The organism is Curtobacterium sp. MCJR17_055 (assembly GCF_003224335.1).
Classification (GTDB): Bacteria; Actinomycetota; Actinomycetes; order Actinomycetales; family Microbacteriaceae; genus Curtobacterium.
Map to the genome: position 1 here is coordinate 1 of NZ_QKLF01000004.1, position 446,839 is coordinate 446,839.

Here is a 446,839-nt window from a genome sequence, read left to right on the forward strand (position 1 = left end):
AAGGGGTGGAGAACCAGCGATGTGCGGCTGGTGAGCGCTTGCGGGCCGTTCCCGGCTTGTGACAGTGATTCGGCACCGGTCCCGACATGGTTTGGGTGGGTTTCCCGTCGTTACCGTCCTGTTACATCCAGCCGGTGCGCCACGTTGGACAGGCCGATGCAGGCGGGGCGCCCAACGGGGAGATTCGGCGGGACGAATCTCCCTGATCAGGTATTTCTCGTCCTCGGGGCGGTGATCGACGTGGCAGGATCGTCGGGTTCCGAGACGACGGTGTCTCCTCCGTCCGTCTCGAGAGGCACGACCCCATGTCGTTCTGGGCCCTGTTCCTGATCGCGATCGGCGTCTCCGCCGACGCCTTCGCCGTCGCGCTCGGCAAGGGCCTGCACATGAAGCGGTTCTCCGCGCGCCAGGCCGTCGTCATCGCACTCGTGTTCGGTGCTTTCCAGGCGCTCATGCCGCTGCTCGGGTGGCTGCTCGGCACCACCTTCGCCAGCGCCATCGCCGACGTCGACCACTGGGTCGCCTTCGGCCTGCTCGCGCTCGTCGGCGGGAAGATGCTGTGGGAGGCCTTCCACGGGCACGAGGACACCGACGAGGACACGGACCGGCTGAGCGTCCGGGAACTGCTCGTCCTCGCCGTCGCCACGAGCATCGACGCGCTCGCGGTCGGCATCACGCTGGCGTTCCTGCCCGTGTCGATCGGGTGGGCGGTGCTGCTCATCGGGGTCACGACCGCGGTGCTGAGCTACGTCGGCGTGGTGGTCGGCCGCCGGGTCGGTGCACGCTTCGGCAAGCCGGCGGAGATCGCCGGGGGCGTGGTGCTCATCCTCATCGGCGTGCAGATCGTGCTGGAGCACACCGGCGTCCTCGGCTGAGCCGTGTCCCCACGGGCGGACGGTGCCGAGAGCGGAGGAGGACGCTCAGACACCCAGCGGCGTCGGTGCGCCGAACCACAGTGCCACCGGTGCGACCACGACGAGCAGTGCGCTGGCGAGCAGCACGGCGGTCGCTGCGGTCGGCGCCCGTCTCCCGCCGAGTGCGACGGCAGCGAGGACCAGCGCTGCCACCGAGCCGCACCACGGTCCGACGGCCAGGACCACGACGAGCGGCCACAGGAAGAGCGCCGTGTCCGCGCCGCGCAGCAGCACCGGCAGCCAGAGAGCTGCCCAGAGCACCAGGAACGCTCCGGCGGACACCGACGTCAGGACGGTCGCGACGACCAGCGCGGTTCCCCGAGCGCCGATCGGGCCGGTTGTCATGGACACAGCTGGAGCCTAGCGAGCCATCTCTCGGCGGCCGACGCCCTCACTGGTCGACGGAGCGACATCGCCGATGCTCCGCGCCGTCGGGGTACCGGCGGGGAGTGACCCGGCGCAGCTGGTCACCGGGTCTGGGCCGTCCGCCGGTGGAGCGCCCCGCTCCCGCCGACGAGCGGACCGCCCGGAGCGCCCCGGCGCACGGCCACCACCTCGGCCATGATCGCCAGTGCCATCTCCGCCGGTGTCTCCGCTCCGATGTCGAGCCCGATCGGGGAACGCAGCCGCGCGGTGTCGGGCGTCCCGAGGTCGTGCAGCACCGCCAGGCGCCGCTCGTGCGTCGCGCGGGACCCCATCGCCCCGACGTACCCGGCACCGCGGCGGAGGGCGAGGTCGAGCACCTCGGCGTCGAACCGGTCGTCGTGGGACAGCAGCACCACGACGGTGTCCGGCCCGATCGCGGTGTCGGCCAGCACCCGGGGCGGCCACCCCACGATCCGCTGCTGCGCCGCCGGGAACCGCTGGTCGGTGAGGAACACCGGCCGCGGGTCGACGACGGTGACCGCGTAGCCGAGCATGGCCGCGGTGTTCGTCACGGCGACGGCGAACTCGACGGCGCCGACGACGATGCAGCGGGCGCGGCCCCCGGCGTACTCGGTGAAGACCCGCGTCCGGCACCCGTCCGCCGGACGCACGACCGCGCCGAGCGACGCGGGCTCCAGGGACACCGTGAGCGACGTCGGCGTCCCGGCGGCGGCGGCACGGAGCGCGTCGAGCACGACGGCGTCGCTCGGCAGGACGCGGTGGACGAGGACCTCGACCCGCCCGCCGCACCGCAGCCCCGGCGCCCAGTCGGCAGCGGGGTCGGACGGGTCCTCGAACCCGAAGCGCTCGAGCACGGCGACACCGGTCGTCAGGACCTCCTCCGCCGTCAGGTACAGGGACCCCTCGACGCACCCGCCGGAGATCGTCCCGACGACCTCGCCACCGGGCAGCACCGCCATCGAGGTGCCGGTCCCGCTCGGTGAGCTGCCCTGCACGTCGACGGCGGTCGCGACGACGACGGGGTCGCCGGCGTCGAGGACGGCCAGGAGGCGCGGCGCCAGTTCGAACATCACGCACCTCCGGCGTCGGCCGGGTCGGCGAGCAGCGCCCACACCCGGTCCCGGGTCATCGGGAGACGGTACGGCCGCACGCCGATCGCGTCCCGCACGGCGTTCGCGACGGCCGGGGCGACGGGGTTGTAGGGGGCTTCGCTCATGGACTTCGCCCCGAGGGGACCGAGCGGGTCGTGTGTGTCGGCGAACAGCACCTCGGTGCGTGGCACGTCGGACATCTTCGGCACCCGGTAGGACCGGAAGGCGTCGGTGGTGACCCGTCCGGTGTCGTCGAGCACGACCTCCTCGTACAGGGTCGAGCCAACCGCCTGCGCGGCACCGCCCTCGACCTGCCCCCGGAGCTGTTCCGGGTTGAGCACCGTGCCGGCGTCCACCGCCTGGACGCTCTGCAGGACCCGGACCTCACCGGTGGGGCGGTGCACGGCGACCCGGGCCCCGTGCACGGTGAACGCGAGTGACCGCGGTGTGCCGTCGTGGGTGCCGTGCGCGACGAGCGGACCGTCGACGAGGAGTTCCGCGTGCCCGACGAGTTCGTCGCCGACCCGCACACCCCCGGGCTCCACGACGACCGCGGGCCCGAGCACCCCCGATGCGGTCCGTGGGGTCCGGGCTGCCACGACCACGAGTGCCCGGGCGGTCATGTCGTCGCGCAGTGCCTGCGCGGCCGCGTACAGGGCACGTCCGGCGACGACGACGCCTGCGGAGCCGAACGCACCGGTGTCGTACCGTGCGGCGTCGGTGTCGGACTGGTGCACCTCGACGCGGTCCGGGGTGGTGCCGAGCGCGGCGGCGACGAGCTGCGTGTGCACGGTCGTCGTGCCGTTGCCGAACTCGGCCGTGCCGACGCCGATCCGGTAGCGGCCGCCCGGCAGCAGCTCGACCGAGGTGTGCGCGTGGTGTCCCCGCGGCGGCATGGTCGCGATGGCCGCGAGCGCGACGCCGGTGCCGAACGCCCAGTCCGGGGAGCCGTCGGGCCCGGGACCCGTCAGGACCGGCCCGTCCGTCCGCGGCACCTCGGGCAGGGGCCCGGCCAGGGCCTGTTCCACGAGGTCGAGGCACTGGTCGAGCCCGTAGCTGCCCTCCCACCGCAGGTCGGTCTCCTCGTGCGGATCGGTCACGACGAGCGGGTCACCGGGCACGACGACGTTCCGCCGGCGGAGCTCGAGCGGGTCGATGCCGAGCTCCCGCGCCAGCTCGTCCATCGCGGACTCGATCGCGAACACCACCTGCCCGAGGCCGTACCCGCGGAACGCCCCCGATGGCAGGTTGTTCGTGTACACCGACTCCGCGTCCACCCGCTTGGCCGGGCACCGGTACACCGCGACGGACTCGCTGACCGAGTGGAACATGACGCCGATGCCGTGGTTGCCGTACGCCCCCGTGTCCATCGTCTGGTCGACGTGCATCGCGGTCAACCTGCCGTCGGTGTCGGCGCCGAGGCGGACCCGGACGCGCATGGGGTGCCGCGTCGGCGCGATCGTGAACTCGTCGCGTCGGCTGAACTCGTACTGCACGGTCCGGCCCGTGCGCAGCACGGCGAGCGTGACGAGGTCCTCGGTGAGCATCTCCTGTTTGCCGCCGAACCCCCCGCCGACCCGCTTCGCGACGACGCGCACCCGGGCCGGGTCGAGCGCGAAGACGCGGGCGATCTCGTCCCGCACCAGGAACGGGACCTGCGTGGCGGTCCGGAGCACGAGCCTCCCGTCCGGGTCCACCCACCCGCGGGTGGCGTGCGTCTCGAGGGCGGCGTGCGAGACCCGGCCGGTGCTCCAGGTGCCGTCGACGGTCGCGGCGGCGACCGCGAGGGCCGCTCCGACGTCGGCCGTCTCGCCGTGGAGGCTCGCCACGACGTTGCGCGTCGGCTCGGCGATCCGGTGCTCGGCCGACGTCTTGTCGCCGTGCAGGAGGGGTGCGCCCGGTCGGCGTGCGGCGTCCGGGTCGTGCACGCTCGGCAGGACCTGGTAGTCGACGCGGAGGAGCGCACACGCCAGCTCGGCGGTCCGGACGCTGTCGGCCACGACCGCGGCGACCCGTTGTCCGCGGAACCGCAGCACGCGGTCGAGGACCCGGGTGTCGTCCGGGTCGTCGAGTCGCGACTCGTGCCGTCCGGTGGAGAACAGGACGCCGGGGTCGTCCCGGTACGTCAACACCGCGTGCACCCCGGGGAGCGCCTCGGCCGCGGTGGTGTCGATCGCGGTGATACGGGCGTGCGGGTGCGGGCTGCCGAGGACGGCGAGGTGCAGCAGGGCCTCGGTGGCCCGGACCGCGGGGGTGTCGGGGACGTCGAGCGTGTACTCCTCCTGCCCGGTGACGACGCGCATCGCCGCCGGCGCGACGACGGACGTGCCGACCGCTGCGCCGGGGGTCGCGCACGCGGTGTTCACGACACCGTCGAGCGCGTCCTCGATCGCCCGGTACCCGGTGCAGCGGCAGAGGTTGCCCTTGAGCTTCCGGTGCCGGTCGGCGTGGTCGTCGTCGGTGAGCGTGGACGCGGTGACGACGAACCCGGCTGTGCAGAACCCGCACTGGAACCCCGGAGCCTCCGCGAACGCGCGCTGCACCGGGTGCGGGTGCTCCGGGGTGCCGAGGCCCGCTGCCGTCGTCACCGTCCGGCCCTCCATCCGGTGTGCGGGCGTGATGCAGGAGTGCACGGGCACCCCGTCGACGAGCACCGAGCAGGCACCGCAGTCGCCGGCGTCGCACCCCTTCTTCACCGATGTCACGCCGTGCTGCCGGAGGAGCGTCCGGAGGACCTGACCGGGCTGCGGTGCGACCTCCATCGGGGTGCCGTCGACCTCGATCCTCATCGGGTCCCTCCCGCTGCGGCTTCGTCGCGGAGCTCGTGTGCGGAGCGGGTGCTGACCGCGCGGCGCCAGGCGGGGGACCCGTGCGGGTCGTCGTACCAGTGGTCGTCGGACCCGAGCGCGGCCGTGAGTGCGTCGTCGAGCCCGTCGGCCGTCGGGACCCCGGCGAACCGGAACACGATCGGGCGCGGGGTGGCCGCCGTGACCACGAGCACGAACTCCTGCGCGGACCACCGTGCGGTGACGAGGGACCCCGACCGGCCGTACGGGCTGAGCGACACGCGCCGGTACCCGGTCGTCGCTCGGAGAGCCGCCTCCGGGACCTCGAAGGACCGGATGACCTCGTCGTGGCGCAGGTCGAGCGTGCGCACGCCGAGGACGAGCCGCTCGACGGGCACCCGCCGCTCCCCGCCGTCGGGCGTCCAGATGACCGCGGTGGCGTCGAGCGTGACGAGCAGCGCCGTCATCGCACCCGCGGGCAGTCCCACGGCCACGTTCCCGCCGACGGTCGCGGCGTTCCAGACCTTGAACGACGCGAGCAGGGCGTTCGCGCACTGCTCGACGAGCGGCCATGCGCGCCACGACACATCGGGCCGCACGCGCAGCAGTGACGCGATCGTGCAGGTCGCGGCGACGGTCAGGCTGCCGGGCACCCGTTCGACGTCGGGCCAGCCGAGCGTCGTCAGGTCGACGAGGCCGGTCAGGCCGGGCTGTTCCTCCGAGAACAGCCACGTGCCGCCACCGAGCGGGCGGTCACCGGGGGAGAACGCGAGGTCGTCGCGGTGCGACGGTGTCCGCACGGTGCGGACGGAGACGAGGTCCATGGACAGGTCCGATCAGGGCAGGGCGACGGGGGACGGTCAGCGCACCGACTCGTCGGCCGTGCGCGATCATGCCCCGGTTCCATGCCATGTCGGCAACCGTAGGGAACCGGTGTTTCAGCACCGTTTCGGGGAAGCAACAGCCGGTGGCGGTCGCCGCGCGGGAGCCGTGACCTGCTCGACCCCTGCCCGAAACACGGGGGTGCCATCCTCCGGGACATGACCGTTCCGCTGTCCACCCCCGTCGTCGTCCACGTGTTCGACCGACTCGACGACGCCGAGGCCCGTGCACTCGTGACGTCCTGGGCCGCCGTGCCCCGGTGGGTCGAGGCCGTGCTCGCCGGTCGTCCGTTCGGGACCGTCGGCGCCCTCACCGCGGCCGCCGACCGGCTCGCACGCACGTGGACCGACGCCGAGGTCGAGGCCGCGCTCGCCGAGCACCCGCGCATCGGTGACCGTCCCGTCGGTGACGGGGCGGCGGCAACGGCCTCCCGGCTCGAGCAGGCTGCGTCCGCCGGTGCCGACGCGGCCACCGCCGCGGCGCTCCGGCAGGGGAACGCGGACTACGAAGCGCGGTTCGACCGGGTGTTCCTGGTCCGGGCCGCCGGGCGGACCGCGGACCAGGTCCTCGCCGAACTCCGCCGACGACTCGGCAACGACGACGACACCGAACGCACCGAGGTCGCCGACCAGCTGCGGGAGATCGCCCTCCTCCGACTCGCCAGGAGCGTCGCATGAGCCACCTCACCACCCACGTGCTCGACACCACGCACGGTCGACCGGCCGCGGGCATCGCCGTCACGCTCGTCGACGCCGACGGGGTGCTCGTCGCGTCCGGCACCACCGACCCGGACGGCCGCATCGCCGCGCTCGGCCCGGACCGCCTGCCACCGGGGGAGTGGACGCTGACGTTCGCCACCGGCGCGTACTGGGCCGGACTCGGCCTGCCGGCGTTCCACCCCCGCGTGGTCGTCGTGCTCACGGTGCCGGACGACGCCGGGCACCTGCACGTCCCCCTGCTGCTCAGTCCGTTCGCCCACTCCACCTACCAAGGGAGCTGACCCCGACCATGACCGACACCACCACGACCGGCACCACCACGACCGGCACCACCACCAGCACGTCCGTCCCGACGACCGTGCACCTCGGCGCGAACCAGTACGGGAAGGCCGAGGTCCGCCTGGTCCGGGTCACCCGCGACACCGACCGGCACGAGATCGAGGACCTCACCGTCACCACGCAGCTGCGCGGCGCGGCGCTCGCCGACTCCTACACGGACGGCGACAACGCGAAGGTCGTCGCGACCGACACGCAGAAGAACACCGTGTACGCCTTCGCCCGCGAGCACGGCGTGCACAGTCCCGAGGAGTTCCTGCTCCGGCTCGCCCGACACTTCACCACGGCCTTCGACTGGTACGACGGTGCGACGCTCTCCGCCGAGCAGCACACGTGGGAACGCATCACCGTCGCAGGGCGCGAGCACGACCACGCCTTCGTCCGCGCCGGAGCCGGCACCCGGACCGCGGTCGTCCAGGTCGACGGCGACGACGTGCACGTCATCGCCGGCGTGACGGACCTGACGGTGCTCAAGTCCACCGGCAGCGAGTTCCACGGTTTCCCGCGGGACGGCTACACCACCCTGGCCGAGACCGACGACCGGATCCTCGCGACCTCGGTGACCGCCCGCTGGCGGTACCTGCCGGACGCGGTCGCCGCGGGCATCAACCACGACGCCGTGTACGCCGGCGTGCTCGAGACCATGCTCGCGACCTTCGCGGAACTGCACTCCCTCGCGCTGCAGCAGACGCTCTTCGCGATGGGCCGGGCGGCGATCGAGGCGTTCCCCGAGATCGCCGAGGTGCGCTTCTCGATGCCGAACAAGCACCACTTCCTCGTCGACCTCGCGCCGTTCGGGCTCGACAACCCGGGCGAGGTCTTCTTCGCCGCCGACCGCCCGTACGGCCTCATCTCCGGCTCGGTCGTCCGGGACGGCGTGGCCGAGGCGCCCGCTGCGTGGACAGCGCTGCCCGGGTTCGTGTGACCGGGGCAGTTCCCCGGTGAGCGACCGCGCCGGGGGCACCACGGGCCTCCTGCTGGCGGCCGGGGCGGGCACCCGCATGGGCATGCCGAAGGCGCTGGTCCGCGACGCCGGCGGGCGACCGTGGGTCACCACGGCGGTCGACACGCTGCTCGCCGGCGGGTGCGACGCGGTCGTCGTCGTGCTCGGGGCATCCGCCCGGGAGGCCCGTCCGCTGGTCCCGGACCGGCCGTCGGTCCGCACGGTGGTCGCCTCCGCGTGGGCGGAGGGGATGGGGGCGTCGCTCGCGGCCGGGCTCGCCGTCGTCAGGGAGGGCGACGGGGCCGCCGCGGTGGTCGTGTCCCTCGTCGACCTGCCGGACCTGCCGGTCGCGGCGGTCCGGCGTGTGCTCGACGCGCCGGGTGATCGTCGTAGGGCCCTACGCCGAGCCGTGCACGACGGACGCCCGGGGCACCCCGTCCTCGTGGGGCGGGTGCACTGGGGGCCGCTGGCGGCGGTGCTCCACGGGGACCTCGGAGCTGGCCGCTACCTGCGGTCCGCCGGCGCCGAGCGGGTCGAGTGCGGCGACCTGTGGGACGGCCACGACCACGACCGGCCGGGACCCGGCCGCCGGTCAGCCGGGCGTGGCACGGACGACGGGAGGCCCGGTACCACCGGTACCGGGCCTCCCGTCTGCGCAGGTGACGACTACGCGACCGACGCGCGCACCTCGGCGAGGGTCGGGTAGTCGGTGTAGCCCTCGGCGCCCTGACCGTAGAAGAGCTCCGGCCGCGGCTCGTTGAGCTCGGCGTCCTGTTCCCAGCGCTCGGCGAGGTCCGGGTTCGCGATGGCCGGGCGGCCGACGGCGATGGCGTCGGCGATGTCCTCGTCGACGACCATGACCGCCTCGTCGCGGGTGGTCATCGCGCTGAAGCCGGAGTTGACGACGAACGGCGCACCGGCGGTCCGACGGATGTGCTGCACCAGGTCACCGGCGGGGTCGGCGTGCAGGACGTCGATGAAGGCGAGGCCGAGCGGTGCGAGCCCCTCGGCGATCGCGCTGTAGACGGCGCGCACGTCGTCGGCGTCGTCCTCGACGACACCCTGGATGCCGTGCGCCGGCGACAGGCGGATGCCGGTGCGGTCGGCGCCGATGGCCTCGGCGACTGCCGTGGTGACCTCCACTGCGAAGCGCGCGCGGTTCTCCGGCGAGCCGCCGTACTGGTCGGTCCGGGTGTTCGAGTGGGTCGACATGAACTCGTGCACCAGGTAGCCGTTCGCTCCGTGCACCTCGACGCCGTCGATGCCGGCGGCGACGGCGTTGCGGGCGGCCTGCACGAAGCCCTGGACGGCCTCGGCGACCTCGTCGGTGGTGAGCTCGTGGGGGACCGGCATGTCGGCCTTCGAGCCGTCGGCCAGGTGCGTCTGACCGGGGGCTGCGACGGCGCTCGGGCCGACGATGCGCGGGGTCTGCGAGATCGCGGGGTGCGAGACGCGGCCGCCGTGCATGAGCTGCATGACGATGGTGCCGCCGCGCTCGTGCACGGCGTCGGCCACGCGGCGCCAGCCGGCGATCTGCTCCTCGGTCTCGATGCCGGGCTGCCCGGGGTACGAGCGGCCCTCCTGGACGGGCCAGGTGCCCTCGGTGACGATCATGCCGAGGCTCGCGCGCTGCGCGTAGTGCTCGACGAGCAGGTCGTTCGGGACGCCGTGCTCACCGGCGCGGGTGCGCGTGAGCGGTGCCATGACGATGCGGTTGCTGAGTCGGAGGGCGCCGAGGGCGGCGGGTTCGAAGAGCTTCACGATGATGCTGCAACGAGCGACGACGCCCCGCCATTCCCGGGCGGGTGGCGTCGGGTAGAGTCCTCGCGATGACCAGTCCCGCGGCACGTGTTCCCGTGCCGTCGAGGACGGTGTGGACCTCCGCCGTCGTGCTGTTCGTCATCGGGGTCGTGCTCCACGCGGTCGCCGTCGACCAACGGACGCTCTGGTACGACGAGTCAGCGACCGTCATCGGAGCCGGGCGTTCCTTCGCACAGCTCGGCGAGCTCGTCCGGCACGTCGACCTCGTCCACGCCGCGTACTACGCACTGATGCACCTGTGGTTCGACGTGGTCGGCTCGTCGGCGTTCACCATCCGGTTGCCGTCCGCGGTGGCGGCTGCCGCAGCGGCCGCGCTGATGGTGCCGCTCGGGGCGCGCCTGGTGAGCGTCCGCGTCGGCGTGCTGAGCGGTGCGGTCCTGCTCGTGCTCCCCGCCACCGCCTTCGGGGCCACCAACGGCCGGTCCGGCATGTGTCAGGTCCTGGCCGCGGTCGCGGCCTCCACCGTCCTCGTGGTCGTCCTCGACCGGGTGCGGGACACTACTGCCGGCCTCGGCCGGATCTGGCTGCCGTCCGCTGCCTACGTCGTCGTCGCGGCGCTCGCCATCGCCCTCCAGCTGTGGTTCGTCTTCGTCGTGGTCGCGCACGCGGTCGTCGCGGTGCTGGTCCTCGGTGCGCGGGGTCGTCCACCGGTCGCCCGCCTCGCCCCTGTCGCGACGGCGTTCGTCGTGCTCGCCGTCGCCACCCTGCCGTTCGCCCTCGCCGCTTCGCACCAGAGCGCACAGGTCTCCTGGCTGCGGGCGCCGGACGTGACGGGTGTGCTGACCACGCTGTGGCGGGACGAGTCGTTCTCGGTCGGCCTCGTCGAACGGTCCGCGGTCGGCGCATCCGTGACGGCGAGCGTCGGGTGGGTGCTCGCCGCGGTCGGAGGCGCTCGACTGTTCCGTCGACATCGCGAGGGGTTCTGGTCGGTCGCGCTCTGGTGGGCCGTGCCGCCGGTCGGCTTGCTGCTCGTGAGCGCCGCTGGTTCCCCCGCTTTCTCCGCCCGGTACCTCGTCTTCTGCGTGCCGGCCTTCGCGCTCCTGATGGCCGTGGGGATCGACACGGTGCTCGGCGATCCGCTCGACCGTGTGCCCCGGGCGGGTGCGCAGGCTGTACCGAGGCCGTCATGGCTCGGCCGTGTGGCGGTCTGCGCGCTGGCTCTGGTGCTGGTGGCCGGAGGTGCGCAGGCCTGGGTCCTCGTCCGGTGGGGCACGCCGACGACCCAGGACTGGAAGACCGTCGCCGAGACGATCTCTGCCGGGCGGCGTCCCGCGGACCGGAGCGCGCTGGTCTACGGCGAGCTGGGCCGCACGGGTTTCCAACTCGGGGTCGACTACCCGGAGGCGCTGCGGGGCGTCGACGACCTGACGTTCGGTGGGTCGGAACAGCCCTCCGACGCACTCTGGCCTGTAGCCCGCGACCCAGAAGAGGCCGTGGCCGCCGTCGGCGACCACGACGTCGTCTGGTACGTGGGTTCGAGCGGTGCGTCGCTCCGCGGCGTCACGGAGGAGCTCCACGAGCGGCACTTCCGGGGCGATGACCGCACTCGGTTCCGCGGCGGCATCGTGATCGAGTTCCGACGGATCAGCTCCGACTGAGCCGCATCACACGGACGTTCGGTCACCGTCCCGGCAGACCGACGGGTCGGGACCCGTCAGGGGCGCGGGCACACCAGGGTGGACGAGCGGACCTGACCCTCGGGGCGGATCACGGTGTGCAGGGACAGCGGCTGGTGGCAGATCGGGCATCCGCGGTCGATGGTGCGGTCGTCGATGCCCTCCGGGTGCCCGGCACCGATCTGCGACGGCCCCATCTTGTCGATGAGGGTCGTGTTCCACCGCTGGTACCACTGTGCGAAACGTCCCACGACGCCCTTTCCGTTCGTGCCCTGATCATCAGTGTACTCGCGGTCCGCTCGTCGGACGCGGTCAGGCGTGGTCGACGACGTCGAGGAGCGCCGTCAACTCGTCCTTGAGTGCTTCGAGCCGCGCGACGGGCCACCCGAGCCGCGCCGCCACGGCGACGGGGACTGCTTCGGCGCGGTCACGGAGTGCGCGCCCCGCGGTCGTCAGCGACACCGCGAGCTGTCGTTCGTCCTCGGTGCTCCGGCCACGACGGACGTAGCCCGACGCTTCCAGCCGCTTCAGGAGCGGGCTCAAGGTCGCGGACTCCAGACGGAGGTCGTTCGCGATCTCCCGCACCGAGCGCGGGTCACGCTCCCACAGGGCGAGCATCACGAGGTACTGCGGGTGGGTGAGGCCCATCGGTTCGAGCAGCTCGCGGTAGAGCCCGACGACGCTCCGGCTCGTGGCCGCGAGGGCGAAGCAGAGCTGCCGGTCGAGGGAGAGCGGGTCCGTCGCGGTGTGCGCCATGCAGCCACCGTACCCTTCGTACACGAAGAGTTGCATGAGCGGTGGCTGCGACCGGACGCACAGGAGGCCCGGTGCCGGTCTCGTGGACCGGCACCGGGCCTCCAGGCGGTGGCGCTGCTGCCTACGCGCGGTGCGCCGGCGGGTGTCCCGAACCGTGCGTCGGCGCGTCCGGCTCCGCCGGAGCGGCGTGCGACCCGTGGTGGCCGCCGCCGGACTGCGCGTCGCCGACGGGGTCCGTCGCTGCCTGTCCGGCGTCGGCCTGTCCCGTGGCGGCCGGGGTGCTGCCGTCCGCGACGGAGCGGTGCCCGGTGGCCGGCTGCATGCGCTCGAGCTTCGCGCCCTCCACGTCCACGTCCGGCAGGATCCGGTCGAGCCACTTCGGGATCCACCAGGCGCTCCGACCGAGCAGGTGCATAACGGCCGGGATGAGCAGCATGCGGACGACGAATGCGTCGAGCAGGACACCGAACGCCAGACCGAACCCGATCGGCTTGATGGTCGAGGACTCCGAGAAGATGAAGCCCGCGAACACCGAGATCATGATGATCGCGGCCGCCGTGACCACCGCGCGGCCGGCGTGCAGCCCGCGCTGCACCGCGACCTTCGCGCTGGCCCCGTGGGCGTACGCCTCACGCATGCCGGAGACCAGGAAGAGCTGGTAGTCCATCGCGAGCCCGAACAGGATGCCGATCTCGATGATGGGCAGGAAGCTCAGGATCGGTGCCGGGTCGTGCACGCCGAACACGCTGCCGAGCCAGCCGAACTGGTAGATCGCGGTCAGGCCACCGAACGAGGCGAGCACGGACAAGATGAACCCCGCCGTCGCCGTGATCGGCACCAGGAACGACCGGAACACGATGATGAGGATGATCAGCGACAGGCCGACCACGACCGCCAGGTAGAGCGGCAGCACGTTCGCGAGCTTCTCGGACACGTCGATGTTCGCACTGGCGTTGCCCGCGACACCGAGCTCCACCCGTCCGTCGTCGGTCGAGACGCTCTGGGCGCGGAGGTCCTTGACGAGCTCCTCGGTCGAGACGCTGTCCGGGCCGCCGTTCGGCTTCACCTGGAAGGCGATGATCGTGCGGTCCTTCGACGCGCCGATCGGGAGCACGGCGTCGACGTCGTCGTTCTCCGCGAGCGCCTGGCCGATCGTGACCTCGGTCGCGGTGACGTCGTCCTCGCTGACCGCCTGCGGCAGTGTCGCGACGACGAGCAGCGGTCCGTTCTGACCGGCGCCGAACTCCTGCTCGAGCGTCTTGTACGCCTTGTACTGGCTGGACTCGACCGCCTCGGACGACCCGGAGGGCAGCCCGAGTCGCATCTGCGTGGCGGGGAGGGCGATCGTGCCGAGGACGGCGACGCCCGCGACGAGGGTGATGACCGCGCGCCAGGTCGACATCGGCTTGTTCGGCACCCGGACGGACCCGGTGTTGCCGATCTGCTGGCGCTCCTTCTTCCGCAGGATCCGGAGGCCGAGCAGCGACAGCAGTGCCGGCGTGAACGAGGTCGCGATGAGGATGGCGAACAGGACCGCCACCGCCCCGACGGTGCCCATCAGGCCGAGGAACGGGATGCCCGTGATGTTCAACGCCAGGAGCGCGACGATGACCGTCGTGCCGGCGAAGACCACGGCGTTGCCCGAGGTGCCGTTCGCGAGCCCGATGGACTCGTGCACGCCCATGCCCTGCTTCAGCTGCGTCCGGTGCCGGTTGAGGATGAACAGCGAGTAGTCGATGCCGACGGCCAGGCCGAGCATCACCCCCAGGACCGGCGTGACCGAGATGAACTCGACGAGGTCCGAGAACGAGAGCGACGCGAGGGTGGCGACGCCGACGCCGAGCACCGCGCTGAGGAGCGGGATCGCGGCACCGATGACGGTGCGGAGCATGAGGAACAGCACGAGCGCCGCGATGACGACGCCGATGATCTCGCCCGGTCCGAGGATCGAGGGCACGCCCTGCGCGATGTCGTTGGACACGTACACGTCGACGCCGCTGATCGTCGCCGCCTCGGCGCGGTCGGAGATCTCCTGCTTCGTGGTCTGCGGGACCTCGTACGTCGACTTCGCGAACTGCACCGTGCCGATGGCCGCGGAGTCGTCCGACGAGACGAAGCGGATGTCCTTCGACAGGTCGAGCAGGTCGGAACCCTGTTCGAGGTCACGCTCGCTGTCCTCGAGCTTCTGCGTGTTCTGGTCGATGGTCTTCTGCGCGTCGGCGAGCTGCTGCTCGCCCGCGGTGAGCTGCTGCTGCTGGGCGTCGATCTGCGCCTGCGCCTGCTCGAGCTGCTGCTGGCCGGCCAGTGCCTGCGCCTGGGCGGCGGGGCTCGCAGCCGCGGCGGCACCGGCGGCGCTGGCCTGGGCCTCCGCCTGGGCCTTCTGCGCGTCGAGCTGGGCCTGGGCGTCCGCGATCTGCTGCTTGCCGGACTCCAGCTGCTCCTTCTGGGCGTCGAGCTGCGCCTGACCGTCTTCGAGCTCCTTCCGCCCGTCGCTGATCTCCTTGCGCCCGTCGACGATCTTCTGCCGCTGGTCGTCGAGTCGCTGCTGCGTCGCGAAACCGTCGGTCGTGCCCTTGACGCCCGGCAGGTCCTCGAGGTCCGTCAGGAACGCCTGCACGTCGTCCCGCTGGGCGCTCGTGAAGGCCCCGCCGTCCTTCGTCTGGAAGACGATCGTCCCGTTGCCGCCGTTCGCACTCGGGAACTTGTCGGCGAGTTCGTCCTGCACCTGGCTGGTCTTCGTGCCGGGGATCGAGATCGCGGAGGAGATCGTGCCCGAGAACAGGCTGAAGGTGACACCGGCGATCGCCATGAGCACGATCCAGGCGATGATCACCGTCCAGTGTCGGCGGGCCGCGAAGCGACCGAGGCGGTAGAGGAGACCGGCCATGCTGGGCGCCGTTCCTTTCGTGGTGGAGGGTTGTTGGTCGGAGTGGGGTGCGCCGGTGGACCCCGGGGGAGTGGTCGGTGGAGAAGGTCAGGATTCGGGGAGGTAGCCGCTGCGGACGCTGTGCACGAGCCGCCCGAGCAGTGCGTCCCAGGCGGCCCGGGCGTCGTCGTCGAGCCGCGGTCCGGTGGTCGTGAGCCAGTGGTCGGCGATCACGACGATGCCGCTCATCAACGAGTCCACCAGCAGGGCGGTGTCCAGGGCATCAGCTGCGGGATGGCGACGGGCGACCTCGCTGCGGAGGCGTCCCGTGACGCGCGCGAAGGCGGTCTGCGTCAGGGCGGTGGCCTTCGGGTCGTCGCCCTCCGGCTCGCCGAGGATCCGGTGCAGGCGGACGATGGCGCTCGGCAGGTCGGTGCCGCGGGCGGCCGACTCGAGCTCGTCGAACATCGCCGACCGTGAGCCGTCCCCGACCGGCGTGCTGGCGATCTCGGCCAGGAACCGGTCGATGATGACGGACAGTGCCTCCTCGCACACGGCCAGGCGTACCTCGTCGAGCGAGGGGAAGTGGTTGAAGACGGTGCGCCGGGCGACGTCGGCGCGTGCCGCGAGTTCGTCGACGCTGAACTCGCCGCCGCGGTCTTCGATGAGCTCGCGGGCAGCGCCGAGGATCGCCTCGCGGTGCCGTTCCTTGAGGGCAGCACGGCGATCGGGCGAGCGGGTCACGACGTCGACACTAGGTGCATCGATGCACTCGGTGCATCTTCGCCGGGCCGATCCTCAGGAACGTCCCCCGGTCGACTCAGCGCGATGCGCGCCGGTGCCGTCCGTGTCGCTGCAGCAGTGCCACCCAGCGGGGGAGGCGGCGGTCGCCGGCGACGACCGCCTCCACGGTGCTGGACGGTGCGAACGCGAACCAGGGGCAGTTGGGGCAGACGTGCAGCCACTCGTGGACGGCGAGCCCGACGCCGTAGTACTGGTTCCGGGCGACGCGGAGCGGACGTGCGCACCGGGGACAGGACAGCTTGCCGCCGTCCCGGTCGATCGCGATCGATGGGGTGGTGTCTGCAGTGGTGCGTGCATCGTCGACAGCAGTCATGGCCCGAACCTCTCCGGTGTCCCGTCACGCTCCGTTGCGTGGCTGTGCGGAGAGGATACGACGCGTCCGGCCGCATCGCACACCGGATCACCGCCGTGTCCCGTGGACGCGGAGCCGGGTGTGCGGCGCTGCCGGTGCGGGTGGTGTCAGCGGAGCTGACGGAACGTCGCGCGGATGTCGGCGACGAGCAGTTCCGGCTGCTCGAGCAGGGCGAAGTGCCCCGAGATGATCTCTCTCGAAGACAGTCTCGGTGTTGTATCGTCTGCAGCATGGACGATCGAGTGACGGCAGGTGACCTCCCTGAGATCGACTGGGACGCGCAGGGCATCGAGACCGAGCTCGGTTGGGCCGTCCCCCTCGTCCTCCAGGAGTACGTCCGGCTCGGGAGCGTGGCGGTCGCGGACGTCCCCGGCGGTCCCCGCGGCTACCAGGTGCTCGTGGCGACCACGACGGAAGAGGCCTCCTCACAGCTCCTGCTCGCGAACCGACTCGGCATCGACAAGACCCAGATGACCTACGTCATCGACGCGCTCGAGGCCGCCGGGTTCGTCGAACGCCGACCGGACCCGACCGACCGCCGTGTCCGTCAGGTGCACCCGACCGACGCCGGGCGCGCCCTGCTCAGCCGCACCCGCCGGACCCTCAGAGCTGCCGAGGAGGTCCTCATGCGCCATCTCGAGCCGGACGAACAGACCACGATGCGTCGGCTCCTGGCCCGCGTCGCGCTCTCCGCCGGGGCAGGGACAGCAGGAGTGCGCGGGGACGACCCCGCGTTCGAGCACCCCCTCGCCGTCCCGGAGCGATCCCGGCGGCGCACGCAGACCACCACCTCGTCGACCTCGTCGACCACCCCACAGTGAGGCCACTCCCCATGACCAGTACCGTCCTCGTCGCCGGCGCCACCGGCGACCTCGGCCAGCGCATCGTCCGCGAACTCGTGGAGCGCGACGTCCGCGTCCGGGTCCTCACCCGCCCCGGGAGCGGGACCGCCACCGACCTCTTCGGCGCCGACCCGCGCGTCGACGTGGTCGCCGCGGCGTACACGGACCACGCGGCCCTCACCGAGGCCGTGGCAGGGGTCGACGTCGTCGTCTCGGCCGTCAGCGGGACCCGTCCCGTGATCGTGGACGCGCAGCGCGCCCTGCTCGCGGCGACCGTCGCGGCCGGCGTGCCGCGCTTCATCCCGTCGGACTACTCGGCCGACTACCGACGCATCACGCCCGGCACGAACCGCAACTTCGAACTCCGACGCGAGTTCGCCGCCGAGGTCGACGCCGCGCCCGTCCGCGCGACGTCGATCCTCACCGGCATGTTCACGGACCTGCTCACCGGCCAGGCGCCGATGATCCTGTTCGGGCGGCGCCGCGTCCTGTTCTGGTCCTCCGCCGACCAGGTCCTCGACTTCACCACGAAGGACGACGTCGCCCGCGTGGTGGCCCTCACCGCGTTGGACGACGACGCCCCGCGCGTCGTCGAGACGGCGGGCGACCACATCTCGGCACGGGACGTCGCGCACATCATGAGCGAGTTGACCGGCACCGCCTTCCGCCTGCAGTGGGCCGGCACGACCGGGACGCTCTCCGCGATGAGCGCGGTCGGGAAGCGGCTGTCGGGGAACCCGGACGAGACGTTCCCGGCCTGGCAGGGGATGCAGTACTTCGTGAGCATGTTCAGCGGGGAGGCGCAGCTGCGGCACGTCGACGACGACCGCTACGGTCCGCACACCTGGACGACCGTCCGCGACGTGCTCCGAGCACACCTCGAGCCGGACGCGACCCGGTGACGGAGGGGCCGTGACGCCCCGGACGGAGGACCGTTAGCGTGGCGGCCATGACGCAGATCGACCTGACCGGGCGGACCGCCCTGGTGACCGGCTCCACGCAGGGCATCGGACTCGCGATCGCCGTGGACCTGGCCCGCGCCGGGGCGTCGGTGGTCGTGAACGGACGCGGTTCGGACGGGGTGCAGCGGGCGATCGGTGCCGTCCGCGATGCCGTCCACGGGGCGCAGGTCGACGGTGTCGCCGCCGACCTGTCCACGGCGGACGGCGCGGCCGCGGTGCTCGACGCGCACCCGCACGTCGACGTGCTCGTCAACAACCTCGGGATCTTCGGCAGCCGCGACCCGTTCGCGATCACCGACGACGAATGGCGCCACTACTTCGAGGTGAACGTCCTCTCCGCGATCCGCCTGATCCGCTCCTACCTGCCCGCGATGACCGAGCACGGGTACGGGCGCGTGGTGTCCATCGCGAGCGACTCCGCCGTCGTCACCCCGGCCGAGATGATCCACTACGGCATGACGAAGACGGCGCTCCTGGCGGTGACGCGGGGGTTCGCCAAGGCGGTCAAGGGCACGGGCGTCACCGTCAACACCGTGATCGCCGGACCGACCCACACCGCCGGCGTCGAGGACTTCGTCGCCGAGCTGGTCGGCACCGACCTGCCCTGGGACCAGGCACAGCGCACGTTCATGCGGGAGCACCGGCCGCAGTCCCTCGTCGAGCGCCTGCTCGAACCGGAGGAGGTCGCCCACATGGTGACCTACCTCGCGTCGCCGCTGGCGTCCGCCACGACGGGCGGGGCGCTCCGCGCGGACGGCGGGTACGTCGACGCGATCCTGCCGTGACCGGGCGACGGGGCGGGCACACCCCGGTGGCAGCGCTCGCCGCGGTGGTGGCCCTGTCGCTCGGCCTCGCCGGGTGCCAGGACGCAGCTGCGTCCGATGCGACGCACAGCCCGTCCGGGATGGCCGCCGCGACCTCCGGACAGTCGACGCCGACGCCGACGTCGACTCCGGCAAGGATTCCGGCACCGACGACGGACGCGGCCGCCGAGCGGGCCTTCGCGGCACTCGAGACCGAGCACGACGCCCGGCTCGGCGTCGTCGCGATCGACACCGGCAGCGGGGTCGGTGTCGCGCACCGGGCGGACGAGCGGTTCGCGTTCGCCTCGGCGGCGAAGGTGTTCATCGCCGCGACCGTGCTCGACGCCGCCGCACCGGACGACCTCGACGCCGTCGTGCCGATCGGCCAGGGCGACGTGCTCTCGTACGCGCCGGTCACCGGTCAGCACGTCGGCTCGGGCATGACGGTGCGCGCACTGCTCGCGGCGATGGTGCGCTCGAGTGACAACACGGCGGCGAACCTGCTCGTGGCCAGGGTCGGCGGGCCGGCTGCCGTGCAGCGGTGGCTCCGCGGCATCGGGGACGACGTGACCCGGGTCGACCGCGTGGAACCGGACCTGAACGAGGCCGTGCCCGGTGACGAGCGGGACACGACCACCCCGGCCCAGTTCGCCGCCGATCTCCGCACGGTCCTGCTGGGCGGCGCCCTCGACCCCGACGACCGCGCGTTGCTCGTCGACCTGATGCGCGGGACGACGACGGGTGCGGGGACGATCCGCGCGGGCGTGCCCGAGGGCTGGACGGTCGCGGACAAGACCGGCACCGGGTCGTACGGCGTGCGGAACGACGTCGGGATCGTGACACCGCCCGGGCGTGACCCGATCGTGCTCGTCGTGATGACGGGCCACGACACCGCGGACGCCGAACCGGATGACGCGCTCGTCGCCGCTGCCACCCGCACCGCCCTGCGGGGCTGATCCCCGTCGGTCAGCGGGGGAGCACCGCCGACCACCGCTCGACGGCGTCGTAGGCGCGCTCGCGCACCGGCGCCGCCGAGAGCACGACGTCGTGCAGCGCGCCGTGCAGTCGGCGGACCGTCACCTCGTCGCCGAGTGACAGTGCGCGTCTCGCGACGGCGTCGACGTTGAGGGCCACGTCGGCGTGGGACATGCCCTCGTTCCACCGCGGCTGCAGCATGCTCTTGTCGCTGAGCATGACGAGCACCGGGACCGTGAGGCCGAGCCCGTGCGCGACCCGCTCCTGCCCGGCGAACACCGCGGCGAGCCAGCCCGGGTGCAGCGGGAAGCCGCGTTCGGGTCGCCACCGTTGGTCGTACGTCCACGACCCCTCCGCGGAGCTCGACACCGTGCGTGTGTAGAAGCCGGGGTCGACCGCCGGCATCGGCGCGAGGGGGTTCCGCTTCGCACCCAGCTTGATGACGGGCGCGACGACCGCCCGCCCGATCGCGTCGGCCTGGAACTCGAGCCACGGGCTGTTCAGCACGAGTCCCTCGACGAGCGCCGGGTGCCGCGCTGCCCAGAGCGCCAGCGTGAGCCCGCCCGTGGAGTGGCCCATCGGCACGAGCCGCCGGCGCTGCCCGGGGTGCTCTGCCCGGATCGCGTCGAGCGCGGCGGCGATGTCCTCGTCGTAGGTGGCCAGGTCGCCCACGTGCCCGGGCGTCTGGTGCGGCCGCAGACTCCGCCCGTACTTCCGCAGGTCCAGGGCGTGGAAGCGGGCGCCGAGCCGCTCGACGCGCTCGGCGAGCTCGGTCTGGAAGAAGTAGTCCGACCACCCGTGCACGTACAGGACGTCGACGTCGTGCAGCGGACCGGCACGGGGTCGGAGCCGGTCGGTCATCGTCCGCCGTCGACGGACCAGGGTGGCGACGACCGGGCCTTCGGCGTCCTCGCCGAGCGGGAGCTCGAGTCGCTCGTACGGCGGGCCGAGGACGTCCTCGTGCCACCCCGCGTCGGTCATGCCTCGTTCCTACCGCACGACGCTGCGCGACGACGGACGGGAGGCCCTCACCTTCTGGTGGGGACCTCCCGTCCGTGTTCGTGGGGTCGCTCAGGCGACCGGCTCGCTGTCGTCGAGCCAGCCGGCGAGCTTCGTCATGTAGTCGGCCTGTGAGGCGTAGTCGAGCGCCGGGAAGGTGAAGCTGTGCACCTGACCGGCCTGCAGGGCCGGGTTGTCGGCGAACGTGGGCTGCTTCTCGAGGTCGGCCACCTGGTAGCCCTGCTGCGACAGCAGGATGACGTCGGCCGAGATCTGGCCCGCGTTCTCCCAGCTGTAGATGCCCCAGTAGAAGCCCTTCGGCTTCGGGGTCACCAGGTCGACGCCGAAGTCGCTCCACATCTGCAGCGTGGGCTCGTCGGACGGGCGGGTGACGTAGGCGCCGTCACCGTCGGCGTACATCGAGACGACGGACAGGCCGCTCTCTTCGGACGCGGTCCGGAGGGTCTCCTTCGCCGTGTCGAACTGCTGCTCCGCGGACTCCACGGCGGACTCGTCGGCGCCGAGGTCCTCGGCGAGGTCGGCGATGTCCTCGATGACGTCGAGGCCCTTGCCGCCCCACTTGACCGTCGCGACGGGGGCGATCGCCTCGACCTGCTCCTGCTGCTCCTTGTCCTTGAAGCCGTAGGCCGGCTGCGAGGCGTCGAGCGTGCCCTCCGCGTCGGTCGGGTAGACCGAGGTCACGACGAGGTCGGGCTTCAGTGCAGCGAGCTGCTCGAGGTCGATGTCGCCGTAGGCGGTGCCGAGCTGCGTGATGCCGTCCTGGTCGAGGTCGTCGAAGCGGGCGTCCTTCGCCATCGGGAGCTGGCCGAAGGTGCCGACCGGGCGGAGGCCGTACTCGATGAACGAGATCGCGATGTCGTTCAGGACCACGACGCGCTCCGGCGTGTGGTCGACCTTCACCGTCGTGCCCATGGCGTCCTCGTACGACCAGGCCCCGGATGACGCCTTCGCGTCGTTGCCGGTGTCGTCGGAGGCACCGGTGCCGGAGCACCCGGTGAGGATGAGGGCCGTCGCGGTGACGGCGGTCAGGAGGGCGGCACGAACGGAGCCGCGGCGGGGAGTGTTCACGTTAGGTGAGCCTAACCTAACCAGGAGTTCCGCACCAGTCCGGGTCGCCCTCGGCCTCAGTTCGCGTGCCCGTCCGCCTCCGGCACGACCATCGGCGACCCGGTCACCGGGTCCGGGACGACCCGCGCGTGCAGCCCGAACGCCCGCTCGAGCAGTGCCGGCGTGAGGACGTCCACCGGGGACCCGTCCGCGACAACCCCGCCGTCGTGGAGCACCACGAGGCGGTCGGAGTAGCGGGCGGCCAGGGTGAGGTCGTGCAGCACCATCACGACCGTGGCGCCCTGCTCCCGGTTGATCCGACGCACCAGACGCAACACGTCGAGCTGGTGCGCGAGGTCGAGGTAGGTGGTGGGTTCGTCGAGCAGGAGCGTGTCCGCCCGCTGCGCCAGGACGAGCGCGATCCAGGCGCGCTGCCGCTGCCCGCCGGACAGGCTCGCGACGTCGCGGTGGGCGACCTCGGTCAGACCGGTCGCGGCGATGGCGTCCTCCGCCACGGCGGCGTCCTCGGCGGTCCAGGGTCGGGCCCACGACTGGTGCGGGTTCCGGCCGCGCATCACCAGGTCGAGCACGCTCGTCCCGGCGGGCGCGAGGGGCGACTGCGGGAGGATCGCGAGCTTCCGCGCGACCGCCCGGTTCGCCTCCTTCCGGATCGGCGCACCGTCGAGCAGCACCTCGCCGGACTGGGGCTTGAGCACGCGGCCGAGCGCCTTGAGGAGCGTCGACTTGCCGCAGCCGTTCGCGCCGAGGAACGTCGTCACCGTGCCCCGCTCCACCGCCAGGTCGAGGTCGCGGAGCACCGGGTGCTTGTCGTACCCGACGGACAGGCCACGGGCCTCCAGGACGGGTCCGGCGTGCACGCGGTCCGGCGTGGTCACGGCCGCGGGGGCCGGCGGGGTCGTCGTGGTCATCGGGACATCTCCTTGCGGTGACGGATGAGGAGCCAGATCAGGTACGGGGCGCCGATCACGGTGGTGACGATGCCGACCGGCACCTGCCAGGGGAACGCCGACCGGGCGAGCAGGTCCGCGCCGAGCACGAGCACCGCCCCGAGGGCCGCCGACAGCAGCAGCGGCGGCCGGTTCGTCCCGGCCAGTCGCACGGCGATCTGCGGCACGACGAACGCGACGAACCCGACCGGGCCCGCGGCAGCGACCGCCGCGGCCGTGAGGACGACCGCCAGGCCGATGACGAGCAGCCGGTGCCGCTGCACGCCGAGGCCGACGCCGGTGGCGACCTCGTCCCCGAGCTGCCCGATCCCGAGCGCCGCCGACGTGGCGAGCGCGATCGGGACGCCGACCGCGGCGATGACGAGGAGCGGCCACACGGTCGTCCACGACGTGCTCGAGAGACTGCCGACGAGCCACTGCGACGCCGCTGTCGCCTGGGTGATCTTCGCGCGGACGAGCAGGTAGCTCGTGACCGCGTCGAGCGTCGCGCTCACCCCGATGCCGACGAGGATCAGGCGGTGGCTCTGCACCCCGCCACGCCAGCCCAGGCCGTAGACGATCGTGGCGGCGACGAGCGCCCCGATCGTGGCGGCGACGGGGATGCCGCCGCCGAGGACCAGGGCGCTCACCGAGTAGCTGCCCCCGCCGAAGACGACCGCGGCCACGGCGCCGACGCTCGCGCCCGAGGTCACGCCGATGATGTCCGGCGTCCCGAGCGGGTTGCGCGTGAAGGTCTGCGTCAGGGCTCCGGCGACCGCCAGGGTCACGCCGACCAGGGCCCCGGTCAGGACGCGGGGGAGGCGCAGGGTCGTCACGATGAACGACTCCGGCCCGGACTCGAGTCCGAGCAGCGCCCGCACGACCGTGCCCGGTGCGATGAAGGTCGAGCCGATCGCGACGCCGAGCACGACGAGCAGCAGGGCGGCGACCACGGCGACGACCGAGGTGGTGAGGACCCGCGGACGCCAGGCGAGCCCGATCGGCCCGATGCGGAGGCCCTTCCGCGCCCCGGCCGGTGTCGCGGCGGGCGCGGTCGTGGTCGCCGCGCTCACAGGGACACCAGCGACCGACGGCGTGCGACGGCGACGAACACCGGTCCGCCGATGACGGCGAGCACGATCCCGACCTCGACCTCGGCGAACCCGCCCACGAGTCGGCCCACGACGTCGGCGAGCAGGACGAGCGCGGCGCCGAGCAGCGCCGAGGCGGGCAGGGTCCAGCGGTGGCCGGTGCCGACGACGGCCCGGGCGACGTGCGGGACGGTCAGCCCCACGAACGCGACCGGACCGGCGGCTGCGGTCGCACCTGCCGCGAGGAGCGTGATGCCGCCGAGGCCGACGAGCCGGGCGGTGAGCAGGTCCTCCCCGAGTCCCTTCGCGAGCTCCGAGCCGAGGCCGAGCGCGTCGAGGGCGCGGGTGTTCCAGATCGCGAGCACGAGTCCGACGGCCATGAACGGCCACGCGGCCTGCAGGACGTCGAGCTGTCGGCCGGACAGTGACCCGACCACCCAGAGCCGGTACGCGTCGAGGGACTCCTGGTCGGTGAGGACGATGAACGAGGTCAGGGCGCCGAGCAGCGCGGACACCGCGGCGCCGGCCAGGGCGAGGGGGACGGGGCTCGCGGTCCCGCTGCCGGCGACCGTGACGGAGAAGACGACGACGCTGGCGACCAGTGCGCCGACCAGGGCGAACCAGACCGAGGCGCCGGTGCTCGTGACACCGAAGACGTACACGCCGAGCACGACGGCGAGGCCGGCGCCGGCGGAGACGCCGAACAGCCCGGGGTCGGCGAGCGGGTTCCGCGTGTGCCCCTGCATGAGGAGCCCGGCGATCCCGAGCGCGGCGCCGACGCTCGCGCCGATGAGCGTGCGGGGGATGCGGGAGCCCCAGACGACGGCCTCGTCGGTGCCCGAGCCGCTGCGGGTGAGGCCGGCGAGCACCCGGTCCACGCCGATGTGGTTGCTGCCGAGGAGCATGCTCGCGACCGCTGCGCCCAGCACCAGCACCGCCAGCCCGAGCAGGACGCCGACCCGACGACGAGCCGTCCGCCGGTGGACGCCGGTGGCACCGATGACCGCTCCGGGAGGGGCAGCGGGCGCGGTTCGGACGGCGAGGGGAGGGGGTGGCACGGGAGCCATATTAGGTTAGCCTTCCCTCATGGCGAAGATCCCGAGGCTGATGCCCGAGAACCCGCGGCTGTTCCGGGCGCGGGTCGTCCGTACCGAACGGCACACCCCGTCGGTCCACCGCGTCACCATCGCGAGCGACGAGATCCGCGACTTCCCGTTCCTCGGCTTCGACCACTGGTTCCGCCTGTTCCTGCAGCGCCCCGAGCAGGACGCCTTCCGGATGCCCGAGCTCGACGGCGCCACGTGGTGGCCGCAGTACCTCCGCATCCCCGAGGAGTCGCGACCGCACTGCGCCAACTACACCGTCGCCGGACACCGGCCGGAGCTCGGCGAGATGGACATCGACTTCGTCGTGCACACCGACCAGGACGGCGGACTCGAGGGCCGCGCGGCGATCTGGGCCTGCAGCGCCCGACCCGGTGACGAACTCGCCCTGCTCGACCAGGGCTGCATCTTCGACTGCCCCGACGACGCCAGCGAGGTCGTCATCGCCGCCGAGGAGACCGGCCTGCCCGCCGTCGTCGGCATCGCCCGCTCGCTCCCGCGCGACGCCGTCGGCCGCATCATCCAGGAGGTCCCGGCCGCGGACGACGTCCGCGACCTCGACGCCCCCGCCGGGGTCACCGTGACGTGGCTCGTGCGCGGCGACGCCACCGCGGTGCCCGGTCGTGCGGCGCTCGCCGAACTGCAGCGGCACGTGCCCTGCGACGACCGCGGGTACGCCTTCGTCGTGGGGGAGTCCCGACTCGCCACCGAGGGCCGCCGCCACCTGCACCGCGCCGGGCTGCCCAAGTCGCGGATCACGTTCTCCGGCTTCTGGAAGCACGACGCACGGATGCCCGTCCCGGCCTGAGCGGCGCGCGTATCCTCGCGCCATGAGCTGCCGCCTGAGCGAACTGGTCCTCAACTGCGACGACCCCGAGGCGCTGTCGTGCTTCTGGTGCGCCGTCCTCGGCTACGTCGAACTCGGCGCGGACGAGGACGGCATCGAGATCGGCCCGGCGTCCGGCTTCGGCGGTGCTGCGCCCACGATCATCCTCTCCCGCGTGCCGCACGCGAAGACCCAGCCGCTGCGCCTGCACCTCGACGTCAACCCGGTCGACCGCGACCAGGACGCGGAACTCGAGCGGCTCCTCGCACTCGGTGCCCGTCCGGCGGACGTCGGGCAGACCGGCGACGAGTCGTGGCACGTGCTGCAGGACCCCGAGGGCAACGAGTTCTGCCTGTTGCGCACGCGGCTCGCTCCGCTCGCCTCCGCCTGAGACCACCCCACGACGGACGGGAGGCTCCCCACCGACTGGTGGGGAGCCTCCCGTCCGTCGTGCGGTCCGGACCACGGTCCGGGCCGGCTCAGCCCTTCAGGCCGGAGCCCGTGACGCCCTCCACGATCTGCCGCTGGAAGACCAGGTAGAGGATGATGAGCGGCAGCGCCGCGAGGAGCGCGCCCGCCTGGATGTCGGCGTACCGCTGGCCGAAGCTGCCCTGGACCGTGGCGAGCCCGACCGGGATCGTCATGAGGTCCGGGTTCGACAGCACGAACAGGGGCAGCAGCAGGTTGTTCCACACCCCGACGAAGGTCAGGATCGTCACCGCGGCTATCACCGGACGCGACAGCGGCAGGATGACCGACCAGTAGACCTTCCAGATGCCGGCACCGTCGATGCGTGCCGCCTCCTCGAGCTCCTTCGGGATGCCGTCGAAGAACTGCTTGAAGATGAACACCGCGATCACCGCCGGGACCTGCGGGAAGATCACCGACCAGTAGGTGTTCAGCAGGCCGACCGCGTTGAGCTCCTGGAAGATCGGGATGATCAGGACCTGCGTCGGGATCATGATGCCCAGGATGATGAGCAGGAACGCCACGTTGCGGCCGCGGAACACGAGCCGGGACAGCGCGAAGGCCGCCATCGAGGCGAACAGCACCGTGAGCACCGCGGTGATGACGCTCGTGATGCCGCTTGCGAGGTACCAGTTCCAGATGTCGCCCGACTGGAACAGGGACGAGTACGAGTGCACCGTCGGGTTCCAGTCCGACAGGATCTTGCCGGCGCCGAGCGCGGCCACCCCGTTGTCGGAGAGGGACGTCTTCAGCGCGAACAGGCTCGGGATGAGCCAGATGATCGCGAAGACCGTCAGGACGACGCCGGAGGCGATGGTGAAGCCCCTGCCGGAGACACCGATCTTGGCGGCGCTCGTCGGGGCGGCCGAGGAGACACCGGTACGGAGCTTGGCACGGCCGGTGGTGATGCTCTCGGTGGTGGTCATCTCAGGCCCCGATCTCACGCTTGGCGGCAGCGCGCTCGACGAGCTGCCGGATGACCGCGATCGCGACGATCACGATGAACAGGAGGACGGACGCCGCGGACGCCGCGCCGAGTCGGTTGTCGGTGAAGCCGACGCCGGTGATGAGCTGCAGCGAGACCTGGGTCGAGATGCCCGGGCCGCCGTTCGTCATCAGGTAGACCTGGTCGAAGATCTTCAGGGACGCGATGATCTGCAGCAGGATGACGAGCGTCGTGGTGCGGCCGAGCAGCGGCAGCGTGATCGACTTGATCTGCTGCCAGTTCGAGGCACCGTCGACCGCGGCCGCTTCGTACAGCTCACGCGGGATCTCCTGCAGGCCGGCCAGGTACAGCACGAAGTTGAAGCCCAGCGTCCACCAGACGGTCGCGATCGCGACGCCGATCATCGCCGTGTTCGGGCTGGAGAGCATGCCCGAGCCCGGGGTCATGCCGAGCGCGGTCTGCAGGCTCGCCCACAGGCCGGTGCTCGGCGTGAAGATGAACACCCAGATGAGGGAGATCGTCGCCGAGGGCAGGATGAACGGCAGGAAGAACGCCAGGCGGAAGAACCACTGCCCCTTGTTCATCCGGTTCGTCAGCACGGCGAAGACGAACGCCAGGATCACCAGCGGCGGCGTCGTGTACAGGGTGAACTGCAGCGTGTGCCAGAGCGACGACCAGAAGTCGCTCCGCCCGAGCATCTCGGCGTAGTTCGCGAACCCCGCGAAGCTGCCGAGCCCGGTGCGCACGGTCGAGGTGTTGAAGAAGCTCGTGACGATCATCCAGATCGTCGGGCCGAGCAGGAAGGCCACGTAGAACAGGCCGAAGGGGGCGAGGAACAGCCACCCGCTGCGGCCCTGGCCGCTGGTGATGCTGGTCCGGTAGGAGCGGAGCCGCCGTGGTGCAGTGGCCGCATCCGTGGGGCGGTCGAGGACTGGTGCTGTGGTCACGTCATCGTGCCTTTCGCGGGGTGTTCACGGTGTTCGCGCGCCTGGTCACAGGGGGCTCGGGGTGTTGAGGTAGGTCGCCAGCTGGCTCTTGATGGCGCGGAGTGCCTGGGCCGGGCTCGAGCTGCCCTGCTGCACGAGCGCGAGCTGGGCGCCGACGGTGCCCTCGAAGGTCGACCCGGACCCGCCGTACCAGGCGGCGTCGTCGAAGACCGCCGTCTCGGCCGCGGCGGCGTAGTTCGACTGCGGGGTGAGCTCCTTGTACGCGGTGCTGTCGAAGGTCGGCATGTACGCGGGGACGTGGCCGCCCTCGGCCCAGGTCAGGCTCTGCTCGAGCATCTGCTTGATGAAGAGCATGTGCTGCTTGCGCTGCTCGGGCGTGCGGTCCTTCTTCGGCAGGATGAAGGTGTGCGCGTCGGCCTGCGTGGCGGGCTTGTCGTACAGCTGCGGGATCGGCGCCATGCCGAACTCGAGCCCCTTGATCGACTGGGCGGTGCTGATCTCCCACTCGCCCTGCATGAAGAAGCCGGCCTTGCCGTCGAACATGAGCGACTGCGCGGTGGCGTAGTCGAGGGCCTTGTTGAGCCACCCTTCCTTCACCCACTTCTGGGTGCGGCTCGTGACCTCGTTGTAGGCGTCCTCGTTGACGGTGAGCTTCGCGCCGCCGTCGCTGATGAACGGCGTCGCGCCCTCGATCTGGTTGTACATCGTCCAGAAGAAGCGCCACGGGGTCGCGGTCTCGGGCACGACGTTCGCGACGTTCAGCGCGTTGCCGCCGGTGACCTTCGACACCGCGGCGAGGGCACGCTCGAAGTTCTCCATCCCGTCCAGGTTCGTGAGCTGGTCGTCGCTGTCGAGCAGACCGGCCTTGCGGCAGACGTCGACGTTGTAGAACAGCACGAACGGGTGCGTGTCGAGCGGGATCGCGATGTTGTTGCCGTCGGTCTTCTGCGCCGTCCAGGCCTTCTGGTTGAAGTCGCTCGCCTTGAGGCCCACGCTCGCCAGGTCGTCGGCCGTGATCGGGTCGAGCAGGTCGCCGTCCCAGAGCGGCTTCGCGCGGGTCAGGTGCGCGATCGCGACGTCCGGCGGCTTGTTCCCGACGGTCGCCAGTGTCACCTTCGAGTAGTACGGGTTGCCCCACGCGAACGTCGTCGCCTGCAGGGCGGAGGAGCCGCCGTGCTGCTTCGCGTACCCGTCCTCCATGGTCTTCATGCGGACGCCGTCACCGCCACCGAACAGGTTCCAGAAGACGAGCGTCTCGGGGGCGAGCGGGGTTCCGGCGAGCCCGGCGGAGAGGGGGCTCGCGCAGGCGGCCAGCGGCAGCACGGTGGCCGCCGCGGCTCCGGCGGCGAGCAGGCTCCTGCGGGTGAACGCGGACCCGCGGGGTGGCGGGACGGGACGGTTCGGCATGGCATCACTCCATCGGGACGGGCCGAAGCGGGACGTCATCCAGGGGAGGAGTGCTGTCCCGTTCTCGGGGCGTCGGTGCCCCGTGAGCGCTCACGTTAGCGCCGCGCCGTCGGGCGCGCCAGCCCTTCCGTCCCGTGTCGACACCCGATAGCGTTTCCCTCAGGTGAGCGCTCACTTCCGTGACGCCGCGGAACACAACTGCTCGACGCACAGCCTGATCGAAGGAGATCATCCATGCCCCGCACACACCTCGTCCTCGACTCCGCGTTCACGGTGGGCCCGGTGCGGCGCCGACTGTTCGGCGGGTTCGTCGAGCACCTCGGGCGGCACGTCTACGACGGCATCCACGAGCCCGCGCACGAGTCGGCCGACGAGCACGGCTTCCGGAAGGACGTCATCGAGCTGGTCAAGGAGCTCGGCGTCACGACCATCCGCTACCCCGGCGGCAACTTCGTCTCTGGCTACAAGTGGGAGGACGGCGTCGGCCCCGTCGACCAGCGTCCCCGCCGGCTCGACCTGGCCTGGCACTCGACCGAGACGAACGAGGTCGGCCTGCACGAGTTCCAGCAGTGGCTCGACTCGGTCGGCTCCGAGCTGATGCTCGCCGTGAACCTCGGCACCCGCGGCACCGCCGAGGCGATCGAACTCCTCGAGTACGCGAACATCCCCGGCGGGACGGCCCTGTCCGAGCAGCGCCGGGCGAACGGCAAGGACGAGCCGTTCGGCATCACGATGTGGTGCCTCGGCAACGAGATGGACGGACCGTGGCAGCTCGGCCACAAGAACGCCGAGGACTACGGCAAGCTCGCGGCGATGACCGCCAAGGCCATGCGGCAGATCCAGCCCGGTCTGGAACTGGTGGCGTGCGGGTCGTCGGGCGCGTCGATGCCCACGTTCGGCGAGTGGGAGCGCACCGTCCTCGAGCACGCGTACGAGGACGTCGACTACATCTCGGCGCACGCGTACTACGAGGAGGACGACGACCTCACCTCGTTCCTGGCGTCCGGCGCCAACATGGACCACTTCATCAAGACGGTCACGACCGCGGCGGACCACGTGCAGGCGCACAAGAAGTCCGACAAGCGCATCGACATCTCGTTCGACGAGTGGAACGTCTGGTCGATCACGAAGTGGGAGGAGAAGGCGAAGACCTTCACGCTCGAGGACTGGCCGGTCGCCCCGCGCCTGCTCGAGGACGTCTACACGGTCGCCGACGCCGTCGTGCTCGGCGGGCTGCTCATCTCGCTCCTCCGCCACGCCGACCGCGTCGCCTCCGCGTCGATCGCCCAGCTCGTGAACGTCATCGGCCCGATCATGACCGAGCCCGGGGGCGAGGCCTGGCGTCAGACGACGTTCTTCCCGTTCTCGGTGACGTCGCGCCTGGCCCACGGCACGTCGCTGAACGTGGTCGCGTCGGGCGACACGGTCGACGGCGGCAAGCACGGCACCGTGCCCGTCGTCGACTCGGCCGCCACCGTCGAGGACGGCCGCGCCGCGGTGTTCCTCGTCAACCGCCACCAGACCGAGAGCACCACGGTGACGATCGACCTCGCCGGCCTGTCGGTCGAGGGCGACGTGCACGCCGAGGGCATCTGGGACGACGACCTGCACGCCGTGAACGACCTGACGGACACCGCCCGCGTCGGCCTGAAGACGAACGAGTCCGTCCGCCGCGAGGGCGACACGATCACGATCGAGCTCCCGCCCGTGTCCTGGACGGCGATCTCGATCGGTTGAGCGCCTCGGTGCACGCTGCGTGCGGCGGGCACCGAGTGAGCAGAGGACGCCGGGTCCCCGCGGGGCCCGGCGTTCCTCGTGTCCGGCGGCCGCGGCGCGGGTGCGGGTACGGATGCGCCTGCCGGACCCGGCCGCCGAGCCGACAGATGTCCCCAGGTCTTCAGTGCCGGACTGTCGGTTCCGCGCACCGATCGGGCCGGGAGGCACGTGGCGGCCCGGTGCCGCGCCTCCTGACCGACCCGGCCAGGGCCGGCCTCCGGCCTGTCGGCCGATCCGGTCGCCGAACCGACAGATGTCCGCGGACCTTCCGCGGCGGACTGTCGGTTCCGCGCACCGGTCGGGTCGGGAGGCACGTGGCAGCCCCGGCGCCGCACGTGCGGCCCGGCGCTCAGCGCGCGGGCGGCGCCGCGGTGCTCGCGCGCTCGACGAGCCGCACCGGCACGAGGTCCGTCGCCGCGGTGGCGGCGCCACCCTCGATCTGCCTGAGCAGGGTGGCGACCGCGCGGCGCCCGACCTCGTCGAAGGACTGGTGCACGGTGGTGAGCGGCGGCCAGAACGAGTCGGACTCGGGGGAGTCGTCGAACCCCACCACGCTCAGCGTCGACGGCACTGGACGACCGAGTTCGTGGCAGGCGCGGAGCACCCCGAGCGCGGTCTGGTCGTTCGCCGCGAAGACCGCCGTGATCTCGGGACGTACTGCGATCGACACGCCCGCGCGGTAGCCGGAGGAGGTGTTCCAGTCGCCCTCGAACACCGGGGGGACCGTCCGCCCGGCGGCCGTCAACGTCGCCGCCCACGCTGCCTGGCGCCGTGCGGCCGAGTACGACGACGCCGGCCCGGAGACGTGCCAGACGGTGTCGTGCCCGAGGTCGAGCAGGTGCTGCGTGGCGAGCCGGGCGCCGTCGGCCTGGTCGGTGTCGATGGCCGGGTGCTCGGTGGTGCCGGTCGAGTCGACGACCACCATGGGCACGCCGTCGGGCAGGGCGACCTCGGCGGTGTCGATGACGTGCGACTCGATGATGATGACGACGCCGTCGACCGCCTGTTCGTGCAGGCGGGAGAACGCGCTGCGGACGCCCTCCTCGGTCCGGGAGGCCATCGGCAACAGCGTGATCGTGAAGTCCGCGGCGCCCGCGGCGTCGGCGATGGCCTCGAGCGTGCGCATGTTGCCGAACGACGCCAGCGTGAACATGATCACGCCGATGGTCCGGAAGCGCCCGGAGCGCAGGGCCCGGGCGGCGCGGTTCGGGCGGTACCCGAGCTCGGCCATCGCCTGCTGGACGCGTGTCCGGGTCTCGGGGCTGACGTTGTCGAAGCCGCGGGCCACGCGGGACACGGTCTGCATGGAGACCCCGGCGGCCTCGGCCACGGCGGAGAGCGACGGCGCCCGACGGGGGGAGGCCGCCGGGTCGGTGGTGGTCGAGATGGTCACGCGCCCCCTTCGTGCGGACGGCCGAGGTCGGCGTCCGTGCGCGACCGGTGCTGCGAACGCTAGTGCATGTTGACGTTGCCATGCTATCGTCGCCCCGTTCGATGTTGACGTCAACATCGGTCGGTCCGGCCAGCACGGAGTCGTGCTCTCCACCGGACGACCGACCGGCACATCAACGGCTCGCAGGACACGACGAAGGAGTCACATGAGCACGCTCACCGCGCGGAGCCCCGAGGCCGCGCCGCGACGGGGCGAGGGCACTGCTCCCGCCCCGCGACGCCGTGGGAAGGCCCGGGGCCGCATGACCGGCTGGCTCTTCGTCGGCCCGTTCGTCGCCGTCCTCGTCCTCATGCTCATCGTCCCGATCGGGTACGCGCTCTGGCTCAGCCTGTTCCGCGACCAGCTCATCGGCGGCAACCAGTTCGTGTGGTTCGCCAACTACGTCCAGCTCTTCCAGGACGCCAAGTTCTGGTCCGGCTTCGGCCGGGTCGCGGCCTTCCTCGTCGTGCAGGTGCCGATCATGCTCGGCCTCGCCCTCGTCGCCGCCCTCGCGCTCGACAGTGCGCGGCTCTGGGGCACCGGGTTCTTCCGCATCGCGGTGTTCCTGCCCTACGCGGTCCCGGGCGTCGTCGCGGCGCTCATCTGGGGCTTCATCTACGGCAACCAGTTCGGCCTCACCGGTGCGGCGAACGACGCGATCGGCATCGACCTGCTCCAGCCGTTCAGCCCGACCTGGGTCCTCACGTCGATCGGCAACGTCGTCACGTGGGAGTTCCTCGGCTACAACATGCTGATCTTCTACGCGGCCCTCCGCACCGTCCCCGGCGAGCTGTACGAGGCCGCCGAACTCGACGGCGCGGGCCCGATGCGCACGGTCTTCTCGATCAAGCTCCCGGCCCTGCGCGGCCCGATGGTCATCGCCACGATCTTCTCGATCATCGGCAGCTTCCAGCTCTTCAACGAGCCGAACCTGCTCAAGACGCTCGCCCCGAACGTCATCGGCAGCGCCTTCACCCCGAACATGTACGCCTACTCGCTGTCCTTCAGCGGGCAGCAGTTCAACTACTCCGCCACCGTCGCGATCGTCATGGGCGTCATCACCGCCGTCATCGCCTACGTCGTGCAGGTCCGCGGCACCCGACAGGAGAACCGATGAGCACCCTGCAGGGTCCCGCACCCCTCACCGTCACCGAGGCGACCACGACGCAGCGCGACCCGCGTGAGCGACGCACCCGAGCCTCCCGGAAGGCGGCGCAGCCCGTCGACGGACGCAAGGTGAAGCGCTCCGGCCTGCTCACCGCGGTCATGGTCGTCTTCGTCGTGTACTCGTTCGCGCCGCTGTTCTACCTGCTCGTCAACAGCACGAAGACGCAGGCGTCGCTGCTGTCGACGTTCGGCCTGTGGTTCGGCGGGGAGTTCCACCTCTGGCAGAACATCGTCGACACCCTCACCTACAACGACGGCATCTTCGTGCAGTGGCTCGGCAACACGCTGCTCTACGTGGTCGTCGGGGCCGGTGGAGCGACGCTGCTCGCGACCGTCGCCGGGTACGGCATGGCGAAGTTCCAGTTCCCGGGTCGTCGCGCCGTTTTCGCGATCGTCCTCGGCGCGATCGCCGTCCCGGGCACCGCACTCGCCGTCCCGACGTTCCTGCTCTTCTCGCAGGTCGGCCTGACGAACACCCCCTGGGCGATCATCCTGCCGTCGCTCATCAGCCCGTTCGGCATGTACCTGATCTGGACCTACGCGGTCGAGGCGATCCCCACCGAACTCATCGAGGCCGCCCGCATGGACGGAGCGGGGGAGTTCCGGATCTTCTTCACGATCGCGCTGAAGCTCCTCGCTCCCGGTGTCGTGACGGTCCTGCTCTTCGCGGTCGTCGCGACGTGGAACAACTACTTCCTGCCGCTCATCATGCTGAGCGACCCGAAGTGGTACCCGCTGACCGTCGGCCTGAACCAGTGGAACGCGCAGGCCACCGGGTCCGGCGCGGAGCCGATCTACAACCTCGTCGTCACCGGTTCGCTCCTCACGATCATCCCGATCGTGGTCGCGTTCCTCTTCCTCCAGCGCTTCTGGCAGTCCGGTCTCGCGGCCGGGTCCGTCAAGGCCTGACCCGCCACCCGTCCCCGGTCCGCACACCGGGCCGGCCGGGAGGCCCGGCACGAGTCCGCCACGGACCGCGCCGCACCCCGCACCACCCCCGCATTCCGCAGCAGTTCTCCACAACGAAGTGAAAGGCACCACCATGCAGAAGCGTCTCCGGCGCGGGCTCAGCGCCCTCGCCATCGGCGTCACCGCCGCCATGGCCCTCGCGGCCTGCTCGTCCGGCGGCTCCGGCTCCGGCGGCTCGTCCGACGACATCGCGACGGCACTCGACGAGGGCGGCACGCTGACCTACTGGTCGTGGACGCCGTCCGCGAAGGACCAGGTCGCCGCGTTCGAGAAGGCCTACCCGAAGGTGAAGGTCAAGCTCGTCAACGCCGGTACCGGTGCCGACCAGTACACGAAGCTGCAGAACACCGTGAAGGCCGGCTCGGGCGCCCCCGACGTCGCCCAGGTCGAGTACTACGCATTGCCGCAGTTCGCCCTGTCCGAGTCGCTCCTCGACCTGAGCTCGTACGGGTTCGGCGACCTGGAGGACAAGTTCGCCGCGAGCACCTGGAACTCGGTGTCGATGGACGGCAAGGTCTACGGCCTGCCCCAGGACTCCGGCCCCATGGCCATGTTCTACAACAAGAAGGTGTTCGACGAGTACGGCATCGAGGTGCCGAAGACGTGGGACGAGTACGTCGCGGCGGCGAAGAAGCTGCACGAGGCCGACCCCGAGAAGTACCTGGCCGCGGACTCCGGCGACGCGGGCTTCACCACGAGCATGATCGCCCAGGCCGGCGGCACACCGTTCACCACCGACGGTGAGAAGGTGACGATCAACCTGCAGGACGAGGGCACGAAGAAGTGGACCGAGACCTGGGACCAGCTCGTCGAGCAGGGTCTCGTCGCGAAGACCGTCGGCTGGACCGACGACTGGTACAAGCAGCTCGGCAACGGCCAGATCGCCACGATGATCACCGGCGCCTGGATGCCCGGCAACCTCGAGGCCAGCGTCGCCGACGCGAAGGGTGACTGGCGCGTGGCACCGATGCCGACCTACGACGGTGGCCCCGCGCAGACCGCGAACAACGGCGGCAGCGCTCAGGTCGTCATGGAGCAGTCCGAGAACCCGGCTCTCGCTGCCGGCTTCCTCAAGTGGCTGAACTCCTCGAAGGAGTCCACGGGGATCTTCATGGAGTCCGGCGGGTTCCCGTCGACCACCACAGACCTCGAGTCGTCGGCGTTCCTGGAGGAGAAGCCGGAGTACTTCGGTGGCCAGCAGATCAACAAGGTGCTCGTCGACGCGTCGAAGTCCTCGGACAACGACTTCGCCTACCTGCCGTACCAGGTGTACGCGAACAGCGTCTACGCCGACACCGTCGGGCAGTCGTACGAGAAGGGCACGTCGCTCGAGTCGGGTCTCGAGGCCTGGCAGGACGCGCTCGTGAAGTACGGCAAGGACCAGGGCTTCACGGTCTCCACCAAGTAGCAGCACCCCACCGACGCGGCCGTGCGGGCATCCCGCACGGCCGCGTCCCCCTGCCGCCCCCACCCAGAAAGGCGCGAGATGCGCTTCGCCATCGGCGACACCGACTTCCTGCTCGACGGGCAGCCGCACCGCGTGCTCTCCGGCGCGATCCACTACTTCCGCGTCCACCCCGACCTGTGGGCGGACCGGATCCGCAAGGCCAAGCTCATGGGCCTCAACACCGTCGAGACCTACGTCGCGTGGAACGCGCACGAGGCGACGCGGGGCACCTTCGACTTCACCGGCGGTCTCGACCTCGGCCGCTTCCTCGACCTCGTCGCGGCCGAGGGCATGCACGCCGTCGTCCGCCCCGGACCGTACATCTGCGCCGAGTGGACGAACGGTGGGCTGCCGTTCTGGCTGTTCACCGACGGCACCGTCGGGATCCGCCGCGACGAGCCGCAGTTCCTGGCCGCCGTCGGGCGGTACCTCGACGCCCTCGCGCCGATCCTCGTGCCACGACAGATCGACGCCGGCGGACCGATCGTGCTCGTGCAGGTCGAGAACGAGTACGGCGCGTACGGATCCGATCCCGTGTACCTGCAGAAGCTCGAGCGCATGCACCGGGACATCGGGCTCACCGTGCCGTTCACGAGCGTCGACCAGCCGATGGACGCCATGCTCGAGGACGGGTCGCTCCCGTCCCTCCACAAGACCGGGTCGTTCGGCTCCCGGTCCGCCGAGCGGCTCGCCCGCCTCCGTCAGGCGCAGCCCACCGGTCCGCTGATGTGTTCCGAGTTCTGGGACGGGTGGTTCGACAGCTGGGGTGAGCACCACCACACCACGCCGGCGGCAGCCAGCGCCGAGGACCTCGACGTCCTGCTCGCCGCGGGTGGCTCCGTGAACATCTACATGTTCCACGGCGGGACCAACTTCGGCTTCACCAACGGCGCGAACGACAAGGGCGTGTACCGGCCCATCGCCACGTCCTACGACTACGACGCCCCGCTCGACGAGGCCGGCCGTCCGACCGACAAGTTCCACGCCTTCCGTCAGGTCATCGCGCGCTACGCGCCCGTGCCGGAGCTGCCGCCGACGATGCAGCCCGGCGGGTCCGGTCGGCTCGCGACGCACGACGACGGACGGGAGGCCCGACCCGCCCCCGCCGGAGACGTTGCCGTCCGCCTCGACCGCGTCGTACCGCTCGCAGGCCTCCTGCCGACGATCACGTCCTGGACCACGCACGAGACGCCGCCGACCTTCGACGAGCTCGGCGCCGCCTCCGGGTTCGTCCTGTACCGGAACGAGGTCGACCTGCCCGAGGGCGGCGTCCTCACGGTCGCGGAGGAGGTCCGCGACCGTGTGCTCGTCAGCCTCGCCGGACGTCCGGTCGGCGTCCTCGAGCGTGAGCACCACGACCGTGCCATCGCCCTGCCGCCGGCCACGGGCCTCCTGGAACTGCTCGTGGAGGACCAGGGGAGGGTCGACTACGGTCCCCGCATCGGCGAGCCGAAGGGCCTCGTCGGCGCTGTGCGCGTCGACGACGACGTCCTCACGCACTGGACGGTGTCGCCGCTCGCCCTCGACCCGCTGCCGGACGCAGCCGTCGCGGTGCTCCGCGGAGCACCGGCGTCCGCGGGGGAGACCGTCGCCGGGCCGGCGTTCGCCTCCGGCACGTTCGACCTCCCCGAGCGCGGGGCCACGCTCGACCGTTACCTGGCCCTGGACGGCTTCCGGAAGGGGGTGGCGTGGGTGAACGGGTTCTGCCTCGGCCGCTACTGGTCGCGCGGACCCCAGGGCACCCTCGCCGTCCCCGGTCCGGTGCTCCGGGCCGGGCGGAACGAGGTCGTCGTCCTCGAGGTGCACGCCGCGGCATCGCGCACGGTCTGCATGTGCGTCGAGCCGGAGCTCGGGCACACCGAAACCTGACGGAGCGGATCCGTGACGACGAACGGCCCCGGGGGATGCCCGGGGCCGTTCGTCGTGGTCGTGCGGTCAGCAGGTCGGTTCGGGCACGAGCACCGCGATCCGGCCGACGCGCACGAGCGGCACCCCACCGCGCTCACCCAGCCGTTCGCCGGCGAACCGCACGAGCACGCCGGACTCGGTCCGCTCGGCCTCGACGAGCGCGGCCGCCTGGGCCGGTGTGACCAGCAACTCCCACGGGCGGCGGACGCTCGCGCTGTCCTCGGAGCACAACTCCAGCAGGACGCCGACCCGCGTCCCCGTCGGCCCCTCGGTGGTGGTCGTCCCGGTGCGCAGCCCCACCAGCACGCCCGTGTGCGTGACGATCTCGTTCATGGTTCCCCCTCGTTCTCGGCGTCCTCGCCGCGATGAGCATACGGCTGCGAGGATCTCTCGCACCTCATCCGGAAGGTGGGGAAACGGGACGTGTCGTCCGCCGTTCGGCTGACGGCAGCATCGGAGGCGGAGGCGGAGCCGGGTCCGCCGCCCGGGTCGCGCAACGTGCCGTCGGTCGTCCGCCGGAGTCGCACGAGCTGCCGGGTCGGCTGGCTCGGAGCGGCGGTTCGTGCGACCTCGGCGAGCTCCTCGAGGTCACGTGCATTCAGAAGGCGCGCGCGCCTGCCCATCCGCGGACGCGCAGGAGCCCTTCGCGGCGCCAGATCCAGTACGGGGCGAACTTCGTGCCGTCGTCCTCCCATGCCTTCGTCAGGAGCCAGATCTGCCGTCGGTGCTGCCGCCCGTCGTCGTCCACCCACTCGACGAAGCCGTCGTCGAGGACGATCGTGATCTGCGCTCGAGGCACGGACCAGCTCATGACGTACCCGTCGTACCGGAGCACCTGGTCCTCGAGGCGGACCGCGACGCGGTGGGCGCGGACGGTCATCCACAGACCGAGTCCGACGAACAGCGTCCCGAGGACCACGACGAACGCCCGCGCCGATGCCTCCGGGACGAAGGCCACCCCGATGAGGACCATGCCGACCACGATCTGCAGCGGGCCGACCGCTGCGGCGTTCGCGGTTCGTTCCCATCGCGGCGCCCGGATGACCTGGTCGGCCATCACCCGACCTCGTCGAGACCGTCGAGGTCCGCGAGGGCCTGCTCGGCCTGGGCCAGGCGCTCGGACTCCGGTCGGGTCCACCACTCCGGGCCGCGTTCCCCGAGGCCGTGCTTCGCGAGCCCGTTGCGGTGACGGGCAGCTGCCACCGCGTCCTCGTCGCCGGCCCGTCTCGCCTGCTTCACGGCGTTGCGACCACCGCCGAGGTGGGACCGGAGGCGTGCGGCGACGTCCTCGGGGAGGGCCGGGTCGGTCCGTCGCCAGCGCCGTCCGTCCACGACGAAGTAGTGGTCGTCCTCCACGCCGGCGGTCATGCCGTCGAGTCTGCACGAGCCACCTCCAGAGGTGTCGGTGGTGACCGGTAGAACAGTGGGTGATGACCGAGTCCCGCATGCGCCCTCTGCTCGACGTCAAGCGCATCTACGCCGAGGACGCCGCCCTCGAACTGCCACGCGGGCAGGAGATCGTCGGGCAGTGGCCGGACGCCGAGATCGTGCCCGTCGCGTCGCACTGGCAGATCCCCGAGGTGCACGGCGACGAGCGGAACGTTTCCCGCTGGGTGCGGATCAAGACCGAGGCGCTCGTCCTCGGCGTGAAGAAGTCCCTCGTGACGAGGCCGAACGGCCGCTCGGCGGACTTCATCGCCCCGTCGACCGCGAACGGGTGCGCGATGGCGTGCGCGTACTGCTACGTGCCGCGTCGCAAGGGCTACAGCAACCCGGTCACCGTCTTCGCCAACATCGAGCAGATCACCAAGCACCTCGCTCGCAACATCCAGAAGCAGGGGCAGAAGACCGAGCCGAACCAGTGCGACCCCGACGCGTGGGTGTACGACATCGGCGAGAACAGCGACTGCTCGGTGGACGCCATGCTCAGTGACAACGTCCGCGACCTCTGCGACCTGTTCCGGATGACGCCGACGGCGAAGGCCTCGTTCGCGACGAAGTACGTCAACCGCGACCTGCTCGACTGGGACCCGATGGGGCGCACCCGCATCCGCTTCTCGCTCATGCCACACGAGACGGCGAAGGTGACCGACATCCGGACGTCACCGATCGCCGAACGACTGGCCGCCGTGAACGACTTCGTCGAAGCCGGGTACGAGGTCCACCTGAACTTCTCGCCCGTCATCCTGACGCCGACGTGGGAGGCCGACTGGGCCGCACTGCTGCGGGAGGTCGATGACGTGCTCTCCCCGGCTGCGAAGGCGCAGCTCGCGGCCGAGGTGATCTTCCTCACCCACAACGAGCAGCTGCACGAGGTGAACCTCGGCTGGCACCCGAAGGCGGAGGACCTGCTCTGGCGTCCGGACCTGCAGGAGCAGAAGCTGTCCCAGAACGGTGCCGTCAACATCCGGTACCGCGCGGCGATGAAGGCGCGGCACATCGAGCGCTTCCGCCAGCTCGTCGACGAGAACCTGCCCTCCTGCCGAATCCGCTACGCCTTCTGATCCGGTCCCGGGCAGGCTGGCGTCATGACACTCTCTGCGCGTGAACTGGCCGGGCGGATCTGCATCGGCGTCGCTGCGGTCGCCGCCCCCGTGGGCGCCTTCGTCTTCGACTACAACGAGACCCACGTGAAGAACCCGGCTTGGCCGCCGCACGCCAAGTTCCACAACGCGCAGACGATGTCACTCGCGGTGGCGTTGGCCGGCCTCACCGTGTGGCGCCTGCGTCCCGCGGTGCGCGACGTCGGTCTCGCGAGCAGCATCGCCTCCACCTACTGGGTGACACAGGTGACGAGCCTCGCCTTCCCCGGCACGGCGCTGGCCGATCCCGGAGTGCAGTACCGCGACGTCAAGGGCGACCAGCGCGTCCCGATCATCGCCTGCCTCGCGCTCGTCGCGGTGGGGACACTGCTCGCCCGTCGGCGTCGTTGACCCGAGCGGCCGGTTGATCGAGTGGGTGTACACAGAACGTGCACACGTGTACCACATCTGTGTACACTCGCCTGATGCAGCTCACCGCTCCTCTCGCCACGCTCGTCGGGCCGACCCAGGCCGATGCCCTCCGTGTCCTCGCACAGACCGACGTCGGCATGACCGGGCGCCAGGTCGCGCGAGTCGCTGGTGCCGCGCAACACACCGGCATCAAACGAGCGCTCGACAAACTGGAACATGCCGGACTGGTGTGCGTCGAACGCGGCCTCCAGCACTCGGCCTACCGGGTGAACCGTGACCACCTGCTGTGGCCCGCCGTCGAGCTCGTGCTCGGCGCCGGGGCGGAACTCGAGCGACGGATCCACGACTTCCTCGCCGGGGTCGATCTGTCCGTCCTCTCCGTGTCGATCTTCGGGTCCGTTGCGCGGGGAACGGCCACCGACGAGTCGGACGTGGATCTGCTCGTGGTCTTCGACACGGAGACCAATCTCGACGTCGTGGTGCAGCTCGGCGATCTGGTCCACCGCTGGACCGGCAACGAGTGCCAGGTGTTCGACGTCACCCGTGCTGACCTGGAGCGGTTCGCCGCCGAGGGCGACCCGCTCGTCGGCTCGTGGCGTGCGGATGCGCGCACCGTCTTCGGTCCGGACATCAGGACGTTGGTCTGATGTCGGTCCGGACGCGCGCCATGGACCGAGCAGCGGTCCGCAGGCGGCGCGACGAAGCGGAGGCGTATTACGAGGTGGCCGTCCTCTGCGCCGCGTCCTCGTCACATGCCGACTGGAAAGCCGCTGGCGCGAACGCCGTGCTCGGTGGCATCGCAGCAGCGGACGCGATCTGCGGTGCAGTCCTCGGGTACCACCACGTCGGCGAGGACCATGCTCAGGCGAGACGCCTCCTCGACACAGCGTGCTCGCCGGACAGGCAGCCGGGCAACCACCTGAAACGGCTGACCGACGAGAAGTCGAACTTCCAGTACTCATCGTCACGCGTGTCCCGCTCGCAGACGAACCGCCTCGTGGTCGCGCTCGAACGCCTGGTCGTCACGATGCGGCAGAAGACCGACCCGACCAGCTGAGCCGGGTCGATGCGGGCGTCGCCGATGCCCTGGCCATCGTGACCCTGGGCGGTGCGTTCGGCGGCCTCGGGGTGCTTCCCGACGGCGCGCCCGGCAGGGTCTGAGCCTCGCGTACCCGGGCCGGCACCACCGCCTCAGCGCGGACGGCGGATCCGGATCGGGCCCTTCGCGGTCGACGGGTCGACCACGTTCCCGCCCTGGGTGATCTCGACCTCGCCACGTGCGACCATCCGCCGGGCGGCGCGACGCGCGGGTTCCATGAGGTCGCGCCAGTCCTCACCGCCGACGGCACGGGCGGCATCCGACGGGCAGATGCTCGAGGTCAGCGCGCGGGCGTCGAGCAGCGCGTCGATCGTGTGCTCGAGGGTCCGGTCGGTGTCGTCGAGCCCGTGGCGTCGGCACGCGTCGGAGCACCACTTGGTGTCCGGGCCGGCGCTGTCGGGCATGCGCCGACCGCAGGACGCACACGTCCGTTCCGCGTGCGCGGCCTCGAGTCGGCGTGCGTCGTCCTCGGTCCGGATGGCTCGTTCCATGCGCCCATGATCGTCCCGGCCACCGACGCGCTTCCAGGCTGGCGGTACCCCGGTCCACGGTCCTGGCCAGGGCCGCCTGGCAGCATGCATGGATGGACACAGCAGCCGAGCCGAACCCCGCCGCCGCGACGAGGCCGAGCGAGCCCGCCTGGGTCGAGCACGTCATGTGGTGGCACGTCTACCCGCTCGGCTTCGTCGGCGCGGAGGTCCGGCCCGACACCACGGTCGACGCACGTCCCGTGGAGCACCGGCTCGGGCACCTGGAGGGCTGGCTCGACCACGTGGTGGACCTCGGCCTGAACGGACTGCTGCTCGGCCCGGTCTTCGCGAGTTCGTCGCACGGCTACGACACGGTCGACCACTTCCGGATCGACCCCCGACTCGGCGACGACGCGGACTTCGACCGCCTGGTGGCCGCTGCGCGCGAGCGGGGGATCCGCGTGCTGCTCGACGGCGTCTTCAACCACGTCGGCCGTGAGCACCCGGCGTTCCGCCAGCTCGAGACCGCGGGACCGGACGCCGACACCGCGGGCCTGTTCGCCGTCGACTGGTCGGGCTGGCAGCCGGGGCAGCCGGTACCGGTCGGGTCGTTCGAGGGGCACGACATCCTCGTCGCACTCGACCACGCGTCGCAGCAGACCGAGGACCTCGTCGTCGCGGTCATGACGCACTGGCTGGAGCGTGGCATCGACGGCTGGCGGCTCGACGCGGCCTACGCGGTGCCGCCGGCGTTCTGGGCCCGGGTGCTGCCGCGCGTGCGCGAGCGGTTCCCGGACGCCTGGTTCTCGGGCGAGGTCATCCACGGCGACACCGCGGCGATCGTCCGGGAGTCGACGATGGACTCGACCACCCAGTACGAGCTGTGGCAGGGCATCTGGCACGGCATCGCGGACCGGAACTGCTTCGAACTGGCGCACGCGATCGAGCGGCACGACGAGTTGCTCGCGACCTCCGCCCCGAGCACGTTCGTCGGCAACCACGACGTCACCCGGATCGCGAGCGCGGTGGGGGAGGGGTTCGTCGGTCACGCCGTCGCGGTGCTCCTCACCGTCGCCGGCACGCCGTCGGTGTACGCGGGCGACGAGTTCGGCTGGACCGGCGTCAAGGAGCAGCGCGAGGGCGGCGACGACGCCGTCCGCCCCGCCTTCCCGGCGACTCCGCCGGAACCGAGCGGGACCGCTGCCGAGCTGGTGCACGCGCACCAGGCGCTCGTCGCCCTCCGGCGTCGGCACCCGTGGCTGCACCGCGCGCACACGGACGTGGTGCACCTGACGAACGAGACGCTGGTCCTCCGGACCGCGACCGACCGGGAGGCCGTGGTCACCGCCCTGAACCTCTCGCCTGAGCCGGTGGTGCTGCCCGCGGCCGACGCGACGCGCGTCGAGGCGGGCCGGGCCGACCTGTCGGAGGGCGGGCTGCGCCTCCCGGCCGGCGCCTGGGCGGTCCTGACCGCCTGACCTGCCGCCGGGACGGCAACGCGAAAGCGACAGATCTCCGTGGAACTTCCACGGAGATCTGTCGCTTTCGGGGAGGAACCGCGGGTGCTACTTCCGAGCGGAGGCCGCGCGGCGCTTGTTGAAGACGTCGAACGCGACGGCGGCGAGGAGCACCAGGCCCTTGATGAGCTGCTGGAACTCGGAACCGACACCGAGGATCGACATGCCGTTGTTGAGCAGACCGATGATGAGACCACCGACGATCGCGCCCGGGACCGTACCGATGCCACCGGTGACGGCAGCGCCACCGATGAACACGGCCGCGATGGCGTCGAGCTCGAAGCCGTTGCCCGCGCTCGGCGAGGCGAGGTTGAGCTGGCCGGTGAAGACGACGCCGGCGAGGGCCGAGATGACACCCATGTTCACGAACAGCAGGAACGTGACGCGCTTCGTCTTGACACCCGACAGCTGTGCGGCCAGCGGGTTGCCGCCGATCGCGTAGATGTGACGACCGAAGACCGCGCTGCGCATGACCATCGAGTACGCGATGACCAGGACGCCGAGGATCACGAGGACGATCGGGGTGCCGTTGTAGCTGGCGAGCAGCAGCGCGATGAAGATGACCAGCGCGACGGTGAACGCCATCTTGGTGATGAACCATGCGAACGGCTCGTCCTCGAGCTGGTACTTGCGACGGGTCGCACGACCACGGAAGCCGGTGATGACGAGGATCGCGGCGGCGGCGAGGCCGAGGATCATCGTGAGCGGCTCGTAGCCCGAGGTGCCGAAGGACGGCAGGAAGCCGGAGCCGAGCGAGCGGAAGCCGTCCGGGAAGGGCGAGATCTGCTGGTTCTGCAGGGCGATCTGGGCGGCACCGCGGAAGGCGAGCATGCCCGCCAGGGTCACGATGAACGCCGGGATCCCGAAGTAGGCGATCCAGAAGCCCTGCCACGCACCGACCAGGGCGCCGAGGACCAGGCAGAGGACGACGGCGACCGGCCAGGGGATGCCCCACTGCGTGATCATGACGCCGGCCATGGCACCGGTGAACGCGACGACCGAACCGACGGAGAGGTCGATGTGGCCGGCGATGATCACCATCACCATGCCGATCGCGAGGATCAGGATGTAGCTGTTCTGGACGATCAGGTTCGAGACGTTGATCGGGGCCAGCGTGATGCCGTTCGTCGTCACCTGGAAGAAGATGACGATGACGATCAGCGCGATGAACAGGCCGATCTGTCGGAGCTGCCCGGTGAGGTAGCTGGCGGCGGACTTAAGCGCGTTCATTGACTGGGGTCTCCCGTTCCTGGGTCATGTACTGCATGAGGACTTCCGGCGACGCCTCGGAGCGCGGGACGTCGGCCGTGATGGTGCCCTCGGAGAGCGTGTAGATGCGGTCGCAGATGCCGAGCAGTTCGGGGAGTTCGGAGGAGATGACGATGATCCCCTTCCCCTGGTCCGCGAGCGCGTTGATGATCGTGTAGATCTCGTACTTCGCGCCGACGTCGATGCCGCGTGTCGGCTCGTCGAGGATGAGCACGTCCGGGTCGGAGTACATCCACTTCGACAGGACGACCTTCTGCTGGTTCCCGCCGGAGAGCTTGCCGGTCACCGCGTTCACGGTCGGCGCCTTGATGTTCATGTTCTTGAGGAACTGGCGCGCGACGGTCGTCTCCTCGGAGCCGTTCACGAAGCCCCACTTGGCGAGCTTGCCGAGTGCCGAGCCGGAGACGTTCCGCTTGATGTCGTCGATCAGGTTGAGGCCGTAGCGCTTCCGGTCCTCGGTCGCGTAGGCCAGGCCGTTGTCGATCGCGGCGGTGACCGTGTTCGTCTTGATCGGGGTGCCGCGCTTGTAGACGGTGCCGCTGATCCCGGTGCCGTACGAGTGCCCGAAGACGCTCATCGCCAGCTCGGTGCGGCCGGCGCCCATCAGCCCGGCGATCCCGACGATCTCGCCGGCGCGGACGGTGAGGTTCGCCTGGTGGATGATCTCGCGTGAGGCGTCGAGGGGGTGGTGGACGGTCCAGTCCTCGATGCGCAGGAGCTCTTCGCCGATCTTCGACTCGTGCTCCGGGTAGCGGGTGGAGAGGTCGCGTCCGACCATGCCGCGGATGATGCGATCCTCGGAGACCTCGCCGGCGTGCATGTCGAGGGTCTCGATGGTCTGGCCGTCACGGATGATCGTGACCTTGTCCGCGATCGCCTTGATCTCGTTGAGCTTGTGGCTGATGATGATCGCCGTCATGCCCTCGGCCTGCAGCGAGCGGATGAGCTCGAGCAGGTGCGCGGAGTCGTCGTCGTTCAGCGCGGCGGTCGGCTCGTCGAGGATGAGGAGCTTGACCTCCTTCGACAGTGCCTTCGCGATCTCGACGAGCTGCTGCTTGCCGACGCCGATGTCCGTGATCTTGGTGATCGGGTTGTCCTTGAGGCCGACGCGCTTCAGGAGCGCCGCGGCCTCGAGGTTCGTCTTGTTCCAGTCGATGAAGCCGCCCTTGGCGCGCTCGTTGCCGAGGAAGATGTTCTCGGCGATCGACAGGTAGGGGCTCAATGCGAGCTCCTGGTGGATGATGACGACGCCGGCGTCCTCGGAGTCGTTGATGGTCGAGAACGAGACGGGCTTCCCGTCGAGCAGGATCTCGCCATCGAAGCTGCCGGCCGGGTAGACACCGGACAGGACCTTCATGAGCGTGGACTTGCCCGCGCCGTTCTCACCGCAGATCGCGTGGACCTGGCCCCGTTCGACCTGGAGCGAGACGTTCTGCAGGGCCTTGACGCCGGGGAACGTCTTGGTGATGTCGCGCATCTCGAGGATGGTGTCCGCCACGGGACCGCCTTCCGTTGGGCGCCGGCACGGCGCGCGAGTGGGTGGGGACGGGCGGGAGGCCCGGTGCCAGCCCGGCACCGGGCCTCCCGTCCGAGGAGGAGTCGAGACCTACTTGAGGTCGGCGTCCGTGTAGTACCCGGAGTCGACGAGGACCTTCTCGTAGTTGTCCTTGGTGACGACCGTCGGCTGGAACAGGAACGTCGGGACGACCTTGACCTTGTTGTCGTAGGTCTTGGTGTCGTTGACCTCGGGCTTCTTGCCCGACAGCAGGTCCTGGGCCATCGACGCGGACTTGTCGGCGAGCTGGCGCGTGTCCTTGTAGATGGTCGAGTACTGCTGGTCGTTCATGATCGACTTGACCGAGGCGGCCTCGGCGTCCTGGCCGGTGATCACCGGAAGCGGGCGGTCGCCCGAACCGTAGCCGGCACCTTGGAGCGCCGAGATGATGCCGATCGAGATGCCGTCGTACGGGGAGAGCACGCCGTCGAGCTTGGTGCCGCCCGAGTACGACTTCGCGACGAGGTTCTGCATGCGGGACTTGGCGAGCGCCGGGTCCCACTGCTGCGTGGCGGCCTGCGTGAAGCCGTCCTGGCCGGAGCCGATCTTCAGCGTGCCGTCCTCGAGGTACGGCTTGAGGGTGTCCATGGCGCCGTTGAAGAAGAACGTGGCGTTGTTGTCGTCGGGCGAGCCGGCGAAGACCTCGATGTTGAAGGGGCCCTTCTCGTCGGTCTTCTTGCCGTCGGCGTCGAGGAGTCCGAGGCCGGTCAGGAGCGAGGTCGCCTGGTCAACGCCGACCTTGTAGTTGTCGAACGAGACGTAGTAGTCGACGTTCTTGTTGCCGGTGAGCAGGCGGTCGTAGGAGATGACCTTGATGCCGGCGTCGGCCGCTGCGTCGAGCTGGTCGGACAGCGAGCCACCGTCGATGGACGCGACGATGAGGACCTTCGCGCCCTTGGTGATCATGTTGCTGACCTGCTGGACCTGCTGCGGGATCTTGTTGTCCGCGTACTCGAGGTCGACCTTGTAGCCGGCCTTCTCGAGGCTGCTCTTGACGGCGTCGCCGTCCTTGATCCAACGCTCCGAGACCTTGGTCGGCATCGCGACGCCGACGAGGGCGCCCTTGTTGCCGTTGCCCTCGTCGCCGCCGTCAGAGCTGGTGGCACCGCGGCCGCCGGCAGAGCAGGCGGCCAGGGAGAGGGCGAGACCGAGAGCGGTGACGCTCGCGACGATCCTGCGCTTCTTCATCGAAGTACCTCTGTTCCTCTCGCGTCGACGTCGACGCGCTCGGGTGCGGGGCTGCTGTGTCCCGCTGGGGATGTGATGCTCCAAGTGAGCGCTCACATCATGTTGGTTCTGGTACACGGTGTCAACTCGTCGTGACCGGATCGGTATGTCGCCGCCCCGGACGGGCGCCGCGGTACGGTGACCGGGTGACCACGATGACGACGCCGAACGGCAGGCCCCGCAAGGCCCCGACGATCTTCGACGTCGCCGAGCGCGCGGGCGTCTCGCACCAGACCGTGAGCCGCGTGATCAACGGTGACCCGACGGTCCGTGACGGCTTCCGGTCGCGGGTGACCACCGCGATCGGGGAGCTCGGCTACCGTCCGCGCGCCGCTGCCCGGGCCCTGGCCGGCGGACGGAGCCGTGCACTCGGCCTGGTGAGCGCGGGGGACGCGCTGTACGGACCGTCGAGCACCGCGATCGGGTTCGAGCGGGCCGCGCGCACCGCCGGGTACCACGTGCTCCTCTCGACGCTGCCCGACGACCCCCGGCCGGTCGACCTGTCCGAGGCGCTCACGACGCTGCTCGCCCAGGACGTCGCCGCCGTGGTGCTCGTCGCCGCCGACAACCGCGTGCTCGACGCCCTCGGCTCGCTGACCATGGCCGTGACGGTGCCCGTCGTCGTCGCGAACGCCGTGCAGCGGGACGCCGTGCCGACCGACCTGGTCGTGCCCGGCAGCGGCGGCGCCACCGTCTCGGCCGTCGCCATCGACCAGGCCGCCGGCACGACCATGGCGCTGCAGCATCTGTTCGACCGGGGGCACCGACGGATCGTGCACATCGCCGGACCCGGCGTCTCGCAGGAGGGCGAGGTGCGCCGTGCCACCTACGAGCGGACCATGCGCTCCCGCGGTCTGACCCCGGTCGTGCTCGACGGCGACTGGACCCCGGCGAGCGGGTTCGCGGCCGGGCGGTCCCTGGACGTGACGGCGGTCGACGCGGTCTTCGCGGGGAACGACCAGATGGCGCTCGGCGTCCTGCACGCCTTCGCCGAGGAGGGGCTGCGTGTCCCCGACGACATCGCCGTCGTGGGCTTCGACGACATCCCGGAGGCGGCGCACTTCACCCCGCCGCTGACCACCGTGCGCCAGGACTTCCAGGCGATGGGCGAGCGCGTGCTCGCCTCGGCCCGGGCGCTGCTCGAGGGCGGCCAGCACGACGAGGCGCTGCTGCAGCCGGAGCTGGTGGTGCGGCGCTCGTCCTGAGTTCGGTCGCCGTCGCCGTTCCGCCGACACGGCCGACGAGTTGTCCGCGTGAGCGCTCACGCGCTACGGTGTGAGCGCTCACTCGACGGCGAGAGCAGGAGGCCCCCATGAGCGACGACCGGACCCGCGAGATCGCGGACGGCCGCACGACCCTCGGCATCGAACTCGGTTCGACCCGCATCAAGGCGTGTCTGGTGGGGAAGGACCTGACGGTCATCGCCTCCGGTTCGCACGAGTGGGAGAACGAGTTCGTCGACGGACGCTGGACCTACCCGCTGGCAGCCGTCGAGACCGGTGTCCGTGCCGCGTACGCCGCGCTGGTGGCGGACGTGCAGGAGCAGCACGGCTCCGTCCCGACGGCCTTCCGCGCGGTCGGCGTCTCGGCCATGATGCACGGCTACCTTCCGTTCGACGCAGCGGGCGACCTCCTCGTCCCCTTCCGCACCTGGCGCAACACCTCGACGGGCCCCGCCGCCGCCGCGCTCAGCGACGCGCTCGGGTTCAACATCCCGCTCCGCTGGTCGGTCGCGCACCTGTACCAGGCCGTCCTCGACGACGAGCAGCACGTCGCGCACATCGACGGCATCACGACCCTCGCCGGGTACGTGCACCGCCGCCTGACGGGCCGGGACGTGCTCGGGGTCGGCGACGCCTCCGGGGTGTTCCCGATCGACCCGGCCACGCAGGACTACGACGCCGCGATGCTCAGTGCCGCACAGGACCTCATCGGTGTCCCCGACCTCCGGGTGCTGCTGCCCGAGGTGCTCGTCGCCGGCCAGGACGCCGGCACGCTCACCCCCGAGGGCGCGGCGTGGCTCGACGCGACCGGGACGCTGCAGCCCGGTGCTCCGCTCTGCCCGCCGGAGGGCGACGCCGGCACCGGCATGGTCGCCACGAACGCCGTCGCCCAGCGCACCGGCAACGTCAGCGTCGGCACGAGCATCTTCGCGATGGTCGTCCTCGAACGGCCGCTGTCGACCCCGCACGAGGAGCTCGACGTCGTCACCACGCCCGCCGGTGACGCCGTCGCGATGGTGCACTGCAACAACGGCGCGAGCGAGATCGGCAGCTGGGCCCGGGTCTTCGGGCGCTTCGCCGAGGCCGCCGGCGCCCCGGTCGACGGCGACACGGTGTTCCGCACGCTCCTCGACGAGGCAGCGGACGCCGACACCGACGCCGGCGGACTGCTCGCGGTGAACTACCTGGCCGGCGAGCCCGTCACGGGTGTCGAGGACGGTCGCCCGCTGCTCCTCCGCGCGCCCGACGCCCGCTTCACGCTCGGCAACCTCGTCCGCGCGGAGCTCATGGGCGCGTTCGCGACGCTCGCGATCGGCATGGAGGTCCTGCACGGCGAGGGCGTCGCCGTCGACCGCATGACCGCGCACGGCGGGCTCTTCCGGACGCCCGGGCTGCCGCAGCGCCAGCTCGCCGCGGCCCTCCGCGTGCCGGTCGCCCTCGAGGCAACCGCGAGCGAGGGCGGAGCGTGGGGCATCGCCGTCCTGGCCGCCTACCTCGAGCACGCCGCCGACAGCTCCCTCGCCGAGTACCTCGACACCACGGTCTTCGGGTCCGCCGCGACGAACGTCGTCGAGCCCGACGACCGCGACGTCGCCGGCTTCACCGCGTACCTCGACCGCTTCCGCGCCGCGCTGCCGATCCAGGCGATCGCGGCCACGGTGCCGGGCGCGACCACCCGCGGCGGCGTACCGACGGAGGCGGGCGAGCCGGGCCTCCAGACCGACACCGACGCCGACCCCCAGCAGGAACAGGACGTGATCTGATGACCGACGACACCACCCGCGCGGCCGTGGCGGCCGCGCGCGAGCGCGTGGCCCGCCTGCACGGCGAACTCGTGCGCTACGGCCTGGTGATCTGGACCGGCGGCAACGTCTCCGAGCGCGTGCCCGGCACCGACCTCTTCGTGATCAAGCCGAGCGGCGTCGTCAGCGAGGACCTCGCGCCCGAGAACCAGGTCGTCTGCACCCTCGACGGTGTGCCGGCCGACGGGTGGGGCAACGAGCACGGCCCGTCGAGCGACACCGCCGCGCACGCCTACGTGTACCGCAACATGCCCGAGGTGAACGGCGTCGTGCACACCCACTCGACGTACGCCACCGCCTGGGCCGCCCGGGCCGAGGCGATCCCGTGCGTCATCACCGCGATGGCGGACGAGTTCGGCGGACCGATCCCGGTCGGCCCGTTCGCGATCATCGGCGACGACACCATCGGCCGCGGCATCGTCGAGACCCTGTCCGGACACCGCTCCCGAGCGGTGCTCATGCAGAACCACGGCGTCTTCACGATCGGCAAGGACGCGAGGGACGCCGTCAAGGCCGCGGTGATGTGCGAGGACGTCGCCCGCACCGTGCACATCGCGAAGCAGGGCGGCGAGCTCGTCCCGATCGCGCAGGACAACATCGACCGGTTGTTCGACCGGTACCAGAACGTCTACGGACAGAACCCCGAAGGAGCCATGCGATGACGCAGGACACCCCCGTCGACCCCCAGGCCACGCTCGACGGCTACGAGGTGTGGTTCCTCACCGGGTCCCAGGGCCTGTACGGCGAGGAGACCCTCCGCCAGGTCGAGGAGCAGAGCCGCGCCGTGCACGAGACGCTCGCCGGTGCCCTGCCGGTGAAGCTCGTGTGGAAGCCCGTGCTCAAGGACGCCGACGGCATCCGCCGGGCCCTCATCGAGGCGAGCGCGGACGACAAGGTCATCGGCGTCACGACGTGGATGCACACGTTCAGCCCCGCGAAGATGTGGATCAGCGGCCTCAACGCGCTGACGAAGCCGCTGCTGCACCTGCACACGCAGGCGAACGTCGCGCTGCCGTGGGCGGACATCGACTTCGACTTCATGAACCTCAACCAGGCCGCGCACGGCGACCGCGAGTTCGGGTACGCGCTGGCCCGCATGGGCGTCCGGCACGCCACCGCCGTCGGTCACGTGTCCGACCCGCGGGTGCAGCAGCGGGTGTCCGACTGGACCCGTGCCGCCGCCGGTGCCGCCGCGATCCGTCAGCTCAAGCTGACGCGCTTCGGCGACAACATGCGCTACGTCGCCGTGACCGAGGGCGACAAGACCGAGGCCGAGATCGAGCTCGGCGTCCAGGTCAACACCTGGGGTGTCAACGACCTCGTCGCGGCCGTCGAGACCGCGACGGCCGACACCGCCGCCGTCGACGCGCTCGTCGCGGAGTACGACGCGGCCTACGACCTCGTGCCGGAACTGCGGGACGGCGGCGAGCGTCGCCAGTCCCTGCGCGACGGCGCCGCGATCGAGCTCGGCCTCCGCGCCATGCTCGCCGAGAACGGCTCCGCCGCGTTCACCACGAACTTCGAGGACCTCGGCACGCTCAAGCAGCTGCCCGGCCTCGCGGTGCAGCGGCTCATGGCCGACGGGTACGGGTTCGGTGCCGAGGGCGACTGGAAGACCGCCGTGCTCGTCCGCGCGATGAACGTGGCCGGCGCCGGTCTCCCCGGTGGCGCCTCGCTCATGGAGGACTACACGTACGACCTCACCCCGGGCGCGGAGAAGATCCTCGGCGCACACATGCTCGAGGTCTCGCCCACGCTGACGTCGTCCACCCCGACGCTCGAGATCCACCCGCTCGGCATCGGCGGCAAGGACGACCCGGTGCGCCTGGTCTTCACCGCCGACGCCGGACCCGCCGTGGTCGCCGCGCTGTCCGACACGCGCGACGGCTTCCGCCTCACCGCGAACGTCGTCGAGGTCGTCGAGCCCACCGAGGCGCTGCCGAACCTGCCCGTCGGCCGTGCCGTCTGGGAGCCGCAGCCGTCGTTCCCGGTGTCCGCCGAGGCCTGGCTCACCGCCGGTGCCGCGCACCACACCGTGATGACGACCGCCGTCGGCATCCAGGTGGTCGAGGACCTCGCGACGATGATCGGCACCGAGTTCCTGGTCATCGACGAGCACACCACGCTGCGCGGCTTCCGCGACGAGGTCCGCACGCAGCAGACCTGGCACCGGCTCGACCGGGGCTTCTGAGCCGGTCGGGAGGCCTACGATGAGCGACGTGATCGACGACGACACCACCACCGCAGCCCACACCCGCACCAACTGGGCGGGGAACGTCACCTACTCGGCGAGCCACCTGGCGGAACCGACGAGCCTCGACGAACTCCAGCGGCTGGTCGCCACCACCCCGCGCCTGACGGCGCTCGGGTCGCGGCACTCGTTCAACACCATCGCCGACACCGACGCGGTGCAGGTGACGCTCACGGGCCTCCCGCCCGAACTCGACGTGGACGGCGAGCGGCGCGTGGCGCGCGTCGCCGCCGGCCTCACGCACGCCCAGGTGGCCGTCGCCCTGGAGGCCCGTGGCTGGGCACTCGCGAACCTCGCCTCCCTGCCGCACATCTCCGTCGCCGGTGCCGTCGCGACCGGCACCCACGGCTCGGGTGTCGGCAACGCCTCGCTGGCGCAGTCGGTCGTCGGGGTCGAGATCGTGCGGGCCTCCGGGGAGGTCGAGCTCGTCGGCGCGGACGACCCCCGGCTCGACGCGCACCGGGTCGCGCTCGGCGCACTCGGCGTCGTCGTCGCGGTGCACCTCGCCGTCGAACCGAGCTACCGCGTCGCCCAGACGGTGCACACCGGCCTCGGGTGGGACGTCGTCGACGCGCAGTTCGAGCAGATCATGTCGGCCGGGTACAGCGTCAGCATGTTCACCGGGTACACCGCCGACGGCGTCCGCCAGATCTGGACGAAGCGGCGCGAGGACCGGGACGACGCGGTCATCGACCTCGCCGCGCTCGGGGCCGTCGCCGGCGCCGAACCGATCCACCCCGTACCGGGCAGCGAGACCGCGGGCGTCACCGAACAGGGCGGCGTGCCCGGACCCTGGCACGAGCGGCTCCCGCACTTCCGGTCGTCGTTCACGCCGTCCGCCGGCGAGGAGATCCAGGCGGAGTACATGGTCGCCGCCACGGACGCCGTCCCCGCGATCCAGGCCCTGCGCGAGATCGGCGAGGCCATCGCACCGGTGCTCTTCGTCTCCGAGATCCGACGCATCGCGGCGGACGACGCCTGGCTCGCGCCGAGCTCGGGACAGGACTCGGTCGCGTTCCACTTCACCTTCCGTCGGCAGACCGAGGACGTGGCCGTCGCGCTGCCCCTCATCGAGAACGCCCTCGCGCCCTTCGCTCCCCGTCCGCACTGGGGGAAGGTCACCGCGGCGACGCCGGAGCGGCTGCACCAGGTCTACCCGCAGCTCGGGGCGTTCGCGGCACTCGCGCGGGACCTCGACCCGCAGGGCCGGTTCCGCAACCCGTTCCTGGACCGCGTGCTCGGCTGACGCGCGCGGCGCAGTGGACCGGAGCGCCCCGCACCGCTGGATGCGGCGCGGGGCGCCCGTGTCACTGGCCCGTGCGGCGCAGGTCGAGCAGGAACCGGGCGAGAGTCACGAGCAAACTCGCGATCCCCAACCACGGGACCTGACGCCTGGGCCGGCGTTCGGTGTCTTGCGACATCGAGTACCTCCTGGTGTCATCGCCGGCGGACACGAGGAGCGTGAGCCAGGGGTGTGCCGCCGAGCGGGCTCGGCTACACTCTTCCCGAGTGCTGAACTCGGGGAACGGTGTCTTCCCCTGGCCCTCCACTCGGAGAGCGAACCGAAGCCCGGGACTGTTTGCCCAGTCCCGGGCTTCACTCGTCCGCCCTGAACGCGCTCCGGCGGTCGCGCGCTCGCCGTTCAGCCTAACGGCCTGATACACGTATTCCAGTTGCGCGTTGCCGCTGCGTCGCCGCCGCTCACAGGGGATGCCGGGGGAGTGCACCGGCAGCGCACCGGTGCACTGCCGCGTGCGCACATGTGAGGACGCAAAGGTCAGGTATGGCGAACCTGAACCGCATCCTCGGCATGGCCTCGAAGGTCATCGACAAGCAACTCCAGAAGCGCTCCGGCCAGCCCGGTGCCGGGAACCAGGGCGGTGCGCAGCAGCCGGGCGGCATGCAGCAGTACCGGCAGCCCGGTCGATTGGGTGGCACCGACTGGCGCGGCCTGGTCCGGACGGCCGCGGACAGGTTGACCGGTGACGACCGGAGCGGCCACGACTCCGCGCGGCAGCCGCAGCAGCCGACCGGACAGCAGCCGTACGGGCAGCCGACCGGTGGGCGACCCGCACGCACGCCCGCGACCGATGCCGACCGTGTGGCGATCGCGAAGTACGACTACCTGCTGAAGACCGCGGACCCCGAGCGTCTGGAGCAGGCGCACCACGACGCGTTCGCTCGCCTGACCCCGGAGCAGCGACAGCAGGTGCTCCAGCGACTCAACGCCGAGGTCCCGCAGCACGACCGGTCGACCGATGCGTCCCCGGCCGGCTTGGCGAGGGCCGCGACCCGGGGCGAGACGAGCCGTCCGGGGACGATGCGGAAGGTCCTCGCCGGCACCGCGATCGGTGGCGGAGCACTCGCGGTCGGCGGACTCGCGGTGGCGGTCGCGGGCGGCGCGGTCCTCAGCGCGGCAGCGGGACCGGTGCTCGCGCAGGCGGCTGACCTCGGCGTCGACTTCGAGGGCGTCGCGTCCGGCCTGGGCGACACCGTGAGCGGTGGGCTCAGTGACCTCGGCGGTGGCGTCGAGGGTGTCGCCGCACAGGGTGAGCAGGCACTCGGCGGGCTCGGCGACCAGGTCGGGAACCTCGGCGAGGGCTTCCAGTGGCCCGGGATCGGCGACTTCTTCGACCGCTGAGCCGGTCTGGAGGTCGCCCCCCTGGTCCGTCGTCGGCGTGCGCCCCGACGGACCAGGCCGGCCTCAGAAGTACGTGATCCCGTGCGGCGTGCGCGGCGGGGTCAGCATCGACCGCAGCAGGGTCGGGGCGGCCTCGTCGGCGGCGAGCAGCAGCCCGGCGGCCGCCAGGGTCTGCGGCGACACCGACCCGATGAGCACCGCTCCGAGGTCGGCGACGTCGAGCGCGATGTCGGAGCCGGCCGCGTCGGCGTCGTCGGCCAGTCGGGTGACGGTGCCACAGGCCTCCCGGACGTCGAGCCGGTACGTGCCGGACGCGTGGCCGAGCGCATCCGTGACGGCGAGCGTGAGCGATCCGTCGACCGCGTACGGGCGGGACTCGAGCACGGCGGCGACGTCCAGGACGCGGAGCCAGACGTGGTCCTCCTCGTGGTCGACGTCGAACGCGCGGTTGTCGGCGACGGCGGCGACGATCGGGTCGTCCAGACGCGAGCGGTCGTAGACGACCACGTCGTTCAGGTCGATCGAGAGCAGGAACTCCCACAGCGACAGGTAGGCCTCGTCGGTCACGTAGACGAGGTCGACGACCTCGACGCGGGTGTCCTCACCGGTCTTGCCCTCGACGACGCGCCAGGTGACGTAGCCGTCGACCTCGTCCGAGCCGTCGGGGCGGTGCACGGCGGCGCGGACGTCCTTCGCCTTCTGGCCGTCGCGGCCGATCTCCCCGAACACGATCGGCCACGTGCCGGTGTTGCGGACCATCGAGCCCGGTGTGCGGGCGTGGAACCGGGCGAAGACCTCCTGGCCGACGCCGTCCGCGAGCCACTGCGGCGGGACCACCGCGACCGTGCCGGTGGTCGGGGCGAGGAAGGGGAGCGCGCGGGCGCGGCGGACACGGACCGCACGCTCGCGGATGGCGCAGCCGAACCCGAAGCGGCGGTAGATCGTGCCCTCGGACGCCGTGAGGGACGCCATCGCGTACCCCTCGGCGACACCGCGCTCGAGCGCGTGCGTCATCATCCGCCGGAGGATCCCGCGCCGACGCTCGGTCGGGCGGACGGTCACCGCGGACACCGCCTGCGTGTCGATCGCGGTCCCGTCACCCCAGCTGAGCGCCTTCCGGAACCACGTGAACGTGCCAGCGGGCCAGGTCTCGTCGACCGACCCCGACGCTGGCTGTCGGACGTACACCCCGAGGAAGGTCTCCTGGTCGGCGATCATGTGCGCCGCCATGCGGGCTGCCGCTTCGTCGGTCTCGGTCGGCTCGTGGAAGCCGAGGCCGACGGCGTCCATCCACGGCTTCGTCCTGCTGTCCGGAGCTCCCTGGTCGTCGGTCCCCGGGTGGAACTCCCGGAGCTCGTAGCGGTCGGCGGACGCGTCGTTGATCGATCCCACGTGGCCGACCCTACCGGCGTCCGGTGGCGGTCGTCAGGGCATCCGGCGGGCGGCCTCCTGGGCGACGACCCGGTCGCGGTCCGGCATCGCGCGCATCTGCTGCAGCGGCCGCTGCATGCGCGGGTTCCGGCGGAGCTCCGGCTCGGCGCGGTCCAGGAAGGCCCAGTACCCGGCGGTGAACGGGCACGCGTCGGGGCCCAGACGCCGGGTCGGGTCGAACCGGCAGCCCCCGCAGTGGTCGGTCATCCGGTCGATGTAGCGGCCGCCGGCGGCGTAGGGCTTCGTCGCCACGACCCCGCCGTCGGCGTGCTGGGACATCCCGATGACGTTCGCCGGCATCACCCAGTCGGTACCGTCGACGAACACGTCGGTGAACCACCCGGTCAGCGCGACCGGGTCGTAGCCGCGCTGCAGCGCCCAGTTGCCGAGGACCATGAGCCGTTGGATGTGGTGCACCCAGCCGTGGTCGCGGAGGTCGTCGAGGGCGACGGTGAGACAGACCGCGTCCACCTCGGTCGCGTCCAGCTCCCGCCACCAGGCCGGGAGGCCCCTTCCGGCTCCGACGGCCGGCCCGCGCCCGGCGCGCTCCGGCTCCGGGGCGGACGGTCGCGCTCCGAGGGCTCCGGCGTCGCTGCCGTAGTCGTCCCCGAGCCACCAGTACAGGTGCCAGACGTAGTCGCGCCAGCCGGCGATCTGGCGGACGAACCCCTCGACGCTCGCCAGCGGGGCCGCACCCTGCTCGTGCGCCCGGAGTGCCGCACCGATGGCATCGCGCGGGTCGAGCACGCCGAGGTTGAGCGGCACGCTGAGCAGGGAGTGCGCCATCGTCCGGTCGTTCGTCAGCACGGCGTCCTCGTACGGGCCGAAGTCCCCGAGCCGGACCGCGACGAAGTCGTCGAGCGCGGCCTGCGCCTCGTCGGCCGTGACCGCGAACCGCCGTCGGTCGTCACGCCCGACGAAGCGCACGAGTCCGTCGCGCTCCCAGCGGTCCAGGTCGGCCCGGACCTCCTCGTCGACCTCGTCCTCGGTCGGCGACCACGGCTCGGGCAGGCCGAGGGTCGTGGCCCCACGTGGCGGTGGCTGCCGGTTCTGCGCGTCGAGGCTGAACGCGCCGCCGAGGGGCGCGTCGTGCCGCATCAACCAGCCCTCGCGGCGCCGGACCCGCTCGTAGTGGGTCTCCATGACGAAACGTCCGCCCTGGTCGGCTGCCCATGCGGCGAAGTCGTCCTCGTCGGTGACGAACCCGCGGCTCGGGAGCACGACGGTGTCGTGGCCGTGCTGCCGGACCTCCCCGCGCAGGACGCGCGACGGCGGGTCGACCACCTCGAGCGCGTGCTGACCGACCAGGGCGTCGCGGAGTCGCTCCACCTGGACGTGCTCGGCCCGGTCGCCGAGGTCCCGGACGCGGTGCCGCAGGGCGCTGAGCCACAGGTGCGCCTTCGTCCGGCGGACGGGGCGGGCGGTCAGGAACTCGCGCGCCTCGACGACCACCGTGCGCCCGCCGTCGTCGAAGAGGGGACCGTACTGTCCGGGCAGGACCAGGCGGCGGCGCGGGGTGTCGGTCACGCCGGGGACGCTACGCGGGACACCCGACACCGACACCGCCGCTCAGTCGGTCGCGCCGCGGGGTGGGTCGACGAGCAGGGCGACGCGGTCGTCGAGGTAGGCGGCGAGCGGCACGTCGGTGCCCGCCGTCGCCGACCAGCGGACCCGGGGGGTGCCGTCGCGGACGAACAGCGTGCCGTTGCCGTCGACCAGGGAGTCGTCGAGGGGGATCGGCGTCGCGCCGTGGTTCACGGTGTCGCCCGGGGCGAAGTGCCCCTTCGCCGCGGCTGCCCGGTAGGCACGGCGGACCTCGGCGGACACGGACACGAACTGCGCGCGGCCGGCCTCGGTGACCCGGGTGATGGACCCGGTCGACCACACCCGCCCGGCCGTCTCGGGCGAGGAGCCGAGCAGCAGCGCCCCGACGCGCCAGACCCGGCCGAGCGAGCGGATCGTCGGGTCACGTCGGATCCCGAGCACCGGCTTCGGCTCGACGTACTCCCCGAGCGCCTCGTCCCGGGTACCGGCCGCACCGAGTCGGTCCGCCGCCCCGGCGAGCAGCACCCGCGCCCGTTCCACCCCGTCCCTCACCCGCCAGAGCCTAGACGCGGCAGGATGGTCGAGCGGTCGGGGTACGAGCAGCTGTGGTCGCGCTCGGTTCGCTGGGGTTCACTGGTGGTCCGGTCCGATCCCGGCCTGTCGCCGCAGCTGCGTCACCGACGACGCGACCGGGCGGTCGGCACCCTGGCCACCGCCACCACGACGTCCGTCGCACCGATGCTCGTCGACCCCGACGACCATCGCTCCTGCCGAGGAGGACACCGTGCCGCACGCCTTCGACCCCCAGCGCTCCCGGCCGGTCGCGCTCGCCGACGTCGCCGCGGCGGCCGGCGCGGGACCGCTGACCGGGGCAGCCGCACGGACCGTCGTCACGGGCGCCGCGGTCGCCACCGCGGACCTCCTGCCCGGCTGGCTCTTCGTCGCGGTGCCGGGTCGTCGTGGCCACGGCTCCCGGCACGTCGACGCGGCCCGTGCCGCCGGAGCGGTCGCGGTCCTCACGGACGACGCCGGGGCGCGTGACGCTGCGCTCGCGGGGCTGCCGACCGTCGTCGTCCCGGACCCGCGCGCGGTCCTCGGTGCGGTCGCCCGGGTGGTGTCGGGCACCGCCGACCTCGGGTTCCCGCTGTTCGGTGTCACCGGGACCAACGGCAAGACGTCGACCGTGTCGATCCTCGACGCGGTCATGCAGCGCCTCGGGTGGACCACCGCCATGACCTCCACCGCAGAGCGCCGCATCGCCGACGAGGTCGTCGCCAGCCGGTTGACGACGCCGGAGGCCACGGAACTCCACGCGTTCCTCGCGCGTGCCCGTGAACGCCGCGTCGACGGAGCCGCGGTCGAGGTCAGCGCACAGGGGCTCACGCGCCACCGCGTCGACGGCGTGTGGTTCGACGTCGCCGGGTTCACGAACCTCAGCCACGACCACCTCGACGACTACGTGGACATGGACGACTACCTCCGCGCGAAGGTGCAGCTGTTCCAGCCCGACCGGGCCGGACGCGGCGTCGTGTCGCTCGACTCGGCCGCCGGTCGCGCCGTCGTCCGGGCGAGCGGGATCCCGGTCGAGACGGTCACGAGCGACCCGGGCACGTCCGCGGACTGGCGGGTCACGGTCCTGGAACAACGCCCCGACGGCACCCGCTTCCGGATCGACGGCCCGGGCGTGCACGTGAGCACCGAGGTGCCGTTGCTCGGTCGTCACATGGCCGCGAACGTCGGGTTGGCGGTCGCGATGCTCCGCGCCGGCGGTGTCCCCGCGGACGACCTGGTCGCGGCGGTCGACGGCGGGCTCGACGTCGTCGTGCCGGGGCGGATGGCCGATGCGTCGAGTGCGACGGGTCCGCGCGTGTTCGTCGACTTCGCGCACACCCCGGACGCGTTCGCGAAGAGCCTCGCGGCGATCCGTGCGTTCGCCAGCGGCCCCGTGGCGATCGTCCTCGGCGCGGACGGCGACCGCGACCCGAGCAAGCGCGGTCCGATGGGTGCGGTGGCGGCGACGATGGCGGACCTCGTGGTCGTCGCGGACCACCACCCGCGGTTCGAGGACCCGGACGGCATCCGGGCCGCGGTCCTCGACGGTGCCCGGCGGTCCGGGGGGACTGCCACGGTCGTGGAACTGGCGGACCCGGCGCAGGCGATCCGCCACGCCCTCGCCGCGGTGGGGGAGGACGGTGTCGTGTACTGGGCCGGTCCGGGGCTGACCGACTACCGGGACGTCCGCGGCGTGCACGTGCCGTACTCGTCCTTCCGGGACGCGCAGGCTGCACTCGCAGAGGCCGGTCACCCGGCGCGGGAGGCCGTCTCCGCCGTCTGACCGTCGCGGGCGACGTGGTCACGGCCCGCCCGACGACGTTCCGCCCGGCGCCGACGGCGGCGCACGGCGGAGACCGTGCCGATGGTGATCATCACGACGCCGTAGGTGAGCAGCAGGCCGGCGAGCGTCGGCAGCAGCCACGTCCGGGACCCGTTCACCACCTGGTTGACCGCGCCGAGCCCGGGCACGCTGTACCAGACTGAGCCGCGGACCTGCGCCGGGATCACGGGGTCGGCGTCGGCCTCGGCGTTCGCGTCGCCGCGGAACACGAACGTCCGGGAGCCGTCCGAGGACGCACCGATCGCGACGACCCGGTGCGTGACCACCTCGGGCCGCCCGGAGACGAGCTGGTAGGTGACGACGTCCCCGACCCGGATGTCCTCGGGTGCGACCGGACGGACGACGACGAGCGTCCCCGGCGGCAGGGTCGGCTCCATCGACTGTGTCAGGACGGAGAGCGGCACCGAGCCGGTGGCCTTCGGGAGCACGACGAGCACGACGGCCAGCGCCGCCACGAGCAGGACCAGCCCGGTGCTCAGACCGAGTCCGACCGCGCGGAGGAGTGCCGGGAAGCCGGTCGGGACACGACGGACGGCGGGGCGGGCGGCGTGGCGGGGCCGGGTCGCGCCTCCGGCCCGGGTGCCGCTGCTGATCGCGGTCATGCGCCGCACCGGATGGCGGGGCCGTCCTGCTGCGTGAACAGGGTCACCGGCCCGGAACCGGCGATGTCGTCGGTCGGCTGCCCGGCGTCGTCGAGGACGCGGACGTCCACGGTCACGGGCCCGGCGGGGGTGCCCGGCGGGAGGTCCACCGGAGCGATCTGGAGGGTTCCGTGGTAGCCCTGGTCGGACGCGCCGACCCGCTTCTCGCCCACGTAGGCGGCGTAGTAGGTGGCGTCCGGCCGGGTACCGCGGGCCCAGGCCACGTCGACGTAGTTGCCGTCGTGGTCCGTGCAGGTGAACGCGGGGAGGCCGTTGCCCGTGTTGAGGTACAGCCCGCCCGACACGGTGGCGGAAACCCAACTCCCGTTCGCCGTCGTCAGTTCGAGGTGCACGTCCGTGGTCGCCTGCGGGGGTGCGTCGGCCCGGACAGTCGACCGGATGCACCACACGGCATCGGCCCGCGGCCCGAGGTGGGACACCAGGCTCGGGAGCGCGGCCCAGGTCCCTCGGACGGCACCGCTGCCGACGTCCCCGGTCGCGGTGCACCCGTCGGCCGACGGGACGGGCCACGCCACGACGTCGACGGCCTGGGCGAGGGCGACCGACCCGGCGGCGACCAGGACGCGCGTCGCGGTCGTGCCCGCGATGTTCCCGGTGTTCCGCAGGGTGACCGGGCGGGTGGCGGTCGGGTCGGCGGAGGTGAAGGTGGTCGTGATGGCCTCGGTGCCCGTGATGCCCGCGACCACCTTGCCGTTCGTGACGCTCGACGCGGTGGTCCCGGTCGCGGTCCACAGCGCCCAGGCGACGGAGGAGCCACCGCCGACGAACGCGGCGACGAGCACCACGGCGAGCAGGACCCGGAGGCGGCCGTTCACCCTGCCACCTGCGTCCCCGTGACCGTCAGGGTGAAGTCGGTGACGGCACCTGAGACGGTCTGCGGCGCGTCCGCGTCGAGGACCACCTCGACGCAGGCCGTGCCCGTGACCCCGACCGGCAGCGTGTAGTAGCCGCTCCCGGTGTCGAACGCGGTCGGGCGGGCACTGTAGCCGCCGAGCCCGGCCCGGCAGTCGGACGCCCGCGCGACCGCGGCGAGACGCACGGTGAGCTCGTCGAGCACGGCGGCGTCGGGGACGGAGGGGACGTAGGCCACCTTCGTCCCGGTCAGCGCGAGCCGGATGGAGAGCGGGACGGTGCCGGTGTTCCGGACGGTGAACGTCCCCGTCGTGCTCGTCCCCGGCGCGAGCGGTGCCGCGTCCGTGACGCGCATCGCCGTGACGGCGAGGGTCGCCGTGCCCGACCGGATCGTGACCGCGTCGGTCTCGGCGGAGCTGTTCCACAGGGCGTAGGTGCTGCCACTGCCCATGACAGCAGCGCTCACGGCGGCGGCGAGAGCGATCCCGAGGGTCCAGACCCAGCGCCGACGACGGGGCGCGCGGTGGCGTCCCGTCGTCGGTGTGGTCCTCGTCATGGTCGTCCCCCTGGACGTCGCGGTCCTCGTGGTGCGACGGACGACGGGCGGGTGAGGGGCCCGCCGTCCGCCGTGTCCGGGTCGCCGTCCGTTCCCGGGCGGCGTCGGTGCGTCAGGAACCGATGGCGGTCTGGGTGAGCGTGAACGCGAGCGCGCCGACGTCCACGGTGCCGCCCTGGCCGGTGGTCGCGGACTCGGGCAGGCTGATCGTGAAGACGACCTGCACGGTCGACCGGGCCTGGGACGGCGTGACCTCGAAGGCCGTGTCGGAGGTCCTGCGGAGCGCGGTGCTCGTCGAGGTGACCTCGAGGTGCTGGGTGCTCGCGTCGATGAGCTCCTGGTCGCCGGTGATGCTCTGCGGCGCGTAGGTGAGGAGGGCGCGGAGGTCCGTGCCGGTCGCGCCGACCACGAGGGTCTGCGTGAAGCGGTAGGTGTTGCCCGGGACCATGAGCACCTGCGTCGGGTCGATGGACGCGGACCTCCCGTTCGTGATGTCGGTCCAGGAGCCGTCGTCGTCCGCCGTCAGGGTGAAGGTGCCGGAGCTCACCCCGGTCGCGGCACTGCTGGCCTGCGCGTTCCACAGGGCGAAGGAACCCGCTCCGCCGAGGAGGAGGGCGACGCCGGCGGCGCTCGCGATGGTGCCGGTCACGATCTTGTGCATGGTTCTTCCGTTCCTGCGCGGGCAGCGCTGTTGGCGTCATGGACTTCGGGAGAGCCCGACGGGACGGCTGTCATCGACCCCTGCGTGCAGGGGGCGCGGCTGACCGGTGCCGGAGGACGGCCGGTGCCCAGGAGTGAGGGAAACTCGGGCTCGGTCGTCCTGTGGTCGAACCTACCCGGTCCCCCATACTGCGGACAGGGCACTATGCGTTTGCATCGGCCCCAGTTCGGGGGCGGAGCTCCTGCCGCGCGCGTCGGCCCCGGAATGCACACCGGATCCTTGCAGTTGCATCGACCGGATCGAGGAGGGTCACATGGGCTTCGTGCGGTGGTTGTTCGACGCACAACTCGTCATCGGCGACCAGACGGTGCTGTGGCGCGAGGTCATCGGCAACGCGTTCGGGTTGCTCAGCGCCCTCGGCGGCATGCGACGCCGGGTCTGGGCCTGGCCCGTCGGGATCGCCGGCAACGCCCTCCTCTTCACGGTCTTCATGGGGGCGCTCTTCGACACGCCCAACCCCGTCAACCTGCTCGGCCAGGCCGGTCGGCAGGTGATGTTCATCCTGGTCAGCGTGTACGGCTGGTACCGCTGGACCCACCGGGCCGACGACACCGCGACCGTGCTCGAGCCGCACTGGGCCTCCTGGCGGTCCCGCGCACTCCTCGTCGTCGGCCTGGTCGGCGGCACGGCCCTGCTGACCCCGGTCTTCCGCGCCCTGGGGTCCTACGAGCCGGTGTGGAGCGACGCCTGGATCTTCGTCGGGTCCCTCCTCGCCACCTACGGCATGGCGAAGGGGTGGGTGGAGTTCTGGCTCATCTGGGTGGCCGTCGACCTGGTCGGCGTGCCCCTGCTGTTCTCGGCCGGGTACTACGCCTCGGGCCTCATGTACGTCGTCTACGGCGCGTTCACGCTGGCCGGCTTCTTCGTCTGGATGCAGCAGCGCCGCAGGCCGTCGGCGGCACCGGTCACCGTCGGCTGACCCACCGACGGCCGACTGGCTGCCCGCCCGCCTGGGGCCTCCCGTCAGCGGGAGCGCGGCAGCGTGCGCGTCCGGCGCCACCCGGCGATCTGCTGCAGCGTCACCTTCGACCCGTACTGCGCGACCGAGTGCCGGAACAGGTACTCGGCGAACCAGAGCAGCAGACCCGCGACGACGAACACCTCGACGATGCACACCACCGTCTCGAGGACGGAGAGCGAGCCGACCGCGTTCCGCACCATCGCCGTCACCGGGGTGAACGTCGGGAAGTACGTGAAGAACGCGGCGATCGGCGACGCGGGGGTCGTCGTGACGAAGAACGCGGCGTACAGCGGGATGATCACCGCGAAGAGCGCCGCGGACTGCAGCGTGGAGGCGTCCTTGATCGTGGGGACCGACGCGCCGACGGCGACGAACAGTGCGGACGCCAGCAGCACCCCGCCGACCAGGAGGAGCGCCCCGGCCACCATCCGCCACGGGTCGACCGCGAGGGCGCCGACCCGTCCCGCGACGAGCGGTAGGACCACGGCCAGCGAGAGCAGGCCCGGAACCAGGAACACCCCGACCTGCACGAGTCCGACCAGGAGCATCGCGAGGACCTTGCCGCGGATGAGCGTGCCGGCCGTGACGGTCGTCAGGATCATCTCGGAGATCCGGTTCTCCTTCTCCTCCACCACGACGGTCACCATCCGGGCGGCGAGCAGGACCACGAGCCCGAAGAACGCGGCGACGTAGAGCAGCGGCGGCACGACCGACAGCCAGCCCGGCGCGACACGACCGTCGGCGTAGGTCGTGACGTCGGTGGTCGGTGGCGACCGGAGGATGCGGACGGCCTCAGCGTCGTCGACCCCGGCGGCGACGCTCTGTTCGAGCACCCGTTGCGCGAGCGCCGAGTAGCCGTTGTTCGCGAACAGCCCGCGGTCGGCCCCGAGGACGGTGACCGGGGACGTGGACGGCTTCGCGGGGAACTCGATGAAGGCGTCGAGGTGTCCGGTCCGCACCGCCGCGCGGTCGGCCGCCGGGTCCTCGGACGGCGACCCGCCCCACCTCGCGGCGATCGGTTCCGAGACCAGTCCGGAGTGGTCGACGTAGTGGAAGGGCGTCCTCGCCGCGGAGCCGCTCGAGACCGCCGAGTCGGTGCCGGCCGCCTGCCCGATGCCGACGAGCAGCGAGACGACGATGACGACGAGGGGGAGCGCGAGCGTGCCGATCCAGAACGCGGGCTTCTTCACCGCCCGCACGAACTCGAACCGGACGACGGTGCCGAGGCGGCTCACCGTGCTGCTCCGACCGGGGCGGCGTCGGTCGCCGCGTCGTGGCCGTACAGCTGCACGAAGATCTCCTCGAGGGGGATGCGGCGCATCGCGAACGCGGTGACGTGCACGCCGGCCCCGACGAGCTCGGCGAGGATGTCGGACCCGTCGCGGGCCGAGGCCGCGGTGGGCACCAGGTGGGCGACGTGCCCCTCGTGCCGGGCGAGTCGGTACAGGTCCGACGCGGGCACGGAGCCGGTCAGCCCGACCTGCGCGATCGCGCCGCCGAACGCGTCCTGCACCTCGGGGATGGTGCCGTACGCGGCGGCGACGCCGTCCTTGAGGAGGAGGATCCGGTCGCAGAGCCGTTCGACCTCGTCCATCTGGTGCGTGACGAGGACGACGGTCGCGCCGTCGGCCTTCCGCTCGGCCACGAGGTCGAGCAGCAGCCGTCGGTTCACCGGGTCGAGACCCTTCGTCGGCTCGTCGAGGATGAGCAGTCGCGGGCGGTCCATGATCGTGATGCCGAGCTGCACCTTCTGCTGCTGGCCGCCGGAGAGCTTGTCGATCCGGACCTTCGCCTTGTCCGCGAGCCCGACGCGCTCCAGGTACTCGGTCGACCACCGCGTCGCCGGACCCCTGGGCATGCCGCGGAGCGCTGCGAAGTACGTCATCACGTCGATGACGGTCTCCTTGCGGTAGAGCCCACGCTCCTCGGGCAGGTACCCGATGCCGCCGGTGGCCGGTCGGTACGCCCCGCCGTCGATGGTCAGTGTGCCGGAGGTGGGAGCCGTGATGCCGAGGAGGGCGCGGATCGTCGTGGTCTTGCCCGAGCCGTTGCTGCCGAGCAGCCCGAACGTCTCGCCGGGAGCGATGTCGAAGGTGAGACCGTCGACCACGGTCCTGTCCCCGAACCGCATGACGAAGTCACGCACGGTGACGGCTGCTCCGGCCACGCGGCCTCCTCTCGACGTGCCGACCCTACCGAGCCCGTCTGACGGGTCCGGGCGTCGGGGCGACCCAGGACGGACGGGAGGCCCGGCACGCGACGCGCACCGGGCCTCCCGTCCGTCTCCCGGTCCGGTCGTGCCGTCCCGTCAGGGACGCAGCCAGGCGGTCCCGACGCCCGCCAGCACACCGTCCGTCAACGGCGCGCTGGCGAGCAGCAGCTCGCCCTCGGGCAGCCGGAACGGCTCCTCGCCGAAGACCGTGACGCTCGTCCACCCGTTCGGGCGGCGGAACGCCAGGACGTCGTCGCGTCCGGTCTCGACCCACTCGAGGTGCTCCGCGGCCTGCAGCTCGCGGCGCAGCCGGAGCGCCGCGCGGTACAGGTTCAGGGTGGAGTCGGGGTCGGCGTCCTCGGCCTCGACGCTCGACTCCGCGAACCAGGCCGGCTGCGGCAGGTGGGCGCCGCCGGGCCCGAACCCGAAGCTCTCGCCCGTCCGCGTCCACGGGATCGGCACCCGGCAGCCGTCGCGGCCCACGTCGACGCCGGGGTTGCGGAAGTACGCGGGGTCCTGGCGGTCGGCGTCCGGGACGTCGCCGACCTCGTGCAGGCCGAGTTCCTCGCCCTGGTACAGGTACGCGGAGCCGGGGAGCGCGAGCTCGAGGAGCGTCGCGGCGCGGGCACGACGCAGGCCGAGGCCCCGGTCCAGGTCGTCCTGTGACCCGCCGGCGAGCAGCCAGCCGCTGCCCTGCTTGTCGGTGGAGGGGGCGTGCGCGGCGTCGCCGCTGCGCGGGGGCAGCGCGTACCGGGTCGCGTGTCGGACGACGTCGTGGTTCGAGAACACCCACGTCGTCGAGGACCCGGACTGCTCCGCCAGGCCGAGGTTGAACTCGATGACCGACCGGAACTGCCCGGCGTCGAAGTCCGCCTCGAGCAGGTCGAAGTTGAAGGCCTGACCGAGCCCCTCGGCGCTGGCGTAGCGGGCACGCCGGTCCGCCGGCACCCAGGCCTCGGCGACCGCGGTCCGGGCGGGGGTGTACTCCTCGAACACCCGGCGCCACTCGGCGTAGATCTCGTGCACCTCGTCGCGGTCCCAGAGCGGGTGCGTGCCGTCCTTCGGCATCGCGGTGACCTCGGCCCAGGTCGGCAGGTCACCCGCGGGCAGGTCCTTCGCCAGTCCGTGGGCGACGTCGATGCGGAACCCGTCGACCCCGCGGTCCGACCAGAAGCGCAGGGTCCGGAGGAAGTCGTCGCGGACCTCCCGGTTCGTCCAGTCCAGGTCCGGCTGCTCCTTCGCGAAGCTGTGCAGGTACCACTGGCCGTCCCCGACAGGGGTCCACGCCGGGCCGCCGAAGATCGACACCCAGTCGGCGGGGGCGTCCGCGCCGGACGGGCCGGAGCCGTCGCGGAACACGTACCGTGCCCGGGCGGGGGAGCCCTTCGGGGACGCGAGCGCCTCGCGGAACCACTCGTGCCGGTCGCTCGTGTGGTTCGGGACGACGTCGACGATCACCCGGATGCCGGCACCGTGCAGCGCCGCGACCATGTCGTCGAAGTCGTCGAGCGTCCCGAGCCGCGGGTCGACGTCCCGGTAGTCGTCCACGTCGTAGCCGCCGTCGGCGAGGGCGGACGGGTAGAAGGGGCTGAGCCAGACGGCCTCGACGCCGAGGGACGCCAGGTACGGCACCCGGTCGGTGACCCCGCGGAGGTCGCCGATGCCGTCACCGTCCGCGTCCGCGAAGGACCGGGGGTAGATCTGGTAGACGCTCGCCTGCCGCCACCAGGTCTCGTCGGTCGCGGGGGTCGTCGGCTGGACGGCCGGGTCGAGCACGTCGGTCATGGGGTTGCTTCCTTCGGTCGGGGTCGGGCGGGTGTCGGTCACTTGATGGCGCCCTGGGTCACGCCGGCCATGACCCACCGCTGCGTGATGAGGTAGACGATGATCGCCGGGGCCATGGCCATCAGGTACGAGGCGAACGACACGTTGTAGTTGTTGCTGAACTGGGTCTGGAACATCTGCTGTAGGACCGGCAGGGTCTGCAGCGCGGGGTCGGAGGTGATCAGCGACGGCATCACGAAGTCGTTCCAGGACGCGAGGAACGCGAAGATGCCGACGGTGGCGCTCATCGGTGCCAGCAGCGGGAACACGAGTCGCCAGAACACCTGCCCCGTGCTCGCACCGTCGATGCGGGCACTCTCCTCCAGCTCGGCCGGGATCGAGCGCAGGAAGGCGGTGAAGAGCAGCACGCTGAAGGACAGCTGGAACATGACGTGCAGGATCGCGACGCCGACGGGGTTGTCGAGCCCGACCAGACCGGTGAGCTTCACCTGCGACAGGGCGAGCACCGGGAACGGCAGGAACATCGCGGCGAGCAGGTAGAAGAACGACCAGCGGAACAACCGACGGTCCCACTTCCGGGCGATGGCGTACGCGGTGAACGAGGCGAGCAGGATCGTGCCGGCGACGGTGATCGCCGCGACGAGCACGGAGATGCCGAAGGCCCGCGGGAAGTCCGTGAGCTCCCACGCCTGCACGAACCCGTCGACGCTGAACGGTGCCGGGAGCGAGAAGGCGTTGCCGTCGACCGCCTGTCCGGTGGTCTTGAACGCCATCGTCAGCGTGACGTAGAGCGGGACGAGCACGGACAGCGCGCAGAGGACGAGGACGATCGTGACCGGCCAGTTGGCACGCTCGCGCCGGCCGGCGCCGCGGCTGCCGGTGGTCCGGTCGGCGTCCACCGACCGGATGCTGCCGGTCGCCGTCGTCCCCGGTCGCAGGGGTGCTTGCAGGGACATCAGAGCGCTGCCTTCCCGCGGGTGGCCCGCAGCTGGATCACGGCGATCACGACGGCGATCACGAAGAAGATCGTCGCGTTGGCCATCTGGTAGGCGTAGTCGCCACCGTTGAAGCCCTTGAAGATCGACATCGCGACGCTGGTCGTCGAGGTGCCGGGGCCACCGTCGGTGAGCCCGACGATGATGTCGTACGAGTTCAGGAAGTTCTTGAACCCGATGACGAGGTTGATGAGGATGTACCCGGCCGTCAGCGGCACGGTGATCGAGAGCAGCTGGCGCCACCCACCGGCACCGTCGAGCGACGCCGCCTCGTACACCTCGCCCGGGATCGACAGCACACCGGCGATGTAGATGAGCAGGGTCGACGGGATCGCCTGCCACGCGGTGACCACGACGATCGCGATCCACGCCAGGTCCGGGTCCGCCAGGATGCTCTGCTCGAGCGGCGTGATCCCGAGCGTGGTTGCGAGCGCCGGCAGGCTGTTCGCGAACAGGAACGAGAACACGTAGGCGATGACGATGCCGGAGATCACCATCGGCAGCACGAACACCGCCCGCAGCGCGATCTTGCCGCGCACCTTCGCGGTCAGGGCGATCGCGAGCAGGAACGCGACGGCGTTCACGACGAGCACGGTCACGAGCGAGAAGCCGATCGTGAACAGGTACGCCTGCAGGATCGCCGGGTCGGAGAACACCGCCACGTAGTTCGTCAAGCCGATGAACCGGAACTCGCCGAACCCGACGGAGTTCGTGAAGCTCAGCACGATGCCCATCACGGCGGGGAGCGTGATGGCGAGCGTGAACAGGACGAGGGTGGGCAGCAGGAACGCGAGGAACAGCGGGTCGATCCGCGGTCGCCTCCGGCGTCCGGCCGGGAGGCTCGTGGTCCGGCCGTGCGTGCGGCCGCCGTCCGCCTTGGTGGTGAGGGTCATGGTCGTCTCCTTCACGCGGCCGAGCGGAGCGCCAGGCGCGCCCAGTCGGAGTCGAGGGTGCGGAGTTGTCGCTGCGGGTCGCCGCCGAACGCGATCGACTGCGCGTAGTTCGCGACGGGGATCTCGGCGGGGATGAGCTGCGAGGCGCCGAGGTAGAAGGCGGCGTCGTCGTAGTACGACTGCATGCCGCGCAGGGCGGGGTTCGACGCGGGCGGGGCGTCTCGCCGGACCCCGAACCCGTTGTTGTCCGCGTTGTACCGGTCGTTCACGGCCGGGGTCATGAGGAACGACAGGAACTCCCGCGCCGCCTCCTGCTTGCGCGAGGCCTCAGGGATCCAGAGCGCCAGGTCGACGTTGACCCGCACCTTCCGGTCGGCGGGGTCCTCGGTCACGGGCAGCGGGAACGTCCCGAGGTCCATGTCGGGCGTGGTCTTGGCGATCTCGCCGAGCGCCCACGGCCCCTGCAGGTACATCGCGGCCTTCCCCTGCGCGAAGGCCAGGTTGCCGTCCCCGTACCCGCGGCTGACCGCACCGGGCTGGTGCCACTCGCGCAGCTGCGCCATGCGTTCCATCGGGGCCGCGAAGTCCTCCGCGAACGACGGCGCGGATCCCGTGCCGACACGGGTGCCGGCCGCGCGGAGGGCCGCGAACGTCGCCGGGGTGTCGATCATCCCGCCGATGCTGTAGTCGAACATGCCCTGCGCGATCGTCCAGTTGTCCTTGAACGTGCCGTACACCGGTGCGATGCCCGCCTCCTGCAGCCGGCGGCACACGGCGGCGAACTCGGACCACGTCGTCGGGACGTCGAGCCCCCGCTCGGCGAACAGGGCGCGGTCGTAGATCACCGACGCGGCGGTCACGGAGTACGGCAGCGCGCTCCTGCGGCCCGGGTAGTCGGCGGTCTGCTCCATGAGGGGCCACAGGTCGGGGTTGATCGTCGCGGCCTCGGGCAGGTCCGAGAGGTCGGTGAGTGCGCCGTGCTCCACGAAGGGCACGACGGAGAAGTTGTAGTTCCAGCAGCCGAGGTCCGGCGGGCTGTTCCGCACGAAGTTCGCCGACATGCTCGACGTCGAGTCCCGGACCACCCGGATCCGTGACTGCGCCTGGTGGAACTGCGCGATGAGGTCGTCGAAGTACCCGATGACCTCGGGCTTGGACACGTAGAAGCTGATCGTCTCCGGCCGTGAGCCGGTCGACCCGACCGGTGCACAGCCCGCGAGTGCGAGGCCGCTGGCGATGCCGCCCGCCCCGAGCAGGAACGACCGCCGGCTCAGCGCGGATGCGCTGCCGGCTCGTGTGGCGCGTGGTTGCACGTCGTCTCCGTTCGCCGGGACCGGCACCGTCGCCGTCCCGGTGTGCGCGCTGCTCCGATGCAGCCCGCCCGACTAAATATACGAACAAAATCTACTCGCACAAGCTGATCGTGCCGCGGTAGTCTCGCCACATGCCGCAGCGTCGAGCGTCGCCCCGTGCCTCCAGTGCGGAGACCGTCCTCGACCACGCACTCGACGTCGGCGCCTTCACTGCGACCGAGGCGATGGAGTCGACCGGACTGACCCGCTCCACCGTGCTCGCGGCGTGCGAGGACCTCGTCGCACGCGGCTGGCTGACGGAGCTGGACGACGCGCGCACCGCCGGCGAGTACCGCATCGGTCGACCCGCACGGCGCTACGAACTCGACCCGACCGCGGGGTGCGTCGTCGGCGTCGACGCCGGACAGCACCGGGTCGCTGCGTTCGTCGCCGACCTGCGCGGTGCCGTGCTCGCGCGTGCGGAGACCGACCTCGGCACGCGGGGGCTCGACGTCGGGTTCCGCCTCGACGCGGTCGCGACCACCGTCGCCGCCGCGCTCGCCGCAGCCGGGACGGACGCTGACCGGGTCCTCGTGACCACCGTCGGGGTCCCCGCACCCGTCGACGCCCGCGGTGTCTCACCGGACGACGGCGGCTTCTGGGTCAGCATGAACCCCGGCTTCGACGCGGTCGCCCCCGGAGCCCGCGTCGTCGTCGAGAACGACGCGAACCTGGCGGCCATCGCCGAACGGCCGTCCGCGCCGGAGGCGTCCTTCGCCGCACTGCTCGCGGGGGAGCGGTTCGGCGCCGGCCTCGTCGTCGACGGCGTGCTGCTCCGCGGTGCACGGGGCGGCGCGGGCGAGCTGCGCGCACTCGGACTCGTCGTCGGTGTCGGGTCGTCGGACGGACTCGGCGCGGCGGCGCGCACCGCGGTGACCGCGGCGGTCGACGCCGGCCGGGTCGACCCGGACAGCCCGCTCGGCCGTGCCGTCGCCCGCGAGGGCCTCGACGCGGCCGCCGTCTTCCGCGCCGCGGACGACGGCGACCCCGTCGCGCTCGAGGTCGTGGATCAGCTCGGGGACCTGCTCGCCCGGGTGTGCGTCCTGCTCGCGAGCCTGCTCGACATCGACCGGGTGGTCGTCGCGGGGGCGATCGCGGGGCACGCCGGTGCCGTCATCGACCACGCTTCGGCCGTGCTCGGCAGCGGGCGGTTCGACCCGGTGCCGGAGATCGTGGCCTCGACGCTGGGGGCGGACGTCGTCGTGACGGGTGCCGTCGCGCTCGCGCTCGACACGGTCCGCGCGGATCCGCTGTCGTTCGACCTGCGGACGGCACCCGCGGCGGCGGCGGCCGTCGGCTGACGGGTGCTGGGCCGGCTCCGACGTCAGCGGGGGAGTGCGGCGAGCACCTCGGCGGCCCGCGCGGCGTCCTCCGCGGACACGTCCAGGTGGGTGACGAGGCGCACCGTCGTCCGCCCGAGCCGCATCACCCGGACGCCAGCGGCCTCGGCGGCGGCGACGAACGTGTCGGGGTCGGACACCTGCGCGAAGACGATGTTCGTGTCCACCGACTCCGGGTCGACGTCGAGCGCCGCTGCGAGCACCCGGGCGTTCGCGTGGTCCTCGGCCAGGCGGTCGACGTGCTCGTGCAGGGCGTACCGTGCGCCGGCGGCGAGGATGCCCGTCTGCCGCATGCCCCCGCCGTAGCGCTTCCGCCAGATCCGCGCGGCCGCGATCCGGTCGGCCGATCCGACGAGCACGGACCCGACGGGCGCACCGAGGCCCTTCGACATGCACACGGACACCGTGTCGAACCCGCTCGCCAGGTCGGGGAACGGGGTGCCCGACGCCACGTGGGCGTTCCACAACCGGGCACCGTCCAGGTGCAGGCCGATGCCGTGCTCGCGGGCGAACTCCTGCACGGCGCGGACCTCGGCCACGGGCTGCACGGTGCCGCCGCCGAAGTTGTGCGTGTTCTCGACCGCGATCGCCGTCGTCGACACCGAGTAGGCGCCGGCGTTCGGCTCCGCGATCGCGCGCACCGCGTCGGCCACCAGGCGGCCGCGGTCGGACGCCCACGTCCGTGTGGTGATGCCGGAGAACACGGCCGCCGCGCCGAGCTCGGCGCGGACGACGTGGGCCTGCACGTCGGCGAGCAGTTCCTCGCCGGGGCCGACGAGCAGGCGGAGCCCGAGCTGGTTCGCCATCGAGCCGGACGGGGTGAAGAGCCCGGCTTCGTGACCGAGGAGCGCGGCGACCTCCTGCTCGAGCGCGGTGGTCTCGGGGTCCTCGCCGAACACGTCGTCACCGACCTCGGCGTCCACCATGGCGCGGCGCATCGCCGGGGTCGGACGGGTCACGGTGTCGGAGCGCAGGTCGATCACCGGACAACGGTACCCCCGGCGACGCACCCCGGTCGTCCGGCCCGGCTACGGTGTGCGACATGCAGCCTCCCGCTCCCGGAACACTCCGCATCCTGCACCTGTCGGACACGCACGTGACCGGGGACGGCGCGCTGCACCAGGGCACCGTCGACACCACGGCGGCGCTGGGCGCCCTGCTCGACCACCTGGACGGCCTCGACGGCGTGGGGCTGGTCGTCGTCTCCGGCGACGTGTCCGAGGACGGGTCGCCGGAGTCGTACGCGACGGTCCGCGACCTGGTCGGCGGCTGGGCCGAGCGGCACGGCGCGGCGTTCGTGACGGTCCCCGGCAACCACGACCAGCGCGACGGCTTCCGACGGGTGCTGTTCGACGGGCACGTCCTCGGCGAGGGCGGGAGACCGCTCATGCACACGATGGAGCACCACGACCCCGCGGTCCCGGTCCGAGGGCGGTCCGTCGTCGCGGGCCGGCGGATCGTCACCGTCGACACGAGCGTCCCGGGCGCCGGGTACGGCGAGCTGTCCGCGACCGCGACCGAGCACCTGCGGGCCGCCCTCGCCGAGCCGGCAGCGCACGGGTCGGTCGTCGTCCTGCACCACCCGCCACTGACCGCACCGACGTCGCTGCACGACGCGCTGAAGCTCCGCAACCCCGGTGACCTCGCCGCGGTGCTGCGGGGGACCGACGTCCGGGTCGTGCTCGCCGGCCACTACCACCACCACTTCGCCGGCTCGACCGGCGGCGTCCCCGTCCTCGTCGCGCCCGGGGTCGCGAACGACGCCGACGTCACCGGTCGGTACGACGAGGAGACCGCCCTCGTCGGCACCGGCGCCCTCGTCGTCGACCTCGCCGAGGACGGTTCGCTCTGGTCGACGCCGGTCCGCGTGCCGCGTCCGGACGCCGACCAGCGGGCGCTGCACCTCGACGCCGACACCGCTGCCCGCATCGCGGCGGCCTTCGGTCCGTCCTGACCGGCGTCCTCCCCCGGTCGCCGGACCGGACGGGAGGCGCGCTCCGGGCCGCCCCGGGCCTCCCGTCCGACCCGTCCCTGCGAGTACCCCTCATCCCCGCGCACCGACCGGGGTGCGGCGAGTAGGACGGACGCACGACGTCCCGAGGAGGATGACATGCGAACCGGTAGCGCAGTCCAGTACGAGCGGTACGGCGAATTCGACGTGGTCGAGGTCGTGCCGCAGGAACGCCCCACGCCCGGCCCCGGCGAGGTCCTCGTCGAGGTGATCGCGGCGGGCCTCAACCACATCGAGCGGTTCCTCCGCGAGGGCAAGCTCCAGGACCACGTCCACGTCGACTTCCCGGCACGGCAGGGAGTCGACCTCGCCGGCATCGTGCGCGCGCGCGGCGACGGGGTGAAGGACCTCCGCGTGGGCGACGAGGTCATGGGGCACGCGCCCGAGGGCGGCTCGCACGCCACCTGGGTGGTCGTGCCCCGCGACGCCGTCGTCATCAAGCCGACCCACGTCGGGTGGGAGGTCGCCGGCGGGCTGTACCTGGCGGGCTGCACCGCCGTCGACGTCGTCCGGAAGCTCCGACTCGGACCCGACGACACCGTCGTCATCAGCGCGGCCGCCGGCGGCGTCGGTCACATCCAGTGCCAGCTCGCCCGCGACGCCGGTGCGACGGTCATCGGACTCGGCAGCCCGCGCAACCACGACTACCTCCGCCAGATCGGCATCCTGCCCGTCGCCTACGGGGACGGTGAGGAGGCCCGGATCACCGAGATCGCGAAGGGCCGGCCCGTCACCGCCTTCATCGACAACCACGGCGACGAGTCCGCGCGCGAGCTCGCCGTCCGGCTCGGCGTGGACGAGAAGCGCTTCGTGTCGTCGGACGACCGGCGGGACGCCGAACTCCGGTTCCTCCGGGCCCCGGCGTCCGACCCGGAGGCGCGCGAGCTCATCACGTACCTCGTGAAGGCCGTCGAGGACCGCCGTGTGCAGGTCCTCATCTCCGGGTTCTACCCGTTCGAGTACATCGTCGAGGCGTACGAGGACCTGGCGGAGATGCACTCCCGCGGCAAGGTCGTCGTGGGCATGCAGCCCGTCGAGACCGGGGCCCGGCAGGACTGGTACCGGTCCGAGAAGGCGCGTGACCTCCGCGACGTGTACGCGCACGAGAAGGCCGAGGGCACGCTCGAGAGCGGTTCCCCGGCGTCCCGCGGCGCCGACTGACGGCGGCGGCGCAGCGCTGGCGCCCGGCCGGACCTAGCTGAGGACGTCCTTGCTGGCGAACCGGCCGTACGCCAGCGCGCCGAAGACGACCAGGTACCCGAGCTGCAGGACCGCGTTGCTGCCGAACGAGTCGAACGAGATCGGGTCCCGCAGCAGGTCGCCGAACCCGAGCCAGAGGTGCGAGAACAGGAACGGGTGCAGCCAGTCGAGCTGCGGGAGCTGGTCGAGCACCTGCGATGCCCCGGCCAGCACGACCGTCGCGGCCATCGCCCCGACCGGGACGTTGGTCAGCGTCGACGCGAACAGACCGATCGCCACCAGGCCGAGCATCGACAGCGTCACGTAGAGCGCGAGCAGGACCGCACGGCCCGCGTACGACCAGCCGTCGACCTGCGTACCGGAGAGCAGCGTCACCGGACCGACCGGGAACAGCGCCGCACCGATCGCCGCCCCGACGAGGACGACGAGCAGGGTGGCGGCGAGACAGAACGCGACCGCGCCGATCGTCTTCACGACGATGAACCGCACCCGCCCGGTCGGGGCGACGAGCAGGTAGCGCAGCGTGCCGTGGCTGGCCTCGCCGGCGACGGTGTCGCCGGCGACCACCCCGACCGTGAGGGGCAGGAAGAGCGGGATCGACACCGTCAGCGCCGTGAAGGACACGAACAGGCCGTTGTTCGTGATGTCGCCGAGGAACGCCGGGCCACCGTCGTCGCCGTCGGTGGTGAGCCGGACCGCGACGGCGATGAGGATCGGCACGAGGGCGAGTGCCCCGAGCATCGCCCAGGTCCGACGCCGACGGAAGACGAGCGCGAGTTCGGACCCGAGCAGGGCGAACGTGCGGGTCCGCCGCGCAGCGCCCGGAGCGGACCGGGCACCAGCGGGTCGTGTCGTCGTGTCCACGGTGTCACCCTGCGACATCGAATCCCTCTCCGGTGAGTGCGACGAACAGGTCCTCGAGGGTGCCGCCGCCGACCGCGATGCCGCGCACCCGGACCTCGGCGCGGACGAGTTCGGCGGTGATCGTCTCCGGCTCGACGTCGGTGGTGAGGTCGGCGACCAGGACGTCGGACCCGCCCTCCCGCCGGGGCGCGAGTCCGAGGCGGGAGAGGACGACACCGGCCTGCCCGATGTCGGGGGTCCGGACCGTGACGGTCCGGGCGCCGCGGGCTCGCAGCTCGTCGAGCGGGCCCTGCGCGACGATCGAGCCGGTGCGCATCACGGCCGCGTGCGTGCAGACCTGCTCGATCTCGGCCAGCAGGTGACTCGACACGAACACCGTCGTGCCGTCGTCCGCCAAGGACCGGATGAGGTGGCGGACCTCCCGGGTCCCCTGCGGGTCCAGGCCGTTCGTCGGCTCGTCGAGCACGAGGAGGTCGCGCGGGGACAGCAGCGCGTTCGCCAAGCCCAGGCGCTGCTTCATCCCGAGCGAGTACGCGTGCGCCTTCTTGTCGGCGGCGTGGCTCAACCCGACCCGGTCGAGTGCGCTCGCGACCCGCTCCCGCCGCGTCCGCGGGTCGGAGGTCGGATCGGCGGCGTCGAAGCGGGACAGGTTCGCCCGGCCGGACAGGTAGGGGTAGAAGGCCGGACCCTCGACCAGGGCGCCGACCCGGGGGAGCACCGAGTGCAGCCCGCGCGGCATCGGTTCGCCGAGCACCTCGATCCTCCCGCTCGTGGCGGTCGACAGCCCCAGGAGCATCCGGATCGTGGTGGTCTTGCCGCTGCCGTTCGGCCCGAGGAACCCGAACACCGAGCCGCGGGGCACCGCGAGGTCGATGCCGTCCACGGCCCGCTGCTTCCGGAAGACCTTGCGGAGGCCGACCGTCCGGATGGCGAGCCCGGCTGCGGTGTCCGTGGTGTCCCGGGGTGCGGCCGCGGTGTCCGTCCCCGTCGTCACTTCGCGGCGGCGACCAGCGTCGCGACCGGCACCGCGCCCGCGAGGACACGGCCGTCGTCGGCCAGGTACACCGAGACGAGCGAGGTCTGCAGGGCGCGACCGCCGTCGACCGCCGTCGTGAGCTGGTCGAGGAGCCCGGACGCCTCCGACCCGAGACCGGTGCTGTCGGCGGTGCCGGCGGGCAGGGCCACCACCGTGTCCCACCCGCTGCCGGTGACCGTGGCGCCGTGGTCGGCCACACCGTGCCCGGAGCCGTTCCCGTGCGTACCCGGATCGGCGTCGGAGAGGTCCTTCGTGGTCACGTCCGCACCGCTCGGCGGCGTGAACGCGAACAGCCGTGCCGCCGGCGCGCCGTACGACAGGCTCGTGAAGCCGACCTGGAACGCGGGGTCGTCCTTCCCCGCGGCGGTGACCGACGCGCGCAGCGGCAGCCCCGTCTGCTGGTCGACGGCGAGCTGCACCGTGCCGACGAGGGTGTCGGAGGACTTCGGGGTGAGCGTGAGGAGCCAGGCGTCGTGACCGGCGACCGAGGTCGCCACCGGCTTCGAGACCTCCGTGGTCGGGGTGATGGCGTCGATCGCGCGCTCGGCCACGTCACCCGGTGTGGTGGTGCCGTACCCGGGCGTCTCCGCGGAGCGGCTCGGGAGCGTGACCTTCGTCGCGGCGCGCTCCTCGGAGTCCCACGTCCACACGGTGCTGCCGTTGCGGATGACGTCCCGCTCGGCGAGCTGTTCGGTGACCTGCACCCGCTGCTTCGTCGCTCCGTCGACGTAGACGCGGGCGGTGTGCGGAGCGGTGAGCAGACCGAGTGCGTCCGAGGCGTCCCCCTCGAGCGAGGAGCCGCCGGAGCCGGTGGGCAGTTCCGGGAGCCCGAGGTCGCTCGTCTGCGCCAGCTTGCCCGAGTACTGCGCGTCCGAGGAGCCGGCGATGCTCGCGATGACCGCGGCGGCGGTCGGGTGCTCCCCGGCGACGGGAGGAGCGGCGGCGTTCGCCAGCGCGGGAGCGGCGACGGCCCCGGCGACGACGACGGGCGCGATCAGTGCCGGCAGCCAGACGGACTTCTTCATGGGGGTTCCCCTCGGTCGAGCATCGGACCCGCGGTGGTGCATCGGAGTCGGGTGCACGGTACGTCCGACAACCGACAGAACGCTGTGCTCCGGCCAGGTCCGGCGGCCGGAGCACAGCGTTCACCGGGTCATCCGGCGGACTGCTCGTACGACCGGATCGCGTCGACCTTCCCGGCGCTCGCCGATGCCGGGTCGAAGGTGTACCCGAGCCACTCGCGCACCAGGCGGCGGGCGAGCTCGGTGCCGATCACCCGCTGCCCGAGGCAGAGGACCTGCGCGTCGTTCGACAGCACCGACCGCTCGACGCTGAACGGGTCGTGCGCGGTCACCGCCCGGATGCCGGGGACCTTGTTCGCGCTGATCGCCACCCCGAGTCCGGTGCCGCAGACGAGCAGCGCCCGGTCGGCGGACCCGGCGGCGACGAGCCGCGCGGCCTCGACGGCGACGTGGGGGTAGGCCGTGTGGCCGTCGGCGTCGACACCCACGTCGACGACGTCCACGACACGGGGATCGGCCATGAGGTCGGCGCGCAGCACCTCCTTGAGCGTGAAACCGGCGTCGTCCGACCCGATCGCGATGCGGAACGTCATGCGTGCACTCCTCCGGTGGTGGTGGTGGTGATGGTGGTGTTCGTGGTGTCACGTCGGGCGGTGAGGACCTCGCCGACCCGGGTGAGGACCATGCCCATCGAGACGGCTCCGGCGTCCGGGGTGCCGACGCTCTTCGCGGCGAGCGGCCGGGCTCGTCCCACACGTGGCGACAGCGCCGCGGTGGCGGTCGCCTCGAGCTGGGCGACCTCGGCGGCAGCGGTCCAGGCCTCCGGCAGCGGCACGCCGGAGCGCACCGCCGCGTCGAGGGCGTCGACGAACGGCAGCAGGGCGTCGAGCAGGGTTTTGTCGCCACGCCGCGCCCGTCCGAGCTGGACGACCGCGTCGGCGAAGGCCCGGGCCGCGTCGACCACGAGCGACGCGGTGACCTCGTCGACGTCGTCGCCGATCGCGGCGCCGAACGCCTCGAGGGCTGCGCCCCAGAGCACGCCCGAGGTCCCGCCGGCCTCTGCCGCCCAGGCCTCGCCGGCGCGTCCGAGCAGGAACGCGACGCCGGCGGTCGCGTCCGTGCCGTCGACCGCCCGCCGGGCCGCACCGATGCCCTTCACCATCCCGCGTCCGTGGTCGCCGTCCCCGGCGACGGCGTCGATGCGGCCGAGTTCGTGCTCCTGCTCGCGGAGCAGCCGTTCCGTCGCCGCGACGACCACGCGCACGGTGTCGGCGGCCTGCCGGGAGGCCCGGCTCGCGTCCGGCACGACCGTCGCGTCCGCAGCGCACTCGGTCCCGACGGCCGCGGGGACGAGTGTGGCGACGGGCGCTGCCACCTTGCGGTAGGCGGGCGCGTAGGCGTCGGCACACCAGAGTCGCTCGAGGTCGTCGTCGAGCCACTGCAGGGTGAGCGAGCACCCGCCCATGTCCAGGCTCGTCACGAGTTCGCCGACCTCGGGCTCGACGACCGCGAGACCGGCCTGCTCGAGGAGCGGCGCGATCCGTCCCCAGAGCACGAACAGCTCCTCGTACTTGGTGTCGCCGAGGCCGTTGAGGACCGGGGCGACCCGGCCACCGGCGGGGGCGTCGGCCGGACGCTCGGCGAGCAACCGGTCCACGAGCAGGTGCGCGAGCTGGCGGGCCGGCACGAGCGGGACGTCGCGGATGCCCGGCTCCCCGTGGATCCCGAGGCCGAGGCCCAGGTGACCGTCCGGCACCGTGAACAGCGGCTCGTCGGCTCCGGGCAGCGTGCAGCCCGAGAAGGCGACGCCGATCGTCCGCGTTCGGTCGTTCGCGTGCCGGCCGACCCGTTCGACCTCGTCCAGCGAGGCCCCGGCGGCCGCCGCGGCGCCCATGGCCTTGACGACCGCGAAGTCGCCCGCGATGCCCCGTCGTCGGTCGACCTCGTCCGCCGAGGCGACGTCGTCGGTGACCACCACGATCCGCGTGTCGACACCGGCAGCGCGGAGTCGTTCGGCGGCGATCCCGAAGTTCATCGTGTCGCCGGCGTAGTTCCCGAAGCACAGGACGACGCCGCGGCCCTGGTCGGCGGCCCTGGCCACGGAGTACACCTGGGCGGCGGACGGTGACGTGAATACGTTCCCGACGACCGCGCCGGTCGCGAGCCCGGGGCCGACCAGACCGCTGAAGGCGGGGTAGTGGCCGGAGCCGCCTCCGACGACGACGGCGACCTGCGGGTCGGTGTCGGCGGTCGGCAGCGTCACGACGCCGCCGGTCACACCGCGGACGCGGTCGGCGTACAGGGCGAGCCAACCGGCGAGTTGGTCCTCGGCGAACTCGTCGGGGTCGTCGCAGATTGTGGTCATGTGCGGTCCTCCTCGGGGGACGGGTGGGTGGGAAGGGACGGGGACATCGGTCAGTGGGCCTCGTCGTGCTGCGGGACGTGGAGTCGGCCGACCATGAGGAAGGCGCAGGCGTAGAGCCCCACGAACGTCCAGGTGACGGCGGCACCGCCCCCGCCGAGCGCGAGGACGACGGCCACCACACCGGTGCCGAGGAACGCGGCACCGCCGGCCGCGGTCGTGTACATCGCCATGGCCGCACCCCGGTGCTGCGGTTCGAGCGCCGGCATGATCGCGCCCATCGGGACGAACCCCGCGAGCGAGCACCCGAAGACGCACCCGGCGACGACGGCGGCGACGTACCCCCAGTCGGAGCCGGCGGGGACGAGTTGCGGGACGTACCACCAGGCCAGCAGCCCGACCGCGGACCCGACGACGCCGAACCAGCGGACCGTGCGGACCCATCCGATGCGGTCGCCGACCCAGCCGAACAGGGCGTTCACGAGGATGCTCGTCGCGTACACGCACACGGTCATGAGGAGCCAGCGCTGTTGCCCCCAGCCGCGCTCGTCGGCGATGACGGCCGGCAGGACGACGAACATGCCGAACTCCGGTGCGGTGTTGACGAGTCGGACGAGGAACCCCATGAGCACGCGCGGCCGTGTCGCGGTCAGGCGGATCCCGCTCGTGACGACCCGCAAGGGGCTCTCGCCGGCGGGGGCGATCCGCTGCGTGCCGCTCGGCAGCCGGACACCGAAGCGCGCGAGCGCCCACCCGGCGACGACGAGGGCGATCGAGGCGGTCATCGCTCCGGTCTCGCCGACGACCCCGCCGCCGAGGGCCGGGATGGTCCCGAGGGCGAACAACGAGCCGAGCGTGGGCAGGCCGCCGGTGAAGGCGACGTAGAACCACCCGACCGCCGCACCACGGCGTTCGACGGGTGCGGTGACGTTCACCCAGACCAGGAACGCGAACGCGGCGAGCGGGTGCCCGAGTCCGCGGAGTGTGTAGGCCACCGCGGTGAGCGGGACGCTGCCGAGGTGGAGGGCACCGAGGAACAGGACCTCGAACACGACCCAGACGACGACGCCGACGGTCATCACGGGGCGTGGGCCGACCAGGTCGGCGAGCGCGCCGGACAGGTAGCTGCCGATGAGGGTCGCGAGGCTCGCACCGGTGACGATCGTCGCGACCGTGGCCGGAGGGCTGCCGAGCACGGCGACCATGTGCGGGGTGACGAAGTTCGACTCGACGCCGACCCCGGTCATCATCACCAGGACGCCGAGGAAGCCGAGGGCGATGGGGCGGGGGATCCCGAGTCGGTCGAGGCGGCCGGGGGCGGGAGCGGTGCGCAGGAGTGGGGGCGTCGTCGTCGACATGGGCTCTCTCGATCGCAGTGGTATCTGACATCGAGTATGTTACCCGTCATGTCCGCGTTCCAGAACCACCACCCGTCCACCGGTCCCGCGTCGGCCCCGGCAGCGCTGCCGGACGACGACGACCTCGCCGCGCTGCTGCGGCCCGGTCCGGCCCACCTCGACCACACGAACCCGTTCACCGGCCGCGTCGCGGTCGTCACCGGTGGCGCGTCCGGCATCGGCAACGCGGTCGCACGCGCCCTCGCCGGCCGCGGTGCACGGGTCGCCGTCATCGACGTCCGCGCCGACGCGTCGGCCTCGGCTGCGTCCGAGCTGCCCGGGGACGGGCACCTCGGTATCGGGTGCGACGTCACGGACCAGGCCTCGGTGGACACGGCCGTCGCCGAGGTCCTCGCCGGCGCCGGGCACGTCGAGGTCCTGGTGAACTGCGCGGGCATCGTCGCCCTGGCCCCCGCCGAGGACCTCGGGCCCGACGCCTGGGCGCGGACGCTCGACGTGAACCTCACCGGCACGCACCGCGTGACGCAGGCGGTCGGACGGCACATGCTCGCCGCGGGGTACGGACGGGTCGTGACCATCGCGTCCCAGGCTGCACACGTCGGGATCGACGGGCACGCCGCCTACTGCGCGTCGAAGGCCGGTCTGCTCGGGCTGACCCGCGTGCTCGCCCTCGAGTGGGGGCGCCGCGGCGTCACCGTCAACACGGTGTCGCCGACGGTCGTGCTCACCGCCCTGGGTCGGTCCGCGTGGGCGAACGAGGCGGGCCTGCGCCACCAGGACGAGATCCCGACCGGACGGTTCGCGACGCCCGACGAGGTCGCGGCGGCGGTGCTCTTCCTCGCCGGCGGGTCGGCCGCGATGGTGAACGGCGCCGACCTCCGCGTCGACGGTGGCTTCACCATCCGGTAGGACGGGCGGCGCTACGATCGCGGTGTCGTCCCGGCACCCGGCCGACGGCACCACCCCGGGAGGCCCGCGCTCGATGTCCGGAACGAGTCCGTCCGACCCCGCACCCGCCAGCGGTCCGCCGACGGAGGGCGGTGTCCCCGCCGGCGACGGTCCCCGCTCCCGGTTCCCGCTCGACACGGTGTACCAGGCGGCCCGGATGTACTACCTCGAGGACGCGACGCAGAACGAGATCGCCGCCCGCCTGGGCGTCTCCCGCCCGACCGTCAGCCGCCTGGTGTCCGAGGCCCGCCGCGCCGGGCTCGTCCGGATCGAGGTCGTCGACCCGTTCCAGGACGAGACCGCCGTCCTGGCCGAGCGGTTGCGGGTCGTGCTCGGTCTGCAGGCCGTGTACCTCGCGGCCGTGACGCACACGGCGACCCTCGGCGTCGACCTCGCCGAGCCCGTCGCCGCAGCGGTCGAGGCCATGCACCTCGCCCCGGGGGACGCGGTCCTGGTGTCCTCCGGCAGCACGGTGCACGCCATCGCGCACGGCGTCGTGCCCCCGATGCCGGGCGTGCAGCTCGTCCCGACCGTCGGTGGTCAGGCCGACCCGAACCAGTGGTTCCAGACGAACGAGATCACCCGGGCGGCCGCCGAGCGGTCGGGGGCGATCCCGACCTTCCTGTTCGCGCAGGCGCTCCCGTCGGAGGCGCTGCGGGCCTCCCTGGACGAGGACCCGGCCTTCCAACACGTCGTCGGTCTCTGGGAGCGTGCGACGGGCGCGATCCTCGGCATCGGTGCGCCGGTCGCGACCCGCGACGCGATGGCCAGGGGCCTGCCCGTGGACCACGCGGTCTTCGACCGGGCGACCGGGGACGTGTGCCTGAACTTCACCGGCCCCGACGGCGAGGCGATCGAGTTCCCCGGCAGCGAGCGGATGGTCCGGACCTCGCGGGAGGTCCTGGCCGCGGTGCCGCACGCGGTCGGCGTGGCCGTCGGTGCCGTGAAGGTGCCGAGCATCATCAGCGCCGTGCGTGGCCGGCTCGTCAACGAGCTGGTCACCGACGCGGCGACGGCGCGGGCACTGCTCGACGCGCTCGCCTGACGCCCGGCCGCGAGGCCCGGACAGGTCAGCGCGACCGGCGGACGTCCCACAGGTGGTGCACCGGGTCGTGCGCGTAGTAGACGGCGAGCGTCGCGACCGTGAAGACGCTGCCGTCCGAGCGGCGCCCGGTCCGGGCGAGCTGGTGGTCGGGCACCCCGCCGAAGGCCGACACGGCGCGGTCGGCGGCGGCGACGAGCTCCCGGGCGACGGTCGCCGGGTCCTGTTCGGCGTAGCGGTCCGCGACGGCGGTGGCGTCCTGGTCCCAGTTCGGGAACAGCGGGTCGTCCTCGGCGAGCATCAGCTCGAGGCGCTCCGTCATCTTCCGGTGCACGTCACGGACGTGGGCGCCGTACTCGAGCGGTGACCACGTCGACTCGTCCGGGCGCTCCCGCACATCCGGGCGGCGGAGCTGCTCTGGCCAGCCGTCCGTGTTCGCGTCGATGACCGCGGGCACGTCCCGGAACGTCACCGCGCTGCCGTCGAAGCCGCAGTCCGGGCACGCCGCCTCGATGACCCAGGTCCAGTTCTTCGTGTCCGGTTCGATCGCCACGGCCAGACGGTAGCAGTCCCGGTCGGCTCGGTGGCGGGTCGGTCGCGGGGACGATGTCGTCAGTCGCGGTCGAGGACGGGCCACACCGGGAAGGGGTCGGCCCAGGCGCGCCACAGGTCCGGCCCGGCGAGCAGCTCGTCCGGGGTGATGAGCGCTCCGTCGAGCGCCCGCGTGAGCCGGACCGCGTCCAGGTCCTCGCCGACGAACCAGAGCGACTGGCCGATCGGGGCGTCCTCGTCCCAGGACGGGTTCGCGGTCGGGTCGAGCGCGAGCATCGCCCCGACGCTCGACCAGGAGCCGACGTGGTCGGGCCGGGACGCCAGCCGGAAGAACCCGCGGGAGCGCAAGACCCGTCCGTCCGGGCCGGCCGCGAGGTCGTGCTCCACGACGTCGGCGAGTCGGGACGGGTGGAAGGGCAGCGGGTCCCGGTAGCACACGGCGGTGAGCCCGTCTGCGGACCGCCGGTGGGCGTCGTCGGCCCCGGTCGACAGGGCCCGCATCCACCCGGCGCTCCCGGCGAGCATGCGGGCCGCGCCGCCGTTCGACGTCGGGAGGTCGTCGGCGCTGCGGACCCGCTCGTCGGCGAGGACCACGGCGGACGGCGCGCAGCGGTGCACGAGGGCGACGAGGGCGCGACGCCGTGCCGTGGGCAGGCGGTCGGTGCGGTCGAGCACGATGACGGTCGCGTACTCGACCAGGGCCGCGAGGCGCTCGCCGGCGACGAACGCGTCGTCGACGCCGGACCAGAACAGGTGCTCGACCTCGTCGGCGCGGAGGACGGACACCACGTGCCGGAGCACCCGGTCGTCGCCCGTCTCGGCCCGGGCCGCGTTCGCGAGCATCATGCCCACGGCCCGAGCGTCACCGCCGACGGGCAGGGTGACGACGAGCGCGTGCCGGGCCCCGGGCCCGCAGACGTCGGCGAGGCGCCCGGCCCGGTCCGCGACGGCCCGCGCCGCGGCCATCGCGCTGCCGGCGGCGTGCAGCCGGTGCCCGTCGGACAGTCGTGCGGCGATGCGTGCGGCGTCGACGTCGTGGAGGGCGGAGACGAGGGTGATCGGGACTGCGGCCATGTGCAGTACGGTACATGAAAACCGTTCTCATCAAGGAGGTCCACGTGAAGGTCCGCACCTCGCTCAAGGCGCTCAAGAAGATCCCCGGCTCGCAGGTCGTGCGGCGGCGCGGGCGCGTGTACGTCATCAACAAGAAGGACCCGCGCTGGAACACCCGTCAGGGCTAGTGGGGGAGCCGCTCCGTAGGGTGAGGGGATGCGACTCCTGCTCGTCCGACACGGACAGACCCCCGCGAACGTGACCGGCCTGCTCGACGCGGAGGTGCCCGGACCCGGCCTGACCGAGCTCGGACAGGAGCAGGCCGACGCGCTCCCCGCCGCGCTGGGGGACCGGGGCATCGAGCGCCTGTTCACCTCGACGATGGTCCGGACGCAGATCACCGCGGCCCCGCTCGCGCGTGCGCTCGACCTCGCACCCGTGGTGCTGCCGGGCCTCCGGGAGATCGAGGCCGGCGACCTGCAGGGCAGACGGGACACGGTCGCCGTCCAGAGCTACCTCGCGGCCGTGTACGCCTGGGCCGCCGGCGACCGCGACGAGCACCTGCCCGGCGCGGAGGACGGCCACGCGTTCTTCGCGCGGTACGACGACGCCGTGCGGCAGATCGAGGAGACCGGGGCGGACGTCGTCGCGGCGTTCAGCCACGGTGCCGCGATCCGGATCTGGGCCGCGGTCACGGCGCAGAACGTGCCGGACGACCTCGGGCGGAACCGGCACCTCGAGAACACCGGCGTCGTGGAGCTCGAGGGCTCGACCGCCGACGGGTGGCGCCTCGTGGACTGGGCGGGCGAGCCCGTCGGCGGCGACGACCTCGCCGACCTGGCCGCGCAGGACCCGACCGGCGAGCGGTTCTGACGGCACCGACGGCGCGACGCCGCCGGGCCGGCAGAACGCCGCTCCGACGGCGGAACGCCGCGGCATCCGGCGGCGTCTCGGCGCATCGGGGCGTCTCGCACCGGGCAGGTGGCGGGGGAGACGAACGGGAGGCACGGTGCCAGCTGGCACCGTGCCTCCCGTCCGTCGTGCGTCGCGTGGACTACGCGAGCTGCGACGCGGACGTCAGCGGCACGATGACGCGGTGCGACTCACGCAGCACGTCGAGCGTGCGCTGGACCTCGTCGGCGCGCTCCTCGGCCGTCCAGTCGAGGGTCTCGGCCATGACGTCGGCGAGCTCGTCGAGCAGGTCGATCGTGACGCCACCGACGAACGCGAGGTTCGTGCGGCGGAGGACGACGTCGACCAGGTGCACGGCCTGCTCGTGCTCGGCGAAGTACCGGACCTCGGCGCGGGTCAGCGTACCGTCCGACTCGAGCGGCTCGACCGGACCGGTGACCAGCGCGTCGACGACCTCGGCGGCACGGGTGCCGTAGCGGTCGAGCAGGCGGTCGACGGTCTCGGACGCGAGGCCGTCACGGTGCGACTTGATCCACAGGGCACGCTGGCCGTCGGTGGTCGGGAAGTCCTTGCCACCACCGATCGGCATGCCGGTCGTGTCGACCGTGCGGGCGACGCCGAGCTTCTTCGTGACGTCGGTCGACAGGTGCGCGGCCAGGGCCCGGAAGGTCGTCCACTTGCCGCCCACGAGCGACAGCACGGTCGTGTCCGGCAGGCCGGCGATCGGGGTGTCGACGATCCGGTAGTCGCGGGACACGAACCCGGGGGCGGTGTCCTCGTGGCGGGGGAGCGGTCGGATGCCCGAGTAGCTGTAGACGATGTGGTCGCGCGTGACCTCGATCTGCGGGAACACGTGCTTCACGAGCCCGAAGAAGTAGTCGATCTCCTCGTCGGTCGTGACGACCGGCTGCGACGGGTCGGCGTCGATGTCGGTCGTGCCGATGAGGACCCGGCCCTTGAGCGGGTAGATGAGGACGATGCGGCCGTCGTTGTTCTCGAAGAACAGTTCGCGGCCCTTCGTCGCCTCGAGCAGCTCGGGGTTGTCGACGACGATGTGGGAGCCCTTCGTGCCGCCCATGTACTTCGTGCCACCACCGAACGCCTCGTTCGTCAGGTCCGTCCAGGGACCGGACGCGTTCACGACGACGTCCGCGGTGAACACGAACTCCTCGCCGGTCTCGCGGTCACGGAGCAGGACGCCGCCGTCACGGCTGCCGACGGCCTCGACGTAGTTCGTCGCACGGGCGGTCGCGTCCGAGCCGGTGCCGGTGCTCGCGGCGAGCCCGTCCTTCAGGACGTCGAGCGCCAGGCGCTCCGGCTCGTGCACCGAGGCGTCGTAGTACGTGCCCGTGTACTTGAGGTCGCGGTTGAGGGCCGGCATGTCCTCGAGCGCCGCCTTCTTCGTGCGGAAGACGTGCTTCGGGACCGAACCGCCGTCGCGCGAGAAGGAGTCGTAGATCGTCATGCCGATCTTGATGAGCATCGCGCCACGCTCCTTCGTGGAGCGCTGCTTGTGCGTGAGCATGCGCAGCGGGGCGTTCATGATGCCGGAGAACGTCGAGAAGACCGGCATGGTCGTCTGCAGCGGCTTGACGTAGTGCGGGGCGATGCGGATGAGGCCGTTGCGCTCCTGCACGCTCTCGCGCACCAGACGGAACTCGCCGTTCTCGAGGTAGCGGATGCCGCCGTGGATCATGTGGCTCGACGCGGCGGATGCGCCCGAGCCGTAGTCGCTGCGTTCGACGAGGGCGACGTCGACGCCCTGCAGTGCGAGGTCGCGGAAGGTGGCGATGCCGTTGATCCCGCCACCGACGATGAGGACCTGTGCATTCGGGCGTCCGGTGAGGGCGGTGACCGTGTTCCTGGGCTGCGTCTTCTTCGACATGGTCGTTCGCATCGCTTTCTGGGGTCGATTCCGTTGGTACTCCATCGATCGTGCGCTCGTCGGAACGTGTGGGCAACCTCGGTGCACGGACGTGCAGAACGCTTGTCGCGCCTCCCGTCCGGGTCGGCGGACGGCGGACGGGAGGGCCGGACGGGGTTGCAGAGCGCGTGCACGTCCGTGCATGCTCGGACCCATGAGCGACGCCGCCCAGCCCGTGCGCACCCAGCAGGCCCTGCGGGCCGCGCACCTCTACTACCTGCAGGACCTCACGATGGACGCCATCGCCGACGAGCTCGGCACGTCCCGGTCGTCGGTGTCCCGCCTGCTCAAGTACGCCCGTGACACCGGGCTCGTCGACATCCAGATCCGCTCACCGCTCGACCAGGCGGCCGCGCTGAGCCGGAGCATCCGGGCGCGCTTCGGCGTGCACGCACACGTCGTGCCGGTCCCGGACCACACGAGCGACGTGGACCGGTTGGAGCGGGTGGCCCTGTCCGCCGCCCGGATCCTGACGCAGTACATCGAGTCGAACATGGTCATCGGCATCTCGTGGGGCTCGACGGTCAGCGCCGTGAGTCGCTACCTCGTGCCGAAGACCACGCACGGGTCGACCGTCGTGCAGGTGAACGGCGCCGCGAACACCCGCACGACGGGCATCGTCTACGCGTCGGAGATCCTCCGGCGGTTCGGCGAGGCCTACGGCGCACTCGTGCAGCAGTTCCCCGTGCCGGCGTTCTTCGACGACCCCGCCACGAAGGCCGCGCTGTTCCGCGAGCGCTCGATCCGACGCGTGCTCGACCTGCACGAGCGGATGGACCTGGTCGTGTTCGGGGTCGGCGCTCCGCAGGCCCCGGTGCCGTCGCACGTGTACTCCGGCGGGTACCTCGACCCGGCGGACCAGGACGAGTTGCGACAGGCCGGGGTCGTCGGCGACGTGTCCACCGTGTTCTACCGCGCGGACGGGTCGTGGAAGGACATCGGGGTGAACGCCCGCGCCGGCGCGCCCGACCTCGACACGGTCAAGCGGGCACCGCGTCGGATCTGCGTCGTCGCCGGGCGGGGGAAGGCCGCGTCGCTGCGTGGCGCCCTGGCCGCGGGGCTCGTGACGGACCTCATCCTCGACGAGAGCGTCGGGCAGGCGATCCTGCAGAACTGACCGGACGGGACGCGCGTGGCCCCGGCTCTGGGGGAGGCCCGTCGGGTCGGATGTCGGAGGTGTCGCGTACGGTCGGAGCATGGTGCTCACTCCCGATGCCGGTCCCGCTCCGTCCGCTCCGCCCGTCGGCGTCGAGCGTGCCGACACCCGGTCGTACCGGCGGTTGGCAGGCACGGACATCGACCAGGCGATGGCGTTCTTCACCTCCGACTACGACCTCAAGGCCCCCGCGATCCGGCGGACGCACGCCGACACAGCGTGGGACTTCGCCGGTGTCACCGATGAACGGATGTCCCTGCGGACCTCCCGCTTCGGCGTCGACCTGCGCAGTCAGAGCCAGTCCGACGACTTCATCGTCGCGTGGCTCCGCAGCGGGAGCAGCACCATCACGTTCAACGGCCGCTCCGTGGACCTCGAGCCCGGTGTCCCGGTCATCCTGCCGTCGGAGCCGTACGACCTGCACCACCGCGACATCGGCCTCAACTTCGTGCACCTCGACCGCCCGTTCGTCACGAGCCTGGTCGGCGACGACACGTTCTCGTTCGAACCCCTCGAACGGCCGACCGCCGACGGCATGGCGGTCTGGCGCGACACGGTCCGCCGGCTCTCGTCGACGTGGCTGCAGGTGGACACCCCGTTGACCGCCACCGTCCGCCGTGACGTCGCCGAGACCTTCGCGGACGCGGCGCTCCGGGCGTTCCCACGCCGCAGCACCTGGCGTGCCGCCGTGACCGGGTCCGGGCCGGAGCACCAGCGGCTGCGACGCGCGCTCGACTACGTGCAGGCGCACGCCCGGGAGCCGATCGGCACGCCGGAGATCGCCGCGGCGGCGGGGCTCAGCCCGCGCGGGTTGCAGCAGTCGCTCCGCCGTCACCTGGACCAGACGCCCGGTGAGCTGCTGCGCTCGGTCCGGCTCGACGGCGCCCTCCACGAGTTGCGACGGGCGGAGCGGGACGAGACCTCGGTCGCGGACATCGCCCGCGGGTGGGGCTTCGGCCACCTCGGTCGGTTCTCGGCCGCGTACCGGTCCCGGTTCGGCGAGCTGCCGAGCGACACGTTGCGGACCAGGTCGCGCCGCTGAGGGCAGACCCGGTCGCCGACGGCTGGCTCGTCGCCGTCAGCCGAGGTGCTGCGTCGGTCCGGGGGAGCGACCAGATCGTTCGGTGGGAGCGCTCCCATCCTGCGTGATGCCGAACTGAGCGGAACGGAACACCCGGTGAGCGGGTGATCCTTCGGTGCGCGAGCACTCGCGGCGAACGTGCGGCTGGATGGGCGGTGTCCGAGCACCTGCCCACGAAGGAGTCCGTCATGCGCATCGGCGTCCCCACCGAGATCAAGAACAACGAGTTCCGCGTCGCCGCGACCCCGGCTGGCGTCGCCGAGCTGACGATGCACGGGCACGAGGTGCTCGTGCAGTCCGGCGCCGGGACCGGGTCGGCGTTCTCCGACGACGAGTACACCGCAGCTGGTGCCGTGATCGTGTCGGATGCTGGGTCGGCCTGGGACGCCGAGATGGTGCTCAAGGTGAAGGAGCCCGTGGCTGCCGAGTACCCGCTCCTGCGCGCGGGACAGGTCCTCTTCACGTACCTGCACCTCGCCGCCGACCGCCCGCTGACCGCGGCGCTGGTCGAGTCGGGCGCCACCGCGATCGCGTACGAGACCGTGCAGCTCCCCGACCGTTCGCTGCCGCTCCTGTCGCCGATGTCGGAGATCGCCGGGCGGCTGTCCGCCCAGGTCGGCGCCCACCACCTCATGCGTGCGAACGGCGGCCGCGGGCTCCTGCTCGGGGGTGTCCCCGGCACGCCGAAGGGGCGGGTCGTGGTGATCGGCGGTGGTGTCGCGGGCGAGCACGCCGCGACGATCGCGGTCGGGATGGGTGCCGAGGTGACGGTCTTCGACATCAGCCTGCCGCGCCTCCGAGCCCTCGACGCGCGGTTCGACGGCCGGGTGACGACCCTCCGGTCGAGCCCGCTCGCGATCGCGCACGCCGTCGCCGAGGCGGACCTGGTGATCGGGTCCGTCCTCATCCCCGGGGCGTCGGCTCCGAAGCTCGTCACGGACGCGATGGTCGCCGACATGCGCGCCGGGTCCGTCCTCGTCGACATCGCGATCGACCAGGGCGGGTGCTTCGAGGGGTCGCGGCCGACCACCCACGACGACCCGACGTTCGCCGTGCACGACGCCGTCTACTACTGCGTGGCGAACATGCCGGGCGCGGTCCCGCGGACGAGCACCATCGCGCTGACGAACGCGACGCTCCCGTACGCCGTGGCGATCGCGGACCAGGGGTGGGAGCGGGCGCTGGAGTCCGACCCGGCACTCGCCTCCGGGCTCAACGTGCACGACGGCCGCGTGACGAACGAGGCCGTCGCCGCCGCGCACGGCATGGCGGTCGCGCGGCGCTGAACCCGACCCGCCCCGGCCCGACCCGCCCCGGCCCGACCCGGCCGGTCATGGACGCGGAACCGACAGATCGATGCGGAAGGTCCGCGTCGATCTGTCGGTTCCGCGCAGCAGTCCGGCGCTGCGCCAGCGCGCTCAGGCGGTGCGGGGCGCGGCCGACCCTGCGGTCCAGCCTGCACGGGCCCGCGCGACGACCGTCACCACGAGCACCGCGGCGACGGCGACCAGCGCGGTGAGGGCGGTGGGCACCGAGACGAGCGGCCCGTCGAGCCGCGCGACCGCGACCCACGCGAGCCCCCAGCCGAGCGACAGGGCCGGGGCGATGCGACCACGGCCGGTCACCCCGACGAGGACGCCGACGAGGCCGGCGACCGCTGCGACCGCCACACCCCACACGTCCTGGCCGAGGCCGAAGCCCCGGAACCCCGCAGCCGTCAGGACCGCGGCCGTGTTGGCCGCCGTCGCCACGCAGACCCATCCGAGGTACAGCCCGAACGTGCCGTCCGTGACGACCGCCTCGACACGGCCGGACGGCCTGGTGCGCCGGAGCACCACGAACGCCCACGCCAGGACGCCGAGCAGGGCGACGATGATCGGCTCGCTCAGCCAGAGGAAGCCGAACTGCACGGACAGGATCCACGCCGCGTTGAGGAGCAGGGACAGGGTCGCGGGCACGGCGAGGCGGTCGTGCCGGGCCTGGTCGTCCCGACGCGGGAGGAACTGCCACACGGCGAAGGCGACGAGCCCGACGTAGATGACGCTCCAGATGCCGAACGCGGGCCCACCGGGGGCGATCGCCGCGGACGATGCCGAGAGCGCGCCGTCGGCCGCCTCGGCGATCGGGGTGCCGCCCGCGGCCCCGGACCCGATGAACGAACCCACCACGGCGACCACCGTGCTCACGGCGATCATGACCTTCCGCATCCAGCGCATCGTGCTCCCCTTCGTCAGCATGCTGATGACCAGGACGCTACGCCGCCCCGTCCGCGATCACGCAGCCGCTGCCCAGGGTGCGTACGGTGGTGCCGTGACCGTCGAGCTGAACACCGTGTACGTGGACCGGATCGCCCCGACGACGAGTCCCTCGCTCGACGAGAGCTTCACGATGATCGCGGAGCACGGTGCCTCGGCCTGCATCGTGCTCGACCGGCCGGACGCCGAGGAGCTCGGTGACGTCGCGGTCGCCCTCGGCCTGCACGAGCTCGCGGTGGAGGACTCCGCCGAAGGGCACCAGCGACCGAAGCTCGAACGGTACGGCTCGACGCTCTTCGCGGTGCTCAAGCCCGCGGTGTACCGGGACGCGGCCGAGGAGGTCGAGTTCGGCGAGGTCCACGCCTTCGTCGGCGAGGACTTCTTCCTCGCGGTGGTGCAGGCAGACCCGCGGGGCGGACGAGCGGTCCCGCGCGCCCTGCAGCGGATGAGCGGCAAGCCCGGGCTCGTCACCGCAGGGCCCCAGGCGCAGCTCTGGGCCCTGATGGACTCGATCGTCGACGACTACCGGCCGGTCATCGACGGGCTCGAGGAGGACATCAACCAGATCGAGGGGCAGCTCTTCTCGGGCGAGGCCGGCGTCTCCCGCCGCGTCTACGAGCTCTTCGGCGAGGTCGTCGACTTCCAGCGTGCCGCCCGCCCGCTCATCCGGATGATCGAGGACCTGCACCGCGGCGCCGAGAAGTACCACCTGCCCGTCGAGCTCCAGCGCCGGTTCCGGGACGTCCTGGACCACGTCATCCGGGTCGTGGAGCGGCTGGACACCTTCCGGCAGCTCCTGCAGAACGCGCTGACGGTCGACTCGACCCTGGCGGCGCAGAAGCAGAACGACGACACGAAGCGGATCTCCGGCTGGGCGGCGATCCTGTTCGCCCCGACGCTCATCGCCGCGGTCTACGGGATGAACTTCGAGCACATGCCGGAGCTGTCCTGGACGTGGGGGTACCCGCTGTCGATCGTGCTGATGGTCCTGTTCGCCGCGGTCCTCTACGCGGTGTTCAAGGTCAAGCGCTGGTTCTGAGGCCACCCGCCCGAACACACGCCTGGCCGCGCGCCCGCCCGGCCACGCGCCCGCCCGCTTGCCCGCCTGCCTGCCCGCCCGCTCCGAGGAGAACCGATGTCGTCGCTCCCCACCGTCCCCGTCCACCTGAGCGCCGGGGGTGTGTCCCTCGTGCTCGACTGCTCGGACGGCCAGCTCCCCGCCGTCGTGCACTGGGGCGCCGCCCTCGGGGACCTGTCCGACGCCGAGCTGTCCGCGCTCGCGGCCGCGGACGTCCTCCCGCTGCAACCGAGCACACCCGACGTCCCCGTGCGCCTCAGCGTCCTGCCGGAAGCGCACACGGGGTGGACGGGGCGCCCGGGGCTCGTCGGGCACCGGGACGGCCGCGACTGGTCGCCGGCGTTCACGCTCACCGCCGTCGACGTCAGCGACCTGCCGACGGACGGCACCGCCGCGAGCGACCCCGGCCGGACCAGCGCCCCCGGCACCGACATCACCCCCGGCCGACGCCTCGTCGCCGACGCCGAGGACCGCGTCGCCGGCCTGTCCATCCGCATCGAGATCGAGCTCCTGTCCTCCGGCCTGGTCCGACTCCGCGCCGCGGTCACGAACACGGCCCCCGGTACGTACACCGTCGACGACGTCACCGTCGCGCTCCCGGTCCCGGGTCGTGCTCGCGAGGTCCTCGACTTCGCCGGACGCTGGGGCAAGGAGCGCACCCCGCAGCGGCACGAACTCGTCGTCGGCACGCACCAGCGCGAGGGCCGTCGTGGTCGGACGGGCCCCGACGCCGCCACGGTCCTGAGCGTCGGAACCCCCGGCTTCGGCTTCGCGAGCGGCGAGGTCTGGGGCGTGCACGTCGGTTGGAGCGGGAACCACCGGCACCACGCCGAGCGCGGCAACGACGGCCGACAGGTGGTCGGCGGTGGGGAGCTCCTGCTGCCCGGCGAGGTCCGGCTCGACCAGGGAGCGACCTACGCCGGCCCGTGGGTGTACGGCGCCTACGGGGACGGCCTCGACGACCAGGCCCACCGGTTCCACGACTGGCTCCGACGGCGCCCGCAGCACCCCACCCGGCCGCGGCCGACGACGATCAACGTCTGGGAGGCCGTCTACTTCGACCACGACCTCACCCGCCTGACGGACCTGGCGGACCGGGCCGCCCGGATCGGCGTCGAGCGGTTCGTCCTCGACGACGGGTGGTTCCGCGGCCGTCGCGACGACCGTGCCGGGCTGGGCGACTGGTACGTCGACGAGGACGTCTGGCCCGACGGGCTCGCCCCGCTGGTCGACCACGTCCGCGCCCTCGGCATGGAGTTCGGGCTGTGGTTCGAGCCGGAGATGGTGAACGAGGACAGCGACCTGGCCCGGGAGCACCCGGAGTGGATCATGCAGGCGGACGGCCGACTCCCGGTCCGCGCCCGGAACCAGCAGGTGCTCGACTTGGCGATCCCGGAGGCGTACGAGCACGTCCTCGGACGGCTGACCGCCGTGATCGGCGAGGTCGGTGTCGACTACGTCAAGTGGGACCACAACCGCGACCTGATCGAGGCAGGCACCCGGGGCGCCGGTGCTGCCGTGCACGAGCAGACCCTGGCCGCGTACCGCTTGATGGCGGCGCTCAAGGACCGGTTCCCGGGGCTCGAGATCGAGTCGTGCTCGTCGGGCGGTAGCCGGGTCGACCTCGGCGTCATCGAGCACACCGACCGCGTCTGGACCTCGGACTGCATCGACCCGCTCGAGCGGCAGCAGATGAACCGCTGGACCATGCAGCTCCTGCCGCCCGAGATGCTCGGGTCGCACATCGCGAGCGGCACGAACCACACGACCGGGCGCCGCCACACCCTGGCCTTCCGGGCCGGTACCGCGCTCTACGGGCACCTCGGCATCGAGTGGGACCTGGCGACCGCGACCGAGGCCGAGGAGCGCGAGCTCACCGAGTGGGTCGCGACCTACCGGCAGTGCCGGGAGCTCCTGCACCACGGGGACCTGGTGCGTGTCGACCAGGCCGACGAGACGCAGCTGGTCTACGGCGCGGTGGCTCCGGACCGGCGGGAGGCGCTGTTCTTCCTCGCCGTGGTCGGCCGCTCCGAGGTCAGCCCGCGCGGCCGGATCACGCTGCGCGGCCTCGACCCGGAGACCCGGTACCGCGTGGACCCGGTCGTCATCGGGGACGTGCCGGGCCTCGAGCCCGCGCCGTGGGAGTCCGGCGACCGGGTGTTCTCCGGCCGGGTGCTCGAGGTCGTCGGCGTCCAGGCGCCGATGACGTACCCGGAGACCGTCGTGCCCTACCGCGTCGCCGCGGTCTGACGTCGGAGCCCGGTCGGGAGGCCCGGATCACCGCCTCCGGACCGGTGCCGGAGCCGGGACGGCGGGACGGGCCTCCCGGCCAACCCACTGACGAGCGCGAAGAACCGTCGAACGAGCGCGTCGACGCGCGCGACGCACGCCGACGCGCGACCGCTACGCTTGCCGACATGCCACACAACGGTCTCGCCGCTCCGGCCTGGGCGCTCAAGCTGGCCGTGGTCACGGGGCTCGTCGGCGTCGCCGGCGGGGCCGCCGGGATCGCCGTGTGGCTCGCGCTCCAACTCATCCAGTTCGTCGCCTTCGGCTACGCCTTCGGCGGGCACCGTGAGGCGGCGGACGCACCGTCGGCGCTGAACCGGTTCCTCGCGGTCCTGGCCGCCGGCGTCCTGACGGCCGTCGCGTGGTGGGCGATCCGGCGGTGGGGGCGTCCGGTCGTCGGTGTCCAGGCCGCCGTCGCGGGCAGGCGGATGCCCTCCCTGGTGACCGTCGGCAACGCGGGCGTGCAGATCCTCGCGGTGGGTCTCGGCGCCTCGATCGGCAAGGAGGTCGCACCGCGCGAACTCGGTGCGTGGGCCGCGCAGCTGCTCACCGTCCGGGCCGGGTTGACGCCGCGCGAGACGAAGGTCCTGGTGGCCTGTGGTGCTGCCGCCGGGCTCGCAGCGGTCTACGACGTACCGCTCGGGGGTGCGCTGTTCGCGGTCGAGGTGCTGCTCGGCGAGCTCACCCTGGCGACGGCCCTGCCCGCGTTCGTCACGAGTGCCGTCGCCGCGTTCGTCGCCCGGCTCGTGATCCCGGACGAGGTGCTGTACCACGTGCCCGCGATGCACCTCTCGCCCTCGCTGCTCGTCTGGGCGGTCGTCGTCGGGCCGCTGCTCGGGCTCGCCGGGGTCGGGTTCGTGCGGGCCACCAACCGGCTGCAGGCGATCGCCCCGACCGGGTGGAAGCTGCTCGTCGTGCTGCCGGTCGTGTTCGCACTCGTCGGCCTCGTCGCGATCCCCTTCCCGGAGGTGATGGGGAACGGCCGGGCGCTCGGACTCGCCGCGATGAACGCCGACCTCGACGGGCCGACGCTGCTCGGCATGGCGCCCCTGCTCGCGCTCCTCGTCCTCGGACTGCTGAAGACCGTGACGACCGCGGCGACGATCGGTGCCGGCGCCGTGGGCGGCACGCTGACCCCCTCGATCGCGGTCGGGTCGGCGCTCGGCGGCTTCCTCGGGGCCGCCTGGATGCTGCTCTGGCCGACCGACGGCGGCAGCCTGGCGGCCTTCGCGTTCGTCGGCGCGGCCGCGTTCCTGGCCACGACCATGCGCGCGCCGTTCACGGCCCTCGTGCTCGTCGTCGAGTTCACGCAGGAGGGCACCGACATCCTCATCCCCTCGCTGCTGGCGGTGAGCGGAGCCGTCGCCGTCGGCTACGTCCTGGCCCGTCGGCGCAGTGCGCAGATGGCCTGAGCCGAGCCGAGCCGAGCCGAGCCGAGCCGCGCCGCGCCGCGCCGCGGCGAGCCGCGCCGAGCCGCGCCGAGCCGCGCCGCGCCGCGCCGCCCCGCGGCACCGTCGACCGGTCCGGTGCTGGGCATCCGGTGGACGGCCCGGACCAGGTGGCCGCACGCTGGTTAGCATCGGCGCCAGGACGCGGGGCACGAGGTTCCGCCCGATCGACGAGGAGCAGGTCATGGCAGGGTTCGACGACATCACGAAGAAGGCCCAGGCGCTGCTGCAGAACGGCAAGGTGCAGGACGCGCTGAAGAGCGAGAAGGCCGAGGGCGTCAGCGACAAGGTGTTCGAAGGGGTCGCCGACGCCGTGAAGAAGGCCACCGGCGGCAAGTACGACGACAAGATCGACGCCGCCCGCGAGCAGGCCGACAAGCGCGTCGGGAACGAGTAGCGCCCGCGCGGTGCCGGCCCGACTGGACGCTGCCGGGAAGAACGACCACCATTGACGGGTTGTCTCCCGGAGACGTACAGGAGGGCCAGCACCGTGACGATCGTTGCACCAACGCCGACGGACGACTTCGTCGCACCGCTCACCGAGGACGAGGTCCTCCGCATCCGGGCGGACTTCCCGATCCTCCAGCAGGAGGTGAACGGGCAGCCGCTGGCCTACCTCGACTCCGGCGCGACGGCCGAGCGGCCCGTGCAGGTCCTCGACGCCGAACGGTGCTTCCTCGAGCAGGACAACGCGGCCGTGCACCGCGGTGCCCACACCCTCGCCGCGCTGAGCACCGACGCCTACGAGGACGCCCGTGCGACCGTCGCGCGCTTCATCGGAGCCGCGAGCCCGTCCGAGGTCGTCTGGACGGCCAACGCCACCGACGCGCTCAACCTCGTCGCCTACGGCATCCGCAACGCCAGCGCCGGCCGCGGCGGTGCCGAGGCCGACCGCTTCCGCATCGGCCCCGGGGACGAGGTCCTGGTCACCGAGGCCGAGCACCACGCGAACCTCGTGCCCTGGCAGGAGCTCGCCGCCGCCACCGGTGCGACGCTGCGCTGGGTGCCGGTCGACGACACCGGGTGCTGGAGCGCCGAGGACGCCGTCGCGCTCGTCACCGAACACACCCGGGTCGTCGCGTTCGCCCACGTGTCGAACGTCACCGGGATGATCGCCCCCGTCGCCGAGCTCGTGGCGGCGGCCCACGCCGTCGGGGCGCTCGTCGTGCTCGACGCCTGCCAGTCCGCGCCGCACCGGCCGCTCGACGTCCGCGCCCTCGACATCGACTTCGCCGCGTTCTCCGGGCACAAGATGCTCGGCCCGAACGGGATCGGCGTGCTCTGGGGTCGGCAGGACCTGCTCAACGCACTGCCGCCGTTCCGCACCGGCGGCTCGATGATCACCACGGTGACGATGGAGCACACCGACTTCATGCCGGCCCCCGAGCGGTTCGAGGCCGGCACGCAGCCGGTCTCACAGGCCGTCGCGCTCGCCGAGGCCGTCCGCTACCTCGAGCGCATCGGGATGGACCGGGTGCAGGAGCACGAGGAGCACCTGGCGCAGCGGATGCTCACCGGCCTCGCCACCGTCCCCGGCGTCTCCGTCGTCGGACCCGCGGCCGGTGTCCCGCGCAGTGGACTCGCGTCCTTCGTCGTCGACGGCGTGCACGCGCACGACGTGTCCCAGTACCTCGACGCGCAGGGCATCGCGGTGCGCTCCGGCCACCACTGCGCGCAGCCGCTCCACCGTCGTCTGGGGCTCACGGCCACGAGCCGCGCGAGCACGTACGTGTACACGACCGAGGAGGACGTCGACCGCTTCGTGACCGCGGTCGGCGGGATCCGCGGCTACTTCGGTGCGGAGGAGCCCGCGTGACCGGCCTGGACGGGCTCTACCAGCAGGTGATCCTCGACCACGCGAGAGCCCGTCGGGGCGACGGTCCGATGCCGGATGCGGACGCCGAGCACTTCGAGCGGAACCCGACGTGCGGTGACGAGATCACCGTGCGGCTCCGACTCGAGCCCGGGACCGACCGGATCGCCGCCGTCGCCTGGCAGGGGGACGGCTGCTCGATCTCGATGGCGTCGGCCTCGGTCCTCACCGACATGGCCGTCGGCCGGACCGTCCCGGAACTCCTGACCCTGACCGAGGCGTTCCGCACGATGATGCGCTCCCGGGGCGTCGGCGAGCCGGACGAGGACGTGCTCGAGGACCTCGTCGCCTTCCAGGGTGTCTCGAAGTTCGTCATGCGGGTCAAGTGCGGCATGCTCGCGTGGGTCGCCGCCGAGGCGGCGGCGCAGCAGGCGGTCGCGGCGGGCTGACGACGGGCGCAGGGCGGGCGCGGCCCTCGGCGGCGGTCCACCGGACGGGAGGCGCGGTGCCAGCGGGTGCCGCGCCTCCCGTCCGGCGTCCTGCTTCCCGTAGCCTGCACCGCATGGTGGAAGAGGGGCACGAGCGGACCGCGCGCGAGCTCGTGTTCCTGCACGCGTCGAACCGGAGTCCGAGTCGGGCCTGGTCCTCGGTGGGGACACTGCCCGGCGCCCGCTTCGCGGCGATGCCGGGGTACGACGCCGGTCCACCGGTGCGGTTCGAGCAGGACCGGTGGGAGCGGCGGCTCCTCCGTGCGTGCGGCACCGGCAGTGCGGTCGTCGCCCACTCCTTCGGCGGACCGGTCGCCATGCGCGCCGCTGCGCGTCGTCCGGACCTCGTCACCGTGCTCGTGCTGTTCGAGCCTGCCGCCTACGCGCTGGCGCGGGGGCACGCATCGGTCGAGGAGCACGTCCGACGTGTGCAGCCGGTCCTCGACCAGGCGAGCCTGCTCCCGCCTGCGCAGTTCGCCGTCGCGTTCACCGCGGCACTCACCGGTCGGAGCCCCGCACCACCGAGGGACGCCGATGCACTCCTCGCGGCGGAGCGGCAACGTCGGCTGCCGGGACCGTGGACGCTGGACACCCCGGAGCGTCCCGGCGTGCCGACACTGGTCATCACAGGAGGATGGAACGACGAGTACGAGACGATCGCCTCCCGGATCGCCGACGCCCGTCACGTCACCCTCGTCGGACACGGCCACCGACCGCAGGACCATCCCGACGCCGCGCGGGTCGTTCGCGACTTCCTGTCGCATCACGGGTGACGTCGCGCCGGATTGCGCCGCGACGAGTCACGGTCAGCCAGCGCTGGCGCTGTCGGCCGCGTCGCTGCGCAGTGCGCGCACCATGCGCCGCAGCAGCGACCTCGCCGCGGCGCGGTCGTCCTCGTCGAGGTCGGCGAGCATCCGGTCCTCCACGGAGCGGACGGCGGCCGTCGCGGCGGCGAGGTCCCGGCGTCCGCGGTCGGTGAGCTGCGCCGGCATGACCCGACCCGAGCGGGCCCCGGGCGGGCGCTCGACGACGCCGTCGCGCTCGAGGGTCTGCAGCAGGACGTTCATCGACTGCCGGGTCACGAAGGTGCCGCGGGCGAGCTCGGAGTTCGACGACCCCGGACGCTGCGCCAGGAGTTCCAGGCAGGAGTAGTGCGTCACGGTCATGCCGAGCGGGCGGAGCACGGCCTCCATCGCGGTCCGGAGCGCCGTCGCGGTCTCCTTGAGCAGGTACCCGATCGAGGTCGGGAGGTCGACGCCGTCCTGTTGACTCATGTCAGAAGTCTGACATACGCTGCTTGGTGTCAGACAACTGACATGACCAGAAGGAGCACCCATGCCCGCCACCGGCCCCGACTTCCTCTCCCTGCAGGTCCGCGACCTCGATGCCTCGCAGGCGTTCTACGAGCGGTACCTCGGGCTCGAGCGTTCGCCCGCCGGGCCACCGCACGCCGTCGTGTTCACCACGACGCCGATCGCGTTCGCGCTGCGCGACGTCCTCCCCGGGACCGACCTCGCGTCGGTCGACCAGCCGGGACTCGGCGTCGCCCTCTGGTTGCACGCGACCGACGTCCAGGCGGTCCACGACGCCCTCGAGGCCGACGGGCACCGGATCGTCGCGGCACCGATCGACGGCCCGTTCGGCCGGAGGTTCACCTTCGCCGACCCCGACGGTTACCACGTCACCCTCCACGACCGCGCCTGAGCGTCGCGCGGACCGCCGGTCGTCCCCGACCGGTGGTCGTGACCACATCGTGTCCCCACCACCGCTCCTCAGGGCCGACGATGGGGGCGTGCGGGGGCGACGGGTGTGGGCAGCGACCGGGGCTGCGCTGTCGGTGCTGACGACAGCGGCGTGTGGCATCGTGCCCACGGCCTGTCCGGCGATCGGGTGGACGAACACCGTGGTGGTCACGGTCAGCGGACCGGTCGACGCGGTCCGTGACGTCGCCGTCTGCACCGGGACCGGATGCACGCCGCCCGCGCCGAGCGACCCGCCCGTCCTGCCTCTCGAGGTCGCGCCGGCCCCGTCGCCGACGTCGACCGCCGCCGGAGCCGTCTGGCGGCTCCCCGTGCTGATGGGCACGCCGGACCGGGCGGTCGTCGAGCTGCGGGACGCCGCCGACCGGCCGCTCCTGACGGAGACGGTTCGCACGCGGTGGATCCGGTACGGCGGCTCCGAGCAGTGCGGCGGCCCGTCGACGGCGGAGGTCACGGTCCGGGCGCCCCGCTGACCACCGGCACGTCCCGCACCCGGATGCCCGTGTCATGCGGCGTCATCCTCCGTGACGCGGCGGGGACGGCCGACGTACGGTCGCGTCGTGACCACGAACCGCGAGCCCCGGCAGATCCGCTTCAACGCGTTCGACATGAACTGCGTCGCGCACCAGTCCTCCGGGCTGTGGCGCCACCCGCGCGACCGATCCCGGCACTACAACGACCTGTCGTACTGGACGGACCTGGCGAAGATCCTCGAAGGCGGGGCGTTCGACGGCATCTTCATCGCCGACGTCCTCGGGACCTACGACGTCTACGGCGGGACGAACGAGGCCGCGCTCCGCACCGGGTCGCAGGTACCGGTGAACGACCCGATCCTCCTCGTGTCCGCGATGGCCGCCGTCACCGAGCACCTGGGCTTCGGCATCACCGCGGGCACCGCCTACGAGCACCCGTACCCGTTCGCCCGACGCATGTCCACGCTCGACCACCTGACGAAGGGCCGTGTCGGCTGGAACGTCGTCACCGGGTACCTGCCGAGCGCCGCCCGCAACATGGGCCAGACGGACCAGCTCAGCCACGACGACCGCTACGACGTCGCCGACGAGTACCTCGAGGTCCTCTACAAGCTGTGGGAGGGCTCGTGGGAGGACGACGCCGTGGTCGAGGACCGCGAGACCGGTGTCTTCACCGACCCCGCGAAGGTGCACCCGATCGAGCACCACGGTGCGCACTTCGACGTGCCGGGCATCCACCTGTCCGAACCGTCCGTGCAGCGCTCGCCCGTCATCTACCAGGCGGGCGCCTCGCCGCGCGGGATCCGCTTCGCCGCCGAGAACGCCGAGGCCGTGTTCGTCGGGGCGCCGACCCTGCCGCAGCTCGCCGCGACGGTGGGGAAGATCCGCGACGCCCTGGAGGCCGCTGGTCGCGACCGGTACGGCGCCAGGGTGTACACGCTGCTCACCGTCATCACGGACGAGACCGACGAGGCCGCGCAGGCGAAGTACCGCGACTACCTGTCGTACGCGTCCGAGGCGGGTGCGCTCGTGCTGAACTCCGGCTGGATGGGGGTGGACCTGTCGCAGTACGACCTGGACGAGCCGCTCGGCAACATCGAGTCGAACGCGATCCAGTCGGCCGCTGCGAACCTGTCCGCCGCGACCGGTGAGGACGGGACGACGTGGACGGTCCGGGACATCGCCCGGCAGACTGCGATCGGCGGACTCGGTCCGGTCGAGGTCGGCAGCGGGGCGACGATCGCGCAGCGCCTCATCGACATCCAGGAGCAGACCGACGTCGACGGCTTCAACCTGGCGTACGCGGTGACGCCGGGCACGTGGCAGGACGTCATCGAGTTCGTCGTCCCCGAACTCCGGGCGCGCAACGCCTACCCGGACGGGTACGAGGAGGGCTCCCTGCGGCACAAGCTGCTCGGACGGGGCGACCGGTTGCCGGACGAACACCGCGGAGCGTCGTTCCGGGTACGGGTGCCGGCGACCGCGTGACGGGTGGTCCTCGTGACGCCGTGCCCTGGCGTCCCGCGCACGCAGGAGCCCGGTCGTAGGGTGGTCCGGTGATCGAGTCCTCTGCAGCCGTGCGGGTCGCGACGGCGGAGGCCGGGACGGACACCGCGTGCATCGACCTGTGGGTCGCCGCCGTCGCCGCGCGCGACGATCGTCCCCGGGACCCGGCGGTCCGGGCGCGAGCGGCCGCGAAGTTCGCCGCCGAGCGCGTCGCCCTCGTGGTCGCGCCCGGGGACTCCGACGACGGCGTCCGCGGCTTCGCACTCGTCACCGCGCCGGGCACCGGAGGGGGAGTGGGACCCGCGGACGCCGCCTACCTCAGCCTGCTCGCGGTCGACCCGGCCGCGCAGGGGAGCGGGCTCGGTCGAGCGCTCCTCGTCGCGGCCGTCGACGCTGCCCGGGACGCCGGGTACGAGCACTGCATGCTGCACGCGCTCGAGGACAACGCGCCGGCCGTGCGCCTCTACCGCAGCGCCGGGTTCCGCCCGGTCGGCGAGTCGTTCCCGCACGCTCTCAGCGGCCGCCCGACCCGGACGTTCGTGGTCTGACCGCGGCTGCGGGGCCGCACCCCGCCCGGATCAGCGTCGTCGGCCGCTCGGCGGCACGGGGGTCCAGTCGCCATGGGACGCGACCCGCCCGTCACCGGAGGACCGGCCGGTCACGCGCCGCCGGACCCACGGCACGACGTGGTCCCGGTAGTACCGGAGTTCCTCGGTGACCGACGTGCGCGTCGCGTCCGGGACGACCGGCGCCGTCACGGTCGGTCCACCCGCGATCTCGTGGAGGGCCAGGTCGGCGACCCGCTGGTGTCCGAGCGGGTTCATGTGCAGCCGGTCCTCGGACCAGAACTCGGCGCGCCGCAGGTGTGGGTCGCGGGACACGTCGACGTAGGGCAGGCCCCGCTCCCGCGCGAAGCCGGTCAGGGCCTCCGCCCAGGCGTCCCCGCGGGCGTTGATGAGCTTGCCGAGCGGCAGTCGGGCGCTCGGGTCGGCCGGGCTGAGGAGTGCCAACCGGATCCCGCGGGCGGCGACCGCGTCCGCCGCGGTCGCGAGCCGGCCGAGCAGCACGTCCACGTCGTAGCCCGGACGGAGCATGTCGTTCCCGCCGCCGCAGAACGTGACGAGCGTCGGCGCCGGGTCGAGGGCGAGCGCGGCGTCGAGCTGCTCGTCCAGGACCCCGGCGAGCAGGCGACCGCGGATCGCGAGGTTCGCGTACGAGACCGGGCCCGACAGGTGGTCGGCGAGCCCGGAGGCCAGTCGTCCGGCCCACCCAGGGAAGGGGACGTCCCCGTCGTCGCCGACGCCCTCGGAGAAGCTGTCGCCGATGGCGACGTAGCGGACGGGGTCGGTGCGGGCGGGGACGGTGGACATGGTCCTCCTCTGAACAGCCGGTGGCGGCGGAGCGTGCGGTCGCGTCCATCGTGCTCCTCCCGCTGCGCGGCCGGTGCGGACCGGTCGTCCTCGGTGGGGAACGCCCCGGTCAGGGGAGCCTTCCCTTGCTGGTGCGATCCCCGCGCAGGTGCTTGGCTCTCCCCATGTCGACCGCAGCTGACCTCGCGCTCCCCGGCACCGAGCACGACGACGCCACGAGCGCCGCCCGCCTCAACTGGTTGCGCGCCGGTCTCCTCGGCGCGAACGACGGCATCGTGTCCGTCGCCGCCGTCCTGGTCGGGGTCGCCGGTGCCGGTGCCACGACCGGCCCCGTCCTCGCCGCGGGCACGGCAGCACTCGTCGGCGGCGCCGTGTCGATGGCGCTCGGCGAGTACGTGTCGGTGAGCGGAGCCCGCGACGCCCAGCGCACCGGCCAGGCCGCCCACCAGGCCCAGCTCGAGGCCGAGTCCGAGGACGCGGTCACCATCGCCGACCACTACCGCGCGCTCGGGGTCACGGACGACGTCGCGACCTCCGTCGCCGCCGAACTCGTCCGACCCGAGGTCCGGGACCGCCGCGCCGCCGCCGCACTCCGCGACGCCGAGGAGGAGGTCGTCAGCCCGTGGCGCGCGGCCTGGGTCTCGGCCGCGACCTTCACCGCGGGCGCGGCGCTGCCCTTCCTCGCGATGCTCCTCGCCCCGACGTCGATCCAGATCGCGGTCACGGTGGTCGCCGTGCTCGTCGCACTCGCCGTGACCGGGACGACCGGCGCCGCACTCGGTGGTGCTCGCCGCGGCCGCGCCACCGTCCGCGTGGTGTTCGGCGGGGCGCTCGCGCTCGCCGCGACCTACGCCGCCGGGACGCTCCTCGGAGCACATGCGTTCTGACGCGCCCGGGCCCCGTCCCCGCGGTTCCGCAATTCACGCATCTAGCGCCGCGAGATGCGTGAATTGCGGAACCGGGACGAGCCAACGGCGGCGTGTTGCGGAACCCCGAGCGCAAGCGAGCAAGCAGGACGCACGCACCGCACGGACGCACGGACGGGAGGCCCGGACCGCGTGACCGACGTCGGTCACGCGGTCCGGGCCTCCCGTCCGGCAAGCGGCGGCCGGTGGCTACGGCGTCGGCGCCTCGGCCGGCTCCAGCACCGCCTTCGGCACCCGGTGCAGCGTCACCGCACCGACCGCGTCGAACGGGTGCAGCCGGTCCGGCGCACCGGAGCCCGTCGGCCCACCGAGCTTCGAGTCGCCCACGGCGCTGAGCACCGCGTAGGCGTCGTCCCCGGACCAGCCGTGCTCGTCGACCAGGAACGCGTACGCGTCCTCGTACCCGCGGCGGATGCTCTCCTGCACGGGCTCACCGAGGCCGACGAACAGCCACTCGTCGGCGGTCTCGATGCGCGGGGCACGCAGTTCGGGTCCGCCCTTGACGAGGTCGACGGACACGACGGCGGTGCCCTGCGCCTCGATGGCGACGAAGGAGGACTCGCCCTCGGCCATGATCGCGTGGATGTCGCCGATCGACAGCAGGGCGCCGGGCACCCGGACCGGCAGGTACACCGTCGAGCCGGGGCGGGCCTCGGTGACGTCCATGTTCCCGCCCTCGGCGTACGCGGGCATGATCGTCGAGTTCTCGCCCGCGGCCGGGGCGGTGCCGATGCAGCCGATCATCGGGCGGACCGGGAACGCGTGCCGGTCGGTGACGTGCACGACCCCGTCCTCGATCGGGCAGCGTCGGGTGAAGACGCGGTCGCCCATGACGTGCTGCAGGGCGCCCGAGCCCGGCAGCGACACCGACCAGCCGTGGGTGGTGAGCTCGATGTCGTGGATCGTCACGGCGAGGGTGTCGCCCGGCTCCGCACCCTCGACGTACACCGGGCCGGTGACCGGGTTGATCGGGGCCTGCAGCTGCGCCATGTCGTGGTGGTCGTCGAGCTCAGCGTACACGGCGTCGGTCGTCTCGAACCCGATCGTCTCGCCGGTGCCGGGCGCGATGGTCAGCACGGGGTCGCGGTCGGCCGCGTAGCCGGGGCGGCCGAGCGTGTTCGGGAGGTGGTGGTCCGCGGTCATCGGTGGTCCTCGTCCTTCGTCAGGGTGGTGGCGGCGGTGCGGTCGCCCTCACCCAGCGTGCCCGGCTCCTCCGAACCGACCTCGGTGGAGCGCCCGGTCGCCCGGTAGTACAGGAACACGCCGGCGCCGACGACGAGCCAGATGACGCCGCCGACCTTCGCTTCGACGGCCGCGTTGAGCAGCACGTACCCGATGATGAGGAACCCGATGAGCGGCACGACGAGGTGCAGCAGCCAGTTGCGCGACTTCCCCTTCACGACGTGGTGCACGAACACCGACACGTGCAGGAGCATGAAGCCGAACAGCGCGCCGAAGTTCACCAGTGACGAGATCGTGTCGATCTGTCCGACGAAGAACAGCACGAGGATCGCGGAGAGCACCGAGACGACCAGGATCGCGTTCTGCGGGACCCGACGGCCGTTGAGCTTGTGCAGGAACGCGGGCAGCTGCCGGTCGCGGCTCATCGAGAAGAGCAGGCGGCTCGTCGCGGCCTGCGCGGCCATGGCGTTCGCGATGCCCACGGCCAGGACGTTGACGGCGAAGAAGGCCGTCGCCCACCCGCTCGACGAGGCCTGCTCGACGACGGTGAAGAACGCGTTCCCGGCCTCGCTGTCCGAGAACGAGTCCCGACCGGCGGCCAGGGCGCTCGCGAGCCAGGTCTGCACGACGAACAGGAACGCGACGATGACGAGCGCCAGGATCATCGCCAGCCCGGCACCACCACGGCGGCCGGTCGACTCCTCCGACAGGGTGGAGATGCCGTCGAAGCCGAGGAAGCTCAGGACCGCGATCGACAGTGCCGACGCGATCAGCGGTGCCGACACCTTCGCCGGGTCGAACACCTGGTCGGTGCTGAAGGACGCTCCCGGCACGGTGCCGCCGGTCAGGGCGACGATCGCGATCACGACGAAGACCACCACGAAGACGAGCTCGATGAGCAGGAAGATCCGGTTCGCCAGCTTGAGCGACGACACCCCGGCCAGGTTGATGACGGTGTTGATCGCCACGAAGACGAGCGCCCACAGCCACCGCGGGGTGCCGGGGAAGATGCCGACCATGCTCTCCGCGGCGAAGACGTAGAGCAGCGTCGGGACGAGCAGGTAGTCGAGCAGGATCGCCCAGCCGGCGAAGAAGCCGGCGGTGGGGTGGATGCCGCGGCCGACGTACGAGAACACGCTGCCGGCGAGGGGGATCGACTTCGCCATCTGCGCGTAGGCCAGGGCCGTGAAGATCATCGCGACGAGGCCGACGATGTAGACGAGCGGCACCATGCCGCTCGACGCGTTGTAGACGGTGCCGAAGATCGCCCACGGGGCGATCGGCACCATGAAGACGAGCCCGTACACGAGCAGGTCGGTGGTGGAGACGGAGCGGTCGAGCTCCTGCTTGTAGCCGTAGGCCTCGAGCTGTTGCTGTGCGGAGAGCTCGCTGTGCTGCTGCGACATGTCGGTTCCGTTTCGGGGAGGAGGGACGGTGCAGGGGGTGGGGGTCCGGACGGGAGGCGCGGCACGGGTCGGTGACGGGCCTCCTGTCCGGCGAACGGCCGGCCGGGGTGGTGCCGGCGGTGTCAGTCAGTCGGTGGGGTGGGCGTCGTGCTCGGCGAGGAACGCACCGATGACGCGGCGGAACTCCTCCGGCTGCTCCAGGTGGGTGCAGTGGCTGGCGCCGGGGAAGACGTGCTGGCGGGCCCCGGGGATGCGCTCCACGAAGGGCTGCCAGGTGGCGGGGGTGGCCTCGTCGTGCTCACCGGCGACGACGAGGGTCGGGACGTCGACCTGGTCCAGGCGGTCGACGACGGACCAGTCGCGCAGGGACCCGATGACGTGGAACTCGTTCGGCCCGTTCATGGTGTGGTAGACCGTCGGCTCGGCTTCCATCTGTTCCTCGGACGCGATGAAGTCGGCGGGCATCGGGACGACGCGGCAGACGTGGCGCTCGTAGAACACCTGCGTCGCGGCGAGGTACTCCGGGTCCTCGGTGGTGCCGGCGGCCTCGTGCCGGGTGAGCGCGTCCTGCACGTCCTCGGGCAGACGGCTGCGGAGCTCCGCGGCACCGTCGACCCACAGCTGCATCGACGCGGGGGAGTTGCAGATCGACAGGCTCGCGATGCCACCCGGACGGCGGACACCGATCTCGGCGCCGAGCATGCCGCCCCACGACTGCCCGAGCACGTGGTGGTCGCCGAGGCCGAGGTGGGCGACGAGCGCGCGGTACTCGTCGACGAACAGCTGCGGTTGCCAGAAGTCGGCGGGGGCGTCCGGACGGTGGCTGCTCCGACCGCAGCCGAACTGGTCGGAGTGGACGACGGTGCGGCCGGTCTCGTCGGCGAACGCCTCGAGGTTCCGCAGGTAGTCGTGCGCCATGCCGGGGCCGCCGTGCAGGACGACGAGGGGCAGCGCCCCCGGGACGGGGCGGTCGGGCTCGGTGATCCGGTACCAGGTCTCGCCGTCCAGGAACGGCATCGTGCTCTCGGTGATGCGGGACATGGGGTGAGCATGGCCCTTCGAAAGGTCCCAGGCAAGACCTTTTCTGCTCGTTTAACGTGGCCGTAACAGCGCCGGCCCACGGAGGGCCGTCGAGAGGGGTGCCGTGACGGATCGCGCGACGGAGACACGGGTGGACGAGGTCGAGGACCGGCTCGTGACCGCGCTCGCCGTGGGGGAGTACCTGCCCGCGGCGCGACTCCCGCCCGAACGCGAACTCGCGGCGTTGCTCGGCGTCGCGCGTGTCACCGTGCGGAGCGCCCTCGCTCGCCTGGTCGACCGCGGGTTGCTCGAGACCCGACGCGGACGTGGTGGCGGCACGTTCGTCCGGACGCAGTGGCCGGCGAGCTCGTCCGAGTCGGTCGGCCGGACCCTGCTCGCCCGGTGGGCCGGCATCCAGGACACCGCCGACGCGATCGCCCTGCTGCACGGGGCCATGGCCGCCGCGGCAGCCGAGCGGATCACCCCGGCGGAGGCGGCTGCGCTCCGGGACCGGCTCGACGCCTTCCGGCAGGCCTCGAGCGGCGCGGCGAAGCAGCAGGCGGACGCCGTCCTGCACCGGAGCATCATCGACGCGGCGCGCAACGACGTCCTCCGCGCGACCCTCGCGACCCTCGAGGCGCAGATCTCGATCGCGGCACCGGCACACCTCTGGGGGACCGAGGAGGGCATGGCGGACATGGAGGCACGTGCCACGCGGGACCACGAGGTCCTCGTCGAGGCGGTGTGTGCGGGGCGGGCGGCGGAGGCCGGCGAGGTCGCACGCCGGCATGTCGGCATCGACGTGGAGCTGCTCGAACAGGCGATGCTGCGCGCGGGGCAGGTCCCGACGGCGGATCCCGCACCACGGTGAGGGCGAAGACCGCGTCCGCGGGCGCCGGCACGACACGGGCATGATGAGCACATGACCCACCTGCCGCCGCCGCGCCTCCAGCGATCGCCCCGACCGCGGAGGGGCCCGGGGTCGTCGCATCGCCTGATGGTCATCGGGGTGGTGCTGACGGTCATCGGGCTCGTCGGGCACCAGCTCGCGCTGTGGTGGAACAGCATCCCGTTGTCCGAGGGCACGGGAGCGAACATCGGCGCCGGCGTGGCAGCCCTGGCCGCCCTGCTGGTCGCCGTCGGCGGGCTCGTGACCCTCGTCGTCGGCGGGCTGCTGCGCGCCCGCGGTGGCTCGGACCCCCGGGTCGGGGGATGACCGCTCCGGTCGTCGCCTGACGGACGGGAGGCCCGCGGCGGACCCGCCACGGGCCTCCCGTCGGCAGCGACCGGTCATCGGTGGGCCGGTGGGCCGGTGTGCCGGTGTGCTCAGACGTCGCGGCGTCGCGCGACCACCATCGCGAGGGCGTTGACCACGACCACCTCGGCGAGGAGGACGCCCGCACCGCTCCACCCGTTCAGGTCGGAACCGCCCTCGGCCGTCGCCGTCGCCGGGGCTCCGGTCGCGCCCGCGGGTGCGTCGGACGCGTAGGCGTACAGCTGCCCGCCGGCTGCGTCGGGCAGGTACCCGGCGGCCGTGCCGAGCCAGTCGATGCCCGCGAGCACGGACACCAGGCTGAGCACGATCGGCAGCACCAGCAGGATGCCGAGCGTGATGGCGATGCCGCCGGCACTCGAGCGGACGAGCAGGCCGATGCCGAACGCGAGCAGTGCCACGAGCGTCACGTACACGGACGCACCGAGGAGCGGCATGAAGACCGCGGGGTCGGCGAGGTCCGGGTGGACCCCCTTGCCCGCCTGCAGCGCGGTCGAGATCGCGACGCCGATCCAGGTGGCGACGACGCTGACGAGGAACGTCGAGACGGCGAGCACGGTGGCCTTGGCGAGCAGGGCGCCGAGGCGTCCGGGGTCCGCGGTGAAGGTCGACCGGATCTGCCCGGTGGTGTACTCGCCGGAGATGATGAGGACGCCGAGCACCCCGACCACGAGAGCGGACAGGTACACGCTGATCGTGTTCATCCCGACGATGGTCTCGTTCGCCGCGTCGGTGGTGGTGGTCGCGCCGGCCTCGGCCAGGGCGCCGAGGAGGGTCGCCAGGCCGATCGTCAGCACGGCGATGACGGCGAAGCACCAGAACGTCGACCGGATGCTCCAGAACTTGATCCACTCACTGCGCACCAGTCGGGCGAACCCGAGGCGCTTGCCCTCCAGGGAGGCCTTGCCGCGGTGGCGGTGCTGCTCGGTCCCGCGGTGGTCGGTCTGCTGCGGCGCGCTCATCGCGTGCCCTCCGATCGGTACTCGACGTCGTCGCGGGTGAGCGCCATGTAGGCCTCCTCCAGGCTGGCGCCGGTCGGGGTGAGTTCGTGCAGGACGACACCGGCGCGGGCGGCGATGTCACCGACCGTCGGTGCGTCCGGCCCGACCACGAGGAACGACCCGTCCTCACGCTGGGTGACGGTGGCCGCCGGGCCGATCGCGGCGAAGAGCTGGTCCGGCATCGGGGTCCGGACGACGACCCGGGCGAGTGCCGTGCCGCCGGCGGGACCACCGGCGCCGGCGACGAACTCCGCGATCGGGGCGTCGGCGAGCACCTTGCCGCGACCGAGGACGACCACGCGGTCGGCGGTCTGCGCCATCTCGCTCATGAGGTGGCTGGAGAGGAAGACCGTGCGCCCCTCCGCCGCCAGACGGCGCGCGAGCTGACGGACCCAGAGCACCCCGTCCGGGTCGAGGCCGTTCACCGGCTCGTCGAGGATCAGCGTGTGCGGGTCACCGAGCAGTGCCGCCGCGATGCCGAGCCGCTGGCCCATGCCGAGCGAGAACCCACCGACCCGCTTGCGGGCGACCGACTCGAGGCCGGTCATCTCGATGACCTCGTGCACGCGCTGCTTCGGGATGCCGTGCGTCGCCGCGAGCGCGAGCAGGTGGTTGTGCGCGCTGCGCCCGGAGTGCACCGCCTTCGCCTCGAGCAGGGCCCCGACCTGCCGGAGCGGGTCGCGGAAGTCCTGGTACGGCCGCCCGTTCACCGTCGCGCTGCCGGAGGTCGGGCGGTCGAGCCCCATGATCATCCGCATGGTGGTCGACTTGCCGGCGCCGTTCGGGCCGAGGAAGCCGGTCACCATCCCGGGGTGCACGACGAACGAGACGTCGTCGACCGCGGTCTTCGGGCCGTAGCGCTTGGAGAGGTGCTGTACTTCGATCATCGGTGGCCACGCTAGGGGAGCCCGTCCGGCCGGTGCCTCCCCCTCGAGGAGGAGATCGGCGCCTCCTGGAACGATCGTTCCGATGCAGGTGTCATGTCACACGGTCGTCACACAGGGGAAACGGGCGGTGCGACCGGGGTCCGTAGCTTCCTTCCCAGGCAGACGCCGACCTCACCCTCTCCCACTCCGGAGGACGTCATGGCAACCGAAGTCGCGGCACCCGTCGCACCGCCCCACGCCCCCGTCACGTCGACCGCCCCCGCGGGCGCCGGCCTGATCAAGCCCGGGTACGACCCGGCCCTCACGAACGAGGACCTCGCGCCGCTGCGGAAGCAGACCTGGTCGAGTTACAACGTCTTCGCGTTCTGGATGTCCGACGTGCACTCGGTCGGCGGCTACGTCACGGCGGGGTCGCTCTTCGCGCTCGGCATCGCGAGCTGGCAGGTGCTCGTCGCCCTGGTCGTCGGCATCCTCGTCGTGCAGGTCTTCGCGAACCTCGTCGCGAAGCCGTCGCAGCGGACCGGGGTCCCGTACCCGGTGATCAACCGCGCGGTGTTCGGCGTGCTCGGTGCGAACGTCCCGGCGATCATCCGCGGTCTCATCGCGATGGCCTGGTACGGCGTGCAGACGTTCCTCGCGGCGCAGTCGCTGAACATCGTGTTCCTCAAGTTCATCCCGGGTGCCGCGGCCCTCCTCGAGCCGTCCTTCCTGGGCCTCGACGCGCTCGGCTGGATCTCCTACGCCGTCCTGTGGGTCGCTCAGGGAGCCCTGTTCTGGATGGGCATGGACGCGATCCGGAAGTTCATCGACTGGGCCGGGCCGGCGGTCTACGTCGTCATGATCGCCCTCGCGGTGTACCTCGTCGCACGGGCCGGCATCGGCAACATCTCGCTGACGCTCTCGGTCGGCGAGCCGATGTCCTTCGCCGAGAGCATCCCGGTGATGCTGTCCGCGATCGCCCTGGTCGTCAGCTACTTCTCCGGCCCGATGCTCAACTTCGGCGACTTCTCGCGGTACGGGCGGTCGTTCGCGGCCGTGAAGCGCGGCAACCTGCTCGGGCTGCCGGTCAACTTCCTGTTCTTCTCGATCCTGACCGTGCTGTGCGCGAGTGCCACCGTGCCGGTCTTCGGCGAGCTCATCACCGACCCGATCGCGACCGTCCAGGCGATCGACGCCCCCTTCGCGATCCTGCTCGGCGGGCTGACGTTCGTCATCGCCACCGTCGGCATCAACATCGTCGCGAACTTCATCAGCCCCGCCTTCGACTTCTCGAACGTGTCCCCGCGCCGGATCAGCTGGCGGGCGGGCGGCATGATCGCGGCGGTCGGGTCGGTGCTCCTCACCCCGTGGAACTGGTACGGCAACGACCAGGCCATCCTGTACACCCTGGGCGTGCTCGGTGCGCTGATCGGTCCGCTGTTCGGGATCCTCATCGCGGGGTACTACATCGTCGGGAAGCAGCGCGTCGCGGTCGACGACATGTACTCGATGGACCCGTCCGCGCGGTACTGGTACCGGAAGGGCTTCAACCCGAACGCGATCTGGACGCTCGTCACCACCGGGGCGGTCTCGGTCGGCAGCGCGGTGCTCCCGCCGGCCCTCGGCGTCCTGCCCTGGCTGAGCACCTACAGCTGGTTCATCGGCTGCGGACTCGGGCTCGTCGTCTTCTGGGCGCTGGAACGTCGGTCGCCGCGGATGCCCGCGCTCGCCGCGGACGACCCGACGGTCGACGACGGCGCCGCCTCCGGCCGCGCCTGAACGGCTGCCCACTCGTCCACAGGGGCGCCGGCGCAGCCCTCTGAGCCGGTGCCCCTGTGGACAGCCGGGAGGCCCGCCCCCGGTCCGTCGAGGATCGTCACCACCCAGCACCACCAGCTCCATCGGAAGGACCCGCGATGCGCATCCGTGTCGTCAACCCGAACACCACCGCGTCCATGACGGCGGCGATCGGCAGGGCCGCGGCCGCCGTCGTCGGTCCGGGCACGGTCGTCGAGGCCGTGCAGCCCACGATGGGGCCGGCCTCGATCGAGAGCCACTACGAGGAAGCGCTCGCCGTCCCGGGGCTCCTCGAGCAGATCGCCGCGGGCGAGCGGGACGGGGTGGACGCCACCGTCGTCGCGTGCTTCGGCGATCCCGGCATCGACGCGGCCCGGGAGCTCGCCAGCGGCCCGGTGATCGGCATCGCCGAGGGCGCCTACCGGACGGCGGTGCTGCTCGGGCGGCGGTTCGGGGTCGTCACGACGCTCGCGCGGACGACCGGGCGCGCACGGGAACTCGCCGAGCGCTACGGGTGTGCGGCGCTCCTGACGGAGGTGCGGGCGTGCGAGGTGCCCGTGCTCCGGCTCGAGGACCCGACGTCCGGCGCGCGGGACCTGGTCGTCGCCGAGTGTCGCGAGGTCATCGCGAACGGCGCCGACGCGGTCGTGCTCGGCTGCGCGGGCATGGCCGACTTCTGCGCCTCCGTGTCCGAGGAGATCGGGGCCCCGGTCGTCGACGGGGTCAGCGCGACGACGCTGCTCGCCGAGTCGCTCGTCCGCCTCGGGCTGACGACCGGGAAGCACGGCGAGTACGCCCCGCCGCCACCGAAGCCGTTCTCCGGGGCGCTCGCGTCCTTCGCGCTCGCGGACGCCCGCGTGACGGTGGGGGCGGGCGCATGACGAGCCTCGGGTCCGTGACGGTGGACGAGGGCCTGGCGCCCGCCGACCTCGTGCTCCGCGCGCAGCGCGCCTGGGTCGACGGTGCCTTCCGCCCCGCGTCGGTCGTCGTCCGTGACGGCCGGATCGTGTCCGTCGGACCGGTCGACGCCGTGGCGAACGGGCAGCGTGACGAGACGGTGCCGGACGGGCACGTCCTGCTGCCGGGCCTCGTCGACACCCACGTCCACGTCAACGAGCCCGGCCGCACCGAGTGGGAGGGCTTCGCCTCCGCCACGCGCGCGGCCGCACTCGGTGGTGTCACGACGATCATCGACATGCCGCTGAACTCGATCCCGGCGACGGTCGACGTGCCCGCCCTCGCCGTCAAGCGGGCGAGTGCGGCCGGCCGGGTGGCGGTCGACGTCGGCTTCTGGGGCGGCGCGGTCCCGGGCAACGCCGGTTCCCTCGGCGACCTGCACGACGCCGGGGTCTTCGGCTTCAAGTGCTTCACGGCACCGTCCGGCGTGGACGAGTTCCCGCACCTCGACCCGGGTGCGCTGCGGCAGGCGATCGGCGAGGTCGCTGCCCTGGACGCGTTGCTCATCGTGCACGCCGAGGACCCGGAGCACCTCGTCGACCACGACGCGCTCGGCGGCCGGTACCGCGACTTCCTCGCCACCCGACCCGCGCAGGCCGAACGCTCGGCCATCGCCCGGGTGATCGACGGCGCACGGGAGACCGGCGCCCGGGTGCACGTCCTGCACCTCTCCGACGCAGGCGCCCTCCCGATGATCCGTGCGGCGAAGGACGACGGCGTGCGCATCACGGTCGAGACCTGCCCCCACTACCTGGCGTTCGAGGCCGGGTCGATCCCGGACGGAGCCACCGCGTACAAGTGCTGCCCGCCGATCCGTGACGACGCGAACCGCGACGCGCTCTGGGCGGGGCTCCTCGACGGCACGATCGACATGGTGGTGTCCGACCACTCCCCGTCGACCGTCGACCTCAAGGTCGACGACTGGGGTCTGGCGTGGGGCGGCATCGCCGGGCTCCAGGTCGGCTTCCGTGCCGTGTGGACCGAGGCCGCTCGCCGTGGCCTGCCGCTCGACGCGGTCGTGCCCGCGGTCACGACCGGACCGGCGGCGCTCGCCCGTTTCACCGACCGCGGTCGGATCGCGCCGGGCGCCCTCGCGCACTTCGCGGTGTTCGACCCCGACGCCGAGTCCACGGTCCGGGCCGACGCGCTCGCACACCGCAACCCCGTCTCCGCCTTCGACGGGCTGTCGGTACGCGGTCGGGTCACGGGGACCTGGCTGCGGGGGAGGCGGATCACCTCCACCGCGGACGACGTCACGACCGTGGACGTGGTCGCCGGAGAGCTGGTGGACCGTGCCTGAGACGCTCGCCGCAGCCGACGTGCACCTCGGCTCCACGCCCGACGACGTCCTCTGGGGACGGCTGCCGAGTCGGGACGACGAGCCGGTCCGCACCGTCGCCCCCGGGACCGTCGTGACGATCGACACCGTCAGCCACGAAGGCCTGCTGCCCGACCAGGGGTCCGACCCGGTGGCGTTCTTCGGGCGGCACGGCGTGGCCGCGGCGGACGTGCTGGCGGACGCGGTCGACATCGTCCGGCACGTGGAGCGCGACGCGGCCGACGGTCCGCACGTGGTGTCCCGCCCGGTCGCCGTGCAGGGGGCCGAGCCCGGCGACGTCGTCTCCGTCACGGTGCTCGAGGCCGTCCCGCGGGTGCCGTACGGCGTGATCTCCAACCGGCACGGTCGCGGAGCGCTGCCGGGGGAACTCCCGCGCGGGGACGAGCCCGTCTCGGTCTTCGCGGACGTCGTGACCCGTGACGGCGTCGACTTCGGGCGGTTGCCGGTCGTGACGGGCGGGCCCCGGGTGGTCACCTTCCCACTCCGGCCGTTCCCCGGCATCGTCGGCGTGACCGTCGACAGCGAGGTCCGGCCGCACTCCGTCCCACCGGGGCCGCACGGCGGGAACGTCGACATCGCCCTGCTCACCGCCGGCGCCACACTGCACCTGCCCGTGCAGGTGCCCGGGGCCGGCGTCTCCGTCGGCGATCCGCACTTCGCGCAGGGGGACGGCGAGGTCGCGCTCACCGCGATGGAGGCCTCGCTCCGGCTGACCCTGCGCCTCGACGTGGTCCCGCGGGCCGTGGCGCTCGCGCGCTTCGGCGCGCTGGTCGGACCCCTGGCGGAGACCACGGAGTACCTCGTCCCGACGGGCATGGACGCCGACCTGGACGACGCCGTGCGCCGGTGCGTCCGTGCCGCGATCACGCTGCTCCGGGCGCGGTGGGGCGTGGAGGAGCACCTGGCGTACGCCTACCTCAGCGCCGCGACCGACTTCCGGATCTCGCAGGTCGTCGACCTCGTGTGCGGTGTGCACGCGACGGTGCGGAAGAGCGACTTCCAGGCGGTACCGACGTGCGGATGACCGGGACGTGGCCGGACGGACTGGAGACGGCGTTCCGGGCCTACGAGGACGCCCTCATGCGGGACGACACCGCGGTGCTGGACGCGCTGTTCGAGCCCGGCCCGGACACGTTGCGCGGCGACGGAGCCGGGTTGCTCCGCGGGCACGACCGGATCAGCGCGTTCCGGTCCGCCCGTGGTGGTGTCGCCCGGCGCACGCTCGTCGGCGTCGACGTGCAGGAACTGACCGCGGACGAGGTCCTCGTCGTGGGGGAGTCGCGGTTCACGGACGGTGGGCGCGGCCTGCAGACGCAGCTCTGGCGTCGCACGGCGGGCGCGTGGCGGATCCGGACGGCGCACGTGACGGGCCGTGCGGTCGCCTTCGACCGGACGGTGTGGCGGGCCGTCGGGGACCCGCTCGTCCGCGGCGCCGGTGCCGGTGCCGCGTCCGGTGCGGAGGCGGTCGCCGGTGCGTCCGACGCCCGTCCGCTCGCCGGGGTCCGGGTGGCCGTCAAGGACCTCTTCGCCGTCGCCGGCCACGTGATCGGCGCCGGCAACCCGACGTGGGAGTCCGCAGCCCGCGTCGAGACGGAGCACGCCCCGGCCGTCTCGGTGCTCCTGCAGGCCGGGGCCGACGTGACCGGGATCGCCCGCACGGACGAGTTCGCCTACGCGCTCGCCGGGCGGAACGCCCACACCGGCGCCCCGCCGAACGGGGCCGATCCGGCGCGCATCAGCGGTGGCTCGACCTCCGGCCCCGCGACGGCCGTGGCGCTCGGGCAGGCGGACGTCGGGCTCGGCACCGACACCGCAGGCAGCATCCGCGTCCCCGCCTCGTACCAGGGGCTGTGGGGTCTGCGGACGACCCACGGACTCGTGTCGCGCGACGGCGTCCTGCCACTCGCGCAGAGCTTCGACACGGTCGGGTGGCTGACGCGACGGCCCGACACGCTCCGAGCGGTCGCGACGGTGGCGGTCGGTACCGCGGTGCGGAGCCTCGCGACGCCGCTGCTGGTCTGCGAGGCCCTGCTCGCTGCGGCGGACCCCGCCACGAGACGCGCGTTCGAGGACTGGCTGGCACGGACCGGGACGGGCGTCGGGGTCGTCGACCTGCCGGACCTTGACGACCTCGCCGAGACGGTGCGGATCGTGCAGGGTGCCGAAGCACGCCGGAACCACGGGGCGTGGGTCGCAGCGCATCCCGGTGCCCTGGGCCCGGACGTCGCCGATCGGTTCGCGGCGGCCGCCCGGATCACCGCCGAGCAGGAGGCCGCTGCGCGGGACGGGCTCGGGCGACTGCGTTCCGCGGTCCGGGCCGTGGTCGCCGACGGCGCGCTGGTCCTCCCGACGGTGCCCGGCCCCGCGCCGCTCCGGACGGCCGACGGCCCGGCGGTCCTCGCCACACGGCGGTCGACCCTGCGGATGACCGCGGTCGCCGGCGTCGGCGGCCTGCCGGCGGTGAGCGCTCCGCTCCTGGTCGTCGACGGAGCCCCGGTGGGCGTCTCCCTCGTCGGTCCGGTCGGGTCGGACCTGGCGCTCGTCGACCGTGCTGCCGGACTGGCCGTCGCAACACTGCTGTAACGAGCGTTCCAATAGGATCGTGCAAGGAACGGAAGGTACGAACATGCATCCCGTCAACCCGCCGACACGGCTCCTCATGGGGCCCGGGCCGATCACCGCCGACCCCCGCGTGCTCCGCGCCCTGTCCACACCGCTCGTCGGCCAGTACGACCCGTGGATGACCGAGACCATGAACCGGACGCAGGAGCTGTACCGGCAGGTCCTCGGCACGCGGAACGACGCCACCGTCCTGGTCGACGGCACCTCGCGCGCCGGCATCGAAGCCGCCCTCGTCTCCCTCCTCGCCCCGGGCGACGCGGTGCTCGTGCCGGTGTTCGGACGGTTCGGGCACCTGCTCGCCGAGATCGCCGGACGAGCCGGCGCCACCGTGCACACGATCGAGACCGAGTGGGGGCAGGTGTTCCCGACCTCGGTCATCGAGGACGCGATCGCCCGTGTCCGTCCGAAGGTGTTGGCGATCGTGCAGGGCGACACCTCGACGACGATGAACCAGCCGCTCGACGAACTCGGCGCGATCTGTGCCCGGTACGGCGTGCTCTTCTACACCGACGTCACGGCCTCGGTCGGCGGCAACCCGCTCGAGGTGGACGCGTGGGGCATCGACGCCGTCAGTGCGGGCCTGCAGAAGTGCCTCGGCGGTCCCTCCGGCAGCGCGCCGCTGTCCCTCTCCCCGGCCGCGGTCGCCGTGCTGGACGCCCGTCGGAGCATCGAGGCCGGCATCCGCGAGCCCGGCGACGACGTCTCCGACGACCCGATCCGGTCGAACTACCTCGACCTCGCGATGATCCTCGACTACTGGGGTCCCCGGCGCCTCAACCACCACACCGAGGCGGCGTCGATGCTCTACGCCGCGAACGAGTGCGCCCGCATCCTGCTCGAGGAGGGCCGCGACGCCGTCGTCGAGCGGCACGCGCTCGCCGGGCGGGCGATGCTCGAGGGCGTCCGCGGACTCGGCCTGACGGTCTTCGGCGACGTCGGCCACAAGATGCACAACGTCGTCGCGGTGGAGATCCCGGACACGGTCAGCGGGGACGCCGTCCGCGCCGCGATGCTCGAGGACCACGGCATCGAGATCGGCACCTCGTTCGGACCCCTGCACGGGCGCGTCTGGCGGATCGGGACGATGGGCTACAACGCCCGGAAGGACACCGTCGTGACGACGCTCGCCGCCCTCGAACAGTGCCTGCGGCGCGGCGGGGTGGCCGTTCCGCAGGGCGGCGGCGTCGACGCCGCGCTCGACGTGTACGCGGCAGCGGCCGACAGCGCACCCGCGGCCGTGCCCCCGATCCCGGACGCAGCGACGTTCGTCCCCGCCGGAGCGCCCGCGTGAGCGCCGTCGTGCAGGTGCCGCTGGCGAGCGATCGAGCGCGGGCCGCGGCGGACACCATCATCGCCCGCTGTGACGAGCTCGCGGACGTCACCGAGACGCCCGGGCGGATCACCCGCGTGTACCTGTCACCCGAGCACGCCCGGGCGAACGAGACCGTCGGGGCCTGGATGCGGGACGTCGGGCTGCGCACCTGGCAGGACGCCGCCGGCAACCTGCACGGACGCGCCGCGGGGGCGACACCGGACGCGCCGGTGCTCCTGCTCGGCTCCCACCTGGACACCGTCGTGGACGCCGGTCGCTACGACGGCGTCGTCGGGGTCCTCATGGCCGTCGAGGTCGTCGCCCGCCTGGTCCAGGACCACGGGGCGCTGCCGTTCGCCCTCGAGGTGATCGCGTTCTCCGACGAGGAGGGAACCCGGTTCGGCAAGGCGCTGCTCGGGTCCTCCGCGGTCGCCGGCGTCTGGGACGAGGCGTGGTGGGACCTGCAGGACGCGCACGGCACCACCCTCCGGTCCGCCTTCGAGTCGTTCGGCCTCGACCCCGGCCGGATCGCCGAGGCCGCGGTCGCACCGGCGTCCCTCGTCGGGTACCTCGAGGCGCACATCGAGCAGGGACCGTACCTGGAGCAGGCCGACCAGGCGCTCGGTGTCGTGACGAGCATCGCGAGCGCCCGGCGCTTCACGGTGGAGGCGGTCGGGGAGGCCCGGCACGCCGGCGGGACGCCCTACGAACGACGCCACGACGCACTGCTCGCCGCCGCCGAGGCAGCACTCGCCGTCGAACGGATCTGCCGTACCGAGCAGCACATCGGCACGGTCGGCACCATGACGGTGGAACCCGGGGCCGTCAACGTCGTCCCGGGCCTTGCGACCTTCGCGGTCGACCTGCGCGGCGAGTTCGACGACGGACGGGACCGCGTGTGGGACGCCGTCGCCGACGCCTTCCGCGAGATCGGGGAGCGCCGCGGGGTCGACGTGACACCGACCGAGGTGCACCGTGCCCCCGCGGTGTTCTGCGCGCCGCGGCTGATGGACGCCGTCCGGGCCGGCATCGTCGCGACCGGCGAATCCGCACCGCTCGAATTGTTCTCCCGTGCCGGACACGACGCGATGTCCCTCGGCCTCGTCACCGACGTCGCGATGCTGTTCCTCCGCAACCCGGACGGCATCAGCCACCACCCGGACGAGTTCGTCTCCGCGGCGGACGTCGCCCTCGGCCTCGACGCGCTCGCCACGGCGGTAGAACGGCTCGCTGACGAGCACCTCCTCGCCGACGGAGCCGACGCGTGACCGTCCCGGACGTCCGCGGGCGGATCGACCGGGTGTGGGAGCGCCTCTCGCCCGCCGAACGCCGGGTCGCCGCGATGATCCGACACGACCCGGAACTGCTGCTCGTCGGTACCTCGGCGCAACTCGCCGCGGAGTCCGGGACCTCGAAGGCGACGGTCTCGCGGCTCGTCCGGTCCCTGGGCTTCCAGGACGCCGCCGAGGTCCGGCAGAACCTGATGTCCGCCCGCGGCACCGGGTTGCCCTGGGCCGCCGAGGACGCCGCCCACGTGGACCAGCGCGCGGTGGAGGCGCGGAACCTCGACGCCGCCTTCGCCTCGCTCGCCCGGGCCGACCGTCCCCGACTCGCCCGCCGCGTGATGCGCGCCCGCCGGGTCCTGGTGGTCGGCGAGCGCGGTGCGTACCCGATCGCCCTGCAACTGCGCGCGCAGCTCGCGCAGGTCCGTCCGGACGTCCGCATCGGCCCCTCGCCGGGGCAACGTCTCGGCGAGGAGGTCGCCGACCTCGACCGCCGGGACCTCGTGTTCATCGTCACCGTGCGACGGCACGCGGCCGGGGTCGACCGCGTGGTGCGGCACTGCGTCGGGACGGGCGCCGACGTGGTCGTGCTCGGCGACCCCACCGCGGCGGTCATCGCGGCACCCGCTGCGACCGCGGTCCTGTGCCCGGTCGACTCACCGTCGGCGTTCGACTCGATGGCGGCCCTGTTCGCCGTGGTCGCGGCGATCGCGAACGACGTCTACGAGGCCTCCGGGCCGTCCGGCCGGACCCGGGTCGAGGCGGTCGCGGACGCCTACGACACGCTGGGCGAGCTCGCCGGGTCCTGAGAAGCGTCGTCCTGCACCACCCGGGGCTCCCGCTCCGCACGGAGCTCCGACAGGAGCGAGCCGTTGCGCTCGACGATGAGCGCCCGGAGGTACCGGCGCAGCACGAGCCCCTCGGCGATCGTCCCGAGCGGCCCGAAAGGGGCACGGAACGCGATCTCGTCCACCATCCGCGTCCCGTCCGCCGTGCGCTCGAACCGGTGCTCGTGCCGGAACCGGGCGAACGGCCCACGCACCTGTTCGTCGACGAACCGGTGCGGCGCCTCCAGGACGGTGACCTCGTTCGTCATCCGCCAGACGACGCCGAGGTGACGCGCGCGCCACGTGACCGACTCACCGAGCCCGATCACGCCGCTCGTCCGTCCGGCGACCGCCTGCTCCCCGCTCGCGGCCATCGACCGCAGGTGCGCGCCGATGTCGAGCGAGAGCGCGAAGGCGCGCTCCGGCGGCACCGGCAGGTCGGTCACGATCCGGAAGACAGCGCTCACGCGACGATCCTGCCGTACGGGCGGCAGGATGGTCACGTGACCGAAGCCGCCGTGCGCCCGCTGGACCGTGCCGGGAGGCTCCTGCCCGGACTCGCACTCGCCACCGGTATCGCCCTGGTCGCCACCGTGATCGGGCGCTTCCTGCCCGTCGTCGGCGCTCCGGTCAGCGGCGTCCTCATCGGGGCCGTCATCGGGACGATCCGTCGTCCGGGCGCGGTGTTCCGGCCGGGCATCTCGACCGCGAGCAAGACCGTCCTGCAGTGCTCGGTGGTGCTCCTCGGCGCCCAGCTGTCCCTGCTGCAGGTCGCGCGCGTCGGGGTGGCGTCGTTGCCGGTGATGCTCGGCACCCTCGTCGTCTGCCTGCTCGCAGCGTGGGGCATCGGTCGCGCGCTGGGCGTCGTCGGCAACCTGCGGATGCTGATCGGGGTCGGGACGGGGATCTGCGGCGCCTCCGCGATCGCCGCGGTGGCCCCGGTGATCGGCGCGGTGTCGATCGAGGTGGCGTACGCCGTGTCGACGATCTTCCTGTTCAACGTGGCCGCGGTCGTCGTCTTCCCCGTGGTGGGGCACGCGCTCGGGATGAGCCAGCACGCGTTCGGTCTGTTCGCGGGAACCGCGGTGAACGACACCTCGTCGGTCGTCGCCGCGGCGAGCACCTACGGGGCGGGCGCTGCGGACTCCGCGGTCGTCGTGAAGCTCGTCCGCACCCTGATGATCATCCCGGTCGTGCTCGGGTTGGCCTGGTTCGTCGGGCGTCGCTCGGACCCCACGACGGTCGCGACCGACGGCGTCGCCCTCGACGGCACGGCGCAGTCGAGCGGAGGAGTCCCCGCCGGGGCTCGACCGGGTGCCACGTCACCGTCCGGCAGACCGCGCTGGTCGGCGCGTCGGGTGACCCGCCTCGTGCCCTGGTTCCTCATCGGCTTCGTGCTGGCCGCCGCGGTGAACTCCACCGGTCTCGTCCCCGGTCCGGCGCACCCGGTGATCGCCGCGGTCGCCGCGTTCCTCATCACCGTCGCGCTCAGCGCCATCGGGCTCTCCACCGACCTGGCCGGGTTCCGCCGGGCCGGGTTCCGACCGCTGCTGCTCGGCGGCGCCCTGTGGGTCGTGGTGTCCCTGTCCAGCCTCGGCCTGCAGGCCCTCACCGGCAGCCTCTGACCCGCCGCCGAGCTGCCGCTGACCTGGCGCTACGGTCGGGGGATGGACCTCGACGCCCTCGCCTTCCCCGTCATCGACGGACACAACGACCTGCCGTCGGAACGCCGCGACACGCACGCATCCGGTCTGGACGGCATCGACTCCGAGACCGACTCCCTCCACACCGACCTGCCGAAGCTCCGGGCCGGTGGGGTCGTCGGACAGTTCTGGTCGGTCTACGTACCCGTCGAGGAGCCGGACCCGGTCCGGACGACCCTCCAGCAGATCGACCTCGTGCACCGCATGGTGGACCGGTACCAGGACGACCTGGCGCTCGCCCGCACGGCGGACGAGGTCCGCGCCGCCGTTGCCTCCGGCCGCATCGCCTCGCTCCTCGGCGCGGAGGGCGGCCACTCCATCGGGGACGACCTCGCGGTCCTCCGCGACTTCGCCCGGCTCGGCGTCCGCTACATGACCCTGACGCACACCGAGGACACTCCGTGGGCCGACTCGGCCACGGGAGCGCGGGCGCACGACGGACTGACCGATCGTGGACGAGAGGTCGTCGCCGAGATGGAACGCATCGGCATGCTCGTCGACCTGTCGCACACCGCCCCCGCCACGATGCGGGACGCCCTCGACGTCGCCACACGACCGGTCGTGTTCAGCCACTCGTCGACCGTCGCGGTCGCCGACCACCCGCGGAACGTCCCCGACGACGTGCTCGCCCGCCTCGCGGACAACGGCGGCGTGGTCATGGTGACGTTCGTGCCGGCGTTCGTCTCGCGGGCGTGGGCGGACTGGGAGGAGAGCGGGTCGGTCGGGGAGCCGCCGCACGTGACCGTGGCTGACGTCGCCGACCACGTCGAGCACGCTCGGGACGTGGCAGGAGCCGCGCACATCGGGCTCGGTGGCGACTACGACGGCACCCCGGTGCTGCCGCCGGACCTGCGGGACGTGTCCCGGTACCCGGTGCTGGCCGAGGAGCTGCGCCGCCGCGGTTGGGGCGACGCGGACCTCCGGGCACTCGCCGGCGGCAACGTCCTGCGGGTACTCGAGGCCACGGACGAGCGCTTCGCGCGGACGGCGCACCTCGCGGTCGCTCCGCGCTGACGGACGGGAGGCGCGGGTCGCCGGCACGCTCGGCACCGCTCCGCGGACCGTTCCGTCACGGAACAGGACCGCCCTGGGTGCGGTCGCTAGGATCGCGAGCGCACCGCGCCTCCACGGGAGGGGCTGCGGCAACCGACGTGAGGACGGAACCGATGAGCGGCACCATCTACGACGACATCTCCCAGGCCTTCGGCAACACCCCGCTCGTGCGGCTGAACCGTCTGCCGCAGGAGGGCGGGGCCGAGGTCCTCGCCAAGCTCGAGTTCTACAACCCCGGTGCGAGCGTCAAGGACCGTCTGGGTGTCGCGATCATCGACGCCGCCGAGGAGTCCGGCGAGCTGAAGCCCGGCGGCACGATCGTCGAGGGTTCGTCGGGCAACACCGGCATCGCCCTCGCCCTCGTCGGTGCGGCCCGCGGGTACAAGGTCGTCATCACGATGCCCGAGACCATGAGCGTCGAGCGCCGGGCCGTGATGCGCGCGTACGGAGCGGAGATCGTCCTGACCCCGGGCTCCGAGGGCATGAAGGGCGCCGTCGAACGCGCCGGTCAGATCGTCGACGAGACCCCGGGCGCGATCCTCGCCCACCAGTTCGAGACGACCGCGAACGCGGCGATCCACCGCCGGACCACGGCGCAGGAGATCCTCCGCGACACCGAGGAGCACGTCGACGTGTTCGTCGCGGGTGTCGGGACCGGCGGCACCATCACCGGTGTCGGGCAGGTCCTCAAGGAGCGCGTCCCCGGCGTGCAGGTCATCGCCGTCGAACCGGCCGACTCGCCCCTCCTGACCAAGGGCACGGCCGGACCGCACAAGATCGCCGGCATCGGGGCGAACTTCGTCCCGGAGGTGCTCGACCGTTCGGTGATCGACGAGGTCATCGACGTCGAGCTCGACGACGCCCTGCGGGTCGCCCGCGCGCTGGCCACGGAGGAGGGCATCCTGTCCGGCATCTCCTCGGGTGCCATCATCCACGCAGCCCTGCAGGTCGCGGCGCGGCCGGAGAACGCCGGCAAGCGCGTCGTCGCGATCGTCTGCGACACGGGGGAGCGCTACCTGTCGACGGTGCTCTTCGAGGGGCTCTCTGCGTGACGACGGCTCCACGCCGCGGCGTGCTGCGGACGGTCCGGGAGGACCTCGCCGCAGCACGCCGCGGTGACCCCGCCGCGCGCGGGGACCTCGAGAACGCGATCGTCTACTCGGGCCTGCACGCCGTCTGGTCGCACCGCGTCGCGCACCGGCTGTGGCACGCGCGCGGCCTGCCCGGCTCCCGCACGGTGGCGCGCATCCTGGCGCAGGCCACCCGGACCCTGACGGGGATCGAGATCCACCCGGGCGCACGGATCGGACGGCGGTTCTTCATCGACCACGGCATCGGCGTGGTGATCGGGGAGACGGCCGTGATCGGCGACGACGTCCTCGTCTTCCACGGCGTGACGCTCGGGGGTCGGGGCGGAGGCCCGGGGCTGGGTTCCAAGCGCCACCCGACGGTGGGCGACCGGGTCGTCCTGGGGGCGGGCTCCGCCGTCATCGGCGGGATCACGGTCGGCGACGACTCGGTCGTCGGAGCCGGCACGGTCGTCACGAAGGACGTGCCGCCCGGCTCCGTCGTCACCGGCGTCGCCGGGACGGCCCGGCCACGTTCCGGTCACGAGGGCGTGCCGGAACTCTGAACCGTCCCGCCCGGCCGGCCCCGGTGCGCGTCGGAGCGGTCAGCTCTTCTCGCAGGCGATCCCGTCGGCGTCGCGGTCCATCTTCTTGTTCGCGTTGTAGAGCGCGTCGTCCTTCTTCACCGTGCCCTTGAGTGCGCGGTACGACGTCTTCCCGGCGGAGGTCACTTTGTTCTTCGTGACCGACTTCTTCGCGATGCCGCCCGAGTACACCTTGTGGACGGCGGTGCAGTTCGCGTAGGTCTTCGGGGCCGCGGAGGCGCTGGTCGCGGTGCCGACGACGCCGCCGACGGTGAGCGCGAGCGCGAGGGCGGTGACGCCGAGGGTGCGGGTGGTCTTCATGGCGGTTCCTCCGGAGCGATGACCGGCGTCGGGTACGCAGGCAGGACGAGGGTACTGCGAATCAATGAGGCATCTTCACCCCCGATCGAGGCATGCACCGACCCGGCCTCGACACCGCGACCCGTTCCGTCCCGTCGGTGTCCCTGGTCCCCGTCATCATGGGTGCATGGACGGCAGCACCCTGCAGTCGGTCGCCGCACGGACGGCGATGGCCCTCCCGGCAGTGACCGAGACGCAGCCCTTCGGCGAGGGCACGGACGTCTACAAGGTCGTCGAGAAGATGTTCGTGATGACGACCGAACTCCGCGGCGTCGCGATCGTCACCCTCAAGTGCGCGCCGCCGCACGGTGCCGCGCTGGTGCGGGACCTCGCCGAGGTCACGCCGGGCTGGCACATGGACAAGCGCCACTGGATCACGCTCTCCCCGGGACCCGGACTCGACGAGGCGTTCGTCGAGGACCTCGTCGCGAACGCGTGGGACCTCGTCGTCGCGGGCCTGCCCCGTGCCCGTCGTCCACTCGACCCGACCCGCGGTGCACAGCAGCCTTGACCCGGCCGTCCCCGGTCAGACGGCGGAGCGCCGGAGCGCGAGCTGGGCCTCCCGGACGACCTTCGGAGCGAGCCCGTCACCCGAGGCGAGCACCGCAGCTGCCTGGTCCGCGCTGAGTCCGGCGAACATCTGCCCGATCGTGACGCCGTGCTCGGGGCGCGCCAGCACCGTCACGGTGTCGCCCGCGGCCACGGGGCCGGAGCGCTTCACGCGGAAGTACGCACCGGGGCGGCCCTCCTCCGCGAAGCGCTTCACCCACTTGTCGATCCCCATCCGCCGGGCGAAGGTGCCGCAGGGGGTCCGCGGGATCGTCGCCTCGAGTTCCAGGACCTCGCCGATCCGCCACCGCTCGCCGATCACGAGGCCGGTGACGTCGATGCCGGAGGTGCGCAGGTTCTCGCCGAAGAGCCCGGGCGGGATCGGCCTGTCGAGCTGTCCGGCGAAGTACGCGGCGTCCTCGTCGGCGTACACGTAGACGGCCTGGTCCTCACCGCCGTGGTGCTTCCGGTCCGCCTGCACGTCGGCGTGCAGGCCGAGGGGACGGACGCGGACCGGACCCGGCACCGGTCGCTTGTCGATCGCGGTGACACCGATCGTGCCCGAGTCCCGGAGCAGCTGGTCGACGCGGCAGACGGCGGTGACGACGGACATGGGGACAGCCTGCCGTACATCGGCCCGGGCGCGCACCCGTGGGCATCGGGCACGGCCGGATCCGGTGTGACGATCCGGCGCCGGCGTGCGTCTCATCGGTGCCCGAGCGCTCCGGTCCGCCGACACGCGGGCCGTTCGCAACCGCTCCCAGTAGAAGGAAACCGTGCAGCCGCAGCAACACCGGACGGATCTCGTCGACCTCGACGACGAGGTGCTCGCCGACCGTGCCACCGACGGTGACGTCCGGGCGTTCGAGGTCCTCATCCGACGACACACGCCGCTGCTCCGGGCCTACGCGCGACGCACGCTCGGGTCGACGGACGAACTCGACGACGTGGTCCAGGAGACCTTCATCACCGCCTGGAACCGACTTGATGGGCTCGAGGACCGCCGGCGGGTCAAGGCCTGGCTGATGCGCATCCTCAGCCGGAAGTGCCTGGACCGCATCCGGTCGCGCCGGGACCACGACGACGTCACCGAACTCGAGGTCGCTGCACCGTCCGACGCGGCCCCCGAGCGGGTCGCCGAGGCGCACTCCCGCGAGGACGCCGTCGACCGCGCTCTCAGCGCACTGCCCGTCGACCAACGCCGGTGCTGGGTGATGAAGGAGGTCCTCGAGTACCGCTACGAGGACATCGCCGAGGAGCTCGGCCTGCCGACGTCGACCGTCCGCGGGATCCTGTCCCGCGCCCGGAAGAACATGATCCGACTCATGGAGGGATGGCGATGACCGCCGCACCCGAACCGACCGCCGCGTCCGGACCGGACGGCGCGCCCGTGCCGGACGAGCCCGGCCTCGCGACCCTCGAGCCCGAGGACCTGGACGGGCACACGATCGACGAGCTCTCCGACTACCTCGACGCCGGGATGCAGCCGGCGGACCCCACCATCGACGACAGCCCCGCGTGCCAGAACGCCCTCGCCGCCATCCTGCGGGTGCGACACGCCTCGCTCGCGTCGCTCGACCAGGCGGCCGAGGCCGAGCCGCCCGCCGACGAGTCCTGGATCGGCGGCGTCCTGGCGAACATCTCGCTCGAGGTCCGCGCCGGACGGGACATCCCGCTGCGCGCCGCGGCCCCGACCGAGCGCCCGGTCCTGACCGAGGGCGCCGTCCGGTCACTCGTGCGTCGTGCCGGCGACGAGGTCCCCGGCGTGGTCGTCTCCCGCTGTCTGCTCGACGGTGACGTGACGGCGCTCGCGGCACCCGTGCGGGTCTCGGTGGAGATCGCCGTGGTCGCCGGCCACCGGCTCGTCCCGACCGCGGACGCCGTGCGGCTGGCCGTCGAGGAGGCACTCGCCACGCAGACCGACCTGACCGTGGTCGCGGTGGACGTCGTCGTCCGTGACCTCATCACACCCCGGACGACGGACGAGCGGACCACGGACGAGGAGACCTCGCGATGACCGACCAGACCACCACCGGCGGCGACGTCACCGACGAGACCGCCACACCCTGGACCGCGGAGACGCTCCTGGCGGTCGAGGCCGCCGTGCTCGCCGTCCCCGGCGTCACCGACCTCTACCGGCCGCGGCCGACCATCGGCAGCGCCGTCGCGGCCGTCCGGCGCCTCGCCCCCGGCGCTGCCGGTGCGGGCCCGGCCGGTGCGCGCGTCGGCGTCGACGGTCCAGTGCTCCACCTGGTGATCGGGACGGACGGGAGCGCGCCGGCACCCGTCGTCGCACATGCCGTCCACGACGCCGCGCTCGCGGTCGCTTCCGCCGCGGGCCGGACACCGACCCGCATCGACGTGCGGGTCGCGCGCATCGGCTGACGGTCGTCCTCGGCCCGGGCTGCGCCGGACGGGAGGCCCGACACCGGCCCGTCGCGTCGCTCGCTCGCCACCCGGTCGGCCCGGGTCGTCGGGCGGTCGCGTCAGCGGGCTGCCCGGCTCAGTACCAGTTGACCGCCTGCGAGTGCGACCACGCGCTGCACGGGGTGCCGTAGGAGGCGTCGATGTAGCGCAGGCCCCAGGTGATCTGGGTGCTGGCGTTCGTCTGCCAGTCGGCGGCGACCGAGGCCATCTTCGAGCCGGGGAGCGCCTGCGGGATGCCGGTTGCGCCGCCGTCCGGGTTGACGGCCCGGTAGTCCCAGCCGGACTCCTTCGTCCACAGGCTGTCGAGGCACTGGAACTGGTCCGCGCCCCAGCTGTACTCGGACGCCGCCATCGACGCCGCCACGGTCTTCGCCCCGGCGGGGGTGTTCGCGCGGGCCTGCGCTTCGGCGGCAGCCCGTTCCGCCGCGGCACGAGCGGCGGCTGCCTCCGCCGCGGCCGCCCGGTCGGCAGCCCGCTGCGCTGCCGCCTGCCGGTCGGCGGCGTCCTGCGCGTCCTGGTCGGCGCTCGCCTGAGCGACCTCCTGCGTGGTGTCGACGGTCGCGGCGATGCGTTCGGTCAGCGCCGAGCCGGACAGCGAACGGATGTCCGCCAGCGATGCGATGTGCTGCTCGAGCTCGGCGGTGTCGGTCTCGTCGTTGGCGTCCTGCACGACGGTGCGGGCGGTCGCGACCGTCGCTGCGGCCTGGGCCCGGCCGAGGTCGGTGCCGCTCAGGCCGGGGGTCGCGGAGGCGCTGGGCACGCCGAGCGCGTCGCCGAGCGCGGGCTGCGTCACGGTGAGGGCGCCGCCGGCGATCGCGACGACCGCGGCCCCGCCGGCGAGGAGGACGCCGTGCTTGCGCAGGGTCCGACGCATGCGACGGGAGGGGGTGTCGAGGGCGGCGCGGCGGGTGCCGGGTGCCGGGGCACCGGTGCGGGGAGTGGTTCGCGTCATGGTTTCCGGGGGTCGGCCGGCTCGTGGTGCGGGTCCTCGGTGGACGGCTGTCCGGACGGGTGCGCGGGTGGGGCGCACGCCGGACACCGGTGCGGCCGAGCGTCGGGGACGGTCGGGCGCACCGGGGAGACGACAGGGGCGGGAGACCCTGCCGTCCGCGTCGTCGCGTGGACCCGCGAGCCGGGGGAGGAGCGGACGGTGGTGTGGGGCCCGTCCGTTCCGCCGCGGCGCGGTGACGCTCAGGTCACCCGCGGGGCGAAGCCGCCACGATGACCCGTGATCCTGGACGTGTCGTCAGCACCTGCGCACCGGAGACCGGCCGGAGGCCCGGTAACGGTTCGGTAACGAGGCGCGAGCGGTCAGGAAGACCCGGCCGCCCGGGCGGTCGGACTCTGGGCGACGCGCTCCAGTGCGTCGAGGGCGCGGGCGATCGCGTCGACGTCGTCGGGGGACAGTTCCGCGATGAGGCCGGCGACGATGCCGGTGCGCTCCGAACGGGCCGCGTCGACGGCGTCCACGCCAGCGGGTGTCGCGCTCACCATGAAGGCCCGGCCGTCACGCGGATCGGCGTCGCGCTCGATGAAGCCGCGCTGCTCGAGCTCGGTCAGGATGCGGGTCATCGTCGGCTTGGTGACGACCTCGATCCGCGACAAGTCGCCGGGGCGGAGGGGGCCGTGCTGCACGATGGAGGCGAGTGCCGACACGATGCCGTAGCCGAGTGACGCGGAGTCGGTGCGCGCCCGCCGGTTGATCCGACCGACCGCCGCGGCGAGTCGTGCGGCGACCTCGGTGCGGTCCGGGTCGAGGTCGGTCATGGCTGCTCCGCGGGGATCGGTCGGGTGGTGAGCACGATCGTAGCGGTCGCCGGGGCGGTGCAGATCGGGGGACACGAGCGTGACCGCCGGGATCGGCGGGACCATGTCCGGTGACGAGGTCAGGCCCTGCTCCCGGTCGGCCCACTCCGACCCTGTGCGGACGTTCAGGGAATGGACGGCTACGGGGTCAGCGCTTCTCGCCCGGGAGGAGGTGGATGGCCTCGGTGGCGAGCTCCGCGGCGACGTTGTCCCCGTCGGCCGTGGCCGTCCGGAGCCGCCGGAAGTCCTCGGTCATCCGGTCCCAGTCGACGAGCCGGTCGAGGTCCGGCAACCGCAGCCGGAAGGCCAGGCCGTCCATCGTGTCGCGGCAGACACGCTGCAGGTCCGCGTTGCCGCACTCGTCGACGTACAGCGCGAACACCCCGAGGGCGCCACGGTTCACCGCCGGGACGTCGTGTGCCTCGAGCTCGGTGACGGTCGTGTCGAGCGCCGACAGGATCCGCTTCCGCGCGGCCACCGACAGACGCGGCACGGCCAGCCGGACGACGCCGCCGAACAGCACGCCGAGCGTCTGCATGGCCTCGACGACCTGCGCCGGGTCCGGCGTCGTCACGCGCGTGTACCGGTTCGGTGCCATCTCGATGAGCCCTGCCCGGGCGAGCTGGCTGAGGGCCTCGCGGATGGGGGTCCGGGAGACGCCGAGCCAGGCGATGAGCTCCTCGTCGTTCAGGCGCTCCCCGGGCTCGAGGGTCCCGTCCATGATCGCCTCGTGGATCTTCTGCCGGACGGTGTCGCGGAGCAGCTTGTGCTCGGTCGGGGCGGTGCTGGGGACCGGCATGCGAGGACCTTCCGGATCGGGGGCGGGGGCCTCCTCACCGTACCTGATGTGCTACCGGCAGGATGTGGTCAGCCCAGGTCGAGCAGGCGCAGCGTCGCGGGGTCCTCGTGGCCGTCGAACCACCGCTCCAGGACGGCCCGGAACGGTGCCGGGTCGTCGGCGGCACGGGCGAACAGGGTCATCGACGACCGGGCCTTCACGGAGTCGATGCCGCCGAACAGGTCCTCGGCCGAGTCCGCCGGCGCGTCGACGGCCGCGGCCGCGGCGTCGAGCAGTCGCGGTCCGAGCACCGGGTGTGCGAGGACCGCCCGGGCTTCCGGCAGGCCGGTCACCGCGTAGTGGCGGGCGGTCGAGCTCCGACCGAGGCCGGCGACCTGCGGGAACACGAACCACATCCAGTGCGACCGTTTCCGCCCGGACCGGAGCTCGGCGAGCGCGGTCTCGTGCACGCCGTGTTGGGCCGTCACGAAGCGGTCGAGGTCGAACGGGTCGTCGCCGTCCGACCCGTCGTGCACGGTGCTCATCGGACGACGTCCCCCCAGGCGTAGCGGACGGTGGTGCCGTCGACGACGAGCACGGAGTCGGGAGCCCGGTCGAACAGGCCCGGCAGGCCGACCGCGTCGGGCAGGTCGCCCTCGAGCCGTTCGAGTCGGGCGGACCGCACGGTGAGCGGCGGGTGCTGGCGCTGCCAGAACAGGGTCTGCGCGAGCAGCCGTGCGTGGATGCCGGCACGGGTGGTCAGCTCGGCGGCCAACGGTGAGCGGTCGACCTCGCCGGCGACGGCGCGCACCGAGGCGGCGTGCCGGACGGTGGACGGGCCTGGCGTCCGGCGGGCCGCGCGGGCCAGGCGGACCGCACGGATCGGGTGCCGCACGCGCCCGGGGTGCCTGACGGACCGGTGGCCGACGGTCTCGCCGCGGCGACGGGAGCGTGCCCAGGCGAACGTGTACGGCACGCCGAGCAGCGCGTGGGCGGCGACGATGGCGGGGACGTTCGGCGTGTCCACGGTCAGGTACGCGATCCCGCGGCGGCCGGCGTCGTCGACCGTGAGGATCTCGATCGTGACCTCGGTCATCCTGCCGAGGCGGGTGGACGGCGGGAGCGGTGGGACCTGCGTCTCACGGAACACGTAGGCGACGAGCCCGACCCAGGCGCTGCCGTCGACGACGTCCGGACGGGTGCCGCGCGGGACCAGCCGTGCGAGCGTCTCGGGTTCGCAGCGCCAGTGCGCGAACACGATGTCGTCCCAGGCGTGGACCGTGACCGGTCGGTGGAGCAACGCGACAGAGGCCCGGGACCGCGGTGCACCCCGTCCCGGCGCCGGCGTGGGCGCGGCCTCGCTCATCGGCGTGGGGCGTGTCGGGCCACCCGCACGGCCCACGCGACGAGCGGGGCCTGCAGGGGCAGGCGGAGGACGGCGACCAGGCGTGCGGTCCGGCTGGACCGGGGGCTGTTGAGCAGGTCCCCGGCCATCTTGAGGTTCGCGGGGAAGACGGCGAGGAAGAGCGCGGCAGCGGCCCAGCCGGCACCGCGTCGGGTCGCCGGGACGAGGAGCCCGGCGGCGATGCCGAGCTCGGCGACGCCGGACGCGAGGGTGGTCGTCCGTGGCGGGAGGGCGTCCGGCACGATGCGGTCGTACCCGCGGGGCCGGAGGAAGTGCGTCACGCCCGCACCGCCGAGGATGAGGGCGAGGACACCGGCGGTCCTCGTCGCACGCCGTGCACGTCTGGTCCGCCGTCGCATCGCTCCATCGTGCCCGTCGTGCCCCGGCGCACGCCCAGGTCGGTCCGGGGTCGGCATCGCGGGTCGGGAGGGCGCGTGTGCCCGGACGGCGTCGGCGTCAGGCCAGCGCGGTCGCGACCAGGTCGAGGACGGCCGTGGCGACGTCGGCCTTCGAACCGGAGGTCTCGCGGACGACCTCGCCGCCGGGCACCAGGACCTCGATCGCGTTCTCCTCGCGCTCGAAGCCGTGCGACCAGCCCACGTGGTTGACGACGAGCAGGTCGGCCGGCTTCCGGGCGATCTTCGCGCGCCCGAGCTCGATGCGCGCCTCGCGGTCGGGTTCGGTCTCGGCGGCGAACCCCACGATGACCTGCCCGACCCGCCGTGCGGCGACGAGTTCGGCCAGGACGTCCGGGTTCTTCACGAGTTCGAGCGTCATCCGGTCGCCCTGCTGCTCCTTCTTGAGCTTCGACTCGAGCACCTCGGCCGGCCGGTAGTCGGCGACCGCCGCGGTCATCACGACGACGTCGGCTGCGGGCGCGGCGGCGTGCACGGCAGCGGCGAGCTCCTGCGCCGACCCGACGCGCACGACCTCGACGGGCAGGTCCGCGGTGAGCCCGGGGTCGGTGTTCGCGACGACGAGGGTCACGTCCGCACCCCGGCGCGCGGCCTCCGCGGCGAGCGCGATGCCCTGCCGGCCGCTCGACCGGTTGCCGACGAACCGCACCGGGTCGAGCGGTTCGCGGGTCCCGCCCGCGCTGACCACCACGCGGACGCCGGCCAGGTCGCCCTGCTCGCCGCGGGCGCCGGTGTGGCGACCCGGGACCGCGTCCGTTCCGTCGGCACCCCCGTGGGTGTCCCCGCTGTCCCCGTCGAGCACGGCGAGTGCGGCCCGCACGATGTCCTCCGGTTCGGACATCCGGCCGATACCGGCGTCGTCGCCGGTCAGGGCGCCGACGACGGGACCGACGACGTGCACGCCACGGGCGCGGAGTGTCGCGAGGTTCGCCCTGGTGGCCGGGTGCTCCCACATCTGCGGGTGCATCGCGGGGGCGACGACGACGGGTGCCTCGGTCGCGAGCAGGGTCGTGCCGAGCAGGTCGCCGGCCAGGCCCGCGGCCATCTTCGCGAGGCTGTCCGCGGTGGCGGGGGCGATCACGACGAGGTCGGCGCGACGGCCGAGTGCGACGTGCCGCACCTCGGCGACGTCGTCCCAGACGCTCGTGGAGACGGGGTTGCGGCTGAGTGCCTCCAGGGTCGGCAGCCCGACGAACCGCAGCGCGCCCTCGGTCGGGACGACGTGCACGTCGTGGCCGCGCTTGACGAGGTCGCGGACGACGCCGACGGCCTTGTAGGCGGCGATCCCGCCGGTGATCCCGACGACGACGGTGCGGGGGCGGACGGTCTGCAGGGCTGCCTCGTTCACGGCGCTCACGCTACCCGCCGAGCGGACGCGTGCGGCCGTCGCACGGGCGACCGGCGGGGGAACGTGCGAGCAGCGACCACGGAGAGCGCCGGCGGTGGCGGGGAACGCCGACGCCGGGTGGCAGGATCACCGTCATGTGCACCGTCGTCGTCCGTGTCGATCCCGCCGCGGCCTGGCCCGTGACCATGCTCGCGCTGCGGGACGAGTCGCCGGACCGGCCGTGGGACCCGCCGGCGGCGTGGTGGCCGGACCGCGATCCCGGGGTCCGGGGCGTCCGCGACCAGCAGGCCGGGGGTGCGTGGCTGGCCGCGTCGGACCGTGCCGGGCTCGCGGTCGTGCTCAACCGGTGGGAGGACACCCCGGGAGTCGACGGGTCCTGGACGACCCGTGGCACGCTGCCGCTCGACGCCGTGGTCGACGGCGTCCTGCCGGGCGCGGCCGGCACCGCGCCGACGAGCCGGGCCTTCAACCTCGTGCGCGCGACGGCCGACGGGGCCGAGGTCGTCACCTGGGACGGGTCGGCCGTCCGCACGACCGTGCTCGGGCCCGGCGTGCACATGGTCACGCACGGCGAGCCGGACGACCCGGCGGCGCCCCGGATCGGCCGGTGGCTCGACGCGTTCCGCGCCGCGCCGGCGCCGACGGGCCCGCCCGCTCGGGACCCCTCCGACGAGGTGGGCCGCACGGGGCCGGCTGCCGACGAGGACGGCTGGGGTCCGTGGTTCGACGTGCTCGACGGCTCGACCGTCCTGCCCGCCGACGACCCGGACGCGATCCTGCGGGACACGGTCGAACCCGAGGGGCACTTCGCGACCCTGTCGATCGTCGCCGCGGCGGTCGGACCGGAGCGGACGGTGCTGCGTCACACCCGGCTCGCACAGCCGGGGGTCCTGCACGGGCCGCTGACGCACGACCACGCGTAGGCGACCGTCCTCCGAGGGCTCAGGACGGGCCTCCCGGCGGGGGCGACTGGTGCGGTGTCCGCCGGGAGGCCCGTCCCGGGTCCCGCGGACCGGCGTCAGTCCGGCAGGCGGGTCCCGGTGAGGTCCTCGGCGACCGCCCAGAGCGAGCGGGCGAGGTCGACGCCCCGTGCCGAGCGCGGGATCGGCGCGAGCGTCGTCGGCCCGGTGAGGCCGAGCGGCCCGGCCGGTCCATAGTAGGCGCCGGACACCGCACCCGGTCCCACGGCGGCGTAGAGGAGCGGCTCAGACCCCTGCTCGACGCCCTGCGTCCAGGGGAACGCCCGGTCGCTCGCGTGGACGGGGCGGTCGCGGCCCAGGGAGCGGCCCGCCGCCTGCAGGTTCGTCCGCGTGAAGCCGGGGTGCGCGAGCGTCGAGCTGAGGCCCCACTCCCGCGTGATCGCGACCTGGTGCAGGTGCAGCCCGAGGAGCAGGTCGGCGAGCTTCGACTGCGCGTAGGCGAGCCACGGCTGGTAGCTGCGCTGCCACTGCAGGTCGTCGAAGTGGATCTTCCCCGGCACCGCGGCGATGCTCGACATGGTCGTCACGCGGGGCGCCTCGGCGCGGAGGAGCGTCGGCAGGAGCAGGTTCGTCAGGGCGAAGGGGCCGAGGAAGTTGGTTTCGAACTGCAGCTCGAACCCGTCGACGGTCTCGAAGCGCTCCCGCGGGGCCATCACGCCGGCGTTGTTGACGAGGACGTCGAGCGGTCGGTCGTCGGCGATGACGCCGTCGGCGAAGCGGTGCACGCTCGACAGGTCGGCGAGGTCGAGCTCCCGGACCTCGAGGTCGGCGTCCGGGTGCTCACGACGGATCTCCGCGGCGGCGTCCTCGCCCTTCGACGGGGTGCGGACCGCGAGCACGATGCTCGCGCCGGCCCCGGCGAGCCGGCGGGCGGCCTCCTTGCCGGTGCCGCTGTTGGACCCGGTGACGACGATGCGTCGGCCGGTCTGGTCGGGGAGGGTCGAGGACTGCACCATGGGGTGGACCGTACACAGCGGCGCTGTGCCCGGCTCGCCCGCGGCAGGGGGTGCGGTCGGCGGGCGATCGTGCTAGTTTTCATGCGTTCGCATTGATCGACTGCGAGATCCGGGAGGGTCCCATGAGCAACGCCTTCGGCACGAACCGACCCTCGGACGTCCCGCCGCCCGCACCCGACCGGGTCGGCCCGGTGCAGCTCGGCCTCGACACGTTCGGCGACGTCACCGACGGTCCTGCCGGTAGCCCCCTCACCCACGCGCAGACGCTGCGGAACCTACTCGAGGAGGCCGTCCTCGCCGACCAGGTGGGCATCGACTTCATCGGCGTCGGCGAGCACCACCGCGCCGACTACTCCGTGAGCGCCCCCGAGGTCGTCCTCGCAGCGATCGCCGCTCGGACCGAGCGCATCCACCTCGGTTCCGCCGTGACCGTGCTGTCCTCCGACGACCCGGTCCGCGTGTACGAGCGCTTCGCCACCGTCGACGCGATCTCCAACGGGCGCGCCGAAGTCGTCCTGGGCCGCGGGTCCTTCACCGAGTCCTTCCCGCTGTTCGGCTTCGACCTGCAGGACTACGAGGTGCTCTTCGAGGAGAAGCTGCAGCTCTGGAGCGCCCTCCGTGGCGGCGACACCGTCACGTGGCAGGGCACGAAGCGCGCCTCGCTCGTCGAGCAGGACGTCTTCCCGAAGCTCGAACACGGCCCCATCCCGACCTGGATCGGCGTCGGCGGGTCCCCGCAGTCGGTCATCCGAGCCGCGTCCTACGGCATGCCGCTGTTCCTCGCGATCATCGGGGGGCAGCCGGCGCAGTTCGCCCCGTACGCCCGGCTCTACCGCCAGGCGCTCGACCAGCTCGAGCTCCCGCAGCAGCCGATCGCGATGCACTCGCCCGGGTTCGTCGCCGAGACCGACGAGGAGGCCGCCGAGCGGTACTGGCCGTTCCACAAGGCCGTCACCGACCAGCTCGGTCGTGAGCGTGGCTGGCCGCCCCTCGACCAGGCGGGTTACCGCGCCGGGCTCTCCGCGGGCGGGTCGCTGTACGTCGGGTCGCCGGAGACCGTCGCGCGCAAGATCGCGCGGAACATGCGCATCCTCGGCGTCACCCGGTTCGACATGCGGTACGCGACCGGTCGCCTGCCGCACGAGGACATGATGCGGTCGATCGAGCTGTACGGCACGCGGGTCGCGCCGCGCGTCCGCGAGCTGCTCGCGGAGCCGGTCCCCGTCCCCTGATCCACCACCGGACGGGCTGACCCGTCGCCGGACGGGCTGAGCGGTCCGCCCGGCGGTTCCCGGGCTGCTCCGCGTACCGTCTGCCGCATGTCGCCGAGCAACGAGACCACCGAACGACGGTTCCGCGGACGGATCCTCGGCGCCGGGAGCACTTCCGGCGTCCGGTTCGTCGTCGGCATGTGGGAGTCGTCCCCGTTCGGCGCGTTCACCGACGTGTTCGTCGAGCTGCCCGACGGGTCGAGCGTGCTCCTCGCTCCCGACGAGATCGTCGCCGCCTACGTCTCCGGCACCTACCGGTTCGACGCGGTGTCGGTCGTGGACATCAGCGCCCGACGCACCGCGCGCGGACTCGAACTCGACGCCGGGCCCCTCGTCGCCTCGGTCGACGTCGGCACGATCTCCCCGCTCGGTCGGGTGCTCCGCATCGTCCCGAAGCGCATCGCCCGCGACCCGCGGTGGCTCACCGTGATCGACCCCGTCGCGAAGCTCGTCGCTCCCGGAGCGGGCACCGCCGGCACCGCGGGGGGCGGCCGCCGCGAGTACTACGGCGTCACCGGGGCGCACGACGTGGTGGGTGTCCGTGGCACCTGGGCGGGGGAGCCCCTCGGGGAGCTCGCGCCCCTGGACCCGCCGGTGCGGTTCGGCTTCGCGTCGCTGCCGCGGATCCCGCAGGTGGTCGACGTCGAGACGACCATCCGCGAGCGCGCCTGACCGCTGCCGTCCGCGCCGACGCGGCCGGAGCGGCGTCGCGGGGGTGGGACGGGCCTCCCGGCAGATGTCCCTCGCGCATCCCGAGCCGATCGGGGCAGACTGGAGGGAACGGTTCGCGTCACGGAGCCGGCCTCGTGCCGGCAGTCGGGGCGCACGACGCAAAGGAGCATCATGACCGACACCCAGACCGACCACCGCGCCGCCATCTCCGACATCGTCCACGGAGCACGGACGGCACTCCTCACGACCGTCAGCGCGGACGGCCAGCTGCACGCCCGACCCCTCGCCGTGCAGGACAAGTCCTTCCACGGGACGCTGCGGTTCCTCGTGCAGGACGGCAGCGAGAAGGTCGAGGACATCGCCCGGAACCCGCACGTCAACGTCGCCATCGAGTCGCAGGGCGGGTACCTCTCCATCGCCGGTACGGCCACCGTCACCGAGGACCGCGCGGTGGTCGACGAACTCTGGTCACCGTTCGCCGAGGCGTGGTTCCCGGACGGGCGCGACGACCCGTCGATCCGGCTGCTCACGGTGCAGGGTGTCTCGGTCGAGTACTGGACGCAGGACGCCGGTCCGGTCGGAGGCCTCGTGCAGACCCTCAAGGCCGCGATCGGGCACCAGTCCCAGCCGGACGTCGGCAGTCACGGCACGATCGAGGTCTGACGGACGTCGCCGCCCGGGTCGTGTCCGACACGAGCCCGGGCGCCGGCGACGGTCCCGTCAGGGCGGGCCGAGCAGCCAGAGGAGCGCGACGAACACCGGCTGCAGCACCAGGGCGCCGGCCACCAGCGTCCACCGCAGTCCCGGCTTCGCAACCAGCTCCGGCGACCCCATCAGCGGCGCGAGGGGCATGAGCAGCCGGGGCGTGGACGCCATCGGCAGCGACACCGCGAAGACGTACAGCGCGTACCCCGCGGCGAACACCACCGTGGTGGTCCCGAGCTGCCGGGTGGAGCGGCGCGACAACCACAGCGGGTAGAGGACGAGCAGGAGCACGACGAGGAGCACGCCGCCGACGCCGAGCCACTTCGCGGTGGTGAGGAACCACGGCGACAGCGGCACGAAGTGCACCCGGCCGATGAAGTTCACCCACCAGGACATCTCGGTCGCGAGGTACGCGTCCGGACGACCGGTCGCCCAGGCCGCGATGACCGGCCACGCCGATCCCGCCGCCGCCATGACGAGCCCGGCGACGACGACCTTGACCCGCTCCGCGACCGGGAACCCGTCGAGCGACCGGGCGCCCGTCCGCCGCGCCGCGAAGTACCGGAGGAGCGCGAGCACACCGAGCGTCAGCGGGATGGCGAGCGCACCGGGACGGGTGAACGCGGCGACGACCCCGAGGACGGTGAGCAGCCCGTACCGCCGTCGTTCCATCGCCAGCAGCGCCCCGAAGGTCAGCGCCAGGAAGGCGGTCTCGGCGTACCCGACCTGCAGCAGGAACGACAGCGGACCGCACGTGAAGAAGAAGACCGCCCACAGTGCCGCGGTCGCACCGGCGTGCTCCTGGACGAGGCGGTGCAGCAGGAACGTCGCGACGAGGCCGGCGACGATCGCGACGGTCGGGGCGCCGATGGTGAACGGCAGACCGGTCGACACGGTGAGGAGCCGGATGGTGAACGGGAACGCGGGCAGGAACGCCCAGGCGTTCTGGGCGACGTGTCCGGTGGCGTCGATCGGCAGGACCGAGGGGTACCCGTGCAGCGAGATCGCCTCGTAGTACTGCCCGTCCCACGACGTCAGGAACGCCGTGAACCCGTGGTCGTTGCCCCAGATGGCATTGTCCGGCTGCACGCGCGAGACGAGTGGGTACACGACCATCAGCCACATCGTCGACACCAGGCGCCCGACGGTCCAGAGCAGCAGGACCGCCGACCACGCCGGCAGGCTGACGACCGTGTCGACCACGCGGCGACGACCCGCGGCGACCGAGCCGGTGAGGACCCCGTCCAGGCGGCTCATGCGCGCGGTCCGCAGAGGTCGGGGTGGGCAGACGGCACAACTCCACGGTAGTCGTCGCTCGCTGGGGAAGGGGGACACCTCGCGTCACGGATCACGCAGCGGTCCGACTAGCATCCGGAGCGATGACGACGACGACACGACGGACGAGCAGCACGGCGGTCGCCGTGCTCGTGGCGGGCACCTTCTTCATGGAGCTCCTGGACGGGACGATCCTGGCCACGGCGGCACCGGCGATGGGGCGCGACCTCGGCGTCGACTCCGCCGCCGTCGGTGTCGCGATCACCGCCTACCTCGTCACCCTGGCCGTGTTCATCCCGGTCAGCGGGTGGATCACCGACCGCGTCGGGTCCCGGACCGTCTTCGTGGGCGCGATCGCGCTGTTCACGCTCGCCTCGGCGCTCTGCGCCGCCTCGACCGGACTCGTCGAGCTGACGCTGTGGCGGATCCTGCAGGGCCTCGGCGGTGCGCTGATGGTGCCGGTCGGGAGGCTCGTGGTGCTCCGCAGCGCCGGTCGCGACCAGCTCGTCACGGCGATCGCGATCCTGACGTGGCCCGCGCTCGCGGCGCCGATCATCGCGCCGTTCCTCGGCGGGGTGCTCGTCGACACGCTGTCCTGGCACTGGATCTTCCTCGTCAACATCCCGCTCGGGGTGGTGGCCGTCGTCGCGGCGCTCGTCCTCGTCCCGCAGGAGCGTGCGCCGGAGCGGGTGCCGTTCGACTGGCGCGGGTCGGTGCTCGCCTGCCTCGGGCTCGGCGCGCTCGTCGTCATGGCGTCGTTGCTCGCCCTCGAGACCGTGCCCGTCGTGCCGGCCGTCGTCGCCGGCGTCGTCGGTGCGGGATGCACCTGGCTCGCGATCCGGCACTTCCGCCGGGCACCGCACCCGATCATGGGGCTCGACGCGTTCCGGCTCGAGACCTTCCGTGTCTCACACGCAGGCGGCAGCCTGTTCCGCCTGGCGGTGTCCGCGGTGCCGTTCGTGCTGCCGCTGCTCTTCCAGGACGCCTGGGGGTGGACCGCACTCGAGGCCGGGTCCGCCGTCCTCTGGGTCTTCGTCGGCAACCTCGGCATCAAGCCCGCGACCACGCCGTTCCTGCGCTGGTGGGGGTACCGTCCGGTCATCGTCGTGTCCTCCGCCCTCGCGGCGCTGTCCGTCCTGGCGATGGTGTTCCTCACACCGGAGACGCCGTTCTGGCTGCTCGCGGTCCTCCTCGTCGTCAGCGGTGCCGCACGGTCGGTGGGCTTCACCGCGTACAACACGATCGCGTTCGCGGACGTGGAGCAGCCGGACATGACCGCCGCGAACACGCTGTCCTCGACGCTGCAGCAGACCGCGGCCGGGTTCGGGGTCGCCGTCGTCGCCGTCGTGCTCCGGGCCGCGTCGGGCGTCGGCGGGGAGGGGCTCGCCGGTACGGCGCCGTACGAGGTCGCCTTCGGCGTGATCACGGTCCTGCTGCTCGTCGCCTGCGTCGAGGGGCTGCTCATGAGCCGGACCGCGGGGGAGACCGTCCGTCCGACCCGCCGCGTACGGGAGCCGGCGGGGCGCTGACGGGGCGGTGCGGGGCGCCAGCGGCGGGGTCGACCGGCACGCGGTCGGGTCGTCACCGATCGTCCACCGCCACGTCACGTGTCCGCGATCCGCACCGCGCTACAGTCTCAGCAACCTGCTGCGGTGTCCGAGTACCGTGACCGCCGCAGGAGAGAGGGCCGATCGGGCCCGGAACGGAAGGCAGCATGGCGGCGCCACAGGAACAGGCAACGACAGACTCGACCACCGAGGTCCGGCAGACCGCCCTGCGCGTCGTGAGCTACAACCTCCGTGAGCACACCGCGAACAGCGAGCTCGCGGCTCTCGCCGAGTCCTCCCAGGCCGACGTGCTCTGCGTGCAGGAGTGCGACAGCACCGACCTCGCCACGTCCGTCGGCGGCCTGACCCTCGCCGCGTCCACCCAGGCGAACCGGCTCGGCCTCGCCATCTACAAGCGCGACGACCGGTTCGACGTCCGCGACCTCGGCATCCACTCGCTGCAGAAGTCCCTGCACGACCGGGTGCTGTCACCCGCGCACGAGCGCCTCATCGCCATGCACCTGTACGACCGGGAAGCCGACACCGAGGTCATCGTCGCGTCCTTCCACGCCTCGCCCCTGACGGCGACGAACTCGTTGCGCCGCAAGCAGATCGAGGCCGCGCACGACTTCGTCCGCGACCTGTCGAGCGAGGCCCCGGCGATCATGGTCGGCGACTTCAACTACCCGTGGTTCCAGACGAACCTGCGTCGGAAGATCGAGGAGTCCGGCTTCGCGCTGTCCCTGTCCGACCAGCCGACGTACCTGCGCTACCGCAAGTTCACCGGCCACTTCGACTTCGCCACGAGTGTCGGCCTGCACATCGCCGGGGTCGAGACCCTGCCCGCGGGCATCTCCGACCACCGGCCGATCCTGGTCCGCGCGGACTACGAGGAGCCCGCCGCGGTGGAGGCCCCGGCCGCGGAGGACGCGCCCGCCGCGTAGCCGCCCGCCGCGTAGCCGAACGACGCGCCGCGCACCTTGCGCGGGGTCGCACGACCTGCCGCTGCCCCTGCCGGTCGGCGGCACATCGTGCGACCCCACCCGGTCCATCTGGCGGGCCGACGGCGGTCCCGTGGCGGAGGCAGGGCCTCCAGGCCGCGTCAGCGTCCGCCGGGGTCGCACGACATGCCGCGCGCGTGCCGCCGAGGTTCCGGGATCCCGGCATCTCGGCGCGCGAGATGCCGGAATCGCGGAACCTGGCGGGCCGGCGGGTCGGCTCAGCGGCGGAGCGTCGCCCGCGCCAACCGGTTGCCGACGAACTGGCCGAGCTGGACGATCACGACGATCGCCGCCACGGACACGTAGACGACCCACCAGTCGTACCGCTGCGACCCGTACGTGATCGCGTACTCACCGAGGCCACCGCCACCGACGAGCGCACCCTGCGCGGTCATGTCGACGATGCCGATGTAGATGAACGTGTAGCCGAGGATGAGCGGCCCGAGGCCCTCGGGGATGAGCACCGTCAGCAGGATCGACACCGGGTGCGCCCCGGAGGCCCGTGCCGCCTCGACGACGCCGGGGTCGACCGCCAGCAGGTTCTGCTCGACGATGCGCGACACCGCGAACGCCGCCGCGAGCGAGATCGCGAACGTCACCGCGGGGACACCGATCGTCGTCTGCACGACCACGCGGGAGAGCGGGGCGATCGCGGCCAGGAAGATCACGAACGGGATCGGTCGCACCAGGTTCACGACCAGGTTGATGACCGTGTACGCGCCGCGGTTGCCGAGCAGGTTGCCCGGTCTGGTGGCGTAGAGCAGCAGGCCGAGCGCGAGTCCGATGACCCCGGCGATGACGAGTGACACGAGGGACATGACGATCGTGTCGCGGATCGCGGCGAGGAACACGTCGAAGGTGTCGATGACGCTCTGGAACGAGTTGTTCATGCGCGTGCCTCCTCGTCGACGGTGATGCCGCCGGCTCGCAGTGCTGCCACGGCCCGGTCGGTGGCGGTGTCGGACCCGCCCAGTTCGTAGGTGAGCGACCCGATCCGGCGCTCCCGGATCTCGGTGACCCCGCCGAACACGAGCTCCGCGGTGACCCCGGCATCGCGGAACGCCTGGTCGATGCGCGCCTGCAGACCGGTCTCGTCGGTGATCCGCACGGACACGAGGCGTCCCGGGTGGCGCTCGCGCAACCGGGTGACGGTCTCGGCGGACGGGCGGTCGTGGAGTGCGGTGCGCACGAAGCGCTGGGCGGCGCCGGTGGTCGGGGCGGAGAACACGTCGTACACGTCCCCGACCTCGACGACCCGGCCCTGCTCCATCACGGCGACCCGGTCGGCGATCCGGCGGACGGCGTCCATCTCGTGCGTGATGACGATGATCGTCACACCGAGCTCGCGGTTCACGCGGCGGAGGAGCGCGAGCACCTCGGACGTGGTCTCCGGGTCGAGGGCGCTCGTGGCTTCGTCGGCGAGGAGCAGCTCGGGGTTCGAGGCGAGGGCACGGGCGATGCCCACGCGCTGCTTCTGACCGCCGGACAGCTGTTCCGGGTAGGCGTGTGCACGGTCGAGCAGACCGACGAAGTCGAGCAGCTCGGCGACGCGGCGGTCGCGTTCGGCCTTGGCGACGCCGGCGACCTTGAGCGGGTACGCGACGTTCCCGGCGATCGTGCGGGAGCGGAACAGGTTGAACTGCTGGAAGACCATCCCGATCCGGCGACGTGCGGTGCGCCGGTCGCGCTCGGGGATCGCGGTGAGTTCCTGACCGGCGACCGTGACCGTGCCCGAGGTGGGCAGCTCGAGTGCGTTGACGAGTCGGACCAGGGTGGACTTGCCAGCACCGGAGTAGCCGATGACGCCGAGGACCTCTCCCTGGTGGACGTCGAGGTCGACACCCTCGACCGCGGTGACGGTCTCTCCGGTGTCGGCGCGGCGGTAGCTCTTGGTGACGCCGCGGAGTTCGACGAGGGCGGCCACTACTCCGCTGCCGCCTTCGCGTCCTGCTCGACGGTGGCGAGCTCGTCCTGCAGCTCGGCGGCGTCCTGGTCGCGGGAGACCGCGTCCGGGTAGTCCTGCTTGAACGCCTTCTGCACGGCGTCGTCCTGGAACAGCTCGGCCAGTTCGAGGTACGTCTTGTTCGTCTTGTCCTCGTTGCGGACCGCGAAGACGTTCACGTACGGGGCGGCGGAGGAGCTCGTCGGGTCGTCGGTGAAGACCTTGTCCGACGCGGGGAGCCCGGCGGCGGTCGCGAAGTTGTTGTTGACCACGGCGGCCTGCACGGAACCCTGCTGCAGGGCGTTGGCGGTCTGCGAGGCGTCGAGCGGCTGCACGTCGACCTTGGCCGACTCGATGTCGTCCGTGGTCGAGAAGGCGCTGCCGCCGTCCTGCAACTCGAGCAGCTTCGCGGCCTGCAGCACGAGCAGGGCGCGGGCCTCGTTGATGGCGTCGTTCGGGATGGCGACCTTCGCGCCCTCGGGCAGTTCGGACGGCTCGTCGACCTTCGTCGCGTACAGCGGGAGCGGGTAGACGGCGGTGGAGCCGATCGGCTGCAGGTCGTCCTTCGAGGTCACGTTGTAGTTCGCCAGGTACTGGATGTGCTGGAACTGGTTGATGTCGACCTGCCCGTCCTTGAGCGCGGGGTTCGGCAGCGAGTAGTCGGCGAAGTTCGTCAGCTCGACGGTGACGTTCAACCGTTCCTTCGCGAGCTCCGTGTAGGTCTTCCAGTAGGGCAGCGCCTTGTCCGCGACGCCGATGGTGACGGTCTGGGCCTTCCGGTCGGACCCGGACCCGGCGGCTCCGGCCTGCTCGGAGCCGCCACCGCGGACGGCGACGACCACGAGGGCGACGACGATCGCGACGACGACGACTGCGGCCGCGACGATCCACCCGATGGGGCGCTTGCGCTTCGGACGGTCGGGCAGGACGGGTGCGGCGGTCATGGGTGCTCCTCGTGAGGGGGTCGCCCTGGTGGCAGGGACGGGTGCTGTCGGGTCCTCGGTCCGGTGTCGTCCGGCGGGGACTCCACGAGTGTGCACGGCGACGCGGACACGGTCGATTCGCGTTCCGTCGTGTTACGGGCGGCGTCCCCGGCGGGCAGGCTCGGAGTGTGCGCAGCATCGAACTCGTCCTCGACCCGGCCGCCGAGCGGGCCGTGCGCGACCTCTGGGATGCGCTGGTCGACGCCGACCTGCCGAGCATGGGCCGCCACACCTCGGCGACGAACGCGCCGCACGTCACGCTCGCGGCCGGGGACACCCTGCCCGTGCCGCCCGGCTTCGACGTGGCGCTGCCGTCGACCGTGCGCCCCGCCGGGCTCCTGCTCTTCCCGGCCGGCCCCGGTCGGCACGTGCTCGGGGTCGGCGTCGTGGTCGACCGCGCGCTCGCCGCCTTCCACGAGGCGGTGCACCGCGTGGCCCCCGGTGGCGTCGACACCTCGCTGCCCGGCCGGTGGGCACCGCACCTGACGCTCGCCCGGCACCCACGGGACGTCGACCTGCCCCGGATGCTCGAGGTGCTCGCGGCCGTGCCGCTCCCCGAGGAACTCGGCGTCGCCGGGGTGCGTCACTGGGACGGGGAGACGAAGACGGTCACCACCGTCGGCTGACGTCGGCGACCGGTCGCAGGCGCTCCGTCAGGTCGCCGCAGCCGACGCACCGGCCGCGCCACGGGCCTCCCGGGAGGCACGGCTCAGGTCCCGAGCACCCGCTCGCCGAACGCGGACGCGAACTTCCGGTCCGGGTCGCGGGTCGCGACCAGGGCGCGGAAGTCCGGCAGTCGTGGGTACAGCGCCGCGACCGCCGTGGCGTCGAGGGAGCTCATCTTCCCCCAGTGCGGGCGACCGCCGAACGGGGCGAGCCGCACCTCCAGGTCGGGCAGCAGGGCGGCGACCTCCGCGGGGTGCTTCTTCCAGGTGAACGCGATGCAGAGCACGTCCTCGCCCTGTGTCGGGCTGAGCCAGAGGTCGTCCGCGGCCATGGTGCGGAGCTCCGACACGTGCAGGTGCGGCTGGATCCGGTGGGCCAGCCCCCGCAGGGCGTCGAGCGCGGCGGCGGCGTGCCGGAGCGGGACGAAGTGTTCGCTCTGCACCTCGGACCCGACGGAGGGCACGGCGTCGATCGGGAAGTGCGGCAGGCGGTCCCACCACGGCCCGACCGAGCCGTCCCGCGCCGTGTGGTGGCCGTCGCCCGGGGCACCCGGCAGACGTGGGGCACCGAGGAGGTCGGCGGGGACCGCGACGTCGTCGGCACCGTCCGGCACGCGGGACTTCACGAGCACCTCGGAGACGGTGTCGCCGAACACCGTGTACGCGCAGACCGAGTACCCGGCGGCGAAGACCTCGGCGGCACCGGCCGTGAAGGTGTCCCAGGCGATCGGGCCGTACGTGTCCTGCCGCATCCGGTACGAGGGCTGCACGTCGACGGTGACCCGCGTGACGATGCCGAGCAGGCCGAGGTGGATCGCGGCGCCCTGCATCGCCGGGTCACCGCGGCGGATCGTGCTCGTGGTGCCGTCCGGTCCGACGACCTCGAGCGCGGCGACCGCGGTGCTGAGCGACCCGAGCGCGGTGCCGGAGCCGTGCGTCCCGGTCGCGACCGCACCGCCGAGCGAGATGTGCGGCAGCGAGCCCTCGTTGTGCAGGGCGACGCCGGCGGCGTCGAGGTCGGGTGCGACGACGCCGTACCGGGTGCCGGCGCCCATGGTGGCCGTGCGGCGGTCCTCGGCGACGACGAGGTCGGTGGGCACGGCGGTGAGGTCGAGCAGGACGCCGGGGGTGTCCGCGACGTCGTTGAACGAGTGCCGTGTGCCGAGTCCGTGGACGCGCGGACTCCGGGCGACGAGGTCGGCGACGTCGTCCAGCGAGGTCGGCCGGACGACGCGCTCGGCCGTGTAGGTGACCGTGCCGGACCAGTTCAGCTCGCTCGTCGTCGACCGCATGCGCCCACGATGCCACGGCGTGACCCGGCATCGCGCCCCCGGACGCACATCGCGCCCCGTCGGGACGGGGCGCGATGTGCGTGCCGGGGCGCGTGGTGCGCCTCGTGTGCGGTGGAGAGTGTCAGTGCATGACGGGTGCCGGGGCGCCCTCGGGGGTGACGGGCTTCCGGACCATCGACGAGGCGACGATCCCGAACAGGGAGATCACGGCGCCGACCAGGAAGGCCAGGTGCACTCCGGACGCGGTGGCCGTCGCCGTGTCCGCGGCGTCACCGCTCGTGGCCGCGCTGGTGGCCCCGATCGTGAGGAGCGTGACGAACAGTGCCGTGCCCGCGGCGCCCGCGAGCTGCTGGGCGGTGCCGAGCACTGCGCTGCCGTGCGAGTACAGCCGCGGCGGGAGTCCGCCGAGCGCCGAGGTGAACAGCGGCGTGAAGGTGAGCGCGAGGCCGAGGCTCAGCACGACGTGGGCACCGAGCACGAACCAGACGCTGGTGTCCGCCGTGACGGTCGAGAGCGCCCAGAGCACGGCGCTGATGATGACGGAGCCCGGGACGAGCAGGACGCGCGGTCCGTGGCGGTCGTAGATGCGACCGACGATCGGGGACAGCAGGCCCATGAGCAGCCCACCCGGGAGCAGCAGCAGGCCGACGCTGAGGACCTCGAGACCGAGCACGCGCTCCAGGTAGATCGGCAGCAGGATGAGCGTGCCGAACATCGCCATGAAGCTGATCGCCATCGCGACGATCGGGATCGTGAAGCCCTTCGTGCTGAAGGTGCGGAGGTCGAGGAGGGCGGCGTCGCGACGCTGCAGTCGGGTCTGGCGGACGATGAACACCGCGAGGGCTGCGAACCCGACGACGAGCGAGGTGATCGGCAGCGCCGGACCGGTGGTGCCGCTCTCGCCGATGCTCGACAGGCCGTAGACGATCCCGCCGAACGCGAAGGCGGACAGGATGACCGAGGCCACGTCGATGGCCGACTTGCGGGGTGTCGAGACGTTGCGCACCTTGACCATGCCGAGCACGAGCGCGGCGAGCGCGATCGGGAGCACGAAGCCGAACAGCCAGCGCCACGAGAAGGCGTTGAGGATGAGGCCGGAGATCGTCGGCCCGATCGCCGGGGCGACCGAGATGACGATGGAGATGTTGCCCATCACGCGGCCGCGGTGCGCGGGCTCGATGAGGGTGAGGACGGTGGTCATGAGCAGCGGCATCATGATCGCGGTTCCGCTGGCCTGCACGATGCGCCCGACGAGCAGCATCGTGAAGCCCTGCGCGAGCACCGCGACGAGGGTGCCGGCCGAGAACAGGCTCATCGCCCAGACGAACACCGGGCGGGTGTCGAACCGCTGCAGCAGGTAGCCGGTGACCGGGATGACCACGGCCATCGTCAGGAGGAAGCCGGTGGTGAGCCACTGGCCGGTCGCGGCGCTGATGTCGAGGTCGTCCATGAGCCGCGGCAGCGCCACACCCATGATCGTCTCGTTGAGGATGACGACGAACGCGGAGACGAGCAGCAGCCCGATCACGAGTCGGGTGCCGGCGGGGGAGGGGGCTTCGAGGCTCCCGGTACGGGGCGCGGAGTCGACGGCCTGGGTCAAGGGGGCTCCTGGAGGATCGTGGTGTGGCGCGCACCCGGACGGACGGGTGCCGAGGCTGGAAGCACTGACGGGTCCCGATCATTCCCGAGCCGGGGAACGTCGGGTGGAACGGCGTGTGGACGGTCAGTGCAGGATGCGGAAGCCGTCCTCGTCGCCGTGCGGCGCGACCTCCCGCACGGCCACGTCGGTGACGCTCGCCGAGGGCGGGCCGGAGCGGAGCATGACGACCAGCGCGTCGACCGCGGGTGCGGGGCCCTCGGCCTCGACCTCGACGGTGCCGTCGAACAGGTTCCGGGCGTACCCGGCGAGTTCGAGTCCGTCGGCCTTCCGCGCGGTCCACCACCGGAACCCGACGCCCTGAACCGTGCCACTGACGACGGCGTGCTTCCTCGTGGTCGTGCTGCCCATGCGGCCGATGCTAGGCGGGGTGTGTTTCGCCAACGTTCCGGCTACGTTCCGGTGCGGTGACCCTCGTGATACGGTCATCAGTACCCGAACAGATCGGGTCAGTAGGACCTGAACAAGAGGGGGCATCGCGATGTCCGAGCCCGGGATCCGCGTCGCCGTCTCGACCGTCATCGTGGCGCTCCGCCCACATCCCGACACCGGCGTCCCCGCACTCTGGATGCCGCTCGTCCGCCGCGTGACCGAACCGCACGAGGGCTCGTGGGCGCTGCCGGGCGGATGGGTGGGCGCGGACGAGGGCCTCGACGACTCCGCGGCCGCGCGCCTCCGCGAGACGACGAAGGTGCAGCCGCGGTACCTCGAGCAGCTCTACGCGTTCGGGGACGTCGGCCGCTCCCCGAGCCGGGTGGTGTCGGTCGTCTACTGGGCGCTCGTGCACCCGGACGAGGCGAACGTCGTTCCCGACGACTGGAACGTGCGGTGGTTCCTCGCCGACGAGCACCCGCCGCTCGCGTTCGACCACGACCGCATCGTGGAGTACGCCCTCTGGCGGCTCCGGAACAAGGTGTCGTACTCGCGGATCGCGCAGGCGTTCCTCGGCGACCGGTTCACCCTCGCCGAGCTCCGCGGTGTCTACGAGGCCGTGCTCGGCCGGACGCTCGACCCGGCGAACTTCCGGCGGCAGGTCGCGCAGAGCAACGCGGTCCTGCCCACCGACGAGACCACGAGCGGCGACCGGCACCGACCGGCCCGCCTGTACCGCTCGAACCCCGACCTGTCGTACGCGGACAACGGCCCGCTGACGACCCGACCCACCACCGCGCACTGAACGGGGACGGAACCGTGTCCATCGCGACCACCATCGAACTGATCTCGAACGGCCGGGCGGCCGGCACCACCTGCACGCCCGACCTCGCCGCTCCCACCTGGGACTTCGACGCCGTGCCCGGGTACGGCCCCGGGTCGTCGATGTCCGACGTCATCCCGACGACGGCGCCCCGCCAGGGTGTGCTGCCGGACGAGTACAAGCACGCGCCCGACGAGGAGCTGCACGAGCGGATCGAGCGGGCGAAGGCGACCCTCGGCGACCGGGTGGTCGTCCTCGGGCACTTCTACCAGCGGGACGAGGTCGTGCGCCACGCGGACTTCCTCGGCGACTCGTTCCAGCTCGCGAACGCCGCCCTGACCAAGCCCGACGCCGAGGCCATCGTGTTCTGCGGTGTGCACTTCATGGCCGAGACGGCGGACATCCTGGCGCGGGACGACCAGCGCGTCATCCTGCCGAACCTGGCCGCCGGGTGCTCGATGGCGGACATGGCCGACATCGACAGCGTCGAGGCCGCCTGGGCGGAGCTGACCGCGCTGTACGGCTCCGACCCCGACGCCGACGGCCGTGTCCCGGTCATCCCGGTCACGTACATGAACTCCGCCGCGGACCTCAAGGCGTTCTGCGGTCGGAACGGCGGGATCGTGTGCACGTCGTCGAACGCCGCGACGGTGCTCGAGTGGGCGTTCGAGCGGGGGCAGCGCGTGCTGTTCTTCCCCGACCAGCACCTGGGCCGGAACACCGCGAAGGCGATGGGGATCAGCACCGACCGGATGCCGATGTGGAACCCGCGCCTGGCCGGGGGCGGCAACACCGCCGCCGAGCTGCTCGACGCCCAGGTGGTCCTGTGGCACGGGTTCTGCTCCGTCCACCGCCGCTTCACGGTCGACCAGATCGAGCAGGCCCGCCGCGAGGACCCCGACGTGCGCGTGATCGTGCACCCGGAGTGCCCGATGGCCGTGGTGGACGCCGCGGACGTCGCCGGCAGCACCGACCTCATCCGGAAGACCGTCGCCGCGGCCACCGAGCCGACGTCGTTCGCGATCGGCACCGAGGTCAACATGGTCAACCGGCTCGCCGCCGAGTACCCGCAGCACACGATCACGTGCCTCGACCCGGTGGTGTGCCCGTGCTCGACCATGTACCGCATCCACCCCGGCTACCTGGCGTGGGTGCTCGAGGCGCTCGTGGACGGTGTCGTGCTCAACGAGATCGTGGTCCCCGCCGACGTCCAAGTCGACGCGAAGGTCGCGCTGGAACGCATGCTCGCCGCGAAGCCCCGCCCGCTGGGGACCCGGGCCTGATGCACGTCGTCGTCGTCGGGTCGGGGATCGCCGGCCTGACCGCCGCGATCCGCGCGAGCACCGAGCACGACGTCACCCTCGTCACGAAGGGCACCCTGACCGACGGCGCCACGGCGTCCGCGCAGGGTGGCATCGCGGTCGCCCTGGGGGCCGACGACACCGCCGCCCTCCACCAGCACGACACGCACGTCGCAGCCGCGGGCACGGCGGACGCCCGCGCCGTCGACGTCCTCTGCACCGACGGTCCGGCCCGCGTGCGCGACCTGGTCGCCCTCGGGGTGCCGTTCGACCGGACGCCGGACCCGGCCGCACTCGACCGGTACGGCGACGACCTGGCGCGGGGGCGCGAGGCCGCCCACGGGCGCTGGCGCATCCTGCACGCGGGCGGCGACGCGACCGGGGCCGCGGTCGAACGGACCCTCGTCGCCGCACTGCACCGCCGGCACGTCACCATCCTCGAGCGGACCTGCCTCACCGACCTCGTCGTCCGCCACGGACAGGTCGTCGGCGTCGACGTCCTCGACCTGCTCGGCGAACCGCGGCGGATCGACGCGGACGCGGTGCTGCTCGCCTCGGGGGGAGCCGGCCACCTGTACCGCGAGACGACCAACCCGCTCGTCGCCACCGGGGACGGTGCCGCCGCGGCCTGGCGGGCCGGCGCCGTGCTCGCCGACCTCGAGTTCGTCCAGTTCCACCCGACGCGTCTCGCCGTGCCCGGCGGTGGGCTGGTCTCCGAGGCCGTCCGCGGTGAGGGAGCCGTCCTGCGGGACGAGCGCGGGCACCGCTTCATGCGCGACGTGCACCCGGACGCCGAGCTCGCGCCGCGGGACGTCGTCGCGCGGGGGATCGCGAGCGCCATGCGTGCCCAGGGCGGGCGCCCCGTGCTCCTCGACGCGACCGGGCTCGACCCCGCGTTCCTGCTCGCCAGGTTCCCCGGCCTCACCCGGGCCACACGGGCGGTCGGCGTCGACTGGACCCGGGAGGGCGTCCCGGTCGCACCCGCCGCGCACTACGCCATGGGCGGCGTCGCGACCGACACCGAGGGCCGCACCAGCCTGCCCGGGCTCTCCGCCGTCGGGGAGGTCGCCTGCACCGGCGTGCACGGGGCCAACCGCCTCGCCTCGAACTCGCTGCTCGAGGGCCTGGTGTTCGCGGTCCGCGCCGCCGACGCACTCGGGTCCCCGCGCCCCGACCGGCCGCGGCTGCGCGGCGACGCGACGCTCGCGCCGACCGTCGTCGCCGATCCGCCGGACGGCAGGCGGGCCTCCCGTCCGGTGGACGGCGTGCGTCTGTCGGTCGGCGACCGGCCGGGAGGCCCGGGCCGGGTCGGCACCGACACCGCCGTCCGCGACGCGGTCCAGGCCGTGATGACCGAGCACGTCGGCCTGCTGCGCGACGCCGCCGGTTTGGCGGAGGCCCGGCGGGTGCTCGCCGTGGTGCCGGCGCCGCTGCCGACGACCGTGCGCCGTGCCGAGGACCGGGCGCTGCTCGACCTCGCCCGGGTGACGGCGCTCGCCGCCGAGGCCCGGACCGAGTCCCGCGGTGCCCACGCCCGGACCGACCACCCCGACACCGACCCGACCGCGCCGATGACGACCGCATGGGTCCGGGCCCGACCGGCCGGCCCGTCCGACGCCGCGCCCACCGCCCTGCAGGAGGTACTCGCATGACCGCTCCCGCCGCCCCGGCCGCTCCCACCGCCCAGGCCGCTCCCGCCGCCCAGGCCGCTGCCACCGCCCCGGCCGTGCCCGCCGTCACCGACCCCGGCACGGTCCCGCCGCACGTGCTCCGGCGGGTGATCGACACCGCGCTCGAGGAGGACGCGCCGTGGGGTGACGTCACGAGCGAGACCCTCATCCCCGCGACGGCGGCCGCGGCCGCGAGCCTCGCGGCGCGTGAGCCCGGCGTGCTCGCCGGCGGCGAGGTGTTCGTCGCCGTGATGCACGCCGTCGACCCCGACCTCGCCGTGTCCGTGGCACTCCGCGACGGGGACGTCTTCGCCGCGGGGGACGTCATCGCGAGCGTGACCGGGTCGGCCCGGTCCGTGCTCCGTGCCGAGCGGGTCGCCCTCAACCTCGTGCAGCGCATGTCCGGGATCGCGACCCTCACCGCGCAGTACGTCGCCGCCGTCGCCGGGACCGGTACCCGGGTCGTCGACACCCGGAAGACCACGCCCGGCCTCCGCGCGCTCGAACGACACGCGGTGCGCTGCGGCGGCGGCCACAACCACCGGACGTCGCTGTCGGACGCGGTCCTGGCGAAGGACAACCACCTCGCGGTGCTCCTGGCCGGCGGCACGGACATCGGCGACGCGATCCGGGCCGCACGACGGCGTCTCGGGCACACCGTGCACCTCGAGGTCGAGGTGGACCGCATCGACCAGATCGAACCCGTCGTCGCCGCGGGCGTCGACACGGTCATGCTCGACAACTTCACCGTGCCGATGCTCGAGGAGGGCGTGGCCCTCGTGGCGGGCCGCGCGCTCGTCGAGGCGTCGGGCGGGGTCTCGCTCGACACGGTGGCCGCGATCGCCGCGACCGGGGTCGACCTCGTGTCCGTCGGCGCCCTCACGCACTCGGCGCGGGCGCTCGACCTCGGGCTCGACGTCGACGTCCGCCCGGTCTGACGCCGTGTTCTACCTCGACCGGGCCGCGACAACGCCCGTCCGCCGCGAGGTCCTCGAGGCGATGTGGCCGTACCTGACCGGCACCTTCGGCAACCCGTCCTCCACGCACGAGGTCGGGGACGCCGCGGCCCGGGGCCTGGCAGGTGCGCGCTCGGCGGTCGCCCGCGCCCTGGGCTGTCGGCCCGGCGAGGTCGTCTTCACGAGCGGCGGCACCGAGGGTGCGAACACCGCGGTGAAGGGCATCGCGCTCGGTGCACCCCGCGGGCGGCACGTCGTGACGAGCGCCGTCGAGCACGAGGCCGTCCTCGAGAGCTGCCGGTACCTCGAACGGCACCACGGCTTCACGGTCACGGTCGTGCCGGTCACGGCGGACGGCACCGTCCTGCCCGAGACCCTGCGCGCGGCACTCCGCCCGGACACGACGCTCGTGACCGTCGCGCACGCGGACAACGAGATCGGCACGGTGCAGGACGTGCGGGCACTCGCAGAGGTCGCGCACGCCGTGGGTGCGCGGTTCCACACCGACGCCGTGCAGTCCGCACCGTGGCTGCCGGTCGGGCTCGACGTGCTCGGGGTCGACGCGGTCTCGGTGTCCGGGCACAAGCTCGGTGCGACGAAGGGCATCGGGGCCCTGGCGGTCCGGGCCGGTGTCGCGCTCGAGCCACTCCTGCACGGCGGTGGACAGGAGCGCGGCCGACGTTCGGGCACGGAGGACGTCGCGGGTGCGGTCGGTCTCGCGGCGGCGTGGGGGAGTGTCCTCGCCGGACGGGACGCAGCCGCGGGAACGGCCACCACGGTCCGGGACGCCGTCGTCGCCGGGGTGCTCGCCCGGGTGCCCGGCGCCGTGCTGACCGGGTCGCCGGACCGCCGACTGCCGGGACACGCGTCGTTCTGCTTCGCGGGCGTGCTCGGCGAGACGGTGCTGCTCGAACTCGAGCGCCGGGACGTCGTGTCGTCGTCAGGGAGCGCCTGTGCCGCGGGCAGCACCGAGGCGTCGCACGTGCTGACGGCGCTCGGCCTGTCGGAGGACGTGGCCCGCTCGGCGGTGCGGTTGACCTTCGACGAGACGCTGACCCGGGCGGACGGCGAGCAGGTGGTGGACGCCGTCGTGGCGGCCGTCGCGGCGGTCCGGATGCTCGGCTGACCCCGTGTACTAGACGTTCTACTCCAGCTCTGGGGCCGTGTCCCCCCTTCTGCGGACAGGAGGTGTCCGGCAGAGTGGTCACATGGCCAACGTGACGATCCGACCGGCGACGCAGGACGACCGCTTCCGAGCGGTCCAGCTCCTGCCTGCGCCCGCCACGGTCCTCGCGCTGGCAGTCGGCGCAACGCACGGCCTCGATGCGCTGCCCCTCGGCGTCATCGCCGTCGTCGGTGCCCTCGCCACCCTCGCGAGTGCCCTGCTGCCGGCGCACCTGGACCGGGCTGGACGGTCCATGGCGGCGCCGACGGAGGCCGACCGGTACCGGGAGGGCCGGCTCCACCACTGACCACCCGAGGTCTGCACCGCCGTGCTGGCGGTGCGCTGGACCGGACGCACCCCCTGATGCGCGTCCGGCCGGGACGCCGGCCCCTGCCGTGCTGCTCCCGGAACGACCGGGCCCGCTGCGGATCCGGGACGATCGACCCCTGAACGATCGCTCCCGTTCCCCCTGAGATCTGCGGCGGGTCCGGTCCCGTCAGGCCGAGGTGCGGTGCGCCACGGTGCCGGGCCAGTGGTAGTCCAGGTCGTCCGGGACGTCGGGGAACAACGGTCGGTAGTGCTCGGGCGCCTTCTGCACGAGCTTGGACCGGTGCGACAGGTGCACCCGCTCGTCCGTGTTCCACGACGGGACCTCGAAGTCCCCGCGTTCGTACGCCACGAGGTCCTCCGGCACGAGGGCCAGGTCCGCGAGGGTCTTCTCGAGGCACGTGTCCGCGTGGCCGCGCTCGAGCCAGACCCGGCACGTCGCGTCCTGGTACGCCATCAGCGCCGGCCGGAAGCCACGCCACATCGCGGTGACCGGGTGGTGCTGCCAGCCGTAGTCCGGCAGCGTCAACGCACGCATGACCTGCAGCGTCTCGACCCGTTGCTTGCCGAGACGCTTGTCGTCGAGCACCTCGGCAGAGGCCCGGAAGTCGGCGAACGGCAGGAAGGTCTGCATCTGTCGGACGGTACGCCGGCGGGCCGGGAACCGACACAAGTCGTCACAACGACACCCTGCTCGGCGGGCACGTGTGAGCATCGAGCGCATGAGCGGAACCCTCGTCGTCGGTGTCAGCGGCAGCCCATCGGACCCGTCCCGTACCTCGACGCTCGTCGGGGCGACGGTGGAGCGGCTCGTGGCCGAGCTGCCCGACGCCGAGTCCGTCACCGTGGAGATCGGGCCGCTCCTGGCCGACCTCGGTGCCGCCGCCGGGCGGGAGCAGATGGCCGCCGAGACCCAGGCCGCACTGGCGGCGGTGGAGGCGGCGGACGTGCTGGTCGTCGGGAGCCCGGCGTTCCGCGCCGCGTACTCCGGTGCGTTCAAGCTGTTCTTCGACTGGATCGGCCAGTACGACCTCGTCGACACCCCGGTGCTGCTCACGGCGACCGGCGGCAGCGACCGCCACGCGCTCCTCGTCGAGCACCAGATGCGACCGCTGTTCGGGTTCTTCCAGTCGACGACGCTCCCGCTCGCGGTGTTCGGGAACGAGCGCGACTTCACGAAGCGGGCCGGCGGGTACGACATCGCGAGCGTCGACCTCGAGCTGCGGATCGACCAGGCCGTCCGTCGGGCGCTGCCGATCATCCGCGGCGGCTTCGTCGCCGCCGGCGTCGACGACGTGCGGCGGCCGGCCGACTTCTGACGGGCCTCCCGGCCGGCTCGCCGGACGCCCCCGTCACGGTGAGACGCCCCGGGAGGCGCGAGACGCCTCCGGATCCGGCGGCGCCGCGACGACGTGGCGGCGTCTCGGCTCTCGGCGTCTCGGCGGGACGCCGCCGTCAGCGGGGCAGCAGCGACGCGAGGTGCGCGACGGCCAGCCGGTACCCGTCGGCGCCCGCGCCGGCGATGACGGCGGTCGCCGCGGTGGCGACGTGGTCGACGTGCCGGAACGGCTCGCGCTTCCACGTGTTCGACAGGTGCACCTCGATGACGGGGACGCGCAGTGCCTCCACGGCGTCGTGCAGTGCGATCGAGGTGTGCGCGTACGCCGCGGGGTTGATGACGACGCCCGCGAAGTCGTCGAGCGCCTCGTGCAGCCACTCGACGAGTTCACCCTCGCGGTTCGTCTGTCGGAAGTCGGCCTGGAGCTCGTGCACCGCGGCCTCGGTGTGGACGATCGCCTCGATCTCGGCGAGCGTCACCGTGCCGTACTGCTCCGGGTCACGGCGGCCGAGGATGTCCAGGTTCGGGCCGTTGAGGACGAGGATGCGCATGCTCCGAGCCTAGCGAGCGGCCGTGGCCGGGGCGGTTCCGCCACGGAACGGTTGCGCGAGCGGGCACGAGGGGTCAGGTTGGTCTCGACGAAGGGACCGCACATGTCGACCATGGTGTTCATCAACCTGCCGGTGTCCGACCTGGACCGGGCGACCGGGTTCTACCGGGCACTCGGCTACCCACTGAACCCGGTGTTCAGTGACGACACCGCTTCGAGCATCGTCATCAGCGACACCGTGTACGTGATGCTCCTCACGCACGCGAAGTTCTCCGAGTTCACGGACAAGACCATCGCCGCGTCGGACACGATCGAGGTCATCAACTCCCTGAGCGCCGAGACGAAGGACGAGGTCCACCGGATCGTCGACGCCGCGGTCGAGGCCGGCGGGACCGAGGACCGACCGGAGATGGACCTCGGGTTCATGTTCCAGCGCAGCTTCGTCGACCCGGACGGCCACCGCTGGGAGTACGTCTGGATGGACCCGGCCGCGGCCGAGGACGGCCCGCACGCCGACTGACGCCGCACCGGTCGTGCCGTCCGCCAGGATGGGACGATGACGACGGATCTCGTGACCGGCGAGGACGGCCGCGCCCGACCGCTGTGGGCATCGGTCGACCCGATGCTGCGGGAGTACTACGACACCGAGTGGGGCATGCCCGTCCGGGACGAACGAGGCGTCTTCGAGCGGCTGTCGCTCGAGGCGTTCCAGTCCGGCCTGTCGTGGCGGACGATCCTGGCCAAGCGCCCGGCGTTCCGGGCGGCCTTCGCGGACTTCGACCCCGACGTCGTCGCCGGGTTCGGGGAGGACGACGTCGCACGGCTGCTCGGTGACGCGGGCATCGTCCGGAACCGGGCGAAGATCGCCGCGACGATCACGAACGCCGGCGCGACCATCGCGCTGCGGGCGGACGGCGGGCTGGCGGACTTCGTCTGGTCCTTCCGGCCCGCCGACACCCCGAGGCCACGGACCGTCGCCGAGGTCCCGACCACCAGTCCCGAATCGACCGCGCTGTCGAAGGCGCTGCGGAAACGGGGGTTCGCCTTCGTCGGACCGACCACCATGCACGCGCTCATGGAAGCGCTGGGGATCGTCGACACGCACCTCGTCGGCAGCCACCGCCGGGGGACGTCGGGCGTCTGGCCCGACTGACGAGCCCGTCCGCACCGGCGTCAGTCGAGCGGGAGCCGCATCTGCAGCGAGGCGACCTCGTACCCCAGCTGTTCGTAGAGCTCGCGCGCGCCGGTGTTGTAGCCGAAGACGTTGAGACCGATGCTCGTCGCGCCCTCGCTGCGGGCGACCTCGTGGGCGAGCTCGAACGCTCGTCGCGCGTGCCCCTGCCGGCGGTGGTCGACGTCGACCTCGATGTCGAACACCCACCAGTCGCTGCTGCCCGGGGTGAACGGGCCGATCCAGAGGTGCCCGACGACCGTGTCGTCCTGGTCGGTCAGCTCCCACACGTGGTGCCCCGCCGCGGGTGACCCGCCGGGGAACCAGGTGTCGAGGGAGCGCTGCTTGTTGGCGTCGGCCTGCTCGCGGCTCTCACCGGACCGCACGCGGGACTCGACGTACTCCGCCATGGAACGGTCGAGCCACCCGGGGAGTCGGTCCGCGGGCATCGGCACGAGGCGGACGGCACGCATCGGCCGCTCCGCTCGCCCGTCGTCCGGGGCCGTCACCGGTTGCCCTTCGAGCCGCGCTTCGGCTTGCCGGACATGCCGCGCGGCGTCCGGCCGCGTCCCGTGGAGTTCTTCCCGCCGCCGCTCTTCGCGCCGGTGCCCTTCGTCGCACTCCGCTTGGCGACGGTCTTCGCGTTGGACGCCGTGGCCTTGCCACCGCCCTTCGCCGGGCGGGCACGGTCCGCGGTGTCGGGATCCGGGCCTCCCGGCTGGTCCGCCTGGTTCCGAGAGCTGTTGGCGGTGCGGCCGCGGACCACGCCGATGAACTCCTCGGTCAGCTCGGAGGCGTCCTCGTCGCGCCAGACCAGGGCGACGCGGGTGCCGGGGGAGCCGGCCAGCGGTCGGGACACGAGGTCCTTCCGGCTCGCCGCGCGGAAGAGCGACTGCGGTAGGACGACGACGCCGACGTTCGCCTCGACCAGGTCGAGCGCAGCGGACACGTCCGGCGGCACCGGGCCGGCGTCGAGGACCGTGACGTCGGCGAGGTCCGCCTCGGTCACCTCGTCGAGGTCGGCGAGCGGGGAGTCCTTCGGGGCAGCGACGACCGCGGTCTCGGTCCAGAGCGGGATCGCGTGGTGCTGCTCGGGCACGGGCATCCGGGCGAACACCATGTCCGCGTCGCCCTCGATCGCCGCGGTGACGCCGTCGGCCTCCACGGGCAGGAGCACCAGGTCGACGTCCGGACGACGCTCCCGCCACACCCGCACCCACTTGGCGGGGGAGACCCCGGGTACGAAGGCGATGGCGAGCGCGGTCATGCACCCGAGCATACGGGCCGTACCCTTGTCACCATGGCCCAGGAACAGACCATGAAGCCCGAGACCGCTGCCAAGAAGCTCGGCGTCCTCCTCTCGGCGACCCCGGAGTCGTTCCGCGCGGGCCCGATCGCTCGCACGACGTTCGACGAATTGCAGAGCGAGCCGCCGACGTGGCTCCAGGACCTCCGTCGCGACGGGCCGCACCCCCGCCCGGTCGTGGCCGCGCGCCTCGGCGTCTCGATCTCCGGACTCGCCCGCGCCGGCGTCGACGACGTCCTCACCACCGAGCAGATCAAGCAGCTGCTGCAGGAGATGCCCGAGTGGCTCGTCCGCGAGCGCTCGACCCAGGCCGCGGTCCGCTCCGAGAACGTGCGCGTGAAGCAGGAGCGCGCCGCCCGCACCGAGGGCTGACACCCCCGATGCACGCGACCGTCGCCGACGCGGTGCTCGTCGTGCCGCAGTTCGCCTCGGTCTGCTGCATCGTCGGGGACCGGTACCGCCCGCGGCCCGGGGTCATCGTGCCCGCGGCGGTCATGCTCGTCGCCATGCTCATGCCCGTGGTCCAGGCCGGGCCGTCGTGGACGATCCTCGCCGCGGCGCTGCTGCTGTTCCTCGCGCCGCTGCCCGTCGTGCGACGGCGTCGGGGTGACGGCCGTCGCGCGGAACCGATGGACGTGCACCGGGCGCTCTCGGCGGTGGTCATGGCCGGCATGCTGTTCATGGGTCACGCCTCCGAACTCGTCGGCGGTGCCGTGCACGCGCACGCGCTCGTCCTGACGGCGGTGCTCGGAGCCGGGGTGATCGGGTACTGCGCCTTCAGCGGCTGGCTGCTCCGGTACGAGTGGGCCCGGGAGGACCGCCGTGCCGTCCGCAGCGGCGAGGTGTTCGCCATGACCGTCGCCGTCGTCGGGATGACCCTGGCGATGTGACCCGGTCCCGCCGACGCGGTTGCCCGGCGTCACGGGAGCACCGCGTTACGGTTGCGTGGTGTCCGACCGCATCGTCCGCCGCCCCGACGCTCCGTCGCCCCGACTCGACGAGGTCGACGAGCGGATCCTCTGGGTGCTGGCCGCCGATGCCCGGATCCCGAACAACCGACTCGCAGCAGCGGTCGGCATCGCTCCGTCGACGTGCCTGGTCCGGGTCCGTGCGCTCGAGGACGCCGGCGTCATCGCGGGCTACCGGGCCGAGGTGGACATCGCCCGGCTCGGGTTCTCGATCGAGGCGATGGTGTCCGTGCGGGTGCACGCGGCCGCACGCCACGAGCTCCGGGAGTTCGCGAAGCGCCTGCTCCGGGTGCCGGTGGTGCTCGACGTGTCGTTCCTGGCCGGCGACAAGGACTTCCTCGTGCACATCGCGTGCACGTCCACCGAGCAACTGCGGGACTTCGTCGCCGACGAGCTGAGCGGTGACCCCTCGGTCGCGACGACGCAGACCTCGATCGTGTTCGAGCGGTTGGTCGCCGACCGGGAGCACCAGGCCCGCTCGTACGGCGAGCTGCGCCGCTGGCAGGCCTAGCGCCGCAGCCGCTCCGGCCGGGTCAGCGCGTGCGGACCATGGGGGTGTGCGGGATGGCGTCCTCGAGGAAGTCCTCCCCCGAGCGCACGAAGCCGAACTGCGCGTACCACTCGCCGAGGTGTGCCTGCGCGTTGATCGCGATGCTGGGGGACCGGCTCTCGGCGATCGCCGCCGTCATCAGCGCCGCCCCGAGCCCCTTGCCGCGGGCGTGTGCCGCGGTCGCGACGCGGCCGATCCGCTCGGTGCCGTCAGGCTCGCGGAGGAGTCGCAGGGTGGCGTCGACGGACCCGGTCCCGGCCCAGAACTGCACCGTGCCCGGCTCGAGGTCGCGGCCGTCGATGTCCGGGTAGGCGCACTCCTGCTCGACCACGAACACGTCCTGCCGCAGACGGAGGATCTCGTGCAGCGTGACGATGTCGAGGTTGCGAGTGGGGGCACTGAAGGTCGAGGTCACGCCGTTCCTGACTGTTCGATGTGAATGAGGAGCAGGGCACCGGTGCTGGTCTACCGTGCCGGTCAACCACTCTACGTGCGCAGCCGAGATCAGGAGGTGAGCGCATGGACGCGACGATGCGTGCACCCTGGCGCACGGTCCTGCGATGGGCGCTCATGGCCTGCGGGATCGTCGCAGCCGTCGTGCTGCTCTCGATCGTCCTCGGCGCCCGACCGGCTGCCGCTGTCGGTGGTTCCCTGCTCGGGAGCGGGGCGCAGACCCAGGCGGCACCGCGGCCCGACGGCCTGGTCGGCGGAGTGGTCTCTGGCGTCGGCAGTGCTGCCCAGCGCGTGACGAGCGGGGTCGGCGACGTCGTCGACCGCGCCGTGGCACCGGTCCGCAGCGCCGTTCCTGCCCCCGTCCCGCCGGCTCCGCGCCCGGTCGCCCCGGCACCGGCCGCTCCGGCTCCTGTGGCCCCGGCCCCCGTCGCGCCGGCCGCTCCGGCACCCGTCGCATCCGCCCCGGCGGCACCTGCGCCGGCTCCCGTCGCGCCGGCCCCCGCTGCCCCCGTCACGACCCCCGTGGCCGAGGCGACGCCTGCAGCACCGACGACCTCCCGGCCGGCCGGGGACGATTCCGGGCCCGCGCCAGCGGCACCCGCGACCACCGCCGTCGGCACTCCGGCGGAGACCCCGAGCCGTCCGGGCACGAGCCGTCCGAGCCCGACCCGTCCGGGCACGACCGGCCCGGACACGAACCGTCCGGGCACGTCGCTCGTCGACGGCCTCGTGCCGGACGTGACCAGTGCCTCCCGGCCGGTCGCGGACGGCGTCTCCGGGGCACTGGCCCCCGTCACCGGGACGGTGCAGACCGTGACGGCCGTCGGCCCGGTGACCTCCATCGTGGCGACCGTCGACCGGGTGGTCGGGAGCCTCCCGGTCGTCGGCACGCTGCTCGGCGACGACGCCTTGGGCGGGGTGACCGACCCCGTGACCGGCATCGTCGACGGAACCCTCGGCATCGTCGGCGACACCGTCGCCGTCGTGCCGGACGTGGTGGCCGGGGTGCCCGGGGTCGTCGGCGGACTCCCGTCCGTCGGCGATGGGCTCCTGCCTGGAGGCCCGCTCCCCGTCGTCGACGTCCCCGTCCGCCCGGTGCTCCCCGGCTCCGGCGGTGCGCTGCCGGGGGCCCCGGTCGTCGGGCCCGGGCCGGCCCCGACCTCGGCCCCGACCCTCCCGGTCGACCGCGAGGGTCCTGTCGGCCGCGACGGCGGCGAGGTCGGGGCCGTCGTGCCGTCGGTGGGGACGACGGACGATGCGTCCGTGACACCCGCTGCGGGACAGCGCTCGGCGACCGCCGTCGCCGTCGCAGCAGAAAATTCGTCGCGGTCGATGGTCGGGACGGTCGCTGACGAGGTCCTCGTCCCGGCTCCCGCGACGGCGACGTTCGGCGGCGAGGCCCTCGTCCTCCCCGAGGGCGGCGCACCCACGCGGGCCCCGTTCGACGGCGCCACAGGCAGCTCCACGGGCGGGTCCGCCTCCGGTGGCTCGGCCGGCGCGAACGTCCTCGGCACCGTGGGCGCCGCGAACCCGACCTCCCCCCTCGCCGCGGGCCTTGGCGGCTCGGTCTCCGACGACGCCCTCCCAGCGTCGGTCACCGGCGACCACGACGTCGCTCCCGATTGAGATCGGCGCACCTGCCCGTCACGGCAGGACGCGCCACCGACCGCCTCTGTGTGCGGTCGACCATCCATCTCGATCAGGAGTGAACGACCATGAACAAGAACGTCTCCCGAGGGCTGTGGTTCGCCCTCTGTGTGGGCGGGCTGACCTTCGGTGGAGCCGTCGCGGCGAACGCGGCGACGACCACCGGTGAGGACGGCACCGTCTCCGGAACCCAGGTCGCGCCGACCGTCGACGCGCCCGTCTCCGTCACCCGCAACGCCTTCGGCATCGTCGGCGACGCGGTCTCCACGACCGCTCCGGCCGCACCTGCGCCGGCGGCACCTGCGCCGGCACCCGCGGACCCCGCGCAGGCAGCACCAGCGCCCACCACCAGCGGGGCCGACGGCGTCGCGTCCGGCACCCAGGTCGTACCCGACGTCAGCGTTCCCGTCGACGTGACCGGCAACGCGGTCGCCGTCGTCGGGGACGCGGTGGCGGCACCGGCCCCAGCGCCGGCTGCCCCGGCTCCCGCGCCGGCTGCTCCCGCTCCCGCGCCGGCTGCTCCGGTGGCCTCCTCGCCCACCACATCCGGCGAGGACGGCGTGCTCTCGGGCACCCAGGTCGCCGGTGCGGTGGACGTGCCGGTCACGGCGACCGGCAACGCCGTCGGTGTCCTCGGTGACGCTGCCGCCACGAGCTCGCGCTCCGGGTCGTCCTCGGCTCCGGCAGCTCCGGCCGGTGACACGACGACCGCCTCGACCTCCGGGGAGGACGGCGTGCTCTCGGGCACCCAGGTCCTGCCGGACATCACGGTCCCCGTCACGGTCTCGGGCAACGGGATCGGCGTGCTCGGGGACGGATCGGCCACCGGGACCTCCGCGGCCCCGGCAGCTCCGACCGGTGGCACGACGAGCGGCTCGACCTCCGGGTCGGACGGGCTCATCTCCGGCACGCAGTTGCTCGGGACCGTCTCGGTCCCGATCACGGTGACGGGCAACGGGATCGGTGTCGTCGGTGACGGCACGAGCACCGGTGGCTCGACGGGCTCGACCCCGACGACGGGTACCGCTCCGGCGGCTGGTGGGACGACCTCGGGTGAGGACGGCATCGGTTCCGGCACGCAGGTTTCGCCGGTGGTGTCGGTCCCGGTGACGGTCGGTGGCAACGGCATCGGTGTCGTCGGTGACGGCACGAGCACCGGTGGCTCGACGACCGGTTCGACCCCGTCGACGGGTACTGCTCCGGCGGCTGGCGGGACGACCTCGGGTGAGGACGGCATCGGGTCCGGTACGCAGGTGTCGCCGGTGGTGTCGGTCCCGGTGACGGTCGGTGGCAACGGGATCGGTGTCGTCGGTGACGGCACGAGCACCGGTGGCTCGACGACCGGTTCGACCCCGACGACGGGTACTGCTCCGGCGGCTGGTGGGACGACCTCGGGTGAGGACGGCATCGGTTCCGGTACGCAGGTCTCGCCGGTGGTGTCGGTCCCGGTGACGGTCGGCGGCAACGGGATCGGTGTCGTCGGTGACGGCACGAGCACCGGTGGCTCGACGACCGGTTCGACCCCGACGACGGGTACCGCTCCGGCGGCTGGTGGGACGACCTCGGGTGAGGACGGCATCGGTTCCGGCACCCAGGTGATCCCGGTGGTGGACGTCCCGATCACGATCGGCGACAACGGCATCGGCATCATCGGCGACGGCTCCACGACCCCGATCGTGACGGCGCCGGGCACCGACCCGGGCACGACGCCGGGCACCGACCCGGGCACGACGCCCGGCACCGACCCGGGCACGACGCCCGGCACAGACCCGGGTACGACGCCGGGTACCGTCCCGGGTTCGACGCCGAACACCGGCACCACCCCCGGCGGCACGGGCAGCACGCCCGACGTCGGCACGGACCCGGTCGTGGGCACCACTCCCGGCGTCCGCACCACCCCGGTCACCGACACCGTCCCGATCGTGGACGCCGGCACCACCCCGGTGCTCGTGACCGACGGGCTCCGGTCGACCGCGACGCTGGTCACCGCAGGTCAGGCGGCACCGGCAGCGACGGCCGACCGTGCGACGGAGGACGCCGACGGTGCCCTCGCCTACACGGGCGCGGACGACCCGGCGTTCCCGGCACTGGCGGCGCTCCTGCTGCTGCTCGCCGGCCTCGGGACGCTCGCCCTGCGACGCCGCCACTGACGGCCCGATGAGAGCGGGTGCGGAGCGCCGGGTGACCGGCGCTCCGCACCCACCTGCGCTCCGGCCGATGCCGCGTCCGGTGCATCGCGACCGAACGTGCCGCCGGGTCACGTCGTCCGGAGGCGCGACCCGGGTGCGTGGCAGCGGGTCGCGCCTCCAGGACGGTCGCTCGGACCGGCGCACGTGAGGCGGGACACACGTCGAGGACGGCAGATCCGGCCGCCGCCCGCGACGCTGTGTGACGTCCGGTGCAGCGCCGGAGGCAGCGGTCGGAGGCCTGGGGTATCGTCGGGAGCACGCAAGCGCTCCGGGGTCGGTGCAAGTCCGAACCGGTGGTGACAGTCCACGAGCGCCGCGCCGGGTCCGCCCGGTGTGGGGTTGACCTGGTGCAATCCCAGGACCGACGGTGAGAGTCCGGACGGGAGGAAGCGCTGACGGAAGGTGACGGTCGTTCCGCGACCCCAGCCTCCCGTCCGCCGACGACCGTCGCGCGCACCCGGAGTCCCGTTGAGAGGACACCAGTGTTCACCGGCATCATCGAGGAACTCGGCACCGTCACCGCCGTCGACGAACGCGGCGACTCCGTCGCCCTGACCGTCCGCGGTCCGCTCGTCGTCTCCGACGCTCGGCACGGCGACTCGATCTCGGTCTCGGGCGTGTGCCTGACCGTCGTCGAGCAGACCCCGGAGACCTTCACGGCGTTCGTCATGAAGCAGACGCTCGACATGAGCGCGCACGGGTCCTTGCGGTCGGGCGACCGCGTCAACCTGGAGCGAGCGGCCTCGGTGGGGGACCGGCTCGGTGGACACATCGTGCAGGGACACATCGACGGCACCGCGACCGTGCTCGAGACCGACGACGGCGACGGGTGGCGACGGGTGCGCTTCGCGCTGACCCCGGAGCTGAGCCCGCTCGTGGTCGACAAGGGATCGGTCGCGATCGACGGCGTCTCGCTCACCGTCAGCGCCGTGTCCCTGGAGTCGACCGCCCCGGATGCCGCGTGGTTCGAGGTCAGCCTCATCCCCGAGACGCTCGCGGCGACGACCCTCGGCGCACGGGTGCCCGGCGACCGGGTCAACATCGAGACCGACGTCCTGGCACGGCACGTCCGCCGCATGCTGCGCCTCGACGCCGCCGCGGCGGCACCAGGCGTGGCCGGCGCCGGAGCGGAGGCCCGGTGATGACCGCCGAGACCGCCCCCGTCACGAACGCCGGGCCGACCACGGGTGCGGGCCCGACCAGATCCCGGCCGAACCCGGGACTGTCGACCGTCGAGGACGCCCTCGCCGCGATCGCCGCAGGCCGGCCGGTCATCGTGGCCGACGACGAGCGCCGCGAGAACGAGGGCGACGTCGTCCTCGCCGCCGAGCTCGCGTCCCCGGAGTGGATCGCCTGGACCGTGGCGCACTCGTCCGGCTTCATCTGCGCGCCGGTCAGCGCCGCGATCGCCGACACCCTCGACCTGCCGCCGATGGTGGAGCACAACGAGGACGTCCGCGGGACCGCCTACACCGTGACCGTGGACGCCGCCGTCGGGGTCACCACCGGCATCAGCGCCCACGACCGAGCACGGACGCTCCGGGTGCTCGCCGACCCGGCGTCCGTCCGGGACGACCTGCACCGCCCGGGGCACATCGTCCCGCTGCGTGCGCGACCGGGCGGCGTCCGGGAGCGCGCGGGGCACACCGAGGCAGCCATCGACCTGGTCACCGCCGCGGGGTTGCGGCCGGCCGCGGCGATCTGCGAGATCGTCGACGAGCGCGGGGACATGATGCGTCTGCCGCAGCTCGTCGGACTCGGGGAACGCGAGGGCGTCCCCGTCATCACCATCGCCGCGCTGGCCTCCTGGCTGGACGCGGCCAACCGGGCGGCGGACGACGCCGCCCACACCGAAGGGACACACGCATGAGCGGAGCAGGAGCGGCCGAGCGCGAGCACGTCGACGGCAGCGGCATCCGGGTCGCGATCGTCGCCGGCCAGTGGCACGACGTCATCGCGGCGGGGCTGCTCGACGGCGCCCAGCGCGAGATCGAACGGCTCGGAGCGACCGGTCAGGTGTTCCCCGTCCCCGGGAGCTTCGAGCTGCCGGTCGTCGCGAAGGCCGCCCTCGAGGCCGGCTACGACGCGGCGGTCGCCCTCGGCGTGATCATCCGCGGCGGGACCCCGCACTTCGAGTACGTCTCGGACGCGGCGACGAGCGGCCTGACCCGGGTGGCGATCGACACCGGCAAGCCCGTCGGGTTCGGGGTGCTCACCCTGGACGACGAGCAGCAGGGGATCGACCGCGCCGGGCTGCCCGGGTCCAAGGAGGACAAGGGCGCCGAGGCCGCGCACGCCGCGGTCGCCACGGCCGTCACGCTGCGCGGGCTGCGCACGCCCGCGTAACGCCGCCGGGTCCTGGCTCGGACCTGACTCCGGACCTGGACTCCGGTCCGGACGACGCAGAACGGCCCCGCACCGTCCGGTGCGGGGCCGTTCTGCTGCGGGAGGTGACTACCGCTTGCCGAACACGTGGATCGGCAGGAAGAAGGAGAGGCTCATCAGGAGCACACCGGCGATGAACACGAAGCCCTGCCCGGAGTCGAGCTGGAACGCGAACCCGAACAGGTACATCGACACCAGCAGCAGCAGGATCGAGAAAACAGCGGCGAGGACGCGGCCCACGGTGGTACCTCCGGGAATCAGCGGGTGGATCGCGCCCAGTCTATCCCCAGGACCGGGCGCGACCGTTCACCGGGACGGTTTCGTCGCGATCAGGCGGTCGACGACCTCGAGCAGGGCGGCCATGTCGACGGTGCCGCGGTCGGGCCGGACCTCACTCGCCGCCCCGAGTGACGCGGCGTGGTACAGCCCGTCGCCGAGGAGCTTCACGGCCTGCGCGGTCGGCACGTCCCCGAGGGCGTCGACGAGGGTCGCGAGCCAGGCGTTCTCGGTCTCGTCGAGCGTGCGGCCGGCTTCCTCGTACCCGGCCTGCTGCAGGCGGGACGCGGCCAACAGCGCGAGGTCGAGCTCACTGCCGACGAACTGGCAGTTCTCGACGAAGTAGCGGGCGGGTCCGTCCTCGGCCGCACGCATGCGCTCGACGTCGAGAGCGGAGAGGTCGGCGAGCCGCTCGCACAGCCCCTCGACCAGGGCCGCCTTCGACCCGAAGTGGTAGAGCAGTCCGCCCTTCGAGACACCGGCGCGCGCGGCGACGGCATCGAGCGTCGCGGGACGTTCACCCTCTTCGCACACGATGGCGACGAAGCTGTCGAGGACGCGGTCGCGAGCACTGGCCATGCGCTGAGTCTAGGGACACCCGGCGCTCCGCGGCGCCCGGAGACGGACACACGACGTGGCCGTGCCGGTCGGGGGCGGATAACCTCACCGAGACCGTCGAGGTCCACCACGAACAGGAGCCGCATGTCAGCGCAGACCGCGACCACCCCGAGCCCGACCCCGCCCGCGGACCCCCGATGGGCCGTCCTCGGACCGGGCAGCATCGCCCGGCGTTTCCTGTCCCAGCTCTCCGCGAGCGGCGGGGTGCTCGTCGCCGCCGGGAGTTCCTCGGTCGAGCGTGCCCGGGCCTTCGCGGCAGAGGCCGGGGAGCACGGCTTCCCGAACGTGACCGCCGGCACCTACGACGAGGTCCTCGCCGACCCCGGCGTCGACGCCGTGTACATCGCGACCGTGCACACCGGGCACGCCGACCTGGTGCTCGCGGCGCTGCGGGCGGGCAAGGCCGTGCTGTGCGAGAAGCCGCTCACGCCCGACCACCGCACGACGACGGTGCTCGTCGACGCGGCCCGCCGTGCCGGGCTGCCGCTCGTCGAGGCGTTCATGTACCGCTTCCACCCGCAGACGGCGGCGCTGCTCGACCTCGTGCGGGACGGCGCGGTCGGTACGGTCACCCACGTCGACGCCGCGTTCGCGTTCCGGGTCGAGGAACGCTCCGGGCGCCTGTTCGACGTCGCCACCGCCGGCGGCGGCATCCTCGACGTGGGGTGCTACCCGGTGACGATGACGGCCGCGATCGTGCAGGCCGCCACGGGGACGGCGGCCGCCGAGCCGGTGGAGCTCTCCGCCGTCGGGACGATCGGTCCGACCGGGGTCGACGAGTGGACCGTGGCGAATGCGACGTACGCGTCGGGCATCACCGCGAGCCTCCGCACCGGCATCCGCGTCGAGGACGCGAACGCCGTCGTCGTGCACGGGAGCCGGGGCACCATCACCCTCCGGGATCCGTGGACCATCGGCGGGGAGCCGGTCATCGCCGTGCAGACCGTCGACGACGCCGGCACGCAGCGGTCCTTCCCGGACGTGGCCCCGTACGGACTCGAGGCCGCGGCCACGATCGACGCCCTGCGTGCCGGCCGTGTCGACGCACCGCAGATGACGACCGACGAGACCCTGGCCACCGCGCGGACGCTCGACCGCTGGCGCGCGGCGATCGGGCTGCGGTACCCGTTCGAGGCGGAAGCGGCGGAGGACACCCCCGCGGCGGAGGACACCCCCGCGGCGGGGGAGGCCTGACGGTCCGCTGACGCCGTGGGCGCGACCGCCTGCCGGACGGGAAGCACGGGACGGCTCGCCACCGGGCCTCCCGACCGCCAGTTGGTTGCATTTGCAACCGTGACCGTCCGGACGGTACACTAGCAGGACCCTGACGGGACGCGTGACGACTTCCGCGTCCCGTCTCGTCTGCGCCGGTCCGGGAGGACCAGCGGCGCGACATGCTCGAAGTCCTGGAGTCCGCCATGTCCGCACTGCTCACCAGCCCCGTCGCCACCCGGATCACCGCGAGCCGCGCCTCCCGGTTCGCGGCGCTCGCGGTGCTCATGCTGCCGGTGCTGCTCATCTCGGTCGACAACACCGTCCTGAGCTTTGCGCTGCCCTCCATCGCGCGCGCCCTGCACCCCGATGCGACCACGCAGCTCTGGATCGTCGACGCCTACCCGCTCGTCCTCGCCGGCCTGCTCGTCGTCATGGGCAGCATCGGTGACCGCATCGGTCGCCGCCGGATCCTGGTGACCGGAGCGACCGGTTTCGCGGTGCTCTCCGTCGCCGCCGCGTTCGCGACCGAGGCCTGGATGCTCGTCGCCGCCCGGCTCGCGATGGGCGTCTTCGGCGCGATGCTCATGCCCGCCACGCTCTCGATCATCCGGAACGTCTTCCCGGACGCGGGGGAGCGGCGCCTCGCGCTCGCCGTCTGGTCGACCATGTTCGCCGCCGGCAACGCCCTCGGCCCGCTCGTCGGCGGCGTCCTGCTCGCGCACTTCCACTGGGGCAGCGTGTTCCTGGTCGCCGTGCCGATCCTCGTCGTGATGCTCGTCGCCGTGCCGTTCTGCGTGCCGGAGTCCCGCGACCCCGAGCCCGGGCCCGTCGACGTCCCGAGCATGCTGCTCTCCCTCGGCGCCCTCGGCCCGCTCGTCTGGGCGATCAAGTCGCTCGTGCACCCCGAGGAACGCGGTCTGGCCGTCGCCATGGTCGCGGTCGGTGTGCTCTGCGGGATCGCGTTCGTCCGGCGGCAACTGCGCACCCGCACGCCGATGCTCGACATGCGCCTCTTCCGCAGCACGGCCTTCACCGGCAGCGTGCTCATGAACATGGCCGCGATGTTCTCCCTCACCGGCTTCCTGTTCTTCGTCGCCCAGCACCTGCAGCTCGTCGCCGGCCTGGACCCCTTCGCGAGCGGCCTCGTCCTCGTGCCGGGTGCGGTGCTCACCATCGTCGCCGGGCTCGTCGTCGTACCGGTCGTCGCCCGGGTCGCGCCGCGCTGGGTCGTCTCGGCGTCGCTGCTGTTCTCCGCGGTCGCGTACGCCCTCGTCGCCGGGCTCGGGCACCACGCGACCATCGCCGCGCTCGCCTTCGCCTTCGTGTTGCTCGGTATCGGCATCGGTGCGTCCGAGACGGTCACGAACGACCTGATCATCTCCACCGCCCCGGCGGACAAGGCCGGAGCAGCATCGGCCATCTCGGAGACCGCGTACGAGATCGGCGCCGTGCTCGGGACCGCCGTCCTCGGGACGATCCTCGCGTCGGCGTACCGGGCGAACGTCGTCGTCCCCGAGGGGCTGTCGTCCACCGCGCACACCGCGGCGGGGGAGACCCTCGGCGGAGCGGTCGCCGCGGCCGCCGAACTCGGTGGACCGGCGGGGCAGGCGCTGCTCGAGTCCGCGCGGGCCGCCTTCGACTCCGGCGTGACCACGACGGCGGGCGTCGCCGCGGCGCTCATGGTCGCCGCGGCCGCCGGTGCGGTCGTGATGCTGCGGCGGCACTGAGCCCGTCGGCTCGCGCGGGCCCGAGCGGGCAGCCCGAGCCGTCGGCCTGCGCCGTGCCGCGCCGTCGTCCGGAGCGCTCCCGAGCGGGCACGGCCGCGTGACGGCACGCCCGGGATGGGCCGAACCTGTGAATCATGGACCCGCACCATGCCGCAGGTCCTACGTTGGGGGATGGCCGCGACGTCCGCGGCCGTCCCCCCGAACGAGGAACGACCACGACTGACATGCCCGACGCCGCCGACCTCCCGCAGGCAGACGTCCCCCAGGCCGACATGGCCGCCGCGTACAAGGCGGCCTTCCGCGGACACCCCGCCGGTGTCGCGGTCATCACCGCGGAAGGCCCGGACGGTCCGACCGGTCTCACCGCCTCGAGCGTCGCCTCCGTCGCGGTCGACCCGCCGGTCCTGGTCTTCTCGCTCTCCACGAACTCCGGGTCCGCCGGCGTCGTGCTCGGTGCCCCGGTCTTCGTGGTGCACCTGATGGACGCCCGCGGCGTCGCGCTGGCCAAGCGCTTCGCGTCGACCGGCAGCCCCGCCGCGGACGACCCGATCTGGGGTGCCCTGCCGAGCGGCGACCGCTACCTGCCCGACGCCGCCAGTGCCCTGCGCTGCCGTCCGCTGTCGACGACCCCGATCGGCAGTTCGACCGTCGTCGTCGCCGAGGTGCTCGACATCGTCGTCGGCCTCGACCGCGGCGAGCCGCTGGTCTACCACAACCGGGAATTCCACTCCCTGACCGATCGTTCCCGGCTCTCGTGAGCCGCGGAACCCCGCACCGCACATCACCGATCGAAAGGACCGCACATGGCTGAGTACACCCTGCCCGAGCTCCCCTACGACTACGCCGCCCTCGAGCCGCACATCAGCGGCAGGATCATGCAGCTGCACCACGACAAGCACCACCAGGCCTACGTGACCGGTGCCAACACCGCGCTGCAGCAGCTCGGCGAGGCCCGCGAGTCCGGCAACTTCGCGAACGTCAACAAGCTCGAGAAGGACCTCGCGTTCCACCTCGGTGGCCACGTCAACCACTCGATCTTCTGGACCAACCTCGGCCCGGACACGAAGGTCCCGGAGGGCGAGCTCGCCGCCGCGATCGACGAGTTCTTCGGCTCGTTCGAGAAGTTCCAGGCGCAGTTCGCGGCGGTCGCCAACGGCATCCAGGGCTCCGGTTGGTCCGTCCTGGCTTGGGACGTCGTCGGCCAGAAGCTGACGACCTTCCAGCTGTTCGACCAGCAGGGCAACATCCCGTTCGGTCTCGTGCCGATCTTCATGCTCGACATGTGGGAGCACGCCTTCTACCTCGACTACCTCAACGTCAAGGCGGACTACGTCAAGGCCGTGTGGAACATCGTCGACTGGGAGAACGTCGCCGCCCGCTTCGAGAACGCCAAGTCCCAGAGCTTCGTCACGCTCTGAGCACCACCACGTTGAGCACCGGGACCTCGTGGACCACGTGCTCACGAGACGGTGCGGGTCGCGGAACGCGACCCCACGACGGACGGGAGGCCCGGTACCAGCTGGTACCGGGCCTCCCGTCCGTCGTCCCCGTCCCTGCGCCCGGACTCAGGAGCGGACAGCGCCGACCCGGGACGCCACGGTCTCGCCGACGTGATCGGCCTCGCCGGGACCGGTGCACGGGTCGAGGGCGCCGATCTCCGCTGCCAACCGGCGCGCGACGTCCCGGAGGGTGACCTCGACGGCGGTGACGTCGCCGTCGAGGACGGCACCCCACTGGGCCCCGCGACAGGCGAGGACCGCCGCGCTCGCGGCCCGGAGCGCCGTACAGCCGTCCGCTCCGTGCGCCCGGCACCATGACGCGATGGTTTCGACGTGTGCCCGGTGCTGGCACCGGTGCCGGTCGTGCCCGGTCAGTGCCTCCACGGCGCCGAGTTCGAACGTCAGCCGGGCTGCGAGGAAGCGGTCCGGGTCCTCGAGGCCGCCGAAGACCGCGAGCAGGTACTCCGTCAGCACCTGCTCGTCGGCGTCGGGGTCGAGGCCGATGCCGGACACGTGCCGACTGAGGTGCTCCACCACGGCGTCGATGAGGCCGTCACGCGACCCGAAGTGGTACACGATCGGGTACGCGCTCGTCCCGAGGACGCGACCGAGGCTCCGCACAGACACGTCCTGCAGGCAGGTGCCGTGCAGGTGGTCCGTGACCTTGGCGACGATCGCCGGCTTCAGGGACGGGTCCGGTTGACGAGGCATGGTCTCTCCCGAGCGAGGAACAGGCGGACGACCGCCACGAGGCCGAGCGGACATGCAGCATGTTACCGGACACGGCCGCGACCGCGTTCGAACCGGTTGCGGGAGGGGGGGCTCCGAGACGACGGGATCAGGCCGTCGGGTCTGGTGCCACCGGCTCGGTCGGCGCTGCCGCCGGGTCGGTCGGTGCTGCCGCCGTGTGCGCGGGTACTGCCGCGGCCTCCGCGGGCACCACCTCGTCCGGTTCCGCCCGCACGACGAGGGTCTGCACGAGGCCGGACGCGAGCGGGGCGAGTCGGATCTCCACGCGGAGCCGGCCGCGGGCGCCCGGCACCCACCAACGCAGGTGCGTCGGCGTCACGGACCGTTCGGCCACGGGCGGTGCGGACAGGTCGGCGGCGACCTCCGCGACGGCACCGTCGATCGCTGCTCGTCGACGGTGCCACGGGACGTCGAGCGGGACGTTCTCGGCGCAGACCGCGCCGGCCTCCGCATCGGACCAGTCCGCCAGCAGACGCGTCACGGACCGTTGCGCAGCACGCGTCGACGGCAGGACCGGTTCGCTGCCGGGAGCTCGTTCGTCGTCCCGCGACCGGGTCACGGGCACGCCGGTCGCGGCGGGGACCGCGTGCGGGACCGCGACACCCGGGACGGCGTCCGCGAGGAGGAGGTCGAGTGCACGCGTCGCGGCCACGGAGACCTTCGCCTGCGTGGCGTTCTCGAACGCGACCACGCCGAGTCCGGTCGAGACCGACCAGCGCATGTGGGCGGAGAACCCCGGGTAGCCGCCGGAGTGGGACACGATCGGGCCGACGGCCGGGTCGTGCTCCACGAACAGCCCGAAGCCGTACCCGGCGGTCCGGGTCGACCCGGGCAGGCTCCCGGGCGGGAGGACCCGCATCGCCTGCTGCATCGCGCGACGCTCCGCCGTGGTGAGGGGTCCGACGTCGGATCCGGCACTGCCCGCCTCCGCGAACGGTGCGGCGGTCCCGTCGAACGCCGCCGCGAGCCACCGACCCCACCGGGCCAGGTCCCGCACGGTCGAGAACAGGCCGCCGATCGGCGAGAACGCGCCCGGGCCGGTCGTCCTCAACGCCTCCCAGTCGTCGTCGACGCGGCGGTGGCCGGTGACCACGAGACCACGGGCGTCGGCCGCGGCGAACACGGTGTCGTCGAGTCCGAGCGGGCGGAGCACACGTTCGGTCGCCACGGCCGGGAAGGGCGCCCCGGCGACGACCGACAGCGCCCGACCGAGGAGTGCGTAGCCGAGGTTCGAGTAGGCGAACCCGGTCCCCGGCACGGAGTCGAACAGCAGACCGCTGCGGAGGACGTCGTCCAGGTCCTGGTCCCGGAGCGCCTCCTGTCGGTCCGCCCACGGGTCGTCCGTCGGGAAGCCCGCGGACATCGTGAGGAGCATCCGGAGGGTCGGGACGGGGGAGTCCGCGGTGGGCAGCCGGACCGCGGCGAACGCGGGGACGAACTCCGTGACCGGGGTGTCGAGGGACACCAGGCCGTCCGCGACGAGGCCGAGCAGGGTCGCGGCGGTGACGCTCTTCGTGCACGAGGCGATGCGGTAGACGGTGTCGGCTTCGGGTGCCCGGCCGTCCCCGCGGTCCCCGTGTCCGCCCGAGGCGACGAGCCCGTCCCGGTCGAACACGCCCCAGACGCTGCTCGGCGCGATGCCGTCCAGGACGCGCTGCCGGTGCATGGCGTCGACGGCGCCGAGCACGCCCGGACCCGGCCGGCTCATGCCCGGCGCATCTCGGCGTAGGCGTCGAGTGCCCGCTGCCGACTCGTCTTGAGGTCGAGCATCGGCTCCGGTCGGTCCTCGTCCGCGGGCACCCACCGGCGCACGTACTCGCGGTGCGGGTCGAACCGTTCGAGCTGACGGTCGGGGTTGAACACCCGGAAGTACGGCGCGGCGTCGAAGCCCGAGCCCGCCACCCACTGCCAGTTCGCCGCGTTGTTCGCCGCGTCGGCGTCCACCAGGGTGTCCCAGAACCACTGCTCGCCGATGCGCCAGTCCACGAGCATGTTCTTGACGAGGAAGCTCGCCGTGGCCAGGCGCACCCGGTTGTGCATCGCGCCGGTGTGCCAGAGCTCGCGCATCCCCGCGTCGACCAGGTCGAAGCCGGTCGTGCCGTGTCGCCACCGGTCGAGTTCGGCGTCCGAGGCCTCCCGCCACGGGAACGCGTCGAACTCCCGCCGCACGTTCGTCCGGGCGATGTCGTCGCAGTGGAAGTACTCGTTCCAGTTGAACTCCCGCCAGGCGAGCTGCCGGAGGAAGGCCGGTGCCGCGCGGCGCTGGTCGGGTTCGAGCGTCTCGTGCAGGCGGTGCCAGACCTGGTACGGGCTGATCTCGCCCCAGCGCAGGTGCGGCGAGAGACTGCTGCTCGCTGCCTGCGCGGGCTCGTCCCGCTGGTCGTAGTCCGCGAGTGCCTCGTCGATGAACCGTTCCATCCGGTCCCACGCGCCGTGCTCGCCGGGCGTCCAGGCATCCCGCATGCCACCCGCCCAGTCCGGCGCGGTCGGCAGGAGTGCCCAGTCCTCGAGCGTGTCGGAGGCGACGTCCGCAGGCGGGGCGATCGTCTCCGGCTCGGGCCAGGGGTGCCGCGGCTCCGGCATCGCCTGCGCGGCGCGCCAGAACGGCGTGAACACCTTGAACGGTTCGCCCTTCCCGGTCAGGACCGTCCACGGTTCCCAGAGCAGGGTGCCGGCGGAGCTGTGCGCCTCGACGCCGCCGGCGACGAGGCCGGCCTTGATGCCCGCGTCGATCTCCCGTTCGACGCGGCCGTAGCGACGGTTCCAGAACACGGCGTCCGCGCCGGACTCCGTGACGAGGTCCGCGATCACGTCGGCCGCGGCACCCCGCCGGAGCACGAGCGCGGTGCCGTGCGCGCGGAGGTCGGCGTCGAGTGCGGCCAGGGACTGGTGGAGCCACCACCGGGCCGCGGCGCCGTGCGGGCGGATCCCCTCGCTCTGTTCGTCGAGCACGTAGACGACCGTGACCGGGCCCCCGCGGTCCACCGCCGAGCGGAGCGCCGGGTTGTCCGCGATCCGGAGGTCGTCGCGCAGCCAGACGACCGAGCCGCTCATGCCGACGCCCGATCCGGCACGGTCGCGACCGACCTGCGCGTCGCGGGTGTGGCGGCGGCGGCGACGCGGAGCTTCGTGCAGAGCTCGGTGAGCGTCCGCAGCTCAGCGTCGTCGAGCCCGGCGCCGACCTGCGCCGCGATGGTGGCCGCGTGCTGCACGGCGACAGCGCGGTACACGTCGTAGCCGTGCGGGGTGAGGGTGACGATCACCCCCCGCGCGTCGGTCGGGTCGGGCTGCTTCTCGACGATCTCCTTGGACGCGAGGCGGTCGACCAGGCGGCTGACACTCGGCTGCGTCAGGAGCAGGTGGCCCGTCAGGTCGCGCATCCGGCAGCGGCGGCCGGGTTGGGTCGACAGGTTGAAGCAGACGTCGTACTCGTTGAAGGAGATCTCGGCCGAGGGGAACTCGGTGTTGAGGTTCCGCATCACGGTGACCTGCGCGCGGAACAGTGACTCCCACGCCGCGACCGCGGTGGCCTTCTCGCTGCGGTGATCGCTCACGGTTGTGTCCCTCCGGTCGGTGGACCCCCACCCTACCGAGGGGTACCGACGAGGAACGCGGGCCGGCCGCCCGAGTGGACGACCGGCCCGCTCCCTTGCACCGGGAGATTCCTGCAATCACATTCCACAGTCGGTGCCACAGCAAACACCGACTGCACGTCCGACTGTATAACGAAGCGGTAACGCCAGGGAAGGCGGCCACGCCGCCTATTCCTGCGAGTTGCCCGAGCGCTCGTCGAGCGCCGGTTCAGAAGAGGTCGGGCGACGGCGTGGAGGCGTAGCGCACGGAGACGTCGGCGTGCCGGTCGAAGCGGTACCCGACACCGCGGACCGTCCGCACGATCTCCTCGAAGGCGCCGAGCTTCGCCCGCAGACGGCGGACGTGGACGTCGATGGTGCGCTCGTTCGGCGTCTCGTCGTCGCCGGCGGACCAGAGGCCCTCGATGATCGCCGAACGGTCGACCGTGCGCCCCTCGCGGAGGACGAGGAACTGCAGCAGCTCGAACTCCTTGAAGGTCAGCGGCGCCGTCTCGCCGTCGAGGACGACCCGCTTGCGCGAGATGTCGATGACGACACCGGTCTCCTCCGGTTCCGGCTTCTCGGTCTGCTTGCGCGCGGCCACCGCCGACCGGTCCTGCAGCGCCAGCCGGACCACGTCGACGTCCCGTCCGCCGGACCCCTCCGCGGCGACGGCGACGGCGGCGTAGGTCTCCGCCGACGGCACGAGCTGTGCGGTGAGCGCCTTGAGCTGCTCGACGACGGCAGCCAGGGTCGTACCGGCTGCAGCTGCCGCGGCCTCGTCGAGTCCGACGTACAGCGCGAACCCGCGCGCCTCCGTGCCCTCGGGCAGTGCGCGGTTGCGCTGCGGGGCGACGACGGGGCTGGTCGGGACGGCCGTCCGGTCGGCGGCCGGCCGCACGGGCTGGGCGACCGGAGTGCGACGTGTCCCGATCGGCGTCACGTGGCCGAGGTCGGTCGGCGCGGACGCGGTCGTCCGGAGCCCGGCGACGCTCCGGTCACGGGCGGCGTCGGTGTGGGCGGTGCGGGGCTGGGCGATGGTGAGCGACATGGTGCGGTCTCCGGGTGGTGCGGCCGAGCGGAGTGGTGGAGCATCGGCCGGTGTCGAATGCGTCGGCCCGGGTCGGCAGTACGCCGATCGGCCCTGCGGTCCCTGTGCGGGACCGGGGCTCATCCGGGGGAACGGGGTCCGACCTCGTGACGGTGGTGCGCGTCGTCGACGGGGTCGTCACCGCGGGATCACGCTCGCGCGACGGGGGTGGTGTCGCGGAGGATCCGGCTGGAACGGGTACCGATCAGGCACACATTCGACAACGCATGACCGCCGTGGTCGGCATCATAATGCCGACGGTCCCCTTGGCCTCGCGGAGGGCTCGGGTGGACGGGGTTGCAGTCATGGCCCGAGTATCCGTGGTGTACCAACGCCGTGTCAACCGTCCGCACGGACGGTGACGTGCGCGGACAGTGCCGCCACGTGACGGACGGGAGGCCCTCCAGCCGTCGGATGGCGGGCCTCCCGTCCGTCAGGTGGTGCGGTCGCTAGTCGGCCAGACCGTAGAGGCGGTCGCCCGCGTCGCCGAGGCCCGGGACGATGTACCCGTTCTCGTCGAGGCGCTCGTCGAGCGCGCCGAGGACGATCGTGACGTCACGGTCGCCGACCGCCTTCTCGAGAGCGGCGAGGCCCTCGGGCGCGCCGAGGATGCAGACGCACGTGACGCCGACCGCACCGCGGTCGAAGAGGAACTCGATCGCCGCGGCGAGGGTCCCACCGGTCGCGAGCATCGGGTCGAGCACGAAGCACTGGCGGTTCGACAGGTCGTCCGGCAGCCGCTCGGCGTAGGTCTGCGGCTCGAAGGTCTCCTCGTCGCGGGCCATGCCGAGGAAGCCGACCTCGGCCGTGGGGACGAGCTTGACCATGCCCTCGAGCATGCCGAGTCCGGCGCGGAGGATCGGCACGACGAGCGGACGGGGCTTCGCGATGGCCACGCCCATGGTCTGCGCGACCGGCGTGCTGATCGGCGTCGCCGTGACCCGGACGTTGCGCGTGGCCTCGTACGCGAGGAGCGTGACGAGCTCTTCGGTCAGGGCACGGAACGTGGGGGATGGAGTGGTCCGGTCGCGGAGCACCGAGAGCTTGTGGGTGATGAGCGGGTGGTCGGCGACATGGACTCGCATAGGGTCGAGCGTACCGCGCCGCACCCCGACCGGCGGTCGCGGCCGTCGTCGGCGTCGGGGTGGAGGACGTGTGGAGCACCCGGCCGGACGACCGTTCGTCCCCGCCATGGAGCTGGCGCTGGCCGAGGCGCGGGCGTGCCTGGCCACCGGGGACGTCCCGGTCGGCGCCGTCGTGCTCGACGCCGCGGGGGCCGTCGTCGCCGTGGGTCGCAACGAACGGGAGGCCCGTCAGGACCCGACCGCGCACGCCGAGGTCCTGGCGTTGCGGGCGGCCGCCGCGGTCACGGGGGACTGGCACCTGACCGCACACACGCTCGTCGTCACGCTCGAACCGTGTCCGATGTGCGCCGGGGCACTGCTCGCCGCTCGCGTGCCACGGATCGTCTTCGGAGCGTGGGACCCCAAGGCGGGCGCGAGCGGCAGCGTCTACGACATCGCCCGTGATCGTCGGCTCCCGCACCGCGCCGAGGTCGTCGCCGGGGTGCTCGAGCAGGACTGCGCGACGCTCCTCGACGCGTTCTTCGCCGGGCGCCGCTGACGAGCCCGGGAGCCGCTGACGAGCCCGGGCGCCCGCCGGGACCGGTCCGTCAGTCGGCGGCGCGGAGCACGATCGCCTCGGTCGACGGGTGCGGCCCGTCCCGTCGGACGTCCGGCTCGATGTAGATGACCCGGGCGATCGGCACCGCGGCGCGCACGCGCTCCTCGACCGTGTCGATGCCGGCGGCGACGTCCCCGAGACGACGGTCGCCGTCGACCGCCACCTTGACGCCGACCATGAGCTCGTCCGGACCCAGGTACAGGGTCTTCAGGTGGATCACCGAATCGACCTCGGGGCCGTCGAGCACGGCCTGCTTGATCCGGGCGACGTCACCGGAGCTGGCGCCCTCGCCGACGAGCAGGCTCTTCGTCTCGACACCGAGCACGAGCGCGACGGCGATGAGCAGCACCGCGATGAGCACCGTGCCGATCGCGTCGAAGACCCCGTTGCCGGTGAGCACGGTGAGGCCGACGCCGAAGAACGCGAAGACGAGGCCGATCAGGGCCGCGGTGTCCTCGAGCATGACGACCGGCAGCTCCGGGGCCTTCGCGCGGCGGACGAACTGCACCCACGACTGGTCGCCCTTGTGCGGCCGTGCCTCCCCGAGCGCCGTGCGCAGCGAGAAGCCCTCGAGCCCGATCGCGATGACGAGCACGGCCATCGGCAGCCACCAGTTCTCGAGCGGGTGCGGGTGGGCGAACTTCTCGATGCCCTCGTACAGCGAGAACACGCCGCCGACCGAGAAGAGCACGATCGAGACGACGAAGGCGTACACGTACCGCTCACGGCCGTGACCGAACGGGTGCTCCTCGTCGGCGGCCTTCCTCGCCCGCCGGCCGCCGAGCAGCAGGAGCAGCTGGTTCGCGGAGTCGGCGAGGGAGTGCACGCCCTCCGCGAGCATCGACGCGGACCCGCTGATCGCCGCCGCGATGAACTTCACGATCGCGATCCCGACGTTCGCACCGAGTGCGGCGAAGATCGCCTTGGTCCCTCCGGAAGCGCTCATGTGGCTGTCCGACCCCTTCTCGTACCGACCTCGACCACGATACTGGGCCGCCGGCCGTCGGGACGGTCCCGGTCGTCGGTAGGGTCGGGCCATGACCATCGCACTGCCCCGCGTCGCCATGCTCGGCGTCGGTTCCATGTCCGGCGCGGTCCTGCAGGGGCTCCTCGCCGCCGGGGTCTCGCCGGACTCCGTGGCCGTCACCACCCGGTCCGAGGCGTCCGCGTCGGCACACCGGTCCGCCGGGCTGCACGCCGTCGCGTCCGAGGTGGACCCGGACGCGAACCGGGCCGCCGTGCGCGGGTCCGGCGTCGTGGTGCTCGGCGTGAAGCCCTTCGGCGTCGTGGACCTGCTCGACGAGGTCGCCGCCGACCTCGAGCCGGACGCGGTCGTCGTGAGCGTCGCCGTCGGCGTGACCACCGCCTCCATGGAGGCCCACGTGCCTGCCGGCGTCCGTGTCGTCCGTGCCCTCCCGAACACGCCGATCGGGGTCGGCCTCGGGGTCACCGGGATCAGTGCCGGCGCGTCGGCCGACGCCGAGGCGGTCGCCCTCGCATCGTCCGTGTTCGCCGTGTCCGGGGACGTCCTCGACGTCCCGGAGGCGCAGCTCGACGCGCTGTCCGCGGTGTCCGGGTCGGGCCCCGCCTACGTCTTCCTGTTCGTCGAGCAGTGGCAGCGGTCCGCGGAGGCGCTCGGGTTCAGCCCCGACCAGGCACGGACGATGGTGCAGGGCACGGTCCGCGGGGCGGTCGAGCTCCTCGCGCGGTCCGGCAGCGAGCCGGCCGACCTGCGCCGCGCGGTGACCAGCCCGAAGGGCACGACCGAGCGTGCCGTGGCCGTGCTGCAGGACGCCGACCTGGCCGACGTGCTCGAACACGCCGCCCGGGCCGCGATGGCCAGGGCCGAGGAGCTGTCGCGGCTCTGAGCCCGACCCCCGGCGGGGCTACTCGAGCGCCGCGAACCGTTCGAGGTCCGTTTCCGTGCCCGAGACGATGATGACGTCGTCCTCGCCGATGACACTGTCCGGCGTCGCCGGCACGAACGCCTGACCGGGCGGCTTGATGCCCAGCACCGTCAGACCGTGCCGCGTCCGGATGACCGTGGTCGCCAGGTCCCGCCCGCGGACCGCCCGCGGCGGGAACATCTTCACCACGGCGAAGTCGTCGTCGAACTCGATGAAGTCGAGCATCCGACCGGACACCAGGTGTGCCGTGCGCTCGCCGGCCTCCCGCTCGGGGTAGACCACGTGGTTCGCGCCGATGCGGCTGAGGATCGTGCCGTGCGACCGGCTGATCGCCTTGGCCCAGATCTGCGGGACGCCGAGGTCGACCAGGTTGGCCGTGATGAGCACGCTCGACTCCAGGTCCGAACCGGTGCCGACGACCGCGATGGCGAAGTCCTGCGCGCCGATCTGCTTGAGCGCGTCCATGTCGGTCGCGTCGGCCTGGACCGCGTGCGTCACCCGGTCCGACCACTTCTGCACGAGCGCGGCGTCCGTGTCCACGACGAGGACGTCACGCCCCTGCCGTTCGAGCTGCCCGGCGGTCGCGGCACCGAACCGCCCGAGACCGATCACGAGGACCGGGGCGTCGTGGCTGACGGGACCCTGCTGGGCGTGCGGACGGTGTCGGTCAGCCAACGATCGGCCTCTCCTCGGGACGGCGGAACAGCTGCCGGCTCTGACTGGCGGCGAGCGCGGCGGCGATGGTCACTGTACCGACACGACCGAGGAACATCGTGGCGGCGAGCACGTACTTCCCGGACTCCGGCAGGTCCGCGGACACCCCGGAGGACAGCCCGCACGTCGCGAAGGCCGAGATCACCTCGAACAGGACGCGGTCGAGCGGCTCGTGCGTGATCTGCAGCAGCACGACGGTGGCGACCGCGACGATGGTCGCCCCCCAGAGGACGATGGCGACCGCCACGCGCAGGACGTCGCTCGGGATCCGACGGCCGAACACCTCCATGCTCTGCCGGCCACGGGCCTCCGCGACGGCCGCGAGGAAGAGCACGGCGAGCGTGGTGACCTTGATGCCGCCGGCGGTGGAGGCGGAGCCGCCGCCGATGAACATGAGCATGTCGGTGACGAGCAGGCTCGAGCCGTTCAGTTCGTCGAAGTCGACGAGCGAGAACCCACCCGACCGCGTCATCGTCGACAGGAAGAGCGCCTGGAACGCGGTGCGCCCGGCGCCCTCCTGTCCGAACGTCTCGGGGTTCGACGCCTCGAGGGCGATGTACGCCGCCGTGCCGCCGAGGAGCAGCACGAGGCTCGTCGCGAGCGTGAGCTTCACGTGGATGGGCCAGCGGCGGGGGGACCGGAGCTGCTTCGTCAGGGTCCGGATGACCGGGAACCCGATCGACCCGGCCACGACGCCGACCATCAGGAGGCTGAGGAACCAGTAGTCGTGGGCGTACGGGTCGAGACCGTCGGCGTTCGGCGCGAAGCCCGTGTTCGTGAAGGCCATCGCCGAGTAGTAGAAGGAGTCGCCGACCGCCGTCCAGAACGGCACACCGGTGACGAGCACGCTCGGCAGGAGCAGCAGACCGATGACGACTTCGATCGTCAGTGTGCTCACCGCGACGGTGAGCAGCAGCGTGCCGACGTCGCCGAGGCGGACCGCCTGGCCCTCCGGCACGGCGCCGTGGTGCGTGCGCAGCGGGTTCGAGTCCCCGGCCGCGATGAGCTTGGCGCGCAGCCCGAGGCGGCGGGTGACCACGAGCCCGAGGATCGAGGCGAAGGTGAGCACGCCGAGCGCACCGATCTGCGTCCCGATGACGACGAGGACCTTGCCGAACACCGACCAGTGCGTCGCCATGTCGACCGTCGCCAGGCCGGTCACACAGACGACGCTCGCCGCGGTGAACAGGGCGTCGGAGAAGTGCGTCACGGTCCCGTCCGCCGACGCCATCGGGGTCATGAACAGCGCCGTGAACAGGAAGATGAGCACGATGAAGACGAGGATCGCCAGCCGCGAGGGCGACGAGCGCAGGGCCGTCACGAGCTTCCCCGGGCGGCGCTGACCCGACAGGTCCCCGACGGTGGGGACCGGCTCGGTGCGGTCGAGCATCGTATGCCTCCGGGGACATGGGCGGGACGGTTCGTCATGGTACATCCGCACGGCCGCCGTTAGCCTTGCCGCATGGCCGACATCTTCAGCGTCGTCGCGGACCCGACGCGCCGGGCGCTGCTGGGCGAGCTCCTCACCGCCCTCGGTGCCGACGCGACCGGTGGCGAACTGAGCGTCGGGCAACTCGTCCTGCGACTCGGGGTCAGCCAACCGACCGTCTCGAAGCACCTCCGCGTCCTCCGCGACATCGGTCTCGTGACCAGCCGGGAGGAGGGGCAGCACCGCTACTACCGGCTCGACCCGGAGCCCCTGCTCGGCATCGAGGAGTGGGTCGTCCCCTTCACGACCGCCGTGGACGCCGACGGCACGCCCGCGACCACGTCGTGGACGCCGGACGGTCAGCCGGTGTCCGTCCGGAGGAGCGGTGCGGCCGGCAAGGCGACCGTCGAGGTGGGCACCGAACTCGGTCGGGTGATGGCCGAGGCGTCGCACCGCGCGACGGTCGCGATCACCGGTGCGCAGCAGGGCTGGGAGCGGGTCGTCGACCGGGGCCGGCGTCGCTTCACGAAGCGGCCCGAGGACGACTGAACAGTTGCTGGACACCGGACTGCACGCGCCCCTACAGTGACCAGGGACCACACAGGTCACACCACGAGCCAGCCCGAAGGCGGACCATGACCGGCAATTTCGACGACGTGCGCTTCCTCACCGTCGCGGAGGTCGCCGAGATGATGCGCGTCTCCAAGATGACGGTCTACCGCATGGTCCACGCGGGGGAGCTCCCCGCCATCCGCTTCGGCCGGTCCTTCCGGGTGCCGGAGTCGGCGGTCGCGGAACTCCTGCGCGGCGGCATCGCCGACGTCGGCTGACCCGCACGCAGCACGACCGTTCCACACCGGGCGTCCACCGTCCGTTCCGGCGCCGTTCGACATCGCAGCAGCCAGCCGGTAGACTCGGGCAGGTTGGTTTTCCGCGGCTTCATCGGCCCGGTGTCCGTACATCAGCATCAGTCCGAGCGAGGTCCACATGGGTTCTGTCATCAAGAAGCGTCGCAAGCGCATGGCGAAGAAGAAGCACCGCAAGCTCCTTCGCAAGACGCGCCACCAGCGTCGCAACAAGAAGTAGGTCGAGAGACCCGCAGCAAGAGCCCCGGTCCGCCGGGGCTCTTGCGTTTCCCGGGTCCGTCGACGACCGCACCGGGACGTCGCCGCCGGACACGCTGCCTGGAGGCCCGTCAGCACGTCGGGAGTGCCCGCACCGGCGCGGGTAGCCTGGTCGCATGCCAGCCGTGACGCTCCTCACCAAGCCCGGATGCCACCTCTGTGACGACGCCCGTCCGATCGTCGAACGTGTCGTCGCCGACCGTCCCGGGGTCACGTTCGAGGAGCGGTCGATCCTCGACGACGACGCCCTCCGCCTAGAGTACGCGGAGGACATCCCCGTCGTGCTCGTCGACGGACGGGTGCACAGCAACTGGCACGTCGATCCCGAGCGACTCGCCCGGGCGCTCGAGCAGGCCGAGGCCCGCGCATGATCCGCCACGTGGTCTCCTGGACCCTGCGCGAGGACCTGGACCGCGACGACGCCGTGGCCCGGATCCGAGAACTCCTGACGGGGCTCGTCGGGGTCATCCCGTCCATCAGGTCGCTCCAGGTGGTCGAGAACGTCGCCTACCCGGGGAAGAACCAGGACGTCGCCGTCGTCGCGGAGTTCGACGACCTGGCCGGTCTCGACGAGTACCAGGTGCACCCCGACCACCAGGCGGCCGCCGCCGAGATCCGCGGTCTCGTCACCGCGCGGGCGGCCATCGACTGGCAGGACTGAGCGGCGCGGGTCGCCGCTGTCGGCACGCCGCCGCTGCCGGTGCGCCGCTGCTGCCGGCGCGCGCCGCTGCTGCCGGCGCGCGTCGGACCGGCCCAACGAGAACCGGCTCGAACCACGGACGTCCGTGGTTCGAGCCGGTTCTCGTTGTGCGGCGCCGGTCGGCGCCGCTCCCGCGCCGGTCGGCGCCGGTCGGCGGCGCTCCGCGCCGGGCTACGGCGTGAGGCGCGCTACGGCGTGAGGCGCGTCGGGCCGCGGAAGAGGTACGTGACCTCGCGGATGGACGGCTCGCCGAGCATGAGCATGAGCACGCGCGCGAGGCCCATCCCGAACCCACCGTGCGGCGGGACGCCGTAGCGGAAGAAGTCGAGGTACCAGCCGAGCTCGGCGGGGTCCAGGCCCTTCTCCTCCGCCTGGGCGGTCAGCACGTCGACGCGGTGCTCGCGCTGCGCGCCCGTGGAGATCTCGGCGCCGTTGAACAGCAGGTCGTAGCTGTTCGTGAGCGTCGGGTCGTCGGCGTGGCGCATGTGGTAGTACGGCCGGATCGAGGCGTCGTAGTCGGTGACGAAGACGAACTCGGAGCCGTGGTGCTCCTTCGCCCATGCGGAGACGCGGCGCTCGCCCTCGGGGTCCAGGTCCCCGTCGGCGCGGACGACCTCGTAGCCGCTGTCCGCGACGATCTTCCGCGCTTCGGCGAGGGTCACACGGGGGAACGGCGTCGTCGGGACCTGCAGCTCGAAGCCGAAGACCTCCTCGATCGCGGTGCCGTACTTCTCCTTGACGGCCGTGATGCCGGCGACGAGGACCTCCTCGTGCATCGCCATGACGTCGGCGTGCGACTCGATCCACGAGAACTCGGCGTCGACGCTGGTGAACTCCGTGGCGTGCCGGCTGGTGAACGAGGGGTCGGCGCGGAATGCGTCGGCGATCTCGAACACGGCGCCGAAGCCCGCGGGCTGTGCCATCTGCTTGAAGTTCTGCGGCGACTGCGCCAGGTACGCCGTCGTCTCGAAGTACTCGAGCTGGAAGAGCTCGGCGCGGGACTCCGATGCGGAGGCCATCAGCTTCGGCGTGTGGATCTCGATGTAGTCGCGCTCGACCCAGTACGTGCGGAACGCGTGCTCGAGGGTCGTCTGGATGCGGAAGATCAGGTTCTGCTTGCGGTTGCGCAGGTCGAGGAAGCGCCAGTCGAGGCGCTTGTCGAGCGAGGAGTCGTCCGCGATCGGGGTCTCGGGGATGGCGGCACTGACGACGGTCAGTTCGCCGACCTTCACCTCGAGCCCGCCGAGCTTCACGCGCTCGTCCGCCTTGAGCGTGCCGGCGACGTGGATGAACGAGCCGTGCGCGAGGCCCGAGATCGTCTCGGTGGTCGCGAGGGCCGCAGCGGACGCGTCGTCGCCCTCGGTCGCTTCACGCGTCGCGGGGTTCACGAGCTGGACGGCGCCGGTCTCGTCGCGCAGCACGACGAACTGCACCTTCTTCTGATCGCGGACGGTCTCGACCCATCCGGCCACGGAGACGGGGCCGTCGGGGAGGCTTGCCAGGTCGGCGATGCGGGTGCGTTCGATCACGGTCGTCGAGTCTACCGGCCGGGCGCGGGAACGGCGTCGCCTGTGCAGAACCCGGGTCCGGGAGGTGGCCTTCCGCCCACAGCCGCGACTCGTCGCTCGGCTGTCCACAGTCCGGCCGGGAGGCCCGTGCCGGCCCGGCGACGTCCGTAGCGTCGTCGTCGTGGCCAGGTCGTAGGACGAACGGGGCGGTACCCGTGACGGAGGGTCCGGGAAGGTGCTGCGGCCTGGTCACCCCTCCCGCTCGTGCCGGACGAGCGCGCCCGCGGGAGGCGGACGTCCCAGCAGACGGGAGAGGACGGATCAGGGCAGCGAGGCGCGCAAGGACCCGAGGGTGCCGATGAACTCCTCGGCCATGGCCGCCCGCTCCAACAGCTTCGCGTGCCGGGCGGTGGCGTCCTCGAGGAACGCGTCGAGCCGGGCGGCGAGGTCCGGGGCCTCGGCAGGGTCGCCGGCCGTCAGTCCGTCGACGACGCGGAGGAGCCCGGCCATCTCCTCGAGCGTGAACCCGAGCGGCTTCATCCGCCGGATGACGAGCAACCGCTCCAGGTCGCCGGCCGTGTAGACGCGGAACCCGCCGGCGGTGCGGCCGCTCGGGACGAGGAGCCCGACCTCGTCGTAGTGCCGGATGGACCGGAGTGACATCCCGGTGCGCTCGGCGAGTTCGCCGATGTGCATGGTCGCGGGGACGTCGGGAACGGTCATGTCCGACATCGTGGCAGAGCCCGGTGGGTGGGAGGCTGACCGCGCGGCCGCGCCCGCCAGCGGGACGCCCGGCCGCGCTGCCCTCCCGCTGGTCGCCACGCTCGTGCGGTCGGGGCCTCGTCATCCCTACTCTCACGTGAGGGTAGGGTTGCGGCGATGTCGATCTCCACCGCTGCTCCCGTCACGCCGAGCGTCCGCACCGCCCTGCGGTCCCCGCGCCTCCTCACCCGGGAGGTCCTGGCGGGGGTCGTCACGGCGCTCGCCCTCATCCCGGAGGCGATCTCGTTCTCCGTGGTCGCGGGCGTCGACCCCGCGGTCGGCCTCTTCTCGAGCGTCGTCTTCGCGATCGTCATCTCGGTCGTCGGCGGCCGGCCGGCGATGATCTCCGCCGCTGCCGGATCGGTCGCGCTCGTGATCGCACCCCTCGTGCGGGACCACGGCGTCGCGTACCTCGTCCCGGCGATCGTGCTCGGCGGCGTGTTCCAACTCGTGCTCGGGTTCCTCGGCGTCGCGCGGCTGATGCGCTTCATCCCGCGGAGCGTCAACCTGGCGTTCGTCAACGCGCTGGCGATCCTCATCTTCACCGCGCAGCTGCCGAACCTCCTCGGCGACGGAGTGCCACCCGTCGTGTGGCCCCTGACCGCCCTCGGCGTCGCGCTCATCGTCGGCGTCCCGTTCCTCACCAAGGCCGTCCCGGCACCGCTCATCGCCGTCGTCGTCGTGACGGCGATCACGATGGTGTTCGGCATCGCGGTCCCCACCGTCGGCGACGAGGGCTCGCTCCCCACCGCCCTGCCGGGGTTCACCGGCATCACGGTCCCGTTCACCCTGGACACCCTGCGGATCATCGCGCCGTACGCCTTCGGTGTCGCGATCGTCGGCCTCATCGAGACGCTGCTCACCGCGCAGCTCGTCGACGCCGTCACCGAGACCCGCTCGAGTGCCTGGCGGGAGTCGTGGGGTCAGGGGATCGCGAACGTCGCCTCGGGCTTCTTCGGCGGCACCGGCGGGTGCGCGATGATCGGGCAGACCGTCATCAACGTCAAGACCGCGGGTGCCCGCACCAGGGTCTCGACCTTCGTCGCCGGGGCAGCGGTCCTCGTCCTGACGATCGTCCTGCACGACCTGGTCGCACAGATCCCGATGGCGGCGCTCACCGCGGTGATGCTCATGGTCTGCGTCGCCACGTTCGACTGGCACAGCATCCGGCCGCGCACCCTCCGCCGCATGCCCCTCGGCGAGACGGCCGTCATGGTCATCACCGTGCTGGTCGTCGTCGCGACCGAGAACCTCGCCACCGGGGTCCTCGTCGGGGTCGTCGTCGCAGCACTGGTGTTCGCCCGCCGGGTCGCCCACGTCGTCGAGGTCGTGCGCGAACCGGTCGACGAGCGCACGGTCCGCTACCGGGTGCGCGGGGCACTGTTCTTCGCGTCCTCGAACGACCTCGTCAACCGGTTCTCCTACGCCGAGGACCCCGAGCACGTCGTCGTCGACATGTCCGAGGCGCACGTGTTCGACGCGAGCACGGTGGCCGCCCTGGACGGGGTCGAGCAGCGGTTCGCGAAGCACGGGTCCACGGTGGAGGTGGTCAACCTGAACACCGGTTCGACCGCCCTGCACGGTCGGCTGTCCGGGCACCTCGACTGAACGGTCCCGAAGTCCGTGGATCCGCTGTGGGGCCGGTGGACGAGCGGGACCGACCTACACTGGAACCCATGCCCGCGACCAAGATCCACCTCGTGCGGCACGGCGAGGTCCACAACCCCGACCGTGTCCTCTACGGGCGGCTCCCGGGCTTCGGTCTGAGCGAGCTCGGCACCCGGATGGCCCAGGCCTCGGCCACTGCCTGGAAGGACGCCGGCATCGACGTCCGGGCGATCGTCGCCTCCCCGTTGCAGCGCACGCAGGAGTCGGCCGCGCCGTGGTCGGCGGCCTACGGCCTGGACGTCCGCATCGACGAACGGCTCATCGAGCCGACGAACCGCTACGAGGGCCAGCCGCCGGGGTTCACCAAGCGCTCGGTCCGTCGGCCGAGTGAGTGGCCGTGGATCGCGAACCCGATGCGCCCGAGTTGGGGCGAGGCGTACGAGTCGATCGCCAACCGGATGCTCGCCGCCGTCACGACCGCGTGGGAGAGCGTCGACGAGGGCGACGTCGTCCTCGTGAGCCACCAGCTGCCGATCTGGATGGTGCACCGTCGGCTGGCGGGGGAGCCCCTCTGGCACGACCCCCGGAAGCGCCGGTGCGACCTCTCGAGCATCACGACCCTCGTGCGGACCCCCGGCACCGCGGCCGTCCGGTTCACCGAGGTCGGGTACGCGGACCCGGCGGCAGAGCTCCGCGCCTCGGCCACCGACGAAGGAGCAGTGTGATGCGCACAACCCGCACCCGGACCCGGACCGCCGGTGCTGCAGCGATCGCGATCGCGACGGTGCTCGTGCTCGTCGGCTGCTCCTCGAGCAACGACTCCCTGTCGAAGCAGTACGGGAACGGCAGCACCCAGAACTACATCTCCGGGACCGGTGCGGTGACCGAGGTCGCGGCAGCCGACCGCTCCGACCCCGTCGACTTCACCGCTGAGTCGATCACGGGCGACGAGCTGTCGTCGAAGGCGATGCGCGGCGACGTCGTCGTCATCAACTTCTGGTACGCCGGCTGCCCGCCGTGCCGGGCCGAAGCGAAGCACCTCAACACCGTGCACGACCGGTTCGCCGACGACGACGTGCAGTTCATCGGCGTCAACGTCCGTGACGAGGCCGGTACCGCGGAGGCCTTCGAGCGCAAGTTCGGCGTCGACTACCCGACGGTCCTCGACGCCCGGACCGGCACCATGCAGCTCGCGCTCTCCGGTGAGATCGCCCCGAACGCCGTGCCGACGACGATCGTCCTCGACGAGCAGGGCCGGGTCGCAGCGCGGGTCCTCGGTGCGGTCGACGGACCGGGCATCCTCACCACCCTGGTGGACGACGAGCTGACCGGCAAGGCGTCCTGACCGGTGTCCAGCGGCAACCCCTTCGCCGACGCGATCTTCAGCGGGCAGCTCCTCGTCGGGCTGCCCGTGGCGGCGCTCGCCGGGCTCGTCTCGTTCCTGTCGCCGTGCGTGCTGCCCCTCGTGCCGGGCTACCTCGGGTACGTGGGCGGGATCGCCGACGGCTCGCGGCACTCGCGCGGACGCGTGCTCCTCGGCGTGCTCCTGTTCGTGCTCGGCTTCACCGTCGTCTTCGTCCTGGGGTCCGCCGCGGCGGGCGCGGTCGGCTTCTGGCTCGTGCGCTGGCGGGACCTCATCGTGCAGCTCATGGGCATCGTCGTGATCGCGATGGGCTTGGTCTTCATCGGACGGTTCACGTTCCTGCAGCGGACCGTCAAGTCGTCCTTCACCCCGCGCACCGGGCTGCTCGGCGCCCCGCTGCTCGGCATCGTGTTCGCGCTCGGGTGGACGCCCTGCATCGGCCCGACCCTGGCGGCGATCAACCTCATCAGCTTCCAGTCCGGCAGCGCCTGGCAGGGCGTCGTGCTCGGCATCGCGTACTGCATCGGACTCGGCGTCCCGTTCCTGCTCGTCGCACTCGGCGCCGGATGGGCCTCGGGCGCGATCGGCGTCGTCAAGCGGCACATGCGCACCGTCAACATCATCGGAGGAGCGATCCTGATCGTCATCGGTCTGCTCATGGTCACCGGCATCTGGTCGGCCGTCATGTCGAGCGTCGGGGCGGTGATCCAGAGCTTTGTCCCCGCGGTCTGAGCGCAACGAGGACGACCTGGTCGACGAGGCCGGGACCGGTGCCGACCGCACGTCGGACCCCCAGCGACCGTCCGACCACGTCGACGCGACCCCGGCCGCGTCGAGCGCCCGGGACGACGGGATCGCGCAGCCGAAGCTCGGTGTCGTCGGGTACCTCCGCTTCGCCTGGCGTCAGCTGACGAGCATGCGCACGGCGCTCTTCCTGCTCATGCTGCTCGCCCTTGCGGCCATCCCGGGGTCGCTCGTGCCGCAGCGGCAGGCGGACCCGAACGGCGTCGTGCAGTACGAGAACGACCACCCGACGCTCTTCCCGGTCCTCGACAAGCTGCAGGTGTTCGACACCTACACGTCCGTCTGGTTCTCGGCGATCTACCTGCTGCTCTTCGTGTCGCTCATCGGCTGCATCGTGCCGCGCACCCGCCACCACTGGCAGGCGCTGCGGACACGGCCCCCGAGGACGCCGGCGCGACTCGGTCGGCTCGCCGGCTTCCGCACCGTCGCGGTGACCCCCGAGACGGTCCGTGCCACCGCGACCGGTGCCGGCGCGGAGGGCGTGGCCGCGACCGCCGGGGCGGACGCCGCCCCGGGCCTCCCGTCCGTCGACCACGCCGTGACGTCCGCGATGGCGCAGCTGAAGCGCTCCGGCTACCGCGTCGAGCGGTTCGGGGACTCCGTCAGCGCCGAGCGCGGGTACCTCCGCGAGACCGGCAACCTGGTGTTCCACGCGGCCCTCGTGGGCGTGCTCCTGGCCGTCGGCCTCGGTGGCGGGTTCAGCTACACCGGCCAGCGACTGCTCGTCGAGGGGCAGACCTTCACGAACGTCCTCGGCTCGTACGACTCGTTCAACCCCGGCCGCTGGTTCTCGCAGTCGGACCTGCAGGGCTACAACCTGACGCTCGACGACTTCGAGACGAAGTACGAGGAGACCAACCTCGACGCGCTCGGGCAGGCGACCGACTACTCCGCGACCGTGACCGGCCGGACCCGGGACGGCGCGGAGAAGACGAGCCGACTCGGCGTGAACGAGCCGCTCGCGATCGGCGGGACGAACGTGTACCTGCTCGGCAACGGCTACGCGATGCAGGTCACGGTGCGGGACGGCGAGGGCGACGTGGCGTTCCAGGACGTCGTGCCCTTCCTGCCCGAGGACGCGAACTACACCTCGACCGGCGTCATCAAGGTCCCGGACGCGTCACCGGACCAGCTCGGCATGATCGGGTTCTTCTACCCGACCGCGGTGAAGCAGAGCACCGGTGCCTTCGCGTCGGCGTACCCGGACACCGAGAACCCGATGCTGTCGCTGCAGGTCTACACGGGCGACCTCGGCCTGGACGACGGTGTCCCGCAGAGCGTCTACCAGCTCTCGACGAAGGGGCTGACGCAGATCGCGGGCCGGCAGGCGGACACCCCGAGCATCTCGATGAAGCCCGGCGAGACGAAGCAGCTCCCGGACGGCGCCGGGTCGATCACCTTCGACGGGGTGAAGCGCTACGTGTCCCTCGACGTGCACCACGACCCGTCGCAGCTCTGGGTCGCCGCCTTCGCGATCCTCTCCGTGCTCGGCCTGCTCACCTCGCTGTTCGTCCCGCGCCGACGCGTGTGGGTCAAGGCCGTGCGGCGGACGGGAGCGGAGCACGGGGAGTTCGACCTCGAGTACGCGGGTCTGGCCCGCGGTGAGGACCCGAACCTCGAGCGGGCGGTGGCGGACATCGCTCAGCGGCACATGTCGGACCTCGGAGTTAGGATCGCCCAGTGAACACGACAACACTCGCCACCTACTCGGTGGTCCTGACGTACTCCGCGATGGCGGTCTACGTCATCGCGTTCATCTCGTTCGCGCTCGACATGGCCAAGCGCGCCGGAGACGTCGGCGCGGCCGGCTCGGCGACCGGAACCGCCTCGCGTGACGGGGCAGCGGCCACGGTGGCGACCGTCCAGGGCGGCACCGTCGTCCTCGAGCGCGTCGAGCAGCAGAGCCCGGGCGGCGGTCAGCGCGGATCCCGGTTCGAACGGGTCGGCATGGCGATGACGGTGCTCGCCCTCGTGGTGCACGTCGGCGCGATCGTCCTCCGGGGCATCGCGGCCGAGCGGGTGCCGTGGGGCAACATGTTCGAGTTCTCGCTCACGGGCACGGGGCTCATCATCCTGGTGTTCCTGCTCGTGCAGTTCTGGCAGGACCTCAAGTTCCTCGGTGTGTTCATCACCGGCCTGACGATCATCCTGCTCGGCATCGCGACGGTGAACTACTACGTGCCCGTCGTGCCGCTGCAGCCCGCGCTGCAGTCGTACTGGCTCGTCATCCACGTCTTCGTCGCCATCGCCGGCACCGGGTTCTTCGCCCTCGGCGCGGGACTCGCGGTCGCGCAGCTCGTCCAGACGTACCGCCTGGGACGTCCGGAGTCGCGGAAGCTGCGCTTCATGGCGACGCTGCCCGACGCGGACCGCCTCGAGGTCCTCAGCTACCGCGTGATCCTGGTCGGCTTCGTGCTCTGGACCTTCACGCTCATCGCCGGCGCGATCTGGGCCGAGCGCGCCTGGGGCCGGTACTGGGGGTGGGACACCAAGGAGGTCTGGACCTTCATCATCTGGGTGCTCTACGCCGGGTACATCCACGCCCGCGCGACCCGTGGGTGGCGTGGTGCGCGCTCGTCGTGGCTGGCGCTCATCGGCTTCGCGGCCGTGATGTTCAACTTCTCGGTGGTCAACGTCTTCTTCAAGGGGCTGCACAGCTACTCCGGGCTCTGACACCGGCGCGTCGACGACGCGGCTCCGGACGGACGGGAGGCCCGACACCAGCTGGTGTCGGGCCTCCCGTCCGTCGTGTGGGCGGCGTGGTCACCGCGCGGTCAGGAGCGCGTGCACCCGACGCAGTCGCGCCTCCCACCACGCGGTGCGGTCGGGAGCCGCAGCCCAGCGTTCGAGCAGGGCGGTGTCCGCCTCGACCCGGCGCACGGCGATCCGCCCGTCGACGGGCACGAGCGGGTCGGCGGTCACGTCGCCCGTGAGCATCACGCCCGTGCCGAGTCCGGCGGCGTAGCCGGGGGCCATCGCAGCGGCGGCGAGGAACGCGCCCATCCCGAGCCCGACGGAGGTGTCGAGCGCGCTGGAGACCACGCAGGGCAGGCCGGCCTCGGCGATCACCGCGCGTGCCGCGGTGACGCCGCCGAGTGGCTGCGCCTTGACCACGAGGACGTCGGCGGCTCCGGCCCGGGCCACGGCCAGCGGCTCCGCGGCCTTGCGGACGCTCTCGTCGGCCGCGATCGGGACACCGAGGCCCGCCACGCGCGACCGGAGGGCGGCGAGGTCCGCGACCGAGGCGACCGGCTGCTCGGCGTACTGCAGGCGGAACGGAGCGAGCCGTTCCAGGGCGCGGGTCGCGTCGTCGAGCGACCAGAGCCCGTTCGCGTCGACGCGGACGGCGGCGTCCTCGCCCATCGCGCGGCGGACGGCGGCGACCCGGGCGACGTCGTCCTCGATGCCCGTCCCGGGCTCGGCGACCTTCACCTTCGCGGTGGTGCACCCGGGGTAGCGCCGGAGCAGGTCGGGGACGTCCGCCGCGGCGATCGCGGGCACCGTCGCGTTGACCGGGACCGAGTCGGCCGCCGGTCCGTGCGGCGTCCACCCGAAGTCGATGGTGGCGCGGAGCCACGCGGCGGCCTCGGCGTCGTCGTACTCGACGAAGGGGGAGAACTCGGTCCACCCCTCGGGGCCGCGGAGGACGAGTGCCTCGCGCACGGTGATGCCGCGGAAGCGGACCCGCATCGGCAGGGCGACGACCCTGGCGGTCGCGAGCAGGTCGTCGAGGTCGGGGACGGCGGCCGTGGACGACGGCGCGCCGTGGTCGGACGGTGATGACGGAGTGGTCGGCGGGGTCACATCGGGCACGCGGCCATCCTCGCAGCACGCTCCATGGGTCCTCCCGGCTGTTCCGAGGGGACCGCCAGGGCAGCGCACTACCATCGCTCCGGTCGACCACCGGTCGGCCGGGTCGGCACCGTCCACGGAGCCGACCGTGGAGCGACGAGGTGGATCGACGAGGAGGCTCGGTGGCGACCGACGAGTTCGCGCGGCTCATGCGTCAGGGCACCGTCGACGTCCGCCGTCAACCTGCCGACCGCCGTCGCCGCAACCCCGTCATCGGGAAGATCGCGCTCGGCCTGGCCGTCGTCGCCGCGGCGGTGGACGCGAGCGCCTTCGCCGTCTTCATGGGCGGGGACACCACGTTCGCGTTCGGCATCTGCTTCGTGGTCGTCTTCCTCACCCTGGTCGCGGCGGTCCTCGGGTTCATCTCGGCCGTCGGGTCGTTCGGCCGCTGGTACGGGGTCGTCGGGGTCGTGCTCGCCTTCTTCGCGAACCCGGTGATCCTCATCGTGCTCGTCGTCATCGTCGCGCCGGAGATGCTCGCCGGCATGCAGTAGGAGCGGTCCGACCGGGCGGGAGCGGACCTGGCCACCGGGGCCCGCGGTAGGTTCGGGACATGCCCTCTGCCGTCTCCGACCTGTTCGACCCCGACGTCTGGACCGCTGCTCCGATCGCCGAGCGGTTCACCGACGTCACGTACCACAAGCACGTCTCCGGCGGCATCGTCCGGGTGGCGTTCGACCGCCCCGAGGTACGGAACGCCTTCCGCCCGCGCACGGTCGACGAGCTCCACCGGGCACTGGACGACGCCCGCCAGGACCCCCGCGTCGGCGTGGTCCTGCTCACCGGCAACGGGCCGAGCCCGAAGGACGGCGGGTGGGCGTTCTGCTCCGGCGGCGACCAGCGCATCCGGGGCCGGAGCGGCTACCAGTACGTGGGCGACGAGGGCGCACCGCCGGAGGGCGTCGACCCCGCTGCCGCCCAGGCGTCGATGGGACGGCTGCACATCCTCGAGGTGCAGCGCCTCATCCGGATGATGCCGAAGGTCGTCATCGCGGTCGTCCCCGGATGGGCGGCGGGCGGCGGGCACTCGCTGCACGCGGTCTGCGACCTCACCATCGCGAGCGCGGAGCACGGGAAGTTCAAGCAGACCGACGCCGACGTCGGCTCCTTCGACGGTGGCTACGGCAGCGCCTACTACGCGAAGCAGATCGGCCAGAAGCTCGCGCGTGAGGTCTTCTTCCTGGCCGAGGAGTACTCCGCCCAGCGTGCCTACGAGATGGGCGCCGTGAACAAGGTCGTGCCGCACGAGGACCTGGAGCGCGAGGCCATCCGCTGGGGCGAGACGATCCTGGGCAAGTCGCCGACCGCGATCCGGATGCTCAAGTACGCCTTCAACGCGGTGGACGACGGCATGGTCGGTCAGCAGGTCTTCGCCGGCGAGGCCACGCGGTTGGCGTACGGCACGGACGAAGCCGTCGAGGGCCGCGACTCCTTCCTCGAGAAGCGCTCGCCCGACTGGACAGCGTTCCCCTGGCACTACTGATGCCGCGTCCGCTGGTCGCGACGAGCGCAGCAGACCCGCTGGTCGTGCTCCGCGGACTGGAGGCCGCCCTGACCGGCGGCCCCGCACTGCTCCCCGTCGCGGTGGACGGTCCGCCGCTGCCGACGCGCGCGCCGACCCACGTCCCGCAGGGGGTCGCCCTGGTCGTCGAGACGAGCGGCTCCACCGGGACGGGCAAGCGCGTGGCGCTGTCGTCGGCGGCGCTGCTCGCCGGTGCCGCCGCCGCGGACGCAGCCCTCGGCGGTCCGGGCGGCTGGGTGCTCGCCCTGCCGACCCACTACATCGCGGGGCTCAACGTGCTGACCCGGTCGATCGTCGCGGGCACGACCCCGGTCGTCGTCCCGCCCGGGCACTTCGACGCCGGGGCGTTCGCCGACGCAGCGGACCGGCTCGAGGTCGGCCCGGCAGGCCCGCGTCGGTACACCTCGCTCGTGCCCGTCCAGCTCGCGCGCGTGCTCGACGACCCCCGGGCCACCGCGGCCCTGGCGCGGTTCGACGCGGTGCTGGTCGGCGGGCAGGCGACCCCCGCCGCACTGTCCGACCGGGCGCGCGGTGCCGGTGTCCGCGTCGTGACGACGTACGGCGCGAGCGAGACGAGCGGGGGCTGCGTCTACGACGGCGTCCCCTTCGACACCGTCCACGCCGAGGTGCTCGACGGCGAGCTGCAGCTGACCGGACCGATGCTCGCCGAGGGGTACCTCGGTGACGACGAGCGGACAGCGGCCGTCTTCACCGAGCGTGACGGCCGTCGCTGGTACCGCACCGGTGACGCCGCGACGATCGAGGACGGACGCGTCCGGGTGTCCGGTCGACTGGACGACGTGGTCGTCTCCGGCGGGGAGAAGGTCCCGCTCGGCGCGGTGGAGCGGGTCGTGCGCGAGCTGCCGGGCCAGGACGGCGCGGTCGTGACGCGCCGGGCGTCGGGGGAGTGGGGCGAGGTGCCGGTCGTGGTGACGGAGCGGGCCGTGCCGCTCGAGGTCGTCCGGGCCCGCGTCGGCGACGCACTCGGCCGTGCCGCCCGTCCCGCCGTGGTGCTCGTCGTGGACCGCATGCCGATGCTCCCGTCGGGCAAGCCCGACCGACGAGCCGTCCGCGCGCTGGCTGATCCGGACGCCTGAGCAGCCCGGGCTCCTGACCCGCCGGGTCGTCCCGCCGGTGGTGGTCGTGCGACGGACGCACCACGCGCGGATACGATGGGCGGTCGTGGCAGGAGCGAAGAAGACGACACGTCCCAAGGGCAGGTCCGGCAACCCGGCGAAGGCGGCAGCGCCGCAGCGGAACACCCGCCGCGCGACCGCGAGCGACTGGATCGGCGGAGCACGGCTGCGGACCCTGACGCTCGGCGTCGTCCCGGTGGTCCTCGGAACCGGGGTGGCCTACGTCGACAGCCGGGTCCCCGGTGACTTCGGCTCGTTCCTGTCGACGGACGGACGCGTCGCCATCGCGCTGCTCGCCCTCGCCGTGGCGCTGTTCCTGCAGATCGGCGTCAACTACAGCAACGACTACTCGGACGGGGTCCGCGGCACGGACGAGTTCCGGGTCGGTCCGGCCCGGCTCACCGGATCGGGGCTCGCCCGACCGCGGACGGTCCTGACGGTGGCGCTGACGTTCTTCGGTCTCGCGGCGGTCGCCGGCCTCGTCATCGTGCTGCTCACCCAGCTGTGGTGGCTGCTCTTCGTCGGAGCAGCAGCCATCGTCGCCGCCTGGTTCTACACCGGTGGGAAGAAGCCCTACGGGTACAACGCGCTCGGCGAGGTCTTCGTCTTCGTGTTCTTCGGGCTGGTCGCGGTGCTCGGCACCCAGTTCGTGCTCATCCGTCAGGTCACCCTGAGCGGCTGGGCCGCAGCGGTCGCCGCGGGCCTGTTCGCGTGCGCCGTCCTCATGGTGAACAACATCCGTGACATCGACGAGGACACCGCGGCGGGCAAGCGCACCCTGGCGGTCGTGGTCGGTCGGCCGGTCGCCCGCGTGCTGTTCGCGCTCTTCCTGATGCTGCCGTACGTCGTGCTCGTCTGGTTCGTGTTGCTCTACTTCCGGAGCGGGTACACGTACTTCTCGCTCCTGCTCGCGCTGCCGGCGCTGGCGATCGGCGTGTCCTCGCGCAAGCCCCGGGAACTCATCACGGCGTTGCAGCTGTCGTCGTTCTCGGCGCTGGCGTTCGGTGTCGTGCTCGCCGCGACGCTCGCCGTCCAGCCGTAGCGGCCGGACGCCTGCGCTGCCGCTACTGCTTCGCGGTGTCGGTGCCGCCCGTGCCGGTGCGGCCCGCCTCGTGGGCGGGATCGGAGTCGGCGGCGTCGACGAAGTCGTCCTCGAAGTCGCTGTCGGCGTCGCGCTCCGGGCGGGCCCGGCGCTGGGCGATCGACGACGTCACGGCGCTCCGGAGTCCGGGCAGCGCGATGTACGACACGAGCAGGCCGATCAGGGCTGCGCCGATCGCCGCCCAGTACCAGGGCAGGCCGACCAGCAGCAGCAGGAGGAGCGCCGCCGCGAAGATGCCGAGCCGGGCGAGGGTGTAGACGAGCCACGCTTTCACCCTGCAAGTGTACGGACGCACGGCTCGGCGTCCCCGTGACGGTCGGAGGGCGGTCACAGGCTGCCGACCTAGACTCCGGAGATGGTCAGACTGTGGCTCGTCATCGTCGTCGCCGCCGTGGCGTTCACGGTGTTCGCGCTCATCGACTGCGCCACCATGCCCCGGTCCCGCGTGCGGTCGCTGCGGAAGGGCATCTGGATCCTGCTCGTCCTCGTGCTCCCGGTCGTCGGCGGCGTGCTGTGGTTCCTGCTCGGCCGGACGCCGGCGCGCGGGCAGCGCGGTGGCGGGGGCGGCGGTGCCGGGTACCGTGGTCCCGAAGACGACCCGGACTTCCTCGGGGGCACGACGCCTCCCGGGCTGCTGAGCGATGACAAGGACCAGGACGACGCGACCCTCCGATCCCTCGAAGAACAGTTCCACGACGGCGACGACGACGGCCGCCCCGATCGCTGACGGACCGTCCGCCGACGGACCGTCCGCTGACGGCAGCGTCGGGTCCGGCAGCCCCGCGACCGACTTCGCACTCGCGTTCCTGCAGGAGCTCGCGCGGGCCGGCGTGACCGATGTCGTCGTGAGTCCCGGTTCCCGTTCGCAGGCCCTGGCACTCGCGGCCGTCGCCCTTGAGCGCGCGGGCGGCATCAGCGTGCACGTGCGCCTCGACGAGCGGACGGCCGGGTTCTTCGCGCTCGGTCTCGCGGTCGAGTCCGGTCGACCCGCTGCGGTCGTCACGACCTCGGGCACCGCGGTCGCGAACCTGCACCCTGCCGTGCTCGAGGCACACCACTCCGGCGTGCCGATGATCGTCGTCTCGGCCGACCGGCCCGCCGAACTCCGCGGGATCGGCAGCAACCAGACCACCGTGCAGCCGGGCATGTTCGGGTCGGCCGTCGACTTCGTCCGGGACGTCCAGGCGCCGAGCACCCACGGGGTGGACGACGACGTGCGCGCCACCGTCCGGGCCCTGGTCCGGGAGGCCGTGGCCGCTGCCGCCGGTCACGCAGGGCAGCCCGGCCCGGTCCAGCTCGACCTCGCGTTCCGCGAACCGCTCTCCGCCGGACTCGACGGCGTCGAGGGCGTCCCGGACGACGAGGTCGACCGCGAGTACGCGCTCCGCCGCACGGCCGCAGCGCTGCCGGCGGCGGAACTCGCCCCCGACGACGAGCCGGCCACGGTCGTGATCGCCGGGCACGACGCCGGCGTCGACGCCGAGCGCATCGCGTGGGAGCTCGGAGCGCCACTGCTCGCCGAGGTCTCCAGCGGGGCGCGCTTCGGACGCAACGCCGTAGCGGCCTACCGGGACCTCCTCCGGGACGAGTCCTTCGGCGGTCGTGTGCGTCGGGCCGTCGTGCTCGGGCACCCGACGCTGAGCCGCGAGGTGCCGGCGCTCCTGCAGCGCGCGGACGTCGAGACGATCGTGGTCCGCGGAGCCGGTGCCGACGTGTACGACCCGGCACGGGCCTCCCGGCCGTCGGCGTCCACGCAGGTCGTCTCGGACGTCCGCGTGACCGGACCGACCGGCCCCGCGCACCGCGCCTGGGTCGGACGCTGGGTGGCGGCGAGCCGGTCGCTGCTCGGCGGCGGCGACGCCGGACCGGACCTCGACGCGAAGCGGTCCGCGGACCGCGCCGAACGGAACCGGTTCCTCAAGGACGAGGTCGCGCTGCGCCGTCGTCCGGTGGACCGGGCCATGCTCGCCGAGGCCGTGTGGGGAGCGACGTGGCCGCACGACCGACTGGTCTTCGGGGCGTCCCAGATCATCCGCGAGGCCGACATGACCGTCCCGGGCAAGAAGATCCGGGTGCACGCGAACCGGGGTCTGGCGGGCATCGACGGGACGATCTCGACGGCGCTCGGCATCGCGACCGCGCTCGAGGCCGCGGCCGGCACGGTCGGCACGACCCGCGTCGTCGTCGGGGACCTCACGTTCCTGCACGACCTCGGGGGTCTCGTCACCGGGACCGAGGAACACCGCCCTCGGCTCCAGGTCGTCGTCGGGAACGACGTCGGCGGCGCGATCTTCCGCGGACTCGAGGTCGCCGCGACCACGGCACCCGAGGACATGCGGCGGATGATGACGACGCCGCAGCACGTCGACGTCGAGCGCGTCGTGACCGGGCTCGGGTGGGAGTACCGGCGCGCGGCGACGTGGGGGGACCTGGAGCGCGTGCTGACCGACCCCGCCGGACGTGTGGTCATCGAGGTGCCGCTGGCGGACTGACGGGGTCCGGGGGGCGCCGTTCCTGAGGCCAGCCAGCCCGGCGGCCCCGACGCCCGGCCGGTCGTCCCGGCGCTCAGGCCAGGGCGTCCGTGATCGGTCGGAACTTCAGCCGCGTCTCCGCCACCTCGCGCGCCGGGTCCGAACCGGCGACGATCCCGGCACCGGCCCAGGCACGGACGGTCCCGTCGTCCTCGATCTGCGCGCTCCGCAGGGCGAGCATCCACTCGCCGTCACCGGAGGCCCCGAGCCAGCCGACGGGACCGGCGTACCGACCGCGGTCCACGCCCTCGAGCTCGGCGACCAGGCGGACGGCGACGTCGGTCGGGGTGCCCGCGACGGCGGCGGTCGGGTGCAGCGCATCGGCCACGTCGAGCGCGGTGACCCCGGCGGGCAGCACGGCCTCGACGTCGCTGGCGAGGTGCCACAGGTTCGGCAGCTGCAGCCGGAACGGTTGCGGGTCGACGCGGAGGTCGGCAGCGATCGGACGCAGCGAGGCGACGAGGCTCGAGATCGCGAAGGCGTGCTCCTGCAGGTCCTTCGCGCTGGCGGCGAGCGTCTCCGCGGCCACGCGGTCGCTCTCCGCGTCGGCACCGCGGGCAGCGCTGCCGGCGAGCACCCGTGCGGTCAGCGTCCGGCCCTCGGTGCGGGCGAGCGTCTCGGGGGTGGCGCCGACGAGCCCGTCGACCGCGAAGGTGACGCAGGACGGGTACGCGGCCGCCAGGTCGAGCAGGACCGCGCGGCGGTCGGCGCCGGGCGGCAGCGTCCCGACCAGGTCCCGCGCCAGCACGACCTTCTGCGCGCGGCCGTCCGCGATGGCACCGACGGCGGCGGCGACCGAGGCGGCGTACGCGTCCTCGTCCACCGCACCCGGGCGGAGCGGCACCGAGACGTGCGGGCCGACGCGGGGGACCGGGACCGACGTGCTCGAGAACGGCAGGGGTGCGGGCGAGTCCGTCGTGTCGATCGCGGTGATCCACGCGCGACCCCGCCGACGGCCGACCACGACACGCGGCACGATGAGCACGCTCGTCGCGTCGGAGTCGTCCGCGAAGGCGAACGTCCCGAACGCCACCAGTCCGCTGCCCCGCATGCGCACCGGGTCGTCGACGGTGGCGGCGGCGGTGACGTCGCGCCAGACGGCGGACGCCTCGCGCATCCGACCCGGGCCGGAGAACTCGAACCGGAGCGCCTCGCCGATGCCGACGATCCCGTCCCCGTTCCGCACGAAGGCCAGCGGGTGTTCGGCGAGGGTGTGGCGGAGCACGGCGCCCGGGTCGTCGAGGATCCGGGTCGAGACCGTGAGCGGCTGCACCGCTGTGGCGGGACGGGTCACGGACCGATGCTACGCGCCGACCCGCACGACGGCCGCCGGGTCCCGGGGCGGGTGTGCACACCGCCACGCCCGTGCGGGACGCGCCCGGGGTGCTCCACTCCTGCACGGCTGCCGGGAAGCGCCGGGTCGTGGGCTCTAGGATGACCGGGTGAGCAGAGCGGACATGCACAAGCGGCCGGACGAAGTGGCGGCCATGTTCGACGACGTCGCGGCGAAGTACGACCTGACCAACGACATCCTGTCGGCCGGCAACGCCCCGCTGTGGCGCGTCGCGACGGTCAAGGCCGTCGACCCCCAGCCGGGCGAGCGCGTGCTCGACCTCGCGGCTGGGACGGGCACGAGCTCGGCGGCCCTCGCCAAGAAGGGTGCCGAGGTCACGGCACTCGACCTGTCGTCCGGCATGATCGCGGTCGGTCGTGAGCGCCACCCCGAGATCACCTTCGTCGAGGGCGACGCGGAACACCTGCCGTTCGAGGACGAGTCCTTCGACGCGGTCACGATCTCGTTCGGGCTGCGCAACGTCAACGACCCGATGCAGGCACTCACCGAGATGCTCCGCGTCCTCAAGCCCGGTGGCCGGCTCGTCATCTGCGAGTTCTCGACGCCGCCGTTCGCCGCACTCCGGTTCGGCTACAACACGTACCTCAAGCGCGTGCTGCCGGGCATCGCCAAGCTCTCCAGCAGCAACCCGGCCGCGTACCGCTACCTGGCCGAGTCGATCGAGGCATGGCCCGAGCAGCAGGTCCTCAGCCAGTGGCTCCGCGGCGTCGGCTTCACGATGGTGGCGCACCGCAACCTGACCGCCGGGATCGTCGCGCTGCACCGCGGCCGGAAGCCCGTCGCCGGCAGCGTCCGCGAGTCGGCTGCCCGTCGTGCGAAGGCGCGTCGGGACCACCAGCCGACGGGCGAGCAGCCCCGCGTCGAGCCCGAGGCCCAGGCCTAGGCCCGCGGCCCAGGTCCCCACCGCCACCTGCGAGTACGGAGCAGCAGTTGAACCCGAGTGTCCCGGTCGCACGACGCGCGCCGAGTCTCCGAGCCTCCCTGGGCATCGGGGAGCGGCTGTTCGCCACCCCCGCGGACCGGCGCTTCATCGCCGCGGTCGACGACGGTCTCGAGCTCGTCGAGCAGGGGCTCGAGGACGCCATGCGCTCCGCCGACACGCTGGCGGACACGACCAGCCGCTACCTGCTCTCCGCCGGCGGCAAGCGCATCCGCCCGACCCTGACGCTCCTCATCGCCCAGCTCGGCGACGGCGTGACCGACCACGTCGTGAAGGCCGCGGTGAGCGTGGAGATGACCCACCTGGCGTCGCTCTACCACGACGACGTCATGGACGAGGCGCCGGTGCGCCGCGGTGTCCCGGCCGCCCACGTCACGTACGGCAACAACATCGCGATCCTGACGGGCGACCTGCTCTTCGCCCGCGCCTCGCTCATCACGGCGGACCTCGGGCCGGAGGGCATCCGCATGCAGGCGGAGACCTTCCAGCGCCTCTGCATGGGGCAGCTGCACGAGACGACGGGCCCGCAGCCCGACGACGACCCGGTCGAGCACTACATCCAGGTCCTCAGCGACAAGACCGGCTCGCTCATCGCCACCGCAGCCCGGGCCGGCGTGATGTTCTCCGGGGCGGACCGCTCGCTGCTCGACGCCGTCGGCACGTTCGGGGAGAAGGTCGGCGTCGCGTTCCAGCTCGTCGACGACGTCATCGACCTCGCCCCGGCGAAGGACAAGACCGGCAAGATCGCCGGCAACGACCTCCGCGCCGGTGTCGACACGCTGCCGCTGCTCCAGCTCCGCCGTCGCGCCTCGGCCGACGCGGGCGCAGCGGCGCTGCTCGCGCGCATCGAGCGCGACGTGCGGGACGCCCCCGACGACGCCGTCCACTCGGAGGCGTACCAGAGCGCGGTCGCCGAACTCCACGACCACGAGGCGACCCGGGCCACCCGGGCCCTCGCCGCCGGTTGGGCCGACGAGGCGGTGGCCGCACTGGCCCCGCTGCCGGACGGCACGGTGAAACGAGCCCTCACCCGGTTCGCGGAGACGGTCGTCGACCGCAGCCGCTGACCCGCGGCGGCGGTCCTCGGCCGCGTCCGCTGACCTGAACGAACTGGAGACCGATCAGTGCCCACCCTCCGACTCGCCATCGTCGGCGCCGGTCCGGCCGGCATCTACGCCGCGGACATCCTCCTGCGGGAGGCACGTGGCTTCGACGTCTCGATCGACCTCTTCGAGCAACTCCCGGCCCCGTACGGGCTGGTCCGGTACGGCGTCGCGCCCGACCACCCGCGCATCAAGGGCATCGTCAACGCGCTCCGCGACGTGCTCGACCGGGGTGACATCCGGATCTTCGGCAACGTGCGGTTCGGTCAGGACATCACCCTCGACGACCTGAAGCGGCACTACAACGCGGTCGTCTTCTCGACTGGCGCCATCAAGGACGCCGACCTCGACATCCCGGGCATCGACCTGGACGGGTCGTACGGCGCCGCGGACTTCGTCAGCTGGTTCGACGGGCACCCCGACGTCCCGCGCACCTGGCCGCTCACGGCGGAGAGCGTCGCGGTGATCGGCAACGGCAACGTGGCCCTCGACGTCTCCCGCATCCTCGCCAAGCACGCCGAGGACCTGCTGCCCACCGAGATCCCGGCGAACGTCTACGAGGGCTTGCGGTCCTCGCCGGTCACGGACGTGCACGTGTTCGGTCGCCGTGGACCCGCGCAGGTGAAGTTCACGCCGCTGGAGCTCCGCGAGCTCGGCGAACTCCGCGACGTCGACATGGTCGTGTACGACGAGGACTTCGACCACGACGAGGCCTCGAAGCTCGCGATCCAGACGAACAAGCAGGTCACCGTCATCGACCGTGTCCTGCAGCAGTGGCGGAAGCGCGAGGTCGGCACGGCCAGCCGCCGCCTGCACCTGCACTTCTACGCGAAGCCCCTCGAACTGCTCGGTGACGAGGACGGGAAGGTCCGCGCCATCCGCTACGAGCGCACCCGTCCGGACGGGCAGGGCGGCGTCGAGGGCACGGGGGAGGTCCGGGAGCTGCCGATCCAGGCGCTGTACCGCGCCGTCGGGTACGTCGGTTCGCCGCTGCCCGGCGTCCCGTTCGACGAGCGCTACGGCGTCATCCCGAACCACGAGGGTCAGGTGCTCGACGCCGACGCCACCCCGATCCCGGGCGTCTACGCGACCGGCTGGATCAAGCGTGGTCCGGTCGGCCTCATCGGCCACACGAAGTCCGACGCGATGGAGACCGTGCAGCACATCGTCACCGACCAGGGCAGCTGGTGGACGCCGGAGGACCCGTCCGAGGAGGCCGTCCCGGCGCTCCTCCGCGAACGCGGCGTCGACTTCACCGACCTGGACGGATGGCACGCGCTCGACGAGCACGAGATCGCGCTCGGCGAGGCGGAGGGCCGCGCACGCGTCAAGGTCGTACCGCGCGACGAGATGATCGACGTCTCGCTCCGCCGCAACCGCGCCGGGTCCCAGGGCTGAGCATGACCGGAACGCGCCCGGCACCCCACACCGGGGTGCCGGGCGCGCCGTCGTCCGGGCGCCTGGTGGGTGTCGACGTCGCTCGTGCGGTAGCACTGCTCGGCATGATCGCGGCGCACGTCGGCGACGTGGCCGAGCAGGTCAACTGGGCCGACCCGGCGAGTTGGAGCGCCGTGGTGAACGGTCGCTCGGCGGCGCTGTTCGCCGTCCTCGCCGGGGTGTCGATCGGACTCGTCAGCGGCCGGGAGGCGCCTCCCGGCCCGCCGACGATCGGACGGATCCGGGCCCGCCTGGCGCTCCGGGCCGTGGTCGTGGTCGCCGTCGGGCTGCTGCTCATGACGCTCGGCACGCCGGTCTACGTGGTCCTGCCGACGTACGGCGCGCTGTTCCTGCTCGCGCTGCCCGTCCTCCGCTGGCGGCCGTGGGCGTTGCTCGTGCTCGCCGCGGCGTGTGCGCTCGCGTCCGCACCGGTCGTGATCGCGGTCCTGCCCGTGTACGCGGATGCCGGGATGGCCGGGGTGCAGCTCGGACTCGTCTACCCGGTGGTCACGTTCGCTGCGTACGTGTTCGTCGGCCTCGCCGTCGCGCGCACCCGCTCACGAGCGGACGGGACCGACACGGTGCGACACGTCGTGCTCCTCCTGGCGGCCGCCGGGGTCGCCGTTGCCGCGTACGTCGTCGGTGCTGTGGCCGCGCCCGTGCCCGCGGACACCACCGGTGCGTTCCCGGGGGTGCCCTTCGTGCCGGCTGGCTCGGACACCGGGCAGGCGGTCGCGCAGGTGTTCCTGTCCCCGCGGGACCACTCGTCGTCGATCGTCGACGTCGTCGGCACGGCCGCGGTCGCCGTCGCCGTGATCGCCCTGTGCCGCCTCGTGTTCGACGGACACGGTCCGGTCCTCGCGCGGGTCGCGTTCCCGCTGGCCGCCGTCGGGTCGATGCCGCTCAGCGTCTACGCGCTGCACCTCGTCGTCATCGCGGCGTGGCCGGAGCTGCCGCACGGGCCGACGACCTGGTGGGCGTTCACCGTCGGGGCCGTGCTGTTCGCGATGGCCTGGCGGAGCTTCCTCGGCCGCGGACCGCTCGAACGGCTGACCGCAGCCGTCGCGTCGGTGGTGCCCCTCCGCCCCGCTACTGCAGCGCTGCGGTGAGCCGTGCGATGTTGTCGAAGACCCGTGACCGGCGGGGCCGCGCGAGCCACTCGTCGAGCGTGAGCTCGCGGCTCGCCGCACGGTAGTCGTCCTGCACCCCGCGCAGGGCCTGGACGAACGTGCGGCCGCGCACCATGACGGAGATCTCGAGGTTCAGCGTGAAGGAGCGCATGTCCATGTTGCTCGACCCGATCACGGCGACGTCGTCGTCGATCGTGAAGTGCTTCGCGTGCAGCACCGTCGGCGCGCGGTACAGCCAGATCCGCACGCCCGCACGCAGCAGGCCCTCGTAGTAGGAGCGCTGGGCGTGCCAGGTCATGGCGTGGTCGCCGATCTCCCCGACGAACAGCTCGACCTGCACCCCGCGCTGGGCCGTCGTCGTGATGGCGTAGAGCATCGAGTCGTCCGGCACGAAGTACGGCGACGTGATCGTCACCCGCTCCTGCGCCGAGTACAGCAGTGCGTTGAAGAGGCGGAGGTTGTTCTCGCCGTCGAACCCGGGACCGGACGGGACGACCTGGCAGTCCAGGGCGTCCGCGCGGTCGGCACGGTGCACGGGATCGCTCTCGCGCAGCAGGAGTTCGTCGGTCTCGCTGTACCAGTCCGTGACGAACAGCGCGTTGATGCCGGCGACGACCGGACCCTCGAAGCGGGCAAACAGGTCGCGCCAGCGCAGGCCACGGTCGATGTTCGCCTTGAGGTCGTACGACCGGTCGATGAGGTTCTGGGATCCCGTGAACGCCACCGAACCGTCGACGACCAGGATCTTGCGGTGGTTGCGGAGGTCGGGACGCTGGAACTTCCCCTGCAACGGCTGCAGCGGCAGCATCAGGTTCCACTCGATGCCGGCCGCGTCGAGGAACGCGAGCGTCTCCTTGAAGTGCGGGTAGCTCTTGCTCGCCCAGTGGTCCATGAGGAACCGGACGGTCACGCCGCGAGCCCGCGCCCGCGCCAGGGACTCGAAGAACGGCCGTGTGGTGGGGTCGAGCGAGGCGATGTAGAACTCGACGTGCACGAACCGTCGCGCGTCGTCCACGGCGTTGGTCATCTCGGCGAACGCGTCGTCGTAGTGCGGGTACAGCTCCGCCTGGTTGCCGCCGACCAGCGGCATCGCCCCGAGCTGACGGTTCAGGCGGGTGATGCTCTCGAGCCACGCCGGCCAGGGGTGGTCGCGGCGGACGCGCTCGATGCCCTCGGTCTGCTCGAGGATGTAGCGGTTGATCTCGGTCTGCTTCTCCCGACGGGACCGGGGCAACTTCGTCGACCCGAGGACGAGGAACAGGATGAACCCGATGTACGGGATCAGGAAGATGGCGAGCAACCAGGCGGTCGCGGTCTGCGGCTTGCGGTCGATCGGGACGTAGACGAGCGAGAACGCCCGGACCGCCAGGTCCAACAGGATGAGGACGACGACGAGTGCGACGACGAGCCAGTGCTCCACGGTGTCGGGTGCGGGGAGGAGCGGGCGGTCAGCGGAAGTTGATGAACTGGAGCGGCACGTCGAAGTCTTCGCCCTTGAGCAGCTGGATCGTCTGCTGGAGGTCGTCGCGGCTCTTCGAGGACACGCGGAGCTCGTCGCCCTGCACCTGGCTCTTCACGCTCTTCGGCGCCTCTGCCCGGATGAAGGCGCCGATCTTCTTGGCGACGTCCTGCTCGATGCCGTTCTTGAACGACACGTCGATGCGGAACTCCTTGCCGGACGGGTACGGGTCACCCGCGTCGAGGCTCTTCAGGCTGATGCCGCGCTTGATCGCCTTCGTCTGGAGCACGTCGAGGACGGCCAGGGCACGCTCCTCGGTCGAGGCCTTGATGAGCACGTCCTCGCCGCTGAACGCGACCGATGCACCAACGCCCTTGAAGTCGTAGCGTTGCTCGATCTCCTTCGCCGCCTGGTTGAGGGCGTTCTCCGCCTCCATCTTGTCGACCTTGCTGACCACGTCGAAGGAGCTGTCTGCCATGCCCGACAGCCTATCCGGCAGCACGACGCCGCGTTCCTCCGGGCCGCACGGCTGTGGAGAACGCCGGTCCGGTCCGGGACGGGCCGCCTGGAGGCCCGGTCCGCCCCGTCTCGCGGCTGCGGCGGCGACCGTGGTCGCGAGCACCGCCGGACATCGGCTATGCTCTTCACCGCGCCTTCGGTCGGTGACGACACGGGCCGGGTGCGCACATGGCGAGTTACCCAAGCGGCCAAAGGGATCTGACTGTAAATCAGCCGGCGTATGCCTCCGGGGGTTCGAATCCCTCACTCGCCACCGTCCAGCAGGAAGCTGGGAGCACGGCCCCGTCTCCGGACGGGGCCGTTCGTGTTCCCGCCCCCGATCGTGATCCCGGTGCCTCCCGTGTCCCCGGTGCCTCCCGTGTTCGCGGTGCCATCCGCGTTCCCGCGGCTCTGTTCGACGGCGGTCCGTCCGCGTCCCGGCGGGTCCGCGGGCGGCCTGGGGCAGGATCGAGGGCATGACAGACGCCCAGATCGTCACCGACGCCCCTGACGCCCTCGCCGACCTGGCCGAGTCGATCGCCCGCGAGGCCGCCGCGCTCGCCGTGCGTCGACGCGCGGAAGGTGTCGAGGTCGCCGACCGCAAGTCGAGCATCGCCGACGTCGTCACCGCCGCCGACCGCGAGGTCGAGGCCCTGATCCGGCGACGCATCGCCGCGGCCCGGCCTGACGACGCCTTCCTCGGCGAGGAGTCCGGGGCCGCTGCCGGTGCGTCCGGTCTGACCTGGGTGGTCGACCCGATCGACGGCACGGTCAACTACCTGTACGGCAGCCCGGCCTACGCGGTGAGCATCGCGGTCGTGCGCGGTGTCCCCGACCCGGCACTGTGGGAACCGGTCGCCGGGGTCGTCATCGCGCCCGCGACCGGGCAGGTGTACCGCGCGGTGGCCGACGGCGAAGCGACCCTCGACGGGCGGCCCGTCGCGGTCGCCGCCCCGGCGTCCCTGGCGGAGACCCTCGTCGCGACCGGCTTCGGCTACACCGCCGACCGGCGGTGGGAGCAGGCCGCGGTCCTCGCCGGGCTCATCACCGAGGTGCGGGACGTGCGCCGCGGGGGAGCGGCCGCGCTCGACTGCTGCGCGGTCGGGGTCGGGACGGTCGACGCCTACTACGAGCGGGGCATCAACCCGTGGGACATGGCGGCCGGCTCGATCGTCGCCGCTGCCGCGGGGGCCGTCGTCCGGACGTGGGAGGCCGGCGACACGCGGTCCTTCCTGTTCGCCGCGCCGAGCATCGCGGAGGACCTCGTCACCCTCGTCCGCACGCTCGAGGAGGACGTCCTCGGGGACTGAGCGACGCCACCCGCTCTGGGGGTCCTGCACGGACGACCACACGACTGGCGGGGAGCACCGACCTTTGCTAGCGTTCTGGAGTCCCGTTACCTGCTCGTTACCGACGAGCGCCCGTGCCTCGAACTCAGGATCGCTACCGAACACATGCTCGACTCCTCGCAGACGCCCACGACCATCGACCGCGACGCCTCCCAGGCGACGCCGTCCGTGCACCTGACGAGACGAGCTCGGATCGAAGCCGAACGCGCTGCCGCCAAGCCGAGCCGTCGTCGGGACGATGCCGTCCGTCCCGCAGCGACCGCGTCGAACGGGTCGACCTCGCAGGACTCCGGCCCGGTGACCCCGCCGGCTCCCTCGTCCCCGGTGCTCCCCGCCTCGAGTGCTGCGCCCCGAACCCCGCCGGCCCCGGCGTCCCCGGTGGTCGCTCCGCTGGCGGAGGCCGCCCCGGCGTCCCGTCGTGCCGCCACGGCTCCCCGCGGCGCCGCGTCCGACCGCCCCACGTCCTCGGAGCGGTCCGCCGCCCGGGAGCGCGGCGTCGGCGCGCAGCGTGCCTCCGGAGCGAAGCGTGCCGGACGCCCCGTCGGTCCGGAGCGCGGCACGAGCACGACGGCGCGTGCCACGGGTCGGACGACGCCCGCCGCCGGTGCCCGCGTCGACCGTGCCACCCGGCACATCGCCCGCTCCACCGCGGCGACCCCGCGTCCGGGCCACGGCGCCTCGTTCCGCCGGACGGCCTCGGGCGTCACGGTCGTCGGTGCACTCCTGTTCACCGCGGGGCTCGTCGTGTCGACCTCGCTCCCCGCGCAGGCGCTCTACGTGCCGCAGCCCGGCGCCGCGACCGTCCGTGCCTCCGTGCAGGAGGTCCAGTCGCTCTCCGTCGGCGACGCCGTCGAGGGCTCGGTCGACCGCGACGCCTACACGGTCTCGCAGGTGCAGCGCGTCGTCCGCCCGAAGCCCGGCGTGGCCACGAGCGGGGTCGCCGGTGCAGCGGGGGTGGCCACCGCTCCCGGCACGAGCGTCGCCGGGGACACGTCGGGCGCCATCCGCTGGCCGTTCCCGACGGCCGTGCCGATCTCCTCCGGCTTCGGCGGTCGCCAGGTCGCCGGGTGCTCGTTCTGCTCGACCTTCCACCAGGGCGTCGACTTCGCTCCCGGGGCCGGTACGCCGATCGGCGTCGTCGCGGACGGCACCGTCATCAAGGTCCAGGCGAACGACGGTGCGTTCGGCAACGACGTGTGGGTCGAGCACGACGTCGCCGGCAAGAAGTTCGTCAGCGTCTACGGACACATGCTCGACAACTCGTTCGAGGTCGTCCAGGGCCAGCAGGTGAAGGTCGGGGACATCCTCGGTCTCGTCGGCAGCACGGGCAACTCGACGGGCCCGCACCTGCACCTCGAGATCCGCATCGACGGCGTCCCCGTGGACCCGCTGGCGTGGCTCGAGGCCAACGCGGAGTAGTCCGCACGGATGCCGTCCGCACGCACGACGTGCACGCGGTCGGTATCCACGAGGACGGCGCGCCCGGGCGTCACGGTCGGTTCCAGACCAGCGCCGGGGGTCTGCTATCCTCGTGTGGTGCCGCTCGCGGTACTCGCCCCGATAGCTCAGTGGTAGAGCACTTCCATGGTAAGGAAGGGGTCGTCAGTTCAATCCTGACTCGGGGCTCCGACTCGCAGTGTGATCACTCCCGCAGTGCTGATCACCGCGGATCCCTGGCGGGGTAGCTCAGTTGGTTAGAGCACACGGCTCATAATCGTGGTGTCGCGGGTTCAAGTCCCGCCCTCGCTACCAGTGGTACCGGCACGGTCGGTACCGTGCAGAACGATCGCAACGACGGGAAGCCCGGCGCACCAGCGCCGGGCTTTCGTCGTCGCCGGCTGTCCGACCCCAGGTCGCGCCGGCGCGTCGCCGCTCAGTGGTCGCGGTCCGCGATGCCGGAGGTGTCCAGCCGGTCCGTCCGGTGCACCAGGACCCCGCCGTCGTGCAGGCTCGCCTCGACCAGAGCGGCCGTCCGGTGCCAGGCTGCGTGGCGACGCCGGGCGCCGATCGGTCCGCCGGCCACCGCGGCGCCGTGGTCGGCGTGCCGCAGTGTCAGCACGGCGTGCCCCGGGGTCGACGACAGCGCGAGCTCGTACCGGCGGTACTGCCGCGCGGGGTGCACGAGGGCGCCGAGGAGCGCGGTGAGGACACGGTCGCCGCTCGACACGACGAGTCGGTCGTCCCCGTGGGTGACGCGATGGCCGTCGGCGCGCAGGGCCGTCCCGACGAGTTCGACGGCGGTGCCCCGGTCGTCCTCGCGCACCGCGTACTCGGTCGTCGTCTCCATGGCCACTCCCGCCGGACCCGCCCGGCCGCCCCCCGACCGGTGTCGCCAGCATAACCGATGCAAACTCATCTAAGCCCCGTGACCGAGCGGCTCGGTAGACTGCCGTGGTGTCAGTGAACCCCGAGCTCGTCGGCAGGACGTTCCCGCCGGCCCCGCCGTACCTGGTCGGTCGTGAGAAGGTGCGTGAGTTCTCCCGTGCCGTCTTCGCGACGAACCCGATCCACTCCGACCCCGAGGCGGCCCGTGCTGCGGGTCACGGCGACGTGGTCGCGCCGGCGACCTTCGCGGTCGTCGTGCAGGAAGCCACGCTCGCACAGCTCCTCGCCGAGCCGGACGGTGGCATCGACTTCTCCCGTGTCGTGCACGGTGCGCAGGAGTTCGCCTACGAGCGTCCGATCGTCGCCGGGGACGAGCTCACCGCCACACTGCGGGTGACGAGCGTGAAGACCCTCGGCGGCAACGCCATGGTCACCGCCGAGTCCGCGGTCGTCGACGCGGACAGCGCGCCCGTCGTCACCGCCACGTCCACCCTGGTCGTCCGAGGAGATGACGCATGACCGACACCACGTCCGGGCTCGAGGTCGGTGCGGTCGTCGCCGAGCGGCAGGTCCACCTCACCCGCGACTCGCTCGTCCGCTACGCCGGGGCCTCGGGGGACTTCAACCCCATCCACTACCGGGACGACGTCGCGGCGGAGGTCGGCCTCCCCGGTGTCCTGGCGCACGGCATGCTGACCATGGGCCTCGCGGTCCAGCCGGTGTCCGAGTGGCTCGGCGACCGCGGCTGGGTCGCCTCCTACGGCGTCCGTTTCACCCGCCCCGTCGTCGTCGACCCGCGGGACGGTGCCGACGTCGGCGTCGTCGCGAAGGTCGGCACGCTCGACGAGCAGGGCCGCCCCCGCCGCATCGACCTCACCGTGACCGCCGCCGGGCAGACCGTGCTCGGCAAGGCACAGGTCACGGTGGCGTTCCACTGACCGTGGCGGAGACGACGCTCGCCGAGCTCACCACCCTGCGCGTCGGCGGTCCTGCCGGCCGCCTGCTCGTCGCCGAGACCACCGAGGACCTCGTCGCGCACGTGGTCGACGCCTGGTCGGACGACGACTGGCTCGTGGTCGGCGGCGGCAGCAACCTGCTCGTGGCCGACGGGGGCTTCCCCGGGACCGTCGTGGTGGTCCGCACGCGGGGCATCACGCACGAGGCGGACGAGGACGGCGTCACCGTGCGCGTGGCGGCGGGGGAGCCGTGGGACGAGTTCGTCGCCACCACCGTGGCGCGCGGGTGGACCGGACTGGAGGCCCTGAGCGGCATCCCGGGCACGGTCGGCGCGTCCCCCGTGCAGAACATCGGCGCCTACGGGGTCGAGCTGTCCGACGTGCTCACCGCGGTCGAGTTCCTCGACGCCGAGACCGGCGAGCGGTCCTGGGTCCCGGCGGCCGAGCTCGCGCTCGGCTACCGCACGAGCACGCTCAAGCACGGACGGCGCGGCGCCGTCCTGACGGTCGAGTTCCGGCTCGGGACCGCGACCGCGGACGGTGTGCCGGTGCGCTACGCGCAGCTCGCCGGGTCGCTCGGTGTCGAGCTCGGCACCCGCGTCGCGCCGGCCGACGTCCGGGCCGAGGTCCTCCGTCTGCGCTCGTCGAAGGGCATGGTCCTCGACGACGCCGACCCGGACACCTGGAGCGCCGGGTCGTTCTTCACGAACCCGATCGTCTCGCGGGGCTTCGCCGAGACCATGCCGCTCGACGCACCGCGGTGGCCCGCCGGGGACGACGTGAAGCTCAGTGCCGCGTGGCTCATCGAACACGCCGGCGTGCACCGCGGCTACGGCGTGCCGGGCTCCTCCGCGGCGATCTCCACGAAGCACACGCTCGCCCTGACGAACCGCGGGGGAGCGACGGCTGCCCAGGTCGCCGAGCTCGCCCGCTACGTGCAGGTGACCGTGGCGAACCGCTTCGGCGTCACCCTGGTGCCGGAGCCGGTCGTCGTCGGGGACCTGCTCGACTGAACGAGCGCGTCCCCGACGGTCAGCCGAAGAGCCGGGCCAGGCGCGCCACGCCCTCGGCGATGTCGTCGTCGCCGAGGGCGTAGGACAGGCGGAGGTACCCGGACGGACCGAACGCCTCGCCCGGGACGACCGCGACCTCGGCGTGCTCGAGGACGAGATCGGCCAGCTCGAGCGTGGTCGTCGGCGTCGAACCGGCCCACTCACGACCGAGCAGTGCCGTGACGTCGGGGTAGACGTAGAAGGCGCCCTCCGGCTCCGGCGTCACGAACCCGGGGATGGCGTTGAGCCCGGCGACGATGGCCTTCCGGCGACGGTCGAAGGCGTCGCGCATGGCGGTGACCGGCTCCTGCGGCCCGGTGAGCGCCGCGATCGCCGCACGCTGCGAGACGTTCGACACGTTCGAGGACAGGTGCGACTGCAGGTTCGACGCGGCCTTCACGGCGTCGGCCGGGCCGATCATCCAGCCGACCCGCCAGCCGGTCATGGCGTAGGTCTTGGCGACGCCGTTCACCAGGATCGTGGTGTCCGCGAGCGCGGGCACCTGCTCGAGGACGCCGGAGAACCGGATGCCGTCGTAGACCAGGTCCTGGTAGATCTCGTCGCTGATCACCCAGATCCCGTGCTCGAGCGCCCATTCGCCGATGGCGCGGGTCTGCTCGGCGGAGTACACCGCGCCGGTCGGGTTCGAGGGGGAGCAGAACAGCAGGGCCTTCGTCCGCGGGGTGCGCGCGGCCTCGAGCTGCTCGACGGTCACGAGGTAGCCCTGGTCGCTGCCGGCGAAGACGTCGACGGGCACACCACCGGCGAGACGGACCGCTTCGGGGTAGGTGGTCCAGTACGGCGCGGGGAGGAGGACCTCGTCGCCCTCGTCCACGACGGTCTGGAACGCCTGGTACACCGCCTGCTTGCCGCCGTTCGTGACGATCACCTGGGCGGGGTCGACCGTGACGCCGGAGACGCGGGCCGTCTTGTCGGCGATCGCACGCTTGAGTTCCGGGAGGCCCGTCGCCGGTGTGTAGCGGTGGTTCGCCGGGTCCTGTGCCGCCGCGACGGCCGCGTCGACCACGTGCTGCGGGGTCGCGAAGTCCGGCTCACCGGCAGCGAAGGAGATGACCGGACGGCCGGCGGCCTTGAGCGCCTTGGCCTTGGAGTCGACCTTCAGCGTCGCCGACTCCGCGATGGCGGCGATCCGCGACGCGATGCGCGGCCGATCGGTGGTCGGGGCTGCGTCGGTGGTCGGGCGGTCGGTGGGCTGCGGGTTGACGGCGTCGGTGCTCACGGGGCCAGCCTAGCGACGCGCCGCGCCGGAGCACCCGCCAAGTGGACACCGTCGCCGCGACTCCCGTACACTGTCCTGCGGCGGTCGAAGTCCGCCGGATCATGCGCTCCGTCGCAGATCCGGAGGCCCCTCCAGGGTCGACGGACTCGCCACCAGGAACATCCGGCACCCCCAGGGGTGGGTCGTTCCGAAGGGCGGTGGCTCAATTGGTAGAGCAGCGGTCTCCAAAACCGCAGGTTGCAGGTTCAAGTCCTGTCCGCCCTGCACATCGGGAAGGGTAGAAGTGGCGAGCAAAGAAGTGGAGACGACGGACGACGTCGTCGCCCAGGCGAAGGTCGATCGCGCTCAGCGGCGCGGTCCGTTCGCCGCGATCGCACTGTTCATCCGCCAGGTCTTCGGTGAGCTGCGCAAGGTCGTCACCCCGACCCGCAAGGAACTCTTCAGCTACACGGGCGTCGTGCTCGTGTTCGTCGTCGTCATGATGATCCTCGTGTCGGTCCTCGACTTCGTGTTCGGTCTCGGCGTCGGCTACGTGTTCGGCAACGGCCCCACGGCCTGACCCAGCCGGCATGAACCCCGGCGCACCGCATCCCTGGCGCGCCCGGACTGACCGCAGGTCCGACCGTTCCGGTCCTCCTCGGGGTACGGTCTCCCGGAGACGGCGACCCGTTCCCCGCCCGGAACGCGAGTGCCAACCCGATCCGCACCATCGAACGGAAAGAACCGACTGTGTCTGACTACTCCCGCGACGACATCGACCTCGCGACCGCTGCCGAGCAGTCTTCCGAGGTCGAGGAGAACCAGGAAGGCGACGTCGAGACGAGCGAGCTCCGTTCGACGGACTCCGCCGAGGAGCGCGCGATCTCCGTCGACGACGAGGACGACGAGTCCCTCGGCCTGAGCGACGAGCCGGACGACGGCACCGTCGCCGCCGAGTTCGACGAGACGCTGGGCGCCCTGGCCGAGGCCCGCGACCCCGAGGCCGACGCGGTGGTCGACGACGCGCTCGAGATCGACACCGCCGACGAGGCAGAGGCCGCCGTCGAGGCCGTCGAGGACGAGGAGGAGTCCGAGCTCGAGGACGAGACCGCTGCGGAGGCGAACGCCACGATCGCGGCCGAGGAAGCCGCCGACGCGCTCGAGGACGACGCGGACGCCGAGCCGGTCGAGGCCGACCCGTACGACGCCTTCAAGGCCGAGCTCCGGATGAAGCCGGGCAAGTGGTACGTCATCCACTCCTACGCGGGCTTCGAGCGCCGCGTGAAGGCGAACATCGAGAACCGCATGGTCTCGATGTCGATGGAGGACTACATCTACCAGGCCGAGGTCCCGATGGAGGACGTCGTCGAGATCAAGAACGGGCAGCGCAAGCTGGTCACCCGCGTCCGGATCCCCGGCTACGTGCTCGTCCGCATGGACCTCAACGAGGACTCGTGGTCCGTCGTCCGGCACACCCCGGGTGTCACCGGCTTCGTGGGGAACGCCCACAACCCGACGCCGCTCCGTTTCGACGAGGCGTTCGGCATGCTGAAGTCCCTGGTGCAGGTCGCCGAGGCCGCTCCGACCAAGGGCGGCTCGAAGTCCGGCGGTGCCGCGCAGGCCCAGCCGCAGGCCGAGGTCGACTTCGAGGTCGGCGAGACCATCACCATCAAGGAAGGCTCGTTCGCGGGCCTGCCGGGTTCGATCTCCGAGATCAAGCCGGAGAGCGGCAAGCTCACCGTCCTCGTCTCGCTGTTCGAGCGCGAGACCCCGGTCGAGCTCAGCTTCGACCAGGTCACGAAGCTCTAGTACTGGCGAACGTCCAGTACACTGTCTGAGTTTGGGTCCGCGCGCCTCGTGCGCTGCGGATCCGTGACCGCGATCCGGATCCGCCGGAGACGCGGGAGAGTGCACGGGTCCCCGTGCGTTCGAATCCAGGAGGAAACGGAACATGGCACCGAAGAAGAAGGTCACGGGCCTGATCAAGCTGCAGATCAACGCGGGCGCCGCCAACCCGGCACCGCCGATCGGTCCGGCGCTCGGTCAGCACGGCGTGAACATCATGGAGTTCTGCAAGGCGTACAACGCCCAGACCGAGTCGCAGCGCGGCAACGTCATCCCGGTGGAGATCACCGTCTACGAGGACCGTTCGTTCACGTTCATCCTCAAGACCCCGCCGGCCGCCGAGCTCATCAAGAAGGCAGCGGGTGTGAACAAGGGTTCCGCGACGCCGCACACGGTGAAGGCCGGACGCATCACGGCGGACCAGATCCGTCAGATCGCCGAGACCAAGCAGGCCGACCTGAACGCCAACGACATCGAGCAGGCGACGAAGATCATCGCCGGCACCGCTCGTTCGATGGGCATCACGGTCGAGGCCTGAGCCTCACCCCACACACCCCAGTACTCACCGTGGGAGAGCCGCGCCGGCTCGCCAACCACGTATCTCGCAAGGAGACCACCATGGCGAAGAAGTCCAAGGCGTACCGCGCCGCGGCCGCGAAGATCGAGGCCGACAAGTTCTACACCCCGACCGAGGCAGTCGCCCTCGCGAAGGAGACCGGCTCGGCGAAGACCGACTCCACCGTCGAGGTCGCGCTGAAGCTCGGCGTCGACCCCCGCAAGGCGGACCAGATGGTGCGCGGCACCGTCATCCTCCCGCACGGCACCGGCAAGACCGCCCGCGTCATCGTCTTCGCGACGGGTGCAGCCGCTGAGGCCGCCATCGCCGCCGGCGCCGACGAGGTCGGTGGCGACGAGCTCATCGCGAAGGTCGCCGAGGGCTACACCTCGTTCGACTCCGCGGTCTCGACCCCGGAGCTCATGGGCAAGGTCGGTCGTCTCGGCAAGGTCCTCGGCCCGCGCGGCCTCATGCCGAACCCGAAGACCGGCACCGTGACGCCGAACGTGGCCCAGGCCGTGAACGACATCAAGGGCGGTAAGATCGAGTTCCGCGTCGACAAGCACGCGAACGTGCACTTCGTCGTCGGCAAGGCCTCGTTCACCCCGGAGCAGCTCGACGAGAACATCACCGCCGCGCTCGACGAGGTCGTCCGCCTCAAGCCGAGCGCTGCCAAGGGCCGCTACATCATGAAGGGCGCCGTCTCGACGACCTTCGGCCCGGGCATCCCGCTGGACGTCAACGTCCTGGCCTGATCCACGGCTCCACACGAACGGCCCGCACCGGAAGGTGCGGGCCGTTCGTCGTTCCGCACGCCCTCGGCGTCCCCGCTACCGTTGTGGGGTGCGGACCTTCGTGAACAGCCTGCGACTCGTGGTCGCCGTCGTCGCCGTCGCCGCGGTGGTGACGGACCTGCAGGGGGCGCTGCGCGACGACTTCGTGTTCTGGGACTTCTTCGGGTACTTCACGAACCAGTCGAACCTGCTCGTCGCGGTGGTGTGGACGCTGACCGTCGTCGCGGCGTTCGGCGACCGTCCGACCGGCCGACGGCTCGACCTGTTCCGCGGTGCGGCCACGGTGTACATCGCGACGACCGGGCTCGTCTACAACACGCTCCTGGCAGAGGTCGGCCAACCGCTGGGGGCGTCCTGGTCGAACGACGTCGTGCACCGCTGGGTGCCGCTGATCGTGGTGCTCGACTGGGTGCTGTTCTCGGACCGGAGTCGGCTGCTGGCCCGGGACGTGTGGTGGTTCCTCGTCTACCCGGCGGTCTGGCTCGTGGTCGTCGTCACCCGCGGCGCCACCGACGGTTGGGTGCCGTACCCGTTCCTCGACCCCGCATCCGGCTACGGGGCCGTGGCGCTGTACTGCCTCGGTGTGGCCGTGTTCATCGGGCTGATGGGACTCGTCGTCGTGGCGCTGAGTCGGCTCCGGGTGGTGCGGGTCAGCGAGCGTCGCGCAGGCGGTCGAGCACGAGGTCGGCGAGCACGATGAGCCCGCGGATCGCGTCGTCGTCGCGGTCGATCCAACGGCACTCCGGCTCGTCGGCGACCGGCACGAAGTCGTCGTGCGTCTCCCAGACGAACAGCGTGCGGTCCGCGCCGAGCACGTACTGCTGCCACCAGACCTGTCGCATGTAGTGCCGTGGGACGCGCTTCCAGCCGGACGAGGTCGTCTTGATCTCGGCGAGGAGGAGCCGGCCGTCACGGTCCTGTCCGACACCGTCGGGCGTCGCCAGGTGCGCTCGGTTCGTGGCGGCGTGGAACAGGTGGGCCGACGGCAGGATCCCGTGCGTGGCGGCCACCCACGAGGCGATGACGGGCTCCCGCTCCTTGCCGTGCTCGGTGTAGACGTTGCCGGCGAACCGGGAGCCGTAGCGCTTGTCCGCGACGACGGCGTCGACGGCGCGGAGCGAGGCGAGGCGTGCGACGTCGGTGGCGGTGATCCCCATCGCCCGCGCGCGGAGCCAGGCGACCCGGTCCGACGAATGCGCGACGATGCGCTCGGTGTGCCCGCGCAGGGACGTGAACGCGTTGCGGCTCGGCCGTGCCGGCGCGGACGGGGACGTGCCGGAGCCGGGCTGGGCCTCCCACCCGTCATCCAGGTCGCCCCACAGGGTGGGCTGCACGATCGTCACCGGATGATTGTCCACCCGACCACCGGCACCGGCGAAACCGGCGCGCGGCCGATCCGGCGCGCTGGCAGGTCACCGCGCTCAGGAGACGAGCTGCCGCCCCTCGGACAGGGTGACCAGTTCGTCCACGCCGGCGGGGGAGAGGGCGTACGCGATGGCCAGGGCTGCCGCGCCCTGCAGCGCGGCGATCGAGCCGGCGCGCGACTGCGCGATGACGAGGTGTTCGGTGGCGAGCGGCATCGACCGGGAGTACACGACCTCGCGGACACCCGCGAGCAGGTGCTCTCCGGCCTGCGTGATCGAGCCGCCGAGCGCGATGACCGACGGGTTGATGAGCGAGACGCACGTGGCGAGCACCTCGCCGATGTCGCGGCCGGCCTGCCGGACGGCACCGATCGCGTCGATGTCCGAACGGCCCACGAGGTCGATGACGTCCGCGCTGGTGTGTACGTCGTGTCCCTTGGCGCGGAGGGCCCTGGCGATCGCCGGACCGGAGGCGACGGCCTCCAGACACCCGGTGTTGCCGCAGTGGCAGGGCACGTCCCCGGCGCGCGAGACCCGGACGTGCCCGATGTCCCCGGCGGTGCCCTGGGCGCCGCGTTGCAACCGTCCCTCGGACACGATGCCCGAGCCGATGCCGGTGGCGACCTTCACGAACAGCAGGTGGTCGAGGTCCGGCCAGCCGTGCGCCCGCTCGCCGAGTGCGGCGATGTTCACGTCGTTGTCGACGAGCACGTGCGCGCGGACGTGCTGCCGGAGCCAACCGGGCACGTCGAAGCCGTCCCAGCCCGGCATGATCGGCGGGTTCGCAGGGCGACCGGTGGAGAACTCGACGGGGCCCGGCAGGCCGATGCCGATCGCGATCACGTCGTCGCGTGCCCGGCCGACCGAGTCGAGGAGCTCGTCGACGACGCCGATCAGCCACTCGAGCGTCGGAACGGGTCCCGCCGCGATGTCGATGCTGGCGTCACGCGTCGCGAGCGGGGTGCCGACGAGGTCCGTCACCGCGACCCGGCCGTGCGAGGCGCCGAGGTCGGCCGCGACGACGAGCCGCGCGGCGGGACGGAGGGCGATCTGGGCGGGTGGACGACCGCCCGTGGACGCCGCGGTGTCGACCGCCCCGACGAGTCCGACATCGGCGAGGGCGTCGAGCCGCACGCCGATGGTCGAGCGGGCCATCCCCGTCAGGGCGGCGAGCTCGCCACGGGTCCGCGGCACACCGTCACGCAGGATCTGGAAGAGCTCACTCGTCCCGACCGGCGGCGACGTTGCCGTCCGAGTCATGTCGACCATGTCCGGAGTGAACCACACATCCTCCGAGCCACGCAACGAAGGTCGTCGAACTCGTTCGAACTTCTGCTTGACCGCCGACAGAAGCACCCATAGTGTGACGATCGGTCAGTGACGACCACGTCTCGATGAGGAGAACACACGGTGACCCAACCGCTCTCGGTCCAGCTGTACACAGTGCGTGACGCGCTGTCGGCGGACCTCCCCGGAACCCTGGCGACGATCGCCGACATCGGTTTCACGAACGTCGAACTCTTCGGCTTCGTCGACCGTGCGGACGAGTACGCGGCCGCCCTGCAGCAGGCCGGCCTGGTCGCGCCGAGCGGGCACGCACGTCTCCTGGACGCCGACGAGCAGGACCTCGAGCGCATCCTCGCCGCGAGCGTCACGGTCGGCCTCGGCACGCTCATCGACCCGCACGTGGACGAGGCCCGCTGGACCACCCGCGAGGACGTCGAGGCGATCGCCCGCCAGTTCAACGAACTGGTCCCGCGCGCCGCCGACCGTGGCCTCGTGCTCGGCTACCACAACCACGCCTTCGAGTTCTCGAACCGCATCGACGGCACGAGCGCCTTCGAGGTCTTCGCCGGCGCCCTCGCCGACGACGTCGTCCTCGAGCTCGACACCTACTGGGCGAAGGTCGGCGGGGACGACCCGGTGGCCGTCCTCGGGCGGCTCGGCGACCAGGTCCGCTTCCTGCACGTCAAGGACGGCGACGGCTCGCACGACGACAAGCAGCAGGTCGCCGTCGGCACCGGCGTCATGCCGGTCCGGGACATCATCGCGGCCGCGCCCCAGGCGCAGCAGGTCATCGAGCTCGACGACCACGACGGCGACGTCGTCCAGGCCGTCCGCGACTCGTACGCCTTCCTCGCCGGAGCGGACGCATGAGCGCCGCGGGCCGCGTGGGCGTCGGCGTCATCGGCGCCGGGGTCATCTCCGACCAGTACCTGTCGAACCTCACCGTCTTCCCCGACGTCGAGGTGCTGTTCATCGCCGACATCGACCTGCCCCGGGCGGCCTCGCAGGCCGAGAAGTGGGGCGTCGCCGGATCGGGCACCGTCGAGGAGCTCCTGGCGATCGACGACATCGAGATCGTCGTGAACCTCACGATCCCCGCGGCGCACGTCGAGGTGGCGCTGCAGGCGCTCCGCGCCGGCAAGCACGTCTGGGGCGAGAAGCCCTACGCGCTCGACCGGCAGAGCGCGGCGGAGCTGCGCGACGCCGCGGTCGCGGCCGGCCGCACCGTGTCGGTCGCGCCGGACACGTTCCTGGGGGCGGGCCTCCAGACCGCACTCCGCACGATCCGCGACGGTCGCATCGGCACGCCGCTGAACGGGCTGACCCTCTTCCAGAGCCCCGGCCCGGAGTCCTGGCACCCGAGCCCCGAGTTCCTCTTCGCCTACGGCGCCGGCCCGCTCTTCGACATCGGTCCGTACTACATCACGACGCTCGTGCAGGCGTTCGGACCCGTCGCGAAGGTCACCGCCACCGCGTCCAGGTCCCGCGCCACCCGCACGATCGGCTCCGGGCCGAAGGCGGGCACCGAGTTCCCCGTCGAGGTCCCGACGAACCACTCCGCGCTCATCCAGTTCGAGAACGGCGGGAGCGCGCAGAGCGTGTTCTCGTTCGAGTCCGACCGCGGCCGCACCGGCTTCGTCGAGATCGCGGGGGAGACCGGCACCGTCGTGTTCCCCGACCCGAACGAGTTCGACGGCGACACGAAGCTGTACGCGCTCGGCGCCGAGGAACCCGAGACGATCCCGGCCGTCGGGTCCACCTACTCGCGGGGGACGGGCGTGGTCGACCTGGCCCGCTCCCTCCGTGCCGGCGAAGGGAACCGGGTCCCCGGCGCCCTCGCCTTCCACGTCCTCGACGTGATGGTCTCCATCGCCGAGGCCGCCGAACGTGGTGAGACCGTGCTCGTCGAGAGCACCGTCGAACCCTCCCCGACCCTCCCCGAGGGCTGGGACCCCGCGGAGCAGACCCTGGTCTGACCAGCCTGCCCCACCCTCCACAGCAGCACCCAGCACGATCCAGCACCACCCAGCACGATCCAGCACCACTTCCTGCACCATCTCAACGACGAGAAAGTAGAGAGTCATGCGCACTGCCATCCGCGCACTGGCCATCACCGCGGCCGCGGCACTCACCGTGTCGGGCCTCGCCGCCTGCTCCTCCGGGTCCTCCGGCGCATCGGGCGACTCGAAGACGCTCACCTACTGGGCGTCGAACCAGGGCACCTCCCTCGAGAACGACAAGGAGGTGCTGACCCCCGTCCTCAAGAAGTTCACCGACGAGACCGGGATCAAGGTCGACCTCCAGGTCATCGGGTGGAACGACCTGCAGACGAAGATCCAGACCGCCGTCACCTCGGGCCAGGGCCCGGACGTCGTCAACATCGGCAACACGTGGGCGACTTCGCTCCAGGCCACCGGCGCTTTCCAGGAGTTCGGTGACGCGGAGATGAAGGCCATCGGCGGTGCCGACAAGTTCGGCAAGGTCGCGCTCTCGACCGGTGGCGCACCGGGTCAGACCGTCACGAGCGTCCCGCTCTACGGCCTCGCGTACGGCCTGTTCTACAACAAGCAGATGCTGGCCGACGCCGGCGTCGAGCCGCCCACCAACTGGGAGGACCTCGTCTCGGCCGCCGAGAAGCTGACGACCGACGGCAAGTACGGCTTCAGCCTCGCCGGTGGGTCCTACACCGAGAACGCGCACTTCGCGTTCATCAACTCGGCGCAGAACGGCGGCGAGTGGTTCGACAAGGACGGCAAGCCGACCTTCACGTCGAAGGAGAACGTCGAGGGCATCAAGCGCTACCTCGACCTCATGCAGGACAGCAAGGCGGCCAACCCGTCGAACGCGCAGTACGACAACGCGAACCAGTCGGTCGCGGACTTCGCGAACAAGAAGGCCGCGATGATCCTCAACCAGAACAACGCGAACACCACGATCGAGTCGCTCGGCATGAAGTCCGACGAGTTCGGCGTCGTGCCGCTCCCGGCGCCGACCGGTGGCGAGGACATCGCCAGCTTCCCGGCCGGCATCAACCTGTCGATCTTCAAGAACACCGACAACAAGGACGGCGCGCTGAAGTTCGTCAAGTACATGACGAGCATGGACACGCAGACGACGCTGGACAAGCCGTACTCGGCCCTGCCGGTGCTCGCCGAAGCTGCTGACTCCGTCTCGGACGAGCAGACGAAGACGTTCCTCGACATCTACAACAACAAGGCGAAGCCGCTCCCGCTGGTCCCCGCCGAGGACCAGTTCGAGTCCACGGTCGGCAAGGCGATGAACGAGATGTTCGCCAAGATCGCCACGGGTTCGACGGTGTCCGAGAAGGACATCAAGGACGCCCTGCAGACGGCCCAGGACCAGGTCTCCCAGGCCGCAGGTTGACCTGACGGGAGGCCCGGACGCGTCCGACAGGTCGCGTCCGGGCCTCCCGCCCCCCTCCTCGAACCCTCCCACCCAGCCGGAAGGCCTGCCCATGTCCACGACGGTCCTGCCAGACTCCGAGGCCATCGACCTGACGCACACCAAGGCGCCGACCCTCTCGGGTCCGTCGCCCCGCGGGAAGCGTGGCGTCACGTGGCTCCCGTACGCGCTCGTCGGTCCCGCGATCCTCTTCGAGCTGCTCATCCACATCGTGCCGATGCTCGTCGGCATCTGGATCAGCTTCGTGCAGCTCACCAAGTACTTCATCGCGAACTGGGGTGCCGCCCCGTTCGCCGGCCTGCGCAACTACTCCGTCGCGGTGGACTTCGACCAGGCCATCGGGCGCGGACTGCTCAGCTCGTTCCTCATCACCTGCGGGTTCACGATCCTGGTCGTCGGCCTGTCCTGGGGCTTCGGCATGGCCGCCGCGGTCGCACTGCAGAAGCCGTTCGCCGGCCGCGGGCTCTTCCGCACGCTGTTCCTCATCCCCTACGCCCTGCCGATGTACGCGGGCGTCATCACGTGGAAGTTCATGTTCCAGCGTGACTCCGGTGCCATCAACCACGTCCTGGTGGACCAGCTGCACCTGTTCGGCAGCGGTGCCCCGTTCTGGCTCATCGGCAACAACGCCTTCGTGGCCGTGGTCGTCGTGGCCATCTGGAAGACCTGGCCCTTCGCGTTCCTCATGCTCATGGCGGGCCTGCAGTCCGTCCCGGCCGACGTGTACGAGGCCGCCTCGGTCGACGGTGCGAAGCCGTTCCGACAGTGGCGCTCGATCACCCTGCCGATGGTCCGCCCGGTCAACGTCACCCTCGTGCTCGTGATGTTCCTCTGGACGTTCAACGACTTCAACACGCCGTTCGTGCTGTTCGGGTCGACCGCGCAGCCCCCGGCCGCGGACCTGCTGAGCTTCCACATCTACAACGCCTCGTTCATCACCTGGAACTTCGGGTCCGGCGCCGCGATGAGCGTGCTGCTGCTCCTCTTCCTGCTCGTCGTCACGGGCATCTACCTGGCCGTCACCAACCGGAGGTCCGTCCGTGCGTGAAACAGTGGGCGCAAAGTCCTTCAAGATCATCGTCATCGCGCTGCTCACCGTCTTCACGGTGGTGCCGCTCTACGTGATGGTCACGACCGCGATCAAGCCGCTCGGCGACGTGCAGGACGACTTCACCTGGATCCCGTCGAACATCACCATCCAGCCGTTCATCGACATGTGGTCGACGGTCCCGCTGGCGCGGTACTTCGTGAACTCCCTGGTGGTGTGCACGGTCGCCACGGTGTTCTCGCTCATCATCGCGACGTTCGCCGCCTACGCGGTCTCGCGCTGGGACTTCAAGGGCAAGAGCGCCTTCACGACGACGGTGCTGTCGACCCAGATGTTCCCCGGCGTCCTGTTCCTGCTCCCGCTGTTCCTGATCTTCACGAACCTCGGCAACTCGCTCGGCATCCAGCTCGTCGGCAGCTGGCTCGGGCTCATCATCACGTACCTGACGTTCACGCTCCCGTTCTCGATCTGGATGCTCGCGGGCTACTTCGAGACGATCCCGCGCGAGCTCGACGAGGCCGCGATGGTCGACGGGTCCGGCCCGATGGGTGCCCTGTTCCGGATCATCCTGCCGTCGGCCCGCCCGGGTCTCGTCGCGGTCGGGATCTACTCCTTCATGACCGCGTGGGGCGAGGTGCTCTTCGCCTCGGTCATGACGAACGGCCTCGGGTCGACGCTCGCGGTCGGTCTGCAGCAGTACTCGACGCAGACGAACGTGTACTGGAACCAGATCATGGCGGCCTCGCTCGTCGTGTCGATCCCGGTCGTGATCGCGTTCCTCGTGGTCCAGCGCCAGTTCGTCGCCGGCCTGACCGCCGGCGCGGTGAAGTAGCCACGACCCCCTGACGGGAGGTGCCGTGCGGGTCCGCCCGCACCGCACCTCCCGTCCGCGTTGCCCGACGAGACGACAGGATGGACGCATGACGGAGACCCGCGGGCGGCAGCTGCTGACCGGACAGACCAGCCGCGTGCACGTGTACGACGTCGAGGGACGGAGCGCCCGCCTCGTCTTCGAGTCCCGTTCCGTGCTCGTCGAGGCGCCGAACGTCCTCGACGTGGACACCCTCGTGCTGAACGGCGACGGCGACCTGTGGCTCCTGCCGGTGCCGCCGCCCGGGACGGTGCTCGACGAGACCGCACTCGTGCCGGTGCCGATGGGCGGCGTGCCGGAGATCAACAACGACCACGTGCTCGATCCGTCGGGGGAGTCGGTCGTGGTGAGCGCCCGCGACGGTGAGCTGTACCGCGTGCCGCTGCCGGCCGGCGGTCCCGGGTCCCGCATCACCGACACGGCCGCGGCCCTGCCCGTGGTGCGGAAGTACTACCTGCACGGCATCGCTCCCGACGGTTCCGCCCTGGCGGCGATCGTGGGCGAACGGACCGAGGCCGGCGTGTGGACGACGGACGTCGCCGTCGTCGACCCGCGTACCGGAGCGACGACGTTCGTGACCCGCGACGAGCACCCCGACGACGGCTGCGCCTGGACGCCCGACGGCGGCACGCTCCTGTTCAACACCGAGCGGTTCACGCCCGGCACCGCACAGATCGCGGCGCTCCGGACCGGACCGGACGGAGCCGGATCGACCGGCCCCGTGCCGATCAGTGGCGACGAGCGGGTGAACTGGTTCCCGCACGTCTCCCCGGACGGCGCGCACCTGCTCTACCTGTCGTACGAGCCGGGCGTGCAGGGGCACCCGGCCGACCACCGCGTGGAGCTCCGACTGCTGCCCGGTGTCCTGGCCTCCGGGGCACGCATCGCGGTCCTGCCGGAGACGCTCGTGGCACTCGACGGCGGGCAGGGGACGGTCAACGTGCCGCCGTGGGCGCCGGACTCGTCGTGGTTCGCCTACTGCGACTACCCGGTCGCCGACTGAGCGCTGCCCACCGCCCGGACGCTCGGCTACACGTCACGCACCCGGCCCTGCGCGATGTGCAACCGGCGCTCCGCGCGCCGCGCCACCCCTGAGTCGTGTGTCACGATGACGACCGTCAGCCCGCGGTCCCGCCACTGCCGCTCGATGAGGCCCATGATCTCGTCGCGCGTCCCCTCGTCGAGCGCCCCGGTCGGCTCGTCCGCGAGGAGCACGCTCGGGTCCTTGACGAGCGCGCGGGCGATCGCGACCCGCTGCTGCTGCCCGCCGGAGAGCTCGGCCGGCAGGTGGTCGAGCCGCTCGCCGAGGCCGACCCCGTGCAGTGCGGCGGTCGCCCGCTCGCGGACCTCGGCGCGCGAGCGGTTCGCGAGGGACCCGGCGAACGCGGTCTCCACGTTCTCGAGGGCCGTCAGCGTCGGGATGAGGTTGAAGCCCTGGAACACGAAGCCGATCTCGGTCGCCCGGACGTCCGTGAGCGCCCGGTCGCCGAGCGTCGCGAGGTCCCGGTCGCCCAGCTGCACCGACCCGGTGCTCGGCCGGTCGAGCGCGCCGAGCATCTGCAGCAACGTCGACTTGCCGCCACCGGTCGGCCCCTGCACGGCGACGAGCTGCCCCTGCGGGATCTCGAGGTCCACCCCCGCCAGGGCGGTGACGGTCCGGTTCTTCTGCCGGTAGGTCTTCGTCACGCCCGACAGGCGGTACACCGGTCGGGAGGCGGTGGGCACGTCGCCCCGTGCGGGCGCGCTCTCGGTGGTGGTCATGGATGCTCCTGGGGCAGTCGTCGAGGGTGCTGGTGTCGAGGTCGTGGAGGTGGGACGTCGCGGCATCACGCCACGCTCCGCAGCGCTGCCGCGGGACGCAGACGGGAGGCTCGCCACCCCCCGATCGCGCCGGCGAGCAGCCCGCCGAGGACCGCCAGTCCGATCGCGAGCAGGATCACCTCGACCGTGACGGGTGCGTGCAGGACGACGTCGGTGGTCGCGGCGCTCTGACCGCCGCCGCCGAACCCGCCGGCTGGAGCGCCCCCGCTCGTGCTGCTGCCCGCTGCCGCGCTCGCCGCGTTGCCCGGCATGCCGCCGCCCGCGCCGGGACCGGTCCGGCTGCTGCTGGCCGCGCTCGCCGAGACCGTGGGGGCGATCACGTTCACGACGAGGATGCCGACGAGTCCGGCTGCCGCGCCGATGACGCCGCCGATCAAACCCTGCACGAGCGATTCGCCGGCGACCTGTCGGGTGATGCGGCCGTTCGACCAGCCGATCGCCTTGAGGGTGCCGAACTCACGCGTCCGTCGGGTGACGCCGGAGATGGTGAACAGGATCGCGATGAGGAAGGCCGCCGCCAGGACGACGATCGACAGCCACCGACCGAGGTTCGACACGAGGGTCGATGCCGTGGCGAGGGAGCCGGAGACGCTCGACGCGAGGTCGGACTCGGTGGACACGGTCGCGCTGCTGAGCTCGTCCTGCAGCGCGGTCTTGATGGTCGCGACGTCCGAGGACGACCCGGCGGAGACGTAGATCGAGGTCACCTCGCCGTCGAGGTCCGCGAGCTCCTGCGCGGTGTCGAGCGGGACGTACGTGTTCGATCCCGTGGTCGACGCGGAACCGGTCGAGGCGACGATGCCGATGACGTCGAAGTCCTCGCCGCCGATCGAGATCGTGTCACCGACGGTCTTCGACTCGCTCGTCGCGTACGCGGAGTCGAGCACGACGACGTCCTCGCCGGCGTCCGCCGTGGTGAAGGTGCGGCCCTTCGTGGTCTCGGTGCTGGTGAGCGGGCCGACCGTGTCGCCGGACACCGGGATGCCGGTCACGGTGAACGAGTCGACGCTGAACGAGCCGCCACCGAACCCGCCACCGCCCTGGCCACCGTCGCTCGGCGGGGCACCCTGCGCCGCACCGCTGCTGCTGTCGCTGCCGTCGGCCTGCTGCACCTGACCGGAGAACGTGCTGTTCTCGAGGGTGAGCACGCCCGTCGCGGCCGCGACGCCGTCGGTGCCGGCGACCGTCTCGACGTCCGCGGCGCTCAGGGTCCCGGATCCACGGGAGACGGCCAGGCGGGACTGGGACAGGTCCGTCGAGCCGTTGTCGTCGGTCGAGCCGCCGTCGGACGAGTTGCCGTCCGACGCGTCACCGCCGAAGTCGAACGACGGCCGTCCGGTGCTGCTCGACGTGGGGGTCTCGGTCTTCGTGACGGTGATGTCGGTGCCGACGCCGTACACGGACTGCAGCACACTGGACTGGGCGGACTGCACGCCGCTCGCGATGGACGACACGATCACGACGAGCGCGATGGCCAACGCCATCCCGACCGCGATGACGACCGTCTGCTTTCTGCGGTTCGTGAGTTCGCGCCTGAGGTAGGTCAGGAACATGGTTCTCCTCGGTGGGGGTCGGCTCCGGGAACACCGGTCACGCGGATCGCGCGGCGGGGGCCGACGGGGAGAACCTAGGAAGGGGTGCCAAGGGCCTCCATTCCGTGCCCTATGAGGATCGTGAGGGGCCGAGGTCGCGTCGCCGGAGGTGTGGCGGAGCCGCTCGGCTCGGCCCCGTCCCCCGCCGACCCTCGGGTCGGTCTCCCGTTCGATCCACAGGGCGCATCGGGATGCGCCACAGGGGCTTCATAGGAAGCTCTCCATACTCAGAGACGTGACCATCTCCCAGCCCTCAACAGCCCCGCGCCTCACGCGTGCCGACGGTTCGCCGTTGCGCATCCTCGTCGTCGACGACGAAGCCAGTCTCACCGACCTGCTCTCGATGGCGCTGCGCTACGAGGGGTGGGACGTGCGGAGTGCGAACGGCGGCCAGGACGCCCTGACGAAGGCCCGCGAGTTCCGGCCCGACGCGATGGTGCTCGACGTGATGATGCCGGACCTCGACGGGTTGCAGGTGCTCAGCCGGCTGCGTCAGAACCACGACGACACCCCGGTGCTGTTCCTCACCGCGAAGGACTCCGTCGAGGACCGCGTGACCGGGCTCACCGCGGGCGGGGACGACTACGTCACGAAGCCGTTCTCCCTCGAGGAGGTCGTGGCACGCCTGCGCGGGCTCATCCGGCGCTCGCAGATCTCGGTGTCCGAAGCCGGCGACTCGCGCATCGTCGTCGGCGACCTGGTCCTCGACGAGGAGTCGTACGAGGTCTCGCGCGCCGGGCGGGCGATCGAGCTCACCGCGACCGAGTTCGAGCTGCTCCGGTTCCTCATGCGCAACCCACGCCGCGTCATGTCGAAGGCGCAGATCCTCGACCGTGTCTGGTCGTACGACTTCGGCGGCAAGTCGTCGGTCGTCGAGATCTACATCTCCTACCTGCGCAAGAAGATCGACGTCGGGGAGCAGCCGATGATCCACACCGTGCGCGGCGTTGGCTACGTCATCAAGCCCACCTCCTGATCCCGGACTGCCACGCATGACCCTCCGTCGCCGGCTCGTCCTGAGCATCGTCGCCCTCGTCGTCGCCGTCAGCGCCGTGATCGGGGGCGGCAGCATCATCGCGCTGTTCTCCATCCAGCGCTCCGCGATCGACGAGCAGCTGCAGTACGCGACGAGCCGCGCCCAGCGGTCCGTCGAGCAGGAGGGGCCGAACGGCGCCGAGTTCGGGCGACCCTCGGGCCAGGCGGCCGGCACGCTGACCGTGTACGTCCTCGACGGGAACGTCGTCGTCGGCAACGTGCTCGACAACGCCGGACGGGTCGACCGGCTGCGGGCGGACGTGGTCGACCCCCTCGGCGGACTCCGGCTCGACGGAAGGGCGCACACCATCGACCTCGGTGCGGACCTCGGGCGCTACCGGGTCACGGCCGCCACCGTCGGGCCGGCCGTCCTCGTCGTCGGGCTGCCGCTCGGCCCGGTCTACGAGAGCGTGTGGAAGCTGTTCGGCGTGGTGCTCGTGGTGACCGGGCTCGCCCTGCTCGCCGCGACCCTCGTCGCGACGGCCGCCGTCCGTCGCGCCCTCCGGCCGCTCGACCGCGTCGCCGAGACCGCGTCCGCCGTCGCCGGGATGCCGCTCGAGCGCAGCGACGCGCTCGTCGGCGTGCGGGTGCCCGACGCCGACCCCGCAACCGAGGTCGGCCGAGTGGGCAGGGCCTTCAACCGGATGCTCGGACACATCGCGGGAGCCATGCAGGCACGTGAGCGCTCCGAGCAGAAGGTGCGGCAGTTCGTCGCCGACGCCTCGCACGAACTCCGGACGCCGCTCGCGTCCGTCCGCGGGTACGCGGAACTCACCCGGCGGATCGGCGGGGACCTGCCGCAGGACGTCGTCTACGCGATGAGCCGCATCGAGTCCGAGTCGATCCGGATGACCTCCATGGTCGAGGACCTGCTGCTGCTCGCCCGACTCGACGAGGGCCGGGAGATCCAGTTCGCGGACGTGGACCTGACCGGCCTGGTGCTCGACGCGGTCAACGACGCCCACGCCGCGTCGCCGGACCACCCGATCGAGGTCGACCTGCCGGACGAGCCCGTCGAGGTCCTCGGCGACGCGCCCCGGCTGCACCAGGTGATCGTCAACCTCGTCACGAACGCCAGGACCCACACGCCGGACGGCACGCGGATCACCGTGGGGATCGCTCCGGTACCGCCGGCGGACGGCGGCGGCGTCGACCTGACGGTGCGCGACGACGGGCAGGGCATCGACCCGGCCTTCCTGCCCAAGCTCTTCGAGCGGTTCGCGCGGGCGGACAGCTCGCGCTCGCGGACCGCCGGGTCGACGGGACTCGGCCTCGCGATCGTCGACGCGGTCGTGCAGGCGCACGGCGGTCGGGTGAGTGTGACGAGCGAGCCCGGGGACACGGTGTTCACGGTGCACCTGCCGGACCGGACGCGGCAGCCGGTGGGAGCACCTGCGGGTTCCGGCACGTGACCCTGGTGTGGTACGGTTCTTCTCAGCCAAAGACCGCTGGTCGTCGCTGCCGTGCTCACGCTCGGACAGTGGCCGAAGGTCCTCGTCACGAGGCAGCCCGCGCAGGTGTTCAGAACCACTCCCACACATCGTGCGGGAGCAGCTCCGAGCCTCTGCGCCGGAGCTTTCTTCATGTGCGGGTTGTGTTCACCACAGCCATGGGACCCGGGGCTGCCAGCAAGAACCCCAAGGAGAACCATGGCGAACAAGGAAGCTGCGGTCGCCGAGCTCACGGAGTCCTTCCGTAGCTCGAACGCCGTTCTGCTCACCGAGTACCGCGGTCTCACGGTCGCGCAGCTCAAGGAGCTCCGCAACTCGATCCGTGAGCACGCCACGTACGCCGTGGTGAAGAACACGCTGACCAAGATCGCGGCCAACGAGGCAGGCATCACGTCGTTCGACGACGAGCTCGCCGGTCCGTCCGCTCTCGCCTTCGTCCACGGTGACACCGTCGCCGTCGCGAAGTCGCTGCGTGCATTCGCCAAGGCGAACCCCGAGCTCGTGGTGAAGGGCGGTTACTTCGACGGTAACCCGCTCACCGCGACCGAGGTGGACAAGCTCGCCGACCTCGAGTCCCGTGAAGTCCTGCTCGGCAAGCTCGCCGGCGCCTTCAAGGCCTCGCTGTTCGGTGCTGCGTACCTGTTCCAGGCACCCCTCTCGCAGGCCGTCCGCACCGTGGACGCCCTCCGTGAGAAGCAGGAGTCCGCGGCCTGACCAGGCACGCGTTCCACAACCACACCACGCATCAGTAAGTAGTAGGAGAAAATCATGGCGAAGCTTTCGCAGGACGAGCTCATCGAGGCCTTCAAGGAGCTCACGCTCATCGAGCTCTCGGACTTCGTGAAGAAGTTCGAAGAGGTCTTCGAGGTCACCGCTGCTGCCCCCGTCGCGGTCGCCGCGGCCGGTGGCGCTGCTGCCCCCGCCGAGGAGGTCGAGGAGAAGACCGAGTTCGACGTCGTGCTCAAGTCGGCCGGTGACAAGAAGATCCAGGTCATCAAGGAGGTCCGTGGCCTCACGTCGCTCGGCCTGGGCGAGGCCAAGGCGCTCGTCGAGACCGCCGACGCGAAGATCCTCGAGGGTGCGAACAAGGAAGCTGCCGACAAGGCGAAGGCTGCCCTCGAGGCCGCTGGCGCCACCGTCGAGCTCGTCTGAGTCCGACCTTCTGGTCACGAAGGCCGCTGCCCCTCGGGGCGGCGGCCTTCGTCGTGCGCGGGGCGCGGCGGCGGGCGCGGGGGCTTGGGCGCGAAACCGACAGTTCTGCGCCGAACTTCGCCCCCGATCTGTCGGTTCGGCGCCTGGGAAGCGGCATCGGACGGACTGCTGCCTCGGTGTGGAGGACCGGGACCGTCCACAGATCTGCTCGCCGTGCAATCCGCCCCTCGTGGCGAGGCCATGCTGTGCCGCGTGCACCCTGCCGATGCGATCGAACTCCTGCGGACGACGAAGGCCGATCCGTCACGGGCGCGCACGCTGCAACGGGGAGCGGCAGACGGCCACTTCGTCCGGGTGCGGCACGGAGTGTACGTCCCTGCTGCAGCCTGGGCGGCGCTCGACGGGCGGTCCCGGTACCTCGTCCGGATGCGCGCTGCTGTGCCGCTGCTCCCGATCGGGGCGGTCTTCACGCGCGACTCCGCGGCAGCCGTTCTCAACGTGCCGCGCCTGACCTCGTGGCCAGAGCACGTGCACGTGACGGTCCCGGCCCTGGACGCCGACCGTCGTCGGGTCGGACTCACCCTGCACGCCGGAAGACGGCCCGCAGAGGCCGGACGCTTCCACGGGGTACCGGTGGCGAGTCTGGCGGAGACCGTCGTCGAGACGTCTCGGCGTTCGAGTCTCAGCGGAGCGGTCGTGGCGGTGGACCATGCGCTGCGGAGCGGCGTACAGCGCCGAGAACCGGAAGGAATGCTGGACAGCGGTCCCGACTGGGGGCGGGTCCGTGTCGCGAACGCGCTCGGTGTCGCGGACGAGCGGCATGAATCGGTGGGCGAGTCCTTCTTCGCGGCTCGCTGCCACGAACTCCGAGCGCCGTACATGGAGCCGCAGGTGCAGTTCGTCCGACCGGGCGGGAAGACCTACCGCGTCGATTTCTGGATGCCGTCGCTCGGGCTGGTGCTCGAGTTCGACGGCCGTCAGAAGTACCGGGACCACGGAGCTGTGCCCGGTACTGCTGACGACGTCCTGTGGAGCGAGAAGCTGCGCGAGGACGACATCCGAGCAGATGGTGACGTCCGCGGGTTCATCCGCGTGACCTGGTGGCACCTCGTCGACCCGGAGCGATTGCGGACCCTGTTCCGCATGCACGGCGTGCCCTGCCGGTGACCTGACCAGACCTGACCGAGTTCAGGTCATGAAACCGACACTCCGCCGCGGAACTCCTGCGCCGAAGTGTCGGTTTCGCGACGACGTCCCTCTCGACCCGCCTACGCGAGCGTGCTGTGGCGGCGGCCGTAGGCCAGGTACAGCACCGCCCCGGCGACCATCCAGATGCCGAAGGCGATCCACGTGCCCGCGCCGAGCGTCACGGCGAGGAACAGGCAGAACAGCACGCCGAGCACCGGCACGACCGGGAAGAACGGCACGCGGTACGAGCGGTCGAGGTCCGGCTGCGTCCCGCGGAGCACGATCACCGAGATGTTCACGAGGGCGAAGGCGATGAGCGTCCCGATGCTCGTGGCGTCCGCGAGTTCCCCGAGCGGGACCAGCGCGGAGACGATCGTCACGACGATGCCGACGATGAGCGTGTTCGCGATCGGGGTGCCCGTCCGGGGCGACACCCGCCCGAACACCTTCGGCACGAGGCCGTCCCGAGCCATCGACAGCAGGATGCGAGTCTGTCCGTAGAGCACGGTGAGGACCACGCTCGCGATCGCGACCACGGCCCCGATCGAGAACACGAGGGCGACGACGGGCTGCCCGGTGACGTCGACGACGATGCGGACGAGCGAGGCTTCGTCAGCGGAGAACGACGTCCAGGACCGAGCACCGATGGCGGCGACCGCGACCAGGATGTACAGCGCGGTGATGAGCGCGATCGACCCGATGATGGCGCGGGGCAGGTCGCGGCGGGGGTCCTTCGCCTCCTCGCCGGCGGTGGAGGCCGCGTCGAAGCCGATGTACGAGAAGAACAGCCGGGAGGCAGCCGCGCTCACCCCGGCAGCACCCATGGGCGCCAGCGGCTCGAAGTTCCCGGCGCGGAACGCCGAGAACGCGACGACGACGAAGAACACCAGGAGGGCGATCTTCACGAGCACCATGAGGGTGTTCACCCAGGCGCTCTCCTTCGCCCCGGGGAGCAGGACGAGCATCGCGATGACGACGAGCGCGGCCGCGGGCAGGTTCACGAAGCCGCCGTCGCCGGGAGGCGCGGACAGCACGGTGGGCAGGTGCAGCCCGAAGACCCGCAGCGTCTCGTCGACGTACTCGCTGGCGCCGACGGCGACCGCCGCGACCGACACCGCGTACTCGAGGACCAGACACCACCCGCAGACCCAGGCGATCCCCTCGCCCATGGTCGCGTAGGTGTAGGAGTAGCTCGACCCGGACGTCGGGACGGCGCCTGCCATCTCGGCGTAGGACAGCGCCGACAGGAGCGCCGCCACACCCGCGATCACGAACGAGATCCAGACGGCGGGTCCGGCGAGCGGGACGGCCGTCCCGAGGACGACGAGGATGCCGGTGCCGAGCGTCGCGCCGACGCTGATCATCGTGAGGTGCCAGACCCCGAGTGTCCGTCGGAGCGGCTGCCCGTCGACGCCTTCGGCAGCCTCCGCGCGGAGCTGGTCCACCGGCTTGCGCCGGAGGAGCTGGTGGGCGAGTGACGGCGCGGACGACATGGGACCTCACGGGGGCGCTTGCGGTGGACGCGACATCGTCCCACGGCCCTCGGACGGGGTCCAAACCAGACGGTCCCTCCCTCCACGCGGGAGGCCCGGACCGCCTCCGTCCACAGCCCTCGGCGAACGCGTCGGGCCGGGCCCGTCCGCGGGCGTACATTCATCCGAGGACGGCGCCGGACGGCGCGGAGAGGGTGCGGATGAGTCGGATGGACGCGGTCGCCGGCGGCGGCGGGATGCGCGGTGGCGGCGGCGGTGGACCCCGCGGCCGGATCTCGAGTGGCGACCCGGACGCGCAGCGCGCAGCGAACGCCGAAGCGCCGCAGATCCCGCACCTGCTGCGTCGCATCGCCGGACTGTTCGTCCCACACCGACGCGCGATCGTCCTGACGGTCGTGCTCGTGCTGGTCGGAGCCGCTCTCTCGGTCATCCCGCCGCTGCTGACCCAGCAGGCGTTCGACCGCGGGTTGTTCCCGCCGGAGGGCAGACCGGACGTGCCGGTGCTCGCCGTGCTGGTCGGAGCCATGATCGGGCTGTGGATCGCGAGCGCCGGGATCGGCGTGTGGCAGACGTACCTGACCGCCACCGTCGGCAACAAGGTCATGGGCGCCATGCGGATGCGGTTGTTCGGGCACCTGCAGCGGATGGAACTCGCGTTCTTCACCCGGACGAAGACCGGCGTCATCCAGAGCCGCCTGCAGAACGACGTCGGCGGGGTCGCGAGCGTCCTCAACAACACGATCTCGTCGGTCCTCGGCAACACCGTGACGGTCATCGCCGCGGTCGTCGCGATGCTGCTCCTGAGCTGGCAGATGACCCTGGTGGCGGTGGTCCTGCTGCCCCTGCTCGTCATCGCCCAGCGCAAGGTCGGCAAGGTCCGCGCCCGGATCGCCGCGCAGACCCAGGAGTCCCTGTCCGACATGACCGCGATCACGCAGGAGACCCTGAGCGTGTCGGGGATCCTGCTCGCGAAGAGCTTCAACCAGCAGCGCGCCGAGATCCACCGCTACGGGGACGAGAACCGCAACCAGATCGGGCTGCAGGTCCGACAGCAGATGTCCGGTCAGTGGTTCTTCGCCATCGTGCAGATCTTCCTGTCGATCATCCCGGCGGTCATCTACCTCGTGGCCGCGTACCTCGTCCTCGGCGGCGTCCCGATCACGGCGGGCACCATCGTGGCCTTCACGACCGTGCAGTCCCGGCTGCTGTTCCCGACCGTCGGCCTGCTCCGCGTCGTGCTCGACCTGCAGACGTCGGGGGCGCTGTTCGCCCGCATCTTCGAGTACTTCGACCTGAAGCCGGCGATCACGGACGCGGCCACCGCGAAGCCGGTCGACGAACGACGGGTGGGACACGTGGCGTTCGACCACGTCTCGTTCTCGTACCCGGACGGCGAAGCCGACAAGCCCACCCTGCGCGACGTCTCGTTCGAGTTGCAGCCCGGACAGTTCGCGGCCTTCGTCGGACCGTCCGGCGCGGGCAAGACGACGATCTCGTACCTGGTGCCGCGGCTGTACGAGGCGACCGCCGGTTCGGTCCGGTTCGCCGGGCAGGACGTCCGCGACCTCGTGCACGAGGACCTCATGGCGCACATCGGCATCGTGAGTCAGGAGACCTACCTGTTCCACGCGACCATCGGTGACAACCTCCGGTACGCCAAGCCGGGGGCGACCGACGCCGAACTCGAACGGGCGGCACGTGCCGCGAACATCCACGAGACGATCGCCTCGTTCCCGGACGGGTACGACACGGTCGTGGGGGAGCGGGGCTACCGGTTGTCCGGCGGGGAGAAGCAACGCATCGCCATCGCCCGCGTGCTGCTCAAGGACCCGCCCGTCCTCGTGCTCGACGAGGCGACGAGCGCGCTCGACTCCATCTCCGAACGGGTCGTGCAGGCGGCACTGGACACCGCGGCGCGGGGACGGACGACGATCTCGATCGCACACCGCCTGTCGACCATCCGGGACGCGGACGTGGTCTTCGTGCTCGACCACGGGCAGATCGTCGAGCAGGGGACGCACGACGAACTCATCGCCCTCGGCGGTACCTACGCGACCCTGCACGAGCAGCAGAGCGACCCCGTGGTGGCCGCCCGCGAGTGACCGGCGGCCCTCGTGGGCGCTGCTGGTCCGGCGCGGCGTGCCGGGACGCCCGGGCCGTTCGTTCGCCCTCGGCTGACACCGGCTGGGTGTTCGTCGCGGGACGTCGCACACCGGGGCACGCGACCTAGACTCTCCTGGTGCGTTACGCGAACTCCGTCATCGACCTCGTCGGCGACACACCGCTCGTCAAGCTCAACCGTGTCACCGAGGGGATCCGGGCCACCGTCCTGGTGAAGGTCGAGTCCTTCAACCCGGGTGGTTCGGCCAAGGACCGCATCGCGACGCGGATCCTCGACGCGGCCGAGGCATCCGGCGAGCTGCTCCCCGGCGGCACGATCGTCGAGCCCACCTCGGGGAACACCGGCGTCGGCCTCGCGCTCGTCGCCCAGCAGCGCGGCTACCGGTGCGTGTTCGTCCTCCCGGACAAGGTCGGCGAGGACAAGCGCAACGTCCTCACCGCGTACGGCGCCGAGATCGTCGTGACGCCGACCGCCGTCGCGCCCGACGACCCGGAGTCCTACTACTCCGTGTCCGACCGGCTCGTGCGCGAGATCCCCGGCGCGTACAAGCCGAACCAGTACGCGAACCCGAACGGTCCGCGCAGCCACTACGAGACGACCGGGCCGGAGATCTGGCGCGACACGGAGGGGCGCCTGACACACTTCGTGGCAGGAGTCGGCACCGGCGGCACGATCTCGGGCACCGGCCGCTACCTGAAGGAAGCGTCCGACGGCGGCGTCCGCATCATCGGCGCCGACCCGGAGGGCTCGGTGTACTCCGGCGGAACCGGCCGCCCCTACCTGGTCGAGGGCGTCGGTGAGGACTTCTGGCCCGCCGCCTACGACGCCGGCGTCCCGGACGAGATCATCGCCGTGTCGGACGCGGACTCGTTCGCGATGACCCGCCGCCTGGCGCGCGAGGAGGGTCTGCTCGTCGGTGGCTCGAGCGGCATGGCCGTCGTCGCCGCGCTGCGGGCCGCGAAGGACCTGACCGAGGACGACGTCGTGGTGGTGCTGCTGCCGGACGGCGGCCGCGGGTACCTCGGCAAGATCTTCAACGACCGGTGGATGCGTTCCTACGGCTTCGCGGAGACCGAGGACGAGCGGAGCGTCGGCGACCTCATCGCCGGCAAGGACGGACGGCTGCCGGACCTCGTGCACGCCCACCCGTCGGACACCGTCCGCGACGTCGTCGACATCATGACGAAGTACGGCGTCTCGCAGATGCCCGTCCTGAGCGCCGAACCGCCCGTCGTCATGGGCGAGGTCGTCGGGGCCGTCGAGGAGAAGACGTTGCTCGAGCACGTGTTCACCGGTGCCGCGGGGATGGCCGATGCGCTCACCCCGTTCGTCGGCGACCCGCTGCCCCTCATCGGGATCGGGGAGTCCGTGTCGGCCGCACGCCGGGCCCTCGAGTCGGCGGACGCCCTGCTCGTCGTCGGCGACGGCAAGCCGGTCACGGTGCTGACGCGCCACGACGTGCTCACCTACCTCTCCGAGTGACGGCGGGCGGCACCGCCGCGCCCGCGTCGCCGACCACGGACGGCGCCCCATGTCAGCCGCGCCGGTACCGGACGTGAGCGACGCACCGCCGAGCCCCGCCGACACGGGCACGAGCGACGGCCGTCCGGCCCGCCGCCGACCCACCCACAGCGAGACGACCACACAGACCGCACCGAGCCTCCAGGAAGGGGCACCCGCGACATGACCGACTTCAGCACCCGCGCCATCCACGCCGGCCAGGAGCCCGACGCCGCCACCGGCGCCGTCATCCCGCCGCTGTTCCTGACCTCGACCTACGTGCAGGACGGCGTCGGCGGCCTGCGCGGCGGGTACGAGTACTCCCGCTCCGGCAACCCGACCCGCGACTCGCTGCAGACGCTCCTGGCCGACCTGGACGGTGGCGTCGCCGCCTACTCGTTCTCGTCCGGGCTGGCGGGGGAGGACGCCCTCCTCCGTGCCTACCTGGAGCCGGGAGCACGGATCGTGATGGGCAACGACGTCTACGGCGGCACGCACCGGCTCGCGAACCGACTGCACGTGCCGTGGGGGATCGAGCTCGTCACGGTCGAGATGAGCGAGCCGGACCGGGTCCGCGCCGCGCTCGCCGACAGCCCCGCGAAGACCGTGCTCTGGGTCGAGACGCCGACGAACCCGCTCATGAAGATCGCGGACATCGAGACCCTCGCCGCGATCGGACACGAGGCCGGCGCGCTCGTCGTCGTGGACAACACCTTCGCCTCGCCGGCCCTGCAGCAGCCGCTGTCGCTCGGCGCCGACGTGGTCGTGTACTCGACGACGAAGTACCTCGGCGGCCACTCCGACGTCGTCGGCGGCGCCGTGGTGCTGCGCGACCGGGAGCTGGCGGACGCGGTGCAGTTCGTGCAGTTCGGCGGCGGTGCGATCTCGTCGCCGTTCGACGCCTGGCTGACGATCCGCGGGATCAAGACGCTCAGCGTCCGGATGGAGCGCCACTCCTCGAACGCGCAGGCCGTCGCCGAGGCGCTGCTCGCGCACCCGGCGGTTGAGCACGTGTACTACCCGGGCCTGCCGGAGCACCCCGGCCACGACATCGCGGCGAAGCAGATGCGCGGCTTCGGCGGCATGCTCTCGGTGGCGCTCACCGGTGGTGCCGAGGCGGCCAAGCGCTTCGCCGAGTCCACGGAGCTGTTCGCCCTGGCGGAGTCGCTGGGCGGTGTGGAGTCGCTCATCGGCTACCCGAGCGAGATGACGCACGCGTCGGTGAAGGGCACCGAGCTGGCGGTGCCGGAGAACGTCGTCCGTCTGTCGGTCGGCATCGAGGACGCCGGCGACCTCGTCGCGGACGTGCAGCAGGCGCTCGACCGCTGACCTCGGAACCGGGGTCCTCGGGACCGAGGTCCTCGGGATCCCGCACCTCGGGGCCCCGCACCTCGGGACGCGGGACCCGGCGTCCTACGATGACCGGGTGACCTCCACGACGGCGACCCGGACGAGCGTGTTCGCGCCGCGGTACCTCGTGGCGACGATCGGCATGGTCGCGATCGTCGCGGTGTCGGCGTTCCAGAACCTGGCGATGACGACGATCATGCCGGTCATCTCCGAGGAGCTGCATGGTGAGACGCTGTACTCGCTGAGCTTCGCCGCGCCCCTCGCCGCCGGTGTCCCGGGCATGGTCCTCGCCGGGAACTGGACGGACCGCGCGGGCGGGCGGGTGGTCGCGTGGGTGTCCGCGTCCCTGTTCGCGATCGGCACGGCGGTCGTCATGGTCGCTCCGACTATGCCGGTGTTCCTGGCCGGTCGACTCGTGGAGGGCTTCGGCGCGGGTGCGATCGACGTCGTGCTCTACGTCCTCGTGGCCCGGGTCTTCCCGGCCGACCTGCACGGCTCGGTGTTCGCCGGGTTCGCGGCCGCCTGGGTGGTGCCCGCCCTCGTCGGACCGGCGGTGGCCGGCATCGTGACCGACGCCCTGGGCTGGCACTGGGTGTTCGCCGGGGCACTCGTGATCGCCGTCGTCGCGTTCGCGTGCCTGGTCCCGACGCTGCGGCACCTGCGGCCGCCCGCACCGGAGGCCCGACCGCCCTGGCAGGGTCGGCGCATCGCCTGGTCGGTGGCCGCGTCCGCCGCCGTGCTCCTGCTCAACACCGCTCCCGACCTGCCCCTCGCCGTCCGCTTCGTGGCGGTCGGGGTGGGACTGGTCGGCGCGTGGACGGCGCTCCGTCCGCTCCTGCCCCGGCGCACGTTCACGGGCGGCGCGGGCCTGCCGTCGGTCGTGCTCCTCCGCGGGGTCCTCGCCGCCGGGTTCTTCGGCAGTGAGGCGTACGTCCCCTTCCTGCTCCAGGCGCAGCACGGCCTGGAACCCTCGGCGGCCGGACTCGCGCTCACCGTGGCCGCCCTGAGCTGGGCCGGTGCGAGCTGGTTGCACGGGCGCCTGGGGGAGCAGCACCTCCCGGCCACACGGGCCTTCGGCGCCGGACTGGGGCTCGTCCTGGTGAGCCTGCTGTCCGCGCTCGCGGTCGCCCTGGTGGACCTGCCCGTGTGGGTGCTCGTCGCCGGCTGGTTCGTCGGCGGCGCCGGCATGGGGGTGGCGTACCCGCGGACGTCGATGCTCACGCTCCGGTTCTCGCGAGAGGGCGACGACGGATTCGCCAGTTCCGCCCTGACGATCGCGGACGCGTCCGGCAGCGTCGTCGGGTTGGCGATCGCCGGTCTGCTGTTCACCACCGCGGGCGGCCGGGAGGAGCCGACGGCCTTCGCGCTCGTGTTCGCCGCGATGACGGTGGTCGCCCTCGTCGGGCTCGTGGCCGTGCGGCGGCTCGGACCGGTCCCACCGCCGCCGCGGTCGCCGTCACCGGAGGCACCGGGCGGGTAGCCTGGCAGACCCGGACCGAGGAGGACCCGTGCGTCGCACCGCAGCAGTCGTGCTGACCGCCACGCTGGCGGTCGGCGCCCTCGTGCTCACGGGGTGCAGCGGGACGACCACGACGGCTCCGACGCCGGTGCGGAGCACCGACCTCACGAGCTCGGACGGCGGGTTCGCCGAGGACGCCGTGATCGGGGTCGTGCTGACGGCTGACGCGGCGACGCCGACCGACTCCGGTGACGGCCGTTCGCTGGCGACCCGGTTCCGCGAGGAACTCACCGAGGCCGGGTTCCGCCCGGACGTCCGGGTCGCGGGGGCCGACCAGCCCGCCCGACAGCGGGCGGCCGTGCACGACCTGGTCCGGACCGGCGCCAAGGCGCTCGTCGTCCGGGCAGCGGACCCCGACGCGCTCCGCACGGAGCTCCGCGACGCACACGACGCGGGCGTCGTGGTCGTGGCGCTCGGCGGTGCCCTGCCGTCCTCGGGCGGCGGGAACGACGGACTCGCGTCGGACTACCGCATCGACGGCGCGGACTCGGAGGCCGACCTCGTCAGCCGGAGCGTCGCGATGGTGTCGTCACTGCAGCGCGGCGAGGAGCCGCGGGACGGGGACGACCCCGCGCAGTAGTGCCGTGTCCGACCGCCGGCGCGGTGGGCCGGGAGGCCCGTGGGCGGTCGGCGACGTCGGGGCGGGGCAGCGTGCCACCAGGGCGTTCAAGCAGCGCCACCAGGGGACGGGCCGGCGACAGGGACGGGTCAGCGCCACCAGGCCGGGAACGAGCGCGTGATCGTCTCGACGAGGGCCTTCCGGGAGCGTCGAGGACCGCCGAGCCACGCCTCGATCGCACCGACGAACCCCTGCGCGACGAAGCCGGCGGCCACCTCGTCGATGATGTCCGGCTTCACCGCGGGGTCGAGCTCGTCGATGTGCATGGCGCTCGACACGGTGAAGTGCCCGACCAGCAGACGGTGCAGTGAGGCGTCGTTCGGGTCGGGGAGCGCGAGGGCGTAGACGTCCCGGTGGGCCGTCACGTGGTCGATGACGGCCTCGATACCGCGGCGGGTGATGGTGGCGAGCTCGTCGGGACCGGCCCCTCGCTCGACGGCTGCGCGGTGTGCCTCGGCGTCGTCGGCACGGATGCGGTCGAGTTCGGGTGTGAGCACGTCGGCGAGCAACGACCCGGGGGACACCGCGTGCGAGTAGAACGTCGCACGGTTGATGCCGGCGGCGCGGGTGACGTCCGCGACCGTGATCTGCGACACCGGGCGGTCGGCAGCGAGTCGGAGCACGGCCTCCTTGAGGGCAGCCGTCGTGTGCAGGATCCGAGCGTCGACCATGACGCTCCTCCCATCTCGTTCGCGGTGCTCCCGGCGCACCTCGGCCGGGAGTCCGACGCTACCGCACCGTCGGGCCGCGCCACCGGTCCGCCGCACCCTCGTGTGGACGCGCGCCGGGCCTCGCGGCCGGGGGAACCGGAGCCGAGCGACGGCCGCGCGTCCGGTCCGCGCGTCCGGTACGCGCGGACGTCCGCGTCCGCGCTTGTCGTCGTGTCGCACCGACCCGTACCATGATGGAACGGACCGAATCGATTCGAGCGGCCGATCCCATCCCACCGCCTGCCTTTCGGAGGATCTCGTCGTGTCCGCGCCTGCGACCACCGGCTCACTCAAGGTCATCCTGCACCCGGGCGACTCGCTCACCCGGGCGCAGCGACTCGTCTACGTCTTCGTGCTCGGCGCGCTCACGGCGCTCGGACCGTTCACGATCGACCTCTACCTGCCGGCGTTCCCGTCGCTCGAGCGGGACCTCGGCATCTCCGCCGGCGCGGTGCAGCTCACGCTCACCGCGACCACGATCGGCTTCGCGATCGGGCAGCTCCTGGTCGGTCCGTGGAGCGACAAGGTGGGCCGCCGTCTCCCGCTCATCATCGCGACGAGCCTGCACGTCACCGCCTCGGTCTGCGCCGCCCTCGCGCCGAACGTCGAGGTCCTCGCGCTGTTCCGTGTCCTGCAGGGCATGGGCGCCGCGGCCGGTGGCGTCGTCGCGATGGCGACCGTGCGTGACCTGTTCGGCGGGAAGCCGCTGGTCCGCATGCTGTCGCGACTGGCGATGGTGAACGGGCTGGCCCCGATCCTCGCGCCGCTCATCGGCTCGCAGATGCTCCGCTTCTTCCCGTGGCGCGGGATCTTCGTGTTCCTCGCCTGCTACGGCCTGGCGGTCGTCATCGCCTCGATCCTGCTCATCGTCGAGACGCTGCCGAAGGAACGCCGGCAGGAGGCCGGACACTCGACCATCGGCCAGCGGTACCGCGCGCTGTTCTCCGACCGGATCTTCGTCGGGGTGGCGCTCATCGGTGCGATGGTGTTCAGCGGGTTGTTCTCGTACCTCAGTGCGTCGCCGTTCCTGTTCCAGGGGGTGTTCGGCCTCGATGCGCAGCAGTACGGCCTGCTCTTCGCCGTGAACTCGGTCGGTGTCGTCCTCGGCGTGCAGATCTCCTCGCGGCTGGCGCAGCGCGTCGGACCGCAGTGGATCCTGGCCTGTTCGACCGCGACGCTCTTCCTGGCCGCGCTGGCGATCGTCGTGCTGGACCAGCTCGACGCGGGTCTGGTCGGCGTGCTCGTCCCGCTCTGGTTCTACATCGCGGCGTGCGGGTTCTCGTTCCCGCTCGTGCAGGTGATCGGTCTCGCGTCGCACGGCAAGGAGGCCGGCACCGCGGCGTCCCTCCTCGGTGCGCTGAACTTCGGCGTCGCCGGGATCATCTCGCCGGTCGTGGGCCTGCTCGGCATCTCGACGGCCACCCCGATGGCCATGGTGATGGGGACGACCGCGTTCGTCGCGATCCTCGTGCTGTGGTTCGTCGTGCGTCCGAGGACGGTCCCGGCCCTCAGTCACTGAGGGCGGGCGGTGACCGGGCGGTCACTTCCGGACGAGGCCGACCGTCTCCGCGACGAGCAGTCCGCCGACGGTCAGCACGGCCGCTCCGCCGACCAACACCGCCGCCGCAGGTCGCTCGTACCAGTGGCGGAGCCGGGGCCAGCGACGGGAGAACTCCCGGGCCGACATCGTGCCGGGGAGGCGCTCCGTCCGGACGTCGAACCGATCGACCAGCCGCTCGACACCGTCGTCGCCCCACACGTCGCCCCGGACACGGAACAGCGCTTCGCCCGCGGGGTCGAGCGCGACGAGGTCACGGCTGGCGCGCTCCGCCGACGCGCCGTGCCGGGTGACGAGCAGGACGTCGTGCACGCGGGAGCGGGCGACCGTCCGGGTGCCGGTGAGCACGCCGCGGATCGTGACGCTGTCCTGGTGGACCGCGACGAACGCGGTGCGGAGCCGGAGGTAGGCGGCGGCGACCACCGCGGCGAGCAGGAGCACGACCGCGGCGACCACGGCGCCGAGTCCCGTCGGGACCGCCGACCAGACGACCGCGACCGCGATCGGCAGGGCGGAGAAGCCGATGCTCAGTCCGGTGGAGCGGACGAGTGCCGCCCGCGGTCGCACGAGCTCCTCGGCCGTGCTCGTGTCGAGCGGTGTCGCTCGCGCCGTCGTTTCCCCCACGGCAGGTCTCCTCGTCCCCGGAGTGCACGGGCGCGGCGGAGCGCCGGGCCCGCGACGGCGCCCCTGCCGTCCGATGCTGGTCGAGTGCGTCGGGTCCCTCCGGCGCGCTCGTCCGGTCAGCATAGGGGAGTGGTCGCGGCGGGGACAGGCGGTCGGCCGCTTTCCGGAGGGTCGGTCCGCGACGGGGTGCGCGCGGGTCCGCCGCCTGGGGGACCAGTGGGACCAGCGGGACCACCCGGACCGACGCCGGCGGAACCGGCGGGACCAGCGTGACCGGCCTGGCGGGTGCGCCCGGGGCCTCCCGGCACGGCCACCGCCCGCGGTGGTGCACCCCGGAACGACGGAACCCCCGCACAGGGCGGGGGTTCCGGTTCGTCGTGCGGAGGATGGGGGATTCGAACCCCCGAGGGCTTGCACCCAACACGCTTTCCAAGCGTGCGCCATAGGCCACTAGGCGAATCCTCCGGGCGCCACCTCGCGGTGACGACACCCTATGGTACAGGTCCCGGAGGGTGCTGACGACCACCCCCCGTCGGGCCTCCGTCGGACCCGTCCTCGGCCGAGGTCGAGCGCCCCGGGTCCGTCCGGGGACGAGGGCTACCCTGGGTCACGTGTCGAGCCGCATCTACATCACGTCAGCAGAAGGACACACCGGCAAGAGCACCGTCGCACTGGGGGTGCTCGAGACCCTCGCCCGGACCGTGGGGCGTGTGGGGGTCTTCCGACCGGTCGCGCGGTCGGTCGACGAACCCGACTACGTGCTCGAGCTGCTGCTCCAGCACACCGGCGTCGACATCCCCTACGACGACGCCGTCGGTGTCACGTACGACGACGTGCACGCGGACCCGGACGCCGCGCTCGCCACCATCCTCACCCGCTTCGCCGGGGTCGAGCGCCGCTGTGACGCCGTCGTCGTCCTCGGCTCCGACTACACCGACGTCGGCAGCCCGACGGAGCTGTCGTTCAACGCCAAGGTCGCGGCGAACCTCGGCGCACCCGTGCTGCTCGTGCTCGGCGGGCGCGACTCGGCGGAGCGCGCGGCCCGATCGGCGGACGGCATGGCGCAGGTCGCCGACGTCACGACGAGCGAACTCCGCGCCGAGCACGCCCAGCTCCTCGGCGTCGTCGTGAACCGCGCCGACCCGGACGCCCTCGACGCGATCGTCGCGAGCGTCAGCACCGCCGTGCACGACCACCACCCGGACGCCCCGGTGTGGGCGATCCCGGAGGACGCGGTCCTGGTCGCCCCGACCGTGCGTGCGCTCCTCGCGGCCACCGACGCGACGCTCGTCCGCGGCGACGAGGCGCTGCTCGACCGCGAGGCCCTCGGCACCGTCGTCGCCGGCATGAGCATGGAGAACGTCCTGCCGCGGCTCATCGAGGGCGGCATCGTCGTCGTGCCGGGCGACCGGAACGACGTCCTCATCGCCACGCTGCTCGCGAACCAGTCGGAGACGTTCCCGAGCCTGGCCGGCGTCATCCTCAACGGCGGGTTCGAGACCGCCCCGCAGGTCTCCCGGCTGCTCGAGGGCCTGTCGAGCTCCCTGCCGATCGCGCAGAACGCCCTGGGCACGTACGACACGGCGCTGCGGATCACGCAGACCCGTGGTCGTCTCGCCGCCGACTCCCCGCGCAAGGCCGACCTGGCACTGGCGCTGTTCGAGCGGCACGTCGACGCCGAGGCCCTGCGCGCCCGTCTGCAGCTCACGCCGTCGGGTGTCGTCACACCGCTCATGTTCGAGCACGGGCTCATCGACCGGGCCCGCGAGCACCGGAAGCACATCGTCCTGCCGGAGGGCGACGACGACCGCATCCTCCGCGCGGCCTCCACGCTCCTGCAGCGCCAGGTGTGCGCGCTCACGATCCTCGGCGACCCGGGCGCGATCCGGGCCCGGGCGACCGAGCTCGGACTCGACCTCGAGGGCGCACAGCTGCTGTCCCCGTTCGACCCCGAGCTCCGCGAGCGGTTCGCGCAGGAGTACACGGCACTGCGGGCGCACAAGGGCATGAGCGTCGAGCTCGCCCGCGACACGGTGACCGACGTGTCGTACTTCGGGACGATGATGGTGCAGCTCGGGCTCGCCGACGGCATGGTCTCCGGCGCGAAGCACACCACGGCCCACACCATCCGGCCGTCGTTCGAGATCATCAAGACCCGTCCGGACACCTCCATCGTGTCGAGCGTGTTCCTCATGGCCCTCGCCGACCGGGTCCTCGTCTACGGCGACTGCGCGGTGATCCCCGATCCGACGAGCGAGCAGCTCGCGGACATCGCGATCTCGTCCGCCGAGACCGCGACGCAGTTCGGCATCGAGCCGCGCGTCGCGATGCTCAGCTACTCCACCGGCGACAGCGGGTCCGGCGCCGACGTGGACAAGGTGCGCGCGGGCACCGCGTTCGTGCGGGAGCGTCGGCCGGACCTGCTCGTCGAGGGGCCGATCCAGTACGACGCCGCAGCCGACCCGACGGTCGCGAGCGCGAAGATGCCGGGTTCCCCGGTGGCCGGTCAGGCGACGGTGTTCATCTTCCCCGACCTCAACACGGGCAACAACACGTACAAGGCCGTGCAGCGGTCCGCCGGCGCCGTCGCGGTCGGTCCCGTCCTGCAGGGGCTCCGCAAGCCGATCAACGACCTCTCGCGCGGGGCCCTCGTCAGCGACATCGTGAACACGGTCGCGATCACCGCCATCCAGGCCGGCACCGCGGCCCCCGCACCCCGCACAGAAGGTGACCCCTCGTGAGCGCAGCACTCGTCGTCAACTCCGGCTCGAGTTCGTTCAAGTACCAGCTGGTCGAACTCGAGGACGAGCGCACCCTCGCCTCCGGCCTGGTCGAACGGATCGGCGAGTCGACCGGCTCGTGGAAGCACACGAACGCGCTGACGGGGGAGACCTCGTCGAACGACAGCGCCGAGGTGCCCGACCACGCCGCCGGCTTCCAGGCGATGATCGACGCCTTCCGGAAGGTCGGCCCGTCCTTCGACGAGCACCCGCCGGCCGTCGTCGGGCACCGCGTCGTGCACGGCGGCACCCGCTTCGACGCCGCCACGGTCGTCACCGACGAGGTCGAGCAGCAGATCGACGACCTGTCGAGCCTCGCACCGCTCCACAACCCGGCCAACCTCGAGGGGATCCGGGCCGCGAAGCAGGTGTTCTCGGACGTCCCGCACGTGGCGGTCTTCGACACCGCGTTCCACCAGACCATGCCGCCGCACGCCTACACCTACGCGATCCCCGCCGACCTGGCCGAGCAGTACCAGATCCGCCGCTACGGCATGCACGGCACGAGCCACAAGTACGTGTCCGAGCAGGTCGCGGTGTTCCTGGACCGGCCGTTGTCCGAGTTGAAGACGATCGTGCTGCACCTCGGCAACGGGGCGTCCGCCGCGGCGATCGACGGCGGGAGGTCGATCGAGACGTCGATGGGTCTCACCCCGCTCGAGGGTCTCGTCATGGGCACCCGCTCGGGCGACCTCGACCCCGCCGTGCTCGTGCACCTGCACCGCGAAGCCGGCATGTCGTTCGAGGACCTCGACACGATGCTCAACAAGCGGTCCGGTCTGCTCGGCCTGACCGGCAGCGGTGACATGCGCGACGTGCAGGACGCCGCGACGAAGGGCGACGAGACGGCCGAGGCGGCGCTCGCCGTGTACCGGCACCGGATCCGTCGCTACGTCGGCGCGTACACCGCGCAGCTCGGCGGGCTGGACGCGGTCGTCTTCACCGCGGGTGTGGGGGAGAACAACGCGCTGCTCCGGCGTCGTGTGCTGGCCGGTCTCGAACACCTCGGCATCGAGGTCGACCCGGACCGCAACGAACTCCACTCGAAGGAGGCACGTCGGATCTCCACGGACGCGTCCCGCGTCGCCGTCCTCGTCATCCCCACGAACGAGGAACTCGAGATCGCCCGGCAGTCGGCGGCCGTCGCGCTCTGAGGCGCGGCCGGCCTCAGCAGCGTCCGCAGCGGACGGCCAGGAGGCCCGTCCACCGGTCCGGTGGTGGGCCTCCTGGCCGTCGTCGGGTCGGCTCGGTCAGCCGAGCGCGTGCAGGGCCGCCGGGATGGGCGTGTCCCCGCTCGTGACCTCGAACTGCTGGCCCACCGCGCTGTCATCGAGGAGCGCGTGCAGGACCACCGCCGCCACGTCGGCGCGGGGGATCGAGCCACGCGGCACCGTCCTGCCGACCGAGACAGTGCCCTGCGGCGGGGTGTCGAGCAGGGCGCCGGGACGGACGATCGTCCACCGGAACCGGCGCATCCGGACGTTGGCGTCCGCCTCCGCCTTCGCGCGGAGGTAGACCTGGAAGACGCCGTCCTCGTCCTCGGCGGGCAACCTCGCGGCCTCGGGGTCGTACGAGTCGGCGCCCATCGCCGAGATCATCACGTAGCGGTCGATGTCGAGGCGCACCGCGGCCTCCGCGAGCAGCACGGCCGCGTCCCGGTCGACCGAGAGCTTCCGCTCGGCGCCGCTGTTCGGCCCGGCACCGGCGGCGAAGACCACCGCGTCGAAGCCGCGGAGGCGGAGGGCGAGGTCCTCCTCCGACAGCTGCTCGAGGTCGGCGACGAGCGCCTTCGCGCCCGTCTGTTCGACGTCGGCGACGTGTGCTGGGTTGCGGACGATGCCGACGGCGTCGTGGCCGGCTTCGGTGATGAGGCGTTCGAGGATCAGGGCGATCTGCCCGTGGCCTCCGGCGATGGCGATCTTCATGCGTTCGATGCTGCTCCTCGCGTCCGGTAGAGTGTTCAGCGGCTCCTCACGTGACGCCATCCAGGCCAACTCCCCCAGGGCGGAAACGCAGCAAGGGTAACCGGGCTCTGGCGGGTGCGTGAGGAGTCTTCTTCATTTCCTGGGGCGGCGTTGCGGGGGAACCGGGGCTGTGCCGGTTCCGTGCGTGAGGGGTCTTCTTCATTTCCTGGGGCGGCGTTGCGGGGGAACCGGGGCTGTGCCGGTTCCGTGCGTGAGGAGTCTTCTTCGTCTTCCGGGGCTGTGGAGAGCGGTGCCGAGGTGTCGGCGGTGCCGACTACCCTGGTCGCGTGGTCACCGCCCTGTATCGCCGTTACCGGCCCGAGAACTTCGCCGAACTCATCGGGCAGTCGCAGGTGACGGACCCCCTCCGCACGGCGCTCCGGACGAACCGCGTCAACCACGCGTACCTGTTCAGCGGGCCGCGCGGCTGCGGCAAGACCACCTCGGCGCGCATCCTCGCGCGCTGCCTGAACTGCGCCGAGGGCCCGACCGACACACCCTGCGGCGTCTGCCCCAGCTGCGTCGAACTCGCCCGCGGCGGCGGGGGATCGCTCGACGTCATCGAGATCGACGCCGCGAGCCACAACGGCGTCGACGACGCCCGCGACCTCCGCGACCGTGCGGTCTTCGCGCCCGCTCGCGACCGCTACAAGATCTTCATCCTCGACGAAGCGCACATGGTGACGCCGCAGGGCTTCAACGCCCTGCTCAAGCTCGTCGAGGAGCCGCCGGAGCACGTGAAGTTCATCTTCGCGACGACCGAACCCGAGAAGGTCATCGGCACCATCCGCTCGCGCACCCACCACTACCCGTTCCGGTTGGTCCCGCCCGCGACGATGCTCGAGTACATCGAGCAGCTGTGCGCGCAGGAGTCGGTGTCGGTCGCGCCGGGCGTGCTGCCGCTCGTCGTGCGCGCCGGCGGCGGGTCCGTGCGCGACACCCTGTCCCTGCTCGACCAGCTGATGGCCGGCAGCGAGGACGGTGCGATCGCCTACGAACGGGCCGTCGCGCTCCTCGGGTACACCGACGCCGCACTGCTCGACGACGTCGTCGACGCGCTCGCCGTGGCCGACCCGGCATCGGCGTTCTCGGCGATCGACCGCGTCGTGCAGACCGGACAGGACCCGCGGCGCTTCGTCGAGGACCTGCTCGAACGCCTCCGCGACCTGATCGTCGTCGCGGCCACGAACGAGAGCGCGGGCGCCGTGCTGCGCGGCGTCTCGCCCGAGGAGCTCGACACCATGTCCCGGCAGGCCGGGGTGTTCGGCGCGACGGCGCTGTCCCGCGGAGCCGACATCGCCAACCGTGCGCTCACCGAGATGACCGGGGCGACCTCGCCGCGACTGCACCTCGAACTCATGGTCGCGCGCATGCTCGTGCCGGAGTCCGACGACACCCAGCGCGGTGCGCTCGCACGTGTCGAACGGCTCGAGCGTCGCGTCGGCGTCGGCGACGCCGGGGGCCACCAGGCCGGACCGGCGGAGCTGCCGACGGCCGCTCCTGCCGCCGTCGCACCTGCTGCTGTTCCCGCCCGGCCGGCGACGGCCGCGCCGACCACGCCGACACCGGCGACGACGGCCGCGCAGGTACCGGCGGCACCCGCGACGTCGGCACCCGTGTCGGCGGCCCCCGGTTCGACGACCAGCACGACCGCTCCGGTCGCCGGGTCCGCCCCTGCCGCAGGGACGTCCGAGCAGGCCGGGTCGCCGCCAGCCCCGACCGTCGACGCCGCCCGGAGCGCGGCGGCCTCGTGGGCTGCCGCCGTCCCCGAGAGCACTCCTGCGCCGGCGGCGTCCCCGTCCCCGCAGACCAGCGATGGCCAGGCGTCGCCGTCGTCCACCGGTGTCGGCACCGTGATCGGTGACGAGCCGGCCGTGCGGTCGGTCACCCCGGTCGGCCTCCAGCAGATGCGCGACACCTGGCCGCAGATCGTCGAGCACGTCCAACGGGCCAAGCGCTCCGCGTGGGCGGTCGTCGCGACGGCGCAGGTCACCGCGCTCAAGGACGACGTCCTCACGCTGACCTTCCCGAGCCAGCAGGACGTGGCGTCGTTCAAGGAGATGAGCGACCCGAACACGAGCGTCAGCGAGCACCTGCGTGCCGCGATCAACGACGTGCTCGGCTTCCGGGTGAAGTTCGTCGCCCGCGGGCCCGGAGGCGGTGCTGCCGGGGCCGGTGCGACGCGACCGCCGAGCCCGCCGACGCAGGCCGGGCCGACGCAGGCTGCTCCGGCGCAGGCGGCTCGGACGCAGGCTGCTCCCCAGGCCGGTGCGGGGCGAGCCGAGGCGCGCCAGGCAGCTCCGGCGCAGTCCGCCCGGACGCAGGACGCTCCGGCGCAGGCGGCGCCCGACCGACAGGGCGGCCCGAGCGGCGCAGCGGTGTCGCGCGCCCAGCAGGAGACGCCGAGCGCCGGTGCCTCGGCGCCGTCCGCCGGATCGCGACCCGCTGCCCGCCAGGGCACGACGGCGGACCGTCCGTCGGGCTCCGGCTCGACACCGGCCGTCGACCGCTCGGAGGGCCGGCCGACGGAGCGCACCGCCCCGCAGCGGGACACCACTGCCCGGCAGGACGCCGAGCCGCGGGACGCCGCTCAGCAGGACGCCGGCCCGGTAACGGAGTGGGCCGTCGCGACCATCCCCGCCTCGGACCCGACGGCCGGTGCCGTCCCCGAGGACATCGAGCCGTCGTGGGCCGCCCCCTTCGGTACCGTGCCCGCCGACGCAGCCGTCGCGCCGGCCGAGCGGACGGCGCCGCAGCCGGCGCCGGCCGCTGCTCTCGCCGCCTCGGGTCCGGTCGGTGCACCTGCCCGAACCGGGAGCGACGACCAGGCGATCCGTGCCGACGCGGTCACGCAGGGCGGGCCTCCCGGCCGAGACGCACCCCGGACCGCAGCCGGCGTCCCCTCGGATGCCGTACCGGTCGACGACTACCCGCTCGACGACGAGCCGTTCGACGACGGTGCGCCGCACCCGGACCCCGGTCCGGGTGGTGGTCGTCCGGCGCAGACGGCTCCGCAACGGCAGATGGCTCCGCAGCAGCAGACCGCTCCGCGTCAGCAGTCGGCGCCGCCGCGGACCGCGCAACCGTCCGGTGGCCAGCAGCAGCCCACCGCGCAGCAGGGGCAGCAGGCCGCCGGCAACCAGTCCGGTGTCCGCCGGACCGCCGTGCCCGGGCGCTACGGCGAGGCCGTCGTGCGTGAGATCCTCGGCGCGCAGTTCATCGAGGAGACGTCGCTGACCGAGGGGGGTGTCTGATGTACGACGGCATCGTGCAGGACCTCATCGACGAGTTCGGGCGTCTGCCCGGCATCGGGCCGAAGTCGGCACAGCGCATCGCGTTCCACATCCTGCAGACCGAGTCCTTCGACCCGACACGGCTGTCCAAGCTCCTCGGCACGGTGAAGGAGAAGGTCCGGTTCTGCGAGGTGTGCGGCAACGTCACCGAGAACGTCCGGTGCAGCATCTGCCGCGACCCACGTCGGTCGCCGAGCACGATCTGCGTGGTCGAGGAGGCCAAGGACGTCGCGGCGATCGAGCGCACGCGGGAGTTCCGCGGGCTCTACCACGTGCTCGGCGGTGCGATCAGCCCGATCGACGGCGTCGGCCCGGACGACCTGCGCATCCAGCAGCTCATGGTGCGGCTCGCGGACGGGACCGTGGACGAGGTCATCATCGCCACCGACCCGAACCTCGAGGGCGAGGCGACAGCGACGTACCTCAGCCGCCTCCTCGTGCCGATGGGCATCCGGACGACCCGCCTGGCGTCCGGCCTGCCGGTCGGTGGTGACCTGGAGTACGCCGACGAGGTGACGCTCGGCCGCGCGTTCGAGGGTCGACGGGTCGTCGGCGGCTGATCCGACCGCGCGGGATCGTTGCGTCGCGACCCGCTCCGACGCAACATCCGAGGAACACCGGCTACGATCGTCGAGCCGCGTGACGTCGCGGTGAACCGTCCCCAGGAGTGCGTGCCCGTGGCCTTGATCGTGCAGAAGTTCGGTGGTTCGTCCGTCGCGGATGCCGAGAGCATCAAGCGCGTCGCGAAGCGCATCGTCGAGACGAAGAAGGCCGGCAACGACGTCGTCGTGGCGGTGTCCGCGATGGGGGACACCACCGACGAACTCGTCGACCTGGCGCACGAGGTCACCCCGATCCCGGCCGGGCGGGAGCTCGACATGCTCCTGACCGCGGGCGAGCGCATCTCGATGGCGCTCCTGGCGATGGCGATCAAGAGCCTCGGCGTCGAGGCCTCGTCGTACACGGGCAGCCAGGCGGGCATGCTCACCGACGCGCAGCACGGCAAGGCCCGCATCGTGGACGTCACGCCGAAGCGGGTGCGTGAGGCGCTCGACGCCGGCCACGTCGCGATCGTCGCGGGCTTCCAGGGCTTCAACCGGACCACCGGTGAGATCACGACGCTCGGACGCGGTGGTTCGGACACGACCGCCGTCGCCCTCGCCGCCGCGCTCGACGCCGACGTCTGCGAGATCTACACCGACGTCGACGGCATCTTCACCGCCGATCCGCGGATCGTCCCGAAGGCCCGGAAGATCGACCGCGTCACGACCGAGGAGATGCTCGAGCTCGCGGCGTCCGGCGCGAAGGTCCTCTACATCCGCGCCGTCGAGTACGCCCGACGGCACGGCGTCACCCTGCACGTCCGTTCCTCGTTCAGCAACGTCGAGGGCACCATCGTCTACAACCCTGCCGAGGGGGAAACCGTGGAAGAACCGATCATCACCGGCATCGCCGGAGACCTCTCCGAGGGCAAGATCACCGTCGTCGGGGTGCCCGACCAGCCCGGGAAGGCAGCCGAGATCTTCACGATCGTGGCGCGCGCCGGGGCGAACATCGACATGATCGTGCAGAACGTGTCGGCGGCCTCGACGGGGCGGACCGACATCTCGTTCACGCTGCCGAAGGACCAGGGGCAGAGCGTCCTCACCGCGCTCGAGGTGTCCAAGTCCGACATCGGGTACGAGGGCATCCAGTACGACGACCAGATCGGCAAGCTCGCACTGGTCGGTGCCGGCATGCGGACCAACGCGGGTGTCTCGGCGCAGCTCTTCCGGGCCCTGCACGACGCGTCCATCAACATCGAGATGATCTCGACCTCCGAGATCCGCATCTCGGTCGTGACCCGTGCCGACACCCTCAACGAGGCGATGCGCGTCGTGCACGAGGCGTTCGGGCTGGACGCCGACAACGAGGCCGTCGTCTACGCCGGCACCGGCCGCTGAACCGAGCAGGAGCACGACCATGACCGACACCCAGCTCACCGTCGCCGTCGTCGGCGCCACCGGACAGGTCGGCGCCGTGATGCGTCGGCTGCTCGAGGAGCGCGACTTCCCGGCCACCACGGTCCGGTTCTTCGCCAGCGCCCGTTCGGCCGGCACGACGCTGCCCTTCCGCGGCGAAGAGATCGTCGTCGAGGACTCCGAGACGGCCGACCCGTCCGGCATCGACATCGCCCTGTTCTCCGCGGGCGCGACCGCATCGCGCTCCCTCGCCCCGCGCTTCGCCGCCGCCGGCGCCCTGGTCATCGACAACTCCAGCGCGTGGCGGATGGACCCGCAGGTCCCGCTCGTGGTCAGCGAGGTGAACCCGGAGGCGATCGACGACGCCGAGAAGGGCATCATCGCCAACCCGAACTGCACGACGATGGCGATCATGCCGGTCCTCAAGGTGCTCGACACCGAGGCCGGCCTCCGTCGCCTCGTCGCCACGACGTACCAGGCCGTGTCCGGCAGTGGCCTGGCCGGGGTCGAGGAACTGCTCGGCCAGGCCCGCGCGGCGCTCGAGCAGGACACCGCGGCGCTGACCCACGACGGGTCCGCCGTCACCTTCCCGGAACCGGCGAAGTACGTCCGGCCGATCGCCTTCGACGTGGTCCCGCTCGCGGGCAGCATCGTCGAGGACGGCGAGGGCGAGACCGACGAGGAGAAGAAGCTCCGCAACGAGAGCCGGAAGATCCTCGACCTGCCGGACCTGCTGGTCGCCGGCACCTGCGTCCGTGTCCCCGTGTTCACCGGCCACTCGATCTCGGTGAACGCCGAGTTCGACCGTCCGCTGTCGCCGGAGCGCGCGACCGAGGTGCTCGCCGCCGCCCCCGGCGTCGAGCTCTCCGACGTCCCGACGCCGCTGCAGGCGGCCGGGCAGGACCCGTCCTTCGTCGGACGCATCCGTGCCGACCAGTCCGCGCCCGAGGGACGCGGCCTGGCGCTCTTCGTCAGCAACGACAACCTCCGGAAGGGCGCCGCGCTCAACGCGGTCCAGATCGCCGAGACGGTGGTCGCCAAGCGGACGGTCACCGTCTGACCCGACGGCCGCACGACGGACGGGAGGTGGGCCCCGCCGGCCGGTACCGGCGGGACGCGCCAACGGCGCGACGGCCGTGCCTGGAGGGACGGTGCCGGCTGGTACCGCGCCTCCCGTCGTCGGACAGGCAGCGGCGGTAGGCTCGACGGGTGGCAGTGAAGCAGGTGGACCCCATCGATGTCGTCCTCGTCGGCGGAGGGATCATGAGCGCCACGCTCGCCGCGATCATCCACCGGCTCGAGCCGGACTGGACGATCCGCGTGTACGAGCGGCTGGGCAGCGCGGCGCAGGAGTCCTCCAACCCGTGGAACAACGCCGGGACGGGCCACTCGGCGCTCTGCGAGCTCAACTACACGCCCGAGCTCCCCGACGGCCGCGTGGACATCGCGAAGGCCGTGACGGTCAACGAGCAGTTCCAGGTGTCCCGGCAGTTCTGGTCGCACCTGGTCGAGGACGGGACGTTGCCCGACCCGACGAGCTTCATCAACCCGACGCCGCACATCTCCTTCGTGTGGGGCGCGGACAACGTCGCGTACATGCGCGCGCGCTACGACGCCATGAAGGACCACCCGCTCTTCGCCGGGCTCGAGTACAGCGAGGACGCCGAGCAGATCCGGAAGTGGGCACCGGCCCTCATCCCGGGGCGCAAGAAGGACCAGCCGATCGCGGCGACGTACTCGGCGGCGGGCTCCGACGTCGACTTCGGGTCCCTCACCCGGCAGCTCTTCGACCAGCTCGAGATCGACGGCCTGCAGTTCGAACCGTCGCACCGCGTGACGAAGATCGCCCGCTCGAAGGTCTCCGACGGCTGGGTGCTCGACGTCCGCAACGAGGTCGGTCGCTCGAAGCAGCGCATCGCGGCGAAGTTCGTGTTCGTCGGTGCCGGCGGCGGGGCGCTGCAGCTGCTGCAGAAGTCCGGCATCCCGGAGATCCGCGGCTACGGCGGCTTCCCGGTGTCCGGCGAGTTCCTGCGCACCGACGACCCGGAGGTGGTGCAGAAGCACGCGGCGAAGGTCTACGGCAAGGCGAGCGTGGGGGCTCCGCCGATGTCGGTGCCGCACCTGGACACCCGCATCGTCGACGGGCAGGCGTCGCTCATGTTCGGACCGTACGCGGGGTTCAGCCCGAAGTTCCTCAAGCAGGGGTCGGTGCTCGACCTGTTCACGTCGATCCGCCCGCACAACCTCCGTCCGATGCTCGCGGTCGCGTTCTCCAACTTCGACCTGGTGAAGTACCTGGTCGGGCAGCTCCTGGCCTCGAAGCGCACGAAGTTCGACGCGCTCCGCGAGTTCATGCCGAGCGCGCGGCCGGAGCACTGGCACCGCATCACCGCGGGGCAGCGGGTGCAGGTCATCAAGCCGGACCCCGAGAAGGGCGGTGTCCTGCAGTTCGGCACGCAGGTCATCACGTCCGGGGACGGGTCGATCGCCGGCCTGCTCGGTGCCTCCCCGGGAGCGTCCACCGCGGTCCCGATCATGCTCGGGCTGCTGCAGCGGTGCTTCCCGGACCGGTGGGACGGCTGGCAGGCGTCGGTGCGTGAGATGGTGCCGACGTACGGTCAGGACCTCGGCGACGACGCGGCCCTGGCGAGCGCCACGCTGGACCGTACGGCGGCGGTGCTGGGCCTGCACCGCTGACGTCCCCCTCCTTGCACCTCGTTCGAACATGTGTTCGAATGGGAGCATGCGTTGGGACGGGCAGGCGATCACGGCCGAGCGGAGCGACATGCTCCCCGGACTCGAGTCGAACAGCGGGTTCGTCCGGAGCGTGACGACCCCTGAGTTCGTCGGGGTGACCTTCCACGAGGTCCTGGCGAAGTCCGCGCTGAACAAGGTCGGGGGAGCGGACGGCGGCACGTGGGGGTGGACGATCAACCCCTACCGCGGCTGCAGTCATGCCTGCGTGTACTGCTTCGCCCGTCCGACCCACACCTACCTGGAGTTCGACGGCGGGGCGGACTTCGACCAGCAGATCGTCGTGAAGACGAACGTCGCCGACGTGCTCACTCGGGAACTCGCGAAGCCGAGCTGGGACCGGCACCCGGTCGCCCTCGGCACGAACACCGACCCGTACCAGCGCGCAGAGGGACGGTACCGGCTCATGCCCGGGATCATCCGCGCCCTGGCCGACTCCGGCACGCCCTTCAGCATCCTCACCAAGGGCAGTCTGCTCCGACGGGACATCCCGCTCCTGGTCGAAGCCGCGAAGTCCGTCCCGGTCGACATCGCGATGTCCATCGCGGTGTACGACGACGACCTGCAGCAGTCCGTCGAGCCCGGCACCCCGACGACCTCTGCACGCCTGGCCACGGTACGGGCGGTCCGCGACGCCGGGCTCGACTGCTCGGTGTTCCTCATGCCGGTCCTGCCGTACATCACGGACACGCGGGCGCACCTGCAGGACGCGGTCGGGCGCGCGGCTGCCTCCGGTGCGACGAGCCTGATGTACTCGGCGCTGCACCTCAAGCCCGGCATCAAGCCGTGGTGGTACGAGTGGCTGGGCCGGACGCACCCCGACCTCGTGGGGCGCTACCGGGCCATGTACCTCGACAACACGTACGCGCCGAAGGACTACCGGCGCTGGTTGGCCGAGCGGGTCCGGCCGATCCTGCACGAGCACGGCCTGTCCCTGGGGAAGGTCGACCCGGCGACCGGATCGATGGGGTTCTCGGACGACGCCGTGCCCCGGACGTCGGACCAGTCGCCGCTCAAGCGCGCGGACCCCGGGTACGCCCACCGCGCCGAGTACCGGCCGTCGAACGGGCTCGGCCCGGGCGCCGGGGCCCCCGGTGTGGCCGCTTCTGCCCCGGCCTCGGCGGGGGCGGGTCGGCCGACGGGCCCGACCCGGCTGACGGAGGCGACCCGTCCGACGGGTGCGGTCCGCGAGACGGGTGCGGTCCGCACGGCGGAACCGCGTCTCTTCTGATCGTCGATCCCGCTTCCGGGGGACAGTGGCCCGTCGGTGGTCGCCGTTACCATGGACGAGTCCGCCGCCTGGCGATCTGATCGGGGTACACACCAGCACCCATCGTGGTTGGATCGAAGACGGCGCCCCCGCCGCTGACGGACCACCCCACGGTCTGACGCGGCGGTGAGCACTCGGAGTCCGAGTGCTCCGTGTCCCCTCGACCGCACGGAAGGACAGCCCCGGTGCTCGGCATCCCCACGCATCTCGCGCCACGGGTGAACGCGTGGTCGACCGTGCGCGCCTTCCACGCAGCCGCGATCGGGTCCCTCGTCGCCGCTGCGCTCCTGCTGCTGCTCTACCGCGTCGACGCTCCGACGGACCACGTCCTCGGCGCGGTGCTCGCCGTGGTCCCCATGCTCGTGATGATCGGTGTGCACGTCCACGTCGGCACCTGGCGGTCGGCGGCTGCGTTCCTCGTCGTCGGGGGGATCTGCGCGTACTGGTTCGCGACCGTCGTGCAACGCGAACTCGCCGGGGTCCCGTGGGTCACCTCGTACCTGCTCTCCCTGGTCGTCGTGCCGCTCGTGCTCATCGGCGGCACCGGCAGCGGGACGCTCCGCGTGGTGCTCTGGTCGGTGTCCGGCTTCGTCGTGGGCCGGGTCGTGACGTCGGTCGTCGCCGCACAGGCCGGCGGCCCCGACCACCCGCTCGTGCTCGCGTGGGTGACGCTCGGGTTCGTCATCGGTCTCGTGGTGGCGGTGAACCGGTCGACCAGGCGGTCCGAGCGCATCCAACCCGAGCTGCTGCGGTCGGCCCGCGAAGAGCACGTGACGGCGTACCGGGCGGGGATCGAGGCCGAAGCCGCGGCGATCCTGCACGACACCGTCCTGAACCACCTCAACGCGATCGCGTTGGCGCCGGCCGGTCCGATGGACGAGCACCTCGTGCAGACGATGGAGGCGGACGTCGCGATGCTCACCGGGCGTGCCTGGCTCGCGGCGGACGGTCCGGCGGCGGACGACGGCGCCGACGACACGACCACGGTCGCGGTCGCGGCCTTCGACCGCATGCTCGACGAGCAACGGTCCACGGGGTTGCAGATCACCGTGACCGGTGACCCGGTGTCGGTCGCCCGGCTCGACCCACAGGCGATGACCGCGGTGCTCCGTGCGGTCGCCCAGTGCCTGACGAACGTCCGCAAGCACGCCGGCACCGACGCGGCCGAGGTCAGCGTCTTCGACGACGGCCTGGCGTGCACCGTGATGGTCGTGGACGACGGGCGCGGGTTCGACGAACAGGCCACCGGAGCCGACCGCATGGGGCTCCGCAACTCGGTCCGCGAGCGCATCGGCCGGGTCGGCGGGGACGTGCAGGTGTGGTCCTCGCCCGGGTCGGGGACGAGCGTCATGATGAGCGTGCCGTACGGGTCGGCGAACGCTCCCGTGCCCCTCCGACCGCACGACGACGTGGAGCGGGCCTCGTGAGCCGCACCACGCGCCGCGGTCCGGGACGACGGACCGCGCAGCAGTACGACCCGCTCGGCGCGATGGGGTCCCGACCGCTCGCGGTCGTCCTCGGCGCCGGCGGCGTGCTCTGGGCCTCCCTGGTGTCGATCCTCGACCGGGACGTGGTCGGCGCGCCGACGTTGAGCGCCCTGACCGTCCTGTTGCTCGCCGCCTCCGCGGTCGTCGTGTTCAGCGCCTCCAGTCCGTTCCGGGCGCCCTTCACCCGGTGGGCGTTCGTCGCCCACGTCGCACTGCTCGCGCTCGCGACCGTGACCGCGGCGGCCGCGCAGTGGGGTCCCGACCGGTCGCTCGTGAACGACTTCATGGTGCTGCTCGGTGCGATCGGCATCGTGGTCGTCGCCCCGTACCGTCCGTGGACGGACCTCGTCGCGGGCGGTCTCGCCCTCGCCGTCGTGGGGGCCGCCACCGGTGGGGCGGTCGCGTTCGTGCACCCTGCGGGCGTCCCGGTGCCGGTCGCGGCGTTCCTGGCTGCCGCTCCGACCCTCGTCCTCACCGCCGCGTCGGCCGTGTTCGCCCACACCTTCGCCGGTCTGGCGGAGCGCGTGCAGATCCGTGCGGGGTCGTACTCGGTGGAACGTGCCGAACGCGACGGCATCACGTCGAGCGTGCAGCAGGACCGGTCGACGATCCTCGCGCGGGACGTCGCCCCCTTCTTCGCCGAGCTCCGCACGCGGACGACGCTGACGGACGCGGACCGGGCGCGGGCACGGGCCATCGCCGACGGCATCCGGCAGGTCATGGTCGCCGAGGCGGACCGCACGTGGTTGGAGTACGCCGTGCGCATCGCGGGGGACCCCGCCGCCACCGTCGTCGACCCGCTCGGCCTCGCTGCGGCGATGGACGCCGACCAGCGGACCGTCGTCCGGACCTTCGTGCGCGTGGTGCTCGCGGCCGACACCGTCGACCCGGCCGGCGTCCGGGTGACGGTCGCGCCTCCCGACCCGTCGGCTGCGGGCAGCGCGGTCACGATGACCTTCGACGTCGCCGTGGCCGACTCCGACGTCGGCATCCACCGGGCGTTCGATCCGTACGTCGCCGTGCTCCGCGTGACGTTCCCGGACCTCGACGTCGCCGTCCGACCATCGTCCCTGACATTAAGGTTCTCGTATGACCAGCACTGACCCGACCCGGTTCCCGGAGGGCGGTCCCGCCATGCCGGCCCCGGGTTCCCGCCGGGTGCGTTTGGCCATCCTCGACGACCACGAGGTCCTGCTCGACAGCCTGTCGAGCTGGATCGCGGTGAACGCCTTCGACTTCGACCTGGCCCTCACCGCACACACCTGGCTCGAGATGGTGCACAGCGACAGCTTCCCGACCGACCTGGTGTTCCTCGACTTCCAGCTCAAGGAGCCGGTGTCGATCGAGGCCCGCGTCCGCACGTGCCGAGCAGCCGGGGCGAAGGTGATCGTCCTGTCGAGCGTCGACGCCCGCGAGTCCCGCGACCGCTCCCTCGCAGCCGGTGCGGCGGCGTTCCTCTCGAAGTCCCTGCCGATGCGCGAGGTGATGGACATCGCGCGTGAGGTGATGGGCGTGGCGCGCGAGACGCCGGCACAGCGCGAATGGCGTCCGCTGCCGACGGGGGCGAGCGCCCACCAGCGTCCGAAGCTCAGCCACGGCGAGGAGGAAGCGCTCCGCCTGTACGTGTCGGGCTACTCGACGAACGAGGTCGCGGCGCAGATGAACGTGCAGTACGAGACCGCCAAGACGTACCTCCGCCGTGTCCGTGAGAAGTACGCGAAGGTCGGCCGTCCGGCGTCGAAGAAGTCCGACCTCATCCGTCGCGCGGCGGAGGACGGGTTCCTCGCGTAGTGGCCAAGCTCTACTTCCGCTTCGGCGCGATGAACAGCGGCAAGAGCACCGGGCTCCTGCAGGCCGCGTACAACTACGAGGAGCGCGGCCAGCGCGTCCTGCTCGCCAAGCCCAGCGTCGACACCAAGGGCGACCGCGAGATCGTCTCGCGGCTCGGTGTGACGCGGACCGTGGACGTCGTGCTCCCCGCCGAGGCGGACGTCCGTGCTGCGGTGGCCGAGGCGGGCGCGACCGATCCGGAGTCGGCAGCACTCGACGGCATGGTCCGGCCGGTCAGCTGTGTGCTCGTGGACGAGGCGCAGTTCCTCACGCCCCGGCAGGTCGACGACCTGCTCCGGATCGCCGTCCTCGACGAGATCCCCGTCCTCGCGTACGGCATCCGCACCGACTTCCGCACCGAGGCGTTCCCCGGCAGCCGTCGCCTCCTCGAAGTCGCGCACTCCCTCGAGGAACTCAAGACCATCTGCCGCTGCGGGCGCAAGGCCGTGTTCAACGCCCGGAAAGTCGACGGCCGGTTCGTGTTCGACGGGTCACAGGTCGCGATCGACGGCGTCGACGTCGAGTACGAGTCACTCTGCGCCAACTGCTACCTCACCGAGTCCGGCGGCCGGTTGGACGGCGAGACCGGACACTGAGCCCGGTCCGGACAGGAGAGCCCGGTCCGGACAGGAGGCGCAGACCGGACCGATCCCGGGCCTCCCATCCAACACGTGTCCCGGAATGGGCGCGCGACGCGGCGCGTTGGTGTGGACATGAGTGACGCACCCCTGCACCTTTCCGTCCTCGACCTCGCGACGCGCGAGTACGGGCAGTCGAACACCGAGGCCCTGCAGGGCTCGATCGACATGGCCGTCCGGGCCGAACAGCTTGGCTACGAGCGCTTCTGGGTCGCGGAACACCACGGCATGCCGGGCATCACCTCGTCCGCGCCGGCGGTCTTGCTGAGCGCCGTTGGTGCCGCGACCTCCACGATTCGCATCGGTTCCGGTGGCGTCATGCTGCCGAACCACGCCCCGCTCGTCATCGCGGAGCAGTTCGGCACCCTCCGAGCGCTGTACGGCGACCGCGTCGACCTCGGCATCGGCCGCGCGCCCGGGACGGACGGGGCGACCGCGATGGCCCTCCGGCGGACGGACCGGCTCGACGTCGACGACTTCCCGCAGCAGCTGGCCGACCTGGTCGGCTTCTTCACCGGTATGGAGGAGTCGAACCCGCTCGCCCGCATCCGTGCCGTGCCCGGTTACGGCGACGTCCCGGAGTTCTGGCTGCTCGGGTCGTCGGGCTACAGTGCACAGGTCGCCGGGGCGCTGGGGATCCCGTTCGCCTTCGCGCACCACTTCGCGTCCGACAACACGGAGGCGGTGCTCGCGCTGTACCACCAGGCGTTCCGACCCTCGCGTTTCCGTTCCGAGCCGCTCGCGTTGATCGGCGTGCAGGTCGTCACCGACGAGGACCCGGCCGTCGTGGACGAGCAGAGCGCGCCCGGGATGATCTCGTTCATCCGCATGCGTCAGGGCGCGAAGCCCGAGCCGGTCTCGATGGAGGAGGCGCGCGCGTACGAGTTCTCCGACCTCGAGCGACGGTTCATCGCCGCCCGGACGGAACGTCAGGCGTACGGCTCCCGCGACCAGGTCGCGGCGAAGATCAACGAGTTGGTCGAGTCGACCGGCGCCGACGGGGTGATCGTCGCTCCCGGGGCCGCGCAGGCACGCTACCGGCACCAGGCGCTCGAGGTCGTGGCGGGGCTGCACGCCGAGGGGCGGCTCGTCCGGCCGGGCGTCGCCGTCGCCTGACGCCGCGCGGACCGGGTGCGCGTCAGCGCGCAGCTTGGACCGTCCGCACGACGCCGGCTTGCGCGACGCGGGCTTGCGTGGCGCGTTCTGGACGTGCACAACAGGAACCGGCCCGAACCACGGACTCCCGTGGTTCGGGCCGGTTCCTGTTGTGCCGACGAAGTCCGGCGGCGCCGGAGAACTCCGGGAACGGCGAAGGCCCCGGCTTCCTGAGAAGCCGGGGCCTTGTGTGTCGGGGTGACAGGATTTGAACCTGCGACCTCGTCGTCCCGAACGACGCGCGCTACCAAGCTGCGCCACACCCCGCGGTGTGATCACTCCGTTCCCGGAGCAACCCCAGAAGTCTATCCGATGATCGGGGGTGCTCACGACCACGCGGTGTCAGCCGGGCGCGTCGCGATCGACGGGGGAGCGGTCAGGTCCGGGCCGTCAGCGTGACGACGACCGCCTCCGGCCGGACGGCGAACCGCACGGGCGCGTAGATCGAGGTCCCGAGTCCGGCCGAGACGTTCAACCAGGACCAGTGCGTGCGGTTCTGCCACTGGTGCAGGCCGCTCGCGTACCGGCGCGGCAGGTCCGAGTTCGTCACGAGCGCGCCGACGCCCGGGACGGCCACCTGGCCGCCGTGCGTGTGCCCGGCGAAGACGATGTCCGCGCCCTGTGTCACGAAGGCGTCCAGGACGCGACGGTAGGGCGCGTGCGTGATGCCGATGGAGACGGGGGAGGGGCCGCTCTCGTCCTCCGACCACGGCACCTCGGAGCGCATCTCGTCGACGTTCGCCGGCAGGAGGTCGAGCCGGTCCCAGTCGCGGTGTGCGTCCGACGTGCCGAAGAGCTCGAAGCGTGACCCGCGGATCTCGACGGCGCGGGCGTGGTCGTTGAGGTCCAGCCACCCGAGGGACTCGAAGAAGGCCGTCTGGCGGTCCACGTCGAGCTTCGCCGGCTCGGCATGGGCCCGCATGGTGCTCGGCCCGGCGAGGTACTGCGCGGGGTTGCGGGGTGACGGTGCGAAGAAGTCGTTCGACCCGTAGACGAAGGCGCCCGGGATCCCGCGGAACGGCTCGAGGGCGTACTCGACGGCGGCGTTCGCGGTCGCGTGGCCGAGGTTGTCGCCGGTGTTCACGATGAAGTCCGGCTCGACCAGGCTGAGGTCGCGGATCCACTGCTGCTTGTCCGCCTGCCACGGGGCCATGTGGATGTCGGACAGGTGCAGGACGGTGACGTCCCGGGAGCCGACCGGCAGCACCGGGACGGTCTCCCACCGGAGGGTGTACGCGCGGCGCTCCACGAGGGAGCCCCAGGCGGCGGAGGCGACTCCGAGCGCGGCGCCCGCGGCGAGGACGCCGAGGGCACCACGCGCTCGGGTCACCGGCAGCCCTTCGGCGACTTGCCGTTCTTGTTGCCGTACACGGACAGGGTGATCCCGGTGTCCTTCGACACCGCCGTGCCCTGGCCGGGGTCGACCGCGGCCACGAGGCACTCGTTGTCGCCGTTCCCCTTGGGGTAGTCCTTCGACACGGAGACGTTCGTGAACCCGGCGTCGGCGAGGGCGTCCTGCGCGTCGCCGATCTGCTTGCCGGTCACCTCGGGGATGGCGGTCTGTGAACCGTCGGTCGTGTACACGGTCACGCTCGACCCCTTGGAGAGCTGCAGCCCGGCTGCCGGGTTGGTCGAGAGGACCGTGCCCGGCGTACCGCCGCCGGCCTGGACGCCGCCGTCCACGTAGGTCAGGCCGGCCGCTGCGATCGCTGCGCGAGCCGCCTCCGGGGTCTGACCCTGGACGTTCGGCACCGCGACGCTGTTGCCGCGGATTGCGGCGGGCGACGGGTCGGCGAACTGACCACCCGGGTACTGCGTGTTCACGATCGTCTGCGCCTGGCGCCACAGTGCCGTGCGGGAGCCGGCGTAGGCGCCGTTCGGGCCGTAGACGTAGCGGAGGTTCTGCTTGCCGACGGTGTTGCCCAACCACGCGGCGGTCGCGACCTTCGTGGTGGCCCCGACGAGCCAGATCTGGTCGGCCTCGTCAGTCGTACCGGTCTTGCCGAACTCGTCGAAGCCGTCCGCGGTCCGAGCACCGGGAGCGGTGCCGATGGTCATGACCTTCTTCAGCGCGTAGATGGCCGTCGCCGCGACCTGCGGGTCGATGGCCTGCGTGCAGTCCTTCTCCTGGCCGCCGAGGGACTTGCCGTCCGCGTTCGTCACGTTGTCGATCGCGATGGGACGGCAGAACGTGCCGTTGTTCGCGATGCCGGCGTAGGCCGCCGCCATGGTGAGCGGCGCGATGTAGTTCGTGCCCAGCACGAACGACGCGTTCGTCCGGACCGAGGTCGTCGTCTTCTTCGAGGTGTCGTCCGCGAACTCGGCCGAGGTCTCGCGCGGGGCGGCGAGGTGCACGCCGAGCGACTCCGCGGTCTTGCGGATGTCGCAGTAGTCGAGCTTCTGCGCCATGTTCACGTAGGAGACGTTCACCGAGCGGTAGGTCGCGTTCTCGACGGTCATGTTGCCGCCCTCACCGGGGGCGTCGTTCTTGGGCGTGTACGTCACTCCGACGGGGCTGCCGCACTGGTTGAAGCTCGGGAACGGTCGGGGAGTACCGTTCACGATCTCGCCGAGGCCGTGGCCGTTCTGCAGCCAGTTGAGGAGCGTGAACGGCTTGAACGTCGACCCGGTCTGGAAGCCCTCACCGCCGCCGTACCGCTCGTCGACGCTGTAGTTGATCCCCGTGTCGGTCGCCGGAGCGCAGGCGTTCGGGTCGGCGCCCTCGGTTCCGCAGCCCGCGAGCTGGTTGTAGTTCTTGTTCTGGACCATCGTGAGCACGCGGCCGGTGTCGGCTTCCACCGAGTTCAGGACCCCGCCCAGGGCGAGCCGGGCCTCGGTGTTCGGCGCGTAGGCGTTGATCAGGTCCTTCTGCGCGTTGTTGAGGTCGAGGTTCAGCGTGGTCTGGATCGTGTAGCCGCCGTTGCGCCAGGCGGCGTCGCGTGCCTTCTGGGTCGAGCCGAGCTGGGACATCTCCTTGACGACCTGCACCGCGTAGTCGCAGAAGAACTGGGATCCGTTGCCGGCGGCGGCCTTGCAGCCCTGGGTCGGGTCGGTCAGGTGCACGTAGTCGGCGGGCTTGGAGGCGATGGCCTCCTTGAAGTCCTTGGTGTTGATGTGCTTCTGGGCGTACATCGACTTCAAGATCACGTCACGCCGGGCGACGTTCGCTTCGTAGTACTTCGGGTCGGACAGGTTGCGCGTGTTCGGCGACTGCACGATCGCCAGGATCGAGGCGGCCTCGGCGGCGGTGAGGTCGGTGGCGCTCTTGCCGAAGTAGTGCTGCGCCGCGGCCTGGACGCCGTACGTCTGGTCACCGAAGTAGGCGATGTTCAGGTAGCCGGTGAGGATGTCCTTCTTCGGGTACTTCTTCGCCAGCCCGATCGCGAGCTTCATCTCCTCGAGCTTGCGGGAGACGGAGACCTTGGTCGCCTCGTTGTAGGCCTTGATCCGCTGCTCCTGCGTGGGGAGCTCGAGTGCCTGCTGCATCTTGATGTTGCGGACGAGCTGCATGGTGAGCGTCGACCCACCGCCGGAGTCGCCGAGGCCACCCCCGGCGACGGTGCCGACACCGGCGCGGACGAGCGAGGTCATGTCGACGCCGCCGTGGTGCCAGAAGCGCTTGTCCTCACCGTCGATCGCGGCGTTCTTGAGGTTCTCGCTGATCTGGTCGTACTTCAGCTCCTGGCGGTTCTGGTCGTAGACCGTCGCCAGGTGGGTCGGCTTGCCGCCCGAGTACGCCAGCACCTCGTTGCGCTGGGGCAGGTCGCCGAGCTCGATGTACTCGGGCAGCGACTCGAAGACGCCGATCGTCGAGGTCGTCGTGACACCGGCGACCGCGATCGCCGGCGTGACACCGATGGTGACGAGCAGGCCGGCGAGTGCGCTGAAACCGACGAAACCGACGAAGGCGCCGACTGCGGAGACGGGCTTGGTCCGGCGGGCAGACGTCTTCTGGGCAGACATAGGATGCAGCCTAAACGACACCTCGGACTGGAAAGCTGGCAAGGAACCGCATGAGCCGCTGGGAATACCTCACGACCCCGTTGATCATCCACAACACCACCGCCATCCTCAACAACTTCGGTGAGCAGGGCTGGGAACTGGTCCAGGTCGTCACCGGCCCGGAGGGCGGGCTCGTCGCCTACCTGAAGCGTCCGAAGGCCGAGGCATGAGCGTCGCCGAGCGCCTGACCGAGCTCGGCATCACGGTGCCGGAGGTCGCGGCTCCCGTCGCCGCGTACGTCCCCGCCGTCGTCTCCGGCGCACACGTCTTCACCGCTGGGCAGCTGCCGTTCGTCGACGGCGCCCTGCCGGTGACGGGCAAGGTCGGGTCAGCGGTCGACGCCGAGACGGCGACGGCGCAGGCCCGGGTGGCGGCGCTCAACGCCCTCGCCGCGGTGCAGAGCGTCGCCGGGTCGCTCGACCGGGTCGCCCGGGTCGTCAAGGTGACGGTCTTCGTGGCCTCCGACCCCTCGTTCACCGGGCAGCCGGCGGTCGCGAACGGAGCGTCGCAGCTCGTCGGCGACGTGTTCGGCGAAGCCGGCGTCCACGCGCGCAGCGCGGTCGGCGTCGCGGTCCTGCCGCTGGACGCACCGGTCGAGGTCGAGCTGGTCGTCGAGCTGACGGTCTGACCACCCACGGACGCGACGCGTCCGTGGGACGCAGGAAGGGCCTCCCGGCCGGTGTGACGGGAGGCCCTTCCTGCGTCCGCCCGGCTACATCAGGTCCGCGATGGTCGCCATGATCGTCGGGTCGGCCAGCGTCGTCGTGTCGCCGATGCGACGCCCCTCGGCCGCGTCGCGGAGGAGGCGGCGCATGATCTTGCCGGACCGCGTCTTCGGCAGCTCCGGGACGATGACGACCTGACGGGGCTTCGCGATCGGGCCGATCCGCTTGCCGACCCAGGAGCGCAGCTCGGCGGCGGAGGCCTCGCGGTCGACGCCCTCGGCCGCCTCGGCGGTGAGGATCACGAACGCGACGACGGCCTGCCCGGTCGTCTCGTCGGCGGCACCGACGACCGCTGCTTCGGCGACTCCCTCGTGTCCGACGAGCGCGGACTCGATCTCCGCGGTGGACAGTCGGTGCCCGGAGACGTTCATCACGTCGTCGACGCGTCCCTGCACCCAGATGTCGCCCTGGCCGTCGAGCCGGGCGCCGTCGCCGGCGAAGTAGCGGCCCGGGAACCGTGACCAGTACGTCTCGACGAAGCGGTCGTCGTCGCCCCAGATGCCGCGCGCCATCGACGGCCACGGCTCGGTGACGGTGAGGTAGCCGCTGCCGCCGGGACCCACGGGGGTGCCGTCCTCGTCCACGATCTCGGTGACGATCCCCGGCAGCGGGGTCTGTGCCGCGCCGGGCTTGAGCTTCGTCACGCCGGGCAGCGCCGAGATCATGATCGCGCCGGTCTCCGTCTGCCACCACGTGTCGACGATCGGGGTCCGGTCGTGGCCGATGACCTGCCGGTACCACTGCCACGCCTCGGGGTTGATCGGCTCGCCGACGCTGCCCAGCAGCCGGAGCGACTCGAGGCTGCGTGCTTCCGGGATCTGACGACCGGCCTTCATCGCGGCGCGGACCGCGGTCGGTGCCGTGTAGAGGACCGTGACCCCGTACGCGTCCACGATGTCCCACCAGCGACCGGGCTGTGGCTCGTCCGGCGTGCCCTCGTACAGGACCTGCGTCACGCCGTTCGCGAGGGGACCGTAGACGACGTACGTGTGACCGGTGATCCAGCCGATGTCGGCCGTGCACCAGTAGACGTCCTTCTCCGGGTGCATGTCGAAGACGTTCCGGTGCGTGTAGGCCGCCTGGGTGAGGTACCCGCCGGAGGTGTGCACGATGCCCTTCGGCTTCCCGGTCGTGCCCGAGGTGTACAGGATGAACAGGGGCGTCTCGGCGGGGAAGGCCTGCGCCTCGTGATCGGGAGCGGCGGCGGCGAACTCGTCGTGCCACCACCGGTCGCGGTCGGTCCAGGCGATCTCGTTGCCGCCGCGCTGCACGACGAGCACGTGCTCGACGCTGCCCGTGCCCTCGCCCTGCAGGGCCTCGTCCACGGCGGGCTTGAGCGGGGAGACGGCACCGCGACGCCATCCGCCGTCCGCGGTCACGACGACCTTCGCGCCGGCGTCCTCGATCCGGGCGCGGAGGCTCTCGGCGCTGAAGCCGCCGAAGACGACGGAGTGGATCGCGCCGAGCCGGGCGATCGCGAGCATCGTGACGACGGCCTCCGGGATGAGGGGGAGGTACACGACGACACGGTCACCACGCCCGACGCCGAGACCCTGCAGCATGTTCGCCGCGCGCTGCACGTCCGCCGTCAGCTCGGCGTAGGTGACGGTGCGGGTGTCGCCGTTCGCGCCCTCGAAGTGGATCGCGACGCGGTCGCCGTTGCCGGCGCGGACGTGCCGGTCGAGGCAGTTCTCGGCGACGTTGAGCTCCCCGTCCGCGAACCACCGGGCGAACGGTGCCCCGGACCAGTCGAGCGTCGTCGTGAAGGGCGTCCGCCAGTTGAGCAGGGCTCGGGACTGCTCCGCCCAGAACGCCACCCGGTCGGCGCTCGCGGCGTCGTGGAGGCCCTGGTCGGCGACGGCGTCCGCGACGAACTCGGGCGACGGTGGGAACGTCGTCGCGTCGTCGGAGGTGTCGGCCTGCTGTGGAGCGGCCTGCTGCGGAATCGTCATCGATGTCCTTTCGTCTCGTCCGCCCGGGACGCGGTCGGACCACCGAGGCAGACGACGACCGGGCGCAGTCGGAGACTACTCCCGACCGCGCTCCCGGCGGAGGACCCGGCCCGGTGCCGGCAGCGAGCGCCGTCCTGCGGTCCGGCCCGTCACCGCGGACCTGCCGGCGCGCAGCGGGACAGTCGATCCGCGCAGGTCCTCGCGTTCCGCGTCCAGGAGTGTCGGCGCATCCCCTTCGTGGGGTACAGTGTTCCCTGCCGGGCTCGTTCCCGGTGGCACCGGTCACGATTCCCCCCAATCACCCCGGTGTCCAGGCGGCACCCGTTCCCCCCAACAGGTGCCGCCTCTTCTTCTTCCCGGCTGGACCGCACGGGCGTGCGTCGGACGGAACGGGCGCGACGCCGCCGATCGGCAGCAGGACGCGGCCGACGTGGACAGACCGGTCGGCCCAGCCCCGCGCCCCACGCCGGTCTCGTCGCGCTCATCGGGACCCACTCGTCCCGGTCCGCCCTTCGGCGGACCCGCGACCTCGGCGCCGGATCGCTGCAGCACCCGGACATCCGGAACGGGGTACGAAGGCGATCGTCGGGGTACAAATCGCTCACGGTCGTGACGTCGGGCAGGGCTGTCCACCGGTCCGGCCGGGAGGCGCGGATCACCTGAAGCGCGGCCGTACCGTCGCGCCATGCACCGCCATCGCGCTCCGTTCCTGCCCGGGTCTCCGCCTCCTCACCATCGGCGGCGTGCCGCGTCGTTGGTCGACTTCGAGGAGCTCGCGCCCCTGGTCGCCGACGACCGCGTGACGGACGTACTGGTCCTGGGCGGACGGGGCGTCTGGACCGACCGGGGCGCCGGGTTGGTCGTCGTGCCGGGACTCGTCCTGCCGGAGGACCGCGCCCGCGACCTCGCCCGTGCCCTGGTCGCCCGCGGCGGACGGCACGTCGACGAGACCACACCCTGCGCCGACGTCCGGCACGGAGACGGGATCCGTGTGCACGCGGTGCTCGCTCCGGTGTCCGTGCACGGGACGGCGATCTCCGTCCGGCTGCCACGCGACGAGCGACCCACGATCGACCGCCTGGCCGACCGAGGGTTCTTCGAGCGGGTGCCGCGCCGGCTCGTCGAGCGGGCCGTGCACGAACGGCAGAACGTGCTCGTGACGGGGGCCACCGGGAGCGGGAAGACCACGCTCCTCGCAGCGATGCTCGCGCAGGTGCCGGCCCGCGAACGCATCATCACGGTGGAGGACGTCGCCGAACTCCGGGTCGACCACCCGCACGTCGTCGCGCTCGAGGCCCGGCAGGCGAACGCGGAGGGCGCCGGCGAGCTGGGTCTCGGTCGACTGCTCCGCGAAGCGCTCCGGATGCGACCAGACCGGATCGTCGTGGGGGAGTGCCGGGGCGCCGAGGTCCGGGAGCTCACGTCGGCCCTCAACACCGGGCACGACGGGGGCGCGGGGACCGTGCATGCGAACGGCCTCGACGACGTCGCCGCGCGACTCGAAGCGCTCGGTGCGCTGGCCGGGCTCGGACCCGAGTCGCTCGCGCGACAGGCGGCGAGTGCGTTCGACCTGGTGCTGCACGTGGAGCGCCGGCACGGGGTGCGGCGGTTGGCAGCGGTGGGCCGGATGCACGTCGACCGCGCCGGACGGTTGGTGGTCGCCGACGTCGAGGCCGTGCTGAGCCGGGCGGCGTCGAGCCGGGGCGCGCCGAGCCGGGTCGTGTCGAGCAGCGGGGACCGGGTGGCGGCACCTGAGGGCGCGAGGACGGGCGGGCCGGCCCGGATCGACGGTTGCGGCTCGTCGGCGCCCCGCAGTGGCTCCCGACCCGCGGGCGACGCTCGACGTGATGCGCGGCGGGTCGACGACGAGCAGTGCCGCCGGAGGACAGGCGGGGCGCACCGACGTCCCCGTGACGGCTCGTGACGACGCCCCGCGCGCGGACCGGTGATCGCGCCGGACCGAGGACCGATCCCCTCGGCCGACCGCTGGACCTCGCACGGACGCTGGACCGCGTCGCCGTGCTGGTCGCTGCCGGCGTCCCACCGCCGCGGGCGTGGGCGCTCGTGACCGCGGCGGCAGCCGCACCGACCCAGAGGCGGTCGTACCCGGCCACTGGCCAACCGGAGCCGCGCCGGGGACGGGCGGGACTGGTCCGACGCCGGACCCGTCCATCCCGCAGGACGGTACGAGGACGTGGCCCGGCGGGCGGCGGTCGCGGGTCGTGGGACCCCTCGACCGAGCGGGACGTCGAGGGGGTGCTCGCCGTCGCGGCCCGGACGGGAGCGCCGGTGGCACCGACACTCCGGGCGCTCGCAGTGTCCCTGCGCGATGCCGAACAGACGGCGCGGTCGATCCGCACCGCGCTCGCCGGTCCGCGCGCGAGCACACGGGTCGTGTTGACGCTCCCGGTCTTCGGGGCGCTGCTCGGGTGGGCCTGGGGTGTCGACTCGGTCGGCGTCCTGGTGGGCAGCCCTGTCGGCTCGGTCTGCCTGGTCACGGCGGTGGTGCTCGTCGCGGTCGCGCACCGGTGGACGCAGCGACTCGTGGCCTCCGCTGCGGAGAACGAGCCGATGCCGGGGCTGCTGCTCGACGTCTGGGCCGTGGCGCTCTCCGGCGGTGGCGCCTGGACCGACGCCGGCGCCAGCGTCGACGCCGTGTTCGCCGATCGGGCCTGGCCGCAGCCGGACCGTGACCGGCTCGCGGAGACCCTGGCGCTCGCCGGACGAGCCGGGGTCCCGGCCGCCGGGCTCCTCCGCGCGTGCGCCCTCGACCGGCGGGCGGACGCCGCTGCCGAGGGTCTCGCGCGCGCCGAGCGGCTGGGGGTACGGCTCGTGCTGCCGCTCGGGGTGTGCATCCTGCCGGCGTTCGTACTGGTGGGGGTGGTGCCCGTGGTCGTGGGCATCCTCTCCTCCACATCGGGTGCCTTCGGCTGACCCCTCCACGGACGGTCGCGGGTGCCGATCGCACGACCGGCGCCTCGCCGAGACTCGGACCAGGGCCCGCTGGTCCAGCAACCGCGGGGCCGAGACCGTCCGGCCGGGACCGACGGGCCCGGATCGGACACACGAGACAAGACAGAAGGAAGGACACCACATGGAGAAGGACATCCCGAGTGCGGACCTGCCGCCGGCGGAGGCGCGACCGGAGCGTCGGAGGACGCGGCTGCGGGACGACGACGGGTCCGCCACGGCGGAGTACGCGGTGGTCATCTTGGCGGCCGTGGCCTTCGCCGGCGTCCTGGTCGCGGTGATGCGGTCCGGCGAGGTACAGGTCCTGCTCACCGAACTCGTCCGCACCGCGCTCACGCCGTGAGTCCGCGGCGAACCCGCCCACCAGCAGACGAACGCGGATCGGTCACCGTCGAGTTCGCCGTCGCGCTACCGGTCGTCGCCGCCGTCCTGGCCGCGGGAATCGGCGGCGTGCGGGTCGTCGACGCGCAGGGCCGTCTGCAGGCCGCCGCGGTCACGGCCGCCCGGGCGTTCGGACGCGGCGACGACGACGCGGGCCGCCGGGCGCTCCGGACGGCGGGAGCCGGGTCGTTCCGCATCGACCACACACAGGGCTTGGTCTGTGTGCACGCCGGGCGGGCCGCGGGGAGCGGTCCGTTCGCGGCGCTCGTGCTGCGGGAGAGCGCCTGCTCGGTCGACGAGCGTGACCCGGCCGAGCACGACCTGGGTGACCACGTCGCGGACGGGCTGGCCGAAGACGGGCCCGACGGCGGCGGCCCGTCGTGACCCGGCCGATCCGGATCGCTCCCGGTGCCCGGTCGGGCGGAGCGGCGTACCTGTCCGTTCGGTCTCGACCGTCGGTCGCCGGGCGGGCAGACGACGGAGGATCGGTGGCGGTCGTGCTCGTCGCGGTCCTCGCTGCCGTCTCGCTCGTCGTCGTGTCGGCGCTCGCCGCCGCCGGCCTCCGCGTCGCATCGGCTCGGGCGCAGGGGGCAGCGGACACCGCGGCACTCAGCGCAGCGGCCGCGACGGTCGGACTGGCGCCGGGCCCGCCGTGCGCTGCTGCTCGCCGCTCCGCCCGGGCCGTCCGGGCCGACGTCCGCACCTGCTCCGTCACCGGGGCCGTCGCGCGTGTCGCCGTCGTGGTCGGGTCCGGGCCGCTGTCCGTCGGGGCCGTGGCGGTCGCCGGACCGCACGGCGGCGCAGACGCCTCGGCCGGGGCGACGGACACCGGCCGTGTCGTCCAGCCGGAGGTCGCGGACCACCTCCGGCTCCGCCGGGCATCCCCACCGGAGTGTGTATGGTGTGCCTGTCGGCCCGCCGGTCACCGAGTTCCCGGTCGACCCGGACGCATCCACGACGTCCGTCGGCTGACCAGCACCATCGATCAAGGAGACACGTGCCAGGCACGAAGAAGCTCGTGATCGTCGAGAGCCCCGCGAAGGCCAAGACGATCGCGCAATACCTCGGCGACGGATACGAAGTCCAGGCGTCCGTCGGACACATCCGCGACCTCGTCGAGCCCAAGAACCTGCCCGCCGAGCTCAAGAAGGGCTCCCTCGGCAAGTTCTCGGTCGACGTCGACAACGGGTTCGAGCCGTACTACGTCGTCTCCGATGCCAAGAAGAAGACCGTCGCCGACCTCAAGCGCGCCTTGAAGGACGCCGACGAGCTCTACCTCGCAACAGATGAAGACCGCGAGGGCGAGGCCATCGCGTGGCACCTGCTGCAGGTCCTGAAGCCCAAGGTGCCCGTCAAGCGCATGGTCTTCCACGAGATCACCAAGGAAGCGATCCAGCGCGCGCAGGAAGCCACGCGGGAACTCGACACCGCGCTCGTCGATGCGCAGGAGACCCGTCGGATCCTCGACCGTCTCTACGGGTACGAGGTCTCGCCGGTCCTGTGGCGCAAGGTCGGCCCGGGCCTGTCCGCCGGCCGCGTGCAGTCGGCCGCGACCCGACTCGTGGTCGACCGGGAGCGCGAGCGCTTGGCCTTCGTCTCGGCGAACTACTGGGACCTGACCGCCCGGTTCGAGAAGGCCGACGACGGGACGTTCACCGCACGCCTCGCCCGGATCCACGGGAAGCGCGTCGCCTCCGGACGCGACTTCGACGACCGCGGCGCGACCACGTCCGACGTCGTCCGGCTCGACGAGACGTCGGCGAGTGCGCTCTCCGCGGTCCTCGAGCGCGCCGGCGACGCGGTCGTCCGCAGCGTCGAGTCGAAGCCGTACACCCGCCGACCAGCCGCGCCGTTCACGACGTCGACCCTGCAGCAGGAGGCGGCACGCAAGCTCCGCTTCTCCGCGCGGCAGACGATGAGCGTCGCGCAGGGCCTGTACGAGAACGGTCACATCACCTACATGCGTACCGACTCCGCCTCGCTCTCGCAGCAGGCGGTCTCGGCGGCGCGGAAGCAGGCGACCGCGCTCTACGGTGCCGACTCCGTCCCGGCGAAGCCGCGCTCGTACGCCGGCAAGAGCAAGAACGCGCAGGAGGCGCACGAGGCCATCCGGCCCGCGGGTGACACCTTCAAGACGCCATCCCAGATGGAGGGCGTCCTGCGCGGCAACGACCTCCGGCTGTACGACCTCATCTGGAAGCGCACCGTCGCCTCGCAGATGGCGGACGCCAAGGGGTCGACCGCGTCCGTCGTGCTCGGCATCACCTCGACCGAACCGGTGGAGGGCCTGGCGTCCACGGCGTCCGGCACCGACGTGGAGTTCACCGCGTCCGGCACGGTCATCACCTTCCGCGGGTTCCTCAACGCCTACGAGGAAGGTCGTGACGAGGAGCGCGCCGCGGGGGACTCCGCCGACGACGCCAAGCTGCCGCAGATGACCGAGGGCGACCACCTCGGCGTCCACGACGTCGCCGCCAAGGGGCACGACACCTCGGCACCGCCCCGTTACACCGAGGCGAGCCTGGTGAAGACGCTCGAGGAGCTCGGCATCGGCCGTCCCTCGACCTACGCCGCGATCATCTCCACGATCATGGACCGCGGGTACGTCACGCAGCGTGGAACGGCCCTCGTGCCGAACTGGATCGCGTTCAGCGTCGTCCGACTCCTCGAGGAGTACTTCGGCGACCTCGTGCAGTACGACTTCACCGCCGAGATGGAGAGCGACCTCGACCGCATCGCGAGCGGTGACGAGGACCGGGTCGACTGGCTCAAGGGCTTCTACTTCGGCGGCGACGACCAGCGCGGCCTCCGGACGGTCATCGACAACCTCGGGGAGATCGACGCCCGCGAGATCAACTCGGTCGAACTCGCACCGGGACTGACCCTCCGCATCGGTCGGTACGGCCCGTACATCGAGACGCCGAGCGACGACCCCGAGAAGCCGCGGCGGGTGAACGTCCCCGAGGACATCGCCCCCGACGAACTCACGCTCGAGAAGGCGCGGGAGCTCGTCGAGGCACCCGTGATCGGTGACCGGGTCGTCGGCATCAACCCGGAGACCGGCAAGGAGGTCCTCGCCAAGGACGGCCGCTTCGGTCCGTACGTGACCGAGCGCACCCCGGAGCCCGAGCCGACGGTCGACCCGGCGACGGGCGAGGTCCTGCCGGCGACGGCCGAGTCGGACCCGTCGGCGGCAGCGGAAGCCACCACGACGACGACGACCACCACGAAGACCACCGCGACGAAGACGGCGGCCAAGGGGAAGACCCCGGCGGCGAAGAAGACGACGAAGAAGGCGGCAGCAGCCCCGAAGGAGCGCACGGCGTCCCTGTTCAAGTCGATGGACCCGCAGACCGTCGACCTCGAGACCGCGCTCAAGCTCCTCGACCTGCCCCGCACGGTCGGCACGGACCCGGAGTCCGGCGAGGAGATCACGGCGCAGAACGGCCGCTACGGTCCGTACCTCAAGAAGGGCACGGACACCCGGACGCTCCCGAGCGAGGACGCGATCTTCGACGTCGATCTACCCGGCGCCCTCGAGTTGTTCGCGCAGCCGAAGTACGGCGCCAAGCGTGCCGCCAGCGCGGCGCTGAAGGAGTTCGACGCCGACCCGGTGTCCGGCAAGCCGATCAAGGTGAAGGACGGCCGTTTCGGTCCGTACGTCACCGACGGTGAGACGAACGCGACGATCCCGCGCGGCGAGGAGGTCGAGGCGGTCGATTTCGAGCGCGCGGTCCAGCTCCTCGCCGACAAGCGCGCGAAGGGTCCGGTCAAGAAGAAGGCCCCCGCCCGACGCGCCCCCGCCAAGAAGAAGTGACGCCGGACGCCGCCGTGTCCGGACCGTCGCCCGTCGCCGCCCGCGGGTGGTTCATCACCCTCGAGGGTGGCGACGGCGCCGGCAAGACCACCCAGGCCGAGCGCCTCGAGCAGTGGCTCGTGGACCACGGCCTGGAGGTCGTCCGGACGCGGGAGCCGGGCGGAACGCCCCTCGGGCAGCGCATCCGCGAGATCGTGCTGCACGAGCGTGGTCACGTCGCCCCGCGCGCCGAGGCACTGCTGTACGCGGCCGACCGAGCGCACCACGTCGAGACCGTCGTGCGTCCGGCACTCGCCCGTGGTGCGGTCGTGCTCCAGGACCGGTACATCGACTCCTCGGTGGCCTACCAGGGCGTCGCACGCGGCCTCGGTGCGGAGCAGATCCGGACCGTCTCGGACTGGGCTGCCGACGGCTTGACGCCGGACCTCACCGTGCTGCTCGACGTCGACGTGTCCATCGGACGGGCCCGGGTCGCCGCGGCCCGCGGCGACGTCTTCGACCGCCTTGAGTCCGAAGCGGAGATGTTCCACGAGACGGTGCGCGCGGCCTTCCTCGCGATGGCGGGGGCGGAGCCCGAGCGGTTCCTCGTCGTCGACGCCGCGGAACCCGCCGACACGGTGCAGGGACACATCCGTGCAGCGGTCTCCGGCCGCGTCGGGGTCTCCTGATGCCCGCGACCGGTCGGCCGTCGGTGGCGGCTGGGAAGATCGCCCCGTGAGCGTGTGGGAGGGCCTGACCGGGCAGGAGGAGTCCGTGGCTGCACTGCGCAGCGCCGCGGAGTCGACCGACGGCACCGGGGGCATGACCCACTCGTGGCTCATCACCGGTCCGCCCGGGTCGGGACGGTCGAACGTCGCCGCCGCCTTCGCCGCAGCACTCGTGGGGAACGGTCCGGACGACGACCACACGCTGCGGCTCATCGCCGCGGGCACGCATCCGGACGTGTCGCGGCTCACCACCCAGCGGGTCATCATCACCATCGACGAGATCCGTGCGCTCGTGACCTCGTCGCACTTCTCGCCCTCGGTCGGCCGGTACCGCGTGATGATCGTCGAGGACGCCGACCGGATGACCGAACGCACCTCGAACCTGCTGCTCAAAGCGCTCGAGGAACCGCCTGAGCGCACCGTGTGGATCCTGTGCGCGCCGAGTGAGGCGGACCTCCTCCCGACCATCCGGTCACGCGTCCGCTCCGTGCGCCTGCGGGTGCCCGGGATCGAGTCTGTGGCCGACCTCATCGTCGCCCGCACCGGCGTGGACCGGGTCCTCGCGACCGATGCCGCCCGGCAGGCGCAGAGCCACATCGGGATGGCCCAACGGCTCGCCACCAGCGAGGACGCCCGTGACCGCCGCCGTCGCACCCTGACGACCGTGCTCGGGATCCGGAGCGTCGGCGACGCCGTGAACGCCGCGGCCGCGCTGCTCGCCGTGGCGGACGAGGACGCCAAGGCGATCACGCTCGAACGTGACGCCGAGGAACGCGACGCAGCGCTCCGGTCGCTCGGCGTGCAGCCGGGCGGGACGGTGCCGCCGGCGCTCCGGTCGCAGCTGCGTGCGCTGGAGGAAGACCAGAAGCGGCGCGCGACCCGGAGCCTCCGTGACGGGTTGGACCGTATCCTCGTGGACGTCTCCTCGCTCTACCGGGATCTGTTGCTCCTCGGTCTCGGCGCACCGGCGGAACCGGTGAACCTGACGATCCGGCACGAGCTCGAGCGGGCGCTGCCGTCCGTGCCGCCGGCCGCCGCGCTGGAGGTGCTCGACGCGATCGCCACCGCACGACAGCGGATCGGCGCGAACGTCGCGGCCCTCCTGGCGCTCGAGGCCCTGCTCGTCACGGTGGCCCGCGCCGTCCGCTGACCGACGGCGCCGCCATCGGGTGCGCACGGGCCGTTCCCGCGCGTCCTCTCATGCCGCCCGCTGCGGTGCGCGTGCGAGGATCGTGCCCATGACCGATGCCGAACCGGGCCTCCGCGAGCGGAAGCGCCGCGCCACCCGACTGGCGATCCAGCAGGCCGCGCTGCACGTCGCGCTCGAGCACGGTCTCGCCGCGGTCACCGTCGACGAGGTGTCCCGCCGTGCCGACATCTCGCCCCGCACGTTCTTCAACTACTTCCCGAGCAAGGAACAGGCGATCCTCGGCGACGACCCGACGCTGCCGCAGGGGGAGGAGGTCGAGGTGTTCGTCGCCGGCGGTCCCTCGGGCGAACTGCTGTCCGACCTCGGCGCCCTGCTCGTGCACTCGGCGCGTGAACTCGTCGAGGAGCGCGGTCTGATCGGGGAGCGGCAGCAGGTCCTCCGTGCGAACCCGGAACTGTTCAGTCGACGGATGGCCTCGATGCAGGAGTTCCAGGCCGAGCTCCAGACGGTGGTCGAGCGGCGGCTCCAGCGCGACGCCACCCTGAGCGGTGACGAGGCCACCGCGGACGCCGATGTCCCTCCGGCCCTCCGCCGACGTGCCCGGCTCGCGACGCTCGTCGGACTGGCGGCACTCCGGCACGCCTGGTGGGAGTGGTCCGAACCGGGGTCGGCGGTGCACCTGACCGATGAGCTGGAGCGGTCGTTCGACGATCTCGGCGCGCTCGTTTCGCGCTCGCTCGTCTGATCCTGTACAGTTGTTTCTCGTGCCGCTCCGGGTCATCCGGAGCGTCCGCCGCCTTAGCTCAGTCGGTAGAGCGATTCACTCGTAATGAATAGGTCGTCGGTTCGATTCCGACAGGCGGCTCCGACCACCCCCTCGTTCCTCCGGGAGCGAGGGGGTTCGTGCTTCCCGGGGCGGCCCGCGTCAGGCTTGGTCGCGGGCAGGGTCGCCGGCCGGGAGGCCCGTCACCGGCACACGTGCACGCGCGCCTCCCACGGACGCAACATCCCGGTCGAGCCCGGCTCCCCGAGGTTCCCGAGCACGAGGTCGCCCGTCCGCCCCGCGATGCCGTCGGGCAGGACGAGGTCCGACGACGACAGGTTCGCGACGACGACGAGCGGTGGGTCGTCCTCGTTCCCGGTCGACCCGTCCGGGAGTGCCCGCGTGAACGCCCACAGCACCGGGTGCTCCGGCTCGAGGAGCGTGAAGGTGCCGAGCTGCACGGTCCGCGACCGGTGCCGCAGCGCGATGAGCCGCCGGTGGTGTTCGTACACGGACCGGTCCCCGGCGGCGCGGTCCGCCGCGACGGTGACGTGCGGCCAGCCCTGCCCCATCCCGATCCACGGCTCCGCGGTCGAGAACCCACCGGCAGGCTCGCTGTCGTCCCAGGGGATCGGCGTCCGGGCGTTGTCACGACTGCGGAACGCCAGTGCCTCGAGCGCCGACGCGGCGGACATGCCCCGGCCGACGGTCCCGCGGAACCAGTTCACCGACTCGACGTCGCGGTACTGCTCGATCGCGGTGAACCCCGCGTTCACCAAGCCGATCTCGTCGCCCTGGTAGACGTACGGCGTCCCGCGGTGCAGGTGCAGCACGGTGGCGAGCAGCGTCGCCGACTCGTAGCGGAAGGCGAACGGGTCGTCAAACTCCGCCCGTGCCGCCGCCCCGAAGCGCGACACCGGCCGCGGCTGGTCGTGGTTCGACAGGTACAGCGAGTTCCAGCCGCGCTGCTCGAGCCCCGTCTGCCACCGCGCGAGCGAGGCCTTCAGCGCCGGTAGGTCAGTTTCCTGCCGGGTGAACTTCGACGCCGGCGCGTGGTCGAGCCCGACGTGCTCGAACTGGAACACCATGCCGAGTTCGTGCCGCTCCGGAGCGGTGAACAGCACGGCGTCCTCGACCGAGACGCCCGGCATCTCGCCGACGGTGAGCAGCGCGTCCCGGCCGGCGAACACCCGGTCGTGCATCTCCTGCAGGTGCTCGTGGACCCGCGGCTGCATGACGTAGGCGTCGCTGTCGCCGGACAGGGCGTCGTCGTCCTTCGCGATGTGGTTGATGACGTCCATCCGGAAGCCGTCGACGCCGCGGTCGAGCCAGCGGTTCATCATGTCGTACACGGCGGCACGCATGTCCGGGTTCTCCCAGTTCAGGTCCGGCTGCTGCGGCGTGAACATGTGCAGGTAGTACTGGCCGGTGCCGGGGTCCCACGACCATGCGGGGCCGCCGAACGCGGCGCGCCAGCGGTTCGGCTCGTGCCCGTCGACCGGGTCCCGCCAGATGTACCAGTCGTGCTTCGGGCACGTCCGGGAGCGGAGTGCCGCGCGGAACCAGGGGTGCTGGTCGCTGGTGTGGTTGACGACGAGGTCCATGACGAGCCGCATGCCCCGCCGGTGCACCTCGACGAGCAGCGCGTCGAACTCGTCGATCGTGCCGAACAGCGGGTCGATGTCCTCGTGGTCCGAGATGTCGTACCCGTTGTCGACCTGCGGTGAGCGGTAGACGGGGGAGAGCCAGACGACGTCGACGCCGAGGTCGGCGATGTGGTCGAGGTGCCGGCGCAGCCCGGCGAGGTCACCGACGCCGTCGCCGTTCCCGTCGGCGAAGCTCCGTGGGTACACCTGGTAGACGACGGCTCTCGTCCACCACGGTTCCGGTCCGGTCACGGCGCCTCCTCGCGTCCGGTCCGTGCGCTCGGCGCGCGGACCAACCACCTGTCGGACTGGAGGCCTGTCACCCGCCCGGTGCGGGCCTCCCGTCCGTCTCCTGGTGGACAGCACGGTACGCCGCGCGTCCTGACCGGGCACGGACCGACGGGTGCTCGGTGCAGGCGACACCGGTCCCGTCACGGCGCGCCTGGTAGACAGGCCGCATGACCGTTCGATGGGGAGTGCTCGGGACCGGTGGCATCGCCCGGTCCTTCGTGGTGGACTGCACCGCCGCGGGGGTGGAGTTCGTCGCGGTCGGGTCCCGTACCGAGGAGGGCGCCCGTGCCTTCGCGGAGGAGCACGGCATCCCGCGTGCACACGGCGACTACGCGTCCCTCGTCGCCGACGACCAGGTGGACGCCGTCTACGTGGCGACGCCGCACTCCCGGCACGCCGAGGACGCCCTCCTCGCGATCGCGGCCGGCAAGCACGTCCTCGTGGAGAAGGCCTTCACGATCACCGCGGCCCAGGCGCGGCGGGTCCGCGACGCCGCACGCGAGCGCGGAGTCCTCGTCGTCGAGGCGATGTGGACCCGGTTCCTGCCGCAGACCGCGATGATCCGCCGGGTCCTCGCCGAGGGGCGGATCGGGACGCCGCGGTTGGTCGAGGCGACCCACCACCAGGCCCTCCCGACCGACCCGCGGCACCGGCTCAACGACCCGGCGCTCGGTGGCGGCGCCCTCCTCGACCTCGGGGTGTACCCCGTCTCGTTCGCGGTCGACGTCCTCGGCGTCCCGACCGGTCTCGTGGCGGCCGGCACGCTCAGTGACCAGGGCGTCGACACCCAGATGGGGATCGTGATGACGCACGAGGGCGGTGCGCAGTCGACCGTGCACTTCGCGCTCGACGTGCGGAGCCCGAACAGCGCGTCGATCATCGGGACGGCTGGGCGGATCGACATCGACCCGACCTGGTACACGCCGACCACCTGGCGCATCCGGGACGCGGACGGGGCAGTGATCGAGGAGTTCGACGGGCGCGAGGAGCTCGCCGGCTACGCGCACGAGGCCCGTGCCCTCGAGGCCGCGGTCACGGCGGCGCCCGCCGGGGGCGGACCGGTCGAGACCGCGGAGGACGGTCCGGCCGGCATCGACCACACCGTCGCGGTGATGGCGGTCATGGACGAGGCACGTCGCCAGGTGGGCGTCCGCTACGCGGCCGACGACGCCGACTGACCGGCCGTTCCCGCACCGGACGGCCGGTCCCGCCCTGGAGGCCCGACCGCGCGTCTCGTAGGATCGTCCCGATGTCCGAGCAGTCACCCGAGCCGTCCGCCGGCGGTCCCGTCTCCCGTTCCGTCGCCGCGCTCCGTGCCTCCGCGAACCGCCGACCGGTCCCGTGGGCGATCGGCGGGCTCGTCGCGGTCCTCGTCGTCGGGTCCGGCGGCGCGGTCGCCGTGGGTGCTGCGAGCGGGGAGCAGCCGCGAGCCGCGGTGTCCGCCAGCGCCGCCCGGACGCCGACCGCCAGCGCGACGCCGACCGTGAGCCCCTCGGCGTCCCCGGAGCCGACGGCGACCGTCACGCCCACCGCGAAGCCGACCCCGACCCCGACGCCGAGCGCCCGTGCCGCCGCGCGGACCTGCTCGATCGCCGGTGCCGCCTCCGCGAGCGGCCTCGGTCGGTTCGAGGGGTACGTGATGAACGCGACCACCGGTGAGGAACTGTTCTCCCGCGACGGCGGCACCCCGGCCCAGACCGGCAGCGTGATGAAGACCCTCACGAGCGCGACCGCACTCGCCGTGCTCGGGGGCGACCACACCATCCCGACCACCGTCACCGACGAGGGCGACGGCACGATCGCCCTCGTCGGGCACGGTGACGCGACCCTGTCGGCGGGCAACGGCACCGTCTACCCCGGTGCACCCACGCTGCAGCAGCTCGCGCAGCAGGTGAAGGCCCGCCTCGGCGACGCGCCCGTCCGGTCGATCGTCGCGGACGGCACGTGGTGGAGCGAGGCCGACGCCTGGCACCCCACCTGGCCGGTGAGCGAGCGCACGATCGGCTACCAGCCCGAGGTGACCGCGCTCATGGTCGACGGTGACCGTGCGAACCCGGCCGCCGCCACCTCACCGCGCTCCGAGGACCCGATCGGCCGGGCCGGTGACGCGTTCCGGACGGCCCTGGTCAACGCAGGGGTCGTCGGGGCCGCGACGGCACCGGTCACGAAGCGCGCGACGACCTCGCAGGCCACGATCGCGCAGGTGCAGTCGCAGCCGGTCTCCACGCTCATCGGGCAGATGATCCCGAACTCGGACAACACCCTCGCCGAGATGCTCGCGCGGGTGTCCTCGAAGGAGGCCGGTGCGGGCGGGACCGCGGCGTCGCTCACCGGGGTGTACGCCTCGGCCCTGCGCGGCTACGGGGTCGACCCGGCCGGGATCACGATCATCGACGGTTCCGGGGAGAGTGCGGCCAACGCCGTGTCGCCGTCCTTCGTCGCCCACCTCATGGTCCCGGTGACCCGGGGTGAGCGAGGGCTCGGGACGCTCGCATCGGTGCTGCCGGTGTCCGGCGTCTCGGGCACCCTGTCGAGCCGCTTCACGGGGGCGAACGCCGACGCCCGGGGCAAGGTCCACGCCAAGACCGGGTGGATCGACAGTGCGAACACCCTGGGCGGCTTCATCGACGCCGCAGACGGCACGAAGCTGACGTTCGCGTTCTACGCCATCGGGTCGTCGCGGGCCGCCGCATTGCCGGCGCTCGACGCCGTGACGGCCGCCGCCTACCGCTGCGGCGGGTCCCTCGCCGCCTCCTGACCCGGCGCTCGCTGCGTCCTGACCCCGGCGTACCTGGCCGGACGGGTGCCCCGTCAACGGGTGCTCTGGTGCCAGGTGTTGGATGGGGTCATGGCTCGGGCACTGCTCATCATCGACGTCCAGAACGACTTCACCGAGGGCGGCGCGCTCGCGGTCGACGGAGGAGCGGCGGTGGCCGGACGGATCACCGCCTTCCTCCGACGGCACGCCGACGAGTACGACCTCGTCGTCGCCTCCCGCGACTGGCACGACGCCACCGGGGACAACGGCGGGCACTTCGCCGGCCCGGACGGCCCCGACTTCCGGACGACCTGGCCGGTGCACTGCGTGGCCGACAGCCCGGGTGCCGAGTACCACCCGGCGCTCGACCTGTCCGCCGTGGACGTGCACGTGCGGAAGGGGCAGGGCGAGCCGGCCTACTCGGCGTTCGAGGGGACGACCGACACGGGCGCGGACCTGGTGGACGTCTTCTTCGACCGCGAGGTCCACGCCGTCGACGTCGTCGGCATCGCCACCGACCACTGCGTGCGGGCATCGGCGCTCGACGGCGTGCACGCGGGCCTGGACGTGTTCGTGTACGAGGACCTCGTCGTCGGCGTCGACCGCGCGGCCAGCGAGGCGGCGCTCGAGGAGGTCCGGGACGAGGGCGGCCACACCGGACGCAGTGACATGGACGAGGGGCGGCAGCGCCCGGGAGGAGCGGTCCTGTGACCGACACGACCGTCACGACCGACACGACCGACACGACCGACACGACCGACACGACCGTCACGACCGTCACCGACGAGCACGTCAGCGTCCCCGGCGTTCCCACCGGCCTGTTCATCGGGGGCTCCTGGCGACCGGCCTCGGGCGGCGCGACGTTCGACGTCCGCGACCCGTCGACCGGCGCCGTCCTCGCGAGCGTGGCCGACGCCACACCGGAGGACGGCATCGCCGCGCTCGACGCCGCGGTCGCTGCACAGGAGGAGTGGGCCGCCACCGCCCCGCGCCGCCGCTCGGACCTGCTCCGCCGCGCCTTCGACCTCGTGCACGAGCACGCCGACGACATCGCCGCGGTGATGACGCTCGAGATGGGCAAGCCCCTCGCCGAGTCGCACGGCGAGGTCGTCTACGGCGCCGAGTTCCTCCGCTGGTTCTCCGAGGAGGCCGTCCGCATCGGCGGCGACTACCGGACGAACCCGGAGGGCACCGGTCGTGGCATCGTGCTGAAGCGCCCGGTCGGTCCGGTCTACGCGATCACCCCGTGGAACTTCCCGCTCGCGATGGCGACCCGGAAGATCGCACCGGCCCTCGCCGCCGGCTGCACGGTCGTGCTGAAGCCCGCCGACCTCACCCCGCTGACGACCCTGTACCTCGTCGAGCTGTTCCGCCGGGCCGGACTGCCGGACGGCGTGCTCAACGTCGTGCCGTCCTCGGACGCGAAGGCACTGTCCGCACCGGTCATCGCGGACCGTCGACTCCGGAAGCTCACCTTCACCGGCTCGACGCCGGTCGGGTCCGCGCTCCTCAAGCAGGCGGCCGACACCGTGCTGAGAACGAGCATGGAGCTCGGCGGCAACGCCCCGCTGCTCGTGTTCGACGACGCCGACCTGGACCGTGCGGTGGACGCCGCCATGCAGGCCAAGTTCCGGAACGTCGGGGAGGCCTGCACCGCCGCGAACCGGTTCTTCGTGCAGGAGGGCATCGCAGACGCGTTCACGGCGGCCCTGACCGAACGGATCGAGGCACTCCGCATCGGGCGCGGGACCGAGGACGGCACCGACATCGGCCCGCTCATCGACGGCCGGGCCGTCGACAAGGCGGCCGGGCTCGTCGACGACGCCGTCGAGCGTGGCGCCACGCTGGTGACGGGTGGTCGGCGGGTCGATCGTGCGGGCACGTACTACGCGCCGACGCTCCTCGACGACGTCCAGCCGGGGTCGGACATCCTGACGACCGAGATCTTCGGGCCCGTCGTCTCGATCACGCGGTTCGCCACCGAGGAGGAGGGCATCCGGCTCGCGAACGACACCGAGTACGGGCTCGTCGCCTACGCCTTCACCGAGGACATGCGGCGCGGGCAGCGCCTGGCCGAGCGGTTGGAGACGGGCATGCTCGGCTGGAACACCGGCGTGGTGTCGAACGCCGCGTTCCCGTTCGGCGGCGTCAAGGCGTCCGGCCTGGGCCGCGAGGGCTCGCACGAGGGCCTCGAGGAGTACCTGGAGACCGTGTACGTGCTCACCCCGGACCCCTTCGCCGCCTGACCCTGCGGGGCGGGGCGCTCAGACCAGCAGCTGGTGCTTCGCCAGGTCGCGGTAGAGCGGGGTGCTCTGCACCAGCTCGGAGTGCGTGCCGATGCCGACGACGCGGCCGTGCTCGAGCACGACGATGACGTCGGAGTCCACGACGGTCGACAGCCGGTGCGCGATGACGAGCAGCGTCCGGTCCTCGGCCACCGCGTCGATCGCCAGCCGCATCTTCTGCTCGTTCACCCCGTCGAGCGAGGACGTCGACTCGTCGAGCAGCAGGATCGGGGGAGCGGCGAGGAGCGCCCGGGCGATCGCGAGCCGCTGGCGTTCACCGCCGGAGAGCATCACGCCGTCCTCGCCGACCTGCGCGTCGAGTCCGCGCGGGTCGCGGTGGAGCACGTCGCCGAGGTTGACCGCTTCGAGCACCCGGACGCACTCGGACTCCGGCGCGTCCGGCGAGCCGAGCAGCAGGTTCGCGCGGATCGTGCCGGCGAGCACCGGGGCGTCCTGTTCGACGTAGCCGATCTGGGCACGGAGCTCGGCCCGGTCGAGGCCGCGGACGTCGAGCCCGCCGAGGCGGATGACGCCCTCGGTGGGGTCGTAGAAGCGCTCGATGAGGGCCAGGGTCGTGGACTTCCCGGCGCCCGACGGTCCGACGAGGGCGACCCGGGTGCCACGGGGCACGCTGAACGACACGTCGTGCAGGACAGCCTGCTCGCCGACGCCGGCGGTGGGAGCGGGGGCACTGACGTCCCCCGACCCGGCCGCTCCGTCCGACCCCACGGCGTCCGGTGTCGCGGCGTAGCGGAACGTGACGTGCTCGAAGGTGATGGCGTCGTCGGTCGCGACCGCGGCGGCGGGGTGGACGGCAGCGTCGTCCTGGTCCTCGGTCGGCAGGTGCAGGATCTCCTCGATGCGTCCGAGCGCGCCGAGGGCCTGCGCCACGGCGACGACCGCGCCGAGCGCCTGCCCGAGCGGCATGATCATCATGAAGAGCAGCAGGATGAACGTGATGAGGGTGGCGATCGTGATCGTCCCCGCCGCCACCTGCGCGCCGCCGATGCCGAGCACCGCGATGAACGCGACCTGCATGACGATGCTCGCGACCGGGACGACGAAGGCGGACATGCGCGCGATGACGAGCCCACGGCGGTAGGCCTCGGTCGCGTGTGCGTCGACCTCGCTGACCTCGCGGGCGGTGGCCCCGGCGGCGCGGATGGTCCGGACGGCGCCGATGCCCCGCTCGACCGCCGCCGTGAGGTCGCCGACCTTCTCCTGCGCGGCCTTCGAGGCGACCCGGATGCGCCGGCTGAGGCCGCCGACGACGACGACCGCGACGATGACGATCACGACGACCACGACGAGCAGCAGCGGGTCGATGACGGCCATCGCGACGACCGCGCCGACGAAGGTGAGGGCACCGCCGATCGACTCGATGAGGCCCTGGGTCAGGACGGCGCGGAGGAGCGTGGTGTCGCTGCCGACGCGGGACACCAGGTCGCCGGTGCGGCGGACGTCGAACTCCGAGATCGGCAGGTTGAGGATGCGGGCGATGAGCTTCCGCCGTGTCGACAGCACGACGCCCTCTCCGGCGCGCTGGAGCAGGAAGTGCTGCACACCGTTCAGGACGCCGGCGACGAGCACGAGGACGACGAGCGCCCACACGAGCGTCGACATGCCGGTACCCTGCTGGACCGCCGTGACGACCTGGTTGACGAGCAGCGGCTGGGCGAGGGACGCCGCGGCACCGAGGATGCTCAGCACGATGATGACGACCATCGCCGGCTTGTTCTCGAACAGGTAGGACAGCAGGCGGCCGAAGGTGGCACGGGGCCCGTCGGTCGGCTTCGGGCGTGCGAACGGGTTGCTCATCGTGCGTCGATTCTCTCACCGCTGCACCGACAGACGGACGGGAGGCTGTCCACCAGCCTGGTGGGCAGCCTCCCGTCCGATCAGGCCGCGGTCAGCGCGCGTCGCGTCCGGCCGCGACGGCCTGCCGCGCCTCGGCCTCGTCGAGGTCAGTGCCGCGCGTCTCGCGGACGAGCAGGAGCGCGACCAGGGTGACGACCGCCGCGATCGTCAGGTACAGGCCGACCAGGAAGATGTCCCCGTCCGGCTTCCACAGCGCGACCGCGATCGTCGGGGCCAGGGACGCCCCGAGGATCGACGCGAGGTTGTAGGCGAGCGCGGAGCCGGTGTAGCGGACGTTCGTCGGGAACAGCTCCGGCAGCAGGGCCCCCATCGGCCCGAAGGTCAGTCCCATCAGCGACAGCCCGACGATGAGGAACGTGACGACCGTGATCGGGCCCTGCGACGCGGCGAACCACAGCTGGAAGGTCAGCCCGAAGAGCGCGATGCCGATCGTGGTCGGGATGAGCGTGCGACGACGTCCGAACTTGTCCGCGAGGATCCCGGCGACCGGCGTGAAGATCCCGAAGAACACGACGCCGATCATGAGGAGGGTGAGGAACTCACCGCGCGTGTACCCGAGGCCGACCTTCGGGACCATCGAGGTCGCGGTGGTGCCGTACGCCAGCGTGAAGGTCGTCATGAAGTAGAAGAGAACGTACGTGGCGACCATGCCGAAGGTGCCGACGACGACGGCCTGCCACGAGGTGCGGAACACCCGGGCGAGCGGGACCTTCGCGACCGAGCCGGTCTCCTGCACGCCGCGGAAGGCGGGCGACTCGACGAGCCGGAACCGCACGTAGAGGCCGATGAGCACGAGCACGGCGGACAGCAGGAACGGGATGCGCCATCCCCAGGCCTGGAAGTCGGCGTTCGGGGTGCCGTCCGCACCGGCCGGCATGGCGGCGTTGATCGCGATGAACAGACCGTTCGCCAGGAGGAACCCGATCGGGGCGCCGAGCTGCGGCATCGAGCCGAACACCCCGCGCTTGCCCTGCGGCGCGTTCTCGGTCGCGAGGAGCGCGGCGCCGGACCATTCGCCGCCGAGGCCGACGCCCTGCGCGAAGCGCATCACGGCGAGGAGCACGGGCGCCCAGATGCCGATCGTGTCGAAGGTCGGCAGGCAGCCGATGAGGAACGTCGCCGTCCCCATCACGAGCAGCGAGGCGACGAGGGTGGTCTTCCGGCCGATGCGGTCCCCGAAGTGGCCGAAGAGGACGGAGCCGACCGGGCGGGCGAAGAACGCCAGCGCGAAGGTGACGAAGGAGGACAGCTGCGACGCGGTCGGGTCCTCGTTCGGGAAGAAGAGCGTCGGGAACACGAGGACCGCGGCCGTCGCGTAGACGTAGAAGTCGTAGAACTCGATGGAGGTGCCGACGAGGCTCGCGATGACGACGCGCGAGCGCGGGTTCGTCTTCGGGGCGGACGTCGGGGTGGCCGGTGCGGCGGTCATGGGCGTGAGGGCACTTTCGCGGTGCGCGCGCTCGCGGGGGAGCGCAGCGTGGGGCCGGACTGCGGACGCCGACCGGTTCGCGCGGGGTGGCGCGGACACCGGGTCGGGTGCGTTCGGGGTGGTGGTCCCGCTCGTGACGGGGTCCTCAGTGTACGACGGATGTCGCCCACCTGCGAATCCGCCCGGAAGGAGCCGTCAGTTGGCCGCGCCGGTCGCGAGGTGGTCGGGGAGCGTGTGGCCCATCCGGTCGCGCTTCGTGTCGAGGTACCCGGCGTTCTGCGCGGAGACACCGACCACGAGGGGGACCAGGGCGTCCACCGCGATGCCGTGCTCGACGAGCTGCCGACGCTTCTCGGGGTTGTTCGTCAGCAGCCGCACGCGCGTGATGCCGAGGTCGGCGAGGATGCCGGCCGCGCCGCCGTACTCGCGGGAGTCGGCGGGGAGCCCGAGCGCGAGGTTGGCGTCGAGGGTGTCGAGCCCGTCCTCCTGCAGGCGGTACGCCTTGAGCTTGTTGATGAGCCCGATGCCGCGCCCCTCGTGCCCGCGCAGGTACACGACGACCCCGCCCTCGGCCGCGATCGTGTCGAGGGCCGCGTCGAGCTGCGGACCGCACTCGCACTTCAGCGACCCGAACGCCTCACCGGTCAGGCACTCGGAGTGCACCCGCACGAGCGCCCCGTCGGTCGGTGCCGACCCGTCCGGAGCGGTCGCGATGACGGCGACGTGCTCCGCGCTCGTCACGAGGTCCCGGTAGGCACGCATCTCGAACGTGCCGTGCGTGGTCGGGACCTTCGTGGCGACCTCGAACTGGACCGGGCTCCCGGGGGTGGCGGAGGTCAGTGCGTCGGTCATGGGGTGCTCCGGTCGGTGGGGGCCCCGTCGACCGCGTGATCGGACCGCTGGGGGACCGGACGGGCGCGGACCAGCAGATCGGGGCCGAGGCTGGACGTCGACAGTACACGCAACATCCGCGCTCCCTGGATGCTTCCCACCCCGATGTCGTCGAGTGCCACCCGGGGACCGCCGAGCAGCACGGGGGCGAGGTAGACGAGCAGCTCGTCGGCGAGCCCGGCCGCGATGAACGCCGACGCGACGGTCGGCCCGCCCTCGACGAGCACGCTGTGCACCCCCTGCTCGCGGAGGGACCGGAGTGCGCCGTCCAGGTCGTGGCCGGGGATCGTGACGAGACCACGGGGGTGCCGGTGCAGGGCCGCGTCGGCAGGCAGCGGCCGGTCGCCGAGGACGACGGGCAGGGGCTGGTCGGCGAGGAACTCCCCGGCGTCGCCGCGGGCGGTCAGGCTCGGGTCGTCCGCCAGCGCGGTCCCGGTACCGACGAGGACGGCGTCGTGCGCGGCACGCTGCTCGTGCACGTGCTGCCGGGCGGCGGCACCGGTGATCCACCGGCTCGACCCGTCCGCCGCCGCAGCGCGGCCGTCGAGGCTGGAGGCCCACTTCACCGTCACCCAGGGTCGCCCGAGCCGGACCGAGAGCAGCCACCGCTCGAGGAACGCCTCGGCGTCGTCGGCGAGGACCCCCGGCACGACGTCGACGCCGGCGGCACGGAGCCGGTCCGCCCCGCCGTGTGCCGCCGCCCCCGGGTCGTCGACGGCGTACACGACCCGGCCGACGCCGGCGTCGATGAGGGCGACCGAGCAGGGCCCGGTCCGGCCGGTGTGGTCGCACGGCTCCATGGTCACGACGGCGGTCGCACCGCGGAGCAGGGCCGGATCGACCTTCCGCATCGCGTCGACCTCGGCGTGCGCGGTACCGGCGCCCTTGTGCCAGCCCTCTGCCAGCACGTCACCCGCGGGGGAGAGGAGGACGGCGCCGACCCGGGCGTGGTCGCCGACGGCGGGGCCGCGGGCGGCGAGCTCGAGCGCCCGGCGCATGGCGCGGACCTCGACGTCGCGGACCCCGACGTCGCGGACCGGGGTCGTGTCGGGTGCGGAGTCGCTCACGGAGCGAGACTACCGGCGGGGCCCGTCATCGAGTCGGGCGGCCAGGGCAGGTCCGACGCCGGGGTGCCGTCCGCCCGACGGAGCCCCTTCCACGCGGCGGCGGGGGACCCGTCCCGGTTCGGGACGAGGGCGTCGCCGGTGCCGGTGTACGCGAAGCCGGCGCGCCGGGCGACCGCGGCCGAGGCGGTGTTGCCGACGTAGCACTCCCAGTACACGTCGGGCGCGCCGCGGTCGAACGCGAACCCGACGACGAGCTCGACGGCGTCGTGCACGAGCCCGAGGCCCCGGGCAGACGGGGCGAGCCAGAACCCGAGGTCCCGGCGGGCGGTCCGGTAGCTGATCACCCCGTCGAGCCAGGTCGAACCGGGTCGACGGATCGCCCAGGTGTACTCACGGTCGGAGGCCCACCCCGGCCCGACGAGCGCGTCGACGAACGTCGTGGCGTCCTGCTGTCGGTAGGGCTGCGGGATCGTCGTCCAGCGCACGATCTCCGGGTCCTGGCAGGCTTGCGTGATCGCGGGCGCGTCGGTGCGGGTGGGGACGTCGAGCCGGACCCGCGCCGACTCGAGCGTGACGGGGAGCACGGGCGCTCAGCGGGCGCGCGGCACGAAGCCGATGGCGTCGTAGACGCGGGCGAGCGTGGCATCCGCGATCGCCTCGGCGCGCTCGGCACCGACGGCCAGCAGGCGGTCCAGCTCGGCCGGGTCGTCGAGGAGTTCGAGGGTGCGGGCGCGCACCGGTTCGAGTTCGGCGACGACGGCGTCCGCCACCGCACCCTTGAGGTCGCCGTAGCCCTTGCCGGTGAACGACGTCTCGAGGTCGGTGACCGCGGTGCCGGTGAAGGCGGAGAGGATCGCGAGCAGGTTCGTCACGCCCGGCTTCGCCTGCCGGTCGGCACGGATCTCGCGCTCGGTGTCCGTCACGGCCGACCGGATCTTCTTGGCGGTCCGCTTCGGGTCGTCGAGCAGGCGGACGAGGCCGTTGTCGGACGCGGCCGACTTGCTCATCTTGCTGGTCGGGTCCTGCAGGTCGTAGATGCGAGCGGTCTCGGAACCGATCCGGGCCTCCGGGACGACGAACGTGTCGCCGAAGCGCGAGTTGAAGCGCTGGGCCAGGTCGCGCGTCAGTTCGACGTGCTGGCGCTGGTCGTCGCCGACCGGGACGACCGCCGTGTCGTAGAGCAGGATGTCCGACGCCATGAGGATCGGGTACGTGAACAGGCCGACCGAGGCGGCTTCCGCACCCTGGCGCGCCGACTTGTCCTTGAACTGGGTCATCCGGCTCGCCTCGCCGAAGCCCGTCAGGGTGTTCAGCACCCAGGCGAGCTCGGCGTGCGCGGGGACGTGCGACTGCACGAACAGCGTCGACTTCGACGGGTCGATGCCCGAGGCGATGTACTGCGCCGCGGTCGCCCGGGTGCTCGCCCGCAGTTCCGCGGGGTCCTGCGGGGAGGTGATCGCGTGCATGTCGACCACGCAGTAGATGGCGTCGTGGTCGTCCTGCAGGTCGCGCCACTGCATGAGGGCGCCGATGTAGTTGCCGAGGTGGAGCGACCCGGCCGAGGGCTGGATGCCGGAGAAGATGCGCGTGCTGGTCATGCGGAGAGTCCTGGTGCTGGGGAGCGAGCGGGGGATCAGAGGTCGTAGTCGACGACCACGGGGGCGTGGTCGGACCATCGCTGGTCGTACGCGGCGGCGCGGTCCACGGTGTACGAGGTCACGGTCGCGGCGAGCTCGGGCGTCGCGACCTGGTAGTCGATGCGCCACCCGGAGTCGTTGTCGAACGCCTGACCGCGCCAGGACCACCACGTGTACGGGCCGTCGACGTCGCCGGCCTGGGCGCGACCGACGTCGACCCAGCCGAGACCCGGACCGGTGGAGCCGTCCGCCCCCTCGACCTGCTCGCCCTCGGCCCCGAAGAACCGGCTGAAGTAGGCGCGCTCGCGCGGCAGGAAGCCGGCGCGCTTGACGTTGCCCTTCCAGTTCTTGATGTCGCGCTGGTCGTGGCCGACGTTCAGGTCACCGACCACCACGGCGAGCGGGTTGTGCGCGCGGAGCGCGGGCAGGCGCTCGGTCATGGCGTCGAGGAACTTCCACTTCTCGACCTGCTTCGGGGTGTCGACCTCGCCCGAGTGCACGTAGGTCGACACGACGGTGACGGTGCGGCCACCGATCTCGTAGTCGGCCTCGAGCCAGCGGCCGGCGGAGTCGAAGTCCTCCGCCCCGAGCTCGACCCGGTGCAGGTGGGCCCGGTGCCGCGAGGCGATGGCGACGCCGGCGCGGCCCTTGGCGGTGGCGGGGTCGTGCACGACGTCCCACTCATCGCCGAGCAGGCCGGTCAGGTCCTCGGTCGAGGCGCGCACCTCCTGCAGGGCGAGGACGTCGACGTCGCGCTCGGCGAGCCAGTCGCCCATGCCCTTCCGGAACGCGGCACGGATGCCGTTGACGTTGACGGTCGCGAGGCGCAGGCGTGTCATGCACCAACCCTACCGGCGCGCCCCGACGCCCCGGGCGTGCCCGCGGGAGGGGCGACCGGACGACGGACGGGAGGCCCGTCACCAGCTGGTGACGGGCCTCCCGTCGGCACGGCGACCGTGTGGTCGCGCGGACTCCGGACGCGCGTCAGGCCGCGTCGTGGTCCGTCTGCAGGAAGTCGACGAGGCTGTCCGCGGTGGTCTCGGCGTCGTCGCCGGACACGGTCAGCACGACCTCGTCACCGTTCTCCACACCGAGGCCGAGCAGGCCGAGGATGCTGCCGGCGTTGGCCGACTTCTCACCCTTGGCGATCGTGACCTGGTGGCCGGACGCGGTGACGTTCTGGACGAACAGCGAGGCGGGGCGGGCGTGCAGGCCGGACGCGCTCGCGACGGTGACGGTGCGGGTGGCTTCGGACATCGATGGACTCCTGTCGATGGGTGGTGCGCTCATGCTAGCGAGCGCCTGGCGGGTGGTTCCCGGGTCTCGTGGACGCGGACGGCCGACGTGCGGGGACGGTCAGTCGCGCCCGGGCCAGAAGACCTCGGTACCGGCGGCCTCGACCTCGCGGACGAGGTCCAGGTTGACGCCGGGGTCGGTGATGATCGTGTCGATCGCGGCGAGCGGGGCGACCCGGCCGAACTCCTCGCGCCCGAACTTGGTGTGGTCGGCGAGCAGGATGCTCCGGCGGGCGGACTTGATCATGGCGCTCTTCACGGCCGCCTCGGCCATGTTGTGCGTCGTCAGGCCGCGCTCGGGGGTGATCCCGTTGATGCTGACGAACGCGACGTCGACGCTCACCATGCCGATGAGCTGGTGCGTCCACGTGCCGACGCCCGCGAGCGAGTCGCTGCGGATGTTGCCACCGAGCAGGTGCAGGTCGATGCCGGGCCGGTTCGCGACGGCCATCGCGACGGGGAGCGAGTGCGTGACGACGGTGAGGCCGCGGTCGGTCGGCAGCAGCTCGGCGAGGCAGATCGTCGACGTGCCGGCGTCGATCATCACCGACCCGTTCTCGGGCAGCTCCTCGAGCGCGGCCTCGGCGATGACCATCTTCTCCGTCTGGTTGATGCCGCCGCGGTCACCGACGCCCGGGTGCAGGGTGACGCGCTCGACGGGGATCGCACCACCGTGGGCACGCCGGACGAGCCCGCGGCGCTCCAGGCTCGTCAGGTCGCGTCGGATTGTCTCCGGCGTGACGGCGAGCAGTTCGGCGAGGTCCTTCACGTCGACCCGGCCGTGCGCGCGCGCCTGTTCGACGATGCGCTGGTGGCGTTCTGGTGCGTACATCGGTGCCTCGTCGGATCGGAACGGACAAGCTCGGGCACGATCGCCGCGAGTGACCCGCGGCCGGACGTCCCGGCAGACGCAAACGGGCATCTGTTTCTGCATTTTTATCCCCGGATGTGTTTGTTTGTCAACGCGGGGCGATGTAAGGTGCTGCAAGACCGTCCGGATGCAGCACGCCCCGGATGCAGCACCGCCCCCGAACCGCCCACCGCTGCTGCGCGTGAGATGAAGGAGTCTCCCCATGTCCGATCTGCTCGGAACCGGCGTCGGTCGCGGCGTTGCCCACGGCCCGGTGCTCCGGATGGCGGACCCGCTGGGAGAGCCGTCGACCACCCCGCTCGAGGGCTCGGCCGAGGACGCGAAGCAGGCCGTGCACGCCGCGCTCGCCGCGGTCGCCGAGGACCTCACGAAGCGCGGCCAGCTCGCAGGCGGCGACGCCCAGGCCGTGCTCGAGGCGCAGGCGCTCATGGCGCAGGACCCGACCCTCCTCGACGACGTGCACGCGCGCATCGACGGCGGCACGAACGCCGAGCGTGCCGTGTACGAGGCGTTCGCGCAGTTCCGCGACCTGCTCGTCGGCATGGGCGGCTACATGGGGGAGCGCGCGGCCGACCTCGACGACGTCGCCCAGCGCATCGTCGCGAAGCTCCGCGGCGTCCCGGCCCCCGGCGTCCCCGAGTCGGACGCCCCGTTCGTGCTTGTCGCCCGCGACCTCGCACCGGCCGACACCGCGCTCCTCGACCTCGACAAGGTCCTCGCCCTCGTCACCCGTGACGGCGGCCCGACCTCGCACACCGCGATCCTCGCCCGCGCCAAGGGCATCACGGCCGTCGTCGGCGTGAGCGGTGCCGACGACCTGGTCGAGGGGCAGCAGGTCGTCGTCGACGCCGTCGCCGGCACCGTCGTGACCGACCCCTCCGCCGAACTCGTCGCCGACGTCGAGCAGCGCATCGCCGACCGGCGCGCCGCCGCCGCCGCACCGCTCACGGCGGGCGCGCTCGCCGACGGGCACGTCGTCCCGCTGCTGGCGAACCTCGGCAGCCCCGCCGACGCGCAGGCCGCGGTGGACCTCGGCGCCGAGGGCGTCGGACTGTTCCGCACCGAGTTCCTGTTCCTCGACGCGCCGACGGCACCGACGGTGGAGTCGCAGCAGAAGTCGTACGAGCAGCTGCTCGCCGCGTTCCCCGGCAAGAAGGTCGTGGTCCGCGCGCTCGACGCCGGTGCCGACAAGCCGCTCCCGTTCCTCACCGACAAGGACGAGGAGAACCCGGCGCTCGGTCGTCGTGGCCTCCGCGCCCTGCGGAACCAGGAGCAGGTCCTCCGCGACCAGCTCACCGCACTCGCCCGGGCCGACGCCGCGACCGAGGCCGACCTCTGGGTGATGGCCCCGATGGTCGCCGACGCCGAGGAGACCGAGTACTTCGTCGGGCTCGCCCGCGAACTCGGCATCCGCACCGCCGGCGTGATGGCCGAGGTGCCGTCGCTCGCGCTGATGGCCGAGCAGGTGTTCCGCTCCGCCGACTTCGTGTCGATCGGCACGAACGACCTGACGCAGTACACGATGGCCGCCGACCGGATGCTCGGCACCGTCGCGAGCTACCAGGACCCGTGGCACCCCGCCGTCCTGCGCCTCGTCGCGCAGCTCGGTGCGGCCGGTGCCGACGCCGGCAAGGCGGTCGGCATCTGCGGTGAGGCGGCAGCCGACCCGCTGCTCGCCGTCGTCCTCGTCGGACTCGGTGCCACCACCCTCTCCATGACCCCCGCGGCCCTCGCCGACGTGCGTGCCGAACTCGGCCAGCACACCCTCGACGAGGCCCGCGAGATGGCGACGGCAGCACTCGCCGCGAGCACGGCAGCGACCGCCCGGTCCGCCGCCGCAGCCGCGGTGCACGCCGCCTGACCCGCCCCCTCCCGCACCACTCCCGATCCCTGCAGCAGCACACACACAGAGAGTCAACGCACATGACAACGTCGTCCGTTGCAGCGCCAGACACCCGCGACAAGTCGCGGGGTGGCGCTCGCGTCGCCGTCCAGAAGTTCGGCACGTTCCTGTCCGGCATGGTGATGCCAAACATCGCGATCTTCATCGCGTGGGGCCTCATCACCGCGTTCTTCATCGAGACCGGCTGGACGCCCGTCGGCGTCCTCGGCGGCTTCGGCGAGACGGACGGCGTGGCCAACATCGGCCTCGTCGGCCCGATCCTGACCTACCTCATCCCGCTCGCGATCGCCTTCCAGGGCGGCCGGATGGTCTACGACACCCGCGGCGCGGTCGTCGGTTCGATCATGGCCATGGGCGTCATCATCGGCGCCAACGGCACGATCATGATCCTCGGCGCGATGATCTGCGGCCCGCTCGGCGCCTGGCTCATCAAGCAGATCGACAAGATCTGGGACGGCAAGATCAAGCCCGGCTTCGAGATGCTCGTGAACAACTACGCGGCCGGCATCCTCGGCTTCGTGCTCGCGCTGATCGGGTTCTTCTGGCTCGCCCCGCTGTTCAAGCTCATCGCCGAGGGCCTCGGCGCCGCGGTGAAGTTCCTCGTCGACAGCTCGCTGCTGCCGCTCGCCAGCGTCATCATCGAGCCGGCCAAGGTCTTCTTCCTCAACAACGCGATCAACCACGGCGTGCTCGACCAGCTCGGCGCGCAGCAGGTCCAGGACTCCGGCAAGTCGATCCTGTTCCTCCTCGAGGCGAACCCCGGTCCCGGTCTCGGCATCCTCCTCGCCTTCACCTTCTTCGGTGTCGGCATCGCCCGCTCGACCGCTCCCGGTGCGATCCTCATCCAGTTCTTCGGTGGCATCCACGAGATCTACTTCCCGTACGTGCTGCAGAAGCCGATCCTGTTCGTCGCCGTCATCCTCGGCGGCGCGACCGGTGTCGCCACGAACGTCGCCTTCCAGTCCGGCCTCGTCGCCCCGGCGTCGCCCGGTTCGATCATCGCGGTCCTCACCGCGACGGCGAAGGACAGCTACGTCGGCGTCATCCTCTCGGTGGTCCTGTCGGCGGCCGTGTCCTTCGCGGTGGCCTCGTTCTTCCTCCTCGCCAGCCGCAAGCGTGACCTCGCCGCGGGCAACGCCGGCGACATGAGCGCCGCCATGGCGAAGCTCCAGCAGAACAAGGGCCGCGACGTCAACGCCGCGACCTCGGGCCTGCTCGGCGACAACTCCCCGGCCAACGAGGAAGAGGCCCAGGCCTCGCTCGGCGGCGTCGGTTCTGCCAGCACCGCCACGGCGACGCGCGTCGAGAACGTCGTCTTCGCCTGCGACGCCGGCATGGGCTCGAGCGCCATGGGTGCGAGTGTCCTGCGGAACAAGATCAAGAAGGCTGGTATCGAGGGTGTGACGGTCGTCAACAAGGCGATCGCGAACCTCTCGGGTGACGAGGACCTCATCATCACCCAGGAGGAGCTCACGGACCGCGCGAAGCAGAAGAACCCGAACGCCCAGCACGTCTCGGTCGGCAACTTCATGAACGCTCCGCAGTACGACCAGGTCGTCGACCAGCTCAAGAACCAGTAAGACAAGAGCACGATGGGAGAGGGGACGGGCGACCGTCCCCTCTTCCGCCGTCACCCACGAACAAGGAGACCCCGAATGCCCGTCCTGCAGGAGAGCCAGATCCGCATCCACACCGAGGACGCCGCGCCGACCAAGTCGGAGGCGATGAAGGAGGCGGCTGCGATCCTCCAGGACGCCGGTGCGGTCACCGCGGACTACTACCCCGCCATGCTCGAGCGCGAGAAGAGCGTCTCGACCTACATGGGCAACTTCCTGGCGATCCCGCACGGGACGAACGACGCGAAGGACGCCATCAAGGCGTCGGCGCTCTCGTTCGTCCGGTACGCCACCCCGATCGACTGGGACGGCAACGACGTCCGGTTCGTCGTGGGCATCGCGGGGGTCAACAACGAGCACCTCGACATCCTCAGCAAGATCGCGATCGTGTTCTCCGACGAGGACCAGGTCCAGGCCCTGACCGAGGCGCCCGACGCCGCGGCCGTCCTCGCGATCCTCGGTGAGGTCAACGAGTGAGCACCGCCGTCCACTTCGGCGCCGGCAACATCGGCCGCGGCTTCGTCGGCCTCCTGCTGCACCAGGCCGGCTACGAGGTCGTCTTCGCCGACGTCGCCGCACCGCTCATCGACGCCCTCGCCGCCGCCGACACGTACACCGTGCACGAGGTCGGCGCAGGTGCGCAGGACCACGAGGTCACCGGCTTCCGCGCCGTGAACAGCGCGCAGGACGAGGCCGGCGTCGTCGCCGAGATCGCGACCGCCGACATCGTCACCTGCGCGGTCGGCCCGACCGTCCTCAAGTTCATCGCACCCGTCATCGCGAAGGGCCTGCAGGAGCGTTCCGTCGACGCCGCCCCGCTCGTCGTGATGGCGTGCGAGAACGCGATCAACGCGACGGACCGCCTCCGCGAGTTCATCGTCGCCGCCCTGCCCGAGGACGCGCGCGAGGGCGCGCTGGCCAAGGCCGTGTTCGCCAACACCGCCGTCGACCGGATCGTGCCCGCGCAGCCCGCGGACGGCGGCCTCGACGTCACGGTCGAGACCTACTTCGAGTGGGCCATCGACCGCACGCCCTTCGCCGGTGCCGAGCCGACGATCCCCGGCGCGCACTACGTCGACGGCCTCGCCGCATCGATCGAGCGCAAGCTCTTCACCGTGAACACCGGCCACGCCACGGTCGCCTACCACGGCTTCCTCGCCGGCGCGGACAAGATCTCGGACGCCGTCGCCCTCCCGACCGTGCGCTCGGCGCTGGAGGCCGTGCTCGCCGAGACGAGCGACCTGCTCGTCCGCCGGCACGAGCTCGACCCCGAGGTGCACCGCGCCTACGTCGAGGCGATCATCGCCCGCTTCGAGAACCCGCACCTCCCGGACACGGTCACCCGTGTCGGTCGGCAGCCCCTCCGGAAGCTCTCGCGCGACGAGCGCTTCGTCTCCCCGGCGGCGGCCCTGGCGGAGAACGGCGCCGAGCCGACGGCACTGCTCGACGCGATGGCAGCGGTGCTCCGCTTCGACGTCGCGGACGACGAGCAGAGCGTCGAACTCCAGGCACTGCTGCGGTCCGACCGGTCGGACGCCGACATCGCGTCCGAGATCACCGGTCTCGGCGGTGAACACCCGCTGCACGCGTCCTTCACCGGACGGGTCGGAGCGGCGCGCGCCTGAGCGCTCGCGACCACGAGACGGACGGGAGGCCCGGTACCAGCTGGTACCGGGCCTCCCGTCCGTCTCGGCATCGCCTGTCGACCGAGCGATCGGCTCCGAGTACCGTCGCGGCCATGACGAAGCAGTGGGTGGCGACGCGTCCCGGTGGCAGTGAGACCTTCGAACTGGTGGACGTCGCGGTCCCGGCGCCCGGTCCCGGTGAGGTGACCGTCAGCGTCCGGGCCGCCGGTGTGAACCCGGCCGATGCCAAGCACACCCGGGACGGCGACCCCGCCGACTTCCCGCTCCCGATCGGGTACGAGGTCGCGGGCGTCGTCACGGCGGTCGGGCCGGACACGGACATCGCCTCGGGCCCGGTCGCACCGGGCGACGAGGTCCTGGCGTTCCGGGTGCGGGGCGGATGGGCCGAGGCGGTCACCCTGCCAGCCCGTGACGTCTTCGCGAAGCCGCCCGCGATGGGGTTCGCGGAGGCCGCGAACCTGCTGCTCGCCGGCACGACCGCTGCGGACCTCATCCGGGTGACCGACGTCGCCGCCGGTGAGACCGTGCTCGTGCACGGAGCCTCCGGGGCCGTCGGCGTCAGCCTGCTGCAACAGCTCCGGATGCTCGGGGCGCGAGCGATCGGCACCGCCTCCGCCGCGAACACCGACACCGTCCGCCGCTCCGGCGGCGAGTGGGTCCCGTACGGCGACGGCCTGGAAGCGCGGGTCCGCGACCTCGCGCCGCATGGCGTCGACGTGGCCCTGGACTGCGTCGGCTCCGACGAGGCCGTCGACGTCTCACTCGCGTTGGTCGCCGACCGGGCACGCATCGCGACGATCGCGGCCTTCACCCGCGCTCCGGACGCGGGGATCACGGCCATCGGCGGGTCGCAGCCGGAGAGCGCGGCCTTCCGCGACGCCGTCCGGCAGCGGCTCGTCGACCTGGCCGGTCGAGGGGAACTCGTCGTCCCGGTCGCTCGGACGTTCCCGCTCACCGAGGCACGCGCGGCGCTCGACCTGCTCGAGTCCGGGCACCCGGGCGGGAAGATCGCCCTCCTGCCCTGAAGTCGGTCGTCGTCGGACATCGAGCACTGGCACACTGGGTGCAGCGCGCCGGGCCAGCGTGCGGGGGAGTGGGGCGGCCGTGACCGACGTCGCGGAGGTCCAGCCTCCGCAGACCGCTGGACGATCCCGGGCGTCTCGTCACCGTCTTCGGAAGGAACCCCGTGAGCGACCAGTACCCACCGCAGGACCCCTACGGCAAGCGACCCGGCGACGGGCGGTCCGACGGGCAGTCGCCGTACGGGCAGGCCCCGGGCGGGCAGTCGCCGTACGGGCAGGCCTCGGGCGGGCAGTCGCCGTACGGGCAGGCCTCGGGCGGGCAGTCGCCGTACGGACAGCAGCCGTACGGGCAGCCCTCGGGTGGGCAGTCGCCGTACGGGCAGCAGCCGTACGGGCAGCAGCCGTACGGATCTGGCCAGTACGGGCAGCAGCCGGCGCAGCAGCAGCCCTACGGGCAGCAGCCGGTGACGCAGGGTGAGCCGCCGCTCTGGGCGCCCTGGTACGGCATCCCGTTCCCCAAGGCCTTCACGCGGTTCTGGAAGAAGTACGTGCGCTTCGACGGCCGCGCCAGCCGGAGCGAGTTCTGGTTCTGGGCACTCTGGTGGGCGATCGGCAACATCGTCACGGGCACGATCGACACGGCCATCGGCGGGAGTGACTCCAACGTGGTCGGTGGCCTCTGGGCGCTCGCGACGCTCGTCGGCTTCATCGCGCTGACGGTGCGACGCCTGCACGACGTCAACATGTCGGGCCTGCTCGCCCTGCTGTTCATCATCCCGCCGGTGGGCGCCGTCTTCGCGCTCGTCATCGGGCTCCTGCCGTCCGTGCCCGCCGGCACACGGTTCGACGAGCCGCACCGCGGCTGACCACTTCCGATCATCGACACCCTGGGGGACCTCGTGACCGATCACCATCCCGTGCCGGACGCCGGCGGACAGCCCGGCAGCCAGCAGCCGTACGGGAAGCAGCCGTACGGCGAGCACCAGTACGGACAGCCGCAGTACGGACAGCCGCAGTACGGACAGCAGACGCCGGGTGCAGCGGCTCCCGTCGGGCCGGACGGGCAGCCGCCGCTCTGGGCGCCCTGGTACGGCATCTCACTGCCGAAGGCCGTCGGCCGCTTCTTCCGGAAGTACGCGACCTTCAGCGGCCGCGCGAGCCGCAGCGAGTTCTGGTGGTGGACGCTCGTCACCGCCGTCGTCTCCACGGTGCTCACCGGCGGTGGATTCCTGCTCGCCGCCGCCCTCGCGTCGACCCGGACGGTCCAGACGGACTACGGCACCTACGAGGTGCAGAACCCGGCACCGCCGATCGCCTTCGTGTTCCTCATCGCCGGCCTGCTGTGGGCGCTCGCGACGCTCGTGCCGTCCCTCGCGCTCGGCTGGCGTCGGCTGCACGACGCGAACCTGTCGGGTGCACTGTGGATCATCGCGCTCTTCGTCGGGATCGTCGGCATCGTCTTCGGCGTCCTGCCCTCGAACCCCGATGGCGCACGGTTCGACCGACCCGGGGACCGCTGAGCGCCTGCCGGTCGCGTCACGACGGCGCCCTCCATCCACGAACAGGGCGCCGTCGTCGTGTCGGCGGCTGGCCGCGCGCGGCCAGCCCGTCTTGGCCGCCTTGCTGACGCGGTCGAGCGGGTCTTCCGGAAGTACGTCCGGTTCGACGGGCGTGCGAGTCGCAGCGAGTTCTGGTGGTGGTCCCTCGCCCAGACGATCGTCATCGGCGTGCTCTACGTCCTCATCGGCATCGGGGGAGCGACGTCGGACCTCCGGACAGACCCGGTCACGGGGACGACCTCCGGGACGCCGAACGCGCTCTACTGGATCGCCGCGGTGCTCCTGGGCCTCTACTCGCTCGCGACGATCATCCCGAACCTGGCGGTCACCTGGCGTCGGCTCCACGACGCGAACCTCGCGGGGCCCTTCTTCTTCCTGTCGGTCATCCCGTTCTTCGGCGGGATCATCCTGATCGTGCTGACGATCCTGCCGTCGAAGCCGGAGGGGCAGCGGTTCGACCGCCCCGAGCGCGGCTGACGTCCACCACACGACGGAGCCCTCCTGCCCGATCGGGCAGGAGGGCTCCGTCGTGTGCTGAGCGGGTCAGACGACCCGGACCCGCGCGAGCGATCCGTCGACGACCAGGTCGCGGATCGTCGTCGCCGGGTCGGCGATCTCGAACCGGAGTGCGCCGCCCGGCTGGTCGAACCACGGACGCACGAAGCGGACGGTGACGAGGAACGGGCGCTCGACCACGTAGCGGTGCACCTCGGGGGAGACCGTGGCGTGCGGCGGCAGGGACCGGGCGTGGAGCGGGGTCTCGATCGGGTGCAGCAAGTACCCGTCCGGGCCGCCGATGCGGTCCACCGGCACGCCGGCCGGGATCTGGATCGTCAGACCGGCGTCACCGGTCGCCGCGACCTGCTGCGCCAGCTGCGGGTAGGTCGACGCCGACCGGTCACGCATCTGGTCGAGGTCGGACCGGCGGATGTCCCGCGCGTCCGGGAACGGGCGGTTCAGGAACCGGCGGAGCATCTCGACCGCGTCGTCCTCACCACGTGCGGTGGCGAGCCGTCGTGCGGTGCCGTAGTCGACGACCTCGATGGCGAACGAGTCGGCGTCCGCGGGGACGATCCGCAGCGCACCCTCCACCGGCGGCTCGTGCAGGGTCTCCCCGGGGAGCTGCACGTACCGGACCGTGTAGCCGAGCTGATCGAGGATGGGCCGAGTGTCCGCGAACGTCATGAGCGGGAGCCTAGCGCGCCCGCCCATGACGTTCCTGGCGGAGTCGATCCGCTAGCCACGGCCGCGCATCACGGCCTGCTTGACTTCGGAGATCGCCTTCGTCACCTGGATCCCGCGGGGGCAGGCGTCGGTGCAGTTGAAGGTCGTCCGGCAGCGCCAGACGCCCTCCTTGTCGTTGAGGATGTCGAGGCGCACGTCGGCCGCGTCGTCCCGCGAGTCGAAGATGAAGCGGTGTGCGTTCACGATCGCGGCGGGCCCGAAGTACTGCCCGTCGGTCCAGAACACCGGGCACGAGGACGTGCAGGCGGCGCAGAGGATGCACTTCGTCGTGTCGTCGAACCGTGCGCGGTCGGCGACGGACTGGATGCGCTCCTTGCCCTTCTCCGGTGCGGACTTCGGCTGCAGGAACGGCTGGACCTCGCGGAAGGACGTGAAGAAGGGCTCCATGTCCACGATGAGGTCCTTCTCGAGCGGCAGACCCTTGATCGCCTCGACGTAGATCGGCTTCGAGATGTCGAGGTCCTTGATCAGGGTCTTGCACGCCAGACGGTTGCGCCCGTTGATCCGCATCGCGTCCGAGCCGCAGACGCCGTGCGCGCAGGAGCGTCGGAACGTCAGCGACCCGTCCTGCTCCCACTTGATCTTGTGCAGCGCGTCGAGGATGCGGTCGGTCGGCAGCATCATGACGTCGAAGTCCTGCCAGCGCGGCTCGTCGTCCACGTCCGGGTCGAAGCGGCGGACGATCACCGTCACGGAGAACGATCCGGGAGGCGCGTCCTGCACGGTGTCGGTGCGGGGTGCGTCGGAGACCAGGGTGTCGGTCATCTCAGTACTTCCTCTCCATCGGCTCGTAGCGCGTCATGACGACGGGCTTCCAGTCGAGCGTGATGTGGTCGTCGGCGAGTGACGAGTGCGGATCGCCCGTCAGGTACGCCATGGTGTGCTGCATGTAGTTCTCGTCGTCGCGCTTCGGGTAGTCGTCGCGCATGTGCCCGCCGCGGGACTCCTTGCGGTTCCGGGCGGAGTACACGACGACCTCGGCCAGGTCGAGCAGGAAGCCGAGCTCGACGGCCTCGAGCAGGTCGGTGTTGAAGCGCTTGCCCTTGTCCTGCACGGACACCTGCATGAACCGGTTGCGGAGCGTGTGGATCGTCTCGGTGACCCGTGCGAGCGACTCGTCGGTCCGGAACACCTGCGCGTTCTTGTCCATCTCCTCCTGCAGCTCCTTGCGGAGCACGGAGACGCGTTCCGTCCCGGTGGAGGCCCGGAGCTGCTCGAGCATGCCGCGCACGTTCGCCGCGGGGTCCTCGGGCAGCGGCAGGAACTCGGCGGTCTGCACGTACTCGGCGGCGTTGTTGCCCGAGCGCTTGCCGAACACGTTGATGTCGAGCAGCGAGTTCGTGCCGAGACGGTTCGACCCGTGCACCGAGACGCAGGCGCACTCGCCCGCGGCGTAGAGGCCCGGGACGACCGTGGTGTTGTCGGCGAGGACCTCGGCCTTGACGTTCGTCGGGATGCCGCCCATCGCGTAGTGCGCCGTCGGCATCACCGGCACGGGTTCGACGACCGGGTCGACGCCCAGGTAGGTCCGGGCGAACTCGGTGATGTCCGGCAGCTTCGTCTCGAGCACCTCGGCACCCAGGTGGGTGCAGTCGAGCAGCACGTAGTCCTTGTTCGGGCCGGCGCCGCGCCCCTCGGCGACCTCCTGCACCATGCACCGGGCGACGATGTCACGCGGCGCGAGGTCCTTGATCGTCGGGGCGTACCGCTCCATGAACCGCTCGCCGGAGGCGTTGCGAAGGATCGCGCCCTCGCCGCGGGCGCCCTCGGTGAGCAGGATGCCGAGCCCGGCCAGCCCGGTCGGGTGGAACTGGAAGAACTCCATGTCCTCGAGCGGCAGGCCGGTGCGCCACACGATGCCGACGCCGTCGCCGGTCAGCGTGTGCGCGTTCGACGTGGTCTTGAACATCTTGCCGAAGCCGCCGGTCGCGAAGATCATCGCCTTCGCGTGGAACACGTGCAGCTCGCCCGTCGAGAGCTCGAAGGCGACGACGCCGGCGGGCTGCTTGCGCGTGACCCCGTCGTCCCCGACGACGTCGACCATGATGAGGTCGAGCGCGTAGAACTCGTTGTGGAACTCGACACCGAGCTTCACGCAGTTCTGGAAGAGCGTCTGCAGGATCATGTGGCCCGTGCGGTCGGCCGCGTAGCAGGCGCGGCGCACCGGTGCCTTGCCGTGGTCACGCGTGTGACCGCCGAAGCGGCGCTGGTCGATCTTGCCCTCGGGCGTGCGGTTGAACGGCAGACCCATGTTCTCGAGGTCGATGACCGCGTCGATCGCCTCCTTCGCCAGGATCTCGGCAGCGTCCTGGTCCACCAGGTAGTCGCCGCCCTTGATCGTGTCGAAGGTGTGCCACTCCCACGAGTCCTCTTCGACGTTCGCGAGCGCTGCCGCCATGCCGCCCTGCGCCGCGCCCGTGTGGGAGCGCGTCGGGTAGAGCTTCGAGATGACCGCGGTCTTCGCCTTCGGCCCGGCCTCGATGGCGGCTCGCATGCCGGCGCCTCCCGCGCCGATGATGACGATGTCGTACTGGTGGTGGTGGACGGTGATGTCGGTCACAGGGGTCTTTCGATCAGGAGGTGGAGCGTGCGGGACGTCGTGCGCGAGGCGTCGCTACTGCGCGGGGCAGAACGACGGCAGGTCCGCGGCGGCGGCGCCGGCGGGGCACGGGTCGAAGGTCCAGCACACGAGCGTGCCGAGGACGATCAGGAGCACGCAGGCGAGGAGCACCGCGCCGAGCAGGGTCTTGCGGACGCCGGGCTTGGCCACGTAGTCGTTGATGATCGTCCGCATGCCGTTCGACCCGTGGACGAGCGCGAGCCAGAGCATCGCGGTGTCCCAGACCCGCCAGAACGGGCTCGCCCACTTGCCGGCGACGAAGGCGAAGTCGATCTGCTTGACGCCCTCGCCGGCGACCATGTTGACGAAGAGGTGACCGAAGATGAGCACGACGAGCAGCACGCCCGACGCGCGCATGTAGATCCAGCCCCACTTCTCCCAGTTGGTGGTGCGGCGGGCAGCGTCGGCGCTGCGGGGCGGAGCGATGGTCTCGGTGGTCATGACGGAGCCCTCAGTTGAAGTCGGCGACGAGGTTCATGAGCTGGCGCGGCAGGAAGCCCGCGATCGCCACGGCCCAGAGCACGAGGACGACCCAGAACATGGCCCGCTGGTACTTCGGACCCTTCGACCAGAAGTCGATGAGGATGATCCGCAGCCCGTTGAACGCGTGGAACACGATGGCGCCGACGAGGGCGATCTCGCCGAGGTTCATCAGCGGTGTCTTGTACGTGCCGATCACGGCGTTGTACGCCTCGGGGGAGAGCCGGACCAGTGCCGTGTCGAGGATGTGCACGAGCAGGAAGAAGTAGATCGCGACGCCGGTGATCCGGTGCAGGACCCAGGACCACATCCCGATGCTCCCGCGGTACAGCGTTCCCTGCGGGACACGCGTCCGAGGTGCGTCGATCGACGTACCGTCGATGGTCACCTGCGGTACGGCTGTCGCCGTCCCGCCTGCGGTCTGCTCGGCCATGAGCTCGCCTTCCCGTAGGGCCGGCGCACCGATCGGCGCGCCGTTGCCGTCGTGTTCGTGTGGAACACCTCCATCCTACGTCCGAGCACCGACCTTCTCGTTCCACCCCGTCCGGGCGGTGCGCGTGGGGGCCGGGGGAGCGCCGATCGTGCGGGCCGTCTCGTGGTGCGCGAGCAGTTCGTCGCCGACCGCCTCCCACGTGGTGCCCTCGACGCGGAGGCGGCCGGCGCACCCCATCCGCTCGGCCAGCGTCCGGTCGGCGTGGAGCCGGGCGACCGCGGCGCGCAGGGCCAGCGGGGCATCCGGGTCGTAGAGCTCGCCGTCGAGTCCCGGGGCGACGAGGTCGAGCGGTCCGCCGGAGGCCGGGGCGACGACCGGCAGGCCGGCCGCGTGGGCCTCCTGCAGTGTCTGCCCGAACGTCTCCGCCGCACCCGTGTGCACGAAGACGTCGAGCATCGCGTAGGCGTCGGCCAGGTCGGCACCGCGCAGCGGTCCGGTGAACGTCACGTCCAGGTGACGGAGTCGACGCTCGAGGAACGGCCGGGAGGGTCCCCCTCCTGCGACCACGACCCGGATGCCCGGCATGCCGCCGAGTTCGGCGAGCCGCTCGACCTCCTTCTCCGGTGCCAGCCGTCCCACGTAGCCCACGATGGTCTCGCCGCGCGGCGCGATGCGGCGGCGCATCGCGCGGACGTGGGCAGACGTCCGGCGAGCGGGGTGGAACAGCGCCGTGTCGACGCCCCGGCCCCATCGGGCGACCCGCGGCACGCCCTCCTCGGCGAGCATCGCCGCGGTCGCGGAGGACGGCGCGAGCGTCAGCGAGGCGCCGGCGTGGATCCGCCCGAGGACCCGGCGGACCAGCGGGGCGGCCGCGGAGAGGCCGTTGCGGCGGGCGAACCCGGCCACGTCGGTCTGGAAGACGGCGACGGAGGGGATGCCGAGCCTCCCGGCCGCCGTGATCGCGCGGCCCCCCAGCAGGAAGGGGCTGGCTGCGTGGAGCACGTCGGCGCCGGAGGCGGCGAGGATGGTGTCGAGGACCGGGTGCGGGAGTGCGACGGGGAACTGCCGGTACGCGACCGCGGGGATGCGGTGGACGTCGAACCCGAGGTGCCGCTCCTGTTCCGACCGTGACCGCCAGGCAGCGGGACCCGGGGTGTCCGGGGCGATGACCACCGCTCGGTGGCCGCGTCGGCGGAGGTGTTCGAGCACCGCGAGGACGCTCGTGGTGACGCCGTTGAGGGTGGGCAGGAAGCTCTCGGTCACGACGGCCACGGTCCGGGGGGACTCGGTGCCTCGCTCCACGCTGCGTGCGTTCATGGCACGGCCCATGTTCCGGGCGGCGCGTGGACGAGCGGGGGGTGCGACGTGAACGCGGCGCACGCGAGGGGTGAACAGACCGTGCGTCGTCCAGGGCAGCCGTCCACGACACGTCCAGGTCGCACGCAGCTGCTTCCCCGGGCCGCCGGTACGGTGGGCGCGTGACGGACGCACTCGACGACTTCTACGCGATCATCCCGGCCGGCGGCATCGGCTCCCGCCTGTGGCCGCTCTCGCGCGCCGACGCCCCCAAGTTCCTGCACGACCTGACCGGTTCCGGTTCCTCGCTGCTGCGACAGACCTGGGACCGCCTGGCGCCGCTCGCGGGACCGGACCGGATCATGGTCGTCACCGGGCGGGCACACCGTGCCGCCGTCGAGTCCCAGCTCCCCGGCGTCCCGGACCACAACGTCGTGCTCGAGAGCGAACCGAAGGACTCCACCGCAGCGATCGGCCTCGCCGCGGCGATCCTGCACCGTCGTGAGCCGGACGTCGTGATCGGCTCCTTCGCCGCCGACCACGTCATCGGTGACGCCCGCGGGTTCCGCCGGTCCGTGCGCGAGGCCGTCGCGGCCGCCCGGGCCGGGTACATCACCACGATCGGCATCACGCCCTCCGAGCCCGCGATCGGCTTCGGGTACATCCACGCCGCCGACGACGCCCTCGGCGCCGACGGTGCACCGACCGCACACGCCGTCCGGTCCTTCGTCGAGAAGCCCGACCTCGGGACCGCGGAGGCGTACCTGCGGAACGGCTCGTACCTGTGGAACGCCGGCATGTTCATCGCCCGCGCCGACGTGCTGCTCGCCGAGATCGGACGCACCGAGCCGGAGCTGCTGGCGGGCATCGAGGAACTCGCGGCCGCCTGGGACACCCCGGCCCGCGGTGTCGTCGTCGACCGGATCTGGCCGGGGCTGAAGAAGATCGCGATCGACTACACCGTCGCGGAGCCCGCAGCCGCCGCAGGGCGGATGGCGGTCGTGCCGGGCGACTTCGACTGGGACGACGTGGGCGACTTCGCCTCGCTCGCCAAGCTCCAGTCGGGCGGGCGGAAGAACAACCTCGCGGTGCTCGGCGACAACGCCCGCATCCTGGCCGACTCCGCGAGCGGCATCGTCGTGTCGCAGAGCAACCGGCTCATCTCGCTGATCGGCGTCGAGGACATCGTCGTCGTCGACACACCGGACGCGTTGCTCGTGACCACGAGTGCGAACGCGCAGCGGGTCAAGGGCGTGGTGGACGCGCTGAAGATCAGCGGGCGGGACGACGTGCTCTGACGAGCGGCTCGGCGGAAGCGACGGGAGCCCGCGCGATCTTCCAGGCCGCAGCCCGTCTGTAGCGCTCCATCACGAAACCCCTCGAACTGGGGCCACGACCCACGCGCAGCGTTTCCGGCGCGTTACAGCGCGGTCGCGATCACGTAACCGATGCGGGAGGGCGTCCAGAGGGGTCCTGCACCGCCCGGCCGGTCGTGTACTGTCCTCACGATCGCCCGGTGCGCAGTGACTCCGGGCCGACTCCCGATCTCCCCGGAGGAACCCCCCGTGTCATCTCGTTCCCGTCGCATCGCCATGAGCGGCCTCGCGCTCGTCGGCACCGTCGCCGTGCTCGCCGGCTGTGCGTCCGCCCCGTCCGAGTCCACCTCGTCCAAGAAGTCCGACTTCCTGCCCTGCATGGTGTCCGACGCCGGTGGGTTCGACGACAAGTCGTTCAACCAGCTCGGCTACGAGGGCATGATGTCGGCCGCTGACGACCTCGGCGCCCAGACCAAGAAGGCCGAGTCCAAGGACGCGACCGTCTACGACTCGAACATCCAGCAGCTCGTCAGCCAGAACTGCAACCTCGTCATCACGGTCGGGTTCAACCTCGCCGCCTCGACGAAGAAGCAGGCCGCGGCGAACCCGGACACCGACTTCGCGATCATCGACGACAACTCGATCGACGCCGAGAACGTCAAGCCGATCACCTTCGACACCTCGCAGGCGGCCTTCCTGGCCGGCTACGCGGCCGCGTCCTACTCGAAGTCCGGCGTCGTCGGCACCTTCGGTGGCATGCAGATCCCGACCGTCACCATCTTCATGGACGGCTTCGCGGACGGCGTCGAGTACTACAACGAGCAGAAGAAGAAGGACGTCAAGGTCGTCGGCTGGGACGTCGCGAGCCAGAAGGGCTCCTTCACCGGTGGCTTCGAGGCCGGCACCCAGGCGAAGTCGGTCGCGCAGTCGCTGCTCGACCAGGACGCCGACGTGATCCTGCCGGTCGGTGGCCCGATCTACCAGAGCGCCGCCGAGGCCATCAAGGACGCCGACAACGGCTCCGTCCTGATCGGCGCGGACAGCGACCTCTACGAGGCCGACCCCCGCTACAAGGACATCGCCTTCACCTCGATCGAGAAGGGCATGAAGCCCGCTGTCAAGGACGTCGTCGAGCAGGCCGCCAAGGGCGACTTCGCGAAGACCCCGTACGTCGGCACGCTCGAGAACGACGGCGTCGGCATCGCGCCGTTCCACGACTACGAGTCCAAGGTCGACTCGGGTCTGCAGGGTGAGCTCGACGAGATCAAGGCCGGCATCATCGACGGTTCGATCAAGGTCGAGACCGAGGCCACCGTCAAGTAGTCCGTCGAACGCGGGCGGGGGAACACTCCTCCGCCCGCGTTCTCGCGCGCACGGGGACCGTCGCGCACCCGAGACAGAAATAGACTCACCGACATGAAGCTCGAACTCCGCGGCATCACGAAGCGGTTCGGCACCCTGGTCGCCAACGACCACATCTCGATCACCGTCGAACCGGGCGAGGTGCACTGTCTCCTCGGCGAGAACGGTGCGGGCAAGTCGACCCTCATGAACGTCCTCTACGGCATGTACCAGGCCGACGAGGGCGAGATCCTGCTCGACGACGTCGTCCAGCACTTCGACGGGCCGGGCGACGCCATGCGCTCCGGCATCGGCATGGTGCACCAGCACTTCATGCTCGTGCCGGTCTTCACCGTGGCCGAGAACGTCATGCTCGGGCAGGAGGAGACGTCGTTCGGCGGGCGTCTCGACCTCGCCGGCGCCCGGAAGCGCGTGCGGGAGATCTCCGCCCGGTTCGGGTTCGACGTCGATCCCGACGCACGGGTCGGCGACCTGCCGGTCGGTGTGCAGCAGCGCGTCGAGATCATCAAGGCGCTGTCCCGTGACGCCTCGGTCCTGGTGTTCGACGAGCCGACGGCCGTCCTCACCCCGCAGGAGACCGACGAGCTGATGGGCATCATGCGCCAGCTCCGCGAAGCCGGCACCGCCATCGTCTTCATCACGCACAAGCTCCGTGAGGTCCGCGAGGTCGCCGACCGCATCACCGTCATCCGCCTCGGCAAGGTCGTCGGCGAGGCGTCCCCGACGGCGTCGAACAGCGAGCTCGCGGCGCTCATGGTCGGCCGCAGCGTCGAACTCGTCGTGGACAAGGCCCCGGCCGCCCCGGGGGAGGCCGCGCTCGTCGTCGAGGACCTGACGGTCACCGACGCAGACGGCATCGTGCTCGTCGACGACGTGTCCTTCACGGTCCGTCGTGGCGAGGTGCTCGCCATCGCCGGCGTGCAGGGCAACGGGCAGACCGAGCTCACCGAGGCGATCATGGGCCTCGAGCCCGTCCGCTCCGGCCGCATCACGCTCGACGGGCGCGAGGTCACCGGCCGCAGCGTCAAGCAGATCCTCGACGCCGGCGTCGGCTTCGTGCCCGAGGACCGCAAGGAGGACGGGCTGGTCGGGGAGTTCACCATCGCCGAGAACCTCATGCTCGACCGTGCCGACGCCACCGAGTTCGTCCGTGCCGGCACCATCCGCGCCGCCGAGCGGGACACGTTCGCCGACGAGAAGATCGCCGAGTTCGACATCCGCACGCCCGGACGCACCACGGCAGCCGGTCGGCTCTCCGGCGGCAACCAGCAGAAGATCGTCCTCGCCCGCGAACTGAGCCGGCCCCTGCGGCTCTTCGTCGCCGCACAGCCCACGCGCGGCATCGACGTCGGGTCGATCGAGTTCGTGCACAAGCGCATCGTCGAGACCCGCGACAGCGGCGTCCCGGTGATCGTCGTCTCCACCGAGCTCGACGAGGTCGTCGCGCTCGCCGACCGGATCGCCGTGATGTACCGCGGCACGATCGTCGGCATCGTCCCGGCGTCCACACCCCGCGACGTCCTCGGACTCATGATGGCGGGCGAACTGCCCGCAGGAACGGAGCTCGCCGCGTGAGCGACACCACGCCGGAGCACGGCGGCGCCACCCCGCCGTCGGACCGCAGCTCGACCCCCGTCGACGAGACCACGGGCCTCCCGGCCGGGTCCGACGCCACACCGGCGGTCGACGACCGCCTGCAGGAGGTGGCCGGACCGCCGCACCTGATGACCGACTCGGCAGCCGACAGCGAGCGCCGTGAGGGCGGCGACGGACGCTGGAGCGATGCGATGCGCAGCATCGTCAACGGCTCCGTCCTCACCACCGTGCTCGCGGTCGTCCTCGCCCTCGTCGCGAGCGGTGTCCTCATCGCGCTGACCGACAAGGACGTCCAGGCCGCGGCCGGGTACTTCTTCGCCCGACCGACCGACATGCTGCGCGCCGTCGGCACCGCGGTCGGCGGCTCGTACTCGTCGCTGTTCCAGGGTTCCGTCGTCAACTTCGGCGCCCCCTCGTTCGCGAGCGCGATCACGCCGATCACCCGCTCCGTCGACTACGCGGTGCCGCTCGTCGTCGCCGGCCTCGGCGTCGCCGTGGCCTTCCGCGCGGGCCTGTTCAACATCGGCGGCCAGGGGCAGGTCCTCATCGCCGCCGCGGCAGCTGGCTGGGTCGGGTTCTCGTTCGACCTGCCGGCAGCGGTGCACATCCCGCTGACGATCCTCGCCGGCATCGTCGGCGGCGCGGTCTGGGCCGGGCTCGTCGGCGTCATCAAGGCCCGGACCGGTGCCAACGAGGTCGTCCTGACGATCATGCTGAACTACGTCGCCCTCTACCTGCTCTCCTTCATGCTCCGGACCCCCGGGCTGCTGCAGGCCGGTGGGAGCCCGAACCCGATCTCCCCGGCGACCAAGGACAGTGCGCTGCTCCCGGCGCTGTTCGGACCGCGCTTCGGCATCAACGTCGGCTTCGTCGTCGCGGTCATCGCGGTCGTCGTCGTCTGGTGGCTGCTCAACAAGTCCTCGCTCGGATTCCGCTTCCGGACCATCGGCGAGAACCCGCGGGCCGCTCGCGTCGCCGGCATGAGCGTGCCGAGCCTGACCATCTGGGTGCTCGTGATCTCCGGTGGACTGATCGGCATCGCCGGCGCCTACCAGGTCGAGGGCGCGGTCACGACCGGGTTCACGTCGGGCATCGACGCCGGCATCGGGTTCGACGCGATCACGGTCGCGCTCCTCGGGCGTTCGAAGCCCTGGGGGACCTTCTGGGCGGCGATCCTGTTCGGCGTGCTGAAGAACGGCGGCTACGCCATGCAGGCCGCCAACGGGATCCCGATCGACATCGTCGACGTCATCCAGGCCCTCATCGTCCTGTTCATCGCGGCCCCGCCGCTCGTGCGCGCGATCTTCCGGATCCCGCAGCCCGGCGCCCGTCGTCGCACCAAGCAGAGCACCAAGCGGAAGGCGGTCGCCGCGTGAGCACCCTCAGCCCCACCGCCGTCCCGGCGTCACCCGTCCCGGACCGCCCCGTCGAGACCACGAGGAGCTGGAAGGCGCCCGTCGCCTTCGTCGTCTTCTCGGTGCTCGCCGCCGTGCTGTTCCTCGGCGTCGGCCGGGGTGGCACGACCACGTTCCGGCTCGCCAACGCCGGCGACTTCGTCCAGCTGCCGGACGTCGGCTTGCCCGCGCTCGCGACCGGCGTCGTCGTCGTCGTGGTCCTGTCGCTCCTCACGGCCGTCTCGTTCGTCCTGGTCGGCCGGTACCGTCCGGTGCCGCTGTGGCTGACGAGCGTGTTCGCCGTCGTGTTCGTCATCGGCTTCCTCACGTGGGCGGCCGCGGACAAGACGGTCCCGCTGCCCGGTCTGCTCGTCGGTGCGATCGGCCTGAGCGTCCCGCTCGTGTTCGGTGCGCTCGGCGGTGTGATCTCCGAGCGGGTCGGTGTCGTCAACATCGCCATCGAGGGGCAGTTCCTCGCCGGTGCCTTCACCTCGGCGCTCATCGCGTCGCTGACCGGGTCCGCGTGGGTCGGTCTCGTCGGCGCCCTCGTCGCCGGTGTGCTCGTGTCGTTCGTCCTCGCGGCGTTCAGCATCAAGTACCTCGTCGACCAGGTCATCGTCGGCGTCGTCATCAACGCGTTCATCTCCGGGCTCACCGGCTTCCTGTACTCGCAGGTGCTGTCGCCGGACGAGGAGCGCCTGAACGTCGGTGTCACCTTCCCGCGCTTCGAGATCCCCGTCCTGCACCAGATCCCGGTGATCGGCCCGGTGCTGTTCGAGCAGACCGTCATCGTGTACCTGGCGTACATCGCGGTCGCCGTCGTGACGTTCGCCCTGTTCAAGACGCGCTGGGGTCTGCGGCTCCGCGCGGTCGGGGAGCACCCGGAAGCGGCGGACACGGTCGGCATCAACGTCACCGGGACGCGGTTCTGGAACGTCTCGATCGCCGGTGCGATCGCCGGCCTGGGTGGTGCGTACTTCACACTCGACGCGGTCGGACCGTTCACGAAGGACATGACGGACGGTGCGGGCTACATCGCCCTGGCCGCCGTCATCTTCGGGCGGTGGGACCCGATCCGGGCCACGCTCGCGGCGCTCCTGTTCGGGTTCGCCTCGAACCTGCAGAACACCCTCGGCGCCATCAACTCGCCGGTGCCGAGCGAGTTCCTGCTCATGCTGCCCTACGTCGTCACGATCTTCGCGGTCGCCGGTCTGGTCGGGCAGTCGCGGGGACCGGCGGCCGCCGGCAAGCCGTACATCAAGAACTAGCCGGGAGGCACGGCACATGACCGACACGAACGCTGCGGGACACGACGGGGTGGGGACCGACCCCGTGACCGGCGAGCCGGCCTGGACGGACCCGGCCACGACCCTCCCGGCCGACCCGGACGCACGGATCGACGGGAGCACGGCGGCGGCCGTCGACGGTGACGTCGACTGGGACGCGCTCCGCGAGGCCGCCACCACCGCGATGGGCCGCGCCTACGTGCCGTACTCGTCCTTCCCGGTGGGCGCTGCGGCACTCACCGACGACGGCCGGATCGTGTCCGGCTGCAACGTCGAGAACGCCTCGTACGGTGTGACCCTCTGTGCCGAGTGCTCGCTCGTGTCGCAGCTCTTCATGACCGGCGGCGGCAAGCTCGTCGCGTTCACCTGCGTGGACGGCGACGGGGCCACCCTCATGCCGTGCGGCCGCTGCCGGCAACTGCTGTTCGAACACTCGGCCGAGGGCATGCTCCTCGAGACCGTCTCGGGCATCCGCACCATCGACGAGGTCCTGCCGGACGCCTTCGGCCCCCGGACCCTCGTCACCTACCAGCAGGAGCACTGACCATGGCAGTCGAGCCCTTCGACACCGTCGACCTCATCCGCACGAAGCGCTCGCACGGCGCCCTCTCCACGCCGGAGATCGACTGGTTGGTCGACGCCTACACGCGCGGCTACGTCGGGGACGAGCAGATGGCCGCGTTCGCGATGGCGGTCTTCCTGAACGGCATGGAGCGTCGGGAGATCAAGGACCTCACCCTCGCGATGATCGCGTCGGGGGAGCGGATGTCGTTCGGCTCGCTCGGCAAGACCACGGTCGACAAGCACTCCACCGGCGGCGTCGGCGACAAGATCACGCTGCCGCTAGCGCCCCTCGTCGCGACGTTCGGCGTCGCGGTCCCGCAGCTGTCCGGGCGCGGCCTCGGCCACACCGGCGGCACCCTCGACAAGCTCGAGTCGATCCCGGGCTGGCAGGCCGCGATCTCGAACGAGCGCATGACGGAGATCCTCGACCAGGTCGGCGCCGTCATCTGCGCCGCCGGCTCGGGCCTGGCCCCGGCCGACAAGAAGCTCTACGCCCTGCGGGACATCACCGGCACGGTCGAGTGCATCCCGCTCATCGCGTCGAGCATCATGTCGAAGAAGATCGCCGAGGGCACCGCGGCGCTCGTCCTCGACGTGAAGTTCGGCTCCGGCGCCTTCATGGAGGACTTCGAGCAGTCGAAGCTCCTCGCACAGACGATGGTCGACCTCGGCAAGGACGCGGGCGTCGCCACCTCGGCGCTCCTCACCGACATGGAGGTCCCGCTCGGCCTGACGATCGGCAACGCCCTCGAGGTCCGCGAGTCCGTCGAGGTCCTCGCCGGTGGCGGCCCTGCGGACGTCGTCGAGCTCACGGTCGCGCTGGCGGCCGAGATGCTGCGTCTGGCGGGGCAGCCCGACGCCGACCCCGCGGCGGCACTGGCCGACGGCCGGGCGATGGACACGTGGCGCCGGATGATCGAGGCCCAGGGCGGCGACGCCTCGGCCGCGCTGCCGGTCGCCGCGGAGACCCACGTCGTCACCGCGACCGAGTCCGGTGTCCTCGCCACGCAGGAGGCCCTGCCCTTCGGCATCGCGGCCTGGCGCCTCGGTGCCGGTCGTGCCCGCGCACAGGACCCGGTGCAGGCCGGTGCCGGCATCGAGCTGCACGTCAAGCCGGGTGAAACCGTCACGGCCGGCCAGCCCCTGTGGACGCTGCACACCGACGAGCCCGCGCGGTTCGAGCGCGCGCTCGAGTCGCTCGAGGGCGCCTGGTCGATCGGGGACTCCGCGCCGGAGCGTGGTCCGATCGTCCGCGAGCGGATCCAGTAGCGACGCGACCAGCAGCCGGACGGGAGGCCCGCCACACGTGCTGTGGTGGGCCTCCCGTCCGTCTCGTCCACCGTGGGGACGCGGTGGTCCGTCGTCCACGGTCCCGTGGGTCCGCGACTGCGGTGGCGCGTCCGCGACCGGTAGCCTTGGACGCATGAGCGACGCCGCCACGACCTACCGCCTGCCCGACGCCGGAGCGGTCATCAACGACCTGCCGAAGGTCTCGCTGCACGACCACCTGGACGGCGGACTCCGTCCGGCGACCGTCATCGAGCTCGCGGCGACCGACGGGGTCGACCTCCCGACCACGGACCCGGCCGAACTCGCCACCTGGTTCGCTGACCAGTCGAACTCGGGCTCCCTGGTCGAGTACCTGAAGACCTTCGACGTGACCACCGCCGTCATGCAGACCGCCGCCGGGCTCACCCGCGTCGCCCGCGAGTTCGTCGAGGACCTCGTCGCGGACGGCGTCGTCTACGGCGAGATCCGCTGGGCCCCCGAGCAGCACCTGCAGCGGGGGCTCACCCTCGACGAGACGGTGGAGGCCGTGCAGGCCGGCATCGAGGAGGCGGTCGACGCCGCCGGCGGGTCCATCCGCATCGGGCAGCTCGTCACGGCGATGCGGCACGCCGGCCGGTCGATGGAGATCGCCGAACTCGCCGTGCGACACCGTGACCGCGGCGTCGTCGGCTTCGACATCGCCGGGGCCGAGGCGGGCTTCCCGGCCTCGAACCACCGGGCGGCGTTCGAGTACCTCGCCTCCGAGCTCTTCCCCGTGACGGTGCACGCGGGCGAGGCCGACGGCCTCGCCTCCATCCGGTCGGCGCTCGTCGACGGTCGCGCCCTCCGCCTCGGGCACGGCGTGCGCGTGTTCGAGGACGTCACCCTGACCGACGGCGGTGACGGGTCCATGCTCGCCACGCTCGGCGAGGTCGCATCCTGGGTGCGGGACCGCGAGATCCCGCTCGAGGTCTCCCCGTCGTCGAACCTGCAGACCGGTGCGGTCGCCGCGTGGGGCGACGACCTGGCCGACCACCCGATCGACGTCCTGTACCAGCTCGGCTTCCGCGTCACGGTGAACACCGACAACCGCCTGATGAGCAACACCTCGCTGTCGAAGGAGCTGGCGCTGCTCGCCGGCACGTTCGGCTACGACCTCGACGACCTCGCCGCGTTCCAGATCAACGCGGCGCTCGGGTCGTTCCTGCCGCTCGAGGACCGCGAGGAGATCATCGCCGCGATCACCGCCGGGTACGCGGAGGCCTGATCCGATGGGGCTACCGCCGCTGCCGGACCCGGCCGTCGTGCTCGGGGCGTCCGCGTCCTCGTGGCGGGACGCGCTGCGGGCGGTCGGCGGCGCCCTCGTCGCATCGGGAGCGACCACCGAGGCGTACACCGACGCCATGACCGCCATGGTCGAGGAGCACGGGCCGTACATCGTCATCTCGCCGGGTCTCGCGTTCGCGCACGCCCGGCCGGGGTCGAGCGTCCTGCGGGACGGCCTGGCGGTCGTCACCCTGGCGTCACCGGTGGTGTTCGGGCACCCGCACAACGACCCGGTGTCGGTCGTGCTCGGGCTCGCCGTCGCGGAGGTCGGCACACACCTCGAGTCGATCGGCGCGATCGCCAACCTGTTCAACGACCCCTCGGTCACCGGACGGCTCGCTGCCGCCGCCACGGCCGGCGAGGTCCGGGCCATCATGGGAGTGACGACGGCATGAAGATCGTGACCATCTGCGGTGCCGGCATCGGCGCGAGCGCCATCCTCAAGGTCAACGCGGAGAAGGCGCTCGCCTCGCTCGGACTGACGGCCGAGGTGGTCGCGGCGGACGTCGCGTCCGTGCGGCAGGTCGCCGACGACGCCAACGTCATCCTGACGAGCCAGGAGTTCGTCGAGACCATCGGGACGACGTACGCCGAGGTCATCGTGATCCGGAACCACTTCGACCAGAGCGAGATCACGGCGGCTGTGGACAGGGCGCTCGGGTAGGGGTCGGGCCGGTACGATCGGCGCATGGTCAGCACCGACAACCCCCTGAACGACCCCGCCGTGGACCCCTTCGACGTGGCGCGTGACGCCGCAGCCGTCATCGCGTCCCGGTCCGGCATCGAGCGGCACGACGTCGCCCTGACGCTCGGCTCCGGCTGGGGGAAGGCCGCAGACCTCCTCGGGGAGACCGTGTCCGAGATCCCCGCGGCGGACGTCCCCGGCTTCAGCACCTCGGCCGTGCCCGGACACTCCGGCACCGTCCGCTCCATCCGGCTCGCCGACGGCCGGCACGCGCTCGTCATCGGCGCCCGCACGCACTACTACGAGGGCCACGGCGTCCGTCGGGTCGTGCACAGCGTCCGCACCGCCGCCGCGACGGGTGCCTCGGTCATGGTGCTCACGAACGGCGCCGGTGGCATCAAGGAGACCTGGACGCCCGGCACGCCGGTCCTCATCAGCGACCACATCAACCTCACCGCCGACAGCCCGCTCGAGGGCGCGACGTTCATCGACCTGACGGACCTGTACTCGGCCCGTCTCCGCGCGGTGGCGAAGTCGGTCGACCCGTCCCTCGACGAGGGCGTCTACACGCAGTTCCGCGGGCCGCACTACGAGACCCCGGCCGAGGTCCAGATGGCCAAGGCGATCGGCGGCCACGTCGTCGGGATGTCCACCGCACTCGAGGCCATCGCCGCCCGGCAGGCCGGCATGGAGGTCCTCGGCTTCTCGCTCATCACCAACCTCGCCGCGGGCATCCAGAAGACCCCGCTGTCGCACACCGAGGTGCTCGAGGCGGGCAAGCAGGCCGAGCCCGTGATCGCGGACCTGCTCGCCCGCGTGGTGGCCGCGCTGTGACCCCCTACGACGGCCCGAGCGACGGTGCCCTCGCGGACGGCGACCTCGTCGACGGCGGCGACCTGGGGAACGGTGGCGTCCGGGGCGACAGGGACGCGCCGGACGTGCTGGCGACCGCCCGTGCGTGGATCGAACAGGACCCCGACCAGGAGACCCGCGCGGAACTGCAGGAGCTGGTCGACGCGGCGGACACGGACGAACTGACAGCACGGTTCGCCGGCCGGCTGCAGTTCGGGACCGCCGGTCTCCGCGCCGAACTCGGTGCCGGTCCGCTGCGGATGAACCGAGTCGTCGTCACGCAGGCGGCCGCCGGTCTCGCCCGCTTCCTCATCGACTCCGGTCGTGACCGCAGCGTCGTGATCGGGTACGACGGTCGCGTCAACTCGGACGTCTTCGCGCGGGACTCCGCCGAGGTCATGCGCGGCCTCGGGCTCGACGTCACGCTGCTCCCGAGCGCGCTGCCGACGCCGCTCGTCGCGTTCGCCGTCCGGCACCTCGACGTCGGGGCAGGTGTCATGGTCACGGCCAGCCACAACCCGCCGCGGGACAACGGCTACAAGGTGTACCTCGGCGGTGCGGACGCGGGCTCGCAGATCGTGCCGCCGGTCGACGCGGAGATCGCCGCCGCGATCGACGTCGTCGCCGCGGGGGACATCCGGTCGCTCGACCGGGCGACGGACTACACCGTCGCGGACCAGTCCCTCGTGCAGGCGTACGTGGACGCCACGGCCGCGACCGTGCCGGCCCCGCTCCTCGCGGTCGAGGCGCAGCCCTCCGTCGTCTACACGGCCATGCACGGCGTCGGGTGGGAGACGGCCCGGGCCGTGTTCACGCGTGCCGGTTTCCGCGAGCCCGCGGTGGTACCCGAGCAGATCGAGCCGGACGGTACGTTCCCGACGGTGTCCTTCCCGAACCCGGAGGAGCCGGGCGCGATGGACCTGTCGATCGCGCGCGGTGCCGAACTCGGAGCGGACCTCGTCATCGCCAACGACCCGGACGCCGACCGCCTGGCGCTCGCGATCCCCGACGGTGCCGGCTCCTACCGCCGGCTCTCCGGCAACGAGGTCGGCTGGCTCCTCGGCTGGCGTGCCGCGGCCCGTGCTGCCGCCGCCGGCTCGACCGGGGTCCTCGCCGCATCGATCGTCAGCTCGCCGGCGCTGTCCCGCGTCGCCGAACAGCACGGCCTCGGGTACCGCGACACCCTCACCGGGTTCAAGTGGGTCTCCCGTGTCCCCGACCTGCTGTTCGGTTACGAGGAAGCGCTGGGGTACCTCGTCGACCCGCAGGTCGTGCGCGACAAGGACGGCATCTCCGCCGCACTCGAACTGCTGTCGCTCGCGACCGAACTCGCTGCCGACGGGAAGACCATCGCCGACCAGCTCGACGCGTTCGCCGAGCGGTTCGGGGCGTTCTCCTCCGGGCAGGTCTCGACCCGCGTCGACGACCTGTCGCGCATCGGGGAGATCATGGCCTCCCTGCGATCGTCCACGCCGACGGAACTCGGCGGCATCACGATCACCTCGGTGACCGACTTCCTGGACGGCGTCGAGGGCTTCCCGCCGTCCGACATCCTGCGCTTCGACCTGGAGGGCGGGGCGCGGGTCATCGTCCGCCCGAGCGGCACGGAGCCCAAGGTGAAGGTCTACATCGACACCGTCGCGGACACGTCGGCCGAGGCCGGCGCCCTGACCGACCGCCTGGCGGCGGCGGTCCGCCCCCTCGTGTCGTAGCGCGCTCCGCACCGCGCACGCGCACGGTGCGGGTGAACCGGCACGCGGCGCACGCGCACAACGAGAACCCGCTCGAACCACTGGATCCGATGGTTCGAGCGGGTTCTCGTTGTGTCGGTGCGACCGGAACCGGGCTCGTCCTCCACGACGGGCGGCTTCCCCGCTGGTGTCCACAGGGTGGGTGGAGTCGATCGTCGCCGGACGGGCAGCGCACGAGGCTGCAGGGATGCAACGACTCCACATCATCAGGGGTGGCACTGCCGACCCCACCGGTCGACGAGGAGCCGACCTCGTCGCGGCTGCCGACCGAGGCGTCCTCGTCCGGCTCGCTCCCGGCAGGTACGTCGAGGCCGAGCGGTGGCGAGCGGCCGACGCCCGGACCCGTCACCTCGCCCGGATCGACGCGATCGACGACCGGATCGCGCAGCGGCTCGTCGTGTCCCACGTCTCGGCCGTCGCTCTGCACGGACTGCCCTGGAGCGGGGAACTGCCCGAGGTGGTCGACGTCATCGACCCGCACCGCGAGACCGCCCAGTCGCTCCAACTGCTGCGGAAGCACCCCGGGAAGGGGCGGGCGACGCGCGTCGTCCGGACCCCGTCCGGTCGGGCGGTCACGGACCTGCTGACCACGGTCGTCGACATCGCGCTGACGCAGGAGCTCCGGCGCTCCGTCCCCGTGCTCGACGTCGCGTTGCAACGTGGCACCGACCGCGCGGCGCTCCAAGCGGAACTCAGCTCCCGGTCCGCTGTGCACGGCCGGGACCGTGCGCGGTTCGCGATCGCGTTCGCGGACCAGCGCACTGGATCGGTCGGGGAGTCCATCGCCCGGGTCGCGCTGGACGAGGTCGGGGCACCACGGCCGCGACTCCAGGTCGACTTCCAGGACCGAGCGGGTTTCGTCGCGCGGGTTGACTTCTGGTTCCCCGACCAGGGCGTCGTCCTCGAGTTCGACGGCGCGGCGAAGTACCGGGACCCGGCGCTGCGCGCTGCCGGCCTCACCGCCGAGGACGTCCTCGTCCAGGAGAAGCGTCGCGAGGACCGACTCCGACTCGTCCCGGAGGTGCGGCGGGTCGGGCGGTTCGGCTGGGCGGAGACGCAGGACACGAGCCTGCTGCGGGCACTGCTCGTGGGCCTCGGCCTCCCGCTGGAGGAGCGACGGTTCCGGACGATCCGGTGAACGACGGCAGCGGCACCGCGGGGTCCCAGCGCGGATCGGCGCCGCACAACGAAGACCGCCCCGAACCACGGATGGCCGTGGTTCGGGGCGGTTCGTGTTGTGCGGGTCCGATCGGCGCCGCGGGGCACGCCGCGCGGCCCGCGCTACGCGAGCTCGAGCAGGACGTGCCCGGAGGAGACCGTCTGGCCCACGGGGGCGTTCAGCCCCGTGACGACGCCGTCCTTGTGCGCCTGGACGGGCTGCTCCATCTTCATGGCCTCGAGCACGACGAGCAGGTCGCCCTTGACGACGGTGTCGCCCTCGGCGACCGCGAGCTTCACGACGGTGGCCTGCATCGGCGACGCGACCGAGGAGCCCGACGCCGCGCGTCCGCCCTTGACGGCCGAGGACCGGCGCTTGGGCGGCGCGGAGGGGCCGGACGGACGACGGGCGCCACCGGAGCCACCGACGATCGACGGCATCGTGACCTCGATGCGCTTGCCCTGCACCTCGACGACCACGCTGTCACGCTCGCCGGGGACCGGGAGCTCTTCCGGTTCGCCGCTCCAGGCCGGGATCTCGTTGACGAAGTCGGTCTCGATCCACTGCGTGTAGATCGAGAACGGCGTGGCGTCGTCGGTCGCGAAGGCCGGGTCGCTGACGACCGCGCGGTGGAACGGGATGACGGTGGGGAGCCCGGCGACCTCGAACTCGGCGAGGGCGCGGCGGGAGCGCTCGAGGGCCTCGGCGCGGGTGGCGCCGGTCACGATGAGCTTCGCGAGCATCGAGTCGAACGAGCCGGAGACGACGTCGCCCGACACCACGCCGGAGTCGACCCGGACGCCGGGGCCCGACGGGGCGTTGAACACGTGCACGGGGCCCGGCGCGGGGAAGAAGTTGCGGCCCGGGTCCTCGCCGTTGATGCGGAACTCGAACGAGTGCCCGCGCGGGGTCGGGTCGGCGTAGTCGAGCGTGCCGCCCTCGGCGATGCGGAACTGCTCGCGGACGAGGTCGATGCCGGTGACCTCCTCGGACACGCAGTGCTCGACCTGGAGACGGGTGTTCACCTCGAGGAACGACACCGTGCCGTCGGCGCCGATGAGGAACTCGCACGTGCCCGCGCCGACGTAGCCGACCTCGCGGAGGATCGCCTTCGACGACGCGTACAGCCGCTCCTGCTGGGAGTCCGTCAGGTACGGCGCCGGGGCCTCCTCGACGAGCTTCTGGTGCCGGCGCTGGAGGGAGCAGTCACGCGTCGACACGACGACGACGTTGCCGTGCTCGTCGGCGAGGCACTGGGTCTCGACGTGGCGCGGCTTGTCGAGGTACTTCTCGACGAAGCACTCGCCGCGACCGAACGCGGCGATGGCCTCGCGCGTCGCGGACTCGAAGAGCTCCTCGACGGAGGCGCGGTCGCGCACGACCTTGAGGCCTCGACCACCGCCACCGAAGGCGGCCTTGATCGCCACGGGCAGGCCGACCTGGTCGACGAAGTCGAAGACCTCGGACACGTCCTGCACCGGCTCGATGGTGCCGGGGGCGAGCGGCGCCCCGACCTTCTCGGCCACGTGCCGCGCGGAGACCTTGTCGCCGAGGCGCTCGATCGACTCGGGCGACGGGCCGATCCAGGTGAGTCCGGCGTCGATGACGGCCCGGGCGAAGTCGGCGTTCTCGGCGAGGAAGCCGTAGCCCGGGTGGACGGCGTCGGCACCGGAGCGGCGGGCGACCGAGATGATCTTCTCGATGACCAGGTAGGTGTCGGCGCTCGTGGTGCCGTTCAGCGCGTAGGCCTCGTCGGCGAGGCGTGCGTGCAGGGCGTCACGGTCCTGGTCGGCGTAGACCGCGACCGAGGCCTTGCCCGCGTCGCGGGCCGCGCGGATGATGCGGACGGCGATCTCGCCGCGGTTCGCGATGAGGACCTTGCTGATGCGGGGCATGGAACATCAGCGTATTCGTGTGCCGAGGTCGTGTTTTGACCGGCATCCACAAGAAACCCCTCGGGATGCAGGTGGATGTCTACAGCGCCCAGAGGTCGTGCCAGGCGAGCCCGAAGCCCCGGAGGAGCATCGACCGGAGCACGGGGAGCGAGAGTCCGACGACCGCGGACGGTGTCCCGTCGATCCGCGTGATGTAGGCGGCCGCCCGGCCGTCGATCGTGAACGCGCCGGCCACCTCGAGGGGCTCGCCCGTGGCGACGTAGGCGTCGATCTCCGCCGGGGACATGTCGTCGGCGAAGGTGAGGACGGCGCTGTCGACCGCGACCACGCGGTCGCCGTCGACGACGAGTGCCGACCCGCCGGGCGCGACGGCGCCCAGCGACGGGACCGCGTCGGTCGACGCCGACGTCCCGGACCCGGTCCGCGCCGGTGCTGCGGGTCGGACGGGAGGCTCGTCATCCGCCCGCCCCGCGCCTCCCGGCCCCGACACGGCCGGTCCGCTGCCGGCCCGCCGGTCGATGACGCAGTGGCCGCTCCACAGCGTCCCGCCACCGGCGGCGAGCATCTGTCGCCAGCGCTCCCGGGCGACCTCCGGGTCGTGCGGCTTGCCGTACAGCTGCCCGTCGACCTCGAACGCCGAGTCGCCGCCGAAGACGATGCCGTCGAGCGGAGCCCCGCCGTCGACCGCCACCGAGCCGTCGGCGACCGCGGTGGCCTTGGCGACCGCGAGCAGCGCCACGAGCTCCGGTCCGGTGAGGTCCCGCCCGAGCCGCTCCCGTTCCGCGGCGCCCACCGCGTCCTCGTCGACGCCCGGCGACACGAGCACCGGCTCGATCCCGGACTGCGCCAGGAGCGCACGACGGGCGGGGGAGGTGCTCGCGAGGTACAGACGCATGGGAACATCGAACCATGGGTGAATCCGTCGGCACACTGCTCGAACTCGACGTCACCGGGATCGCCCACGGCGGCATCTCGGTGGCACGGCACGAGGGACGCGTGGTGTTCGTCACGGACGCCGTCCCCGGGGAGCGGGTCGTCGCCCGTGTGTCCGAGGACCGGAAGAAGTCGTTCTGGCGCGCTGACACGGTCGAGGTCCTCGAGCCGAGCGAGCACCGCGTCGACCACGTCTGGCCGGAGGCGGCCCTGGACCGTGACCCCGCCGTCCGCCCGGGCGGCGCCGAGTTCGGGCACATCGCCCTGGCCCACCAGCGGACCCTGAAGCGGGACGTCCTCGTCGACTCGTTCTCGCGGTTCGCCCGGGTCGACCTCGACGACCTGCTCGGCACGCCCGTCGTCGTGGAGTCGGCGCCCGGCGACGACGAGGCGGACGGCCTCGGGTGGCGCACCCGCATCCGGCTGCACGTCGACGCCGACGGCACGCCCGGCCCCTTCGCTGCGCGGTCGCACACCGTCGTCCCGGTCACCTCGCTGCCGCTCGCGACCGCTGCCGTGCAGGCGTCCGCACCGATCGCCCGCGGCTCGATGCCGGGGGCGGAGGTCGTCGACGTCCTCAGCCCGAGCGGCTCCGAGGGAGCCCGGCTCGTGGTCGACGCCCAGCGCCCGACCGTCGTGCACGAGGTCGTCGGCGACCGGACCTTCGCCGTGGACGACACCGGCTTCTGGCAGGTGCACCGGGCGGCGCCCGCCGTCCTCACCGCCGCCGTGCACGACCTGGTCGACCCCGCGCGCCTGGACCCGGAGGGCCAGCACCTCGACCTGTACGGCGGCGTCGGCCTCCTCGCCGCCGCGCTCGCCGACCTCGCCGGGCCGCGTGCCCGGGTCACGAGCGTCGAGAGCGCGACCCGGGCGACGGAGCACGCGCAGGAGAACCTCGCCGAGTGGATCGGTGCCCGTGCCGAGACCGGCCGGGTCGATCGTTGGTTGGCCCGCACGGTCGAGCACGCCTCGCGTCCGGAGCGTGACCGCTTCCGCGCCGGCACCGTGGTGCTCGACCCGCCCCGAGCCGGTGCCGGTCGGGACGTCGTGGTGTCCGTCGCGGCGCTGCAGCCGGCCCAGGTCGTCTACGTCGCCTGCGACCCGGTCGCACTGGCACGGGACGTGGCCACCTTCGCCGACCTCGGCTACCGACTGGAGGCCCTGCGCGCCTTCGACCTCTTCCCGCACACCCACCACCTGGAGGCCGTGGCCCGTCTGGTGCCGGTCGCCTGAGCCGGTCGGCGCATCCGGCCCGGCACTTCCGTCGCGGGGTACGAAGCTGACCCTGACCTGGGTATCCTTGGTGTCTGGACGGCCGTCGGGACAGGGCCCGGTGCGTCGTCACAACGAGAGGCAACCGTGGGAGACACCACCAGCACATCGACCGGCACGACAGGGACTGCCGGTCTCGGGACACGACCGGTCCGGGTCGCGGTCGTGGACGACCACGAGTCGGTCCGACTGGGCATCCAGGCCGCCTGCCAGAACGAGGGGTTCGAGGTGGTCCTCACCGCCGCGAGCGTCCCGGAGTACATCGCACAGCTCGGCGGACGCGAGGTCGACGTCGTCGTCCTCGACCTGTCGCTCGGTGACGGCTCGACGGTGACCGAGAACGTCAAGGGCGTGCAGGGCACCGGCTCCGCCGTCCTCGTGCACAGCATCGCCGACCGCGTCGCGAACGTGCGCGAGGCACTGGCGGCAGGGGCCGCCGGCGTCATCCCGAAGTCCTCCGCCACGAAGACCGTGATGGCGGCCGTGGCGACCGTCGCTCGTGGCGACGTCCTCAACAACCTCGAATGGGCGAGCGCGATCGACGCCGACCGGGACTTCGCGAAGGCGCAGCTCGGCCGACGTGAGCGGGAGATCCTGCACCTGTACGCATCGGGGCTGCCGCTCAAGCTCGCGGCCCAGCAGCTCGGCATCGGGTACTCGACCGCGCGGGAGTACCTCGACCGCATCCGCGTGAAGTACGTCGAGGTCGGCCGTCCGGCCCCGACCAAGGTCGACCTGCTCCGTCGTGCGGTGGAGGACGGGATCCTGCCGGGGCTCGACTCCGGCATCGACCCCGACGGCGATGGCCGCTGACGACGTCTGCGCCCGGCGGTCCTCGTGACGGCCGAGGCGGTCGTCACGTCGACCTCCACCATGGCGGACCCGTCCCGGTCCGTGCGCGCCACGATCACGCAGGCGTCCCTGGACCGGGCGTTCACGATCCTCATGGCGATCGCGGCGATCGGGTTCGGCGCGGTGAACACACCGTCGCTGTTCAAGCAGCTGCCGTTGCTCGATGCGTTCTGGGCGCCGGCGACGACCATCGTGGTCGGGCTGTCGCTCCTGGCGGTCGGCGCCTCGGCGTTCGCGCAGCGGTGGGCGCAGCCCGCGCAGATCCTCTGCGCGCTGCTGTTCTTCGTCGCGCTGGTGACCTTCCCGCTGACCGTCCGTGAACCGCTCTCCGCGGCCGAGATCCCGTGGCCGTGGTGGCTCTGCAACGTCGGCACCATCGCCGCGTCCCTCAGCTTCGCCACCTGGCGGGCGGCCGTCTACAACGCGCTCGTCCCGATCGTGTACATCGTGCTGCGGTTGTCGCCGGCGGGTGGGGCGGTCGGCCTCCAGCGCGCGCTGCTCGACGGCGTGTACACCGCCGTCCTCGGCACCGCGGCGCTCGTGCTCATCGTGGTGCTGCGCCGGGCCGCCGCGGCCGTGGACGTCGCCCAGGCGACCGCGGTGCGCCGCTACTCGCGGGCGATCCGCGAGCACGCCACCGAGGTCGAGCGCGTCCAGGTCGACGCGATCGTGCACGACAGCGTGCTCACGACCCTGCTGTCCGCAGCCCGGGCGGACACGCCCGAGGCGAAGACACTCGCGGCCCGGATGGCACGCAACGCGATCGACCACCTCGCCGCCGCGGCCGCGGACGGCCCGGGGGAGGACCCGGCGGTGCCGTTCTCCGCACTCCGGGACCGGATCGTCACCTCGGTGACCACGCTCGCCGCTCCCGTCGAGGTACGCAGCGTCCCGTCCGACGGACCCGCCGTGCCGACCTCCGCCGCCGACGCCCTCGCGTCCGCCGCACTGCAGGCAGCGGTCAACAGCGTCCAGCATGCGGGGACGGACGCGCACCGGTGGGTGACGATCGACGCCGCGGGCGGCAGGGTCCGGGTCGAGGTGGCCGACGACGGTGCCGGGTTCGACCAGCGGACGGTCCCCGCCGAGCGACTCGGCGTCCGGCGGTCGATCATCGAGCGGATGGCGGCGGCAGACGGCGTCGCCGAGGTCCTGTCGGCGCCGGGGTCCGGGACGCGTGTCGTGCTCCGGTGGCCCGCGCCGCAGCCGGCCCTCGGGACGGAGGGACTCCGGTGAGGGCGTCGGTCACGGCCGGCAGCGCGACCGGGCTCGCCGCGTTGTTCTCGCTCGTGCACCTGGTGCTCGCCGTGTCCACGCTGCCCACCGACCCCGCCGACGCTGCCCGTGTCGTGTCGTGCATGGTCCTCTACGCCGCGGCCACCGCACTCGCGCTGTTCGTGCGCGGATCGGTGTTGCCGGTGTGGGTCGCGTGCTTCGCGCTCGCCACCGCGATCGTCATGCCCGTCGTCTGTGCGCCGGCGGTCGACCTCAGCGTCGCACCGACCTACTCGACGTGGTGGATCGCGGCGGTCGGCACGCTCATGGTCGTGCTCGCCGTCCGGCAGCGTGGCCCGTTCGCCTGGGCCGGAGTGCTGTTCTGCACCGTGCACTCGGTCGCGTGGGCCGGGCCCGGTGCGCTCGGCGAGCTCGGCGCACTCGGTAGCGTCATCTGGCTGTCGGTCGCGACCGGCTTCGCGATCGCGATGAACCACGCCAACCGGATCACCCGGGACTTCGTCCGGGCCGAGCAGGAGACGGTCGACTGGCAGGCGGCGCAGGACGCGCACGTGTCGGAGCGTCAGGTGCGCCTCGGGCAGACCACCCGGATGGCGCTGCCGATGCTGCAGCGCATCATCGACACCTGCGGCGACCTCGACGCGGACGAGCGCGCGGAGAGCTTGCACCTCGAGCAGGCGATCCGGGACGAGATCCGTGGACGCTCCCTGCTGTCCGACGGCGTCCGGGGCGAGGTGATGCGCCTCCGTCGCCGGGGCGCGGTCGTCCAGCTGCACGACGACGGCGGTCTCGACGACCTCGACGCGACCGAGCTGGCGCGCGTGCATGCCGAACTCGCGGACGCACTGCGGCGTGCGTTCGCTGCCCAGGCGGACAACGTGATCGTGCGGACCGTCCCGGACGGCGCCGACGAAGCCGTGACGGTGGTCGGGCTGCGTCTCGACGCGGCGGAGAGCGAGTCGGCGGCCCTGGGCGCGGCGGACGAGGACGACGACGAGGACGACGACTCGGTGGCGCTCTGGCTGGAGATCCCGCGGGCGGCGCCGGTGACCGCGAGCGGCGCGTAGCCGTACCGCCGCGGGCTCGTGTCGGCACTGCCGCAGGTGCGGGGGCGCACTACCGCGGGCGCAGCACTGCCGCAGGCGCGCCCACACTGCTGCACGGGGTGCCGGAAACGGGAACGGGCCGGTCGGAGCTACCGACCGGCCCGTTCGCGACCCGAGTCAGAGCGACAACCCGAATATCGCCCTGACTCGTCACGGTGGTGGCTTCGTACCCTAGTCGGCCACCGACCGCCGATGCACTTCATCGAAGAACACCGAACAGGGACAATCCTGCCCGCACCGCCGCGGGGTGTCAGTCGTCATTTCGGGGGACAATTGCGCGGATCTGCGCGGATCGGCGGCCCATACGTCCCCCGAGTGAGGGGAGACGGAACGGTGTGTCGCCGCCGCTGACCCCGACGGGACGCGCACCTGGGCGACAGCTGTCGACCGGCTGCACTCGGGGTACACGCGGGTCAGCGGAGTGACCGACTCCACGTGCCCTGGTGCAGAGGGACGCGCATGCCGCGGGCGGAGGCGTCCCACCCCGACCGCGGCGAGTCCTCGGCGCGAGCGCGCCCGGCGGCCGCGGCCTCGTCGGCCTGGCGTTGCAGCACCGCGATGACGGCGGCGAGCTCCTCCGGCGTCGGGTCACCTGCGACGACCCGGACGTCCGCGACCGACGCGGGGGCGTCAGCGGGGACGGCGGCAGCGTGACGCGCGGTCACAGCGGGATGTTCCCGTGCTTCTTCGGCGGCAGGCTCGCCCGCTTGCCCCGCAACGCCCGGAGCGCCTTGATGACCGAGACCCGGGTGGCGTGCGGCTGGATGATGCCGTCGAGCTCACCGCGCTCGGCAGCCAGGTACGGCGACGCGACGTTGTAGGTGTACTCGTTCGCGAGCTTCGTCCGGACCGCGGCGACGTCCTCGCCGGCCTCCTCCGCCCGCTTGATCTCGCTGCGGTACAGGATGTTCACCGCGCCCTGACCGCCCATGACGGCGATCTCGGCGGTCGGCCACGCGAGGTTGATGTCGGCACCGAGCTGCTTCGAGCCCATGACGATGTAGGCGCCGCCGTAGGCCTTGCGGGTGATGACCGTGACGAGCGGCACGGTCGCCTCGGCGTACGCGTAGAGCAGCTTCGCGCCACGGCGGATCACGCCGGTCCACTCCTGGTCGGTGCCGGGCAGGTAGCCGGGCACGTCGACGAGGGTGAGGATCGGGATCCCGAACGCGTCGCAGAAGCGGACGAAGCGCGCGGCCTTCTCGCCGGCGTCGATGTTCAGCGTGCCGGCCATGGCCTGGGGCTGGTTCGCGATGATGCCGACGGTACGACCCTCGACGCGGCCGAAGCCGATCATGATGTTCGGCGCGAAGAGGGGCTGCACCTCGAGGAACTCGCCGTCGTCGACGACGTGCTCGATGATCGTGGTGACGTCGTAGGGCTGGTTCGTCGAGTCGGGGATGACGACGTCGAGCTCGCGGTCGGCGTCGGTCGTCTCGAGTTCCGGTGCGACGTCGTAGCTCGGCGGGTCCGACAGGTTGTTGTCCGGCAGGAAGCCGATGAGCGACCTCGCGTAGTCGAGCGCGTCGGTCTCGTCCTCGGCCAGGTAGTGCGCGACACCGGAGACGGCGTTGTGCGTCTGGGCGCCGCCGAGCTCCTCGAAGCCGACGTCCTCGCCCGTGACGGTCTTGATCACGTCGGGCCCGGTGACGAACATGTGGCTCGTCTTGTCGACCATGATCACGAAGTCGGTGAGGGCGGGGGAGTAGACCGCTCCGCCGGCCGCGGGCCCCATCACGATGGAGATCTGCGGGATGACCCCGGAGGCCGCGGTGTTGAGCCGGAAGATCTCGCCGTACTTGCCGAGCGCGACCACGCCCTCCTGGATGCGGGCGCCGCCGGAGTCGAGGATGCCGATGATCGGCACGCCGGTCTTCAGGGCGTGCTCCATCACCTTGACGATCTTCTCGCCGGCGACCTCGCCGAGGGATCCGCCGAAGACGGTGAAGTCCTGCGCGTAGACCGCGACCTGACGGCCGTGGATCGTGCCGTGTCCGGTGACGACCGCGTCTCCGTAGGGGCGCTTCGACTCCATCCCGAACGCGAAGGTGCGGTGGCGGACGAACTCGTCGAGCTCGACGAAGGAGTTCTCGTCGAGGAGCTGCGCGATGCGCTCCCTGGCGGTCATCTTGCCCTTGGCGTGCTGCTTCGCGATCGCGGCCTCGCCAGCGGCGGTCACGGCTTCGTGGTACCGGTCGCGGAGGTCGGCCAGACGGCCGGCGGTCGTCGAGAGATCGGGGGTGTCTCCTGTGGTCACCCGCTCACCCTACCGGCGGTCCCGACCGCATCCGTTGGAGGACCCCCACGGTTCCGCGCCGTAGGTTTGCGTGCATGTCCACACCGGTCGCGCCCTCGTTCCCCCGTGCCCGTGCCCTCGTCGAAGCGGCCGGAGCGACGTTCGTGGTGCACGCGACGACGGGTTCGACGAACGCCGACCTGCTCCGTGACGCACCCGGCCTCGCGGACGGCAGTGTCGTCGTCACGCTCGACCAGACCGCGGGGCGGGGCCGACTCGACCGCTCCTGGGTGGCACCGGCGGGGCAGACCCTCGCCGCCAGCGTGCTCGTGCGGGCGGGACTCGAACCCCGCGACCGCGGGTGGTTGCCGCTCGTGGCCGGCGCCGCGGTCCGGGACGCGGTCGCCGAGGTCCTCGCCGGTCGGGCACCGGAGCAGGGGCAGCCGGACGAGCCGGTTCGGTCGACCGGGCAGCGGGTCCTGGTGAAGTGGCCGAACGACGTCCTCGTCGACGGCCGCAAGGTGTCCGGCGTCCTCTGCCAGGTGGCGTCCGACGGGTCCGTCGTCGTCGGCGTCGGCGTGAACACGACGATCCCGGTGGAGGCCCTGCCCACCCCGACGGCGACCTCCCTGCTGGTCGCCGGCGCGACCGAGCCGGCCGCAGTGCTCGCCGACACGGTCCTGGCGGACCTCTGGACGGGCCTCCAGGACGCGGTGTCGGGGCTCGCCGCCGGCGGGGCGGCGGCCGAGGCGGTCCGCTCCCACGTGCGGGCGGTCTGCGGGACCGTGGGCCAGCAGGTGCGGCTCGAGTTGCCCGACGGCTCGACGGTCGAGGCGGACGCCACCGGTGTCGACGACGACGGGCGCATCACGATCCGGGACCGGAGCGGCGTGCCCAGGGGCGTCGCGGTGGGGGACGTCACCCACCTGCGCTATGCATGACGGCATGACCGACGAACCGCCGCCCGAGCTGGTCGTGGCGCGGCTCCGACCGCACGCCCGACGGCTCGTCCGTCCGGCGGTGACGGTGGTGCTCGCGGCCGCGGCCGGCGGGTTCGGCTTCGGGGTGTTCCGGGCCGAGCTGGCCTGGCTGAACGTGGTGGTCGCCGTGGTGGCCCTCGCGCTCGTCGTGCTCGGCGGGGTCGTCCCGCTCCTGCGCTGGCTGTCGCAGCGGTACGTCGTCACCACGAGGCGACTCGTCGTCGTGCAGGGTCTCGGGACGCGCACGAGGCGTGAGCTCCTGCACTCCCGCGGGTACGACGTGACCGTGCGACGCCGTGGTGCGCAGGGCCTGTTCCGGTCCGGGGACGTACTCGTGTTCCCGGGGGACGACCCCGCGCTCGTGCTCGCCGACGTCCCGCACGCCGACCTCGTGGTCGCGGTGCTGCACGACCTCGTCGAGGCGCACGAAGCCCGTCGTCGGCACCGGGAACCGGACTGGGACGACATCGTCAGGGGCACCGCACCGCGCGACGCGTGAGTGCTCCGTGGGTCGGGTGGCCGGCCGCGCGGACCACCGTCACGTGGACCGGCCCGGGAACCGGTAGCGTCGTGGCGTGCGTATCTCTGTCATCGGCTGCGGCTACCTCGGTGCCGTGCATGCCGCCTCCATGGCCAAGCTCGGACACGACGTCGTCGCCGTCGACGTCGACCCGGAGAAGATCGAACGGCTCGCCGCCGGTGAGGCACCGTTCTTCGAGCCGGGACTGCCCGAGATCCTCGGCGAAGCGATCGCGTCCGGGCGCATCCGGTTCACCACCGACATGGCCGAGGTGGCCGGGGCCCAGGTGCACTTCCTCGCCGTCGGCACCCCGCAGGGCCCGACCGGCGCCGCCGACCTCCGCTACGTGGACGCGGCGATGGCCTCGCTCACGCCGTTCGTCTCCGCCGGCGAGTTCGTCGTCGGCAAGTCCACGGTGCCCGTCGGCACGGCCGCCCGACTCGGCGCCGACCTGACCGCGGCCGTCCCCGGTGCCACGCTCGTCTGGAACCCCGAGTTCCTCCGCGAGGGCTTCGCCGTGCAGGACACCATCACGCCGGACCGCTTCGTGTACGGCGTCCCGGAGGGCGAGGACGGCCAGCGCGCGGTCGCCGCGCTCGACGAGGTCTACGCCACGGCCCTCGCCGACGGCACCCCGCGCCTGGTCGTCGACCTGGCGACCGCGGAGCTCGTGAAGATCAGCGCGAACGCGTTCCTCGCGACGAAGATCTCCTTCATCAACTCGATGGCCGAGATCGCCGAGGTCGTCGGCGCGGACGTCACGGCGCTCGCCGACGCCATCGGACACGACGCCCGCATCGGCCGCAAGTTCCTTAACGCCGGCCTCGGCTTCGGCGGTGGGTGCCTGCCGAAGGACATCCGTGCGTTCCAGGCCCGGGCCGACGAGCTCGGGGTCGGCGAGTCGCTGGCGTTCCTGGCCGACGTCGACGCCACGAACCTCCGTCGTCGCGCGCACGTCGTCGAGCTCGCGCAGGAGCTGCTCGGCGGTGCCGTCGCGGGCAAGCGGATCGCGGTCCTCGGCCTCGCGTTCAAGCCGAACTCCGACGACGTCCGCGACTCGCCGGCCCTCGACATCGCCGCACGCCTGCGCGACCTCGGGGCGACGGTCGCCTCGTACGACCCGGAGGCCGTGGTCACCGCACGCCGCGTGCACCCCGAGCTCGACTACGCCGAGACCGCCACGGACGCCCTCACCGGTGCCGACCTGGTGCTCGTGCTGACCGAGTGGAACGAGTTCCGCGAACTCGACCCGATGGCGGTGGCGGCCCTCGTGTCCTCGCCGGTCGTCGTCGACGGTCGGAACTGCCTGGACCGCGAGGCCTGGCGCGCCGCCGGCTTCACCTACCGCGGCATGGGGCGCTGACCGCAGCACCGGTCACCGGCTGCGGGACCACCGTCGGGTGGCCCCGCAGCCGAGGACGTCCGGGTCAGCCGGAGCGCCGACCGCCACGGAGCGCCGAGCGGAGCACGTCGCGGTAGCGTGCGCCGATCCGCTCCGTCGCGTACTCGGCGGCGGCAGTGGCAGCGCCTGCCCCGTGGCGCGTCCGTGCCTCGTCGTCGGTCAACTCCCGGACGAGCGCGGCCCGCAGGGCGTCGACGTCGCCGGGGGCCACGAGCAGCCCGGACCGGTCGTCCCGGACGACCTCACGGATGCCGGGCAGGTCGCTCGCGACGATCGCGGCCCCGACCGCGGCGGCCTCGAGCAGCGTCACCGGCAGTCCCTCCTGGTCGCCGTTCGCGGCGGCGACGGAGGGCAGTGCGACCACGGTCGCCGATGCGAGCGTGGCGAGCACCTCCGACTTGCCGCGCTGCCCGAGGAAGGTCACCGGCAGACCGGCGGCCTGCCGTTCCAGGCGCTCCCGCCACGGCCCGTCACCGACGACGGTGAGCGACCACGGGACGTCCTCGACGCCCCGGAGGGCCTCGATGAGGTTCCCGAAGCCCTTCTTCTCGACGAGACGACCGACCGCCACCACGTGCCCCGGTCGGCGGGTCGCCTGCTCGCGGGCGGCGCGGGCCGGTCCGAGGTCGACGCCCATCGGGATCACGCTCGACCGGTCCTCCGGCACGCCCCACTCCGTCAGACGCTCGCGCATCTCGTCGTTGACCGTCGTGACGTGGGCGGAGCGCCCGAACACCCACTGCTTGAGCCGGACGAGCGGGGCGGCGCGAAGCGCGTAGACGTCCCCGCCGTGGGTGGTGACGACGAGGGGGACGCCCGGGGCCGCGAGCGCCGCGACGAAGGCCTGCGGGATCGCCCAGTGCGCGTGGATGACGTCGGGCTTCCCGGCGCGGACGGCACGACGGACCGCGAGCCACTGCGCGGCCACGAGCGCCGGGACCTGCAGGACACGCTTCCGGTCGGCCTTGAGGTTGTCGAGGATCGCGCCGTCCGCGAGGTCCTCGAACCGTCGCGGGAAGTAGGCGAACCGGCGGACCCGGACGCCGTCGACGGTCTCGGCGCGGGCGGCACCCGCGACGCGCGGTGTGAGCACGGCGGTGTCGAACTCGACGGCCTCCTGTCGGGCGAGGTCGAGCACGAACGCGGGGACGCCGTCGTCGGGGTGCGACGGGAACGTCGAGGCGAGCACGAGCAGGCGCGGCCGAGCGGTGGCCGGGCGGGCGGGTTCGGACAAGGGGGGACCTCCCGGTCGTCGGACGATCGCGGTCGGGCGGCCCTGGTCGGGTTGGTACCCTGCTGGAGGCCCGCGGCGCGACCGGTGTGCGGCGCGGCCGGATCCGGAGCAGGAGACCCGTGCGCGTACTCATCCACAATAGCGATTCGCCCCACAACCGAGGCGACCGGGCGATCCTCGCCGGGAACATCGAACTCGCCCGGCGCCGCTGGCCCGGCGCGGAGATCGTGTCGCTCTCGCAGTACCCGGACCGCGACCGCGCCTGGTTCGGCATCCGCTTCCTGCCGATCTCGCCGTACAGCACGGGCATCGGCGACCTCTTCCTGCTGCTGCGGGCCGCGCGCACCGCCGACGTCGTCCTGTGGGGCGGCGGCGAGATCCTCAAGGACTACACGAACAAGCTCGGCCTCGTGTACTGGCTGCTCAAGTTCCTGCTCGTGCGCCTGGTCAACCGGCACGTCGTCGGCGCCTTCCAGGGCATCGGCCCGACCACGGCGTCGATCAGCAAGCGGCTCATCCGCGCGACCGTCGACCTGACCGAGGTGTTCATCGTGCGCGACGAGGAGTCGCGCGACAAGCTGCTGTCCTGGGGCGTGCGGACGCCGGTCATCTCGTCCTTCGACCCGGCCGTGGTGGGCACCGTCACCGCTCCCGACGCCGACGTCCTCGCGCGCCTCGAACGCGCCACGGGTCTCACCGCAGAGCGCCTCGACGGGTCGGTCGGCATCGGCGTGCGTCGCTGGTTCCACTACAAGCGCAGCGGCTGGATCCCGTTCCGCTTCATCCCGAAGGCCCTCCGCCGATCCCAGGAGGAGTCGGCGGACCTCCTGACCTACCGTGCCGCACTCGCCGAGCTCGTCGACACCGTCGTGGAACGCTGGGACGCGGACGTCGTGTTCTACCCGATGCACATGGAGGCGTCCGAGGGCGACGCCGCCTTCGCCCGCGAGGTCATCGCCGGCATGCGGCACGGCGACCGGACGTTCGTCGTCGAGGCGGACGACTTCTCGCCCGCCGAGTACGCGGGCCTGATGTCGCGGAGCCGCCTGTTCATCGCCAGCCGTCTGCACTCGGCGATCGTCGCGACCATCGCCGGCGTGCCCGCCACGGTCCTCTACTACGTCGACAAGGGCCGGCTGTTCTTCGAGCAGATCGGCCAGCAGCGCTACGCCCGCCCGATCGAGGACGCCCTCACGCCGACGTTCGTCGCCGACGTCGTCGCGTCGCTCGAGGACCTCGACGAGCACCGTGACCGGGTCGTCACCGACCTCGCCGCCGGAGTGACCCGGATGACCGACGCGCTGCACGCCGACTTCGCGCGCGGCACCGGGGGCGGCGCGTGAGTCCGACGACCAAGAAGGTCCTGCGGCGCGCGGCCCCGATCGTCTTCTACGTCCTGCTCGCGCTCTTCCTGTTCCTCTACGTCCGCAGTGTCGACTGGGGCCAGCTCGCCGGCATCCGGTGGAACTGGTGGTGGGTCGCGGTCGCGACGGCGATCAGCCTCGGCTTCCGCTACTGGGGCGTCGGGATCTGGTTCTTCCTGCTCCGTCGGCTCGGTGCCACCGGTCTGCAGGGCAGCGGCGTCGCGCTGACGTTCGTCTACGCGAAGTCCTGGATGGGTCGCTACATCCCGGGCGCCGCGACCTGGATCATCGGCAAGGTGTACTTCGCGTCGAAGCACGGCGTCTCGCGCGCCCGTCTCGGGGTCAGCGGCCTGCTCGAGGGCGCACTGCAGATCGCGGCCACGCTCGCGCTCGCGCTGGTGCTGCTGCTCATCGACCCGCGGACGCACGAGCTGGACCCGTGGATCATCGTGCTGATGGTCATCGCCTTCGTCGGTTGCGTCGTGTGCCTCGTCCCGAAGGTGTTCGTCTTCCTCATCAGCACGGCACTGCGGATCCTCCGCCGTCCGCCGCTCGACGCCGATGTCGCGCCGAACCTGGGGACCGTCCTCGGCGGCGCCGGTCTCTACGTGGCCGGCGCGGTGCTGTCCGGCACGGCGTACTACTTCATCACGCTCGCGGTCTACCCGGGACTCGACGTGCGCGACGCCGCGTTCGTCATCGGTGCCGCGAGCATGGCGTCGGCCATCAGCATGCTCGCGGTGTTCGCCCCGGGCGGGCTCGGCGTCCGCGAGGGCGTCCAGGCGCTGCTGCTCGGCCTCGTCATGCCGGTGCCGATCGCGCTCGTGGTCGTGGTCGTCACCCGTGTCTGGAGCCTCGCGGTCGACGCACTGTTCCTGCTGACGGCGGCGGTCCCGACGTGGTTCGCGCGGCGACGCCACGAGGACGAGGTCGGACCCGCCGACGTGGAGCCGGCGCCCGGCCACTGAGCGGCGCCGCGTCGGCCGACCCCGGTCAGCACTTCCGCTCCGCTCCGGCTGCTCGACGACGGGTGCTCGGCGGCGGGCTCCGTGCCGGGCGCTCTGCGGAGCGTCGGTCTCAGACGATCGTCGTCGTACGCTCAGTGGCGTCGGGGAGGCGGGCCGGGCCTCCCGTCCGGACGACCGCGACCACCGTCGCGACGAGACCCGCCACGACGAGCAGCAGCACGACCGCGACGAGCGCCGGTGGCACCGGGCCGAGCGCCTCGTACCGGGCGACGCCGGCGGCGGTCAGGGGGGACCGAGCGGCGTTCCAGAACCAGCTCGCGACGACGCCGAGGCCGTAGAGCCCGATGCCGGGCAGCACCACCGCGAGCCCGACCGCCAGGCCGTCGCCCGCGCGACCGCGGGGCGCGAGGCGGCGCCAGGCCACCGCACTGAGGGCCACGAGGCAGACGATCGCCGGGAAGTAGTAGCGTCCCTGGGTCGCGGCGACCTCGGTCGTGGTCAGGTAGGCGTGGGCGCTCGTGTACGTCTGGATGCCGATGAGGAGCGCCGGGAACACGGCGAGTACCAGCACGGTGCGCCGGTCGGGGGCGCGTCGGAAGGCGAAGGCGAGGACGACGACCAGCGCGACCAGCGTGAGCAGGCTCGTCAGCAGGTCACCGATGCTCACCTGCGCCTTGATCCCGGGGCTGCCCCAGAAGGTCCTGGCGAGCGTGCCCCAGCTGACGTCGAGGAAGTGCGCGAGGGTCGGGTGCTCGCCGGGCGGGAAGTCCTTGGGCGGTCGCATGGCGGTGTAGCCGTTCGGCTGCACGCGTCCGTACGTGACGATGTTGTGCAGCCACCACCACGCCCCGATGAGGCCCGCGACACCGACGGTGACGACGGTGCGGAGCAGTCGGCGACGCAGCGTCAGCGCCCCGGCGCCGGCGACGAGCGCGACCAGCGCCACGAAGGGGACCGCGGGCAGGCCCGTGCCCTTGATCCAGATGAGAGCGCCGAGCGCGACGCCGAGCGCGACCGTCGTGCGCCACCGCAGGTCGCCCGTGAGCAGCCGCACGGACAGCCAGACGACGACGCCGGCGAACAGCATCACCGGGGCGTCGTTCGAGACGGAGGACGCGATCGAGGCGAGCTGCGGGGTGGCGAAGAGCGCGAGCGCACCGATCAGCGCGGCCCGTGGGGACCGGGTGAGCCGACGGACGGAGGCCCAGGTCAGCAGCGGCAGGAGGGTCACCGCGGCCACGTCCACCAGCCGGAGGGCGAGGACGGCGTGGTCCCAGCGGAGGTCGGCGAAGTGCAGCGCCTTGAGGACGACGGCACCGACGAGGTAGGCGGTCGGGGGGTGCTGCGTCATCTGGTCCACGGTGCTCGACTCGCCCGGAGCGCCGCCGAGCAGTTCCGCGAAGTCAGACCACTCGGACTTCGGCAGGGTCGCCTGCTGTGCGGCGGCGGCCTGCACGGCGTTGAGGACGTGCATCTCGCCGGGCGCGACCCACGGATCGCCGATCGCCAGGTGCACGGTCGCGTCGATGTGGGCGGTCTCGTCCGGTGCCTGGAAGACCGGGACGACGAGGGCCCAGACGAGCAGCCAGAGGCCGAAGGTCACCGTCACGACGGCCACGGCGATCCGTTCCGCCCGGGTCGCGGGCGGGTGGTCGGCTCGGCGTCCGGTCGTCGTCAGCACCGGGCCATCCTACGGTCCGGCCGCCTCGGGGCTGCCGGAAGAGCACGACGCGGACCGTCGCGATGGGGCCCTGGCCGGGCGGTCAGCCCTCCCGGACCGACATCCGTTCGCGCTCCGGCTCGGTGCCGGCCGTGCTGCGTCGCGCGGTCTCCTGCTCGACGCGGTCGGGGTGGTATACCCAGACCTTGTAGAGCCAGAAGCGGAACACCGTGCCGAGCGCGAGTCCGATGACGTTGCCCGAGATGTTGTCGGCGAGCGCCGAGGTGAAGCCGAGCACGTAGTGGGAGACGCCGAGGCAGCCGAGCGAGATCACCATGCCGCCGAGGGAGACGATCACGAACTCGACGCCCTCGCGTGCGGCCACCGAACGGCGCTGGTGCCGGAACGTCCAGTAGCGGTTGCCGACCCAGTTCACGACGATCGCGACGGCCGTGGAGACGACCTTCGCCCAGAACGGCCCGGAGTGCACGTGCTCGGGGGAGAGGACGGTGGCGCGGAGGAGGTTGAACACCGAGAAGTCGACGACGAAGCCGACCGCTCCGACGACGCCGAAGCGCGCGAGCTGTGCGATGAGTCGGCGCACGGGGTCTCCTGGTCCGTAGAGTTGTCGCTGGCCGACCAGCGGGGTCGGGACGAGGCGGATCGACGATCGGCCTCGGAGGAGTGTAGTCGAGCGGGTCTCCGGAGCACGCGGGGAACGGCGGAAGGAACACACAGGATGGCGTTGCGCGTCGGAGTCGTCGGTGGAGGGCAGCTCGCCCGGATGATGGTCCCCGCGGCCGTCGAACTCGGTCTGGACATCCGGGTGCTCGCGGAGGGTCCCGGGATGTCCGCCGCGATCGCCGCCACCGCGGAGGGCGACCACCGTGACGCGGCGACCGTGCTCGCGTTCGCCCGGGACGTCGACGTCCTGACCTTCGACCACGAGCACGTGCCGCAGGACGTCCTCCGCACGCTCGTCGACGCCGGTGTCGCTGTGCACCCGGGGCCGGACGCGCTCGCGGTGGCGCAGGACAAGATCGTGATGCGCACCCGGTTGACCGCCCTCGGCGTGCCCGTCCCGGACTGGGCCGTCGTGCACGACGCGGCCGAGCTCCGCACGTTCCTCGACGAGCACGGCGGCCGTGCGGTCGTGAAGACGCCGCGCGGCGGCTACGACGGCAAGGGCGTCCGGGTGGTCCACGACCCGTCGGACGTCGACGACTGGTTCCTCGCCGTGGCCGAGTCGGCCTCCGGGCAGGCCCTGCTCGTCGAGGAGCTCGTGCCGTTCACCCGGGAACTCGCGCAGTCCGTCGCCCGGCGCCCCTCCGGGCAGGTCGTCGCCTGGCCGCTCGTCGAGACCGTGCAGCGCGACGGCGTGTGCGCGGAGGTCGTCGCGCCGGCACCGTCGAGTGCCGGGCGGCTCGCGGACGAGGCCGAGTCGCTCGCGGTCCGGATCGCCGAGGAACTCGGCGTCACCGGTGTGCTGGCGGTCGAGCTGTTCCAGACCGACGACGAGCGGATCCTGGTCAACGAGCTCGCCATGCGGCCGCACAACACCGGCCACTGGTCGATCGACGGCGCGACGACCAGCCAGTTCGAACAGCACCTCCGCGCGGTCCTCGACCTGCCGCTCGGTGCGACGGGGATGCACGCGCCGGCCGTGGTCATGGTGAACGTGCTCGGTGGTCCCGCCGACGGTGACCTGGCCGCTCGCTACCCGGCGGCGCTCGAGGCGTTCCCCGAGGCGAAGTACCACTTCTACGGCAAGGACCCGCGTCCGGGGCGCAAGGTCGGCCACGTGACGGTCGTCGGACAGGACGTCGACGACGTCGTGTACCGGGCCCGGGCGGCCGCGGCGCACTTCGACGACTGACGGTCGGACGGGAACTCGCGGGCCGCCCGCGTCGACGTCACCCGCGCGGGTGGCACCCGGTCTGGGAACTCGTCAGGTGCCGGCCGGAGTGGTGCGATGAGACGGTCCGTGTCCGCCGTCCTGGAGCCCACCGTGTCCCGCCGCACCCTCCGTCGCGTCTCCTCCGTCCCGCGCCTGGTCGTCGGCGCCGCCGCCGCCATGGCCGCCGTGTCGCTCGTCGGCGCCGTCGTCCCGGCCGACCCCGCGGTCTCGGCGACACGTGACGTGCGCACGGCCACGTCGACACAGCTCTACGGCGCCGGACAGTACCGCTCCCCGACGAGCGAGGCGGCGAAGGCCGCGACGGCACTGCAGACCACCGACCCGGCCGGTGCCCGCGCCGCGGCGACCATCGCGCAGTACCCGGTGGCGACCTGGCTGGGCGAGTGGGCGACGGGCTCGGTGCTCACGAAGACGATCGACACCGCCACCGCCGGCGCCGCGGCGAACGGCACGACCGCGGTCTTCGTCGTGTACGCGATCCCGGACCGGGACTGCGGCGGCTACTCGGCGGGTGGCTTCGACGAGCGCTCGTACGACGGCTGGGTCGACCAGATCGTCGCCCGACTGGCCGGCAAGCGGGCCGCGGTGGTCGTCGAGCCGGACTCGCTGGCGATGCTGAGCAACGCGGCGTGCACCTCCACGCTCGACGAGCAGCGCTACCGGATCCTCTCCCGCACGGTCGCCGCCTTCACCGCGGCGGGTGTCCCCGCCTACCTCGACGCCGGCAACTCGAACTGGGTGCCCCCGGCGACGATGGCCGCGCGACTGCAGCGGGCCGGTGTGCAGGACGCGCGCGGGTTCTCGACCAACGTCGCCAACTACTACCCGACGGCGCAGGAGCAGGCGTACGCGCAGAAGGTGTCGGCGCTCACCGGCGGCGCGCACTACGTGATCGACACGTCGCGGAACGGGCAGGGCTGGCGCGGCACCTGGTGCAACGCGCCGGGCGCCGGCCTGGGCACCGCACCGCGGGTGGTCACGGACGGCACCGCACTCGACGCGCTGCTCTGGGTGAAGACACCCGGCGCGAGCGACGGCACGTGCAACGGCGGACCGGCAGCGGGCAAGTGGTACTCCGCGTACGCACAGGCCCTTGTGGCGAACGCCGCGCTCGCGACCGCCACGACGTCCAGCGCCATCGGGACGGTCGACCGCGTCGACGGTGGTGTCTCCACCGTCCGTGTCTCGGGCTGGGCGGCGGACCAGACGGCGTCGACGACGCCGCTGCCCGTCCGGGTGTGGGTCGACGGGTCCACCGCCGGCACGACGACGGCCGACCGGCCACGGCAGGACGTCGCGGACTCCTACGGCGTCGGCGCCGACCACGGCTACGACCTGACGCTCCCCGCCGCTGCGGGGAGTCACGAGGTCTGCGTCAGCACCACCTCCGTCGCGGGGGTCACCACCCGGCTCGGGTGCCAGACGGTGAGCGTCACCGGGCACGACCCCGCGGTCGTGCTCGAGTCCGCGACGGTCGTGGCGGGCGGCATCCGCGTCCGGGGGTGGGCCGCCGACGCCGACGACCCGACGAGCCCGGTGCAGACCGCACTGCTCGTCGGCGGGAAGGCCGCCCGCAGTGTCGCCGCGGACCGGTCCCGCCCGGACGTGATGGCGTTCGCGGGACTCGGCACCGCGCACGGCTTCGACGCCGTCGTCCCGGCGGGCGCCGGCACGCACACGGTCTGCGCCCGTGCGACCAACGTCGGCCCGGGCGCGGACACGACGGGGACCTGCACGCGGGTGGTGGTGGCCGCGAGTGCGCCCCGCGCACGGCTCGAGCAGGTCGTGTCCGCGAGCCACCGCAGGGTCACCGTCTCCGGCTGGGCCTTCGACCGGGAGGGGACCGACCGCGCCACCGCGGTCGTCGTCCGGGTCTCGGGTCGTCCCGCCGTCACGGTGACCGCGGACGCGGAGCGCGCGGACGTCGACCGCTCCTACGGCGTCGGGACGGCGCACGGCTTCTCGGCCGTGGTGCCGGCCGTGACCGGGCGGCGCTCGGTCTGCGTCACGGTGACGGGCATCGGGGCCGGTGGCGACCGGTCGCTCGGCTGCCACACGGTCCGGGTCCGCTGACCGCGCGGACCGCAGACCGCTCACCGCCCGGCGGAGACGATGCCGCTGGCAGGGGAGCCGCGCGGCTAGGCTCGACGGGTGACCGACACCACCGCCGCACCGCTCGTCTCGATCATCATGGGCTCGGACTCCGACTGGCCCACCATGCGCGCAGCCGCCGAGACCCTCGACGCGCTCGGCATCCCCTTCGAGGCCGACGTGGTCTCCGCACACCGCACGCCCGACAAGATGATCCGCTTCGGACGGGAGGCCGCCGACCGCGGGATCCGGGTCGTCATCGCCGGGGCCGGGGGCGCCGCGCACCTCCCGGGCATGGTGGCCTCGGTCACCACGCTGCCGGTCATCGGCGTGCCGGTGCAGCTCGCTCGTCTCGACGGTCTCGACTCGCTGCTGTCGATCGTGCAGATGCCGGCGGGCATCCCCGTCGCGACGATGGCGATCAACGGTGCCGCCAACGCGGGGCTCTTCGCCGCACGGATCATCGGCTCCACGGACCCAGCGGTCGCGGCAGCCCTGCGCGAGCACGCGGCCGACCTCGAGCAGGTCGTCGAGCGGAAGGCGCAGGCGCTGCGCGACGCACTCTGAGCCGGCGGCGGCGGCGCAGCGCGGCCCGCCCTCACTCCCGCTCGGCGGCGAACGCGCGCAGGTTCGACATCGACGACCAGTAGACGTCCTGGTCGCCGGGGAACACCCCGCTCGCGGCCCACTGCCAGAACGTCCACCGCTTCCAGCTCCGGCCGAGCGTGCCCGGCGAGGTGAAGTCGTGCACGGGGTAGATCGCGACGAACAGTGGGTTCGAGGCGAACCGGATGCTGTTGTTGGTGCACTGCTTCCACCAGTCGGTGGTGGTGTAGATCGCCGGGTAGCGACCGGTCCGCTGGTGCACGGTGTCCGAGAAGCTCCGGATCCAGGTGCGCATCCGCTCCCAGCTCAGGCCGTAGCAGGTGCCCTGCGCGGCACTGCCGTACTCGATGTCGAGCAACGGGGGCAGCGTCCACCCGTCCGGGTTCCACTGGCCCATGGACTTGAAGAAGAACTCGGCGGTCGCGCGCCCACTGGCCTGGCTCGGCTGCGCGTAGACGTAGCCGCCGCGGACGAGCCCCGCTGCGCGCGCCGCTTCGTACTGCTGCACGTACGTCCGGCTCTGGTAGGTGACGCCCTCGGTCGCCTTCACGTAGGCGAACCGCGCGCCGTTGCGGTAGGCGGCGCGGAAGTCGACGTCGGGCTGCCACGCGCTGACGTCCATGCCCTGCACCTTGCCCGGGGGCGGGCCGCCGGCCGCGGTCGTCGCCTCGGGTGCGACCGTCCCCTGCGGCACGGTCGTGGCCCGGCCGGCGGCGTCACCGGTCTGGGCCGCGTGCGCGGCGATGCTCGCACCCATCGCGTGGTCGCCGACGGCGTCCATGGTCGCGAGGGACGGGTCGGGCCGGCCCGTGGTGGCGGCGACGGTGGTCGCCGTGGCCGGCGCGGTCGCCGCACCGGCGGGCTCGGCGCCGGCGCCGAAGCCCGGCACGAGCACCTGCCCACCGACCAGTGCCGACGCGCAGACGAGCGTCAACCCGAGCGTGGACCGTCGACGGAAGCGTGGTCGAGTTCCCATGTCGTCCTCCCCAGGACGCAGCGTCGTCGCTGCGGTCGTGGCGGCCCTGATCGCCGCCGTTCCGGCAGCGATGGTACCGGGCGTGTCCGTCGTCCGGGGTGCTCCCCGCGGCCAGCGGCCAGGACCGGCGTCCGCCGGGGGAGCGGGAGCCGGACGGGAGGCCCGCCGCACGTCCGCGCGCCGCGCACGTCCGGCGCGGCGCGTGCTGGACCCGGCGAGGGTGGGCGGTGCGCTCGACGGTGGCGCGCCTCCCGGCGGTGTCCCGGCGTCAGCCGACGCTGGCGGCGCCCGTCCTGCCGTCGACGCGGACGGTGCTCGTGGTGCCGGATGCGCTGACCGTGGCGGTCCACGAGGGCGTCGCCGCCGTGCCCGCGAGCGTGAGCGAGCTCAGGGTGCTCCCCGCGACGGCACCGGTCGCCGCTTCCGCGGCGGCGTCCGCCCGGGTCTGCAGGTTCGCCGTCCGTGCGACGTTGGCGGCCTTCGTGGCAGCGTCGGCGTCCTTCGGGAACGGGCCCGAGGTCACGCGACCCAGCGTCGCGGAGACGACCGACTGGGTCAGCGACCCGTCCGGACCCGCGACCAGGACGGTCCACTGGTCACCCGAGCCGGCGAGGGAGACCACGGTGCCGCCGCCCGCCGCGGCGATGCCCTGGGCCGTCACCGTCGACCAGTCCACGCTGACCGGGGTGTCGACACCGCTCCCGTTGCCCGTGCCCTGGCCGCTGCCGTCGCTCTGACCGCCGCCGTCGCCGGTACCGGTCGAGGGCGCGGTGCCACCGGTGTCCGGCGCCGCGGACGCGCCGTCGCCCCCGGTCGTCGGCGCGGGGGCGGTCGGGGCCGAGGCGGAGGGGGTGCTGGTCGGCGTCGCGGTCCGCGTGCTGGTCGCACTCGCCGACCGCGTCGGCGCGGGCTGGTCCGGACCGGCGCACGCGGTCAGCACGGTCGTCAGCCCGACGGCGAGCGTCAACGAGGTGAGGAGGACCGGGGTGCGACGAGAGCGGCTCATGCCAGCGATGATGACAGCCGGTCGGCGTCGTCCGGGAACCCGACACGGCCGCCGACGGAAGCGATGCCGTCCCGTGACCCGAGCACCGCGCCGGGCGACCGCGCGTACCGGCGTGCCCGGTGCGGTCACAGGTCGGCGTGCAGCTGCCAGACCTCGTTGGCGGAGTCCTGCCAGGTGAACATGCGGGCTCGGTCCGGGCCGGCCACCGCGAGCCGGGCGGCGAGGGTCGGGTCGTTGACCACCTGGTACACCGCCTGCGCGAGTCGTTCCGGGTAGCTCTCGAGCGCGTTCCGGGCGACGGTGACGCCCGCGTCGGCGGCGACCTCGCGCACGGCCGCGTCGTCGGAGTGCACGACCGGGGTGCCGAAGCTCATCGCCTCGACCACGGGCAGCCCGAAGCCCTCGGCGAGGCTCGGGAACACGAACACCGACGCGCGGTCGTACGCGACGGCGAGGTCGGCGTCGTCCACCCGCCCGAGCACCTTGACGCGCTCGGGAGCCAGACCCACCCGCTCGGCGGTGCCGTGCACGTCGACGTCGCCCCAGCCGTCGGGGCCGGCGATCACGAGCGGGACGTCGGTGGGCGCGTCCGGGTGCGCCATCGCCTCGATCAGGTACGCGAGCCCCTTGCGCGGCTCGAGCGTCCCGACGGCGAGGACGTACCGTTCGGGCAGGCCGAGGCGTTCCGCCCGCAGGTCCGCGTCGACGGGGACCGTGAGCCGTCCGCCCGGTGCGCCGCCGATGACCCGGATCCGGTCGTCGAACCGGTGGATGGCGTTGAGGTCGGCCGCGACCGCGTGCGTGGGGACCACGACCGCGTCGGCGTGCCGCCACGCCCGCTTCACCATGGCCTTGTGGAAGTGCACGCCGCGCGGGGTGAGCGTCTCCGGGTGCGTCCAGGGCACGGTGTCGTGCACCGTGACGACGGTCTGGTGGCCGAGGTCCTGGAACCGGTCGTGCTTGACCAGGGGTGCCAGGACGCTCGGGGCGTGGACCATGCCGGCGGAGGCGCCGCGGGCGAGACCCGCCTGCCAGGCCAGTGCGAGTTCCCGTCGGGGGAGGGCGAGCCGCTGCAGCCCGCTCAGGCCCGGGAGCAGCGTGCGGAGCCGCTGGAGCTCCGCTCCGGACGCCGCGGAGACGACGGCCTCGACGTCGCACCCGTCCGGTGCGGTGGCGACGAGCTGCCGGGTGAGTTCCTCCGCGTAGCGGCCGATCCCGCCGGGGACCGGTGCGATCACCTGGTCCACGATCACGCGGAGTGTGGGCATGGGCGGCTCCTCGTGGTGCTGGTGAACGGACCCCGACCCTACCAGCCGGACCGGAGCGACCTCCTCGGCCCGGTTCTGCCGACGACGTGTCGTTCGTTAGAGTTGGACGGACTGAAGGGGACCCTTGGCAACCACGATCGCACCGCGGCACCTCCGCGGCCTGACCGACGTCAACCGGCTCGTCCGGCTCCTCGAGAACCCCTGGACGACCCGCGTCACCATCGCACTCTTCGTCGTCGTGGGGGCGGTGCTGTCCGTGGCGATCCACATGCCGGTCGTCGACGGCGTCGGGCACGTGCCGTACGTCGGCACCATCGCCCCGGACGAGAACCGGCACATCGCGAACATCCTGTACTACGCGGGCCGCAGCGTCTGGGCCGGGCCGGTCATCACCGACGCACCCGCGCAGCTGCTGTCGATGGGGGAGATCGAGCGCTTCCCGAGCTACGTCTACTACTACGTGACGAGCTTCCCGGTGAAGGCGATGCTCGACGTCGGCGCGCCCTACTCCGTCATCGTCGTGGCCCTCCGCTTCCTCAACGTCCTGATCGCAGCCGCCGGGCTCCTCGTGGTGCACCGCCTGGTCCGCTCGATGGGCATGTCCCTCTGGGTCGCCACCCTCGTCGTACTCCTGCTCGCCGGGACCGGCCGCTACGAGTGGCAGGCCGCCGCCGTCACCTACGACACCCCGGCGAACACGCTGTTCTTCCTCTGTCTGCTGTACTGCGCGCGGCTCATCCGGTCGAGTGCACAGGGGTACGCCGACCTGTTCCGGGCACTCGTGTTCGGCGCGACCGCGATCGTCGTCAAGTACACGTTCGTTCCGTTCGTGCTCGTCGCGGTCGCGGTGGCGGTCGTCCTCGTCGTGCAGCGCGACGGGCTCCGGACCTTCGCCCACCCCCTGCAGCGGTTCCGGCGGGCGTTCGTCGAGCACCCGGTGACCTCGGCGCTCTGGTCCGCGCTCTTCGTCGTGACGATGGCGGTGCTCGTCGAACGGATCGGCGGCAACCTGCTGCTGTACGGCCAGTTCAACCCGTCCTGCCCGAAGCTGCACACGCACCAGGAGTGCCTGTCCTTCGACATCTACCGCCGCAACTACTGGGCGGAGCGGACGCACGACCTGGCGATCGCCGACCAGGTGCCGCAGACCCCGTTCGACGTGTTCGAGTTCGTGGGCAGCTGGATCAGCGCCTACTTCCAGAGCATGTTCTTCTACCGGGGCCGGAACACGACCTGGCAGGTCGAGACGTGGGTGCAGGTCGCCGGCGCCCTCACGTTCGTCATCGCCGTGATCGCGACCCTGGTGTCCTTCCGGTCGCTCGTGCGTACCCGGGCGTTGATCTGGGGCATGGTCGTCGCCGGCAGCTACGTGGTCGCGATGTTCCTGTTCAACCTGCGGACGTTCCTGCGGCTGGACAACGAGTACGCCTTCTCCGGCCGCTACCTCATCCCGGTGCTGCCGCTCGTCTTCGCGTTCGCGGTGCTCGCGGCGGTCGCGCTCTGGCGGACCCTGCCCCCGGGGTTGCGCCGGACGGTCGCGGTGCCGGCAGCGGTCCTCGCCGTCGTCGTGCTCGTCACGTACGCCGGACCCGTGGCCTTCTTCACCTACGCGCGGGGCGAGTCCTGGTACACGCCGATGGCCCTCCACCTGTTGCCCGGTTTCCTGACGGGGGTGTCCTCATGACCGACGACCGACCGATGCCCCCCGGGCCCGACCTGAGCGACGCGATCGCACCGGAGGCCGGCGACGGCTCCACCACCCGGACCGGGTCCGTCCGACCACGGTTGACGCGCCTGCACTGGTCGATCGCGCTCGTCGTCGTCCTGCTCGTCGTGCTGGCCGTCGCGTACGAGTTCCTGTCGGCACCGAGCGTGCACACCGTGGGCGCCTGCCGCATCGTGCCCGGCGCGTCCACGAGCGAACACAGCGAATGCGCTGGCGACGACCTGGCCGGACAGGACCTGGCCGGGGTGGACCTGCGCCTGGCCGACCTGTCGGGCGCGGACCTGAGCGGCGCCGACCTGAGCGGCGCCATCCTGTACGGCGCGGACCTGACCGGCGCCGACCTGACCGGCACACGCTTCCGCGAGGCCGACCTGACGAAGGCCGACCTGACGGGTGCCCGGCTGTCCGACACCGACTTCACCCGCGCGGGCATCAACGGCATGGTCATCGAGGACACAGTCCTGGCCGCGTCCGAGTACTCGGAGTGGGTCGACGGGGACGACGCGGTGCCGGTCACCATCACGTCCGGGACCCAGCCGGGCATCGAGACGAACAGCTGCACGAAGCGCGTCGGGCTCTACTACCCGGGCGACAACGGCGTGAAGTGCACCCTGACCACCGCCGCGAGCTACGACAACACGCTGAACTACACCCGCAACGTCGAGGTCAAGCTGCCGCCGCAGCTCGACGTCCCGTCGACCGTGTCCCTGCGGGTCGGGGAGCCGGCATCGGTCCAGCTGCAGGCGGAGAGCCCGTTCCCCGCGATCGTCACGGCGTTCTCGAAGCCGCTGCCGGCCGGGCTGACCTGGGACTCGGCGTCGCAGACGATCACCGGGACACCGACCCGTGCGGGCACGACCCGACTGCAGTTCATCGCGGACAACGGTCGGCAGGTCCGTGCGGACATGACCTTCCGCGTCGCGGGCTGACGGACGACCCGACAGCCGGCCGGGAGGCCCGGGAACGTCGAGGAGCGCCGGTCGCCGCGAGTGCGCGGCCGGGTCGGCGTCCGCCCGACCGCTCCGCGCACCACAGCACACGAGCGGGGCGCCCGACCTGTCGGTCGGGCGCCCCGCTCGTGTGTGTCGCGGTGGTGTGCCGTCAGGCCGTCAGGACACCGGCCTCGGCGGCCGCGTGCAGGGCCTCCCGCCAGTCCCGCATCGCCGGGACCCCGACCCGCGCCCAGGCGTCGTGCCCGAGCACGCTGTACGCCGGTCGCGGCGCGGGCCGCACGAACGCGGAGCTGTCCGTCGGCCGGACGCGTTCCGGGTCCAGGCCGACCTCGGTGAAGATCGCACGGGTGAAGTCGTACCAGGACGCCTGCCCGCCGTTCGTGCCGTGGTAGATCCCCGCGGGGACCTCGGCGTCGAGCATCGCGACGATCTGACGGGCGAGGTCGCCGGTCCAGGTCGGCTGCCCGACCTGGTCGGTGACGACGCTCACGGTCTCGTGCGACCCGGCGAGCCGGATCATGGTCTTCGCGAAGTTCGGACCGCCGGCACCGTAGAGCCAGGCGGCCCGGATGACCATGGACGAGTCGGGAGCGATGCGGCGGACCGCTGCCTCGCCGGCCGCCTTCGTGCGGCCGTAGGCGCCGATCGGATCGGTCGGCTCGTCCTCGCGGTAGGGCGACGTCCCGTTGCCGTCGAACACGTAGTCGGTCGACACGTGCACGAGCCGGGCACCGGCAGCGACCGCGGCGTCGGCGAGCACCGCCGGCCCCCGCGCGTTCACCGCGGCGGCGTCGTCCTCGTGCGACTCGGCGTCGTCGACCTTGGTGTACGCGGCGGCGTTGACGACGACGTCGTGTCCGGCGACGGCGGCGGCCACTGCGTCCTGGTCGGTGATGTCGAGGTCGGCCCGGGACAGCGCGGTGACGTCACGACCGGCGAGCGCCTGCTGCAGGTCCTGGCCGAGCATGCCGGCCGCCCCGGTGATCAGGTACCGGGTCATGCGATGGCCGCGCGCTCCTTGAGCGGCTCCCACCAGGCGCGGTTGTCGCGGTACCACTGCACCACGTCGGCCAGACCCTGCTCGAACGGCACCTGCGGCTCGTAGCCGAGCTCGGCCTGGATCTTCGAGATGTCGACCGAGTAGCGCAGGTCGTGCCCGAGACGGTCGGCGACGCGGTCGACGTAGGACCAGTCCTTGCCGGTGGCGTCGAGGAGGAGCTGCGTGAGCTCCTTGTTCGTGAGTTCGGTGCCGCCGCCGATGTTGTAGATCTCGCCCGCGCGACCGCGGGTCAGGACCATCGCGATGCCGCGCGTGTGGTCGTCGACGTGCAGCCAGTCACGGACGTTGTCGCCCTCGCCGTAGAGCGGCACGTGCCGGTCGTCGATGAGGTTCGTGACGAAGAGCGGGATGACCTTCTCGGGGAAGTGGTACGGGCCGTAGTTGTTCGAGCAGCGCGTGATCGACAGGTTCAGCCCGTGCGTGCGGTGGTAGCTGCGGGCGAGGAGGTCGCTGCCGGCCTTCGACGCCGAGTACGGCGAGTTCGGCTCGAGCGGACGGTCCTCGGCCCAGGAGCCCTCGCTGATCGAGCCGTAGACCTCGTCGGTCGAGACGTGCACGAAGCGCTCGGTGCCGTGGCGCAGGGCCGCATCGAGCAGGCGCTGGGTGCCGACGACGTTCGTCTCGACGAAGATCCCGGAGTCGCGGACCGACCGGTCGACGTGCGACTCGGCGGCGAAGTGCACGATGGCGTCGACCGTCGGGACGACCTCGTCGAGCTTCGCGGCGTCGCGGATGTCGCCTTGCACGAAGGTGTAGCGGGGGGAGTCGGCCACCGGGGCCAGGTTCTCCAGGTTGCCCGAGTAGGTCAGGGCGTCGTAGACGACGACCTCGGCGCCTTCGAGACCCGGGTAGGCGTCCTCCAGGGTCCGACGGACGAAGTTGGAGCCGATGAAGCCGGCCCCTCCGGTGACGAGGATCTTCACGCTGGTTTCCTTTTCGGTGGCCGATGGGCGTCGGCGGAGGAGCCGACGGCGGTCGGCCAGCAGTCTAGTGGGGGAGGCGTGCCGCCGGGGAGGAGGCGCTCAGTCCCCGTACCGCGCGAGTTTCTGCAGGTCGAGCTGCTCCTCGGCGAGCGTCCGGTTCAACCGGGTCAGGTCCGCGACCACACCGATGGTGATCGAGAGCAGGGCGCTGATCATCAGCACCATGCCGAGGATGAGCGACTGCAGGTGGTTGCCGCCGCTGTCGGTCCAGAGGAGCACCAGGTACCGGACGAAGGGGATGAGCCCGGCGACGCCGAAGACCGCGCTGACCCAGGCGAACAGGGCCATCGGGCGGTACATGAGGTACACGCGGGCGATCGCCGACCCGGACTGGAACATGTGCTGCCAGATGTTCTTGAACAACCGCGATTCGCGGGTCTTCGCGTTGGTCGTGATCGGGATGCTGGCGATCGCCAGGCGCTTGTAGCCCGCCTGGACGATGGTCTCCATGCAGTAGCTGAAGCGCGTGACGATGTTGAGCCGGATGAGCGAGTACTTCGAGTACGCGCGGAACCCGCTCGCGGCGTCCGGCAGGTCGAGGCCCGCGGCCCGGCTGGCGACCCAGGAGCCGAACTGCTGCATGGCCTTCTTGAAGCCGGAGAAGTGCTCGATGGTGCGGGTCTGCCGGTCACCGATGACGATGTCGGCCTCGCCGCGCAGGATCGGCTGCACGAGCTCGGTGATGTGCGCCTGCGGGTACTGGTTGTCACCGTCGGTGTTCACGACGATGTCCGCACCGTGCAGGAGCGCGTAGTCGACGCCGTCGCGGAACGAGCGTGCGAGGCCCATGTTGGTGGTGTGCCGGACGAAGTGCCGGACGCCGTGCGCCTTCGCGACCTCGACCGTGCGGTCGGTCGAACCGTCGTCGATGATCAGGACCTCGATCTCGTCGATGCCCGGGATCGAGGTCGGGATCGTCTCGAGGACCGAGGGGAGCGTCTGCTCCTCGTTGAGGCAGGGGATCTGGACGAACAGTTTCACGAGTCGGTGGGTCCCTGGTGTCGTCGGCCGGCGCGGTGATCCGGGTGTGGGAAGTCGGCGACCATCCTACGTGGGCGCACAGACTGCCAAGTCTATGCAGCCTCATGTGCCCGCGTGCCACGATGGGGCCATGGCAGCCCTCCGGTCGACCGTCGCCCGTCTCCTGGGGCGGACCACCCCGACCCCGTCCGCTCCGACCCCGTCCGCTCCGACCCCGCCGCTCGTCGGCTTCGTCGTGCACGGCGCAGGTGGCGTGCACCCCGCTTCCGCGCACGTCCGCGTGACCGGCAGGATGACCGCACTCGCCGCCTCCGGCGCTGCACGGGTCGCGCAGGTGGACCCGGTGCGCTGGGCGGACGGCTCCGACACCGCGCACCTCGACGTGCTCCTGGTGCAGCGCGACGCGTTCCCGCTCGCCGCGCTCGACGCCGCCCTCGCCCGCGCAGCGCGGGAGGGCACCCGGGTCGTCGCGGAGGTCGACGACGACTTCTTCACCCCGGAGGCCCGTGCCCGGTTGGCGCAGGCCGAGTACGACCCCGACCGCCTCGCCGCCGTCGACCGCGTGGTGCGGTCCGCCGATGCGGTCGTGGTGTCCACCGAGCCGCTCCGGCGGGTGCTCGCCGCGGAGGGCGTCGACGCGGTGGTCGTGCCGAACGGTGTGCAACCCGGCCTCTGGGACGCCGACGCGCACGAGGCGCGCGCCCGTGACACCGGCGGGACCCGTCGCGTGCTCTACATGGGGAGCGCCACGCACGGCGGCGACCTCGACCTGCTGCGCCCGGTCTTCGCGGAGGCGACGGACGACGATGGCCGTCCGGTCCGGCTCGAGGTCGTGGGCGTGACCGGGGACGACGCGACCTGGTTCGACCGCCTGCCGTTGCCGGGCGACGCCACCCACTACCCGGACTTCGTCGCGTTCCTCCGCGCGCACGCCGGACGCTGGTCCGCCGGGGTCGCCCCGCTCACCGAGGACCGGTTCAACGACGCGAAGAGCGACCTCAAGTTCCTCGAGTACACGATGCTCGGGCTGCCCTTCGTCGGGTCCGACCGGCCGTCCTACCGCGGCGCGGACCGGCACGGCGGCCTGCTCGCCGGCGACGACCCGGCGGCGTGGCGGGAGGCCCTGCGCACCGCCATCCGCGAGGCCGACGACCGGGTGGCGCGCGCTCGCCGGTACGTCCTGACGGAGCGCACGGTCGGGGTCGACCAGCCCGGCGAACGCGCCTGGCGGGCTGCGCTCGGTCTGTCCTGAGTCGCCGGGGCGAGGCGTCCGCACGGCGTGCGGGGGCGCTCCCCGCGGCGGACCTGCCCCTTGCTAGGCTGCAGCGGTGCAGATCCGCGAACTGAAGATCCCCGGCGCGTGGGAGTTCACGCCCGTCCAGCACGGCGACGCCAGAGGTGCCTTCCTCGAGGCCTACCGCGCCGACGTGCTCGAGGAGACGGTCGGACACCCGCTCGACCTGCGGCAGGTGAACATGTCGATCTCGTCGAAGGGCGTCGCCCGCGGCATCCACTACGCCCTCGTCGCACCGAGCCAGGCGAAGTACGTCACCGCCGTCCGCGGCGCGTTCATCGACTACATCGTCGACATCCGCGTCGGCTCCCCGACGTTCGGGCAGTGGGACGCGGTCCGGATCGACGACGTCGACCGCCGTGCCGTCTACCTGTCCGAGGGACTCGGCCACGCCATCGTCGCGCTGGAGGACCAGAGCACGGTGAACTACCTGGTCAGCGCGCACTACGACCCCGAGCGCGAGAAGGGCATCAGCATCCTCGACCCCACGGTGGGCCTGGAGCTGCCGGACGGCATCGGCGAGCCGGTCCTGTCCGAGAAGGACACGAGCGCTCCGACCCTCGAGCAGGCCGCGGAGCAGGGGCTCCTCCCGACGTACGAGGAGTGCATCGCCTACACCGAGTCGCTCCGGACGAAGAACTAGGAGGGGCAGCCGATGAAGGGCATCATCCTCGCCGGGGGATCCGGCACGCGTCTCTGGCCGATCACCAAGGGCATCAGCAAGCAGCTCATGCCGATCTACGACAAGCCGATGGTCTACTACCCGCTGTCGACCCTCATGATGGCCGGCATCCGCGAGGTCCTCGTCATCACGACGCCGGAGTACAACGACCAGTTCCGGGCGTTGCTCGGTGACGGGTCGGCGCTCGGCATGGACATCCAGTACGCCGTGCAGCCCTCCCCGGACGGCCTCGCGCAGGCGTTCGTCATCGGTGAGGAGTTCATCGGGGACGACAGCGTCGCCCTGGTCCTCGGCGACAACATCTTCCACGGCACCGGCCTCGGCACGAGCCTGCAGAAGAACAACACCGTCCAGGGCGCGACGATCTTCGCGTACCACGTGGCCGACCCGACCGCGTACGGCGTGGTCGAGTTCGACGACGACTTCACCGCCGTCTCGATCGAGGAGAAGCCGACCGAACCGAAGTCGAACTACGCCGTCCCGGGCCTGTACTTCTACGACAACGACGTGGTCGAGATCGCGAAGACGATCGAACCGAGCGCCCGCGGTGAGCTCGAGATCTCCACCGTCAACGAGCGCTACCTCGAGGCGGGCACGCTCGGCGTCGAGGTCCTCGACCGCGGCACCGCGTGGCTCGACACCGGCACCTTCGAGTCGATGATGCAGGCGTCCGAGTACGTCAAGGTCATCGAGGACCGCCAGGGCCACAAGATCGGGTGCATCGAGGAGATCGCCTGGCGCAACGGGTGGATCGACGACGACGCCCTCGCGGCGCTCGCCGCCCCGCTCGCGAAGAGCGGCTACGGCGTCTACCTGCAGAACCTGCTCCGCGGCTGACCGTGGCGCTGCGTGGCCGGCTCCGGCGCACCCTGGTCGGTGTCCGGCCGACGTCGGACGCACGCGCTGTGGACGCAGGGGCGTCCGACGGGAGCGGGCCGCGCCTCCCGGTCGACACCTCCCTCGAGACGGCGCCCCCCGTCGTCGAGCAAGGCCTGGCCGGGGCGTTCGACGCCGTCGTCACGGTGGCCGAGGGTGCGTACCGGGACGGCGCCCACGTGCCGACCGTGCGGGCGCTGACAGCGGCGGGGGCCGCGCGCGTCGTCGTCACCGTGTACGACGTCCACGCCGGGCCCACGAGCACGTACCCGCCGGTCACGGCGGGCGACGGCTGGACCGTGTCCCGGGACACCGTCGCGGCGACCTGGGGCGGCGCGGTCGCCGCCGCCCGGCCGCTGCTGCGCGCCCCGCTGGTGCTCGTGCAGGACGCGTCGATCGCGCTGCCGGACGGCGCCGCGGCCGCACTGGTCGCCGCCGTCGCGCCAGCGGGACCGGGAGGCACCGTCCCGGCCGACCGGGAGGCCGTCGTCGCCGTCCCCGTCGTCCGCACCCCCGACGACGTGGTGGCGAGTGCGGGCACGGCGCTGGTGCAGGGCACCGCTCCGGTGGCCGCCCTGCTGCGCGGGCACCCGGCGGAGGACGCCGAGCGGCTCCCCGACGGTGTCGCGGTGTTCGCCGGCGACGAGCCCTGCTTCGCGGCACGCACAGCGCACCTCGCGCTTCCGGTCCGGACCGTCGACACCCGCACCGCGGTCGCCCGACTGACCCGGGACACCGCCGACGCCGCCGGCGGCACGTGCGTCGTGCTCCCGCTCGGTCGCGTCTACCGCACCGGGACCGTCCGTGAGCGGCGCATCGACACCGACGGCGCGGACGCCCTGGTGGTGTGGCGGGACCGCGTCGACGACAGCGCCGAGCGGGTGCTCGCCGCGCTCGAGCTCGCCGTGGGCACCGTGGCCGCCGACCCCGCCGCGGCACCGGTGGCCCTCCGCGAACCGGTCCTCCGAGCCGAACGCGGCCCGTCGCGCCTGACGGCGCGTGAGCGCGGCGAGCGGCTCCGGTGGTCGGTCCGGATCGCCGCACACCCCGGCCCGCGCGGCGACGACTGGGGGGACACGTTCTTCGCGCGCGACCTGGCCGCGGCCCTGCGGTCCCTCGGGCAGGAGGTCGTGGTGGACCACCGCGAGTCGCACGCCCGTCCGCTGTCGGAGCACCTGGACGACGTCACCCTGACGCTGCGCGGGCTCGACGACACCCCGGTGCACCCCTCGGCCACCAACGTGCTCTGGGTCATCTCGCACCCTGACCTCGTGACGCCCGCGGAACTCGCCCGGTACGACCTGCGGTTCGCGGCCGGGCCCGTGTGGGCCGAGCGGACCGAGGCGGCGACCGGCCTGCCGGTGGCCCCGCTCCTGCAGGCGACCGATCCGGCCCGCTTCCACCCCGGTGCCGCCGAGGACGCGTACGCCGGCCTGGACACCGTGTTCGTCGGCAAGACCCGGCAGGTGTTCCGGCCGGTCGTCTCGGACGCGCTGCAGGCGGGGGCGGACCTGGCCGTGTGGGGCGAGGGCTGGGCCGGCCGGGTGCCGGAGGGGGTGCACCGCGGGACGTTCGTGCCGAACGAGGACCTGCCGGCCCTGTACCGGAGCGCCCGGGTGGTCCTCAACGACCACTGGGACGACATGGCACGGGACGGCTTCCTGTCGAACCGGCTGTTCGACGCCGCCGCGTCGGGTGCGCTCGTCGTGACGGACCCGGTGCCCGGCGTCGAGGAGCTGTTCGGCGGGGCGGTCCTGCCCTACCGCGACGTCGCCGAACTGCGGACGCTGCTGGGTCGGCGGGACACGGCCTCCGACGACGAACGCGCCGAGCGCGGTGCGCGGATCGGGACCGAGCACTCCTTCCGCCGGCGAGCGGAGACGCTGGTGGACGCCGTCCGGCAGCACCGGCAGCACCGGACGACCTGACCGGGTCCGGCCCGCATCGAGCCGGGCTCGGCCCGGGCGCTGTCCGACGTCAGCGCGAGCGGACCCGGCGGGCCAGACCGGCGGCCCGGTCGGCCACCTGCACGATCCGGCGCTGGCGGAACGCCGCAGTCTCGGCCCGGGCGGCTTCGGCGCGCTCCCGCTCGAACTGCACGGTCTCCCGCAGCGTCGTCGCGGTCGCCTCGGCCGCGCGCACGGCGTCCTCGAGCTCGTCGATCCGCTGGTCGCGTGACGCCACGGCACGCCCGAGGGCCTGCAGCTCGTGGAGCTCGTCGGCCGGGACGAGGGGCTCGGCCGGGGTGTCGAGCGCCGTCGAACCGGCCCGACGCAGCACCTCGGCGATCGTGTCGTCGCGGGTGAAGGGGCCGGCCGCGGCGTCCTCGTCGGTGACGAAGCGGAGCGAGAACACGGCCTGCAGCACCCCCTCCTGCAGCCGCCGGTAGTCGCGCATGCCGTGGTGCCGGGGGCTCGGGGTCAGGTCCGGGTTCGCCTCGTAGCTCCGACCGCTCACGTCGACACGGTGTTCGTACTGCGCCCAGGACCGCCACGGCAGGTGCAGGACCTCGAGCTCGAGCCCGGCCGGCACGGGGGCGCCGTTCGCGACGCTCGCCCGGTGGTTGCCCTGCACGACGGTGACGCCCGGGTCGCCGACGTGGACGGTGTTCGGGGTCGGGGGAGCGACCAGGCCGGCGGCACGCAGCTCGTCGACGGAGCGCTCGTCCCGCCAGTGGAGACGCTCGAGGCCGGCACCGGACGTGGCCATCGCGCCGGTGAGGTTGACGACGGGCACGAAGAACGCGCCGACCACCGGGTCGAGCTCCTCGAAGACCTGCCGGACCGTCCGCGTCCGGTCGACCGGCACGATGAACTCGTCCGCGTCGGCGTTGACGACCCAGTCCGCGCCGTGGACCGATGCGGCCTCGCGCGCCATCGTCGTGACGACGACGCCCTGCTGCTTCCGGTGCACCGGGTCGTGTCGCAGGTCCACCGTGACGTCGTCCCGCTCGGCGAAGGCGGCGAGCAGCTCGGCCGTGCCGTCCACCGACCCGTTGTCGGTGATGACGAAGACGTCGAAGCCCTGGGCGACGTGGTGGTCGAGCCAGGCGGTGATGACGTCCGCTTCATCGCGGACCATCAGGGTGACGGCGAGGATCATGGGGTGCGCTCCGGTTCGGGTGGGGATGCTCCCTGAGAGGTTATCGGGGTTCAGCGCGTGTGCGTGGCGCGGGCGCGGACGGTGAGCGCCACCCGGAGCGCGACGCGGAGCGGCCAGAGCCACCAGGCCGAGTACTTCTGCGCGAGGAAGCGGTAGGCGCTCTCGTGGTGCGCACGGCGCATCCGGTCCGAGGACCCCTGGGTCGCGGTCCCACCGACGTGCGTGGCGACGGCGGCCGGTTCGTACACGTTCCGGTAGCCGCTCCGGCCGATCCGCCAGCCGAGGTCCACGTCCTCGAAGTACATGAAGAAGCCCTCGTCGAACCCGCCGAGGCGGTCGAACACGTCGCGGCGGACGAGCACGCACGCGCCCGAGAGCCAGCCCGCGTCACGGCGGCCGGTGTGGTCGCCGTCCTGCCGGTACCGCCTCGTCCACGGGTTGTCCTGCCAGACGTTCGCGAACACGGCGTGCCCGAGACCGGTGCGGAGGGACGGCACGAGCCGCGCCGACGGGTACACCTGCCCGTCCGTCTCCAGCAGCTTCGGGCCGACGGCGCCGATCGTCGGGTCCGACTCCGCCGTCGCGACCATCCGGTCGAGGGCGGACGGTTCGAGCACGACGTCCGGGTTCGACACGAGCACCCAGCGCACCTCGGGGGCGAGGGTGGCGACGGCCCGGTTGACGGCCGCACCGTAGCCGAGGTTCGCACCGACGGCGACGAACCGGGCACCGGCGGCCTCGGTGACCGCGCGGAGCTCGTCGGCGGTCGTGGAGTCGTTGTCCGCGACGACGACCTCGACGTCGCGTCCGCTGGCGGCCGGCACCGACGCGAGGAACGGGGGGAGGACGTCGACCGACTCGTACGTGACCGTGACGACGGCGACCCGCGCGGGGTGCGTGTCCGTGCTCATGCGAAGACCTCCAGGTGGCGCTCGGCGCACGCGGCCCACGTGAAGGTCGCGGCGCGGGCCTCGGCGCGTGCGACCCGCTCGGCGCGGACCTCCGGCGCCTCGGCGAGCAGCGCCGCGAGGGCGTCCGCGATCGGGCCGGCGTCCGGTTCGGTGTAGGTCACGGCGTCGCCGCCGACCTCGGGGATCGCCAGTCGACGGGTGGTGAGGACGTCCGCGCCCGAGGCCATCGCCTCGAGCACCGGCAGGCCGAAGCCCTCCGCGGTGCTCGGGTAGACCACGACGCGCGCGCCCCCGAGGAACGCGCGGAGCTCCTCGACCGGCAGGTACCCGAGGTAGCGGACCGGGGCACCGGGGACGTCACCCGCGGCGGTGAGCTCGGCGCGTGCGTCCTCGTCCCAGCCGAGTCCGCCGGCGACCAGCAGCGCCGGCACCGCCGCGCCGCCACCGTCGGCGGCCCGTGCGGTGAGCGCGCGGTGCGCGGCGATGAGCTCCGGCACCCGCTTGCGCGGTTCGACCGTGCCGAGGAAGGCGATCCACGCGTCGTCGCCGAGCGCGTGCTCCGCACGGAAGGCGGCCGTCTCCGCGGCCGTCGGCACCCGGAAGAGCGTGCGGTCGACCCCGAGGTGGGCCACGACCGTGGGACGCGCGGACCGACCCGCCAACCGGTCGAGCTCGGCGACGGTGGCCGCGCTCGGCGCGACCGTCCGTCGGGCGAGTCGCCGTGCGAGACGGGTCCAGGTCCGGAAGAACAGCACCTTCAGGCGCGAGTGCGCGGCCGGGTCCGAGAAGAACGTCGCGTCGTGCAGGGTGACGACCGTCCGGGAGGCCCGGGTCACCGGGAACGTGTAGTGCGGGCTGTGCAGGACCTCGGCGCCGACGCGACGCGCCGTCACCGGCAGCAGCGTCTGCTCCCACACGAGGCGCAGCGGGCGGGAGGCGGTCCACCGCGGTGCCGCGTGGTAGCGGTGTCCGGGTGCGATCCCGCGCAACCAGGCGAGGTCGCCCGGCTTGACGACCACGTCGACACGGACGTCCAGCTCGGCGAGGCCCTGCAGCAGCCCGGCGATGTAGCGGGCGACGCCGCCGCGGTTCGGCGGGATCGAGGTGGCGTCGACGAGCACGGGGAGTGCCCGCACCTCAGCTGACCTGGCGCTCGGTGGTCCGCGTCCAGGCGATCCCGGACTGCGTGTCCTCGTCGACGACGACGAAGCGCGCCGCCTCGCGCTGGATGACGATGTGCTCCCCGTTCGGCTTCGCCAGGAAGACGTGCACGAAGTACTGGCCGCCGCCGAGCCGCAGGTCGTGCAGGTGCCACTCGACGGTCGCGGTCCCGCGCAGGGGGTCGTGACGGGTCTCGAGCTGCCGGCTGTCGACGCCGAAGGCGGGGTGCCCGAGGTGGTTCTCGATCTTGATGCCCGCGCGCCACTCGGGCAGGACCGTGGTGTGGGAGAACGTCGCGCGGACGACGAGGTCGTCGCCGTGGCGGTGCTCGGCGCCCGCGGGCTTGCCGGGGATCTCGAGCTCGACGTGCTCGACCTTGCCCGGGCTGGCGGTCTCCTCCGGGTGGTTCGCCTCGACCTCGGCGACGCGGCGGTCCTCGAGGATCTCGCGGAAGTTCTTCACGGCCAGCCGTGCCGACCCCTGGAACATCACCTCGCCGTGGTGCAGGACGACGGCGGAATCGCAGAGTTCCTGCACCTGTCCGAGCGAGTGCGACACCAGGATGATCGTGCGGCCCTGCTCCTGGAACTCGCGGATCTTGTCGAGGCACTTCTTCTGGAACTGCTCGTCTCCGACGGCCAGGACCTCGTCCACGAGCAGCACGTCCGGGTCGGTGTTGATCGCGACCGCGAAGGCGAGCCGGACGTACATGCCGGACGAGTAGAACTTCACCTGGGTGTCGATGAAGTCGCCGATCCCGGAGAACTGCAGGATGTCCTCGAAGCGGGCCTCGGTCTCCTCCTGCGTCTGCCCGAGGATCGCGGCGTTGAGGTAGACGTTCTCGCGGCCGGTCAGGTCCGGGTGGAACCCCGCACCGAGCTCGATGAGGGCGGCGAGGCGACCGCGACGCTCCACGGTGCCGGTGGTCGGCTCGAGGATGCCGCCGATGGTCTTCAGCAGCGTCGACTTGCCGGAGCCGTTCGGGCCGAGCAGCCCGATCGTGGTTCCGGCCGGGATGTCGAGGCTCACGTCCTTGAGCGCCCAGAAGTCCTCGCTGTGCCGGCGGCCGGCGCGACCGAGCGTGACCACGCGCTCCTTGAGCGAGTTGTCCTTCCGGATGGTGAAGCGCTTGGAGACGTTCCGCACCGTGACCACGGCGGGGGCGTCGGAGAACGGCGAGGTCGTGGCCTGCGTCAGGTCGTTGTCGATGCTCATCGGATCAGATCTCCTGGGCGAAGTTGCCCTGCAGCTTGGCGAACACGCGCTGGCAGGCGACGAGGGCGACGAGACCGACGACGCCCGCGACGGCCAGGCGGAGGAGCAGGTCGGACGGGTACTGCGAGTCGTTGCCCGCCGTCCAGAACGCCCGGTGGATCCCGAGGACCGCGAGCGTGATCGGGTTCGCCGTGTACAGGTTGAGCAGCCAGGTGTTCGCCGCGTTCGACACCATCTGCCAGCTGTAGACGATGGGCGAGCCCCACATGAGCAGCAGGACCAGGACCTCGACGAGGTACTGCATGTCGCGCAGGTACACGTTCGCGGCTGCGAGCAGGAGCGCGAGCGCCGTCGCCCAGATGAGGATGACGAGCGTCGCCGGGAAGAAGTAGAGCAGGTCGGGTCGCACCCAGTCGAAGCCGCTCTGCAGGACCGCTGCGGCGAGGAGCACGACGAGCTGGACGCCGAAGTTGAACAGCGCGGCACCGACACTGGCCAGGGGGTAGATCTCCCGTGGCAGGTAGACCTTCTTGATGAGCCCGCCGTTCGACACGATGGACGCCGTCCCGGAGGCCACGATCTCGCTGAACAGCCCGTAGAGCGTCAGACCGGAGAACACGTAGATGGCGAACTCCGGGATGTTCCGCGACGCGCCGAGGATCTGGCCGAGTACGAAGTAGTAGATCGCCAGCTGCACGAGCGGACGGATCAGCGTCCACGCGAATCCGAGCGCACTGTCCTTGTACCGGGACTTCAGGTCGCGCCGGATGAGCAGGTCGAGCAGCTGCCGGTGGGCGAACACCTCGCGGATCGACCCGAGCACCGCGGTCGCAGGACGACCGGCGGGGGCCATGCGCTCCTGACGGAGACGCTCGAACCGCTCGCTGACGATGTTGCTCATGGGTTCCTCACGTAGGTGCGCTGGGGCGACGGACAACTGTACATCGGCCTCCGGGCGGGGCCGCTGCGACGGTCAGCGCCCGTTCTTGCTCTCGCGCATGATGCGCACACGGTTCTGGACCTTGTCCCGGAGACCGGACACGCCGTTCTGGCGGAGGTACCAGGTCGCGAGTCGGACGTCGCGGACGACGCCGTGGCGGCTGTTCGCGATCTCGTGGAACTGCATCTCGCGCTGACGGGCCGGGCTGAGCGCGACGCGCGGACGGCTGCCCGCCGTGACCGATCCCGCCGGCACGGCGGCGTCGTGCGCGCGGTCCGCGGCGACCTGCGGGTCCTTGCAGAACTCGACGAGGGGAGCGAGCGCACGCTCCCACGTGAAGTCGTCGCGGACGCGGCTGACGGCAGCCCGGGCGGCGGCGGCGGCCTCCGGGTCGTACAGCATCGACTCGAGCGCGGCGGCGAGGGCGTCGACGTCGCGTTCCTTCACGGCGACACCCATGCCCTCGGCCGCGACGAGGTCGCCGAAGCTGTCGCCGTCGGTCGTGACGATCGGCAGGTTCGCCCACATGTAGTCGAGGATGCGGGTGCGGAACGAGAAGGTCGTCTCGATGTGCGCGAAGTGCGTGCTGACACCCGCGTCGGCCTCGAGCAGGTAGTTCTGGCGGTCGTCCAGCGCCACCCACTGCTCGTTGAAGAAGACGTGCTTGCCGGTCAGTCCGAGCTGGTCGCTGATGCGGCGCGTCTCGGCGACGATCGCCATCTCGGGCACGTCCGGGTTCGGGTGTGCGACACCGAGGAAGAACAGGCGGATGTCGTCGTGGCGTTCGGCGACCTGGGCGACCGCGCGGACGAGCGACGGGGTGTCGAACCAGTTGTAGATGCCACCGCCCCAGATGACGACCTTGTCGTCCTCGCCGATGCCGGGCGTGACGCCACGGATCGCCTTGCGCTCGTGCTGCGGCGGCCGGGAGTCCATGCCGAACGGCGCGATCGCGATGAGCTTGTTGAGGTTGTCGTCCGCCAGGTAGTTGTCCGGGTTGACGCGACCGACGGCGGCGAGCTGCCCGAGCCAGAACAGGCGCTGCCGTTCCGAGGCACACAGGAAGAAGTCACCGCGCTCGAGCTGCGCGTTGATGACCTCGGTGGTGCTCGTCACCTGGTTGCGCCAGCCGACGTCACCGTTGTCCCGGGCCTGCTCGAGCTGCTCGAGGTGCATCGGGTCGTAGAGGTCGACGACCATGATCTTGTTCGACTTCTGCAGGGTCGTGAAGTGGTGCAGCGCGTAGCCCTGGAAGAAGATGACGTCCGCCCACTCCTCGTGCTCGCGCATCGCGCGCTCGTGCTGGAGCGGCACGCGCGTCACCTCGAAGGCGTCGGACTTCCGGTTGGCGACGTTCCAGGTGACCAGGCGCACGTCGTTGTCCGAGGACAGGGCCTCCGCGATCTTCCACGCCCGCATGCCCGGGCCCGCCATCTTCTCGCCGAGGGCGTCCCCGGTGATGACGAGGACCTTCGTGCGGTGCATCGGCGCCTCGATGTCGAAGGCCTCGAGGATCGCGCGGTAGCCCTCCAGGAAGTAGCCGTCCTCGAAGAGCGGCTTGAAGGCGTCGCCGAACAGGCGGAAGACGTCCTTGTCGCTCCGGACGCGCTGCGACTGGATCCGACGACGCTCCTCGGACAGGCGGGGGAGGTCCGCCACGAACTGGTCGAGCGCGAAGAACCCGGCGACGGTCTCCTTCGAGATCGGCGTCAGCGCGTCGAACTCGTCGGGCGCGCCGGTGAAGCGTCGGATGTCGAACTCCTCGGAGTCCCGACCGCTCTTCGCGACCGCGCGGCGGGCGAGGAGGGCGAGGGCGGCGGGGAGGAAGACGCCGAGGTTCTCGTCCGACAGGTTCTTGTAGAGCAGGTGCAGGGCGTTCCGCTCGAGCAGGTACATCTCGCGGTGGTCGCCGAACGACTTCATCGAGCCGTGGTGCTTGTGGAACACCACCGAGCGCGGCGCGAACCGTACCCGGTAGCCGAGCAGGTTGAGGCGCCAGCCGAGGTCCACGTCGTCGTAGAACATGAACAGGCCCTCGTCGAACCCGCCGACCTCGAGGAACACGTCACGACGGACGAACAGCGCGGACCCGGTGCCGAAGAGCAGGTCCTGGGGCTCGTCGAAGCGGCCGTCGTCGAGCTCGGCGATGTGGTTCTTGTAGCCCATCCCGAACCAGCTGAGCCCGGACTCGACGAAGTCGATCGTGCGGCCCTCCCAGTCGAGGACCTTGCTCGCGACGGCGGCGACGCGGGGGCTCGGCGCGAACCCGGCGATGCCCTCCTTGACCCAGTCGACGTGCGGCTTCGCGTCGTTGTTGAGGAACGCGACCACGTCCCCGGTGGCCTCGCGGGCACCGAGGTTGCTCCCGCCAGTGAAGCCGAGGTTCTCCGCCGAGACGATGATCCGGACGTTCGCCTGGTCGCCGAGTGCGGCACGGAGCCGTGCTTCGCTGTCGTCGCCGGAGCCGTTCTCGACGACGACGATCTCGAGACGGTCCGCCGGCCAGTCGACCTCGCTCAGTCGGGCGATGCACTCGAGCGTGTCGTCCGTGCCGCGGAAGTTGATGACGACGACGGACACGCGGGGCGCGGAAGAGGACATGGGTGGACTCCGTACGTCGACTGGCAGCGGAGCGCGGAGGGCGCGCCGCGGGTGCCCCGGAAGGCGGCACCACTATACCGAGAAGTCCACGGGCCTCCCGGGGTGCGCCGTGCTCGCCCGCGCCCGTGCGCCTGGGAGACTGTCGGCGTGGACGTCTCCGTGGTCATCGTCGACTGGCACCAGCCCGTCCTCACCCGCCGGGCCGTCGAGTCCGTGCTCTCGCAGCGTGTCGACGCCTCGGTCGAGGTCGTCCTCGTCGTGAACGAGGCCGACGAGGCGACCGTGCGGGACTACCGCGCGGACTTCCCGTCGCTCGTGGTCGTCCCGGAGCCGACGAACGCCGGGTTCGCCGGCGGGGTGGCGCGGGGCATGGCGGCGTCGACGGGGGCGGTGGTCGTGCTGGTCAACAACGACGCCGTCGCGGACCACGGGTTCCTGGACCGTGGGCTGGCCGCGCTGGCGGCCGGCGGAGCCGGGACCGCTGCGGTCGCCGCGACGGCGGTGCTCGAGGGGCGGTTCGTCGCGGTCGACGGCCGTGCACCGCGCTCGGACGACGACCTCGTCGCCGCCGACGGTAGCCGGTGGCGGCGGACCGCGACCGGTGGCGTGACCCTGGTGAACGGGACCGGGGTCGTGCTCGACCGCAACGGCAACGGCCGCGACCGGGACTGGCTCCGACCGGTCGACGACGCCCCCGAGCACGCGCCGCTCTTCGGCTTCTCCGGCGGTGCCGCGTTCCTCCGGCGGCAGGCCGTCGAGGCGGTCGGCGGCTTCGACGAGTCCCTCTTCATGTACTACGAGGACCTCGACCTCGCCTGGCGGCTGCGGCTGGCCGGCCACCGGATCGGCTCCGCCCCGGACGCCGTCGTCGTCCACCGGCACGCGGCGAGCTCGGGGAGCGACTCGCCCCTCGTCCGCTACCAGAGCATGCGGAACCGGCTGCTGGTCACCGCCCGCAACGCGACGGCCGGCATGCTCACCCGGGTCGTCGCGCGCACCGTCGTCCGCATGCTGGAGGACCTCCTCCGACCGGGTCGGGCACAGCTCACCCCGGCCGCGTGGGCACGGCTCGTCCGGGAGGCACCTGCCGCGCTCCGGCGGGCGCGCCGCCTCCGCCGGTCGGACAGGACGGGCCCGGCGGCACGCCGCGCCGTCGAGGCGTCGCTCCAGGGCGCTGCGCGCCGTGACACCTCGGCCGCCTGAGCCTCCCTTCAGGCGCCGGCGGCGACGACGGCGGGAAGCCCGGGACCACCGGGCGCACGCGGCGGTGCGGGCTGAGCCGAGCCTCCCGGACAGGGTGGACCATGGCCCTCCGTTCGGGGGTCATGCTGGGGGCTGTGTGATCGCTGTGGCGCAGGTACGCTGCTGTGGCGCGTGTGTTCCGCCGCCATCAGGGGTCGACGGACACGTCTCCCGAACCGCGTGCCGGACCCACCCCGTCGCCGCCCCCGGAAAGGCCTCCGACGTGAAGAAGCTCGTCGCCATCGCCGCCAGTGTGCTCGCCGTCGCGAGCGTCCTGGTCGGCTTCCAGATCGCGGGTCCGTCCGCGCACCAGGAACCCGCCAGCGCCCTGAGTGGCTCGTCGTTCCAGGCCGGGAACATCATCTCGGACGCCAACTTCTACAACGGCACGTCGATGACCGTCGACCAGGTGCAGTCGTTCCTGAACGCGCAGGTGTCGTCCTGCACGAACAGCGGGTGTCTCCGCAACGGCCGGTACTCGATGAACAGCCGCTCGGCCGACGCCATGTGCGGCGCGGTGACCGGCGGCTCGTCGCTGTCGACCGCGCAGATCCTGACGCGCGTGGGCGCGGCCTGCGGCATCAGCCCGAAGGTCATGCTCGTCACCCTGCAGAAGGAACAGGGGCTCGTCACCTCCCGCGGCCCGTCGGCCGCCGTGCTCGAGCGGGCGATGGGCTACGCGTGCCCCGACAACGTCGGCGGCCACTGCGACCCCGCCTACGCGGGCGTCGGCAACCAGATCTACTGGTCGGCCTGGCAGTGGAAGCGGTACGGCAACCCCCCGGGCACGAGCAACTACTTCACCTGGTTCAACCCGGGCGGCACCCGCGCGATCCAGTACAACGTCCCGACCTCGTGCGGCACGAAGTCGGTCGCGGTGCAGAACAAGGCCACCGCTGCGCTGTACTACTACACGCCGTACACCCCGAACACGGCAGCGCTGAACAACCTCTACGGCACGGGTGACGGCTGCTCCGCCTACGGCAACCGCAACTTCTGGCGGATGTACACGGACTGGTTCGGGTCGACCACCGGCTCGCCCACGACCGCGAAGGGCAACCTGGACGGCGTCACCGCGTCCTGGAACACGGTCACCGTCAACGGCTGGGCCCTCGACACCACCACGAAGTCGAGCACGAAGGTCGTCGTCGCCGTCGGGTCGGCGAACCGCACCATCACGGCGAACACGACGCGGTCGGACATCGCCGCCGCCTACGGCCTCGGGGCAGCCCACGGCTTCACCGCGACGATCGACGCGCCGCCCGGATCGCAGCAGGTCTGCGTCACGGCGAAGTCCGCCGACGGGAAGACCGGGACGTCCCTCGGGTGCAAGACGGTCACCGTGAAGGACGGGTCGCCCACCGGGTCGCTCGACTCCGTCGTGGCGAACAAGGGCAGCACCGTGACGCTGACCGGCTGGGCGGTCGACCCGGAGGCGAAGGGCGCCATCGGCGTCCGCGTGTACCGCGACGGCGGGTACGTCACCCGCGTCAGCGCCGACGTGCTCCGGTCCGACGTCGCCGCCGCCTACCCCGCCCTCGGCGGACGGCACGGGTTCGTCGTCACGGTCCCGACCACGGTCGGTGCGCACAGCTACTGCGTCACCGGGGTCAACGTGAAGGCCGGCGAGGACCGTCGCGTGGGCTCGTGCAAGAGCGTCACCTCGCCGGGCAGCACGCCGATCGGCAAGATCACGAGCCTGCCCACCACGTCGAGCTCGATCCGGGTCGCCGGCTGGGCGCTCGACGGCGACACCACCGACCCGATCACCGTGCGCGTCTTCATCGACGGCGTGGGGCACGGCATCCGCGCCGACCGCACCCGTCAGGACGTGGGGAAGACCTACCCGGCATGGGGCACCTCCCACGGGTTCTCCGGCACCTGGAAGGCGGCCATCGGCACGCACGAGGTGTGCGTGACGGCGAACGGCGTCGGTGCCGGGCCGGCCAAGGCGTCGATCGGCTGCAAGCAGGTCACCGTCCGCAACACGCTGCCGGTCGGCAGCCTCGACACCGTGACGGCTGCGACCGGTTCCGTGACGGCCGCCGGCTGGGCGCTCGACCCGGACACGAAGGCGACCCCGGTCTCGGTGGACGTCTACGTGGACGGTGTCGGCAAGCGCGTGCTCGCCCGGGCCACGCGGTACGACGTCGACAGCGCGTACCCGGGTGCGGGGGCCCAACACGGGTGGTCCGTGAAGCTGACGGCGAAGAAGGGGTCGCGGTCGGTGTGCGCGTACGCCATCGACTCGCAGGGCGGCCCGAACGCCACGCTCGGTTGCCGGACGGTCACCGTCCGCTGACCCCGGCGCTCCCGCTCGACGAGGCCCCGGTCCCGGTGTGGACCGGGGCCTCGTGCAGTCCCGCGGTCCGGCTCCCGCCCGCCGGCCGCCGGGGAGACACCCTGGAGGTCCTTCCGGGTCCCGTGCCGACGCTGTGAGAGGATCATCCGGTGCTCGAGACAAGACCGCCGACAGGGGACTCGGCGGACACCGCCCGAGGGGTGGCCACCGCCAGGGGAACGGACGACCCCGCGGGGCTCCGTCACCGGCTGATCGCGATCGGCGTGCCGCTCGTGCTCTGGGTGGTCGTGAGCGTAGCGGGCTGGTTCCGCCTGACGGCGCAGGTGCGCAACACGGTCTGGGCCGAGGACGGCAAGGTCTTCCTCGAGGAACAGTTCGACATGGGCGTCCTCGGAGCGCTGTTCCACGACTACGCCGGGTACCTGCACGTCGTGCCGCGGTTGCTCGTCGCGGTGGCCTCGCACGCCGCGCCGATCGACCGGTTCGCCGTCACGGTCTCCGTCCTCTGCGTGCTCGTGACGGGAGCCGTCGGTGCCGCCGTGTACGTCCTCACAGCCGGCGTGCTCGACTCGGTGGTGGCGCGGGTCCTGCTCGCGTTCGTGCCGGCGCTCGTGCCGCTCGGCCCCATGGAGATCCAGGCCAACGTCGCGAACCTGCACTGGTTCCTGATGTTCCTCGTCCCGTTCGCCCTCCTCACCCCGGTCCGGTCGTGGACGAAGGGGATCCTGCTCGGCGTCGCGACGTTGCTCGCCGGGCTCACCGAGATCCAGGTCGTCGCCTTCTTCCCGCTGTTCCTGCTCGGCATCCGGAACCGACACCGGTGGCCGGTCATCGCCGGCACCGTGGTCGGCGGGGCGGCGCAGGTCGTCACCACCCTCATGCACCCCCGCGCACCCGCGAGCGTCCCGCACGACACCGTCGCCGACATGGCGCTCGGGTACGTGGTCCAACCGGTCGCCGGCTCCGTCACCTGGAGCATGCCGACCGTCGGGCGCCTCATCGCGGAGCACGGCCTCGGCATCGTCCTCGTGCCCTTCACCGTGGCGCTGCTGGTCGTCCTCGCCGGGCTGTGGTCCGGCGTCGCCCGCCAGCGCTGGGTGCTGGCGTCCATGCTCTGGGGCTCCGCGGTCGTCTGGTTCGGGGCCGTCTGGTTCAACCCGAACGAGATGCTCGCGTTCGCCCACTTCGACGACGAGAAGTGGCTGGGCGTGTGGACGTTCCGCTACAGCGCGGCCGCGTCGATCTACGTCATCGCCGCCTTCGCCGTCGTCGTCGACGTGGCGCTCCGGCGTGCCCGGACGGCCCGGTCGCGGGGCGGACGTGTGGTCGCGGCGGTCGCCGCGGCACTCGTGGCGCTCGCGATCGTCACGACGTTCGTCACCAACTACCAGATGGACAAGGCGAACCGCCAGGGCGGACCGTTCTGGGACCAGCAGGTGGACTCGTCCGAGTCGGCCTGTACCCGGGAGCCCACCGGGAACGCGACGGTGGAGATCGCACCGGGGCCGCAGTGGGCGACCACCGTGCCCTGCACCTTGATCGACCGGAACGGCTCGCGCTGACCGGTGCACGACCGCAGAACCTGAGAGAGACATGACCAACAGCACCGACCTCCGGACCCTCGTGATCGTCCCGACGTACAACGAGGCCGAGAACATCGACGACATCGCGCGACGCATCCTCGAGACGGTCCCGACCGCGCACCTGCTCGTCGTGGACGACGGCAGTCCGGACGGCACCGGCGACCTGGTCGAGGCCCTGGCCGCGACGGACGAGCGGGTGCACCTGCTGCGCCGCACCGGCAAGCTCGGCCTCGGCACCGCGTACGTCGCCGGCTTCCGCTGGGGCCTCGAACACGGTTTCGACCTGCTCACCGAGATGGACGCGGACGGCTCGCACCCCGCGGACCGGCTCCCCGCACTCATCAGCGCCGTGGCGGACGCCGACCCGTCCGAGGACGTCGTCCTGGCGATCGGGTCGCGGTGGATGCGTGGCGGGTCGGTGGTCGACTGGCCGAAGCGCCGCGAGTTCCTCAGCCGCGGGGCGAACACGTACGCCCGGCTCATGCTCGGTCTCGACGTGCACGACATCACGGCGGGCTTCCGCGTCTACCGGGCGGACGCGATCGCGCGCATGGACCTCGGGTCGATCGACTCGAAGGGGTACTGCTTCCAGATCGACATGACGCTGCGCGCGCACGACCTCGGCGGCCGCATCGTCGAGGTGCCGATCCGCTTCCGTGATCGCATCCACGGCGTGTCCAAGATGAGCAAGGACATCATCGTCGAGGCGATGGTCCGGACGACGCAGTGGGGCCTGCAGCGCCGGTTCCGGCCCGGGGCCACGCGACGGGCGTAGCGGGCACCGGGAGGCTGCGGACGGCCCTGCTCAGAGCGGAGCCAGGCGCCGCCGCCACGACCGTCGTCGGGCGGACACGACGAGCACGGTCACGAAGAGCATCAGCCCGGCCCCGTGCAGGACGTAGCTCTCGGCCGCGCTCGTGACCCCGAGCAGCACGAGCACGGCGGCCGGCCAGACGTAGGCGACGCCCGGGAACGTCGTCGCGGTGACCCAGGAGCGTGCGAAGGCGAGCAGCGCGGCACCGACGAGCAGCAGCATGCCGGCGAGCCCGATCTGCAGCCAGGCGTCCACGACGGCGTCCAGGCCCGAGGTGAAGCGGGCGCCGACGGGGTCCACGAACGTGACGTAGGGGACGACCGGCTCGACCGGCCAGGTGCCGACCCAGCCCCAGCCCTGGATCGGGTACTGGTCGATGAACACCCGCATCTGCCGCCAGAGCTCGAGGCGCGTCGAGGTCCCGCCCGCGGCTCCGATCTCGGGGAGCAGGCGGTCGCGCGCGAGCACGACGAACACGCCCATCGCGACCACGACGGAGCCCAGGACGGTGTTCACCACCGGTCGTGTGCCGGCCCGGACGTGTCGGAGGGACCAGAGCGCGAGCGCCGTCACGGCCAGCGCGATCATCGCGAGTCCGGTGATCGGTGACTGCACGAGCATGAGCGTGATGACCGCCGTCGCGGTCGATCCGATCGCGCGCCACATCGTGACGGACCGGGTGAGGAACTCGACGACGAACGTCACGAGGGCCACGGCGGCGATGAAGCCCATGAAGTTCCGGGTCCCGCCGATGCCCTGGATCGGGCCGCCGTAGGCGATGTCGCCACGGATGCCGAAGGCGGGGATCGGCACGTCGAGCACGAGCCCGGACAGGACCTCGAGTCCGAGGGCGACGACGAGCAGGATGCGGAACGCGTCGCCGCATGCGCGGATGACCTGGACGAGGTCGCGTCCGAGCGCCAGGTAGAGGCCGAGCCCGACGAACCCGACCGTCGCGGTGAAGCCCCGGAGTGCGACCCAGGAGTACTCGCTCCACAGGACGCTCAGGCCGCAGTACCCGACGAGGGCGAGGAGCGACAGCGGCAGCACCCCGTGCCACTCGATGCGGTAGCGCTGTCCGAGCAGGCTGAGTCCGGCCAGCACGACCAGGGTCACGAGCACAGCCCAGGTGCCGGCCGTACCGACCAGGACGCGGACCGTCGGCTCGGCGAACGCGAAGAGCACGATCGCGGTGGCGAGGGCCTGGCTGAACCGTCCGCCGGCGGAGAACCCGATCCACGCGGACAGGTACCGGCGCGCGCGCACGCGTCGCGTCGTCCGGGCGTCCGTCATCCGTCCATCTTGTCGCACCCGGCTGAGGCCGACGTCCGTCATCGCGGAGCGTCGATATGACGGATCGTCCATGAACGGCTACCGTCACGCGGGATGGCTCTCTCACGCTCGGGCCCCTGGACGGCGTCGGCCGTCCTGCTGGTCGGCGTGCTCGCCGCCTGGACGGCTTGGACACGCCTCGGCGCCGTGGCGCGGGGGACCGCCTGGGCGGAGGACGGCGGGCTCTTCCTCCGCGAACGGATCGCGTTCGGTCCGGTCGACACGCTCCTGCGGCCCTACGCGGGGTACCTGCACCTCGGACCGCGGTCGGTCGTGGACGCCGCGCTCCTGTTCCCCGTCGACCGCTACGCGCTCGCCGTGTCCGCCATCTGCTGTTGTCTGGTCGGTGCCGTGTGTGCGGGTGTGTTCGTCCTCGCGCGGGACGCAGTGCCCTCCTGGCCGCTGCGCCTCGTGCTGGCCGCCGTCCCCGTGCTCCTGCCGGCCGCCCCCTGGGAGGTCTCCGGCACGGCCGCGAACCTGCACACCTTCGGCCTGTTCCTGGCACCGTGGTTGTTCGCGTACCGCGTCCGGACCTGGGTGGGAGCGGTCGCGCTGGCGGCGGTCACGGTCCTGGTCGTCGGCACCGAGGCGCAGGCGGTCCTCTTCCTGCCGCTCCTCGTGCTCTCCTGGCTGCCGTCGCCGACCGGGTCGGTCGCGCCTGCCGCCGCGGGAGGACCCGTGACCCCGGGTCGGCCCGGCTCTCCGGACCAGCTCGGTACCCCGGGGCGGCGCGGCACGTCCGGCCGCCTCCTGGCGCTGCCGGTCACCGTCGCCGCGGTGGTCACGGGGGCCGCGCAGGTCGTGACGGCGCTCACCACGGAGCGCGAGTCCGAACGGGGCGACCCGACGGCGCGGGACGTCCTCAGCGGATGGCTCCTGCAGACCGTCGGGGGACTGTGGCGAGCCGACGTCGCGTCGGTCGGTCGCGCGGTCCTGGACCGGGGGTGGTCGGTCGTGGCACTCCCCGCCGTGGGGATCGCGCTCGTCGTCGTCATCGCCGTGGTGCTCGCGGCCGTCACGCGCCGCCGTCGGGCGGCGGTGCTCGCCGCCGCCCTCGCCGTCGGGTCCGCCGCCACCTGGACCGCGGCACTCGTCGCCAACGCCTCGGCCGACGGCCACTGGTCACGGTCCGGACCCGGGTCCCTCGTCGACGCGACGCCGTCCCGTTACGCCGCCGCGGCGGGCCTGCTCCTCACCGCTGCGCTGGTCGTGGCCGCCTCGGTGCTCGTCGACGGCCACGTCCTCCGGTCACGGGTGTCGGGACGGACGGGAGGCGCGGCGCGCGTCGTCCTCGCCGCCACCGGGTGGTGCGTGGTCGCGCTCGTCGTCACGTCGTGGGTCGCGAACCTCCCGGGCGTCGCGCAACGGAGCGTCGGCCCGGCGTGGCAGCCCCAGTTCGCGGACGCCGAGGCCCGGTGCCGGGCGGACCCGGACGCGGTGCTGCGTGTCCGGGCGTTGCCCTGGGATGCCCACGTGCCCTGCGCGCTCGTCCTCCGGGACCGCTGAGGCGACTCCGGTCCGGGCGCTGCGGCGCGGCTGACCAGCTCCGTCCGCGGTGACGGCCCGGTCCGCGGTGACGGCCCGGTCCGCCGCGATCGCGGGTACCAGCGACGGGACCGGCCCCCGTCGACCGGTCCGTCCGCTGCTCAGCGCACGGTCCCCGGGTCGGCGGCACGGTCCCCGGGTCAGCGGCGTGCGGCCCACCGGAACTCGCGTCGGGCGGACGGGGTGCGGACGCCGTCGCCCACGGACACCGGCTCCTCGGTCACCAGCACGGTGCGCGCCTTGATCGCGAGGAGGGCGAACAGCACCCAGTTGCCCTGGTAGAGGAGCCGCGACTCGGCGACGGACTGGACCAGCAGGGCGACGACGACGAGCAACGGGAAGAGCGTCACCGGGTCGAACGGCCGCGGGGCCAGGTCGGGCCCGAACCCGGCGCGCGTCGCGCTCGACCAGGACCGGCTCAGGGTGGTCAGCACGTAGGCGGCGAACAGCACCAGCCCGACCAGGCCGGTCTGCATCCAGACGTCGAGGGCCGCGTCGTGTGCCTGCAGGTAGGTGACGCCGTTCCGCGGCGCGAGCTGCGCGAGCAGCGGGATGTCCGGCCACCAGTAGCCGATCCAGCCCCAGCCGACGACCGGGTGCTGCTCGACGAGCCCCCAGACCGCCTGCCAGATCGTCCCGCGCCCGGTCAGGTCGGACGACCGCCCGAGCAGCTCCGTGAGTGGGCCGCGCGCGAGCAGGACGGCACCGCCCACGACGACCGCGACGCCGACGAGTCCCGCGTACCGGGGAGCGCGGCGACCGTCCGGGACGCGGCGCATCCAGAGGGCGGCAGCGAGCACGGCGACGACCACGACGGCGGCGACGATGACCGTGGAGGACCGGGTGAGCGCGAGCACGAGCACGGCGACGACGAGCCAGCCGATCGCGCGGTTGCGGCGCATCCGACCCTCGGTGAGCTGCACCGCCACGGCGATCGCGGCGACGAGCGCCACCATCGCGAGCAGGTTCGCGTTCCCGGGCAGCCCCTGGATCCGTCCGCCGGTGAGCAACTCCGCGCGGGAGGAGTAGAACGCGTCCGGGACGTCGCGGTCGCCGTAGTCGGTCCAGATCGGTGCGATCGGGTGCCGGACCACGACGGCGACGACGGCCTCGAAGAGGAGCGACAGTCCGAGTACCCACCGGAACGCCAGGCTCGTCGCGTCCAGGATCCGGCGCCACGTCAGGGTGGAGGCGATGGCGAACGCGACGAGCGCGCACACCACCTGGGCGACGAGACTCGCGAGCGTCGCCCAGCGCCAGTGCGACCAGAGCACCGTCACGAGGCACCAGGCCAGGAAGAGCCAAAGAGCGGGCGGCACCCGGACGAACGGCGGGCGAGCACGGACGACCACGCTCACACCCCACGCCCCCTCGGCGGCCCAGACGAGTGCCGCCCCGTACCAGGTGATCGTGTTCGGGACGGCGTCGCCGGCGGACAGTGTCAGCAGGACGGTGGTCGCCAGGGCGAACGCCTCGCGCTCGGAGACGCTGCCGCGGGCGAGTGGCCAGGTGTTCGTCACGGGGGACAGGCTAGCGCGCGGGGTCACGGTGCCAGCGAGTCCAGCGCAGCGCGCAGTCGGTCGCCGAGTGCCGGCGCGAGCGTCGTGGCGAACGTCGCCGTGAGGTGTGTCGGGTCACGGTGCGTCAGCACCCCGCCGATCACGGCCGGGCAGACCGTGGCGGTGCAGTACCGATCGGTCATGTCCACGTACCGCGCAGAGTCGCCGAGCACCCGGACGGCCTCCTCGTTCCCGTCGAAGGCGGCGAGGGCCTGTTCCCGTGGCATGTCGCAGTCCCCGGTCGTGGGTCCCTGCATCTGCGCGAGGCAGGCCACGACGTCGTCCCGGGCGATCGGGTTGTCCCGGATCGCGATCACCGGGACCCCGCGGTCCGTGGCGGTCCGCCACGCGTCGACGAGCCCCTGCACGACCGTCTCGTCGTTCGTGCTGCCGGTGGGGACCACGACCGGGCTCTTGGTCGTCGCGTGGGTGACGACCACCGCGTCGAGTTCGTCGGCGTGCCCGGCGATCCACGCGGTCGCGGCGCGCTTCCAGCCCTGGCAGCTGTCCGTGTAGCCCTGCGTCGGGGCCTCCTGCACGGCGGTCGTCAGGTAGCACCCGATGTGCCCGGCGACGTCGATCCGCCAGTGCTCGCGTTCCGCGATCGCACGGTACGCGGTCATCAGCGCGTTGTTGTGCGAGTCGCCCACCGCGAGGAGGTGTCGGCGGTACCCCGTCTCCGGCCCGAGCGGGCAGACGTTGAAGTCCGCGGTGCGGTTCGACCAGCACGCACCGCTGTTCGCGTCGTCGCGCGCGACCGCAGCGGGCGCCGGGACACGGACGTCGGCGAGCCGCGGGTCGACGCAGGGGTCCGACGAGCCGATCCGGGCGGCGGCGCCGAAGCAGGGCACGTCGCCGCGCTCGAGCCGCTCCGCGAACGCCGCGGCCTGCTGCTGCTGGACCTGGAGCGCGGTGAGGGTCCCCGCGCCGAGGGCGACGACGGCGACGGTGGCGACGAGCCCGAACAGGGCCACGCGGCGGGGCCGCAGCCGTCGGACCCGGGCCGAGGACCGCAGCGGCTCCTCGACGGCGAGCGTCGTCACGGCGGCGAGGACGAACGAACCGACGAGCACCAGGAGCTTGCTCCGCGTGCCGAGCGGGTGTCCGAGCACCATCGGCAGGACGACGACGGCGGGCCAGTGCCACAGGTAGACGGCGTACGAGATCCGGCCGGTGAACGCGACGGGCGCCAGCCGACCGAGCACCTCGAGGCCGCTGCGACCCCCGGCGGTGACGACGAGCGCGGCCGACAGGACCGGCAGCAGTGCGGCCGTGCCCGGGAACGGCGTCGCCGGTGTGATCACGACGACGGACGCGACGAGTCCCGCGACGCCCAGCCACGCGCCTCCCGTCCGGACGAGGCGGACCCGCGGTGTGTCCGCGAGTGCGAGCGGGACGGTCGCGACGAGCCCGCCGAGTGCGAACTCCCACGCACGGGTGGCCGTGGAGAAGTAGGCGATGCCGGGTCCGGTCCGCGTCTCGACGACGCACCAGACCAGCGAGGCGACCGCGACGACACCGAGCAGGAGGCGCGCCGTGCGGACGGGGCTCGCGCCGCGGGTCCGACGCAGGACCCAGCCGGCGACGAGCAACAGGAGCGGCAGCGCGATGTAGAACTGCTCCTCGACCGACAGCGACCAGAAGTGTTGGAAGGGCGAGGGCTGGTTGTCGCTGGCGAGGTAGTCGACGGCGTCGGAGGCGAGCTGCCAGTTCTGCAGGTAGACCGTCGACGCGATGAGCTCGCGCCCGTACTGCCCCCACAGCGAACTCGGGACGACCAGCAGGACCACCACACCGGTGACGACGATCGTCAGGAACGCACCGGGCAGGAGCCGACGAGCGCGCCGTGCCCAGAACGAGCCGAGCTCGACACGGCCGGAGCGGATCTGTTCGCGGAGCAGGTGCCCGGTGATGAGGTACCCGGAGATGACGAAGAAGACGTCGACGCCGACGAAGCCCCCCGGCAGGCGGTTCGGCCACAGGTGGTAGAGGACCACGGCGAGGACGGCGAACGCGCGCAGCCCCTGGATGTCCCAGCGCGTGCCGGGGACGGTGTCGGTGTCGGAGGGGGCGGTCGCGGACATCGCCGAGAGTCTACGGGCCCGCACACCCCCGATCCGGCTCACTCGGCGCGCTGCAGGGCCCGCTCGATGCCGCGCTCGAGGAAGGGCCGCAGGGTCTTCGCGAACGTGTTCGTGATGTGCGTCTTGTCGCGGTACACGAGCACCCCGCCGATGACGGCCGGGCACGTCGTGTCCGTGCAGTACAGGTCGGTCAGGTCCACGACCTGCGCCAGCCGACCGATCCGCTTGGCCGCCTGCTCCTGGCCGTCGAAGGGCGCCGTGCCCGCTGAACGGGTCTGGTCGCACGCGGTGGTGGTCGGCCCCGTCATCCGGGCGACGCAGGTGACGACGCCCTTCGCCGGGACCGGGTTGTCGCGGATGGCGATGACCGGCACGCCCGCGTCGGTCGCGGTCCGCCACGCGGTCACGAGCCCGTCGACGGTGGCGTCCTCGGCCGAGACGTCCCCGGCGGCCAGCACCGGGCGGGAGGTCGCCGAGTGCGTCACGAGCACCGCGGTGAGGTCCTCGTGGTTCTCCTCGATGTACGCCATCGCACGCTGCTTCCACGTGGTGCAGCTCGCGAGCAGCCCGGCGCTGGGAGCGGACTGGTCCGCCGCCGTGAAGTAGCAGCTCGGGTGACCGGCGACGTCGATCCGCCAGCCGTTGGCCTCGGCGATGCGCTGGTACACGTCGATCAGGGCGTTGTTGTGCGAGTCCCCGAGCGCGATGAAGCGCTTCGTCCAGCCGATCTCCGGACCGAGCGTGCAGCGGGCGAACTGGCCCGCCCCGTCGGACCAGCAGGCGTCGCGGTTCGCGTCGTCGCGCTTGGCGTTCGCGGGGGCCGGGACACGCACCGAGCGCAGGTCCGGGTTCACGCACGGGTCCGCGGACCCGATCTCCGCCGCGGCGCCGAAGCACCGGACGTCGCCGCGCTCGAGCCGCCGGGCGGCCTCCTGCGCCTGCGTCTGCTGCACCTGGAGCGTCCCGAGCGTGCCCGCGCCGAGCGCCACCACCGCGACCGTGGCGCAGATCGCCGTCACCGCGACGCGACGAGGACGCCAGCGGCGGACGCGGGACGCGAAGCGGAACGGCTCCTCGACCAGCAGTGTGGACAGCGTCCCGACGACGACCGACCCGACCAGCACGACGACGCGGCCCGTCAGGTCGAGGTCCCGCCCGAGGACGAACGGTGCCAGGACGATCGCCGGCCAGTGCCAGAGGTAGATCGCGTAGGAGGTACGCCCGAGGTGCGCGACCGGGGCCCACCGCCCGATCGACTCGAGCGCCGTCCCCCCGCCGAGCAGCACGACGAGCGTCGCCCCGAGGACCGGCAGGAGCGCGGCCGACCCCGGGAACGGCGTCCCGCCGTCGAGCACCGCGAGTGACGCCACCAGGAACGCGACGCCCGCCCACGTCCCCGTCGCCCGGAGCAGGGCGACGCGTCGGCGACCGGTGGTCGGGACCGGCAGCGTCGCGGCGAGGCCACCGAGGGCGAACTCCCACGCGCGGGTGGCGGTCGAGAAGTAGGCGACCCCGGGCGAGGTCTGCGTCTGCACGACGCTCCACGCCAGCGAGGCCGCCACGACGACCAGGAGGACGACGCGGACCACGACCGCGGGCGACACCGCGCGGCGGGCGAGGATCCGGACGAGCGCGACGGTGCCGATCAGGACGAGCGGCAGCGCGATGTAGAACTGCTCCTCGACCGAGAGCGACCAGAAGTGCTGGAACGGCGACGGGTCGTCGTCGCCGGCCAGGTAGTCGACGGCGTCGGACGCGAGCTGCCAGTTCTGCAGGTAGATCGTCGACGCGATCAACTGCCGACCGTACTGCCCCCAGAGCACCGACGGCACGACGAGGAGCACGGTGACCCCGGTGGCCGCGATCGCGAGGAACGCCGCCGGCAGCAGGCGGAGCGCACGGCGGGACCAGAACCGGGCGAGTGCGATGCGTCCGGAGGCGAGCAGCTCGCGGAGCAGGTGACCGGTGATCAGGTAACCGGAGACCACGAAGAAGACGTCCACGCCGACGAAGCCGCCGGGCAGCCGGTGCGGCCACAGGTGGTAGACGACGACCGCCAGGACCGCGAAGGCACGAAGCGCCTGGACGTCCCAGCGGGTGCCGTCCGTCGGGCGGGCTCGCGTACTGCTCGTCTCGGACATCCGGGAGAGTCTACGGAAGAACTGCGGCGTCCCGCGTCGCAGGGCGGTGACCGTCGGGTCGGCCGGATACGCTCGGACCATGTTCCTCGGCATCACGAACACCCCGCGCGACTACGCCTGGGGCTCCGTCTCCGCGATCCCCGAACTGCTCGGACGGACCGTCACCGGCGTCCCGCAGGCCGAACTCTGGCTCGGTGCCCACGCCGGCAGCCCCAGCGTGGTGGTCAACCCCGCGATGGTCGGCGGCGCGGACACGGTGCTCGACTGGATCACCGCCGAGCCCGAGACCGCCCTCGGCACGGACCGGTCCGGGCTGCCGTTCCTCCTCAAGGTCCTCGCCGCCGCGGCCCCGCTGTCCCTGCAGGCGCACCCGACCCCGGAGCAGGCCCGGGAGGGCTTCGACCGCGAGGAAGCCGCCGGGGTCCCGCTCGACGACCCGGCGCGCAACTACAAGGACCCGTTCCCGAAGCCCGAGCTCGTCGTCGCCCTGAGCGAGCGCTTCGAGGCGCTGAGCGGCTTCCGACCCGTCGCCGACGCGCTCGCCGAGGTCGAGGTGCTCGACGCCGGTTCCGGTCGGCTCGGTCCGCTCGTCGTGCACCTGCAGCACGGGCTCGAGGACACCGTCCGCTGGCTCGAGGAGACCGACGACTCGGCCCGCGCGGTCATCGGCGCGGTCGGGCACCTCGCGACGGAGGCGGTCGCCGCCGCAGGCGCGGACGGTCGGGTGACGCCGAACACCGCGACCGCCGCCGACCTCGCCCGTGCCTACCCGGAGGACCCGGGCGTGGTGGTGTCGCTCCTCATGCACCGGGTGACGCTCGCCCGCGGCGAGGCGATGTACCTGCCCGCCGGCAACATCCACGCCTACCTGGACGGGCTCGGCATCGAACTGATGGCGCCGTCCGACAACGTCCTCCGCGGGGGCCTGACGCCGAAGCACGTCGACGTGCCGGAGCTCCTGCGCGTGCTCGACTTCACCCCACACCCGGCACCGCTCCTCGAGCCGGAGCACCTCGCGCCCGCGGTGGACCGGTTCGCGCCGGAGGGCGTCGGCTTCGCACTGGTGCGCGTGACGAACGACGGGCGACCGGTCGGTGCCGGTGGCACCGCGCCCCTGGACGGGCCGTCGATCGCGATCTGCACCGAGGGGGTCGTGACCCTGGTCGGTGCGCACTCGGCGACCCTGCTCCGCCGGGGCGAGTCCTGCTACATCACGCCGGACGAGGGCGACGTGACGGTCGAGGCCGACGCCGGCAGCGGGACCACCGCGACGGTGTTCATCGCCACCGGCGCCTGATCGGCGCCTGACCAGCGACTGACGGGCGGCCACCGGGCCGCCGGCGCCCGTTCCGCTAGCGTGGCGGCATGAGTTGGTTGGTCACCGGCGGTGCCGGGTACATCGGGTCCCACGTCGTCCGCGCGCTCGGTGCGGCGGGCATCGACACGGTCGCGTTCGACGACCTCTCGAGCGGGTTCCGCGCGTTCGTGCCGGAGGACGTCCCGTTCGTCCAGGGCACCGTCCTCGACGGCACGCTCCTCGAGCGGACGATGCGGGACCACGCGGTGACCGGTGTCGTGCACGTCGCCGGGTTCAAGTACGCCGGGGTCTCGGTCGAGCGGCCCCTGCACACGTACGAGCAGAACGTCACCGGCATGGCGACGCTCCTCCGGGCCATGGCCGAGGTCGGCGTCGACAAGGTCGTGTTCTCCTCGAGCGCGGCGGTCTACGGCACGCCGGACGTCGACGTCGTCGTGGAGGAGACCCCGAAGGCCCCGGAGTCGCCCTACGGCGAGTCGAAGCTCATCGGCGAGTGGTTGCTGCGGGACATGGAGGTCGCACGCGGCTTCACCACGACCTCGCTGCGCTACTTCAACGTCGTCGGCTCCGGGCAGCCGGACCTGTACGACGCGAGCCCGCACAACCTGTTCCCGCTCGTCTTCGACGCCCTGCTCGCCGGTCGGACGCCGCGCATCAACGGTGACGACTACGCGACGCCGGACGGCACCTGCGTGCGCGACTACGTCCACGTCGCGGACCTCGCGCACTCGCACGCGGTCGCGGCCCGGAAGCTCGAGACCGGTGCACCGCTGCAGCGCGCCTACAACCTGGGCAGCGGTGACGGCGTCAGTGTCCGGCAGATCATGGACGCGATGGCGCGGGGGACCGGCATCGACTTCCGGCCCGAGGTCGCCCCGCGGCGCGCCGGCGACCCGGCCCGCATCGTCGCGACCGGCGAGGCCGCCGCGCGGGACCTCGAGTGGGCGATGCGGCACTCGCTCGACGACATGGTGACGAGCGCCTGGGAGGCCCGGCGGCACGCCGCCTGACCGGTCGCCGCGCCGTCGGCCCCCGTGGTCGTCCTGGCCGCGGGGGTCGTTCCGTGTCCCCCGGATCGGGTCTGGACACGGCGCGACACGCCCGAATGGGGGACATGCGACGGCGGAACGCGGAGGGGCTCCTATGATCCGCGACTTGACTCCGGGGAATCACACCGCTGTAATTACACCGACGGCATCGTCGTCAGGGCCGCAACCGAGACGTCAAGGGGTGATCAGGGTGAGTGCATCCGACTTCGAAGCCGGAGTGCCGGACGACTGGCACGTCGACCCGGTGGCGCTCGGTGTGCCGGGAGTCCGTCGGACGACCGAGACCGACGATGAGAACCCGCTCTCCTGGCAGGTCGACTCGCTCTGCGCGCAGACCGACCCCGAGGCGTTCTTCCCCGAGAAGGGCGGCTCCACCCGCGAGGCCAAGAAGATCTGCACCTCGTGCGAGGTCCGGGCGCAGTGCCTCGAGTACGCGCTCGAGAACGACGAGCGGTTCGGGATCTGGGGCGGCCTCTCCGAACGTGAACGGCGGAAGCTGCGCAAGCGCGCCTGAGTCGCCGCCGGCCGGCGCCGGTCCGGCCACCTTCGCAACGCGCCGCCGCCGCCCACCGGAACCGAGCCTCCCGGCCCGTAGAGTGGCGCCGTCATGCAGCCCAGTGCCTCCTCACGCCGCGTCACAGCGATCCTCGTCGCCGCCGATGCGGCTGACCACCTCGACCGCACGCTGAACGCCCTCGCTGCGCAGACCCGTCCGCCCGAGGCGCTCGTCGTCGTCGACGTCGGGTCCACCGACGGGTCCACCTCGGAACTCTCGTTCGGCGGCAGCGCCCAGCTCTCCCGGATCCCGGCCGGCCGGCCGTTCGGCGAAGCCGTGCGGCATGGCGAGCGGGTGGCGCCCCGCGCCGAGGCCGAGGACGGCGTCGACGAGTGGCTCTGGCTCGTCGGACACGACAACACCCCGACGCCCGGGACGCTCGCGGCACTCCTGGCGGCCGTCGAGATCGCCCCGTCGGTCGCGATCGCCGGGCCGAAGCTCGTCCACGTCGACGACCCGGCGCGCATCGCCGCCTTCGGCGAGAGCATGACCCGGCTCGGGCGCTCCGTCACCCTGGTGCAGGACGAACTCGACCAGGGGCAGCACGACCGCCAGACCGACGTGCTCGGCGTCTCGGCCGGCGGCATGCTCGTCCGGCGGTCCGTCTGGAACAGCCTCGGCGGGTTCGACCCGGCGCTGCCGGACGTCGACGCCGCCCTCGACTTCTCCGTCCGCGCGCGCCTGGCGGGGCACCGCGTCGCCGTCGTGCCCGAGGCCCGCGCCACCAGCGCCGGGCCGATCGAGGAGTTCGGCCGCGCCAAGGTCTCCGAGCGTCGCCGCGTGCGGATGCACCGGCAGGCACAGCTGCACCGGCGCCTCACCTACGCGCCCGTCGGCGTCCTCTGGCTGCACTGGCTCACGCTCCTGCCCTTCGCCGTCGGCCGCGCGGTCGGACACCTCGTCGCCAAGCACCCCGCGGCGGTCGCCGGTGAACTGGCGGCCGCGCTCGCGGTCGCCTTCGGCGGTGGCGTCCGACGTGCCCGTCGGACGCTGGCCGCGAACCGGAAGACCGGGTGGGCGGCGATCGAGCCGCTCCGCGTGAGCTGGCGGAGGGTGCACGAACACCGCACCACATCGCGTGACGTCGAGCTCGCGCGGGCGGAGGACGCACCGGTCGCCCGCGCGTCCTTCCTCGGGGACGGCGGCGTCTGGGTGGTGCTCGCCGCGGTCGTGCTGAGCGTCGTGACGCTGTTCCCCCTGCTCGGCTCGCCGGCGCTCACGGGCGGGGGACTCCTGCCGCTGAGCACCGACGTCGGTGACCTCTGGCGGAACGTCGGGTACGGCTGGCACTCGCTCGGCACCGGCTCCACCGGACCGTCGGACCCGTTCGCCGCGGTGCTCGCCGTCCTCGGGTCGATCACGTTCTGGTCGCCGTCCACCTCGGTCGTCGTCGTGATGCTGCTCTCGTTCCCGCTCGCCGCGTTCGGCGCCTGGGCGGCCGTGCGCAAGGTGACGACGCGGACCTGGGTCCCGGTCATCGGCGCCGTGCTCTACACGCTCGCCCCCGCGCTCGTCGGCGCGGTCACCTCGGGTCACCTCGGCGCCGTGATCGCACACGTGCTGCTGCCCTGGCTGTTCCTGACGCTCGTCGAGGCGCACCGCTCGTGGGCGTCCGCGTCGGGCGCCGCGCTGCTCTTCGCGGTCGTCGCCGCGTGCGCCCCGTCGCTCCTGCCGGTGCTGCTCGTCGGGTGGCTGGTCGCCCTGGTGGTCGGCTTCCGGCACGCGCACCGACGCGTCTTCGTGCCGGTCCCGGCAGCCGTGCTGTTCCTGCCGCTGGTCCTCGCGCAGGTGGGCAGGGGGAACCCGCTCGCCGTGTTCGCCGACCCGGGCGTACCGACGGCCACACCCGCGCCGAGCGCACTCCAGCTCGCCATCGGGCAGCCGCTGCCGGACTGGAACGGCTGGCTGTCCGCCACCGCGCCCCTCGGCCTCGGCAGCGCGGTGCTGCCCGTCGCGATGGCGGTCCTGGCACTCCCGGTCGCCGCCAGCGCCCTCGGCGCCGTGCTCGGGCACCGCTGGACCCTCGCGGGCACCGCGCTCGTCGCCGCACTCCTCGGGTACGCGACCGCGTTCGGCGCGACCCACCTCGCCGTCACCGGTGTCGGGTCCACGACGACGATCGTCTGGCCGGGCAGCGCCCTGTCCGTCATGGCCCTCGCCCTCGTGATCGCCGCCTGCATCGGCATCGACACCGTGCCACGTGCGGCCCCGGTCGTCGGTCTCGTCGCGAGCGTCTTCGCGGCCGTCGCCGTCGCGCCTGCGTTCGGGGCCTTCTACCTCGACCGCGCGGCGATCCAGCCGACCTCAGGACGGGTGTTGAGCGCGTACGTCAACGCCGAGGCGCAGGCCAACCCGGACGTCGGCACCCTCGTCGTGCAGCCCCAGACCGACGGGTCCCTCGCGGTCTCCCTCGAGCGCGGCCAGGGCTCGACCCTGGACGACCAGTCCACGCTCGACGCGACCGCGCTGTCGCTCAGCCGGTCCGGTTCGCGGTTGGCCACGCTGGCCGGGAACCTCGCGAGCCGCAGTGGCTACGACCCCGAGCCGGCGCTCCGGGAACTCGGCGTCAGCTTCGTGCTGCTCGACGACGCGCCGGACGACCCCGAGGCCCGGGCGGTCCACGACCGCGCGGCCGGGGCGATCGGCCAGAACGCGCTCTTCACGAGCATCGGCGAGACGACGAACGGCGCGCTCTTCCACTACGAGGGCGACGTCGACCGCACGAGCACCGGGTCCGCCGCCGCGAAGGCCACGCACGTGCTGTACCTCGTGGTGATCGGGATCGTGTTCGGTGCCGCCGCACTGCTCGCCGTCCCGACCGCGCCGCGTCGACGCCGTGCCACCTCGAACGTGATCGAGGCCGACGAACCCGCCACCACCTTCGACGAGGAGCGCGACGAATGAGCACGAGCACCGCGCGCCGCTGGGCGCTCCGCGGCACCGCGACCGCCGTCGCCGTCGTCGTCGCGGCCGGCACGATCGCCGCCGCGCACACCATCGGCACCAGCGAGACGCCCGGGCACCCGGCGGGTCGGACCGTCACGCCCGTCCCCGCCGCGGCGGAACGGGTCTGCGCGGGGAGCGCGCTGCGGCTCTCCGACGACGCCGGCAACGACGCCACCCGGGCGAGCGCGGTCGGTTCCCCGGAGATCGCGAGCGCCACCACGGGTGGGACCGTCGAGCGCACGCAGCTCGAGGGGTCGAGCACCGGCAGCAGCGACCCGACCCTGCTCACCGCGCCCGCCGGGGACACCGCGCCGCAGGTCGCCGGCAGCAGCGTCCAGAGCGTCTCGGACGGCGACCTGGTCGGCATGGGGGCGGCGTCGTGCGACGACCCGTCGCAGTCGACCTGGTTGGTCGGCGGCTCGACGGAGACCGGCCGGACGAGCCTCGTCACGCTCGCCAACCCCACCGACGTCAACGCGACCGTGGACCTGGCGATCGCCGACGCCGAGGGCACCGTCAGCGCGCCCGGCACGACCGGCATCGTCGTCGCCCCGAACTCCCAGAAGGTCGTCCCGCTCTCCGGCTTCGTCACCGACCAGGGCGCGACGGTGGTCCACGTCACCTCGACCGGGGGCCAGATCGTCGCGCACATGCAGGAGACCGTCGTCCGGACGCTCACCCCCGGTGGGTTCGACATCGTCTCGGGCGGAGCCGCTCCCGCGCGCACGCAGGTCATCCCGGGTGTCGTGCTCGACGACGCCGAGGGGGCGCAGCGTGGCGAGGACACCGCGGACGCGGCACCCGCGCTCCGGCTCTACGTGCCGGGGGACCGGGCGGCGAGGGTGACGCTCGGCATCACGACGGCGGACGGCGGTGGCACCACCGTGGACGCCACCGCGGAGCCCGGCATCGTCACCGACGTGCCGCTCGACGACTTCCCGGACGGCCGGTACTCGTTCACGATCACCTCGACGGTGCCGATCGTCGCCGCGGCGCGCACGACCACGCCGACCGAGGACGGCCGGACGGACCTCGGCTGGTTCGCCTCGGCGGAACCGCTCGGCGCGTCGACGGTCACCGCCGTCGCCCCCGGTTCCGGTGCCAGGCTCAACCTCGTCAACCCCACGCGGGAGGACGCGACCGTCACGATCGCGTCCGGTGAGGACTCCCAGGAGGTCGAGGTCGCCTCCGGGTCGACCGCGACGGTCAGCGTGCCGAGCACGCAGCAGCTGCGGATCACCGGCGCGGCGGGACTGGTCGCCGGCGTCACGTACCAGGGCGACGACGGCATCGCCGGGTTCCCGGTCCGGCCGTCCACCGAGGTGTCCAGCCCGCTGCGGGTCTACCCCTAGCGGGTCTGCCGCTGGCGGGTCTGCCGCTGGTGCGTCCGCCGGATCGGCCGGCGGTCGTCGCCGGCGCGCGGTGCCGGCCGGGAGGCCCGGGTCACCAGTGCCGGTAGCGGTCCGGTGCCAGGTCCCACGGGTCCTTGTCGATGAGCTCGGCCACGGCGCGGAACACCGCGGTCTCGACGACGATGCGCCGGTCCACGTCGTCCTTCTCCGGGCTGTGCGTCACGCGCTCCACCGGGATCCGGAACACCGTGACGCGGCGGCCGTCCCGGTCGATCCGCCACCGCGGCAGAGCGTCGGGGAGCGTCGCGTCGTGCGGCATGTCCGCGACCTGGAACACGACCCCGGCGAGCTCCTCCGGCCAGAGGCCGACCAGGTAGTGCGCGGTGTCGCCGACGACGCGGTCGAAGACCTCGGCGCGGGTCGTCACGGGTGCGAGTTCGGGACCGGTGACGCTCGAGCGGTACCCCCGGCCGTGCCGGGAACGCCCGCGAGCACGGTCGACCCGCGGGACGGGAGGGGGCTTGCGACGCATCCGCCCATCGTACGCGGCGGCCCCCACGGCGGCTGCCGGTAGGGTCGCAGACGGTATGGACGTACGGATCTGCAGCAAGGTCGCCTGTGGCGCGGGCGCCTCGGCGACCCTGACGTACGACTACGCCGACTCCATGGTGGTCGTCGGACCGCTGTCCACGCGCGTCGAACCGCACGGCTACGACCTCTGCGCCCGGCACGCCGCGACGCTCCGGGTGCCGCGGGGATGGCAGGTCGTCCGCCGCGACCCGCCGCCGAGGACCCCGGACCGCACCCCGTCCTGACCCGGGTCCGGAGACCGTGGGAGACTGGTCCCCATGCCGATCGAAACCCGCGCCGCCGTCCCGTTCCGCGTCGCCGACCTCACGCTCGCCGAGGCCGGACGCCACCAGATCCGCCTCGCCGAGAACGAGATGCCCGGCCTGATGGCCCTGCGCGAGGAGTTCGGCGCCTCACAGCCCCTCGCAGGCGCGCGCATCGCCGGCTCGCTGCACATGACCGTGCAGACGGCCGTCCTCATCGAGACCCTCGTCGCGCTCGGCGCCCAGGTCCGCTGGGCCAGCTGCAACATCTTCTCCACGCAGGACGAAGCGGCCGCGGCCGTCGCCGTCGGCCCGACCGGGACGCCCGATGCCCCGGCCGGCGTCCCCGTGTTCGCGTGGAAGGGCGAGACCCTCGAGGAGTACTGGTGGTGCACCACCCAGGTCTTCGACTGGAGCGCCGAGGCCGCGGCGGCCGGGGCCGACTGGACCGGGCCGAACCTCATCCTCGACGACGGCGGTGACGCGACCATGCTCGTGCACACCGGTGCCGACGCCGAGGCAGCGGGCCGGGTGCCCGAGGCCGGTGCGGACGCCAGCGCCGAGTGGAAGATCGTGTTGGCAACGGTCGCCGCCTCGCTCGAGGAGTCCCCGGACCGCTGGACCCGCATCGCGGCCGAGGTGCAGGGCGTCACGGAGGAGACCACGACGGGCGTGCACCGGCTGTACGAGCTGGCCCGGAACGGCGAGCTGAAGTTCCCGGCGATCAACGTGAACGACTCCGTGACGAAGTCGAAGTTCGACAACAAGTACGGCATCCGCCACTCGCTGCCCGACGGGCTGAACCGGGCCACCGACGTCCTCATCGGCGGCAAGGTCGCCTTCGTGGTCGGCTACGGCGACGTCGGCAAGGGCGCTGCCGAGGCCCTCCGTGGGCAGGGCGCGCGCGTCATCGTCAGCGAGGTCGACCCGATCTGCGCACTGCAGGCCGCGATGGACGGCTACCAGGTCGCCCGGTTGCAGGACGTCGCCGGCGAGGTCGACATCGTCGTCACCTGCACGGGCAACCTCGGCGTCGTCGGGGTCGAGGACATGCTGGCGCTGAAGCACCTCGCGATCGTGGCGAACGTCGGGCACTTCGACAACGAGATCGACATGACCGGGCTCGAGACCCTGCCGGGAGTGGAGAAGGTCGAGATCAAGCCGCAGGTGCACGAGTGGCGCCTGCCGAACGGCCGCTCGATCCTCGTGCTCAGTGAAGGCCGCCTCATGAACCTCGGCAACGCGACCGGGCACCCGTCCTTCGTGATGAGCAACTCGTTCACGAACCAGGTGCTCGCGCAGATCGAGCTGCACACCCGCCTCGACGCCTACCCGACCGGGGTCTACGTGCTGCCGAAGCACCTGGACGAGAAGGTGGCGCGGCTGCACCTCGACGCGCTCGGCGTGCGGCTCACCGAACTCCGTCCGGAGCAGGCGTCCTACATCGGTGTCGCCGTCGAGGGCCCGTACAAGCCCGAGCACTACCGGTACTGACGCCGGCGCCGGCTCGCGTCCGCGTGGCTCAGCGCGGGAAGCCGGGCGGGCGGGCGCCCGCCACACCGGTGGCCGTGTCGAGCGCGCGCAGCCGGGAGCTGAACGCCCGGGCGTCGCGCTGTCGTCGGAGCGCCACGACACCGGCCAGGAACTCCTCCGGCGGCACCGGCGGGACCGGGTGCGCGTACTCGGCGACCTCGGCCGCGAGGGCGCGGGCTGCGGCGTCCCGGTGCGCCGGCTGTACGGACGCGGCCCCGCGGAAGAACGCCCCGAGCCGGTTCTCGAGCCGCTGGGGCAGCGCTCGGACGTCGGCCACGCGGGCCCAGCCGGCCAGTGACGGCGGCAGGGACACCGACGGGGCAGCGGAGCGCGGGAGTCGTTCGTGCTGGACCACGGTGCCGGCGAGCAGGTCGCCGAGGCGGCGCGGTCGGGAGCCGAACAGGGCGACCACGAGCGCGAGCGACCCGACGGTGCCCCAGAGCTCGAGCAGACCGACCAGCGACCGGGTGAAGGCGTGGCGGAAGGACACCGCGCCGCCGTCGAGCCGGACCACCCGCGTCCCGAGCGCGTACCGCCCGACGCTCTTGCCCCGGGTCGCCGTCTCGACGGCCGCGGGGACGAGCACGAACACGGTCACGACGACGGCGATCTGCGACGCGGCCGCCCAGGCGTCGTCGATACCTGTCGGCCAGACGCGCGACAGGCCGATGAGCAACATCACGAGGAGCGCGCCGAGGGAGAGCGCGTCGAGGAGCGCCGCCGCGAGACGGAGCACGATGCCCGCCGGGACGACGTCGAGCGCCACCGCCTCGCCGACGACGAGTGCGTCGTTGGTGTCGTCGAGCGCGCGGACGAAGCGTCCGTCCGCCAGGTCGCGGGGCGTGCTGCGCTTCGGCATGGGATCATTCTGGCGGAAGCGTGCCACGAGCGGCAGGACGGGCTCGACACGGTGATGGTGGAGGCGACGTCCCGGCCGACGCCGTGACGGCCGTCGGCGGCGGAGGACCGAGGGGGAGACGGATGGACCTGGACGCGTACGCGGACGTGCACCGCGAGCGGTGGACGGAGCTCGACCGGCTCGCCCGGCGCCGCCCGTCCTCCGGTGCCGACGTCGACCGCCTGGTCGCCGGGTACCAGGCCGCCGCGACCGACCTCGCGCGGATCCGGGCCGCCGCGCCCCGGTCCGCCACGGGGGACCGGCTGTCCCTGACCCTGCACCGTGCCCGGCTCCGGTTCACCGGGACACCGGCCGACCCGCTGACCGTGCTGACCAGGTTCTTCGCACTGCAGCTGCCCGCAGCGCTGTACCGCATCCGCTGGGTGACCATCTGGGTCGCGGTCGCCACCGTCCTCGTCGCGGGCATCACGGCCGTCTGGATCGCCTCCACACCCGGCGCCGTCGCCACCTTCGGCACGGACGCCGCGCTCCGGCAGTACGCGACGCAGGACTTCGTCGACTACTACTCGGACCACGGCCTCGGTGCCTTCACCGCGCAGGTGTGGACGAACAACGCGTACATCGCGGCCAGCATGGTCGCGTTCGGGATCACCGGACTGTTCGTGCCGTACGCGATCATGCAGAACGCGGTCAGCCTCGGTGTCTCGGCGTCGATCATGCACTCGCAGGGGCGGCTCGGCGACTTCTTCCTCTACATCGCGCCGCACGGGCAGCTCGAGCTGTACTCGATCTTCCTCGCGGGCGGTGCCGGCCTCATGATCGCCTGGTCGTGGATCGCCCCCGGTGCCCGGACCCGCGCGCAGGCCCTCGCCGAGGACGGGCGGGCGCTCATCACGGTCGCGATCGGGCTCGTGCTCACGCTGCTGCTGTCCGGCGTCGTCGAGGGCACCGTGACCCGGCAGGAGTGGCCGTGGCCGGTGAAGATCGGCATCGGGACGGTCGCGCTCGCCCTGGTCCTGGCGTACCAGTGGGTGCTCGGCGGTCGGGCGTACCGGGCGGGGGAGCGCGGGGACCTCGACGAGTTCGACCGCGGCGCCGCGGCGATCGTCGCGGGCTGATCCGGTCCGCGGCCGCGCCCGGCGCCCGGCCACCGGCCACCGGCGGTCAGCGGCCCGCGACTGACCGCTCCGGGGCGGTGCACAGCGTCCGCCGCGACCGACCGCTCCGCGGCTGTGCGCCGCGCCCTGCCCGTTCCGGACCCGTGCGCCGCGTCCGCCGCGCCCTGCCCGTTCCGGACCCGTGCGCCGCGTCCGCCGCGCCCTGCCCGTTCCGGACCCGTGCGCCGCGTCCGCCGCGCCCTGCCCGTTCCGGACCCGTGCGCCGCGTCCGCCGCGCCCTGCCCGTTCCGGACCCGTGCGCCGCGTCCGCCGCGCCCTGCCCGTTCCGGACCCGTGCGCCGCGTCCGCCGCGCCCTGCTCGCTCCGGACCCGTGCGCCGCGTCCGTCGCGACCCGCCCGCCGGACCGGGTCAGAGCCTCCCGGACGCCTTCGCCCGGATGTACGCGTCCGCGGTGCGCGGTGGGACGTCCTCGGGCAGCCCCCGCACCACCTCGGCACCCGCGCGTCTGGCGACGTCCGCGACGCCGTCGGCGTCGAGGAGCGTCCGTTCCGCGGCGGCGCGTCGGTACACCTGCTCCGCGTCCTTCCGCGACCAGCCGTCCCGCACCGACCGGCCGTCCAGCACTGACCAGCCGTCCCGCACCGACCAGCCGTCCAGCCGTGACGAGCCGAGCCGATGCGACGACCCGGTCCGGCGACCCGTCGGGGCTCCGTCTCCGGCCCGGTCCCTGGCAGCGCGCCCGGTCCCGTCGCGTCCGGTCCGGTCTCGTCCGGCGCGCCGACCCGCCGCGTCCGCCCCGCCCCCGTCCGTCGTCCCACCGGTCGCGGCCATCCGCACCACGGCGGGGTCCTCGACCGACGTGACGACCACGGCGTGCCGACGGCCGAGCACGGGCAGCACCGCGAGCAGGTCGCCGGACGCGCCCACCGAGTCGAGGCTCGTCGCGAGCACCACGAGTGCCCGCTGCGTCGTCACCGCGTCGACGATCGCCGGGACGGCCGCCCAATCGGTGGCCCGGAGCCCGGGCTCGGCGGTGGCCAGGGTCTCCCCGAACCGCTGCACGACGTCCGCCCGGGTGGCGCCGTGCACGCGACCCCGGACGGTGTCGTCGAGCACCACGAGGTCGACCCGGTCCCCGGCAGCGGCGGCGAGCGCCCCGACGAGCAGCGCCGTCTCGATCGCGGTGTCCAGGCGGGGCTCGTCGTCGACCCGTCCGGCTCCGGCACGACCGGCGTCGACGACGACCACGACCCGGCGGTCGCGCTCCGGCCGCCAGGTGCGCACAACGAGGTCCTGCCGCCGGGCCGTGGCACGCCAGTCGATCGACCGGACGTCGTCCCCGCGGACGTAGTCGCGGAGGGAGTCGAACTCGGTACCGTGCCCGCGCAGCTGCAGGGTCGTCTCGCCGTCGAGTTCCCGCAGGCGGGCCAGGCGTGACGGCAGGTGTCGCCGCGACCGGAACGGCGGGGTGACCACCAGGGCGTCCGGCGCAGCGACGACCCGTTGCCGCGCGGCGAGTCCGAGTGGGCCGGCTGCCCGGAGCGCGATCCCGGCGGTGGTGCGTCGGCCGCGACGGAAGGGGGCGAACCGCATCCGGGCGGTGCGGCGCTCGCCTCCGGGCACGGTCATCGGGATCCGACGCGGTCCGTGGCCGGCCGAGGGCTCCCACATGTCCCGGACCACCGCCCGCAGCACCCGCCGACCGTCGTTGGCGAGCACCAGCGTCCCCTCGGCCGTGGTGTCGCGGCGGGCGAGGCGGGGCATCCGGCGTTCCACCCGCACCAGCCGCAGGTCGGCCGCCAGCACGAGGTCGACGGCGGCGGCGAGCACCACGAGGCCGATCCACGCGAGACCGCCCCACCCGCTGCCGAGCAACACGGTGGGGACGATCGCGACGGCGAGGAGCGCGACGAACCGACCGGTGACGGCCACTAGATCGGCACCCGGACCTGCTCGAGCACCTGCTGCAGCACGCCGTCCGCCCCGACACCCTCGAGTTCGGCGTCGGGCGCGATGCGGAGCCGGTGCCGCCAGACGGGCAGGAGCATCGCCTGCACGTGGTCGGGCGTGATGGCGTCGTAGCCGGTCAGCCAGGCCCAGGCCTTCGCAGCGGCGAGGAGCGCGGTCGACCCGCGCGGGCTCACCCCGACGCGGACGGACGGTGCCTGCCGGGTGGCACGGGCCAGGTCGACCACGTACGCGAGCACGTCGTCCCGGGCACCGACGGCCTGTACGGCGCGCTGCGCGGCACGGACCTCGTCGACGCCGACGACGGGCACGATGCCGGCGGAACGGACGTCCCGCGCCACGAACCCGTCGGCGTGCCGGCGGAGGACCTGCCACTCGACGTCGCGCGGTGGCAGGTCGAGCGTGAGCTTCATGAGGAAACGGTCGAGCTGCGCCTCCGGGAGCGTGTACGTCCCCTCGAACTCGATGGGGTTCATCGTCGCCGCGACGAAGAACGGGTCGGGCAGCGGCCGGGCGGCACCGTCGACGCTGACCTGGCGTTCCTCCATGGCCTCGAGCAGCGCGGACTGCGTCTTCGGGGGCGTCCGGTTCACCTCGTCCGCGAGCAGCACGTTCGTGAACACCGGTCCCTCGCGGAACGGGAACGTCCCGGTCGAGGCGTCGTACACGAGCGAGCCGGTGACGTCGCCGGGCATCAGGTCCGGTGTGAACTGGATGCGCTTCGTGTCGAGCGACATCGCCGCCGCGAGGCTCCGCACGAGCAGGGTCTTCGCGACGCCGGGGACGCCCTCGAGCAGGACGTGTCCCTGCGCGAGCAGACCCACGATCATGCCGGAGACCGCGCCCTCCTGGCCGACGACGGCCTTGCCGACCTCGGTGCGGACGCGACCGAGGACCTCGCGCAGGGGGTCGCCGCCCGAGCGGGGCCCGGGTGCGGGTGTGGTGGGCAGGTCGGTCACGGTCGTCCTCCTGGTGGTGTGGGCGGGGTCGGTGTCGTGGACGGGGGTGTCGGCGGTGCGGCCCGGCCGGCGACGCCGTCCCGGGGACCGCGCCGCGCGGGCGCACCTGTGGGGGGAGTGCGGGTCGCGTCGTCGGTGGTCCTCGGCGGAGCCGTCCGGGAGGCTCGGCGCACGTCCCCGGACACGGCCAGGCCGACCGCGTCCTCCAGGTCGTCGAGGGCGGTCGCGCCGGCGACGAGCGCACGGTCGTCGCCGGTGGGCCCGCCGACGAGCACCGCTCCGACCTGCCCGACCGGTCGGCCGGTCACGGCGGCGGTCCGGCGCACCACCTCGTCGACGTGTGCGGAGCGGGGCAGACCGAGCTGCCGCCCGATCCGGCGGAGCGCGGCGATCCGGAGCGTGTCGAGCGTGTGCGTCCGGTCGCGGACCCGCACGGCGAGGCGCGCGCGTCCCTCGGTGGTCTCGGCGGCACGGACCACGACCGGCAGGTGTTCGACCACGAGGGGGCCGAGCCGTCGGCCGCGCCAGACCGCCGCGGCGACCGCCACGACGCCGAGCACGCCGATCGCGCTCGGGACCCACGGCGGAGCGAGGTCGCCGAGCGAGGGAGCGGCGTCGGCGCTCCCGGCCGTCGGCACGTACCAGACCAGGTCCTCCTGACTGCCGAGCAGACCGAGCGCCAGGGCCGCGTTGCCCGCACGGGTCACGGTGTCGTTCCGGAAGGCCGCCGTCGTGCCGACGACGGTGACGTGCCCGGCTGGGGTCGCCGTGCGGAGGAGGCCCCACCGACGGTCCGCTCCGGTGCCGGACGGGACGCAGCGGACCACGTCGGGGTCGTCGGTCGCGTAGGTGACCCCGGCGGTGCTGACGGACCCGGCGTCGCGGGCGGCCGGGATCGCGCACGACGCGGTCGACGCCGTGGTGTCCGTCGAGGACGCGCCGGCCGGACGCGCGTCGAGGCCGAACGCCTCCAGGACGGCGGGGTCGGTGGTGACGAGGACCACGTCGGCCGCGGTCCTCGCGATGCGGCGGGCGACGGACGGGGCGAGCACCCCGGCCGAGTCGTCCACCAGGACGGTGCCCTCGCCGCTGCCGATCCGGTCGGCGTCGGAGACGACCGTGACCTCGGTGCCCTGCTCGCCGAGGACCCGCACCAGTGCCCGCGAGCCGCTGCCCGTCGTCGACGACGGGTCGAGCGGGACGTCCGACGGCTGCTGGCCGGGACCGACGGCGGCGGTCAGGACCGCCAGGAGCAGCCCGACGACGACCACCGCGGCCCAGGCACCGATGCGCAGGGCACGGTCACGCGGGGTCGGCCCGGTCGGGGCGGCAGCCGCTCCGGCCGGTGCCGCCGGCGTCGCGGTGGTGCTCATGCGTGGACCCCCGGGTCGGCGTCCGTCCGGTCGGCGTCCGTCTGGTCGGCGGGCCGTGCCGGGACAGAGGGACCCGCCGGGCCGGGAGCGCTGCCGGCGTCGGTGCCGGGCCCTGTGCCAGCGCGGTGTCCGCCCGGGCCGCCGGGGCCGCCCGTCGGGACCGGCCGGGCGGCGCGCACCGCCGCGGAGGCGTCGAGCACGCGGCGGGCGGTCTCCTCGTCGGCGTCGACCCCGAGGTACCGGACGGCGTCGAAGGCGTCCGACGCGTCCCGCAGCACGGTGCCGAGGGTGGGGAACGGCACCGTGGCGCGGTCTGCGATGGCGCGGGCGGTGGCCCCCGGGACCACCGTGACCAGGTCCCGTTCGGCGAGACCCCGGGCCAGCGCGCGGTACCCCTCGAGCACCGCGGTCGACCAGTCCCCGGCCCGGAACGCCGCGCTGGCCGCAGCGGCGACGGCGCTCGCCGAGCGGAGGTCGTCGTCGTCGAACACCCCGCCCGGGTCCTCGCCGCGCAGCCGTGCTCGTCGACGCGGCAGCCCGCGGGTGACCACGACGAGCACCACGACGGCGACGAGCACGACGACCGCGATCACGAGCAGGGTCCGCCCGAACGTGGTGGAGCCGCCACCGTCCGGCAGCAGGGACCCGAGCCAGTCGAGGAAGGCCCGGGAGGCGCGGTCCCACCAGGTCTCCTGCGCCCCGCGGTACTCGGCGCGGCCGAGCTCCTGCTCGAGCAGGCGGCGGGCCTCGTCCGGGTCGACCGCGGTCACGGGCGACCGCTCGGCGGGTCCTGCTGCTCGGGCCAGCGCTGCTCGGGCCAGCCCTGCTGCCCAGGCGAGCCCTGCTGCTGCCAGCCCTGCTGCTGGGGCCAGCCCTGCTGCTCGGGCCAGCCCTGCTGCCCAGGCGAGCCCTGCTGCTGCCAGCCCTGCTGCTCGGGCCAGCCCTGCTGCTCGGGCCAGCCCTGCTGCTGGGGCCAGCCCTGCTGCTGGGGCCAGCCCTGCCGGGGCGACCACGACTGCCGGTCGCCGGGGGGCGACGGTGCGAAGGGGTCGGCCGGCTGCCCGGTCTCCAGGTGCGCGGCGATGCGCTGGTCGAGCGCCTCGGTCCGGATGCGCCGGTCGATCGTCAGGAAGGTGGTGATCGACGCGGTCAGCACGTCCGTGACGCACTGCACCGCGATCACGAGCAGGCTGCCGATGGCGAGCGTGACGACGGCGCCGACCGAGGGCGGCCCTCCGGCGGTCGAGGATCCGGTCTGACCGAGCGGGTCGAACACGCCGGAGAACAGCGTGAGCCCGACGGTCAGCGGGACGCTGGCGATGCTCGCCGCGAAGGCCAGCACCACCTGCACGAGCAGCAGGATCCCGAAGGTCCGCCAGAACGCGCCACGGGTGAGGCGCCACGACTGCCCGGCGGCCGAGAAGACCCCGCGGCCCTCGAGCGCGATGGTCGGGACGGTGAAGGCGAACCGCGTGGTGAAGAAGGCGACGAGCACGGCGAACCCGAGGACCATCACGACGATCGTCAGGACGAACCACCCGACGGCACCGTCACCGGCGGACAGGGCGGCCACGAACGCGAGCACGACCAGGACGAAGACCGTCCCGAGCACGACCCCGCCGGCGAGCTGCAGCAGGATCCACCCGAGGACCGATCGCCGACGTCCGGCGAGCAGTGCCCACAGCCCCCGGAACGTCCCGCGCCGTCCGAGGACGCGCTGCCCGGTGTCGACCGCGATCGGGGCGACGAGGAACCCGCGCGCCAGGTACGCCAGGAACGGGAGGCCGATCGACAGGACGGCGTACAACGTCACGGTGCCCGCGATGATCGTGTCGGCGTCACCCGTGCCGTCCACCGCCGCGAGCATGCGGGACTGCAGGGTGCGCTGCCCGAAGGCCGAGGTGAGCGTGGACACGAGGCCCAGCACGCCGGAGAGCAGCACGGCCCAGAGCAGCAGCACCCGCGCGTTGCGGCGGAAGACCGTGAAGGCGCCGGCGAGCACGTCGCCGAGGCCGAGCGGACGGAGCGGGATGACCGGGCGGACGGGCTGCGGACGGGGCCCTCCGACGGACGGGAGCGGTGGCGGCTGGTGCCCCGGACCTCCGGGCCCACCCACGGACGCCGGCCACGCGGGGGAGTGCACCGGGCCTCCCGGGCCGCCGTGACCGCCCTGCGCGGGCCACCCTGGTGCGCCGGACGCGCGCTCGGGCCCGCCCGTGTGCTCCGGTGGCGTCCCCGCCCCCGGAACGTGCCATCCGCCGTCGACCATGCGCCGTCCCCCGTCGTCCGGTCGCCGCCGGACGCGGTGACCGTGTCCATCCTGTCGGAAAACGTGCGCCGATGAGGGCTCGGCTATCGTGAGCGGAGCGTGCCCGTCCCCGGGCACCCCCGCCCTGCCCCTCGGAGTCCCGATCCCATGACACCGCGCATCCTCGTCGTCGACGACGACCATGCCCTCGCCGAGATGATCGGCATCGTCCTCCGCTCGGAGGGCTACGAGGCCGACTTCAGCGCCGACGGCAACGACGCCGTGGACGCGTTCCACGCCACGAAGCCCGACCTCGTGCTGCTCGACGTCATGCTGCCGGGCATCGACGGCATCGAGGTGTGCCGCCGGATCCGCGCCGAGAGCGGCACGCCGATCATCATGCTCACGGCGAAGGGCGACACCGCCGACGTCGTCGCGGGACTCGAGAACGGCGCCGACGACTACGTCGTGAAGCCGTTCAACCCGAAGGAGCTCGTCGCGCGCATCCGCACCCGGCTCCGGCCGTCCGCGTCGGACGCGACCGTCCTGCACGTCGGTGACCTCGTCGTGGACGTCCCCGGACACGAGGTCCGCCGCGGAGACCGGCCCATCGCGCTCACCCCGCTCGAGTTCGACCTGCTCCGTGCCCTCGCCGAGAAGCCCAGCCAGGTGTTCACCCGCGAGATGCTCCTCGAGCAGGTCTGGGGCTACCACTACAAGGCGGACACCCGGCTCGTGAACGTGCACGTGCAGCGCCTCCGCGCGAAGATCGAGCACGACCCGGACAACCCGCGCATCGTGACCACCGTCCGCGGCGTCGGGTACCGGGCCGGCGCACAGAGCTGACGGCCGTGCCGTCGACGTCGGTCCCGGTGCCGCTCCGCCGGGTGCGCCGGCGGGCCCGGTACTGGCTCCGCCGCGTCTGGCGCGGGATCGCCTACCTGTGGCGCCGCTCGCTCATGGTCCGGTCCGTCGCGATCACCGTGGCGACCACCGGTCTGGCCGTCGCGGTCATCGGCACCGCCGTCATGGTCAGCATCTCGAACAACGTGTACGCGCAGCGTCGCGACCAGATCGAGGCCGAGTCGGCGCGCGCCACCATCGTCGCGCAGGGTATCTTCGACGCCGCCACCGCGGCCGAGGACAACAACCAGACCGAACTCGAGTCCCTGCAGAGCGAAGCGCAGAACGCGATCCTCTCGAACACGACGAGCCCGGGCGGCACGAGCATCGCGATCGAGCGGACACCCGGCGAACCGACCCCGCAGATCCTGCAGAACGTCGCGAGCACCCGGTTCCCCGACGCCGTCATCACGGACGAACTCCGGAAGCGGGTCGCCGCGGACACCGGCGAACTCAGTCTGCAGCCGGTGCGGCTCGACGGGCCGGACGGACGCGGCCCCGGTCTCGCCGTCGGGTCCACGCTGCAGATCCCGAGCGCCGGCCAGTACGAGCTGTACCTGGTCTACGACCTGTCCGACGCGCAGCAGACCCTGGACTTCGTGTCGCAGACGCTGTCCATCGGCGGTGTCGCGCTCATCGTCCTCATCGCCCTCGTCACGTCCCTCGTGGTGCGGCTCGTCGTCCTGCCGATCCGCGGTGCCGCCGAGACGAGTCGGAAGATCGCCGCGGGACGCCTCGACGAACGCATCCCGGTCCGGGGCGAGGACGACATCGCCACCCTCGCGCGGAGCTTCAACGACATGGCGGACGCGGTGAGCCGGCAGATCACCCAGCTCGCCGAACTCTCCCGCGTGCAGCAGCGCTTCGTGTCCGACGTCTCCCACGAGCTGCGCACCCCGCTCACCACCATCCGCCTCGCCGGGGACCTGCTCTACGACGCCCGGCACGCCTTCGAACCCGCCGCCGCCCGCTCCGCGGAGCTGCTGCACGCCCAGGTCGACCGGTTCGAGCTGTTGCTCGCCGACCTCCTCGAGATCTCGCGGTACGACGCCCAGGCCGTCGAACTCGAGACCGAGCCGGTCGTCCCGGCCGCGCTCACGGCCGACATCGTCGACGAGTTCCGTCCGCTCGCCGAACGGGTCGGCATCGAACTCCGCTTCGCCAGCCCCGGCGGGCACACGCCGATGCAGCTCGACGGCCGCCGGATCCGTCGGGTGCTCCGCAACCTCGTCGGCAACGCGGTCGAGCACGGTGACGGCCGCCCGGTCGACGTCGTCGTCGACAGCGACTCGCGCTCCGTCGCGATCGCGGTCCGGGACCGCGGCGTCGGGATGCCGCCCGAGGACACCGCCCGGGTGTTCGACCGGTTCTGGCGGGCCGACCCCAGCCGCAAACGCACCATCGGCGGCACGGGGCTGGGGCTCGCCATCAGCCTGGGCGACGCGCAGCTGCACGGCGGCCGCATCGACGTCTGGTCCCGACCGGGGGAGGGATCGGCGTTCGTGCTCGTCCTGCCGCGCCGTACCGACGAGGCTCCGGCGACCTCGGCCATCCCGCTGCCCGCACTCGACGAGTCGTACGACGGACCCACCGCACCGGAGGACCGACCATGACCAGGACCGCTCGACCCGGAGCCCGGCGACTCCGACGCCTGCTCGCGACGGCGCTCGCGGCCGTGACGCTCCTCGCCGTCTCGGCGTGCGCCGCGATCCCCGAGGAGGGGCCGGTCCGCGCGGGGCGGTCCATCACGGACGAGTCGCAGTCCGGCGGCGTGGACTACCGCCCCTCCGGCCCCGAGGCCGGATCCGACCAGACCGAGCTGCTCACCCAGTTCATCGACGCCGCGACCGGCGCCCAGAACGACTACGCCGTCGCCCGGGAGTTCCTCAGCGCCGGCTTCTCGCAGAAGTGGAACCCGCGCCAGGGCGTGACGATCCGGCAGGGTGACGGGCAGGTCGAGCGGGTCGGGACGCGTGAGCTCACCTACACGCTCAGCGCGAGCGCCTCGGTCGACGCGGACGGCGAGTACACCCAGGCGGTCCGCCCGACCTCGTCGACGTTGACGTTCCAGTTCACGCGGGAGGACGGTGAGTGGCGGATCGCCTACGCCCCCGACGGCATCATCCTGTCCCCGATCAACTTCGTCTCGGTGTTCCAGCCGCACGCGCTCTACTTCTACGACCCGACGTACCGGTACCTCGTGCCGGACGAGCGGTGGTTCCTCGCCCGGTCCTCGACGAGCACGCGGATCGTCAGCGCGCTCCTCGCCGGCCCCGCCGAGTGGCTCGAGGGCACCGTGGTCTCGTCCTTCCCCGAGGGCACTCAGCTCTCGCTCAACGCGGTGACGATCGAGAGCGGCAGCGCCCAGGTCGACCTGTCGAGCGAGGCGCTGCGCGCGACCACCGTCGACAAGGTCCGGATGCGGGAGCAGCTCACCGACTCGCTGTCCTCCATCGCGACCGTCTCCTCCGTCGACCTCACCGTCGAGAGCGTGCCCGTGCCCCTACCGGACTCGAGCGGCACGAGTGCCCAGCGGAACCCCGACGTCGACGCGAGGCCCCTGGTCGTGCAGGACGGCGCCGCCGGCTTCGCGACGCCGAGCACGGGGGACGTCACCGGCCTCGGCGGCGGGATGAGCGGCCGGATCGCCGCGCTCGACCCGCGGTCGCTCGCGCTGTCCGCCTCGGGCACGCTCGCCGCGGTCGGCAACCGCGACGGCGTGTTCGTCGTGCGCAGCGGCAAGGACCCGCTCCGGGTCGACACCCGGGACGACCTCGTGCCCCCGTCGATCGACGACCAGGGGTTCGTGTGGGTGGCGGAGCGCTCCGACGCCCGGTCGATCACGGCGTACGGCACCGGCGGCGACCCGCACCAGGTCACCTCGACCCTGCCGGAGGGGGAGCTCGTGTCCTTCCAGGTCTCCCGTGACTCCACCCGTGCGCTCGCGCTCCTCGACACCGACGACGGTGCTGCCCTGTACGTGGTCGCGATCACGCGGGGTTCGGACCGCGCCCCGACGTCCCTCGGTCCGCCGGTGCGCGTCCAGGCCGCGGCTGGCGACCCGGTGAGCGCGACCTGGGTGGACGAACTCGACGTCGCGTCCGTCGGTCGGACGAGCACGGGGGCGAGCGTCGTCCGGACGACCGTCGGCGGCCAGCCGGAGACGCTCGCGAAGCCCGGCGGCACGGCGACGACCATCGCCGGGGGGAGCGGTGGTGCGCTGCTGCTCCGGATGACCGACGGGTCGGTGCTGCAGTCGACCGGCGGAGGGTGGGACACCACCGGCGTCGACGCCGAGGTCCTCGGCATCCAGCGCTGAGCGCCTCCCCGTCACGGCGGGGCCGGCCGGGAGGCCCGTCCACAGTCCGCCGTGCGGCGCACCCCGACGGCACTCCGCCGGGCGAGCATCGGGTCATGTCGTCCCCACAGCTGCCGTCCGTGGTACCGCACGCTCCTGGACCTGGACCTGGACCTGGACCTGGACTTGGACCTGGACCTGGGCCCGTGCCCGGGCCCGCGCCTGCTCCTGACGTCGGCCGTGCCTCCGCCCCGGATCCGGCCGAGCCCGGTCCGGTCGCCGGTCGTGTCCCCGGTCGTGTCCCCGGCGCGGACCAGCCATGGCGTGACGCCGTCAGCACGGTGCTCGCCGTGCTCCTGCCCGTCGACTGCGTCGGGTGCGGTGCGCCCGACCGGGCGCTGTGCCACACCTGCCGGGGGACGCTCGCGGCCCTCCCCGGACGGACCCGGCTCGTCGCGGGGGTCCGACTCGACGCGGCGTACGAGTACGAGGGACTCGTACGGACGCTCGTGCTCGAGTGGAAGCTGCGCGGCCGGGTGGACGTCGTCGCACCCCTGACGGACCGGACGGCCGACCTGGTGCGGTCGGCGCTCGCCGCGGCGCCGGACGCGGTCGTCCTGCGGGTGCCCCCGTCGGCGCGCGGGCACCGCCGTCGTGGGTTCGACCCGGTGGTGACGGTGCTCCGCCGCGCGGGCGTGCGGCGAGCCCCCGCCCTCCGACGGGTCGCCGTCCCGGCGGCGCTGCCCGGCGTGGCCCGGGCGGCGTCCGGGCGCGGGGGTGCAGACCCGCACGGGGGCGGTGCCGGGCAGAAGGAGCGCACCGGCATCGAGCGCGTCGCCGCCACGGTCGGCACCCTCTGCGCCCCCGCGCTCGTCGCCGGGCGGGACGTCGTCGTCGTGGACGACGTCGTGACGACCGGGGTGACCATGGCCGAGGCGGTCCGAGCAGTGCGGGCCGCGGGCGGACGTGTGGTCCGGTGCGTCGCGGTTGCGAGCGTCGAGGTGTGAAGGCCGAGTGTCCCCTGGGCATCCGGTGGGTGTCCCCGCCCGACCGCCCGACGCGAGCACCCGCTCGGGTGGCAGGGTCTAGCCTCGCGGCAAGGCGTTGGTGTTCGCCGGACGGAGGCGAACCGCCGAAAGTGGATGGGAGCCGCCATGGACGTGACGATCACGGGCCGGAACGTCGGAGTGACCGACCGATTCCGGACCTACGTGGAGCAGAAGTCCGAGAAGATCGACGCCCTCGCCGACCGGGCCCTCGCGTTCGAGGTGCGGTTGAGTCGGCACCACGAGAAGAGCAGCGGGGCGCAGGGCGAGGACCGCGTCGAGTTGACCATCATCGGGCCCGGACCGCTCGTCCGGGCCGAGTCGGCCGCGTCGGACAAGTACGCGGCCTTCGACCTGGCCTTCGCGCGCATCGCCGAGCGCCTGCGCCGGGCTCGTGACCGCAAGAAGGTGCACCGCGGGCGCCACCGCCCGACGTCCGTCGCCGAGGCCGCCGGTGCCGGCTTCGAGGGCATGGGTGTCGAGCCCGCCGACGGCAAGCTCATCGAGGAGGTCGCCACGGGCGCCGTTCCCGTGGTCGACGTCGACCAGGCAGCGGACCACGAGGACGACGACCAGGCGTACTCGCCCGTCGTCATCCGTCAGAAGGTGTTCGAGGCCGCCCCGATGACGGTCGACGACGCGCTGTACCACATGGAGCTCGTCGGACACGACTTCTACCTGTTCGTCGACTCCGAGACCCACCGGCCGAGCGTGGTCTACCGCCGCAAGGGCTGGGACTACGGCGTCATCGGCATCGACGAGAACCCGGGCGCCGACGCCCGGGGGAGCGAGCACGTCCTGGTCGAGGAGACGACCTCCGCGAACGCGTAGCAGCGCTCGGGAGTGCGCACGGTCCGTTCGGACCGTGCGCACTCGTGCTGTCCGGCGTGCACTCGTCCTGCTCCCAGCGCCGGGCTGCGGCGGGTTGCTAGCATGACTGGCTGATCGGGCGCGCGGACCGCGCACGACGACTTCGTAAGGAGCTCACGTGGCAAACGTGCTGGAGAAGGTCCTCCGCATCGGTGAAGGGCGGACCCTCCGTCGGCTGAAGGCGTACGCCTCGGCGATCAACGACCTCGAGGACGACTTCGCGAGTCTGACGGACGAGGAACTCCTCGAGGAGACGACCGAGCTCCGCGAGCGGTACGCCAACGGCGAGACCCTCGACGACCTCCTGCCCGAGGCGTTCGCCGCCGTGCGCGAGGCCTCCAAGCGGACCCTGGGCATGCGGCACTTCGACGTGCAGCTGATGGGCGGCGCGGCGCTCCACCTCGGCAACATCGCCGAGATGAAGACCGGTGAGGGCAAGACCCTCGTCGCGACGACCGCGGCGTACCTGAACGCCATCCCGTCGCGCGGCGTGCACGTCATCACGGTCAACGACTTCCTCGCGTCGTACCAGTCGGAGCTCATGGGCCGCGTCTTCCGCGCCCTCGGCATGACCACGGGCTGCATCGTCGCGGGCCAGTCGCCGGCCGAGCGCCGCGAGCAGTACGCCGCCGACATCACCTACGGCACGAACAACGAGTTCGGCTTCGACTACCTGCGCGACAACATGGCGTGGCAGGCGTCGGACATGGTCCAGCGCGGCCACTTCTTCGCCATCGTGGACGAGGTCGACTCGATCCTCATCGACGAGGCCCGGACGCCGCTCATCATCTCCGGCCCGTCGTCGGGCGAGGCGAACCGCTGGTTCACCGAGTTCGCCTCCATCGCCACGCGGCTCACCCCGGGCGAGGACTACGAGGTCGACGAGAAGAAGCGCACCGTCGGCGTGCTCGAGCCCGGCATCGAGAAGGTCGAGGACTACCTCGGCATCGACAACCTGTACGAGTCGGCGAACACCCCGCTGATCTCCTTCCTGAACAACTCCATCAAGGCCGTCGCCCTGTTCAAGCGCGACAAGGACTACGTCGTGATGAACGGCGAAGTCCTCATCGTCGACGAGCACACCGGCCGCATCCTGATGGGCCGCCGCTACAACGAGGGCATCCACCAGGCGATCGAGGCCAAGGAGGGCGTCGAGGTCAAGGCCGAGAACCAGACGCTCGCCACGATCACGCTGCAGAACTACTTCCGCCTGTACCAGAAGCTCTCCGGCATGACCGGTACCGCCGAGACCGAGGCGGCGGAGTTCATGTCCACGTACAAGCTCGGCGTGGTCCCGATCCCGACGAACCGACCGATGCAGCGCATCGACCAGACCGACCTCGTCTACAAGAACGAGCAGGCCAAGTTCGAGCAGGTCGCGAACGACATCGAGGAGCGTCACCAGAAGGGCCAGCCGGTCCTGGTCGGTACCACGAGCGTCGAGAAGTCCGAGTACCTGTCGAAGCTCCTCGCCAAGAAGGGCGTGAAGCACGAGGTCCTCAACGCGAAGAACCACGCGCGTGAAGCCGCGATCGTCGCCCAGGCCGGTCGCGCCGGCGCCGTCACGGTCGCGACGAACATGGCCGGTCGTGGAACCGACATCATGCTCGGTGGCAACGCCGAGTTCCTCGCGGTGCAGGAGATGCACGCGAAGGGCCTGTCGCCGACGGAGACGCCGGAGGAGTACGAAGCCGAGTGGGACAAGGTCTTCTCGGCGATGAAGGCCACCGTCGAGGAGGAGAGCGAGAAGGTCCGGGAAGCCGGCGGTCTCTACGTCCTCGGGACCGAGCGGCACGAGTCCCGCCGCATCGACAACCAGCTGCGTGGTCGTTCCGGTCGTCAGGGCGACCCCGGCGAGAGCCGCTTCTACCTGTCGCTGACCGACGACCTCATGCGGCTGTTCAACTCCGGTGCCGCCGAGAGCCTCATGGGCCGCGGCAACGTGCCGGACGACCTGGCGATCGAGAACAAGCTCGTCGGGCGGGCGATCCGCTCCGCACAGGCGCAGGTCGAGGGCCGCAACGCCGAGATCCGCAAGAACGTCCTGAAGTACGACGACGTCCTGAACCGCCAGCGCGAGGCCATCTACAGCGACCGCCGCCACATCCTCGAGGGCGACGACCTGCACGAGCGCGCGCAGTCGTTCCTGAAGAGCGTCGTGGACGACGTCATCGACACCCACACCGGCGAGGGTTCCCCGGACGACTGGGACCTCGACGCCATGTGGACCGAGCTCGGCACGCTGTTCCCGATCTCGATCACCATCGACGAGGTCATCACCGAGGCCGGTTCGAAGGGCAAGGCAACGCGGGACTTCCTCGCGCGGGAGATCCTGTCCGACGCCCAGCTCGCCTACCAGAAGCGCGAGGAGACCCTCGGCGAAGAGGCGATGCGTGAGCTCGAGCGTCGCGTCGTCCTCTCGGTGATCGACCGCCGCTGGCGGGACCACCTGTACGAGATGGACTACCTCAAGGACGGCATCGGCCTCCGCGCGATGGCGCAGCGTGACCCGCTCGTCGAGTACCAGCGCGAGGGCTACGCGCTGTTCCAGACGATGATGGGCCAGATCCGCGAGGAGTCGGTCGGGTTCCTCTTCAACCTCGAGGTGCAGGTCCAGTCGGACGGCGACAGCGCCGTCATCGAGGCGAAGGGGCTCGGCGAGGAGGGTGAGAACGCCGGACTCGAGTACTCGGCGCCGTCCATCGACGGCGAGGTCGAGGTCCGCGACGAGGCCGGGCGCCTCGAGCAGGCAGCCACGGCGCGCGCGCAGCGTGAGCAGGCCGAGCAGGAAGCGGCGGCCCCCGAGCGGGGTTCGGCCTTCGGCTCCGCCGCGACCGCCACCGGGCAGGCTGACGCGAACAACCGCGCCGAGCGCCGGGCGGCCGCCAAGAAGGGCTGACGCTCCGCACGACACGACGGGAGGCCCGGTACCAGCTGGTACCGGGCCTCCCGTCCGTCATCCCGGTGCCGGTGCCGGTGCCGGTGACGGTGCCGGTGCCGGTGCCAGCGCCAGCGCCCGCACCGGCACCGGCAGGGCGGCCGACACCCGGACCGGCGCCGGGCGTGGGACCGGCACCGGGACCGGGGAGCGGGGAGCGGGAGCGGGATCGGCGTCGCGGACCTGCACCGGCGTCGGGGACCTGCAGCGGCGTCGGGGACCTGCAGCGGCGTCGGGCCCGGCAGGAAGATCGACGTCGACCCTGCTCGACGGGCCCGGCTCCGCGCACTCAGAGCACCCCGATCGCGGTCGCCCGCCAGCGACCGTTGCGGACCTCGAGCCGGATGGCGACCGCCCGGGCGCGACTTCGGGTGTGGACGACCACGGCCGCCTCGGCGACGCCGTCCCGGGGCCCGTCGAGCACGACGCCGCCGACCCGGATGACCGCACGCTGCCGTGCGTGGCGGGACACCGACCGGGCACGCGCCGCGACCGCCGCACGGTGCTGCAGGTGTCGGTGCACCTCGTCGGTGATCCACCGCGAGATGGTGTCGACCTCACGGGCGCCGGTGAGGATCTCGGCGACGCACAGGGCGAGGGACCGCGCGGTCTCGCCGGCGTCCGGGAGGTCCGTGCCCGCGCCGCCGCCACCCGCACCGACAGCCGACTGCGTCTCGTCCGGGCCCGGCGCAGCCCCGGTCCTGGACGGATCCAGGACCGCCGCGGGTCCGGACGGATCCAGGGCCGCTCCGGTCCCGGACGCACCGAGGACCGCTCCGGTCACGGACGGACTCAGGACCGCCCCGGTCCCGGCCGTGCCGACGGCCGCGCCGGTCCCGTCCGTGCCGACGGCCGCGCCGGTCCCGTCCGTGCCGACGTCCACCCCGGGGTCGACCGTCCGGACGACGCTCGAGGAGGAGGAGGGCACGACGTGGGTGCCGCCCGTCCCCTCGTCCTCGGCGCGATGGCGGTCCCTCCGGTCCTCCTCGGTCTGGTCGTGCCTCCCGACCGGCTCCTCGTCGATCCGTTGCGCCGTGTCCGTCACCCCGGCCCCCTTTCTCCAGGGCCGAGCGTTTGGGCCGTGCAACATCACATTTCGCCGAGTGGTGATGCCTGTGGAGAGTGCGCCGTCTCCACACAGCGGCGGACCTAGACTTGGCTGGTGTCGACCCTCAGTGACCTCGTCCTCGCACAAGGCCGTTCCTCCGAAGCCGACGTGGAATGGCTGCACCTGCTCGTCGGCGACTGGCAGCTGCTGGCCGACCTGTCCTTCGCCGACATGGTCCTCTGGGTACCGACCGCCGACGGGTCGTCCTTCGTGGCCGTCGCCCACGCCCGGCCGTCCTCGGCGGCGACGCTGTTCTACCGCGACATCGTCGGGCAGGAGATCCGCGAGGAGTGGCGCGACCAGGTCACCCAGAGCTTCACCGGGAGCCGCGTCGTCGACTCGGCCGAGCCCGACTGGTACGAGGACACCCCGACCCGCGTCCGGGCCATCCCGGTGCTCCGACGCCTGACCGCGAAGAGCGCCGAGACCACCGAGCGGCCGATCGCCGTCGTGACCCGCCACTCCAACCAGGACGAGTCGCGCACGCCGAGCCGTCAGGAGCTCAACTTCACCGCGAGCGCGAACGACCTGTTCGGCATGATCGCCACCGGCGACTTCCCGGACCTCGGCGCACCCGCTGGCCCCCGCCGTGGTGCGCCCCGTGCCAGTGACGGTCTCCTCCGCCTCGACACCGACGGCGTGGTCACGTTCGCGAGCCCGAACGGTCTCAGCGCGTTCAACCGGATGGGCTTCGAGGGCGAACTCGAGCGCAAGTCCCTGGCCGAGGTCACGACGGAGCTGCTCGGTGCGCAGCTCGACGTCGACGAGTCCCTGCCGCTCGTGGTCACCGGCCGCGCTCCGTGGCGGGCCGACATCGAGGCGAAGGGCGTCACCGTGACCCTCCGGTCGATCCCGCTCCGCGACCAGGGTGCCCGCATCGGCGCCGTCGTCCTCTGCCGCGACGTCACCGAGATGCGGCACCAGGAGCGCGAGCTCATCACCAAGGACGCGACGATCCGTGAGATCCACCACCGCGTCAAGAACAACCTGCAGACGGTGGCGTCCCTCCTGCGGATCCAGGCCCGGCGCACGCACTCGGACGAGGCGCGGACCTCCCTGCAGAACGCGATGCGGCGCGTGGCCGCCATCGCCGTCGTGCACGACACCCTGTCGACGGGGCTCAGCCAGACCGTCGACTTCGACGAGGTGTTCGACTCGGTCCTCAAGCTCGTGACCGAGGTCGCGGCGTCGCACAACACGACCGTGCACCCGAAGAAGACGGGGGAGTTCGGTGTGCTGCCGTCCGAGGCCGCGACCCCGCTCGCGCTCGGTCTCACCGAACTCGTCACCAACGCCGTGGAGCACGGGCTCGACGGGCGCGACGGCGAGGTCGAGATCGTGGCGAACCGGCACGACGACCACATCGAGATCCAGGTCCGCGACAACGGCGTCGGCCTGCCGGAGGGCAAGGTCGGGTCGGGGCTCGGGACGCAGATCGTCCGCACCCTCATCCAGGGCGAACTCGGCGGCACGATCGACTGGCACACCCTCACGGGCAGCGGCACCGAGGTGACCATCTCGATCCCGTTCCGCTGGCTCACGGCCGCACCGGCAGCGACCGCCTGACCGCTCGCGGTCGTCCGCGACGGCCTGGAGGCCCGCACCCGGTCCGGCGGAGGAGGTGCGGGCCTCCAGGCGTTCCGCGGTGTCCCTGCGGCACAGTGCCACGGGCCGGACGCAGGAGAGCCCGCCACCCGGAGGGATGGCGGGCTCTCCCGTCAGGTGTGCGCGGTCAGGAGGCGCGGCGGGCGCGGGCTGCGCGGCGCTTGAGCGCGCGACGCTCGTCCTCGCTGAGGCCGCCCCAGACACCGGAGTCCTGGTTGTTCTCGAGGGCGTACTGCAGGCACATCTCGGTCACGGTGCACCGAGCGCAGACCGACTTGGCCTTCTCGATCTGGTCGACGGCCGGGCCGGTGTTCCCGACGGGGAAGAAGAGCTCGGGGTCTGCGGTGAGGCAGGCAGCCTGGTCACGCCAGTCCATGTGTGGTGCTCCTTGCGGTAGATGCTCGAACGGCAGGCCGCGGCCGTGGCTCGGGGGATCGGGACTCTGCACATGCTCATGTGACGTACGGGAGGCTTCCTGTGGGGGAGGAGCCCGCGCGGGGAGAGTTCGACGCCCGCGGAACGCTCGGGGGAGGAGCGTCGAACCACGGGAGACGTACACCACATCGTGCCGTCCAAACGACCTCGGACATCGTTCCATACTGGTATGGCCAAATCAAGGGTTTCACTGCTGGAGGATCGCTGTGCCTGACACCACCACGGACGACGAACTCGTCCCCCGGAGGCGGCCCGCTGCACTCCTCGTGCTCGTCGCCGTCGTCGGGCTCGAGTTCCTCGCGATGGCCGCCGTGACGGTCTACCTGCTCGTGGAACTCCTCACGACCCCGGCAGCGGGCATCGCGTCCGGGATCGCCCTGCTCGTGCTCGCGGTCCTCGCGACCGTCTGGCTCGGCGCGATGGTGGCCGGGCTCCGCCGCGGACGCGCCTGGGTGCGCAGCGGTGTGGTCGTCTGGCAGGTCCTGCAGGGTGCCCTTGCGATCGGGGCGTTCCAGGGCGAGTCGCGGGTGGCGTCCGTCGGGTGGGCGCTGCTCATCCCGGCGCTGCTCGGCATCACGCTCGTGCTCAGCCGGCCGGTGACCGCGGCACTCGTGCGCCGGGACTGAGCGGCGACGGGCCCGAGCAGCACCGGGCCCGAGCAGCACCGGGAGGCGGGCCGTCAGACCAGGCCGAGCTTCTTCCGCAGGCTCGCCACATGGCCGGTGGCCTTGACGTTGTAGAGCGGCAGCTGGACGCGGCCCTCCTCGTCGACGACGATCGTCGACCGGATGGTGCCGGTGACGATCTTGCCGTAGTTGTTCTTCTCACCCCATGCCCCGTACGCGCGGTGTACGGCGAGATCGGGGTCGCTCAGCAGCGGGAAGCTCAGGGCCTGCTCGGAGTGGAAGCGCTGCAGGGCGGGCAGCTCGTCCTTCGAGACGCCGAGGACCTCGTAGCCGGCGGCCTGGAGCGACGACATGTTGTCGCGGAAGTCGCAGGCCTCGGTGGTGCAGCCCGGGGTGGACGCCGCGGGGTAGAAGTACACGATCACCTTCCGTCCGCGGAGGTCCGCGAGCGCGTGCTCGGTGCCGTCCTGGTCGGGGAGGGTGAAGTCGGGGGCGGTGTCGCCGGCGGCGAGACGGTCGCTCAAGTGGGGCTCCTGTTCGTCCGGTGCCGCGAGTGGTCAACGGCACGCAGAAGTCATGCTATTGTTGATTCCCGTCGCGGGGCGCACGCCGAAGCGGCAGGACAACTCCACACCACGCACCTCTAGCTCAATTGGCAGAGCAACTGACTCTTAATCAGTGGGTTCTCGGTTCAAGTCCGAGGGGGTGCACCAACCGAAGACCCCGACCGATCCGGTCGGGGTCTTCGTCGTCCTACCGGCGTTCCACGCACCGTGCCTCGCGAGACCGTCGTGCCCGACACGCCCGACCCGGTTCCGGTCACCATCTCGACCGGACGGCCCAGCCGCCGGCGCTGCGTCACCCGTCGGACAGCTCCACCACTCGCTCCTCGCCGACCACCGCATCGAGCCCGCCCGACGACACCGCCGCCAACTCCGCCCGGAGTTCTGCGATCCCGTCGGTCGGCACCCACACCTCGAACGTCGCCTCCGCGCCGTAGACCGTCGCGCCGGAGGTGGCGTCGTGCCGCTGCACCCACGCGCGCAGGGCGTTGTCCACCCGTCCCGCGTCGGCGTGCGGGACCGCTACGGTCACCTGCGTCCGGGCGGCGCGGCGGACGACCTCCGCCCGGTCAAGCGTCTCGGACACCGAGGTCGAGTAGGCCCGGACCAGCCCACCGGCACCGAGCTTCACGCCGCCGAACCACCGGCTGACGACCACGACGACGTCGGTGAGGTCCCGCCGACGGAGGACCTCGAGCATCGGGACGCCCGCGGTGCCCGAGGGTTCACCGTCGTCGGAGGACCGGGCCTGGTCTCCGAGGACGCCGGTGACCATCGCGGTGCAGTGGTGCCGGGCGTCCCACGAGCGACGGCGGACGTCCGCGATGACGGCCTCCGCCGCCGCCGCGTCCGCGGCGGGGTGCGCGAGGGTGACGAACCGGGAGCGCGACACGACGATCTCGTGCTCGACCGGGCCGGCGATGGAAGCGGGGTACCGGCGGGACACCCGTCCGAGGGTAGTGGCGCAGTAGGGTGGTCGGGCACGGGATCGAAGGGGGCGACGATGACGGGATCGGTGCCGAAGGGCGGCGTGCTCGACGCGGGGGAGCTCGCGCGACGGCTCAACCTGCTGCTCGACTTCGAGGAGTCGCAGCGTGGTGCACCCGTGCCCTTCGCGGAGATCGAGCAGTACGTGGCCGACGGCGGCGGTTCGCTCTCGCGCGCGAAGTGGACCTACATGGTTTCCGGTGACGGGCGGCGGAACAGCGACACCCAGCTGCTGCGCCTGCTCGCGGGCTTCTTCGAGGTCGACGACCGTTTCCTGCTCGAGGACAGTGAACTGCCCGAGCGCATCGGCGCGCAACTCGCCCTCGTGCGGGCCGTCCGTTCGGCCCGGGTGAGCGGTTTCGCAGCGCGGACCTTCCCCGGTGAACTCTCGCCGGAGGCCCTCCGCCGCATCGCCGAGGTCATCGAGCAGGAGTCGCGCAGCGGCGGTGCGGTGTGACCGCGCCGACGCTGGTCGACCGGTTCTGGCAGCTGGGCGAGGACGCGGGCTGGACCGGGATCGACGACGCCGTCGCGGCGGCCGAGGACCTCGTCGGCAAGCCGATCACCGTCCGTGAGGAGTCGTTCCTGGCCGACGAGCCGGTGTGCGGCTTCGTCGCGACGCTGGAGCACCGTCACCTCGTGATGATCTCCCCGACGCCGTCCCCGACCTTCCGCGCGTTCGTCATCGGACACGAGCTCGGCCACGTCCTGCACGGACACCACGAGACCGCGCCGCAGGCCGCCGCCATCCGGAGCCTCATCCCGGACCTGCCCGAGTACAAGGTCGAACGGGCCCTCGCCCGCGGCCTCTTCGAGAACGAGTACGAACGCGAGGCCGAGCTCTTCGCCGACCGGCTCGCGCAGCTGATCCGCGGCCACCGCGAACGTCCGAGTGCGTTCCGCGGGGTCTTCGGGTGATCCTCGCCGTCGTCCAGGCGGTCCTGCTCGTCGTCGGGGCGGTCGTCCTCTCCGTCGTGCAACGCGGGCAGGACCGGACGCTGGCACTGACGTTCCTGCTGTTCTCGGGCACGGTCGTCGCCGGCGTCGACCCCCTGTACCGCGCCGTCGACCCGCTGCTCGGCGGACGGAACGTCTTGACACTCGTGTGCGACGTCCTGATGGCGGCGGGGACGAGCACGCTGCTCTGGGGCGTCGCGAAGGCCGTGGGAGCGGCACGGCCGTGGATGCGCAGGGCGGTCGTCGCGTCGTGCTCCGTCGTGGTCGTCGCCGTCGTGACGGCGTTCGTGCTGCTCGACCCGGTCCCGACGACCACGACGTTCATGCTCGCCGTCGGTGCGCAGCCCCTCGCGGCGGTCTACTCGATCGTGCAGACGACGTACCTGGGCGTCGCCCTCGGCGCCACCGGGCTCATCTGCGTGCTGCGCATCCGGGAGGCCCGGACCGGTCCGGACCGAGTCGGCCTGTGGGCGCTCGTCGCCGGCGGGGTCTTCGGCGTCGTCCGCATGGTGGTCGTCGCGGTGATGGACCTGGCCCACGTCGCCGGCCGGATCGACGTCACGCGGGCGCTCGCCCTGCCGTACGACGTCACGACACCGGGCGCGGTGCTGCTCGTCGCATCCGGCATGCTCCTGCTCGTTCTCGGCCACCGGCTCTGGCAGAGCAGACGGACCCGGGCGCTGCAGGATGCCCTCCGCCGTCTCGAACCGGTCCACGCCCGACTCGGCACCGACAACGAGTACCCCGACTCCGACGACCCCGCGACCCGGCTCAGCCGTCTCATCGTCGAGGTGAACGACGGCGCCCGTCGACACCGCACACCGCTCAGCCCGGCCGACCAGGCAGCGCTGGCCGAGGCGGAAGCGGTCCTCGCGGGCACCTGACCCCGGGCCCGACCACCCGGTCGTGTACGCTCTGTAGCACGTGCTACACCCGGTGTGGTCGCGGGTCTCGGCCGGTCGTGGGGGGCGGCCGAGGCCCGGGCGTAGGATCGTCGGGTGCTCGTCTTCGCTGCAGTGGTCCTGATCGTCGGCGCCGTCTTCAACGTGGTCGCGTGGCCGCGCTTCTTCCAGCGCGTCGCGAAGGACTCCCGCGCCCGGGACGCCGCGGGCCGCCCGACGACGTTCTGGCGCGTGCACTTCGTGCTGCTGCTCATCGCGCTGGTGATCGCGGTGGCCTCCGTGCTCGCCGCGGTGCTGCTGCTGGTCTGACGCCCGCCCGCCCGCGTCGTAGCGACGTCGCCGGCAGGGGCGGGCGGGAGCGGCGCACCGAGCGCCGAGCGCAACGCGACGTCGGCGACCGCCTCGTCGGCGGGGGAGAGCAACACCCGCCAAACGTCGTCCGGCGTGACGAACTCGACGCAGACCGCGTCGTCGTCGCACTCCTCGATCCGCCACCCCTGCACGGCGTCCATCGGTACCGGGAGCAGCGCGTCGCGCTCGAAGCTCGTCTCCGCGGTGACCCGGTCACGGAACACCCGCACCCGGCACGTGGCGCCACGCCAGGTGTGCTGCAGGTCGAGCGTCGGGAGAACAGGAGAGTCCGGCACCCGCTGATCGTACCGGCGGGTGCCGGACCCGTGCCACGTCGGGGGGTCAGCTGCGGCCGTCGCCGTCCGTGTGCTCGGTGGACCGCCGCACCTGCGCGGCCGGGTCGCGGCCGGTGATCGGGTACGGACCGGTGACGCCCTGGCGCAGCGAGGCGATGCGGAGGATCCGGTCACGCTGCAGGAACCAACCGACGACCAGCAGCGGGATGACGACGACCAGCGAGGCGATCGTGTACGTCCCGACCGGGTAGTCGATCGCCATGAGCACGATCACCGACGCGAGGAACGCCAGCGTCAGCCAGCTCGTGACGGGAGCCCCGGGCAGCCGGAACGTCGGTTCCTTCGCCAGCCCCTGCTTGGCCCACTGTCGCAGCTTCATCTGGCAGAGGATGATCGTGCCCCACGCCGTGATGATGCCGAGGCTGGCGATGTTCAGGGCGATCTCGAACGCCTGTCCCGGCACGAAGTAGTTCAGGACGACACCGGCGACGGTGAAGGCCGCGGTGAGCAGGATGCCGGCGTACGGCACGCCGCCCTTCGACATCTTCGTGGTCCACTTCGGCGCCGAGCCGTTCATGCCCATCGAGTGCAGCGCGCGGCCGGTCGAGTACAGCCCGGCGTTCAGGGACGACAGCGCCGCGGTGAGCACGACGAAGTTCATGATCGACCCGACGACGACCCCCACCTGCGGGTTCCCGATCGACGAGAAGAACGTGACGAAGGGGCTCTCGCCCTCCTTGTACGCCGTGTACGGCAGCAGGATCGACAGGAGGACGATCGAGCCGACGTAGAAGACCGCGATGCGGAAGACGACGGAGTTGATCGCGCGCGGGATGACCTTCTCGGTGTCCTGGGTCTCGCCCGACGCGGTGCCGACGAGCTCGATCGCGGCGTAGGCGAACACGACGCCCTGGATGACGAGGACGGCCGGCAGGACGCCGTTCGGCAGGAGCCCGCCGTTGTCGCCCCAGATCGAGAAGCCGGTCCGGACCGCCTCGCCGCCGGTCTCCACCGGGAACGCGAAGACGAGCCAGACGATCGCGACGACCAGGAACGCGACGAGCGCGGCGACCTTGATGAGCGCGAACCAGAACTCGAGTTCGCCGAACACCTTCACCGCGACCATGTTCGCGGCCAGGACGACGACCAGGGCGATGAGTGCGAGGAGCCACTGCGGGGCCGCGGTGAACGCCGACCAGTACTTCAAGTAGACCGCGACGGCCGTCGTGTCCACGATCGAGGTCATCGCCCAGTTGAGGAAGTACATCCACCCGGCCGCGTAGGCGAACTTCTCGCCGTAGAACTCGCGGGCGTACGAGATGAACGACCCGGAGGAGGGCCGGTGCAGCACGAGCTCCCCGAGTGCCCGGAGGATGAAGAAGGCGAACACGCCCGCGATCAGGTACGTCACCGCGAGGGCGGGACCGGCGGTGTGGAGCCGGCCACCGGCACCGAGGAACAGGCCCGTCCCGATCGCGCCACCGATGGCGATCATCTGCAGTTGCCGGGGCTTCAGCCCGTGCTGGTAGCCCTCCTGCTCGTGCGAGAAGTCGTTCGCCGGAGCGCGGTCGACCCCCGTGTCGTTCTTCGCTGTCATGGCCGACACGCTACCGCCGCACGTCCGACCCGGGCGCCCTGCGGCCTCCGCACCTCGTCCCACCGCGCCCGATGGCCTTCCCGCGGCCCGCTCCCTGGCCGCCGCCTGGACGACGAGTGACGCGGGACCCACCACGATGGACGGATGGACATCTTCCTCCGACTCCTCGTCGCGATCGGGATCGCCCTGCTCGTCACGGCCGTCGCGTCACTCGTCCTGCACCTGGTCTTCCGGGCGCTCGGTCGGCGGGAACGCTGGGCGGCCGCGCTCTCCCGGCGCACGAAGCACCCGACCCGCACCACCCTGCTCCTCGCCATGCTCTGGACGGCGTTCAGCACGAGCATCCCGCGCGACGCCGACCGGTTCCCGTGGCGGGACGAGGTGTCGCACGTCTTCCTCATCGCGATGATCGGCGTCGGGTGCTGGTTGGCCTGCGAGCTCGCGATCTTCCTCGAGAGCCTCGGGCTGCACAAGTACCGCGTGGACGTCCCCGACAACCGGGTCGCCCGCCGGGTGCGAACGCAGGTGCTCATCATCCGGCGACTCACCGTCGCCGTCCTCGTCATCATCGCCGTCGGTGCGATCCTGCTCACCTTCCCCGGGGTGGAGGCCGCCGGCGCGAGCGTCCTGGCGAGCGCCGGGCTCCTCTCGGTGATCGCCGGTCTCGCCGCGCAGTCGATGCTCGGGAACGTCTTCGCGGGCATGCAGCTCGCCTTCTCCGGCTCGATCCGGGTCGACGACGTCGTGGTGGTGGAGACGCAGTGGGGCCGGATCGAGGAGATCACCCTCACCTACGTGGTCGTGCACCTGTGGGACGACCGGCGGTTCGTGCTGCCCTCGACCTACTTCACGAGCACCCCGTTCGAGAACTGGACCCGCACGGGCAGCGAGCTGCTCGGTGCGGTCGAGTTCGACCTCGACTGGCGGGTGAGCCCGTCGGAGATGCGCGAAGAGCTCGACCGCATCCTCGAGACGAGCACGATCTGGGACGGCCGCACCAAGGTGCTGCAGGTCACGGACGCCGTCGGGGGACTGGTGCGCGTCCGCATCCTCGTCACCGCGCCCGATGCCGGCGGCCTGTTCGACCTCCGGTGCTACGTCCGCGAGGAGATGGTGGAGTGGATGCAGCGCCAGCACCCGGAGGCACTGCCGCTGCAGCGCGTCCAGCTCACCGACCCGGTGCAGGAGCCCGCGGCACCGCGCCGGCCGCGGAGCGAGAACGACTCCCAGCTGTTCGGTGAGGGCGACGAACGCTCCGCCCTGTTCACCGGCCCGATCCAGACCTCGGGCATCCGCGCCGAGGACGTCCCGCCCGAGCGGCGCTGACCAGCTGTCCCATGACGGACGGGAGGCCCGCTACCAGCTGGTAGCGGGCCTCCCGTCCGTCGTGTGGTGCCGTCAGCGTGCTGCGCGCTGCTTCGCCTTCACCGCGCGGTCGTCCTCGACGACCGTGCCGACCGCCACGATCGTGGTCGAGAGCCAGGCCACCCAGGTCAGGGCGAGCCGCCAGTCGCGCGGTCCACGCCTGGTCGTCTGCAGCACGCTGTAGCCGCTGATGAGCGAGCCCCACACCGCACCGCTGAACATGAACTTCCGCACGGGTTCCTCCTGTCGTCGTCCGGCCCACGTTACCGGGCGGTACATTGGAGCGCCGCCGGGCGCACAGGGACCGCCGGCCATCCCAGCAAGGAGTCGCATCGTGCGCCAAGCCGTCATCGGAGCCGTCCTGCTCGCCGTCGGGGCGGTGTGCGTCGCCCTCGGGTTGCTGCCGCTGCCCGAACTCGCGGCGCTCGCGGAGCGGGTCCTGCCGGTGCTCGGCTTCGTCCTCGGGCTGACGATCGTCTCCGAGCTCGCCGCGGACGCGGGCGTCTTCGACCGGCTCGCCGACCTCGCCGCGCGGATCGGCGGCGGACGGACGATCGGCCTGTGGGCCGCGGTCGTCGTGCTCGCCGTGGTGTGCACGGTGTTCCTGTCGATCGACACCACCGCGGTCCTGTTGACACCGATCGTCATCACGCTCGCGCGCCGGGTCGGGCTGCCGCCGATGCCCTTCGCCCTCACCACCGTCTGGCTCGCGAACACGGCATCGCTGCTGCTGCCGGTGTCGAACCTGACGAACCTGCTCGCGGTGGACGGCATCGGACTCGACGGGCCGCTGCCGTTCGCCCGGTTGATGGTGTGGGCGGCGCTCGCCGGGGTCGTCGTGCCCTGCGCGGTGCTGCTCGTGGTGTTCCGTCGCTCGCTGTTCGGGCGCTACACGCCGGTCGGGCTGCGGAAGGCGTCCGATCCGGTCTTCTCCTGGGCGGCGTCCGTCGTCCTCGTCGCCCTGGTCGTGGCCCTGACCGCGGGGGTCGAGGTCTGGGTCGCCGCCGTCCTCGCGGCGCTCGTGCTCATCGGGGTCGCGGCGTGGCGGGCACCCTCGGAGCTCAGGCCGTCCCGCGTGCCCTGGTCCACGCTCGTGTTCGCCGCCGGGCTCTTCGTCGTCGTCGAGACCCTGCACGCCACCGGGGTCACCGACCCGATCGTCCAGGCGGTCGGCGGGGGCACCGGGACCGGTCCGCTGCTGCTCCTCGGCGGGGCAGGGGCCGTCGCGGCGAACGCGATCGACAACCTGCCCGCCTACCTGGTGCTCGAACCGGCCGCGGGGCACGAGGCCCTGCGGTACGCGGCGCTGCTCGTCGGCGTGAACGCCGGGTGTCTCATCACGCCGTGGGCCTCGCTCGCGACGCTGCTGTGGCACGCGCGGCTCACGGCCGAGGGCATCCACCTTTCGTGGGGGCGCTACATCGCCCTCGGGTGCGTGGTCGCGCCGCTCACCGTCGTCGCGGGCGTGCTGGCGCTGCAGATCTGATCCGTCGTGCCCGGCGCGCTCGCGGTGCCGGCACTCAGAGCCAGTCGCGGTGCTTGAACGACCGGTAGAGGACCAGCGACGTCACCACGGTGAGCGCGAGCGACGCCCACAGCCCGCTCCACTCGCCCTCGCCGGGGAACTCCACGTTCTGCCCGAAGAAGCTCGTGATGCCGGTCGGGATGGCAATGATCGCCGCCCAGCTCGTCACCTTCTTCATGACGGTGTTCTGCCGGTTCGACGCCAGGTTCAGGTTCGTCTCCAGGACGCTGGAGACCGCGTCGCGCTGCTGCTCGACGGTGTCCGCGATCGACACGAGGTGGTCCTCCACATCGCGGAAGTACGGGCGGACCCCGTCGACGATCGTCTCGGCGTCACCGTGCAGCAGCGACCCCACGCTGTCCCGGGTGGGGACGACGAGCCGGCGCAGCACGCCGAGCGCCTTCCGGAGCCGGAACGAGCGCCGCTGGATTTGCTGCTCGCGCGGGTCCCCGTTCTCGAACAGGTCGTCCTCGAGCGCGTCGATGTCCCGCTCGATCGTCTCGAGGACGCTCGTGGCGTGGTCGACGACCGTGTCGAGCAGGCCCCACAGCAGCCACGGGACCCCGTGGTCGGCGAGGTCGCTGTTGGCGTCCCACCGGCGCTGGACCGCGGAGGTGTCGAAGTCGGCGCCGTGGATCGTCACGAGCGCGTGGGAGGTGACGAACGCCTTCACCTCGTGGGTGACGAGTCCACCGTCCTCGCCGGGGCCGTGCGCGTCGTAGACGACGAGGAACAGGCTGTCCCGGTACCGGTCGAGCTTCGGGCGTTGCCCGCGCTCCACGGCGTCCTCGACGGCGAGGGCGTGGATGCCGAGCTCGCCCTCGACCTGCTCGAGGTCGGCCGGTGTCGGATCCGTGAAGTCGACCCAGACGAAGGCGCCGTCGCGGGCGACCAGTTCCGACACGTGTCCGACCGGGAAGTCCTGCTCCGCCGGCGACCCGTCCTGCCAGCAGCGCGTGCTCACCATGGGGCGAGCCTAGTGAGGCGGTCCGGTGGCACCCGACGGTCTGGGCGCTCCGGTGCCCGTCCGTGAACATCCGCTCAGCCCGGTCGACCGGTCGCTGGTAGTTTCGGGGTCGACGCCCCGGCAGGCCGCCGGGCAGGAACGGAGCACCCGCCACCCATGCCCGCAGACCGCACGGACAGCACCCGGTACGCATTCATCGTCGCCTCGAACCGACTGCCCGTCGACCGGGTGGTCGAGGAGGACGGTTCGGAGGGCTGGCGGCACTCTCCCGGCGGCCTGGTCACGGCGCTCGAGCCGGTGATGCGCCAGAACGACGGGGCCTGGGTGGGGTGGGTCGGCCAGCCGGACGTCACGGTCGAGCCGTTCGACAACGAGGGCATCCACATCGTCCCGGTCCCGCTCAGCGCGGACGACGTGCAGGAGTACTACGAGGGCTTCAGCAACGACACACTGTGGCCCCTGTACCACGACGTCATCGAGCACCCGAGCTACCACCGCGACTGGTGGAACGCGTACAAGCGTGTGAACCAGCGCTTCGCGGAGCAGGTTGCCGAGATCGCCGAGCAGGACGGCATCGTCTGGGTGCAGGACTACCAGCTGCAGCTCGTGCCGGCGCTCCTGCGCACCCTGCGTCCCGACCTGACGATCGGGTTCTTCAACCACATCCCGTTCCCGCCGGTCGGCATCTACGCCCAGCTGCCCTGGCGCGCGCAGATCCTGGACGGCCTGCTCGGTGCGGACGTCATCGGGTTCCAGCGGCAGGACGACGCGAGCGACTTCCTCCGTGCGGTGCGGCACATCAAGGGCTACACGACGAAGGGCTCGATCGTCGACGTCCCGGTGGACGACCCGCAGGCACCGCGGAGCCGCAAGGGCGTCACCGTCCGGCACGTCGAGGCCCGGCACTTCCCGATCTCGATCGACGCCGAGAGTTTCGAGGAGATCGCCCGCCGTCCCGAGGTGCAGCAGCGCGCGAAGGAGATCCGTGACGGTCTCGGCAACCCCGCGACCGTCCTGCTCGGCGTCGACCGGCTCGACTACACGAAGGGCATCCGCCACCGCATCAAGGCGTTCGGCGAGCTCGTCGAGGACGGCCGCCTCGCGGTGGAGGACGCCGCGCTCATCCAGGTCGCCAGCCCGAGCCGGGAACGCGTCGACACCTACCGGATGCTCCGCGACGAGATCGAGCTCACCGTGGGACGCATCAACGGCGACCTCGGCGTCATCGGCCACCAGCCGATCTCGTACCTGCACCACGGCTACCCCCGCGAGGAGATGGTGGCGCTCTACCTCGCCGCCGACATCATGCTCGTCACGGCGCTCCGCGACGGCATGAATCTCGTCGCGAAGGAGTACGTCGCGAGTCGCTTCGACAACGACGGCGTGCTCATCCTCTCCGAGTTCGCCGGTGCCGCCGACGAGCTCAAGCAGGCCGTCATCGTCAACCCGCACGACATCGGGGCGCTGAAGGACTCCATCCAGCGCGCGATCGAGATGCCCCGACGGGAGCGCTCGACGCGCATGCGGGCCCTCCGCAAGCGCGTGCGGGACAACGACGTGGCGCGCTGGTCCCGCTCGTTCCTCGAAGCGCTCGACCGCCATGCGCCGAAGAGTGCCCAGATCGACCCGGACGCAGCCGACCAGGGGGAGCCGCACCGCGAGGCGCCGACCGACGGCACGTCGATCTTCGACCAGGACGCCCAGACCGCGCGCGCCGCCGAGGACACCCGGGAGGACCGCGATGCCTGACCGGACGACGGAGACCGGTCTCGTCCAGGCGCTCGAGACGCTCGCGGCTGCGCCGCGACTGCTCGTGGCGCTCGACTTCGACGGCACGCTCGCGCCCTTCGCCGACGACCCCGCACGGGTGGGTGCGCTGCCCGGCAGTTGGGCCGCCGTCCTCACCCTGCAGCGCGCGCGGGACACGGAGGTCGTGCTCGTGTCCGGACGGCCGCTCGGCAGCCTGGCAGCGGTGTCCCACGCGCCGGAGACCATGGCGCTGATCGGCTCGCACGGCGTCGAGTGGCGTGTCGACGGCCACGACGAAGCCGCGCTGACCGAAGAAGAGACCGCCAGGGTCGCCCGGATCGGCGCTGCACTCGACGCGGTCGGTGCCCGCCACCCCGGCGTCGTCATCGAGCACAAGCCGGCGGGCCACGGTGTGCACACCCGGCGGGTGAGCGCGGAGGAGGCCGCCGCGACGAACGCCGAGGCGAGCCGTGCCGCGCACGACGCCGACCCCGGCGTGCTCGAGCGCGGGGGCAAGGACATCCTCGAGTTCGCGGTCCGCCACGTCACGAAGGGCGACGCGATCGACCGCCTCCGGGAGCTCCGAGGAGCGGACGCGGTGTTCTTCGCCGGCGACGACGTGACCGACGAGGACGGCTTCCGGGTGCTCCGCGACGGCGACGTCGGCGTGAAAGTGGGGGAGGGGGACACCCTGGCCGCCCACCGTGTCGCCGATCCGGCAGCCCTGACCGACGTGCTCAAGCAGCTCGGACGACTCCGGGCCACGCGCTGACCGAGGGCGCAACACGATGCAGACGCATGGTGTTGCGCCACTGGTATCCCAAACGGTCCTAGACTCTGGACATGCCTGACATCGACGTGAAGCCGCGCAGCAGGGTCGTCACCGACGGGATCGAAGCAACCACTTCGCGTGGCATGCTGCGGGCCGTCGGGATGGGCGACGAGGACTGGGAGAAGCCGCAGATCGGCATCGCCTCGTCCTGGAACGAGATCACCCCCTGCAACCTCTCCCTCGACCGCCTCGCCCAGGGCGCCAAGGAAGGCGTCCACGGCGGCGGCGGGTACCCGCTGCAGTTCGGCACCATCTCCGTGTCGGACGGCATCTCGATGGGCCACGAGGGCATGCACTTCTCGCTCGTGTCGCGTGAGGTCATCGCCGACAGCGTCGAGACGGTCGTCAGCGCGGAGCGCCTGGACGGCACCGTCCTGCTCGCCGGCTGCGACAAGTCCCTGCCGGGCATGCTCATGGCCGCCGCGCGCCTCGACCTGGCGAGCGTGTTCCTCTACGCCGGGTCGGTCATGCCGGGCTACGTCAAGCAGGCCGACGGGTCGATGAAGGAAGTCACGATCATCGACTCCTTCGAGGGTGTCGGTGCGTGCAAGGCCGGCACGATGACCGAGGAAGAGCTCAAGGAGATCGAGTGCGCGATCGTCCCCGGTGAGGGCGCCTGCGGTGGCATGTACACCGCGAACACGATGGCGAGCCTGGCCGAGGCGCTCGGCATGTCGCTCCCCGGCTCCGCCGCGCCGCCGAGTGCCGACCGCCGCCGCGACTACTACGCGCACCGCTCGGGCGAAGCCGTCGTGAACATGCTCCGCCTGGGACTGACCGCCCGGCAGATCCTGACGCGCGAGGCCTTCGAGAACGCCATCACCGTGCTCATGGCCCTCGGTGGGTCGACGAACGCCGTGCTGCACCTCCTCGCGATCGCCCACGAGGCCGAGGTCGAGCTCACCCTCGACGACTTCAACCGCATCGGCTCGAAGGTCCCGCACCTCGCCGACATGAAGCCCTTCGGCAAGTACGTCATGGTCGACGTCGACCGCAACGGCGGCATCCCGGTGATCATGAAGGCCCTGCTCGAGGCCGGCCTGCTGCACGGCGACTGCATGACCGTCACGGGCAAGACGGTCGCCGAGAACCTGGCGGCGATCGACCCGCCCGAGCTCGACGGCGAGGTCTTCCGGAAGATCGACAACCCGATCCACGCGACCGGTGGCCTGACGATCCTGCAGGGCTCGTTCGCGCCGGAGGGTGCCGTCGTCAAGACGGCCGGCTTCGACGCCTCCGTGTTCGAGGGGCCTGCGCGGGTGTTCGACCGCGAGCGTGCCGCGATGGACGCCCTCACCGAGGGCCGCATCCAGAAGGGCGACGTCGTGGTCATCCGCTACGAGGGACCCAAGGGCGGACCGGGCATGCGCGAGATGCTGGCCATCACAGCGGCCATCAAGGGCGCAGGCCTCGGCAAGGATGTACTACTGTTGACGGACGGTCGATTCTCAGGCGGCACAACCGGCCTCTGCATCGGCCACATCGCACCGGAAGCCGTGGACGCAGGTCCAGTGGCATTCGTGCGCGATGGCGACCGCATCCGTGTCGACATCGCGGCTCGCTCGCTCGACCTACTGGTCGACGACGCCGAGCTGGAATCCCGCCGAGCAGGCTGGGAACCGTTGCCCCCGCGCTACACCCGCGGAGTCCTCGCGAAGTACGCCAAGCTCGTCCAGTCCGCCGCCCTCGGCGCGGTCACGGGCTGACGTCGACACCCGACACATCGCCATCCCTCCAGGCAAGGAACCGTTCATGCCCACGGAAGCCACACCGCTGTCCGCTGCCGGAGCACGTCGCTCACCAGAGGTCCTGACCGGCTCGGGAGCCGTCCTCCGGACGCTCGAGCACCTCGGGATCACCGACGTCTTCGGCCTGCCCGGCGGCGCCATCATCCCGTTCTACGACGAGCTCATGGCGTCCACGACCATCCGCCACATCCTGGTCCGGCACGAGCAGGGCGCCGGCCACGCCGCCGAGGGCTACGCGTCCTCGTCCGGCAAGGTCGGCGTCGCGATCGCGACGTCCGGCCCCGGTGCGACGAACCTCGTCACCGCGATCGCCGACGCCTACATGGACTCCGTGCCGTTCATCGCGATCACCGGGCAGGTCTTCTCGACCCTGATGGGGACGGACGCCTTCCAGGAGGCCGACATCGTCGGGATCACGATGCCGATCACGAAGCACTCGTTCCTCGTCACGAAGCCCGAGGACATCCCCGCCACGATCGCCGCCGCGCACCAGATCGCGACGACCGGCAGGCCCGGCCCGGTGCTCGTGGACATCACCAAGGACGCGCAGCAGATGTCGGCGCCGTACATCTGGCCGCCGAAGATCGACCTGCCGGGCTACCGTCCGGTCACGAAGGCACACGGCAAGCAGATCACCGCCGCCGCGCAGCTGCTCGCCGAGTCGAGCCGCCCGGTCCTGTACGTCGGCGGCGGAGTCATCCGTGCCGGTGCCTCCCCGGAACTCCTGCGCTTCGCCGAGGCGACGGGCGCGCCGGTGGTCACGACGCTCATGGCGCGCGGTGCGTTCCCGGACTCGCACCCGCAGCACCTCGGCATGCCGGGCATGCACGGCACCGTGCCCGCGGTCCTCGGGCTCCAGGAGAGCGACCTCATCATCGCGCTCGGCGCCCGCTTCGACGACCGCGTGACCGGGAAGGCCGACGAGTTCGCCCCGGACGCCAAGGTCGTGCACGTCGACATCGACCCGGCCGAGATCTCGAAGATCCGCTTCGCCGACGTGCCGATCGTCGGGGACGCGAAGGTCGTGCTGGCGGACCTGCTCGAGGCGTGGGCCGCCGTCGACCAGTCCGAGCGCGCCTCCACGGCCGACTGGTGGGCGCACCTCGACAAGATCCGTGCCGACTTCCCGCTGGGGTACGTCGAGCCGCAGGACGGCCTCATCGCACCGCAGCACGTCATCCGCCGCATCGGCGAGATGACCGGACCGGAGGGCGTGTTCGCCTCCGGTGTCGGGCAGCACCAGATGTGGTCGGCACAGTTCATCCAGTACGAGCGCCCGAACGCGTGGCTCAACTCCGGCGGCGCCGGCACGATGGGCTACTCCGTCCCCGCAGCCATGGGTGCCAAGGTCGCCCAGCCGGACCGAGTGGTCTGGGCGATCGACGGTGACGGCTGCTTCCAGATGACCAACCAGGAGCTCGCGACCTGCGTCATCAACGACATCCCGATCAAGGTCGCGGTGATCAACAACTCGTCGCTCGGCATGGTGCGGCAGTGGCAGACGTTGTTCTACGACGGCCGGCACTCGTTCACCGACCTGCAGACCGGGCACGGCACCCGCCGCGTGCCGGACTTCGTCAAGCTCGCGGACGCCTACGGAGCCCTCGGCATCCGGGTCGAGCGTCCCGAGGACATCGACGCCGCGATCCAGCTCGCGCTCGACACCAACGACCGCCCGGTCGTCATCGACTTCGTGGTCAGCCGCGACTCGATGGTCTGGCCGATGGTCCCGCAGGGTGTCGGCAACTCCTCCATCCAGTACGCCCGCGAACTCGCGCCCACCTGGGACGACGAGGACGCCGACATGACGGGGGAGCCCGCATGAGCCACGTCCTGTCCCTCCTCGTGGAGGACAAGCCGGGTCTGCTGACCCGTGTCGCCGGGCTGTTCGCCCGACGCGGCTTCAACATCGAGTCGCTCGCCGTCGGCAGCACCGAGGTGGACGGCCTGAGCCGCATCACCGTGGTGGTCGACGTCGAGGACCTGCCGCTCGAGCAGGTGACGAAGCAGCTCAACAAGCTCGTCAACGTCATCAAGATCGTGGAGCTCGACTTCCCCCAGTCGGTGCAGCGCGAACACATGCTCGTGAAGGTGCGTGTCGACAACCAGACCCGGTCCGCGGTGCTCGACGCCGTGACGCTGTTCCGGGCGCAGGTCGTCGACGTCGCCACCGACTCGCTCGTCGTCGAGGTGACCGGTGACCCCGGCAAGATCCAGGCGATCCTGCGCGTCCTCGAGCCCTACGGCATCAAGGAGCTGGCCCGCGCCGGCCTCCTCGGCATGGGCCGCGGACCGAAGAGCATCACCGACCGGGTGCGCTGAGCACCGGTCAGCCAGAGACCACCGAACCAAGGAGATCACGCACCGTGACTGACATCGTGTACGACGCCGACGCCGACCTCAGCCTCATCCAGGGCAAGAAGGTCGCGGTCATCGGCTACGGGTCGCAGGGCCACGCCCACGCCCTCAACCTCCGCGACTCCGGCGTCGAGGTCAAGATCGGCCTCAAGGAGGGTTCGAAGAGCCGCCAGAAGGCCGAAGAGGCCGGCTTCGAGGTGCTGACCCCGGCCGACGCCACCGCGTGGGCCGACGTCGTCGTCATCCTCACGCCGGACCAGGTGCAGCGGATCGTCTACAAGGACGACATCGCCCCGAACCTCAAGCAGGGTGCGACGCTCGTCTTCGGTCACGGCTTCAACATCCGCTACGGCTACATCGAGGCGCCGGAGGGTGTGGACGTCTCGCTCGTCGCGCCGAAGGGCCCGGGGCACACCGTCCGCCGCGAGTACGAGGCCGGCCGTGGTGTCCCGGTCATCGTCGCGGTCGAGGTCGACGCGTCCGGCAGCGCCTGGGACCTCGCCTGGTCCTACTCCAAGGCCATCGGCGGTCTGCGCTCCGGCGGCATCAAGACCACGTTCACCGAGGAGACCGAGACCGACCTGTTCGGTGAGCAGGCCGTCCTCTGCGGTGGCACGTCGCAGCTCATCCAGTACGGCTTCGAGACCCTGGTCGAGGCGGGCTACCAGCCGCAGATCGCCTACTTCGAGGTCCTGCACGAGCTCAAGCTCATCGTCGACCTCATCTGGGAGGGCGGCCTCACCAAGCAGCGCTGGTCGATCTCCGACACCGCCGAGTTCGGCGACTACGTCTCCGGCCCGCGCGTGATCTCCCCCGAGGTCAAGGAGAACATGAAGGCGGTCCTCGCCGACATCCAGGACGGCACCTTCGCGAAGCGCTTCATCGAGGACCAGGACGCCGGTGCCCCGGAGTTCCAGGCCCTCCGCGAGAAGGGTGAGGGGCACCCGGTCGAGGCGACCGGCCGCGAGCTCCGCAAGCTCTTCGCGTGGAAGCAGGCGGACTCCGACTACGTCGACGGTTCGGCCGCGCGGTAGTCTGCCTGAGACAAGCTCGACCCGCGAGGCGGCGGTGCAGTGCACCGCCGCCTCTCGATGTGACCCGGACACGATGCAGCAGCTCCTCCAGAACCCCGACGTCTCCGGACGTCGACACAGCGCGACGACGCCCGACGTCGTGCCGGTCGTCGCGCCCACGGCGTGGCGCGGGCCCGCCGCCGGACATGGGATGATCGTCGGATGGCGGTGACGAGACGAGCGGTCCACATCGGCGCCGGCAAGATCGGGCGCGGGTTCGTGGGCCAGTTCCTCGTGGCGAGCGGCTACGACCTGACCTTCGTCGACGTCGACGAGCGTGTGGTCGCCGCCCTGAACGAGGCCGGCCGGTTCGTCGTGCACGAGGTCGGCGAGATGCCGGTCGAGCACACCGTCGCCGGGTTCCGCGCGCTGAACAGCAAGACGGACCGCGACCGCGTGGTCCGGGCGATCGCCGAGGCCGACGTCGTCACCACCGCCGTCGGGGCCCGCACCCTGCCTCTCGTGGCGCCGCTCATCGCGGAGGGCCTCGCGGCCCGTCCGCTCGACCGCGGCGAGGTGACGATCGTCGCGTGCGAGAACGCGTTCAACGCCACCGACTCCCTGCACGCGAGCATCCGCCGTGCCCCGATCCTCGAGGACCGCGACATCGCCGCGGTCTTCGCGAACTGTGCGATCGACCGCATCGTCCCGGACCAGTCCGGCGTCCTCGGCCAGTCCGGCGGTCTCGACGTCGTGCTCGAGCCCTTCTACGAGTGGGTCATCGAGCGCACGCCCTTCGCCGGGACCGCCGCCGAGCACCCCGTCATCGACGGCGTGACCTGGGTGGACGACCTGCAGCCGTTCGTCGAGCGCAAGCTCTACACCGTCAACACCGCGCACGCGACCGCCGCCTACCACGGCTGGGTGCGCGGCATCCGGCTGATCCGGGAGGCCCTCCAGGACCCCGCCGTGCGCGCCGAGGTCGACGGGGTGCTCGCGGAGACGACCGCACTGCTCGTCGCGAAGCACGGCTTCGACCCGGAGGAACACGCGCGGTACGTCGCGGCGAACCTGACGCGCATCGCGAACCCGCTCCTGCCGGACACGACGCTGCGCGTCGGCCGGAACCCGCTGCGCAAGCTCGGTCGCCGCGAGCGGTTCATCGGCCCGGCCGCGCAGCTCGCGGAGCGGGGCCTCCCCGTGGACCACCTCCTCGGCGCCGTCCGCGTCGCGCTCGAGTTCGACGACCAGGACGACCCGGAGTCGTACGAACTCCACGCGCTGCTCCGCTCCGGTGCGACGGCGCACGCCCTCACCGAGATCCTCACCGGACTGATGGAGGGCCACCCGCTGTTCCCCGCCGTCCGCGACGTCGTGGCCGGTGTGCTCGAGACCCAGCCAGCCCAGGCATGAGCGGCGACCCTCGTAGACTCGACGGCATGACGGAGGCACGCGAACCCGACGACGACGACGCCCTGTCGTGGGGTGACGCGGACGACGCCACGCACGTGGACGCCGCGCACAACCCGATCGCCGTCCGGGAGCGCGACGAGCGTGACCCCGACGCGCCCGAGACCTCCGGGGCGCTCATCGGGTTCGGCGTGTTCGGCGGGCTGTACCTGCTGTACACCGTGGCGTGGCTGCTCACCGCCTCGACGACCTACGTGTCCGGCGTCGACCGGGTGCTGAGCGGCTACGTCGAGGTCCTGCGCTTCCTGTCGATCGTCGCCCCGGCGCTGTGGTTCACGGTGGTGCTCTGGGCGGCCCGCGGTCGGAGCACCCGCACCCGCCTGCTGTGGATGCTCCTCGGCGCGGTCGTCCTCTTCCCCTGGCCGTTCCTCATGACGCGGAGCTTCGGGTGACGGCGGTCGACGGCCGTGCGGGCCGCGCGGCACGGTTCCGCACCGGACTCCTCGCCCGGATCGCGATCTGGGCCGTGTTCGCCGTGCTGCTGGCGTACATGACCGTGCAGAGCGTCGGGAACCTCGTGACCGTGTCGCGCTCGGTGCAGGAGTTCAACGCGTTCATCGCGAGCTCGTCCGGCGGCGATTCGCTCCGACGCGCCGTGCCGTGGGTCTGGCTCGTCCTGGACATCGTGATCGCGCCGCTGGCCTTCGTCGTCGCGCTGTGGGTCACCCGCCGGTCGACGCTCGCGGTGACGGCAGCGGTGTTCCTGCTCGCGTTCGCGGCGGCCGGAGCGCTCTGGCTCGACCTGCAGCTCTTCGTCCCGCGCCTGCTCGACTTCTGAGCCGGGCGGACCGTCCGGGTCGGCGACGCTGACGGCGTCGTAACGACCCCGCCGCGTCGGTAGGGTGGTGGTACACCACCCGTCTCGTGTGAGGAACAGCAGTCGTGTCGAAGCCGGTCGTCCTGATCGCCGAAGAACTCTCGCCCGCCACCGTCGACGCCCTCGGGCCCGACTTCGAGATCAGGAACGTCGACGGCACCGACCGTCCGGCCCTGCTCTCCGCGCTGTCCGACGCGCACGCGATCCTCGTCCGGTCCGCGACGAAGGTCGACGCCGAGGCGATCGCCGCGGCACCGCAGCTGCAGGTCATCGCCCGCGCCGGCGTCGGGCTCGACAACGTGGACATCAAGGCGGCCACGACCGCCGGCGTCATGGTGGTGAACGCGCCGACGTCGAACATCATCTCGGCTGCCGAGCTGACCGTCGGGCACATCCTGTCGCTCGCGCGCCACATCCCGGCGGCGCACGCGTCGCTGGCCGCCGGCGCGTGGAAGCGGTCGTCCTACACGGGCGTCGAGCTGTACGAGAAGACCGTCGGCATCATCGGCCTCGGTCGGATCGGCGCGCTCATCACGCAGCGCCTCCAGGCCTTCGGCGTCTCGGTCATCGCGTACGACCCCTACGTCACGACGGCTCGTGCACAGCAGCTCGGGGTGGAGCTCGTGTCCCTCGAGGACCTGCTCCGCCGTGCCGACTTCACCACGATCCACATGCCGAAGACCCCGGAGACGGTCGGCATGATCTCCGACGACCAGTTCGCGCTCATGAAGCCGACCGCGTTCGTCGTCAACGTCGCCCGCGGCGGCCTCATCGACGAGGACGCGCTGTACCGCGCCCTGACGTCGAACACGATCGCCGGTGCCGGGCTCGACGTCTTCGTGTCCGAACCGCCGAAGGACTCGCCGCTCGTCTCCCTGCCGAACGTCGTCGTGACGCCGCATCTCGGTGCCTCGACCGACGAGGCGCAGGAGAAGGCCGGTGTCGCCGTCGCCAAGTCGGTCCGCCTGGCACTCGGGGGCGAGCTCGTGCCCGACGCGGTCAACGTCGCCGGCGGGGTCATCGACCCGTACGTGCGGCCCGGCATCCCGCTCGTCGAGAAGCTCGGCCAGGTCTTCACCGCGATGGCGACCTCGCCGGTCACGAGCATCGACGTCGAGGTGCACGGCGAGCTCGCCGAGTACGACGTCAGTGTGCTGAAGCTCGCCGCGCTCAAGGGCGTGTTCACCGACGTCGTCAGCGACCAGGTCTCCTACGTCAACGCGCCGCTCATCGCGGAGCAGCGCGGCGTCACCGTCCGGCTCATCACCGACGGCGACAGCCCCGAGTACCGCAACCTCCTCACGATCCGCGGCGCGCAGTCCGACGGTCCGGCGATCAGCGTCTCCGGCACGCTCACCGGCTCGAAGCAGGTCGAGAAGCTCGTCGAGATCAACGGCTACGACGTCGAGGTCGCGCTCGACAAGCACCACGTGGTCATGGCCTACACGGACCGGCCGGGCATCGTAGCGGTGTACGGCAAGGAGTTCGGCGACGCGGGCATCAACATCGCCGCCATGCAGATCGCCCGCCAGTCGGCCGGTGGGGAAGCGCTCAGCGTGCTGACCGTCGACTCGCCGGTCCCGGACGAGGTGCTCGAGCACGTCCGTTCCACGATCGACGCGGCGTCGCTCCGCGAGATCGACATCACGCTCTAGGAGACCCATGTCGCAGACGCTCAAGCTGGCGGTCATCCGCGGGGACGGCATCGGCCCCGAGGTCGTCGACGAGGCCCTCAAGGTCCTGCACGCGGTGGTCGGTGCGGAGCTCGACGTGCAGGAGACCGCCTTCTCGCTGGGTGCGAGTCGCTTCCTCGAGACCGGGGACGTCCTCACCGAGGACGACATGGCGGCGATCGCCGAGCACGACGCGATCCTCCTCGGAGCCGTCGGCGGTGACCCGCGGGACCCACGGCTCGCCGGCGGGATCATCGAGCGCGGGCTGCTCCTGAAGCTGCGGTTCGCGTTCGACCACTACGTCAACCTCCGGCCGACGACCGTGCACGACGCCGTCGCGTCACCGCTCGCCGCACCCGGGGACGTGGACTTCGTCGTCGTCCGCGAAGGCACCGAGGGTCCGTACGTCGGCAACGGCGGCGCGATCCGCGTGGGGACGCCGCACGAGATCGCCACCGAGGTCTCGCTCAACACGGCGCACGGCGTGGAGCGCGTGGTGCGGTACGCGTTCGACCTGGCCTCGCGGCGACCCCGGCAGCACCTCACCCTCGTGCACAAGAGCAACGTCCTCGTGCACGCCGGGTCGCTCTGGCAGCGGACCGTCGCCGCGGTGGGGCAGGAACACCCGGACGTCACGGTCGACTACCAGCACGTCGACGCCGTCATGATCCACATGGTGCGGGAGCCGTCGCGGTTCGACGTCATCGTGACGGACAACCTCTTCGGCGACATCATCACCGACCTCGCCGGGGCGATCAGCGGCGGCATCGGTCTCGCCGCCTCCGGAAACATCAACCCGGACGGCACCTTCCCGAGCATGTTCGAGCCGGTCCACGGATCGGCGCCCGACATCGCCGGCCAGCAGCTGGCCGACCCGACCGCCGCCGTCCTGTCCGTCGCCCTCCTGCTCGACCACATCGGCCGACCGGACCTCGCGGCGGCGGTGACGCAGGCGGTCGAGGCCGACCTCGCCGACCGGGGCACCACACAGCGGTCGACGGCCGAGATCGGTGACGCCATCGTCGCCGCGGTCACCGCACGCACCACCACGGCCTGACAGGAGCCATCCCATGAGCAACGACACCAACGACGGCAGCGACAGCAGCGGCGCCGACTTCGCACTGGACTTCGCGACCACTCCGTCCCCGGAGCGTCGTGCCGCGGCGGAACGCGAGGAGATCCTCGCCGACCCCGGCTTCGGCAAGCACTTCACCGACCACATGGCGTCCGTCTCGTGGACGATCGACCACGGCTGGCACGGCGCCTCGGTCCACGCGTACGGACCGCTCTCCCTCGACCCGAGCGCGAGCGTCCTGCACTACGCGCAGGAGATCTTCGAGGGCATGAAGGCGTACCGGCACGCCGACGGGTCGGTGTGGTCGTTCCGTCCGGACGCGAACGCGCGACGGTTCGCCCGTTCGGCGCGACGGCTCGCGCTCCCGGAACTGCCCGAGTCGGTCTTCGTCGAGTCCGTCCGGCAGCTGGTCCGCGCGGACGAGGCCTGGGTGCCGTCGGCCCCGGAGACGAGCCTGTACCTCCGCCCGTTCATGATCGCGACCGAGGCCTTCCTCGGCGTCCGCGCCGCCCACGCGGTCCAGTACCACTGCATCGCGAGCCCAGCTGGGGCGTACTTCACCTCGGGGCCGGAGCCGGTGTCGATCTGGCTGTCGACCCGGTACGCCCGCGCAGCCCGGGGCGGCACCGGTGCGGCCAAGACCGGCGGCAACTACGCGGCGTCCCTGCTCCCGCAGCAGGAGGCGTACGAGCACGGCTGCCAGCAGGTGATGTTCCTCGACTCCGAGAAGGGCGAGTACCTCGAGGAGCTCGGCGGCATGAACGTGGTCCTCGTCCGCGCCGACGGCACGCTGATCACGCCCGACTCGGACTCCATCCTCGAGGGCATCACGCGCGACTCGATCCTGCAGCTCGCGGTGGACCGCGGCCTCCGGGTCGAGCGTCGTCCGGTCAGCCTCAGCGAGTGGCGGGACGGCGTCGCGGACGGCACCATCACCGAGGCCTTCGCGTGTGGCACCGCGGCGGTCGTCACGCCGATCGCGGAACTCCGTGGCGACGGCTTCACGATCGGTTCGCCGACCACCGGTGCCGGCGAACTGACGATGTCGCTGCGTACGGAACTGACGGACATCCAGTACGGACGCCGTCCCGACCCGCACGGGTGGATGGTCCGGTTGACGGAGCCGACGACCACCACGAGTGCTGAGTAGGGTCGACGCGTGAAGATCGCACGGTTCAGCACCGAGGGGGAGGACCCCCGTTACGGCATCCTCGATGAGCGCGCACTGGTGGTGCTCGCCGGCGACCCGATGTACCAGGGCTTCGAGACGACGGGGGAGCGGGTGCCCCTCGCGGACGCGAAGCTGCTCGCCCCGGTCATCCCGCGGTCGAAGGTCATCGGCGTCGGGCTCAACTACGCCGAGCACGTCTCGGAGATGGAAGAGCACACCGCCGACGACCCGGTGGTGTTCCTCAAGCCGAACACGTCGGTCATCGGTCCCGAGGACCCGATCCGGCTGCCCGCCGACATCGGCCGCGTCGACCACGAGGGCGAGCTCGCCATCGTGATCGGGTCCCTCGCCAAGAACGTCGCGAAGGAGGACTTCGCGAGCGTCATCCTCGGGTACACGATCGCGAACGACGTGACCGCCCGTGACCTGCAGGCGCGCGACGGCCAGTGGGCCCGCGCCAAGGGCTTCGACACGTTCTGCCCGCTCGGTCCGGTGATCGAGACCGAGATCGACCCGTCGGACATCCGCATCGAGACGCGCGTCGACGGCGACCTCCGTCAGGCCGCGTCCACGAACGAGATGGTGCACGACATCCCGACGCTCATCGAGTTCATCTCGTCGATCTGGACCCTGCTCCCGGGCGACGTCATCCTGACCGGCACCCCGGCGGGCGTCGGCGCGATCCGCGACGGCGAGGTGGTGGAGGTCACGATCTCCGGCATCGGATCGCTCCGCAACCCCGTGATCGCTCGGCACTGACCGGCGACGGCACTGACCGGCGACGTCGCCGACCTCGAGGCCCGACACCGTCACGGTGTCGGGCCTCCGTCCGTCCCGGGGCCGGCCCCGTGCGCGCTGGCCGTGATCCGCGGAGGCGTGGGCGACACGCCCGGGATGGACCCCGGTTGGCAGGTCCTCGCAGGCTGTGTAGAGTAATCACTCGTTGCCGCTGAGGCGGAGAACGGATCGGCCGAGACGCTGACGGAGTTCGACTCCGGGAGATGCAGTCTGGCTCCGGTTCTTCCCCGGGCAACGAACCAGCCTCTCTGGCGAAGCATCCTGGTGGTGTGGAGTGGGGAGTGCGTCTGGTCCTTGAGAACTCAACAGCGTGCACA

At 72.2% G+C, this 446,839-nt stretch carries 417 protein-coding genes, 8 tRNA genes, 1 other RNA gene, 1 pseudogene and 1 riboswitch; of the genes and pseudogenes, 261 read left to right on the forward strand and 166 right to left on the reverse strand.

The features are described 5' to 3' along the window. Nucleotides 1-305: 305 nt before the first annotated feature. On the forward strand, nt 306-875 hold the full coding sequence (locus tag DEJ16_RS09715) for a manganese efflux pump MntP family protein (RefSeq protein WP_110824819.1): 570 nt from the start codon (nt 306-308) through the stop codon (nt 873-875). 45 nt (nt 876-920) lie between these two features. Here the strand turns inward: DEJ16_RS09715 and DEJ16_RS09720 are convergent, their stop codons facing one another. From DEJ16_RS09720 to DEJ16_RS09735, 4 genes are all read right to left on the reverse strand, one after another. Continuing rightward, nucleotides 921-1,265, reverse strand: a complete 345-nt coding sequence (locus DEJ16_RS09720) for a hypothetical protein (RefSeq protein WP_146232859.1) — start codon at nt 1,263-1,265, stop codon at nt 921-923. 116 nt (nt 1,266-1,381) lie between these two features. Then, nucleotides 1,382-2,371 carry an XdhC family protein gene (locus DEJ16_RS09725; RefSeq protein ID WP_110824817.1) on the reverse strand — a complete coding sequence of 330 codons (990 nt, stop codon included), beginning with the start codon at nt 2,369-2,371 and terminating at the stop codon, nt 1,382-1,384. Continuing rightward, entirely contained in the window at nt 2,371-5,181 is a 2,811-nt protein-coding gene (locus tag DEJ16_RS09730; protein ID WP_110824816.1) for a molybdopterin cofactor-binding domain-containing protein, read from the reverse strand. The genes DEJ16_RS09725 and DEJ16_RS09730 overlap by 1 nt, the downstream gene beginning before the upstream one ends. Further along, on the reverse strand, nt 5,178-6,002 hold the full coding sequence (locus DEJ16_RS09735) for a xanthine dehydrogenase family protein subunit M (RefSeq protein WP_110824815.1): 825 nt from the start codon (nt 6,000-6,002) through the stop codon (nt 5,178-5,180). Before DEJ16_RS09735 ends, DEJ16_RS09730 begins: the two co-directional genes overlap by 4 nt. A 216-nt stretch (nt 6,003-6,218) precedes the next feature. Here DEJ16_RS09735 and uraD point away from each other — a divergent pair, with 216 nt between their 5' ends. The 4 genes from uraD to DEJ16_RS09755 are packed head-to-tail and all read left to right on the forward strand — an operon-like array spanning nt 6,219 to nt 8,764. Beyond that, nucleotides 6,219-6,737: a 2-oxo-4-hydroxy-4-carboxy-5-ureidoimidazoline decarboxylase gene (gene uraD, locus DEJ16_RS09740; protein ID WP_110824814.1), complete on the forward strand. Its 519-nt coding sequence runs from the start codon at nt 6,219-6,221 to the stop codon at nt 6,735-6,737. Beyond that, the gene (gene uraH / locus DEJ16_RS09745) at nt 6,734-7,060 is read left to right on the forward strand and encodes a hydroxyisourate hydrolase (RefSeq protein WP_110824813.1); all 327 of its coding nucleotides are present in this window, start codon (nt 6,734-6,736) and stop codon (nt 7,058-7,060) included. The genes uraD and uraH overlap by 4 nt, the downstream gene beginning before the upstream one ends. Nucleotides 7,061-7,068: 8 nt before the next feature. Beyond that, nucleotides 7,069-8,040: a factor-independent urate hydroxylase gene (gene pucL / locus DEJ16_RS09750; protein ID WP_110824812.1), complete on the forward strand. Its 972-nt coding sequence runs from the start codon at nt 7,069-7,071 to the stop codon at nt 8,038-8,040. 16 nt (nt 8,041-8,056) lie between these two features. Beyond that, nucleotides 8,057-8,764 carry an NTP transferase domain-containing protein gene (locus tag DEJ16_RS09755; RefSeq protein ID WP_258365904.1) on the forward strand — a complete coding sequence of 236 codons (708 nt, stop codon included), beginning with the start codon at nt 8,057-8,059 and terminating at the stop codon, nt 8,762-8,764. Here the strand turns inward: DEJ16_RS09755 and DEJ16_RS09760 are convergent. Next, the gene (locus DEJ16_RS09760; protein ID WP_110824811.1) at nt 8,725-9,819 is read right to left on the reverse strand and encodes an alkene reductase; all 1,095 of its coding nucleotides are present in this window, start codon (nt 9,817-9,819) and stop codon (nt 8,725-8,727) included. The two genes, DEJ16_RS09755 and DEJ16_RS09760, sit on opposite strands and share 40 nt — an antisense overlap. Nucleotides 9,820-9,887: 68 nt before the next feature. Between DEJ16_RS09760 and DEJ16_RS09765 the strand changes: the two genes are divergently transcribed. After that, nucleotides 9,888-11,477: a hypothetical protein gene (locus tag DEJ16_RS09765; RefSeq protein WP_146232860.1), complete on the forward strand. Its 1,590-nt coding sequence runs from the start codon at nt 9,888-9,890 to the stop codon at nt 11,475-11,477. A 56-nt stretch (nt 11,478-11,533) separates the two neighbouring features. Here DEJ16_RS09765 and DEJ16_RS09770 read toward each other — a convergent pair whose 3' ends face one another. The 5 genes from DEJ16_RS09770 to DEJ16_RS09790 form a co-directional block, all read right to left on the reverse strand. Next, on the reverse strand, nt 11,534-11,746 hold the full coding sequence (locus DEJ16_RS09770) for a hypothetical protein (RefSeq protein ID WP_110824809.1): 213 nt from the start codon (nt 11,744-11,746) through the stop codon (nt 11,534-11,536). A 61-nt stretch (nt 11,747-11,807) separates the two neighbouring features. Next, nucleotides 11,808-12,251, reverse strand: coding sequence for a MarR family winged helix-turn-helix transcriptional regulator (locus tag DEJ16_RS09775; protein ID WP_110824866.1), 444 nt, complete (start codon nt 12,249-12,251; stop codon nt 11,808-11,810). A 121-nt stretch (nt 12,252-12,372) separates the two neighbouring features. Then, a complete protein-coding gene (locus tag DEJ16_RS09780; protein WP_110824808.1) occupies nt 12,373-15,138 on the reverse strand; it encodes an MMPL family transporter in 2,766 nt (921 codons plus the stop codon). 87 nt (nt 15,139-15,225) lie between these two features. Continuing rightward, on the reverse strand, nt 15,226-15,861 hold the full coding sequence (locus DEJ16_RS09785) for a TetR/AcrR family transcriptional regulator (protein WP_181419551.1): 636 nt from the start codon (nt 15,859-15,861) through the stop codon (nt 15,226-15,228). Between the two features lie 76 nt (nt 15,862-15,937). After that, nucleotides 15,938-16,234 carry a hypothetical protein gene (locus DEJ16_RS09790; RefSeq protein ID WP_110824806.1) on the reverse strand — a complete coding sequence of 99 codons (297 nt, stop codon included), beginning with the start codon at nt 16,232-16,234 and terminating at the stop codon, nt 15,938-15,940. Nucleotides 16,235-16,503: 269 nt separating this feature from the next. On the opposite strand from DEJ16_RS09790, the gene DEJ16_RS09795 reads away from it, so the two are divergent. Genes DEJ16_RS09795 through bla form a run of 4 tightly spaced genes read left to right on the forward strand, consistent with a single transcriptional unit; the run spans nt 16,504 to nt 19,836 of the window. After that, nucleotides 16,504-17,094, forward strand: coding sequence for a MarR family winged helix-turn-helix transcriptional regulator (locus tag DEJ16_RS09795; RefSeq protein ID WP_110824805.1), 591 nt, complete (start codon nt 16,504-16,506; stop codon nt 17,092-17,094). A gap of 11 nt (nt 17,095-17,105) precedes the next feature. Continuing rightward, on the forward strand, nt 17,106-18,017 hold the full coding sequence (locus tag DEJ16_RS09800) for an NmrA family NAD(P)-binding protein (RefSeq protein ID WP_110824804.1): 912 nt from the start codon (nt 17,106-17,108) through the stop codon (nt 18,015-18,017). 47 nt (nt 18,018-18,064) lie between these two features. Next, nucleotides 18,065-18,862, forward strand: a complete 798-nt coding sequence (locus DEJ16_RS09805; protein WP_110824803.1) for an SDR family NAD(P)-dependent oxidoreductase — start codon at nt 18,065-18,067, stop codon at nt 18,860-18,862. Further along, nucleotides 18,859-19,836, forward strand: coding sequence for a class A beta-lactamase (gene bla, locus DEJ16_RS09810; protein WP_258365905.1), 978 nt, complete (start codon nt 18,859-18,861; stop codon nt 19,834-19,836). Before DEJ16_RS09805 ends, bla begins: the two co-directional genes overlap by 4 nt. Nucleotides 19,837-19,846: 10 nt before the next feature. Here bla and DEJ16_RS09815 read toward each other — a convergent pair whose 3' ends face one another. From DEJ16_RS09815 to DEJ16_RS09835, 5 genes are all read right to left on the reverse strand, one after another. Beyond that, nucleotides 19,847-20,836 (reverse strand): alpha/beta hydrolase, encoded by a 990-nt coding sequence (locus tag DEJ16_RS09815; protein WP_110824802.1) that lies wholly within the window; start codon nt 20,834-20,836, stop codon nt 19,847-19,849. A gap of 90 nt (nt 20,837-20,926) precedes the next feature. Further along, on the reverse strand, nt 20,927-21,943 hold the full coding sequence (locus DEJ16_RS09820) for an ABC transporter substrate-binding protein (RefSeq protein ID WP_110824801.1): 1,017 nt from the start codon (nt 21,941-21,943) through the stop codon (nt 20,927-20,929). A gap of 56 nt (nt 21,944-21,999) precedes the next feature. Next, on the reverse strand, nt 22,000-22,851 hold the full coding sequence (locus tag DEJ16_RS09825) for an ABC transporter ATP-binding protein (RefSeq protein ID WP_110824800.1): 852 nt from the start codon (nt 22,849-22,851) through the stop codon (nt 22,000-22,002). Further along, on the reverse strand, nt 22,848-23,942 hold the full coding sequence (locus tag DEJ16_RS09830) for an iron chelate uptake ABC transporter family permease subunit (protein ID WP_110824799.1): 1,095 nt from the start codon (nt 23,940-23,942) through the stop codon (nt 22,848-22,850). The genes DEJ16_RS09825 and DEJ16_RS09830 overlap by 4 nt, the downstream gene beginning before the upstream one ends. Next, entirely contained in the window at nt 23,939-25,018 is a 1,080-nt protein-coding gene (locus DEJ16_RS09835) for an iron ABC transporter permease (protein ID WP_258365907.1), read from the reverse strand. Before DEJ16_RS09835 ends, DEJ16_RS09830 begins: the two co-directional genes overlap by 4 nt. A gap of 28 nt (nt 25,019-25,046) precedes the next feature. Between DEJ16_RS09835 and DEJ16_RS09840 the strand changes: the two genes are divergently transcribed. Both DEJ16_RS09840 and DEJ16_RS09845 read left to right on the forward strand, forming a co-directional pair. Further along, the gene (locus DEJ16_RS09840) at nt 25,047-25,871 is read left to right on the forward strand and encodes a siderophore-interacting protein (protein WP_110824797.1); all 825 of its coding nucleotides are present in this window, start codon (nt 25,047-25,049) and stop codon (nt 25,869-25,871) included. Nucleotides 25,872-25,893: 22 nt separating this feature from the next. Next, on the forward strand, nt 25,894-26,280 hold the full coding sequence (locus tag DEJ16_RS09845; protein WP_110824796.1) for a VOC family protein: 387 nt from the start codon (nt 25,894-25,896) through the stop codon (nt 26,278-26,280). Between the two features lie 88 nt (nt 26,281-26,368). Here the strand turns inward: DEJ16_RS09845 and DEJ16_RS09850 are convergent, their stop codons facing one another. Genes DEJ16_RS09850 through DEJ16_RS09860 form a run of 3 tightly spaced genes read right to left on the reverse strand, consistent with a single transcriptional unit; the run spans nt 26,369 to nt 29,657 of the window. Further along, nucleotides 26,369-27,283 (reverse strand): carbohydrate ABC transporter permease, encoded by a 915-nt coding sequence (locus DEJ16_RS09850; protein WP_110824795.1) that lies wholly within the window; start codon nt 27,281-27,283, stop codon nt 26,369-26,371. A 1-nt stretch (nt 27,284) separates the two neighbouring features. Next, nucleotides 27,285-28,250 (reverse strand): carbohydrate ABC transporter permease, encoded by a 966-nt coding sequence (locus DEJ16_RS09855; RefSeq protein ID WP_110824794.1) that lies wholly within the window; start codon nt 28,248-28,250, stop codon nt 27,285-27,287. A 45-nt stretch (nt 28,251-28,295) separates the two neighbouring features. Further along, a complete protein-coding gene (locus tag DEJ16_RS09860; protein ID WP_110824793.1) occupies nt 28,296-29,657 on the reverse strand; it encodes an extracellular solute-binding protein in 1,362 nt (453 codons plus the stop codon). A 234-nt stretch (nt 29,658-29,891) separates the two neighbouring features. Between DEJ16_RS09860 and DEJ16_RS09865 the strand changes: the two genes are divergently transcribed. Further along, entirely contained in the window at nt 29,892-31,394 is a 1,503-nt protein-coding gene (locus tag DEJ16_RS09865; protein WP_110824792.1) for an alpha-N-arabinofuranosidase, read from the forward strand. Between the two features lie 388 nt (nt 31,395-31,782). Here the strand turns inward: DEJ16_RS09865 and DEJ16_RS09870 are convergent, their stop codons facing one another. Further along, complete coding sequence (locus DEJ16_RS09870) at nt 31,783-32,820, reverse strand: LacI family DNA-binding transcriptional regulator (protein ID WP_375232132.1); 1,038 nt, start codon at nt 32,818-32,820, stop codon at nt 31,783-31,785. Between the two features lie 211 nt (nt 32,821-33,031). Here DEJ16_RS09870 and DEJ16_RS09875 point away from each other — a divergent pair, with 211 nt between their 5' ends. From DEJ16_RS09875 to DEJ16_RS09890, 4 genes are all read left to right on the forward strand, one after another. Next, nucleotides 33,032-33,982, forward strand: coding sequence for a carbohydrate ABC transporter permease (locus DEJ16_RS09875; RefSeq protein ID WP_110824790.1), 951 nt, complete (start codon nt 33,032-33,034; stop codon nt 33,980-33,982). Next, nucleotides 33,979-34,941 carry a carbohydrate ABC transporter permease gene (locus DEJ16_RS09880; RefSeq protein ID WP_110824789.1) on the forward strand — a complete coding sequence of 321 codons (963 nt, stop codon included), beginning with the start codon at nt 33,979-33,981 and terminating at the stop codon, nt 34,939-34,941. Before DEJ16_RS09875 ends, DEJ16_RS09880 begins: the two co-directional genes overlap by 4 nt. Nucleotides 34,942-35,074: 133 nt before the next feature. After that, nucleotides 35,075-36,409: a sugar ABC transporter substrate-binding protein gene (locus DEJ16_RS09885; protein WP_110824788.1), complete on the forward strand. Its 1,335-nt coding sequence runs from the start codon at nt 35,075-35,077 to the stop codon at nt 36,407-36,409. A gap of 78 nt (nt 36,410-36,487) precedes the next feature. Next, nucleotides 36,488-38,317, forward strand: coding sequence for a beta-galactosidase family protein (locus DEJ16_RS09890; protein ID WP_110824787.1), 1,830 nt, complete (start codon nt 36,488-36,490; stop codon nt 38,315-38,317). A gap of 66 nt (nt 38,318-38,383) precedes the next feature. Here the strand turns inward: DEJ16_RS09890 and DEJ16_RS09895 are convergent, their stop codons facing one another. The 3 genes from DEJ16_RS09895 to DEJ16_RS09910 form a co-directional block, all read right to left on the reverse strand. Next, the gene (locus DEJ16_RS09895) at nt 38,384-38,689 is read right to left on the reverse strand and encodes a hypothetical protein (protein WP_110824786.1); all 306 of its coding nucleotides are present in this window, start codon (nt 38,687-38,689) and stop codon (nt 38,384-38,386) included. Nucleotides 38,690-38,954: 265 nt separating this feature from the next. Then, nucleotides 38,955-39,413: a hypothetical protein gene (locus DEJ16_RS09905; RefSeq protein WP_110824784.1), complete on the reverse strand. Its 459-nt coding sequence runs from the start codon at nt 39,411-39,413 to the stop codon at nt 38,955-38,957. After that, complete coding sequence (locus DEJ16_RS09910) at nt 39,413-39,724, reverse strand: biopolymer transporter Tol (RefSeq protein WP_110824783.1); 312 nt, start codon at nt 39,722-39,724, stop codon at nt 39,413-39,415. The genes DEJ16_RS09905 and DEJ16_RS09910 overlap by 1 nt, the downstream gene beginning before the upstream one ends. A 62-nt stretch (nt 39,725-39,786) precedes the next feature. On the opposite strand from DEJ16_RS09910, the gene DEJ16_RS09915 reads away from it, so the two are divergent. The 4 genes from DEJ16_RS09915 to DEJ16_RS09930 all read left to right on the forward strand — a co-directional run bounded on the left by DEJ16_RS09915 (nt 39,787) and on the right by DEJ16_RS09930 (nt 42,367). Beyond that, complete coding sequence (locus DEJ16_RS09915) at nt 39,787-40,860, forward strand: spore photoproduct lyase family protein (protein ID WP_258365910.1); 1,074 nt, start codon at nt 39,787-39,789, stop codon at nt 40,858-40,860. 24 nt (nt 40,861-40,884) lie between these two features. Beyond that, nucleotides 40,885-41,289: a DUF6640 family protein gene (locus DEJ16_RS09920; RefSeq protein WP_220032731.1), complete on the forward strand. Its 405-nt coding sequence runs from the start codon at nt 40,885-40,887 to the stop codon at nt 41,287-41,289. A 74-nt stretch (nt 41,290-41,363) separates the two neighbouring features. After that, entirely contained in the window at nt 41,364-41,957 is a 594-nt protein-coding gene (locus DEJ16_RS09925; protein WP_110824782.1) for a nucleotidyltransferase domain-containing protein, read from the forward strand. Then, nucleotides 41,957-42,367, forward strand: coding sequence for a hypothetical protein (locus DEJ16_RS09930; protein ID WP_110824781.1), 411 nt, complete (start codon nt 41,957-41,959; stop codon nt 42,365-42,367). The genes DEJ16_RS09925 and DEJ16_RS09930 overlap by 1 nt, the downstream gene beginning before the upstream one ends. 134 nt (nt 42,368-42,501) lie before the next feature. Here the strand turns inward: DEJ16_RS09930 and DEJ16_RS09935 are convergent, their stop codons facing one another. Beyond that, entirely contained in the window at nt 42,502-42,900 is a 399-nt protein-coding gene (locus DEJ16_RS09935; RefSeq protein ID WP_110824780.1) for a DUF3253 domain-containing protein, read from the reverse strand. 92 nt (nt 42,901-42,992) lie between these two features. On the opposite strand from DEJ16_RS09935, the gene DEJ16_RS09940 reads away from it, so the two are divergent. Next, complete coding sequence (locus tag DEJ16_RS09940) at nt 42,993-44,357, forward strand: alpha-amylase family glycosyl hydrolase (RefSeq protein ID WP_110824779.1); 1,365 nt, start codon at nt 42,993-42,995, stop codon at nt 44,355-44,357. Nucleotides 44,358-44,444: 87 nt separating this feature from the next. On the opposite strand, the gene mmsB is transcribed toward DEJ16_RS09940, so the two are convergent. The 3 genes from mmsB to chvE all read right to left on the reverse strand — a co-directional run bounded on the left by mmsB (nt 44,445) and on the right by chvE (nt 48,408). Further along, complete coding sequence (mmsB, locus tag DEJ16_RS09945; protein WP_110824778.1) at nt 44,445-45,626, reverse strand: multiple monosaccharide ABC transporter permease; 1,182 nt, start codon at nt 45,624-45,626, stop codon at nt 44,445-44,447. After that, nucleotides 45,613-47,142: a multiple monosaccharide ABC transporter ATP-binding protein gene (mmsA, locus tag DEJ16_RS09950; protein WP_375232113.1), complete on the reverse strand. Its 1,530-nt coding sequence runs from the start codon at nt 47,140-47,142 to the stop codon at nt 45,613-45,615. The genes mmsB and mmsA overlap by 14 nt, the downstream gene beginning before the upstream one ends. A gap of 129 nt (nt 47,143-47,271) precedes the next feature. After that, the gene (gene chvE, locus DEJ16_RS09955) at nt 47,272-48,408 is read right to left on the reverse strand and encodes a multiple monosaccharide ABC transporter substrate-binding protein (RefSeq protein WP_110824776.1); all 1,137 of its coding nucleotides are present in this window, start codon (nt 48,406-48,408) and stop codon (nt 47,272-47,274) included. 194 nt (nt 48,409-48,602) lie between these two features. On the opposite strand from chvE, the gene DEJ16_RS09960 reads away from it, so the two are divergent. From DEJ16_RS09960 to DEJ16_RS09990, 6 genes are all read left to right on the forward strand, one after another. Beyond that, nucleotides 48,603-49,652, forward strand: a complete 1,050-nt coding sequence (locus DEJ16_RS09960; protein WP_258365946.1) for a substrate-binding domain-containing protein — start codon at nt 48,603-48,605, stop codon at nt 49,650-49,652. 107 nt (nt 49,653-49,759) lie between these two features. Beyond that, nucleotides 49,760-51,433: a xylulokinase gene (locus tag DEJ16_RS09965; RefSeq protein ID WP_110824774.1), complete on the forward strand. Its 1,674-nt coding sequence runs from the start codon at nt 49,760-49,762 to the stop codon at nt 51,431-51,433. Continuing rightward, entirely contained in the window at nt 51,433-52,134 is a 702-nt protein-coding gene (locus DEJ16_RS09970) for an L-ribulose-5-phosphate 4-epimerase (RefSeq protein WP_110824773.1), read from the forward strand. Before DEJ16_RS09965 ends, DEJ16_RS09970 begins: the two co-directional genes overlap by 1 nt. Then, complete coding sequence (araA, locus tag DEJ16_RS09975) at nt 52,131-53,663, forward strand: L-arabinose isomerase (protein WP_110824772.1); 1,533 nt, start codon at nt 52,131-52,133, stop codon at nt 53,661-53,663. Before DEJ16_RS09970 ends, araA begins: the two co-directional genes overlap by 4 nt. Before the next feature lie 28 nt (nt 53,664-53,691). Continuing rightward, nucleotides 53,692-54,969: an FAD-binding protein gene (locus DEJ16_RS09980; RefSeq protein ID WP_258365912.1), complete on the forward strand. Its 1,278-nt coding sequence runs from the start codon at nt 53,692-53,694 to the stop codon at nt 54,967-54,969. A 537-nt stretch (nt 54,970-55,506) separates the two neighbouring features. Beyond that, nucleotides 55,507-56,364, forward strand: a complete 858-nt coding sequence (locus DEJ16_RS09990; protein WP_110824769.1) for a cation-transporting ATPase — start codon at nt 55,507-55,509, stop codon at nt 56,362-56,364. A 63-nt stretch (nt 56,365-56,427) separates the two neighbouring features. Here the strand turns inward: DEJ16_RS09990 and DEJ16_RS09995 are convergent, their stop codons facing one another. Genes DEJ16_RS09995 through DEJ16_RS15975 form a run of 3 tightly spaced genes read right to left on the reverse strand, consistent with a single transcriptional unit; the run spans nt 56,428 to nt 59,892 of the window. Continuing rightward, on the reverse strand, nt 56,428-57,756 hold the full coding sequence (locus tag DEJ16_RS09995) for a GNAT family N-acetyltransferase (protein WP_110824768.1): 1,329 nt from the start codon (nt 57,754-57,756) through the stop codon (nt 56,428-56,430). A 33-nt stretch (nt 57,757-57,789) separates the two neighbouring features. Continuing rightward, on the reverse strand, nt 57,790-59,322 hold the full coding sequence (locus DEJ16_RS10000) for a cryptochrome/photolyase family protein (protein WP_258365913.1): 1,533 nt from the start codon (nt 59,320-59,322) through the stop codon (nt 57,790-57,792). 42 nt (nt 59,323-59,364) lie between these two features. After that, nucleotides 59,365-59,892: a hypothetical protein gene (locus DEJ16_RS15975; RefSeq protein ID WP_258365914.1), complete on the reverse strand. Its 528-nt coding sequence runs from the start codon at nt 59,890-59,892 to the stop codon at nt 59,365-59,367. Nucleotides 59,893-60,124: 232 nt separating this feature from the next. Between DEJ16_RS15975 and DEJ16_RS10010 the strand changes: the two genes are divergently transcribed. Continuing rightward, nucleotides 60,125-61,675: a Mur ligase family protein gene (locus DEJ16_RS10010; protein WP_258365915.1), complete on the forward strand. Its 1,551-nt coding sequence runs from the start codon at nt 60,125-60,127 to the stop codon at nt 61,673-61,675. Here the strand turns inward: DEJ16_RS10010 and DEJ16_RS10015 are convergent. The 4 genes from DEJ16_RS10015 to DEJ16_RS10030 form a co-directional block, all read right to left on the reverse strand. Beyond that, on the reverse strand, nt 61,642-62,337 hold the full coding sequence (locus tag DEJ16_RS10015; protein ID WP_110824861.1) for a signal peptidase I: 696 nt from the start codon (nt 62,335-62,337) through the stop codon (nt 61,642-61,644). The two genes, DEJ16_RS10010 and DEJ16_RS10015, sit on opposite strands and share 34 nt — an antisense overlap. Continuing rightward, the gene (locus DEJ16_RS10020) at nt 62,334-63,212 is read right to left on the reverse strand and encodes a hypothetical protein (RefSeq protein ID WP_110824766.1); all 879 of its coding nucleotides are present in this window, start codon (nt 63,210-63,212) and stop codon (nt 62,334-62,336) included. Before DEJ16_RS10020 ends, DEJ16_RS10015 begins: the two co-directional genes overlap by 4 nt. Next, nucleotides 63,209-63,805, reverse strand: coding sequence for a TasA family protein (locus DEJ16_RS10025; protein WP_110824765.1), 597 nt, complete (start codon nt 63,803-63,805; stop codon nt 63,209-63,211). The genes DEJ16_RS10020 and DEJ16_RS10025 overlap by 4 nt, the downstream gene beginning before the upstream one ends. A 112-nt stretch (nt 63,806-63,917) precedes the next feature. Further along, on the reverse strand, nt 63,918-64,466 hold the full coding sequence (locus tag DEJ16_RS10030) for an alternate-type signal peptide domain-containing protein (protein WP_110824764.1): 549 nt from the start codon (nt 64,464-64,466) through the stop codon (nt 63,918-63,920). A 313-nt stretch (nt 64,467-64,779) separates the two neighbouring features. Here DEJ16_RS10030 and pnuC point away from each other — a divergent pair, with 313 nt between their 5' ends. Next, nucleotides 64,780-65,445, forward strand: coding sequence for a nicotinamide riboside transporter PnuC (pnuC, locus tag DEJ16_RS10035; protein WP_110824763.1), 666 nt, complete (start codon nt 64,780-64,782; stop codon nt 65,443-65,445). 44 nt (nt 65,446-65,489) lie between these two features. Here the strand turns inward: pnuC and DEJ16_RS10040 are convergent, their stop codons facing one another. From DEJ16_RS10040 to DEJ16_RS10065, 6 genes are all read right to left on the reverse strand, one after another. Next, nucleotides 65,490-66,722: an ABC transporter permease gene (locus DEJ16_RS10040; protein WP_110824762.1), complete on the reverse strand. Its 1,233-nt coding sequence runs from the start codon at nt 66,720-66,722 to the stop codon at nt 65,490-65,492. Beyond that, complete coding sequence (locus DEJ16_RS10045; protein WP_110824860.1) at nt 66,719-67,618, reverse strand: ABC transporter ATP-binding protein; 900 nt, start codon at nt 67,616-67,618, stop codon at nt 66,719-66,721. Before DEJ16_RS10045 ends, DEJ16_RS10040 begins: the two co-directional genes overlap by 4 nt. Nucleotides 67,619-67,795: 177 nt before the next feature. After that, the gene (locus tag DEJ16_RS10050; protein ID WP_110824761.1) at nt 67,796-69,484 is read right to left on the reverse strand and encodes a glycoside hydrolase family 13 protein; all 1,689 of its coding nucleotides are present in this window, start codon (nt 69,482-69,484) and stop codon (nt 67,796-67,798) included. Nucleotides 69,485-69,522: 38 nt separating this feature from the next. After that, nucleotides 69,523-70,440, reverse strand: a complete 918-nt coding sequence (locus tag DEJ16_RS10055) for a carbohydrate ABC transporter permease (RefSeq protein WP_181419552.1) — start codon at nt 70,438-70,440, stop codon at nt 69,523-69,525. Next, nucleotides 70,440-71,372 (reverse strand): carbohydrate ABC transporter permease, encoded by a 933-nt coding sequence (locus DEJ16_RS10060; RefSeq protein ID WP_181419553.1) that lies wholly within the window; start codon nt 71,370-71,372, stop codon nt 70,440-70,442. Before DEJ16_RS10060 ends, DEJ16_RS10055 begins: the two co-directional genes overlap by 1 nt. 11 nt (nt 71,373-71,383) lie before the next feature. After that, entirely contained in the window at nt 71,384-72,685 is a 1,302-nt protein-coding gene (locus DEJ16_RS10065; protein ID WP_110824857.1) for an ABC transporter substrate-binding protein, read from the reverse strand. A 131-nt stretch (nt 72,686-72,816) separates the two neighbouring features. On the opposite strand from DEJ16_RS10065, the gene DEJ16_RS10070 reads away from it, so the two are divergent. Further along, a complete protein-coding gene (locus DEJ16_RS10070; protein WP_110824760.1) occupies nt 72,817-74,025 on the forward strand; it encodes an ROK family protein in 1,209 nt (402 codons plus the stop codon). A 23-nt stretch (nt 74,026-74,048) separates the two neighbouring features. On the opposite strand, the gene DEJ16_RS10075 is transcribed toward DEJ16_RS10070, so the two are convergent. Further along, the gene (locus DEJ16_RS10075; protein WP_110824759.1) at nt 74,049-75,047 is read right to left on the reverse strand and encodes a low specificity L-threonine aldolase; all 999 of its coding nucleotides are present in this window, start codon (nt 75,045-75,047) and stop codon (nt 74,049-74,051) included. Nucleotides 75,048-75,106: 59 nt separating this feature from the next. On the opposite strand from DEJ16_RS10075, the gene DEJ16_RS10080 reads away from it, so the two are divergent. Continuing rightward, a complete protein-coding gene (locus DEJ16_RS10080) occupies nt 75,107-76,018 on the forward strand; it encodes a metallophosphoesterase (RefSeq protein WP_110824758.1) in 912 nt (303 codons plus the stop codon). Between the two features lie 156 nt (nt 76,019-76,174). Next, nucleotides 76,175-77,236, forward strand: a complete 1,062-nt coding sequence (locus tag DEJ16_RS10085) for an NADP-dependent oxidoreductase (protein WP_110824757.1) — start codon at nt 76,175-76,177, stop codon at nt 77,234-77,236. Between the two features lie 33 nt (nt 77,237-77,269). On the opposite strand, the gene DEJ16_RS10090 is transcribed toward DEJ16_RS10085, so the two are convergent. From DEJ16_RS10090 to DEJ16_RS10115, 6 genes are all read right to left on the reverse strand, one after another. Continuing rightward, the gene (locus tag DEJ16_RS10090) at nt 77,270-78,157 is read right to left on the reverse strand and encodes an ABC transporter permease (RefSeq protein ID WP_110824756.1); all 888 of its coding nucleotides are present in this window, start codon (nt 78,155-78,157) and stop codon (nt 77,270-77,272) included. Further along, the gene (locus DEJ16_RS10095) at nt 78,144-79,133 is read right to left on the reverse strand and encodes an ABC transporter ATP-binding protein (protein ID WP_110824755.1); all 990 of its coding nucleotides are present in this window, start codon (nt 79,131-79,133) and stop codon (nt 78,144-78,146) included. The genes DEJ16_RS10090 and DEJ16_RS10095 overlap by 14 nt, the downstream gene beginning before the upstream one ends. After that, nucleotides 79,130-80,200, reverse strand: coding sequence for a DUF2092 domain-containing protein (locus DEJ16_RS10100; protein ID WP_110824754.1), 1,071 nt, complete (start codon nt 80,198-80,200; stop codon nt 79,130-79,132). Before DEJ16_RS10100 ends, DEJ16_RS10095 begins: the two co-directional genes overlap by 4 nt. Nucleotides 80,201-80,328: 128 nt before the next feature. After that, entirely contained in the window at nt 80,329-80,790 is a 462-nt protein-coding gene (locus DEJ16_RS10105) for a ribose-5-phosphate isomerase (protein WP_110824753.1), read from the reverse strand. After that, complete coding sequence (locus DEJ16_RS10110) at nt 80,787-82,562, reverse strand: dihydroxyacetone kinase family protein (protein ID WP_110824752.1); 1,776 nt, start codon at nt 82,560-82,562, stop codon at nt 80,787-80,789. The genes DEJ16_RS10105 and DEJ16_RS10110 overlap by 4 nt, the downstream gene beginning before the upstream one ends. Before the next feature lie 50 nt (nt 82,563-82,612). After that, on the reverse strand, nt 82,613-83,917 hold the full coding sequence (locus DEJ16_RS10115) for an RbtT/DalT/CsbX family MFS transporter (protein WP_110824751.1): 1,305 nt from the start codon (nt 83,915-83,917) through the stop codon (nt 82,613-82,615). Nucleotides 83,918-83,965: 48 nt separating this feature from the next. Here DEJ16_RS10115 and DEJ16_RS10120 point away from each other — a divergent pair, with 48 nt between their 5' ends. Both DEJ16_RS10120 and DEJ16_RS10125 read left to right on the forward strand, forming a co-directional pair. Next, the gene (locus DEJ16_RS10120; RefSeq protein ID WP_110824750.1) at nt 83,966-84,826 is read left to right on the forward strand and encodes a GolD/DthD family dehydrogenase; all 861 of its coding nucleotides are present in this window, start codon (nt 83,966-83,968) and stop codon (nt 84,824-84,826) included. A 73-nt stretch (nt 84,827-84,899) separates the two neighbouring features. Further along, entirely contained in the window at nt 84,900-85,910 is a 1,011-nt protein-coding gene (locus DEJ16_RS10125; protein WP_110824856.1) for a sugar-binding transcriptional regulator, read from the forward strand. 25 nt (nt 85,911-85,935) lie between these two features. Here the strand turns inward: DEJ16_RS10125 and DEJ16_RS10130 are convergent, their stop codons facing one another. Together DEJ16_RS10130 and DEJ16_RS10135 are read right to left on the reverse strand one after the other, a co-directional pair. Further along, entirely contained in the window at nt 85,936-86,460 is a 525-nt protein-coding gene (locus DEJ16_RS10130; protein ID WP_110824749.1) for a DinB family protein, read from the reverse strand. Nucleotides 86,461-86,519: 59 nt separating this feature from the next. Beyond that, on the reverse strand, nt 86,520-87,533 hold the full coding sequence (locus DEJ16_RS10135; protein WP_110824748.1) for a GTP-binding protein: 1,014 nt from the start codon (nt 87,531-87,533) through the stop codon (nt 86,520-86,522). A gap of 44 nt (nt 87,534-87,577) precedes the next feature. On the opposite strand from DEJ16_RS10135, the gene ykgO reads away from it, so the two are divergent. Together ykgO and DEJ16_RS10145 are read left to right on the forward strand one after the other, a co-directional pair. Then, nucleotides 87,578-87,700: a type B 50S ribosomal protein L36 gene (gene ykgO / locus DEJ16_RS10140; protein ID WP_110824747.1), complete on the forward strand. Its 123-nt coding sequence runs from the start codon at nt 87,578-87,580 to the stop codon at nt 87,698-87,700. A 28-nt stretch (nt 87,701-87,728) separates the two neighbouring features. Continuing rightward, nucleotides 87,729-88,385 (forward strand): histidine phosphatase family protein, encoded by a 657-nt coding sequence (locus DEJ16_RS10145; RefSeq protein WP_110824746.1) that lies wholly within the window; start codon nt 87,729-87,731, stop codon nt 88,383-88,385. Between the two features lie 181 nt (nt 88,386-88,566). Here the strand turns inward: DEJ16_RS10145 and DEJ16_RS10150 are convergent, their stop codons facing one another. Then, nucleotides 88,567-90,309: a glycerol-3-phosphate dehydrogenase/oxidase gene (locus tag DEJ16_RS10150; protein ID WP_181419554.1), complete on the reverse strand. Its 1,743-nt coding sequence runs from the start codon at nt 90,307-90,309 to the stop codon at nt 88,567-88,569. Between the two features lie 193 nt (nt 90,310-90,502). Between DEJ16_RS10150 and DEJ16_RS10155 the strand changes: the two genes are divergently transcribed. From DEJ16_RS10155 to ald, 3 genes are all read left to right on the forward strand, one after another. Then, nucleotides 90,503-91,465, forward strand: a complete 963-nt coding sequence (locus DEJ16_RS10155; RefSeq protein WP_110824855.1) for a sugar-binding transcriptional regulator — start codon at nt 90,503-90,505, stop codon at nt 91,463-91,465. A 79-nt stretch (nt 91,466-91,544) separates the two neighbouring features. Continuing rightward, a complete protein-coding gene (locus DEJ16_RS16050) occupies nt 91,545-92,546 on the forward strand; it encodes an AraC family transcriptional regulator (RefSeq protein WP_110824744.1) in 1,002 nt (333 codons plus the stop codon). 227 nt (nt 92,547-92,773) lie between these two features. Further along, nucleotides 92,774-93,871, forward strand: a complete 1,098-nt coding sequence (ald, locus tag DEJ16_RS10165; RefSeq protein ID WP_110824854.1) for an alanine dehydrogenase — start codon at nt 92,774-92,776, stop codon at nt 93,869-93,871. Between the two features lie 132 nt (nt 93,872-94,003). Here ald and DEJ16_RS10170 read toward each other — a convergent pair whose 3' ends face one another. Then, complete coding sequence (locus DEJ16_RS10170; RefSeq protein ID WP_220032688.1) at nt 94,004-94,822, reverse strand: tryptophan-rich sensory protein; 819 nt, start codon at nt 94,820-94,822, stop codon at nt 94,004-94,006. 73 nt (nt 94,823-94,895) lie between these two features. Here DEJ16_RS10170 and DEJ16_RS10175 point away from each other — a divergent pair, with 73 nt between their 5' ends. From DEJ16_RS10175 to DEJ16_RS16055, 7 genes are all read left to right on the forward strand, one after another. Beyond that, nucleotides 94,896-95,879, forward strand: coding sequence for a magnesium and cobalt transport protein CorA (locus DEJ16_RS10175; RefSeq protein WP_258365918.1), 984 nt, complete (start codon nt 94,896-94,898; stop codon nt 95,877-95,879). Between the two features lie 96 nt (nt 95,880-95,975). After that, complete coding sequence (locus DEJ16_RS10180) at nt 95,976-98,168, forward strand: alpha-galactosidase (protein WP_110824742.1); 2,193 nt, start codon at nt 95,976-95,978, stop codon at nt 98,166-98,168. Between the two features lie 167 nt (nt 98,169-98,335). Beyond that, a complete protein-coding gene (locus tag DEJ16_RS10185; RefSeq protein ID WP_110824741.1) occupies nt 98,336-99,619 on the forward strand; it encodes a chloride channel protein in 1,284 nt (427 codons plus the stop codon). Nucleotides 99,620-99,839: 220 nt separating this feature from the next. After that, a complete protein-coding gene (locus tag DEJ16_RS10190) occupies nt 99,840-100,052 on the forward strand; it encodes an antitoxin (RefSeq protein WP_110824740.1) in 213 nt (70 codons plus the stop codon). A 93-nt stretch (nt 100,053-100,145) separates the two neighbouring features. After that, nucleotides 100,146-101,471 carry an aminotransferase class V-fold PLP-dependent enzyme gene (locus DEJ16_RS10195; protein WP_110824739.1) on the forward strand — a complete coding sequence of 442 codons (1,326 nt, stop codon included), beginning with the start codon at nt 100,146-100,148 and terminating at the stop codon, nt 101,469-101,471. Next, nucleotides 101,468-101,917: a Fe-S cluster assembly sulfur transfer protein SufU gene (gene sufU / locus DEJ16_RS10200; protein WP_110824738.1), complete on the forward strand. Its 450-nt coding sequence runs from the start codon at nt 101,468-101,470 to the stop codon at nt 101,915-101,917. Before DEJ16_RS10195 ends, sufU begins: the two co-directional genes overlap by 4 nt. 113 nt (nt 101,918-102,030) lie before the next feature. Continuing rightward, a complete protein-coding gene (locus DEJ16_RS16055) occupies nt 102,031-102,729 on the forward strand; it encodes an alpha/beta fold hydrolase (protein WP_110824737.1) in 699 nt (232 codons plus the stop codon). A gap of 33 nt (nt 102,730-102,762) precedes the next feature. On the opposite strand, the gene DEJ16_RS10210 is transcribed toward DEJ16_RS16055, so the two are convergent. Next, nucleotides 102,763-103,230, reverse strand: coding sequence for a MarR family winged helix-turn-helix transcriptional regulator (locus tag DEJ16_RS10210; RefSeq protein WP_110824736.1), 468 nt, complete (start codon nt 103,228-103,230; stop codon nt 102,763-102,765). 61 nt (nt 103,231-103,291) lie between these two features. Here DEJ16_RS10210 and DEJ16_RS10215 point away from each other — a divergent pair, with 61 nt between their 5' ends. The 4 genes from DEJ16_RS10215 (at nt 103,292) to DEJ16_RS10230 (ending at nt 106,243) form a co-directional block, all read left to right on the forward strand. After that, nucleotides 103,292-103,660 carry a VOC family protein gene (locus DEJ16_RS10215; RefSeq protein ID WP_110824735.1) on the forward strand — a complete coding sequence of 123 codons (369 nt, stop codon included), beginning with the start codon at nt 103,292-103,294 and terminating at the stop codon, nt 103,658-103,660. 88 nt (nt 103,661-103,748) lie between these two features. Then, complete coding sequence (locus DEJ16_RS10220; RefSeq protein ID WP_146232862.1) at nt 103,749-104,189, forward strand: hypothetical protein; 441 nt, start codon at nt 103,749-103,751, stop codon at nt 104,187-104,189. An 87-nt stretch (nt 104,190-104,276) separates the two neighbouring features. Further along, nucleotides 104,277-105,677 (forward strand): LLM class flavin-dependent oxidoreductase, encoded by a 1,401-nt coding sequence (locus tag DEJ16_RS10225; protein ID WP_258365919.1) that lies wholly within the window; start codon nt 104,277-104,279, stop codon nt 105,675-105,677. 68 nt (nt 105,678-105,745) lie between these two features. Then, complete coding sequence (locus tag DEJ16_RS10230; RefSeq protein ID WP_110824733.1) at nt 105,746-106,243, forward strand: N-acetyltransferase; 498 nt, start codon at nt 105,746-105,748, stop codon at nt 106,241-106,243. A 30-nt stretch (nt 106,244-106,273) separates the two neighbouring features. On the opposite strand, the gene DEJ16_RS10235 is transcribed toward DEJ16_RS10230, so the two are convergent. Further along, entirely contained in the window at nt 106,274-107,065 is a 792-nt protein-coding gene (locus DEJ16_RS10235) for an SGNH/GDSL hydrolase family protein (protein ID WP_110824732.1), read from the reverse strand. 164 nt (nt 107,066-107,229) lie between these two features. On the opposite strand from DEJ16_RS10235, the gene DEJ16_RS10240 reads away from it, so the two are divergent. After that, complete coding sequence (locus tag DEJ16_RS10240) at nt 107,230-107,952, forward strand: VIT1/CCC1 transporter family protein (protein ID WP_110824731.1); 723 nt, start codon at nt 107,230-107,232, stop codon at nt 107,950-107,952. Nucleotides 107,953-108,180: 228 nt separating this feature from the next. Here DEJ16_RS10240 and DEJ16_RS10245 read toward each other — a convergent pair whose 3' ends face one another. The 3 genes from DEJ16_RS10245 to DEJ16_RS10255 all read right to left on the reverse strand — a co-directional run bounded on the left by DEJ16_RS10245 (nt 108,181) and on the right by DEJ16_RS10255 (nt 111,620). After that, nucleotides 108,181-109,134 (reverse strand): acetamidase/formamidase family protein, encoded by a 954-nt coding sequence (locus DEJ16_RS10245; protein ID WP_110824730.1) that lies wholly within the window; start codon nt 109,132-109,134, stop codon nt 108,181-108,183. After that, nucleotides 109,131-110,579, reverse strand: a complete 1,449-nt coding sequence (locus DEJ16_RS10250) for an APC family permease (protein ID WP_258365920.1) — start codon at nt 110,577-110,579, stop codon at nt 109,131-109,133. Before DEJ16_RS10250 ends, DEJ16_RS10245 begins: the two co-directional genes overlap by 4 nt. 126 nt (nt 110,580-110,705) lie before the next feature. Then, nucleotides 110,706-111,620, reverse strand: a complete 915-nt coding sequence (locus DEJ16_RS10255) for a proline iminopeptidase-family hydrolase (RefSeq protein WP_110824729.1) — start codon at nt 111,618-111,620, stop codon at nt 110,706-110,708. Between the two features lie 103 nt (nt 111,621-111,723). On the opposite strand from DEJ16_RS10255, the gene DEJ16_RS10260 reads away from it, so the two are divergent. Both DEJ16_RS10260 and DEJ16_RS10265 read left to right on the forward strand, forming a co-directional pair. Next, on the forward strand, nt 111,724-112,470 hold the full coding sequence (locus DEJ16_RS10260) for a FadR/GntR family transcriptional regulator (RefSeq protein ID WP_110824728.1): 747 nt from the start codon (nt 111,724-111,726) through the stop codon (nt 112,468-112,470). Nucleotides 112,471-112,596: 126 nt separating this feature from the next. Beyond that, nucleotides 112,597-112,815: a hypothetical protein gene (locus tag DEJ16_RS10265; protein WP_110824727.1), complete on the forward strand. Its 219-nt coding sequence runs from the start codon at nt 112,597-112,599 to the stop codon at nt 112,813-112,815. Nucleotides 112,816-112,925: 110 nt separating this feature from the next. Here the strand turns inward: DEJ16_RS10265 and DEJ16_RS10270 are convergent, their stop codons facing one another. Together DEJ16_RS10270 and DEJ16_RS10275 are read right to left on the reverse strand one after the other, a co-directional pair. Beyond that, nucleotides 112,926-113,834 (reverse strand): ABC transporter permease, encoded by a 909-nt coding sequence (locus DEJ16_RS10270; protein WP_110824726.1) that lies wholly within the window; start codon nt 113,832-113,834, stop codon nt 112,926-112,928. After that, nucleotides 113,831-114,760, reverse strand: coding sequence for an ABC transporter ATP-binding protein (locus tag DEJ16_RS10275; protein ID WP_110824725.1), 930 nt, complete (start codon nt 114,758-114,760; stop codon nt 113,831-113,833). Before DEJ16_RS10275 ends, DEJ16_RS10270 begins: the two co-directional genes overlap by 4 nt. Before the next feature lie 198 nt (nt 114,761-114,958). Here DEJ16_RS10275 and DEJ16_RS10280 point away from each other — a divergent pair, with 198 nt between their 5' ends. From DEJ16_RS10280 to DEJ16_RS10315, 8 genes are all read left to right on the forward strand, one after another. Continuing rightward, nucleotides 114,959-116,518 carry an NCS1 family nucleobase:cation symporter-1 gene (locus DEJ16_RS10280; protein WP_110824724.1) on the forward strand — a complete coding sequence of 520 codons (1,560 nt, stop codon included), beginning with the start codon at nt 114,959-114,961 and terminating at the stop codon, nt 116,516-116,518. Between the two features lie 137 nt (nt 116,519-116,655). Further along, a complete protein-coding gene (locus tag DEJ16_RS10285; RefSeq protein ID WP_110824723.1) occupies nt 116,656-117,417 on the forward strand; it encodes an aspartate/glutamate racemase family protein in 762 nt (253 codons plus the stop codon). Then, nucleotides 117,414-118,793 carry an allantoinase AllB gene (allB, locus tag DEJ16_RS10290; protein ID WP_110824722.1) on the forward strand — a complete coding sequence of 460 codons (1,380 nt, stop codon included), beginning with the start codon at nt 117,414-117,416 and terminating at the stop codon, nt 118,791-118,793. Before DEJ16_RS10285 ends, allB begins: the two co-directional genes overlap by 4 nt. Beyond that, a complete protein-coding gene (locus DEJ16_RS10295) occupies nt 118,786-119,856 on the forward strand; it encodes an acetamidase/formamidase family protein (RefSeq protein ID WP_110824721.1) in 1,071 nt (356 codons plus the stop codon). The genes allB and DEJ16_RS10295 overlap by 8 nt, the downstream gene beginning before the upstream one ends. Beyond that, nucleotides 119,853-121,415, forward strand: a complete 1,563-nt coding sequence (locus DEJ16_RS10300) for an AtzH-like domain-containing protein (RefSeq protein WP_110824720.1) — start codon at nt 119,853-119,855, stop codon at nt 121,413-121,415. The genes DEJ16_RS10295 and DEJ16_RS10300 overlap by 4 nt, the downstream gene beginning before the upstream one ends. A gap of 43 nt (nt 121,416-121,458) precedes the next feature. Next, complete coding sequence (locus tag DEJ16_RS10305) at nt 121,459-122,745, forward strand: alanine--glyoxylate aminotransferase family protein (RefSeq protein ID WP_110824719.1); 1,287 nt, start codon at nt 121,459-121,461, stop codon at nt 122,743-122,745. Next, nucleotides 122,742-124,034, forward strand: coding sequence for an allantoate amidohydrolase (locus DEJ16_RS10310; RefSeq protein WP_110824718.1), 1,293 nt, complete (start codon nt 122,742-122,744; stop codon nt 124,032-124,034). The genes DEJ16_RS10305 and DEJ16_RS10310 overlap by 4 nt, the downstream gene beginning before the upstream one ends. Next, a complete protein-coding gene (locus DEJ16_RS10315) occupies nt 124,031-124,858 on the forward strand; it encodes a MurR/RpiR family transcriptional regulator (RefSeq protein WP_110824717.1) in 828 nt (275 codons plus the stop codon). The genes DEJ16_RS10310 and DEJ16_RS10315 overlap by 4 nt, the downstream gene beginning before the upstream one ends. On the opposite strand, the gene DEJ16_RS10320 is transcribed toward DEJ16_RS10315, so the two are convergent. Beyond that, nucleotides 124,825-125,343, reverse strand: coding sequence for an SRPBCC family protein (locus DEJ16_RS10320; protein WP_110824716.1), 519 nt, complete (start codon nt 125,341-125,343; stop codon nt 124,825-124,827). The genes DEJ16_RS10315 and DEJ16_RS10320 overlap by 34 nt on opposite strands. Before the next feature lie 36 nt (nt 125,344-125,379). Between DEJ16_RS10320 and DEJ16_RS10325 the strand changes: the two genes are divergently transcribed. The 4 genes from DEJ16_RS10325 to epsC all read left to right on the forward strand — a co-directional run bounded on the left by DEJ16_RS10325 (nt 125,380) and on the right by epsC (nt 129,265). Then, a complete protein-coding gene (locus tag DEJ16_RS10325; RefSeq protein ID WP_110824715.1) occupies nt 125,380-126,501 on the forward strand; it encodes a YeiH family protein in 1,122 nt (373 codons plus the stop codon). A gap of 42 nt (nt 126,502-126,543) precedes the next feature. After that, on the forward strand, nt 126,544-127,593 hold the full coding sequence (locus tag DEJ16_RS10330; RefSeq protein WP_110824714.1) for a dipeptidase: 1,050 nt from the start codon (nt 126,544-126,546) through the stop codon (nt 127,591-127,593). 152 nt (nt 127,594-127,745) lie between these two features. Then, nucleotides 127,746-128,684: a cysteine synthase A gene (gene cysK / locus DEJ16_RS10335; protein ID WP_110824713.1), complete on the forward strand. Its 939-nt coding sequence runs from the start codon at nt 127,746-127,748 to the stop codon at nt 128,682-128,684. Beyond that, nucleotides 128,681-129,265: a serine O-acetyltransferase EpsC gene (gene epsC / locus DEJ16_RS10340; protein ID WP_258365921.1), complete on the forward strand. Its 585-nt coding sequence runs from the start codon at nt 128,681-128,683 to the stop codon at nt 129,263-129,265. Before cysK ends, epsC begins: the two co-directional genes overlap by 4 nt. A 39-nt stretch (nt 129,266-129,304) precedes the next feature. Here the strand turns inward: epsC and DEJ16_RS10345 are convergent, their stop codons facing one another. Then, nucleotides 129,305-129,604 carry an excalibur calcium-binding domain-containing protein gene (locus DEJ16_RS10345; RefSeq protein WP_110824712.1) on the reverse strand — a complete coding sequence of 100 codons (300 nt, stop codon included), beginning with the start codon at nt 129,602-129,604 and terminating at the stop codon, nt 129,305-129,307. Between the two features lie 166 nt (nt 129,605-129,770). Here DEJ16_RS10345 and DEJ16_RS10350 point away from each other — a divergent pair, with 166 nt between their 5' ends. After that, entirely contained in the window at nt 129,771-130,154 is a 384-nt protein-coding gene (locus DEJ16_RS10350; RefSeq protein ID WP_110824711.1) for an MmcQ/YjbR family DNA-binding protein, read from the forward strand. Between the two features lie 15 nt (nt 130,155-130,169). On the opposite strand, the gene DEJ16_RS10355 is transcribed toward DEJ16_RS10350, so the two are convergent. Further along, nucleotides 130,170-130,805 (reverse strand): MOSC domain-containing protein, encoded by a 636-nt coding sequence (locus DEJ16_RS10355; RefSeq protein ID WP_110824710.1) that lies wholly within the window; start codon nt 130,803-130,805, stop codon nt 130,170-130,172. Nucleotides 130,806-130,968: 163 nt separating this feature from the next. On the opposite strand from DEJ16_RS10355, the gene DEJ16_RS10360 reads away from it, so the two are divergent. Genes DEJ16_RS10360 through DEJ16_RS15550 form a run of 3 tightly spaced genes read left to right on the forward strand, consistent with a single transcriptional unit; the run spans nt 130,969 to nt 132,577 of the window. Beyond that, nucleotides 130,969-131,535 (forward strand): RNA polymerase sigma factor, encoded by a 567-nt coding sequence (locus DEJ16_RS10360; protein ID WP_110824709.1) that lies wholly within the window; start codon nt 130,969-130,971, stop codon nt 131,533-131,535. Continuing rightward, complete coding sequence (locus DEJ16_RS10365) at nt 131,532-132,209, forward strand: hypothetical protein (protein ID WP_146232863.1); 678 nt, start codon at nt 131,532-131,534, stop codon at nt 132,207-132,209. Before DEJ16_RS10360 ends, DEJ16_RS10365 begins: the two co-directional genes overlap by 4 nt. After that, complete coding sequence (locus tag DEJ16_RS15550) at nt 132,206-132,577, forward strand: hypothetical protein (RefSeq protein ID WP_146232864.1); 372 nt, start codon at nt 132,206-132,208, stop codon at nt 132,575-132,577. The genes DEJ16_RS10365 and DEJ16_RS15550 overlap by 4 nt, the downstream gene beginning before the upstream one ends. A gap of 118 nt (nt 132,578-132,695) precedes the next feature. On the opposite strand, the gene DEJ16_RS10375 is transcribed toward DEJ16_RS15550, so the two are convergent. From DEJ16_RS10375 to DEJ16_RS10405, 7 genes are all read right to left on the reverse strand, one after another. Then, nucleotides 132,696-133,571, reverse strand: coding sequence for a phospholipase (locus DEJ16_RS10375; RefSeq protein ID WP_258365922.1), 876 nt, complete (start codon nt 133,569-133,571; stop codon nt 132,696-132,698). Nucleotides 133,572-133,930: 359 nt separating this feature from the next. Continuing rightward, nucleotides 133,931-134,386: a MarR family winged helix-turn-helix transcriptional regulator gene (locus tag DEJ16_RS10380; protein ID WP_110890080.1), complete on the reverse strand. Its 456-nt coding sequence runs from the start codon at nt 134,384-134,386 to the stop codon at nt 133,931-133,933. Nucleotides 134,387-134,573: 187 nt separating this feature from the next. After that, on the reverse strand, nt 134,574-135,224 hold the full coding sequence (locus tag DEJ16_RS10385; RefSeq protein WP_110824705.1) for a GntR family transcriptional regulator: 651 nt from the start codon (nt 135,222-135,224) through the stop codon (nt 134,574-134,576). Between the two features lie 68 nt (nt 135,225-135,292). Beyond that, a complete protein-coding gene (locus DEJ16_RS10390) occupies nt 135,293-135,748 on the reverse strand; it encodes a DUF1810 domain-containing protein (protein ID WP_110824704.1) in 456 nt (151 codons plus the stop codon). Continuing rightward, nucleotides 135,745-136,503 (reverse strand): YqjF family protein, encoded by a 759-nt coding sequence (locus DEJ16_RS10395; protein WP_181419555.1) that lies wholly within the window; start codon nt 136,501-136,503, stop codon nt 135,745-135,747. The genes DEJ16_RS10390 and DEJ16_RS10395 overlap by 4 nt, the downstream gene beginning before the upstream one ends. Before the next feature lie 62 nt (nt 136,504-136,565). After that, complete coding sequence (locus DEJ16_RS10400) at nt 136,566-136,967, reverse strand: hypothetical protein (RefSeq protein WP_110824702.1); 402 nt, start codon at nt 136,965-136,967, stop codon at nt 136,566-136,568. Nucleotides 136,968-137,064: 97 nt separating this feature from the next. Beyond that, complete coding sequence (locus DEJ16_RS10405) at nt 137,065-138,372, reverse strand: phosphopantothenate--cysteine ligase family flavoprotein (RefSeq protein ID WP_258365923.1); 1,308 nt, start codon at nt 138,370-138,372, stop codon at nt 137,065-137,067. 134 nt (nt 138,373-138,506) lie between these two features. On the opposite strand from DEJ16_RS10405, the gene DEJ16_RS10410 reads away from it, so the two are divergent. Further along, nucleotides 138,507-139,295, forward strand: coding sequence for an NRDE family protein (locus DEJ16_RS10410; protein ID WP_110824701.1), 789 nt, complete (start codon nt 138,507-138,509; stop codon nt 139,293-139,295). 95 nt (nt 139,296-139,390) lie between these two features. On the opposite strand, the gene DEJ16_RS10415 is transcribed toward DEJ16_RS10410, so the two are convergent. Next, entirely contained in the window at nt 139,391-140,308 is a 918-nt protein-coding gene (locus DEJ16_RS10415; RefSeq protein ID WP_110824700.1) for an SDR family oxidoreductase, read from the reverse strand. A gap of 122 nt (nt 140,309-140,430) precedes the next feature. Here DEJ16_RS10415 and DEJ16_RS10420 point away from each other — a divergent pair, with 122 nt between their 5' ends. From DEJ16_RS10420 to DEJ16_RS10430, 3 genes are all read left to right on the forward strand, one after another. Continuing rightward, the gene (locus tag DEJ16_RS10420; protein ID WP_110824699.1) at nt 140,431-141,540 is read left to right on the forward strand and encodes an LLM class flavin-dependent oxidoreductase; all 1,110 of its coding nucleotides are present in this window, start codon (nt 140,431-140,433) and stop codon (nt 141,538-141,540) included. An 87-nt stretch (nt 141,541-141,627) separates the two neighbouring features. Beyond that, nucleotides 141,628-142,251 (forward strand): hypothetical protein, encoded by a 624-nt coding sequence (locus DEJ16_RS10425; RefSeq protein ID WP_110824698.1) that lies wholly within the window; start codon nt 141,628-141,630, stop codon nt 142,249-142,251. A gap of 171 nt (nt 142,252-142,422) precedes the next feature. Then, the gene (locus DEJ16_RS10430; RefSeq protein ID WP_110824697.1) at nt 142,423-142,914 is read left to right on the forward strand and encodes a pyridoxamine 5'-phosphate oxidase family protein; all 492 of its coding nucleotides are present in this window, start codon (nt 142,423-142,425) and stop codon (nt 142,912-142,914) included. A gap of 57 nt (nt 142,915-142,971) precedes the next feature. On the opposite strand, the gene DEJ16_RS10435 is transcribed toward DEJ16_RS10430, so the two are convergent. Continuing rightward, a complete protein-coding gene (locus tag DEJ16_RS10435) occupies nt 142,972-144,213 on the reverse strand; it encodes a hypothetical protein (protein ID WP_110824696.1) in 1,242 nt (413 codons plus the stop codon). A 122-nt stretch (nt 144,214-144,335) separates the two neighbouring features. On the opposite strand from DEJ16_RS10435, the gene DEJ16_RS10440 reads away from it, so the two are divergent. Continuing rightward, on the forward strand, nt 144,336-145,760 hold the full coding sequence (locus DEJ16_RS10440) for an MFS transporter (RefSeq protein ID WP_110824695.1): 1,425 nt from the start codon (nt 144,336-144,338) through the stop codon (nt 145,758-145,760). A gap of 185 nt (nt 145,761-145,945) precedes the next feature. Beyond that, on the forward strand, nt 145,946-146,722 hold the full coding sequence (locus DEJ16_RS10445; protein WP_110824694.1) for an endonuclease/exonuclease/phosphatase family protein: 777 nt from the start codon (nt 145,946-145,948) through the stop codon (nt 146,720-146,722). Between the two features lie 275 nt (nt 146,723-146,997). Here DEJ16_RS10445 and DEJ16_RS10450 read toward each other — a convergent pair whose 3' ends face one another. Genes DEJ16_RS10450 through DEJ16_RS10460 form a run of 3 tightly spaced genes read right to left on the reverse strand, consistent with a single transcriptional unit; the run spans nt 146,998 to nt 149,665 of the window. Then, nucleotides 146,998-147,669 carry a methionine ABC transporter permease gene (locus tag DEJ16_RS10450; protein WP_110824693.1) on the reverse strand — a complete coding sequence of 224 codons (672 nt, stop codon included), beginning with the start codon at nt 147,667-147,669 and terminating at the stop codon, nt 146,998-147,000. Continuing rightward, nucleotides 147,666-148,703: a methionine ABC transporter ATP-binding protein gene (locus DEJ16_RS10455; RefSeq protein WP_110824692.1), complete on the reverse strand. Its 1,038-nt coding sequence runs from the start codon at nt 148,701-148,703 to the stop codon at nt 147,666-147,668. The genes DEJ16_RS10450 and DEJ16_RS10455 overlap by 4 nt, the downstream gene beginning before the upstream one ends. Next, a complete protein-coding gene (locus tag DEJ16_RS10460; protein WP_110824691.1) occupies nt 148,703-149,665 on the reverse strand; it encodes a MetQ/NlpA family ABC transporter substrate-binding protein in 963 nt (320 codons plus the stop codon). The genes DEJ16_RS10455 and DEJ16_RS10460 overlap by 1 nt, the downstream gene beginning before the upstream one ends. 167 nt (nt 149,666-149,832) lie before the next feature. On the opposite strand from DEJ16_RS10460, the gene DEJ16_RS10465 reads away from it, so the two are divergent. After that, nucleotides 149,833-150,330 carry a 2'-5' RNA ligase family protein gene (locus DEJ16_RS10465; protein WP_110824690.1) on the forward strand — a complete coding sequence of 166 codons (498 nt, stop codon included), beginning with the start codon at nt 149,833-149,835 and terminating at the stop codon, nt 150,328-150,330. Nucleotides 150,331-150,413: 83 nt separating this feature from the next. Here the strand turns inward: DEJ16_RS10465 and DEJ16_RS10470 are convergent, their stop codons facing one another. From DEJ16_RS10470 to DEJ16_RS10480, 3 genes are all read right to left on the reverse strand, one after another. Further along, on the reverse strand, nt 150,414-151,661 hold the full coding sequence (locus tag DEJ16_RS10470) for a D-arabinono-1,4-lactone oxidase (RefSeq protein ID WP_110824689.1): 1,248 nt from the start codon (nt 151,659-151,661) through the stop codon (nt 150,414-150,416). A 121-nt stretch (nt 151,662-151,782) separates the two neighbouring features. Beyond that, nucleotides 151,783-153,261, reverse strand: a complete 1,479-nt coding sequence (locus DEJ16_RS10475; RefSeq protein WP_110824688.1) for a DHA2 family efflux MFS transporter permease subunit — start codon at nt 153,259-153,261, stop codon at nt 151,783-151,785. Between the two features lie 123 nt (nt 153,262-153,384). Next, nucleotides 153,385-153,669, reverse strand: coding sequence for an acylphosphatase (locus tag DEJ16_RS10480; RefSeq protein WP_110824687.1), 285 nt, complete (start codon nt 153,667-153,669; stop codon nt 153,385-153,387). 130 nt (nt 153,670-153,799) lie between these two features. On the opposite strand from DEJ16_RS10480, the gene DEJ16_RS10485 reads away from it, so the two are divergent. The 6 genes from DEJ16_RS10485 to DEJ16_RS10510 all read left to right on the forward strand — a co-directional run bounded on the left by DEJ16_RS10485 (nt 153,800) and on the right by DEJ16_RS10510 (nt 159,912). Next, a complete protein-coding gene (locus tag DEJ16_RS10485) occupies nt 153,800-154,495 on the forward strand; it encodes an NUDIX domain-containing protein (RefSeq protein WP_110824686.1) in 696 nt (231 codons plus the stop codon). Between the two features lie 14 nt (nt 154,496-154,509). After that, the gene (nadA, locus tag DEJ16_RS10490) at nt 154,510-155,796 is read left to right on the forward strand and encodes a quinolinate synthase NadA (protein ID WP_110824685.1); all 1,287 of its coding nucleotides are present in this window, start codon (nt 154,510-154,512) and stop codon (nt 155,794-155,796) included. Continuing rightward, nucleotides 155,796-157,466 carry an L-aspartate oxidase gene (locus DEJ16_RS10495; protein ID WP_110824684.1) on the forward strand — a complete coding sequence of 557 codons (1,671 nt, stop codon included), beginning with the start codon at nt 155,796-155,798 and terminating at the stop codon, nt 157,464-157,466. The genes nadA and DEJ16_RS10495 overlap by 1 nt, the downstream gene beginning before the upstream one ends. After that, nucleotides 157,463-158,422: a carboxylating nicotinate-nucleotide diphosphorylase gene (gene nadC, locus DEJ16_RS10500; RefSeq protein ID WP_110824683.1), complete on the forward strand. Its 960-nt coding sequence runs from the start codon at nt 157,463-157,465 to the stop codon at nt 158,420-158,422. Before DEJ16_RS10495 ends, nadC begins: the two co-directional genes overlap by 4 nt. 4 nt (nt 158,423-158,426) lie before the next feature. Further along, nucleotides 158,427-159,566 (forward strand): cysteine desulfurase family protein, encoded by a 1,140-nt coding sequence (locus DEJ16_RS10505; protein ID WP_110824682.1) that lies wholly within the window; start codon nt 158,427-158,429, stop codon nt 159,564-159,566. A gap of 82 nt (nt 159,567-159,648) precedes the next feature. Then, complete coding sequence (locus tag DEJ16_RS10510) at nt 159,649-159,912, forward strand: hypothetical protein (RefSeq protein WP_110824681.1); 264 nt, start codon at nt 159,649-159,651, stop codon at nt 159,910-159,912. 189 nt (nt 159,913-160,101) lie between these two features. Here DEJ16_RS10510 and DEJ16_RS10515 read toward each other — a convergent pair whose 3' ends face one another. Beyond that, nucleotides 160,102-160,566 (reverse strand): MSMEG_6728 family protein, encoded by a 465-nt coding sequence (locus DEJ16_RS10515; RefSeq protein ID WP_110824680.1) that lies wholly within the window; start codon nt 160,564-160,566, stop codon nt 160,102-160,104. An 88-nt stretch (nt 160,567-160,654) separates the two neighbouring features. On the opposite strand from DEJ16_RS10515, the gene DEJ16_RS10520 reads away from it, so the two are divergent. Then, nucleotides 160,655-161,251 (forward strand): NAD(P)H-dependent oxidoreductase, encoded by a 597-nt coding sequence (locus tag DEJ16_RS10520; RefSeq protein ID WP_110824849.1) that lies wholly within the window; start codon nt 160,655-160,657, stop codon nt 161,249-161,251. A 136-nt stretch (nt 161,252-161,387) separates the two neighbouring features. Here DEJ16_RS10520 and aroQ read toward each other — a convergent pair whose 3' ends face one another. Continuing rightward, nucleotides 161,388-161,822: a type II 3-dehydroquinate dehydratase gene (gene aroQ, locus DEJ16_RS10525; protein WP_110824679.1), complete on the reverse strand. Its 435-nt coding sequence runs from the start codon at nt 161,820-161,822 to the stop codon at nt 161,388-161,390. Nucleotides 161,823-161,924: 102 nt separating this feature from the next. Between aroQ and DEJ16_RS10530 the strand changes: the two genes are divergently transcribed. Both DEJ16_RS10530 and DEJ16_RS10535 read left to right on the forward strand, forming a co-directional pair. Next, nucleotides 161,925-162,341, forward strand: coding sequence for a VOC family protein (locus tag DEJ16_RS10530; RefSeq protein WP_110824848.1), 417 nt, complete (start codon nt 161,925-161,927; stop codon nt 162,339-162,341). 36 nt (nt 162,342-162,377) lie between these two features. Then, entirely contained in the window at nt 162,378-162,974 is a 597-nt protein-coding gene (locus tag DEJ16_RS10535; RefSeq protein WP_110824678.1) for a DNA-3-methyladenine glycosylase I, read from the forward strand. A gap of 20 nt (nt 162,975-162,994) precedes the next feature. Here DEJ16_RS10535 and DEJ16_RS10540 read toward each other — a convergent pair whose 3' ends face one another. Both DEJ16_RS10540 and DEJ16_RS10545 read right to left on the reverse strand, forming a co-directional pair. Continuing rightward, a complete protein-coding gene (locus DEJ16_RS10540) occupies nt 162,995-163,465 on the reverse strand; it encodes a GNAT family N-acetyltransferase (protein ID WP_146232865.1) in 471 nt (156 codons plus the stop codon). Between the two features lie 32 nt (nt 163,466-163,497). Then, nucleotides 163,498-164,259 carry a LysR family transcriptional regulator substrate-binding protein gene (locus DEJ16_RS10545; protein ID WP_181419556.1) on the reverse strand — a complete coding sequence of 254 codons (762 nt, stop codon included), beginning with the start codon at nt 164,257-164,259 and terminating at the stop codon, nt 163,498-163,500. 33 nt (nt 164,260-164,292) lie between these two features. Between DEJ16_RS10545 and DEJ16_RS10550 the strand changes: the two genes are divergently transcribed. From DEJ16_RS10550 to DEJ16_RS10560, 3 genes are read left to right on the forward strand one after another with little or no spacing between them, the layout of a single operon-like run. Continuing rightward, complete coding sequence (locus DEJ16_RS10550) at nt 164,293-164,670, forward strand: DUF5997 family protein (RefSeq protein WP_110824675.1); 378 nt, start codon at nt 164,293-164,295, stop codon at nt 164,668-164,670. An 8-nt stretch (nt 164,671-164,678) separates the two neighbouring features. Beyond that, nucleotides 164,679-165,188 (forward strand): hypothetical protein, encoded by a 510-nt coding sequence (locus DEJ16_RS10555; protein WP_110824674.1) that lies wholly within the window; start codon nt 164,679-164,681, stop codon nt 165,186-165,188. A 58-nt stretch (nt 165,189-165,246) separates the two neighbouring features. Then, the gene (locus tag DEJ16_RS10560) at nt 165,247-165,777 is read left to right on the forward strand and encodes an Lrp/AsnC family transcriptional regulator (protein ID WP_110824847.1); all 531 of its coding nucleotides are present in this window, start codon (nt 165,247-165,249) and stop codon (nt 165,775-165,777) included. A gap of 22 nt (nt 165,778-165,799) precedes the next feature. Here DEJ16_RS10560 and DEJ16_RS10565 read toward each other — a convergent pair whose 3' ends face one another. Continuing rightward, nucleotides 165,800-166,231, reverse strand: a complete 432-nt coding sequence (locus tag DEJ16_RS10565; protein ID WP_110824673.1) for a GNAT family N-acetyltransferase — start codon at nt 166,229-166,231, stop codon at nt 165,800-165,802. A gap of 104 nt (nt 166,232-166,335) precedes the next feature. Here DEJ16_RS10565 and DEJ16_RS15775 point away from each other — a divergent pair, with 104 nt between their 5' ends. The 5 genes from DEJ16_RS15775 (at nt 166,336) to ribH (ending at nt 172,451) form a co-directional block, all read left to right on the forward strand. After that, nucleotides 166,336-167,895: a hypothetical protein gene (locus DEJ16_RS15775; protein ID WP_110899787.1), complete on the forward strand. Its 1,560-nt coding sequence runs from the start codon at nt 166,336-166,338 to the stop codon at nt 167,893-167,895. An 89-nt stretch (nt 167,896-167,984) separates the two neighbouring features. Further along, on the forward strand, nt 167,985-170,066 hold the full coding sequence (locus tag DEJ16_RS10575) for a chaplin family protein (RefSeq protein WP_110824672.1): 2,082 nt from the start codon (nt 167,985-167,987) through the stop codon (nt 170,064-170,066). A 300-nt stretch (nt 170,067-170,366) separates the two neighbouring features. Further along, a riboswitch (FMN riboswitch) is annotated at nt 170,367-170,500 on the forward strand. Nucleotides 170,501-170,587: 87 nt separating this feature from the next. Beyond that, nucleotides 170,588-171,247 carry a riboflavin synthase gene (locus tag DEJ16_RS10580; RefSeq protein ID WP_110824671.1) on the forward strand — a complete coding sequence of 220 codons (660 nt, stop codon included), beginning with the start codon at nt 170,588-170,590 and terminating at the stop codon, nt 171,245-171,247. Beyond that, complete coding sequence (gene ribB / locus DEJ16_RS10585; RefSeq protein ID WP_110824670.1) at nt 171,247-171,975, forward strand: 3,4-dihydroxy-2-butanone-4-phosphate synthase; 729 nt, start codon at nt 171,247-171,249, stop codon at nt 171,973-171,975. Before DEJ16_RS10580 ends, ribB begins: the two co-directional genes overlap by 1 nt. Further along, nucleotides 171,972-172,451, forward strand: coding sequence for a 6,7-dimethyl-8-ribityllumazine synthase (ribH, locus tag DEJ16_RS10590; protein WP_110824669.1), 480 nt, complete (start codon nt 171,972-171,974; stop codon nt 172,449-172,451). Before ribB ends, ribH begins: the two co-directional genes overlap by 4 nt. Before the next feature lie 108 nt (nt 172,452-172,559). Here ribH and DEJ16_RS15780 read toward each other — a convergent pair whose 3' ends face one another. Beyond that, nucleotides 172,560-172,730, reverse strand: coding sequence for a hypothetical protein (locus DEJ16_RS15780; protein ID WP_181419557.1), 171 nt, complete (start codon nt 172,728-172,730; stop codon nt 172,560-172,562). Between the two features lie 66 nt (nt 172,731-172,796). After that, nucleotides 172,797-173,345: a TetR/AcrR family transcriptional regulator gene (locus DEJ16_RS10595; protein ID WP_110824668.1), complete on the reverse strand. Its 549-nt coding sequence runs from the start codon at nt 173,343-173,345 to the stop codon at nt 172,797-172,799. 123 nt (nt 173,346-173,468) lie between these two features. Between DEJ16_RS10595 and DEJ16_RS10600 the strand changes: the two genes are divergently transcribed. The 4 genes from DEJ16_RS10600 to DEJ16_RS10615 all read left to right on the forward strand — a co-directional run bounded on the left by DEJ16_RS10600 (nt 173,469) and on the right by DEJ16_RS10615 (nt 177,744). Beyond that, the gene (locus DEJ16_RS10600) at nt 173,469-174,578 is read left to right on the forward strand and encodes a Gfo/Idh/MocA family protein (RefSeq protein WP_110824667.1); all 1,110 of its coding nucleotides are present in this window, start codon (nt 173,469-173,471) and stop codon (nt 174,576-174,578) included. A 224-nt stretch (nt 174,579-174,802) separates the two neighbouring features. Then, nucleotides 174,803-176,326: an MFS transporter gene (locus tag DEJ16_RS10605; RefSeq protein ID WP_110824846.1), complete on the forward strand. Its 1,524-nt coding sequence runs from the start codon at nt 174,803-174,805 to the stop codon at nt 176,324-176,326. Between the two features lie 224 nt (nt 176,327-176,550). Beyond that, nucleotides 176,551-177,084, forward strand: coding sequence for a flavin reductase family protein (locus tag DEJ16_RS10610; protein ID WP_258365926.1), 534 nt, complete (start codon nt 176,551-176,553; stop codon nt 177,082-177,084). A gap of 45 nt (nt 177,085-177,129) precedes the next feature. Further along, the gene (locus tag DEJ16_RS10615) at nt 177,130-177,744 is read left to right on the forward strand and encodes a superoxide dismutase (RefSeq protein WP_110824666.1); all 615 of its coding nucleotides are present in this window, start codon (nt 177,130-177,132) and stop codon (nt 177,742-177,744) included. Nucleotides 177,745-177,891: 147 nt separating this feature from the next. On the opposite strand, the gene DEJ16_RS10620 is transcribed toward DEJ16_RS10615, so the two are convergent. The 6 genes from DEJ16_RS10620 to upp all read right to left on the reverse strand — a co-directional run bounded on the left by DEJ16_RS10620 (nt 177,892) and on the right by upp (nt 184,322). Beyond that, nucleotides 177,892-178,536: a TetR/AcrR family transcriptional regulator gene (locus DEJ16_RS10620; RefSeq protein WP_110824665.1), complete on the reverse strand. Its 645-nt coding sequence runs from the start codon at nt 178,534-178,536 to the stop codon at nt 177,892-177,894. A gap of 127 nt (nt 178,537-178,663) precedes the next feature. Beyond that, nucleotides 178,664-180,283: a serine hydrolase gene (locus tag DEJ16_RS10625; RefSeq protein ID WP_110824664.1), complete on the reverse strand. Its 1,620-nt coding sequence runs from the start codon at nt 180,281-180,283 to the stop codon at nt 178,664-178,666. Further along, complete coding sequence (locus tag DEJ16_RS10630) at nt 180,280-181,629, reverse strand: deoxyribodipyrimidine photo-lyase (RefSeq protein ID WP_110824663.1); 1,350 nt, start codon at nt 181,627-181,629, stop codon at nt 180,280-180,282. The genes DEJ16_RS10625 and DEJ16_RS10630 overlap by 4 nt, the downstream gene beginning before the upstream one ends. Then, entirely contained in the window at nt 181,626-182,129 is a 504-nt protein-coding gene (locus tag DEJ16_RS10635) for a MarR family winged helix-turn-helix transcriptional regulator (RefSeq protein WP_258365927.1), read from the reverse strand. The genes DEJ16_RS10630 and DEJ16_RS10635 overlap by 4 nt, the downstream gene beginning before the upstream one ends. A gap of 247 nt (nt 182,130-182,376) precedes the next feature. Further along, nucleotides 182,377-183,198 carry a winged helix-turn-helix domain-containing protein gene (locus DEJ16_RS10640; RefSeq protein ID WP_258365928.1) on the reverse strand — a complete coding sequence of 274 codons (822 nt, stop codon included), beginning with the start codon at nt 183,196-183,198 and terminating at the stop codon, nt 182,377-182,379. Between the two features lie 488 nt (nt 183,199-183,686). Further along, nucleotides 183,687-184,322, reverse strand: a complete 636-nt coding sequence (gene upp / locus DEJ16_RS10645) for a uracil phosphoribosyltransferase (protein ID WP_110824662.1) — start codon at nt 184,320-184,322, stop codon at nt 183,687-183,689. A 106-nt stretch (nt 184,323-184,428) separates the two neighbouring features. On the opposite strand from upp, the gene DEJ16_RS10650 reads away from it, so the two are divergent. Next, nucleotides 184,429-184,860: a nucleoside deaminase gene (locus tag DEJ16_RS10650; protein WP_110824842.1), complete on the forward strand. Its 432-nt coding sequence runs from the start codon at nt 184,429-184,431 to the stop codon at nt 184,858-184,860. 49 nt (nt 184,861-184,909) lie between these two features. On the opposite strand, the gene DEJ16_RS10655 is transcribed toward DEJ16_RS10650, so the two are convergent. Then, the gene (locus DEJ16_RS10655; RefSeq protein ID WP_110824661.1) at nt 184,910-185,866 is read right to left on the reverse strand and encodes a cation diffusion facilitator family transporter; all 957 of its coding nucleotides are present in this window, start codon (nt 185,864-185,866) and stop codon (nt 184,910-184,912) included. A gap of 91 nt (nt 185,867-185,957) precedes the next feature. On the opposite strand from DEJ16_RS10655, the gene proC reads away from it, so the two are divergent. After that, nucleotides 185,958-186,788 (forward strand): pyrroline-5-carboxylate reductase, encoded by an 831-nt coding sequence (proC, locus tag DEJ16_RS10660; RefSeq protein WP_110824660.1) that lies wholly within the window; start codon nt 185,958-185,960, stop codon nt 186,786-186,788. A gap of 18 nt (nt 186,789-186,806) precedes the next feature. Here the strand turns inward: proC and DEJ16_RS10665 are convergent, their stop codons facing one another. Both DEJ16_RS10665 and DEJ16_RS10670 read right to left on the reverse strand, forming a co-directional pair. Beyond that, nucleotides 186,807-187,502 (reverse strand): TrkA family potassium uptake protein, encoded by a 696-nt coding sequence (locus tag DEJ16_RS10665; protein WP_110824659.1) that lies wholly within the window; start codon nt 187,500-187,502, stop codon nt 186,807-186,809. Then, on the reverse strand, nt 187,495-188,931 hold the full coding sequence (locus tag DEJ16_RS10670; protein WP_110824658.1) for a TrkH family potassium uptake protein: 1,437 nt from the start codon (nt 188,929-188,931) through the stop codon (nt 187,495-187,497). Before DEJ16_RS10670 ends, DEJ16_RS10665 begins: the two co-directional genes overlap by 8 nt. Nucleotides 188,932-189,003: 72 nt before the next feature. Between DEJ16_RS10670 and DEJ16_RS10675 the strand changes: the two genes are divergently transcribed. The 5 genes from DEJ16_RS10675 to DEJ16_RS10695 all read left to right on the forward strand — a co-directional run bounded on the left by DEJ16_RS10675 (nt 189,004) and on the right by DEJ16_RS10695 (nt 190,755). Beyond that, nucleotides 189,004-189,519 (forward strand): helix-turn-helix transcriptional regulator, encoded by a 516-nt coding sequence (locus tag DEJ16_RS10675; protein WP_110824657.1) that lies wholly within the window; start codon nt 189,004-189,006, stop codon nt 189,517-189,519. 86 nt (nt 189,520-189,605) lie between these two features. Then, on the forward strand, nt 189,606-189,800 hold the full coding sequence (locus tag DEJ16_RS10680; protein ID WP_110824656.1) for a helix-turn-helix domain-containing protein: 195 nt from the start codon (nt 189,606-189,608) through the stop codon (nt 189,798-189,800). Between the two features lie 157 nt (nt 189,801-189,957). Then, nucleotides 189,958-190,056 carry a 30S ribosomal protein bS22 gene (locus DEJ16_RS10685; protein WP_003792170.1) on the forward strand — a complete coding sequence of 33 codons (99 nt, stop codon included), beginning with the start codon at nt 189,958-189,960 and terminating at the stop codon, nt 190,054-190,056. 154 nt (nt 190,057-190,210) lie between these two features. Continuing rightward, nucleotides 190,211-190,465 carry a glutaredoxin family protein gene (locus tag DEJ16_RS10690; RefSeq protein ID WP_110824655.1) on the forward strand — a complete coding sequence of 85 codons (255 nt, stop codon included), beginning with the start codon at nt 190,211-190,213 and terminating at the stop codon, nt 190,463-190,465. Nucleotides 190,466-190,473: 8 nt separating this feature from the next. Beyond that, nucleotides 190,474-190,755 (forward strand): Dabb family protein, encoded by a 282-nt coding sequence (locus DEJ16_RS10695; protein ID WP_258365929.1) that lies wholly within the window; start codon nt 190,474-190,476, stop codon nt 190,753-190,755. A gap of 227 nt (nt 190,756-190,982) precedes the next feature. Here the strand turns inward: DEJ16_RS10695 and aspS are convergent, their stop codons facing one another. Next, nucleotides 190,983-192,323 carry an aspartate--tRNA(Asn) ligase gene (gene aspS / locus DEJ16_RS10700; protein WP_110824653.1) on the reverse strand — a complete coding sequence of 447 codons (1,341 nt, stop codon included), beginning with the start codon at nt 192,321-192,323 and terminating at the stop codon, nt 190,983-190,985. A gap of 300 nt (nt 192,324-192,623) precedes the next feature. After that, nucleotides 192,624-193,025, reverse strand: a complete 402-nt coding sequence (locus tag DEJ16_RS10705; protein WP_110824652.1) for a MerR family transcriptional regulator — start codon at nt 193,023-193,025, stop codon at nt 192,624-192,626. Between the two features lie 156 nt (nt 193,026-193,181). Here DEJ16_RS10705 and DEJ16_RS10710 point away from each other — a divergent pair, with 156 nt between their 5' ends. The 6 genes from DEJ16_RS10710 (at nt 193,182) to ccsB (ending at nt 199,512) form a co-directional block, all read left to right on the forward strand. Then, nucleotides 193,182-194,672: a SulP family inorganic anion transporter gene (locus tag DEJ16_RS10710; RefSeq protein WP_110824651.1), complete on the forward strand. Its 1,491-nt coding sequence runs from the start codon at nt 193,182-193,184 to the stop codon at nt 194,670-194,672. A gap of 68 nt (nt 194,673-194,740) precedes the next feature. Further along, nucleotides 194,741-195,397 carry a histidine phosphatase family protein gene (locus DEJ16_RS10715; RefSeq protein WP_110824650.1) on the forward strand — a complete coding sequence of 219 codons (657 nt, stop codon included), beginning with the start codon at nt 194,741-194,743 and terminating at the stop codon, nt 195,395-195,397. Next, the gene (locus DEJ16_RS10720) at nt 195,397-196,017 is read left to right on the forward strand and encodes a TlpA disulfide reductase family protein (RefSeq protein ID WP_110824649.1); all 621 of its coding nucleotides are present in this window, start codon (nt 195,397-195,399) and stop codon (nt 196,015-196,017) included. The genes DEJ16_RS10715 and DEJ16_RS10720 overlap by 1 nt, the downstream gene beginning before the upstream one ends. A 3-nt stretch (nt 196,018-196,020) precedes the next feature. Further along, on the forward strand, nt 196,021-196,767 hold the full coding sequence (locus DEJ16_RS10725) for a cytochrome c biogenesis CcdA family protein (protein WP_110824648.1): 747 nt from the start codon (nt 196,021-196,023) through the stop codon (nt 196,765-196,767). Then, nucleotides 196,751-198,523, forward strand: a complete 1,773-nt coding sequence (locus DEJ16_RS10730; RefSeq protein ID WP_110824647.1) for a cytochrome c biogenesis protein ResB — start codon at nt 196,751-196,753, stop codon at nt 198,521-198,523. The genes DEJ16_RS10725 and DEJ16_RS10730 overlap by 17 nt, the downstream gene beginning before the upstream one ends. 47 nt (nt 198,524-198,570) lie before the next feature. Continuing rightward, nucleotides 198,571-199,512: a c-type cytochrome biogenesis protein CcsB gene (gene ccsB, locus DEJ16_RS10735; RefSeq protein WP_110824841.1), complete on the forward strand. Its 942-nt coding sequence runs from the start codon at nt 198,571-198,573 to the stop codon at nt 199,510-199,512. Nucleotides 199,513-199,602: 90 nt separating this feature from the next. On the opposite strand, the gene DEJ16_RS10740 is transcribed toward ccsB, so the two are convergent. Then, nucleotides 199,603-200,643, reverse strand: coding sequence for an o-succinylbenzoate synthase (locus tag DEJ16_RS10740; protein WP_375232112.1), 1,041 nt, complete (start codon nt 200,641-200,643; stop codon nt 199,603-199,605). Between the two features lie 170 nt (nt 200,644-200,813). Between DEJ16_RS10740 and DEJ16_RS10745 the strand changes: the two genes are divergently transcribed. From DEJ16_RS10745 to DEJ16_RS10760, 4 genes are all read left to right on the forward strand, one after another. Then, nucleotides 200,814-201,185: a hypothetical protein gene (locus DEJ16_RS10745; RefSeq protein WP_110824646.1), complete on the forward strand. Its 372-nt coding sequence runs from the start codon at nt 200,814-200,816 to the stop codon at nt 201,183-201,185. Between the two features lie 59 nt (nt 201,186-201,244). After that, nucleotides 201,245-202,174: a 1,4-dihydroxy-2-naphthoyl-CoA synthase gene (locus DEJ16_RS10750; RefSeq protein WP_110824645.1), complete on the forward strand. Its 930-nt coding sequence runs from the start codon at nt 201,245-201,247 to the stop codon at nt 202,172-202,174. Next, nucleotides 202,174-203,310, forward strand: a complete 1,137-nt coding sequence (locus DEJ16_RS10755; protein WP_110824644.1) for an AMP-binding protein — start codon at nt 202,174-202,176, stop codon at nt 203,308-203,310. Before DEJ16_RS10750 ends, DEJ16_RS10755 begins: the two co-directional genes overlap by 1 nt. Nucleotides 203,311-203,395: 85 nt before the next feature. Next, nucleotides 203,396-204,391 (forward strand): 1,4-dihydroxy-2-naphthoate polyprenyltransferase, encoded by a 996-nt coding sequence (locus DEJ16_RS10760; RefSeq protein WP_258365933.1) that lies wholly within the window; start codon nt 203,396-203,398, stop codon nt 204,389-204,391. A gap of 22 nt (nt 204,392-204,413) precedes the next feature. Here DEJ16_RS10760 and DEJ16_RS10765 read toward each other — a convergent pair whose 3' ends face one another. After that, complete coding sequence (locus tag DEJ16_RS10765; RefSeq protein WP_110824643.1) at nt 204,414-204,725, reverse strand: DUF4229 domain-containing protein; 312 nt, start codon at nt 204,723-204,725, stop codon at nt 204,414-204,416. Nucleotides 204,726-204,806: 81 nt separating this feature from the next. On the opposite strand from DEJ16_RS10765, the gene DEJ16_RS10770 reads away from it, so the two are divergent. Then, nucleotides 204,807-205,178: a PLDc N-terminal domain-containing protein gene (locus DEJ16_RS10770; protein ID WP_110824642.1), complete on the forward strand. Its 372-nt coding sequence runs from the start codon at nt 204,807-204,809 to the stop codon at nt 205,176-205,178. 103 nt (nt 205,179-205,281) lie between these two features. After that, nucleotides 205,282-206,943, forward strand: coding sequence for a 2-succinyl-5-enolpyruvyl-6-hydroxy-3-cyclohexene-1-carboxylic-acid synthase (gene menD / locus DEJ16_RS10775; protein WP_375342248.1), 1,662 nt, complete (start codon nt 205,282-205,284; stop codon nt 206,941-206,943). 73 nt (nt 206,944-207,016) lie between these two features. On the opposite strand, the gene DEJ16_RS10780 is transcribed toward menD, so the two are convergent. Then, the gene (locus DEJ16_RS10780) at nt 207,017-208,276 is read right to left on the reverse strand and encodes an isochorismate synthase MenF (protein ID WP_110824640.1); all 1,260 of its coding nucleotides are present in this window, start codon (nt 208,274-208,276) and stop codon (nt 207,017-207,019) included. Nucleotides 208,277-208,424: 148 nt separating this feature from the next. On the opposite strand from DEJ16_RS10780, the gene DEJ16_RS10785 reads away from it, so the two are divergent. The 4 genes from DEJ16_RS10785 to DEJ16_RS10800 are packed head-to-tail and all read left to right on the forward strand — an operon-like array spanning nt 208,425 to nt 212,925. Continuing rightward, entirely contained in the window at nt 208,425-209,219 is a 795-nt protein-coding gene (locus DEJ16_RS10785) for a demethylmenaquinone methyltransferase (protein ID WP_110824639.1), read from the forward strand. A gap of 47 nt (nt 209,220-209,266) precedes the next feature. Next, on the forward strand, nt 209,267-210,343 hold the full coding sequence (locus DEJ16_RS10790) for a polyprenyl synthetase family protein (RefSeq protein WP_110824638.1): 1,077 nt from the start codon (nt 209,267-209,269) through the stop codon (nt 210,341-210,343). Nucleotides 210,344-210,400: 57 nt separating this feature from the next. Then, nucleotides 210,401-211,777, forward strand: coding sequence for an FAD-dependent oxidoreductase (locus DEJ16_RS10795; protein ID WP_110824637.1), 1,377 nt, complete (start codon nt 210,401-210,403; stop codon nt 211,775-211,777). Between the two features lie 2 nt (nt 211,778-211,779). Continuing rightward, nucleotides 211,780-212,925 (forward strand): heparan-alpha-glucosaminide N-acetyltransferase domain-containing protein, encoded by a 1,146-nt coding sequence (locus tag DEJ16_RS10800; RefSeq protein WP_181419558.1) that lies wholly within the window; start codon nt 211,780-211,782, stop codon nt 212,923-212,925. Here the strand turns inward: DEJ16_RS10800 and cls are convergent. After that, a complete protein-coding gene (gene cls / locus DEJ16_RS10805) occupies nt 212,906-214,366 on the reverse strand; it encodes a cardiolipin synthase (RefSeq protein ID WP_110824635.1) in 1,461 nt (486 codons plus the stop codon). The two genes, DEJ16_RS10800 and cls, sit on opposite strands and share 20 nt — an antisense overlap. Before the next feature lie 28 nt (nt 214,367-214,394). Continuing rightward, complete coding sequence (locus DEJ16_RS10810; protein WP_110824634.1) at nt 214,395-214,883, reverse strand: YajQ family cyclic di-GMP-binding protein; 489 nt, start codon at nt 214,881-214,883, stop codon at nt 214,395-214,397. A 211-nt stretch (nt 214,884-215,094) separates the two neighbouring features. Here DEJ16_RS10810 and DEJ16_RS10815 point away from each other — a divergent pair. The 5 genes from DEJ16_RS10815 (at nt 215,095) to DEJ16_RS10835 (ending at nt 218,004) form a co-directional block, all read left to right on the forward strand. Continuing rightward, nucleotides 215,095-215,177: transfer RNA gene (locus DEJ16_RS10815), tRNA-Tyr, on the forward strand. Nucleotides 215,178-215,379: 202 nt separating this feature from the next. Further along, on the forward strand, nt 215,380-216,213 hold the full coding sequence (locus DEJ16_RS10820) for an inositol monophosphatase family protein (RefSeq protein ID WP_110824633.1): 834 nt from the start codon (nt 215,380-215,382) through the stop codon (nt 216,211-216,213). Between the two features lie 144 nt (nt 216,214-216,357). After that, entirely contained in the window at nt 216,358-217,671 is a 1,314-nt protein-coding gene (locus DEJ16_RS10825; RefSeq protein ID WP_110824632.1) for a M23 family metallopeptidase, read from the forward strand. 135 nt (nt 217,672-217,806) lie between these two features. After that, nucleotides 217,807-217,878: transfer RNA gene (locus tag DEJ16_RS10830), tRNA-Thr, on the forward strand. Nucleotides 217,879-217,927: 49 nt separating this feature from the next. Next, a tRNA-Met gene (locus DEJ16_RS10835) sits at nt 217,928-218,004 on the forward strand. A gap of 121 nt (nt 218,005-218,125) precedes the next feature. Here the strand turns inward: DEJ16_RS10835 and DEJ16_RS10840 are convergent. Next, entirely contained in the window at nt 218,126-218,539 is a 414-nt protein-coding gene (locus DEJ16_RS10840; protein WP_110824631.1) for a hypothetical protein, read from the reverse strand. Between the two features lie 107 nt (nt 218,540-218,646). On the opposite strand from DEJ16_RS10840, the gene DEJ16_RS10845 reads away from it, so the two are divergent. From DEJ16_RS10845 to DEJ16_RS10855, 3 genes are read left to right on the forward strand one after another with little or no spacing between them, the layout of a single operon-like run. Continuing rightward, nucleotides 218,647-219,096, forward strand: a complete 450-nt coding sequence (locus tag DEJ16_RS10845; RefSeq protein WP_110824838.1) for a MaoC family dehydratase N-terminal domain-containing protein — start codon at nt 218,647-218,649, stop codon at nt 219,094-219,096. After that, nucleotides 219,093-219,515 carry a MaoC/PaaZ C-terminal domain-containing protein gene (locus tag DEJ16_RS10850; protein WP_110824630.1) on the forward strand — a complete coding sequence of 141 codons (423 nt, stop codon included), beginning with the start codon at nt 219,093-219,095 and terminating at the stop codon, nt 219,513-219,515. The genes DEJ16_RS10845 and DEJ16_RS10850 overlap by 4 nt, the downstream gene beginning before the upstream one ends. Nucleotides 219,516-219,517: 2 nt before the next feature. Continuing rightward, nucleotides 219,518-220,546 (forward strand): UDP-N-acetylmuramate dehydrogenase, encoded by a 1,029-nt coding sequence (locus tag DEJ16_RS10855; protein WP_110824629.1) that lies wholly within the window; start codon nt 219,518-219,520, stop codon nt 220,544-220,546. Between the two features lie 19 nt (nt 220,547-220,565). Here DEJ16_RS10855 and DEJ16_RS10860 read toward each other — a convergent pair whose 3' ends face one another. Continuing rightward, complete coding sequence (locus tag DEJ16_RS10860; protein ID WP_110824837.1) at nt 220,566-221,747, reverse strand: pyridoxal phosphate-dependent aminotransferase; 1,182 nt, start codon at nt 221,745-221,747, stop codon at nt 220,566-220,568. A gap of 269 nt (nt 221,748-222,016) precedes the next feature. On the opposite strand from DEJ16_RS10860, the gene DEJ16_RS10865 reads away from it, so the two are divergent. From DEJ16_RS10865 to DEJ16_RS10890, 6 genes are all read left to right on the forward strand, one after another. Further along, nucleotides 222,017-222,089, forward strand: a tRNA-Trp gene (locus DEJ16_RS10865). Nucleotides 222,090-222,108: 19 nt separating this feature from the next. Further along, entirely contained in the window at nt 222,109-222,384 is a 276-nt protein-coding gene (secE, locus tag DEJ16_RS10870) for a preprotein translocase subunit SecE (protein WP_110824628.1), read from the forward strand. A 170-nt stretch (nt 222,385-222,554) separates the two neighbouring features. Continuing rightward, on the forward strand, nt 222,555-223,613 hold the full coding sequence (gene nusG / locus DEJ16_RS10875) for a transcription termination/antitermination protein NusG (RefSeq protein WP_110824627.1): 1,059 nt from the start codon (nt 222,555-222,557) through the stop codon (nt 223,611-223,613). Between the two features lie 142 nt (nt 223,614-223,755). Beyond that, nucleotides 223,756-224,187: a 50S ribosomal protein L11 gene (gene rplK / locus DEJ16_RS10880; RefSeq protein WP_110824626.1), complete on the forward strand. Its 432-nt coding sequence runs from the start codon at nt 223,756-223,758 to the stop codon at nt 224,185-224,187. Between the two features lie 80 nt (nt 224,188-224,267). Beyond that, nucleotides 224,268-224,960, forward strand: a complete 693-nt coding sequence (gene rplA / locus DEJ16_RS10885) for a 50S ribosomal protein L1 (RefSeq protein ID WP_110824625.1) — start codon at nt 224,268-224,270, stop codon at nt 224,958-224,960. 88 nt (nt 224,961-225,048) lie between these two features. After that, the gene (locus tag DEJ16_RS10890) at nt 225,049-225,699 is read left to right on the forward strand and encodes a Pr6Pr family membrane protein (protein ID WP_110824624.1); all 651 of its coding nucleotides are present in this window, start codon (nt 225,049-225,051) and stop codon (nt 225,697-225,699) included. On the opposite strand, the gene DEJ16_RS10895 is transcribed toward DEJ16_RS10890, so the two are convergent. Both DEJ16_RS10895 and DEJ16_RS10900 read right to left on the reverse strand, forming a co-directional pair. Beyond that, entirely contained in the window at nt 225,650-226,342 is a 693-nt protein-coding gene (locus DEJ16_RS10895) for a YqaJ viral recombinase family protein (protein ID WP_181419559.1), read from the reverse strand. The genes DEJ16_RS10890 and DEJ16_RS10895 overlap by 50 nt on opposite strands. Nucleotides 226,343-226,420: 78 nt before the next feature. Continuing rightward, nucleotides 226,421-227,632 (reverse strand): ROK family transcriptional regulator, encoded by a 1,212-nt coding sequence (locus DEJ16_RS10900; protein ID WP_258365934.1) that lies wholly within the window; start codon nt 227,630-227,632, stop codon nt 226,421-226,423. Between the two features lie 141 nt (nt 227,633-227,773). Here DEJ16_RS10900 and DEJ16_RS10905 point away from each other — a divergent pair, with 141 nt between their 5' ends. The 6 genes from DEJ16_RS10905 (at nt 227,774) to DEJ16_RS10930 (ending at nt 233,995) form a co-directional block, all read left to right on the forward strand. Further along, entirely contained in the window at nt 227,774-228,520 is a 747-nt protein-coding gene (locus DEJ16_RS10905) for a sugar phosphate isomerase/epimerase (protein ID WP_110824623.1), read from the forward strand. Further along, nucleotides 228,517-229,626, forward strand: a complete 1,110-nt coding sequence (locus tag DEJ16_RS10910; RefSeq protein ID WP_110824622.1) for a Gfo/Idh/MocA family protein — start codon at nt 228,517-228,519, stop codon at nt 229,624-229,626. The genes DEJ16_RS10905 and DEJ16_RS10910 overlap by 4 nt, the downstream gene beginning before the upstream one ends. A 106-nt stretch (nt 229,627-229,732) precedes the next feature. Beyond that, the gene (locus tag DEJ16_RS10915) at nt 229,733-231,034 is read left to right on the forward strand and encodes an ABC transporter substrate-binding protein (protein WP_110824621.1); all 1,302 of its coding nucleotides are present in this window, start codon (nt 229,733-229,735) and stop codon (nt 231,032-231,034) included. 91 nt (nt 231,035-231,125) lie between these two features. Then, nucleotides 231,126-232,121: a carbohydrate ABC transporter permease gene (locus DEJ16_RS10920; RefSeq protein ID WP_110824620.1), complete on the forward strand. Its 996-nt coding sequence runs from the start codon at nt 231,126-231,128 to the stop codon at nt 232,119-232,121. Further along, on the forward strand, nt 232,114-232,953 hold the full coding sequence (locus tag DEJ16_RS10925; RefSeq protein WP_110824619.1) for a carbohydrate ABC transporter permease: 840 nt from the start codon (nt 232,114-232,116) through the stop codon (nt 232,951-232,953). The genes DEJ16_RS10920 and DEJ16_RS10925 overlap by 8 nt, the downstream gene beginning before the upstream one ends. A gap of 88 nt (nt 232,954-233,041) precedes the next feature. Next, nucleotides 233,042-233,995 (forward strand): hypothetical protein, encoded by a 954-nt coding sequence (locus DEJ16_RS10930; protein ID WP_110824618.1) that lies wholly within the window; start codon nt 233,042-233,044, stop codon nt 233,993-233,995. A gap of 26 nt (nt 233,996-234,021) precedes the next feature. Here the strand turns inward: DEJ16_RS10930 and DEJ16_RS10935 are convergent, their stop codons facing one another. Together DEJ16_RS10935 and DEJ16_RS10940 are read right to left on the reverse strand one after the other, a co-directional pair. Beyond that, the gene (locus DEJ16_RS10935) at nt 234,022-234,753 is read right to left on the reverse strand and encodes an ABC transporter ATP-binding protein (protein ID WP_220032687.1); all 732 of its coding nucleotides are present in this window, start codon (nt 234,751-234,753) and stop codon (nt 234,022-234,024) included. 65 nt (nt 234,754-234,818) lie between these two features. Next, nucleotides 234,819-236,366 carry an ABC transporter permease gene (locus DEJ16_RS10940; RefSeq protein ID WP_110824617.1) on the reverse strand — a complete coding sequence of 516 codons (1,548 nt, stop codon included), beginning with the start codon at nt 236,364-236,366 and terminating at the stop codon, nt 234,819-234,821. Nucleotides 236,367-236,640: 274 nt separating this feature from the next. Between DEJ16_RS10940 and DEJ16_RS10945 the strand changes: the two genes are divergently transcribed. From DEJ16_RS10945 to DEJ16_RS10965, 5 genes are all read left to right on the forward strand, one after another. After that, nucleotides 236,641-237,381, forward strand: coding sequence for a response regulator transcription factor (locus DEJ16_RS10945; protein WP_181419560.1), 741 nt, complete (start codon nt 236,641-236,643; stop codon nt 237,379-237,381). A gap of 16 nt (nt 237,382-237,397) precedes the next feature. Beyond that, complete coding sequence (locus tag DEJ16_RS10950; RefSeq protein ID WP_110824616.1) at nt 237,398-238,852, forward strand: cell wall metabolism sensor histidine kinase WalK; 1,455 nt, start codon at nt 237,398-237,400, stop codon at nt 238,850-238,852. A 237-nt stretch (nt 238,853-239,089) separates the two neighbouring features. Further along, nucleotides 239,090-239,605, forward strand: coding sequence for a 50S ribosomal protein L10 (gene rplJ, locus DEJ16_RS10955; protein ID WP_110824615.1), 516 nt, complete (start codon nt 239,090-239,092; stop codon nt 239,603-239,605). 54 nt (nt 239,606-239,659) lie between these two features. Further along, entirely contained in the window at nt 239,660-240,043 is a 384-nt protein-coding gene (gene rplL, locus DEJ16_RS10960; protein ID WP_110824614.1) for a 50S ribosomal protein L7/L12, read from the forward strand. 252 nt (nt 240,044-240,295) lie between these two features. Further along, complete coding sequence (locus DEJ16_RS10965; protein ID WP_146232866.1) at nt 240,296-241,210, forward strand: hypothetical protein; 915 nt, start codon at nt 240,296-240,298, stop codon at nt 241,208-241,210. A 101-nt stretch (nt 241,211-241,311) separates the two neighbouring features. Here the strand turns inward: DEJ16_RS10965 and DEJ16_RS10970 are convergent, their stop codons facing one another. Then, nucleotides 241,312-242,724 (reverse strand): APC family permease, encoded by a 1,413-nt coding sequence (locus DEJ16_RS10970; RefSeq protein ID WP_110824612.1) that lies wholly within the window; start codon nt 242,722-242,724, stop codon nt 241,312-241,314. Between the two features lie 209 nt (nt 242,725-242,933). Between DEJ16_RS10970 and DEJ16_RS10975 the strand changes: the two genes are divergently transcribed. The 5 genes from DEJ16_RS10975 to DEJ16_RS10995 all read left to right on the forward strand — a co-directional run bounded on the left by DEJ16_RS10975 (nt 242,934) and on the right by DEJ16_RS10995 (nt 249,795). Beyond that, nucleotides 242,934-244,826 carry an ABC transporter ATP-binding protein gene (locus DEJ16_RS10975; RefSeq protein ID WP_258365950.1) on the forward strand — a complete coding sequence of 631 codons (1,893 nt, stop codon included), beginning with the start codon at nt 242,934-242,936 and terminating at the stop codon, nt 244,824-244,826. A gap of 137 nt (nt 244,827-244,963) precedes the next feature. After that, nucleotides 244,964-246,328, forward strand: coding sequence for a cystathionine beta-synthase (locus tag DEJ16_RS10980; protein WP_110824611.1), 1,365 nt, complete (start codon nt 244,964-244,966; stop codon nt 246,326-246,328). A 201-nt stretch (nt 246,329-246,529) separates the two neighbouring features. Beyond that, nucleotides 246,530-247,675: a cystathionine gamma-synthase gene (locus DEJ16_RS10985; RefSeq protein ID WP_110824610.1), complete on the forward strand. Its 1,146-nt coding sequence runs from the start codon at nt 246,530-246,532 to the stop codon at nt 247,673-247,675. A gap of 97 nt (nt 247,676-247,772) precedes the next feature. Beyond that, the gene (locus DEJ16_RS10990) at nt 247,773-249,176 is read left to right on the forward strand and encodes an MFS transporter (RefSeq protein ID WP_110824609.1); all 1,404 of its coding nucleotides are present in this window, start codon (nt 247,773-247,775) and stop codon (nt 249,174-249,176) included. Between the two features lie 28 nt (nt 249,177-249,204). After that, nucleotides 249,205-249,795, forward strand: coding sequence for a substrate-binding domain-containing protein (locus tag DEJ16_RS10995; RefSeq protein WP_181419561.1), 591 nt, complete (start codon nt 249,205-249,207; stop codon nt 249,793-249,795). 128 nt (nt 249,796-249,923) lie between these two features. Here DEJ16_RS10995 and DEJ16_RS15785 read toward each other — a convergent pair whose 3' ends face one another. Beyond that, entirely contained in the window at nt 249,924-250,505 is a 582-nt protein-coding gene (locus DEJ16_RS15785) for a TetR/AcrR family transcriptional regulator (protein ID WP_181419562.1), read from the reverse strand. A 301-nt stretch (nt 250,506-250,806) separates the two neighbouring features. On the opposite strand from DEJ16_RS15785, the gene DEJ16_RS11005 reads away from it, so the two are divergent. Next, entirely contained in the window at nt 250,807-252,063 is a 1,257-nt protein-coding gene (locus DEJ16_RS11005) for a multidrug effflux MFS transporter (protein ID WP_110824607.1), read from the forward strand. A 21-nt stretch (nt 252,064-252,084) separates the two neighbouring features. On the opposite strand, the gene DEJ16_RS11010 is transcribed toward DEJ16_RS11005, so the two are convergent. Both DEJ16_RS11010 and DEJ16_RS11015 read right to left on the reverse strand, forming a co-directional pair. Next, complete coding sequence (locus DEJ16_RS11010; protein ID WP_110824606.1) at nt 252,085-252,726, reverse strand: hypothetical protein; 642 nt, start codon at nt 252,724-252,726, stop codon at nt 252,085-252,087. A gap of 380 nt (nt 252,727-253,106) precedes the next feature. Then, nucleotides 253,107-253,191, reverse strand: a tRNA-Ser gene (locus DEJ16_RS11015). A 146-nt stretch (nt 253,192-253,337) separates the two neighbouring features. Between DEJ16_RS11015 and pta the strand changes: the two genes are divergently transcribed. Together pta and DEJ16_RS11025 are read left to right on the forward strand one after the other, a co-directional pair. Then, complete coding sequence (gene pta / locus DEJ16_RS11020; RefSeq protein WP_110824605.1) at nt 253,338-255,467, forward strand: phosphate acetyltransferase; 2,130 nt, start codon at nt 253,338-253,340, stop codon at nt 255,465-255,467. Further along, nucleotides 255,464-256,660 carry an acetate/propionate family kinase gene (locus DEJ16_RS11025; RefSeq protein WP_110824604.1) on the forward strand — a complete coding sequence of 399 codons (1,197 nt, stop codon included), beginning with the start codon at nt 255,464-255,466 and terminating at the stop codon, nt 256,658-256,660. The genes pta and DEJ16_RS11025 overlap by 4 nt, the downstream gene beginning before the upstream one ends. 96 nt (nt 256,661-256,756) lie before the next feature. Here the strand turns inward: DEJ16_RS11025 and DEJ16_RS11030 are convergent, their stop codons facing one another. Continuing rightward, on the reverse strand, nt 256,757-257,431 hold the full coding sequence (locus tag DEJ16_RS11030) for an NAD(P)H-binding protein (protein ID WP_110824603.1): 675 nt from the start codon (nt 257,429-257,431) through the stop codon (nt 256,757-256,759). Between the two features lie 37 nt (nt 257,432-257,468). Between DEJ16_RS11030 and ffs the strand changes: the two genes are divergently transcribed. The 12 genes from ffs to DEJ16_RS11090 all read left to right on the forward strand — a co-directional run bounded on the left by ffs (nt 257,469) and on the right by DEJ16_RS11090 (nt 271,819). Next, nucleotides 257,469-257,565: signal recognition particle sRNA small type (ffs, locus tag DEJ16_RS11035), an RNA gene on the forward strand. Nucleotides 257,566-257,757: 192 nt separating this feature from the next. Continuing rightward, a complete protein-coding gene (locus DEJ16_RS11040) occupies nt 257,758-260,724 on the forward strand; it encodes a DNA polymerase III subunit gamma and tau (RefSeq protein ID WP_110824602.1) in 2,967 nt (988 codons plus the stop codon). Next, on the forward strand, nt 260,724-261,323 hold the full coding sequence (gene recR, locus DEJ16_RS11045) for a recombination mediator RecR (protein ID WP_110824601.1): 600 nt from the start codon (nt 260,724-260,726) through the stop codon (nt 261,321-261,323). The genes DEJ16_RS11040 and recR overlap by 1 nt, the downstream gene beginning before the upstream one ends. Nucleotides 261,324-261,440: 117 nt before the next feature. Continuing rightward, a complete protein-coding gene (locus tag DEJ16_RS11050) occupies nt 261,441-262,706 on the forward strand; it encodes an aspartate kinase (protein ID WP_110824600.1) in 1,266 nt (421 codons plus the stop codon). 19 nt (nt 262,707-262,725) lie between these two features. Beyond that, the gene (locus DEJ16_RS11055) at nt 262,726-263,784 is read left to right on the forward strand and encodes an aspartate-semialdehyde dehydrogenase (RefSeq protein ID WP_110824599.1); all 1,059 of its coding nucleotides are present in this window, start codon (nt 262,726-262,728) and stop codon (nt 263,782-263,784) included. A gap of 149 nt (nt 263,785-263,933) precedes the next feature. After that, entirely contained in the window at nt 263,934-265,421 is a 1,488-nt protein-coding gene (locus DEJ16_RS11060; protein ID WP_110824598.1) for a malate:quinone oxidoreductase, read from the forward strand. A gap of 46 nt (nt 265,422-265,467) precedes the next feature. Further along, nucleotides 265,468-266,709: an Rv2578c family radical SAM protein gene (locus DEJ16_RS11065; protein ID WP_110824597.1), complete on the forward strand. Its 1,242-nt coding sequence runs from the start codon at nt 265,468-265,470 to the stop codon at nt 266,707-266,709. Between the two features lie 224 nt (nt 266,710-266,933). Then, complete coding sequence (locus DEJ16_RS11070) at nt 266,934-268,175, forward strand: sensor histidine kinase (protein WP_110824596.1); 1,242 nt, start codon at nt 266,934-266,936, stop codon at nt 268,173-268,175. Continuing rightward, entirely contained in the window at nt 268,172-269,338 is a 1,167-nt protein-coding gene (locus DEJ16_RS11075; protein ID WP_110824595.1) for a hypothetical protein, read from the forward strand. The genes DEJ16_RS11070 and DEJ16_RS11075 overlap by 4 nt, the downstream gene beginning before the upstream one ends. Further along, the gene (locus DEJ16_RS11080) at nt 269,325-270,026 is read left to right on the forward strand and encodes a response regulator (RefSeq protein ID WP_258365935.1); all 702 of its coding nucleotides are present in this window, start codon (nt 269,325-269,327) and stop codon (nt 270,024-270,026) included. Before DEJ16_RS11075 ends, DEJ16_RS11080 begins: the two co-directional genes overlap by 14 nt. Continuing rightward, entirely contained in the window at nt 270,026-270,661 is a 636-nt protein-coding gene (locus DEJ16_RS11085) for a thymidine kinase (protein ID WP_110824594.1), read from the forward strand. Before DEJ16_RS11080 ends, DEJ16_RS11085 begins: the two co-directional genes overlap by 1 nt. A gap of 117 nt (nt 270,662-270,778) precedes the next feature. Then, nucleotides 270,779-271,819 carry an LLM class flavin-dependent oxidoreductase gene (locus tag DEJ16_RS11090; RefSeq protein WP_110824829.1) on the forward strand — a complete coding sequence of 347 codons (1,041 nt, stop codon included), beginning with the start codon at nt 270,779-270,781 and terminating at the stop codon, nt 271,817-271,819. A gap of 232 nt (nt 271,820-272,051) precedes the next feature. Here the strand turns inward: DEJ16_RS11090 and DEJ16_RS11095 are convergent. The 3 genes from DEJ16_RS11095 to DEJ16_RS11105 all read right to left on the reverse strand — a co-directional run bounded on the left by DEJ16_RS11095 (nt 272,052) and on the right by DEJ16_RS11105 (nt 275,821). Then, a tRNA-Pro gene (locus DEJ16_RS11095) sits at nt 272,052-272,125 on the reverse strand. Nucleotides 272,126-272,234: 109 nt separating this feature from the next. Beyond that, nucleotides 272,235-273,188: a metallophosphoesterase gene (locus DEJ16_RS11100; protein ID WP_110824593.1), complete on the reverse strand. Its 954-nt coding sequence runs from the start codon at nt 273,186-273,188 to the stop codon at nt 272,235-272,237. After that, nucleotides 273,185-275,821: a transglycosylase domain-containing protein gene (locus DEJ16_RS11105; protein ID WP_110824592.1), complete on the reverse strand. Its 2,637-nt coding sequence runs from the start codon at nt 275,819-275,821 to the stop codon at nt 273,185-273,187. The genes DEJ16_RS11100 and DEJ16_RS11105 overlap by 4 nt, the downstream gene beginning before the upstream one ends. A gap of 50 nt (nt 275,822-275,871) precedes the next feature. Here DEJ16_RS11105 and DEJ16_RS15790 point away from each other — a divergent pair, with 50 nt between their 5' ends. Further along, nucleotides 275,872-276,030 (forward strand): hypothetical protein, encoded by a 159-nt coding sequence (locus DEJ16_RS15790; RefSeq protein ID WP_181419563.1) that lies wholly within the window; start codon nt 275,872-275,874, stop codon nt 276,028-276,030. After that, nucleotides 276,027-276,488 carry a RidA family protein gene (locus DEJ16_RS11110; RefSeq protein WP_110824591.1) on the forward strand — a complete coding sequence of 154 codons (462 nt, stop codon included), beginning with the start codon at nt 276,027-276,029 and terminating at the stop codon, nt 276,486-276,488. The genes DEJ16_RS15790 and DEJ16_RS11110 overlap by 4 nt, the downstream gene beginning before the upstream one ends. Before the next feature lie 84 nt (nt 276,489-276,572). Here the strand turns inward: DEJ16_RS11110 and acs are convergent, their stop codons facing one another. Next, a complete protein-coding gene (gene acs, locus DEJ16_RS11115; RefSeq protein WP_110824590.1) occupies nt 276,573-278,537 on the reverse strand; it encodes an acetate--CoA ligase in 1,965 nt (654 codons plus the stop codon). Nucleotides 278,538-279,222: 685 nt separating this feature from the next. Here acs and DEJ16_RS11120 point away from each other — a divergent pair. The 9 genes from DEJ16_RS11120 (at nt 279,223) to DEJ16_RS11165 (ending at nt 288,427) form a co-directional block, all read left to right on the forward strand. Beyond that, on the forward strand, nt 279,223-280,461 hold the full coding sequence (locus DEJ16_RS11120; protein ID WP_110824589.1) for a CpaF family protein: 1,239 nt from the start codon (nt 279,223-279,225) through the stop codon (nt 280,459-280,461). Nucleotides 280,462-280,826: 365 nt separating this feature from the next. Next, the gene (locus DEJ16_RS11125) at nt 280,827-281,471 is read left to right on the forward strand and encodes a type II secretion system F family protein (protein ID WP_146232867.1); all 645 of its coding nucleotides are present in this window, start codon (nt 280,827-280,829) and stop codon (nt 281,469-281,471) included. Between the two features lie 160 nt (nt 281,472-281,631). Continuing rightward, the gene (locus DEJ16_RS11130) at nt 281,632-281,850 is read left to right on the forward strand and encodes a DUF4244 domain-containing protein (protein ID WP_110824587.1); all 219 of its coding nucleotides are present in this window, start codon (nt 281,632-281,634) and stop codon (nt 281,848-281,850) included. Beyond that, nucleotides 281,847-282,272 carry a TadE/TadG family type IV pilus assembly protein gene (locus DEJ16_RS11135; protein WP_110824586.1) on the forward strand — a complete coding sequence of 142 codons (426 nt, stop codon included), beginning with the start codon at nt 281,847-281,849 and terminating at the stop codon, nt 282,270-282,272. The genes DEJ16_RS11130 and DEJ16_RS11135 overlap by 4 nt, the downstream gene beginning before the upstream one ends. Before the next feature lie 613 nt (nt 282,273-282,885). Further along, on the forward strand, nt 282,886-285,705 hold the full coding sequence (gene topA / locus DEJ16_RS11145) for a type I DNA topoisomerase (RefSeq protein WP_110824584.1): 2,820 nt from the start codon (nt 282,886-282,888) through the stop codon (nt 285,703-285,705). Further along, the gene (gene tmk, locus DEJ16_RS11150) at nt 285,702-286,373 is read left to right on the forward strand and encodes a dTMP kinase (RefSeq protein ID WP_258365936.1); all 672 of its coding nucleotides are present in this window, start codon (nt 285,702-285,704) and stop codon (nt 286,371-286,373) included. Before topA ends, tmk begins: the two co-directional genes overlap by 4 nt. Before the next feature lie 46 nt (nt 286,374-286,419). Further along, the gene (locus DEJ16_RS11155; RefSeq protein WP_110824583.1) at nt 286,420-287,562 is read left to right on the forward strand and encodes a DNA polymerase III subunit delta'; all 1,143 of its coding nucleotides are present in this window, start codon (nt 286,420-286,422) and stop codon (nt 287,560-287,562) included. 88 nt (nt 287,563-287,650) lie between these two features. After that, a complete protein-coding gene (locus DEJ16_RS11160) occupies nt 287,651-288,307 on the forward strand; it encodes a TetR/AcrR family transcriptional regulator (RefSeq protein WP_110824582.1) in 657 nt (218 codons plus the stop codon). A 47-nt stretch (nt 288,308-288,354) separates the two neighbouring features. Next, nucleotides 288,355-288,427 (forward strand) — tRNA-Thr (locus DEJ16_RS11165). A 101-nt stretch (nt 288,428-288,528) separates the two neighbouring features. On the opposite strand, the gene DEJ16_RS11170 is transcribed toward DEJ16_RS11165, so the two are convergent. Continuing rightward, the gene (locus DEJ16_RS11170) at nt 288,529-290,223 is read right to left on the reverse strand and encodes an alpha-glucosidase (protein WP_110824581.1); all 1,695 of its coding nucleotides are present in this window, start codon (nt 290,221-290,223) and stop codon (nt 288,529-288,531) included. A gap of 206 nt (nt 290,224-290,429) precedes the next feature. Between DEJ16_RS11170 and DEJ16_RS11175 the strand changes: the two genes are divergently transcribed. The 4 genes from DEJ16_RS11175 to DEJ16_RS11190 all read left to right on the forward strand — a co-directional run bounded on the left by DEJ16_RS11175 (nt 290,430) and on the right by DEJ16_RS11190 (nt 295,266). Continuing rightward, entirely contained in the window at nt 290,430-291,440 is a 1,011-nt protein-coding gene (locus DEJ16_RS11175; protein ID WP_110824580.1) for a Gfo/Idh/MocA family protein, read from the forward strand. 71 nt (nt 291,441-291,511) lie between these two features. Further along, the gene (gene dacB, locus DEJ16_RS11180; RefSeq protein ID WP_110824579.1) at nt 291,512-293,020 is read left to right on the forward strand and encodes a D-alanyl-D-alanine carboxypeptidase/D-alanyl-D-alanine-endopeptidase; all 1,509 of its coding nucleotides are present in this window, start codon (nt 291,512-291,514) and stop codon (nt 293,018-293,020) included. Nucleotides 293,021-293,110: 90 nt separating this feature from the next. Further along, on the forward strand, nt 293,111-293,731 hold the full coding sequence (locus DEJ16_RS11185; protein ID WP_110824578.1) for an isochorismatase family protein: 621 nt from the start codon (nt 293,111-293,113) through the stop codon (nt 293,729-293,731). Nucleotides 293,732-293,838: 107 nt separating this feature from the next. After that, complete coding sequence (locus DEJ16_RS11190) at nt 293,839-295,266, forward strand: NAD-dependent succinate-semialdehyde dehydrogenase (RefSeq protein ID WP_258365951.1); 1,428 nt, start codon at nt 293,839-293,841, stop codon at nt 295,264-295,266. Between the two features lie 18 nt (nt 295,267-295,284). Here DEJ16_RS11190 and DEJ16_RS11195 read toward each other — a convergent pair whose 3' ends face one another. The 9 genes and pseudogenes from DEJ16_RS11195 to DEJ16_RS11235 all read right to left on the reverse strand — a co-directional run bounded on the left by DEJ16_RS11195 (nt 295,285) and on the right by DEJ16_RS11235 (nt 304,334). Next, nucleotides 295,285-297,123 carry an ABC transporter ATP-binding protein gene (locus DEJ16_RS11195; protein WP_110824576.1) on the reverse strand — a complete coding sequence of 613 codons (1,839 nt, stop codon included), beginning with the start codon at nt 297,121-297,123 and terminating at the stop codon, nt 295,285-295,287. Nucleotides 297,124-297,214: 91 nt separating this feature from the next. Beyond that, nucleotides 297,215-298,612: an MFS transporter gene (locus tag DEJ16_RS11200; RefSeq protein ID WP_110824575.1), complete on the reverse strand. Its 1,398-nt coding sequence runs from the start codon at nt 298,610-298,612 to the stop codon at nt 297,215-297,217. Nucleotides 298,613-298,807: 195 nt separating this feature from the next. Next, nucleotides 298,808-299,431 (reverse strand): annotated as a pseudogene (gene ribA / locus DEJ16_RS11205) (GTP cyclohydrolase II); the annotation flags it as partial. Between the two features lie 29 nt (nt 299,432-299,460). Beyond that, entirely contained in the window at nt 299,461-300,501 is a 1,041-nt protein-coding gene (gene ribD / locus DEJ16_RS11210; protein WP_110824827.1) for a bifunctional diaminohydroxyphosphoribosylaminopyrimidine deaminase/5-amino-6-(5-phosphoribosylamino)uracil reductase RibD, read from the reverse strand. Nucleotides 300,502-300,566: 65 nt separating this feature from the next. After that, on the reverse strand, nt 300,567-301,154 hold the full coding sequence (locus tag DEJ16_RS11215; RefSeq protein ID WP_110824573.1) for a GNAT family N-acetyltransferase: 588 nt from the start codon (nt 301,152-301,154) through the stop codon (nt 300,567-300,569). Nucleotides 301,155-301,160: 6 nt separating this feature from the next. Next, nucleotides 301,161-302,168, reverse strand: a complete 1,008-nt coding sequence (gene trpS, locus DEJ16_RS11220; RefSeq protein WP_110824572.1) for a tryptophan--tRNA ligase — start codon at nt 302,166-302,168, stop codon at nt 301,161-301,163. Between the two features lie 35 nt (nt 302,169-302,203). Next, nucleotides 302,204-303,046 carry an exodeoxyribonuclease III gene (locus DEJ16_RS11225; protein WP_110824571.1) on the reverse strand — a complete coding sequence of 281 codons (843 nt, stop codon included), beginning with the start codon at nt 303,044-303,046 and terminating at the stop codon, nt 302,204-302,206. A gap of 145 nt (nt 303,047-303,191) precedes the next feature. Beyond that, entirely contained in the window at nt 303,192-303,464 is a 273-nt protein-coding gene (locus tag DEJ16_RS11230) for an HPr family phosphocarrier protein (RefSeq protein ID WP_110824570.1), read from the reverse strand. Nucleotides 303,465-303,563: 99 nt separating this feature from the next. Further along, nucleotides 303,564-304,334, reverse strand: coding sequence for a DeoR/GlpR family DNA-binding transcription regulator (locus DEJ16_RS11235; RefSeq protein ID WP_110824569.1), 771 nt, complete (start codon nt 304,332-304,334; stop codon nt 303,564-303,566). A gap of 241 nt (nt 304,335-304,575) precedes the next feature. On the opposite strand from DEJ16_RS11235, the gene ptsP reads away from it, so the two are divergent. From ptsP to DEJ16_RS11275, 8 genes are all read left to right on the forward strand, one after another. After that, nucleotides 304,576-306,234, forward strand: coding sequence for a phosphoenolpyruvate--protein phosphotransferase (ptsP, locus tag DEJ16_RS11240; protein WP_110824568.1), 1,659 nt, complete (start codon nt 304,576-304,578; stop codon nt 306,232-306,234). Nucleotides 306,235-306,296: 62 nt separating this feature from the next. Next, the gene (locus DEJ16_RS11245) at nt 306,297-307,856 is read left to right on the forward strand and encodes a PTS mannitol transporter subunit IICB (protein ID WP_181419564.1); all 1,560 of its coding nucleotides are present in this window, start codon (nt 306,297-306,299) and stop codon (nt 307,854-307,856) included. 75 nt (nt 307,857-307,931) lie between these two features. Next, complete coding sequence (locus DEJ16_RS11250) at nt 307,932-308,369, forward strand: PTS sugar transporter subunit IIA (RefSeq protein ID WP_110824566.1); 438 nt, start codon at nt 307,932-307,934, stop codon at nt 308,367-308,369. After that, the gene (locus tag DEJ16_RS11255; RefSeq protein ID WP_110824565.1) at nt 308,366-309,517 is read left to right on the forward strand and encodes a mannitol-1-phosphate 5-dehydrogenase; all 1,152 of its coding nucleotides are present in this window, start codon (nt 308,366-308,368) and stop codon (nt 309,515-309,517) included. Before DEJ16_RS11250 ends, DEJ16_RS11255 begins: the two co-directional genes overlap by 4 nt. 113 nt (nt 309,518-309,630) lie before the next feature. After that, nucleotides 309,631-310,563, forward strand: coding sequence for an NADP-dependent oxidoreductase (locus DEJ16_RS11260; protein ID WP_110824564.1), 933 nt, complete (start codon nt 309,631-309,633; stop codon nt 310,561-310,563). Nucleotides 310,564-310,724: 161 nt separating this feature from the next. Beyond that, nucleotides 310,725-311,426 carry a DUF805 domain-containing protein gene (locus DEJ16_RS16060; RefSeq protein WP_309146410.1) on the forward strand — a complete coding sequence of 234 codons (702 nt, stop codon included), beginning with the start codon at nt 310,725-310,727 and terminating at the stop codon, nt 311,424-311,426. 33 nt (nt 311,427-311,459) lie between these two features. After that, complete coding sequence (locus DEJ16_RS11270) at nt 311,460-312,080, forward strand: DUF805 domain-containing protein (protein ID WP_258365937.1); 621 nt, start codon at nt 311,460-311,462, stop codon at nt 312,078-312,080. Nucleotides 312,081-312,137: 57 nt separating this feature from the next. Beyond that, the gene (locus tag DEJ16_RS11275) at nt 312,138-312,596 is read left to right on the forward strand and encodes a DUF805 domain-containing protein (protein ID WP_258365938.1); all 459 of its coding nucleotides are present in this window, start codon (nt 312,138-312,140) and stop codon (nt 312,594-312,596) included. A gap of 66 nt (nt 312,597-312,662) precedes the next feature. Here the strand turns inward: DEJ16_RS11275 and DEJ16_RS11280 are convergent, their stop codons facing one another. The 6 genes from DEJ16_RS11280 to DEJ16_RS11305 all read right to left on the reverse strand — a co-directional run bounded on the left by DEJ16_RS11280 (nt 312,663) and on the right by DEJ16_RS11305 (nt 318,160). Further along, a complete protein-coding gene (locus DEJ16_RS11280; protein ID WP_181419565.1) occupies nt 312,663-313,304 on the reverse strand; it encodes a TNT domain-containing protein in 642 nt (213 codons plus the stop codon). Nucleotides 313,305-313,355: 51 nt separating this feature from the next. Then, entirely contained in the window at nt 313,356-314,129 is a 774-nt protein-coding gene (locus DEJ16_RS11285; protein WP_110824560.1) for a succinate dehydrogenase iron-sulfur subunit, read from the reverse strand. A 1-nt stretch (nt 314,130) separates the two neighbouring features. Beyond that, nucleotides 314,131-315,924, reverse strand: coding sequence for a succinate dehydrogenase flavoprotein subunit (gene sdhA, locus DEJ16_RS11290; RefSeq protein ID WP_110824559.1), 1,794 nt, complete (start codon nt 315,922-315,924; stop codon nt 314,131-314,133). 54 nt (nt 315,925-315,978) lie between these two features. Continuing rightward, on the reverse strand, nt 315,979-316,425 hold the full coding sequence (sdhD, locus tag DEJ16_RS11295; RefSeq protein WP_110824558.1) for a succinate dehydrogenase, hydrophobic membrane anchor protein: 447 nt from the start codon (nt 316,423-316,425) through the stop codon (nt 315,979-315,981). Nucleotides 316,426-316,435: 10 nt separating this feature from the next. Next, nucleotides 316,436-316,897: a succinate dehydrogenase, cytochrome b556 subunit gene (gene sdhC / locus DEJ16_RS11300; RefSeq protein WP_110824557.1), complete on the reverse strand. Its 462-nt coding sequence runs from the start codon at nt 316,895-316,897 to the stop codon at nt 316,436-316,438. Between the two features lie 75 nt (nt 316,898-316,972). Next, nucleotides 316,973-318,160 (reverse strand): glycosyltransferase family 1 protein, encoded by a 1,188-nt coding sequence (locus DEJ16_RS11305; RefSeq protein WP_309146411.1) that lies wholly within the window; start codon nt 318,158-318,160, stop codon nt 316,973-316,975. Between the two features lie 215 nt (nt 318,161-318,375). On the opposite strand from DEJ16_RS11305, the gene DEJ16_RS11310 reads away from it, so the two are divergent. The 13 genes from DEJ16_RS11310 to DEJ16_RS11370 all read left to right on the forward strand — a co-directional run bounded on the left by DEJ16_RS11310 (nt 318,376) and on the right by DEJ16_RS11370 (nt 332,732). Further along, nucleotides 318,376-319,491: a mannose-1-phosphate guanylyltransferase gene (locus DEJ16_RS11310; RefSeq protein ID WP_110824555.1), complete on the forward strand. Its 1,116-nt coding sequence runs from the start codon at nt 318,376-318,378 to the stop codon at nt 319,489-319,491. A 267-nt stretch (nt 319,492-319,758) separates the two neighbouring features. After that, on the forward strand, nt 319,759-320,832 hold the full coding sequence (locus DEJ16_RS11315) for a BMP family protein (RefSeq protein ID WP_110824554.1): 1,074 nt from the start codon (nt 319,759-319,761) through the stop codon (nt 320,830-320,832). A 93-nt stretch (nt 320,833-320,925) separates the two neighbouring features. After that, nucleotides 320,926-322,446, forward strand: coding sequence for an ABC transporter ATP-binding protein (locus tag DEJ16_RS11320; protein ID WP_110824553.1), 1,521 nt, complete (start codon nt 320,926-320,928; stop codon nt 322,444-322,446). Next, nucleotides 322,443-323,843 carry an ABC transporter permease gene (locus DEJ16_RS11325; RefSeq protein WP_375232110.1) on the forward strand — a complete coding sequence of 467 codons (1,401 nt, stop codon included), beginning with the start codon at nt 322,443-322,445 and terminating at the stop codon, nt 323,841-323,843. Before DEJ16_RS11320 ends, DEJ16_RS11325 begins: the two co-directional genes overlap by 4 nt. Then, the gene (locus DEJ16_RS11330; protein ID WP_110824552.1) at nt 323,840-325,129 is read left to right on the forward strand and encodes an ABC transporter permease; all 1,290 of its coding nucleotides are present in this window, start codon (nt 323,840-323,842) and stop codon (nt 325,127-325,129) included. The genes DEJ16_RS11325 and DEJ16_RS11330 overlap by 4 nt, the downstream gene beginning before the upstream one ends. Before the next feature lie 127 nt (nt 325,130-325,256). Further along, on the forward strand, nt 325,257-325,691 hold the full coding sequence (locus DEJ16_RS11335; RefSeq protein ID WP_258365952.1) for a cytidine deaminase: 435 nt from the start codon (nt 325,257-325,259) through the stop codon (nt 325,689-325,691). 2 nt (nt 325,692-325,693) lie between these two features. Then, the gene (locus DEJ16_RS11340; RefSeq protein ID WP_110824550.1) at nt 325,694-326,980 is read left to right on the forward strand and encodes a thymidine phosphorylase; all 1,287 of its coding nucleotides are present in this window, start codon (nt 325,694-325,696) and stop codon (nt 326,978-326,980) included. Between the two features lie 154 nt (nt 326,981-327,134). After that, a complete protein-coding gene (locus tag DEJ16_RS11345; protein ID WP_110824549.1) occupies nt 327,135-328,247 on the forward strand; it encodes an adenosine deaminase in 1,113 nt (370 codons plus the stop codon). A gap of 4 nt (nt 328,248-328,251) precedes the next feature. Then, nucleotides 328,252-328,701: a PTS sugar transporter subunit IIA gene (locus tag DEJ16_RS11350; protein WP_110824548.1), complete on the forward strand. Its 450-nt coding sequence runs from the start codon at nt 328,252-328,254 to the stop codon at nt 328,699-328,701. Continuing rightward, entirely contained in the window at nt 328,698-328,970 is a 273-nt protein-coding gene (locus DEJ16_RS11355) for a PTS sugar transporter subunit IIB (protein WP_110824547.1), read from the forward strand. The genes DEJ16_RS11350 and DEJ16_RS11355 overlap by 4 nt, the downstream gene beginning before the upstream one ends. Before the next feature lie 24 nt (nt 328,971-328,994). Then, the gene (locus tag DEJ16_RS11360; protein WP_110824546.1) at nt 328,995-329,825 is read left to right on the forward strand and encodes a purine-nucleoside phosphorylase; all 831 of its coding nucleotides are present in this window, start codon (nt 328,995-328,997) and stop codon (nt 329,823-329,825) included. A 62-nt stretch (nt 329,826-329,887) separates the two neighbouring features. Beyond that, complete coding sequence (locus DEJ16_RS11365) at nt 329,888-331,555, forward strand: phospho-sugar mutase (protein ID WP_110824824.1); 1,668 nt, start codon at nt 329,888-329,890, stop codon at nt 331,553-331,555. A 226-nt stretch (nt 331,556-331,781) separates the two neighbouring features. Next, on the forward strand, nt 331,782-332,732 hold the full coding sequence (locus DEJ16_RS11370) for a hypothetical protein (RefSeq protein WP_146232868.1): 951 nt from the start codon (nt 331,782-331,784) through the stop codon (nt 332,730-332,732). A 143-nt stretch (nt 332,733-332,875) separates the two neighbouring features. Here DEJ16_RS11370 and DEJ16_RS11375 read toward each other — a convergent pair whose 3' ends face one another. Both DEJ16_RS11375 and DEJ16_RS11380 read right to left on the reverse strand, forming a co-directional pair. Then, entirely contained in the window at nt 332,876-334,648 is a 1,773-nt protein-coding gene (locus tag DEJ16_RS11375) for a biotin carboxylase N-terminal domain-containing protein (RefSeq protein ID WP_110824544.1), read from the reverse strand. A gap of 79 nt (nt 334,649-334,727) precedes the next feature. Next, nucleotides 334,728-335,543 carry a nucleoside triphosphate pyrophosphatase gene (locus tag DEJ16_RS11380; RefSeq protein ID WP_110824543.1) on the reverse strand — a complete coding sequence of 272 codons (816 nt, stop codon included), beginning with the start codon at nt 335,541-335,543 and terminating at the stop codon, nt 334,728-334,730. A gap of 14 nt (nt 335,544-335,557) precedes the next feature. On the opposite strand from DEJ16_RS11380, the gene DEJ16_RS11385 reads away from it, so the two are divergent. The 4 genes from DEJ16_RS11385 (at nt 335,558) to DEJ16_RS11400 (ending at nt 340,011) form a co-directional block, all read left to right on the forward strand. Next, nucleotides 335,558-336,817 (forward strand): class I SAM-dependent RNA methyltransferase, encoded by a 1,260-nt coding sequence (locus tag DEJ16_RS11385; protein ID WP_110824542.1) that lies wholly within the window; start codon nt 335,558-335,560, stop codon nt 336,815-336,817. Nucleotides 336,818-336,943: 126 nt separating this feature from the next. Next, complete coding sequence (locus DEJ16_RS11390) at nt 336,944-337,669, forward strand: response regulator transcription factor (RefSeq protein WP_181419566.1); 726 nt, start codon at nt 336,944-336,946, stop codon at nt 337,667-337,669. A 24-nt stretch (nt 337,670-337,693) separates the two neighbouring features. Next, complete coding sequence (locus DEJ16_RS11395; protein WP_110824540.1) at nt 337,694-338,944, forward strand: sensor histidine kinase; 1,251 nt, start codon at nt 337,694-337,696, stop codon at nt 338,942-338,944. Next, nucleotides 338,941-340,011, forward strand: a complete 1,071-nt coding sequence (locus tag DEJ16_RS11400) for a hypothetical protein (protein WP_110824539.1) — start codon at nt 338,941-338,943, stop codon at nt 340,009-340,011. The genes DEJ16_RS11395 and DEJ16_RS11400 overlap by 4 nt, the downstream gene beginning before the upstream one ends. Before the next feature lie 452 nt (nt 340,012-340,463). On the opposite strand, the gene DEJ16_RS11405 is transcribed toward DEJ16_RS11400, so the two are convergent. Then, nucleotides 340,464-340,715: an acyl-CoA carboxylase subunit epsilon gene (locus tag DEJ16_RS11405; RefSeq protein WP_110824538.1), complete on the reverse strand. Its 252-nt coding sequence runs from the start codon at nt 340,713-340,715 to the stop codon at nt 340,464-340,466. Further along, entirely contained in the window at nt 340,712-342,307 is a 1,596-nt protein-coding gene (locus tag DEJ16_RS11410; RefSeq protein ID WP_110824537.1) for an acyl-CoA carboxylase subunit beta, read from the reverse strand. Before DEJ16_RS11410 ends, DEJ16_RS11405 begins: the two co-directional genes overlap by 4 nt. Nucleotides 342,308-342,381: 74 nt before the next feature. Here DEJ16_RS11410 and DEJ16_RS11415 point away from each other — a divergent pair, with 74 nt between their 5' ends. The 3 genes from DEJ16_RS11415 to DEJ16_RS11425 all read left to right on the forward strand — a co-directional run bounded on the left by DEJ16_RS11415 (nt 342,382) and on the right by DEJ16_RS11425 (nt 345,149). Continuing rightward, entirely contained in the window at nt 342,382-343,227 is an 846-nt protein-coding gene (locus DEJ16_RS11415) for a biotin--[acetyl-CoA-carboxylase] ligase (protein WP_110824536.1), read from the forward strand. A gap of 4 nt (nt 343,228-343,231) precedes the next feature. Further along, a complete protein-coding gene (locus DEJ16_RS11420; protein ID WP_110889952.1) occupies nt 343,232-343,765 on the forward strand; it encodes a PH domain-containing protein in 534 nt (177 codons plus the stop codon). Between the two features lie 76 nt (nt 343,766-343,841). Further along, on the forward strand, nt 343,842-345,149 hold the full coding sequence (locus tag DEJ16_RS11425; RefSeq protein WP_110824534.1) for a UDP-glucose/GDP-mannose dehydrogenase family protein: 1,308 nt from the start codon (nt 343,842-343,844) through the stop codon (nt 345,147-345,149). A 64-nt stretch (nt 345,150-345,213) separates the two neighbouring features. Here the strand turns inward: DEJ16_RS11425 and DEJ16_RS11430 are convergent, their stop codons facing one another. Further along, on the reverse strand, nt 345,214-346,422 hold the full coding sequence (locus DEJ16_RS11430) for a glycosyltransferase (protein WP_110824533.1): 1,209 nt from the start codon (nt 346,420-346,422) through the stop codon (nt 345,214-345,216). A gap of 119 nt (nt 346,423-346,541) precedes the next feature. On the opposite strand from DEJ16_RS11430, the gene DEJ16_RS11435 reads away from it, so the two are divergent. Then, on the forward strand, nt 346,542-347,765 hold the full coding sequence (locus DEJ16_RS11435; RefSeq protein ID WP_181419567.1) for a polysaccharide pyruvyl transferase family protein: 1,224 nt from the start codon (nt 346,542-346,544) through the stop codon (nt 347,763-347,765). Continuing rightward, nucleotides 347,762-348,754, forward strand: a complete 993-nt coding sequence (locus DEJ16_RS11440) for a lysylphosphatidylglycerol synthase domain-containing protein (protein WP_110824531.1) — start codon at nt 347,762-347,764, stop codon at nt 348,752-348,754. Before DEJ16_RS11435 ends, DEJ16_RS11440 begins: the two co-directional genes overlap by 4 nt. 109 nt (nt 348,755-348,863) lie before the next feature. On the opposite strand, the gene DEJ16_RS11445 is transcribed toward DEJ16_RS11440, so the two are convergent. Together DEJ16_RS11445 and DEJ16_RS11450 are read right to left on the reverse strand one after the other, a co-directional pair. Then, a complete protein-coding gene (locus tag DEJ16_RS11445) occupies nt 348,864-350,435 on the reverse strand; it encodes a DUF2142 domain-containing protein (RefSeq protein ID WP_110824530.1) in 1,572 nt (523 codons plus the stop codon). An 82-nt stretch (nt 350,436-350,517) separates the two neighbouring features. Further along, on the reverse strand, nt 350,518-351,018 hold the full coding sequence (locus DEJ16_RS11450) for a GtrA family protein (RefSeq protein WP_110824529.1): 501 nt from the start codon (nt 351,016-351,018) through the stop codon (nt 350,518-350,520). 135 nt (nt 351,019-351,153) lie between these two features. On the opposite strand from DEJ16_RS11450, the gene DEJ16_RS11455 reads away from it, so the two are divergent. The 3 genes from DEJ16_RS11455 to purE all read left to right on the forward strand — a co-directional run bounded on the left by DEJ16_RS11455 (nt 351,154) and on the right by purE (nt 354,990). Further along, entirely contained in the window at nt 351,154-352,290 is a 1,137-nt protein-coding gene (locus DEJ16_RS11455; protein WP_110824528.1) for a 5-(carboxyamino)imidazole ribonucleotide synthase, read from the forward strand. 108 nt (nt 352,291-352,398) lie between these two features. Next, a complete protein-coding gene (locus DEJ16_RS11465) occupies nt 352,399-354,405 on the forward strand; it encodes a glycoside hydrolase family 6 protein (RefSeq protein WP_110824527.1) in 2,007 nt (668 codons plus the stop codon). 78 nt (nt 354,406-354,483) lie between these two features. Continuing rightward, nucleotides 354,484-354,990 carry a 5-(carboxyamino)imidazole ribonucleotide mutase gene (gene purE, locus DEJ16_RS11470; protein WP_258365940.1) on the forward strand — a complete coding sequence of 169 codons (507 nt, stop codon included), beginning with the start codon at nt 354,484-354,486 and terminating at the stop codon, nt 354,988-354,990. Nucleotides 354,991-355,021: 31 nt separating this feature from the next. On the opposite strand, the gene DEJ16_RS11475 is transcribed toward purE, so the two are convergent. From DEJ16_RS11475 to DEJ16_RS11485, 3 genes are all read right to left on the reverse strand, one after another. Next, a complete protein-coding gene (locus DEJ16_RS11475) occupies nt 355,022-356,005 on the reverse strand; it encodes a GH25 family lysozyme (RefSeq protein ID WP_146232869.1) in 984 nt (327 codons plus the stop codon). A gap of 268 nt (nt 356,006-356,273) precedes the next feature. Then, nucleotides 356,274-357,011 carry a hypothetical protein gene (locus DEJ16_RS11480; RefSeq protein ID WP_110824525.1) on the reverse strand — a complete coding sequence of 246 codons (738 nt, stop codon included), beginning with the start codon at nt 357,009-357,011 and terminating at the stop codon, nt 356,274-356,276. 125 nt (nt 357,012-357,136) lie between these two features. After that, nucleotides 357,137-358,279 (reverse strand): glycosyltransferase family 1 protein, encoded by a 1,143-nt coding sequence (locus DEJ16_RS11485; protein WP_110824524.1) that lies wholly within the window; start codon nt 358,277-358,279, stop codon nt 357,137-357,139. A 124-nt stretch (nt 358,280-358,403) separates the two neighbouring features. On the opposite strand from DEJ16_RS11485, the gene DEJ16_RS11490 reads away from it, so the two are divergent. After that, nucleotides 358,404-359,963, forward strand: a complete 1,560-nt coding sequence (locus DEJ16_RS11490; RefSeq protein ID WP_110824523.1) for a hypothetical protein — start codon at nt 358,404-358,406, stop codon at nt 359,961-359,963. Beyond that, complete coding sequence (locus DEJ16_RS11495; RefSeq protein WP_110824522.1) at nt 359,960-360,934, forward strand: pentapeptide repeat-containing protein; 975 nt, start codon at nt 359,960-359,962, stop codon at nt 360,932-360,934. The genes DEJ16_RS11490 and DEJ16_RS11495 overlap by 4 nt, the downstream gene beginning before the upstream one ends. Nucleotides 360,935-361,106: 172 nt before the next feature. On the opposite strand, the gene rfbD is transcribed toward DEJ16_RS11495, so the two are convergent. The 3 genes from rfbD to DEJ16_RS11510 all read right to left on the reverse strand — a co-directional run bounded on the left by rfbD (nt 361,107) and on the right by DEJ16_RS11510 (nt 363,982). Beyond that, nucleotides 361,107-361,958 (reverse strand): dTDP-4-dehydrorhamnose reductase, encoded by an 852-nt coding sequence (gene rfbD, locus DEJ16_RS11500; protein WP_110824521.1) that lies wholly within the window; start codon nt 361,956-361,958, stop codon nt 361,107-361,109. Next, on the reverse strand, nt 361,955-362,941 hold the full coding sequence (rfbB, locus tag DEJ16_RS11505; protein ID WP_110824520.1) for a dTDP-glucose 4,6-dehydratase: 987 nt from the start codon (nt 362,939-362,941) through the stop codon (nt 361,955-361,957). The genes rfbD and rfbB overlap by 4 nt, the downstream gene beginning before the upstream one ends. 99 nt (nt 362,942-363,040) lie before the next feature. After that, nucleotides 363,041-363,982: a glycosyltransferase family 2 protein gene (locus DEJ16_RS11510; RefSeq protein WP_110824519.1), complete on the reverse strand. Its 942-nt coding sequence runs from the start codon at nt 363,980-363,982 to the stop codon at nt 363,041-363,043. Between the two features lie 130 nt (nt 363,983-364,112). Between DEJ16_RS11510 and DEJ16_RS11515 the strand changes: the two genes are divergently transcribed. From DEJ16_RS11515 to DEJ16_RS11530, 4 genes are all read left to right on the forward strand, one after another. Next, nucleotides 364,113-365,234, forward strand: a complete 1,122-nt coding sequence (locus DEJ16_RS11515; RefSeq protein ID WP_110824518.1) for a glycosyltransferase — start codon at nt 364,113-364,115, stop codon at nt 365,232-365,234. Nucleotides 365,235-365,310: 76 nt separating this feature from the next. Further along, the gene (locus DEJ16_RS11520; RefSeq protein WP_110824517.1) at nt 365,311-365,919 is read left to right on the forward strand and encodes a dTDP-4-dehydrorhamnose 3,5-epimerase family protein; all 609 of its coding nucleotides are present in this window, start codon (nt 365,311-365,313) and stop codon (nt 365,917-365,919) included. A gap of 12 nt (nt 365,920-365,931) precedes the next feature. Further along, nucleotides 365,932-366,795 carry a glucose-1-phosphate thymidylyltransferase RfbA gene (gene rfbA / locus DEJ16_RS11525; protein WP_110824516.1) on the forward strand — a complete coding sequence of 288 codons (864 nt, stop codon included), beginning with the start codon at nt 365,932-365,934 and terminating at the stop codon, nt 366,793-366,795. Nucleotides 366,796-366,863: 68 nt separating this feature from the next. Continuing rightward, nucleotides 366,864-368,762, forward strand: a complete 1,899-nt coding sequence (locus DEJ16_RS11530) for a glycosyltransferase (protein WP_146232870.1) — start codon at nt 366,864-366,866, stop codon at nt 368,760-368,762. A gap of 49 nt (nt 368,763-368,811) precedes the next feature. On the opposite strand, the gene DEJ16_RS11535 is transcribed toward DEJ16_RS11530, so the two are convergent. From DEJ16_RS11535 to DEJ16_RS11560, 6 genes are all read right to left on the reverse strand, one after another. Next, a complete protein-coding gene (locus DEJ16_RS11535; RefSeq protein ID WP_110824514.1) occupies nt 368,812-369,936 on the reverse strand; it encodes a glycosyltransferase family 2 protein in 1,125 nt (374 codons plus the stop codon). Between the two features lie 50 nt (nt 369,937-369,986). After that, nucleotides 369,987-370,847 carry a glycosyltransferase family 2 protein gene (locus DEJ16_RS11540; protein ID WP_110824513.1) on the reverse strand — a complete coding sequence of 287 codons (861 nt, stop codon included), beginning with the start codon at nt 370,845-370,847 and terminating at the stop codon, nt 369,987-369,989. Next, a complete protein-coding gene (locus DEJ16_RS11545) occupies nt 370,844-371,983 on the reverse strand; it encodes a glycosyltransferase family 1 protein (RefSeq protein ID WP_220032686.1) in 1,140 nt (379 codons plus the stop codon). Before DEJ16_RS11545 ends, DEJ16_RS11540 begins: the two co-directional genes overlap by 4 nt. 1 nt (nt 371,984) lies before the next feature. After that, entirely contained in the window at nt 371,985-373,223 is a 1,239-nt protein-coding gene (locus DEJ16_RS11550; RefSeq protein ID WP_110824512.1) for an ABC transporter ATP-binding protein, read from the reverse strand. A gap of 4 nt (nt 373,224-373,227) precedes the next feature. Beyond that, nucleotides 373,228-374,124: an ABC transporter permease gene (locus DEJ16_RS11555; protein WP_110824511.1), complete on the reverse strand. Its 897-nt coding sequence runs from the start codon at nt 374,122-374,124 to the stop codon at nt 373,228-373,230. Between the two features lie 72 nt (nt 374,125-374,196). Next, on the reverse strand, nt 374,197-376,764 hold the full coding sequence (locus DEJ16_RS11560; RefSeq protein WP_110824510.1) for a glycosyltransferase: 2,568 nt from the start codon (nt 376,762-376,764) through the stop codon (nt 374,197-374,199). 147 nt (nt 376,765-376,911) lie between these two features. Here DEJ16_RS11560 and DEJ16_RS11565 point away from each other — a divergent pair, with 147 nt between their 5' ends. The 4 genes from DEJ16_RS11565 to DEJ16_RS11580 all read left to right on the forward strand — a co-directional run bounded on the left by DEJ16_RS11565 (nt 376,912) and on the right by DEJ16_RS11580 (nt 382,666). After that, nucleotides 376,912-377,967, forward strand: coding sequence for a glycosyltransferase family 2 protein (locus tag DEJ16_RS11565; RefSeq protein ID WP_181419568.1), 1,056 nt, complete (start codon nt 376,912-376,914; stop codon nt 377,965-377,967). Between the two features lie 262 nt (nt 377,968-378,229). Next, nucleotides 378,230-380,308, forward strand: coding sequence for a hypothetical protein (locus DEJ16_RS11570; RefSeq protein ID WP_110824508.1), 2,079 nt, complete (start codon nt 378,230-378,232; stop codon nt 380,306-380,308). 149 nt (nt 380,309-380,457) lie between these two features. Then, nucleotides 380,458-381,870 (forward strand): glycosyltransferase family 87 protein, encoded by a 1,413-nt coding sequence (locus tag DEJ16_RS11575; RefSeq protein ID WP_146232871.1) that lies wholly within the window; start codon nt 380,458-380,460, stop codon nt 381,868-381,870. Between the two features lie 31 nt (nt 381,871-381,901). Then, the gene (locus DEJ16_RS11580) at nt 381,902-382,666 is read left to right on the forward strand and encodes a polyprenol monophosphomannose synthase (RefSeq protein ID WP_110824506.1); all 765 of its coding nucleotides are present in this window, start codon (nt 381,902-381,904) and stop codon (nt 382,664-382,666) included. 30 nt (nt 382,667-382,696) lie between these two features. On the opposite strand, the gene DEJ16_RS11585 is transcribed toward DEJ16_RS11580, so the two are convergent. Beyond that, on the reverse strand, nt 382,697-383,998 hold the full coding sequence (locus DEJ16_RS11585; RefSeq protein ID WP_110824505.1) for a hypothetical protein: 1,302 nt from the start codon (nt 383,996-383,998) through the stop codon (nt 382,697-382,699). 93 nt (nt 383,999-384,091) lie between these two features. Here DEJ16_RS11585 and DEJ16_RS11590 point away from each other — a divergent pair, with 93 nt between their 5' ends. Further along, entirely contained in the window at nt 384,092-385,543 is a 1,452-nt protein-coding gene (locus DEJ16_RS11590; protein ID WP_110824504.1) for a hypothetical protein, read from the forward strand. A 179-nt stretch (nt 385,544-385,722) separates the two neighbouring features. Here the strand turns inward: DEJ16_RS11590 and DEJ16_RS11595 are convergent, their stop codons facing one another. The 3 genes from DEJ16_RS11595 to DEJ16_RS11605 are packed head-to-tail and all read right to left on the reverse strand — an operon-like array spanning nt 385,723 to nt 391,366. After that, nucleotides 385,723-387,102: an O-antigen ligase gene (locus DEJ16_RS11595; protein ID WP_110824503.1), complete on the reverse strand. Its 1,380-nt coding sequence runs from the start codon at nt 387,100-387,102 to the stop codon at nt 385,723-385,725. 23 nt (nt 387,103-387,125) lie between these two features. Then, on the reverse strand, nt 387,126-389,225 hold the full coding sequence (locus tag DEJ16_RS11600; protein ID WP_110824502.1) for an acyltransferase family protein: 2,100 nt from the start codon (nt 389,223-389,225) through the stop codon (nt 387,126-387,128). A 38-nt stretch (nt 389,226-389,263) separates the two neighbouring features. Further along, nucleotides 389,264-391,366 carry an acyltransferase family protein gene (locus DEJ16_RS11605; protein WP_181419569.1) on the reverse strand — a complete coding sequence of 701 codons (2,103 nt, stop codon included), beginning with the start codon at nt 391,364-391,366 and terminating at the stop codon, nt 389,264-389,266. Nucleotides 391,367-391,445: 79 nt separating this feature from the next. On the opposite strand from DEJ16_RS11605, the gene manA reads away from it, so the two are divergent. From manA to DEJ16_RS11630, 5 genes are all read left to right on the forward strand, one after another. Beyond that, a complete protein-coding gene (gene manA / locus DEJ16_RS11610; RefSeq protein WP_110824821.1) occupies nt 391,446-392,663 on the forward strand; it encodes a mannose-6-phosphate isomerase, class I in 1,218 nt (405 codons plus the stop codon). A 68-nt stretch (nt 392,664-392,731) separates the two neighbouring features. Next, nucleotides 392,732-393,694 (forward strand): UDP-glucose 4-epimerase GalE, encoded by a 963-nt coding sequence (gene galE / locus DEJ16_RS11615; protein WP_110824500.1) that lies wholly within the window; start codon nt 392,732-392,734, stop codon nt 393,692-393,694. A gap of 220 nt (nt 393,695-393,914) precedes the next feature. Next, nucleotides 393,915-394,247 (forward strand): WhiB family transcriptional regulator, encoded by a 333-nt coding sequence (locus DEJ16_RS11620; protein ID WP_375232109.1) that lies wholly within the window; start codon nt 393,915-393,917, stop codon nt 394,245-394,247. 93 nt (nt 394,248-394,340) lie between these two features. Beyond that, nucleotides 394,341-397,193, forward strand: coding sequence for a glycosyltransferase family 2 protein (locus DEJ16_RS11625; RefSeq protein WP_110824498.1), 2,853 nt, complete (start codon nt 394,341-394,343; stop codon nt 397,191-397,193). Continuing rightward, on the forward strand, nt 397,190-398,587 hold the full coding sequence (locus DEJ16_RS11630) for a DUF5719 family protein (RefSeq protein ID WP_110824497.1): 1,398 nt from the start codon (nt 397,190-397,192) through the stop codon (nt 398,585-398,587). The genes DEJ16_RS11625 and DEJ16_RS11630 overlap by 4 nt, the downstream gene beginning before the upstream one ends. Before the next feature lie 91 nt (nt 398,588-398,678). On the opposite strand, the gene DEJ16_RS11635 is transcribed toward DEJ16_RS11630, so the two are convergent. Beyond that, nucleotides 398,679-399,119: a metallopeptidase family protein gene (locus DEJ16_RS11635; RefSeq protein WP_110824496.1), complete on the reverse strand. Its 441-nt coding sequence runs from the start codon at nt 399,117-399,119 to the stop codon at nt 398,679-398,681. 55 nt (nt 399,120-399,174) lie between these two features. Between DEJ16_RS11635 and DEJ16_RS11640 the strand changes: the two genes are divergently transcribed. Then, on the forward strand, nt 399,175-399,402 hold the full coding sequence (locus DEJ16_RS11640) for a DUF3499 family protein (protein WP_110824495.1): 228 nt from the start codon (nt 399,175-399,177) through the stop codon (nt 399,400-399,402). Nucleotides 399,403-399,435: 33 nt separating this feature from the next. Continuing rightward, nucleotides 399,436-400,914, forward strand: a complete 1,479-nt coding sequence (gene ahcY, locus DEJ16_RS11645; RefSeq protein ID WP_110824494.1) for an adenosylhomocysteinase — start codon at nt 399,436-399,438, stop codon at nt 400,912-400,914. A 28-nt stretch (nt 400,915-400,942) separates the two neighbouring features. Here the strand turns inward: ahcY and DEJ16_RS11650 are convergent, their stop codons facing one another. Next, the gene (locus DEJ16_RS11650) at nt 400,943-401,812 is read right to left on the reverse strand and encodes an RDD family protein (RefSeq protein ID WP_110824493.1); all 870 of its coding nucleotides are present in this window, start codon (nt 401,810-401,812) and stop codon (nt 400,943-400,945) included. Nucleotides 401,813-401,934: 122 nt separating this feature from the next. Here DEJ16_RS11650 and DEJ16_RS11655 point away from each other — a divergent pair, with 122 nt between their 5' ends. Further along, nucleotides 401,935-402,930, forward strand: coding sequence for a stage II sporulation protein M (locus tag DEJ16_RS11655; RefSeq protein ID WP_110824492.1), 996 nt, complete (start codon nt 401,935-401,937; stop codon nt 402,928-402,930). Between the two features lie 409 nt (nt 402,931-403,339). Here the strand turns inward: DEJ16_RS11655 and DEJ16_RS11665 are convergent, their stop codons facing one another. Genes DEJ16_RS11665 through DEJ16_RS11685 form a run of 5 tightly spaced genes read right to left on the reverse strand, consistent with a single transcriptional unit; the run spans nt 403,340 to nt 409,233 of the window. Then, nucleotides 403,340-404,863 carry a DUF58 domain-containing protein gene (locus tag DEJ16_RS11665; RefSeq protein ID WP_258365943.1) on the reverse strand — a complete coding sequence of 508 codons (1,524 nt, stop codon included), beginning with the start codon at nt 404,861-404,863 and terminating at the stop codon, nt 403,340-403,342. Continuing rightward, a complete protein-coding gene (locus DEJ16_RS11670) occupies nt 404,863-405,858 on the reverse strand; it encodes an AAA family ATPase (protein WP_375232108.1) in 996 nt (331 codons plus the stop codon). Before DEJ16_RS11670 ends, DEJ16_RS11665 begins: the two co-directional genes overlap by 1 nt. Then, nucleotides 405,855-407,231 (reverse strand): DUF4350 domain-containing protein, encoded by a 1,377-nt coding sequence (locus DEJ16_RS11675; RefSeq protein WP_110824491.1) that lies wholly within the window; start codon nt 407,229-407,231, stop codon nt 405,855-405,857. The genes DEJ16_RS11670 and DEJ16_RS11675 overlap by 4 nt, the downstream gene beginning before the upstream one ends. Further along, nucleotides 407,228-408,001: a DUF4129 domain-containing protein gene (locus DEJ16_RS11680; protein WP_110824490.1), complete on the reverse strand. Its 774-nt coding sequence runs from the start codon at nt 407,999-408,001 to the stop codon at nt 407,228-407,230. The genes DEJ16_RS11675 and DEJ16_RS11680 overlap by 4 nt, the downstream gene beginning before the upstream one ends. After that, the gene (locus DEJ16_RS11685) at nt 407,998-409,233 is read right to left on the reverse strand and encodes a glycerophosphoryl diester phosphodiesterase membrane domain-containing protein (RefSeq protein WP_181419570.1); all 1,236 of its coding nucleotides are present in this window, start codon (nt 409,231-409,233) and stop codon (nt 407,998-408,000) included. Before DEJ16_RS11685 ends, DEJ16_RS11680 begins: the two co-directional genes overlap by 4 nt. Nucleotides 409,234-409,647: 414 nt before the next feature. Here DEJ16_RS11685 and mtrA point away from each other — a divergent pair, with 414 nt between their 5' ends. The 6 genes from mtrA to secA all read left to right on the forward strand — a co-directional run bounded on the left by mtrA (nt 409,648) and on the right by secA (nt 418,495). Beyond that, nucleotides 409,648-410,325: an MtrAB system response regulator MtrA gene (gene mtrA, locus DEJ16_RS11690; protein ID WP_110824488.1), complete on the forward strand. Its 678-nt coding sequence runs from the start codon at nt 409,648-409,650 to the stop codon at nt 410,323-410,325. A gap of 5 nt (nt 410,326-410,330) precedes the next feature. After that, nucleotides 410,331-411,995, forward strand: a complete 1,665-nt coding sequence (gene mtrB / locus DEJ16_RS11695; RefSeq protein WP_258365944.1) for an MtrAB system histidine kinase MtrB — start codon at nt 410,331-410,333, stop codon at nt 411,993-411,995. Continuing rightward, nucleotides 411,992-413,701, forward strand: a complete 1,710-nt coding sequence (locus tag DEJ16_RS11700; RefSeq protein WP_110824486.1) for a GerMN domain-containing protein — start codon at nt 411,992-411,994, stop codon at nt 413,699-413,701. The genes mtrB and DEJ16_RS11700 overlap by 4 nt, the downstream gene beginning before the upstream one ends. A 329-nt stretch (nt 413,702-414,030) precedes the next feature. Then, nucleotides 414,031-414,687 carry a phosphoribosyltransferase family protein gene (locus DEJ16_RS11705; RefSeq protein WP_181419571.1) on the forward strand — a complete coding sequence of 219 codons (657 nt, stop codon included), beginning with the start codon at nt 414,031-414,033 and terminating at the stop codon, nt 414,685-414,687. 147 nt (nt 414,688-414,834) lie between these two features. Further along, nucleotides 414,835-415,557, forward strand: coding sequence for a ribosome hibernation-promoting factor, HPF/YfiA family (gene hpf, locus DEJ16_RS11710; RefSeq protein ID WP_258365945.1), 723 nt, complete (start codon nt 414,835-414,837; stop codon nt 415,555-415,557). 157 nt (nt 415,558-415,714) lie between these two features. Beyond that, complete coding sequence (gene secA, locus DEJ16_RS11715; protein WP_110824484.1) at nt 415,715-418,495, forward strand: preprotein translocase subunit SecA; 2,781 nt, start codon at nt 415,715-415,717, stop codon at nt 418,493-418,495. 328 nt (nt 418,496-418,823) lie between these two features. Here the strand turns inward: secA and DEJ16_RS11720 are convergent, their stop codons facing one another. After that, the gene (locus tag DEJ16_RS11720) at nt 418,824-419,579 is read right to left on the reverse strand and encodes an Rv3235 family protein (protein ID WP_110824483.1); all 756 of its coding nucleotides are present in this window, start codon (nt 419,577-419,579) and stop codon (nt 418,824-418,826) included. A 117-nt stretch (nt 419,580-419,696) separates the two neighbouring features. On the opposite strand from DEJ16_RS11720, the gene DEJ16_RS11725 reads away from it, so the two are divergent. Continuing rightward, nucleotides 419,697-421,208: a sensor histidine kinase gene (locus DEJ16_RS11725; RefSeq protein ID WP_110824482.1), complete on the forward strand. Its 1,512-nt coding sequence runs from the start codon at nt 419,697-419,699 to the stop codon at nt 421,206-421,208. Between the two features lie 166 nt (nt 421,209-421,374). Here the strand turns inward: DEJ16_RS11725 and DEJ16_RS11730 are convergent, their stop codons facing one another. Then, the gene (locus DEJ16_RS11730) at nt 421,375-421,623 is read right to left on the reverse strand and encodes a WhiB family transcriptional regulator (RefSeq protein WP_022904217.1); all 249 of its coding nucleotides are present in this window, start codon (nt 421,621-421,623) and stop codon (nt 421,375-421,377) included. A gap of 265 nt (nt 421,624-421,888) precedes the next feature. Here DEJ16_RS11730 and DEJ16_RS11735 point away from each other — a divergent pair, with 265 nt between their 5' ends. Beyond that, nucleotides 421,889-422,308 carry a hypothetical protein gene (locus tag DEJ16_RS11735; RefSeq protein WP_110824481.1) on the forward strand — a complete coding sequence of 140 codons (420 nt, stop codon included), beginning with the start codon at nt 421,889-421,891 and terminating at the stop codon, nt 422,306-422,308. A gap of 53 nt (nt 422,309-422,361) precedes the next feature. On the opposite strand, the gene bcp is transcribed toward DEJ16_RS11735, so the two are convergent. After that, nucleotides 422,362-422,832 carry a thioredoxin-dependent thiol peroxidase gene (bcp, locus tag DEJ16_RS11740; RefSeq protein ID WP_110824480.1) on the reverse strand — a complete coding sequence of 157 codons (471 nt, stop codon included), beginning with the start codon at nt 422,830-422,832 and terminating at the stop codon, nt 422,362-422,364. A 113-nt stretch (nt 422,833-422,945) separates the two neighbouring features. Here bcp and DEJ16_RS11745 point away from each other — a divergent pair. Continuing rightward, a tRNA-Lys gene (locus tag DEJ16_RS11745) sits at nt 422,946-423,021 on the forward strand. Between the two features lie 145 nt (nt 423,022-423,166). Here DEJ16_RS11745 and DEJ16_RS11750 read toward each other — a convergent pair. Then, complete coding sequence (locus DEJ16_RS11750) at nt 423,167-423,817, reverse strand: YigZ family protein (RefSeq protein WP_110824479.1); 651 nt, start codon at nt 423,815-423,817, stop codon at nt 423,167-423,169. 57 nt (nt 423,818-423,874) lie between these two features. On the opposite strand from DEJ16_RS11750, the gene DEJ16_RS11755 reads away from it, so the two are divergent. The 4 genes from DEJ16_RS11755 to DEJ16_RS11770 all read left to right on the forward strand — a co-directional run bounded on the left by DEJ16_RS11755 (nt 423,875) and on the right by DEJ16_RS11770 (nt 426,026). Continuing rightward, a complete protein-coding gene (locus tag DEJ16_RS11755; RefSeq protein ID WP_110824478.1) occupies nt 423,875-424,315 on the forward strand; it encodes a hypothetical protein in 441 nt (146 codons plus the stop codon). Beyond that, nucleotides 424,312-424,776 (forward strand): ImmA/IrrE family metallo-endopeptidase, encoded by a 465-nt coding sequence (locus tag DEJ16_RS11760; protein ID WP_110824477.1) that lies wholly within the window; start codon nt 424,312-424,314, stop codon nt 424,774-424,776. Before DEJ16_RS11755 ends, DEJ16_RS11760 begins: the two co-directional genes overlap by 4 nt. Then, nucleotides 424,773-425,699 (forward strand): hypothetical protein, encoded by a 927-nt coding sequence (locus tag DEJ16_RS11765; protein ID WP_110824476.1) that lies wholly within the window; start codon nt 424,773-424,775, stop codon nt 425,697-425,699. The genes DEJ16_RS11760 and DEJ16_RS11765 overlap by 4 nt, the downstream gene beginning before the upstream one ends. A gap of 114 nt (nt 425,700-425,813) precedes the next feature. Continuing rightward, nucleotides 425,814-426,026, forward strand: a complete 213-nt coding sequence (locus tag DEJ16_RS11770; RefSeq protein ID WP_110824475.1) for an SCO4848 family membrane protein — start codon at nt 425,814-425,816, stop codon at nt 426,024-426,026. Nucleotides 426,027-426,410: 384 nt separating this feature from the next. Here DEJ16_RS11770 and DEJ16_RS11775 read toward each other — a convergent pair whose 3' ends face one another. Continuing rightward, complete coding sequence (locus tag DEJ16_RS11775; RefSeq protein WP_110824474.1) at nt 426,411-427,961, reverse strand: amino acid permease; 1,551 nt, start codon at nt 427,959-427,961, stop codon at nt 426,411-426,413. A gap of 144 nt (nt 427,962-428,105) precedes the next feature. Between DEJ16_RS11775 and DEJ16_RS11780 the strand changes: the two genes are divergently transcribed. Continuing rightward, nucleotides 428,106-429,287 (forward strand): mechanosensitive ion channel family protein, encoded by a 1,182-nt coding sequence (locus DEJ16_RS11780; protein ID WP_110824473.1) that lies wholly within the window; start codon nt 428,106-428,108, stop codon nt 429,285-429,287. Nucleotides 429,288-429,359: 72 nt separating this feature from the next. Here DEJ16_RS11780 and DEJ16_RS11785 read toward each other — a convergent pair whose 3' ends face one another. Continuing rightward, complete coding sequence (locus DEJ16_RS11785) at nt 429,360-429,560, reverse strand: hypothetical protein (protein ID WP_110824472.1); 201 nt, start codon at nt 429,558-429,560, stop codon at nt 429,360-429,362. Between the two features lie 100 nt (nt 429,561-429,660). Here DEJ16_RS11785 and DEJ16_RS11790 point away from each other — a divergent pair, with 100 nt between their 5' ends. Next, complete coding sequence (locus DEJ16_RS11790; protein WP_110824471.1) at nt 429,661-430,812, forward strand: SLC13 family permease; 1,152 nt, start codon at nt 429,661-429,663, stop codon at nt 430,810-430,812. A 34-nt stretch (nt 430,813-430,846) separates the two neighbouring features. Here the strand turns inward: DEJ16_RS11790 and DEJ16_RS11795 are convergent, their stop codons facing one another. Further along, on the reverse strand, nt 430,847-431,818 hold the full coding sequence (locus DEJ16_RS11795; protein ID WP_110824470.1) for a magnesium transporter CorA family protein: 972 nt from the start codon (nt 431,816-431,818) through the stop codon (nt 430,847-430,849). Between the two features lie 156 nt (nt 431,819-431,974). Here DEJ16_RS11795 and otsA point away from each other — a divergent pair, with 156 nt between their 5' ends. From otsA to DEJ16_RS11860, 13 genes are all read left to right on the forward strand, one after another. Beyond that, nucleotides 431,975-433,567, forward strand: a complete 1,593-nt coding sequence (gene otsA, locus DEJ16_RS11800) for an alpha,alpha-trehalose-phosphate synthase (UDP-forming) (protein ID WP_110824469.1) — start codon at nt 431,975-431,977, stop codon at nt 433,565-433,567. Beyond that, nucleotides 433,560-434,339 carry a trehalose-phosphatase gene (gene otsB, locus DEJ16_RS11805; protein WP_110824468.1) on the forward strand — a complete coding sequence of 260 codons (780 nt, stop codon included), beginning with the start codon at nt 433,560-433,562 and terminating at the stop codon, nt 434,337-434,339. Before otsA ends, otsB begins: the two co-directional genes overlap by 8 nt. A gap of 71 nt (nt 434,340-434,410) precedes the next feature. Then, nucleotides 434,411-436,105 carry a dihydroxy-acid dehydratase gene (gene ilvD, locus DEJ16_RS11810; protein WP_110824467.1) on the forward strand — a complete coding sequence of 565 codons (1,695 nt, stop codon included), beginning with the start codon at nt 434,411-434,413 and terminating at the stop codon, nt 436,103-436,105. Nucleotides 436,106-436,151: 46 nt separating this feature from the next. Continuing rightward, nucleotides 436,152-437,972, forward strand: a complete 1,821-nt coding sequence (locus DEJ16_RS11815; protein WP_110824466.1) for an acetolactate synthase large subunit — start codon at nt 436,152-436,154, stop codon at nt 437,970-437,972. Further along, nucleotides 437,969-438,469: an acetolactate synthase small subunit gene (gene ilvN, locus DEJ16_RS11820; protein WP_110824465.1), complete on the forward strand. Its 501-nt coding sequence runs from the start codon at nt 437,969-437,971 to the stop codon at nt 438,467-438,469. The genes DEJ16_RS11815 and ilvN overlap by 4 nt, the downstream gene beginning before the upstream one ends. A 44-nt stretch (nt 438,470-438,513) precedes the next feature. Continuing rightward, nucleotides 438,514-439,539, forward strand: a complete 1,026-nt coding sequence (gene ilvC, locus DEJ16_RS11825; RefSeq protein WP_110824464.1) for a ketol-acid reductoisomerase — start codon at nt 438,514-438,516, stop codon at nt 439,537-439,539. A gap of 201 nt (nt 439,540-439,740) precedes the next feature. After that, on the forward strand, nt 439,741-440,931 hold the full coding sequence (locus tag DEJ16_RS11830) for a mannitol-1-phosphate 5-dehydrogenase (protein ID WP_110824463.1): 1,191 nt from the start codon (nt 439,741-439,743) through the stop codon (nt 440,929-440,931). A 26-nt stretch (nt 440,932-440,957) separates the two neighbouring features. Continuing rightward, nucleotides 440,958-441,380, forward strand: a complete 423-nt coding sequence (locus DEJ16_RS11835; protein ID WP_110824462.1) for a hypothetical protein — start codon at nt 440,958-440,960, stop codon at nt 441,378-441,380. Beyond that, nucleotides 441,377-441,766 carry a hypothetical protein gene (locus DEJ16_RS11840; protein ID WP_110824461.1) on the forward strand — a complete coding sequence of 130 codons (390 nt, stop codon included), beginning with the start codon at nt 441,377-441,379 and terminating at the stop codon, nt 441,764-441,766. The genes DEJ16_RS11835 and DEJ16_RS11840 overlap by 4 nt, the downstream gene beginning before the upstream one ends. Nucleotides 441,767-441,870: 104 nt before the next feature. Next, nucleotides 441,871-443,460 carry a phosphoglycerate dehydrogenase gene (gene serA / locus DEJ16_RS11845; RefSeq protein WP_110824460.1) on the forward strand — a complete coding sequence of 530 codons (1,590 nt, stop codon included), beginning with the start codon at nt 441,871-441,873 and terminating at the stop codon, nt 443,458-443,460. Between the two features lie 7 nt (nt 443,461-443,467). After that, complete coding sequence (locus DEJ16_RS11850) at nt 443,468-444,535, forward strand: 3-isopropylmalate dehydrogenase (protein ID WP_110824459.1); 1,068 nt, start codon at nt 443,468-443,470, stop codon at nt 444,533-444,535. Nucleotides 444,536-444,548: 13 nt separating this feature from the next. Next, nucleotides 444,549-445,703 (forward strand): branched-chain amino acid aminotransferase, encoded by a 1,155-nt coding sequence (locus DEJ16_RS11855; RefSeq protein ID WP_110824458.1) that lies wholly within the window; start codon nt 444,549-444,551, stop codon nt 445,701-445,703. Nucleotides 445,704-445,712: 9 nt separating this feature from the next. Next, nucleotides 445,713-446,483 (forward strand): fumarylacetoacetate hydrolase family protein, encoded by a 771-nt coding sequence (locus DEJ16_RS11860; protein ID WP_110824457.1) that lies wholly within the window; start codon nt 445,713-445,715, stop codon nt 446,481-446,483. Nucleotides 446,484-446,839 lie beyond the last annotated feature (356 nt).

Bases quoted from the DNA above. Each gene is read 5' to 3' on its own strand.
- DEJ16_RS10655 (WP_110824661.1), bottom strand. From the start codon at position 185,866: ATGAGCGCTTCCGGAGGGACCAAGGCGATCTTCGCCGCACTCGGTGCG.
- DEJ16_RS11185 (WP_110824578.1), top strand. From the start codon at position 293,111: ATGGCTCGGGCACTGCTCATCATCGACGTCCAGAACGACTTCACCGAG.
- mmsA (WP_375232113.1), bottom strand. From the start codon at position 47,142: ATGCGCGACATCACCAAGACGTTCCCCGGCGTCAAGGCCCTGCAGAAC.
- DEJ16_RS11350 (WP_110824548.1), top strand. From the start codon at position 328,252: ATGGGGCTACCGCCGCTGCCGGACCCGGCCGTCGTGCTCGGGGCGTCC.
- DEJ16_RS10605 (WP_110824846.1), top strand. From the start codon at position 174,803: ATGTCCGCACTGCTCACCAGCCCCGTCGCCACCCGGATCACCGCGAGC.
- DEJ16_RS10720 (WP_110824649.1), top strand. From the start codon at position 195,397: ATGCGCACAACCCGCACCCGGACCCGGACCGCCGGTGCTGCAGCGATC.
- DEJ16_RS11555 (WP_110824511.1), bottom strand. From the start codon at position 374,124: ATGAGCAACATCGTCAGCGAGCGGTTCGAGCGTCTCCGTCAGGAGCGC.
- DEJ16_RS11120 (WP_110824589.1), top strand. From the start codon at position 279,223: ATGCACCGCCATCGCGCTCCGTTCCTGCCCGGGTCTCCGCCTCCTCAC.
- araA (WP_110824772.1), top strand. From the start codon at position 52,131: ATGACGCAGGACACCCCCGTCGACCCCCAGGCCACGCTCGACGGCTAC.
- DEJ16_RS10180 (WP_110824742.1), top strand. From the start codon at position 95,976: ATGTCGTCGCTCCCCACCGTCCCCGTCCACCTGAGCGCCGGGGGTGTG.
- DEJ16_RS10640 (WP_258365928.1), bottom strand. From the start codon at position 183,198: ATGTCGCTCACCATCGCCCAGCCCCGCACCGCCCACACCGACGCCGCC.
- DEJ16_RS10820 (WP_110824633.1), top strand. From the start codon at position 215,380: ATGACAGACGCCCAGATCGTCACCGACGCCCCTGACGCCCTCGCCGAC.
- DEJ16_RS09805 (WP_110824803.1), top strand. From the start codon at position 18,065: ATGACGCAGATCGACCTGACCGGGCGGACCGCCCTGGTGACCGGCTCC.
- DEJ16_RS11415 (WP_110824536.1), top strand. From the start codon at position 342,382: ATGTCCACACCGGTCGCGCCCTCGTTCCCCCGTGCCCGTGCCCTCGTC.
- DEJ16_RS10495 (WP_110824684.1), top strand. From the start codon at position 155,796: ATGCACGTCGTCGTCGTCGGGTCGGGGATCGCCGGCCTGACCGCCGCG.
- DEJ16_RS10300 (WP_110824720.1), top strand. From the start codon at position 119,853: ATGACCGGGACGTGGCCGGACGGACTGGAGACGGCGTTCCGGGCCTAC.
- ald (WP_110824854.1), top strand. From the start codon at position 92,774: ATGCGCATCGGCGTCCCCACCGAGATCAAGAACAACGAGTTCCGCGTC.
- DEJ16_RS09990 (WP_110824769.1), top strand. From the start codon at position 55,507: ATGGCGAACCTGAACCGCATCCTCGGCATGGCCTCGAAGGTCATCGAC.
- DEJ16_RS11730 (WP_022904217.1), bottom strand. From the start codon at position 421,623: ATGGACTGGCGTGACCAGGCTGCCTGCCTCACCGCAGACCCCGAGCTC.
- DEJ16_RS09725 (WP_110824817.1), bottom strand. From the start codon at position 2,371: ATGTTCGAACTGGCGCCGCGCCTCCTGGCCGTCCTCGACGCCGGCGAC.
- DEJ16_RS11550 (WP_110824512.1), bottom strand. From the start codon at position 373,223: ATGAGCATCGACAACGACCTGACGCAGGCCACGACCTCGCCGTTCTCC.
- DEJ16_RS10275 (WP_110824725.1), bottom strand. From the start codon at position 114,760: ATGATCGAAGTACAGCACCTCTCCAAGCGCTACGGCCCGAAGACCGCG.
- DEJ16_RS10970 (WP_110824612.1), bottom strand. From the start codon at position 242,724: ATGTCGTCCGCGCCGTCACTCGCCCACCAGCTCCTCCGGCGCAAGCCG.
- DEJ16_RS11640 (WP_110824495.1), top strand. From the start codon at position 399,175: ATGGACGTACGGATCTGCAGCAAGGTCGCCTGTGGCGCGGGCGCCTCG.
- DEJ16_RS10190 (WP_110824740.1), top strand. From the start codon at position 99,840: ATGGCAGGGTTCGACGACATCACGAAGAAGGCCCAGGCGCTGCTGCAG.
- upp (WP_110824662.1), bottom strand. From the start codon at position 184,322: ATGCGAGTCCATGTCGCCGACCACCCGCTCATCACCCACAAGCTCTCG.
- DEJ16_RS10435 (WP_110824696.1), bottom strand. From the start codon at position 144,213: ATGAGCCGCCTGGACGGGGTCCTCACCGGCTCGGTCGCCGCGGGTCGT.
- DEJ16_RS10250 (WP_258365920.1), bottom strand. From the start codon at position 110,579: ATGTCGCAGCAGCACAGCGAGCTCTCCGCACAGCAACAGCTCGAGGCC.
- uraH (WP_110824813.1), top strand. From the start codon at position 6,734: ATGAGCCACCTCACCACCCACGTGCTCGACACCACGCACGGTCGACCG.
- DEJ16_RS10675 (WP_110824657.1), top strand. From the start codon at position 189,004: ATGGCCGACATCTTCAGCGTCGTCGCGGACCCGACGCGCCGGGCGCTG.
- DEJ16_RS10510 (WP_110824681.1), top strand. From the start codon at position 159,649: ATGGCCAACGTGACGATCCGACCGGCGACGCAGGACGACCGCTTCCGA.
- DEJ16_RS11055 (WP_110824599.1), top strand. From the start codon at position 262,726: ATGACCGACACCCAGCTCACCGTCGCCGTCGTCGGCGCCACCGGACAG.
- pucL (WP_110824812.1), top strand. From the start codon at position 7,069: ATGACCGACACCACCACGACCGGCACCACCACGACCGGCACCACCACC.
- DEJ16_RS11225 (WP_110824571.1), bottom strand. From the start codon at position 303,046: ATGACACGCCTGCGCCTCGCGACCGTCAACGTCAACGGCATCCGTGCC.
- ptsP (WP_110824568.1), top strand. From the start codon at position 304,576: ATGTCCGATCTGCTCGGAACCGGCGTCGGTCGCGGCGTTGCCCACGGC.
- DEJ16_RS10615 (WP_110824666.1), top strand. From the start codon at position 177,130: ATGGCTGAGTACACCCTGCCCGAGCTCCCCTACGACTACGCCGCCCTC.
- DEJ16_RS09885 (WP_110824788.1), top strand. From the start codon at position 35,075: ATGCAGAAGCGTCTCCGGCGCGGGCTCAGCGCCCTCGCCATCGGCGTC.
- DEJ16_RS10330 (WP_110824714.1), top strand. From the start codon at position 126,544: ATGGACCTCGACGCCCTCGCCTTCCCCGTCATCGACGGACACAACGAC.
- DEJ16_RS10750 (WP_110824645.1), top strand. From the start codon at position 201,245: ATGCCCTCTGCCGTCTCCGACCTGTTCGACCCCGACGTCTGGACCGCT.
- DEJ16_RS10090 (WP_110824756.1), bottom strand. From the start codon at position 78,157: ATGTCGCAGGGTGACACCGTGGACACGACGACACGACCCGCTGGTGCC.
- DEJ16_RS10070 (WP_110824760.1), top strand. From the start codon at position 72,817: ATGCCGCAGCGTCGAGCGTCGCCCCGTGCCTCCAGTGCGGAGACCGTC.
- DEJ16_RS10120 (WP_110824750.1), top strand. From the start codon at position 83,966: ATGTCCGCGTTCCAGAACCACCACCCGTCCACCGGTCCCGCGTCGGCC.
- DEJ16_RS11775 (WP_110824474.1), bottom strand. From the start codon at position 427,961: ATGACAGCGAAGAACGACACGGGGGTCGACCGCGCTCCGGCGAACGAC.
- DEJ16_RS11600 (WP_110824502.1), bottom strand. From the start codon at position 389,225: ATGTCCGCGACCGCCCCCTCCGACACCGACACCGTCCCCGGCACGCGC.
- DEJ16_RS11420 (WP_110889952.1), top strand. From the start codon at position 343,232: ATGACCGACGAACCGCCGCCCGAGCTGGTCGTGGCGCGGCTCCGACCG.
- nadC (WP_110824683.1), top strand. From the start codon at position 157,463: ATGACCGCTCCCGCCGCCCCGGCCGCTCCCACCGCCCAGGCCGCTCCC.
- DEJ16_RS11280 (WP_181419565.1), bottom strand. From the start codon at position 313,304: ATGACGTTCGCGGACACTCGGCCCATCCTCGATCAGCTCGGCTACACG.
- DEJ16_RS10985 (WP_110824610.1), top strand. From the start codon at position 246,530: ATGACCGACTTCAGCACCCGCGCCATCCACGCCGGCCAGGAGCCCGAC.
- DEJ16_RS11370 (WP_146232868.1), top strand. From the start codon at position 331,782: ATGCAACGACTCCACATCATCAGGGGTGGCACTGCCGACCCCACCGGT.
- DEJ16_RS09960 (WP_258365946.1), top strand. From the start codon at position 48,603: ATGACGACGCCGAACGGCAGGCCCCGCAAGGCCCCGACGATCTTCGAC.
- DEJ16_RS11340 (WP_110824550.1), top strand. From the start codon at position 325,694: ATGGCAGTCGAGCCCTTCGACACCGTCGACCTCATCCGCACGAAGCGC.
- DEJ16_RS10215 (WP_110824735.1), top strand. From the start codon at position 103,292: ATGCCCGCCACCGGCCCCGACTTCCTCTCCCTGCAGGTCCGCGACCTC.
- DEJ16_RS10245 (WP_110824730.1), bottom strand. From the start codon at position 109,134: ATGACCGCGGACCACCACCTCCCGAACACGCTCGGCCGCCCCGGCTAC.
- sdhC (WP_110824557.1), bottom strand. From the start codon at position 316,897: ATGGCCGAGCAGACCGCAGGCGGGACGGCGACAGCCGTACCGCAGGTG.
- DEJ16_RS11355 (WP_110824547.1), top strand. From the start codon at position 328,698: ATGAAGATCGTGACCATCTGCGGTGCCGGCATCGGCGCGAGCGCCATC.
- DEJ16_RS10150 (WP_181419554.1), bottom strand. From the start codon at position 90,309: ATGTCGAAGAAGACGCAGCCCAGGAACACGGTCACCGCCCTCACCGGA.
- DEJ16_RS15775 (WP_110899787.1), top strand. From the start codon at position 166,336: ATGGACGCGACGATGCGTGCACCCTGGCGCACGGTCCTGCGATGGGCG.
- trpS (WP_110824572.1), bottom strand. From the start codon at position 302,168: ATGACCAGCACGCGCATCTTCTCCGGCATCCAGCCCTCGGCCGGGTCG.
- DEJ16_RS09730 (WP_110824816.1), bottom strand. From the start codon at position 5,181: ATGAGGATCGAGGTCGACGGCACCCCGATGGAGGTCGCACCGCAGCCC.
- DEJ16_RS09815 (WP_110824802.1), bottom strand. From the start codon at position 20,836: ATGACCGACGCGGGGTGGCACGAGGACGTCCTCGGCCCGCCGTACGAG.
- dacB (WP_110824579.1), top strand. From the start codon at position 291,512: ATGTCCGAGCAGTCACCCGAGCCGTCCGCCGGCGGTCCCGTCTCCCGT.
- otsA (WP_110824469.1), top strand. From the start codon at position 431,975: ATGCCCGCAGACCGCACGGACAGCACCCGGTACGCATTCATCGTCGCC.
- DEJ16_RS10410 (WP_110824701.1), top strand. From the start codon at position 138,507: ATGTGCACCGTCGTCGTCCGTGTCGATCCCGCCGCGGCCTGGCCCGTG.
- DEJ16_RS11475 (WP_146232869.1), bottom strand. From the start codon at position 356,005: ATGGGAACTCGACCACGCTTCCGTCGACGGTCCACGCTCGGGTTGACG.
- DEJ16_RS09910 (WP_110824783.1), bottom strand. From the start codon at position 39,724: ATGACCGCCGGCGTGGAGGACGACCACTACTTCGTCGTGGACGGACGG.
- DEJ16_RS10025 (WP_110824765.1), bottom strand. From the start codon at position 63,805: ATGACGAGGACCACACCGACGACGGGACGCCACCGCGCGCCCCGTCGT.
- DEJ16_RS11320 (WP_110824553.1), top strand. From the start codon at position 320,926: ATGAAGCTCGAACTCCGCGGCATCACGAAGCGGTTCGGCACCCTGGTC.
- rplL (WP_110824614.1), top strand. From the start codon at position 239,660: ATGGCGAAGCTTTCGCAGGACGAGCTCATCGAGGCCTTCAAGGAGCTC.
- DEJ16_RS10445 (WP_110824694.1), top strand. From the start codon at position 145,946: ATGGCGGCGCCACAGGAACAGGCAACGACAGACTCGACCACCGAGGTC.
- DEJ16_RS09880 (WP_110824789.1), top strand. From the start codon at position 33,979: ATGAGCACCCTGCAGGGTCCCGCACCCCTCACCGTCACCGAGGCGACC.
- DEJ16_RS09890 (WP_110824787.1), top strand. From the start codon at position 36,488: ATGCGCTTCGCCATCGGCGACACCGACTTCCTGCTCGACGGGCAGCCG.
- DEJ16_RS10535 (WP_110824678.1), top strand. From the start codon at position 162,378: ATGACGACGGATCTCGTGACCGGCGAGGACGGCCGCGCCCGACCGCTG.
- DEJ16_RS10305 (WP_110824719.1), top strand. From the start codon at position 121,459: ATGCATCCCGTCAACCCGCCGACACGGCTCCTCATGGGGCCCGGGCCG.
- DEJ16_RS10545 (WP_181419556.1), bottom strand. From the start codon at position 164,259: ATGACCGCGCTCGCCATCGCCTTCGTACCCGGGGTCTCCCCCGCCAAG.
- DEJ16_RS11385 (WP_110824542.1), top strand. From the start codon at position 335,558: ATGGGTGAATCCGTCGGCACACTGCTCGAACTCGACGTCACCGGGATC.
- DEJ16_RS11030 (WP_110824603.1), bottom strand. From the start codon at position 257,431: ATGAAGATCGCCATCGCCGGAGGCCACGGGCAGATCGCCCTGATCCTC.
- DEJ16_RS09735 (WP_110824815.1), bottom strand. From the start codon at position 6,002: ATGGACCTCGTCTCCGTCCGCACCGTGCGGACACCGTCGCACCGCGAC.
- DEJ16_RS10575 (WP_110824672.1), top strand. From the start codon at position 167,985: ATGAACAAGAACGTCTCCCGAGGGCTGTGGTTCGCCCTCTGTGTGGGC.
- DEJ16_RS10480 (WP_110824687.1), bottom strand. From the start codon at position 153,669: ATGGGCAGCACGACCACGAGGAAGCACGCCGTCGTCAGTGGCACGGTT.
- DEJ16_RS10100 (WP_110824754.1), bottom strand. From the start codon at position 80,200: ATGAAGAAGTCCGTCTGGCTGCCGGCACTGATCGCGCCCGTCGTCGTC.
- uraD (WP_110824814.1), top strand. From the start codon at position 6,219: ATGACCGTTCCGCTGTCCACCCCCGTCGTCGTCCACGTGTTCGACCGA.
- DEJ16_RS15790 (WP_181419563.1), top strand. From the start codon at position 275,872: ATGAGCCGCTGGGAATACCTCACGACCCCGTTGATCATCCACAACACC.
- DEJ16_RS10420 (WP_110824699.1), top strand. From the start codon at position 140,431: ATGAGCAACGCCTTCGGCACGAACCGACCCTCGGACGTCCCGCCGCCC.
- DEJ16_RS10530 (WP_110824848.1), top strand. From the start codon at position 161,925: ATGTCGACCATGGTGTTCATCAACCTGCCGGTGTCCGACCTGGACCGG.
- DEJ16_RS09790 (WP_110824806.1), bottom strand. From the start codon at position 16,234: ATGACTGCTGTCGACGATGCACGCACCACTGCAGACACCACCCCATCG.
- DEJ16_RS11605 (WP_181419569.1), bottom strand. From the start codon at position 391,366: ATGTCCGAGACGAGCAGTACGCGAGCCCGCCCGACGGACGGCACCCGC.
- DEJ16_RS11590 (WP_110824504.1), top strand. From the start codon at position 384,092: ATGGCTCTCTCACGCTCGGGCCCCTGGACGGCGTCGGCCGTCCTGCTG.
- DEJ16_RS10355 (WP_110824710.1), bottom strand. From the start codon at position 130,805: ATGTCCGTCGTCACCGCCGTCTGCCGCGTCGACCAGCTGCTCCGGGAC.
- DEJ16_RS10285 (WP_110824723.1), top strand. From the start codon at position 116,656: ATGCGCATCCGTGTCGTCAACCCGAACACCACCGCGTCCATGACGGCG.
- DEJ16_RS09875 (WP_110824790.1), top strand. From the start codon at position 33,032: ATGAGCACGCTCACCGCGCGGAGCCCCGAGGCCGCGCCGCGACGGGGC.
- ribH (WP_110824669.1), top strand. From the start codon at position 171,972: ATGAGCGGAGCAGGAGCGGCCGAGCGCGAGCACGTCGACGGCAGCGGC.
- DEJ16_RS11110 (WP_110824591.1), top strand. From the start codon at position 276,027: ATGAGCGTCGCCGAGCGCCTGACCGAGCTCGGCATCACGGTGCCGGAG.
- DEJ16_RS10940 (WP_110824617.1), bottom strand. From the start codon at position 236,366: ATGTTCCTGACCTACCTCAGGCGCGAACTCACGAACCGCAGAAAGCAG.
- ilvN (WP_110824465.1), top strand. From the start codon at position 437,969: ATGAGCCACGTCCTGTCCCTCCTCGTGGAGGACAAGCCGGGTCTGCTG.
- DEJ16_RS09800 (WP_110824804.1), top strand. From the start codon at position 17,106: ATGACCAGTACCGTCCTCGTCGCCGGCGCCACCGGCGACCTCGGCCAG.
- DEJ16_RS10520 (WP_110824849.1), top strand. From the start codon at position 160,655: ATGAGCGGAACCCTCGTCGTCGGTGTCAGCGGCAGCCCATCGGACCCG.
- DEJ16_RS10380 (WP_110890080.1), bottom strand. From the start codon at position 134,386: ATGACCGACCTCGACCCGGACCGCACCGAGGTCGCCGCACGACTCGCC.
- DEJ16_RS10810 (WP_110824634.1), bottom strand. From the start codon at position 214,883: ATGGCAGACAGCTCCTTCGACGTGGTCAGCAAGGTCGACAAGATGGAG.
- DEJ16_RS10600 (WP_110824667.1), top strand. From the start codon at position 173,469: ATGTCAGCGCAGACCGCGACCACCCCGAGCCCGACCCCGCCCGCGGAC.
- DEJ16_RS10105 (WP_110824753.1), bottom strand. From the start codon at position 80,790: ATGACGTTCCGCATCGCGATCGGGTCGGACGACGCCGGTTTCACGCTC.
- DEJ16_RS15785 (WP_181419562.1), bottom strand. From the start codon at position 250,505: ATGGTCGACGCTCGGATCCTGCACACGACGGCTGCCCTCAAGGAGGCC.
- DEJ16_RS09935 (WP_110824780.1), bottom strand. From the start codon at position 42,900: ATGGAACGAGCCATCCGGACCGAGGACGACGCACGCCGACTCGAGGCC.
- DEJ16_RS11780 (WP_110824473.1), top strand. From the start codon at position 428,106: ATGGACATCTTCCTCCGACTCCTCGTCGCGATCGGGATCGCCCTGCTC.
- DEJ16_RS11065 (WP_110824597.1), top strand. From the start codon at position 265,468: ATGCGTTGGGACGGGCAGGCGATCACGGCCGAGCGGAGCGACATGCTC.
- ahcY (WP_110824494.1), top strand. From the start codon at position 399,436: ATGCCGATCGAAACCCGCGCCGCCGTCCCGTTCCGCGTCGCCGACCTC.
- DEJ16_RS10770 (WP_110824642.1), top strand. From the start codon at position 204,807: ATGGTCAGACTGTGGCTCGTCATCGTCGTCGCCGCCGTGGCGTTCACG.
- DEJ16_RS10755 (WP_110824644.1), top strand. From the start codon at position 202,174: ATGCCGCGTCCGCTGGTCGCGACGAGCGCAGCAGACCCGCTGGTCGTG.
- sdhD (WP_110824558.1), bottom strand. From the start codon at position 316,425: ATGACCACCGAGACCATCGCTCCGCCCCGCAGCGCCGACGCTGCCCGC.
- DEJ16_RS11830 (WP_110824463.1), top strand. From the start codon at position 439,741: ATGGCGGTGACGAGACGAGCGGTCCACATCGGCGCCGGCAAGATCGGG.
- DEJ16_RS10425 (WP_110824698.1), top strand. From the start codon at position 141,628: ATGTCGCCGAGCAACGAGACCACCGAACGACGGTTCCGCGGACGGATC.
- DEJ16_RS09850 (WP_110824795.1), bottom strand. From the start codon at position 27,283: ATGACCACCACCGAGAGCATCACCACCGGCCGTGCCAAGCTCCGTACC.
- DEJ16_RS10115 (WP_110824751.1), bottom strand. From the start codon at position 83,917: ATGTCGACGACGACGCCCCCACTCCTGCGCACCGCTCCCGCCCCCGGC.
- DEJ16_RS10935 (WP_220032687.1), bottom strand. From the start codon at position 234,753: ATGACCACCACCGAGAGCGCGCCCGCACGGGGCGACGTGCCCACCGCC.
- DEJ16_RS11650 (WP_110824493.1), bottom strand. From the start codon at position 401,812: ATGCCGAAGCGCAGCACGCCCCGCGACCTGGCGGACGGACGCTTCGTC.
- DEJ16_RS10210 (WP_110824736.1), bottom strand. From the start codon at position 103,230: ATGAGTCAACAGGACGGCGTCGACCTCCCGACCTCGATCGGGTACCTG.
- DEJ16_RS10085 (WP_110824757.1), top strand. From the start codon at position 76,175: ATGCGAACCGGTAGCGCAGTCCAGTACGAGCGGTACGGCGAATTCGAC.
- allB (WP_110824722.1), top strand. From the start codon at position 117,414: ATGACGAGCCTCGGGTCCGTGACGGTGGACGAGGGCCTGGCGCCCGCC.
- DEJ16_RS10080 (WP_110824758.1), top strand. From the start codon at position 75,107: ATGCAGCCTCCCGCTCCCGGAACACTCCGCATCCTGCACCTGTCGGAC.
- DEJ16_RS10170 (WP_220032688.1), bottom strand. From the start codon at position 94,822: ATGCTGACGAAGGGGAGCACGATGCGCTGGATGCGGAAGGTCATGATC.
- DEJ16_RS11625 (WP_110824498.1), top strand. From the start codon at position 394,341: ATGCAGCCCAGTGCCTCCTCACGCCGCGTCACAGCGATCCTCGTCGCC.
- DEJ16_RS11540 (WP_110824513.1), bottom strand. From the start codon at position 370,847: ATGAGCACGGACACGCACCCCGCGCGGGTCGCCGTCGTCACGGTCACG.
- DEJ16_RS10350 (WP_110824711.1), top strand. From the start codon at position 129,771: ATGGACGGCAGCACCCTGCAGTCGGTCGCCGCACGGACGGCGATGGCC.
- DEJ16_RS10045 (WP_110824860.1), bottom strand. From the start codon at position 67,618: ATGCGGTTCGGGGACAGGACCGTGGTCGACGGTCTCACCTTCGACATC.
- DEJ16_RS11380 (WP_110824543.1), bottom strand. From the start codon at position 335,543: ATGCGTCTGTACCTCGCGAGCACCTCCCCCGCCCGTCGTGCGCTCCTG.
- rplJ (WP_110824615.1), top strand. From the start codon at position 239,090: ATGGCGAACAAGGAAGCTGCGGTCGCCGAGCTCACGGAGTCCTTCCGT.
- aroQ (WP_110824679.1), bottom strand. From the start codon at position 161,822: ATGCGCATCCTCGTCCTCAACGGCCCGAACCTGGACATCCTCGGCCGC.
- DEJ16_RS11130 (WP_110824587.1), top strand. From the start codon at position 281,632: ATGGAGAAGGACATCCCGAGTGCGGACCTGCCGCCGGCGGAGGCGCGA.
- DEJ16_RS11260 (WP_110824564.1), top strand. From the start codon at position 309,631: ATGACGAAGCAGTGGGTGGCGACGCGTCCCGGTGGCAGTGAGACCTTC.
- DEJ16_RS09920 (WP_220032731.1), top strand. From the start codon at position 40,885: ATGACACTCTCTGCGCGTGAACTGGCCGGGCGGATCTGCATCGGCGTC.
- galE (WP_110824500.1), top strand. From the start codon at position 392,732: ATGAGTTGGTTGGTCACCGGCGGTGCCGGGTACATCGGGTCCCACGTC.
- DEJ16_RS10710 (WP_110824651.1), top strand. From the start codon at position 193,182: ATGTCGATCTCCACCGCTGCTCCCGTCACGCCGAGCGTCCGCACCGCC.
- DEJ16_RS10715 (WP_110824650.1), top strand. From the start codon at position 194,741: ATGCCCGCGACCAAGATCCACCTCGTGCGGCACGGCGAGGTCCACAAC.
- rplA (WP_110824625.1), top strand. From the start codon at position 224,268: ATGGCGAAGAAGTCCAAGGCGTACCGCGCCGCGGCCGCGAAGATCGAG.
- DEJ16_RS11375 (WP_110824544.1), bottom strand. From the start codon at position 334,648: ATGCCCCGCATCAGCAAGGTCCTCATCGCGAACCGCGGCGAGATCGCC.
- DEJ16_RS11675 (WP_110824491.1), bottom strand. From the start codon at position 407,231: ATGAGCACCACCGCGACGCCGGCGGCACCGGCCGGAGCGGCTGCCGCC.
- DEJ16_RS11795 (WP_110824470.1), bottom strand. From the start codon at position 431,818: ATGGTGAGCACGCGCTGCTGGCAGGACGGGTCGCCGGCGGAGCAGGAC.
- DEJ16_RS11755 (WP_110824478.1), top strand. From the start codon at position 423,875: ATGACGGGATCGGTGCCGAAGGGCGGCGTGCTCGACGCGGGGGAGCTC.
- DEJ16_RS15550 (WP_146232864.1), top strand. From the start codon at position 132,206: ATGACCGACCAGACCACCACCGGCGGCGACGTCACCGACGAGACCGCC.
- DEJ16_RS09860 (WP_110824793.1), bottom strand. From the start codon at position 29,657: ATGCCGAACCGTCCCGTCCCGCCACCCCGCGGGTCCGCGTTCACCCGC.
- rplK (WP_110824626.1), top strand. From the start codon at position 223,756: ATGGCACCGAAGAAGAAGGTCACGGGCCTGATCAAGCTGCAGATCAAC.
- DEJ16_RS10930 (WP_110824618.1), top strand. From the start codon at position 233,042: ATGACGGAGACCCGCGGGCGGCAGCTGCTGACCGGACAGACCAGCCGC.
- DEJ16_RS11480 (WP_110824525.1), bottom strand. From the start codon at position 357,011: ATGAGCCGCTCTCGTCGCACCCCGGTCCTCCTCACCTCGTTGACGCTC.
- DEJ16_RS10910 (WP_110824622.1), top strand. From the start codon at position 228,517: ATGAGCGCCGCGGGCCGCGTGGGCGTCGGCGTCATCGGCGCCGGGGTC.
- DEJ16_RS11200 (WP_110824575.1), bottom strand. From the start codon at position 298,612: ATGACCGCCGCACCGGCCACCCCGACGTCCGCCCCGAAGACGAACCCG.
- DEJ16_RS11635 (WP_110824496.1), bottom strand. From the start codon at position 399,119: ATGCGTCGCAAGCCCCCTCCCGTCCCGCGGGTCGACCGTGCTCGCGGG.
- DEJ16_RS10255 (WP_110824729.1), bottom strand. From the start codon at position 111,620: ATGTCCCGCATCACCGAGAGCACGATGCCGTTCCTGGACGGCGAGACC.
- DEJ16_RS09715 (WP_110824819.1), top strand. From the start codon at position 306: ATGTCGTTCTGGGCCCTGTTCCTGATCGCGATCGGCGTCTCCGCCGAC.
- DEJ16_RS10185 (WP_110824741.1), top strand. From the start codon at position 98,336: ATGCCACACAACGGTCTCGCCGCTCCGGCCTGGGCGCTCAAGCTGGCC.
- DEJ16_RS09825 (WP_110824800.1), bottom strand. From the start codon at position 22,851: ATGACCACGACGACCCCGCCGGCCCCCGCGGCCGTGACCACGCCGGAC.
- DEJ16_RS16050 (WP_110824744.1), top strand. From the start codon at position 91,545: ATGGTGCTCACTCCCGATGCCGGTCCCGCTCCGTCCGCTCCGCCCGTC.
- DEJ16_RS11535 (WP_110824514.1), bottom strand. From the start codon at position 369,936: ATGATCCTCGCCGTCACCCTGATGGTCCGCGATGAAGCGGACGTCATC.
- DEJ16_RS10630 (WP_110824663.1), bottom strand. From the start codon at position 181,629: ATGAGCGGCTCGGTCGTCTGGCTGCGCGACGACCTCCGGATCGCGGAC.
- DEJ16_RS10900 (WP_258365934.1), bottom strand. From the start codon at position 227,632: ATGGTCGACATGACTCGGACGGCAACGTCGCCGCCGGTCGGGACGAGT.
- manA (WP_110824821.1), top strand. From the start codon at position 391,446: ATGTTCCTCGGCATCACGAACACCCCGCGCGACTACGCCTGGGGCTCC.
- DEJ16_RS10625 (WP_110824664.1), bottom strand. From the start codon at position 180,283: ATGAGCCGGCCGGGTCCGGGCGTGCTCGGCGCCGTCGACGCCATGCAC.
- DEJ16_RS11175 (WP_110824580.1), top strand. From the start codon at position 290,430: ATGACCGTTCGATGGGGAGTGCTCGGGACCGGTGGCATCGCCCGGTCC.
- DEJ16_RS09930 (WP_110824781.1), top strand. From the start codon at position 41,957: ATGTCGGTCCGGACGCGCGCCATGGACCGAGCAGCGGTCCGCAGGCGG.
- DEJ16_RS09865 (WP_110824792.1), top strand. From the start codon at position 29,892: ATGCCCCGCACACACCTCGTCCTCGACTCCGCGTTCACGGTGGGCCCG.
- DEJ16_RS10155 (WP_110824855.1), top strand. From the start codon at position 90,503: ATGAGCGACGCCGCCCAGCCCGTGCGCACCCAGCAGGCCCTGCGGGCC.
- DEJ16_RS09765 (WP_146232860.1), top strand. From the start codon at position 9,888: ATGACCAGTCCCGCGGCACGTGTTCCCGTGCCGTCGAGGACGGTGTGG.
- DEJ16_RS09775 (WP_110824866.1), bottom strand. From the start codon at position 12,251: ATGGCGCACACCGCGACGGACCCGCTCTCCCTCGACCGGCAGCTCTGC.
- DEJ16_RS10450 (WP_110824693.1), bottom strand. From the start codon at position 147,669: ATGAACAACTCGTTCCAGAGCGTCATCGACACCTTCGACGTGTTCCTC.
- DEJ16_RS10555 (WP_110824674.1), top strand. From the start codon at position 164,679: ATGCACGCGACCGTCGCCGACGCGGTGCTCGTCGTGCCGCAGTTCGCC.
- DEJ16_RS11515 (WP_110824518.1), top strand. From the start codon at position 364,113: ATGGCAGCCCTCCGGTCGACCGTCGCCCGTCTCCTGGGGCGGACCACC.
- hpf (WP_258365945.1), top strand. From the start codon at position 414,835: ATGGACGTGACGATCACGGGCCGGAACGTCGGAGTGACCGACCGATTC.
- chvE (WP_110824776.1), bottom strand. From the start codon at position 48,408: ATGAAGAAGCGCAGGATCGTCGCGAGCGTCACCGCTCTCGGTCTCGCC.
- DEJ16_RS10240 (WP_110824731.1), top strand. From the start codon at position 107,230: ATGTCGACCGCAGCTGACCTCGCGCTCCCCGGCACCGAGCACGACGAC.
- DEJ16_RS10030 (WP_110824764.1), bottom strand. From the start codon at position 64,466: ATGCACAAGATCGTGACCGGCACCATCGCGAGCGCCGCCGGCGTCGCC.
- DEJ16_RS10055 (WP_181419552.1), bottom strand. From the start codon at position 70,440: ATGTCCCTGCAAGCACCCCTGCGACCGGGGACGACGGCGACCGGCAGC.
- cysK (WP_110824713.1), top strand. From the start codon at position 127,746: ATGAGCGGCACCATCTACGACGACATCTCCCAGGCCTTCGGCAACACC.
- DEJ16_RS10235 (WP_110824732.1), bottom strand. From the start codon at position 107,065: ATGTCCACCGTCCCCGCCCGCACCGACCCCGTCCGCTACGTCGCCATC.
- DEJ16_RS10550 (WP_110824675.1), top strand. From the start codon at position 164,293: ATGGCCCAGGAACAGACCATGAAGCCCGAGACCGCTGCCAAGAAGCTC.
- DEJ16_RS10680 (WP_110824656.1), top strand. From the start codon at position 189,606: ATGACCGGCAATTTCGACGACGTGCGCTTCCTCACCGTCGCGGAGGTC.
- DEJ16_RS10440 (WP_110824695.1), top strand. From the start codon at position 144,336: ATGACGACGACGACACGACGGACGAGCAGCACGGCGGTCGCCGTGCTC.
- DEJ16_RS10485 (WP_110824686.1), top strand. From the start codon at position 153,800: ATGTCCGAGCCCGGGATCCGCGTCGCCGTCTCGACCGTCATCGTGGCG.
- DEJ16_RS10825 (WP_110824632.1), top strand. From the start codon at position 216,358: ATGCTCGACTCCTCGCAGACGCCCACGACCATCGACCGCGACGCCTCC.
- DEJ16_RS10915 (WP_110824621.1), top strand. From the start codon at position 229,733: ATGCGCACTGCCATCCGCGCACTGGCCATCACCGCGGCCGCGGCACTC.
- otsB (WP_110824468.1), top strand. From the start codon at position 433,560: ATGCCTGACCGGACGACGGAGACCGGTCTCGTCCAGGCGCTCGAGACG.
- DEJ16_RS11345 (WP_110824549.1), top strand. From the start codon at position 327,135: ATGAGCGACGCCGCCACGACCTACCGCCTGCCCGACGCCGGAGCGGTC.
- DEJ16_RS10390 (WP_110824704.1), bottom strand. From the start codon at position 135,748: ATGAGCACCGTGCACGACGGGTCGGACGGCGACGACCCGTTCGACCTC.
- DEJ16_RS11230 (WP_110824570.1), bottom strand. From the start codon at position 303,464: ATGTCCGAAGCCACCCGCACCGTCACCGTCGCGAGCGCGTCCGGCCTG.
- DEJ16_RS11160 (WP_110824582.1), top strand. From the start codon at position 287,651: ATGACCGATGCCGAACCGGGCCTCCGCGAGCGGAAGCGCCGCGCCACC.
- DEJ16_RS09940 (WP_110824779.1), top strand. From the start codon at position 42,993: ATGGACACAGCAGCCGAGCCGAACCCCGCCGCCGCGACGAGGCCGAGC.
- DEJ16_RS10610 (WP_258365926.1), top strand. From the start codon at position 176,551: ATGCCCGACGCCGCCGACCTCCCGCAGGCAGACGTCCCCCAGGCCGAC.
- DEJ16_RS10670 (WP_110824658.1), bottom strand. From the start codon at position 188,931: ATGCTCGACCGCACCGAGCCGGTCCCCACCGTCGGGGACCTGTCGGGT.
- DEJ16_RS09895 (WP_110824786.1), bottom strand. From the start codon at position 38,689: ATGAACGAGATCGTCACGCACACGGGCGTGCTGGTGGGGCTGCGCACC.
- DEJ16_RS10690 (WP_110824655.1), top strand. From the start codon at position 190,211: ATGCCAGCCGTGACGCTCCTCACCAAGCCCGGATGCCACCTCTGTGAC.
- DEJ16_RS11580 (WP_110824506.1), top strand. From the start codon at position 381,902: ATGACCAACAGCACCGACCTCCGGACCCTCGTGATCGTCCCGACGTAC.
- ribB (WP_110824670.1), top strand. From the start codon at position 171,247: ATGACCGCCGAGACCGCCCCCGTCACGAACGCCGGGCCGACCACGGGT.
- DEJ16_RS11630 (WP_110824497.1), top strand. From the start codon at position 397,190: ATGAGCACGAGCACCGCGCGCCGCTGGGCGCTCCGCGGCACCGCGACC.
- rfbA (WP_110824516.1), top strand. From the start codon at position 365,932: ATGAAGGGCATCATCCTCGCCGGGGGATCCGGCACGCGTCTCTGGCCG.
- DEJ16_RS10850 (WP_110824630.1), top strand. From the start codon at position 219,093: ATGACCGACACCACGTCCGGGCTCGAGGTCGGTGCGGTCGTCGCCGAG.
- DEJ16_RS10705 (WP_110824652.1), bottom strand. From the start codon at position 193,025: ATGACCGTTCCCGACGTCCCCGCGACCATGCACATCGGCGAACTCGCC.
- DEJ16_RS09915 (WP_258365910.1), top strand. From the start codon at position 39,787: ATGACCGAGTCCCGCATGCGCCCTCTGCTCGACGTCAAGCGCATCTAC.
- DEJ16_RS11285 (WP_110824560.1), bottom strand. From the start codon at position 314,129: ATGACCGACACCCTGGTCTCCGACGCACCCCGCACCGACACCGTGCAG.
- DEJ16_RS10620 (WP_110824665.1), bottom strand. From the start codon at position 178,536: ATGCCTCGTCAACCGGACCCGTCCCTGAAGCCGGCGATCGTCGCCAAG.
- DEJ16_RS10280 (WP_110824724.1), top strand. From the start codon at position 114,959: ATGGCAACCGAAGTCGCGGCACCCGTCGCACCGCCCCACGCCCCCGTC.
- DEJ16_RS10950 (WP_110824616.1), top strand. From the start codon at position 237,398: ATGACCCTCCGTCGCCGGCTCGTCCTGAGCATCGTCGCCCTCGTCGTC.
- DEJ16_RS10125 (WP_110824856.1), top strand. From the start codon at position 84,900: ATGTCCGGAACGAGTCCGTCCGACCCCGCACCCGCCAGCGGTCCGCCG.
- mmsB (WP_110824778.1), bottom strand. From the start codon at position 45,626: ATGAACGCGCTTAAGTCCGCCGCCAGCTACCTCACCGGGCAGCTCCGA.
- acs (WP_110824590.1), bottom strand. From the start codon at position 278,537: ATGACGATTCCGCAGCAGGCCGCTCCACAGCAGGCCGACACCTCCGAC.
- DEJ16_RS10650 (WP_110824842.1), top strand. From the start codon at position 184,429: ATGGAGCTGGCGCTGGCCGAGGCGCGGGCGTGCCTGGCCACCGGGGAC.
- DEJ16_RS10400 (WP_110824702.1), bottom strand. From the start codon at position 136,967: ATGCGACGGCGGACCAGACGTGCACGGCGTGCGACGAGGACCGCCGGT.
- DEJ16_RS11815 (WP_110824466.1), top strand. From the start codon at position 436,152: ATGCCCACGGAAGCCACACCGCTGTCCGCTGCCGGAGCACGTCGCTCA.
- DEJ16_RS10460 (WP_110824691.1), bottom strand. From the start codon at position 149,665: ATGACCGCCGCACCCGTCCTGCCCGACCGTCCGAAGCGCAAGCGCCCC.
- DEJ16_RS10595 (WP_110824668.1), bottom strand. From the start codon at position 173,345: ATGGCCAGTGCTCGCGACCGCGTCCTCGACAGCTTCGTCGCCATCGTG.
- DEJ16_RS10385 (WP_110824705.1), bottom strand. From the start codon at position 135,224: ATGCCGGTCCCCAGCACCGCCCCGACCGAGCACAAGCTGCTCCGCGAC.
- DEJ16_RS10060 (WP_181419553.1), bottom strand. From the start codon at position 71,372: ATGACCCTCACCACCAAGGCGGACGGCGGCCGCACGCACGGCCGGACC.
- DEJ16_RS09845 (WP_110824796.1), top strand. From the start codon at position 25,894: ATGAGCTGCCGCCTGAGCGAACTGGTCCTCAACTGCGACGACCCCGAG.
- DEJ16_RS10135 (WP_110824748.1), bottom strand. From the start codon at position 87,533: ATGGCCGCAGTCCCGATCACCCTCGTCTCCGCCCTCCACGACGTCGAC.
- DEJ16_RS10110 (WP_110824752.1), bottom strand. From the start codon at position 82,562: ATGACCACAATCTGCGACGACCCCGACGAGTTCGCCGAGGACCAACTC.
- DEJ16_RS11835 (WP_110824462.1), top strand. From the start codon at position 440,958: ATGACGGAGGCACGCGAACCCGACGACGACGACGCCCTGTCGTGGGGT.
- DEJ16_RS09840 (WP_110824797.1), top strand. From the start codon at position 25,047: ATGGCGAAGATCCCGAGGCTGATGCCCGAGAACCCGCGGCTGTTCCGG.
- DEJ16_RS10145 (WP_110824746.1), top strand. From the start codon at position 87,729: ATGCGACTCCTGCTCGTCCGACACGGACAGACCCCCGCGAACGTGACC.
- DEJ16_RS11495 (WP_110824522.1), top strand. From the start codon at position 359,960: ATGACCGACGACCGACCGATGCCCCCCGGGCCCGACCTGAGCGACGCG.
- DEJ16_RS09965 (WP_110824774.1), top strand. From the start codon at position 49,760: ATGAGCGACGACCGGACCCGCGAGATCGCGGACGGCCGCACGACCCTC.
- DEJ16_RS10265 (WP_110824727.1), top strand. From the start codon at position 112,597: ATGGTCATCGGGGTGGTGCTGACGGTCATCGGGCTCGTCGGGCACCAG.
- DEJ16_RS10345 (WP_110824712.1), bottom strand. From the start codon at position 129,604: ATGAAGACCACCCGCACCCTCGGCGTCACCGCCCTCGCGCTCGCGCTC.
- DEJ16_RS11195 (WP_110824576.1), bottom strand. From the start codon at position 297,123: ATGAGCAACCCGTTCGCACGCCCGAAGCCGACCGACGGGCCCCGTGCC.
- DEJ16_RS10430 (WP_110824697.1), top strand. From the start codon at position 142,423: ATGACCGACACCCAGACCGACCACCGCGCCGCCATCTCCGACATCGTC.
- DEJ16_RS10415 (WP_110824700.1), bottom strand. From the start codon at position 140,308: ATGGTGCAGTCCTCGACCCTCCCCGACCAGACCGGCCGACGCATCGTC.
- DEJ16_RS10375 (WP_258365922.1), bottom strand. From the start codon at position 133,571: ATGACGCGAACCACTCCCCGCACCGGTGCCCCGGCACCCGGCACCCGC.
- DEJ16_RS16055 (WP_110824737.1), top strand. From the start codon at position 102,031: ATGGTGGAAGAGGGGCACGAGCGGACCGCGCGCGAGCTCGTGTTCCTG.
- DEJ16_RS11250 (WP_110824566.1), top strand. From the start codon at position 307,932: ATGCCCGTCCTGCAGGAGAGCCAGATCCGCATCCACACCGAGGACGCC.
- DEJ16_RS09925 (WP_110824782.1), top strand. From the start codon at position 41,364: ATGCAGCTCACCGCTCCTCTCGCCACGCTCGTCGGGCCGACCCAGGCC.
- DEJ16_RS10800 (WP_181419558.1), top strand. From the start codon at position 211,780: ATGACCGGAACGCGCCCGGCACCCCACACCGGGGTGCCGGGCGCGCCG.
- DEJ16_RS10975 (WP_258365950.1), top strand. From the start codon at position 242,934: ATGGACGCGGTCGCCGGCGGCGGCGGGATGCGCGGTGGCGGCGGCGGT.
- recR (WP_110824601.1), top strand. From the start codon at position 260,724: ATGTACGACGGCATCGTGCAGGACCTCATCGACGAGTTCGGGCGTCTG.
- DEJ16_RS11485 (WP_110824524.1), bottom strand. From the start codon at position 358,279: ATGCCCACACTCCGCGTGATCGTGGACCAGGTGATCGCACCGGTCCCC.
- DEJ16_RS10050 (WP_110824761.1), bottom strand. From the start codon at position 69,484: ATGACCGACGTGCTCGACCCGGCCGTCCAGCCGACGACCCCCGCGACC.
- DEJ16_RS11850 (WP_110824459.1), top strand. From the start codon at position 443,468: ATGTCGCAGACGCTCAAGCTGGCGGTCATCCGCGGGGACGGCATCGGC.
- DEJ16_RS09780 (WP_110824808.1), bottom strand. From the start codon at position 15,138: ATGGCCGGTCTCCTCTACCGCCTCGGTCGCTTCGCGGCCCGCCGACAC.
- DEJ16_RS11360 (WP_110824546.1), top strand. From the start codon at position 328,995: ATGGTCAGCACCGACAACCCCCTGAACGACCCCGCCGTGGACCCCTTC.
- DEJ16_RS11235 (WP_110824569.1), bottom strand. From the start codon at position 304,334: ATGTACGCACCAGAACGCCACCAGCGCATCGTCGAACAGGCGCGCGCG.
- DEJ16_RS11655 (WP_110824492.1), top strand. From the start codon at position 401,935: ATGGACCTGGACGCGTACGCGGACGTGCACCGCGAGCGGTGGACGGAG.
- DEJ16_RS11855 (WP_110824458.1), top strand. From the start codon at position 444,549: ATGAGCAACGACACCAACGACGGCAGCGACAGCAGCGGCGCCGACTTC.
- ilvD (WP_110824467.1), top strand. From the start codon at position 434,411: ATGCCTGACATCGACGTGAAGCCGCGCAGCAGGGTCGTCACCGACGGG.
- DEJ16_RS11245 (WP_181419564.1), top strand. From the start codon at position 306,297: ATGACAACGTCGTCCGTTGCAGCGCCAGACACCCGCGACAAGTCGCGG.
- DEJ16_RS11455 (WP_110824528.1), top strand. From the start codon at position 351,154: ATGGCGTTGCGCGTCGGAGTCGTCGGTGGAGGGCAGCTCGCCCGGATG.
- DEJ16_RS10920 (WP_110824620.1), top strand. From the start codon at position 231,126: ATGTCCACGACGGTCCTGCCAGACTCCGAGGCCATCGACCTGACGCAC.
- DEJ16_RS11080 (WP_258365935.1), top strand. From the start codon at position 269,325: ATGACCAGCACTGACCCGACCCGGTTCCCGGAGGGCGGTCCCGCCATG.
- DEJ16_RS10840 (WP_110824631.1), bottom strand. From the start codon at position 218,539: ATGGAGACGACGACCGAGTACGCGGTGCGCGAGGACGACCGGGGCACC.
- DEJ16_RS10685 (WP_003792170.1), top strand. From the start codon at position 189,958: ATGGGTTCTGTCATCAAGAAGCGTCGCAAGCGCATGGCGAAGAAGAAG.
- ccsB (WP_110824841.1), top strand. From the start codon at position 198,571: ATGGCGGTCTACGTCATCGCGTTCATCTCGTTCGCGCTCGACATGGCC.
- DEJ16_RS09905 (WP_110824784.1), bottom strand. From the start codon at position 39,413: ATGGCCGACCAGGTCATCCGGGCGCCGCGATGGGAACGAACCGCGAAC.
- DEJ16_RS11105 (WP_110824592.1), bottom strand. From the start codon at position 275,821: ATGTCTGCCCAGAAGACGTCTGCCCGCCGGACCAAGCCCGTCTCCGCA.
- DEJ16_RS09970 (WP_110824773.1), top strand. From the start codon at position 51,433: ATGACCGACGACACCACCCGCGCGGCCGTGGCGGCCGCGCGCGAGCGC.
- DEJ16_RS10015 (WP_110824861.1), bottom strand. From the start codon at position 62,337: ATGACCGCGATCAGCAGCGGCACCCGGGCCGGAGGCGCGACCCGGCCC.
- DEJ16_RS11090 (WP_110824829.1), top strand. From the start codon at position 270,779: ATGAGTGACGCACCCCTGCACCTTTCCGTCCTCGACCTCGCGACGCGC.
- DEJ16_RS10270 (WP_110824726.1), bottom strand. From the start codon at position 113,834: ATGAGCGCGCCGCAGCAGACCGACCACCGCGGGACCGAGCAGCACCGC.
- DEJ16_RS09795 (WP_110824805.1), top strand. From the start codon at position 16,504: ATGGACGATCGAGTGACGGCAGGTGACCTCCCTGAGATCGACTGGGAC.
- pnuC (WP_110824763.1), top strand. From the start codon at position 64,780: ATGGGCTTCGTGCGGTGGTTGTTCGACGCACAACTCGTCATCGGCGAC.
- rfbD (WP_110824521.1), bottom strand. From the start codon at position 361,958: ATGACCCGGTACCTGATCACCGGGGCGGCCGGCATGCTCGGCCAGGAC.
- ribD (WP_110824827.1), bottom strand. From the start codon at position 300,501: ATGCGCCGGGCGCTCGAGCTCGCCGCCCGCGGCCCCGCCGTCGGCGAC.
- DEJ16_RS11585 (WP_110824505.1), bottom strand. From the start codon at position 383,998: ATGACGGACGCCCGGACGACGCGACGCGTGCGCGCGCGCCGGTACCTG.
- proC (WP_110824660.1), top strand. From the start codon at position 185,958: ATGACCATCGCACTGCCCCGCGTCGCCATGCTCGGCGTCGGTTCCATG.
- DEJ16_RS10515 (WP_110824680.1), bottom strand. From the start codon at position 160,566: ATGCAGACCTTCCTGCCGTTCGCCGACTTCCGGGCCTCTGCCGAGGTG.
- DEJ16_RS10470 (WP_110824689.1), bottom strand. From the start codon at position 151,661: ATGCGGTCGACGACGAGCGAGCTGAACTGGTCCGGCACGGTCACCTAC.
- DEJ16_RS10365 (WP_146232863.1), top strand. From the start codon at position 131,532: ATGACCGCCGCACCCGAACCGACCGCCGCGTCCGGACCGGACGGCGCG.
- DEJ16_RS11560 (WP_110824510.1), bottom strand. From the start codon at position 376,764: ATGTCCTCTTCCGCGCCCCGCGTGTCCGTCGTCGTCATCAACTTCCGC.
- DEJ16_RS10540 (WP_146232865.1), bottom strand. From the start codon at position 163,465: ATGCGTGCCGTCCGCCTCGTGCCGATGCCCGCGGACCGACTCCCCGGG.
- mtrA (WP_110824488.1), top strand. From the start codon at position 409,648: ATGACACCGCGCATCCTCGTCGTCGACGACGACCATGCCCTCGCCGAG.
- DEJ16_RS11700 (WP_110824486.1), top strand. From the start codon at position 411,992: ATGACCAGGACCGCTCGACCCGGAGCCCGGCGACTCCGACGCCTGCTC.